Source organism: Sphingobacterium athyrii (assembly GCF_003071065.1).
GTDB classification, from domain to species: domain Bacteria; phylum Bacteroidota; class Bacteroidia; order Sphingobacteriales; family Sphingobacteriaceae; genus Sphingobacterium; species Sphingobacterium athyrii.
In genome coordinates, this window is sequence record NZ_QCXX01000002.1 from 346,030 (window position 1) to 807,402 (window position 461,373).

393 protein-coding genes, 1 tRNA gene and 3 pseudogenes (1 of these 397 only partly in view) are annotated in these 461,373 nt (G+C 41.0%); 227 read left to right on the forward strand and 170 right to left on the reverse strand.

Annotation, left to right across the window (positions count from 1 at the left end; genetic code table 11):
* Positions 1 to 191: 191 nt before the first annotated feature.
* The 6 genes from DCO56_RS07910 to flxA are packed head-to-tail and all read right to left on the reverse strand — an operon-like array spanning position 192 to position 5,949.
* Positions 192 to 1,073, reverse strand: a complete 882-nt coding sequence (locus DCO56_RS07910; protein ID WP_108633212.1) for a lysophospholipid acyltransferase family protein — start codon at positions 1,071 to 1,073, stop codon at positions 192 to 194.
* A gap of 14 nt (positions 1,074 to 1,087) precedes the next feature.
* Positions 1,088 to 1,324 carry an acyl carrier protein gene (locus DCO56_RS07915; protein WP_108633213.1) on the reverse strand — a complete coding sequence of 79 codons (237 nt, stop codon included), beginning with the start codon at positions 1,322 to 1,324 and terminating at the stop codon, positions 1,088 to 1,090.
* A gap of 9 nt (positions 1,325 to 1,333) precedes the next feature.
* Positions 1,334 to 2,560 (reverse strand): beta-ketoacyl-[acyl-carrier-protein] synthase family protein, encoded by a 1,227-nt coding sequence (locus tag DCO56_RS07920; protein WP_108633712.1) that lies wholly within the window; start codon positions 2,558 to 2,560, stop codon positions 1,334 to 1,336.
* A 4-nt stretch (positions 2,561 to 2,564) separates the two neighbouring features.
* Positions 2,565 to 3,296, reverse strand: a complete 732-nt coding sequence (gene flxB / locus DCO56_RS07925; RefSeq protein WP_108633214.1) for a flexirubin biosynthesis SDR family reductase FlxB — start codon at positions 3,294 to 3,296, stop codon at positions 2,565 to 2,567.
* Positions 3,297 to 3,311: 15 nt separating this feature from the next.
* Positions 3,312 to 4,430 (reverse strand): WG repeat-containing protein, encoded by a 1,119-nt coding sequence (locus DCO56_RS07930; protein ID WP_108633215.1) that lies wholly within the window; start codon positions 4,428 to 4,430, stop codon positions 3,312 to 3,314.
* Positions 4,420 to 5,949 (reverse strand): flexirubin biosynthesis tyrosine ammonia-lyase FlxA, encoded by a 1,530-nt coding sequence (gene flxA, locus DCO56_RS07935; protein WP_108633216.1) that lies wholly within the window; start codon positions 5,947 to 5,949, stop codon positions 4,420 to 4,422. The genes DCO56_RS07930 and flxA overlap by 11 nt, the downstream gene beginning before the upstream one ends.
* A 128-nt stretch (positions 5,950 to 6,077) precedes the next feature.
* Between flxA and DCO56_RS07940 the strand changes: the two genes are divergently transcribed.
* Positions 6,078 to 7,331, forward strand: coding sequence for an NAD(P)/FAD-dependent oxidoreductase (locus tag DCO56_RS07940; protein ID WP_108633217.1), 1,254 nt, complete (start codon positions 6,078 to 6,080; stop codon positions 7,329 to 7,331).
* Between the two features lie 2 nt (positions 7,332 to 7,333).
* Here the strand turns inward: DCO56_RS07940 and xerD are convergent, their stop codons facing one another.
* Positions 7,334 to 8,236, reverse strand: a complete 903-nt coding sequence (gene xerD / locus DCO56_RS07945; RefSeq protein ID WP_108633218.1) for a site-specific tyrosine recombinase XerD — start codon at positions 8,234 to 8,236, stop codon at positions 7,334 to 7,336.
* Positions 8,237 to 8,451: 215 nt separating this feature from the next.
* Between xerD and DCO56_RS07950 the strand changes: the two genes are divergently transcribed.
* Complete coding sequence (locus tag DCO56_RS07950; protein ID WP_108633219.1) at positions 8,452 to 11,307, forward strand: M16 family metallopeptidase; 2,856 nt, start codon at positions 8,452 to 8,454, stop codon at positions 11,305 to 11,307.
* 124 nt (positions 11,308 to 11,431) lie between these two features.
* Here the strand turns inward: DCO56_RS07950 and DCO56_RS07955 are convergent, their stop codons facing one another.
* Positions 11,432 to 12,292 carry a sigma-70 family RNA polymerase sigma factor gene (locus tag DCO56_RS07955; protein ID WP_028068906.1) on the reverse strand — a complete coding sequence of 287 codons (861 nt, stop codon included), beginning with the start codon at positions 12,290 to 12,292 and terminating at the stop codon, positions 11,432 to 11,434.
* A 388-nt stretch (positions 12,293 to 12,680) separates the two neighbouring features.
* On the opposite strand from DCO56_RS07955, the gene DCO56_RS07960 reads away from it, so the two are divergent.
* Complete coding sequence (locus DCO56_RS07960; protein WP_108633220.1) at positions 12,681 to 12,902, forward strand: helix-turn-helix domain-containing protein; 222 nt, start codon at positions 12,681 to 12,683, stop codon at positions 12,900 to 12,902.
* On the opposite strand, the gene fmt is transcribed toward DCO56_RS07960, so the two are convergent.
* Entirely contained in the window at positions 12,899 to 13,816 is a 918-nt protein-coding gene (fmt, locus tag DCO56_RS07965; protein ID WP_108633221.1) for a methionyl-tRNA formyltransferase, read from the reverse strand. The genes DCO56_RS07960 and fmt overlap by 4 nt on opposite strands.
* 149 nt (positions 13,817 to 13,965) lie before the next feature.
* On the opposite strand from fmt, the gene DCO56_RS07970 reads away from it, so the two are divergent.
* The 12 genes from DCO56_RS07970 (at position 13,966) to DCO56_RS08025 (ending at position 28,980) form a co-directional block, all read left to right on the forward strand.
* Positions 13,966 to 15,183 (forward strand): ABC transporter permease, encoded by a 1,218-nt coding sequence (locus DCO56_RS07970; RefSeq protein WP_108633222.1) that lies wholly within the window; start codon positions 13,966 to 13,968, stop codon positions 15,181 to 15,183.
* 112 nt (positions 15,184 to 15,295) lie between these two features.
* The gene (locus tag DCO56_RS07975; RefSeq protein WP_108633223.1) at positions 15,296 to 17,419 is read left to right on the forward strand and encodes a cation:proton antiporter; all 2,124 of its coding nucleotides are present in this window, start codon (positions 15,296 to 15,298) and stop codon (positions 17,417 to 17,419) included.
* Between the two features lie 26 nt (positions 17,420 to 17,445).
* Complete coding sequence (gene icd / locus DCO56_RS07980; RefSeq protein WP_108633224.1) at positions 17,446 to 18,708, forward strand: NADP-dependent isocitrate dehydrogenase; 1,263 nt, start codon at positions 17,446 to 17,448, stop codon at positions 18,706 to 18,708.
* Between the two features lie 55 nt (positions 18,709 to 18,763).
* Positions 18,764 to 19,021: a hypothetical protein gene (locus tag DCO56_RS07985; RefSeq protein WP_108633225.1), complete on the forward strand. Its 258-nt coding sequence runs from the start codon at positions 18,764 to 18,766 to the stop codon at positions 19,019 to 19,021.
* A 186-nt stretch (positions 19,022 to 19,207) separates the two neighbouring features.
* Complete coding sequence (gene serC, locus DCO56_RS07990) at positions 19,208 to 20,275, forward strand: 3-phosphoserine/phosphohydroxythreonine transaminase (RefSeq protein WP_108633226.1); 1,068 nt, start codon at positions 19,208 to 19,210, stop codon at positions 20,273 to 20,275.
* Between the two features lie 156 nt (positions 20,276 to 20,431).
* Positions 20,432 to 21,379 carry a D-2-hydroxyacid dehydrogenase gene (locus DCO56_RS07995; RefSeq protein ID WP_108633227.1) on the forward strand — a complete coding sequence of 316 codons (948 nt, stop codon included), beginning with the start codon at positions 20,432 to 20,434 and terminating at the stop codon, positions 21,377 to 21,379.
* A gap of 124 nt (positions 21,380 to 21,503) precedes the next feature.
* Complete coding sequence (locus DCO56_RS08000) at positions 21,504 to 22,817, forward strand: aspartate kinase (RefSeq protein WP_108633228.1); 1,314 nt, start codon at positions 21,504 to 21,506, stop codon at positions 22,815 to 22,817.
* A 13-nt stretch (positions 22,818 to 22,830) separates the two neighbouring features.
* Complete coding sequence (gene lysA, locus DCO56_RS08005; protein ID WP_108633229.1) at positions 22,831 to 23,991, forward strand: diaminopimelate decarboxylase; 1,161 nt, start codon at positions 22,831 to 22,833, stop codon at positions 23,989 to 23,991.
* A gap of 105 nt (positions 23,992 to 24,096) precedes the next feature.
* A complete protein-coding gene (locus tag DCO56_RS08010; RefSeq protein ID WP_108633230.1) occupies positions 24,097 to 24,858 on the forward strand; it encodes a prolipoprotein diacylglyceryl transferase in 762 nt (253 codons plus the stop codon).
* A 3-nt stretch (positions 24,859 to 24,861) separates the two neighbouring features.
* Complete coding sequence (locus DCO56_RS08015) at positions 24,862 to 25,098, forward strand: hypothetical protein (protein ID WP_108633231.1); 237 nt, start codon at positions 24,862 to 24,864, stop codon at positions 25,096 to 25,098.
* Between the two features lie 13 nt (positions 25,099 to 25,111).
* Complete coding sequence (locus DCO56_RS08020) at positions 25,112 to 26,515, forward strand: radical SAM protein (RefSeq protein WP_108633232.1); 1,404 nt, start codon at positions 25,112 to 25,114, stop codon at positions 26,513 to 26,515.
* Between the two features lie 119 nt (positions 26,516 to 26,634).
* On the forward strand, positions 26,635 to 28,980 hold the full coding sequence (locus tag DCO56_RS08025; RefSeq protein WP_108633233.1) for a mechanosensitive ion channel family protein: 2,346 nt from the start codon (positions 26,635 to 26,637) through the stop codon (positions 28,978 to 28,980).
* Between the two features lie 31 nt (positions 28,981 to 29,011).
* On the opposite strand, the gene DCO56_RS08030 is transcribed toward DCO56_RS08025, so the two are convergent.
* Entirely contained in the window at positions 29,012 to 29,842 is an 831-nt protein-coding gene (locus DCO56_RS08030) for an AraC family transcriptional regulator (RefSeq protein WP_108633234.1), read from the reverse strand.
* Positions 29,843 to 29,949: 107 nt separating this feature from the next.
* Between DCO56_RS08030 and DCO56_RS08035 the strand changes: the two genes are divergently transcribed.
* The gene (locus tag DCO56_RS08035; RefSeq protein ID WP_108633235.1) at positions 29,950 to 30,864 is read left to right on the forward strand and encodes an AEC family transporter; all 915 of its coding nucleotides are present in this window, start codon (positions 29,950 to 29,952) and stop codon (positions 30,862 to 30,864) included.
* A gap of 133 nt (positions 30,865 to 30,997) precedes the next feature.
* Positions 30,998 to 31,444 (forward strand): DoxX family protein, encoded by a 447-nt coding sequence (locus DCO56_RS08040; RefSeq protein ID WP_108633236.1) that lies wholly within the window; start codon positions 30,998 to 31,000, stop codon positions 31,442 to 31,444.
* A gap of 47 nt (positions 31,445 to 31,491) precedes the next feature.
* On the opposite strand, the gene purL is transcribed toward DCO56_RS08040, so the two are convergent.
* Positions 31,492 to 35,166: a phosphoribosylformylglycinamidine synthase gene (purL, locus tag DCO56_RS08045; RefSeq protein WP_108633237.1), complete on the reverse strand. Its 3,675-nt coding sequence runs from the start codon at positions 35,164 to 35,166 to the stop codon at positions 31,492 to 31,494.
* A gap of 464 nt (positions 35,167 to 35,630) precedes the next feature.
* On the opposite strand from purL, the gene pheT reads away from it, so the two are divergent.
* From pheT to rny, 4 genes are all read left to right on the forward strand, one after another.
* The gene (gene pheT, locus DCO56_RS08050; RefSeq protein WP_108633713.1) at positions 35,631 to 38,027 is read left to right on the forward strand and encodes a phenylalanine--tRNA ligase subunit beta; all 2,397 of its coding nucleotides are present in this window, start codon (positions 35,631 to 35,633) and stop codon (positions 38,025 to 38,027) included.
* Positions 38,028 to 38,067: 40 nt separating this feature from the next.
* Entirely contained in the window at positions 38,068 to 38,373 is a 306-nt protein-coding gene (locus tag DCO56_RS08055; RefSeq protein WP_077432703.1) for a hypothetical protein, read from the forward strand.
* 57 nt (positions 38,374 to 38,430) lie between these two features.
* Complete coding sequence (locus DCO56_RS08060; RefSeq protein ID WP_046675831.1) at positions 38,431 to 38,721, forward strand: cell division protein ZapA; 291 nt, start codon at positions 38,431 to 38,433, stop codon at positions 38,719 to 38,721.
* A gap of 421 nt (positions 38,722 to 39,142) precedes the next feature.
* Positions 39,143 to 40,696, forward strand: coding sequence for a ribonuclease Y (gene rny / locus DCO56_RS08065; RefSeq protein WP_108633238.1), 1,554 nt, complete (start codon positions 39,143 to 39,145; stop codon positions 40,694 to 40,696).
* A gap of 56 nt (positions 40,697 to 40,752) precedes the next feature.
* On the opposite strand, the gene DCO56_RS08070 is transcribed toward rny, so the two are convergent.
* On the reverse strand, positions 40,753 to 41,403 hold the full coding sequence (locus DCO56_RS08070) for an HAD-IA family hydrolase (RefSeq protein WP_108633239.1): 651 nt from the start codon (positions 41,401 to 41,403) through the stop codon (positions 40,753 to 40,755).
* Positions 41,404 to 41,543: 140 nt separating this feature from the next.
* On the opposite strand from DCO56_RS08070, the gene DCO56_RS08075 reads away from it, so the two are divergent.
* Positions 41,544 to 42,071 (forward strand): DUF962 domain-containing protein, encoded by a 528-nt coding sequence (locus DCO56_RS08075; RefSeq protein ID WP_108633240.1) that lies wholly within the window; start codon positions 41,544 to 41,546, stop codon positions 42,069 to 42,071.
* 156 nt (positions 42,072 to 42,227) lie between these two features.
* On the opposite strand, the gene DCO56_RS08080 is transcribed toward DCO56_RS08075, so the two are convergent.
* Positions 42,228 to 43,553 carry an ABC transporter permease gene (locus DCO56_RS08080; protein WP_108633241.1) on the reverse strand — a complete coding sequence of 442 codons (1,326 nt, stop codon included), beginning with the start codon at positions 43,551 to 43,553 and terminating at the stop codon, positions 42,228 to 42,230.
* Positions 43,546 to 44,481, reverse strand: a complete 936-nt coding sequence (locus DCO56_RS08085; RefSeq protein ID WP_108633242.1) for an ABC transporter ATP-binding protein — start codon at positions 44,479 to 44,481, stop codon at positions 43,546 to 43,548. Before DCO56_RS08085 ends, DCO56_RS08080 begins: the two co-directional genes overlap by 8 nt.
* 191 nt (positions 44,482 to 44,672) lie before the next feature.
* Between DCO56_RS08085 and yihA the strand changes: the two genes are divergently transcribed.
* From yihA to DCO56_RS08100, 3 genes are all read left to right on the forward strand, one after another.
* Positions 44,673 to 45,302: a ribosome biogenesis GTP-binding protein YihA/YsxC gene (yihA, locus tag DCO56_RS08090; RefSeq protein ID WP_108633243.1), complete on the forward strand. Its 630-nt coding sequence runs from the start codon at positions 44,673 to 44,675 to the stop codon at positions 45,300 to 45,302.
* A 98-nt stretch (positions 45,303 to 45,400) separates the two neighbouring features.
* A complete protein-coding gene (locus DCO56_RS08095) occupies positions 45,401 to 46,255 on the forward strand; it encodes a UbiA-like polyprenyltransferase (RefSeq protein ID WP_108633244.1) in 855 nt (284 codons plus the stop codon).
* A gap of 80 nt (positions 46,256 to 46,335) precedes the next feature.
* Positions 46,336 to 48,012 carry a PNGase F N-terminal domain-containing protein gene (locus tag DCO56_RS08100; RefSeq protein ID WP_108633245.1) on the forward strand — a complete coding sequence of 559 codons (1,677 nt, stop codon included), beginning with the start codon at positions 46,336 to 46,338 and terminating at the stop codon, positions 48,010 to 48,012.
* Between the two features lie 85 nt (positions 48,013 to 48,097).
* On the opposite strand, the gene DCO56_RS08105 is transcribed toward DCO56_RS08100, so the two are convergent.
* On the reverse strand, positions 48,098 to 48,559 hold the full coding sequence (locus DCO56_RS08105) for an Lrp/AsnC family transcriptional regulator (RefSeq protein WP_104381061.1): 462 nt from the start codon (positions 48,557 to 48,559) through the stop codon (positions 48,098 to 48,100).
* A 158-nt stretch (positions 48,560 to 48,717) separates the two neighbouring features.
* On the opposite strand from DCO56_RS08105, the gene DCO56_RS08110 reads away from it, so the two are divergent.
* Together DCO56_RS08110 and DCO56_RS08115 are read left to right on the forward strand one after the other, a co-directional pair.
* Positions 48,718 to 49,785 (forward strand): PLP-dependent cysteine synthase family protein, encoded by a 1,068-nt coding sequence (locus DCO56_RS08110; protein WP_108633246.1) that lies wholly within the window; start codon positions 48,718 to 48,720, stop codon positions 49,783 to 49,785.
* 125 nt (positions 49,786 to 49,910) lie between these two features.
* Positions 49,911 to 51,593, forward strand: coding sequence for a protein-disulfide reductase DsbD family protein (locus tag DCO56_RS08115; RefSeq protein WP_108633247.1), 1,683 nt, complete (start codon positions 49,911 to 49,913; stop codon positions 51,591 to 51,593).
* Positions 51,594 to 52,140: 547 nt separating this feature from the next.
* Here the strand turns inward: DCO56_RS08115 and DCO56_RS08120 are convergent.
* The gene (locus tag DCO56_RS08120; protein ID WP_108633248.1) at positions 52,141 to 54,738 is read right to left on the reverse strand and encodes a DUF5686 family protein; all 2,598 of its coding nucleotides are present in this window, start codon (positions 54,736 to 54,738) and stop codon (positions 52,141 to 52,143) included.
* Between the two features lie 301 nt (positions 54,739 to 55,039).
* Positions 55,040 to 56,728, reverse strand: a complete 1,689-nt coding sequence (locus DCO56_RS08125) for an RluA family pseudouridine synthase (protein WP_108633249.1) — start codon at positions 56,726 to 56,728, stop codon at positions 55,040 to 55,042.
* Positions 56,729 to 56,874: 146 nt separating this feature from the next.
* On the opposite strand from DCO56_RS08125, the gene DCO56_RS08130 reads away from it, so the two are divergent.
* From DCO56_RS08130 to DCO56_RS08175, 10 genes are all read left to right on the forward strand, one after another.
* The gene (locus DCO56_RS08130; RefSeq protein ID WP_108633250.1) at positions 56,875 to 57,348 is read left to right on the forward strand and encodes a Dps family protein; all 474 of its coding nucleotides are present in this window, start codon (positions 56,875 to 56,877) and stop codon (positions 57,346 to 57,348) included.
* A gap of 148 nt (positions 57,349 to 57,496) precedes the next feature.
* Positions 57,497 to 59,956, forward strand: coding sequence for a glycoside hydrolase family 31 protein (locus DCO56_RS08135; protein WP_108633251.1), 2,460 nt, complete (start codon positions 57,497 to 57,499; stop codon positions 59,954 to 59,956).
* Between the two features lie 2 nt (positions 59,957 to 59,958).
* Positions 59,959 to 61,917: a 1,4-alpha-glucan branching protein GlgB gene (glgB, locus tag DCO56_RS08140; protein ID WP_108633252.1), complete on the forward strand. Its 1,959-nt coding sequence runs from the start codon at positions 59,959 to 59,961 to the stop codon at positions 61,915 to 61,917.
* A gap of 87 nt (positions 61,918 to 62,004) precedes the next feature.
* Positions 62,005 to 63,417 carry a glycogen synthase gene (locus DCO56_RS08145; protein WP_108633714.1) on the forward strand — a complete coding sequence of 471 codons (1,413 nt, stop codon included), beginning with the start codon at positions 62,005 to 62,007 and terminating at the stop codon, positions 63,415 to 63,417.
* Positions 63,418 to 63,423: 6 nt separating this feature from the next.
* Entirely contained in the window at positions 63,424 to 64,707 is a 1,284-nt protein-coding gene (locus tag DCO56_RS08150; RefSeq protein WP_108633253.1) for a glucose-1-phosphate adenylyltransferase, read from the forward strand.
* A 59-nt stretch (positions 64,708 to 64,766) separates the two neighbouring features.
* Positions 64,767 to 65,528 (forward strand): hypothetical protein, encoded by a 762-nt coding sequence (locus DCO56_RS08155; RefSeq protein WP_108633254.1) that lies wholly within the window; start codon positions 64,767 to 64,769, stop codon positions 65,526 to 65,528.
* A gap of 1 nt (position 65,529) precedes the next feature.
* Positions 65,530 to 66,312 (forward strand): M90 family metallopeptidase, encoded by a 783-nt coding sequence (locus tag DCO56_RS08160; RefSeq protein WP_245935796.1) that lies wholly within the window; start codon positions 65,530 to 65,532, stop codon positions 66,310 to 66,312.
* Between the two features lie 74 nt (positions 66,313 to 66,386).
* Entirely contained in the window at positions 66,387 to 68,168 is a 1,782-nt protein-coding gene (locus DCO56_RS08165; RefSeq protein ID WP_219929343.1) for a DUF4091 domain-containing protein, read from the forward strand.
* A 255-nt stretch (positions 68,169 to 68,423) separates the two neighbouring features.
* Positions 68,424 to 70,157, forward strand: a complete 1,734-nt coding sequence (locus DCO56_RS08170; protein ID WP_241254775.1) for a thiamine pyrophosphate-dependent enzyme — start codon at positions 68,424 to 68,426, stop codon at positions 70,155 to 70,157.
* Positions 70,158 to 70,808: 651 nt separating this feature from the next.
* The gene (locus DCO56_RS08175) at positions 70,809 to 71,276 is read left to right on the forward strand and encodes a hypothetical protein (protein WP_108633256.1); all 468 of its coding nucleotides are present in this window, start codon (positions 70,809 to 70,811) and stop codon (positions 71,274 to 71,276) included.
* Here the strand turns inward: DCO56_RS08175 and DCO56_RS08180 are convergent.
* A complete protein-coding gene (locus DCO56_RS08180; protein WP_108633257.1) occupies positions 71,256 to 71,651 on the reverse strand; it encodes a diacylglycerol kinase family protein in 396 nt (131 codons plus the stop codon). The two genes, DCO56_RS08175 and DCO56_RS08180, sit on opposite strands and share 21 nt — an antisense overlap.
* Before the next feature lie 243 nt (positions 71,652 to 71,894).
* On the opposite strand from DCO56_RS08180, the gene DCO56_RS08185 reads away from it, so the two are divergent.
* Entirely contained in the window at positions 71,895 to 73,067 is a 1,173-nt protein-coding gene (locus DCO56_RS08185; protein WP_108633258.1) for a MalY/PatB family protein, read from the forward strand.
* Positions 73,068 to 73,172: 105 nt separating this feature from the next.
* On the opposite strand, the gene DCO56_RS08190 is transcribed toward DCO56_RS08185, so the two are convergent.
* Complete coding sequence (locus tag DCO56_RS08190) at positions 73,173 to 75,335, reverse strand: S46 family peptidase (RefSeq protein WP_108633717.1); 2,163 nt, start codon at positions 75,333 to 75,335, stop codon at positions 73,173 to 73,175.
* Between the two features lie 227 nt (positions 75,336 to 75,562).
* Between DCO56_RS08190 and DCO56_RS08195 the strand changes: the two genes are divergently transcribed.
* Complete coding sequence (locus DCO56_RS08195) at positions 75,563 to 76,501, forward strand: hydrogen peroxide-inducible genes activator (protein ID WP_108633259.1); 939 nt, start codon at positions 75,563 to 75,565, stop codon at positions 76,499 to 76,501.
* 6 nt (positions 76,502 to 76,507) lie between these two features.
* Complete coding sequence (locus DCO56_RS08200; protein WP_108633260.1) at positions 76,508 to 78,307, forward strand: chloride channel protein; 1,800 nt, start codon at positions 76,508 to 76,510, stop codon at positions 78,305 to 78,307.
* A gap of 138 nt (positions 78,308 to 78,445) precedes the next feature.
* Here the strand turns inward: DCO56_RS08200 and DCO56_RS08205 are convergent, their stop codons facing one another.
* From DCO56_RS08205 to DCO56_RS08235, 7 genes are all read right to left on the reverse strand, one after another.
* Entirely contained in the window at positions 78,446 to 79,036 is a 591-nt protein-coding gene (locus tag DCO56_RS08205) for a riboflavin synthase (RefSeq protein ID WP_108633261.1), read from the reverse strand.
* A 486-nt stretch (positions 79,037 to 79,522) separates the two neighbouring features.
* Entirely contained in the window at positions 79,523 to 80,116 is a 594-nt protein-coding gene (locus DCO56_RS08210) for an RNA polymerase sigma factor (protein WP_108633262.1), read from the reverse strand.
* A gap of 209 nt (positions 80,117 to 80,325) precedes the next feature.
* Positions 80,326 to 81,816, reverse strand: coding sequence for an arylsulfatase (locus tag DCO56_RS08215; RefSeq protein ID WP_108633263.1), 1,491 nt, complete (start codon positions 81,814 to 81,816; stop codon positions 80,326 to 80,328).
* Positions 81,813 to 83,336, reverse strand: a complete 1,524-nt coding sequence (locus DCO56_RS08220; RefSeq protein WP_108633264.1) for a sulfatase family protein — start codon at positions 83,334 to 83,336, stop codon at positions 81,813 to 81,815. The genes DCO56_RS08215 and DCO56_RS08220 overlap by 4 nt, the downstream gene beginning before the upstream one ends.
* A 54-nt stretch (positions 83,337 to 83,390) precedes the next feature.
* On the reverse strand, positions 83,391 to 85,046 hold the full coding sequence (locus DCO56_RS08225; protein ID WP_108633265.1) for a RagB/SusD family nutrient uptake outer membrane protein: 1,656 nt from the start codon (positions 85,044 to 85,046) through the stop codon (positions 83,391 to 83,393).
* 19 nt (positions 85,047 to 85,065) lie between these two features.
* Positions 85,066 to 88,497 (reverse strand): SusC/RagA family TonB-linked outer membrane protein, encoded by a 3,432-nt coding sequence (locus DCO56_RS08230; protein WP_108633266.1) that lies wholly within the window; start codon positions 88,495 to 88,497, stop codon positions 85,066 to 85,068.
* Positions 88,498 to 88,680: 183 nt separating this feature from the next.
* Positions 88,681 to 89,853, reverse strand: coding sequence for a FecR family protein (locus DCO56_RS08235; RefSeq protein ID WP_108633267.1), 1,173 nt, complete (start codon positions 89,851 to 89,853; stop codon positions 88,681 to 88,683).
* A gap of 256 nt (positions 89,854 to 90,109) precedes the next feature.
* On the opposite strand from DCO56_RS08235, the gene DCO56_RS08245 reads away from it, so the two are divergent.
* Positions 90,110 to 90,526 (forward strand): hypothetical protein, encoded by a 417-nt coding sequence (locus DCO56_RS08245; protein WP_108633269.1) that lies wholly within the window; start codon positions 90,110 to 90,112, stop codon positions 90,524 to 90,526.
* Positions 90,527 to 90,577: 51 nt separating this feature from the next.
* Here the strand turns inward: DCO56_RS08245 and DCO56_RS08250 are convergent, their stop codons facing one another.
* The 3 genes from DCO56_RS08250 to DCO56_RS08260 form a co-directional block, all read right to left on the reverse strand.
* Complete coding sequence (locus DCO56_RS08250) at positions 90,578 to 91,441, reverse strand: DMT family transporter (protein ID WP_108633270.1); 864 nt, start codon at positions 91,439 to 91,441, stop codon at positions 90,578 to 90,580.
* A complete protein-coding gene (locus DCO56_RS08255; protein ID WP_108633271.1) occupies positions 91,428 to 92,246 on the reverse strand; it encodes an alpha/beta hydrolase in 819 nt (272 codons plus the stop codon). Before DCO56_RS08255 ends, DCO56_RS08250 begins: the two co-directional genes overlap by 14 nt.
* Before the next feature lie 74 nt (positions 92,247 to 92,320).
* Positions 92,321 to 92,938: a Crp/Fnr family transcriptional regulator gene (locus tag DCO56_RS08260; RefSeq protein WP_219929344.1), complete on the reverse strand. Its 618-nt coding sequence runs from the start codon at positions 92,936 to 92,938 to the stop codon at positions 92,321 to 92,323.
* A gap of 88 nt (positions 92,939 to 93,026) precedes the next feature.
* Here DCO56_RS08260 and DCO56_RS08265 point away from each other — a divergent pair, with 88 nt between their 5' ends.
* Positions 93,027 to 93,224: a hypothetical protein gene (locus tag DCO56_RS08265; RefSeq protein WP_108633272.1), complete on the forward strand. Its 198-nt coding sequence runs from the start codon at positions 93,027 to 93,029 to the stop codon at positions 93,222 to 93,224.
* Positions 93,225 to 93,226: 2 nt separating this feature from the next.
* Here the strand turns inward: DCO56_RS08265 and DCO56_RS08270 are convergent, their stop codons facing one another.
* From DCO56_RS08270 to DCO56_RS08300, 6 genes are all read right to left on the reverse strand, one after another.
* Positions 93,227 to 94,021, reverse strand: coding sequence for a hypothetical protein (locus DCO56_RS08270; RefSeq protein WP_108633273.1), 795 nt, complete (start codon positions 94,019 to 94,021; stop codon positions 93,227 to 93,229).
* Positions 94,022 to 94,208: 187 nt separating this feature from the next.
* On the reverse strand, positions 94,209 to 94,721 hold the full coding sequence (locus DCO56_RS08275; RefSeq protein WP_108633274.1) for an AAA family ATPase: 513 nt from the start codon (positions 94,719 to 94,721) through the stop codon (positions 94,209 to 94,211).
* 353 nt (positions 94,722 to 95,074) lie between these two features.
* Positions 95,075 to 95,147: transfer RNA gene (locus DCO56_RS08285), tRNA-Lys, on the reverse strand.
* Between the two features lie 138 nt (positions 95,148 to 95,285).
* A complete protein-coding gene (locus DCO56_RS08290) occupies positions 95,286 to 95,564 on the reverse strand; it encodes a lipopolysaccharide assembly protein LapA domain-containing protein (RefSeq protein WP_108633276.1) in 279 nt (92 codons plus the stop codon).
* Positions 95,565 to 95,648: 84 nt separating this feature from the next.
* Positions 95,649 to 98,480, reverse strand: coding sequence for a heavy metal translocating P-type ATPase (locus DCO56_RS08295; protein WP_108633277.1), 2,832 nt, complete (start codon positions 98,478 to 98,480; stop codon positions 95,649 to 95,651).
* Positions 98,481 to 98,768: 288 nt separating this feature from the next.
* Complete coding sequence (locus DCO56_RS08300; protein ID WP_108633278.1) at positions 98,769 to 99,002, reverse strand: hypothetical protein; 234 nt, start codon at positions 99,000 to 99,002, stop codon at positions 98,769 to 98,771.
* A gap of 267 nt (positions 99,003 to 99,269) precedes the next feature.
* Here DCO56_RS08300 and fbp point away from each other — a divergent pair, with 267 nt between their 5' ends.
* Positions 99,270 to 100,277, forward strand: coding sequence for a class 1 fructose-bisphosphatase (fbp, locus tag DCO56_RS08305; RefSeq protein ID WP_108633279.1), 1,008 nt, complete (start codon positions 99,270 to 99,272; stop codon positions 100,275 to 100,277).
* A 118-nt stretch (positions 100,278 to 100,395) separates the two neighbouring features.
* Entirely contained in the window at positions 100,396 to 101,844 is a 1,449-nt protein-coding gene (locus DCO56_RS08310) for a L,D-transpeptidase family protein (protein ID WP_181390495.1), read from the forward strand.
* A gap of 46 nt (positions 101,845 to 101,890) precedes the next feature.
* Here the strand turns inward: DCO56_RS08310 and DCO56_RS08315 are convergent, their stop codons facing one another.
* Positions 101,891 to 103,480, reverse strand: coding sequence for a DUF3943 domain-containing protein (locus DCO56_RS08315; protein ID WP_108633281.1), 1,590 nt, complete (start codon positions 103,478 to 103,480; stop codon positions 101,891 to 101,893).
* A 169-nt stretch (positions 103,481 to 103,649) separates the two neighbouring features.
* Here DCO56_RS08315 and DCO56_RS08320 point away from each other — a divergent pair, with 169 nt between their 5' ends.
* The gene (locus DCO56_RS08320; protein WP_108633282.1) at positions 103,650 to 105,182 is read left to right on the forward strand and encodes a SulP family inorganic anion transporter; all 1,533 of its coding nucleotides are present in this window, start codon (positions 103,650 to 103,652) and stop codon (positions 105,180 to 105,182) included.
* A 1-nt stretch (position 105,183) separates the two neighbouring features.
* Here DCO56_RS08320 and DCO56_RS08325 read toward each other — a convergent pair whose 3' ends face one another.
* The gene (locus tag DCO56_RS08325) at positions 105,184 to 105,774 is read right to left on the reverse strand and encodes a methyltransferase (RefSeq protein WP_108633283.1); all 591 of its coding nucleotides are present in this window, start codon (positions 105,772 to 105,774) and stop codon (positions 105,184 to 105,186) included.
* Positions 105,775 to 106,272: 498 nt separating this feature from the next.
* On the opposite strand from DCO56_RS08325, the gene DCO56_RS08330 reads away from it, so the two are divergent.
* From DCO56_RS08330 to DCO56_RS08350, 5 genes are all read left to right on the forward strand, one after another.
* The gene (locus DCO56_RS08330) at positions 106,273 to 106,800 is read left to right on the forward strand and encodes a hypothetical protein (RefSeq protein WP_108633284.1); all 528 of its coding nucleotides are present in this window, start codon (positions 106,273 to 106,275) and stop codon (positions 106,798 to 106,800) included.
* 260 nt (positions 106,801 to 107,060) lie between these two features.
* Positions 107,061 to 107,603 carry a hypothetical protein gene (locus tag DCO56_RS08335; RefSeq protein ID WP_146190998.1) on the forward strand — a complete coding sequence of 181 codons (543 nt, stop codon included), beginning with the start codon at positions 107,061 to 107,063 and terminating at the stop codon, positions 107,601 to 107,603.
* A gap of 70 nt (positions 107,604 to 107,673) precedes the next feature.
* Positions 107,674 to 108,468 carry a hypothetical protein gene (locus DCO56_RS08340; protein ID WP_108633286.1) on the forward strand — a complete coding sequence of 265 codons (795 nt, stop codon included), beginning with the start codon at positions 107,674 to 107,676 and terminating at the stop codon, positions 108,466 to 108,468.
* A 96-nt stretch (positions 108,469 to 108,564) separates the two neighbouring features.
* Positions 108,565 to 109,365: a class I SAM-dependent methyltransferase gene (locus DCO56_RS08345; protein WP_108633287.1), complete on the forward strand. Its 801-nt coding sequence runs from the start codon at positions 108,565 to 108,567 to the stop codon at positions 109,363 to 109,365.
* A 349-nt stretch (positions 109,366 to 109,714) separates the two neighbouring features.
* The gene (locus tag DCO56_RS08350; protein WP_108633288.1) at positions 109,715 to 109,972 is read left to right on the forward strand and encodes a hypothetical protein; all 258 of its coding nucleotides are present in this window, start codon (positions 109,715 to 109,717) and stop codon (positions 109,970 to 109,972) included.
* A gap of 21 nt (positions 109,973 to 109,993) precedes the next feature.
* Here the strand turns inward: DCO56_RS08350 and DCO56_RS08355 are convergent, their stop codons facing one another.
* The 3 genes from DCO56_RS08355 to DCO56_RS08365 form a co-directional block, all read right to left on the reverse strand.
* Positions 109,994 to 110,530, reverse strand: a complete 537-nt coding sequence (locus DCO56_RS08355; protein WP_108633289.1) for a hypothetical protein — start codon at positions 110,528 to 110,530, stop codon at positions 109,994 to 109,996.
* 164 nt (positions 110,531 to 110,694) lie between these two features.
* Positions 110,695 to 111,579 (reverse strand): AadS family aminoglycoside 6-adenylyltransferase, encoded by an 885-nt coding sequence (locus DCO56_RS08360; RefSeq protein WP_108633719.1) that lies wholly within the window; start codon positions 111,577 to 111,579, stop codon positions 110,695 to 110,697.
* A gap of 371 nt (positions 111,580 to 111,950) precedes the next feature.
* Positions 111,951 to 112,409 (reverse strand): hypothetical protein, encoded by a 459-nt coding sequence (locus tag DCO56_RS08365; protein ID WP_108633290.1) that lies wholly within the window; start codon positions 112,407 to 112,409, stop codon positions 111,951 to 111,953.
* Between the two features lie 319 nt (positions 112,410 to 112,728).
* Between DCO56_RS08365 and DCO56_RS08370 the strand changes: the two genes are divergently transcribed.
* Entirely contained in the window at positions 112,729 to 113,733 is a 1,005-nt protein-coding gene (locus DCO56_RS08370; RefSeq protein WP_108633291.1) for an MFS transporter, read from the forward strand.
* Positions 113,734 to 113,766: 33 nt separating this feature from the next.
* A complete protein-coding gene (locus tag DCO56_RS29495; protein WP_146190999.1) occupies positions 113,767 to 113,928 on the forward strand; it encodes an MFS transporter in 162 nt (53 codons plus the stop codon).
* 73 nt (positions 113,929 to 114,001) lie between these two features.
* On the opposite strand, the gene DCO56_RS08375 is transcribed toward DCO56_RS29495, so the two are convergent.
* Positions 114,002 to 114,535, reverse strand: a complete 534-nt coding sequence (locus DCO56_RS08375) for a 5' nucleotidase, NT5C type (RefSeq protein ID WP_245935797.1) — start codon at positions 114,533 to 114,535, stop codon at positions 114,002 to 114,004.
* A gap of 110 nt (positions 114,536 to 114,645) precedes the next feature.
* Here DCO56_RS08375 and DCO56_RS08380 point away from each other — a divergent pair, with 110 nt between their 5' ends.
* Complete coding sequence (locus DCO56_RS08380; protein ID WP_104381115.1) at positions 114,646 to 115,392, forward strand: DeoR/GlpR family DNA-binding transcription regulator; 747 nt, start codon at positions 114,646 to 114,648, stop codon at positions 115,390 to 115,392.
* 55 nt (positions 115,393 to 115,447) lie between these two features.
* Here the strand turns inward: DCO56_RS08380 and DCO56_RS08385 are convergent, their stop codons facing one another.
* Positions 115,448 to 116,014 (reverse strand): YceI family protein, encoded by a 567-nt coding sequence (locus DCO56_RS08385; protein WP_108633292.1) that lies wholly within the window; start codon positions 116,012 to 116,014, stop codon positions 115,448 to 115,450.
* Positions 116,015 to 116,196: 182 nt separating this feature from the next.
* Positions 116,197 to 116,766 (reverse strand): dihydrofolate reductase family protein, encoded by a 570-nt coding sequence (locus DCO56_RS08390; protein WP_108633293.1) that lies wholly within the window; start codon positions 116,764 to 116,766, stop codon positions 116,197 to 116,199.
* Between the two features lie 509 nt (positions 116,767 to 117,275).
* Between DCO56_RS08390 and arr the strand changes: the two genes are divergently transcribed.
* The 4 genes from arr (at position 117,276) to DCO56_RS08410 (ending at position 119,673) form a co-directional block, all read left to right on the forward strand.
* On the forward strand, positions 117,276 to 117,689 hold the full coding sequence (gene arr, locus DCO56_RS29850) for an NAD(+)--rifampin ADP-ribosyltransferase (protein WP_281259374.1): 414 nt from the start codon (positions 117,276 to 117,278) through the stop codon (positions 117,687 to 117,689).
* Positions 117,690 to 117,932: 243 nt separating this feature from the next.
* Positions 117,933 to 118,637 (forward strand): 2OG-Fe(II) oxygenase, encoded by a 705-nt coding sequence (locus DCO56_RS08400; RefSeq protein ID WP_245935798.1) that lies wholly within the window; start codon positions 117,933 to 117,935, stop codon positions 118,635 to 118,637.
* A 41-nt stretch (positions 118,638 to 118,678) separates the two neighbouring features.
* The gene (locus DCO56_RS08405; RefSeq protein ID WP_108633295.1) at positions 118,679 to 119,392 is read left to right on the forward strand and encodes a 2OG-Fe(II) oxygenase; all 714 of its coding nucleotides are present in this window, start codon (positions 118,679 to 118,681) and stop codon (positions 119,390 to 119,392) included.
* Positions 119,393 to 119,409: 17 nt separating this feature from the next.
* Positions 119,410 to 119,673 (forward strand): Ada metal-binding domain-containing protein, encoded by a 264-nt coding sequence (locus DCO56_RS08410; protein WP_108633296.1) that lies wholly within the window; start codon positions 119,410 to 119,412, stop codon positions 119,671 to 119,673.
* Positions 119,674 to 119,753: 80 nt separating this feature from the next.
* On the opposite strand, the gene DCO56_RS08415 is transcribed toward DCO56_RS08410, so the two are convergent.
* Positions 119,754 to 120,218 (reverse strand): Lrp/AsnC family transcriptional regulator, encoded by a 465-nt coding sequence (locus DCO56_RS08415; protein ID WP_108633297.1) that lies wholly within the window; start codon positions 120,216 to 120,218, stop codon positions 119,754 to 119,756.
* A gap of 189 nt (positions 120,219 to 120,407) precedes the next feature.
* On the opposite strand from DCO56_RS08415, the gene eat reads away from it, so the two are divergent.
* From eat to DCO56_RS08440, 5 genes are read left to right on the forward strand one after another with little or no spacing between them, the layout of a single operon-like run.
* Positions 120,408 to 121,730 carry an ethanolamine permease gene (gene eat / locus DCO56_RS08420; RefSeq protein ID WP_108633298.1) on the forward strand — a complete coding sequence of 441 codons (1,323 nt, stop codon included), beginning with the start codon at positions 120,408 to 120,410 and terminating at the stop codon, positions 121,728 to 121,730.
* A complete protein-coding gene (locus DCO56_RS08425) occupies positions 121,727 to 123,088 on the forward strand; it encodes a glutamine synthetase family protein (RefSeq protein ID WP_219929345.1) in 1,362 nt (453 codons plus the stop codon). Before eat ends, DCO56_RS08425 begins: the two co-directional genes overlap by 4 nt.
* Positions 123,089 to 123,095: 7 nt before the next feature.
* Positions 123,096 to 124,244, forward strand: coding sequence for an iron-containing alcohol dehydrogenase (locus tag DCO56_RS08430; protein WP_108633299.1), 1,149 nt, complete (start codon positions 123,096 to 123,098; stop codon positions 124,242 to 124,244).
* Positions 124,245 to 124,254: 10 nt separating this feature from the next.
* Complete coding sequence (locus DCO56_RS08435; protein ID WP_108633300.1) at positions 124,255 to 125,004, forward strand: gamma-glutamyl-gamma-aminobutyrate hydrolase family protein; 750 nt, start codon at positions 124,255 to 124,257, stop codon at positions 125,002 to 125,004.
* On the forward strand, positions 124,982 to 126,358 hold the full coding sequence (locus DCO56_RS08440) for an aldehyde dehydrogenase family protein (protein ID WP_108633301.1): 1,377 nt from the start codon (positions 124,982 to 124,984) through the stop codon (positions 126,356 to 126,358). Before DCO56_RS08435 ends, DCO56_RS08440 begins: the two co-directional genes overlap by 23 nt.
* Positions 126,359 to 126,500: 142 nt before the next feature.
* Here DCO56_RS08440 and DCO56_RS08445 read toward each other — a convergent pair whose 3' ends face one another.
* Positions 126,501 to 127,769: a metallophosphoesterase gene (locus tag DCO56_RS08445; RefSeq protein ID WP_245935799.1), complete on the reverse strand. Its 1,269-nt coding sequence runs from the start codon at positions 127,767 to 127,769 to the stop codon at positions 126,501 to 126,503.
* Between the two features lie 176 nt (positions 127,770 to 127,945).
* On the opposite strand from DCO56_RS08445, the gene DCO56_RS08450 reads away from it, so the two are divergent.
* The 3 genes from DCO56_RS08450 (at position 127,946) to DCO56_RS29855 (ending at position 129,597) form a co-directional block, all read left to right on the forward strand.
* The gene (locus DCO56_RS08450) at positions 127,946 to 128,311 is read left to right on the forward strand and encodes a VOC family protein (protein WP_108633302.1); all 366 of its coding nucleotides are present in this window, start codon (positions 127,946 to 127,948) and stop codon (positions 128,309 to 128,311) included.
* A 506-nt stretch (positions 128,312 to 128,817) separates the two neighbouring features.
* Positions 128,818 to 129,027: a hypothetical protein gene (locus DCO56_RS08460; protein WP_108633304.1), complete on the forward strand. Its 210-nt coding sequence runs from the start codon at positions 128,818 to 128,820 to the stop codon at positions 129,025 to 129,027.
* A 447-nt stretch (positions 129,028 to 129,474) separates the two neighbouring features.
* A complete protein-coding gene (locus tag DCO56_RS29855; RefSeq protein WP_262508746.1) occupies positions 129,475 to 129,597 on the forward strand; it encodes a hypothetical protein in 123 nt (40 codons plus the stop codon).
* Between the two features lie 206 nt (positions 129,598 to 129,803).
* On the opposite strand, the gene DCO56_RS08465 is transcribed toward DCO56_RS29855, so the two are convergent.
* Positions 129,804 to 130,859, reverse strand: a complete 1,056-nt coding sequence (locus DCO56_RS08465; protein WP_108633305.1) for a 3-oxoacyl-ACP synthase III family protein — start codon at positions 130,857 to 130,859, stop codon at positions 129,804 to 129,806.
* Positions 130,860 to 131,372: 513 nt separating this feature from the next.
* Between DCO56_RS08465 and DCO56_RS08470 the strand changes: the two genes are divergently transcribed.
* Both DCO56_RS08470 and DCO56_RS29860 read left to right on the forward strand, forming a co-directional pair.
* On the forward strand, positions 131,373 to 131,738 hold the full coding sequence (locus tag DCO56_RS08470; protein WP_108633306.1) for a response regulator: 366 nt from the start codon (positions 131,373 to 131,375) through the stop codon (positions 131,736 to 131,738).
* 205 nt (positions 131,739 to 131,943) lie between these two features.
* Positions 131,944 to 134,262 carry a TonB-dependent receptor gene (locus DCO56_RS29860; protein ID WP_181390496.1) on the forward strand — a complete coding sequence of 773 codons (2,319 nt, stop codon included), beginning with the start codon at positions 131,944 to 131,946 and terminating at the stop codon, positions 134,260 to 134,262.
* 284 nt (positions 134,263 to 134,546) lie between these two features.
* Here the strand turns inward: DCO56_RS29860 and DCO56_RS08480 are convergent, their stop codons facing one another.
* A complete protein-coding gene (locus DCO56_RS08480) occupies positions 134,547 to 135,554 on the reverse strand; it encodes an AraC family transcriptional regulator (protein WP_181390497.1) in 1,008 nt (335 codons plus the stop codon).
* Positions 135,555 to 135,681: 127 nt separating this feature from the next.
* Here DCO56_RS08480 and DCO56_RS29215 point away from each other — a divergent pair, with 127 nt between their 5' ends.
* Complete coding sequence (locus tag DCO56_RS29215) at positions 135,682 to 136,050, forward strand: hypothetical protein (protein WP_181390498.1); 369 nt, start codon at positions 135,682 to 135,684, stop codon at positions 136,048 to 136,050.
* A 370-nt stretch (positions 136,051 to 136,420) separates the two neighbouring features.
* Here the strand turns inward: DCO56_RS29215 and DCO56_RS08485 are convergent, their stop codons facing one another.
* From DCO56_RS08485 to DCO56_RS08495, 3 genes are all read right to left on the reverse strand, one after another.
* The gene (locus DCO56_RS08485) at positions 136,421 to 137,488 is read right to left on the reverse strand and encodes a 2,3-butanediol dehydrogenase (RefSeq protein ID WP_108633309.1); all 1,068 of its coding nucleotides are present in this window, start codon (positions 137,486 to 137,488) and stop codon (positions 136,421 to 136,423) included.
* Between the two features lie 117 nt (positions 137,489 to 137,605).
* Positions 137,606 to 137,989 carry a 5-carboxymethyl-2-hydroxymuconate Delta-isomerase gene (locus DCO56_RS08490; RefSeq protein ID WP_108633310.1) on the reverse strand — a complete coding sequence of 128 codons (384 nt, stop codon included), beginning with the start codon at positions 137,987 to 137,989 and terminating at the stop codon, positions 137,606 to 137,608.
* 215 nt (positions 137,990 to 138,204) lie between these two features.
* Positions 138,205 to 138,441, reverse strand: coding sequence for a hypothetical protein (locus DCO56_RS08495; protein ID WP_108633311.1), 237 nt, complete (start codon positions 138,439 to 138,441; stop codon positions 138,205 to 138,207).
* Positions 138,442 to 138,761: 320 nt separating this feature from the next.
* Here DCO56_RS08495 and DCO56_RS08500 point away from each other — a divergent pair, with 320 nt between their 5' ends.
* Both DCO56_RS08500 and DCO56_RS08505 read left to right on the forward strand, forming a co-directional pair.
* Positions 138,762 to 139,409: an HD domain-containing protein gene (locus DCO56_RS08500; protein WP_108633312.1), complete on the forward strand. Its 648-nt coding sequence runs from the start codon at positions 138,762 to 138,764 to the stop codon at positions 139,407 to 139,409.
* A 71-nt stretch (positions 139,410 to 139,480) separates the two neighbouring features.
* Entirely contained in the window at positions 139,481 to 141,112 is a 1,632-nt protein-coding gene (locus tag DCO56_RS08505; RefSeq protein WP_108633313.1) for a carboxylesterase/lipase family protein, read from the forward strand.
* Between the two features lie 187 nt (positions 141,113 to 141,299).
* Here DCO56_RS08505 and DCO56_RS08510 read toward each other — a convergent pair whose 3' ends face one another.
* The 4 genes from DCO56_RS08510 to DCO56_RS08525 all read right to left on the reverse strand — a co-directional run bounded on the left by DCO56_RS08510 (position 141,300) and on the right by DCO56_RS08525 (position 148,108).
* Positions 141,300 to 142,895, reverse strand: coding sequence for a RagB/SusD family nutrient uptake outer membrane protein (locus tag DCO56_RS08510; protein ID WP_108633314.1), 1,596 nt, complete (start codon positions 142,893 to 142,895; stop codon positions 141,300 to 141,302).
* A gap of 10 nt (positions 142,896 to 142,905) precedes the next feature.
* Positions 142,906 to 146,163 (reverse strand): SusC/RagA family TonB-linked outer membrane protein, encoded by a 3,258-nt coding sequence (locus tag DCO56_RS08515; RefSeq protein WP_219929346.1) that lies wholly within the window; start codon positions 146,161 to 146,163, stop codon positions 142,906 to 142,908.
* Positions 146,164 to 146,314: 151 nt separating this feature from the next.
* Positions 146,315 to 147,505 carry a FecR family protein gene (locus DCO56_RS08520; RefSeq protein WP_108633315.1) on the reverse strand — a complete coding sequence of 397 codons (1,191 nt, stop codon included), beginning with the start codon at positions 147,503 to 147,505 and terminating at the stop codon, positions 146,315 to 146,317.
* 90 nt (positions 147,506 to 147,595) lie between these two features.
* Positions 147,596 to 148,108 carry a sigma-70 family RNA polymerase sigma factor gene (locus DCO56_RS08525; protein WP_108633316.1) on the reverse strand — a complete coding sequence of 171 codons (513 nt, stop codon included), beginning with the start codon at positions 148,106 to 148,108 and terminating at the stop codon, positions 147,596 to 147,598.
* A gap of 288 nt (positions 148,109 to 148,396) precedes the next feature.
* On the opposite strand from DCO56_RS08525, the gene DCO56_RS08530 reads away from it, so the two are divergent.
* Both DCO56_RS08530 and DCO56_RS08535 read left to right on the forward strand, forming a co-directional pair.
* Complete coding sequence (locus DCO56_RS08530) at positions 148,397 to 148,654, forward strand: hypothetical protein (RefSeq protein WP_108633317.1); 258 nt, start codon at positions 148,397 to 148,399, stop codon at positions 148,652 to 148,654.
* Positions 148,630 to 149,055: a DUF3995 domain-containing protein gene (locus DCO56_RS08535; RefSeq protein ID WP_108633318.1), complete on the forward strand. Its 426-nt coding sequence runs from the start codon at positions 148,630 to 148,632 to the stop codon at positions 149,053 to 149,055. The genes DCO56_RS08530 and DCO56_RS08535 overlap by 25 nt, the downstream gene beginning before the upstream one ends.
* An 89-nt stretch (positions 149,056 to 149,144) precedes the next feature.
* Here the strand turns inward: DCO56_RS08535 and DCO56_RS08540 are convergent, their stop codons facing one another.
* Entirely contained in the window at positions 149,145 to 149,351 is a 207-nt protein-coding gene (locus DCO56_RS08540) for a hypothetical protein (protein WP_108633319.1), read from the reverse strand.
* A 155-nt stretch (positions 149,352 to 149,506) separates the two neighbouring features.
* Positions 149,507 to 149,842, reverse strand: a complete 336-nt coding sequence (locus tag DCO56_RS08545) for a hypothetical protein (RefSeq protein WP_146191000.1) — start codon at positions 149,840 to 149,842, stop codon at positions 149,507 to 149,509.
* 770 nt (positions 149,843 to 150,612) lie between these two features.
* On the opposite strand from DCO56_RS08545, the gene DCO56_RS08550 reads away from it, so the two are divergent.
* The 4 genes from DCO56_RS08550 to DCO56_RS08565 all read left to right on the forward strand — a co-directional run bounded on the left by DCO56_RS08550 (position 150,613) and on the right by DCO56_RS08565 (position 155,164).
* Positions 150,613 to 151,209, forward strand: a complete 597-nt coding sequence (locus tag DCO56_RS08550; RefSeq protein WP_108633321.1) for an NAD(P)H-dependent oxidoreductase — start codon at positions 150,613 to 150,615, stop codon at positions 151,207 to 151,209.
* 204 nt (positions 151,210 to 151,413) lie between these two features.
* On the forward strand, positions 151,414 to 152,358 hold the full coding sequence (locus DCO56_RS08555; protein ID WP_108633725.1) for an aldo/keto reductase: 945 nt from the start codon (positions 151,414 to 151,416) through the stop codon (positions 152,356 to 152,358).
* 152 nt (positions 152,359 to 152,510) lie between these two features.
* A complete protein-coding gene (locus tag DCO56_RS08560; RefSeq protein WP_108633322.1) occupies positions 152,511 to 153,632 on the forward strand; it encodes a vWA domain-containing protein in 1,122 nt (373 codons plus the stop codon).
* Between the two features lie 65 nt (positions 153,633 to 153,697).
* Entirely contained in the window at positions 153,698 to 155,164 is a 1,467-nt protein-coding gene (locus tag DCO56_RS08565) for a magnesium chelatase (protein ID WP_108633323.1), read from the forward strand.
* A 335-nt stretch (positions 155,165 to 155,499) separates the two neighbouring features.
* Here DCO56_RS08565 and DCO56_RS08570 read toward each other — a convergent pair whose 3' ends face one another.
* Together DCO56_RS08570 and DCO56_RS08580 are read right to left on the reverse strand one after the other, a co-directional pair.
* The gene (locus DCO56_RS08570; RefSeq protein WP_108633324.1) at positions 155,500 to 156,135 is read right to left on the reverse strand and encodes a carbonic anhydrase; all 636 of its coding nucleotides are present in this window, start codon (positions 156,133 to 156,135) and stop codon (positions 155,500 to 155,502) included.
* A gap of 587 nt (positions 156,136 to 156,722) precedes the next feature.
* Positions 156,723 to 157,325 (reverse strand): FMN-dependent NADH-azoreductase, encoded by a 603-nt coding sequence (locus tag DCO56_RS08580; RefSeq protein ID WP_108633326.1) that lies wholly within the window; start codon positions 157,323 to 157,325, stop codon positions 156,723 to 156,725.
* Between the two features lie 109 nt (positions 157,326 to 157,434).
* Here DCO56_RS08580 and DCO56_RS08585 point away from each other — a divergent pair, with 109 nt between their 5' ends.
* Positions 157,435 to 157,821 carry a winged helix-turn-helix transcriptional regulator gene (locus tag DCO56_RS08585; protein ID WP_108633726.1) on the forward strand — a complete coding sequence of 129 codons (387 nt, stop codon included), beginning with the start codon at positions 157,435 to 157,437 and terminating at the stop codon, positions 157,819 to 157,821.
* Between the two features lie 63 nt (positions 157,822 to 157,884).
* On the opposite strand, the gene DCO56_RS08590 is transcribed toward DCO56_RS08585, so the two are convergent.
* Positions 157,885 to 158,157 carry a hypothetical protein gene (locus DCO56_RS08590; RefSeq protein WP_108633327.1) on the reverse strand — a complete coding sequence of 91 codons (273 nt, stop codon included), beginning with the start codon at positions 158,155 to 158,157 and terminating at the stop codon, positions 157,885 to 157,887.
* A gap of 207 nt (positions 158,158 to 158,364) precedes the next feature.
* Between DCO56_RS08590 and DCO56_RS08595 the strand changes: the two genes are divergently transcribed.
* The 4 genes from DCO56_RS08595 to DCO56_RS08610 all read left to right on the forward strand — a co-directional run bounded on the left by DCO56_RS08595 (position 158,365) and on the right by DCO56_RS08610 (position 161,968).
* Positions 158,365 to 159,501, forward strand: coding sequence for a hypothetical protein (locus DCO56_RS08595; protein WP_108633328.1), 1,137 nt, complete (start codon positions 158,365 to 158,367; stop codon positions 159,499 to 159,501).
* A 125-nt stretch (positions 159,502 to 159,626) separates the two neighbouring features.
* Positions 159,627 to 160,454, forward strand: coding sequence for a YARHG domain-containing protein (locus DCO56_RS08600; protein WP_108633329.1), 828 nt, complete (start codon positions 159,627 to 159,629; stop codon positions 160,452 to 160,454).
* A 56-nt stretch (positions 160,455 to 160,510) separates the two neighbouring features.
* Positions 160,511 to 161,170, forward strand: coding sequence for a SanA/YdcF family protein (locus DCO56_RS08605; RefSeq protein WP_108633330.1), 660 nt, complete (start codon positions 160,511 to 160,513; stop codon positions 161,168 to 161,170).
* Between the two features lie 3 nt (positions 161,171 to 161,173).
* Positions 161,174 to 161,968 carry a hypothetical protein gene (locus tag DCO56_RS08610; protein WP_108633331.1) on the forward strand — a complete coding sequence of 265 codons (795 nt, stop codon included), beginning with the start codon at positions 161,174 to 161,176 and terminating at the stop codon, positions 161,966 to 161,968.
* Positions 161,969 to 162,471: 503 nt separating this feature from the next.
* Here the strand turns inward: DCO56_RS08610 and DCO56_RS08615 are convergent.
* From DCO56_RS08615 to DCO56_RS08620, 3 genes are all read right to left on the reverse strand, one after another.
* A complete protein-coding gene (locus tag DCO56_RS08615) occupies positions 162,472 to 164,013 on the reverse strand; it encodes a protein adenylyltransferase SelO (RefSeq protein ID WP_108633332.1) in 1,542 nt (513 codons plus the stop codon).
* Positions 164,014 to 164,025: 12 nt separating this feature from the next.
* On the reverse strand, positions 164,026 to 164,181 hold the full coding sequence (locus tag DCO56_RS29220) for a hypothetical protein (protein WP_165307951.1): 156 nt from the start codon (positions 164,179 to 164,181) through the stop codon (positions 164,026 to 164,028).
* 803 nt (positions 164,182 to 164,984) lie between these two features.
* The gene (locus tag DCO56_RS08620; RefSeq protein ID WP_108633333.1) at positions 164,985 to 165,839 is read right to left on the reverse strand and encodes a class I SAM-dependent methyltransferase; all 855 of its coding nucleotides are present in this window, start codon (positions 165,837 to 165,839) and stop codon (positions 164,985 to 164,987) included.
* A gap of 628 nt (positions 165,840 to 166,467) precedes the next feature.
* Here DCO56_RS08620 and DCO56_RS08625 point away from each other — a divergent pair.
* Positions 166,468 to 166,734: a hypothetical protein gene (locus DCO56_RS08625; RefSeq protein ID WP_108633334.1), complete on the forward strand. Its 267-nt coding sequence runs from the start codon at positions 166,468 to 166,470 to the stop codon at positions 166,732 to 166,734.
* A 120-nt stretch (positions 166,735 to 166,854) separates the two neighbouring features.
* Complete coding sequence (locus DCO56_RS08630; protein WP_108633335.1) at positions 166,855 to 167,223, forward strand: hypothetical protein; 369 nt, start codon at positions 166,855 to 166,857, stop codon at positions 167,221 to 167,223.
* Positions 167,224 to 167,576: 353 nt separating this feature from the next.
* On the opposite strand, the gene DCO56_RS08635 is transcribed toward DCO56_RS08630, so the two are convergent.
* Both DCO56_RS08635 and DCO56_RS08645 read right to left on the reverse strand, forming a co-directional pair.
* Positions 167,577 to 168,596, reverse strand: a complete 1,020-nt coding sequence (locus DCO56_RS08635) for a hypothetical protein (RefSeq protein ID WP_108633336.1) — start codon at positions 168,594 to 168,596, stop codon at positions 167,577 to 167,579.
* A gap of 307 nt (positions 168,597 to 168,903) precedes the next feature.
* Complete coding sequence (locus DCO56_RS08645; RefSeq protein WP_108633338.1) at positions 168,904 to 169,263, reverse strand: ROK family protein; 360 nt, start codon at positions 169,261 to 169,263, stop codon at positions 168,904 to 168,906.
* Positions 169,264 to 169,560: 297 nt separating this feature from the next.
* Between DCO56_RS08645 and DCO56_RS08650 the strand changes: the two genes are divergently transcribed.
* Together DCO56_RS08650 and DCO56_RS08655 are read left to right on the forward strand one after the other, a co-directional pair.
* On the forward strand, positions 169,561 to 170,445 hold the full coding sequence (locus tag DCO56_RS08650) for a hypothetical protein (protein ID WP_108633339.1): 885 nt from the start codon (positions 169,561 to 169,563) through the stop codon (positions 170,443 to 170,445).
* Positions 170,442 to 171,053 (forward strand): hypothetical protein, encoded by a 612-nt coding sequence (locus DCO56_RS08655; RefSeq protein WP_146191001.1) that lies wholly within the window; start codon positions 170,442 to 170,444, stop codon positions 171,051 to 171,053. The genes DCO56_RS08650 and DCO56_RS08655 overlap by 4 nt, the downstream gene beginning before the upstream one ends.
* An 84-nt stretch (positions 171,054 to 171,137) precedes the next feature.
* On the opposite strand, the gene DCO56_RS29960 is transcribed toward DCO56_RS08655, so the two are convergent.
* Positions 171,138 to 171,365 (reverse strand): LpxL/LpxP family acyltransferase, encoded by a 228-nt coding sequence (locus DCO56_RS29960; protein WP_108633727.1) that lies wholly within the window; start codon positions 171,363 to 171,365, stop codon positions 171,138 to 171,140.
* 105 nt (positions 171,366 to 171,470) lie between these two features.
* Positions 171,471 to 171,755: a hypothetical protein gene (locus tag DCO56_RS08665; protein WP_108633341.1), complete on the reverse strand. Its 285-nt coding sequence runs from the start codon at positions 171,753 to 171,755 to the stop codon at positions 171,471 to 171,473.
* 454 nt (positions 171,756 to 172,209) lie between these two features.
* Between DCO56_RS08665 and DCO56_RS29225 the strand changes: the two genes are divergently transcribed.
* Positions 172,210 to 172,347 carry a hypothetical protein gene (locus tag DCO56_RS29225; RefSeq protein ID WP_181390499.1) on the forward strand — a complete coding sequence of 46 codons (138 nt, stop codon included), beginning with the start codon at positions 172,210 to 172,212 and terminating at the stop codon, positions 172,345 to 172,347.
* 491 nt (positions 172,348 to 172,838) lie between these two features.
* Here DCO56_RS29225 and DCO56_RS08675 read toward each other — a convergent pair whose 3' ends face one another.
* On the reverse strand, positions 172,839 to 173,399 hold the full coding sequence (locus DCO56_RS08675; RefSeq protein WP_108633342.1) for a DUF4382 domain-containing protein: 561 nt from the start codon (positions 173,397 to 173,399) through the stop codon (positions 172,839 to 172,841).
* A 557-nt stretch (positions 173,400 to 173,956) separates the two neighbouring features.
* On the opposite strand from DCO56_RS08675, the gene DCO56_RS08680 reads away from it, so the two are divergent.
* Positions 173,957 to 177,028, forward strand: a complete 3,072-nt coding sequence (locus DCO56_RS08680; protein WP_108633343.1) for a non-ribosomal peptide synthetase family protein — start codon at positions 173,957 to 173,959, stop codon at positions 177,026 to 177,028.
* A gap of 284 nt (positions 177,029 to 177,312) precedes the next feature.
* Here the strand turns inward: DCO56_RS08680 and DCO56_RS08685 are convergent, their stop codons facing one another.
* The 11 genes from DCO56_RS08685 to DCO56_RS08735 all read right to left on the reverse strand — a co-directional run bounded on the left by DCO56_RS08685 (position 177,313) and on the right by DCO56_RS08735 (position 195,334).
* Positions 177,313 to 177,597, reverse strand: coding sequence for a fibrobacter succinogenes major paralogous domain-containing protein (locus tag DCO56_RS08685; RefSeq protein WP_108633344.1), 285 nt, complete (start codon positions 177,595 to 177,597; stop codon positions 177,313 to 177,315).
* Between the two features lie 244 nt (positions 177,598 to 177,841).
* Positions 177,842 to 181,111, reverse strand: coding sequence for a TonB-dependent receptor (locus DCO56_RS08690; protein WP_108633345.1), 3,270 nt, complete (start codon positions 181,109 to 181,111; stop codon positions 177,842 to 177,844).
* Between the two features lie 40 nt (positions 181,112 to 181,151).
* A complete protein-coding gene (locus DCO56_RS08695) occupies positions 181,152 to 183,284 on the reverse strand; it encodes an IPT/TIG domain-containing protein (protein WP_108633346.1) in 2,133 nt (710 codons plus the stop codon).
* A 66-nt stretch (positions 183,285 to 183,350) separates the two neighbouring features.
* A complete protein-coding gene (locus tag DCO56_RS08700; RefSeq protein WP_108633347.1) occupies positions 183,351 to 184,325 on the reverse strand; it encodes a fasciclin domain-containing protein in 975 nt (324 codons plus the stop codon).
* 6 nt (positions 184,326 to 184,331) lie between these two features.
* On the reverse strand, positions 184,332 to 185,609 hold the full coding sequence (locus DCO56_RS08705) for a fasciclin domain-containing protein (RefSeq protein WP_108633348.1): 1,278 nt from the start codon (positions 185,607 to 185,609) through the stop codon (positions 184,332 to 184,334).
* Positions 185,610 to 185,621: 12 nt separating this feature from the next.
* Complete coding sequence (locus DCO56_RS08710; RefSeq protein ID WP_108633349.1) at positions 185,622 to 186,653, reverse strand: fasciclin domain-containing protein; 1,032 nt, start codon at positions 186,651 to 186,653, stop codon at positions 185,622 to 185,624.
* Positions 186,654 to 186,661: 8 nt separating this feature from the next.
* A complete protein-coding gene (locus tag DCO56_RS08715; protein ID WP_245935801.1) occupies positions 186,662 to 187,963 on the reverse strand; it encodes a hypothetical protein in 1,302 nt (433 codons plus the stop codon).
* Positions 187,964 to 189,700, reverse strand: coding sequence for a DUF4397 domain-containing protein (locus tag DCO56_RS08720; RefSeq protein ID WP_108633350.1), 1,737 nt, complete (start codon positions 189,698 to 189,700; stop codon positions 187,964 to 187,966).
* A 3-nt stretch (positions 189,701 to 189,703) separates the two neighbouring features.
* Positions 189,704 to 193,177: a carboxypeptidase-like regulatory domain-containing protein gene (locus DCO56_RS08725; protein WP_245935802.1), complete on the reverse strand. Its 3,474-nt coding sequence runs from the start codon at positions 193,175 to 193,177 to the stop codon at positions 189,704 to 189,706.
* A 121-nt stretch (positions 193,178 to 193,298) separates the two neighbouring features.
* Positions 193,299 to 194,501 carry a FecR family protein gene (locus DCO56_RS08730; RefSeq protein WP_108633351.1) on the reverse strand — a complete coding sequence of 401 codons (1,203 nt, stop codon included), beginning with the start codon at positions 194,499 to 194,501 and terminating at the stop codon, positions 193,299 to 193,301.
* A 233-nt stretch (positions 194,502 to 194,734) separates the two neighbouring features.
* Positions 194,735 to 195,334 carry a sigma-70 family RNA polymerase sigma factor gene (locus DCO56_RS08735; protein ID WP_108633352.1) on the reverse strand — a complete coding sequence of 200 codons (600 nt, stop codon included), beginning with the start codon at positions 195,332 to 195,334 and terminating at the stop codon, positions 194,735 to 194,737.
* Between the two features lie 256 nt (positions 195,335 to 195,590).
* Between DCO56_RS08735 and DCO56_RS08740 the strand changes: the two genes are divergently transcribed.
* Positions 195,591 to 195,815 carry a hypothetical protein gene (locus tag DCO56_RS08740; protein WP_108633353.1) on the forward strand — a complete coding sequence of 75 codons (225 nt, stop codon included), beginning with the start codon at positions 195,591 to 195,593 and terminating at the stop codon, positions 195,813 to 195,815.
* A 165-nt stretch (positions 195,816 to 195,980) separates the two neighbouring features.
* Positions 195,981 to 196,772: a hypothetical protein gene (locus DCO56_RS08745; protein WP_108633354.1), complete on the forward strand. Its 792-nt coding sequence runs from the start codon at positions 195,981 to 195,983 to the stop codon at positions 196,770 to 196,772.
* A gap of 173 nt (positions 196,773 to 196,945) precedes the next feature.
* Here the strand turns inward: DCO56_RS08745 and DCO56_RS08750 are convergent, their stop codons facing one another.
* Positions 196,946 to 197,458 (reverse strand): hypothetical protein, encoded by a 513-nt coding sequence (locus DCO56_RS08750; protein WP_108633355.1) that lies wholly within the window; start codon positions 197,456 to 197,458, stop codon positions 196,946 to 196,948.
* Between the two features lie 235 nt (positions 197,459 to 197,693).
* On the opposite strand from DCO56_RS08750, the gene DCO56_RS08755 reads away from it, so the two are divergent.
* The 8 genes and pseudogenes from DCO56_RS08755 (at position 197,694) to DCO56_RS08790 (ending at position 210,822) form a co-directional block, all read left to right on the forward strand.
* Positions 197,694 to 198,287 carry an RNA polymerase sigma factor gene (locus tag DCO56_RS08755; protein ID WP_108633356.1) on the forward strand — a complete coding sequence of 198 codons (594 nt, stop codon included), beginning with the start codon at positions 197,694 to 197,696 and terminating at the stop codon, positions 198,285 to 198,287.
* 89 nt (positions 198,288 to 198,376) lie between these two features.
* The gene (locus DCO56_RS08760) at positions 198,377 to 199,459 is read left to right on the forward strand and encodes a FecR family protein (protein WP_108633357.1); all 1,083 of its coding nucleotides are present in this window, start codon (positions 198,377 to 198,379) and stop codon (positions 199,457 to 199,459) included.
* Between the two features lie 66 nt (positions 199,460 to 199,525).
* Positions 199,526 to 202,567, forward strand: coding sequence for a SusC/RagA family TonB-linked outer membrane protein (locus DCO56_RS08765; protein WP_108633358.1), 3,042 nt, complete (start codon positions 199,526 to 199,528; stop codon positions 202,565 to 202,567).
* Between the two features lie 10 nt (positions 202,568 to 202,577).
* Entirely contained in the window at positions 202,578 to 204,269 is a 1,692-nt protein-coding gene (locus DCO56_RS08770) for a RagB/SusD family nutrient uptake outer membrane protein (RefSeq protein WP_181390500.1), read from the forward strand.
* A gap of 11 nt (positions 204,270 to 204,280) precedes the next feature.
* A complete protein-coding gene (locus tag DCO56_RS08775; protein WP_108633360.1) occupies positions 204,281 to 206,284 on the forward strand; it encodes an FAD-dependent oxidoreductase in 2,004 nt (667 codons plus the stop codon).
* Positions 206,285 to 206,290: 6 nt separating this feature from the next.
* Positions 206,291 to 207,940 carry an FAD-dependent oxidoreductase gene (locus DCO56_RS08780; RefSeq protein WP_108633361.1) on the forward strand — a complete coding sequence of 550 codons (1,650 nt, stop codon included), beginning with the start codon at positions 206,291 to 206,293 and terminating at the stop codon, positions 207,938 to 207,940.
* A 47-nt stretch (positions 207,941 to 207,987) separates the two neighbouring features.
* Positions 207,988 to 209,810: pseudogene (locus DCO56_RS30050) on the forward strand (carbon starvation CstA family protein).
* Between the two features lie 331 nt (positions 209,811 to 210,141).
* Positions 210,142 to 210,822 carry a 2'-5' RNA ligase family protein gene (locus DCO56_RS08790; protein WP_146191002.1) on the forward strand — a complete coding sequence of 227 codons (681 nt, stop codon included), beginning with the start codon at positions 210,142 to 210,144 and terminating at the stop codon, positions 210,820 to 210,822.
* Between the two features lie 154 nt (positions 210,823 to 210,976).
* On the opposite strand, the gene DCO56_RS08795 is transcribed toward DCO56_RS08790, so the two are convergent.
* The 3 genes from DCO56_RS08795 to DCO56_RS08805 form a co-directional block, all read right to left on the reverse strand.
* The gene (locus DCO56_RS08795; protein WP_146191003.1) at positions 210,977 to 211,360 is read right to left on the reverse strand and encodes a luciferase domain-containing protein; all 384 of its coding nucleotides are present in this window, start codon (positions 211,358 to 211,360) and stop codon (positions 210,977 to 210,979) included.
* Between the two features lie 90 nt (positions 211,361 to 211,450).
* Positions 211,451 to 212,377, reverse strand: a complete 927-nt coding sequence (locus DCO56_RS08800; protein WP_108633364.1) for an SRPBCC family protein — start codon at positions 212,375 to 212,377, stop codon at positions 211,451 to 211,453.
* A gap of 154 nt (positions 212,378 to 212,531) precedes the next feature.
* Positions 212,532 to 212,918: a toxin-antitoxin system YwqK family antitoxin gene (locus tag DCO56_RS08805; RefSeq protein ID WP_108633365.1), complete on the reverse strand. Its 387-nt coding sequence runs from the start codon at positions 212,916 to 212,918 to the stop codon at positions 212,532 to 212,534.
* Positions 212,919 to 213,593: 675 nt separating this feature from the next.
* Here DCO56_RS08805 and DCO56_RS08810 point away from each other — a divergent pair.
* Positions 213,594 to 214,577, forward strand: a complete 984-nt coding sequence (locus DCO56_RS08810; RefSeq protein ID WP_181390501.1) for a TlpA family protein disulfide reductase — start codon at positions 213,594 to 213,596, stop codon at positions 214,575 to 214,577.
* A 1,718-nt stretch (positions 214,578 to 216,295) separates the two neighbouring features.
* Here DCO56_RS08810 and DCO56_RS08825 read toward each other — a convergent pair.
* Positions 216,296 to 216,682 carry a Rid family hydrolase gene (locus DCO56_RS08825; protein WP_108633369.1) on the reverse strand — a complete coding sequence of 129 codons (387 nt, stop codon included), beginning with the start codon at positions 216,680 to 216,682 and terminating at the stop codon, positions 216,296 to 216,298.
* Between the two features lie 210 nt (positions 216,683 to 216,892).
* Between DCO56_RS08825 and DCO56_RS08830 the strand changes: the two genes are divergently transcribed.
* The 3 genes from DCO56_RS08830 (at position 216,893) to DCO56_RS08845 (ending at position 219,107) form a co-directional block, all read left to right on the forward strand.
* Positions 216,893 to 217,378, forward strand: a complete 486-nt coding sequence (locus DCO56_RS08830) for a M14 family metallopeptidase (RefSeq protein WP_108633370.1) — start codon at positions 216,893 to 216,895, stop codon at positions 217,376 to 217,378.
* 63 nt (positions 217,379 to 217,441) lie between these two features.
* On the forward strand, positions 217,442 to 218,029 hold the full coding sequence (locus DCO56_RS08835; RefSeq protein ID WP_108633371.1) for a hypothetical protein: 588 nt from the start codon (positions 217,442 to 217,444) through the stop codon (positions 218,027 to 218,029).
* A 295-nt stretch (positions 218,030 to 218,324) separates the two neighbouring features.
* Positions 218,325 to 219,107 (forward strand): oxidoreductase, encoded by a 783-nt coding sequence (locus tag DCO56_RS08845; RefSeq protein ID WP_219929347.1) that lies wholly within the window; start codon positions 218,325 to 218,327, stop codon positions 219,105 to 219,107.
* Positions 219,108 to 219,340: 233 nt separating this feature from the next.
* On the opposite strand, the gene DCO56_RS08850 is transcribed toward DCO56_RS08845, so the two are convergent.
* Both DCO56_RS08850 and DCO56_RS08855 read right to left on the reverse strand, forming a co-directional pair.
* Positions 219,341 to 220,285 carry a polysaccharide deacetylase family protein gene (locus tag DCO56_RS08850; RefSeq protein ID WP_108633373.1) on the reverse strand — a complete coding sequence of 315 codons (945 nt, stop codon included), beginning with the start codon at positions 220,283 to 220,285 and terminating at the stop codon, positions 219,341 to 219,343.
* A gap of 11 nt (positions 220,286 to 220,296) precedes the next feature.
* Positions 220,297 to 220,689: a DoxX family membrane protein gene (locus DCO56_RS08855; protein WP_108633374.1), complete on the reverse strand. Its 393-nt coding sequence runs from the start codon at positions 220,687 to 220,689 to the stop codon at positions 220,297 to 220,299.
* Between the two features lie 93 nt (positions 220,690 to 220,782).
* Here DCO56_RS08855 and DCO56_RS08860 point away from each other — a divergent pair, with 93 nt between their 5' ends.
* A complete protein-coding gene (locus DCO56_RS08860) occupies positions 220,783 to 221,613 on the forward strand; it encodes an AraC family transcriptional regulator (protein ID WP_108633375.1) in 831 nt (276 codons plus the stop codon).
* 323 nt (positions 221,614 to 221,936) lie between these two features.
* Here DCO56_RS08860 and DCO56_RS08870 read toward each other — a convergent pair whose 3' ends face one another.
* From DCO56_RS08870 to DCO56_RS08880, 3 genes are read right to left on the reverse strand one after another with little or no spacing between them, the layout of a single operon-like run.
* Positions 221,937 to 223,622 carry a tetratricopeptide repeat protein gene (locus DCO56_RS08870; RefSeq protein WP_108633377.1) on the reverse strand — a complete coding sequence of 562 codons (1,686 nt, stop codon included), beginning with the start codon at positions 223,620 to 223,622 and terminating at the stop codon, positions 221,937 to 221,939.
* Between the two features lie 26 nt (positions 223,623 to 223,648).
* Entirely contained in the window at positions 223,649 to 224,653 is a 1,005-nt protein-coding gene (locus DCO56_RS08875) for a hypothetical protein (protein ID WP_108633378.1), read from the reverse strand.
* Between the two features lie 36 nt (positions 224,654 to 224,689).
* On the reverse strand, positions 224,690 to 225,199 hold the full coding sequence (locus tag DCO56_RS08880) for a hypothetical protein (protein ID WP_108633379.1): 510 nt from the start codon (positions 225,197 to 225,199) through the stop codon (positions 224,690 to 224,692).
* 236 nt (positions 225,200 to 225,435) lie between these two features.
* Here DCO56_RS08880 and DCO56_RS08885 point away from each other — a divergent pair, with 236 nt between their 5' ends.
* From DCO56_RS08885 to DCO56_RS08900, 4 genes are all read left to right on the forward strand, one after another.
* A complete protein-coding gene (locus DCO56_RS08885) occupies positions 225,436 to 227,466 on the forward strand; it encodes a histidine kinase (RefSeq protein WP_108633380.1) in 2,031 nt (676 codons plus the stop codon).
* A 5-nt stretch (positions 227,467 to 227,471) separates the two neighbouring features.
* Complete coding sequence (locus tag DCO56_RS08890; protein ID WP_108633381.1) at positions 227,472 to 228,209, forward strand: LytR/AlgR family response regulator transcription factor; 738 nt, start codon at positions 227,472 to 227,474, stop codon at positions 228,207 to 228,209.
* A gap of 352 nt (positions 228,210 to 228,561) precedes the next feature.
* Positions 228,562 to 229,308: a nucleotidyltransferase domain-containing protein gene (locus DCO56_RS08895; RefSeq protein WP_146191004.1), complete on the forward strand. Its 747-nt coding sequence runs from the start codon at positions 228,562 to 228,564 to the stop codon at positions 229,306 to 229,308.
* Positions 229,305 to 230,372, forward strand: coding sequence for a DNA polymerase beta superfamily protein (locus tag DCO56_RS08900; RefSeq protein ID WP_108633383.1), 1,068 nt, complete (start codon positions 229,305 to 229,307; stop codon positions 230,370 to 230,372). Before DCO56_RS08895 ends, DCO56_RS08900 begins: the two co-directional genes overlap by 4 nt.
* Before the next feature lie 401 nt (positions 230,373 to 230,773).
* On the opposite strand, the gene DCO56_RS08910 is transcribed toward DCO56_RS08900, so the two are convergent.
* Positions 230,774 to 231,376 carry a DUF6630 family protein gene (locus tag DCO56_RS08910; RefSeq protein ID WP_108633385.1) on the reverse strand — a complete coding sequence of 201 codons (603 nt, stop codon included), beginning with the start codon at positions 231,374 to 231,376 and terminating at the stop codon, positions 230,774 to 230,776.
* A gap of 293 nt (positions 231,377 to 231,669) precedes the next feature.
* On the opposite strand from DCO56_RS08910, the gene DCO56_RS08915 reads away from it, so the two are divergent.
* From DCO56_RS08915 to DCO56_RS08940, 6 genes are all read left to right on the forward strand, one after another.
* Positions 231,670 to 232,260, forward strand: a complete 591-nt coding sequence (locus DCO56_RS08915) for a TetR/AcrR family transcriptional regulator (RefSeq protein ID WP_108633386.1) — start codon at positions 231,670 to 231,672, stop codon at positions 232,258 to 232,260.
* Between the two features lie 61 nt (positions 232,261 to 232,321).
* Positions 232,322 to 233,413: an alkene reductase gene (locus DCO56_RS08920; RefSeq protein WP_108633387.1), complete on the forward strand. Its 1,092-nt coding sequence runs from the start codon at positions 232,322 to 232,324 to the stop codon at positions 233,411 to 233,413.
* Positions 233,414 to 233,462: 49 nt separating this feature from the next.
* Positions 233,463 to 234,191, forward strand: a complete 729-nt coding sequence (locus DCO56_RS08925; protein ID WP_108633388.1) for an SDR family NAD(P)-dependent oxidoreductase — start codon at positions 233,463 to 233,465, stop codon at positions 234,189 to 234,191.
* Positions 234,192 to 234,352: 161 nt separating this feature from the next.
* Positions 234,353 to 235,354: an NADP-dependent oxidoreductase gene (locus DCO56_RS08930; RefSeq protein ID WP_108633389.1), complete on the forward strand. Its 1,002-nt coding sequence runs from the start codon at positions 234,353 to 234,355 to the stop codon at positions 235,352 to 235,354.
* A 126-nt stretch (positions 235,355 to 235,480) separates the two neighbouring features.
* Positions 235,481 to 236,383 carry an AraC family transcriptional regulator gene (locus tag DCO56_RS08935; RefSeq protein WP_108633390.1) on the forward strand — a complete coding sequence of 301 codons (903 nt, stop codon included), beginning with the start codon at positions 235,481 to 235,483 and terminating at the stop codon, positions 236,381 to 236,383.
* A gap of 122 nt (positions 236,384 to 236,505) precedes the next feature.
* Positions 236,506 to 237,237, forward strand: coding sequence for an SDR family oxidoreductase (locus tag DCO56_RS08940; protein WP_108633391.1), 732 nt, complete (start codon positions 236,506 to 236,508; stop codon positions 237,235 to 237,237).
* Between the two features lie 157 nt (positions 237,238 to 237,394).
* Here the strand turns inward: DCO56_RS08940 and DCO56_RS08945 are convergent, their stop codons facing one another.
* Positions 237,395 to 238,099: a TetR/AcrR family transcriptional regulator gene (locus DCO56_RS08945; RefSeq protein ID WP_108633392.1), complete on the reverse strand. Its 705-nt coding sequence runs from the start codon at positions 238,097 to 238,099 to the stop codon at positions 237,395 to 237,397.
* Positions 238,100 to 238,621: 522 nt separating this feature from the next.
* Here DCO56_RS08945 and DCO56_RS08950 point away from each other — a divergent pair.
* Together DCO56_RS08950 and DCO56_RS29230 are read left to right on the forward strand one after the other, a co-directional pair.
* A complete protein-coding gene (locus DCO56_RS08950; protein ID WP_108633393.1) occupies positions 238,622 to 239,674 on the forward strand; it encodes a DUF5694 domain-containing protein in 1,053 nt (350 codons plus the stop codon).
* Between the two features lie 116 nt (positions 239,675 to 239,790).
* Complete coding sequence (locus tag DCO56_RS29230) at positions 239,791 to 239,949, forward strand: hypothetical protein (RefSeq protein WP_165307913.1); 159 nt, start codon at positions 239,791 to 239,793, stop codon at positions 239,947 to 239,949.
* 65 nt (positions 239,950 to 240,014) lie between these two features.
* Here the strand turns inward: DCO56_RS29230 and DCO56_RS08955 are convergent, their stop codons facing one another.
* Positions 240,015 to 240,380 (reverse strand): winged helix-turn-helix transcriptional regulator, encoded by a 366-nt coding sequence (locus tag DCO56_RS08955; RefSeq protein WP_108633394.1) that lies wholly within the window; start codon positions 240,378 to 240,380, stop codon positions 240,015 to 240,017.
* Positions 240,381 to 240,474: 94 nt separating this feature from the next.
* Here DCO56_RS08955 and DCO56_RS08960 point away from each other — a divergent pair, with 94 nt between their 5' ends.
* Entirely contained in the window at positions 240,475 to 241,716 is a 1,242-nt protein-coding gene (locus tag DCO56_RS08960; RefSeq protein ID WP_206531774.1) for a serine hydrolase domain-containing protein, read from the forward strand.
* A 52-nt stretch (positions 241,717 to 241,768) separates the two neighbouring features.
* Positions 241,769 to 242,950: an MFS transporter gene (locus DCO56_RS08965; protein WP_108633396.1), complete on the forward strand. Its 1,182-nt coding sequence runs from the start codon at positions 241,769 to 241,771 to the stop codon at positions 242,948 to 242,950.
* Positions 242,951 to 243,455: 505 nt separating this feature from the next.
* Here DCO56_RS08965 and DCO56_RS08970 read toward each other — a convergent pair.
* The 6 genes from DCO56_RS08970 to DCO56_RS08995 form a co-directional block, all read right to left on the reverse strand.
* Positions 243,456 to 243,797 (reverse strand): carboxypeptidase-like regulatory domain-containing protein, encoded by a 342-nt coding sequence (locus DCO56_RS08970; protein WP_108633397.1) that lies wholly within the window; start codon positions 243,795 to 243,797, stop codon positions 243,456 to 243,458.
* A gap of 116 nt (positions 243,798 to 243,913) precedes the next feature.
* On the reverse strand, positions 243,914 to 244,408 hold the full coding sequence (locus DCO56_RS08975; RefSeq protein ID WP_108633398.1) for a GNAT family N-acetyltransferase: 495 nt from the start codon (positions 244,406 to 244,408) through the stop codon (positions 243,914 to 243,916).
* A gap of 75 nt (positions 244,409 to 244,483) precedes the next feature.
* The gene (locus DCO56_RS29235) at positions 244,484 to 244,642 is read right to left on the reverse strand and encodes a hypothetical protein (protein WP_165307911.1); all 159 of its coding nucleotides are present in this window, start codon (positions 244,640 to 244,642) and stop codon (positions 244,484 to 244,486) included.
* 321 nt (positions 244,643 to 244,963) lie between these two features.
* On the reverse strand, positions 244,964 to 245,821 hold the full coding sequence (locus DCO56_RS08985) for an alpha/beta hydrolase (RefSeq protein ID WP_146191005.1): 858 nt from the start codon (positions 245,819 to 245,821) through the stop codon (positions 244,964 to 244,966).
* Positions 245,822 to 246,074: 253 nt separating this feature from the next.
* Complete coding sequence (locus DCO56_RS08990) at positions 246,075 to 246,686, reverse strand: hypothetical protein (protein WP_108633401.1); 612 nt, start codon at positions 246,684 to 246,686, stop codon at positions 246,075 to 246,077.
* A gap of 102 nt (positions 246,687 to 246,788) precedes the next feature.
* Positions 246,789 to 247,361 carry a hypothetical protein gene (locus DCO56_RS08995; RefSeq protein ID WP_146191006.1) on the reverse strand — a complete coding sequence of 191 codons (573 nt, stop codon included), beginning with the start codon at positions 247,359 to 247,361 and terminating at the stop codon, positions 246,789 to 246,791.
* 499 nt (positions 247,362 to 247,860) lie between these two features.
* Between DCO56_RS08995 and DCO56_RS09000 the strand changes: the two genes are divergently transcribed.
* Positions 247,861 to 248,607 carry a nucleotidyltransferase domain-containing protein gene (locus DCO56_RS09000; RefSeq protein ID WP_108633403.1) on the forward strand — a complete coding sequence of 249 codons (747 nt, stop codon included), beginning with the start codon at positions 247,861 to 247,863 and terminating at the stop codon, positions 248,605 to 248,607.
* Positions 248,604 to 249,671, forward strand: a complete 1,068-nt coding sequence (locus DCO56_RS09005; protein ID WP_108633404.1) for a DNA polymerase beta superfamily protein — start codon at positions 248,604 to 248,606, stop codon at positions 249,669 to 249,671. Before DCO56_RS09000 ends, DCO56_RS09005 begins: the two co-directional genes overlap by 4 nt.
* Positions 249,672 to 250,083: 412 nt before the next feature.
* On the opposite strand, the gene DCO56_RS09015 is transcribed toward DCO56_RS09005, so the two are convergent.
* Together DCO56_RS09015 and DCO56_RS09020 are read right to left on the reverse strand one after the other, a co-directional pair.
* Positions 250,084 to 250,824, reverse strand: coding sequence for a DUF2490 domain-containing protein (locus DCO56_RS09015; RefSeq protein WP_108633406.1), 741 nt, complete (start codon positions 250,822 to 250,824; stop codon positions 250,084 to 250,086).
* Positions 250,825 to 250,865: 41 nt separating this feature from the next.
* The gene (locus DCO56_RS09020) at positions 250,866 to 251,459 is read right to left on the reverse strand and encodes a hypothetical protein (RefSeq protein WP_108633407.1); all 594 of its coding nucleotides are present in this window, start codon (positions 251,457 to 251,459) and stop codon (positions 250,866 to 250,868) included.
* A gap of 309 nt (positions 251,460 to 251,768) precedes the next feature.
* Here DCO56_RS09020 and DCO56_RS09025 point away from each other — a divergent pair, with 309 nt between their 5' ends.
* From DCO56_RS09025 to DCO56_RS09065, 8 genes are all read left to right on the forward strand, one after another.
* The gene (locus tag DCO56_RS09025; protein ID WP_241254767.1) at positions 251,769 to 252,362 is read left to right on the forward strand and encodes a DMP19 family protein; all 594 of its coding nucleotides are present in this window, start codon (positions 251,769 to 251,771) and stop codon (positions 252,360 to 252,362) included.
* 562 nt (positions 252,363 to 252,924) lie between these two features.
* Positions 252,925 to 254,343, forward strand: coding sequence for an NADP-dependent phosphogluconate dehydrogenase (gene gndA / locus DCO56_RS09035; RefSeq protein ID WP_108633410.1), 1,419 nt, complete (start codon positions 252,925 to 252,927; stop codon positions 254,341 to 254,343).
* Between the two features lie 9 nt (positions 254,344 to 254,352).
* Positions 254,353 to 255,834, forward strand: coding sequence for a glucose-6-phosphate dehydrogenase (gene zwf / locus DCO56_RS09040; protein WP_108633411.1), 1,482 nt, complete (start codon positions 254,353 to 254,355; stop codon positions 255,832 to 255,834).
* A gap of 17 nt (positions 255,835 to 255,851) precedes the next feature.
* Entirely contained in the window at positions 255,852 to 256,562 is a 711-nt protein-coding gene (gene pgl / locus DCO56_RS09045) for a 6-phosphogluconolactonase (RefSeq protein WP_108633412.1), read from the forward strand.
* Between the two features lie 116 nt (positions 256,563 to 256,678).
* The gene (locus DCO56_RS29240; RefSeq protein WP_181390519.1) at positions 256,679 to 256,906 is read left to right on the forward strand and encodes a hypothetical protein; all 228 of its coding nucleotides are present in this window, start codon (positions 256,679 to 256,681) and stop codon (positions 256,904 to 256,906) included.
* Between the two features lie 134 nt (positions 256,907 to 257,040).
* Entirely contained in the window at positions 257,041 to 257,991 is a 951-nt protein-coding gene (locus tag DCO56_RS09055) for an Rpn family recombination-promoting nuclease/putative transposase (protein WP_108633414.1), read from the forward strand.
* Positions 257,992 to 258,148: 157 nt separating this feature from the next.
* Positions 258,149 to 258,547, forward strand: a complete 399-nt coding sequence (locus DCO56_RS09060; protein ID WP_108633415.1) for a hypothetical protein — start codon at positions 258,149 to 258,151, stop codon at positions 258,545 to 258,547.
* 80 nt (positions 258,548 to 258,627) lie between these two features.
* A complete protein-coding gene (locus DCO56_RS09065; protein WP_181390502.1) occupies positions 258,628 to 259,065 on the forward strand; it encodes an SOS response-associated peptidase family protein in 438 nt (145 codons plus the stop codon).
* 263 nt (positions 259,066 to 259,328) lie between these two features.
* Here the strand turns inward: DCO56_RS09065 and DCO56_RS29505 are convergent.
* A pseudogene (locus DCO56_RS29505) lies at positions 259,329 to 259,421 on the reverse strand (ATP-binding protein); the annotation flags it as partial.
* Positions 259,422 to 259,661: 240 nt separating this feature from the next.
* On the reverse strand, positions 259,662 to 259,979 hold the full coding sequence (locus DCO56_RS09080; RefSeq protein WP_146191007.1) for a hypothetical protein: 318 nt from the start codon (positions 259,977 to 259,979) through the stop codon (positions 259,662 to 259,664).
* 242 nt (positions 259,980 to 260,221) lie between these two features.
* Between DCO56_RS09080 and DCO56_RS09085 the strand changes: the two genes are divergently transcribed.
* A complete protein-coding gene (locus DCO56_RS09085; RefSeq protein ID WP_108633419.1) occupies positions 260,222 to 261,580 on the forward strand; it encodes a hypothetical protein in 1,359 nt (452 codons plus the stop codon).
* Positions 261,581 to 262,018: 438 nt separating this feature from the next.
* On the opposite strand, the gene DCO56_RS09090 is transcribed toward DCO56_RS09085, so the two are convergent.
* A complete protein-coding gene (locus DCO56_RS09090) occupies positions 262,019 to 263,113 on the reverse strand; it encodes a hypothetical protein (RefSeq protein WP_108633420.1) in 1,095 nt (364 codons plus the stop codon).
* A gap of 109 nt (positions 263,114 to 263,222) precedes the next feature.
* On the opposite strand from DCO56_RS09090, the gene DCO56_RS09095 reads away from it, so the two are divergent.
* On the forward strand, positions 263,223 to 265,610 hold the full coding sequence (locus DCO56_RS09095; protein ID WP_108633421.1) for a TonB-dependent receptor: 2,388 nt from the start codon (positions 263,223 to 263,225) through the stop codon (positions 265,608 to 265,610).
* Between the two features lie 502 nt (positions 265,611 to 266,112).
* Here the strand turns inward: DCO56_RS09095 and DCO56_RS09105 are convergent.
* The 4 genes from DCO56_RS09105 to DCO56_RS09120 all read right to left on the reverse strand — a co-directional run bounded on the left by DCO56_RS09105 (position 266,113) and on the right by DCO56_RS09120 (position 267,832).
* Positions 266,113 to 266,313: a hypothetical protein gene (locus DCO56_RS09105; RefSeq protein ID WP_108633423.1), complete on the reverse strand. Its 201-nt coding sequence runs from the start codon at positions 266,311 to 266,313 to the stop codon at positions 266,113 to 266,115.
* A gap of 326 nt (positions 266,314 to 266,639) precedes the next feature.
* Complete coding sequence (locus DCO56_RS09110) at positions 266,640 to 266,822, reverse strand: NUDIX hydrolase (protein WP_108633424.1); 183 nt, start codon at positions 266,820 to 266,822, stop codon at positions 266,640 to 266,642.
* A 26-nt stretch (positions 266,823 to 266,848) separates the two neighbouring features.
* Complete coding sequence (locus DCO56_RS09115) at positions 266,849 to 267,346, reverse strand: hypothetical protein (RefSeq protein ID WP_108633425.1); 498 nt, start codon at positions 267,344 to 267,346, stop codon at positions 266,849 to 266,851.
* Between the two features lie 18 nt (positions 267,347 to 267,364).
* The gene (locus DCO56_RS09120; protein ID WP_108633426.1) at positions 267,365 to 267,832 is read right to left on the reverse strand and encodes a hypothetical protein; all 468 of its coding nucleotides are present in this window, start codon (positions 267,830 to 267,832) and stop codon (positions 267,365 to 267,367) included.
* A gap of 722 nt (positions 267,833 to 268,554) precedes the next feature.
* Here DCO56_RS09120 and DCO56_RS09125 point away from each other — a divergent pair.
* From DCO56_RS09125 to DCO56_RS09155, 7 genes are all read left to right on the forward strand, one after another.
* A complete protein-coding gene (locus tag DCO56_RS09125) occupies positions 268,555 to 268,881 on the forward strand; it encodes a hypothetical protein (RefSeq protein WP_108633427.1) in 327 nt (108 codons plus the stop codon).
* A 14-nt stretch (positions 268,882 to 268,895) separates the two neighbouring features.
* The gene (locus DCO56_RS09130) at positions 268,896 to 269,714 is read left to right on the forward strand and encodes a hypothetical protein (protein WP_108633428.1); all 819 of its coding nucleotides are present in this window, start codon (positions 268,896 to 268,898) and stop codon (positions 269,712 to 269,714) included.
* Between the two features lie 14 nt (positions 269,715 to 269,728).
* Complete coding sequence (locus DCO56_RS09135) at positions 269,729 to 270,547, forward strand: hypothetical protein (RefSeq protein ID WP_146191008.1); 819 nt, start codon at positions 269,729 to 269,731, stop codon at positions 270,545 to 270,547.
* A 370-nt stretch (positions 270,548 to 270,917) separates the two neighbouring features.
* Positions 270,918 to 271,772 (forward strand): hypothetical protein, encoded by an 855-nt coding sequence (locus DCO56_RS09140; protein WP_108633430.1) that lies wholly within the window; start codon positions 270,918 to 270,920, stop codon positions 271,770 to 271,772.
* An 11-nt stretch (positions 271,773 to 271,783) separates the two neighbouring features.
* A complete protein-coding gene (locus DCO56_RS09145) occupies positions 271,784 to 272,620 on the forward strand; it encodes a hypothetical protein (RefSeq protein ID WP_108633431.1) in 837 nt (278 codons plus the stop codon).
* 381 nt (positions 272,621 to 273,001) lie between these two features.
* Positions 273,002 to 273,232: a hypothetical protein gene (locus DCO56_RS09150; RefSeq protein WP_108633432.1), complete on the forward strand. Its 231-nt coding sequence runs from the start codon at positions 273,002 to 273,004 to the stop codon at positions 273,230 to 273,232.
* A gap of 29 nt (positions 273,233 to 273,261) precedes the next feature.
* A complete protein-coding gene (locus tag DCO56_RS09155) occupies positions 273,262 to 273,792 on the forward strand; it encodes a DUF6705 family protein (protein ID WP_146191009.1) in 531 nt (176 codons plus the stop codon).
* Positions 273,793 to 274,016: 224 nt separating this feature from the next.
* On the opposite strand, the gene DCO56_RS09160 is transcribed toward DCO56_RS09155, so the two are convergent.
* Positions 274,017 to 274,334 (reverse strand): NUDIX hydrolase, encoded by a 318-nt coding sequence (locus tag DCO56_RS09160; RefSeq protein ID WP_245935803.1) that lies wholly within the window; start codon positions 274,332 to 274,334, stop codon positions 274,017 to 274,019.
* A gap of 657 nt (positions 274,335 to 274,991) precedes the next feature.
* Here DCO56_RS09160 and DCO56_RS09165 point away from each other — a divergent pair.
* The 11 genes from DCO56_RS09165 (at position 274,992) to DCO56_RS09220 (ending at position 287,520) form a co-directional block, all read left to right on the forward strand.
* The gene (locus DCO56_RS09165) at positions 274,992 to 275,687 is read left to right on the forward strand and encodes a LytR/AlgR family response regulator transcription factor (RefSeq protein ID WP_108633434.1); all 696 of its coding nucleotides are present in this window, start codon (positions 274,992 to 274,994) and stop codon (positions 275,685 to 275,687) included.
* A gap of 275 nt (positions 275,688 to 275,962) precedes the next feature.
* Positions 275,963 to 276,214: a hypothetical protein gene (locus DCO56_RS09170; RefSeq protein ID WP_104381308.1), complete on the forward strand. Its 252-nt coding sequence runs from the start codon at positions 275,963 to 275,965 to the stop codon at positions 276,212 to 276,214.
* Positions 276,215 to 276,275: 61 nt separating this feature from the next.
* Entirely contained in the window at positions 276,276 to 277,445 is a 1,170-nt protein-coding gene (locus tag DCO56_RS09175) for a hypothetical protein (protein ID WP_108633435.1), read from the forward strand.
* 10 nt (positions 277,446 to 277,455) lie between these two features.
* On the forward strand, positions 277,456 to 277,869 hold the full coding sequence (locus tag DCO56_RS09180; protein ID WP_108633436.1) for a DUF1573 domain-containing protein: 414 nt from the start codon (positions 277,456 to 277,458) through the stop codon (positions 277,867 to 277,869).
* Positions 277,870 to 277,872: 3 nt separating this feature from the next.
* Entirely contained in the window at positions 277,873 to 278,562 is a 690-nt protein-coding gene (lepB, locus tag DCO56_RS09185; protein WP_108633437.1) for a signal peptidase I, read from the forward strand.
* 37 nt (positions 278,563 to 278,599) lie between these two features.
* Positions 278,600 to 280,438 (forward strand): O-antigen ligase family protein, encoded by a 1,839-nt coding sequence (locus DCO56_RS09190; RefSeq protein WP_108633438.1) that lies wholly within the window; start codon positions 278,600 to 278,602, stop codon positions 280,436 to 280,438.
* A gap of 426 nt (positions 280,439 to 280,864) precedes the next feature.
* Positions 280,865 to 283,618, forward strand: coding sequence for an outer membrane beta-barrel protein (locus DCO56_RS09200; protein ID WP_108633440.1), 2,754 nt, complete (start codon positions 280,865 to 280,867; stop codon positions 283,616 to 283,618).
* Between the two features lie 36 nt (positions 283,619 to 283,654).
* Positions 283,655 to 284,416, forward strand: coding sequence for a GLPGLI family protein (locus tag DCO56_RS09205; RefSeq protein WP_108633441.1), 762 nt, complete (start codon positions 283,655 to 283,657; stop codon positions 284,414 to 284,416).
* Positions 284,417 to 284,421: 5 nt separating this feature from the next.
* Positions 284,422 to 284,976, forward strand: a complete 555-nt coding sequence (locus tag DCO56_RS09210) for an RNA polymerase sigma factor (RefSeq protein WP_108633442.1) — start codon at positions 284,422 to 284,424, stop codon at positions 284,974 to 284,976.
* An 11-nt stretch (positions 284,977 to 284,987) separates the two neighbouring features.
* A complete protein-coding gene (locus DCO56_RS09215) occupies positions 284,988 to 285,476 on the forward strand; it encodes an anti-sigma factor (protein ID WP_108633443.1) in 489 nt (162 codons plus the stop codon).
* Positions 285,477 to 285,576: 100 nt separating this feature from the next.
* Positions 285,577 to 287,520, forward strand: coding sequence for a transglutaminase-like domain-containing protein (locus DCO56_RS09220; RefSeq protein ID WP_108633444.1), 1,944 nt, complete (start codon positions 285,577 to 285,579; stop codon positions 287,518 to 287,520).
* A gap of 176 nt (positions 287,521 to 287,696) precedes the next feature.
* Here the strand turns inward: DCO56_RS09220 and DCO56_RS09225 are convergent, their stop codons facing one another.
* Positions 287,697 to 287,900 (reverse strand): hypothetical protein, encoded by a 204-nt coding sequence (locus DCO56_RS09225; protein ID WP_108633445.1) that lies wholly within the window; start codon positions 287,898 to 287,900, stop codon positions 287,697 to 287,699.
* On the opposite strand from DCO56_RS09225, the gene DCO56_RS09230 reads away from it, so the two are divergent.
* The 3 genes from DCO56_RS09230 (at position 287,899) to DCO56_RS09240 (ending at position 292,410) form a co-directional block, all read left to right on the forward strand.
* Positions 287,899 to 288,204: a hypothetical protein gene (locus tag DCO56_RS09230; protein WP_108633446.1), complete on the forward strand. Its 306-nt coding sequence runs from the start codon at positions 287,899 to 287,901 to the stop codon at positions 288,202 to 288,204. The genes DCO56_RS09225 and DCO56_RS09230 overlap by 2 nt on opposite strands.
* Before the next feature lie 107 nt (positions 288,205 to 288,311).
* The gene (gene dinB / locus DCO56_RS09235; protein ID WP_108633447.1) at positions 288,312 to 289,493 is read left to right on the forward strand and encodes a DNA polymerase IV; all 1,182 of its coding nucleotides are present in this window, start codon (positions 288,312 to 288,314) and stop codon (positions 289,491 to 289,493) included.
* A complete protein-coding gene (locus tag DCO56_RS09240; RefSeq protein WP_108633448.1) occupies positions 289,474 to 292,410 on the forward strand; it encodes a DNA polymerase III subunit alpha in 2,937 nt (978 codons plus the stop codon). Before dinB ends, DCO56_RS09240 begins: the two co-directional genes overlap by 20 nt.
* Positions 292,411 to 292,527: 117 nt before the next feature.
* On the opposite strand, the gene DCO56_RS09245 is transcribed toward DCO56_RS09240, so the two are convergent.
* Both DCO56_RS09245 and DCO56_RS29510 read right to left on the reverse strand, forming a co-directional pair.
* Positions 292,528 to 293,865 (reverse strand): TlpA family protein disulfide reductase, encoded by a 1,338-nt coding sequence (locus tag DCO56_RS09245; RefSeq protein WP_108633449.1) that lies wholly within the window; start codon positions 293,863 to 293,865, stop codon positions 292,528 to 292,530.
* Positions 293,866 to 293,894: 29 nt separating this feature from the next.
* Complete coding sequence (locus tag DCO56_RS29510) at positions 293,895 to 294,086, reverse strand: hypothetical protein (protein ID WP_108633450.1); 192 nt, start codon at positions 294,084 to 294,086, stop codon at positions 293,895 to 293,897.
* Positions 294,087 to 294,399: 313 nt separating this feature from the next.
* Between DCO56_RS29510 and DCO56_RS09255 the strand changes: the two genes are divergently transcribed.
* From DCO56_RS09255 to DCO56_RS09265, 3 genes are all read left to right on the forward strand, one after another.
* The gene (locus DCO56_RS09255; RefSeq protein ID WP_108633451.1) at positions 294,400 to 294,873 is read left to right on the forward strand and encodes a hypothetical protein; all 474 of its coding nucleotides are present in this window, start codon (positions 294,400 to 294,402) and stop codon (positions 294,871 to 294,873) included.
* 112 nt (positions 294,874 to 294,985) lie between these two features.
* Entirely contained in the window at positions 294,986 to 295,783 is a 798-nt protein-coding gene (locus DCO56_RS09260) for an SOS response-associated peptidase (protein ID WP_108633452.1), read from the forward strand.
* A gap of 63 nt (positions 295,784 to 295,846) precedes the next feature.
* Positions 295,847 to 296,332 (forward strand): hypothetical protein, encoded by a 486-nt coding sequence (locus DCO56_RS09265; protein WP_108633453.1) that lies wholly within the window; start codon positions 295,847 to 295,849, stop codon positions 296,330 to 296,332.
* Between the two features lie 562 nt (positions 296,333 to 296,894).
* Here the strand turns inward: DCO56_RS09265 and DCO56_RS09270 are convergent.
* Positions 296,895 to 297,704 (reverse strand): LuxR C-terminal-related transcriptional regulator, encoded by an 810-nt coding sequence (locus DCO56_RS09270; protein ID WP_108633454.1) that lies wholly within the window; start codon positions 297,702 to 297,704, stop codon positions 296,895 to 296,897.
* 216 nt (positions 297,705 to 297,920) lie between these two features.
* Between DCO56_RS09270 and DCO56_RS09275 the strand changes: the two genes are divergently transcribed.
* From DCO56_RS09275 to DCO56_RS09315, 9 genes are all read left to right on the forward strand, one after another.
* The gene (locus DCO56_RS09275; RefSeq protein ID WP_108633455.1) at positions 297,921 to 299,027 is read left to right on the forward strand and encodes an ISAs1 family transposase; all 1,107 of its coding nucleotides are present in this window, start codon (positions 297,921 to 297,923) and stop codon (positions 299,025 to 299,027) included.
* 72 nt (positions 299,028 to 299,099) lie between these two features.
* Positions 299,100 to 299,546: a hypothetical protein gene (locus DCO56_RS09280; RefSeq protein ID WP_108633456.1), complete on the forward strand. Its 447-nt coding sequence runs from the start codon at positions 299,100 to 299,102 to the stop codon at positions 299,544 to 299,546.
* A 16-nt stretch (positions 299,547 to 299,562) separates the two neighbouring features.
* Complete coding sequence (locus DCO56_RS09285; protein WP_108633457.1) at positions 299,563 to 299,952, forward strand: hypothetical protein; 390 nt, start codon at positions 299,563 to 299,565, stop codon at positions 299,950 to 299,952.
* A gap of 265 nt (positions 299,953 to 300,217) precedes the next feature.
* Positions 300,218 to 300,949: a hypothetical protein gene (locus tag DCO56_RS09290; RefSeq protein WP_108633458.1), complete on the forward strand. Its 732-nt coding sequence runs from the start codon at positions 300,218 to 300,220 to the stop codon at positions 300,947 to 300,949.
* 264 nt (positions 300,950 to 301,213) lie between these two features.
* Positions 301,214 to 301,417: a hypothetical protein gene (locus DCO56_RS09295; protein WP_108633459.1), complete on the forward strand. Its 204-nt coding sequence runs from the start codon at positions 301,214 to 301,216 to the stop codon at positions 301,415 to 301,417.
* A 123-nt stretch (positions 301,418 to 301,540) separates the two neighbouring features.
* Complete coding sequence (locus DCO56_RS09300) at positions 301,541 to 302,503, forward strand: hypothetical protein (protein ID WP_108633460.1); 963 nt, start codon at positions 301,541 to 301,543, stop codon at positions 302,501 to 302,503.
* A gap of 86 nt (positions 302,504 to 302,589) precedes the next feature.
* Entirely contained in the window at positions 302,590 to 303,186 is a 597-nt protein-coding gene (locus tag DCO56_RS09305) for a hypothetical protein (protein WP_108633461.1), read from the forward strand.
* A gap of 41 nt (positions 303,187 to 303,227) precedes the next feature.
* Positions 303,228 to 303,998: a helix-turn-helix transcriptional regulator gene (locus DCO56_RS09310; RefSeq protein ID WP_108633462.1), complete on the forward strand. Its 771-nt coding sequence runs from the start codon at positions 303,228 to 303,230 to the stop codon at positions 303,996 to 303,998.
* A 114-nt stretch (positions 303,999 to 304,112) separates the two neighbouring features.
* Positions 304,113 to 304,607 carry a hypothetical protein gene (locus DCO56_RS09315; protein ID WP_108633463.1) on the forward strand — a complete coding sequence of 165 codons (495 nt, stop codon included), beginning with the start codon at positions 304,113 to 304,115 and terminating at the stop codon, positions 304,605 to 304,607.
* Positions 304,608 to 305,590: 983 nt separating this feature from the next.
* On the opposite strand, the gene DCO56_RS09325 is transcribed toward DCO56_RS09315, so the two are convergent.
* A complete protein-coding gene (locus DCO56_RS09325; RefSeq protein WP_108633465.1) occupies positions 305,591 to 305,986 on the reverse strand; it encodes a (deoxy)nucleoside triphosphate pyrophosphohydrolase in 396 nt (131 codons plus the stop codon).
* A 227-nt stretch (positions 305,987 to 306,213) separates the two neighbouring features.
* Between DCO56_RS09325 and DCO56_RS09330 the strand changes: the two genes are divergently transcribed.
* On the forward strand, positions 306,214 to 306,420 hold the full coding sequence (locus DCO56_RS09330) for a hypothetical protein (protein ID WP_108633466.1): 207 nt from the start codon (positions 306,214 to 306,216) through the stop codon (positions 306,418 to 306,420).
* Between the two features lie 41 nt (positions 306,421 to 306,461).
* Complete coding sequence (locus DCO56_RS29515; RefSeq protein WP_219929348.1) at positions 306,462 to 306,620, forward strand: hypothetical protein; 159 nt, start codon at positions 306,462 to 306,464, stop codon at positions 306,618 to 306,620.
* Positions 306,621 to 306,966: 346 nt separating this feature from the next.
* Here the strand turns inward: DCO56_RS29515 and DCO56_RS09335 are convergent, their stop codons facing one another.
* On the reverse strand, positions 306,967 to 307,329 hold the full coding sequence (locus DCO56_RS09335; protein WP_108633467.1) for a winged helix-turn-helix transcriptional regulator: 363 nt from the start codon (positions 307,327 to 307,329) through the stop codon (positions 306,967 to 306,969).
* Between the two features lie 110 nt (positions 307,330 to 307,439).
* Between DCO56_RS09335 and DCO56_RS09340 the strand changes: the two genes are divergently transcribed.
* On the forward strand, positions 307,440 to 308,432 hold the full coding sequence (locus DCO56_RS09340) for a YhdH/YhfP family quinone oxidoreductase (protein ID WP_108633468.1): 993 nt from the start codon (positions 307,440 to 307,442) through the stop codon (positions 308,430 to 308,432).
* A gap of 67 nt (positions 308,433 to 308,499) precedes the next feature.
* Here DCO56_RS09340 and DCO56_RS09345 read toward each other — a convergent pair whose 3' ends face one another.
* Positions 308,500 to 308,904, reverse strand: a complete 405-nt coding sequence (locus tag DCO56_RS09345) for a winged helix-turn-helix transcriptional regulator (RefSeq protein ID WP_108633469.1) — start codon at positions 308,902 to 308,904, stop codon at positions 308,500 to 308,502.
* Positions 308,905 to 309,162: 258 nt separating this feature from the next.
* Here DCO56_RS09345 and DCO56_RS09350 point away from each other — a divergent pair, with 258 nt between their 5' ends.
* The 3 genes from DCO56_RS09350 (at position 309,163) to DCO56_RS09360 (ending at position 311,945) form a co-directional block, all read left to right on the forward strand.
* On the forward strand, positions 309,163 to 310,098 hold the full coding sequence (locus DCO56_RS09350) for an aromatic alcohol reductase (protein ID WP_108633730.1): 936 nt from the start codon (positions 309,163 to 309,165) through the stop codon (positions 310,096 to 310,098).
* A gap of 475 nt (positions 310,099 to 310,573) precedes the next feature.
* On the forward strand, positions 310,574 to 311,392 hold the full coding sequence (locus tag DCO56_RS09355; RefSeq protein ID WP_108633470.1) for a hypothetical protein: 819 nt from the start codon (positions 310,574 to 310,576) through the stop codon (positions 311,390 to 311,392).
* 67 nt (positions 311,393 to 311,459) lie between these two features.
* Entirely contained in the window at positions 311,460 to 311,945 is a 486-nt protein-coding gene (locus tag DCO56_RS09360) for a hypothetical protein (RefSeq protein WP_108633471.1), read from the forward strand.
* 346 nt (positions 311,946 to 312,291) lie between these two features.
* Here the strand turns inward: DCO56_RS09360 and DCO56_RS09370 are convergent, their stop codons facing one another.
* Together DCO56_RS09370 and DCO56_RS09375 are read right to left on the reverse strand one after the other, a co-directional pair.
* Positions 312,292 to 312,699 carry an HIT family protein gene (locus DCO56_RS09370; protein ID WP_245935804.1) on the reverse strand — a complete coding sequence of 136 codons (408 nt, stop codon included), beginning with the start codon at positions 312,697 to 312,699 and terminating at the stop codon, positions 312,292 to 312,294.
* 159 nt (positions 312,700 to 312,858) lie between these two features.
* Positions 312,859 to 313,239, reverse strand: coding sequence for a winged helix-turn-helix transcriptional regulator (locus DCO56_RS09375; protein WP_108633473.1), 381 nt, complete (start codon positions 313,237 to 313,239; stop codon positions 312,859 to 312,861).
* Between the two features lie 183 nt (positions 313,240 to 313,422).
* On the opposite strand from DCO56_RS09375, the gene DCO56_RS09380 reads away from it, so the two are divergent.
* From DCO56_RS09380 to DCO56_RS09395, 4 genes are all read left to right on the forward strand, one after another.
* Complete coding sequence (locus tag DCO56_RS09380; RefSeq protein WP_108633474.1) at positions 313,423 to 314,382, forward strand: NADP-dependent oxidoreductase; 960 nt, start codon at positions 313,423 to 313,425, stop codon at positions 314,380 to 314,382.
* Between the two features lie 17 nt (positions 314,383 to 314,399).
* Entirely contained in the window at positions 314,400 to 314,846 is a 447-nt protein-coding gene (locus DCO56_RS09385) for a nuclear transport factor 2 family protein (RefSeq protein WP_108633475.1), read from the forward strand.
* A 66-nt stretch (positions 314,847 to 314,912) separates the two neighbouring features.
* Positions 314,913 to 315,662, forward strand: a complete 750-nt coding sequence (locus DCO56_RS09390; RefSeq protein WP_108633476.1) for an SDR family NAD(P)-dependent oxidoreductase — start codon at positions 314,913 to 314,915, stop codon at positions 315,660 to 315,662.
* Positions 315,663 to 315,847: 185 nt separating this feature from the next.
* Entirely contained in the window at positions 315,848 to 316,189 is a 342-nt protein-coding gene (locus DCO56_RS09395; RefSeq protein WP_108633477.1) for a hypothetical protein, read from the forward strand.
* Positions 316,190 to 316,547: 358 nt separating this feature from the next.
* On the opposite strand, the gene DCO56_RS29725 is transcribed toward DCO56_RS09395, so the two are convergent.
* Together DCO56_RS29725 and DCO56_RS09405 are read right to left on the reverse strand one after the other, a co-directional pair.
* Positions 316,548 to 316,727 carry an NUDIX domain-containing protein gene (locus DCO56_RS29725; protein ID WP_245935805.1) on the reverse strand — a complete coding sequence of 60 codons (180 nt, stop codon included), beginning with the start codon at positions 316,725 to 316,727 and terminating at the stop codon, positions 316,548 to 316,550.
* 200 nt (positions 316,728 to 316,927) lie between these two features.
* Positions 316,928 to 317,302 (reverse strand): hypothetical protein, encoded by a 375-nt coding sequence (locus tag DCO56_RS09405; protein ID WP_108633478.1) that lies wholly within the window; start codon positions 317,300 to 317,302, stop codon positions 316,928 to 316,930.
* A gap of 1,062 nt (positions 317,303 to 318,364) precedes the next feature.
* Here DCO56_RS09405 and DCO56_RS09415 point away from each other — a divergent pair.
* Genes DCO56_RS09415 through DCO56_RS09430 form a run of 4 tightly spaced genes read left to right on the forward strand, consistent with a single transcriptional unit; the run spans position 318,365 to position 323,184 of the window.
* Positions 318,365 to 320,401, forward strand: a complete 2,037-nt coding sequence (locus tag DCO56_RS09415; RefSeq protein ID WP_108633480.1) for a cytidine/deoxycytidylate deaminase family protein — start codon at positions 318,365 to 318,367, stop codon at positions 320,399 to 320,401.
* 11 nt (positions 320,402 to 320,412) lie between these two features.
* Entirely contained in the window at positions 320,413 to 321,255 is an 843-nt protein-coding gene (tcmP, locus tag DCO56_RS09420; protein ID WP_108633481.1) for a three-Cys-motif partner protein TcmP, read from the forward strand.
* A gap of 54 nt (positions 321,256 to 321,309) precedes the next feature.
* Positions 321,310 to 322,440, forward strand: a complete 1,131-nt coding sequence (gene tcmP, locus DCO56_RS09425; protein WP_108633482.1) for a three-Cys-motif partner protein TcmP — start codon at positions 321,310 to 321,312, stop codon at positions 322,438 to 322,440.
* A gap of 6 nt (positions 322,441 to 322,446) precedes the next feature.
* Positions 322,447 to 323,184: a phage Gp37/Gp68 family protein gene (locus DCO56_RS09430; RefSeq protein WP_108633483.1), complete on the forward strand. Its 738-nt coding sequence runs from the start codon at positions 322,447 to 322,449 to the stop codon at positions 323,182 to 323,184.
* Positions 323,185 to 323,414: 230 nt separating this feature from the next.
* Here DCO56_RS09430 and DCO56_RS09435 read toward each other — a convergent pair whose 3' ends face one another.
* From DCO56_RS09435 to DCO56_RS09500, 13 genes are all read right to left on the reverse strand, one after another.
* Positions 323,415 to 327,005 carry an NACHT domain-containing protein gene (locus DCO56_RS09435; RefSeq protein ID WP_108633484.1) on the reverse strand — a complete coding sequence of 1,197 codons (3,591 nt, stop codon included), beginning with the start codon at positions 327,003 to 327,005 and terminating at the stop codon, positions 323,415 to 323,417.
* Positions 327,005 to 328,132 (reverse strand): metallophosphoesterase family protein, encoded by a 1,128-nt coding sequence (locus tag DCO56_RS09440; protein WP_108633485.1) that lies wholly within the window; start codon positions 328,130 to 328,132, stop codon positions 327,005 to 327,007. The genes DCO56_RS09435 and DCO56_RS09440 overlap by 1 nt, the downstream gene beginning before the upstream one ends.
* Positions 328,133 to 329,011: 879 nt before the next feature.
* Complete coding sequence (locus DCO56_RS09450; RefSeq protein ID WP_108633487.1) at positions 329,012 to 330,025, reverse strand: DUF4435 domain-containing protein; 1,014 nt, start codon at positions 330,023 to 330,025, stop codon at positions 329,012 to 329,014.
* An 8-nt stretch (positions 330,026 to 330,033) separates the two neighbouring features.
* Positions 330,034 to 331,011, reverse strand: coding sequence for an AAA family ATPase (locus DCO56_RS09455; RefSeq protein WP_108633488.1), 978 nt, complete (start codon positions 331,009 to 331,011; stop codon positions 330,034 to 330,036).
* A 276-nt stretch (positions 331,012 to 331,287) separates the two neighbouring features.
* The gene (locus tag DCO56_RS09460; protein WP_181390504.1) at positions 331,288 to 331,662 is read right to left on the reverse strand and encodes an HIT family protein; all 375 of its coding nucleotides are present in this window, start codon (positions 331,660 to 331,662) and stop codon (positions 331,288 to 331,290) included.
* 69 nt (positions 331,663 to 331,731) lie between these two features.
* On the reverse strand, positions 331,732 to 332,334 hold the full coding sequence (locus DCO56_RS09465; protein WP_108633489.1) for a hypothetical protein: 603 nt from the start codon (positions 332,332 to 332,334) through the stop codon (positions 331,732 to 331,734).
* 14 nt (positions 332,335 to 332,348) lie between these two features.
* Positions 332,349 to 333,374: an HNH endonuclease family protein gene (locus DCO56_RS09470; RefSeq protein WP_108633490.1), complete on the reverse strand. Its 1,026-nt coding sequence runs from the start codon at positions 333,372 to 333,374 to the stop codon at positions 332,349 to 332,351.
* 38 nt (positions 333,375 to 333,412) lie between these two features.
* Complete coding sequence (locus DCO56_RS09475) at positions 333,413 to 333,766, reverse strand: hypothetical protein (RefSeq protein WP_108633491.1); 354 nt, start codon at positions 333,764 to 333,766, stop codon at positions 333,413 to 333,415.
* A gap of 4 nt (positions 333,767 to 333,770) precedes the next feature.
* Positions 333,771 to 334,124, reverse strand: coding sequence for a hypothetical protein (locus DCO56_RS09480; RefSeq protein WP_108633492.1), 354 nt, complete (start codon positions 334,122 to 334,124; stop codon positions 333,771 to 333,773).
* Positions 334,125 to 334,132: 8 nt separating this feature from the next.
* Positions 334,133 to 334,591, reverse strand: coding sequence for a hypothetical protein (locus DCO56_RS09485; protein ID WP_108633493.1), 459 nt, complete (start codon positions 334,589 to 334,591; stop codon positions 334,133 to 334,135).
* 55 nt (positions 334,592 to 334,646) lie between these two features.
* Positions 334,647 to 335,042: a (deoxy)nucleoside triphosphate pyrophosphohydrolase gene (locus tag DCO56_RS09490; RefSeq protein ID WP_108633494.1), complete on the reverse strand. Its 396-nt coding sequence runs from the start codon at positions 335,040 to 335,042 to the stop codon at positions 334,647 to 334,649.
* On the reverse strand, positions 335,029 to 335,910 hold the full coding sequence (locus DCO56_RS09495; RefSeq protein ID WP_108633495.1) for a YDG/SRA domain-containing protein: 882 nt from the start codon (positions 335,908 to 335,910) through the stop codon (positions 335,029 to 335,031). The genes DCO56_RS09490 and DCO56_RS09495 overlap by 14 nt, the downstream gene beginning before the upstream one ends.
* Positions 335,911 to 335,936: 26 nt before the next feature.
* On the reverse strand, positions 335,937 to 336,452 hold the full coding sequence (locus tag DCO56_RS09500; RefSeq protein WP_108633496.1) for a helix-turn-helix domain-containing protein: 516 nt from the start codon (positions 336,450 to 336,452) through the stop codon (positions 335,937 to 335,939).
* Between the two features lie 984 nt (positions 336,453 to 337,436).
* Here DCO56_RS09500 and DCO56_RS09505 point away from each other — a divergent pair.
* The 4 genes from DCO56_RS09505 to DCO56_RS09520 are packed head-to-tail and all read left to right on the forward strand — an operon-like array spanning position 337,437 to position 343,993.
* Positions 337,437 to 337,817: a hypothetical protein gene (locus DCO56_RS09505; RefSeq protein WP_108633497.1), complete on the forward strand. Its 381-nt coding sequence runs from the start codon at positions 337,437 to 337,439 to the stop codon at positions 337,815 to 337,817.
* Between the two features lie 11 nt (positions 337,818 to 337,828).
* The gene (locus tag DCO56_RS09510; protein ID WP_108633498.1) at positions 337,829 to 341,365 is read left to right on the forward strand and encodes a SusC/RagA family TonB-linked outer membrane protein; all 3,537 of its coding nucleotides are present in this window, start codon (positions 337,829 to 337,831) and stop codon (positions 341,363 to 341,365) included.
* Between the two features lie 29 nt (positions 341,366 to 341,394).
* Entirely contained in the window at positions 341,395 to 342,747 is a 1,353-nt protein-coding gene (locus tag DCO56_RS09515) for a RagB/SusD family nutrient uptake outer membrane protein (RefSeq protein ID WP_181390505.1), read from the forward strand.
* Between the two features lie 58 nt (positions 342,748 to 342,805).
* On the forward strand, positions 342,806 to 343,993 hold the full coding sequence (locus DCO56_RS09520; RefSeq protein ID WP_108633500.1) for a TlpA family protein disulfide reductase: 1,188 nt from the start codon (positions 342,806 to 342,808) through the stop codon (positions 343,991 to 343,993).
* 53 nt (positions 343,994 to 344,046) lie between these two features.
* Here the strand turns inward: DCO56_RS09520 and DCO56_RS09525 are convergent, their stop codons facing one another.
* The 4 genes from DCO56_RS09525 to DCO56_RS09540 all read right to left on the reverse strand — a co-directional run bounded on the left by DCO56_RS09525 (position 344,047) and on the right by DCO56_RS09540 (position 345,941).
* Positions 344,047 to 344,268, reverse strand: coding sequence for a hypothetical protein (locus DCO56_RS09525; protein ID WP_108633501.1), 222 nt, complete (start codon positions 344,266 to 344,268; stop codon positions 344,047 to 344,049).
* Positions 344,269 to 344,298: 30 nt separating this feature from the next.
* Complete coding sequence (locus DCO56_RS09530) at positions 344,299 to 344,658, reverse strand: hypothetical protein (protein WP_108633502.1); 360 nt, start codon at positions 344,656 to 344,658, stop codon at positions 344,299 to 344,301.
* Positions 344,659 to 344,997: 339 nt separating this feature from the next.
* Positions 344,998 to 345,552: a cyclic nucleotide-binding domain-containing protein gene (locus DCO56_RS09535; RefSeq protein WP_108633503.1), complete on the reverse strand. Its 555-nt coding sequence runs from the start codon at positions 345,550 to 345,552 to the stop codon at positions 344,998 to 345,000.
* An 8-nt stretch (positions 345,553 to 345,560) separates the two neighbouring features.
* Positions 345,561 to 345,941, reverse strand: a complete 381-nt coding sequence (locus tag DCO56_RS09540; protein ID WP_108633504.1) for a hypothetical protein — start codon at positions 345,939 to 345,941, stop codon at positions 345,561 to 345,563.
* Positions 345,942 to 346,170: 229 nt separating this feature from the next.
* Here DCO56_RS09540 and DCO56_RS09545 point away from each other — a divergent pair, with 229 nt between their 5' ends.
* On the forward strand, positions 346,171 to 347,373 hold the full coding sequence (locus tag DCO56_RS09545) for a hypothetical protein (protein WP_108633505.1): 1,203 nt from the start codon (positions 346,171 to 346,173) through the stop codon (positions 347,371 to 347,373).
* Here DCO56_RS09545 and tnpC read toward each other — a convergent pair.
* From tnpC to DCO56_RS09565, 4 genes are all read right to left on the reverse strand, one after another.
* Entirely contained in the window at positions 347,337 to 348,854 is a 1,518-nt protein-coding gene (gene tnpC, locus DCO56_RS09550) for an IS66 family transposase (protein ID WP_108633506.1), read from the reverse strand. The genes DCO56_RS09545 and tnpC overlap by 37 nt on opposite strands.
* A gap of 48 nt (positions 348,855 to 348,902) precedes the next feature.
* Positions 348,903 to 349,241 (reverse strand): IS66 family insertion sequence element accessory protein TnpB, encoded by a 339-nt coding sequence (gene tnpB / locus DCO56_RS09555; protein WP_108633507.1) that lies wholly within the window; start codon positions 349,239 to 349,241, stop codon positions 348,903 to 348,905.
* Positions 349,241 to 349,522 carry an IS66 family insertion sequence element accessory protein TnpA gene (gene tnpA / locus DCO56_RS09560; protein ID WP_245935806.1) on the reverse strand — a complete coding sequence of 94 codons (282 nt, stop codon included), beginning with the start codon at positions 349,520 to 349,522 and terminating at the stop codon, positions 349,241 to 349,243. The genes tnpB and tnpA overlap by 1 nt, the downstream gene beginning before the upstream one ends.
* A 139-nt stretch (positions 349,523 to 349,661) precedes the next feature.
* A complete protein-coding gene (locus DCO56_RS09565; RefSeq protein ID WP_146191010.1) occupies positions 349,662 to 349,859 on the reverse strand; it encodes a hypothetical protein in 198 nt (65 codons plus the stop codon).
* Positions 349,860 to 350,270: 411 nt separating this feature from the next.
* On the opposite strand from DCO56_RS09565, the gene DCO56_RS09570 reads away from it, so the two are divergent.
* The 4 genes from DCO56_RS09570 (at position 350,271) to DCO56_RS09585 (ending at position 352,216) form a co-directional block, all read left to right on the forward strand.
* Positions 350,271 to 351,029: a hypothetical protein gene (locus DCO56_RS09570; RefSeq protein ID WP_108633509.1), complete on the forward strand. Its 759-nt coding sequence runs from the start codon at positions 350,271 to 350,273 to the stop codon at positions 351,027 to 351,029.
* A 4-nt stretch (positions 351,030 to 351,033) separates the two neighbouring features.
* A complete protein-coding gene (locus DCO56_RS09575) occupies positions 351,034 to 351,438 on the forward strand; it encodes a DUF5675 family protein (protein WP_108633510.1) in 405 nt (134 codons plus the stop codon).
* Positions 351,439 to 351,762: 324 nt separating this feature from the next.
* Positions 351,763 to 352,047, forward strand: a complete 285-nt coding sequence (locus tag DCO56_RS09580; RefSeq protein ID WP_108633511.1) for a hypothetical protein — start codon at positions 351,763 to 351,765, stop codon at positions 352,045 to 352,047.
* Positions 352,034 to 352,216 (forward strand): hypothetical protein, encoded by a 183-nt coding sequence (locus DCO56_RS09585; protein ID WP_108633512.1) that lies wholly within the window; start codon positions 352,034 to 352,036, stop codon positions 352,214 to 352,216. Before DCO56_RS09580 ends, DCO56_RS09585 begins: the two co-directional genes overlap by 14 nt.
* A gap of 112 nt (positions 352,217 to 352,328) precedes the next feature.
* Here the strand turns inward: DCO56_RS09585 and DCO56_RS09590 are convergent, their stop codons facing one another.
* From DCO56_RS09590 to DCO56_RS09600, 3 genes are read right to left on the reverse strand one after another with little or no spacing between them, the layout of a single operon-like run.
* A complete protein-coding gene (locus DCO56_RS09590; protein ID WP_108633513.1) occupies positions 352,329 to 352,685 on the reverse strand; it encodes an SPW repeat domain-containing protein in 357 nt (118 codons plus the stop codon).
* 20 nt (positions 352,686 to 352,705) lie between these two features.
* A complete protein-coding gene (locus DCO56_RS09595) occupies positions 352,706 to 353,227 on the reverse strand; it encodes a hypothetical protein (protein ID WP_219929350.1) in 522 nt (173 codons plus the stop codon).
* Positions 353,228 to 353,238: 11 nt separating this feature from the next.
* Positions 353,239 to 354,396: a zinc-dependent alcohol dehydrogenase gene (locus DCO56_RS09600; RefSeq protein ID WP_108633514.1), complete on the reverse strand. Its 1,158-nt coding sequence runs from the start codon at positions 354,394 to 354,396 to the stop codon at positions 353,239 to 353,241.
* A 619-nt stretch (positions 354,397 to 355,015) separates the two neighbouring features.
* Between DCO56_RS09600 and DCO56_RS09605 the strand changes: the two genes are divergently transcribed.
* Positions 355,016 to 357,406 carry a TonB-dependent receptor gene (locus DCO56_RS09605; RefSeq protein ID WP_108633515.1) on the forward strand — a complete coding sequence of 797 codons (2,391 nt, stop codon included), beginning with the start codon at positions 355,016 to 355,018 and terminating at the stop codon, positions 357,404 to 357,406.
* A gap of 267 nt (positions 357,407 to 357,673) precedes the next feature.
* Positions 357,674 to 359,539 (forward strand): glycoside hydrolase family 2 protein, encoded by a 1,866-nt coding sequence (locus DCO56_RS09610; protein ID WP_245935807.1) that lies wholly within the window; start codon positions 357,674 to 357,676, stop codon positions 359,537 to 359,539.
* A 407-nt stretch (positions 359,540 to 359,946) separates the two neighbouring features.
* Here DCO56_RS09610 and DCO56_RS09615 read toward each other — a convergent pair whose 3' ends face one another.
* The 5 genes from DCO56_RS09615 to DCO56_RS09635 are packed head-to-tail and all read right to left on the reverse strand — an operon-like array spanning position 359,947 to position 368,155.
* Positions 359,947 to 361,857, reverse strand: coding sequence for a thioredoxin-like domain-containing protein (locus tag DCO56_RS09615; RefSeq protein ID WP_108633517.1), 1,911 nt, complete (start codon positions 361,855 to 361,857; stop codon positions 359,947 to 359,949).
* Positions 361,850 to 363,214 carry a RagB/SusD family nutrient uptake outer membrane protein gene (locus tag DCO56_RS09620; RefSeq protein WP_181390506.1) on the reverse strand — a complete coding sequence of 455 codons (1,365 nt, stop codon included), beginning with the start codon at positions 363,212 to 363,214 and terminating at the stop codon, positions 361,850 to 361,852. Before DCO56_RS09620 ends, DCO56_RS09615 begins: the two co-directional genes overlap by 8 nt.
* Before the next feature lie 30 nt (positions 363,215 to 363,244).
* Positions 363,245 to 366,490 (reverse strand): TonB-dependent receptor, encoded by a 3,246-nt coding sequence (locus DCO56_RS09625; protein WP_108633519.1) that lies wholly within the window; start codon positions 366,488 to 366,490, stop codon positions 363,245 to 363,247.
* Between the two features lie 39 nt (positions 366,491 to 366,529).
* Positions 366,530 to 367,582: a FecR family protein gene (locus tag DCO56_RS09630; protein ID WP_108633520.1), complete on the reverse strand. Its 1,053-nt coding sequence runs from the start codon at positions 367,580 to 367,582 to the stop codon at positions 366,530 to 366,532.
* A gap of 45 nt (positions 367,583 to 367,627) precedes the next feature.
* Complete coding sequence (locus DCO56_RS09635; protein ID WP_108633521.1) at positions 367,628 to 368,155, reverse strand: RNA polymerase sigma-70 factor; 528 nt, start codon at positions 368,153 to 368,155, stop codon at positions 367,628 to 367,630.
* 397 nt (positions 368,156 to 368,552) lie between these two features.
* Between DCO56_RS09635 and DCO56_RS09640 the strand changes: the two genes are divergently transcribed.
* The 3 genes from DCO56_RS09640 to DCO56_RS09650 are packed head-to-tail and all read left to right on the forward strand — an operon-like array spanning position 368,553 to position 375,647.
* On the forward strand, positions 368,553 to 371,543 hold the full coding sequence (locus DCO56_RS09640; RefSeq protein WP_108633522.1) for a SusC/RagA family TonB-linked outer membrane protein: 2,991 nt from the start codon (positions 368,553 to 368,555) through the stop codon (positions 371,541 to 371,543).
* Positions 371,544 to 371,562: 19 nt separating this feature from the next.
* Positions 371,563 to 373,191, forward strand: coding sequence for a RagB/SusD family nutrient uptake outer membrane protein (locus tag DCO56_RS09645; protein WP_108633523.1), 1,629 nt, complete (start codon positions 371,563 to 371,565; stop codon positions 373,189 to 373,191).
* A 32-nt stretch (positions 373,192 to 373,223) separates the two neighbouring features.
* The gene (locus DCO56_RS09650; RefSeq protein ID WP_108633524.1) at positions 373,224 to 375,647 is read left to right on the forward strand and encodes a glycoside hydrolase family 127 protein; all 2,424 of its coding nucleotides are present in this window, start codon (positions 373,224 to 373,226) and stop codon (positions 375,645 to 375,647) included.
* A gap of 117 nt (positions 375,648 to 375,764) precedes the next feature.
* On the opposite strand, the gene DCO56_RS09655 is transcribed toward DCO56_RS09650, so the two are convergent.
* The 4 genes from DCO56_RS09655 to DCO56_RS09670 all read right to left on the reverse strand — a co-directional run bounded on the left by DCO56_RS09655 (position 375,765) and on the right by DCO56_RS09670 (position 379,864).
* The gene (locus tag DCO56_RS09655) at positions 375,765 to 376,127 is read right to left on the reverse strand and encodes a VOC family protein (protein WP_181390507.1); all 363 of its coding nucleotides are present in this window, start codon (positions 376,125 to 376,127) and stop codon (positions 375,765 to 375,767) included.
* A 350-nt stretch (positions 376,128 to 376,477) separates the two neighbouring features.
* Positions 376,478 to 378,835 carry an ABC transporter permease gene (locus DCO56_RS09660; protein WP_108633525.1) on the reverse strand — a complete coding sequence of 786 codons (2,358 nt, stop codon included), beginning with the start codon at positions 378,833 to 378,835 and terminating at the stop codon, positions 376,478 to 376,480.
* 162 nt (positions 378,836 to 378,997) lie between these two features.
* Entirely contained in the window at positions 378,998 to 379,408 is a 411-nt protein-coding gene (locus tag DCO56_RS09665; protein WP_108633526.1) for a GNAT family N-acetyltransferase, read from the reverse strand.
* Positions 379,409 to 379,426: 18 nt separating this feature from the next.
* Positions 379,427 to 379,864, reverse strand: a complete 438-nt coding sequence (locus DCO56_RS09670) for a carboxymuconolactone decarboxylase family protein (protein ID WP_108633527.1) — start codon at positions 379,862 to 379,864, stop codon at positions 379,427 to 379,429.
* A gap of 84 nt (positions 379,865 to 379,948) precedes the next feature.
* Here DCO56_RS09670 and DCO56_RS30055 point away from each other — a divergent pair.
* The 3 genes and pseudogenes from DCO56_RS30055 to DCO56_RS29045 form a co-directional block, all read left to right on the forward strand.
* A pseudogene (locus DCO56_RS30055) lies at positions 379,949 to 380,179 on the forward strand (GntR family transcriptional regulator); the annotation flags it as partial.
* A 90-nt stretch (positions 380,180 to 380,269) separates the two neighbouring features.
* Positions 380,270 to 381,421 carry an aminotransferase-like domain-containing protein gene (locus tag DCO56_RS09675; RefSeq protein ID WP_245935808.1) on the forward strand — a complete coding sequence of 384 codons (1,152 nt, stop codon included), beginning with the start codon at positions 380,270 to 380,272 and terminating at the stop codon, positions 381,419 to 381,421.
* A 313-nt stretch (positions 381,422 to 381,734) separates the two neighbouring features.
* Positions 381,735 to 381,932 (forward strand): hypothetical protein, encoded by a 198-nt coding sequence (locus DCO56_RS29045; RefSeq protein WP_146191011.1) that lies wholly within the window; start codon positions 381,735 to 381,737, stop codon positions 381,930 to 381,932.
* 150 nt (positions 381,933 to 382,082) lie between these two features.
* Here the strand turns inward: DCO56_RS29045 and DCO56_RS09680 are convergent, their stop codons facing one another.
* On the reverse strand, positions 382,083 to 383,564 hold the full coding sequence (locus tag DCO56_RS09680) for a fibrobacter succinogenes major paralogous domain-containing protein (protein WP_108633529.1): 1,482 nt from the start codon (positions 383,562 to 383,564) through the stop codon (positions 382,083 to 382,085).
* A 36-nt stretch (positions 383,565 to 383,600) separates the two neighbouring features.
* Positions 383,601 to 383,789 (reverse strand): hypothetical protein, encoded by a 189-nt coding sequence (locus DCO56_RS09685; protein ID WP_108633530.1) that lies wholly within the window; start codon positions 383,787 to 383,789, stop codon positions 383,601 to 383,603.
* Positions 383,790 to 384,103: 314 nt separating this feature from the next.
* Here DCO56_RS09685 and DCO56_RS09690 point away from each other — a divergent pair, with 314 nt between their 5' ends.
* From DCO56_RS09690 to DCO56_RS09765, 16 genes are all read left to right on the forward strand, one after another.
* Positions 384,104 to 384,730, forward strand: coding sequence for a response regulator transcription factor (locus DCO56_RS09690; RefSeq protein WP_108633531.1), 627 nt, complete (start codon positions 384,104 to 384,106; stop codon positions 384,728 to 384,730).
* Between the two features lie 17 nt (positions 384,731 to 384,747).
* Positions 384,748 to 385,080: a hypothetical protein gene (locus tag DCO56_RS09695; RefSeq protein WP_146191012.1), complete on the forward strand. Its 333-nt coding sequence runs from the start codon at positions 384,748 to 384,750 to the stop codon at positions 385,078 to 385,080.
* 544 nt (positions 385,081 to 385,624) lie between these two features.
* Positions 385,625 to 388,795, forward strand: coding sequence for a SusC/RagA family TonB-linked outer membrane protein (locus tag DCO56_RS09700; protein ID WP_108633533.1), 3,171 nt, complete (start codon positions 385,625 to 385,627; stop codon positions 388,793 to 388,795).
* An 18-nt stretch (positions 388,796 to 388,813) separates the two neighbouring features.
* Complete coding sequence (locus DCO56_RS09705; protein WP_108633534.1) at positions 388,814 to 390,589, forward strand: RagB/SusD family nutrient uptake outer membrane protein; 1,776 nt, start codon at positions 388,814 to 388,816, stop codon at positions 390,587 to 390,589.
* 16 nt (positions 390,590 to 390,605) lie between these two features.
* Positions 390,606 to 391,901 carry an alginate lyase family protein gene (locus tag DCO56_RS09710; protein WP_219929352.1) on the forward strand — a complete coding sequence of 432 codons (1,296 nt, stop codon included), beginning with the start codon at positions 390,606 to 390,608 and terminating at the stop codon, positions 391,899 to 391,901.
* A 42-nt stretch (positions 391,902 to 391,943) separates the two neighbouring features.
* A complete protein-coding gene (locus tag DCO56_RS09715; protein ID WP_108633535.1) occupies positions 391,944 to 393,473 on the forward strand; it encodes an IPT/TIG domain-containing protein in 1,530 nt (509 codons plus the stop codon).
* A gap of 126 nt (positions 393,474 to 393,599) precedes the next feature.
* Positions 393,600 to 394,808: a glycoside hydrolase family 88 protein gene (locus tag DCO56_RS09720; RefSeq protein ID WP_108633536.1), complete on the forward strand. Its 1,209-nt coding sequence runs from the start codon at positions 393,600 to 393,602 to the stop codon at positions 394,806 to 394,808.
* Positions 394,809 to 394,835: 27 nt separating this feature from the next.
* Positions 394,836 to 395,729 carry an ROK family protein gene (locus DCO56_RS09725; protein ID WP_108633537.1) on the forward strand — a complete coding sequence of 298 codons (894 nt, stop codon included), beginning with the start codon at positions 394,836 to 394,838 and terminating at the stop codon, positions 395,727 to 395,729.
* 3 nt (positions 395,730 to 395,732) lie between these two features.
* The gene (locus tag DCO56_RS09730; protein WP_108633538.1) at positions 395,733 to 397,070 is read left to right on the forward strand and encodes a sugar porter family MFS transporter; all 1,338 of its coding nucleotides are present in this window, start codon (positions 395,733 to 395,735) and stop codon (positions 397,068 to 397,070) included.
* 8 nt (positions 397,071 to 397,078) lie between these two features.
* On the forward strand, positions 397,079 to 399,076 hold the full coding sequence (locus DCO56_RS09735) for a glycoside hydrolase family 97 protein (RefSeq protein ID WP_108633539.1): 1,998 nt from the start codon (positions 397,079 to 397,081) through the stop codon (positions 399,074 to 399,076).
* Between the two features lie 4 nt (positions 399,077 to 399,080).
* Positions 399,081 to 400,520: a glycosyl hydrolase family 28 protein gene (locus DCO56_RS09740; RefSeq protein ID WP_108633540.1), complete on the forward strand. Its 1,440-nt coding sequence runs from the start codon at positions 399,081 to 399,083 to the stop codon at positions 400,518 to 400,520.
* Between the two features lie 108 nt (positions 400,521 to 400,628).
* On the forward strand, positions 400,629 to 402,560 hold the full coding sequence (locus DCO56_RS09745; protein WP_108633541.1) for a glycoside hydrolase family 127 protein: 1,932 nt from the start codon (positions 400,629 to 400,631) through the stop codon (positions 402,558 to 402,560).
* 22 nt (positions 402,561 to 402,582) lie between these two features.
* A complete protein-coding gene (locus tag DCO56_RS09750; protein ID WP_108633542.1) occupies positions 402,583 to 404,196 on the forward strand; it encodes a hypothetical protein in 1,614 nt (537 codons plus the stop codon).
* A gap of 6 nt (positions 404,197 to 404,202) precedes the next feature.
* Positions 404,203 to 406,944 (forward strand): endo-acting ulvan lysase-like protein, encoded by a 2,742-nt coding sequence (locus tag DCO56_RS09755; protein WP_108633543.1) that lies wholly within the window; start codon positions 404,203 to 404,205, stop codon positions 406,942 to 406,944.
* Positions 406,941 to 408,626: a glycoside hydrolase family 43 protein gene (locus DCO56_RS09760; protein ID WP_245935809.1), complete on the forward strand. Its 1,686-nt coding sequence runs from the start codon at positions 406,941 to 406,943 to the stop codon at positions 408,624 to 408,626. The genes DCO56_RS09755 and DCO56_RS09760 overlap by 4 nt, the downstream gene beginning before the upstream one ends.
* A 130-nt stretch (positions 408,627 to 408,756) precedes the next feature.
* Positions 408,757 to 409,791 carry a LacI family DNA-binding transcriptional regulator gene (locus DCO56_RS09765; protein WP_108633544.1) on the forward strand — a complete coding sequence of 345 codons (1,035 nt, stop codon included), beginning with the start codon at positions 408,757 to 408,759 and terminating at the stop codon, positions 409,789 to 409,791.
* A gap of 181 nt (positions 409,792 to 409,972) precedes the next feature.
* Here DCO56_RS09765 and DCO56_RS09770 read toward each other — a convergent pair whose 3' ends face one another.
* Positions 409,973 to 411,124, reverse strand: a complete 1,152-nt coding sequence (locus tag DCO56_RS09770) for an iron-containing alcohol dehydrogenase (protein WP_108633545.1) — start codon at positions 411,122 to 411,124, stop codon at positions 409,973 to 409,975.
* 68 nt (positions 411,125 to 411,192) lie between these two features.
* Entirely contained in the window at positions 411,193 to 412,068 is an 876-nt protein-coding gene (locus DCO56_RS09775; RefSeq protein ID WP_108633546.1) for a helix-turn-helix domain-containing protein, read from the reverse strand.
* Positions 412,069 to 412,328: 260 nt separating this feature from the next.
* Between DCO56_RS09775 and DCO56_RS09780 the strand changes: the two genes are divergently transcribed.
* Entirely contained in the window at positions 412,329 to 412,898 is a 570-nt protein-coding gene (locus DCO56_RS09780; RefSeq protein WP_108633547.1) for a hypothetical protein, read from the forward strand.
* Positions 412,895 to 415,018 carry a cation:proton antiporter gene (locus DCO56_RS09785; RefSeq protein ID WP_108633548.1) on the forward strand — a complete coding sequence of 708 codons (2,124 nt, stop codon included), beginning with the start codon at positions 412,895 to 412,897 and terminating at the stop codon, positions 415,016 to 415,018. Before DCO56_RS09780 ends, DCO56_RS09785 begins: the two co-directional genes overlap by 4 nt.
* Before the next feature lie 113 nt (positions 415,019 to 415,131).
* Here DCO56_RS09785 and DCO56_RS09790 read toward each other — a convergent pair whose 3' ends face one another.
* Positions 415,132 to 416,580, reverse strand: coding sequence for an alanine/glycine:cation symporter family protein (locus DCO56_RS09790; protein WP_108633549.1), 1,449 nt, complete (start codon positions 416,578 to 416,580; stop codon positions 415,132 to 415,134).
* Between the two features lie 352 nt (positions 416,581 to 416,932).
* On the reverse strand, positions 416,933 to 418,240 hold the full coding sequence (locus tag DCO56_RS09795) for a mechanosensitive ion channel family protein (protein ID WP_108633550.1): 1,308 nt from the start codon (positions 418,238 to 418,240) through the stop codon (positions 416,933 to 416,935).
* A gap of 178 nt (positions 418,241 to 418,418) precedes the next feature.
* On the opposite strand from DCO56_RS09795, the gene DCO56_RS09800 reads away from it, so the two are divergent.
* Entirely contained in the window at positions 418,419 to 419,408 is a 990-nt protein-coding gene (locus tag DCO56_RS09800) for an NAD(P)H-dependent glycerol-3-phosphate dehydrogenase (RefSeq protein WP_181390508.1), read from the forward strand.
* 1 nt (position 419,409) lies between these two features.
* Complete coding sequence (gene ggpS, locus DCO56_RS09805) at positions 419,410 to 421,659, forward strand: glucosylglycerol-phosphate synthase (RefSeq protein WP_108633552.1); 2,250 nt, start codon at positions 419,410 to 419,412, stop codon at positions 421,657 to 421,659.
* Positions 421,660 to 421,706: 47 nt separating this feature from the next.
* Here the strand turns inward: ggpS and DCO56_RS09810 are convergent, their stop codons facing one another.
* The 4 genes from DCO56_RS09810 to DCO56_RS09825 are packed head-to-tail and all read right to left on the reverse strand — an operon-like array spanning position 421,707 to position 427,914.
* Positions 421,707 to 423,254: a DUF6850 family outer membrane beta-barrel protein gene (locus DCO56_RS09810; protein ID WP_108633553.1), complete on the reverse strand. Its 1,548-nt coding sequence runs from the start codon at positions 423,252 to 423,254 to the stop codon at positions 421,707 to 421,709.
* A gap of 11 nt (positions 423,255 to 423,265) precedes the next feature.
* Complete coding sequence (locus DCO56_RS09815) at positions 423,266 to 424,477, reverse strand: DUF4876 domain-containing protein (RefSeq protein WP_108633554.1); 1,212 nt, start codon at positions 424,475 to 424,477, stop codon at positions 423,266 to 423,268.
* A gap of 4 nt (positions 424,478 to 424,481) precedes the next feature.
* A complete protein-coding gene (locus DCO56_RS09820) occupies positions 424,482 to 427,304 on the reverse strand; it encodes a TonB-dependent receptor (protein WP_245935810.1) in 2,823 nt (940 codons plus the stop codon).
* Complete coding sequence (locus DCO56_RS09825; RefSeq protein WP_108633555.1) at positions 427,294 to 427,914, reverse strand: hypothetical protein; 621 nt, start codon at positions 427,912 to 427,914, stop codon at positions 427,294 to 427,296. Before DCO56_RS09825 ends, DCO56_RS09820 begins: the two co-directional genes overlap by 11 nt.
* A 237-nt stretch (positions 427,915 to 428,151) precedes the next feature.
* Here DCO56_RS09825 and DCO56_RS09830 point away from each other — a divergent pair, with 237 nt between their 5' ends.
* A complete protein-coding gene (locus DCO56_RS09830) occupies positions 428,152 to 430,380 on the forward strand; it encodes a HEAT repeat domain-containing protein (protein ID WP_108633556.1) in 2,229 nt (742 codons plus the stop codon).
* Between the two features lie 141 nt (positions 430,381 to 430,521).
* Here the strand turns inward: DCO56_RS09830 and DCO56_RS09835 are convergent, their stop codons facing one another.
* From DCO56_RS09835 to DCO56_RS09865, 7 genes are all read right to left on the reverse strand, one after another.
* On the reverse strand, positions 430,522 to 431,853 hold the full coding sequence (locus tag DCO56_RS09835) for a serine hydrolase domain-containing protein (protein ID WP_219929353.1): 1,332 nt from the start codon (positions 431,851 to 431,853) through the stop codon (positions 430,522 to 430,524).
* 73 nt (positions 431,854 to 431,926) lie between these two features.
* Complete coding sequence (locus DCO56_RS09840) at positions 431,927 to 432,751, reverse strand: helix-turn-helix domain-containing protein (protein ID WP_108633558.1); 825 nt, start codon at positions 432,749 to 432,751, stop codon at positions 431,927 to 431,929.
* Between the two features lie 488 nt (positions 432,752 to 433,239).
* Positions 433,240 to 434,031, reverse strand: coding sequence for a hypothetical protein (locus tag DCO56_RS09845; RefSeq protein ID WP_108633559.1), 792 nt, complete (start codon positions 434,029 to 434,031; stop codon positions 433,240 to 433,242).
* A 3-nt stretch (positions 434,032 to 434,034) separates the two neighbouring features.
* Complete coding sequence (locus tag DCO56_RS09850; RefSeq protein WP_146191013.1) at positions 434,035 to 434,838, reverse strand: hypothetical protein; 804 nt, start codon at positions 434,836 to 434,838, stop codon at positions 434,035 to 434,037.
* A 10-nt stretch (positions 434,839 to 434,848) separates the two neighbouring features.
* A complete protein-coding gene (locus DCO56_RS09855) occupies positions 434,849 to 438,271 on the reverse strand; it encodes a TonB-dependent receptor (protein ID WP_108633739.1) in 3,423 nt (1,140 codons plus the stop codon).
* Between the two features lie 153 nt (positions 438,272 to 438,424).
* Positions 438,425 to 439,591, reverse strand: a complete 1,167-nt coding sequence (locus tag DCO56_RS09860; protein WP_108633561.1) for a FecR family protein — start codon at positions 439,589 to 439,591, stop codon at positions 438,425 to 438,427.
* 75 nt (positions 439,592 to 439,666) lie between these two features.
* Positions 439,667 to 440,275: an RNA polymerase sigma factor gene (locus DCO56_RS09865; protein WP_108633562.1), complete on the reverse strand. Its 609-nt coding sequence runs from the start codon at positions 440,273 to 440,275 to the stop codon at positions 439,667 to 439,669.
* Positions 440,276 to 440,630: 355 nt separating this feature from the next.
* Between DCO56_RS09865 and DCO56_RS09870 the strand changes: the two genes are divergently transcribed.
* The 3 genes from DCO56_RS09870 to DCO56_RS09880 all read left to right on the forward strand — a co-directional run bounded on the left by DCO56_RS09870 (position 440,631) and on the right by DCO56_RS09880 (position 443,926).
* A complete protein-coding gene (locus tag DCO56_RS09870) occupies positions 440,631 to 440,867 on the forward strand; it encodes a hypothetical protein (protein ID WP_108633563.1) in 237 nt (78 codons plus the stop codon).
* A gap of 363 nt (positions 440,868 to 441,230) precedes the next feature.
* Positions 441,231 to 441,542, forward strand: a complete 312-nt coding sequence (locus DCO56_RS09875) for a hypothetical protein (RefSeq protein ID WP_146191014.1) — start codon at positions 441,231 to 441,233, stop codon at positions 441,540 to 441,542.
* Positions 441,543 to 441,760: 218 nt separating this feature from the next.
* A complete protein-coding gene (locus DCO56_RS09880; RefSeq protein WP_108633565.1) occupies positions 441,761 to 443,926 on the forward strand; it encodes a TonB-dependent siderophore receptor in 2,166 nt (721 codons plus the stop codon).
* A gap of 119 nt (positions 443,927 to 444,045) precedes the next feature.
* Here the strand turns inward: DCO56_RS09880 and DCO56_RS09885 are convergent, their stop codons facing one another.
* Together DCO56_RS09885 and DCO56_RS09890 are read right to left on the reverse strand one after the other, a co-directional pair.
* Positions 444,046 to 444,738 carry a formylglycine-generating enzyme family protein gene (locus DCO56_RS09885; RefSeq protein ID WP_108633566.1) on the reverse strand — a complete coding sequence of 231 codons (693 nt, stop codon included), beginning with the start codon at positions 444,736 to 444,738 and terminating at the stop codon, positions 444,046 to 444,048.
* Between the two features lie 156 nt (positions 444,739 to 444,894).
* On the reverse strand, positions 444,895 to 445,611 hold the full coding sequence (locus DCO56_RS09890; protein ID WP_108633567.1) for a DUF3667 domain-containing protein: 717 nt from the start codon (positions 445,609 to 445,611) through the stop codon (positions 444,895 to 444,897).
* A 177-nt stretch (positions 445,612 to 445,788) separates the two neighbouring features.
* Between DCO56_RS09890 and DCO56_RS09895 the strand changes: the two genes are divergently transcribed.
* From DCO56_RS09895 to DCO56_RS09945, 11 genes are all read left to right on the forward strand, one after another.
* Complete coding sequence (locus tag DCO56_RS09895; RefSeq protein ID WP_108633568.1) at positions 445,789 to 446,544, forward strand: response regulator transcription factor; 756 nt, start codon at positions 445,789 to 445,791, stop codon at positions 446,542 to 446,544.
* A 36-nt stretch (positions 446,545 to 446,580) separates the two neighbouring features.
* On the forward strand, positions 446,581 to 447,162 hold the full coding sequence (locus DCO56_RS09900) for a Crp/Fnr family transcriptional regulator (RefSeq protein WP_108633569.1): 582 nt from the start codon (positions 446,581 to 446,583) through the stop codon (positions 447,160 to 447,162).
* 68 nt (positions 447,163 to 447,230) lie between these two features.
* Positions 447,231 to 447,914 (forward strand): CPBP family intramembrane glutamic endopeptidase, encoded by a 684-nt coding sequence (locus DCO56_RS09905; protein WP_108633570.1) that lies wholly within the window; start codon positions 447,231 to 447,233, stop codon positions 447,912 to 447,914.
* Positions 447,915 to 448,111: 197 nt separating this feature from the next.
* Positions 448,112 to 448,348 (forward strand): hypothetical protein, encoded by a 237-nt coding sequence (locus tag DCO56_RS09910; protein WP_108633571.1) that lies wholly within the window; start codon positions 448,112 to 448,114, stop codon positions 448,346 to 448,348.
* Positions 448,349 to 448,625: 277 nt separating this feature from the next.
* The gene (locus tag DCO56_RS09915) at positions 448,626 to 449,147 is read left to right on the forward strand and encodes a sigma-70 family RNA polymerase sigma factor (RefSeq protein ID WP_181390509.1); all 522 of its coding nucleotides are present in this window, start codon (positions 448,626 to 448,628) and stop codon (positions 449,145 to 449,147) included.
* 108 nt (positions 449,148 to 449,255) lie between these two features.
* Positions 449,256 to 450,404: a FecR family protein gene (locus DCO56_RS09920; RefSeq protein WP_108633573.1), complete on the forward strand. Its 1,149-nt coding sequence runs from the start codon at positions 449,256 to 449,258 to the stop codon at positions 450,402 to 450,404.
* Between the two features lie 228 nt (positions 450,405 to 450,632).
* A complete protein-coding gene (locus DCO56_RS09925; protein WP_181390510.1) occupies positions 450,633 to 454,034 on the forward strand; it encodes a TonB-dependent receptor in 3,402 nt (1,133 codons plus the stop codon).
* A 2-nt stretch (positions 454,035 to 454,036) separates the two neighbouring features.
* Positions 454,037 to 455,941 carry a RagB/SusD family nutrient uptake outer membrane protein gene (locus DCO56_RS09930; RefSeq protein WP_108633575.1) on the forward strand — a complete coding sequence of 635 codons (1,905 nt, stop codon included), beginning with the start codon at positions 454,037 to 454,039 and terminating at the stop codon, positions 455,939 to 455,941.
* A gap of 17 nt (positions 455,942 to 455,958) precedes the next feature.
* Positions 455,959 to 457,242 (forward strand): DUF5000 domain-containing lipoprotein, encoded by a 1,284-nt coding sequence (locus tag DCO56_RS09935; protein ID WP_181390511.1) that lies wholly within the window; start codon positions 455,959 to 455,961, stop codon positions 457,240 to 457,242.
* 33 nt (positions 457,243 to 457,275) lie between these two features.
* Positions 457,276 to 457,986 carry a DUF4998 domain-containing protein gene (locus DCO56_RS09940; protein ID WP_108633577.1) on the forward strand — a complete coding sequence of 237 codons (711 nt, stop codon included), beginning with the start codon at positions 457,276 to 457,278 and terminating at the stop codon, positions 457,984 to 457,986.
* A gap of 520 nt (positions 457,987 to 458,506) precedes the next feature.
* A protein-coding gene (locus DCO56_RS09945) for a SusC/RagA family TonB-linked outer membrane protein (protein WP_219929354.1) crosses the window boundary here: on the forward strand, positions 458,507 to 461,373 show its 5' portion. 490 nt of this gene lie beyond the right edge of the window; only the first 2,867 of its 3,357 coding nucleotides appear in the window; it begins with the start codon at positions 458,507 to 458,509; its stop codon lies off the right edge, out of view.

A 461,373-nucleotide genomic window follows, 5' to 3' on the forward strand; every position in this document is an offset into this window, starting at 1 on the left:
CTTTAAAATTGCTTTTAAGGCATCATAATGGATGAAATGGGGTTTAGAAAGGGGTATTTGGTGTTAATTTTATTGTAATAGTTTGTTTTGCTGTACTTGCAAATTATGTTACGCTTTTTGAAAGCGTTTAACTTTTAATCATCACTTTTTTTTGTTCAATAGAATAAATAATATGCTGGTGGATAGTTGGTTTATTTGGAATAATCTTTCCAAAAATCAAAAAAATTAAACCACTGAAGTGGGTGCTTTTTGATCATAGTTGAGAGGGATTCGCAATAGGATTGCAGCAGTCCTTGGGCGTCACGATGCTTGATTTCAACTTCCCGCGCATATAAGTGGTAATGAAGATTAGGCTCTTTCATAACATATACGAAAATAACAGGTACTTTAAGTCTGGAGGCAATCAAAAATGGTCCCGCCGGAAATTGGGTCTCTTTTTCAAGCAACTGGGCGCGGAGTGTTTTAGTTCCTTCCAAATAACGGTCACCAGTAAAGACAATCAATTCGTTATTGGTCAGCGCTTCATTTATCGCAAAAACATGGGTGAGGTCTTCTTGGATAACAATGAATTTTATGGAAGATTTACGGGCTACTTTTGAAAGATAGGCTTTGATTGTTTGATGTTCCCGATCTGAAATTACCAGATTGATCCGGTTTTCGATATTAATATCTTCCAGGAAATAGGATGCAATTTCAAAGTTACCGATATGGGCTGAGAGCAGGATACCGCCATTTTTTCTCTCCAATGCTGATTTTAATATCTCTATCCCATCAAATTCATAGGTGAATTTGTTGCGCATTCCGGCAGAGATTGCCGTCTTGTCAATAAGTACTTTACCAAATGTGAAGTAACTTCTGTAGAAACCAATAACTGTTGCTCCAAGGGAATATCGAAGACGATATCTTAAATAATAATACAACGATCGATTACTATTCCAGGCCGTTATAAAATAATAAAAAGCCACGAATACCAACAGCAGATATGCTGTACGAATTCCGAGCTTTTGAATACAGAAGACAAAAATTCTATATCCTAAGACACTACCTTTGGATTGTCCTTTCCAGTGGCTCATTAGTAAAGTTTGGCTTAGTTCTGACCGGTTTTATGTTTTAAAAGATCATAAAAGTCTTGAAAGGTTTGAATGTTCGCAAAATCTGCTTCTACTAATTTAACACCAAAATTGGACTCAATGATAACGACAAGATCGACATAGTCCAAACTGTCTAGATTTAAAGTGTCTTTTAAATTTAGATTCGGCTGAATTACGTCAACATCCACCTCAAACTCATCAACAAGTATTTCGTTAATCTTTTCAGAAATCATTTTTATAAGTTAATCATTAATTTTTTTAATAACTAAGGCGGAGTTAGTTCCCCCAAAGCCAAAAGAATTGGACAAATATAGATCAAATTCTTTAAATAATGTATTCTTAACAATATTTAATTTGGCCGAATGCTCATCTGGATTTTCAAAATTAATGTTTGGGGCAATAAAATTATTTAGCATCATAATATTGGAGTAGATGATTTCACTGGCGCCAGCCATCCAACATTCGTGTCCAGTCATTGATTTTGTAGAACTGACAAAAGGTTGGTTTTCTCCAAATACACGCAGGATTGCTTGTGCTTCATTTGCATCACCTACAGGTGTTGATGTTGCATGCGCGTTGATGTAAGTGATATCTGCGGGACTGATTTCTGCTTGTTTAATCGCCCGTTGCATAGCCAGAGCTGGGCCATCGACGTTTGGCGTAGAGATATGACCGCCATTGGATGAAAAACCGTAACCGAGTATTTCGGCGAGGATAGGCGCGCCTCGACGTATTGCTGATTCATAACTTTCGATAATTAGCGTAGCCGCTCCACCCGAAGGCACCAAGCCAGAGCGGTCTTTATCAAAAGGGCGCGAAACTGTAGTGGCTGGTAAAGCATCATTTCCAAACACACCTAGACCATCAAAACTGGCCATTGCATATTTGTTGATCTCTTGTGCGCCGCCACATATAATCATGTCCTGCATTCCACTTTTTATTAAATTGAATCCCAGACCCAAGGAATGAGATCCCGAAGCGCAGGCTGCTGAAATCGTCATATTGATTCCTTTCAATCGGAATATGGTGGAGAGGTTCATGGTCACCGTAGAGTTCATTGATTTGAAAATTGCCCCCGAACCGATAAGGCTGGTGTCTTTTTTCTCGCGGACAATGTCAACGGCTTCAATGATTGCTTTAGATACCGAATCGTTACCATATAAGATGCCGATCTCATGTTGATCTAGATAAGTATCATCAATGGCCGCATTTTTTAAGGCTTCCATCGTCGCCAGATAGGCGTATTCGGTTTCTTCGCCAATGGATATCCGTTGGCGACGGTTTAATTCATTTTTTAAATTAGGTAGGGGCACAGCACCTGTCAGTGCTGAGCGAAATCCAAATTGCTTACGTTCGGTATCGAAGATTATACCCGATTTTCCTGCTTGAAGAGATTGCTTTACTTCATCCAAAGATGTTCCTAAGCAGGAATATATCCCCATACCCGTGATCACTACTCGTTGTTCCATAGCTTTACGAATAAACTCCTCCATTTATGTTAATCACCTCACCTGTAATATATCCCGCTTTTGGAGAAGCCAAAAAGCTGACTAAGTCAGCGACTTCTTCGGGCTCACCAAATCTATTTGCGGGTATCAATTTTTTTAATTCTTTTTCATCCATATTAGCTGTCATATCGCTATGGATAAACCCCGGTGCTACAGCATTGACGGTAATGTTCCGTTTGGCGACTTCTTGTGCTAATGCTTTGGTAGCACCTAGCAAAGCGGCCTTCGCAGCTGAATAGTTGGTCTGGCCCGGTGTTCCCTTGACGCCAGAGACTGAAATAATATTGATGATACGACCATAACGTTGGCGTAGAAGCTTCTGTATGAAAAATTGTGTGACATGATAGAAACCGTTTACAGTCGTGTTAATGACTGAAGACCAGTCTTCGCTGGACATCCACATAAATAAGCCATCCTTGGCTATACCGGCATTGTTGACAATGACCTCGATAACGGCTTCTGGATGACTGGATTCCCATTGGGAGAGGGCATTGGTGACCGCTGCATGGTCTGCCACATCAAATTTTAAAATAGTTCCTGTTCCACCTGTCGCCTCAATGCCAGCAAGTGTTACCTTTGCTGCATCCTCATTATGCTGAAAATTAATCAATACATGATAACCTAATTCCTGAGCTAGTTTAATACAAATTGCTCTTCCAATTCCTCTAGATCCACCAGTAACTAAAGCACACTTCATCCTTCGGTATGTATATTAATTTTGAAATAATTCTGCATTGTCAAACCACTTATTTCCTAAGAGATTTCCTTTGGTATCAATGAATCCCCATTTACCGTTGAGTTTGACACGGGCAAGTCCATCAATAAAGCCCTTTTCCTGCTTCTTAAAAGTCAATGCCGCTGTAATGTCATATTGAAAAGGAATAATAACTTCGCCCTTTCTATCGATAAATCCCCATTTGCCATCTTTGACAGCAGCAAGTCCTTCGGAAGAGAAAGATAGGGCATCATGGTAAGCTAAAGGAATAATCATTTTACCTGTGTTATCGACATATCCCCATTTCCCATTCATTTTCACAGGCGCTAGACCATTTTGGAAATTTCGGGCATCATCATAAGTCGCTGCAATTGCCCATTTACCTTCTGCTGTCATAAAACCTACTTTATTGCCTTGTTGAACAATAATAAAGTCTGGATCTTCTATGTTTTCAATTTTTGAAACAGCCGGTACGAGGATTTCTGTTTGACCAGACACGATATACCAGTTATTTTGTTTTTTCGCCCAAACGAATCCCGCATTGAAGTCTCCGATATCATCATAGTCAGGTGCAACAATTTCTTTCCCCAAGTTGTCAATGATACCCCATTTTTTGTTTTTTGCAATTTTGGCATAGCCACCTTTGAACGGACGGATAACATCATAAGTAGGGGCGAGCACAACCTCTTGTTTATTGTTAATAAGCCCGACTAAGTTTGAGTCGTCACGGTAGAAGGCTACACCGTCATTGAATTCGTAGACACGTTTACTGGAAATTGCCTTTATTTCCTGACCTAACGAATCAATATATTGCCAGCCTTTCGAGGATTTGACCATAGCCATTCCCTGACTGAATGATCTGGCATTATCATATTGTGGCTGAACAATATAATTGGCGTCTTTGTCTACAAATCCCCATTTGCTACCATTATAAACAGCGATCTTTCCTTCGGACTGATCTTGTGCATCTTTATATTGAGGGGTAATCTGAAATGTCCCGTCTTTTTTGATAAATCCGACAAGTCCTTTTTCTTGAACCCGAGCTAATTGCTGTGCGGATGTGATGGAGCAGGATAGTATAAACAGTCCGCCAAGGGTGAGCTTCTTAATCATCATTTTTATTTATCAGATAGTCTTTTACTTTTTTTATAATCGGATACATCGCTTGATCTTCTTTAAAGACCGGAAATAATTTGCGAAGGTCCATATACCAAGATAGTGTTTCTTTTGCTAATTTTTCCTGACAGCCCAAATTGTCAATTGCCTGAGCTAAAGTTATAAATTCTATAGCCAATACCTCAAACGAGTTTTCAATAATCTGACTGCAGGACATTGCGGCATTTGTACCCATACTGACAATATCTTGGTTGTCGTTATTGTTGGGAATACTATGGATATAGATGGATGTACTTAAAGCCTGAGATTCCGCAGTAGTGGAGGTCGCTGTGAACTGTACTCCCTGCATACCAAAATTTAGTCCCAAGATTCCCAGATTCATAAAAGGTGGGAAAATCTCATTGATTTTGCTATTCAAGAGATAGTTCAATTGTCTTTCAGCCAGCATGGTCATTTTGGTCATCACCAGTTTGAGCTTATCCATTTCAAGTGAAATATAATCACCATGAAAATTACCACCATGATATACATGTTTGCTCTCCACATCAATTATGGGATTGTCATTGGCGGAATTGAGTTCGTTTTCAAGTACAGATGCGACATTGTCAATGGTATCTGAAATTGGTCCCAAGATCTGCGGTACACAACGGATAGAATAATATTCCTGAACTTTGTCTTTGAAGATATCCTCTTGGTTTTCACCTGAGTACAGGTGATCTTCACGTTTTCGGATCAATAAGCTAGAGGCAAGGTGATCCCGCATTTTCCTTGCGATATTCTGCTGTCCAATATGTTTTTTACTTTGATTTAACGCTTCTGAAAAATGATCATCGTACGCTTGCACAATTTCGTTGATAGCGCATGCCGCTTTGATAGACCAGGATAGTGCCTTTTGGGCCTGATTCCAATTTAGGATACCAATGCCTGTCATGACAGAAGTTCCATTGATCAATGCTAAACCTTCACGGAGGACAATTTGAATAGGTTTGAGCCCCTCTGCTTCAAAGGCCTGCATGGCAGGGATACGTTCATTTTTATAGATTACCTCGCCTTCACCGATCAACACTAATGCCAGATGAGCCAATTGTACAAGATCGCCACTTGCACCGACACCACCATGCGCAAAAATGATCGGCGTAATGTCGCGATTGATGAGTTCTTTCATTAATACGATCGCTGAACGATGAACACCAGAATAACCAAGTGTTAGTGTATTCAGGCGGGCTAAAATGGTGCTTTTAACCTGCAATGAGTCTAGAAGCCGCCCTGTCCCTGATGCGTGACTTCGGATCAGATTGTATTGAAGTTTGATTCTATCCTCGTCCTTAATTCTATATTGTGCCATAGGGCCGAAGCCGGTATTGACACCATAAATTATTTTGTTATTGGCAAATTTTAGAAGAAAATCGTGGCTAGCATCAACTTTCTCCCAGACTTCGTCGTCAATAGCTAATTGTTCATTGCTATAGGTTATTTGGACAAACTGTTTTAAATCTAAATGCTTTGCAAGTGAGCTCATGGGTTATGGAATAGCAATTTTGAAAAACTCTCAAAATTGTTTTTTTTATATTATTTTTTGTGAATAGATTTGGCATTTATTAATCAGAGACGAAATTAATATTTTTTTCTTTTAATCAAAGCGTAATAATGAACGTTGAAGAGGTCGACATTTTGATCATTGGGGCTGGTCCTTCAGGAGCAGTGGCTGCGGGTTATCTGCAAAAACAGGGGGTGAAAATAAAAGTAGTTGAAAAGAGCAGATTTCCAAGGATAGTGGTTGGGGAGAGTTTGATTCCGCGGGTTATGGACCACTTTGATGAAGCAGGACTGTTTGACGCGTTGGATGCCCAGGGTTTTGAAAAGAAATTTGGTGCACGCTTTATACGTGGCGAGGACATCTGTATTTTCGATTTCTCTGATAAGTTTTCCCCTGGTTGGGATTGGACATGGCAGATTCCGAGAGCAGACTTTGATCTGGAAATGGCAAATGAGCTCATCCGAAAAGGTGTGGATTTACAATTTGAAACTGAAGTGATCGATGTACAGTTTATGGATGAAATGTCTGTGACCATTGCACGTAACAAAGAAGGACTAGAGACAACCATTAAAGCAAATTTTCTGATAGATTGTTCTGGCTATGGTCGGGTACTGCCCCGTATGTTAAATCTGGATCAACCTTCTAGATTAAGTCCGCATTCGGCGATATTTAGCCATGTTCGCGATGTAAACAGGCCAGTAGGAGAGGAGGGTAGCTTGATATCTTTTGATATATTGGAAACGCAGGTCTGGTTATGGGTTATCCCATTTTCCAATGGTAATACATCCGTCGGGATCGTGGGGCCAACTTCCTTTATTGACAATCTTGGTGCAGATACAACTGTTGCATTGAACAAGGCGATTCAACTCTCTGATTACTATGTGAAGCGGTTTGGCGATTTGCCTTTTATTTTTGAACCGCGCAAATTAAGTAATTATTCTACAGCGGTAAGTAAGATGTACGGAAAGGGGTATGCATTGACCGGTAATAGCTCTGAATTCCTTGATCCTGTATTCTCTTCAGGTGTGTGTTTTGCCACGGAGTCCGGTATCTTGGCCGCAAAATTGGCTTTAAGACAAGTGCGAGGGGAAACGGTAGACTGGCAATCGGAGTTTGAAGATTATATGAAAGGAGGGATTGCTGTTTTTACCACTTACATCCAGGAATGGTATACCGGAAATCTACAGGAGCTGTTTTATCATCGACCGGAGAACCCAGAAGTTAAAAGAAGCATCTGTGCTATATTAGCGGGATACGTCTGGGATAGAAATAATCCATTTGTTGTGAAGCATGACCGTGCTGTGAAAAATTTGGCACACCTTATCCGAATGTCCAAAGGTGAACAATATGATTCGCTATGCTAAAATTAAGATCTGGGATGGTATTGTGTGATGATGGAATGGAGGTAATCCCGATCAATATGTGTATATATTTCAGTTGTTGTAATACTTTCATGCCCCAGCATATCTTGTACAGCCCTTAAATCAGCACCGCCTTCAACGAGGTGAGAGGCAAAGCTATGTCTAAATGTATGGGGGCTAATCGTCTTTTGCAATCCAATTTTTTGAGCAAGCTCCTTAATGATCAGAAAGATCATCACCCTGGATAAAGCCGAACCTCTTCTGTTCAGAAATACAATGTCCTCATTCCCATCTTTGATTTTAATATGTGGTCTAACGGAATCCAAATAGAGCCTTAAATGTTTGATCGCCTGCTGACCGATGGGAATCAGCCGTTCTTTACTGCCCTTGCCTTCCACTTTGATAAATTCTACATCGAGAAACAAATTGGATATCTTGAGGTTGACGAGTTCGGATACCCGCAGTCCACAGCCATATAATACTTCAATAATTGTTTTGTTGCGCTCACCCTCAGGGCTAGATAGATCTATGGCTGCAATTAATTGGTCAATCTCATGAATGCTCAATACACTCGGCAGTTTTCTGCTCAGCCGTGGTGCCTGCAGCAGCTCTGTCGGGTTGTTGTCCAGTTCATGTTCGATAATCAAAAAACTAAAAAATGTTTTTAGTCCGGATATCAGGCGTGATTGCGTGAACGGCGAGATGTTAAATTCCTGCAACCACTGTAGAAAATGCTGAATATCTTTGCGGGCAACCTGATTTAAACCGAGGTTATTGTCCTCACAATAGATCTGGAATTTAGAAACATCGTTCAGGTAAGCGTCTATCGAGTTGATGCTTAAACCCCGCTCGAACTTTAGAAATTGTTCGAATTCTTTTTTAATGACCTGCCAGTTGCTGAAATCCATTTGCAACAAAATTACAATTAACTATTGTTCTTTTCGAAAGATATTCTGTATTTTTAAGCGTATTTTTTACAATAGCAATGAGAAGCTCCATCCCATAAGGGAAATTAAAAGTATTTTATCCGTATTTTACTATCTATCGGGAGAATTGGTCTCCAATCCCGTTTACCTTAATACAAACAATTAGCAAAAAATAACTAAAAAAGAGATTTTTTTGTATGAAATTCATTAAACCACTTGCATTAGCCTTTTTACTACCCGCGACTTTCTATGGAGTAGAAGCAAAAATGCCAACCACCTTGAGGGCGGAAGCCAGAGCTATTCTGTCACAGGATAGTTTGGCCTTAAATCAAAAATTACCTTTCGACAATGAAGTTGTTACCGGTAAACTAAAAAATGGATTTACATATTTTATCCGTAAAAATACAGAGCCCAAGGGCCGTGTTACCATGTATTTGGGCATGAAAGCCGGTTCGATCCTGGAAAATGAAAAGCAGCTCGGGTTGGCGCATTTTTTGGAACACATGAACTTTAATGGTCTGAAGCATTTTCCAAAAAATGAACTTGTCAATTACCTCCAAAAAGCAGGTGTCCGGTTTGGCTCAGATCTGAATGCCTATACCAGTTTTGATCAGACGGTCTATCAATTACCTATACCGTCGGATGATCCGGAATTGTTAAAAAATGGAATGCAGGTCATGCGCGACTGGGCGCAGGATGCTCTATTGGATGGTGAGGAAATTGATAAAGAACGTGGGGTAATTTTGGAAGAGAAACGCGGGGGAAGGGGCGTGCAACAACGTCTACAAGATCAGTATTTTCCGATGGTACTCAACGGATCTCTTTACTCAAAACGTTTGCCGATTGGTACGGAAGAAATTTTAAAGACCTTTCCATATACCGAAATACGTAAGTTTCACCAGGACTGGTATCGCCCAGATCTGCAGGCGCTCATTATCGTCGGTGATATTGATCCTAAAGCAATCGAAGAAAAAGTGAAGGTGTTATTTTCGGATATGACGATGCCAAAGAAGGTTCTTCCACGTAAAGCGTTTCGGGTGGATCTATTGAATAAAAATCAATTTTTGACGATCTCGGATCCAGAACTTCCTTATACCGTGGCTCAGATCCTGATCAAGAACGAAAAGGAAAAGGTGGTTACCGTTGGAGATTACCGCAATGAATTGCTCAAAAGCATTTTCAATCAGATGATTGCTGGCCGTTTTTCTGAGCTGATGCAGCAACCTAATCCACCTTTTATGCAAGCAGGAGGTAGTATCGGCGATTTAGTGGCTAACCTAAATACGTTCTCCCTAGTGGTGGTACCTAAACCGGGAGAACTGGAATCAGGGTTTAAAGCGATGTTGACCGAATTTGAGCGTATTCAAAAATACGGCTTTACACAGACTGAGCTTGATCGGGCACTTGCTGATATGAAGAAGGGCAATGAAATGGCCTATATCGAGCGGGATAAGAAAAAATCCGATAGCTATGTCAACCGTTACCTGAACTACTTTATCGACAACGAGCCTGCCTTGAGTAACGAGGCTTCCTATAACTTAACAAAACAATTATTGCCCACTTTAAAACTGGAAGAGGTAAATGCCCTGGTCAAAAAATATTATACCGATTTAAATCGTGATATATTAATTATGGGGCCAGAAAAGGAAAAGGCGAACCTGCCTACAGAACAAGCTGTTTTGGGATGGGTGAAGGCGGTCGAAGATACTCCGGTTTCTGCTTATGAGGATAAGGTCTCCAATCTTCCCTTGCTTTCCAAAGAACCTACTAAGGGTTCAATCGTGTCCTCAAAGGATGTCACAGCTGTCCAAGCTAAAGAATTGGTTTTGAGCAATGGCGTGAAGGTGATTTTAAAACCTACAGATTTTAAAAATGACGAAATCCAGATTATGGCCTATAGTCCTGGAGGAACGTCGTTGTATGCTGATGCTGATTACTTCTCCGCTTCAAATGCCTCTTCATTAGTCGATGCGAGCGGTGTCGGACAAATGAGTAATGTCGAATTAACGAAATACCTTGCCGGGAAGGAGGTATCGATTTCTCCGTATATTTCCGAGCGCTATGAGGGTATCTCTGGTCGCACAGATAAGGAAGGCCTGAAAAATGCCTTTGAGTTGATCTATGGTTATTTTACGGAACCACGGCTGGATAGTGATGTCTTTCAGAGCACCATGACCAGAGCAAAAGGGGCATTGGAAAACAGGCTGAGCGACCCCAATAATGTCTTTTCAGATAAAGTAAAAGAGGTGCTCTATGGTAATAATGTACGGAGACAAAACCCGACAGTCGAAACGCTTACAAAGATTGATCCCAATCGTGCATTGGCAATTTATAAAGAGCGATTTGCAGATGCTTCGGATTTCGTCTTTACTATTGTGGGATCATTTGATGAAAACCAGATTAAACCATATATTGAGACTTATCTTGCCGCTCTGCCTGCGGTCAAACGGGGAGAGAACTATAAAGATTTAAATATTCTGGAGCCAGCTAAAGGGGAGCGTGTTGTCGTGCACAAAGGCAAGGAGCAGAAGGCAAGTACACAATTGGCTTATTATGGCGACTATAGCTATAATGAAAATGAAAATGTCAATATGGAAGCTTTAGAAAGTGTATTGACGATCAAATTACTTGAACGATTGCGGGAGAAAGAAGGCGGTGTGTATGGCGTCGGTGCCCGTGCCGGTTTCAATAAACTTCCTAAAGCACGTTATGCCTTTTCAATTGGTTTTGGTTCAGCAGTGGATAAGGCGGACCCATTGATCAGCTCTGCTTTGGACGAGGTGAAAAAGATTCAGGACGAAGGGCCGGAGAAGGTGGATATTGAGAAATTTGTGGCTGAACAAAGAAGACAGAACGAATTAAACCTGCGGGAGAACGGCTATTGGCTGAATTATATCTCCAGTTCTTACCAAAATGATCTGGATATCAGTAGATATACACGTCGCACGGAAAACCTGAATAAAGTCACGCCGAAATCTGTACAGGATGTCGCGGGGAAATATTTGAAAAAAGATCGACTTTTTGAATTTATTTTGATGCCAGATTCTAAATAGGGTAGAATCCATTGCACATATAATAAAAGGGTCGTTTACTGCATGCAGTAAACGACCCTTTTATTGTAAAAAAATCCCAATCATTTCTGATTGGGATTGCCAAAAATTTCAATAAATATCTTTTTTAACCTAAATAAGATTTTAAGATTTTGCTTCTTGAAGTGTGTCTCAAACGTTGAAGAGCCTTGTCTTTAATTTGACGTACGCGTTCGCGTGTCAAATTGAATTTCTCGCCGATTTCTTCAAGCGACAGTTGGTGGTTGGAACCTAATCCAAAGAATAGAACGATGATTTCACGTTCTCTTTCTGTTAAAGTTGCCAATGATCGCTTGATTTCTTCTGATAGAGATTCATCAATTAAAGAGCTATCTGTGTCTGGGTCATGGTTTTCCAATACATCCAAGAGTGTGTTTTCTTCACCTTGAACAAAGGGTGCATCCATGGATACGTGACGGCCGGAATTACTTAAGGTGTCCGAAACCTTATCAACGGTGGTTTCAAGGATATCTGCCAGTTCTTCCGGAGATGGCTCCCGCTCGTATTCCTGTTCTAGTTTTGAGAAAGCCTTACTGATTTTGCTTAGAGAACCGACTTGGTTCAATGGCAGACGTACGATACGTGATTGTTCAGCAATTGCTTGAAGAATAGATTGGCGAATCCACCAAACGGCATAAGAAATAAATTTAAAACCCTTTGTTTCGTCAAAACGTTTAGCTGCTTTAATTAAGCCCAGGTTGCCTTCATTGATTAAATCACCTAAGGTCAATCCTTGATTTTGATATTGTTTTGCTACTGATACTACGAAACGAAGGTTGGTTTTAGTCAATTTTTCCAAGGCAACTTGATCGCCCTCGCGGATGCGCTGTGCTAATTCTACTTCTTCTTCTGCTGTAATTAAGTCTACTTTACCAATTTCATGTAAGTATTTGTCCAAAGACTGGGACTCACGATTGGTGATAGATTGTGTAATTTTGAGCTGTCTCATTAATTTTTATTAATTCTCCTCTCTAAGAAATGTTTGCGAAAATACGAAAAATTTTTGAATTATTAATGGAAAATGGATTATCTATCCGCTCATCTATAATGAGTTATGATTTGGTAGACCTTCATTTTACACTATCAAAAACTATTCCATTTAATATTGTTTTTCTTCCTCAATTGTAGCTTTAATATTCAACTGATTGATATTTAAAGCCCTAACAATTTTTATTTTTTTTCTATTCTCAAGTAATTTATCTAAAGATATCAGATATGTTACGTGTGCTCCATTCTTTCAATTTATTTTAAAATGATAATTTTATGATAAAACAAAAAGATATATGTTTTGTTTTACTAGAGACATTAAATAAATTTAAAGGAATAAAAATTATAATATGCCAATCTTAATTCATTTGGATAAAATAATGAAAGAGAAAAAAATGTCACTTAACCAATTGAGTGATAGTGTAGGGATTACGCTTTCTAATCTTTCAATCATAAAAAACCAAAAGGCCAAGGCCCTGCGGTTAGATACACTTGAAGCAATATGTAAAGCACTAGACTGCCAGCCCGGTGATTTGTTGCAATATTATGACGGTGGTGATGAGAAAATCTAGAATCTGTAGCCTTTTAAAAAGTCTACGACATTCATTTTCTTTTTGCCTTCCAGCTGCAGTTCTGATACGCTGATATAGCCATCTTGCGTTGCAAACTTTAAATAGCTTTTTTGGTCTGTCTCTATAGTTCCCGGAGCGACAGCGGTAGCTGTTTGCTCTTTTTCCGTTTGATATATTTTTAAGACTTTGTCTTTCAGGATCGTGAATGCTGTAGGGTAGGGACTAAGTCCGCGTATAAAGTTGTAAACAACGTCGGTAGATTGATTCCAGTTGATTTTACAATCGTCTTTGAAAATTTTTGGTGCATGTTTCAATGCGGTTGTTGGAACGATGTTGTCTTGGCTTTTAGGCTGCAGAGTTCCTGCTTTTAACGCCTGGATTGTTTGGAGCAATGTTCGGGCTCCTGCATGCATTAGCTTGTCGTGAAGATCTCCGGCGGTATCAGTTTCACGGATAGCAACTTTTTCGGCCAACAGTATATTTCCTGTGTCAATTTCATGCTGCAATAGGAATGTGGTCACCCCAGATTCTTTTTCACCGTTCATAATGGCATGATTGATCGGTGCAGCACCCCTGTACTGCGGAAGTAAAGAAGCGTGGACGTTAATCGTACCGTATTTCGGCATGTCCCAGACCATTTCGGGTAACATGCGGAATGCGACTACGACCTGAAGGTCGGCCTGATAGCTCTTTAGTTCAGTAAGAAAGCCTTCGTCCCGGAGTTTGACCGGTTGAAGAACCGGAATATGATGTTGTGTGGCGTATATTTTAACGGCTGATTCCTGTATTTTCTGTCCCCGGCCAGCAGGCTTGTCCGGTACTGTAACGACAGCAACGACTTGTTCGCCAGATTGAATGAGTGCTTCAAGTGAAGCAACAGCAAAGTCAGGAGTTCCCATGAAAATGATACGCATAGTAGAGGTGTTTTTTATAAAATTCTTAAAATCAATCAATAACTTGGCAGATGATCAATCCGCCGCGAAAGCGCTAATTATTTGTTATTACAGTTTTGTAAATAACAAATTTTTATAACTTTGCGAAGTTACATAAATATATTGAAAGCTTGAATTTTCCTTATTTTTTAGCAAATCGAATAGCATTTTCCGGTAAACGGACTTTCTCTAAATTGATTGTTCGGGTTACAATTGGTGCAATTGCGCTAGCCATTGCCGCCATCATTATCTCTATTGCTGTTTTGCGGGGATTTAAAGGGGAAATTATTAGCAAGCAACGCGGCTTTTTTGCGGATGTACTGGTTTTGCGTTATGATCTAAATAAATCCTACGAAAATTCACCTATTTCACTTACGCCCAAACTTCATAAAGCCATATTGGCGAATCCGCAAGTGTATTCCATCAATGCATTTGCAACGAAGGCTGGCATCATCAATGTGAATGATGAGGTGGAAGGTGTTGTTTTAAAAGGAATTGATTCACTATATGATCAACAGCCGATAAAAAATATGCTGCTCGAAGGGAATACCATAGATTTTAAATCAGAGACTGTCGATAATCAGATTTTAATCTCTAAATATCTGGCCGACCGGCTTCTCTTAAAAGTAGGTGATGATTTTATTATGTATTTTGTTCAGGAGCCTATCCGTAAAAGAAAGTTTGTCATTAAAGGAATATTTAATACGGGCTCAGAAGAACTGGACAAGGTGTACGTGATCGGATCGCTTAACCTCATTAGAAAACTGAGCAATCTCGATGACAATGAGGTAGGAGGGTATGAAATTCGGATTAAAGATTTCAGTCAGCTGGGACAGACAACAGCTAAGATAGAGGATATGCTGCCGATTGATATGCAGGCAATCAATATTAAAGATCAGGTGCCGGATATTTTCCAGTGGTTGGATCTACTGGATATGAATACCAAGATTATCTTTATACTCATGACTGTGGTGGCTATTATCAATATGATCTCGGCCTTATTGATTACCATTCTTGAGCGTACCTCCATGATCGGTATTTTAAAGGCGCTAGGCTACCATAATGCAGGTATTCGACGGGTGTTTATGTATAGCGCATTATACCTGATCGGTCTTGGCCTGCTGATCGGTAATCTCATCGGTTTAGGCTTTTATTTTCTACAGGATTATACCCATTTTTTTAAGTTGGATGAGCAAACCTACTATATTTCTTATGTGGCCGTAAAGCTTTATTGGTCAGACGTCGTATTGGTCAATCTTGCTGTAGTCTTTATTGGTATGGTTTCCCTGTTTATTCCTTCGATGTTAATTACCAAGATTAGTCCGATAAAAGCAATTTCTTTTAAGTAAGCCTTTTTTTAGGACTCGTTTTGCTGGAAAAATCGTATTTTTAGGGCTGTTAGCTATTTTCGGCTAGTAAGGAAATAGCTAGATACATTTTACCGATAGCATACGAGCACATATGAATAAAACTTTCGAGCATATTTCCCAAGCTTTTGAAGCGCCTTTACAAAATCCCGTACTTATTTTTTCACTGGTACTCTTTATTATCCTTCTTTCCCCCATCATCCTTCGGCCAATTAAAGTACCGGGTATTATAGGACTGATTATCTCCGGTGTCATTATTGGTCCCCACGGATTAAATTGGCTGGAGAAAAATTCAGCTATTAACCTGTTTTCAACCATAGGGCTTTTATATATCATGTTTATTGCCGGGCTGGAACTGGATATGAATGAATTCAAAAAGACTAAAAATAAAAGCTTACTGTTTGGTTTTTTTACATTTATTGTTCCCATAAGCATCGGTTATCCCGTTTGTCATTTACTATTGGGATATGATGTGCTGGCGAGTTTGTTGATATCGAGTATGTTTGCGACCCATACTTTGGTGTCTTATCCCATCGTGAATAGTTATGGGATCTCTAAGATGGAAGCGGTGGCGATTACAATTGGTGGAACGATTCTGACTGATACGGCGGTGCTCATCATCTTGGCTGTCATTACAGGTGTCTCACAAGGGAATATAGGAAATGAATTTTGGGTTACACTCGGTATTTCCTTTGCGATTTTCCTCTTTATTATGTTTGGTATTATTCCGAGGATTGCGAAATGGTTTTTTGAGCGGCTGGGCAGTGAAAAAACAGCAAACTATATTTTTGTACTTTCCGTTGTATTTTTTGCGGCCTTTCTGGCAGAAATAGCGGGTTTGGAACCCATTATCGGAGCTTTTGTGGCGGGTTTGGCTTTGAATAAATTGATACCACATTCTTCAGCACTGATGAATCGAATTGAATTCATTGGTAATGCCATTTTCATTCCTTTTTTTCTGATATCTGTCGGTATGATTGTGGATGTAAGTGTTATTTTGAAAGGACCACAGGCATTAATTATAGCCGGTACGCTTACGATTGTGGCTATTGTAGGGAAATATGCGGCGGCTTGGCTGACACAGAAAATATTCAAGTATAGCCGTGGGCAGCGCAACCTAATTTTCGGTCTGAGCAGTGCGCATGCTGCAGCTACATTGGCTGTTATTATGGTCGGTCACAAAAACGGAATTATAGATGAAAATGTGCTGAACGGAACAATTTTGCTCATTTTGGTAACCTGTATAGTTGCGACCATCGTCACGGGAAATGCTTCTAAAAAAGTGGTTATGGACGGCGAACAGGATGAGGAGCATACAGATGTGGTAAAAGAAAAAGATGAAAACATCTTGATCTCTATTGCTAATATGGATAATATGGAGCCGATCCTTGATTTTTCAACCTACATCAAGAGTAAAAAGTGTACCTATCCAGTGAGTATTGTATCTGTAGTAAAGGATAATGAGCAGGCACAACTGAATATGGCCCGTGCGCGTAAGAATCTGGACAATATGGTACGTTATGCTTCGGGTTCGGAGACAAATGTCAATATCAGTGCAACGATAGATTTAAATATTGCCAGCGGTGTGGCCCGGTCAGCAAAAGAGGTGTCTGCCAATTGTATTGTGCTGGGCTGGCCAAGCGCAGCCAATTTTATGGATAAATTTGTCGGCGAAAAAACAGAAAGTATTCTCAACAGAACGTCGGCCAATGTAATGCTCTGTCATTTTAAAAAGCCTTTTATTTCCAATAAATCCATTGTTGTGTTTGCTCCGCCGATGTGTGAGGCCGAGTTTGGTTTTGAATACTGGTTGGAAAAGGTTATCAAGCTTGCTCAGGAGCTCTCTGTTCCCATTTCTTTTGTCGTTGATACACGGTCTGCTTCGGCGATCAAAGGGCATCTCGCCGAAATCAAAAACTCTGTTCCCGTGACGTTCAGGCATTACGATGATTGGGATAATTTACAGGGACTAAAAGCGTTTAAAGAAGAAGAGTCCATGTTTATCTTTGTTTCTGCACGGAATGGGGAAGTATCCTATCGGGATTCGCTGGATGGTGTTGCAAAAAAATTAGATCGTATCTACGCAAACGAAAACCTTGTTTTGGTGTTTCCTAGTAGAATAGAGAATGCGCATATCGACGAATACGAGGATGTTGAGGCTGCACCGATATTCCGGAAGATTAGTAAAGAGATTGGAAATATGTTTAATAAAGGATAGTTGCTATCCGCTAAAAACGCAGATTTATGTCAAATAAAATTACAATGTCCAACGAAGGAACATTACAGGTTCCAGATTTCCCAACGATTCCTTTTATCATCGGTGATGGCATAGGTCCTGACCTATGGCATGCCGCAGTGCGTGTTTTTGATCGGGCTGTAGAGAAGGCATATGATGGACGGCGGAAAATCAGCTGGAAAGAAGTTTTGGCGGGAGAAAAAGCTTTTCATGAAACCGGTGAGTGGTTGCCAAAGGAAACTTTAGCTGTACTACGCGAATATCTGGTGGGCATAAAAGGGCCATTGACTACTCCTGTAGGCGGTGGTATCCGCTCATTGAATGTTGCCTTGCGCAAAGACCTGGATCTGTATGTCTGTCAGCGGCCGACGAAATGGTTTGAGGGGGTACCGTCTCCAGTCAAACATCCTGAATATGTGGATATGGTTATCTTCCGCGAAAATACCGAAGATATCTATGCCGGTATCGAGTTTCAGGCCGGAAGTGCCGAATCCAATAAATTGCAGGATTTCCTTCATGACGAACTTGATATTGATTATAACTTTTCGAGTACGACAGGGGTTGGGGTCAAACTGGTTTCTGAAGAAGGATCCAAACGTCTGGTTCGTGCAGCGATCGAACATGCCATTCAATATGGATTACCTTCGGTGACCATCGTCCACAAGGGTAATATCATGAAATATACCGAAGGAGCCTTCAAAATCTGGGGCTTCGAGGTCGCTGAAACGGAATTTGCGGATAAAACCTATACTTGGGGACAATGGGAGCGAACCAAGGCTGAGAAAGGTGAGACCGTTGCCAATCAGGAACAAAAAGATGCGCTTGCTGCCGGTAAAATTTTGGTTAAGGATATTATTGCGGATAATTTTCTGCAACAGATCCTGCTTAACCCGCGTGACTTTTCGGTGGTGGCAACCTTAAATTTAAATGGGGACTATATCTCTGATGCCCTTGCAGCCATGGTCGGTGGGATAGGTATCGCGCCGGGAGCGAACATAAACTTTAAGACAGGGCATGCCGTTTTTGAAGCTACGCATGGTACAGCGCCGCGATTTGCGAATACAAATACCATGAATCCGTCATCTGTTATTCTCAGTGGAGTGATGATGCTGGAATATTTAGGCTGGACAGAGGCTTCGGCAGCTATCGTAAAGGCACTCGGGGAAACCATTATTGCAAAAACGGTGACCGTAGATTTTTACAATTTAATGGATGATGCAACATTGGTGAAAACCAGTGAGTTCGCAGATCGGATCATTGAAAAATTATAAGAATTTTCTTTTTTAAGATATTAAGCAGAAATTTGATTAAAATTTCTGCTTTTTTATGCACTATGATCAACTTCCCCCTTTTGTAAAAGAATCCACCGTATTTAGTTTGGAAGATAAAACTAAACTGGCTCAGATAGACCGTTTGCCTACATCACAAGAAGTAGATGAAATTACATCCCTGCCTGAAATTTATGAATTATTAAATGCCTTCATCGGTGATCATTCCTCACGCAATGTCCATCTTCAGCTTAAAGCGAAAGAGTATTTGCAAGATAATCAATTAGATATGGCCTGGAAGGTGCTTCTTCTTTGATTATTTTAATAATCAATCGGCATCTTGTTGTGTGATATTTTTATTGAAATGAATCATAATTTTGTAAATTATCAATAAAAAAACAGAATAGTTGAAAAATATATAATTTTATTTTACCTTTGGTTTTTAAACAACAGATTGCTTTACTAGGGTTCAGAAAGGGCAATCAAACAAACTATAACATCAATGAAACATAATTTTGGAGCAGGTCCATGTATTCTGCCAAAGGAAGTATTTCAACAAGCCTCAGAAGCTGTAATTGATTTTAACAACACAGGTTTATCAATTTTAGAGATCTCTCACCGTTCCAAAGAGTTTGAAGCAGTGATAGATGAGGCGACTCAGTTAGTACGCGAATTATTAGCCGTACCACAAGGATATTCGATTCTTTTCTTGCAAGGTGGAGCAAGTCTGCAATTTGCGATGGCACCCCTAAACCTTTTACCTGAAGGCGGTAAAGCTGCTTATTTAGATACAGGTGTATGGGCGACAAAGGCCTTAAAAGAAGCGAAGAAATTCGGAACAGTAGATGTTGTAGCCTCCTCAATAGATAAGAACTATTCTTATATTCCTAAAGGATATTCCATCCCTTCGGATGCTGCTTATTTTCACTATACCGCAAATAATACAATTTATGGTACCGAGGTGTTTGAAAAACCAGCTACGGAATTGCCAGTAGTTGTGGATATGTCTTCAGATATTTTTTCCCGTGAGATCAATGTTGCAGATTACGATTTGATCTATGCCGGAGCACAAAAAAATATGGGCCCTGCCGGTGTGACTTTGGTTATTGTGAAGGATGATATTTTGGGTAAATCAGGACGTGTACTGCCTTCGATGTTAGATTATAAATTGCATATCGATGGCGGTTCCATGTATAATACGCCTCCGGTTTATTCGATCTTTGTTTCGATGTTGAATTTACGCTGGTTAAAAGCAAAAGGTGGTGTTGCTGTTTTGGAGCAGGAGAATATCATTAAAGCACGTGCACTGTATGATGAAATCGACCGTAATCCTTTATTTAAAGGAACTGCAGCTGTTGAAGATCGTTCACGCATGAATGTGACTTTCGTCATGGATACGCCTGAACTGGAAGCGGAATTCTTGGCTTTGGCGAAAGAGCGTAATCTGATTGGTATTAAAGGTCACCGCTCGGTAGGTGGATTTAGAGCTTCAATCTACAATGCATTGCCATTGAGCAGCGTGAATGCGTTAATCGATGCGATGAAAGAATTTGAAGATACGCACAAATAATAAAATTGATTAAAAGTATGCTGATGAAATAAACCGGCTTTACGGAGATCATCATTGATCTGCAAAAGGTTTGTTTGCCTCATCTCATAAAAAGCAAACAGGGTTTAACAGAGTCATTGATACAATGAAAATCGGCCCACATAAATAATTATAAGGATGAAAATATTAGCAAATGACGGTATCGATCCGCTAGGAAAGAAAATGTTGGAAGATGCCGGTCATACTGTAGATACAAACCATATACCTCAGGAAGAGTTAGCGGAAAAGTTACTTGCTTATGACGCTATTACTGTACGTAGTGCAACCAAGGTACGCCAAGAGCTGATCGACGGCTGTCCTAATCTGAAAGTAATTGGTCGTGGTGGTGTGGGAATGGATAATATTGACGTGGAATATGCGCGTTCAAAAGGCATCGCTGTTGTGAATACACCGGCTGCATCGTCTTTATCCGTTGCTGAATTGGTTTTTGCACACCTATTGAATGGTGTACGGTTTTTATATGACTCCAACAGGAAAATGCCTGTTGAAGGAAATACCAAATTCGGTGCTTTGAAAAAGGCGTACGGTGCGGGAACTGAACTTCGCGGAAAAACAATCGGTATTGTAGGCTTTGGCCGTATCGGTCGTGAGGTCGCTAAGATCGCCATTGGTTTGGGAATGGATGTCGTTTATACAGATCTGTTTGAAGGCCCGAAAGGACTTACCATTGCGCTTTCAGGAGGTATTCAGGTTGAGGTTCCGATCAAACAGGTGGAAATGACCGACTTGTTGAAAGTTTCTGACTTTATCTCCTTGCATGTACCGTTTTTGGATAAACCAGCGATCGGTGCTGCGGAATTCCCATTATTGAAAGATGGTGTTGGCTTGGTGAACGCTTCCAGAGGTGGTGTTATTGATGAGCTGGAGTTGGTGAAGGCATTGGATGCTGGCAAAGTTGCATTTGCGGGTTTAGATGTGTTCGACAACGAACCTACACCGCGTGAGGAAATTTTAAAGCATCCAAAGATTTCGTTGACACCACATATTGGCGCAGCGACAAATGAAGCACAAGAAAGGATCGGCGAAGAATTGGCCGGTCTACTGATCGAAAACTTAAAGAAGTAATTCTTCCGCATAGAATTAATATATGCGGCACAAAACTTTCATGATTTTGTGCCGCATTTTTTTTAATATAAATTCATGAATTGCCTATATTGGCGCACAGAAATTTAATAATTGTAACTTTAGTATGAAAGTTTTAAAATTTGGTGGTACTTCAGTAGGAAGTGCAGTACGTATCAAAGGGTTGTTGGATATTGTAAACCCTTCGGAACGTCAGATCGTTGTGTTGTCCGCGGTAGCTGGAACGACAAATGCTTTAGTGGAAATTGGTCAGGCTTACACAGTAGGTAAGAAGGACGAGGCTAAGGATTTGATCAAGAAGCACAAGGATAAGTACGAAGACCTTATTAAGGAACTTTTTAATACTGAAGCTGGCTATAAAAATGGCAAGGAGCTCATTGACTATCATTTTAACCTAATTTCCAGCTTGGCAAATGAGCTGTTTACGCCAATTGAAGAAAAAATTATTTTGGCACAAGGGGAATTGATGTCTACCGCATTATGGCATTTTTACCTCAATGAAATCGGTATCTCATCCGTCTTGTTACCAGCATTGGATTTTATGAAAATCGATGAGGACAATGAGCCTATGGTGGAATATATCGGTGAAAAATTGAACACAATTTTGGCTCAGCACCCGGAGAATACTTTGTTTATCACACAGGGATTCATCTGTAGAAATTCATTTGGTGAAATTGATAACTTGCGCCGCGGTGGATCGGATTATACAGCTTCATTGATCGGAGCAGCTATCCGTGCCGATGAAGTTCAGATCTGGACAGACATTGACGGTATGCACAACAATGATCCGCGTGTCGTAAAAGGGACCACGCCAATTGCGCATCTTAGCTTTGACGAGGCTGCCGAATTGGCGTATTTTGGGGCAAAAATATTGCATCCACAATCGGTATTTCCTGCACAAAAATACAATGTGCCGGTTCGTCTGTTAAATACGATGGAACCGAACGCCAAAGGAACGTTAATTAGCAAAGATGGTGCACAAAAAGGTTGTATCAGGGCAATCGCTGCAAAAGACGGTATCACCGCCATTCATATTCATTCCTCAAGAATGTTACTTGCTTACGGTTTCTTGCGTCGCGTTTTCGAAATTTTCGAACGCTATAAAACACCTATCGATATGATTACTACTTCAGAAGTAGCGGTTTCATTGACCATAGATGATACGACAAATTTAGCCGATATTATTAAAGAGGTGGAAGACTTTGGTTCTGTTACCGTAGACGGTGATCAGACGATTGTCTGTGTGGTCGGTGATTTCGGTCTGAATAGCCATGGTTATGCCGCACGCGTACTTGATGCTGTAAAACATCTTCCGGTTCGTATGATTTCATACGGTGGTTCGGACTTTAATGTATCCATTTTATTGAATTCGGATCATAAAACTGAGGCTTTACGTTCATTGCATAATCGTTTATTTTAAGAAAGTAGGTTTTATGATAAATACAGCTATTGCGGCAAAATTTGCAGAGAAAGAAACGCCGTTTTATTACTACGACTTGGCCGTGTTGAACAAAACCTTGGAAGCGGCTTATACTGCTTCCCAAAAAAGGGGATTCCATGTTCATTACGCATTGAAAGCCAATTTTAACGATGTGTTATTAAAAGCTATGCAACAGATCGGTTTCGGTGCGGACTGTGTGAGCGGAAATGAAGTGAAAAAGGCTATTGAATGTGGCTTCGCGCCCCAGAATATTACTTTTGCCGGCGTTGGAAAATCGGATAAGGAGATCAATTATGCACTACAGCAAAATATCTTTGCATTCAATGTGGAGTCTATTCAGGAGCTTGAAGTTATCAACGAACTGGCTTCAAAACAAGGTGTAAAAGCCAATGTTGCTTTGCGAATAAATCCCAATGTTGATGCGCATACCCATCATTATATAACAACAGGACTCGACGAGAACAAATTTGGTATTCCAAATGCGGATTTAGAGAAATGCGCTGCTGTCCTTAAGAAATGTGATTTTATAGAGTTGGTAGGATTACACTTTCACGTGGGCTCTCAGATTACCGATATGACGGTATTCAAAAGTTTGTGTGTAAAGGTCAACGAGTGGAAGAACTGGTTTGAGGAACGCGGGACAAAGATCCGTGTGTTGAACGTTGGTGGGGGGCTTGGGATAGACTATAAAGATCCGGATGGTAATCCGATTCCGGATTTTGAAGCCTATTTCGATATTTTTGACCGTTTCTTGGAGCGCAAACCCCATCAGGAAGTTCATTTTGAGCTAGGTAGAGCCTTGGTCGCTCAGTGTGGAAGCTTAGTGAGCCGTGTATTATATGTCAAGAATGGCGTCAAGAAAAACTTTTTGGTACTGGACGCGGGAATGACTGAATTGATGCGTCCGGCTTTGTACCAGGCTTACCATAAAATGGAAAATATCAGTGAAGGCACGGGAGCGGAGGCGCTAAACTATGATGTTGTCGGGCCAATTTGTGAATCCTCGGACTGCTTTGGGAAGGAAGTGCCTTTGCCTGTATCAAAACGGGGGGATTTGATCGCTATCCGTTCAGCAGGAGCCTATGGTGAGGTAATGGCTTCCCGTTATAATTTGAGAGAAGAAATCAGATTTGTCTACAGCGATCAACTGTAAGAGACGATTTTAGACGAAAACAGATTTAAAGAGCCGGTTCATTTTGTGGACCGGCTTTCTAGTTTTCATGTATAGATATCTGAAATGTCTTTTGTATACTTGTTTATGCTTACAGCGATTGAATTTCCGGTTACCATTGACCTATTTGGAAAAACCTTTCTCTTACATCCGTTTATGGAAGGACTGGGGATGTTTATGGGGATGCGTTATTATCAGCTCCTGAAATGGAAGGATAAGGAGAGTTTAGGGCATACCAATTCACTTTTGATTGTTATTGCGGCGGCCTTAGGCGCCTTGATCGGATCCCATATCATTGGTTCGCTGGAACGTCCGGAGGAGCTGTTGAATGCCGTGAGCAAAATGCGTTACATCTGGTTAAATAATACCATTGTAGGCGGCTTGGCGGGTGGGCTGCTCGGGGTGGAACTGATAAAGAAAATCATGGGTAAGATAGAGAGCACCGGCGATCTCATGGTATTTCCCCTGATAGTTGCGATTATGATCGGAAGGATAGGTTGTTTTTATACGGGGGTATTTGAGCAGACTTATGGACTGCCTACGGACTGCCCATTGGGGATGTACCTTGGTGATGCTTATCGAAGACATCCGGTGGCCTTATACGAAATTGCATTTCTGATGCTGTTATTTGTTTCATTGCAGTGGTTTAAGCGAAGGTTTATATTCCATAATGGTTTACTCTTTCAACTCTTTATGCTCAGTTATTTTAGCTTTCGTTTTTTATTGGATTTTATCAAGCCAAGGGCAATCATTCTTTTTGGGATCAGTACCATACAGATTACCTGTCTTATTGTAATAATTTATTATATTTATTTATTGAAGAATGCACACATAGAAAGGAGGGTCTAAATTATGTATTTACTCGAAGGATCATTTGGTTCGGAAAACACAGCTATGTTGGGCTTGTTTTTACTGTTTGGAGGTGCTATAGTTATTGGAATAGCACTTTTGGTCATCATTATCGGTTCGATTATAAAATCCAATAATAAAGAATCTACATTTAATGTTAACCCTTGGCTGAAAGTATTATTGGGCGGAATTGGAGCAATGATTGCTGGCGGGGTTGCCTGTGGAATAGCACTAAATTAATAGCGATAGATATATGCCAGTTAGAAATTACACCTATTACGATTACACCATTAGTCTGTGTCCGACTTGTCTTTCGCGTGTAGGTGCAAAGATTATCATCGAAGATGAAAAGGTCTTTATGACCAAAAATTGCCCTGATCACGGTTTTTTTAAAACGTTGATCGCAACCGATGTGGAATACTATAAAAATATCCGGAACTATAATAAGGCATCTGAGACACCGTTAAAATTTGAAAATGAGGTCCACTATGGCTGTCCTTACGATTGCGGTTTATGTGTCGATCATGAACAGCACAGCTGTCTTTCTATCGTTGAAGTGACCGACCGTTGCAATCTGACATGCCCCACCTGCTACGCTATGTCTTCGCCTCATTATGGGCGGCATCGTTCGCTGGAGGAAATCGAGCGTATGTTTGACAAGATCGTTGAAAACGAAGGTGAGCCGGATGTTGTTCAGATCAGTGGGGGAGAACCAACTATTCATCCAGCGTTTTTTAAGATACTGGATATCGCAAAAACAAAACCGATAAAACATTTGATGCTGAATACCAATGGTATCCGGATTGCAAATGATCCCGGATTTGCTGAACAACTTGCGACTTACGCGCCAGAATTTGAAATTTATCTGCAATTTGATTCTTTCCGACCGGAAGTGCTTGAGAAGTTTAGAGGAAAGGATCTGACTGATGTACGCAAAAAAGCTATTGAAAAGCTCAATGCGTTAAATCTGAGCACAACGCTCGTTGTGGTCCTGGAGAAGGGTACCAATGACGACGAGATCGGAGCAATACTGGATTATGCTTTGAATCAGCGCTGTGTGCGTGGGGTAACCTTTCAGCCCGTGGAGATTGCCGGTAGAAATGCGGAGGATGCCCCGCAGCATAAAATGACACTGACTGAGGTCAGGCAGGAGATCCTCGACCAGTATCCTTTGTTGAATCCGCATGATATCATTCCGGTTCCGTGTAACCCCGACGCGCTGGCGATGGGCTATGTGCTAAAGATCGGTGAGGAAAAGATTCCACTGACACGACATATTGATCCCGCCGTACTGTTAAATAATCAATCCCGTAATACCATTGTATATGAACAGGATACCGGTGTTCAGATGCAATTGCTGGATATTTTTAGTACGGGTATTTCGGTGGATAAAGTAAAACCGAAGGTGAATCAGCTGTTATGCTGTCTGCCTGAGGTCTGTGCTCCTGAACTCGATTATGATAATCTTTTCCGCATCATTATCATGAATTTTATGGATGCCTATGATTTCGATGTCCGCGCGGTCAAAAAATCATGCGTACATATTGTCAATAAAGATCTGAAACTAATCCCCTTTGAGACAATGAATCTCTTTTACCGAGATGATAAGGCCAAACGCCTGGAAGAACTTAAATTATCGGATGCTATTCGATTTTAGACTTGGATAAACTATTTTTGCTGGAAAATAATAGGATAGGTTTTTATTCTGAAACCTCGTTTTGTAGTTCTTCTAAGATCGAAATGGCTATTATTGAAAGAGATTAACAATTTGGGAATATGAAATTGAGCAGCGTTAAGCATTTCATTGCGGTTATCAGTTTTTTGACATTACATTTCTACGCCTTCGGACAAGATTCGGTGCAGGTAAGAAGAGGGGGAACGGGCAATATCGACGGGTCGGTATCACATACGGGTTTAAATAGAAGATTCAGTGCCGATTCGACTCGAATGGGGAATGATTCGCTGCGCAATGATCTGCGGAAAGTCAATCTGACGTTCCTATCCAATATTCGCACGGCATCAATGGCGGAATTTGTGGCTCAGCTAAATGAAAGATCCAATTCGTATGCGGCGACTAGTGGCAACTCAGCAAAAGACTCCGTCGCGACCATAAAAAACGCAATTTCCGAAGAAATTAAGCAGCTGAGATCTATTAAAGGAAGTATTGCAAATTATTCCGGCAGTTTAAGTAGCACACAAGATCAGATCCGGGGTATCATCAGCCGATATGCTATTAGTGCCAGCAATCACGCGCGCGCCTATCAATATCTTAATAATGCCCAACTTCGGCTGGCTGCAAAGATGGATTCCCTCGAATCGATCAATCGTACAATTGATGAGCTTATCATCAAGGATCAGCGGCATCTCAATAGATTAGACCTGATTCCCGAAACAAAAGCTGCTGCTAAGAAAGCGGATGTTGCTCCGGGCAAGAACTCAATCTGGAAAGCCAATACAACAAGTATTTCGAAAGATGTACTCTTGGACAATATTCGCAGTAATTATAGTAATAATAAATCTATCGACAAATATGTCAATCGCACGGATTGGGCGAGCCGGATTTTGTTAATTGTGCTCGGGCTGGCCTATTCGTATTGGATCGTACGGGTGGCTTATATTCTGAAACAGAACGATCCGGAACATAAGCTTGCCATTGATGCCATTGTCGGGAAAACCATTATCTTGCTGCTGACATTACTGCCCTTTGTCAATTTCTTTACACCATCCTTTATTTTACAGGCCTCTCAGCTGGTGATCATGTTAATCTTCATGTATCTATTGCGGCATAAAATGACGGGACAGCAGCGTAAGATTGCCCTGATTCTGATCATCTTTTACCTATTGGATGTCTTTGTCAATATGATTGTAAGTGATGATCTGTTTTTGCGTATCATCTGTATCGGCTTTAATCTGATCGCATTGGGATTGGTAAGTTATACTAAAAGACGTATCAAGAATCCGGAGAGCCCGGGGTATATCAGTAATTTTATCTATGTGGTGTTTGCTGTCTTAAATATCACGGCGATTACATTGAATGTCATTGGACATGTGGAGCATTCACGCAGTTTCAGCATCGCATGTGCCGTAGGCTTGGTGCAATCATTTACCTTACAGTATTTTGCTGATATGATCAGAGCAGATGTCCGCTATCAATTCAAAAAAGACCGTTTGGTGTCGGGATTCTGGATGCGCTTTAATGAGCAGCGCACCTTGGCGATTATAACAGATATCCTTCGTATTGTATGTGTCCTGTTGGCAATTATTGTCCTGGCAAATAACCTCCAGTTTATTGACCGCTTATTGGAACTTAGTGAGACGTTTTTTGGCAAGGTGCGTAGCATCGGCAGCATCTCCTTTACCTTAGGCAATCTCGTTGTTGCGGTACTGCTGTTGCTTGTGGCCAATTGGTTTCAAAAGAATATCAGTCTCATTGTGCTCGGTGGTGAAGATGGCCAGCTAAATCAGGCCTATAATCAGAAAATGACGCTCTTTCCGTTATTTCGTTTGGCGATTATTCTGATCGGCTTTTTTATGGCTATCTCGGCTTTGGGTATGAGCCTTGATAAACTTACCGTCGTCATTGGAGCACTGAGTGTTGGGATCGGTTTAGGAATGCAAAATATCATTAATAATTTTGTGTCGGGGATTATTCTTGTTTTTGATAAGCCTTTTCGGGTGGGGGATCAGATCGAACTGGCCGACAAAAAAGGGCGTGTCAAAGAGATCGGTATCCGTGCCAGTGTATTGAAAACTGCAGACGGCGCCGATGTGATTATTCCCAACGGTGATTTACTTTCGGGTAGAGTTGTCAACTGGACCTTATCTCAAGAGTATAGCAAAGCAAGTTTTGTGCTTCATATTGATCGGAAGGCAGACCTTGATCAGGCGAAGCAATGGATTAATGATGCAATGACGGCGAGCCCATATTTCGTCAAAGAACGGGATAGCGGCATCAGTGTGCAAGATATCAGCGAAGAAATGATCTATTTAAGCGTTTCCTGCTGGGTGAATTTCGCCGCGAATGTCTCATCTTTTAAAAATGATGTGCTGATTATCCTTTACAAGCAGTTTGAAGAAAAAGAATTGAAATTCTATAGTATCCTATCTCCTAAAAATAACTAAAAGAGTTTGTTAGCCCTTGTAGTGTTGCGGATTATTTCGTCTGGAGTTTTCTATAGGTTGTTGGACTGTATCCCTTTGTACGCTTATAGAAATGGGACAAATGGCTTTCATCAACAAATCCTAATTCCTGAGCAATCTGTTTTAGTGTGTATGCAGTGGATTTAAGCCTATGTTCGATTAATTCGATGCGGTACATGTTGATGTAGTCTCTTAGGCTACTGCCAAAGTTCTTCTTAAAATAGATGCCAAAATAAGTCGGAGCGATATTAAATTTCTGTGCTATTGTTTTTATCTGAAGATACTCAGGCGTAAAAATATGCTGATGGATATAAGCCGAAATCGAGCTGTCCAGCTGAAGTGTATGTGTTTGCGGCAAGCGTTTTATCTCGGATATTTCTTTATAAAGTCCAAAGATGGCAAGTAGTTGATCAAATAACCACTGTGCGGTCTGGCTGACTGCTGCGAGGCTGTATAACCTGACTGCCTCCATAAGATGAGAAAAGATCAAACGGTGGTGTTCGGTCAGGACGAGTTTATTTTCTCTTAGCCCTCTGTCGTTCATTAACTCCATAATCCAGGCGTATAGTTTTTGCTGACGTCGATTTTGCAGAAAATAGCTGTCCGTAAAAAGAATAAACAGAAAGTGTGTTTTTTCCTGTATGTTGAAGTAGTGCCTATCTGCGGGACTCACAAGAAAAATATCACCACGTTCGTAATCCAATTCAAATTTATTGATGACCTGCTTCCCACTTCCGGCGCGAATGTAAACTAATTCATAGTAATTCTGCTCATGCATGGGTAGGTGAAAGGTATCTTCCACAAATTCGCTGATCAATAACGGTTCAAATTGTTTTTTTCGCATGTTCTTTTGATAGATAGTGCTAAATGTACATAAAAATAATGTATTTATACATGTTTTTCCTAGGACTACTATTGCACTTTTGTGTTGTCTTAAATTGTAGGAAAAACATGGTTAATTTTATAATGATTGCGTTTTGTATCGCTGCTGGTATGCTGTTAAGGAAAGCAAAGTTGATCCATGCTGAGGCACATAAAGGAATCAATACCTGGATACTTTATTTTGCGCTTCCGGCGGTTTCCTTCAAGTATATCCCAAAGATTGTCTGGTCTTCAGCGATGTTGTTTCCGATTTTTTCAGCAATTTTGGTATGGGCTGGAAGCTGGTTATTTATGGAATGGTACTGTAAGCGAAAATCCTATAAACAGCGTTCCAGAAGCAGTCTGGAGTTGGCGGCAGGCTACAGCAATACGTCCTTTATTGGGTTTCCCTTGATCATGGCCTATTTCGGAGAGGCGCAGTTGCCGATAGCTATTATTTGTGACCAGACAACGTTTATCTTATTGTCCACTGTGGGGATTATCAATGCCCTGAAAGCAAATCTGCATGAAGGGCAATCCATTGATGCAAAATTTATGGTGAAGAAGCTGATTACTTTTCCACCTTTGATCGGATGTCTCCTCGCATTGACCTTATCCCAATTTGTTGACTTCAGTATGGCTGAACCTTTTTTTGATAAGCTTGTGGCGACGGTAGGACCATTGGCACTATTCTCTATCGGTTTACAATTGAAGTTTGATGGCTGGCGCCAACAAGCCGCACAGATCAGTACAGCCATGATCTATAAATTGATTTTGGCTCCACTGTTGGTCTTGTCATTTGCACTGCTGCTGGGCGTAAAAGGTCCTGTGGCACGGATCAGCATATTCGAAGCTGCTATGCCTACGTTGGTCACTTCGGGTATTATTGCCGAACAATATCACCTCAATACAAAATTGGTGAACTTAGTGATCGGGTTTAGTATTGTAGCGGGACTAATAACAACTGCATTATGGGATCTAGTGATTCAGTTTGTGATAGCCTGATCTGTTTCACGACCTTTTGATCCTCTTTAGACCGCGCGACCGCAATAGCTTGTGTATTAAAATGATACTAGGAACAACTTTTTTGTGTTTCAGCTGTTATAGCAGTATAACCATCTATAAAAGGAGGTATATTATGAACCTGATACATAGAATTGAACATTGGGGAAACGTCCATCACCCACAATGGATTGATTACCTAAGAATTGCCCTGGGCATCATGATTTTTGCCAAGGGGATAAGTTTCGTAAACGATAGGCAAGTGGTTGAGCACATGATTGAACAGAGCAGTTTCCACCTATCCATATGGGGAGCTGTTCATTATGTGGTCTTTACGCATCTGGTCGGTGGCCTGTTTCTTATTTTGGGTTTTCAAACCCGTTTAGCGGCCTTATTGCTGTTTCCTGTCTTGGTGGGAGCTGTCTTTTTTGTCAACATCACCAACGGCTTTAGTTATTTGAATTCCGAATTATGGCTTTCGATAGTCGTATTCTTTTTGTTGATCTTTTTTATGGTCATGGGATCTGGAAAATACTCCCTTGACAATATGATGAACAAACCTGGATACAAAAGGGATATCTAAAAAAAGAAGCTCCTTCATAGATGAAGGAGCTTTTATCTTTTCGCTTCTTATTTGCTTTGCTTGTCAATCCAATTGCGTGCATTGACAAATGCTTCTAACCAAGGGGAAACCTCATCTTGGCGTCCTTTTGGATAGTTTGCCCAATGCCATTGGAAAATCGAACGCTCGATATGAGGCATCGTTGCCAAGTGACGTCCAGTTTTATCACAGATCATTGCTGTGTTGTAGTCTGAACCATTTGGATTATGTGGATATTGCTCATAACCGTATTTGGCTACAATATTATAGTGTTCTTCTGCAAGTGGTAAATTGAATTTTCCTTCACCATGTGAAATCCAAACTCCCAGCGTACTGCCTGCTAATGTAGAAAGCATAACGGAGTTATTTTCCTGAACTTTCACTGAAACGAAATTTGACTCATGCTTTCCTGAAGTGTTGTGCAACATTTTACCATGAACTTCGTGCTCCGGATTGATCATTTCCAATTCCATAAATAACTGGCAACCATTACAGATACCAACAGAAAGGGTGTCCGGACGGGCAAAGAAGTCCGTCAATGCCTTTTTCGCTTTCTCATTGTAGAGAAATGCTCCGGCCCATCCTTTTGCCGAACCTAAAACGTCAGAATTCGAGAAGCCACCCACTGCGCCGATAAACTGAATATCCTCCAATGTTTCGCGCCCTGAAATCAGGTCTGTCATATGCACATCTTTTACATCAAAGCCTGCCAAGAACATTGCATTTGCCATCTCGCGCTCCGAATTGGAACCTTTCTCACGAAGAATGGCCGCTTTTGGACGTGCTTTACTTCCGTCGATCGTTGGTTTTTTACCATCGAACTGACTTGGGAAAGTAAAAGTTAACGGTTGATTTTTATAATTATCGAAACGTTGTTGTGCAGTTCCGTTTTTCGATTGTCTCGAATCCAATAGGAATGAAGTGGTCGACCACACGTCACGTGTTGCCGCAACATCAAAGCTGAAGTTCTCTTCTCCGTTTTTGATGGTCACTGTAGTTCCTACGATAGCCTGACCGATTTTTATGGCATCTACACCAGCTTCTTTGACAGCTTGCTCGAAAACAGCATCATCCTTCGCCTGTAGCACAAGTCCAATATTTTCACTGAACAGTACTTTTACACTGTCGGATTCATTTAAACCTGAAAGATCATAGTTCGCAGCTAGGTTAACATCGGCAAATGTCATTTCCAACAATGTCGTGATCAGACCACCGGATCCGATATCGTGACCGGCTTCGATCTGCTTATCGTTGATTAATTGCTGAACGGTATTGAATGCTGTTTTGAAATAGTTAGCATCTTGGATTGTCGGAACTTCCGTACCCAGTTTATTGACAACCTGCGCGAAAGAAGAACCGCCTAATTTGAAGTTGTCCTTTGATAGGTTGATGTAATAGATGGAGCCCGCATTTTTGTTTAAGACAGGTTCTACGACTTTGGTAATATCCGTACAATTTCCAGCAGCAGATATAATCAATGTGCCGGGAGCGATTACATTTTCACCATTTGGATATTTTTGCTTCATCGACAAGGAGTCTTTTCCTGTAGGGATATTGATTCCTAGTGCGATTGCAAAATCCGAACATGCTTTCACGGCTTGGTAAAGCCGAGCATCTTCACCTTCGTTATTTGCTGCCCACATCCAGTTGGCTGACAATGAGATGCCTGAAAGACCATTTATAATCGGTGCAAATACGATATTTGATAATGATTCTGCGATGGCAGTTTTACTAGCCGCTGCTGGATCAATTAATGCTGCGACAGGGGAGTGTCCTATAGTTGTTGCGATACCCTCTTTTCCTTTGTAGTCAAGAGCCATGACACCAACGTTATTTAAAGGCAACTGCAACGGGCCTGCACATTGTTGTTTGGCAACACGGCCACCGACGCAACGGTCCACTTTATTGGTTAACCAATCTTTGGAAGCCACCGCCTCCAATTGCAAAACCTGATTTAAATAACTTGGGATATTGGCAGAGTCATAGCTAAGATCTGCGTAGTTACGGGTGATGGTTTTATCATGCATAAAAGTTTTTGGTGATGAACCAAAGAAATCCTCTAAAGCATAATCCATTGGCTTTGCACCATTGCTCTTGGATGCAAACGTAAAACGATGGTCACCAGTGACATCACCTACAGTGTACATTGGTGCACGCTCGCGGTCAGCAACACGTTTAAGCGTTGCAATGTCAGCTTCAGCAATCACCAAGCCCATTCTTTCCTGCGATTCATTACCAATGATTTCTTTCGCTGAAAGTGTAGGGTCACCCACCGGAAGCGCATCAAGGTCGATTAAACCGCCTGTCTCCTCGACCAGTTCGGATAGACAGTTTAGATGTCCGCCAGCGCCGTGGTCATGGATAGAAACAATAGGGTTATGGTCTGATTCCACCAAGCCTCTAACGGCATTGGCCGCACGTTTTTGCATTTCCGGATTTGAGCGCTGGATCGCATTCAGTTCGATGCCCGAACCGAAAGCGCCCGTATCCGCAGAGGATACAGCAGCACCACCCATGCCTATGCGGTAATTTTCACCACCTAAAATGACGATTTTATCACCTGTCTTTGGGGTATGTTTTTTGGCTTGATCTAATTTTCCGTATCCCACACCGCCAGCTTGCATGATCACCTTATCATAGCCAAGTTTGCGGCCTTCCTCTTCGTGTTCGAAAGTAAGTACAGATCCTGTAATTAGGGGTTGCCCGAATTTATTACCGAAGTCGGAAGCTCCATTCGAAGCTTTGATTAGGATATCCACGGGAGTTTGGTAAAGCCATTGGCGTTCTTGCATGGCTTTCTCCCAAGGACGATCTTGTAATAAGCGGGAGTAGGCCGTCATATAGACAGCTGTACCAGCCAAAGGAATAGCACCTTGACCACCGGCCATACGGTCACGAATTTCACCGCCGGAACCTGTAGCAGCTCCGGAAAACGGCTCCACAGTCGTTGGAAAATTGTGTGTTTCCGCTTTTACCGATAAGACCGAATCAAAGGATTTCTCCTCATAAAAGTCTGGTTTGTCGGCCGATTTAGGCGCAAACTGAGTGACACGTGGACCTTTAATAAAGGCTACATTGTCTTTATAGGCAGAAACAATCTCATTGGGATTTGTTTCCGAAGTTTTCTTGATTAATTTAAATAGAGAAGTAGGTTGCTCTTCACCGTCAATGATAAAAGTTCCATTGAAGATCTTATGTCTACAGTGTTCGGAATTGGCTTGTGAAAAAGCAAAAACTTCAGAGTCTGTCAACAGACGGCCCAGTTTAGCTGCAAGGTTGTTGAGGTAAGCTACTTCCTCCGGATTTAATGCCAATCCTTCGGACTTGTTATAGGCATCAATGTCTTCAATTTCCAAAATAGCTTCCGGACTAATGTTGACTGTATACATGTCTTGCGTCAACATACTGAACTTTTGCGAAATCATTGGATCGAAATCATTGAAATCTGCTGGTACCGGTTGAAATTCTTCGATGCGAACAATTCCTTCAATACCCATGTTCTGTGTGATTTCTACGGCATTGGTACTCCAAGGAGTGACCATCGCTGCGCGGGGGCCTACAAAGTAATGGTTAAGGGTTTGGTCGTCGAGTTTTTTGGCGTTGCCGAATAGCCAGTTGAGTTTAGTAATGTCTTCTTGTGATAAAGAGTTTACGCTTTGAACACCATATACGGTGTTCGATGGGTTCTCAAAGAAATGAATCATTATAAATGTTTGTTTTGAACGTTCTTCAAATTAAAGCACAAAGTTACATATTATTTTTATGGAAATGATTGAATTTTGATTAAAAAATCAAGGTGCTCGTCCGTTTTAAAAAAGAGTAAAATAGCTGTTCTCATGTAATTAAATGTAAGTTGTGTTAATTCCTGTAAATAAATGTTATCATGCTAGCCTGTATTGGGATGGAAGCCTCAAAGCCGCTCATAATCAATAAATTTTCTAGGTTATTTGGGTTAAACATTCCTTATTGGATGGGCATTTTATTATATTATATTTTATCGCCTATCTATTTTTGTGTTGGATAAGTGTCTATTTTCCCGCCTGCACGTTGGCTTGTCTTTGGATTAAAACTTAGCGGATGGAATGCAGGGGCCCTGGGGCGGATCACCAAATTGACGTTGTATATAACCTCAAATTTATCTAAGTTTGTGCATCAAATCAAATTCGAGATGAACATTTCATATAATTGGTTAAAACAACACGTTAATATAGATTCGACTCCGGAGGAATTATCTTTGATCTTGACAAATACAGGATTGGAAGTAGAAGCACTGGATGTCGTACAGAGTATCCCGGGAGGATTGGATGGTTTGGTCGTTGGCGAGGTTAAAACTTGTGAACAACACCCCAATGCGGATAAATTACGCGTCACGACAGTTGATGTGGGCGCTTCTGAATTATTGAATATTGTATGTGGGGCGCCAAATTGCCGTACTGGATTGAAAGTAATTGTGGCAACAGTAGGTACAACATGTCACCCCTTGAGCGGAGAACCCTTTAAGATTACCAAATCTAAAATTCGTGGCGAAGTATCCGAAGGAATGTTATGTGGTGAGGATGAGATCGGTTTGGGTACATCCCATGCCGGCATCGTTGAATTACCTGCCGATATTGCGGTAGGCACATTGGTAAAAGACCATTTCAATATTCAGGACGATTATCGTTATGAAATCGGTCTTACACCGAATCGTGCGGATGCGGCTTCCCATTTAGGTGTGGCACGCGATATCGCTGCTTACTTCCGTACGGATATCAAAAAAACAGATCTTTCCGCATTTCAGCCCGGTGAGGAAGTGGGAACTGCTGTTGTTGTTGAGGATACTATTGCATGTCCACGATATAGTGGAATCAATATTTCTGGCGTTCAGGTAGGTGAATCGCCAGACTGGCTGAAGGAAAAACTAAATGTAATCGGCGTACGCCCGATCAATAACATTGTTGATATAACGAATTATATATTGCATGATCTTGGGCAACCATTGCATGCGTTTGATGCGGATAAAATTGCTGGTAACAAGGTGCTTGTCCGTACAGCAAAAGAAGGGGAGAAGTTTGTGACCCTAGATGCTGTGGAACGGACACTTTCTGCCGAAGATCTTGTGATTGCAGATGCTGAAAAACCAATGTGTATTGCAGGTGTTTTTGGCGGTGCACATTCAGGCGTTTCCGCAGAAACAACGAATGTGTTTCTGGAATCGGCTTACTTCAATGCTGTTTCAGTACGGAAGACATCCAAAAGGCATGGTTTAAAAACTGATGCTTCCTTTCGCTTTGAGCGAGGTACAGATCCTAATATTACGGTGGAAGCGTTAAAGCGGGCTGCATTATTAATCAGGTCAATCGCAGGTGGTACCATATCTTCAACATTGAAAGATGAATATCCCGTAGAAGTTAAGCCATTTTCATTCCCTGTCAGTTATGCGAATGTGGTGCGATTGATCGGACAGGCCATTCCTAACGAAGAAATTAAAGCTATTATTAAGGCATTAGGTATTGAGGTTGCCTCAGAGACAGCCGAGGGACTCGATGTTTTAGTACCTGCATATCGCGTTGATGTAACTCGTGAAGTGGATGTGGTCGAAGAAGTATTACGGATTTATGGTTACAATAACATTGAACTAAAATCCCAAATCAAAGCTTCATTAAACACTGTTGAAAAGCCAGATAAAGAAGTGGTTTTAAATCAGCTGGCTGATTTGTTGATTGGTAACGGATTCCGTGAAATATTAGCGAATTCGTTGACAAAGCTTGATTATGCGGATGACAGCGAGACCGCGGTAAAATTGTTCAATCCGTTGAGTTCGGATTTGGATACCATGCGTCAAAATATGTTGTTCTCGGTGTTAAATGCAATTGAATATAATCAGAAACGCAGAAATTTTGATCTGAAATTCTTCGAATTTGGTAAAACCTATGCGTTGGATGGAGAAGGATATAAAGAAACGCAACATTTGACTTTTGCAATAAGCGGTAGAGAAGAGGCCGAACAGTGGAATAGTAAAAAGGGAAACGTTAATTTCTATAACCTCAAAGCTGCAGTTGATACGATTGTTAAGCGCCTAAAGATTGAGGGTATACAAATACAAGATGCGCCGAGCAATCATTTTGCCTACGGATTGAGCTATATGAAAGGTCAGAAATGTCTGGTTTCTTTCGGTGCGGTAGCTCATGCCAACCTGAAAAAAGCAGATGTTGAGGGGCAGGTTTTCTTCGCGGATTTTGACTGGGATGTCCTGATGAAAATCATTCGCAAGAATAGTATTCAATACAAAGAAGTGTCGAAATTCCCTTCGGTGCGCCGTGATTTATCGCTGTTAATTGACGAAAATGTGAGCTTTGATAAACTCCAATTTGTTGCTCAAAAGACCGAACGCAAGCTTTTAAAGGAGGTAAATGTGTTTGATGTGTATAAAGGTGATAAAATTCCGGAAGGGAAAAAGTCTTATGCTCTGAGCTTTATCTTGCAAGATGAAGAAAAAACATTGACCGATAAACAAATTGATGCGATAGTTCAAAAATTAATTGTTAATTTTGAGAAGGAACTAAGCGCAGAGGTGCGTGGTTAAACAGAGATATAACATTAATTGGTAATATTCGATTTACGCTATGGCAACATTGTCTTCACAAATGAATCTGATCGTTGAGAAAACGAAAAACTTAATTCAAATGTGCGAAGTCTTGCAAGAAGAAAATGATTTGCTTAAATTAGAGGTACAATCCTTAAAAGTGGCTTTCGATGCGAGCAACGATAAAAGCAAGCAGCTGGAAGAGAAGGTCAAGGCACTGGCAGTAGCCCGAACCTTAGATTCGGAAACGGATAAGGAGGCAATTAATGAAAAAATACTTGACACAAAACAAAAAATTAACGATTTTGTGCGAGAAATAGACAAGTGTATTAGTTTGTTGAAGTAGTTGGAATTTGGAGATCATCGGAATTTAAACTAATACAACGTTAAAAAGCTCAAAGAAATGGGAGAGATTTCCATAAAAATAAATATCGCAGACCGTGTTTATCCCCTACGGGTGGAAAGCGCGGAGGAGGAAGTGATTCGACATGCTGCGAAATTGATAAATGAAAAAGTAAAGGAATTGCAGGAAAACTATACTGTGAGAGATAAGCAGGATCTGTTATCCATGTGTGTATTGCAGTTTGCTACGCGGATGTTAAATGCGGAGCGACAATCCCAGAACCACGAAGTGGGACTGGAGAATTCAGTACAGGAGCTTGATCAGTTGTTGACGGATTTCTTTAAAAAATAAATTTACGTTCTTTATATTTAGAGCTTAAAACGACGAATTTGCCGCAATTAAATTCGGGTTGTCACTATTTTAAACTTAACGCTTCAATATTACAGGCGCAAAAAGATATAGGCCATTTTGCGAAAGCCATCTGGGTCATAATCTAAGCCTAATTATGTAATCACGAAGTTTAATAATACATGAGACCTGTTTAAATTTAATTGCGGTTTTTTTTTGTTTGGAAATCAGCGGGCAATTGGCTGGTATGCAAGCGGAGTGAATCAGATTGGATTCAATTCCCCTGCATTTCCAATAGCGACTGTAAATAGAATACCCGATGCGAATAAGTCAGCTTATGCAAGGGTAGTGGAAGAATGGAGAGTTTTATCTGAAAAATTTAGTAATTAATAAAAACAAACATATATAATACAATTATACATACATGGACGTCGCAATTTATATCATAATTTCTCTGATTGTTGGTGTAGTTATAGGTCGTTATCTATTGGTTCTGTTATTCAAAAAACAAGAACAGGAAGCCAAAGATAAGGTAAATAGCATACTAAAAGATGCAGAGCAAGAAGGAGAACACATTAAAAAGAAACGCTTATTAGAGGCGAAAGAAAAATTCCTTCAATTAAAATCCGAACACGAAAAGGAGGTGAATCAACGTAACAATACCATCAACCAAAAGGAGAATACGTTGAGACAGAAAGAACAATCCATTAACCAAAAGCTGGAAAGCATCAATCGCGATAAGCAGGAGGTGGACGCCAAAAAGAAGCAACTGGATAAATTGGTTGAACTCAATGAAAAGAAATCCGAAGAAGTTGAGGCTTTAAAATTACAACAGATCAAACAATTGGAGAGTATCGCCGGTGTTACGGCGGACGAGGCTAAAAACCAGTTGGTGGATTCATTGCGAGAGGAAGCCCGCTCCCAGGCCATGATCCAGATCAAAGATATTGTGGACGAAGCGAAATTGACCGCGACGAAAGAAGCGAAAAAAGTCGTTATCCAAACAATTCAACGCACCGCTACCGAATCCGCAATCGAAAATACAGTGTCTATTTTCAATATCGAAAATGATGAGATCAAGGGCCGTATTATTGGTCGTGAAGGCCGTAATATCCGTGCTTTGGAAGCGGCAACAGGTGTAGAGATCATCGTTGATGATACACCAGAGGCAATTATCTTGTCTGGTTTTGATCCCGTACGTCGTGAGATTGCCCGTTTGGCCTTGCACCGCCTGGTGACAGATGGCCGTATACACCCTGCTCGTATCGAGGAGGTTGTCGCAAAAACACGTACACAAATTGAAGATGAGATCGTTGAAATTGGTGAGCGTACAGCCATTGACCTTGGGATTCATGGACTACATCCTGAACTGATCCGTATGGTCGGACGTATGCGTTATCGTTCGTCGTATGGTCAGAACCTTCTGCAGCACTCCCGTGAGGTTGCCAATTTCGCAGCAACAATGGCGGCAGAGCTTGGCCTGAATGTCAAACACGCAAAACGTGCCGGATTACTCCACGATATTGGTAAAGTGCCTGACGATAACCCGGAATTGCCACACGCAATTTTAGGTATGCAGCTTGCTGAGAAATACAAAGAACACCCTGATGTGTGTAATGCAATCGGGGCGCACCACGATGAGATCGAAATGACAGCGTTGATTTCGCCTGTTGTACAGGCATGTGATGCCATTTCTGGAGCACGCCCGGGAGCACGCCGTGAGGTGGTTGAAAGCTATATCAAACGTCTGAAAGAACTGGAGGACCTAGCATTATCCTACCCTGGTGTGGAAAAAACTTTCGCCATTCAGGCGGGACGTGAGTTGCGCGTTATCGTGGAAAGCGAGAAGGTGTCTGACGCACAGTCAGAGATACTTGCTGCCGATATCTCCAACCGTATCCAAACGGAAATGACGTACCCGGGACAAATTAAAGTAACGGTTATCCGTGAGACAAGATCCGTGTCTTACGCAAAATAGATCCTGAGGGATCGATCTAAGAAAGCTCCAATCTATTATAGGTTGGAGCTTTTTTATTATCCAAAAAATTCAATTAAATCTGCAACACTGTGCAGGAGATAGGCTGGCGATTCCTGTTCGAGTTCCGCTTGGCTGCCATAACCATAAAGCACAGCAATGGCATCCATGTTTGTCTCTCTGGCGCCGATGAGATCATGTTTGCGGTCGCCGATCATGATACAGTCATGCGGGTTCGTTAGACGAGCATTTTCCATCACATATTGAATGACACTGGTTTTTGTAGGTCTGGAATCGTCCAGGGCACTTCCCCCGGCGAAATCGAAATATTGGTCTATAGCAAAGTGCTGCAATATCCTATGCGCAAAGATTTCGGGTTTGGATGTCGCCAAGTAAACCTTATAATCTTTCGATTTGAGTCTTTCCAGTAGCTCGGGAACGCCATCAAACAGCATATTCTCATACAAACCCTGCATGGCAAAGCGCTCACGGTATTTGTCCACACAGGCCAAAGCTTCCTGTTCCCCAAATCCGTAGCTGTGCATGAACGTATCTTTCAATGGCGGCCCGATCAGCGGTTTAAGACTATCCAGATTGGGCGTAATGATTCCTTTGGCTTCGAGTGCATAAGCAATGCATTTGGTGATGCCCTCAGCAGGGTCGGTCAAGGTTCCATCAAGATCAAATAAGATGTGTTTATAAGACTTCATGCTGCAATATTACGGAATTGGATAGGAGATTGCCAGCTAAAGCCAGAAGAATGCATTTAATGACAAGCATCAGACCAAAAAAATAATATTATTATGGCGCGCAACCGTCTCGGCAGATCAATATTTATTAAATTTGCCGAATGAAACAAAAGAAGAAAGTTCAGGAAGTAGAACCGAAGCGTCCGGTAGATACCTATTTTGAGGAGTTGGATGCTAATTTTCAAGACCCGACCAATCGCATGATTCAGATTATCTTTTTGCCGCTGCTATTCTTTGGCGTGATGGGCTGTATCTGGATGATTCCTTTCCCACAGTTTGAATTTTTAGTGAAGCTCAATTGGCATACTTTTTTGAATTGGGGTTCTTTCTTCATTGCGGTTGTGATCTATTTTTATCTTAAGCTATCCGCAACCCTGTCTTATGCAATTTTATTCTCGATCGGGGCAATGAGCTATTTTATTGTGCAATTGGAATATGTGCAAAAAAATGGTGGCCCTGCAGTGATATGGGTATGCCTTGCGATTGCTTTGCTCGCACTTGCGGCGTTGTATATTGGTAAAGGAAAAGAGAAAAAAGCAATCAGCGGAAAACAGTTTCTGCAATTCCTGCTCATTGGCCCGATATGGTTATGGCATTTTGTGTTTCGGAAGTTCAATATTCGGTATTAAACGTTCTATAGGATGGGTGTCTTACCAGAAAAGCATGCTTTTGTAGCAAAATAAGAGAAGATTCTATCCTATACATGATATCAGAAAGGCCAGATTGCACAATGCGATCTGGCCTTTTCTATTTATTTTTTTGACTCGTTATCGTGATCAACCCGATCAATTTTTATAATTGAACCATTTGATGATTTCCTTAAGGCTTGCCTTTTTACCATAGATCAGGATGCCAACACGGTAGATTCGGGCAGCCACCCAAGTGATCAATAAGAATGTCAGGATCAACAAGGTCAATGAGGTTAATATCTGCCACATCGGCACGCCAAAAGGTATCCGAACCAACATGGCAATAGGTGATGTGAACGGAATAAAGCTCAACCAAGTGGCAATAGGCCCATTGGGATCGTTGATAATAACACCAAATGAAAGGATATATGTTAACAATAGGGGCATGGTAATGGGCATGGAAAACTGATTGGCTTCTGTTTCATTGTCTACAGCGGAACCAGCAGCGGCAAAAATAGCGCTATACAGCAGGTAGCCGGCAATAAAAAACAGAAAGAAAAAGATGATGACTTCGGTAAAATTAAAGCTTTGGATGGAGGCGAGAATGGAGGCGGATCCGCCTTGTCCGATTGCTTTGGATACCGTTCCCATATTGCCAGCTGCGGGCTGACTGGCAGCAACCTCCTGCATATCCTGCGGATTGACAAACAACAGTGTTGCCGTTATAAAAAGGCCTCCTGTAAGCAGCAGCCACATCACAAATTGAGTGAGCCCGACCATCCCAATCCCAACAATTTTACCCATCATAAGCTGAAAAGGCTTGACGGAGGAAATAATAACTTCGATGATACGGTTGCTCTTCTCTTCGATGATACCACGCATCACCTGTGCGCCATACAGAAACAGGGAGAGATAAACCAGGATGGCCAGTGCGACACCAAGTCCCATGGCAATCGCCGTATTACTGTTTTTCTCTTCACCGTCAGCCGTGATCTCTTTGGCATCGATAGCGACTTTGGGTTTGATGGACTGGATAATCTGCAAGTCTATTCCCTTAGCTTTATACTCTTTTTCGCGGATGATTTCTTCCAGTTGTCCGCCAATGATCTCCTGCGTGACAAAACTTGTTTTGCCACTGGTAATCAGTTCGGCCTTCTGGCTGCTAAGAATATCCTTGGGAATGTACAAGATCGATTGTTTTCCTTCGCTCTCTGTGAGCTGCTTTTTTTGCGCCTTTAGATCTAACTTGCTGACCGTATAGCTTACGTTTTTATTGCTTTGGAGTTTCCCCGCAAATTCACCCTGCTCATCAATCACAAAGACCTCGGTGTGGGCATCTTTGAAGCTTTTTTTAGTCAGGTAAAACATGCCCGCATACAATGCAAAAAAGAATAGGGGCACGGCAAAGGTCATCACAATAAAAGATTTTTTCTTGACGCGGGACAAATATTCCCGTTGAATAATAAGTAATATTTTATGCATGATCGTTGGCTTTAGGTGAGACTTGAGTAACTTTTTGGATGAAAATATCCGCCATAGAAGGTACGATTTCTATCAATTGATTTAGCTGTATTTGTGGTACAAAATGCATTAATACATCATTTATATGAATATTGCTATTTAACTGAATTGTAGTGATGTATGTTTTTTCAACCCTTGTGGACGTTATGACCTCGAAGAGAGCGTCGTTGGACAGAAGAAAATTATCTTCGGTTGCTGTATATTCCAATTTGTAAGTCTGATTCCGGTATTCTTTTTTTATCGCTTGAACAGAGCCGTCCAGTATTTTCTTTGATCGGTTGATGAGCGCAATATTATCACAAAGTTCTTCGACCGTTTCCATGCGGTGTGTCGAAAAGATAATGGTGGCCCCTTCCTTATTCAATCGTAAAATCTGCTCCTTGATGATATTGGCATTGACCGGATCAAATCCCGAAAAAGGCTCATCCAGGATAATCAATTGAGGCTGGTGAATAACAGTGGCGACAAACTGTACTTTTTGTTGCATACCCTTGCTGAGGTCTTCGATCTTCTTGTCCAACCATGAGGATATATCAAGACGTTCGCACCAGTCGTGTATCCGATGTAAAGCTTCTTTTTTAGAAAGCCCTTTCAACTGCGCCAGATAAAGCATCTGGTCACCTATTTTCATTTTTTTGTAGAGCCCCCGTTCTTCGGGCAAATACCCGATTTGGGAAATATGCTGTGGTCCCAAAGCTTCGCCGTTAAAGAGGATTTGGCCGGAATCGGGAGCGGTAATCTGATTGATAATCCGGATAAGGGATGTTTTGCCGGCTCCATTCGGTCCCAATAACCCAAAAATTTTACCTTTTGGAATCTGAATGGAAACATCGTCCAATGCACGATGATTGGCGTAATCCTTGGTGACATGATTGATTTCTAGTAACATCTTTTTAGGGTTTAATTAAATTCAGTATGGCGAAAAATATAGCATATAGCGTTTGCTATCAAATATACGCTTGTTTATTTTGACTATTAGTATGCGGCCACCCTAAAATGTTACAGATTGGCCGTTCAGTTTTTTACCGCATAGCCGGGTGAAACCTTGCCAAACGGATTCATTTAATGTACCTTTGTTCCATGGAAGTAAAAAAAGCCGAATTCGTGTGTAGCAACACGAGAGTTGACAAATTACCTGCGCCAAATTTGCCTGAGTACGCCTTTATAGGCCGTTCTAATGTAGGTAAATCTTCTTTGATCAATGCAATGACAAATAAGAAGGGGCTTGCCAAAACCTCTCAAAAACCCGGTAAGACTCAGTTGATCAATCATTTTATTATAGATGACACCTGGTATCTGGTCGATTTACCCGGTTATGGATTCGCTAAGGCGTCCAAAACAAGTCGTAATGAATGGGAAAAATTCATTCGCAGATACCTCACGCATAGAGACAATTTACAATGTGTATTTGTTTTGGTAGACAGTCGTCTCGAACCACAGAAGATCGACCTTGATTTCTGTTATTGGTTGGGTGAATGCGGTTTACCCTTTATGTTGGTCTTTACCAAAGCAGACAAACAATCAGCAGTAAAATCTGATGCGAATATTGCAAAATTTAAAAAAGAGCTGTTGCAATGGTTTGAGGAGGTGCCGCCGATCTTTTTGACCTCGGCTGAGAAGAAAGTCGGTCATGAGTCGATTCTGGAAACCATTGATGACGTCAATCGCCGATTTGTGGGGCCTGAGCCGGAAGAAAGAATGCCGTTTTAAGTAGTTCAAAAAATTAAAATTCGTTAACATCATGGCATGGTCAACCTGATCATTGCCCAGAGTTTGGCGAACGTTTTAAAATCCATTAAGATCACCGCATGAAGAAGTATCTTTCTTTAGTTTTGTTTGCACACAGTGTATTTGCATTGCCATTTGCCCTTATAGGCTTCTTTTTGGCCCTGCATACCACTGAATATACCTTTTCCTGGAAACTGTTGCTATTGATGTTATTGTGCATGGTAACGGCCCGGAATGCAGCCATGGCCTTCAATCGGTATTTGGATCGGGACATTGATGCCATTAATCCCAGGACGGCAATGCGTGATATTCCGGCAGGGAAGATTTCAGCCCGGAATGCACTGATCTTTACCATAGTCAATTGCTTACTTTTTGTCATGGCGACTTATTTTATAAATTCCCTGTGCTTTATGCTGTCGCCCATTGCACTCTTCGTTGTGCTTTTTTATTCTTACACCAAACGCATTACACCGTTGTGCCATTTGGTCCTTGGTGCGGGGCTGGGTTTAGCACCAATAGGGGCATATTTGGTGATCACGGGACAATTTGCAACTGTCCCTGTTCTGTACGGCTTTGCTGTATTGACCTGGGTAAGTGGCTTTGATATTATTTACGCATTGCAGGATGAGGCCTTTGACCGGGCGAATAAGCTGAACTCCATTCCGGTATGGTTGGGAACAAAAGGAGCGATGCGGGTATCCGAATGTTTACACGTGTTGTCTTTTATATTTGTTTTAATACCAGCGTTTTTAATGCCTGTCGGCTGGATTTATTATTTAGGTGTGGTTTTCTATGGTGGGTTGTTGATCTATCAGCATACGCTGTTTTCGTCGACAAATCTAAGTCGCGTAAACCGCGATTTTATGACCACCAATGGTTACGCTTCCGTCATCTTTGCGGTCTTTTATCTTTTGGATATCTGGTTGATAAAATAAACGTTTTAGCATAAAATAAGAAAGGCTTTAGGAATTCCTAAAGCCTTTCTTATTTTTGTGTCTAATCCAATATGTATACGATGAAGAAAAATATCCTTTTTGTTTCAATTTTATGTCTGTCATTGTCCTCTTATGCCCAGAAGCTAACGAGCTATGTGATCCAGTATAATCAAAGTTTTAATGGCAATACACCTGCCAATCAGAATGGGGTAGTGGTGTATGCCAATGTGAATGAAACGTATGTCAGCTCGGAGAAAGATCTAAAAGGACAATTATCGCCGCCCTACGAGCGTGTGTTGGTGGAGCGGTCAGCCGGAAATAACCTGCTTAAAATTGCGAAACTGAAAGATGGTTCCCTCATCCTAACAGGGGATGCTCAGGCGCTTTCCAAGCAGAAATTTACACCGACCAATGAGACTAAGACCATTTTGGGCTATCCCTGTAAAAAGGTGGAAACCAGTATCAATTCCAATAAGATTGAGCTATGGTATACGGATAAACTAGGGGTAAAGGGAGCCCCGAGCGAACTAGGGCAGGATCTGGGGTTAGTATTGGAAGTAATCAGAAATGGCAATACAAGGACTTTCGCAACCAAAGTAGAGAAAGTCAATACAATCCCTGATCAATTGAAGCTAAAAGGAAGCGAAAAGCGCTATGATGAACTTTCCTATAAAGACCTTATTTGGAAAAATCGTTTTATCCGGCTTCCTATCTTTCAAAAAGAGCGCATTCGTTTTTCCGAGGATGTCAAATCTGATTCAATCCTGCGTTTTGCGAATGGTACAGTCATTGTCAAGAAGGTGAAAATACCGAAAATCAAACTTAGCGATAATGTGTTTGTTCAGCTTGTGGAGCAATCAAAAGGGGATGCCTATGACCGCACCGGATCTGTTTTTATTATCCCTGCCAATAAAGCACAGAGCTTTTTGGATGGGATGAAAAGCGGGATGTCGACCTTGCCGAAGTATGAAAATGGTAATGGGAAAAGCTACCAAGGTGTGGTAAGGACCGCCACTTTCGAACCTATCGTTGAATTGATGCGGTTTTTTACTCCCTTTGGTGTTAAGCAGTTTAACTATCTTCAGTTAAAGGATAAGGTTTGGCAGGATTCAGTACTTTACAGGCAGGATGTGTCGGAGCTCGCTGGGATGTTGAGCGAGCAGGAGGTATACGTAGGCGCTTTTATTGGCAACTATGATAAGAATGGTCATGAAGTTAGCGTCGAGCTCACCATTCACCCTGGTTTTGAAGCTGGATCGGAAGGAGAATTAAAAAAGACCATGTCCTTATTTACGACGACCAATGTGATGGAAATGGGCGGTCAGGAGTATGGATCCATGTTTGATCAAGATAAAGGGCTGACGCTCTCGTTTCGTTTGGATCAGGACGCTAAAAATGTACAATTACGCTATATCACAACCGGTCATGGTGGTTGGGGAAATGGCGATGAATTTGTACCCAAAGAAAACCGTATTTTTCTAAACGATGCCCTACTGTTTAAATATACACCCTGGCGTAACGATTGCGGTTCTTACCGTCTGTCCAATCCCGCTTCGGGTAATTTTGCCACGGGATTATCTTCGTCCGATTTAAGTCGCTCCAATTGGTGTCCGGGAACGGTTACACCTCCGATTTACATCGATTTAGGTGATTTAAAAGCTGGTGATTACAAATTGCAGGTTCAGATCCCACAAGGCGCTCCGGAGGGAACAAGTTTCAGCAGCTGGAACGTCACCGGGACCTTACTGTTCGATTAGACTGAATGATACAGGTGAGGTATTGATCTTATTGAAATCAATACCTCATACTTTTTTTGGGGAGTACTTGGCGTGTCCCTACGTATTATAGTGGATAAGCAGTTTCACTCTTTGTTTCCGATAATACAAAATAAGTCTGTACGGTATTGACCTGCGGGAGCACCGCCAGACGGTGTCTTAGAAAGATGTGATAAGCGTCCATGTCTTTGGTAGCAATACGCAACATGAAGTCATAAGATCCAGCCATCTGATAGCATTCCATAACTTCGGGAAACTTCGCCACTTCTTTTTCAAATTCGTTCAAAACCTCAAAGGTATGTGCTTTCAGGAATACCTGCGAAAATGAAATCAGTCCAATCCCGATTTTGTGCCGATCCAGGATCGCTACTGTTTTTTTGATATACCCCAGTCTTTTTAATTTTTTTACCCTTTCGTGCACTGCTGCGATTGATTTATTCAATTCAAAGGAGAGTTCCTTATTACTTAATGAAGCATCGTGCTGTAATAAGCGCAATAATTTTAGATCGATATCGTCCAATTCCATAATATGAATATTTTCGGTGTTGTTGCAAAATTACAATGTTGGAATGAATAATTTATTGTTAGTTATGTCTTTTTATTGAATTTTTATTGAAATTATAGTTTTGTATTGAATAATATCTTGTTATTATCCAATTTTGCAACAGAATAATCATTTATATAAAAATGGCTGAACAAGAATTACTAAGTGCATGTTTATCGCCTGCATTGGACAAAAGATTTAAGCATTTGTGGAGATTGGTCGGTAATACGCCAATGTTGGAATTGCAGTATACCTACAAAGGTAAGCCAGGCCGGGTGTTCGTGAAATGTGAGAATTATAATTTAACAGGTAGTATCAAAGACAGAATGGCTTTATATATCCTGTATAAAGCATATATGAATTGCCAGATTAGACCGACGGATGTTGTTATTGAAGCTACGAGCGGAAATACAGGAATTGCTTTTTCGGCAATTGGTAAAGCTTTAGGCCATCAGGTAAAGATCATCATGCCAAATTGGTTGAGTAAAGAGCGTACCGATATTATCAGAAGCATGGGGGCTGATATTCAGCTGATCAGCAAAGAAGAAGGTGGTTTTTTGGGGAGCATTCGTTTGAGCGAAGAGCTTGCTGCCGCTGGTGGTGTTTTTCTTCCACGACAGTTTGAAAATCAATATAACGCTGAAGCACACGAGAAAACGACCGGTTATGAAATTGTGAAGCAACTGGAAGAACAGGGTTTGATCGCTGACGCCTTTGTGGCGGGAGTGGGAACCGGTGGGACCGTCATGGGTGTAGGGCGCAGCTTGCGGAAGGCGAATCCAAATGTTCGTGTACATCCCTTGGAACCGGCAGAGAGTCCAACATTAACAACAGGACATAAAGTTGGTTCACACCGTATTCAGGGTATATCCGATGAATTTATTCCGGCAATAGTGAATTTGGATGAACTGGATCGTGTTGTTTGTGCCAACGATGGCGATTCGATCATTATGGCCCAGAAGCTGTCAAGGCAATTGGGGCTTGCCGTTGGAATTTCCTCGGGAGCCAATGTTATTGGAGCAATTAAGTTACAACAGGAGTTAGGGGACGAAGCAGTTGTCGTCACGCTACTATGTGATGACAATAAAAAATATTTAAGTACGGATTTGGTGAAAGAAGAGCCTGTTAAACCGGGCTATTTATCCAGCGATGTTGATTTTCTGGGTTTTCAACCAATTTGTAGGCTGCCAAATCCTGTATTTGGAGCATAGTAAGATTTAGTTTCATATGTTTATAGTGAACTCGGGGAGTGTATTGCTCCTCGGGTTTTATTTACACAAGAACAAATGAACAGGTCTCAAAGCAAAATAAATTATGAAAAACACATGATATTCTGATGAAAACTAATTTTAAACTATTAACCCTTTTATTCCTGCTCATCTTTCCTCTTGCTATGTTTGCGCAGCAGGACAGTACGGTTAGCCCGGATGGTATCGAATTCACGGATGGTACAATCAGCCCGGATTCTTTATCTTTTGAAGAGTCACCTGACACGGTTACAGCTCAAGCTGACTCCAGTAAGACAACGGTGGCTGCCACAGCTAAAGCAGGTGGTTCGGCAGAAGGTGGAAAAAAGTCACTTTGGAGCATTTTTATCGCAGGCTTGGTCGGAGGCTTCGCGGCCTTGTTGATGCCTTGTATATTTCCGATGCTTCCTTTGACCGTAAGCTTCTTCACTAAGCAGTCCGGTAGCCGTGCCAGTGGCATTAGTAAGGCTTTATTGTACGGATTATTCATCATTGTGATCTATGTCGCTTTGGGAATGATTATTACCATTGCATTTGGTTCTGATGCACTCAATGCCCTTTCGACCAATGGGATTTTTAATTTTATTTTCTTTTTGCTGTTGGTGGTATTTGCGGCCTCATTCTTCGGTGCATTTGAAATTACCTTGCCGAGCTCTTTTGTGAATAAAATGGATGCCAAGTCGGATAAAGGTGGACTTGTAGGGCTATTTTTTATGGCATTCAGTCTGTCGTTAGTGTCGTTTTCCTGTACGGGGCCGATTATCGGAACGCTCCTGGTGGAAGCTGCATCAAAAGGTGAACGATTGGGGCCTGCCATAGGTATGTTGGGATTCTCCATTGCCCTGGCCATTCCATTTGGCCTATTCGCTATGTTTCCATCGATGCTTAAATCGTTGCCAAAATCAGGTGGCTGGTTGAACAGTGTAAAAGTGGTGCTTGGTTTTTTGGAGCTGGCTTTGGCATTGAAATTTTTGTCGAATGTAGATTTGGCTTACCATTGGAACTGGTTGGACAGAGAAGTATTCCTCTCCTTATGGATCGCCGTATTTGGTTTGATGGGGCTTTATCTGATCGGTAAAATTAAGTTTTCCCACGATAGCGACCTTAAATTTCTGTCTGTTCCGAGAACAATACTCGCTATTGTTGTTTTTTCCTTCGTGGTGTATATGATTCCCGGTTTATGGGGCGCTCCCTTAAAGTCTATTTCAGCCTTTTTGCCGCCATCGGCAACCCAGGATTTTGATTTATCCACTGGAGTTGGCGGTGGTCCTGCTGCGCATACAGATGGAAAAGTCAAAAAATATGCTGAAATTTTTCACGAGCGTGGTACACCAAAAGGCTTTGATCCCTATTATGATTACGATCAGGCTTTAGCAACTGCTAAAGAGCTTAATAAACCTGTTTTGATTGATTTTACGGGTTGGAATTGTGTTAACTGCCGTAAAATGGAGGCAAATGTATGGACAGATCCTGCGGTAGCCAAGTTGTTGAAAGAAGAGTTTGTAATGGCCGAGTTATTTGTGGATGATAAAACTGAACTGCCTGTCAATGAGCAGATAGTTTCTACATACAGCAACAAAAAAATAAAGACTATCGGAAACAAAAACAGCGATTTTCAAGCTTCCGCATTCAATAGTAATTCGCAGCCATTGTATGTAATTGTTGATCCGAACGGTCGGGTGCTGGTTCCTCAAAGTGGGGCAAATTACAATGTTGAAGAATACAAAGCATTTCTACAGAGCGGTGTAGATGCATTCAAAAAGAAAAACTAACCATCGTCATATTCTAATTTTATCCTCCTTGCTGTTTGCAAGGGGGATTTTTTTTGTGTAAACCTTAGTTTTTCGACCATGCAATGCTTCTTAATATCATACTTTTCTAGGGATTCTTTCGGTCACCATCGAGTTCGCTTCGCCAACGCTTCGGCACAGTGTCGTATCTACTTCACCCTAAAGTCGGGGTGAATCCGTATTGAGTCCATGATGAGTCCGTGTTGAGTCCGAGTCTAGGACGCATTTATCAGATACTCATGGCGTAGTAATCACGCTCACACCTGGTAGCAGAGGCGAATCTGTCCCAAATCTGTCCCGAATCAGATACAAATATGCCCCGAATAACTCCCCGAACTTGGAGTCAGTGAGGGTTAAAGTTTTTGGGGTTTTTCGCCAAGCCGAACCGCAATCGGATAAATCGACAAAGAAAGATGGGGAAATACCGCGGGATAAGGATCAAATGGGAGACGCTATAAATAAGAAAAAAGGCCCTGTCATTCTCTCGATTGACAGGGCCTCAAATTATAATATAAATTTACGGAAACTATTAGAAGTCAAATCTGACCCGTGCACGGATCCCCCAGGCTGGAGCATCCACATGGTCAAGATAATTCAGACGTTTGACGTAGTCCACACGCAAAATTTTAAAGATGTTGGACAAACCGATACTGGCCTCCATATAAGGTTCAGAACCGAAGGTATATGAACTTTGGATATCTTGTGCATTGCGTTGCCATGCAAACACTTTAGAGCCATAATTTGGGTCGTCTGGATCATTTTCTTTACGAAGACCACCATATACACCTTTGAAACTAAATACCTCGCGTAGCTTGAGCTTTTTGATCAATGGGATCTTATTCAACAGGAATCCATTCATATAATACTGCACATTGATGGAAGCGTTGTGATCACTGACAAATTCCAGAAAGTTCATCAAGTTATACGAGTTTAACTGATACGCATAGGTCTGGTTGGCCCGATGGATTGTCAGGAAAGGAAATGGTATCTCTTTTCCAGCGATGTAGTTGCCTTCTGCTGTAACGTCGGCAAAACCAAATTGACTTAGGTAAAAACGCTTGAATGCGCCCACGTTAAAACTATGGTAATTATATTCCCCTTTTGCCAGACCTTTAATTCCTGCTGTATAATTGAATGTGAATATGGGGTATTGATTGAAGATCGGCGTACGATAGATTTTACCTTGGTAAAATTCTTCGTGCGGAGCGTATCTAAAGTTGACCGACAATTCTGTTGTATTTAATTCGTTGAACAATTTGTTTTGTCCATTTTCATCCCGCATTTGATAGGTTAGACTACCCGCGGGAGTTTGTTTGTTAATGTTAAATCCAGCACCAATAGTCAAATGGTTCAAGAATTCTTTTTTATATTCCAGTCCGTAGTTGGTTTCGTAGATATAACGGTCGTTATCACCACGTTTGAAAGATAACAAGAAGTTATCTTCCTGAACGAATTCGAGCTTTTGTCCCGGAATCTTCGTGTCTTTTTTATAAGAGGCCCTGATATAGTGCATAGGGAAGGAGTATACCGACTTGTTGTTAAAGGCATAAGTCCCACTGAAAAAGTACTTCCATTTCTGATCCTTGAATCCATAAGCCGCATAGCTCTCTGCATAGAAACGTTTGCTCAATGATTCGGTCGTACGGCCACCCACACGCAAGCGAAAGCCTTCAACAGGGTTGAAACTGTAGAATGTATTTACCGGACCAATTTCCACCGGACCGGCTTGTTTGTAACCCGAAAGAAGCAGGGCTGCGATATCCATGAAGGTTCTGAAAGAAGGAATTTTCTGTAGCGTATCTATATTGTGGTAGATATTCAGTTCATTCTGTGCCAAAGCCAACGGACGTTGTGTTTCAAATAAGGACTTTGTCGCTTTTTTATTCTCGACATTGTAAGCTATTACCGTTGATGGACCATCGTAAATGCTATCGGGTTGTTGCACACCGACTTTATAGTTGTTGTAATCGACCGTTCGGCTTCCGCGGATACCCATTCCTTTTTCAGTTAATGAAAAATCAATTCCCAATGTACTTGTCTTCAGGTAGAATCTGCTCTTATTGTCTTTTTCGAATTTGAGCTGAACCTGAAGGTCGCGTACAAAATTTAGGTTGATATCATCCGCAACAGTCATATTCGCTCCTTGAACGGCATAATTGCCATCCAGCGTAACATATAGTTGCCCTTTAAACAACATATCTGCTTTATTGCGGGGAACGAAGCTCAATTCGACCAGCCAAGGCTGAGAAGTTTTGATGGTATCGGTAATGAAAAACTTATAAAACGTCGGTGCAGAGTTCGCAATCGGACTCAAAAACTGGTTGGTTACCAATGAAATGTTGTTGTCATAGATATCAACTTGTTCGTAGAGTTTATTAAAATAGGCCGCCAGACCATCATTATCTATAAATTTAGGGTCAAACTGCGCGCGTTGATCCCCCAAAATATATTGTTTGGTTTTGCTCGGATCTTTACGGTAGTACACTTTGGATATTTTCTCTTCGATAAAAGCCGGCAAAACATATTTATTGGCGGTTTTAGCCGAGTCATCGGTTTCGAAAAGAAATTGATAGTTCTTAAAGATCTTTTTGTTGACGAATTTTTCTGAAAGATTGCTCAATCCCAAAGACATTTTCTCGTATTGATCAAATTCAGCATATTGTTGTCCCGACAAACGGTTTTTATCTTTATTTTCAATCACCTTACGTATCAGGGCAACGGCAGGATTGTCTTTGTTGCTGTATTTTTTCTTTTTGGCTTTGACAACAACTTCCTCCAGCATATTGTCCTGTGCATCCATCAGGATTTCCTTGGTCTGTACAGCATCGTTGGTAACGAAAGCATCTTTATTGTCATAGCCAACATAGCTTGCTCTGATTTTGACATAAGATGTCGGGAAAACCAGCTTAAATTCACCATTTGCATTGGTCGATGTTGAGGTTCCTGCAGCAGCAGGCGCGCCAACGACCGCAACAGTGGCGTAAGCAATGGGGGCCTTTGTCTTTGCATCTTTGACCGTACCCGTCACCGTTTTGGTCTGCGCGAATGCAAGAGATGCTGATAGCAAAAATGTTATCGAGAAAAAGAGTTTGTTTATGAAGGTCTGTGCGTTTATTTTAGCTTCCATTATATTGCTATAATCTTGAAAATTCAAAATTGTTTTCTTGTTTTTACTTTATTTCTGACTTTATAAGTATTAAAATCAAAAAATCAGTGAACAAAGGAAACAAAAAATTAAGAATAATTAAAATCTTATTGTAATGTAATAAAAGAAACGTAGTTCCGTCTTTTAAGGTTTAAATAGTTGTTTTTTAGCGGTTTGTCTTAAATTATTGATTTAGATCAATAATTTAACCTCCACATTTTGACTTCACGATGATTTTCCAGCCCACTATTTATTGACTTTTGTAACGATATAGTCAGTGCTGCTAAAAATCCGACGGGATTTGAAAAGAGATTTCCTGTCTGGAGCCCGGGTGAATAAATTTAATAAAAGCAGCATGCAGGTGTAACCTATTTGCTTTTCTGCCATATAGATCATCACCCAAGATCGGGGTATTCAGCCCTTCTGGGTGTACAGCGTGCATACGGAGTTGATGTGTCCGGCCTGTTAAAGGATAGAAGCGAACGCGTGTTTTACCATTTTCGACAGCAATTCTTTCCCATTTGGTCTGTGCCGGCTTTCCGTAGGTATAACAGACCATTTGTCGGGGTCTGTCATCCAAATCTACACGAAGAGGCAGATCAATCAGTCCACATTCCTGTTCAATAACACCATCGAGTAAAGCAATGTATTCCTTGGTTATGGTATGTTGTATAAATTGGTCCTGGATGAATTGATGCGCCATCTTGTTTTTGGCTACCACCAAAAGCCCCGAAGTGGACATGTCCAGCCGGTGGATAATAATCGGGCCGGCATTTGGATAGCGTTTGAGAACACGAGTATAGACGGAATCTTTCACATATATACCGGGAACGGATAAAAACTCTGCGGGTTTGTTGAAGACAATAATATCTTCATCCTCATAGATCTGCGGGAGTTCCGTTTGCAAGGTGGTTTCCTGTTGCATGGGATTCGGGTCGACCCTAAGTCCCTGAAGCATGTAACCCAGAATAGGTTCACATTTTTTACGGCAGGCCGGATAGTAATTTTTATGTCTACGGATTTCGGAAGCAGGGGAACAGCCCCACCAAAATTCGGCCAGTGCTATAGGGGTAAGATTGTGGCTGTAGGCATATTGTAATAATTTGGGCGCAGCACATTCTCCGGAGCCTGCAGGAGGTGTACTTTGGTCAAAATCCTGAAAAATGGCAATCACATTCTTTTGCTGCCCTTCAGCATTTAAAAAATTATATTGTTCAAAAAGTTGTCTTTGCAGATTGCCCGATCGGGTCTTGCGCTCCTCTTTCATTGCCAAAATATCGGAAAGCAATCGTTGGAGCTTAAGGTTTTCCGGTTCCAGGGCCAGATGCATGTCATATTGATAGCGCTGAAGTTCTTGTTTATCCTTTAAGCTTTGGCTGCGCATATCTTCCATCAGCGTTTCATACGCTTCGTCTGACAGGATAGGGCGCAATCTGGTTCGGGTTTCCTTACGTTCTTTTTTCTGATTTCTGAGTTTTGTTTTGAGCAGGTCAAGGGCTGTGTCCCATTGATCTTTTAGTCTATTGAGATTGCTTTTTGTTTGCGCCAGTTCCGCGCTGTTTTCAAGAAGTTCAATTTTTCTGTTGAGCGCATTTAAGTGTACTTCTTCATTCAAAAAGAAGCCATCCTTTTCCAGCATGTCAAATATAGGGGGCACAAAGTAGCTGTGTTTGTTGCTGCCAGCAAGCTTGCCTGATACAGCTGCAAGATATCCGAGGCGATGCTGCTGATCGCGGACAACCAATATACCAAACATCTTGCCTATGGCATGACCGTCATTATTTTTTTCAAGACCAAAGTTATGTGTCCACTCGTTTTGTATCTCAAGGTAGGCCTGGAGTTCCTGCGCAGCAATAATGGCTAGCGGATGCGGTTCATAGCAAAACGGAAAAGTGAATCGCGACGGGAGTTCGATGCCCGAAATATCCTCCTTGAATGCATGAAAATAAGCGTTGTTGTCTAAAGTACCCACAGTCTTCCTCTAATAATATTTTGCTCGCAAAAATACGGTTATTATGCGATTGAAATGACATTTTAACGCCGTTTTTTTTGTTTTCCCTGCTTTTTTTGGGTAAATTTAACTAAGCGAAGGAGCTATAGTTAACAAATAAACACAATATGAAAACTTCAATTGGAATTAAAGATGCAGACTTAAAAAAAGTTGCGAAATTGCTCAATGTCTTATTGGCCGATGAACATATTATCTACATGAAAACACGCAATGCGCATTGGAATGTCGAAGGAGCTGATTTTCATGCTGCTCATTTATTTTTGGAATCCCAATACGATGAGCTGGCCGAAGTGATTGATGAAGTTGCGGAGCGTGTTCGTACCTTGGGCCATTATGCAGTGGGCTCCTTTGATAAATATCTAAAATTAACACGTTTGACAGAGTCTACTTCCGAAAAGACCGATAGCCAGTCTTATTATAAGGAGCTGTTAACGGATCATGAGTCTATTGCGATGTCCATTCGTGCAGATATTGCTGTAGTCGAAGGAACGGCAGACAATGGTACGGAGGACTTTTTGGTTGGGCTATTGGAAAAACATGAAAAAATGGCCTGGATGCTGCGCGCGCATTTCATTATGTAGCATGTAGCAATTCATCTACGGTTATTGAAAAAAATCCCGCTCATCCTGATGGGTCGGGATTTTTTTTTTCGTTTTGTTGTCGGCGCGGGATAATTTTTCTATCTTAAAGAGGAATTAAGCCTTCAGAAACATTTAATATAATACAGCTATGCTTGAAGACGACAACCTAAATCAAACCACACTAAACGAGGAAGAAAATGATGGTACTTTGGAGAGTATGCATCATGTGAATAATCCGGTATTGGATCTGCCCAAAATTGAAAAGAAATACCTCGAAAATGTTGTATCCCACAACCAAAACGATAAATCATACTATTTTTCCGATGGTAAGGCAACAGTTGAGATTAAGATCGTAACTGATGAGATTGTCCGTGTTCGATTGGCACCACAAGGAACGTTTTTGGAAGACTTTTCCTATGCGCTGGCAAAGAAAGATCATCGCGTCAGCATCCATCAGTGTAAAGAGGAAGAAGATCATTATAGTGTGCATACGAACACGATTTCCTGTCGGATCAATAAAGAAGATTTTTTGATTTCTTTCTCGGATCGGGCCGGCAAATTGTTTAATGCGGATCAGGCACCTATGCATTGGGAGGAAAATCCGGATTTTGGCGGATATTATGTCTATAGTACAAAGATAGCTTTTGAAAACGAAGCGTTTTATGGGCTAGGCGACAAGGCGACCAAGCTTAACCTCCGCGGTAAGCGATTAAAAAACTGGAATTCGGATACCTATGCATTTGCTTACGATCAGGATCCTTTGTACAAAACGATCCCCTTTTACATCGGTTTGAAAGATGGGGAAGCCTATGGTATTTTCTTTGATAATACCTTTAAAACCTATTTTGACTTTGCCGCTGAAGATCAGGGTAAGACTAGTTTCTGGTCTGAGGGGGGGGAATTGCAATATTATTATATTCATGGCCCCCATATTATTGATGTAATCCGGAGGTACCATACCTTGACCGGCACACATTATTTACCACCATTATGGGCTATTGGGTACCATCAATGCCGATGGAGCTATTACCCCGAAGCGAATGTACGCAAGGTGGCCGAAGAATTCCGTAAAAGACAGATTCCATGTGATGCCATTTACCTGGACATCGACTATATGGACGGATACCGCTGTTTTACCTGGAATAAGCAATACTTTCCAAATCCGAAGAAAATGATTGCCGATCTTGCCAATGAGGGCTTTAAGACAGTGGTTATGATTGACCCGGGAATTAAGGTTGACGAAAACTACTGGGTATTTAGAGAAGGAAAGGAGAATAGATATTTCTGTCGACGGGGCGATGATTATTTTATGGAAGGATTTGTTTGGCCCGGGCGCTGTCAATTTCCTGACTTTACGAACCCTGAAGTTAGGCAGTGGTGGGGAACTTTATACCAGGGACTGGTGGAGGACGGAGTTGCGGGCTTTTGGAATGATATGAATGAACCTGCAGTTTTTGGTCGTGGGACATTTCCGGATGATGTCAGGCATCAATATGACGGCCATCGCGGCTCGCACCGAAAAGCACATAATGTATACGGCATGCAGATGGTGCGGGCTACCTATGACGGATTAAAGAAATTGTATAAGAATAAAAGGCCATTTACCATTACACGAGCGGCTTATGCCGGCACACAACGTTATTCATCGGTATGGACGGGAGATAACTTGGCTAGCTGGGAACATCTCAAATTAGGGACTTTACAGTTGCAGCGCTTGTCCACCTCAGGAATGTCTTTCTGTGGAACCGACATTGGCGGATTTACAGGGGAACCGGATGGTGAACTCTTTACGCGATGGATGCAGTTTGGCGTTTTTTCACCATTTATGCGTGTACATTCCGCCGGGGATACCCGTGACCGCGAGCCTTGGAGCTTTGGTGAAGATTGGGAAAAAATAAATAAAAAGTTTATTGAGCTGCGCTATCAGCTTTTGCCATATATCTACACTTGTTTTTGGGAACAAACGAAATACGGCTATCCGATCTTACGTCCTATCTCGATGGTTGAGCAGCATATTCCGACCAATTGGCAGCGGGAAGAGGAGTTCTGTTTTGGCGATAAAATATTAGTGTCGCCGGTGTTGCAACCCGGCCAGAAAAGCAAGATTGTCTACCTTCCCGCAGGAGATTGGTTCTATTATTTCAATAATGCGGTATACGTGGGCGGCAAAGAACATACCATTGCAACACCTTTGGATGAAATGCCACTATTTATTCGCGGTGGATCCGTTATTCCGGAATATCCCGTCATGCAATATACCGGAGAAAAGAAAGTGGAGGAACTGCAATTGAATATCTATTTTTCGGAGGGCGTGCATCGTTCTTACGTGTATTCCGACCATGGTGATACCTTCGCGTATGAGCAGGATATTTATCTGGAGAAATGCTTTACAGTGTCCGGATTAAAAGATTCCCTGTCAATCAAACAGACCCGTGACGGATTATTTACGGAACGGTACGAAGAATATAAATTGCAATTGATCGGGTTGCCGTTTAGGGTAAAAAAAGTAAAAACAGATGGAATAGACACAAAAATACAACAAGATGAACAGGGGCGATATTGGATTAATGTCGCACGTGAATTTGACAACATATTGATCGAGGGTTAAACATGGCCAATCAAGTAATACCGCATAGTCTTTTTTCGGAATTTGATGTCGCACTGTTCCAGGCGGGCAGGCATTTCAAACTGTATGAAAAATTTGGTTCGCATGAACTGGAAGTAGAGGGTGAAAGAGGCGTTTATTTTGCGGTTTGGGCCCCAAATGCAAAATCCGTTTCCGTAACGGGAAACTTCAATTTTTGGGACAAGGGGAGTCATCCCTTAAATGTCCGTTGGGATACCAGTGGCATCTGGGAAGGATTTATTCCCGGAATAGCCAATGGTGAAACCTATAAATATTGTATTCAGACTTCATCGGGAGAGGAACTGGAAAAAGGTGATCCATTCGCATTCAGATGGGAGGTGGCCCCTAAGACGGCTTCCATTGTCCATTCGACCTGGTATGAATGGAATGATGGCAACTGGATGAAGGAGCGTATCGTAAAGAATAGACTGGATCAACCTTGGTCGGTCTATGAGCTGCATTTAGGGTCATGGGTAAGGGATCCGGAGAGCCCGGAAACGCTGTTAAATTACCGTGAGATCGCTGTGCAGCTGGTGGCTTATGTTAAGGAAATGAATTTTACACATGTGGAATTTATGCCGCTGATGGAGCATCCCTATTATCCTTCCTGGGGTTATCAGATTACAGGTTATTTTGCAGCAAGTTCGCGGTATGGCTCCGCCCAGGATCTGATGTTCTTGATTGATGAATTACATGCTGCGGGTATTGGCGTGCTACTGGATTGGGTGCCTTCACATTTTCCGGGGGATGCCCACGGACTCTTTCGTTTTGATGGTACGAGTCTCTATGAGCATGAAGACCCGCGGAAAGGTTTTCATCCAGACTGGCAGTCCTATATTTTTAATTATGGACGCAATGAAGTGCGCTCATTTCTGATCAGCAATGCTTTCTATTGGTTGGATCGCTTTCATATCGATGGGCTTCGTGTAGATGCTGTGGCCTCGATGTTATACCTGGACTATAGCCGAAATGCGGGTGAATGGATTCCGAATGAGTTTGGTGGTAATGAAAACCTTGAGGCTGTGCATTTCCTAAAAGAATTTAACGAGGCTGTTTATGCTCATTTTCCAGATGTACAGACGATCGCTGAAGAGTCCACATCCTGGCCGGGGGTGAGTAAGCCAACTTATGCCGGTGGTTTGGGCTTTGGAATGAAATGGATGATGGGGTGGATGCATGATACACTGGATTATTTTAAGGAAGACCCGATCAATAGAAAATACCATCATGATCGCATCACTTTTGCGACAGTATATGCATTTCACGAGAATTTCATGCTCCCTTTGTCACATGATGAAGTCGTCTATGGAAAACAGCCTCTGATTTATAAAATGCCCGGTGATGAGTGGCAAAAATTTGCCAATTTGAGGGCTTTATACTTGTTTATGTATACTTTTTCAGGAACTAAACTGCTGTTTATGGGGGGCGAGTTCGGCCAAACGTCTGAATGGAACGTGAATCAATCGCTCGATTGGCATCTGTTGGAATTTATGCCGCATCAGGGAATGAAAAAATTTGTGGCAGACTTAAATGCGACGTATCGGCAGCAGCCCAGTCTCTTTCAAAAAGCTTTTGATGCATCTGGATTTGAATGGATAGATGCCGGCGACCGGGAAAATTCGGTTTTGGTCTATTGGCGTAAAGCTTTTGATTCTTGGGATGACACGGTGATCGTAATCAACCTGACGCCTGTTGTCCGTGAAGATTTTCGAATAGGTCTGCCTTATGCCGGTGAATGGGAAGTGGTATTAAGTTCGGACGATCTCCATTATTTCGGTTCAGGAATCTGTAGCCAACATGTTGCAAGTGAACAACTGCATTGGATGAATCGAGCGCAGTCTGCTCAGGTAGATCTTCCACCGCTTGGTGGCTATATCCTCAAACGTAAGCAGGATCGGAAAGAAACCACTCCAGTGAAGTCTGCGGAACGTGTCCCTGTCTAGGGCGATGCATCCATGACCGGAGAAGTTGGTGAAGTAAATTTTAATAGGATAGGTTCCATCTGAGCGATGGAAAAAAAATATGTACAGATGAAAGTATTTCATTTAAGTGTTGAATGTTACCCAATCGCCAAGGTTGGTGGTCTCGCGGATGTCGTTGGTGCACTGCCCAAGTATCAAACTAAACTTGGGGTGGAAGCGGCGGTGATCATGCCCTGGTATGATCGCCCATTTGTTAGGGAGCATTCCTTTGATGTAATTCAAGAGGGAACTTTTTATCAAGGGTCTGAATTATTGAACTATTCTGTTTTTAAAGAAAAAGAAAACACACTTGGTTTTGAACTCTATTTAATAAAAATACCGGGTAAACTGGATCGTCAGGAGGTCTACTGTTATCCGGACGAAGGAGAGCAGTTTATAGCTTTTCAGCATGCAGTATTAAACTGGTTCAAAGCGAAAGCAATCGTACCGGACATTGTGCATTGCCATGATCATCATGTTGGCTTGATGCCTTTTCTGATGAAGTATAGCAATGAGTATAATTTCCTTTCCGGCGTGAAGACTGTTGCGACAGTACACAACGGTCAATACCAGGGCTGGACGCATTGGAGCAAGGCAATTCTATTACCCGGATTCGACAGCTGGAAATGGGGACTTTTGGATTGGGATGGTCTGATCAATCCACTTGCCGCATTGATTAAGTGCTGTGACGCCTATACGACCGTTTCGGAGGGGTATCTTGAGGAACTCTATATGGAGGCAAATGGTCTCCAGCATCTGTTTTATGATGAGCGTCACAAGTCCGTCGGTATCGTCAATGGAATTGATTGGGATATCTGGAGCCCGGATAAAGACTATACCTTGATTGAAAATTATGATCTTGCATCAGCCTTTGCCGGTAAACTTAAAAATAAGCAGGCATTGGCGCAGCAATATAAAATTGATCCTAAGCTCCCTTTGCTCGTCTTTATAGGACGTTTTGCGACCGAAAAAGGCGCAGATCTGTTGCCGGATATAATTTTGGATTTGACCGAAAATTTTTCGGACAGATTGAGTATATTTATATTAGGTGCCGGGGATCCGGCAATTCAGTCACGGGTAAAAATGCTCGTGGATGAAAAGATAGAAAATTTTGATGTGTTCTTTGGTTATGATGAAAATCTAGCGCACTGGCTTTATGCAAGCGCAGACTTTCTTTTGATGCCTTCGCGGGTTGAACCCTGCGGGCTCAATCAGCTTTATGCCATGAAATATGGCACTTTGCCGATCGTACACCGTGTGGGTGGTCTGAAAGATACAGTCATTGATTTGGAAAACAATGGATACGGCATTGGTTTTGAGTCGCTTGAGGTGGCTGAAATCAGAAGGGCGGTTATCCGGGCGGTCGAATACTATGAAAATAGGATTGAATTTGAGGACAACCAGCACAAAATAATGAGTTTGGATTTTTCCTGGAATAAATCCGCAGCAAAATACATAAGTCTATATAACCAATTAATTTAATTTGATATGTCACATCACAATGTAGTAGCTATCGTTCTGGGCGGGGGAAGGGGCTCGCGTCTGTATCCTTTGACCGACCAACGGTCTAAACCAGCTGTTCCTATTGCAGGAAAATATCGCTTGGTTGATATCCCCATCTCGAATTGTCTCAATTCGGGATTCAATAAGATTTTTGTGTTGACACAGTTCAATTCGTCCTCCTTGAATTCGCATATTAAGAATACGTACAACTTTAGTATTTTTAGTAAGGGTTTTGTCGACATTTTAGCGGCTGAACAAACCAATGATGGTGACAAATGGTTTGAAGGTACAGCAGATGCCGTACGCAGATCCTTCAGGAAGCTGGCAAGCATAGATTATGATTATGTCTTAATTTTGTCGGGGGATCAGCTTTATCAGATGGATTTTGATGCGCTGGTGGATTTCCACGTACAGAATGAAGGTGATTTGACAATTGCGACCATTCCCGTCAACGGTAAAGATGCAACAGGATTTGGAATTCTTAAATCGGATGAGCACAACCACATTACCTCGTTTATAGAGAAACCCAATCGGGAACAGCTGGTGGACTGGAGTTCAGAAGTGAGCGACCATTTGAAGTCGGAGGGACGTGAATACCTCGCATCCATGGGTATATATGTGTTTAGTAAAGGTGTACTAAAACGTCTGCTGGAAGAAAACAGTGGGATGGATTTTGGAAAAGAGATTATCCCGGATGCGATTGAGAATATAAAAGTGCTCAGTTATCAATATGAAGGCTATTGGACAGATATCGGAACGATCGGCTCATTTTATGAGGCCAATATTGGACTGACCGATAATATCCCTGCCTTTAACCTATTTGATAAAAATACAGTTTTTACTCGACCGCGGATGCTGCCACCATCTAAGATTTCGGGGACAACCCTGCTTAACTCCGTTATTTCCGATGGATGTATTATCCATGCCGATAAGATCGACCGTTCTGTGATCGGTGTGCGTTCGCGTATCGGTATCGGTTCGGTGGTACGCGGGACCTATATGATGGGATCAGACTATTACGAGGACTTTTCGGATATGGACGAAGCCAAAAGAAAAAATATGCCTATTGTAGGAGTAGGAGAACGTTGCTATATCGAAAATGCCATTCTGGATAAGAACTGTCGTATTGGAAATGATGTTCGCATCAATGGCGGTCCTCATTTATTGGATGCTAACCACCAGACTTACACGGTTTGTGATGGCATCGTGGTTATCAAGAAAAATGCCGTTATCCCAAGTGGTACCACCATCGGGCTGACAACAGTATAAATTTATTTAAACAAGGGAGATAATATATTGTTATAATTGCGTGTTATTGTAATAAAAAAATGCAGTTAAAACAGATTATCTCCCTTCTTTTTGTGTTGATCGCACTGACCGCCTGTGATACTTCCCTAATGGTGCAGAGTACAGGCGTTTTGCGGGATGCATCGCGGAAATTTGAACTCCATAACGGCGATCGTCGTATCATTTACATTCCGATGCGGCATTTAGGGACTCGCGTATATTATGATCAGATACAGACTGCTGTAGATTCTCTTCAAAAATCAGGATATGTCGTTTTTTATGAAAGTATCGCCTATCAGGTGGATAGCGCGGCACAACGCGACCTTTATGACCGCAAGTTTAGAAAATTGACCGGTAACCGGCTCGGACTGCAGCAATGCATTGAGACTCCTGGAGATACCTCCCGCGTATTGAGAGCTCCTTTGTATCGGAAACTGGGACAGCGTATTATCAGCCAGCCGGATTATTCTTTTTTTCTGGTCAACTATGAAACTGCTGTCAACGCTGATATTCCTAAAAACAAATTACTGGATGATTTTGAATTCCGTTATGGTACCATACAGCTGGATGCCTGCGACTACAATACCCCACTAAATGCACCCTACAGCTGCAAACCGATAAAAACAGCGCTCAAAAATAAGTTTGACAAAGAGTTTGTTATGCAGCAAAGAGAAGAAAATCTAGCCTCCCTGGTGGCTGATGCCCCTCAGCAGAAAATTTTAATCTTATTTGGTACATCTCATTTTAAAGGCTTTTTGCGTAATTTGCAAGCCAGAGACCCACGTTGGATAAAGATAAAATAATATGTTGGAAAAGATTTTTATTATACTGCTCATACCAGTAGTGATTTATGTTGTCTATTACCTATTGAACCGTACGGCTAAAAATAATGCGGCAATTAAACGTGTTTTGAGTGATGAGGGGAAAAACATCCTGGAACAGGAGGTTGCCTACTATCGTCACCTTTCGGTTGCCGATAAACAGGAGTTTGAAACGCGCTGTCTGGCATTTTTGGATACGGTCAAGATTGAAGGCGTGGGAGTAACCCTGGAATTGAAAGATTATATGCTCATTGCTGCGAGCGCCATTATTCCGATATTTGCCTTTAAGAAATGGACTTATCCCAACTTGACCAATATTATGGTCTACCCATCACACTTTAATGCAGATTACCAGTTCGAAGGACATGCAGACCGGAATATTATGGGCATGGTAGGTGAGGGCGCTATGAATGGACAGATGATTCTATCCAAATCGGCTTTGGAATATGGTTTTGAAAATCCAAATGACGGACAGAATACCGCGATCCACGAATTTGTGCATCTCATTGACAAAACAGATGGTACAGTAGATGGCGTTCCAACTTATTTATTGGATAAGGCTGCCATAATTCCTTTCATGAATTTAATACGGGAGGAAATTAACAAGATCAAAGAAGATAGATCCGATATTGACACTTACGGGATGACTAATCCCGGAGAGTTTTTTGCTGTTGCTTCCGAATATTTTTTTGAAAATCCGGCAAAATTTCAAAAGAACCATCCCGAACTTTATACAGCACTTTCTAGAATTTTTGAACAAAGTTAAGTGGGGATAAATAAAATTTTAGTATTTTTAAAGCAAACAGAAAATGTTTGCTTTTTTTGTTAATTACAACTGTTATGCCTAAAACTACTATTTATTCTACTATTGCATTCGCATGTCTATTATTTTGCGGCAATAATCAAGTTTATTCTCAGGAGCGTTATGCCGTGGGGACAACTTTTACTGAAATGGCAGATCCGACAAAGGATACGCTTTCTAACTGGTCGAATGTTAAAGCAGGTCTGCATGCTTCATTTGTATCCATAGATAAACGTTATCCAAAGTCAGTGAATCCCAATGTCACTGTTCAGCACAGTGCTACATTGGATGCCTGGAAAGGAGAACAAGTATCTGCTCAAGTACTTCTATGGACCAATGCTGCAACAGCAGATGTTGTTGTTGCGCCGGGTGAACTAAAAGCAGGTAATGGAAAATCTATTGGTGCAGATGCAATTCAGGCACGATTCGTTCGTTATGTGATGACAGACGAATTTGCGAGTGGCTGTGGTCATCGTAAGCCTGAAGATTTTAAAGCTTCCCTTTCTGCAGATATGTTGGACGATCTGAAAAGTTATGATCTCGAAGCGAAGCGTGTTCGCCCTGTGTGGATTACGGTCAAAATACCTTCCGGAGCTACTGCGGGCCAATATAAAACGACAATTGCCGTTAAACAAAAAGGTAAGGTGAAGCAGAACTTGATATTGACCGTGAATGTTCAAAATCAGGTTTTGCCACCGGCCTCACAATGGTCATTTCATTTGGATCAATGGCAGCATCCATCGGCCGTGGCCCGTGTCAACAATGTTAAGATGTGGAGCGACGAGCATTTTGAAGCCTTAAAGCCAACAATGAAACAGCTTGCGGCAGCGGGACAGAAAGTGATAACGGCAACACTTAATAAAGATGCCTGGAATGTACAGACCTATGACCCTTATGCAGATATGATCAGCTGGAAGAAAGCAAAAGATGGCTCCTGGAGCTATGATTATGCTGTGTTTGACAGGTGGGTGCAATTTATGATGGACTTAGGGGTCAATAAACAAATCAATTGTTACTCTTTATTGCCATGGAATAATGAAGTTCATTATTTCGATGAAGCAAAAAATGAACTTGTGAATGTCATTGCGAAACCGGGAACACCGGTGTTTGAGGAGCTGTGGACACCTTTTTTAAAGGATTTTAGTAAGCATGTCAGTGCTAAAGGCTGGCTGAAGATTACCAATATCGCAATGGACGAAAGGAGCCGCGAGGAAATGGATCCAGCGGTAGCGCTGTTGGAGCGGGTGGCCCCTGAATTTGGAATTGCGTTTGCAGATAATCATAAAAGCTACCAACGCTATCAAAAAAGTACAGATATTAGCGTGGCTGTGGGCGATCCTTTTGACCATAATGATCTTATCGACCGACGTAAAAAGGGTTATATCACAACATTTTATGTTTGCTGTTCGGATGAATTTCCGAATCAATTTACCTTTTCTGATCCTGCGGAGTCTACTTATATGGCCTGGTATGCGCTTGCTGCAGGTTTTGACGGAGCTTTGCGTTGGGCCTTTAATTCTTGGGTAGTTGATCCTTTAAGGGATTCGAGATTTCGGACATGGCCGGCGGGGGATACTTATATTGTTTATCCGCAGGGACGAAGTTCAATTCGCTACGAACGTATGCTGGAAGGTATTCAGGATTATACAAAAGTCGGTATCCTGAAAGCGAAATTAGAAGAGGCGAATGATGCATCAAATTTAGCAAAATTGAATGCCAAAATTGCCAAATTAAATAAGTCCAAACGTTATGCGGACTGGAATAAAGACCTCAATGATGCGAAGGCGTTTGTCAATGCATTATCCAGTCAGATCAAATAAACAGATCACAGGACATTTGGATGTACCGGCTGCCCCTTTATCGTATTGGGGCAGTTTTTTTTTGATTTTTTTCTTTGAGCCGTGATGCTCAATTTGTGGTTTCGGTCTGAAAAACGGTCAGTCCGGCGCCATTTATCTTTTTCGCGCAATGGCAGAATATCCAAAACCATTGTTTCCCAATATTGTTGTTATAAGGAGGCGGTCGCATGATTAATACATCGTCGCATTATCAACTTCTTAAATCATTATATGGGTATGAAAAATGTAGCACACCAAATCGTTGGTATTTTAAAAGATGCGGGAATCAAACGTATTTATGCCGTAACAGGAGATAGTTTAAATTTTTTCAATGAGGCTGTTCATGAGGATGGAACCATGCAATGGATACATGTTAGGCATGAGGAGGTTGGCGCATTCGCCGCGACAGCGGAAGCAGATTTACATGGAATCGCCTGCTGTGCGGGAAGCAGTGGTCCGGGACATGTCCACCTGATCAATGGTGTTTACGAGGCGCATAAGACACGTGTTCCGATGTTGGTAATTGCTTCGACCTGTGCCACCTATGAGTTTGGTACAGACTATTTCCAGGAAACCAATCCGATTAAATTGTTTGACGACTGCTCTTGTTATAATCAGATGATTACCCGCCCGGAACAGGTGCAGCGTATGGTTCAAAATGCATTACAGCAAGCGATTTCCAAACGCGATGTTGCTGTCATCGGCTTACCGGGAGATGTTTCCGAAATGGAATCCGTTCATATGAATACTTCTTCAAAAGTGTTTTTTACACAGCCACAGATCAGACCCTCTGATCTGGAAATTGGCCGTTTGGCACAATATATCAATCAGGCAGAAAAAGTAACTTTATTCTGTGGTGTTGGTGCTAAGAATGCGCAGCAACAGATTGTTCAGCTCTCCCAGAAAATTCATGCACCGGTAGGCTATTCGTTTAAGGCTAAACTGGATATCCAACGGGACAATCCCAATGAAATCGGTATGACAGGACTTTTGGGAACTGCGTCGGCTTTTCAGAGTATGCACCATTCCGATCTGATCCTGTTATTGGGAACAGATTTTCCCTATAAGGATTTTATACCTACCAATAAAACGATTGTTCAGATAGATATCGAAGGGGAGAAACTCGGCCGACGGTCAATTGTGGATTATGGTCTGGTCGGCGATATTGAGCACACGCTGAAAGCTGTCTTACCATTTGTGGAGGCAAGAAGCGATTCAAGTTTTCTTGAAAAACAATTGGCAGCTTACGAGAAAGTAAAAGAGGATTTAATGATCTATGTGGATGATTCGGGCAGTGAATGTGCTATTCAACCAGAATTTGTAGCCCATATGATCGATCAAAAGGCAAGCGACGACGCTATATTTTTGCTGGATACGGGAATGTCCTGTGTTTGGGGGGCACGCTATATCAATCAGCGGCGGGATCGCAAGATGCTTGGATCATTTAATCATGGATCCATGGCAAATGCGATGCCGATGGCAATTGGTGCAGCATTGACACATCCTGAAAGACAGATTATAGCCTTCTGCGGTGATGGAGGTCTTTCGATGCTGCTGGGGGACTTGGCTACGATAAAACAGTATAATCTGCCAATAAAACTGATCGTATTCAATAACCGTTCGCTTGGGATGGTCAAGCTGGAGATGCAGGTAGCCGGTTTGAAGGATCAGGAAACCAATATGGTCAATCCGGATTTTGCCCTGGTCGCACAGGCGATGGGAATTCGCGCATTTACCGTGACTCAACCAGAAGCGGTCGATGGTGTGCTCAGTGAAGCATTTCGCATAACGGATGAACCTGTGCTTATTGATATTTATACCAGTCCAAATGCCTTGGCCATGCCTCCTAAAATTTCCTTTAGCCAAATGAAGGGAATGACTGAAAGTATGGCGAAATTGATGCTTTCAGGTAACTTTGAAGAAGTCTGGGATACCATCAAATCAAACTATAAGCATTTGAAATCGCTCTGATAATGCTGAACAAAACGCTTAAACCATCATAAAAAAGCCTCTCCAATGCAAATTATAGTTGGGGAGGCTTTCTTTTTCAAGAAAAAAATGTTCGGACTATTAACTTAATGAATTAGAGATCAACACTGGCGCTGAACGAACCAAAGGCTTTTCAATAACTCTTCTTTACAGCGTCGAAGCTTTTCTATTTTCGATTCCGAAGAAATAGAAACGTTCTCTTTAACAATAATAGCCAAATCTGTTTCAATGGATAATTTAGTGAGGGATGTACACCCACTATCAAATTTCTTAAAGCTTACATCTTTCATACTAATATTGGTTAAGAATTCCTGAATTTTATAGAGTACAATTTACTAATAAAAATTAGCTTTACAATACGCTAAGGATAATTTTATTGTTACTAAATTGTTTATTTTTAATCTTTTATCGCATTATAACTTATAAACAATATTGGTGTGATTTTTGTTTTCTTAATTCCAAAATATTAAATGCTAGTTATTTAAAACAATATACTGTTTTGATTGCTCTTCATATTAATAAACAAAGGTAGAGGATATAAGCTGTTCCGCAGTTTCGATCGCGGTATGAACAGACTTTCCCCAACGCGTATTTCATCAGCTTTAGCTGCATACTTTAAAAGAAATTATTCACATGAAAATAATCAATTTTGGATTGTCATTACTGGTTTTTGCCACTGCCTGTCAGCAAACCGGAAAAAAGCAAAGTGACCATGTACAAATGGGGTCAGATACCACAAGTGCTACAGCAACAGTTGCTGAAAATGGAACTTATCAATACCTCAAAAATGGAGATACAATTTCGTTAACAATCGCTATTGATGGCGATAAAGTACATGGCGATCTCAATTACATCTGGAAAGAGAAAGACCGAAATATAGGACATATAGATGGTGTGCTTAAAGACAGCATTTTATTGGCAGACTATACCTTTTCCTCCGAGGGACAGCAATCCATTCGTCAGGTAGCTTTCAAATTTGGTAAAAACCGCGTCGTTGAAGGGTATGGCGCAATGGAAGATAAAGGCGATAAGATGTCATTTGTTGCTCCGGAAAAATTGGTGTATGATCAGAAATTTGTTTTAGAAAAGATGAGTCAATGAGCTCATTGATAGGAATTTTGGGATAAATATGATCAGTCCGATCAGCAAGGCCGTTAGACTGCTTAGCAGAACCGCTGCCGCGGCAATGTCCTTGATTTTTTTGATGCTGGGATTTTTTTCCTGGCAGATAAAATCAGCGATGTGTTCGATGGCGGTATTAAGCAATTCACAAACGAGAACAAAACCGATGGAAAGAATAATGGCCAGCCATTCATAACGGCTGATTCGGAGCAGACAGGAAAGTATAATTACTAAAATTGCTGCAACGAGGTGTATCCTGAAATTATGTTCTTCTTGCCCAACAATTTTTAATCCGTTGAAGGCATGACTAAAACTTCGGATTCTATCTTTCCATGAAAAATTGTTCCTGGCCATATTCGTTCCTAAATTTAATGTAAATATAATCTTTCCCTTTGTTTTGCACTGTCTTAATTTATGTTTGCCACTGAAGTTGCTCTAATTTGCGGTAACTTTTGCCAATAGTTCACTTTACCGATCTGTAGTTTTTTTTGCCGAGGGGTATGCATTGTGTTTTGAGCTGGATTTAATCATTTTGGTAAGCAATTTTTTCCCAATGATTTTATTGGCAATACGTTCTATTTTTGAGTAAATTGCTTAATGATCTACAATTTTGATAAAATAATCGACCGTAGGGGCACCGATTCCGTAAAATGGAACCAGCAGGACTATGTTGATTTAATCCCGCTTTGGGTTGCTGACATGGATTTTTCTGTTTCAAGGCAGGTTATGGCGGCGCTGACCGAACGTGTTCAACATGGCGTTTATGGCTATGCGAAAGTTCCTGATGTTTTTTATGAAGCGGTGTCAGACTGGTCTAAACGTAAACATGGTTTTCCATTGCAGCGCGAATGGATACTTCCGGTTTTGGGTGTTGTGCCGGCTCTGTCGGCTATTGTTGCAGCACTGACCGAAACAGGAGACAAAGTGCTTATTCAGGAACCTGTGTATCACTGTTTTTTTTCATCTATCGAACGCAATGGCTGTGAGGTAGTTTCTAATGACCTGCGGTACCAAGATGGACAATATACGATAGACTTCGAAGACTTCGAAGCTAAAGCGAGCGATCCAAAGGTAAAACTTTTTATCCTCTGCAGTCCACACAATCCTGCGGGTAGGGTATGGACCAGGGTGGAGCTTGAACGCCTTGGTGAAATCTGCCTAAAGCATGATGTTCTTATTGTCTCGGATGAAATCCATTGCGACCTGGTTTTTGAAGGACATCAGCATATTCCTTTCGGAGCGATCAATTCGGCCTTCCTGGCGAATACGATAACCTGCATTGCACCAAGCAAAACCTTTAATCTGGCCGGGTTACAAGTTGCCACTGTCATTGTAGCAGATCCGCTGCTGAACAAGAAGGTGCAGCATGCTTTTCTGGTCAATGAGATTGCAAGTATAAGTCCATTTGCGATCACGGGGCTAATTGCTGCTTATCAACACGGTGAGGACTGGTTGCAACAAGTGCTGGCCTATATCCATCATAACTATTGTTATTTAAAAAATTTTATGGATGAGCATTTGCCAGCGTTGAAAGTTGTTCCGTTGGAAGGGACTTATCTGGTCTGGATAGACTGTACGGCTATGAAAATCCCTAGCCGAAAGCTGGGACAGATGTTGCTAGAGGATGCTCATTTACAGGTGAATGTTGGTGCCATGTACGGTAAGGGAAGTGATTTTTTTATCCGTCTGAATATTGCCTGTGCCAGGACTGTTTTACAGGAGGGGTTAAACAGATTGAAACAGGTACTGCTGAGTCTGCCAGGAGAATAACGTACTATTGAACTAAATTGGTTATATGCTGCTTGTAAAAAGCACCTGAACAATTGATTCAGGTGCTTTTTTATTGGGAGGTACTTTGCGGTGAAGTGGGTATGGTTATATACCCATTTCCTTTAAGATAAAATTTGCATTATCAATTTTGTCAGCTACCCAAAGCACATAACGGATATCCACACCAATGGATCGGCTATAGCTTTCATTCCAAGCAAAATCGTTAATTGTGGCATCGTAAGCACGGTCAAAGTTTACACCTATCAACTCACCATTTGCGTTCATGATGGGGGAGCCGGAGTTACCGCCCGTGGTATCCATATCATACAGTATATTGACAGGAACCGATCCTAAGTCTTTCTTGAGGTACGGACCGAAGTTTTTATTGAGATAAGCGGTCTTGATTTCCTGCGGATAGTCAAATTCGGGCAGACCGAGGTTTCCTTTTTGAATAATTCCTTCAATGGTCGTGAAAGGTTTCATATAGGTGGCATCTGCAGGAGCATATCCCTTGATGTGCCCATAGGTTAAACGCAGGGTGGAATTGGCATCCGGAACGAAGTTTTTGGCCTGAAAGATTTCCTTTACAGCAACATAGTCACCCATCAGTTTGTTGAGGACACCTTCACGTCTTTCCTGTTCAGCAGCGAAGATGACAATATCGCTATTCAGTTCATTTTGAAAAGCCAGCAGCTTATCATCAAATTGCTGTAAGGCGTTTGCATTGGACAAAACTGTATTTAAAATATAGTTTTGATCAGCTAATTTACTGCCATTGATGATTTGTGTCGCAAAGTTATTGGCTGATTCGTTATTCAATTGAAGTTTTTGAACTGCCATAATCTGATTTTTTCCCTGAAAAGCGGCAGCGTCGGCAAGCATTTTCCCAAAAATACGTTCGTCAGCCTGTTTGTTGTAGCTTTCATAAGTTTCCTGGATGCTCTTTTTAAGCTGTTCAACATTGTAATCAAACAACTGTTTAGCCATTTGTGGAGATCGCTCTTTACGCATTGCAACTTTTAAGGTATTCAGATCCCGGGCGACTTTCAGTAAACTGGTGCTGTTGTAAATATTGTTAATCCAGAGCTCTTTCAACGCATCTTGATCACTGACCTGGTAGTAGGCCGCAATATCGTTCAACAGATTGCCATACTTATCTTTAAGTTCCGGTTTGCTTAAAATAAATGCGGCTAGCGCCTCATCTTCTTGCTTTTTGGTTGAGAGAAGGTCTATACCACGCAGCCCTTTTAGCTTACCGCGGTAATTTTTGAGCACATTGGCGTTACGTTTGATCCGTGTTGCCAGAGAGAGTGCGATATCCGTATTGTCTTTACCTGCTTCTTCCATTTGCCTATTCTGGAAATCGTACAGATTAGAAACATAGGGTAATAAATAATCTTGTTGGTATTTGATATACTGTGCGGGACGGTGTCGGAATGTTTTGCCCGGATAACCCAAGATAAAGGTGAAATCATTTTCTTTCACGCCATTTGGATTGACTTTCAGGTATTTTTTTGGCTGGTAAGGCACATTATCTTTCGAAAAGGGTGCTGATTTTCCATCTTTACTAACGTAGGCTCGAAGGAATGAATAGTCGCCCGTATGGCGTGGCCATACCCAGTTGTCGGTCTCACCTCCAAACTCACCAATATTTTGACGTGGAATATACACCAGACGAACATCTTCGATCGTTTTGTAGCGAAACAGCACGTAGCTCTTGCCGATGAACATTTCGGAGACTTCGGCTTTGATCGTTGGATCTTCTTTTTCGGCCTGTTTAACAAGTTCTTCTTGTTTTCTTTTGATCGTATTGATGCGTTCGACCGGATCGCTGATATTAGCTACAGCATTTAATATTTTGGCCGATACATCTTCGTATGAATCTGTAATTCTTATTTTTAATCCTTTTGCTTCAATCTCCTGTTCCTGATTTTGTGCCACAAAACCATTTTTAAGATAATTGTTGATGGCAGTACTGGCCAATTGAACGGCTGAAAACGCACAGTGATGATTGGTAATGATCAAGCCGCGATTGGAAACGAAAGATCCAGTACATCCGCTGACCTGAACCAAAGCGTCCACCAATCCAACTTGACCGGGATTGTAAATGTCCTTTTCACTGATCTTTAGTCCGGCTTTTTTTAATCCGGCTCTATTCAGGTCACTCAGCGGATACATCCCTTCGTCTGGATTTGCTTTACCAAGCGGGACATTTGTAGCGGATAACAATAGTGCCAATGCAATTGTAGTATGATGTCTAAACTTCATAGGATTCTTAAATGTCAACTGTTGTAAATCTCCAAATTTAAGAAAAGCTTTTTGATGATTCGACTTTTCTGTCAACTATTGTCATAATTACAGGACAATTACAGCTTTTTGGCAAGGTATTTATTGTATTATATGATAGCGCGGGCAATGGTCAAGCCTTAAAATATGGTGTATTTGCCATCGTTTTACAGGAGTATTCGTAATTTTGCGCTTTTAAAGATTTTAACATGACCTTAATCCAATTGGAATATATCATTGCTGTTGATACTTATCGTAGTTTTGTCGCTGCAGCAGAAAAGTGTTTTGTGACACAACCGACATTAAGTATGCAGATCCAGAAACTGGAGGAATCGTTGGGAGCTAAAATCTTTGACCGGAGCCGCCAGCCTGTCGTACCTACTGAAATTGGGGAGAAAATTATTCTCCAGGCTAGATTGGTCTTGACCGAGAGCCGGAAAATCAATGAGATTGTACAGGATAAAAAGGGCGAGATCGAGGGGACGTTAAAAGTTGGGGTTATTCCGACAATTGCGCCATATCTGCTGCCCAAAGTACTGGCAACTTTTATGGAAAAGTATCCTAAGCTACAATTGCAGATCTGGGAATATACAACCGAACGTATAGTTCATGAACTGAAAGTTGGTCTTTTGGATTGTGGTGTGCTTTCGACACCGTTAAATGATCCGGGCATATTAGAATCGCCTTTATTTTATGAAAATTTTGTCGCTTATATCTCTGAAAATAGTCCCTTGTTTTCAAAAAAAGTGTTAAGTGGTGATGATATTGCTGATGACAAGCTCTGGCTGCTCAATGAAGGACATTGTATGCGTGGGCAGGTGCTCAATATCTGTCATCATAAACATAATCAGGATCTCTCCGGACGTTTTGAATATAATACCGGCAGCGTGGAAACCCTCAAAAGAATGGTGGATATCAATGATGGTATAACAATATTGCCTGAGCTTTCAATTTCGGATTACGTGGACGAGCAGCTGGATAAGATCCGGTATTTCAAATCACCTGAGCCTGTGCGGGAAATATCTTTGGTCACGACTCAGAATTATGTTAAACGGCATGCAATCCAAGCGTTGGAAAAAGAAATATTAGCAGTGGTACCCGATAAATTCAAAACAAAAAAGAAAAAGGAAGTGTTGAGCTTTCAATAAGAAGACATGGCAAATCTCAGTGTACGTTTTTTTAAGAAGATAGATCAGATCAATCAATGGCGGATGAAAAAAGTTTCGAACCGGAACTTTATTATTCTCTTAGCTTTTTTAGTTGGTATTGTTGGTGGTCTGATGGCGTCTGTTTTAAAAAGACTAACGCATTTTATTGCGGCGACAATTCAGGATGACATTGATTGGAAGGTTAAGTATTCCGTTTATTTGATTTTCCCATTAATCGGGATATTACTGAGCGTGTTTTTTGTCCGGAAATTTTTGAAGGGCAAGAAGATGGAACATGGTATTACACCTATTATCTATGCCATCAGCCGCAAGGGTAGCCGATTGGATCCAAGCAATATCTATTCCCAGGTTGTCACTTCGGCAATTACGGTAGGTTTTGGAGGATCTTGTGGATTGGAAGCTCCGGTTGCTTTAGGTGGTTCGTCAATTGGTTCCAATATTGCCCGCTTTTTTGGTCTGCAATATAAAGAAGTCACCATGCTTTTGGCCTGTGGGGCGGCGGCGGGAATTTCGGGAGCGTTTAACAGTCCCTTAGCGGGAATGATCTTTGCGATAGAAATATTGCTTCCCGAATTCTCCATTCCGGTTTTTATTCCACTTTTGATTTCTTCGGCGCTTGCTTCGGTCGTATCGCGGCTCCTGTACAGTGAGCCTTTGTTCAGTACATTCAATTCGGACTGGCAGATCTCAGCGTTGCTGTTTTATTTATTATTGGCGGTATTGATCGGCTTGTATACGATTTATTTTGCACGTGTCTCCAGTACGGTAGGAAAATGGTTTTCAAGAATAAAAAATCCGTACAATAAAGTTTGGGTAAGCGGAATATCCCTGGGGCTTATGATTTTTGTCTTTCCGGCCCTTTACGGTGAAGGCTATATCACGATTCAGCAGATTCTCAATGGACAATTTAACTCGATTGTAAAAAACAGTTTGTTTTCTGATTATAAAGACATGGGATTAGTCGTGCTGGGCTATACTGTTCTGACCTTATTTGGAAAATCTTTTGCCGCATTATTTACATTGAACGGCGGTGGAAATGGTGGTGTGTTCGGGCCGAGCCTGGTGATGGGTGGCCTCTTGGGTTTTGCCTTTTCGTACGGTATAAATCTGACCGGAATTGCGGAATTAAATGTGCCGAATTTTGTGGTTGCTGGCATGGCGGGCGCGCTGAGCGGTATTATGCATGCACCGTTAACGGGTATCTTCCTGATCGCAGAAGTAACGGGCGGTTATACACTGATGGTTCCCTTGATGCTGGTCTGTTCAATTTCTTATCTGATTAACCGCGCTGTATTAAAACACTCGATCTATACAAAAGTATTGGCTGAATCGGGCGACTTAATTTCTTACGAAGACAAGGACCGCTCTGTGTTGAGCATGATGCGGATTAAATATGTTCTGGAAACAAATTTTGTGATTTTACGTCCTGATGAGACACCTAAAAGCCGACAGACAGATATCATTCATAGCAAACGCAATATTTTTCCCGTGGTGAGCCATGAAGGTAAATTTATTGGGCTTCTCTATAGTGAGTTTCTGTTTTCGGTTCTGCTAGGAGAGGTAGAAGGGGGGGATACTCCATTTGAAAAATTGGCTCAGAAGCCAAATGATACCGTTGGGATCAATGAGAATATGGAAATTGTCATGGCTAAGATGAACAAGGACGACACATGGATATTACCTGTGCTTGGGGATGAAAACAAATATATGGGCTTTGTATCCAAATCCAGCGTCTTTAATAAATATCGTGCACTACTTATCCGTCAGGGACATTATCTGGAGTAAAACCCTATTTTGGACCGCTAATAAGGGCGCTAGCAAAATTTTTTACTGTTCTTCTCAATTATCTTGATACATATCAGATACTTACATGGACTTATCCATTATTTGATATTAATCCATGTAAGTATTGCTCGGGCTGAATTAGCCGCGCATCGCCATAATTTTTGTGACGTATTTTCCAATAATATCAAATTCGATATTGACTGTCGAGCCTACTTCAACCTGTTGAAGATTGGTGTGTTCGAGGGTGTAGGGAATGATCGCCACAGAAAATCGATCATCACGGGAATCGACCACAGTCAAACTGATACCATTAACGGTGATGGAGCCTTTCTCTACCGTGATATTCTGTTTGTTGGGATCGTATTGAAAAGTAAAAATAAAACTACCGTTTTCATCTGTCTTCTTGATACAGATCGCGGTCTGATCGACGTGCCCCTGGACGATATGTCCGTCAAATCTTCCGCCAGCTAAAGTACATCGTTCAATGTTAACCAAATCTCCGGTTTTCAACTGTGCCAGATTGGTTTTTTGTAAGGTTTCATCAATCGCTGTTACCTTGTGTACCTGATCATCCAATCCGACGACCGTTAGGCATACACCATTGTGGCTTACGCTCTGATCTATTTTAAATTCATTGGAGATCGGGGAGCTGACATAAAAGTGGATGTTGCTTTTTTCATGTTCGATATGTTCGATTTTTCCTAAGGTTTCTATGATTCCGGTAAACATGCAATAAAATTTTGATTGAATCAAAGTTACTAAATAATCAAAGGAAACATTGTTTTTGTGGACAAAATAGACGCATGGATGACAGAATAATCTATCGTAAACATAATTCATGACCAAGATAAATACTGTAATAGAAACTGCATTAATAGGCTATGATAAATAAGGGCTTATTAGAAATAGCAAAAAGATTGTGTGTATAATGTACACTTACTATTCCTTTTGTGATAGCTATGCCAAAACAAATTTATGGGAGTTGAAAAAAAATATTACAAAATTTTTGTTTATATCATTGGAAGCACTATCTTTGTCATAGGTTTAGGTTGATTGCCTCTTACAAAGAGGTATTTATAAAAGCTTAGCAGGTCGCCCGACCGGATGCTAAGCTTTTTTTATTTTAAATTAAATCGTTGTTTTACAAGCGTTTGTCTTCTTTTAGTGTGTTTTTTTCCCCTTAATGGTATTGGATTCTATAGATAAGCGATCTGCTTAGTTTTTGAGGGTATGTAAAATAGACATTGAAATCAGGAGCAGGTATTCAAAATTCTTAGATTTGAAACGTTCTTTTAAGGCGAGTAGTGCTTTGGAACGGGCATAATAGATGTTTGACGGCGTAGTGTCCAGTGCTTTGCAGATTTCTTCGGTCTCCAGGCCTTCTAAAAAGCTCAATTTACATATTTTCGCTTGCTGTTTTGGTAGCTTATTGATTTCAGCCAGTAACAACTCAGTCAGTTCTGTTCTGAATATTTTTTTTAGAATATCGTCTTCCGGAACGGATAGGTTTTGCAGTATATCCAATTCTTCAGTATGCATTTTAAATCTGGCCGATCTTTTCATATCAATACAGGCATTCTTTGTGGCGATATACAGAAATGCTTTGAGGCTTTCATAGTTTTCCACCTTCTGGCGGTGATGCCACAGTTTGACAAATACATCAGATACAATCTCTTCAGCATCAGTTTTGCTTCGTAGGTAGGAAAAGGCAAAATAACGTAAGGGATGACCAAAATGATCCATAAAAAAGCATAATGCGCTTTCCTGTCCCTCTTTTAATGCGTTAATATGCGACTCTAGTTGAAGCATGTTTGGTTATCAATAGTTTTCTTTTATTGCCCCAAGTTGGACATGATGACAAATGTTACGGTGTTTATTGTTTTTCAATAGAATATTACGAGTCAGTTTCCCGTTACTGATGTTAACAACGAAGTTACATAAAAAAAACTTGGGTTGTTATGGTTTCAAACATAACAACCCAAGTTTTTTAACCGTTGACAAATAGGGTTTGGTAAAATTTATTTTTTCACCAGTTTACTGTCTATAATTTCCCATTCTTTGATATGCGCAGGGCGATGTTCCTGTTTGACAATCTGATCAAAATGATCGAGCAGTTCGGGGTGGTTTTCAGCGATATTTTCTTGTTCCCAAGGATCTGTTTTTAGATTGTACAATTGCCATTTTGCCTTGGGATTGTTTTTCAGGTCCAGTTTGACGGCCTTCCATTGTCCTTCACGTATGGCTACCTGACCACCTTTTTCAGGATATTCAAAATATAGGTATGCATGTTTTTTCTGGTTGTTTTGTCCCAGCCAGGTAGGCAGCATGGATAAGCCATTGGTATTGCCGGGATCCTGTTGGATCAGCTGGGCAAAGGTTGCCATCAGATCATATTGTGCGGAGATAAGATCGGTTTCGGTATTTGCTTTAATTTTCTTGGGCCAACGGACGATCAGAGGAACTTTAATTCCGCCTTCAAAGACATCCATTTTTAATCCTCTGAGTGAATCGACACTCTTAAAAAAACGATAGTCAATACCACCATTGAAGCCTGTGCCATTATCACTGGAGAATAGGATAATGGTATTATCATCTAGACCCAACGATTGGATATGTTTCATGATCAGGCCTACCTGATCATCCAGGTAAGTAATCATACCAGCATAGGTGGCTCTTGGGTACGGTGTTGCGGTATAACCATTCTGTCCATAATACGGGCGATCATGAAAAAGATTCTTATACCGATCTACGTATTCTTGGGGTACCTGAAGGGAAAGATGGGGGAGTGTGTACGGAAGATAGAGGAAGAACGGATTGTTTCGGTTCTTGTCAATAAATGCCATCGCTTTTTCCGTCATGATTTCCGGAGCATATTGTTTGCCGCTGAATTGCCCGAAATCTTTAGCGGTTGCTTTGGTCGAGTCGAGCGGAATATGCACGAATTTTTCTTTGTTCTGAAGCGGGTATTTTTGCTCGTTTTCCCAAAGATGGCTTGGGTAGTAATTGTGGGCCTGCTTCTGGTCCAAGTAGCCAAAGAAGTAATCAAATCCCTGTTTGTTTGGGCTTCCAGTAGTATTTTGCATGCCAAGCCCCCATTTTCCGATAGCTCCGGTATGGTAACCTGCTTTTTTAAATAGATGCGCCATGGTATAGGTTCCTTCGGGTAGAGGCATTTGTCCAGCCTCCAGGCTATCGGCAAATCCACCTAATTCATAGTTTCCCCGGATATAGGACTGTCCTCCGTGTTTTCCGGTCAACAACATACAGCGTGCCGGGGCACAAACCGGTGTACTGGTGTAATGATTGATAAAACGAAGTCCTTCATGTGCGAGTTTCCGTAGGTGAGGTGTTTTGATCAACTGTTGGCCATAGGGTTCCGTCTCGGCGTAGCCTAGGTCATCCGCATAGAAAAAGATGATATTGGGCAGTTTTGTCTGCACTTGTTTGTGTTGCGCAAAAAGTGCGCTCCAGCCCAATAAGAAAAGAGCAAGACCTATTTGCTTTTTCATTTTTTCCGTTCCCCTTCCAATAACTGTTTTAACTCGGTCACTTTTTCGGGATATTTAGCTGCGACATTGTTTTTCTCACCGATATCATTTTTAAGGTCATACAATTGGTCTTCGGGGAGATTTCCGGTTTCGGTATCCGTCAATTTCATATAAGGGGTACCTTTACTTGGCGCAATATATTTCCAGTCGTCCTTGACAATGGCAAGGGTTTGGGCGTGCTGAACCATGGTGCTGCGTCCTTTGGGGTCTTCACCGGTTAAGGTTTTTAACAAAGCCTTGCTGTCTTTTGCTTCGTCAGCTTTTAATCTTACGCCTACAAGTTGTGCACTTGTTGCCAACAGATCCATTTGACTGATCAGTGCATTGGACACCTTTCCTTTTGCTACGCCCTGTCCACTGACGATAAACGGTACACGGGTTCCGCCTTCAAAGATGCTATATTTACCGCCTCTGAGCGGTCCTGCCGGCTGATGTCCATTGAGCTGTGCCACGGCACCGTCCACGTAGCCATCATCCAGTACAGGGCCATTGTCGCTGCTAAAGATAATAATGGTGTTTTTGTCCATGCCCAGTAGCTGTAATTGCTGTTGGATCTGTCCGACCGTCCAATCCAATTGGAGAATGGCATCACCGCGGTAACCGAGCTTGCTTTTGCCTCTAAACTGTGTGGCTGGCATACGGGGCACATGGGGCTCTGTCAAACAGAAGTACAGGAAAAAAGGTTTATTCTGATGTTGTGAAATAAAGTCCTGTGCTTTATGTAGAAAGGTTGTGGAAACTTCTTCGTCTACCCAGCGAGCACGTGTACCGCCGCTCATGTAGCCAATTCGTCCGATGCCGTTGACAATCGTCTGGTTGTGGCCTTGACCGGGGGAGGATTGCATTTTGAGTAACTCTGGGTGTTCTTTTCCGGTAGGATCATTCCCTATTTTTTTCTCATAATCGACCAGGATAGGGTCGTTTGCTTCGGCCGCAACAACCTGATCATTTTCTAAGAATACGGTCGGAACGCGATCTGCTGTTGCTGGAAAGATAAAAGAATAATCAAAACCGACATCGTTAGGGCCGGGTTTGATGGCTGCATTCCAATCTTTTTTGACTTCGCTCCCAAGTCCCATGTGCCATTTACCGACAATTGCTGTTGCATAACCTGCATTTTTAAAGACTTTGGGCAGTGTAATTTTGTCTGTCGGAACAATCAGTTTGGCATCACCGGGCAGAATCCCGGTTCCATCCTGACGCCAGGGATAGGTCCCTGTCATCAACGCAAAGCGGGAGGGAGTACAGGTTGCCGAAGTACTATGTGCATTGGTAAAGCGTGTGCCGCTTTGCGCCAATTTATCCAAGTGGGGTGTTTCAATCTGTTTGGCACCATAGCTGCTCAAATCACCAAAACCAAGATCATCCGCATAGATATAGATGACATTCGGTTTACTCATTTTTTGGGCCAGTAAGGTCATGGGCAGGGTTATCGCCAGACTTGAGGAAAGAAGAATTGGAAGAAATAAGGTCTTTTTCATATTGTGCAAATACGTTGATAGGGATCCATCATAAAAATGACAGATCCCAATATACTATTTTAAATTTGGATTGATATCAATTTCATTTTGCGGAATCGGCCAATGGTTGTCCTGACCGGCTCTAAAGGATTTTTTTGTTACATACCAGCGGCTATAGCTGTCTCTGATGCCTCCGGACTTTACGCGGATATTTTTGGCATCGGGATATGGTGCGCCGTAGAAATCACCGTTTAAGACATCTTTTGCGGTATCCCAGCGCAGGAGATCCCAATAGCGAATGCCCTCTAAAGCTAATTCCACCCGTCTTTCATTCCGTAATGCAGAGCGAACTGTAGCGACACTAGCAACACTGATTGGCGGCATATTGACACTGCTGCGCCGTCTTACAGTATTGATGGTTTTATCCAAAAGTTCGGCCGTTAGAGGATCACCATTTTCAAGTTTGGCCTCCAGGTAGCTCAATAGGACTTCAGCATAACGGATAATGGGGAGATCAGTTCCGGAGTTCTGTAAGTTGCCGCTAAAATTTTCATCGTTAAATTTACGGAGGCCATAGCCCGTGCGTGTCGCTTGCTTGGTTGTTGTGAGCTGGTCAATGGACAAGGTTGAATCCGGATGTGAAATATAACGAAGGTTCTTAAAACGGTCTCCATTGCTGATGACTGTAAAGCCCAGTCTCGGATCCCGATTTTGAGTGATGTTCTGCGCATTATATCGAGGATCCGTATAGGAAAACGCTGTACCATCCGAGAAGGAATAGCTCTCTACTAAGCTTCCCAATGGACAGTGCAGATGCCAACCGCCGGCGATTGCCGGGAAGTTATGTTGGAACATACCATTTCCCGCCAAATCTACGAGGTATTGTGTGGCAAAAATAATTTCTTTGCTGGACTCGTTGCTGCCGTTAAAAAGGCTTGCATAGTTGGGGTCAATACTATTTTCGTTGGCATTGATGATATTCTCATAGGTCTTAATCGCCGCGGCATAAGATTTTTCAGCCAGTTGTAAACGCCCCAAAAATGCATAAGCGGCCTGTTTCGTGGCACGGCCCCGTTCTGCTGCAGGTAATTTGCCGTAGCTTGGAAGATCATTTGCAGCTTCTTGCAGTTCACGTTCGACAAAGGCAACCAGTTCCTGTTTTTTATTTTTCGAGACATGATTGGCTTCGTCAGGTGTCAATGTTTTGGTCACCAAAGGGGCATCCCCCCAGTACTGTGATAGGTAGAAGTACTGACAGGCGCGAATAAAACGTGCTTCAGCCTTAAAACGGGCCAGCATTTCAGCTGAAACAGGCGTTTTGTCGACATTTTCCAGGAAGAAATTCGCACGGGCAATCCGTTTGTAGGAGAGTCCCCAATAGTCAGACAAAATGCCGATATTACTGGTGAGTGTGCCATCTGATAATTTATTGAAGGCAGAATTATCCCCACGACGGTCATAGGCATTGTCAGAGGCAAACTCCATGTAAAGCAGACCATGATAAGACCACCAGTCTGTGGGACTGAATTCGGCAAGACCATTCATCTGGATCTCACCTTTGTAGAGACCTGTGATTGCAAGGCGTGTATTTGTTTCACTGCTCCAGAAAGTATCATTGGCGAATTTGTCCAGTGGGTTTGTATCCAATTGTTTTTTGCAGCTTAAGGTTAGACTGGAAGCAAAAAATATACAAAGGGCCAGTTTTATATTTTTATAGGTTATATGTCTCATGTTATGGTTATTGAAAGATTTAAAAACTAAGATTTACACCGAACGTGAAATTGCGCATAATCGGGTAGTATGCGCCGCTTGAATTGATTTCTGGATCCCAGCCTTTTCTATAACTGCTGCTTGTAAATATATTTTCGGCATTCGCGTAGACGCGCAAGCCTGATAATTTCCATTTGGCAAGAAGGCTTTTGGGAATGGCATAGCCCAATTGTACATTTTTCAAACGGATATAGCTTGCATCCAACAACCAATAGTCTGATAATTGTGTATTGGGGCTTCCGGTGCTCGGTAATTGCTCAAATCGTGGATACACTGCGTTTCGATCTGGATTTGCGGTAGTCCATCGCCCATCGGCCTGCCAACGTTGGATATTACCATTTTGATTTAGCGCAAATCCGGCATAATTATTTAATAAACCCTGCACGCCACTGACACCTTGGAGTAGAAGACCTAAGTCAAAACCTTTATAATTAAATCCAAGGTTCATTCCATAGGTATATTTGGGGATACGGGATCCGATAACGGTCTTGTCATAAGTTGCATCCACCTTACCATCGGGAACCCCGTCAGGTCCACTGATGTCCTTGTACCGGATATCGCCGGGCTGTGAATTTGGATTGATACTTTTTTGATCGACCCATGAGGTTACATCAGCCGCATCAACAAATAAACCGTCGGTCTGGTAACCGTAATAAGTCTGTATTGGATAACCGATAAACAAATCAGATCCATTACCAATCATACCGTTGGATTGGTTGATATTGCCAACTCCTAGATCGACCACTTTGTTTTTAACCGTGGAGAAGTTCAGATTGATATTATAGGAGAGCTCATTGATCTTATGTTGGTGACCTAAAGTAAACTCCCAGCCTGTATTTCTGAGTTTACCTGAATTTTGTATACCCACTTCAAAACCCAATACCTTTGATACACTTGAGCCCGGACTGACCAAAATATCGTACGTAAAACGATTGTAGTAGGTGCTGCTAAAGGTCAATAGATTTTTAAATAATGCGATTTCGAGGCCGGCATCAGTGGTCCGGGTGGATTCCCAGCGTAAGTTTGGATCTACAATCTTGGTGCGTGCTACCCCGGGCGATATGGTATTCTCGAAGGGATAGTTATAGCCGGTATTTAAGATGTTTTGGTAAGGATAATTTGAAACTACTCTTGAGGTAAGATTATCGACAATATTTTGATTGCCTAAAACACCAAAAGAGCCTTTTAATTTCAATTCAGTAATCCAGTCAAATTTCTCTTTTATAAACGATTCTTCACTGATCAGCCATCCCGCCGCGAGTGAAGGGAAAATAGCATATCTTTTGCTGGTCGGGAAGCGAGATGAACCATCGTATCGGATAACCCCTTCGAGGAGGTATTTTTTTGCGTAGTTATACTGAATACGACCGAAGAGCGATTCTAATGCCCATTCTTCCGCCGTGCCCGAATTAGTTTGTCCATCTGGCGATCCAATATTTAGTTCTGTAAGCTCATTGCCCGGGAAGTTTTGGCGAAAAGCGGTGAGTCCTTCACTATAACCTTTTTCAAAGGAATATCCTGCAAGGATTTTCAGTGAATGGTTATTGAATGATTTGGTATAATCGGCCAATGCCTGAAAGGTCTTATATGTCGTATAAGGGGCGCTTTGGCTCAGCGTAGAAGGAGCAAGGGTGATTGCGCTATTGATCCGTTGTGAAGCGCGAAACAATTTGGAACGGCCATTGGTCTGCGTATAGCCACCGATTGCAGATAGTGTCAAATCGGATATCGGGGTCCAGTCGAAACGAGCATTTCCGGAGAGATCAGACACTTTCTCTTTGTAAAAAGATTCGCTCTCAAGAAAAGAAACAGGTGTTCCTTTTAAGTTATTTCCGGCTCCCCAGTCGCCATTGCTCATACGGATCGGAAAAGTCGCGGGATAGCGGATGACTTGGGAGATGATATCTGTCATTCGCGAAAAGTCAAGTGTTGCCGGTGCTGCGGGTTCGTCGGTGTTGGTCTGTATTGCGGAGACCCTTGTTGTTAATTTAAGTTTATCGTTCAGATTTGAAATCAGGTTAAGGCGGACGTTGTACTTGTCAAAATTGTTTTTGATGACAATACCTTTCTGATTGAGGTAGCCGGCAGATACGGTATACTGTATCTTTTCGGTTGTATTGGAAATATTTAGGTTGTGTCCGGTCTGGCTTGCCTGCGATTTAAATGTGCTACCGATGTAGTCGCTGTTGGGGTAATTGTCCGGATCGGATCCGTCCTTAAATTTCTGGATTTGTTCTTCGGTATACCCGCCGCCCCCAGTTGTGGTTTCATTGAGCATGCTGGCATATTCCCAGGAGTTGACAAATTCAGGAAAGGCTGTTGGTTTTTGAATACCAAAATAGCCGTTATAATTAACAGCGAGTTTTCCGGCTGTTGAACCAGTTTTCGTAGTGACGAGAATGACACCATTGGCCGCTCTGGCACCATATATTGCTGCCGATGATGCATCTTTTAAGACAGAGATGGAGGCAACGTCATTGGGGTCAATATCATTGAACGAATTGGTCGGAATGCCGTCTACCAATATAAATGCATCGGTGGTGGCACCAAAGGAGCCTACACCTCTGATCTGAATGCTATTGTTGGCCGCACCGGGTTGCCCCGAACGTTGGATAACCGTCACGCCCGGCATCTGCCCAGTCAGTGCCTGCGCCAGCTGGGGAACGGTACGTTTTGCAAGCTGTTTGCCGTCTATCTGAGAAACTGAACCGATCAGCTCTTTCTTTTTGGTTGCTCCGTAACCGACAATTACCACCTCTTCTAACGCGTCAATCTGCTGGCTGAGCGCAATGTCGAGATAGATCTGCGTAGTTAAGGCGATTTCTTGTGGCTGGAATCCGATCATTTTAACGACAAGTGAGGCATTACGGTCATTGACATCAATCTGGAAATTTCCACTGATATCTGAGGTGGTGGCCTTGTTTGTTCCTTTAATGCTGATAGTCGCTCCGGAGATTGCGCGTCCTTGACTGTCGTGGACATTTCCCTTAACGGTTCTTGTCTGCAACATAAAGGCATAGTTTGTTGGACTAATGACAGCGGAGCTGTTTGTTTTCACTGCCGTGACGACCAGCATATTGTCTTTGAAACTCCAGCTAATGGGTTTGTCTTTTAACAATACTGACATAGCCTTTTCTAAGGGCATATTTTTTACATGCCCTTCGATTTTTATTTCGGCGAGTTCTTTACCGTTTAACAGAAAAGGAACACCGCTCTGCTTTTGGATGGTTCGCAGCACTTGTATAAGCGATGTTTTATTTGCGTCTATGGTAATCGATTGTGCGTATCCAGCTGCTGAGAGTTTGACAACACATGCAAGCGTAAAAAAGGCGCTAAGCTTCATTTTGGTCTTCCATTGTTTGGGGATGTCCATAGCAATAGGTTTTCTATGGACAAGAAATTTAAAATTCATAAATTTGTTGAATTAGGGACATAATCTGTTTGTACACTGATTGGGTGAATCGGTTAAAAATGGGGTCGCTAATAGATTGGCCGATTAATGTTGGAAGCATTATTCGGCTTTTTTAGTGGCGCCGTTCCGTTTGGTTAAGTTGGCTTTTTCATCTGTATAATTTAATTATGGTTATATAATGGGTTAGTTGGATATCAGGAGCTTACGGATGCCATTTTCCTGGATCAATTCAAACTGGATATTACTTCTTTTTAAAATTTCCAATACGGCGGATAAGCTTTTTGTCCGTTGAATTTCCCCGTATAAATAGGTCTCTTTGATGGTGTTTTTGTAAATAATCTGTAGATCATACCATTGGCCGATTGTCTGAAGCGCGGTATGGAGGTCTGTCTCATTGAAATAGAATTTATTGTCAATCCAGGCAGTGTAATTGTGCGGGTCTACGCTTTTCTGGGAAAGTCGTCCTTCTGAGAGGATGGCCTGTTGATTGGGTTTGAGCTGTATTTGCTGTCCATTTGCCGATAAATTGATGGAACCTTCGACAAGTGTCGTACTGCTTTTTTGTTTTGAATAGGTGTTGACGTTAAATTCGGTACCCGTTACTTCAATCAATTGGCCATTGGATTTTACACGGAAGGGAACTTTTTTATTTTTGGCGACTTTAAAATAAGCTTCCCCATTCACTTCAACAAGGCGTTGGTCTTTAGGGAATTGCAATGGGTATCTGAATGATGTCTTAGCATTGAGCGTAACCTGTGATCCATCTGCCAGGGTAATTTGGAGCATGTTGCCTGCGGGTGTATTGACAGTGGCGACCAGATCTGTATTTGGATCCGTCGATTGAATCAGGGTGCCATCGGCATATTTCAGTTCGCCAGATGTAACCAATGCGCCTTTTCCATTGTCCAGTTGGATTACTTTGCCATTGGAGAGTCGTATTTCAGCATGGTTATTCGGTAATTCGACATCGTGTAAGACGATTCTATTGGTATTGGGCGCTGAAGGTTTCCAAACAAATTGATAGATCAAACCAGCGAGAACAAAACTACATAAGACTGCAGCAAAAGGTATAATTCGCCTGATCCTACGGACACGATTGGGGCTCTCCTGTGCATGGATTGATGCTAGGGTTTTTGTTTTGAGACGTTCAGTCCAATCTGTTGTATCAGATTCCTGAACCAGAATCCATTGCTTCAAATCCACCATCAGTTCTTCTTTTTGCAATAGATCATCAAGATAATTGCGATGTGCCGGAGATTCCGCTAGCCAGGAGGTCAAAGCATCTTTTTCGACAGGCGATAAATCGTCGTGCATGCATTTTACAATCAGTTGCTTGATATCCTCCGTTAGTCTCATGGTTTATAATTTTAGATAGATACGTAGCATGAAGAGGAAATCTTAGTAAAAAAATAAAAAATTTGTATTAAGTGTTCGAATAGGACATATCTTGTGTGCAAATAGTTAAATATGAGTTCTATATCTGCGAATGTTTGTTGTTGCTTTTTAATTTTTGGATTAGTTTGCACCTTTAGGAAAAGTTTATCTTTTGTACCGATTTGTTGTTCTAAAGGACAAAGAACAAGATCATGCATAAAATGGTTATGAACGTAGTATGAAAAAACAATTGGCTTATATCTTCTTAAGAATTACAGGTTTCAGTGTCTTGACGACCTTTATCTTGACGGCGATACTTCAGGCTAATAATGAATCTGCAAAACGGGCCCGTTGCTATATGCCTTTGTTTACTGAATTGCTGTTATCATTTAGTGTTCTGTGCATTTGCCTGCTTACATTGGGGATCTTTTTGAATAACAATTCACGCTTTAGAAGCAATCGCGTTTGTGTGTTTCTATCCTTTACTTTGTTGCCTTTTGGGGTGATCCTACTGTTTACTTATCTATTTATCACGGAAGATGGAAGTCCAACTTTATTTGGGTTCTTGCATCTACTGGCCACATCGGTGCCGGTCTGCAGTTTGATTTTGTGGGAGTATTATAAATTTAATAAATCATTGCGCGACGGGAGCTGAAAAAGATGCTCCATGTGCTTATCTTGAAAAACAACATGGAGCATCCTTTAATTATTTTCGGAGATTGATAACGGTGACCGCAAGTAGGATGAGCACTATGCCGGTCCACTGAATCCCTGAGACAGTTTCGTGCAGTAATAAGACTGCGGAGATGGTAGATATGGGAATCTCCAGGCTGGAAATGATATTTCCCAAAGCGATACCGGTCCTGGGAATACCCCGGGTAAAGAATAGGGGTGGAAGAACAGTGCCAAACAAGGCAATGATCAGTCCCCAAGGTAAGGCTTTCAGCGTCATCTGTTGAACAATTTGTATATTCCAGAAAATAATGATCAGGAGGAGCCCGCCGAGTACCAAAAACAGGCTTCGGACAGGACTTGGTAGCTGATTGGCGATATTGCTGGACGAAAAAATGGCAACGGCATAACTGATGCCGGCCCCAAAACCGAGTAATAGGCCTCTTGTGTCCAAAGCCTTTGTTTCTGAGAAGATATCGGTTGACAGAGCGGTTCCCAATAAGACGGTGACAACACCTATTATTTTTGCTTTTGAAGGCATTTGTTTTTTGATCAGCGCTTCAACTATTAAGCTGATCCAAATGGATTGCATGAGTAGGATAATTCCCACAGATACAGGGATATATTGTATGGCGAGGTAGTACAGCGTTGATGTCAATCCGAGGGACATTCCCCAGGCAGTTAGTTTTAATTTTACGGGAAGGCTTGCTTGTTCCTGTATTTTTGATTTTGAAAAATAATTGAATCCCAGCAAAAACAGGAATCCTATCAAGAATTGCAAAAAAGTCAATACGCCTGTATGAATCCCCAGCTTATTGGCATATTTGACCAGTGTAGCGAGCAAACCGTAGCTGCAGGCCCCCGCGGCGACGTAAAGAATAGATTTATAATCTTTCATGGCCAAAATAATTTTGAAAAAGGACCAATTGATTGACTAGCGATTTATTCCAATAAGCGGTATCGTGTCCCCCGGGAGACTCTATGTACAGATGCTCTATATTTTTGTCCGTTAGCTGTTGATGCAAGGAGCGGTTCATTTCCAGCATTTGGACATCTTCAGTGCCACAATCCAGTATATATCGCTGCTCATTATGGATCATTTTATCCACGTTGTTATAGATTCGGAAACTTGGGGATAGGTCTTTTAACTCGCCGAGTACTTTGTCCACTTGGTAACCTTGGTATCCTTTGCCAAAGCGGTTAAAATCAATGGCGCCACAGGAGCTACCGATGATGGAAAAGACCTTGGGATAAGCAACACCGATATGCAATGCACCATATCCCCCCATGCTCCAACCGAGTAAGCCTCTTGCATTTCTATTTTTCTGTGTGGGAAAGTTCAGATCGATATAACGGATCAGCTCATCTCCGATAAAGGTACTGTACTGCAGTTGTGCATCCAAGGGACTATCTACATACCATGAGTTATAATTTCCGTCCGGGATAATATAAATCGTTTGGAATTCAATTGCTTTTTGAGATAAATTAGGGATATCCTGTTCAATTGTTCTCGTGGGATTACCACTGTAACCATGTAAGATATACACGGTTTTATAACGTACACCTTTTTGGATATCAGGTGTTACGATGATCACATCTACATTTTTATGCATTTTGGCACTGTAGACTTTCCTATGGATGTTGTGTTGGGCACTAACGGAGAAGTAGAGTGCCAATAAAAGAAAGGTGATTCCTATTTTCATTGCTTAAGAATTTATTGTTATACTGCAAAATTCTCAAGGATATTGTTTAAAAACATGTACAAATGTTGATGGAATTATTGTTTTAATTCTTTACGAATACGACTTAGCTGGGTAGGGGTCACACCTAGGTATGAAGCGATATGGTGTTGTTTGAGGCGTTTAAAGAGAGATTGATTGCTATAGAGCTCAAGGTAACGTTCTTTAGCAGATTCCCATTTCAGATTGATTTCAAGCGGCTCTTTTTTTACTACCCAGTTTTTTTCGAGATAGGCGATTTGGAAGAGTGCTAAATCATGGTGTTGTATCACCAGTTCACGGAAAAGCCTTGCTGAATATTGCATCAACAGCACATCTTCAAGGGCAACAATATTGAAATTACTTGGTTTTTCTTCAATGATAGCTGCTGTAGATGCACAAAAGCTGTTTTCTTCAAAAAATAATTTGTAAATAATATTACCTGCTGTGTCTAATTTATAATAGCCTAATAGCCCGGTGTTTACGAAGTAATAATATTTTGCATAATCGCCAGCGCGTAAGATCAGCTCATTTTTCTTAAAGCTTTTAGGTTGACAGATCTTTCTCAACGCTGCCATCGTCTGCTCGCTGAGCGGGAAGTATCTGTTCATTTCGGATAGCAGCTTTTCCATCTTAATTTCTCTGAATGTCGTCCGTGTTGACTGGTTGATTTCCATCAATAATGGCTAAAGTTAACAAAATAAATGCTGTACTGTTGTCGATAAAAAATATCGTTGGATTCGACATTGTTTATTGATCCTGGCAATGGGCATTCATTTCTTGCCGAGCAAAAAAGCGGAAGCAGATCCCACAAGCAGCCTGTGCATTGAGGAACAGATGGAGCAACTGCAGGTACCACCTTTTTTGTTTATTCCTTTTGTTGAAAATGTCGTCAAACATGGCGCGCATCAGGCGATGGAAGGCGGGCAACATGTACAGATAGGTTTTTCGCTCAGGAAATAAATCTAATGGGTTTCTATTTGAGCTGAATACAGTACATATTCAGTTCCGTTGAGTCCCACATATATGTATTTATTGAGATCCCCACGATAAGCAACAAACAACGGATATTGATGTACCCGTAAGGGATTATTATAGTATTCTTCGATGGAAGCATACTTTGCTTTGATCAGAATTTCACCTGTTTCCTTATTTTTTATGCCCTGGAGTAGCGTTTGTTCGTTGGAAAAATAGGTGCATGGTATTTCTGTGAATTTAGGATAATAAATCAATCGAATCCCTTCGTCGATAAACATTTTATTTTTTTCTTTAAAGTCAGCCATGGACTGATCATCAGGGAATGCGATTTGACCCGTTTGATTGTTCTTTATTTGTTGAAATAGGGTAGTATCGTCCACTTTATTTATCGTATGTGATGTAGAATTTTTAAAAAGCTGAATGAGTGTTTCTCCAGTTTTAAAATCTGCGGCATCGTACTTGTAAACTGGATCGCCATGTTTGTTGATGCGGTACCGCTCACCATTACGTTGGACCCACGCATATTCAGCTGATCCATATTTTATAATTTCCGGTTTGTTGACATGGAAGATCTGGAAATTAAAATCTTCTTCAAATAGTTCTGCGCTTTCGTAAACAGGAGGCAGTTTTATGTCCAGAAGACTGTCACAGTAACCATATAGACTATCGTTTACCAAGACCGGAATTAAATCGGGGTATGACAAATTGTTGATTATAGGCTTAGTTTGTGCATAAGTGAAAGCACATATTAATGTCAAAAGGAGAGTGAAAGAGGTGCGCATCTGTTTATGTTTTGTCTAATATATCAAAGATACGGCAACCTAAGCGGATTTAATATCCATGAAATCAGGGGTTTTTAATCTCTCTTTCGTTTACTTAATTATTTTGCTTCTGTCTTAAAGAACTACACTTAAACTTTTATAACAGACACGCAAAAATTGAAATCGCTGATCAGCAATAGTTCGTATGCTATGGTGAGATTCTAGCAATTACCTGATCTCTTCGATTGGGTAAGGTGCCACTTACTTCAATCACTGATATTCCAAAATCGGCAATCCAGTTACGGATTACATGATCAACCTGTTTTCTAATTTTTGACAACTCTATCTGATGGCTCGGTATTAGATCTGGCTCTTCAATAGGAACAAACACAAAAAGATCAATTTCTGAAATAAGTTCCTGAACGGTCTGATAGAGCTGTTGAATATTTCTATCTGGATCAAGAACATGAAGATAAGCTAAGATGTCAATGACACATCGGTCAAAGATTACATCGTCTCCGCTTTCTAAAATCAGTTTGGCAGAACAGTTAAATTGTTCAAAGAAATCCTCCGGAGTGGGAGTTTCTAAAAATTCATAGCCTGAAAGTTCCAGTTGATAATATGGTTCTTGTTCAAGCGTATATCTCGAAAGATTTTCCAGAAGCTCTTCTGCCAATGTTGTTTTGCCAACTTTGTGGGCCCCAAATATTGCAATTCTCATATTTCAGTTTAAACTTCTTCGATTTTTGTTATTGTAGATTTAATAAGATGTCGCTCAATGCTTTACTGTCTAGTGCGCCTTGATAGAGCAACTTTCTTTCTCTATCCAGTAACATAACAAATGGATATCCAAAGACCCCTAGAGATTTGGAGAGTGATTTGTCAGAATCCCAAAAGCTTGGGTACTCTGGGATATTTTTGCGTATAAAGCTGTGATCCCGCTGGGATTGGCTCAGCCCCACAGTTCCCGTACACATCCCTGAGCCTCCGACGGATCGAACCCGGCCCGCCCTTCTTTCGAATCCTAATCCCTTTAAACAAAAAAAGCTAATCTTACGATTAGCTTTTCCTCTGTGATCCCGCTGGGATTCGAACCCAGGACCCATACATTAAAAGTGTATTGCTCTACCAGCTGAGCTACGGAATCATACTTCTTTTAGAACTATTGTTCCTTGTTTGAAGTGATGCAAAGATAGGGTTAATCTCTATTCTACGCAACTATTTCTGCGATTAAAATGGGTTTAATGTGTTTAAACCTTCATTTTTAGTAGTTTATTTTTTATTGCTAGGACAGAAATTCGCGATCTTCATCGGATAATTTGGATTTTGGCTCTTCATAATCCTCTTCCGATTCATCAGATTTTGCTGTATGTTCCTGCTGTTGTTTCTTTTTACCGCCCTTTAACAAAAAAGCGAAAATAGTACCCATCACAAAAAAAGTCAGCAGGAGTTTCCATAATGTTATCTTGCCCTCCACAAAGAGATCAATATTGACAGTTTGTGAATTTTTGACACAAACCAGCGTCACGATGACCGACAAAAGTATTAAAAGTATGTTGCGCATAATGATGATAAATATATGTCATTAGGAATGGCGAATATAGGTAATTATCTATTTTTCGGTGCTATCAAGCGCTTTTCTTTTTATTTACTTATTATCTATTCCAATTCTTGCGCGGTTTAAACGTAAAGAATTTAAAATAACTGAAACGGAACTAAAGCTCATTGCTGCTGCTGCTATCATGGGGGATAAGAGGATACCGAAGCTCGGATATAGAATCCCTGCCGCTAACGGGATGCCTAGAATATTGTAGATAAAAGCAAACCCTAGATTTTCTTTAATATTTCGGAGTAGCTTCCGGCTCAGTATTTTGGCTTTGGCAATGCCTATTAGGTCGCCCTGAAGCAAGGTCAGCGATGCACTTTCAATTGCTACATCTGTTCCTGTTCCCATGGCGATACCGATATCGGCTTGCGCAAGGGCAGGAGCGTCGTTAATACCATCACCAGCCATCGCGACAACATGTCCTTGTTCCTGTAAACGGTGTATTTCCTGCAATTTATCTTTTGGTAATGCATTTGCTTTGAAATGCCTAATCCCGACTTGCTCTGCGACGGATTTTGCCGTATGTGCATTGTCACCTGTAAGCATAATGACATCTACATCATGCTGAAGCAGGTAGTTTATAGCTTGTTTGGAAGAGGCCTTGATCTGATCGGAGATACTAAAATAGCCGAGTAAATTATTTCCTTTCGATAGGTAGGAGACGGTTTTGCCATGAGATTGGGCTGATTCGACAGCCTTGCGTATCCCGTCCGGAATGGTCACCTGCATGGATTCCATTAACAGCTGATTGCCGAGAGCAATCAATTGGCCGTTTATATCTCCCCTGACACCTTGTCCAGAAACGTTTTCGAAGTTGGTGACTTGTTGCTCTATTTTATTGCTTTCCTTTTTGGCCTTTTCAATAATAGCCTGTCCGAGTGGATGGGTACTGTTGCTGTTGAGGGAGGCAGCTAAAGATAATATTTCACTGATAGTGCTTATAGGGCTGGGTTGAATGTCATCAACTGTAGGTTTGCCTTCGGTTATTGTTCCTGTTTTATCCGTTAATACAACATCAACCCGGTTCATTTTTTCCAAGGCACTCGCATCCTTGATCAGTATACCATTTTTGGCTCCCTTGCCGACACCGACCATAACGGACATCGGCGTTGCCAGGCCAAGGGCACACGGGCAGGCAACAATAAGAACAGCCAATGCATTGGCAAATCCATAAGCTAGTGACGGCGCAGGTCCCCAGATCCACCAGACAAAGAATGTCAACAGAGCTATTACAATTACGATCGGAACAAATATTTCAGATACTTTATCGGTAAGGCGTTGAATTGGCGCTTTACTTCGGCTAGCATCATTGACCATCTGAATGATCTGAGCCAATAGGGTGTCCGAACCAATGCGTTCCGCTTTCATCAGAAAACTCCGTTCGCCATTGATTGTACCAGAGCTGACCTTGTCACCTTCCTGTTTTTCGACAGGCAGGGGCTCACCCGTCAGCATGGATTCATCAATATTTGTGCTCCCGCTGGTAATCTGACCGTCGACGGGAATCTTATCTCCGGGTTTTACTTTCAGGGTGTCACCGATCTTAATCTGATCGACTCCAATTTTTACGTCAACCCCATTTTCGACCCGAGTAGCATCGGAGGGACTGAGTTTAATGAGTTCCTTGATCGCTGAATTGGTTTTGGAATGCGCTTTGGCTTCCATCACCTGACCGAGGAGAACTAATGTTAGGATGACAGTAACGGACTCAAAATATAGAGCAATATAACCGTGATGATTTTTTAGGTCAGCCGGAAAAATCTGGGGAAAGAATAGACCGACAAGGCTATATACAAATGCTGCACCCGCGCCAAGGGCAATCAGGCTGAACATATTCAGACGCCAGGTTTTGAAAGAAACCCACCCACGCTTGAAAAATGACCAACAGGTGTAGAAGACAACAGGCAGGGACAGAAATAATTGTATCCAGCCCGACCAATTTGGTGGAATGACTTTGCCGATGGGATTGCCGGGAAGCATTTCTCCCATAGAGAGAATAAATATTGGAACCGTAAACAAAATAGACAGCCACAATTTCATGCGGAGATCTTTATATATTCTGTCTTCATCATCATCGCTCCCGCCCGCGATCGGAACAAGATCCATACCGCAGATGGGGCAATTTCCTGGCTGATCCCGGACAATTTCGGGATGCATAGGACAGGTATATTGTGTTGTTTTGTATAATTCGGGAACTTTCTCCAGGTTCATTCCACAAACTGGACAGTTGCCTGGTTGATCATAAAGTTTGTCGCCTTCACAGTGCATCGGGCAATAGTATTTTCCTGCAGAACCTGCATGATGCTGCTTGGACACTCCGGCAACGGACTGTTCATTGTGCTGATGCATATGCCCATGATGATCGTGCTCCTGTGTGGAAGACCCATGATTGGGGTGACGATTATGATCCTCTGCCGTGGTATGTCGCTGCCGTTCAGGCGCCGTTGTTTTGTTTGCAGCAGATGGTCCGAAATGATCCGAATGATTTCCATGACTGTGCTCGTGTTTGCTTTGTGCCTGTTCGACAGGTATGAGGTACATGCTGCAAACCGGACAACGCCCGGGTTGATCATAGGTTTTCTCCCCTTCGCAGTGCATCGGGCAGTAGTATTTGCCCGAAGAGGACAGCTTTGATGAGTCAGTCTCGATTAAGGAAGGTGTTGGCTGACCCGGTTCGGTGATTTGGTAGTTACCTAATCTGGATAGGATTTCCCGTAGTTGCTCGATCGGTATTTCTTTCTGAGATTCTATCGTCAACAACGGTGGATCTAGTGAAACTTTAGCCTGAATTTCGGGAAGCTGATTAATCGCATTTTCAATAGTGGTTCTACATCCGTTACAGGACATTCCTGAAAGTCTATATTGGTATCGCATAGCATTTTATTGTAAAATAAATTTAAGGGTTATCGCTGGGCGAATGTTATACTTTTACACTGTTTTTTTGTAATATTTCAATCTGGCGTATCCGTCGTGCTAATAAGAAAATTAGTGTATTGGGTAAATAATTGCCGTGATGTGTCACATAAAATAAACAAATAAAAGGAGCGATTTGTTTTACACGAATTATCCCTGTTGTACACAGGTTATGGGATATATTAGACAAGTTAAATTCATCCTCTGAGGAGCGAATAGGATGTGCTTCTTAGTCAGGTAGTTTTTTATTTAGGAAAGTAGCATGGCTTCGGGATGTTTCATTAAGCGCTGGATTGTTAATTGATTGTCGAGTAATGCCTCATAAAAAGGAGCGGGAACCATTATTTTAAACGTCTTACGTGCTGTTTTAACGAAAAAAAGCGCACCATGAATGACTTGCTTATCATCAATGATCAAGGTATGTTGCGTAACGGGCTGACTACTTAGCTTTTCCTTTTCAACGAGCTGTATGAGTTGTTGCATTGTATTAATATATTTTGCCAAAATTACCAAATACTTATCATTTTTTGTTTTTTTTTATTTCTCAAAATTTAGAAGATATCTACTTCTTCTGACACTTTGTTATCTTTTTGTAGTTGGTAATCGTTTTAGCAAAAGAAAGTTTTCAAAGATATACGCAATCGATTGCGTATTTTGTCTGCTAAAGTTTAGCTGATTGAGGGGAGTGTCTTGCTAAAATCTATTTTACTTTTTTAGCTTTGTGCAACAAATATCCAATAAAACACTATTATGAGTGGTATAACAACATTAGGTCAATTTATTATTGAAAAACAAGCCGATTTTCCTTATGCAAAAGGTGAGCTGTCCAGGCTTTTACGTGATATCGGAATTGCGGCAAAGATTGTTAACAGAGAAGTTAATAAGGCAGGATTGGTCGATATTTTAGGAGATGCCGGGCAAACCAATATTCAGGGTGAAGGACAAAAGAAACTGGATGTGTATGCTGATGAGCAATTTATTAAAGCGCTTCAAAGCGGTGGCGAATGCTGCGTCGTAGCTTCTGAGGAACATGAAAATCCAGTGTACATGCAATCTGGAGTTTCTAAAAATGCGAAGTACATTGTTTGTATAGATCCCTTGGATGGCTCGAGTAATATTGACGTCAATGTTTCCGTAGGTACGATTTTTTCCATTTATCGTAGGCTTTCCGATACTGGCGTGTCCTGCAATAGTAACGATATCCTGCAACACGGTACCAAGCAAGTAGCCGCAGGTTATGTCATTTATGGAAGCTCAACCATGTTGGTATATACCACAGGCAAAGGTGTGAATGGTTTTACCTTAGACCCTTCCATAGGGGAATTCTGCCTGTCTCACCCCGATATGAAGATTCCAGAGGCGGGGCATATTTATTCGATCAATGAGGGAAATTACTCTAAATTTCCCAACGGTGTCAAGCAATATATCAAATACTGTCAAATGGAAGACGCGGCTACCCAGCGTCCTTATGCGTCGCGTTATATTGGATCTATGGTTGCTGACATTCATCGCAATTTATTGAAAGGGGGGATCTTTCTTTACCCGACGACTTCAGCACACCCGAATGGAAAATTACGATTGATGTACGAATGTAACCCAATAGCGTTTATCGTAGAACAAGCAGGAGGAAAGGCGACGAATGGGTATCAACGTATTTTGGATATCGAACCCAAGACGCTGCACCAACGGACAGCTGCATTTTTAGGCAACACGGCAATGGTGGAACTCCTTGAAGATTTCCTCCAAAAATACCAGTAATTCATTCCTGTAGTTATTCGATGACAGGGAAGATTCGTTTGCCAATAAGAATTATTTATCTTTGTCCCAGAAAATGGCTTCATTATTGCGAAGCCATTTCTTTTTCATTATTTTTAGTATGTCACGTTTTTTAGTTTTTATTTCCTTCGTTTCAATTGTATTTTTTTCTTGCAAAGAGAATCCGCCCACTTATGGTGATGTGCTGGCAAAAGGTTTTGAACAAAAATCTTATAAGGAATTTGATACAACAGCTTATGTAAAGGTGTTTCAGGAAGTATATAGTAAACAGAAAGCCAACCTGCATAATCCGAGCTGGATGAAGAAATTATCTGATTCTACGGCAGGAATGACTTTAATCGCTGAACATCTATTTGATGGAAGCATTGATACCCTATTGAGTTATTTTGAACGAAGTGAAGAACATGGGATACGTAGCAGTTACTACCATACTGCGGAGATTAAAGAAACCTTATTTTCCCTCCGGAAACTGAAACCAAAGGATGTCGCGGAATCTTACCCTCTTTTAGCCAAGCTGGACCTTTTGGGAACAGATGGTCTTGTGGCTTATGTCAGCAGCATGAAATATGGTGTGGTCAATCCAAAACGTCTATATGGAAGATATTTTGTGCCTCAGAAGCGCATGAATTATACAGCGGTTGTTCACTTGTTGGACAGTGTCAAGATGGGCCCCCTGATGGCAGAGATACAACCGAAAAACCAATATTATATTCAATTTCAGGATTTGTTGGAAAATGGTAATCTGAATAATGAGCAAAGGGCTAAAGTGTTGATGGTCTTGGAGAAACTACGCTGGATGAGGGAGGCTTTTCCAGAAAAGTATATTTTTGTCAATATCCCAGAACAGCGATTGCGCATCATGGAAGATGGTAAAACCAGTCAATTGATGAATGTATGTGTTGGAGAAACTGATAACCCTGCCTATACGCGCAAAGGTGAAAACCATGAAACGCCGGTCATGCAGGGTATTCTGGATGCAATGCAGGTCAATCCTGTTTGGAATATCCCCAGCAGCATTGTGAAAAAGGAATTGTTAGCGAGCGTGCGGAACAATCCGAATTATTTGGCTTCGCGTAATATGGTGGCTTATTATAAAGGAAAACAAGTTGATCCAAGTACGGTCAATTGGAATGCGGATTCGGTGGAGAAATTCCGGTTTAAGCAAAACCCTGGTTCGGACAATTCTTTGGGGAATGTGAAGTTTCTGTTTGAAAATGCCTATTCGATCTATCTTCATGATACACCTGCCAAACAAATGTTCGGGCAGACTAACCGTGCCGTGAGTCACGGCTGTGTGCGTGTTGAAAAACCTGTAGACTTAGCCAGCTATCTGGTCAATAATGAGAAGCAAGCCGAAAAGATCGCAAAAGAAATTACCTCTGACTCCATTTCCAAATCCCGTTGGGTAACGCTGAAACGTCAGATGCCTGTATACCTTACTTATTATACCACCTGGCTTGATGATGATGGTAAAATAGTTTCTTACCCTGATATCTATGGCTATGATCCTCGTCTGAAAGAGGCGCTGAAGAAATATTGGACAAATTGATAAAAGCCTTAACCGCGATTGGTTAAGGCTTTTTTTATATTCCGATTTAATATTCAGAGTTATAAGCGAGGGCTAAACGTATAAAAGGGTAGTCTTTATTCACATTTTTATGGTCTTGGTAATGCCCCTCCAGCCTAAAATATCCTGAGTAAAGATTGACACCAAAATTTTTCCAGATCCGTACTGAAGCGCTAGTCGATGCGGTATGAAGATAATGATGGGATTTATTGCCACTGATGGTGACAAAATAGCCTCCACGGTAGTCTATTCCAAATTTGAAGCGATTGAGCGTACTTAGGGTTGCCGATGCCCGAATATCTGCTCCCGGTCCATAGTCGTAGGTGCGGCTTTCGCCAAAATGAAGATACGGATCTGGTACCGCTGCCAAAACTACCGGGCCACCGGCAAGGACGGTGGTCAACTTGGTATGTTGGCCGATATTAAAATTGGAATAAATGTTATAGTTGATACTCTGTGATCCATAATAGAAGGCTTCATTTCGCAGAAAATCAAAATGAGCGGAGACGATTCCACGATGTCGCCCTGTTAAGTTGGATAATATACGGTTGCCATAAAGGGAGGCATAAACATTGACGGCATTTACGACGGAACTATCGTCTGAACCAATCTCAAGATTCAGGAAAAAATCGTCAAATGGTTTCTTCTTGTCGATATCGTCATTGTTATATATCAGCTTGATGCGCGCATAAATATCGTTCTTTCCCCGACTTAGGACATTGTGTTCTTTGGCATCAAATCTCCGGATTCCCAATTCAACTTCCGTATGAACCAGCGAACTGTCAATGACTGCTCCCTTCGTGGTATTTCCCCAACGGCCATCAAGCAGTCTGTTTAACCCGTTTATCGGATTGATCAGCATGGCTAATATTTCTTTTTTATTGCGTTGTCCTTTTGTGAGACTGGGCCTTGCCAGGATATGATGTGAAAGACGATGGGTCATCTCCCCAAGGATCGTTCCGCCAAAACTGGTGTTAATGATATCGTTGATCGAAGGCGGTTCCGTTTCACCAGCTGTCTCCCAGATGTAACTCCCGGCAACAGTAGCCAATGTAGACTGCAAGAAACTAAAATTGTTGGACCGGAATGAATTGAAATAGAACTGGCCATGGTAGGGGTGGGCAATCTGATTGGTAGCGAAGAGATTATCATCCCAGGTCCAAGCTGAAAACTTCAAATGGCTAAAGAAATTTTTGAATGAAATATGGGAGACCGGATCTTTACGGATGAAATAATTAACCGATGCAGGGATTGCCTGAATGGAAAACCATTCTATGCCCGCCCGCAAAAAGTTTTTCTTTTGATAATTGATGACACTATCAGGCAGTTTGGCATTGATCCGATCGGAAATCCATCTTGCCTGTTGTCTCGATACGGCCATGCTGTCTTTTAAATTTGCGCTCCTTACGGCTCGAACGACACTATCTACCAATGTAGGCAAGTATGTGCTATCCGATACATTTACCGGATTTACAGCGGCATATTGGGGGCTATTTTGATTTGTTTGAACGGCGGCAATGACAGCTGACTGGGCTAAAACTAGGGGGCCAAAAACGGTAGTAAATACATTCAAAAGCAAAAATAAAATATAGCGATAAAACTTTGGATTTTGTTTCATACGGGTCAATATACTGTTTTGCAATAAAATTTGTATTCAATAACAAATATTGAGTAAAAGTGTTTTTACGATGATCATTTCTTTCTTCTTTTAGCTGCATTTAGGTTGCTGATATGCACGAGGGAATGTTACCTTTGCAACGCTTTATAACTGTTCAACTGATTTTGATATGAACAATACCTTTGAATTTTTAAACATACGGTCTGTCAATTTGAAAAACGAGCTATTTGCCGGTTTGACGGTTGCCATGACCATGATACCTGAATCGCTTTCATTCGCCATATTAGCAGGCTTGCCTCCTTTGACAGGTTTGTATGCCGCTTTCTTAATGGGGCTTGTGACTGCTGTGTTTGGAGGGAGACCGGGTATGGTATCCGGTGGAGCCGGAGCTACTATTGTTGTTCTGATGGCTCTCGCGGCAAGCCACGGTATAGATTACCTTTTCGCAGCTGTGGTCCTGGCAGGCATTTTGCAATTTTTGGTCGGTGTTTTTAGGTGGGGAAAATTTGTCCGTTTGATACCACAACCTGTTATGTATGGATTTCTAAATGGATTGGCGATTATTATTTTTATGGCACAGGTCGTCCAATTTAAAGTGAATAGTGGGGACGGCGCGGTTTGGATGTCGGGTTCAACTTTATATATCATGGGCGGACTTACGCTATTGACTATGTTGATTGTTATCGGATTCCCGCGGCTCACCAAAGCAATCCCCGCTTCCCTGATTGCTATTTTGGTTGTTTTTGCTATCGTCTCCCTACTGGGGATCGAAACTAAAAAGGTGGTGGATATTGCCTCGGTCAGTGGGTCATTGCCGCATTTTCGTTTACCGCATATTGCATGGAATTGGGAAACATTGCAATTAATCTTTCCTTATTCCCTTGTTATGGCAGGTGTAGGACTTGTTGAATCACTTCTGACACTTAATATGGTCGATGAGATTACCGCGAGTAAAGGGAATGCTAATCGCGAATCCATGGCTCAAGGGCTAGCAAATATGGTCAATGGATTTTTTGGTGGTATGGGAGGATGTGCGATGGTCGCCCAGACTTTGGTAAACTTGAATGCGGGCGCCAGGACGCGGTTATCTGCTTTTATCGGAGCGATGACAATCCTGTTGATTATCTTGGTAGGAGCTCCTTTTATTGAGCAAATCCCCATGGCAGCACTTGTCGGTGTGATGATGATGGTCGCTATCGGCACTTTTCAATGGGTGAGTTTTCGGATTATCAATAAGTTTCCGAAATCGGATATTTTTGTTGGTATCCTTGTTGCCGGCATAACGGTACTATTGCACAATTTGGCTTTGGCGGTACTTGTCGGTGTCATAGTTTCTGCATTGGTTTTTGCCTGGGATAATGCGAAGCGTATACGGGCGCGAAAATATGTTGACCCAGAAGGTATAAAACATTATGAAATATATGGGCCTTTGTTTTTCGGTTCCACAGCTAATTTTTTAGATAAGTTTGATATTCAGGAGGATCCTGATCATATCATTGTAGACTTTAAAGAAAGTAGAGTAGTGGATATGTCTGCTGTGGATGCACTAAATAAAATTACCGAGCGCTATGCAGCACAACAGAAGAAGGTGGAACTCTGGCATCTCAGTGAAGATTGTCGCTCCCTCCTCAAAAATGCGACGGGAATTGCTGTCGTTAATATTAAGGATGACCCAACTTATCAGGTCATGCCCGGAAAGTAGGTTATTTTTGTCTTAATTCGATGAAAAGCTCGCTTCCTTGTCGCTGCGATATACTATTGAAACAGGTCTCCATCTTTAAAATATCAAAGGCTGAATGAAACAAATGCTGATATTCCGTTTTGTTTCCACCAAATGGAGGCCCCTCTGATGGGAATTCCCTATCGAACAACAAACCTGCGAGAATACCGCGCGGTTGCAGCAATGAAGCTATTTTGCTGCTGTAGCTTTTTCGTAGGGCAGGATCCAATGCACAGAAAAATGTCTGCTCCAAAATATAGTCGTATTGTTGTTCATGCTGAAAAAAATCCTGACAGATAATCTGAAGCTGCGGAATTTCACCAAATGCTTTTTGAACCTGATCAACTAATGTCGGTGCGATATCAAGCAAGGTGATATTTTCAAAGCCTTGCTCCAGAAGTGCCTTAGCTTCGTGCGCGTTGCCACAACCGGGAATTAAAATAGATGCGTCTTTGGGAATTACGGTCTCTGCATACTTTATAATCGCTGGTGATGCATAACCAATATCCCATCCGATCTCCATGTTTTTATAGCGATTGTCCCAATAATCTTTATTCAAATCCAATATATCCATAGCAACTTACACCTGTTAAAAGCAAGTTATACAATTTAAGGAAATCTTGTGTAATACGGTGTTGTTTTTGTTTTTTACTTGAAACTATGTGCATAAAATTAATGAAGATATTCCAAAGGTGAATAAAAATAAATTACTTTATTTCAGTCTTTTAGCCTTTTGCTTTTAAAGTCGGTAAAACAAAAAGCCAATTCGTCGTAAATTCCAGAAATTTACTGTTTATTCCACTTGACTTTGATGTTTCTGGGATTCTTTCCGTCGCTTCTACCGAGATGGTCAATGGACTCTGCGAAAGTTTAAAATCTTTGGTACTGATCCTTAAAAATCATGAAAGTGGACATATTGTAAAAGGAATAGCGCGAATTGTAAATAAATCTATTATTGTGGCGGTAGTGAGCTAGCTTTATCCCAACAGACAGATAAAATAAGACTCGTTAGGGTTTGACAAGGGTCAATTTGAAAAATAGCCTGCTGTTAATCCAAAAAAGATAATTGTATATGAAACAGCCACTACAATCAGAAGCCTTTAACTTTGACCGAATACTTTTGTATAGCTTATATGCCGCTTTAATTTCTTTTGCTCTCATGTTCGCTAGCACACTACTAATTGGCAATATCCATCCCTTATGGAATGCCATTCTCGTTATAGGTTTCCCGTACTCCTTGTTTGTTTCGAAAATAAAAACGAGTGGCGACAATATGATTTTTGAAGAAAATCATATTGTTTTGAATGGAAATCGTATTGATTTTCAGGACATTGATTCTTATCATTTGTTTGACTCGTTGAAACTTTATTTTGTATTACGGATCAGGTTGAAAGCAGGCCGACAGCATATTCATTATCTTCCGGTTGAGATAAAACAGGATGTCGAAAAATATTTTGATAAAGCAGAAGTGAGAAGTGATAAGAGGTCCTTTGATTTTATTGCGCGGTATTTTATCTTGTTATATGTCCTGCCTTTTTTCACCTTTCTAGGATTAGCCTATTCATTAGGTACGCGTTTGTATTATTTTTTACAGTATTGAGAAAATCGGGAAGACCATCAAATCCGGTAGAAACAATAGGGCATAAAAGCAATACCTTAAAACCTTCAAAAATGAACCAATTAACGTCAGCGCCTATTTGAAAATTTCGTTATTATAGACGGATATTCATTGTGCTCGGTCGAATATTAGACTGATCTAAAAGTGGATGACACATATTTTATATTTGGTTGTTGGGTTAAATATCGGAATATTTTCCTGATAGCTACTGCGTTTATTTAGACACTATTAATTTCAATAACATGAAAATAATGAAAATGACAATCTTGACCCTGTTGGCCGGATCGACTTTAGCGATATCAAGCTGTGGAGCAGGGAAAGATCAGCCTGCAACACCGATTAATGCGGATCAGTTTGAAAAATTATATGAAAACAAAGACAATGACGGTAAACGATTTAGCCTGACGGGCTATCCTTATCTTAATAGCGATGTGACAGTTCGTAACGACATGGAAATTGCCGTTTCCTTGTTTTCTCAACCCAAAGGAAAGGGAGACTATATCGCCAGTATAGATTTGGGCTATAAGGATAATAAAAATGGGATGTATATTCCTGATAAGTTTACAGCCGACGATTTGCAGGTTTTTGATAAAGAAGGGAATAGTCTTGGCGTAAACGATAAAATTACTATATCTTTCGAAATGGAGCTGGATACCAGGCGCCCGCCAAGAACAGGGATCAAAAAATTAGAAAAAGATGAAAATGGCCATCCTAAAATGGTTGAGCAGAAACCGGCGTATTATGGCGATGGACCATCTGATATTATTATCGAAAAGGCGAAATGATTGTTTTTCTTATTGAATCAGGCATAGGGGTGATACATGAGTGATATTAAGAAGTTAAAACTTGATTGTTATGCTGGCACTTGAAAATTACAAAATACTGTTGTTTGTATTAACGCTGCAATGCTGTGGGAACCATGTACAGAAAGCCGTGGACAGTACCATACATCTTACTGATGATGACAACGGAATTGTAAAATATAAAAGTGACTCAGCCAATGAATTGGTTTTAAACTTCCGTGATCACAGTTATTTTTATAAGGAAACAAACTTACCTTTGAAAGCAGGAGAGGATGTGAGGTATGAAAATCAATCCAGGGGTACATTTGCAATCAGGAATGATACGTTGACTTTTTTCTCTTCAATGCCGTCGCAGGTAGATGTTACAACGGATTGGTCTACGAATACAGAATTTCTGCCCTTGTATCAAACCCATGAGGAAATTGATGCCAACAGCGTGAAGATCTATTTTGATAATATCGCTGAACCGCAATATTACCAGGCGTTTGAGTTTAAAAATGGAGGATTTGAAAAGCTTAGGGTGAAAAACTGTGTAATAGATGGGGACTTTGGTTGGATAGAGGCCGCAAAAGATAAGATCCCATTGCATCAATATTTACTTATTGAAAAGCCACAAAGCAATAAACTTTTAATTATTGACAGTCTGCAAGCGCAGAAAAGTTATTTTTTTGATTTTGATCATATCCCTTTTCGCTCATTTCACTTTTACACGCGAGCATATTGGAGTTATTACGATTTTACAGGCTTAACATTTGTCCGTACAGACAAGAAGCTTAAGCTAATTGACAAAAATAGGTTGGGGCGTTACCAGCATTCCGCTATGGATTTGATATTTTTAAAAAAATAGGGGAGTAAAGGTGATAACTACCGTTAAAGAGATTATTCTTCTGCAAGAATGGGGAGAATCGTATAAATTATTTGGATAAAAAGGGTAGATTAGTCAATGAATAAAGAACAACAATATTTGGACATAAACCGAACATCCTGGAACAATAGAACAGATGCGCATCTTAATTCTGAGTTTTATGATCTTCCCAGCTTTCTGCAAGGGAGAAACTCGTTAAATGAGATCGAGTTAGGTTTACTTGGTAATCTGGAGGGTAAAACTGTTTTGCATTTACAGTGTCACTTTGGCCAGGACACCATTTCACTGAGCAGGCTAGGCGCGGAGGTGACCGGAATGGATCTGTCCGATAAGGCAATTGACAGTGCGCGAAAAATAGCTGAACAGACAAATGCCAATGTTCACTTTATCTGTTGTGACATATACGATCTACCGAATCATTTGGATCAGCAATTTGATTTTGTTTTTACGAGTTATGGTACAATTGGCTGGTTGCCAGATTTGGATAAATGGGCACATGTCGTTTCCAGGTTTTTGAAACCCAATGGGAAATTTGTATTTGTTGAATTCCATCCTGTCGTTTGGATGTTCGACGATAATTTTGAGAAAGTTGGTTATAGGTATTTTAATTCTGGAGCGATTATAGAAACAGAAACTGGAACCTATGCGGATAAAAATGCAGCTATAAAACAGGAATATGTGATGTGGAACCATAGCATAAGCGAAGTGGTGAATAATTTGATCAAAAATGGACTCCGTATCACAAAACTTGATGAATTTGATTATTCACCTTATAATTGTTTTAAAGGGACGGTTGAATTTGAAAAGAATAAATATCGGATTGAACAGCTTGAAGACAAAATTCCTATGGTTTATGCTGTGGTAGCCGTAAAAGATTAACGATTGGTTTTTTGTAATGAAAACGAGGTAGTTATGATCAAAGTACGAGAAATAAGTGTGATGCGCCAAGTGCAACTGTCGCGGAATTTGCTTGTCGTTTGGTCAATCTATTGATTTTTATAGACTTGAAGGTCTTGAAGAGGATGATATATTATTGATAGCTAAAATAATTAGTATTTTAATGTTTTCTTTTGTATATTTACATGTTCCATTTGCTGCACTATAATGCTATTGATTGATTTATTGTTAGATTGGTGGCAGCGATAGATTAGGGAACCCATATTTGTTTATGAGCTTTAGATAAGCCGAACATTTTTTTGATAGAATAATAAATTTTGAGTTGCTTGTCATGGAAGAGACGATTGGACAGTTAGATACATCCTATAAAGGGCAGATATTTCGCATTACATTTAAAGAAAAGGATTTTCAGGTTCAGCTCTTAAAAAAAAGCCCTACCAAAGACGAAACAGCGCTGGAAGTATTGTTAGATGGCGGGCTACAAACATTGGTAAAGAAAAAAGAGAGATGGTCTTTTCTCCAAAATGATTTAGATCAGGATCTAGCAAATCACATCTGGCGGGCCATCTCTCTCCGATATAGGCTTTGATATGAATCAAATTAAGGTTGCTTAATTTACTCCAGCGGCGATAAGTTCGGTTGTAAGTCCTAAAAATCGCAGTAAGTCATTGCTGTCAAAAATTAGCGTAGCATAATGCTTTCCTTTTTTAAAGGTGAGTTTTGTACCACCTGGAAATGTGCTTCCAGCTTCCATTTTTTCTGTTTTAGCATCATATACGCTAAATTTTGCTTTGCTCTCCTTTAGGGTTGTTTTGTTGATCACAAGATTGAAAGGAAGCCCCGCTACGATGAGTGGTTTATCGTCCGGAATATCAAAAGATACTTCATTAATAGTATTATTTTTTCCAAGACTAGCATACAGTTCCAGTCCGGATTTTGTTAGCCATTTGGCATATTTTTCTTCATTTGCATCTTCGTAGTAAACGGTCTTCGTATTTAATGCAGTTTCAATCTTCTGTGCTGTTTGCGGAAAAATAAATTCTGAATTCTTATTTAATAGCGAATTTAAACCTGCATTGTTTTGCGAAAATGCGCTTAAGGTCAATAGCAAGAAGAACATATTCAATGTTAGTGTTTTTAGTGTCATAACGATCTTATTAAATTTTGAAAATATGATAATTAAAGATATTAAAAAATCAGTCAAATGAGCAAAAAGAAAAGAATGGCAAAATAGGCTGAGATTGCTCTCGATTCCAGTTGTTAACAATAACTAAGCCTAAGCGTCTGATGCATTTTTGAGTACCACTATCGCTATATTGACGGGCTACGGGATATTTCTTTTGTCTTTAAAGCATTGAGATATATCCTGACATCCGCTTCAAGTTTTGTGGGATATTCATAGGTTAACTTACTTGCAAGCTCCCTACCGATCGCTGCGACGAGGTCTGCCATTGCAAATAATGCCCTCCAGTTTTCATTTATATCACTGCCTGAAAAGGTTTGGATTACTTTCTCCCAGGTCTGCCGGGGTAAATATTTCTCAAATAGACGCCCGTGTTTATTGGTTGTGATGTTCCATTCATGCTGGCTGGCTATATCCCACTCAATTAATGGTACCAGATAACTGGTACGTATATTATCTTCGGACATAAATTTCGCATAAAAAATATCCTTTCTAACGAGACACTTGGCTACATAGGTGCAGTCCCACCAAAAGTCATTGAGCAGCTGCTCGAATTTTTGTGCTGTAGGCCTTTTGATGACTGATACCTGATATGTCGGTTTTTGGAGCGTCTGTGTTATGCCTTCCTTATCTATAAGTACTTTGTAGCCAATATCCCAGTCTTCAGGTAAGTGCTCTTGGTGAACCTCTTCTAAAAAATTTGATTTACTGTATAATTTAAAATCAACTTTTGTATGATCAGCGTATAAAACCATCTTCATTGCGTGTTTGTACTCGAAGTAGCTTTCATCCTCTTCAACCATGGCAATAGGGGTACCAAAGTTATTTATCCAATTCTTATCCAGAATATAGTTTGTATTGTCATCAAATACAAGTTCGATATCTAGATCACTTAATTCATCGATTGAAGCCAGAGGATTTACCAATGAACTTGTCAGGAGGACTGCGCAGATATCCGGATTGTTTTGCGACCAATCAATAATTTGCCTTAATTTTTCTTCACGAGTTTGCATGCGTTTAAATTTATTGATAAATACTGCCCTATTATTTGCCGGCGGCATGTCGCTGATCTTTTTTCCAAAAGATTCGGAGCGGCGAATATCAAAAATATACGAAAAATTTGTCTGCGTGACAAAGTCATAACAAATCAGCTGTTCCAAATTTCTGCCTGATCCGATATTTGTTGAACCGTACGCCTTTAGATTTTACATGTAGTAAAATTGGCAATCTTTCTTGTATATTTTATAATTGCAGGTATATGACTTTCTAGATGCCTTGGAAAATACATTAAATAGCATATTTTTAGTGCAGATTTAACTATTTAATCTATTTACTTTTAGTAATTTAAAGGTTTGCGAGTAATGTCACGGAAAATGCTATTTATTTAGAAACCGAAGAGTCCGCTGAAAATAACAAGACAATAGATTCCTATCACTAAGAAGAGATTGATGCATAATGCTGCATAATTCTTTTTAGCAAGCAATCGCATTGATTCTATCGCAGTATAAATAATAAGTGGTATTCCAAAACCGAGCAGCTCAAAATAGAGTAAATAACCCGCGCCCAGACGATCAGTTTCTTTATCTATAAACCATTGGGAAATAACGATGATCAGGGCAATAAATAAGAGGACACTCAATCTGACCAAGAGATGTTTTCTTAACTTTCTATCCTTTAAAATCGGTCTTTTGACAAGAAAGACCGTCCCTACGAAATACAGTATTAGGAATATAATCCCCAGAAACTGTCGGAATGCGTAAGATACATCAAACCAGCCATTCGTATAAAGTAATCCGATAATTAGCGTTGATGAAAGAAAATAACCTATAGTTTTATAATTCATTTCGTGAAATAGCTGTTTTTTATGGTTCACTATAAAGCCTTTTTGCAGGAAAGACGTTGTTTATGCCAGTAATTTAAGGATAAATCATGATTATGGCAAAATAGTCCTCCAACATAAGGTGTAAAATCATTTTTTGGAAATCGTAGTTCTGGTCGGGGGGCCACATGAGTATTGGTAATATTGATTTATATCAATTGTTCTATTGCTTTAATTTGCATTTTTTGCAATATTGTGCAATAATATGCTTTATTATTGATAGTTTTGTGTACTGAGCCTAGACAAGTCTATCGCTATACTATTTTAGTTTATCTCAATTTATATGGAAATTAAATCATTGCCCATTCGTCCGGATACAGCGCGAAATGCTGTTAGGTTTATCTTTTTTGTGTGCGGGCTGGGGCTTGCCAGTTGGGCGCCTGTCGTTCCTTATGTTAAACAGAGACTCGGTATAGATGATGGTGTGTTGGGGCTTTTGATGCTTCTTATAGGTGGTGGAGCGCTTTTTATCATGCCATTTTCGACCGTTCTTCTAAATAAGTTTGGAACAAGAAAAATTATCTTTATTTCGGGCATCACACTGGGACTTATCTTGCCAATGTTGTTAATAGCTAATTCCATAATCACTATGGGGATTACGTTATTCTGTTTTGGTATGTGCATGGGAGGAATAGAGGTTTCGGCAAACGCACATTCGATCCTGATCCAAAAACTTTTTGACCGGCCAATTTTATCCGGCCTGCATGGCATCTTTAGCGTTGGGGGATTAACGGGATCGCTCGGTTTAGGACTATTGATAAAGCTGGGATTTCAGGCAACTTATGCCATGTTGTCGATCTCCTTATTGATTGTTATCATTATGTTTGTCATGTACCGTAGATTGTATGCGCATGATGATGAAACGCGCATTAATAGCCATCACGACGATAAGGAAATGGCAGTGGGCCAGTCCAAATGGGCAGGTTGGTTCAATTTACATGTTTTATTTCTGGGTATGCTCTGTTTTTGTGCTTATCTCTCCGAAGGTTCGATGCTGGATTGGAGTGCCGTATTTTTGCATGAGGAAAAAAAAGCACCGCTTGAAATTGCGGGTATAGGATATGCGGCATTTTCTATCGCCATGGCCACAATGCGACTTTTTGGTGACGTGCTTGTCGTTCGGTTAGATCATCGTGTTGTTGTGGTCGGAGGGGGACTCTTAGCGGTATTCGGTCTGTTGATAGCTGTTTTATCACCCTCTTATTGGGGGGCATTGGTAGGATTTATTCTTCTGGGTTTCGGGGCTTCGAATATCGTTCCGATTTTATTTAGTCATGCCGGAAATTAAAAAGGAGTAGGGGCTTCGGCAAGTATTCCGGTGATGTCAACCTTAGGGCATTCAGGGCAATTATTGGGACCTGCCTTGCTGGGCGGAGTCGCACAGTTTTATGGAATTTCAACTTCGCTTATGGTGGTGGCTTTTCTTATGCTTTTGCTTTCAGTTTCTTATTGGATCTATTGGAAATTTCAGACTGGAAAATAAAATCCAGTAAGCTATAGCTGGCAAATTAATCTTGCGATTGGCCAGCTGTAGTTTAACCGTTGGACGTCTTATTTTAGAGATCAGCGGTAAAAAAACGATGTGCGTCCGTCCAGTTCTTCAATCTTTCAAACCGGTGCTCATTGACATTGTGAAATGTATCAAATAAAAGCCCTTTTCCAGAAAAGCTGTCTAAATTTTTTAGATGATCGTCAATGAGAAAATCGGTGTCTATAATGCCTTTACTCCCACAGAACACAATGTTTTTCCAAGAAATAAATGGAAAATATTCCTGTAGCCATTCCCGTTTCTCTAAAAGACTATTTGGAAATTCCATCGCGGCGGATACAACAAAAATATCGTAATAATGCTGTAATTCTTTCACCACGTCTTGTGCATCTTGTGCAACGGGAATGCTGCGGAAAAAGCCCGGTTTATGCAAATATCTTAAGACTGCCGTTTTATCAGGTAAACAATCCGCTTCTTTTAGTCCCACGATATCGTTCTCATTTATCCGTATACCAGTTTCATCAAAATAATGTGAAAGATAATGCCGTTGGATGTCTGCGAGTACACCGTCCATATCGATGGAAATTGTCTTTTTTATCATAATTTTTATTTTTATTATGGCACAAATGTAATCATATAATTGCAAAATATTGCAATTATAGCAGTTTTTTGCAATTTATTTTATTCTGTTAAATCTATATATTTGTTCCTATGCTAAAGTACGATCGTCTACAAACCATTTTAGATATCACCAATAGGGAGGGGTCGGTTTCATTTCAGACCTTGAGTAAAAAGCTTTCGGTATCCGAAGATACCATACGGAGAGATATTAAGGAATTGAATGATCGGGATCTTCTTCGCGGGGTAAGGGGGGGAGCGCACAGCATTGTTCAAAAAAAATACCATTATCGTGATCGCGAGAAGGCGGGGTTGGAACAGAAAAGGATCATTGCGCAAAAAGCACTATCATTGATTAAAAATGATCAGGTACTTTTTTTCGATGGAGGTACATCCATTTTAGAGTTAACTAAAATTTTACCGAAGGATCTTAAGGTTACGATCATTACGAATAGCTTTCCTGTTGCGAGTGTAATTGAGGACCATCCTTTGATAGAAATAATATTTTTGGGAGGCAGGCTTTACAAATCGGCCTTTACAACATTTGGCAATACGACGTTGGAAAGTATCGCTAATTTTAGGGCTGATTTATATTTCTTGGGTGTTTGTTCGATTACTCCCGAAAATTTATCGTGCAATTATCAGGAGGATGCCGAAACAAAGCGGGCGATGATGAAACAGAGCGTCCGGATCGTTGGATTGTGTACATCGGATAAATTTGATACGGAGTCAAATTTTATCATTGATGAGACCAAAAAGCTTGATATCATCGTCACGGAGAACGATTCAACGAGCCCACAGATGAATAAATATATCGCACAGGGAATTGAATTGATTTAAGCAATCAATGATAGCAGGTTAAAAGAGGTTACTATAACCTCTTTTGTTCTGAAAGTTATTTTGTGGCTTTGATCTGAATATCCAAAGTAAATTCGTCTTCAATAGCCCGGTTTCCAAGATCAGAGAAAAAGCTTGCTGAACGATATTGGATATCAAAATCCAGTCGATTTACTTTTACACCCAATGCTTCAGCGGAAAGCCCATCGGCGGTGCTAGTTACCTTTGCTGGAAAAGATATGGCTTTCGTTTTGTTTTTAATTGTAAGATTACCTGTGATTATTGGAGTAGTCTTGCTGTTATCCACTTTGGCGATAACGAATTTTGCCGTTGGATATTTAGGTACATCAAAGAAATCTTCATTTTTAAGATGACCGGTTAATTTCGGCGCATCAGTACAGGCCATAGAATTCATATCAATGGTAAATCCGCCTCCTGTAATTTTACCTTTATCAGTTTGGATCGTTCCCTCTTTCAAGGCTATGGTACCGACATGACCACCGACGACTTTCTTTGCCTCCCATTTGATCGTTGATGTTTGTGTATTGACTTTGTAGGTTGTTTTTTGCGCAAAGGCAAAGGAAGAGCTACAAATAATAGCAACGAATAATAAGGTTCTTTTCATAGAAATGATTTGTTTTAAATCAAATATACAAGAAACCGGACATATTTAAATAAATAACATCGTGATCGCATAGTTTATGGCTGCAGGTCACTGAGCGTAAGCCTTTTGAAACATAAAACTAACTCGAAGTATGCTTAACCGATATTTGAATCGCATAGTGCCTTATTTCTCCTGTCGAACTATTATTTTTTTAATAATCCAATATATTTATAGCTATTGATGAAAACGCCTGTAGGAGTTGCCTTTGAATCGATAAAAGCGAGTTTTTGCGCATTTACCTTGTCTGACAGTAAACGTTTGCCATGCCCCAACAGAACAGGGTAAGTAATGAGCACGACTTCGTCAACGAGACCTTGCTCAAGTAAAAGGGAGGTCAGTGCGGAACTTCCCGCAACGATCAGATCGGGACCGTCTGTTGATTTAAGTGTATGAATAGCAACTTCAATGTTGTTGCCTAAATTTTTGACAGGCCCCCAGATTAAACTGTCGGGACGGTGAGTTGCGACGTATTTCGTAGCAGCATTTATTGCATTGGCCATTGGAAAATCGCCTGCATTAGGCCAGAAGCTGCTAAAGATATCATAGGTATGACGGCCCAAAAGAAGGTCAAAGTCCGGACCATAGGTCTGAAAGAGCATTTCCGCTCCTGCGGGACTTCTATAGGCTGTTGTCCATGCGCCATAAGTGTAATCTCCATCGTGTTCGATGACGCCGTCGAGCGAGATGTGTTCGAAAATTCTGATCTTTCTCATTGTTTCAAGTGTTTGCTTATTAATCCAAATTTAGCGAAGTTTAAAAATACGAATGCGGTGCAATCGCGACAATATAAGGGTGGAATGCGTAACTTTAATCCATAAGTTAGCTGTACATGTGGACTTGAAGTCTCCATGTGCTATCGGCAATTCAGCGATGTAAGAAAAATAATGCATATATGGAATTTTCACCTTTCAACAATGTTGTTAAACTTTGTCTTCAGGGCATGAGCATGGAAGAAGCAAAACAGCCTGAAGAAGCCCTTAAAATATTTATGCAGGCCTGGAGCGGAGCTACCAACGATCACGAATGCTTTCTTGCAGCTTATTATGTAGCCCGGCAGCAAAAAACTGTTTCAGATAGATTGATATGGCTCGAAAAGGCCTTGAGCCATGCCTTAAAACTAAATGACAATACAGTTAAAAGTGCGCTACCGAACCTGTATCAGAAGCTTGCCAAATGTTACGGAGATCTGGGAGATAGCCAAAAATCAGCGGAATATGCTGAGTTGTCTACAATCCTGAACGAAAAACCATCGGATACTGGACCTTTTTACCATGGCACCAAAGCTGACTTGAAAGTAGGCGACCTATTGACTGCTGGCGGGAAATCGAATTATCAGCCTGAACTGACCATGAATCATATTTATTTTACGGGGCTAGTTAGCGGTGCCGGACTCGCTGCTGCTTTGGCAAAAGGAGAAGGTCGCGAGCGTGTCTATATTATTGAACCGACGGGAACCTTTGAAAATGATCCAAATCTAACAGATAAAAAATTCCCGGGTAATCCGACGCGCTCATACCGGTCCACAGCTGCTTTGAAAATTGTTGGTGAAGTAGAAGATTGGGACAGACCGAGTCTGGAAGATCTTCAAAGATTTCGTGAGCGGCGGACCGAAGGGAACGGTGAAATAATTAACTAAATATTTAGTAATTAATGTGTTGCCGATCTAACTTAAATAAACTTTCGTGTACCTACAACTGAAAAATAGCTGTTTAAGTGGTCCTTTTCACTGGTTTTCGATAAGCGATACAAATGATAATTCGTTGTGTTTTTTTACAATTGATATCCTATTTCTAAAAAAGAGAAAATAGCATATTTCGGATTTTTTATCTTGCTTGCTGGGGGTAATTTTGAGCTGTTGAAAATTATCGTCATGAAAAATATGAAATCAAGATTTTTGGACAAGGATTGGGAGTTGATCACCGAGGAATTGCATGATAGGGGCTTTGTGGTTGTACCTGATATACTGAATAAAGAAGACTGTGATGAACTGGTTGCAGCGTACGGTGCTGACAATAGGTATCGAAAGACGATCGTGATGGAGCGTTACCGTTTTGGTCTAGGGGAATACAAATATTTCCAATATCCATTGCCGAGACTAATCACGGCAATCAGGGAAAAAGTATACTGTATGATCGCTCCGGTTGCCAATCAATGGATGCAGGAACTCAATATGGATAAAAGATTTCCGGCTTCGCATGCTGCCATGCGAAATCTTTGTCAGCAACATGGACAGCTGGAACCGACCGTCCTTATTTTAAAGTATAATGTGGGCGGATTTAATACATTACATCAGGATCTGTACGGTGAAATCTATTTTCCCTTACAAATCGTGGTGTTGCTAGATCAGGTGGATCAGGATTATACGGGCGGTGAATTTGTGATCACGGAACAGATACCGCGAGCGCAATCGAAGGTCAATGTTTTAAAACCCAATCGCGGTGATATGATCGTCTTTACGAGTAATTTTCGCTCAGTGAAAGGAACTAAAGGCCATTATCGTGTCCATATGAAACACGGCGTTAGCCCATTGCACAGCGGAATGAGGCATAGCCTTGGCATTATATTCCATGACGGACTTAGCTAACGGATGCCAGGTAGGTAAAATAGACTATTTAGATAACAGGTATGCACACAATAGAAGAAAGATTAAAAACGAAACAATGGGATCTTATTCTTGACGCATTGATCGACAAGGGGTTCGCGGTTGTTCCCGATGTTGTAGATGATCAGGAATGTGCCGAATTGTTAGGAGAGTTTAAGAGTGAATATCGTTATCGGAAGACCGTTGTCATGGAGCGCTACCGTTTTGGGCGTGGCGTTTATAAGTATTTTCATTATCCATTGCCCGGTATCCTAACCGAATTAAGGGAAAACTTTTACGGTTATTTGATGCCTCTTGCCAACAGATGGATGGAGGTTTTAAAAATAGCTAGACGGTATCCGCCAACACATCAGGATTTTATTGAACAGTGTAGGAAGAATGGTCAGGAGAAGGCTACAGCCTTAATCCTCGGATATGGTGCCGGTGGATTCTGCACCATGCACCAGGATCTTTATGGGGAGATTTTCTTTCCGATGCAGCTTGTTCTTTTTTTGGATGATATCGATACAGACTATACGGGAGGAGAGTTTATTTTAACTGAAAATATACCGATGGCTCAATCCCGTACGCATGTCATTAAGCCAAAAAAGGGTGATATTATTGTGTTCGCTACTAATTTCCGTCCGGTTAAAGGGGCAAAGGGTTACTACCGCGTGACCATGAAGCATGGTGTATCGACTATTCATAGTGGCAATCGGCATTCCTTAGGCTTGATCTTTCATGACGCTAAATCATAAAAAACTAGTCCTACACAATGGTCAGACATATAGATTTGGGAGAGACAACTGCCGATAGAAAGAAGTCCTTAAATTCCTTCATTCGAAAGGGCGAAATTACTTTGGGTGGCTATCAAAAGACGAGGATTTATGGCCGTTTAGACTGCCTGTCCGGTAAACGAATGAAAGTCGAGCATCGGGTTTTCTTTAAAGATGAAACCGAGGCAATCAGCAATGGATATAGACCTTGTGGCCATTGTATGCGCAAAAGATACCAGCAATGGAAGGCTAATAAGCTGTAGGGACTGCACCTTTCGTCAAGTAAGTGCATATCATGCTCCGGAAATTTACAGCTAAATTTTGATTTGCAAGGCAGGGCAACTTAAAGGAAAAGTGGCAGTCGTGTAGTATTAACAATTTCTTTCATCACAAAATAGCTTTCCATATGCCGAATTCCTTTAATCGTCGCCAGTTTATTGAAGTTAAATTCATGATAGTGGTCGACATCCCTGACCATAACCTTGAGCTGGTAATCAAAAGCACCGGTCACGTGGAAGCATTCGACCACTTCCGGAAATTTCTGTATTTCTTCCATAAACAGCAAAGCGCTTTCGTTTGAATGTTTTTCCATACTGATGGATACAAGGACCATAAGGTTCAGATCGAGTTTTCGCCGATCCAGTAGATATACTTTTTGCCTGAGCACAGTTGTTGTCATCAATTTCTTAATCCGTTCGTATACAGGAGTCATGGATAAGTTGACGCGATCGGAAATTTCCTTGTTACTCATGTTGGCATCCTGTTGCAAAAGGTCCAAGATCATCAGATCTTTTTCATCTAATTTCATTGTCGTAGTAATTTAAATCTAAAAACAAAGGGGTATAAGCGTATCGTTAGGTTTTTACATCCAAAAATAATAATATTTTAATATTATTTTACTAAAATAAAGATAATGATAGGTTTTAAATACTATAATTTAAATTAAAGTAGTAAATTCATCTTGCTTAATATCAGTTGCCAACCTAGAAAAAGAATTATGAGTGATCCCCAATTAAAGAAAGTCCTTGGCCCCGTTATGTTATGGGGATTGGGTGTAGGGTATGTTATTTCAGGAATGTATTTTGGGTGGAACCTCGGACTGGCAGAAGGAGGGACATTGGGGTTAGCCATCGCAACGATTTTTGTTATTATTATGTACCTAACCTTTACATTCAGTTATACAGAGATGGCATGTGCCATACCAAAAGCTGGGGGAGCTTTTGAATATGCCAATCGAGGACTTGGAAAACACTTGGGATTTGTTGCCGGAATTGCTCAAAATATAGAATTTGTGTTTGCACCGCCAGCCATTGCGGCGGCGATAGGGGCTTATCTACATCTGCTCCATCCCGATGTTGACTACCTAATTTTTGCTATCGGAGCCTATCTGATTTTTACGACGATGAATATTCTAGGGGTGAAACTTGCCGCTTCCTTTGAATTGGTTGTTACGGTTCTGGCAGTTATTGAGTTGCTGATATTTGCTGGTGTGACACTGCCGGCATTTGAATTTTCCAATCTACAGCAAAATGCGCTTCCGAATGGTTATTCTGGCATTTTTGCGTCCATTCCCTTTGCCATCTGGTTTTTTCTTGCCATTGAGGGTGTTGCCAACGTCGCCGAGGAAACTATCAATCCACAAAAAAATGTGTTGATCGGTTTTGGATCGGCTATTGTCACTTTGGTCGTGTTGTGTATCATTACATTTTTATCGGCAGTCGGAGTCGCGGGCTGGGAAGCTGTCGTCTATCCTCCGGGCAGCACCGAAGCTTCGGATTCGCCCTTACCTCTTGCCATTGCCAACGTTATGAATAGTTCACACATCCTTTACAAACTGCTTATCGGCGTGGGTCTGCTTGGACTTATTGCATCCTTCCATGGAATTATCTTGGCTGGGGGGCGTGCTACCTTTGAGTTTGGACGGGTAGGGTATGCACCATCCATCTTGGGAAAAGTTCATTCCCGCTTTAAAACGCCGGCTAATGCATTATTGATTAATATGGCGGTTGGTATTGTTGCACTACTGACGGGTAAGACAGCAGGAATTATTACCATTGCCTGTTTTGGAGCAATCAGTCTATATATCATATCCATGTGGTCTTTTTTCGCCTTACGTAAAAAAGAACCCTCATTGGAACGTCCCTTTAAAGTTCCTTTATATCCCGTATTTCCGATGCTCGCACTGATCATTGCCGTGATCTGTCTGGTTGCTATGATATTTTATAACCCATTGACAGCCTTATTATTCTTTGGGCTTGTCATCTTATCATATCTTTATTTCCTAATCTTCCTTGACAAGGATAAAACCGTCAAATTATGATAGACAAAAAAGAAATTATTTCCAAATTAAAGGCAAGCAAGAGTACACATGTCAAAGTTGCAGTAGCGGATATCGACGGTGTATTGCGTGGCAAATTTATGCATCGGGACAAGTTTATCTCTTCATTGGACAGTGAATTTGGTTTTTGTTCCGTGGTATTTGGATGGGATGTCAATGATCAGGTTTATGACAATGTAGAAATTACAGGATGGCATACTGGTTATGGCGATTTTCCTGCACGTATAGATGGAAACACCTTCCGTAAGATACCCTGGCAAGAAGATATTCCTTTCTTTCTTGCCGATTTTGAGACGTCAGAAGCTACAGACAAAAATGTCTGTCCAAGGGCACTTCTTAAAAATATCATTGCACAGTCGGAGGATTTGGGATACAAACCTATTTTTTCACAGGAATTTGAGTGGTTTAATTTTGTAAAAGTAACTAATGGATCTTCCCAAAATAGTTTTAAAGACATGACACCGATCACCTCCGGTATGTTTGGATACTCCATATTGCGGATGGCTGACAATTACAGCTTTTTTCAGGACCTGTTGGCGATGCTCGAACAGTTTGGTGTCCCTTTGGAAGGATTGCATACAGAAACAGGGCCCGGTGTACTGGAAGCTGCTATTCAATGTAGTCATGCACTTGAAGCTGCTGACAGGGCCACACTCTTTAAGTCAGCCGTAAAAGAGATCGGTAAAAAACATGGTATCGTTGCCAGTTTCATGGCCAAACAGACTAAAGAATTGCCCGGCTGTAGTGGACATGTACATCAAAGCCTGTGGGATCTCAAACAGGAGAAAAATCTTTTTTATGACGCCGATGACCAACGGGGTATGAGTGAATTGATGAAGCAGTTTCTCGCTGGGCAGCTATATTGTTTACCTGATGTTCTACCCTTATTTGCTCCTACTGTAAATAGCTATAAAAGACTCACGGAAGGGGCTTGGGCTCCGACGACCTTAACCTGGGGGATTGATAACAGAACTACTGCACTCCGTGTTATTGATGGTGGACCGAAGGCGACTCGTATTGAGCACCGCGTTGTCGGCTCAGACGTCAACCCATACCTTGCCATCGCCGCCTGTTTGGCCAGTGGGCTCTACGGGATCAAACACAAGCTATCATTGGATAATCCGAATACTGTTGGCAATGGTTATAAGGATTTACAACATGGTATTCTGCCGAGGAATCTCTATGAAGCTACCGGTCGGATGGCACAGTCTGAAATCGCTTCGGAATTGTTTGGAGAACGATTTGTTGATCACTTTTGCAAATCAAGGCTGTGGGAATGGCGTCAGTTTTCGGAACAAGTAACAGATTGGGAAACAAAAAGATATTTTGAAATTATTTAACTGCAAGATGGATACAGCTAAAATTTATGGCTTTAATTTTCCTACACCCATTCGTTTCGGTGCAGGAGCAATCAATGAATTACCGGATTACCTGTTGAATAATGGTCTTATTCGGCCTTTATTAGTAACGGATCCAACTATTGCTGAGCTTCCTTTTTTTAAGGATATCCAGCGTAAATTGATGAGCAAAGGAATTGATGTGGTCGTGTATCACGATCTGCACAAAAATCCCGTTAAATCTGATGTACTGCAGGGCGGTGATGTTTATCGGGACAACAATAGAGATTCTATTATCGGTGTAGGTGGCGGAGCAGCACTTGATGTTGCCCGTGCAATAGCACTTCGCGCGCATCATCACCGTGATCTTTTTGATTATGACGATCTTATCGGGGGAGATATCTATGTGACCAATGAGATCCCTCACTTGATCACGGTACCCACTACAGCCGGTACCGGAAGTGAAGTCGGCCGAAGTGCCATTATTTCCGAAGACGAATCCAAGAAAAAGCGTATTCTGTTCAGTCCAAGATTGATGGCGAAAATAGTCTTTGCGGATCCACTCCTTACCATGGACCTCCCGGCATTTGTTACGGCAGCAACGGGGATGGACGCACTCACCCATAATATGGAAGCTTATCTGGCAAAAGGATATCATCCAATGTGTGACGGTATTGCGCTAGAAGGGATGGCTATGGTAGCCGGGTCTATTGAAAAAGCAACCAAGGAATCTGATTTACAGTCGCGTTCCAAGATGCTTTTAGCTTCACTCATGGGAGCTGTGGCTTTTCAAAAGGGACTGGGTATCGTACATAGCCTTGCACATCCACTTTCATCTTTGTTGGACACACATCATGGGCTTGCAAATGCGATTAATCTACCCTATGGCATGCAATTTAACTATGCAGGATTCGAAGATCGTTTTGATAAGATTGCAGTTGCGCTTGGTATCGGTAATAATGCTGGGGATAAAGTCGTAGACTATTTATTTGAACTCAATACACGTTTGAATTTACCGACGTGTTTATCCTCCATAGGTGTGCAAAAGCAACATCTTGCACCATTGTCGGAATTAGCATACGCAGATTTCTGTCATCCCTCAAATCCTAAGCCGGTTACAACAGAAGACTTTCTAGCTATTTATGAAACAGCATTTTAGTAAAAATAGTATGATCAAAATAGGAATAAGCGCATGCTTTTTTTATCCCGACAAGGATCGTGCTGTTTTTGGGCCCAAATCGTTGAGCTATATGGAAAATGACATGGCACGCTGGATCGGGAAAAAGGGCATACTTCCGGTGCTGCTCCCCGATTTGGATGATAGCTTGTTGACGGAAATCATTGATCAGATGGATGGTATCATCCTCCAGGGCGGAAGTGATATCGCTCCGGGGCGTTATGGTGAAGTTCCAATAGGTCGATGGAAAGGAGATGCTTATCGGGATCAGTATGAATTAAAAATACTGGATTACGCGATTAAGCAGGAGAAGCCAATATTGGGGATTTGTCGGGGTTTTCAATTAATGAACGTTTATTTTGGTGGCACGCTTTATCAGGATATTCCTTCACAGGTACCCGTTGCGGGAGTCCACCGATCGGCGGAATTATACGATACGATTAATCATCCTATTAAATTTGTTTCCGGAACCTTGTTTGGTGATCTGTATGGACATGTTTCTAACCCTAAGGTAAACACTGTACATCATCAGGCGATCAAACAACTGGGACAGGATTTGGAAGTATATGCTCGTTCAGACGATGGTTTTATAGAAGCATTTGGATATACCAAAGTAGCTGCCGGTAAAGTTATGGGAGTACAATGGCACCCAGAGTTCTCCGGCACGCAAGCTGGCGAGCTTTTGGATGAAGAATTGATTTTTAATGTTTTTCTTGAACATGCAAAACAACATAGAAATTAGAAACCCTGCCACAGGAGAGGTGGACGCTGTGATCCCTGCCATCACGGCTGCTGAATTGGATGTAACGGTTAACGTTTTGAAAAAGGGGCAACGTTCCTGGTCAAAAGTACCACTACAACAACGTTTAGACTGCATAATTGAATTTGGTCAGTTAATTCTGGCCAATAAACAGGAGCTTGCTGAAATCCTGACAAGGGAAACAGGAAAGCCTATAACGCAATCGCTGAACGAAATTGCGGGTGCACAAAACCGTATTGAGCATCTTAAAGCAAACGCCAGCCGATGGCTTTCGGAGGAACTCATTACGACGGAAGGGACAACACATGAAAAGATCGTGTATGAACCATTGGGAGTGATCGCCAATATATCGGCATGGAATTTCCCATATAACGTTGGATTTAATGTATTCCTGTATGCGTTGGCGGCTGGAAATGCCGTGCTTTATAAACCATCCGAGTTCGCTACCGTTACAGGCATACGATTTGAAAAATACCTATATCAAGCGGGGATTCCTGAAGACGTATTTAAATGTATTGTCGGAGATGGCCAAATTGGACAACGGTTGTTGGAGCTGCCTTTAGCTGGTTATTTTTTTACAGGTTCGTATAAGACCGGTGTCCATATCGCTACCACAGTGGCACATAAACTGGTTCCGGTTCAACTAGAGCTCGGGGGGAAGGATCCATTATATGTCACCGATGATATCGTTGATATTAAGAAAGCTGCGATTCTCGCCGCAGAAGGTGCTTTTTACAACAATGGGCAGAGCTGCTGTGCTGTAGAGCGCATTTATGTCTCGGATAAGATTTATGATCAGTTTGTTGAAGCCTTTATTGAAGAGGTCGCCTCTTATACTATTGGAGATCCGATGATGCAGGATGTATTTATCGGGCCCCTCACCAGACCCGCCCAGCTTACTGTGCTTGATGCACAAGTAAAAGATGCACTCGCCAAAGGAGCGACGTTGCGCCTAGGTGGGCATGCACTGGAAAAAAACGGATATTATTATGCGCCTACGGTATTTGAACACTGTAACCATGAAATGGAATTGATGAAAGAAGAGACTTTTGGGCCATTGATCGGCATACAGAAGGTAACTTCAGATGATGAGGCAGTCCGTTTAATGCAGGACACCACATACGGTTTGACCGCGGCTGTGTTTTCCAGTGACGAAGAGCGGGCCATGACCATCCTCGAAAAAATGGATACGGGAACAGTATATTGGAATTGCTGCGATAGGGTAAGTCCAAATGTCCCTTGGTCGGGGCGGAAAAACTCAGGATTGGGATCAACCTTATCCGCGCAGGGAATTCGGGCATTCGTTCAGCCCAAAGCATACCACTTACGACCCTAGATTGATATACTAATATCCGAGGTAGGGGAGGCAGGAACGAATTTCGACATTTTAAGTAAGTCGTTTAGTCTAGCGAAAGTTTTTTATTGATAAAACTTTCTAATTTATAAAAGGTGTGTTCCATAATTCAATATTTATGGGGCTACACCTTATTTTTTAAATGGAATATCGTGATCTCAGGCAGTATCCCCAATCTGCTTGGGTAATCGAGGTAGCCGAAACCAACATTGACATAAAGCGATTGATGTTTCTCTTGGTATAGGCCAGCCCATTCACGATATGCGTATTGGATTGGACTCCATTGATAGTCAGGATGGCTAAACCCAAATTGTCCGCCATGCGTGTGTCCGCTAAAGGTGACATCAATCATGGGGTATTTTGGTAATATCTCAGCTCTCCAATGTGAGGGATCATGTGAAAGCAGCAGGTTGACTGCTGAGGAGGGATCCACTTTGGACATAGCCAGATCAAGATCACCATAGTTGTGCGGGTTGTTTACGCCCCAATTCTCGACACCGATGAGGGTGATTTTTTCGTTATTTAGGCTGACCTCTTTTGATTCATTGAGAAGGAGCTGCCAACCAAGTTTACGATGAATGTCTTTCACATTGACTAAATTCTCCTTCTTTGTCGAGGTATGTTTATTGTTGAAATGAAATCTATTAAAATGATAGTCTCCATAGTCATGATTTCCCAAAATTGAAAAAATGCCAAGCGGGGCGCTTAGCTTGTTAAAAATGGGGAGGTAATCATCCATTTCCTCAGCAAAATCATTTACTAAATCTCCAGTAAAAAAAATCATGTCCGGTTTCTGTGCAAGCAGTAGTGCTACACCTTTTGTTACTGCATCTAAATTATAAAGGCTCCCGGCGTGTATATCTGAAATCTGAGCGATAGTAATACCATCGAAAGATCTAGGAAGATTTGGTAAAATCAGGTTAACATGTTTGACCCGGTAATTATAAATATTGGACTTAAACCCACGGGTCAACGCCACCAATGGAATACTGCTTATCAAAAGTCCACTTTTGATAATAAAATCAGATCTTCCCATGCGCGCGCTGTTACCATTTGAATCCACTACCATGCTGTTCTCTGTTGGCCGTCTAAAAATATTTATGATGAACGCCGATAGTACATCAACGCCAATAAATAGAAACAGGATCGCTTTTCCCAATAAGAGGGAAATAGGGAAGAACATGAAACAAGCAGCGATAAAATTGCTCCATTCAAAAAATAAATTTAAGAATATACAGACATAAGAGGAAATACTCAATAGCCACCAGATGATGTTTGCAACTAATGGCTGTGATTTCCATACAGCCAGTCTGCGTAACCTTAAGTATATTAAAACATCAAAAAGAAGAAATATAACGATAATTTTTAGGTAAGTGTATAACTGTGGGATCATATAAAATTTTACCTTTTTAAGGGATAAGTCGAAAATTGATTAATTATATCTAAAGTACTATTTTTTATGTTAATCCTGATATGGATTTGTCCTGCTACCAAAGCTAAATCTTGTCATAGGACAAGCGTTTTGACTAATTAATTTTACTATTTTGTTTGTGATTTAAGAACAAAAATATGAACATAAAATTTGAAGCGGGGATTAATATCGCTATAAAAATTCCCAAAAATAAATACGAAAAGACTGTTGCATTTTACAGGGATATACTGAAATTGGATGTAGAGGAGAAGCCAATCAATAACCCGACGGTTTCGAGGACACATGAAGTGAAATTTGGACACAATATCATTTGGTTAGATTGCGTGGATAATTATACTCATTCCGAAACTTGGTTGCAGCTTACTGTTCCTAATGTCCCTGAGGCGACCGATTATCTGTTATCAAATGGGGTGGAAACCTGTGACGAAATCGAGGAACTTCCAGAAAATATGCACTGGATAACTGACCCTGCGGGTACAGTGTTTAATTTGCAAAAAACATGATAATTACAAGTTAAGTGATGTTTGCAGCATCCTACCATTTTTCTACTTTGATGGCTTTCCTCAAAGGATGAAAGTGAGATAATATGACAATAGGTACTATGATAGTTGGAAGCAAGACATATGGAAATTGTAGTACAGCAATATTGGGTTGATCAAATGCCATTGTTTGTAAAGGTAATGGCGATGATAATATACCAATAACAACGACTTGCAATAACGAACATATCCCTAAAATATTCCATACTTTGAAAAGTGCAGATGTCAATATTCTGGGATTTAGGCTACTGAATACTAAAAATAAAATGGCGGTGACACCAAAAAATAGATCATAGTTCCAACCAAGAAAGGTCATTTCGATGGGGAGCATTTTATGCTTGAAAAGTTGGAAAATGATGAATTCAATCGGGATTCTAATGATATGGATACCCAACAGGTAATAAACGTTCAACCCTACATTTTTTGATAATCTATAGTAGCTTATACTGAGCAGGAGAACACTCACAAGGATGAGCACAAAAGAAGGTGGAAATGATAGGAAAATATTAAATGATGAGACTGCTGAAAGTGCAAATGACCATATCATCATAGGAATGATGATCATTTTATTAGGGGACGCCAGTCCAAATAAAACGATACATGCTAAGGTGAAAACTGAAAAAAGAACGTGCATAGAAAAACAGATTTGTGTTATAAAACTAAAAGATATTCTGGTTTAAATACTTGTCCTAAGACAAGTATTTAAATGACTTATCTGCTGTCTTCTTTGAATTTGCGCTATCCAAACTTTACGCGCCAAGAGCGCTGACAATGAAAAAATTATTTGACTGCTGAGGTATCAACTTTTTAAAGTCAATAAATGAATACGGATGCGAATGGTCTTTAAAAGACGACCGTTTAAATTATATTAAATCCGGTGTATATAATTGTTTTTTCGTAAATGGTTTAATGCGAATTATTATTCGTATCTTTAGGAATAAGGTTTACTACTTACATAACCCATTCGGTAAGCCAAATATGATAAAAGCTTCTTGTTTTATCTTTAAATTTCCCCAATCACCCAATCGCGAAATTTTCTGTTAGAACCAACCGCACATAATTTTAATCACCCGCTGCTAATGTTTTTATGGTTATCGGGTATCTTCACAATATAAATTTCATAGGTCATGAGTAAAGATCAAAAAAAGGAAAAAAGCACCAAAGAAAAAACGCAGTCTTCTTATCAAAAAGAGAAAGACTCGATTTCAAAAGATTTAACAGATAATGTCTTCCGAAAGAAAAAGAAATAAGCCGTGTAGCAGATTGCTTGTCTTAAAATAATGGTAGATTATTAATTTGGAGCGAGTATAAAGGATGGAGTATTAGACCATGCTTTTGCTCGCTTTTTTATGTGCAAATTTTTTATGCTCGCCTCATTAATTAAACTTTTTTCGATTAAGACCAAGTGTTTAAATTCTCTTCAGAAGAGGAATAAAAATTTCAGGAGTCATTAACACTAAAGCTTATAGGTAAAAGCATTGATATTCATTCCGGCACCTACCGAAGCAAATAAGATAATGTCATTTTTTTGAAAGGAATGACCATTCATTTTTCCCTGTCTGATTAAATCGTAAAGCGTTGGAATTGTTGCGACACTGCTATTTCCAAATTTATGAATAGACATAGGCATGATGTCTTTTGGCGGCTGCATGTTGTATAAACCATAGAATCGTGAAATAATAGCCTCATCCATTTTCTCATTAGCCTGATGAATTAATACTTTTTTTATTGCAGTAATATCTAAATTAGCTTTTTCCATACAGGCCTGCATGGCTAAAGGGACTTTGTTGAGTGCGAATTCATATATTTTCCGCCCTTTCATTTTTATGTAGTATGTATTTGGTTCGTGTTGGCTGTTAAAGGAATTGCCAAAATAAAGGTAATCGGATTCATCAAAAGTATAACTTGCACTCTGATAGGAGAGCAATCCTGCTTCCGAGGCTGTTCCTTCTACAATAACTGCACCCGCACCATCAGCATAGATCATCGAATCACGATCGTAGGGATCTACGACTCGGGAGAGAGTTTCGGTACCAATAATCATACAACGTTTGGCCATTCCCGATTTGATAAATGCATTCGCCTGTATCATCCCTTCATTCCAGCCCGGACAGCCAAATAGAAGGTCGTAAGCGATACAGCCCGGATTTTTTATTCCTAATTTTTTCTTAACCCGAGCGGCTAAACTAGGTACGGTATCCGATTGAGTCTTTCCATAACGTACATCTCCATAATTATGCGCTACAATGATATAATCGAGTGTCTCTTGATCTACTCCAGCATTTGCAACTGCTCTTTCTGCCGCAATAAATGCAAGGTCAGAGGCTACTTGATTCTCCGCAGCATAACGACGTTCGGAAATTCCGGTAATATCTTTAAACTTGCCTATAATGGACTCGGGATATTTGATTGGCTCGCCTGTTTCATCCAAAAAAACACGATTTTCAAAATGTGTGTTGTTTATTATAGTGTCCGGAAGATAGCTGCCCGACCCAATAATTTTAGTATTCATAAATGTCCCTCCGTTTCTCAACTATTGAGTTAGCAATTGTATTTTATCTAGTGGAAACGCAGCGTTCTCTTTCGATGCCCAGTGATATATAGATTTCAATGTACACGTTTTTTTACTGAGCCTTCCTTTTTTTAATTTACTAAAATTATTTGTAATATTCCTACACAAAATAAATAAAAGAGGATTTTTTCTTTATCCCTGGTGTATATACCTTAAGTGTCAATCAAATTCGTTCTAGGTGAACTAATATACATTGAGAACTGTTCTCTTGAGAAAAAAGCCCGACATTTTAAACATTAAAAGAATGGTATTGGGCCATCAAAGTAACCAATTTGCATAGCTGCAACAGAGTAATTGTACTGTTGTGGGCATTAGGAAATGTGTCATAGACCAGCAAAGCGAAGATCTATCATTAACAATCGGAATTTTTTGTATTCTGACGAATAGCTAACAAAAGACCTATGTCGCTTATGAATTAATCTATGCTCATTGTATGATTTTAAAAATATAACAATGAAAAGACAAATTGTGGTTTGTGACAATGATATAGAGATCCTAAATGCATTTTCTATGATCTTAGAAGACGATCAGACTGTCGTAACAACGGTTGCTAACGCCTCGGCCTTAGCTGCTGTATTGGATGGTATAAAAGCTGACATACTTTTTATGGATATCCATATGCCTAACCAAGATGGCGATCAAATACTTCGCGAATTACGGGCTTCGGATAAACATCATAAGCTGCCTGTTGTCATGATTTCTGGAAGTCCCGATGGAAGAAGTATATCCTTGGAATGTGGAGCTGATGGGTTTTTAGCTAAGCCTTTTGATATCATTGATGTTGAAAATTATATTCGAAGATTTGTCTACGAACGATGACCTTAATTCTTGTTTTAGTAAGCGTATCCTCTATTTTAAGGCTTTATCGTTTGGTCGAAACGTCGTTGTCATATTTTTTACGCACTTGTATTTAGATTTATTCAAAATAATAATATATTTGACCCCATTATTATCTTTGATTTAAATACAGAATAAATATCATCTACTAGGTTTTTATACACAAATGGCAAATCCTCAATACCACATGGCTAAGATCACTGCCATATTATTATGCTGTTCTTTTTCGTTATCTCCAACACTCAATGCCAATAGTTTAGCTATTTGGAATCCCGCTGTTACACTGCGTTCTTTAGGACAGCAGCAATGTTCAATTTCAGGTCGCGTCGTTGACCCGAACGGACTTCCTTTGGCAAATGTTCGTATCCAGTTACGAGGGTTGAACAGTACTAGATCTGATAAAGACGGTTATTTTGAATTAACAGGCATTAATTATGGTAAATATCAATTGATATGGAGTTGTGTCGGATTTGAAAGTGTGTCCCGGGATATTGAAATCGTACACGAACAACATCAATTGGGATTAATCACACTTCAGGCAAAACAGCACAGTTTGGATGAAGTTGTTGTGACAGCAAGCCGGTTAGCAGAGCATATTAATGAAGTACCATCGTCAGTTACTTACATTGGAGGAAAGGCGCTGGATCAACAGCGACAGATTAATGACAATCTGCCGAATATCCTAATGCAAAAGGTCCCCAGTATTTCACCGAGTGAAGAGAGTCAGAATAATTTTATTGCGAAGATTCGTGGACGAAATTTTTTGGTACTTATCGACGGTATCCCGCAATCCACGCCATTACGAAACGGGGGACGTGATCTACGGACGATAGATGCAAGCGCGATTGACCATATCGAAGTTGTTAATGGAGCGACAGCAATGTATGGCAATGGTGCTGCAGGTGGCGTTATCAACTATATCACCAAAAAGCCGCAGAAAGGAAAGAAGATAAGCTCCTCTACGTATTTTAATAACACCTTGAGTCTGGTAAAACCAAATGAAACGTATGGTTACAATATTTCACAAGTATTTTCAGGTCAGATTGAAAAATGGGATTATGTTGTACAAGGTAAAATTGGTCATACAGGGGCGATACGCAGTTCGGATGGAACAGTCGTGAGTCCGTTTTATGGGTTGGGCGAAACGCGTTCATATAATACCATGGCTAAAATGGGTTATCAGATCGCTCCAGAACATCGCCTGGAATTTATGGGTAATTATTACCGTAGTTTGCAGGATAGCAAATATGTGGGTACTACTGGTGATTTCGGCCATTCTCCGGCGATAGGTATTCCTTCAGATACGGTAATCAACGGTGGTACTCCCTATAATAAGGCATTTCACCTAAAATATGACGGCCAATATGGAAAGACTGCTGCAAGTTTAAGCCTCTATTACGAAGATATGAATACGGTTTTTGAGACATATAATCAAACCTACTCTGACCATCAAGGGGCGAGGCTTAATTTTAACACCCCTTTTCGGCTGGGGACATCTACTCCGCTATCTCTGATCTATGGAGTAGACCTGCTGAAAGATCATACGGTACAGAAAACGATGAAGGATGATCTGGTTACCCCAGATATGAATATGGACAATATAGCTTTCTACTTACAGAGCAAATTGAATATCGCTACGAACTGGATTTTGAAAGGAGGGCTTCGTTATGAAAATATACGGTTTAAGGTGGGAGATCTCACCAAAGGAGGGAAGCTAACTGTAGGTGAACGCAATAACTCAGATGCATTTGTATTTAATATGGCGACAAGGTATAATAAATACAATTATTTACAGCCTTTTGCTTCATTTTCTCAGGGATATTCTATCGGTGACGTAGGACTTATCCTTCGGAATGGGGTCCCTTTAAGTCAGATAGATCCCAAACCAGTCGTAGTTAATAACTTTGAAATCGGGCTGAATGGCAGGATGACGATGTGGGACTATCAACTGACTGGCTATTACAGCACTTCTAAGAAAGGCAATACTTTTGCCGAGACCTCTGCTCCGGGCAACTATGAATTGATTCAGGTACCTCAGCGGATCTATGGATTGGAGTTTGTCGGTAATTTGAGACCCACACAATGGTTGTCCATAGGTACTGTACTGGGCTATATGGATGGACGTCAAGATTTGAAAAATGATGGCAGTTATAAGGATAAATTGGATAATTCGATCATCTCACCGTTTAAAATCAATCTGAATACCGATTTTAAATTGACTGATCGGTGGAATATATATCTGCAATATCTGCATCTTGGTGGACGTGACGTATTTCCTGCTGCTGAATATAATTATGGAAAATATCCTATTTCCGGATATAATCTTGTGGATTTTCAAACCAGATATAAATACCAAAAACTTACCTTTCTATTCTCGATCAACAATCTTTTCAATGCCAATTATTATCCAACTCATGCTGAGGTGCGCGGTGCTACCAATGAGGGACGCTACTATATAAAGGGCCGTGGAACTATGGCCAATTTTGGCGTACAGCTTGATATATAATCGCTGATCACCGAATAGAAATCTATTTATTTTAATGTGTTATTTATTTTAGGTACAATCATTATCATTGGACTTGTTTATTTTTCACAAGCATTGTTTGCCCAAACACCAAAAGGAAGTATTAGTGAAAGTCTTACAATGTAAATTAAGAGCTCAATTTATATTACTTCGCAGAATAAGAATGTTATCGTAGACTATCAATTGACAGAGAAGAATGTAGAAGCGCTACAGGAAGTAGTATTGTAACAGCATAAATGTATAGTATTATTCTAAACAGGAATAACTTAATGACTGGATAGTCTGTAGCCAGTAGGTGTTTCTCCTGTCCATTTTTTAAAGGCACGAACGAAAGCACTCGGTTCGGCATAGCCCAAAATGATTGATATTTCTTTTACAGATGAGGTCGTGTTCTGCATATAATGTATGGCTAGAGATTTACGAACCTCCTCAACAATTTGTATATAAGAAGCTCCTTCATCTTTGAGTTTACGCTGTAAAGTCCTTACACTTACATTGAAATTTCCAGCTACAGCTTCTATGGAGAGAGAATAGAGGTAAGAATTGGCGATAAGATAGTTAAATATTCTTTTTGAGAGAGATCCCATCAGTTCGTTCGGGTTTTGTAATTGATTTATCTTGTTAATGAGCAAAGTCTGTATCTGGTAGTTGGCGGTAATAATCGGAAAATCCAGGTATTCCTTTGGAAATTCTACGGTATAATGTGTTGATTTTCTTGCCGAGCATCTTAAGATCGTTTCATAAGCCGAACTGCTTTCCCGCTGGAAGTTAGGTAGCCCTACCATGATAGGGCTCAAATTTTTAAGGAGTAATCCTTTTAATTCATAGATTGTGAATGCTATTAAGAAATCTCCGAATTGTCTTTGGGTAGTAGGCAAGTGGTCAAAACCTCCATTTTTATGGTATTCGATGACGCATGTTTTATGCTTTAAGTCTATTTCCATTGTATAAAGATCTGTGACGAAATGCATGAGCGATCGCACTTGAAGCAGTGCGTCCCTCACGGTACAGCTTGTTTGGATGATCTGTCCTACGATATTTAAGGCTGCTAGTTGCATGGTTGCTCCAAAATGCAGGCCTATCAGTTGATCCTTTGAAAGCTGTACAATATTCCTCCATACGTTTTCAATCTGCTGATCAGTGATCTCAAATTGGCGACTGTTCATTAACTGAGCAATTGAAAAACCCGATAATGAGACAATTTTAATGCTATCCAAACCTCGATCCTCACAAAAAGCAATTAAGGCTTGCAACATGGTCTGTTTATAATTCATATTGTAAATGTACTGATATGTTTTGCAGCCTGTATCAAATTGTCGTATAATGTCAATATCTTGTCGTCTATTGGTAGCCCAAAGCCTTGTAAGCAGTTGTACTTTTGAGTAATAAAAAAAAGAAATTATGACACTAAAAAATGTATTGCTGACCAATGCGATCAGCTCAGGAATGACAGGAGTTTTATTGGTAACCATGCCTTCTGTATTTACAAAGCTATTTGAAACTGGAAATAATACAACATTTATTCCGGTAGGCGTTTTCCTCATTGTGTTTTCGATATTTGTTTTAGCCACTGCTATGAAGGAAAGTATCCCGGTCAGCTGGACCAAGTTTATCATCACACTAGATATTACTTGGGTTATAGCTAGCGTCATCGTCGTTATCGCCCTGTTTTCTTCCATTAGCACGATTGGATCTGTTATGATCCTAGCGGTCGCGGGATGGGTCGGAATGATGGTTTATCTACAGCATAAAAATCTAAACAGAATTTAAGATGGATGGATGCCTATGTAGGTCAGATTGTCGATAGACTGCGTCAAATCCTGCGGAAATGAGACTAGAGACTTATTTTACAGAAAGTAATGAGCAGTAACCCAACAGTAGAAATGTATGATCTCAAACAAGATCCAAAAGAACAGAACAATGTTTGCTAATGGCAATCCAAAAAAGGTGCATGAATTGCGTCAGCTGAATTAGAAGGCCCATGTTGAAAGTGCAATTTTCCCATTGACGAATAAGCGCAGTTAGAGGTCAATCCATTCATGAACAATGTCTTTCGGGATATCCCGAAAGACATTGTTCATGAATGGATCAGCATATTTTTTCTGATATAAACAGGCCATTGCAGTATCAACTGACGATACTACTTTTTCTGTATATCAATTAATATTTTGACTTCAGTAGGATCATTAACCAAAGCTTCAAATCCCTCTGAAACGATATTTTCTAAGCTTATTTTGCTTGTCACAAGTTTTTCCACTGGCATACGTCCACTATCGATAAGCGCAATAACTTGTGGAAAGATGTTACGATAAGCAATAATACCCTTGATCGTGATTTCCCGCAGTACCTGATCCAGCGCATTCGTGGTAACCGGCTTGCCAAACAAAGCTACTAAAACCGCTGTTCCACCATTTTTTAAACTATCAATCCCTGTTGAATAGGAGGCCTGTACGCCAGCACAATCTAGAAATACGTCTACACCAAGTCCTGTAATGGACTTAATTTTTTGTGGAATCCCTTCCTCTTTCGCGTTGATGGTATGTGTTGCACCGATGGCTTTTGCCTTCTCTAGACGTTTGTCTGCGATATCCGTGACAATAACTGTTGTCGCACCTGCTGCAAGTGCCGCCTGAACACATAGTAAACCTATGGGACCAGCACCAGATACTAATACGGATTCACCGATTTTAAGCCCGCTTTGGTGCACTGCATATACCGCGACAGCGGCAGGCTCCACCAATGCGCCTTTTTCAAAAGACATGCTGTCCGGTATTTTGTGTAGCATGTAGTCTTCAACGACAACATACGGAGCAAATCCGCCATTACTGGAAAGCCCGATAAATCCCAAGGGTTCGGACAAATTATATGCGCCATTTGCAATAAAGGGACTATCAAAGTTTTTAAAAATCGGTTCAACGACCACGCGGTCACCGGCTTTTACATGTTGTACACCTTCACCTACGGCCTCCACCACACCCGAAAACTCATGTCCAAGCGTAGTGACTCCCTGGTGTCCGTTTAGCGGGTAGGGTTGATCTACCGGGATTAATTGCGGGCCATGTACATACTCATGTAAGTCAGATCCGCATATTCCGGCGAAATGGACAGCTATTTTAACCTGACCAGCCTTTGGTTCAGGGATTTCTGTTGGTTCTACCCTAATATCTTTAGCAGCATACCAACGTGCAGCTTTCATTGTATTTGCCATGTTTGTCTTCTTTTTTTGTATATACTAAGGTAAAAAGAATGATCTGCTATCGATGTGATCTATATCTCCAACGTAAATGAGCTGGATCATTTCGCGGGGAGATTAACGGATTAAATCCTATAATTCAAAATGGCGATCATGATTAATATTCTGAGGATTTATTAACGAACTGTTGCAGTAAGTTGCAGCTTCAAATTCGCTGATACTCATTGAAAGGAAAGAGATTGAAGGAAGCAATTTTTTTAGTCTGGCAGTGATTGTTTTTGAAAGATTTGCTTTTTGTTCCATAGTTCGTCCTTCCATAATATACCCGAAAACATGTAAGAAATTAGTCTTATTGTTTCCGAGTCGATAATATTGGTAAGGCTGAATTCTAACCTTTATGTCATTAGCAGCGAAAATTCCTGCAGCAGCAGCTGTCTCGTATACAGTTCCCATGAGCTCAGCAGGAGCGATTGTCTGAAGAATATCTTGCGAACAGTCTATAATAAAATGAGGCATTAGTAGTATAATCTATTCTCTAACTAACAGTATACATTCGAAATTGTTTATCCGGATATTGTTGTCTCCAAAAGTCGATGTCAATTTATGCGTGCGCGGAGAGCTTACACCATGGTGATTTTATTCAATTGTCTTCATATGCTCTTAAGTGACCGCATATAAAGACAATTGAATTCAATATGAATTCTGTATTCTAAGATCTAGCTTACATTGTGCTAATCATTGTCATGATTTTCGGTTGCAAATGAAAACTTAATTGATTTTTGAGGATAAGTTTCCATACTCATGCGGCTGGTATTTTTGATAATACTTTTTAAGCTGACGCGATCACCCAATTTAAAATAAGCTTCTACGGTTTGGTAATCTAATAGATAAGGGCCACAAAAGTAATTTCCATTTGCATCTTTTTCTATGACTCCTTGATAAAGTCCCGCTTTTGTTTCTTTTGGCATATGTGTTTAATTTGAAAACAAAGGTAGGAAGAGTAATCGGCAATTCGGTGGCAATTGTAATATTCTCTTATCGAGAGTGCATTTGAATGTGAATAATAGCTCTTATAAATAGTCTCAGGTGTCTGTTCTAAATAACTATTCCAAGAATTTTATTAGTCGATTTTAGACGCGATTAAAACAAGAAAGTTTGTGTCAGTATTTGATGACAACAGCTTTTTTCGTTGAAGATCTACTTTATCCTAAGTAAGAAATATTAAATTAGCTGTTGATAATTAGAATATAAATATATCAGATTGGAAGTAAAGTTTCATATATATAAGATGATTAATAAAATAAAACTGGAGCAGTTATCGGCGATATTAGATGTCCTGAAGCTGGCTGAAAAACTAAAATTCGAATTGCGACATAGCTGGCTGTCTAATGGTCGTCAGGAGAGCGTTGCAGAACATACTTGGCGGATGTCGTTGATGGCCGTTTTGATTGAACCGCTTTTAGAGCAAAAAGTTGATCTCGCCCACCTATTGAAAATGATTATTATCCATGATCTTGTTGAAGCCGAAGCTGGTGACGTATCGGTATTGGATCAGATCCGCAACCCAGAGATCAAAAAAATCAAACAACAAAATGAAGAGAAGGCAATTCTTAGAATTAGAGAGCTGCTTACAGCAAGTAATGGTCAGGAGATATATGATCTTTTTTATGAGTTTGAGGAGAAGAAAACCTTCGAAGCAAAGGTGGCTAATGCTATTGATAAATTAGAAGTTCAATTGCAGCATAATCATGCTGATATTTCTACCTGGGAGGAGATCGAATACGATTTGTCTTTTGTGATTGGTAAGCATGTCCAATTTGATCAGACCTTTGTCATGTTAAAAGATTTAATAGAAAAACAGGCTTCACAAAAACTTGAAGGTGCGGGATTGAATGTTTCAGAGATTCGTAATCGTGCAATTGCAACATTTAGCTAGTTGGGGAAAATGCAAAAAATGTTCCTATATTTAATTGGAACAGTCCCGTGTAAAATATTGACAACATTATTATGATAAAGACTTTTTTTACCGTCGCCGCGTTCCTGCTTATATCATTTGTTTTTGCCCAACAGCCCCAAGTAAAGGTTGAAGAGGGTATAATGGAAGGAATTACGTTATCCAGCGGCGTGCAGGCATTCCGTGGGATTCCTTTTGCAAAACCACCGGTTGGCAATTTACGATGGAAAGAACCACAACCTGCCGATCATTGGACAGGGATCCGCAAGGTAGATCGCTTTGGAAATTCACCAATGCAGAAACCGATCTATGGGGACATGAGATTTCGCTCTCCGGGTATAAGTGAAGATTGCCTCTACCTGAATGTATGGCGACCAAAGGCTGGGGGCTCCGATAAACTTCCTGTTTTAGTTTATTTTTATGGTGGCGGTTTCAATGCCGGTGATGGATCAGAAAATCGTTACGATGGGGAGAGCTTTGCCAAGGAAGGCATTATTGTCGTTACCGTCAATTATCGTCTAGGCATCTTTGGTTTCTTCGCGCATCCGGAACTAACCCAAGAATCGCCAAAAAATGCATCAGGGAACTATGGTCTCCTGGATCAATATGCGGCATTAGCATGGGTCAAAAAGAATATAGCTGCCTTTGGAGGTGATCCTGATGAGGTTACCATAGGCGGCGAATCTGCCGGAAGCATGTCTGTTTCCGCCCAGATGAGTAGTCCGCTTTCCAAAGGGTTATTTAAGCGTGCTATCGGTCAGAGCGGAAGTGTTTTTAATTTAAGATATGGCACTATTTCCCTTGGGGAGCAAGAACAAAAAGGTGTAGCATTTGCTACCAAAGTCAATGCAGGCAACCTTGACCAATTGCGTAAAATTCCCGCCGCAGAACTACTTGACCGGGCCAGTGAGCCCGGTGCCTTTATGACACGTCTGATCATAGATGGTTATTTTCTCCCCAAATCACCGTTGGAAATATTTGAAGCAGGGGAGCAGTCCAAAGTTTCTCTACTTGCAGGCTGGACGTCTACAGAGGCTCCTTATACTGCCTTCACCGGCAAGTCTTACCCATCACCGGACAACTATGAGAGATTAGTACGCGAGCAATTCGGTGCTAGGGCTGATGAAGTGCTCAAATTGTATCCGGGGAAAACAGAAAGTGAAGTCATCACATCGGCGACCGCGCTAGCCAGTGATAATTTTATTGTTTACAGTACTTGGAAATGGCTCGATTTGCAACGAATAAACAGCGGCCAACCTGTTTATGTCTACACCTTTAGCAAAGCACGGCCACCGATGAAAGCAGCTTATAACAATGTGGAGACAGGGCTTGCTGGTGGGATAAGAAAAAAATCTACCACTGCAGACAAAGAGAATCTGCCACCGGTCCTCCCGGGAGCGTTCCATGCCAGTGATATTGAATATCTATTAGGAAATCTGAAGAGCAATGATGTTTTTGACTGGACGAAGGATGACTACAAAGCTTCACTACTGGGACAGCGCTACTTCATCAATTTTATTAAAACTGGTAATCCGAATGGGAAAAATCTTGCTGTGTGGCCAAAAACTACAGCAACAGACAAGGTGATGAATATACTTGACCTCAATATCGAAGCGCAGGCATCTCCAGAGAAATTCAGAGACAGATACCTTTTTCTTGATGGTTTATTTATTGGCAAAAAATAAAGAATTCTATGCTATTTGCACATATAAGGGTGTTCTACTTCCTGCCATTTATAGGAAATATCTATCTTTTCACTTAGGTAGGCTATTCCTGTTAAAAGTTGTGTTTAACAAAAAAAAATGCAAGAGCGACATTCCCTAAGGAATACCGCTCTTGCAATATTGGACAAAAGAATATCGTTGTATTTGATTAATAGCCCGGATTTTGCACCAAGTTGGGCTCCACCTGAAAACTACTTTCGTGAAATGGCCATAAGTACTGATGGTTTAAGAACTTTCGGTCCTCAATTTTGAGTATTTCGGATTGTCCACCTCCATTCAGACGCATATGACCGAGAGCGGGTTGATTAAGGACTGTTTCTGCTGTTTTCCATCGCAAGATATCGCTATAACGTAATCCTTCGCCAGCAAATTCCGTTCTCCTTTCGTTGCGGATGAGCGCTATCCATTCCTGTTGTGATTTTGCCGTTAAATTGACATCAGCAATGGTCATATCGAGTCCGGCTCTTTTACGAATCTGGTTGATACAACTTTTAGCCAGTTCATCTATATCATTCAACATGATCTTTGCTTCGGCATAGGTTAACAGAACTTCAGCATAGCGAGACAAGGGAAAATGCATATTTCCGCCAGTACGAAACGCATCGGCTTGGTCGACAAATTTCTTGAACCAGTATCCTGATCTACTGCTACGTAGGTTTTGGTAATAAAAAGCACTTTTAGCATCATAGATATCTATTTTTTCATTGTTGAAGAGATCGCCATGACCGAATACACTAGCTTCATACCGTGGGTCACGGTTTAATTTTGGATTAAGCTCATATTCTTGTTTAGTATGTAGCGGACATTTATCAATTGATCGGCCCTGTAACGTCCAATAACTATCCACGAGCGCTTTTAAGGGAACAACATAGGATTGGCCATTTCCGGTTCGGTATTGTGGAGCGAGATGCTGAAATGACGCTGTTGCTGAATTGTTATGGCTCTCCATATCAAACTTGATAATAAATTCTTTGTTGGTTTTATCTGCTTGATAATTAAATAGATTGGCGTATTGGGGATGAAGTTGATACTTCCCGCTATCCATAATCTCCTTAGCAAGTCTTGCCGCCAGTTCGTACCTTCCATTATAGAGTGCGTAGCGCATGACCAATGTTTTAAAGGAATACTTGTTGAACATATATGCGTTTGTGGTACCTTCATTTTCTGGAAGTCTATTGGCAACATCTTCACTCATTTCAAAGAGCTTGTCAAGGATTTCGGCTTTAGGTGTCACCGGTGGTGTTGCTTCCTCCAGTTTGACAGGAGTTAGCACAAAAGGGACGTTACCCCAGAATTCTGTAATCCTGAAGTAATGCCAGATGCGCAAACCTTCGAGAATTGCTTTATACCGTTGTCGCGTAGATTCATTTTCGACATATGGCACCCCAACATTTGCCAGATAGGTGTTAATACGGCCTATATGCTGATTGTGTAAATTCCAGTAATAAACGGCCAAAGCGGAGTTACTAGTCATATTGCCGTTGGCGATGATCATGTGATGATCTGTCTCAATGCGGGCATAAGCATTGTCCGAACGACCTTCGGTCATGTAAAAGAGGAGGCGACGTTCACCTGGCCCCATAAAAGCATCTAAATAGCTACTGTAGACCACGCGACGCAAATCTTCTTCTGTGTTAAAAAACTCATCAAAAGAAGTTGCTGTTGGATCTCGTTTATCAAGAAATTTTTCGCAGCTACTGAGGGTTGCCAACGCTATTATAAGGGTAATAATTTTCTTTTTCATTGTGATGATATTAAAAAATGCTCGCGCTTAATCCAAAACTATATGTTGCCATCCGCGGATAATTTCCATTACCGCTGTCGATCCGCTCAGGGTCCAAACCTTCCCACTTTGTTATGGTGAATACATCCTGCGCGTTTACATAAATCCGTAAGTTTTTAACACTTTTGCCAATGGATGGAAAAGTATAGCCGAGTTGAAGTGATTTAACACGAAAAAAGGCTGCATTGCTGAGCCATACATTACTTAAAAGGGTATTGGGCGTGGAGCCTGTCCAGAGACGCGGGAAGCGGCTATTTGGATTTTCTGGGCTCCAATGGTCGGCAACATATTCAACACGTGGTGCCCCCAGGTCATTACTGTTTCCATCGACATAAACTGGATAAGCTTCCTGACCGGCTAATCGGCCAGTTCTTTTGCCCACACCTTGACCCAGTGCTGAAAAATCCCAGCGTTTATAATGTAGGTCCATATTGATGGCGTAATTGTAATACGGAAGTGGATCTGCGAGGTAAACGCGGTCATTGTCGTTAATTAAACCATCTTGATTTTGGTCGACATAGCGGATATCGCCAGGTCTGGAATTGGGCATTTTCGCTGCGGTTTCATCAATTTCTTGTTGACTCTGAAAATAACCATTTGATTGAAAACCGTAATAGTTGTTGATCGGGATCCCTTTATACCATATCTGGTCATTGTTGCCTTTGAAAATCAATCGGTCATTTTCATTATAGCCAGCCTTGAGTATGCGGTTACGATTGTTAAAAAGCATTGCACCGACTTTATAGGAGAAATCATCTTTCTTGTCAGACCAGTTTACCGAGACTTCCCAACCATCGTTCTCTACCGCGCCAATATTTACTGCGGATACTAAGGTGTATGAACCCGTTAATGGGGGGACAGCAAATTGATCATAGATTAAATCATACGAATTCTTATGGTATACCTCCGCTGTAAGAGAAAGTCTATTTTTGAGTGCATTCATATCGAGGCCAAGATTCCATTGTTTTTGTTTCTCCCAGGAAAAATTAGAATTAGGGACGCGCATCGTCCATCCCCAGGTATTGACAGATTCCTGCCATAAATAAGGCGCTACATTTTCATTACCAATCAACCCGTATGACGCACGAATCTTAATATTGCTGATCGCCTCGGATTCGAGAATAGGTTTGAAAAAGCGTTCATTATGTAAATTCCAGGCAAAAGCTCCCGATGGAAAGAATCCCCAGCGACGACCCGGTGCAAATTTACTGCTTCCATCCGATCGACCTGTTAATTCAAATATATAACGGTTATCAAATGAATAGTTCAGTTTACCGAAAAAAGAAGCCTTGCTAATTTCTCTAAAATCAGTGAAGGTATAGCTCATGATCTCAGAACCGGCAGTGAGATAGATTTTGTCTTTATCCTGACGTAGTTCTTTGTTATAATTTACCAACGCCCTCGCGGTCAGCTGGCTCTCACTTACACCTTGTGAAGCATCCACATCATTTCCCCATATGCTGATCGGAGCCCCTTTTTCATCAAAGAATTTGTAGGTTAACCGCCTTTGTTTGTCAGCAGATTTGTTGATCATGTATGACACGTTTCCTTCAATATTTAGATTGCTGTTGATATTGTATTTGGGGCGAAGATTAATGGTACTGCGATCATGCATATAGTTTTTGGTTCCCCCATGTTTAATCGAAGCTATAGGGTTAATGTTGTTATGGAGGATGAAGGGTTCGGGTCTGTCAGCATTATAATAAATCTGTTGTGTTGGATTCAGGCGCCAGGCTTGTTGGTAAAGCCCGTGACCATCATCGTTTGCCATGAGACGGTCTACTTGCAAGCGATGCGCATAGAAGTCAGCCATGAGGACGAATTTATCAGCAATATTGATATTGGTATTGAATCGTGCCGAAAATTTCTGTGTTCCCTCGATGTTATTAAGTCCATTTTCCTTAATATGGCCCAACATAAGGTTGAAGGTCCCCACACCGCCGCCACCGGAAATACTGGCGTTGTTGTTAATTGCTGTGGAGGTTCGTTCCATTACTTCGCCCAACCAATTGACCCCTTTTATTTTTCCGCTGGCATATTGTTCAATTGTTTCATCCGAATAGATCGCAGGTTGTCCTTGTTGGACCAGTGTTTCATTTCGCAATTTCATAAAATCAACTGCCCCTACAAATTCAGGAAGATCTATCGGTTTGTTTATGGCATACCAATTATTTGTAAAAACCTTGAATTGACCCGTTTGCCCACGTTCTGTTTCGATGATAATAACGCCATTGGCACCACGTGAGCCATACATAGACGCTGAAGCCGCATCTTTAAGTACGGTAATACTTTTCACCTGGTTAGGATCGATATCGTGAATACTTTGTTCCATTCCATCCACGATGACCAGAGGATCGGCATTTTGTAAGGTGCTGATACCACGAATGGAAATCGTCCCGGGGACACTGCCGGGAAGACTATTTCCCCGCATCATTGTAACACCGGGAATTGTTCCTGAAAAAGCATCCTGCATTTTATAAATGGGCCGGTTTTTTACTTTTTCCATATCCATTTGGGATACGGAGGAAGCCAGGTGCTTTTTATCGACCTCTGAAAACCCGACCACCACAACCTCCTCAAGCCCGACTTCGTCATTGTCCATGACGATATTGAGCTCGGTTTTGTTATTGATAGGAATTTCAAGCTGTTTAAAGCCTACCGCGCTGAAAATCAATGTGCCCTTATTCCCGTCTGGTAGAGAAAGCTGAAATTCACCCCTGGTATTTGTCGAGGTTCCTATGTTTGTCCCTTTGAGCAAAATACTTACCGCACTTAATAGATTCCCTTTTGTGTCATGTATTTTCCCTCTGATGGATCGTTGCTGATACAGCTTTTCGCTGCCTGACCGATCATCAGAGGCATCGTCCTGTTTTCTTTTTATGACTACGGTGCCACGATGTACCATGTAATAGAAGGCACTATTTTTAAATAGCTGATCAAGTGTTTTATTCAGGGGTGCATCTGTTATTTCAAGATTTGCTTTTTCATTGTTCAGTAAGCCCTCCATAAAGATAAAACGTACTCCTGTCTGTTTGGTGATGTTTTTGAGGACGGTTTCGATCTTGGCGTTTTTGGCGTGCAGTGTAATCTGAGCAGAGCTTGAAGCATAGGCACCCATCATGGATGTTGCCAATAATATTCCTGTCAGTTTCATTTTGATTAGATTGTTCAAAAATTTTCCCTTGTCTATAGGACAAAGAATTCCTTTTGAATAAAATAAATTATTCATAATTTGGTAGAGAATTAATAGTTTACGATCAGTTGTTAATTCAATCAGATGCAGGAGTATTGGAGTACTTCTGCATTCTTTTTTATACAATATTTAGGTATTTTTCTTCTTACATATTTTAAGCCCTCCTTTTCTTGGTTAGATAGTTTATTTATTTTTTGTCGACCAGCTTATTAACGATTAGTTTTTCTTTGTCGATTGTCAGCTGATAACCAGTCAGGTCTTTTAGTAGATTACAGACCTCTGCAAGGGTCACATCTCTTTTTATGCCACCTTTGTAACGTCTTTTATCCAATGAGACGTTGGAGTCAATTTTGATACCATACCATCGGCTTAGCTCATCGAGAATCTGTTGCATACTCTTATTTTCGAAATAGAAGTAACCATCTTTCCAGGCCGTTGCTTCTTCCATATCTGGTATCGGAAAGGCTACCAATTGACTGTTAATCATTTTTACCCCATTTCCTGCATCTATAAAAATCTCATTTTCCTGTCCATTGACTTTTAGGCGTCCCTCTGTAAGTAAAACTTTAGCATTAGGTTTATAGGAATTGATGTCAAAGGCTGTTCCTATAGCTTGGACATTAAGGTCATTGGCCTCCACCACGAACGGGCGCTTTGTGTCTTTGGCAACTTCAAAATAGGCTTCACCCTTTAATCTTACTGTCCGTTCGTTTTTCTCGAAATTGGCCTTATAGGTCAATTCCGATTCCGAATTCACCCATACCCGTGTACCATCACTTAGTGTTAGTGCTATGGTAGATCTTTTGGGCACAATTAAGGTGTGGATCGGATTAGACTCTTCGGTTTTGAGCTGTGAGTACAGCAATTTACCATCTTTTAATTCAATCCCCTGAGGAAGACTTCCGTCAACTTGTTTATTCATTAAGTTAATTTCGTCTTGTCCTTTAATCTTCAGGATAGCACCGTTTTCTCCGGGAAGAACATCATTTTTTTGTCCATAGACCTTGTCCGGAATAAGATAATTGACAGGTTTTAAATAAGATTTCCAGATCCAGACAAAAGTAAAGAGCAATAATAATGCGGCAGCAATTCTAATAGCGGGTTTCCAGTTCCCATTTAACCGATGATAATTTGGTGCAATTTTTCGTTCATTGTATTTGGTTTTTAAAATTTTCCACTCCTGATCCAGGTCAGTGATACGTAAATCAAATGGAACATGGATATCTGTATTGGCAAGCCGGTGGCGTAAACTATCCTTTGCATCGGGATATTTTTCCAGCAAACGTCTTAGTTCATTCTCTTGTGCAGTAGGTAGTTGTCCTTCTTTCAGGAGTAATGAAGCTAATTCAGCCAAGACTATTTTATCTGTTTCTATCATAATTCAATAACTAAATAACTTGAGGAATCAAAATGGGTGACTCCAAATGAAAAAAAATATTTTTTTTAAAAATAGAAGGGCAAATGATCCTTAAAATAAAAGGAAGTTCAATACTAAATTCAGGAATTTGGTTTTCAAAAGGTTTATTGCACGCATACGCTGCGTTTTTACGGTGTTGACGGAAACATCTAATTCCTGTGCGACCTCATCATATTTCATACCATCCAAATAAATTAAACGGCAGATCCGCTGACAGCCCTCAGGCAATTGGTCGAGTTCACGGTGTAATGCACCAATCAGTTCGGCATTGATAAGATCGTCTAAGATATTCCGATCGTCAGACTCCGGTATGGTAATAGCATCCCGTATCTTATCAAATACCCTATCTCGCCGTTTGGCATTCATTGCCATATTTTTTACTGAGGTGTAGAGAAAGCTTTTGATAACACGTTCTCCCTTCTCCAACAGCTCTGGTTTATCCATCAAGACAATAAAAGCATCCTGTACAATATCCTTAGCTATTTCCTCCGAGTTGACCCATGGAAAGGCAAATGTACAGAGCTGTAGAAAATATGTTTTGAAATAATATTCGATGGATAACATTACCTAGCTATTTTTTTAAAATATAGCTATTATACAAAAATATTGGAAACAATGTGTGTATTTTATATAAAGTAGTCTTAGAGGCATTTTTGTCAATAAGTGACTGAAATACCTGTTGTTAAAGTTCGGTTTCTAATTGTTTTTCTGTGCGGCTAGATGTTGTTTTTGTCGTGTTAACTTTCCAACTGTAACAAATAAATGTTGCAAAACAGCTCCCGTACCAAATTTTTATGCTTTCCAAAGCTGCTGAAAATCTAAAATTTCGGATACAGGGAAATATTTATTCGAGTGGACATCGCATCAACTGGATTGGAAAAATCCGATTTGAAAACGGAGAACAGTTTGGGCAATGCCATTACACTGCGTTATTTTGTTGAACTTCAGAGAAAGCCTGGTAAAGAAAATGCAAATTTAGCGGGCTATAACTATACGAAAGATGAAATCTACAAGATACCGCATAATGTCAAAATAATAAAAATTGAATCGTACGAAGATCGTAAAGAATATTTTATATTTACTCAATGGAACATTTATTATCAATTGTGATTGCCACTATTTTTATTTTGTTAGCGTTGCTTCATCTCTTTTGGGTATTTTGGGGAAAGTGGGGGATAAGTGCTACTATACCCACAGACCTCAATGGAAGAAGGGTATTTAATCCAGGCCGGCCCGGTACGTTACTGGTTGCGATTGGATTAATATTTTTTGCTTTGACAAACCTCTGTGCAATTGGCGTTCTGAAAGGACCTTTTGATAACAACTACGCGGGTTATGGCATGTATATGATCAGTGGTATTTTCTTTGTTCGATTTATCGGGGATCTGAAATATGTCGGCGTATTCAAGAAGTATAGGAATACTGTATTTGCCTCACGAGACACCCATATTTATACTCCATTATCACTGTTTTTGTCAATTTCCAACGGCATTCTAGCCGTTATGTTTTAAACTGATAGATTGGGAAATATACTGTTATATCAAGCACAAAGAGCAGCTACTTCATAATGGCTACTCTTTGTGCTTTACTTTACTGCAAACTAATTAGAAAAGACCCCAAAGTCAGCAAGATGTGAATAAAAGAAATCACCCCAGGAATTCACCGATTCTACTTTAAGATAACGGGTACTGATCGTTGCATCCAGGTTAACATTGATCCAGGAACCGGAGACTTTGTTCAATTGGGCGGATTTAATCAAGGTCCAGCTTGTGCCATTTGTGCTGGTATAAATATTAATATCTTTCATTGCCCATTTAAATTGTCCCAGTTTCGAAATGCGAGTCCTTTGACCATACGTAAAGCAACTATATTCACAGAAAAGAAGTAAGGCTGCGGCGTTTGGGCCGAAGACCACAGCGTATGCCAAATTGTGCCCGGAAATAATTTTTATTGACCAAGCTTTTATTTATAGGCGTAATAACAGCTTTGACTGTAAAGGCGTTGTAAATTTGCTGAAGAAAGCCAGCTATATTTTTTGTATATAAACTGTTTAAATTGGTAGAAATCTACAAATTCAATTCCTGTATCGGAGCGAATGGGATTCTCGACTATAAAACGGTGTGCAATTTGATGTACTTTTTTGCAGAGAGCATTGCATTCCTCCAGTTGCTGCGGGAGCAGATCTGGAAATTTAGTAGCCAACCTTTCGTTAATTGGTTTTAACCAATTTTGTCCAAACTCCATAGATAGTTGAAGGCCATAGTTTAATATTTCAATTGATAAATTTATTTGAGTCATAAATCATAATAAGTTTTTTAGACTAGCTCTGTTTTGCTCGCTATAGATGTTTACTTGTGTCGGTATCTCATCCGTTTTTGTCCCATCCGGTTATTATATGCTATCGCTAAAATAGCAATTTATCCTTAAAAACTTGGTTGCCAGCTGTGCAACATTTTTTTATGGGGTCAAGCTTGGGTGGCTGATTCATTCTTAACGGAATAACCAAGGAAGCCAATGTTAACTTTGGGTCATTAGTAAATCATTACAAAAGCGAATGTTGATTTTGCTGCGAATACCTTCGGGGTGCCGACTGAAGCAGCGAGCATTACGGCTAGGAACAAATGGTTGGTAGTGCTTTAATTTCGGAGGCTATTATTTTACCTGTAACGGATCCGAAATACTGGGCGATTGTTCTCTTCGCAATCACTCCTATATCGTCCAGGATGCAGTGTGGGGTCGGTTTATGAAACAGATAAACAGATGCTTTAAGGATTTCTTGGATAATTTCCTTAACTAGTTCAGTTTATAGGCATGCACCAGATTGGTTCGGACCGTAGGTATGTAAAGAAACGACTCTGTTTTACCTGAAAAATGGTTAATTTAGTTTTCGGGCCGAACATTATTATATTAAAAAGGGCTATGACAAATGGAATTGTTAATTATCCTTCAGACAATAAATTATTTGATCATGATGGCAAGCGTTCAGTTGCCGATATTGTTTTGATCAAATAAAAGTGATTCGAACTTATAATGAAATTTTGAATAACAAAAGTAATCCTCAGAATATTATGAATATTTTAATTGTTTATTGTCATCCGAGTGAGAGATCTTATACTTTTGAGATCTTCAACCATTTAAAGACCCTTCTGTCGGCGCAAAATTGGAATATTGAGGTTTCCGATCTGTATGCTAATAATTTTCAGAGCAATATGACTGCAGAAGAATACTTGCGGGAAGGGCTTTCTCAAACATTATTGCCTATCTCAAAAGATGTGCTTGAAGAACATCGAAAGATAGGAAACGCAGATTGTATTATCTTCCTTTACCCCGTTTGGTGGAGCGATTGCCCGGCCATGATGAAAGGTTGGTTTGATCGGGTATATGCTGTTGGTTATGCTTATGGTCAAAAGCCAGATTTGCCAAAAATGAAAACAATCAACTATGGATTAGTTATCTGTACAGCAGGCCATCCTAACAACTTTTTAGAGGAAATCGGGATTGCACAAAGCATGCAGCATATTATGCTTGACGACCGATTGGGGCAACGCTTTAAGCACAAGGAAATGTTCATCCTTGGAGGAACTTTGGCAATAGACGATGTGAGAGAACACCATCTGCAACAGATTGACGGATTCATAAAAAAAATAGTCCGCTACTGTAGCTAAGGCTTTTATTATTTTGGAACATTATCGCAACAACAACTAATAGGCATGGATTTGATACCTTTATGTCTATCTTGTGCAATATATGGTGATCGTTCCAGCTTCATATCCTATTTTTATTTTAATTGCTGTAACTTTAGATTAGGTACTGGTTATTGATGACTGAGAAGCACCTTTTTACAAGCGAACAACAAAAGATTAATGTTGATGAAAAAGATAAAAATACAACACACAGATTTAGAGATTGCTCCGATCAACTTTGGTGGTAATGTCTTCGGATGGACACTTGATGAACAGAAATCATTTGAGATTCTGGATAAATTTGTAGGAGCCGGATTTAATTTTATAGATACTGCGGATACCTATTCCTGGTGGGTAAACGGGAAAGGCGGCCAATCTGAAGAAATTATTGGTAAATGGTTAAAAAATCGCGGTAATCGCAACGACATTGTACTAGCGACTAAGGTTGGGTCTGAGACGAAGGAACATGGTTTTGATATTTCCAGGAAACATATTTTGAAATCAGCTGACGAGTCCTTGCAGCGTTTGGGGGTAGATCAAATAGATTTATACTATACCCATTTTGATGACAACGTTACACCTGTTGAGGAGACCTTATCAGCCTACGATGAACTAATAAAGGCCGGTAAAGTTCGGTTTATTGCTGCCTCAAATATCTCTCCTGAACGGCTTATTGAAAGTTTTGATAGTGCGGAAAAAAATGGTCTACCCCGATATGTCGCATTGCAACCTCATTATAATTTGGTTGAGCGCAGCCGTTTTGAAAATGACTACGCCCCGATAGCCGAAACCTATGGTTTGAGTGTATTCCCATACTGGTCTCTTGCGGCGGGGTTCTTGACTGGAAAATATCGTACCGAGGCAGATTTTGACAATACCGCCAGAGGTGGCGGCATAAAGAAATATTTTGATGACAAAGGTAAACGTGTATTGAAAGCTTTGGATATGGTGGCTGAAAAGTACGATACTAAACAGGCTACAGTAGCGCTAGCATGGCTTCTGGCAAAGCCATTGGTCACTGCTCCGATTGTGAGCGCAACCAGTGCGTCGCAACTGGAGACCTTATTTGCTGCTCCGAAACTGCCATTGGATGCTGAAGATATTGGCCTTTTAAACGAAGCGAGTAAATAAACGACCACTTGTTGTCAGACCGCAGACGATAGCCATTTTCCAATGTAAATGGGGAATGGCTCTTTATATGGATTATTATGTCGTAAATTTATCTTATGAAGCTATTCTGGTTTTAACGGGCGAATAGCTTCTTCATCCTAATAAATGAACGTATGAGCAGCACGAAACGAAATAGGGGATTTTTCTTCAAGCAATATGACGAGCCGTTCCAGACACCTTTTGAAAAATTATTTGATATTTTCAAAGAATTGATTACCCATACCTCGGGTGATTTTGATGAAGCCATTGATTGGCTGCGTGAACTGGATCGGGAGTTCAAACTGACCACTCCAGAATATACCATAGATGATTTCATCGCCGATCTGAAGAATAAGGGATATATCAGGGAAAAAATGGAATTTGATGGCAACGGTGGCGTAGACATTACCTCAAAGATGGAAAAGGCCTTGCGACAAAATGCATTGGACCAGATTTTTGGGAAGATGCGAAAAGGAAAGTCCGGTAATCATAAAACCAGCCAACAAGGCCAGAGTGACGAAAACATGGGCGATTTTAGAAATTATCAGTATGGAGATGGCCTCGAGAAAATTGCTTTGACTGAAAGCCTGAAAAATGCACAGATCAATCATGGTATAGGCGAGTTTGGTTTGTCAGAAAATGATCTGGTTGTAGAGGATACACAGTTTAAATCGCAGATGAGTACGGTACTGATGATCGATATCAGCCATAGCATGATCCTATATGGCGAAGATCGGATTACCCCTGCAAAGAAAGTAGCCATGGCCCTATCGGAGCTTATCCTTACACGGTATCCCAAAGACACGCTTGATATTATTGTCTTCGGTAATGATGCCTGGCCGATAGCGATCAAAGACTTGCCCTATCTGCAAGTGGGTCCGTTTCACACCAATACTGTCGCTGGCTTACAGTTAGCAATGGATATACTCCGGCGCAAGCGGCATGCAAACAAGCAGATATTTATGATTACAGACGGCAAGCCGAGCTGTTTAAACATGCCGGATGGGACCTACTATAAGAATCCAATGGGCTTAGATCCATTTATCACCGGAAAGTGCTATAGCATGGCCGCGCAGGCCCGAAAATTGGGGATACCTATTACGACCTTTATGATCACCTCAGATCCCTATTTGCAGCAATTTATCGACGAATTTACGGCTTCAAATCAGGGCAAGGCTTATTACACAGGACTTGGAGATCTGGGCGGAATGATTTTTGAAGACTACGAAGAAAATCGCAAAAAAAGAATACGATAAACAATTCATTTAGCGGCAATAAAATATAAATCTTGCGCAAGGTTTGCGCCTCATCATCAGAAGACATGGATTACACAAAGATTACAACATTTGGTGCACTGAAAAACTCAGGTTACAAGCCTAAGACGATAAAAGAAGAATTGCGTCAGAATCTGATTACAAAAATTAGGAAGGGCGAAACCGTGTTTACCGGAGTACATGGGTATGAGGATACCGTTATTCCCGAACTTGAGAGAGCTATTCTTTCCAAACACAATATTAATTTCCTTGGTCTTCGTGGCCAGGCAAAGACACGTCTGGCTAGGCTCATGGTTAATCTGCTGGATGAATATGTGCCTGTAGTAGCGGGTTCCGAGATTAATGACGACCCTTATAACCCCATATCCCGCTATGCCCTGGAGCTCCTGAAGGAAAAAGGTGACGACACTGCGATAATTTGGCTTCATCGAAGTGAACGTTTTGCTGAGAAACTTGCTACACCAGATGTGACCGTAGCCGATCTGATCGGTGATGTCGATCCGATCAAAGCAGCCAATTTGAGATTGAGCTATGCCGATGATCGCGTGATTCATTTTGGTATGATTCCGCGGGCAAATCGCTCGATATTTGTCATTAATGAACTGCCTGATCTTCAGGCCCGGATTCAGGTGGCACTTTTCAATATCTTGCAGGAAGGGGATATCCAGATCCGTGGATTCAAATTGCGCCTACCCTTAGATATACAGTTTGTGTTCACTGCAAATCCGGAAGATTATACCAATAGGGGGAGTATTGTGACGCCACTGAAAGACCGGATAGGATCGCAGATATTGACACATTATCCCGAATCAGTTGAGATCGCGAAGGCAATTACTGCCCAGGAATCCAACCTGGAGGTGGCACAGAAAGAGCAAATATACGTTCCTGAACTGGCCCGTGAATTAATTGAGCAGATCAGTTTTGAAGCCCGAAATAGCGAATATGTTGATGAAAAGAGTGGCGTCAGCGCACGGATGAGCATTACAGCATTTCAGAACCTATTAAGCACAGCTGAACTGCGCATGCTCAAAAACGGATCAAAAAAGACGTCAGTACGCCTGAGCGATTTTGTGGGTATTGTCCCGGCTATCACCGGAAAAGTTGAGCTCGTTTACGAAGGTGAACAGGAGGGAGCTGCTACCGTCGCGTTGCAGTTGATCGAAAATGCAGTAAAAAGCCTATTCCCGATTTTATTTCCTAAAATTGAAAAACTGGAAAGGGACAACGAGCGCTATCCTTACGACGATATTATTCGCTGGTTTTCAGAATCGGAAGGTATTGAGCTGTCCGATGAACTTACAGATGCAGATTACAAACGCCAATTGGACCAAGTGACAGCTATCCAAACATTGATTGAGCAATACCAACCGCAAACGAAATCCGAAGATCGTTATTTTTTGAGCGAGTTCATCCTTTGGGGGTTGGCGCTAAATAACAAATTAAGCAAATATAGGCTGGGCAATGGCCTTCAGTTTCAGGATAACTTTCAGGGTTACCTTCGAAACAATCTATAGCCGGAAGACGAAGTGCTAAGGATATAATTGCATCAAAAAAGCTGTAAAGAGACTCTTTGCAGCTTTTTTGATGTACCAAATATTTATTCATTTCAAAAGAAAGTTGATACTCATTGATGTGAAATCATCTTTCGCCCACTTTTTCCTGTTGCCTTCCCTTATCGTGGAGATAACGAAGCTAGCACCTAATCCTGTTTGCTCGGATGCAGGTCGAATAGTGCGAGAAAGACGCTGTTACTGGGCTGCATGTAAAAGAGAGATAGTGAGGAAAAGGAGGTCACTTCTTATTCATATAGCGGCGACAGGCTTTAATCAATATGTCAATGTCAGTAAAACTACAGCCAACTTACGCTTCCAGTTTCAACATCGTAATTGGCACCGACAATCTTGATCTTGCCTTCTTCTTCAAGCTTCCGAAGAGTTGAACTTTGTCTGCGAATATCTTTAATGGCGTGTTTAATATTCTGCTGGTTTAATTTCTCCAGCAATACGCTATTTTTTGATGAACGTTCTTCGTCTTTATCTATCACTTCATTGATAATAGCATCAAAATGATTAACTAAATGGTTCAGGTTGTCCATGCCCAATCCTTCGATTTGTGCAGCATCCAATCCACCTTTCAGGGCGCCACATTTGGTATGACCCAATACAACAACGAGTTTGGAACCGGCTACATTGCAACCAAACTCCATTGAGCCTAGAATGTCCTGGTTGACAAAATTTCCGGCAATTCTGATGCTGAAAATATCACCCAGACCTTGGTCAAATATAAGCTCAGCAGAAGTACGGCTATCTATACAGCTTAATACTACAGCGAACGGCCATTGCCCTTCACGGGTAGCATTTACCTGTTCGAGAAGATCCCGGTTTGCTTTTAGATTATTGACAAAGCGCTGATTTCCTTCTTTTAAGAAGTCTAATGCTTTTTCAGGAGTAATTGTTGACTGCGTTTCGTATGTATGTGCCTTCATAAAATTTAAATATTTCGAGTATTAAAGATAGGATAAATTCGCTAAATTGTAATGACGGGCAAAAATTGAATGTATTTTTATGTTATCAATTTAATGTATGCGCCAATTGTTATCGAGGAAGAGTATTACTGAAGCAGTGAAATTTAGCTTATTCTAGCCTCCGTTTTTTAGCTATTTAATGAGTCAGGTATAGTTGGCAGGTCGCCAAGTTGTACAAATAGGTATCAATAGAAAACGTAGAAGCTGAAATATGTATGAACGCTTAAAGTATCTTGTTTCGCCGCTTTTTATTTTTGTTCTTTTCCTGTTAATTATCAATGACTTTTTTCTGAAAGCGGCATTCCACAATACGTTTACCGGAAAACTTTCCGATTTCAGTGGACTTTTATTTTTCCCATTTTCTGATCCGCTATCTTCCCTAAACAAAAGTTATGTTAAGACCGCTTCCTATCTCGGCATTTCTATGGAAAGAGGAAACTGTATTGAATACATTTGCGATTTTCCTGTTAAATGCTGATTTCTCTGCCAGATAAAAATCCTTGCCAAAATTTAAATGACAAGGATTAATTTCCGATCAGATCTTTATATTAATCAATGGCAATATTCTCAATTGCTCTTTCTAGTGATGTCTCCATTATCCCGGGAATTGAAAGACCCTCTGCGCGGAAAACACTGATGTCAGAAACACCGTAAAATCCAAAGATATTTTTGATGTAAGGAATATTGGAGTCATATATTTGGTATGGGCCTTCCGAATAGATATTTCCAGAGGTAAAAGCGACGTAGAGCTTCTTGTCGTTCAACAGGCCCTTTGGTCCATTTTCATCATACTTGAAGGTATATCCTGCTCTTGAAGTAAAATCGAAATAAGCTCTCAGAGTCGCTGGAACTGAGAAGTTGTACATTGGAGAATCAATGACGATAATGTCGGCTTCCTTTAATTCCGTAATTAGACCTTCCGAATATTTGCTAATTGATTGCTGTTCTTCAGAATGATTTTCAGCGGGTGTAAAAAACGTATTTATATGTACCTCCTCCAAAAGTGGAACTTTACTTTTTGTCAGATCGCGTTCCTTTACAATGGTATCGGAATACTTTTCCTGAATTTTTTGAATAACAGCATTTCCTAATTTTCTACTTGCAGATACCTCTGCTCGTGGACTTGAAATAATGTGAAGTATATTTTTCATTTTTCTTTGTTAAAATTTCTTTAGCAAAATTATGTATATTTGCTTATTAAAAGTTAGTAGTAATCAAAAGGTTAGTAGTAACCTTTAGGTTAGTATAATGTTGAATCCCATGGAAAATACAATTGATTTAGCGGAGTCTATCACGGCTGCAAAATGTTCTGAAAATCTTTCTTCTGTTGAAGATGCAATTTATGTTATTGGCGGAAAATGGAAATTAAAGATTATTATTGTTTTGCAGGAAAGCGGGAATATCAGATTTAATGAGCTTCAAAGAAATATTAGGGGCATCTCAGCGCGAGTGCTTTCAAATGAATTGAAAGATCTTGAATTAAACGGTTTTGTCAAAAGGGTCGTGCACGCCGAGCAAACGCCAGTGGTCGTAGAGTATATTTCCACAGATTACAGCAGAACCCTTAGAAACGTTATTATAGCACTTTCGGATTGGGGGAAAATGCATAAACGAAATATTCGGACGGAAGCATTTTTAAGTCAATAGAAATTACACTGTCAGCTCATGATGAATATTTCCAAGCTGATTTAATTTTGATTCTTGTTTTTTTTACCAGCCTTCATGTGCGAGAATGGAACTTACTTTAATCAATTCGCGTAATCGTTCCTGTTTTTCGTCACCCCGTGCTTCCAATATAGAAATTACTGGAATTAACGTTTTGTCAAGTTCAAAGAGACTATTTTCCACTTTAGGTGGTAAGACAGGGAATATGGTGCAAAAGGAATGATGCAAGAAATAGCGGAGTGCCCAGGGATCACAGTTGAGGAGGCCATTCAGCAGGTAGTGAAAAGTTTGGGAAGTATAGATGTTCACTCCAGCCATTAACTCAGATGGAAAGTGATACGGCGAAAGCAACTATATATTTTTTAAGGTGCGATAATTCCGAAAAAACCGCAAATGCCTACGAATGATAACCCGTCGCCAGCGAATTATAATTTGTTTAATTTCTTATAGATTTTACAGTTAAATTTGAGTATAGAATAAAGCTGACATCATCAACTAATACATTCCATTTTAGAATAATCGTATATGAATAGACTATTATTAGCCATTTTACCCTTAATTTTTTCTTGTAAAAGTCAAGAGAAAATAGATCTGGCAACCTTGAACTTAAACGAGCCGATTGAAAAAATCAGCAGTTTTGATGACGTATTATTGATCGGTGTAGAAACTGTAGAATATCCTTTTAGTTTGTTGTTGGAGGTTGAAAAATCGAAGAAATACAGTTTTGACGGAATTGATCTGGAAGGCCAGCGGATTATTTTTCAAATTGAATCGGAGAAACTGAAAACAGATAGCATTACACGATTAGGCGGTGGACATATCGATCTCAAACAGGCTAAAAATATCAATGAGTTAAATGAGGCTTTAAAAAATTATGATGCTGAAAGTAAGATCTACGGCGTAAGAATTGAGTTGAAAACGCCAGAACTGCAGGCCAATATTTTAAAGAAACTAGAGGCTAAATACGGTAAGGGCACTAAAAATCCGAATACTGACAACGGTTTGTACTGGAATATAAAGGCTCAAAATAAATTTGTTTTTTATGCTCCAGATTACAGAAGATTAATCATTTTGAACAATACGGATCTGTCCAAATCGTGCTATTGGGATATTATGAATGGTTTAATTGATTTTGGCGGATGCGATAATGAAAAGTACATGGCAGATTTGGTGAAAAATGCAACCAGGCCAGAAGATGTTAAAGAGAAACCTACTATAAAAATTGATAAAAACTGGAACATTAATGGTTTGATTGTTGGTAAAACAACAGAAGAAGACTTTCTAAAATCAGCTACAAACAAGCGTTTTGAACGAATAGCAGAAATTGATGGGACCACGGCAAAAACAAATGAAATCTATTATCAGAATAACTATCATGATTTCTACTTTTACTTTGCTGTAAGCAACAGCAATCCCGATAATCAAAAGGAAAATTTCATTAACGGCTTCGCCATCAACGACTTTAGAAAGGTGCAGATCTCCTTTGAAAATGGCTTAAAACCGGGTTTAAAATTTGATGAAGTGCTCAAGTTGCTGGAAAAGCTCAAAATAGACTATCACCCAGTTGATTTTGCCAATTATATCGAAATTAAAACTTCACCTTATAAAGTGACCTTGAATTTTAATGATAATATGTTGCTTTCTGGAATGTTTGTTAAATAGCTTTTGATGAAAAAAGATCAGTTCTTTGGAAATGGGAGCGAGGTTTCCGTAAACATCACACCTGGGTTTACCCGATACCATATTTGTTATGATCATGTACGGTATTTTCCACAAAGTCTTTAACTATGAAAAAACTCCTTTTCATCATGCTGCCACTTGTTTCTACCACTTTCGCTCAATCGAAACAAGTGAATAATTGTCCGTGTACAATCCAATCGGATATTAATGTATGGACACCTGAACTTGAAAAAGGCTACGATACAGAAACCGATGTCAACAACTTTGCTTACAGTGTAAACGGTGTGTATCTTGCCGAAGACCGCGATTCGCTTTATCAGATCAAAATCATAGTCGACCCAAGGTCTTATTGTACTTTTGTTTACTATCAGCACCTGAGCTTTAGCAAACAAGGACTGATCAATAAACAGGTCACCCTCTGCGAAAGTTTGCCCAACGTACATGATGGCGGTTGGATCGGTACCCATATTTTCGCACCTGTAAAGGCAGTTAACAAACAATATGTGGCTTCTGATTTTTTTGTGGGTGAAAGCTATCTTAGGGTAGACAAGTCTCATTTTTATCGTCTATACAAATGTGAAAAAGAAAGTAAATTCGGTATTCACGATGTAGATAGAGAGCGTTTCTATAGGAAGGTTTATTGGAAACCTGAAGGGAATTTTACGGATATTTCACTTCGTATTTTTACATGGGCAGACGTGAAAAAATACAGTAAACAGCAACTTGCAGAAATGCGTAACGAAGTTTACGCCCGCTACAATTACGCTTTTAAGGAAGATGGGAAGTGGTATCAGCATTTCAATAAAAAACCAAGTTACCGCTGGAACCATTTTAAAGATGTAACACCTTTTATCACTACTGTAGAAGAAGAAAACATCAAATACATTATGGGGTTTGAGGGGGCGGATTCTGGGGTCTCAAAAAAACGAAAATAGTTTTGCCGGAGAGATAAAGAAAACCGATTTTTATAAATTGTTGTAAAATCAAGCGTATGAAAAAGATTAAAAAGTTCCTTTTGTCGTTTATCATTCTATGCCTAATAGCGCTATTTGTTGTTTTAGTAACCAACAGCAACGTAACGGCAGAAACAGAAAATCTGATTTTCACCGAACTTAAAGATGTGCCAAAAACGAAGGTAGCCATCATTTTTGGTGCCGGTATAAACGGCGATCAGCCAAGCAGGTATCTAAAAGATAGGCTGGATGCCGGGATTTCGCTGTACAAAAACAACAAGGTGGATAAAATATTGCTGTCAGGAGATAACGGTAGAGATGAATACGATGAGCTTACAGTAATGAAGTTATATTGTCAGAAAAATGGCGTCGATACCACAAAAATTTACATCGACTATGCTGGGTTTGATAGCTACTCGACCATGTACCGTGCAAAACATGTTTTTTATGTTGATACAGCAATTTTGGTATCTCAGAAATATCACCTGAACAGATGTATTTATCTGGGCGATAAATTGGGAATAAAATCATTCGGTTATAGTGCAGATAGGGGCGTTTATCCAGGTTATAAATACTATGCATCCCGGGAAAAACTATCGGTTAGCAAAGCCGTTTTAGATGTGATAAGAAACAGAAGACCAAAGTATTTAGGTGAGCCGGTTGATATAAACAGAGAATCAAATTATACGAAAGAATAACTGATGAGATACCTTCCTTTCTTTGTATTACTTGTGTTTTTAGGCTGTAATCCTATCCCTAAAAAAGATAAACACCCCGATGTGCCTCAACTGATCGAGTTGCTAAAAGACGAAAACAAGTTCAGAAAAGTTACCGATATGACAGGCTTAAGCAGTCTTGTTTTTTTAAATGATGACAGAATACTTTTAAAGCCCAGCAACAGTAATTCGCCCGTAAAAATTATTGATGTGGATAAAAATATTGTGTTTGAAAAGATTTACGACTGGGAACAGCCATTTTATATTGATACACAGGGGAATTTATATCTCAACGGCAAGAAGTTTTTCTATCCGGATTATAAAAAACAAGAAGATTTTAAAACGGTCGTTATCACAGATAGCCTGCGGAGAAAGTCGGAAGAATTGAAAGATCTGAACGATAGTCTGCGGATGAAAGCTTTAAATAGATACGAGCTGGAGATACTGCAGCCGTATGGGCTAAAGCCTTGTCCTTACACGATCGTGAATACAGAGCGCTGCGATGTATTTAAAGTGATCAATCAGACTTTGGTCGTTAGACAAACAGACCTTTTTAAAAGCGAACTCGATATACCAAAAACTGAAATTCCTAAATTCGATGACGATGTTTTGATTGGCTGGCATAATGGCAAACTGCCCAGTCCGGATTATTTGGCTTATTACGAACTGAAAAAACAACGCTTTAAGTGCGATGACATGACCATGCCGAAAATCATAACATTAAAAGATAAACCGTATTTTTTTGCTCCTGGTTTGGGTTTGTACCAGATCTTATTTTAGAAGCGGCAATTTAATCGAATACGATTCAGAGCCCCGTCCTCGATGGAAGAGAATGCAATTCTCTTCGACTTAAAACCATCGAATGAGCAATAATATATTTTCGACCATAAAGGCAAAATCTGCACTATTATTTCAGTAGATTATATTTTGATCAGCGTACTCATTGTTGGATCTATTTGAAAATTTATAAATTCATTCATAACAACATCTAGTTCGATTCAGAATTATTATTTTATTTTTATTAAAGTATCGAGTTGAATAAACAATTATTTAAAATGAGTAACTTCTATATTTATTGATATTAGCATTGCCGAATATTTTACTGGGACATTGCAATGCTATTTGGCGGTTATAAATTTTCACTAGATACTGGAAACCTGAAATGGCTGACGACAGCGTCCTAGAGCTTATAGGTCAGGCTATGCCGAGTGTAACTGCTACCATTTCAAATTCATACAATAGGCAGTCTCATTAAGTGTGTCAAATACAATAAATCTCTGTTGTTATGAGCTACATGATAACGTAGAACATCCTGCGGTATTGTTATAGCTGGACGGGCGCTTTTTGGAAAATTCCGGAAATAGTTCCTGGTATGGATGTTCTAATGCCTGAGTTAGTTTAACTAACATTTCTGTTTTTCCGCTACTAATTTCTTCGATACACTCGTAGAGTAGATAGTTTCTCAGTATAAATTTAGGATTTGTCGTTTCCATTAATTTCAGGGACTCTTGCTTTGAAATCGAATTCGAATGCAGACGGGATCGGTATTGTTCAATGAAGTCTTCAAGTTTATTGATTTTTTCTTCATTGAAAACAGTATAAGCGACCGGGCTGAAATGTTCATTTAAATCTGTATCAGGTGTTATTTTTTCCAATTGATTGAAGAATAACGTGTGATCCAATTGCAGCTCCTGCATTAAGCCCTGCCAGTTGGTGAAAAACTCTGCGTCCTCTTTTTTGAGCCCGTCAAATCCGAATTTTTTGCAGAGCATTTTATCATGGGCTTCCCAAAAATAAATTCCAAAATCTTTTAACGTGTTTTCCAAAAAATTTTCATCGTTGATTATCGGTTGAAGGGCATTCGCAAGTTTCCATAGATTCCAGTGTGCAATCTGTCCCTGTTTCCCAAATGCATATCTTCTTCCAGGGAGATCCGTTGTATTCGGCGTGAAATTTAAATTATATTCATCCATCATGGAGTAAGGACCATAATCAATCGTTAAGCCTAAGATGGACATATTGTCCGTGTTCATTACACCATGAACAAAACCTACTCTGAACCATTCTACCATTAGGTCTGCTGTGCGGGTACATACGTTTTCAAAAAAATCTTTATATTTCTGATGACCGGATGAAACAATTTCAGGGAAGTAGTTTTCAATCGTAAAATCAAGTAGATCCTGCAAGAGCTTGTGTTCACCTTGGGCAAACATCAGCTCAAAATGCCCGAAACGAAGGAAGCTTTCGGCCGTTCTTATGATTACTGCCCCTTTTTCGTACTGAGGATTCCCGTTATACATGATATCCCGTATGACGTCTTCTCCTGTAAAGGCCAGGCTTAACGCTCTAGTAGTGGGTACCCCTAAGTGATACATGGCTTCACTTATCAGGTATTCGCGTACGGAAGACCTCAACACGGCCCTTCCGTCGGCACGCCTTGAATAAGGGGTTGCACCGGCCCCTTTCCACTGGACCTCTGTTTTCTTGCCGTTTGCATTGGTAATTTCTCCCGCGAGAATAGCCCTTCCGTCTCCCAGCTGGCCCGCCCAGTTACCAAATTGATGTCCGGCGTAAGCTGTAGCGTAGGTCTGCATATTGTTGGGAAGCTGAGAACCCACAAGAAAATTAAGATCTTTTTCCTCAAATTTTCCCAGTCCAATTTCCTCAGAGAGCGCTTCGTTAAAAGCAATTAAATGAGGCTTGTAAAATTCGGCAGGTTTAACCGTGGCAAACAAAACTTTTGGCGTATTTCTCTGTAGAGGATTATTGGAAAAATCTCCAGGGAATTTTTTGAGGAAAGGCTGTCCGATGTGTTCGATATTCATACCCCAAAGATATTAATTATAAAAGATAAGACCTTGAGCTGCGTATTTGAAATTTCTAAGGAAAGAATTTTCAAACTTCTTGTAGTTATCGATTTCTCCCTTGTCCTGAGCGTATACGCTATTGATCATGACATAGAGGATGAGCAGTATAAATTTGATTGTTTTCATTATTTAATATTTTATTCGTTTACCACCAAAAGGGCAACGGGGGGTAAAAGCAAACTCTCCAAAAGCTTGTGTTCCTTTTAAATTATATAGAGCGTGAGATACTTTGCTCTTAGGATCTGGAAGTTCGGGCGGTGTTCTTTGTATTTTAATCTCGATGGGGATCATGATGGGTATATCAGGGTTTTCAATGTTAAGATCATCATATACTAGTTAAAATCTAATTTATCTTTAATACTTAACATCTCTTTAATCACGAGCGGATGTGAACCGTCAGAAAATCTAAGTTGTATTGCTTTCTCATTATACTGCACTTTTAATGTAAAGAATGATGGTGCATAGTTTCTTTTCTTGGCATTTGAAATTTTGTGATCAGATCATTTGTCATAAAGGAAACATGATTATTGCAAGATTGAATGATAATTTAGTCATCAAATATTTAAAGGTCAGTTAAGTATGATAAATCATATTAGGTTGAATTTCAGCCTTATATACTGCACTAACGTTTTTTCATTCACAGCAGCATTTAGCCGAATTGAGCGCTATGATTTTTTGATAATTTATTTCCTTCCCACATACCGCATACATACACATTGTCTTCCTCGGATAGCGCCATCATCAACCAGTACCTCGTCTTTGCGATAGCAGTAATTGAAATTTTCCAATCTATTGTACTAAAAGCTGCCCACTAAATTTTGAGACGGCCCGCTTTAAAATTGCCCGTTGCTGCTTTGGTTTTCATTGATAGGGATAATCCGACCCTTAAAAAGCTGGCATCCCAGCTGAATTTGTCAAATTCAAGATTTTTATGAAAACTGAAAACTTATCATTTCCATAAAGCCGCTAGTTGGGTAGATATAAATTTCGTTATCTCCATATAGTTTTTTCTCCATCGACTGTGTCGAATCAGACGTTACGATTTCTCCTTTAAAAAATTGGATTAATCCGATGATATCAAATTTATGATAGACCATGATTGGCCAGCCTAAGCCCTGTTCTAGGGAACGGAGCATGAGACGGGATTTCTCCCGATTGCTTTCATGAATGGTTTCAAATGGTAAAACGTAGTCTAGTATGACAACTTTATTTCCATCAGCGGCAGCTAATTTTTCAAGCAGTGTACTGAACTTATCCCGGCTGATGTAATAGACAAAACCTTCCAATAAGAATATCGTCGGACTTAATGAATGATGCCCCAATCTTTTTAGTTCATCCAACAAGGGGTCAATATCAGTAGCATCATGAGTGATTAGCCTTACTTTATTCTGATCACCGATCAATTCTGTATAGAGAGCTCGCTTTTCATCCATGAATTCAATATCAACTTCAAAGATCGTTTCAATTTGATGGTCGTATTGTTCTAGTAGATAGAGTGAAATTGGATCGAGACCAGCTCCCAAAATACAGACCTGAAATTGTGTGAATTGATTAGCGTAATAGTCGAAAAGATTGCGGATATATCTCTTTCTCAGCACAGCGATTGATTCGGAGTGTTCGAAAATTTGTTTAAAACTCTTTAAAAGCAATTCCCCTTCTGATGTTTCAATATTTTCTAAATATGCCTGGCATGTTTTTCCATCTTGATAAATTTCGCTTGCTAAACAAAGTACTAAGCTGGCAGTTGGTGAAATTTTAAATTTACTTTTTAAGCTGTTGTCCATAATGATTTAAAAAAAAGGTTTTAGATAAGGCTATAATTGTTTTGCTGCAAATCTCTATTTGCAATAATACGAGAAAAAAGGAAATTGTAAGTAATTATTTCGTTATGTTTCTATAAATATTATCTTGTAGTTATGTTTATCCATTCTTGAAATCACGTTTCAGTTTTTCTCATCGCCTCGATATTTTTAGAATGAGTACTTTTAGCCGCTCAATTTTTTACTGTCTGTGTTCGTAAACTAGATGTTCCGATAGAAGAAAGGATTGCTCTTCACATAAAATTTGCTCATTAAAATGCATTAGCTTTTATTTTGACTATATCATACTGCATTATCAATAAATCGGTGCTCCGTAGTTCATGTGAGGTCGATTTTGACTAATAGCTCTTTAAAAGCCTTTTTTTTGTAGCCGATTTTATATTATTGACTTTTTCAGCTCTTAATATAAGATTCAAACCGACTTTTGGCGGATTTATTGATAGAGATCCACCTAGCGATCCAAACCTCTATTCGTATGAAACAGCAGATTATAAATACAATTTTTAATAATTAGAAAGCTTGAAAAGATATGAGAAGCTTTATCATTTTTGTATTTTACGTAATTTTTTCTCAATGCTGTTGTGCTCAATCTATGCATGATATAGGCAGCGTATATGTAAGCCAACAGAATGGTGGTTACAATACATTTCTAAAAAAAGATATACAGTTAGATAGTGTCATTATTGCATACAAGGAGCGTCTTCCTGTTTCTCTGCGCTTTTATTATCTAGATGGTATTAAACGACCTGTTGAAGATTTTTATTTTCTTGATTTCCCGGGTGACCGTTATTTATTGAATTTGGATTTTGGGAGATTTGATATTCCTGATTACCCAACAGCCACTTTAATGCTTCCATAGTCTAATAAGGAACTAGTAAAAAAAAGAAAAGCAGACACCCGTGCAATATTTTATCGTGACTCCATTAAATATGAAACAATAATAACCGAAGTTGAGAGCGATCCATCTTTTAGAGAACCTATGGCGGTTACATTTTCTGCGAATTATTTGCGAGGAGGTAAAAAACTGCAGCAGGATTTTACGAATTTTATGCAGATTCTGGAAAAAAGTGAAATACCTAAAGATGGTAGTGTATTTCTATTCCAAGGTCTTGTGAAAGAGGATGGCAGTCTAAATAATATTAAAACTATTATCGGTGATAATAGCATCTATGAGAATCTGTTGAAAAAATGGTCGGTCGGTTTAGGGAAATCTTGGAAGGCAGCCACACAAGGCGGGAGACGCGTAAAAAGTAATATGGATATTTTTGTAGAGGTAAGGGGAGGCCACGCAGAGATTTCTACATGTGGTTATGCGAGAGGTTCTAAATCATATAAGAAAATAAATTAAAATGACTCCAGCTTTAAGCAGCAAAAAGTTGATTTTGAGAAATGAAGACAATATATTGAAAAGATCCAAATACCGGACTTATTTACTGGCGATTTATTTTTTTGTATAAAAAGGTGCTTTTATTGAGTTTTGTATGCTGGTATATGTTTATTTTAACTGCGAAACTCACAGGAGACCTGAAACTTTTGCGGTGACGGCATAGAATATATATTGCACTGAGCAAATGATGGCGAGAATGGAGCGCCTTATACTGTACCGATTATAAGCGCAGTAAATCCGGATGTGATATTGACAGCGTAAACTTAGGGTTCCGGTAAAAAATAGTATTACATGACATACGAAGGAGGAAATGATTATTCTATCGTCCACTTTACAAAAGATGACATTACTTCTTTCCAATGCGGTTTGGAGTGATTTACCGTGCCAGCGCTGTCAACTTCAAAAAAGTTATGTTCAAGATTGAGGTATCTTTTATAAGTTAAATTTTGTTTCTTATTGCCAATAAATAGGAGAGGTACTAGGTCGCAAAGATCACTTGATAGGTCATTTGTCCCGTAGGCCATATAAATTGGCTTATTAAACGAAAGCCAATCGTCAATGAGTGGCTCTGAAAAAGATTTCCATGCCAACAAAAAAGGATATTTACTGATTTTCTTTGGATCATTTGCATCTCTATAAAACTGATATTGCTTTTCTATTTGTTTGTTAGCCTCTTCCCAGGATATTTCCTTTCGTTCGGCTTGTTTTCTGTAATTACGAACGAGTTCATCAACTCTTCCATAAGGATTAGCGCTAAAAAGGCCAAGCTTTGATACATGTTTATCCTTATTAGCTATGTAAGAGGCCACTTTGCTGCCTTGCGAATGCCCTGCGACAATTAACTTTGAGTTGTCTGCCCACTTTTGTTTTCGAAGAAATTTTAATACAGCCAAGGCTCTACTAACATAATTTTCAAGGTAATCTGCTTTTTGAAATGCAATACTTGGTGTTTTATGGTCTGAAGAAGCCCCAATATATGAATATTGATTATCTAATTCTGATTCTTCGACTATTAATGGTGTTTTGGGCATTGATATCACAACAATATGATAATATTCTCTGATTTCCTGATAATCAAAATTGGTTATCCCGCCAGCATCCATCCATAAGCCATTCTTTTTGAAATTGAAATATAGTGGAACAGGTTGGGAACCTTGACACCATAAAAATATTGGTTTTTTCTTTGTTAGGTCTTGATCAATGACAATGAAATCAATCGTATCTTGTTTATTCTCAATTTTAAAAGCTGTAACTTCATTATTGATTACTTGTTTTCTTTGCGCAAAGCTGATATGGACGATAAGTAAGAAGAGGACCTGGATAAAAAACTTCATTTTGAATTGGATAATAGTAGTTCAATTACCCAAATATAGGCAACTTGGTTTTAAAATACGCTTAATTTCGCATTAGCTTTATAGAATATGAATATTGATTATCTAATTCCGATTCTTCGACCATTAATGGTGTTTTGGGCATTGATATCACAACAATATGATAATATTCTTTGATTTCCTGATAATCAAAATTGGTTATCCCACCGACATCCATCCATAAGCCATTCTTTTTGAAATTGAAATATAGTAGAACAGGTTGGGAAATTTGGCGCCTTAAAAATATTGGTTTATACATAAACACTGAATATTAGTTAATATTTAATGTCTCTCCATTTAATGCCAGTATTGCTATAGAAGCAGTCCCCATCAGCTGCACATTGAGCAAGGATGATATTTCAATACTCGTATACTTTGACAGACCATTGATGCTGAATTCCACGACAGCGGCCTGAATTTGAGGAAGCAATATTTGCCCGATTCTTGCACCATATCCGCTAATAATCACTTTTTCTGGATAGATAATATGTATTAGAGTAGCAATACCTTTTCCAAGCATATAGCCTATCCGAGAGAATGAATTAATCGCCAGTTGATCACCATCTATAGCTGCTTCCATCAATTGGTTTAATGTGATTTTTCGTCCCCGTTGGTATAGTTCGCTTAGTATTGAGACCTCCCCGGTATCAAGTTTTAACCTGGCAGCAGGTCAGGCACGAATTGCTAAAATAACACTGTTGTGAAGCAAGCAGAAAATTAAATGGAAATAGGACTATCGCAAATAAATAGGTTACTGAAACGAATTATAAATGATGACCCTCGAATATAAAATTGTAACCTGTTGTCTTGAGAAATACCTTAGATTTAAGCTGAATTTAGTTTTTGACTAACAGATAAATGAAACTGTTTCCAATAAAATGGGTTAAGGCAGTGGTATCAGAACTTTAAAGTTATTAGACACGTAAAAATGAAACAAATTATTTTACTTACCATCCTGATTTTTCTTGGTATTACAGCTTATTGTCAAGAGGTGAGGAAACTCGATGATAGTTATTTTTTGGATTTAGAAAAATTTGAAAAAGGCTTCGGTATTTTGGAAATAAAAGCGAACCCAGAAAACCGTGAAAAGGAAATACTTACACTCAAAGAAGGAACGTATTTTTTACAGAATAAAAATCAGAAATTTTGGTTTAAAATAAATGGGAAACATCAATTTACGGAGACCGCCAAAGCCCAAATAACCAAAGGAGAGAAATTGTATACCTTGTATTTTACTTTTGAAAATGGCCTGGCAATTGCAACAGATCTGAAGGATACTTCAGGAAATCTTATCAGCCACTTTGAAACAAAAGACTCCGTTTTTGTAGTAAAACATTTTCGTCAAACTGGGAAATTAGCCAAAAAAATAGTTTTAAGAACGGGGGTAGGTTTGTCTGATGCTGTTGAGACGGCCTACTATGAGAATGGGAATATAAAATCGGAAAACGACCATATAAATAAAACGACAAGACTGTTTTACGAAAACGGGAAAGCAGAATATTTTTATCATTCTGGTTCAGAAGAAAAAATTTATTTCAATAAAAATGGACAGAAAACAGCACATAGCTACTACTCCAAGGATAAGGAATGGTGTACTGAATATTTTGAGAATGGAACTATTGTAAGCAAAAATTGCAATAGTGCAGATCATTCACAGAAGATACAGTATTGCTACAAAAATGGGAAACTAGATTATTACGAAGTGGAGCTGCTTTCAACTGGCGAAATAAAAAAATATGATAAAAATAACAAGCTACTAGGTAGCAGAAAAGGTATGTATCCTAACACGGTACCCAATTCGACCAAGCCATGAATAATTTTTTCATAAATGAACTACAACGCCGAAGTCTGATTATTATTGCTATTATGTTGTCGATCAGTGTGATAATACCAGTTATTTTCTTTGTTGGGACGATGATTGAAACCGAATCTTATGGCAAAGCAGTGTTGGGTGAAGAACGCTATAATACAAGGGTGAAGGACAGTTATCTGTATGCGCTGATACTTTTTGGCTGTGTGATGTTGATGGTTATTCCAGCTATCCTTTACATTAGAAAATACACTGATAATTATCGGCGGTTTATTGGAACACTATCAGAAAAAGATATGGAAAAGCTGATAAAATTCAACGATAAAGCTCCTTTCTACGAAAAATTCATGCCACCCTATATTATAAAAGAAGATGCAGTCAGTTTTTTCATACACTTACGTCATACGACCATCGCTTTTAACAATATAGTAAGTATTCATGTCGCACAAACACATTATAAAGGTTACAATGCTACCGTGACAATTCAAACAGCAGAAGAAACACATCGTTTTCGCATGAGCGGAAATATTTTTAAAGTAATAAATTTTGTAGATGAAGCCCTGCAAAGCAACCCCCAAATAATAGTAAATAAAAATTGGAATGTAGCTTAAAATAATCCAGTATTCCCGAGCTCTTCGCGTGCCTGTTTGATGATATCATAAATATCGCGATTACGAGAATATAGTACAGTAAACTCACCGCTTCCAACGCTTATGTGTCCATAACCAACCGTAGGGTTCATCCTTAATATTTTCCTTTAGGAGGTCAATGTACTTTTGTGTTATTTCTCGATCCTTTGTAAGTTCGGCATTGGAGCATATCGGTACGCAGGCAATTTTGTAACTTCCTTTTGATAATTGTTTTATCAGCTTTTTATTAAAATTATGGCAATAAGCCCAGTCAAATATAATTATACCGTAAATTTGTTCAAGAAGTTAATATAATATAACGCATAACAAAAGAAATAACGGTAATGGATGCTATAAGTGCTGTAAATTAACTTTAACATCCTCAACAAATAAAGCAAGCTATTTTCTGGTGAGGCTCTTCGTTATTTGCCATGATTTTAATTTATGATTATAGGAGAGAATCCAAGCTGTTTCACGGGTTCTCTTCCCTTTTCCGTTTAAATATTCACCTACACGGACTGTTATCAGAGGAGTGGTATCTCTAAGTATTTCAGCATATGCTTTTTCACCAGTGCTAAGTTCTGCTATTGCCGGAATATTTTCTACACTTACTTGGGGTTCGAACAGAAATTTTGCCGTACACCCAACATTGAGACTTTTTCCTTGAAATATGATTCCGTTCATGATGATATATTTTGAAAGATGAGAAATTCATATTATCCAAAAACTAGTAGAACATTCATACTCTTTTAAAAGTTCTATTGTAATATAACGTTTACAAATAGTAATTATTATTCCTACGGATTTCATGAATTCAATATTACGTTCTACAACGTAGATCGGAATTGAATTTTCTCTCTAAACACGCAGTGTTTGATACGATGCATTTCCCGCATCACCCAGCCAGATAGCCACTCCATGGCGCTGGCATCTATCTGATCAAAGGTTTTAGAATATGATTGTCCGTCTATCGCGGTATACGTTGTGCGAAAATGTCGCTAGAATCCGATCCGAGGAGCGAGTAGCATGTGCCTTTTGATTAAAATGGTATACCTTCTGCGGGAAGAATTGTTCTTTCCTTGCCGGAACGGCGATTTGACAGAATTGGCGCAGCGATAAAATTTAAGATAATGGCAATATGGATCAACTTAGCTTATTTGAAAATGAAGGATATAATTTCCCCGAAGAACTCATGAACTTTGAGCCGGATTTTCTTACACAACAAGAAGCTGATCAGCTGTTTGATCTCCTGCTCACGGTAGTGCTATGGCAGTAGAGATGTAGAAAAATATACGATCATTCGGTGATGACGCCCAGGTTGACGGCCTGGTATGGTGAGGAGGACACGAACTATCAGCTGGCCGGAAAAACCATAGTCGCAAACCAATGGCTTGAACCCTAAAAAGCGTTGAAGGAGAGGATCGAACAACAGATTCACTGTACGTTTAATTCGGTACTGTTAAATTTATACCGCGATAACAATGATTCGGCCGCCTGGCACCGCGACCGAGAGAGCGAATTGGGCAACAACAGGTCCGTAATCGGATCTTAAGTCTGGGCTAAGCGCGCTATTTTGATTATAGGAAAGTGGATGATCATAGCAAGAAGTACTCATTGCTAAATCATAGTTCATTATTGCTGATGAAAGATAGGCTGCAAGAAACTTGGGGACAGCGCAGCGCAAAATCCGCTCAAAAGATAAAAGCACGTATCAACCTGACATTTTGCCTTATCGGTGAAAGTGAGCTGTACCATTTCAATATTGCGTTAATCCAATACCGCAGTTATGTTAGGATTAATCACAAATTTTCCATTAACAGTCTCATCGATAAAATCTGATAGATTGATATCAAGCATCAAGGTATGCGTTTCATTCGGCATGAGCAGTTTATTCTCCGCGATATTCACGGCAATAAATTGTCCTTGTGGCATCTCTAAAGGATAGGGAGATCCATCTATCACTATTTGATTGCCAGCAGGTACTACTTTTAGCATAATTTCCTGTATGTTGCCATGGGGGACAAGTCCCCCTGCAATGATGCTATCCTTTTGTATTCCTAGGATGTTTAATTTTTTATTCGCCTCGATTTTTCCTCCACCCGCAGATGTGCGGGTCCATAGTTGTAGGATGTTGAGATAGACTGCATCATACTGATCACCGTCACTTTTTACCTTGACCTTTAGGTGTGCCTGCTCGGGTGCGGGGCTATCGTCTTCATGGCAACTGCCCAAAAGTATTAGTAGGACCACAGACATAAGATACAACATTGCAGACATCCCTCGGGCGGTTAACTGCACATATTTTGTATTGAAAACAAAGGTCATCATAGTTTTTGAGTTGAACACAAGAGAAGCCTTGATCGTTTGCTTTTTTTTAAACTAATTTCTCTACGCAACGATCAAAAGTAGCAAAGCTCTCTCCTTAACAGCCACCGTTTTACCAAAGAGCTTTTACATTCCAGAGAGACTTTCTTTTGCAGACTAAAGCTGATCAATTGTTTAATATCTCCTTTAAGGTTGTATCTTGGTGCCAGACTTCAAAAAAGATGTACGATTGAACGGTATGCCCCCGCGATTTTACCAGTTTGGTATGGAGATAAGCTTGCAGTTTATTGGTTGCGAGACAATACTATTCCCACCCTTCTTCAGCTTTAGGGCAATGTATTAAGTTCAAAGATATATTGGGTTATTAATTAATTTTATAAGGGTTGTATCTTAGTGAGTTATACTGTTTTTTCTAATTGAAATTTCTTTCGGGTTTATACTGTGCTTGTTCAGAACAATTTGTTAATGTATTTGTTTGTAAGGTAAAAAATAGTCTTTTGCGAGATTGTTTTAGTTTATTCTAACCTTTTGGGCTAATATCATTTAAACAAATAAACATTATGTTAAACTTACAAGAACCCGGTGCGATCAATAAGATCGACGAAAATGAACTACTTAATTTATTTAATCGAACGGACTGGTCCTACGACACCGATGCGACATTGGTCTCTCTTTACAGACAAGCCTTACAAAAGTATCCCCAGCATGCGGCAGCACATTTCGGACGTCAACGCATCAGTTATGAAGAACTGGAAAGTCGCAGCGAGCAACTGAAAGATCTTCTAATGGAAAATAATATCGGTCCAGGTAGCTATGTACCTATCTTGTTCGATAGGTCTATCGATTGGTTGGTCAGTGTTTTAGCTGCTGTCAAAACAGGTGCCGCCTATGTGCCGATAGACCCTGCTTATCCTGGTAAGCGTATTCAGGATATCATAAATGACATAAATGCCACAGTGATCCTGATAAGTGCGGATTTATTGGATCGGGTTGAACAGCTGGCTGTAAAATACATAGACCCATCGAGTCTTTCCTATGCCACCTCATACAAGTCGATATACCCAGAGGCAGTTGTCACAGCTGACACCGTCGCCTATACGATTTTTACTTCAGGATCTACAGGAAAGCCCAAGGGTGTGAAAGTAAAACACCGCAGCATTCAACATCTGATAACCTGGCACAATGATTATTTTATGGTGCGGCCGGACTCCAGACTAAGTCTGGTAGCTGGACTGGGATTTGACATTTGTGTATGGGAAACTTGGTCTGCACTCTGTTCCGGAGCAACTCTTTACATCGCAAATAATGAGGAGCGGACAAATGCAGCGGCGCTTATCACTTTCTTTAATACCTATCATATTACCCATGGTTTCGTTCCGACAGTATTGGCACCGGCTCTGGTTTCTCTTTCGAGAAGCTATAGGGACCTACAATTAAAATACCTTTTTACTGCAGGTGAAAAACTGAAGCCTATTCTCACTGAGAATCTGAACTATGAACTCATTGACTACTATGGACCAACTGAATGCACGGTGTATGCTACATTCCGTAAGGTAAAAGATAGTGAAGGTGCGTATATTTCGTCAATTGGAGGCCCCATAGCCAACACACGAGCATATATCCTTAATGAAGAGAAAAAGCTTGTCCCCATTGGCGCCGCCGGAGAATTGTACATTGGAGGGGTAGCCGTGGCGGATGGCTACCTGAACAATCCGACACTCACGGCAGAAAAATTTATTCCCAATCCCTTTAGGCAGGGGGAGAGGCTCTATTGTACAGGAGATCTCGCCCAATGGAATGCCGATGGAAGTCTCGTGTTTCTGGGGCGTAAAGATAAACAGGTAAAAATTAGGGGATACCGTATTGAACTCGCAGAGATTGAAGGCGCCATTGCCTTACAACCAGCTGTCAAAGAAAACATTGTCATTGCCCGGGACAATAAAAACGGCAATCAGTATCTTATCGCTTTTATTGTCTGTGAAAGCCATATACAGGTAGATCTTCACGCGATCCGGCAACGGTTAAAGCAACTCCTGCCGGGGTACATGATTCCATCGCAGCTTATTCAGGTCGGACAAATTCCTGTGACCACCAATGGAAAAACAGACCTGAATAGGTTATATGAGCTGGCCGACCAAGAGGCGGCGGACTCTCTATTGCTCGAGCCACCGACAAATCCAACTGAGAAACTGATTGCTACTATCTGGAGCGAAGAACTGGAGCGTCCTATCATTAATGTAACAGACAATTTTTTTGATATTGGAGGCGATTCCTTTCTGGTTGCAGTCGTCATTCTCGCCATAGGGGAGCGGCTCAATACAAAAGTCTATATCCGTGATATCTACCAGCATCCGGTCCTTCAGGATCTATCCAATATGCTTATCGCTCGGACAAAAGAGCAGGAGGTGCCAGTCGAAGATGTCGAGCCATACGTCGAACTCCAAAATGATGTTTACCTTAAGCCAGAGACTGTATTCACACAGCCCTTTGATTCTCGGCAGCTTACTGATCCGCAAGCTATTCTATTGACTGGAATTACAGGTTTTGTAGGCATACACCTCATTCAGGATTTACTTAGTAGCACCAGTGCATCAATTTATTGTCTTATCAGGGCCCAGAATCCTTTTCAGGCGATAGAAAAGATCAAAGCATGCTTTAACGAATACAAGATTCCTTATACGGATAAACAGTTTGAGCGCATCATTCCCGTTATAGGTGATCTTACGCATGAATCCTTAGGAATTTCAACTATGCGATATGATGAACTAGCAGATAAAATAGATATAATCTACCATTCAGCCAGTTCCGTCAATTTCATCGAGCCATATTCTTACATGAAGCAGCCAAATGTGGAGGGCTTGCGGGAGATTGTCCACTTTGCCAGTTTAAAAAAGACCAAGTGCCTGGTGCTGCTTTCTACCATTTCTGTATACAGCTGGGGGCATATTTTTACCGGAAAAACGGTGATGAAAGAAGATGATGATATTGCCCAGAATCTCTTGTCGGTTAGCAAGGATATTGGTTATGTCAGAAGCAAATGGGTGATGGAAGCCATAGCCGATCTGGCCAGGGAACAGGGCTTACCACTGATCACCTATAGGCTTGGTTACGCAATGTGTCATAGCAGGAGTGGGGCAAGTGCACCTTACCAATGGTGGTCGGGACTCGTCAAAAATTGCTTTGATTACAATAGCTATCCAGCGCTGGACGAACTTAGGGAAGGACTCATCACAGTAGATTACATGACCAGGGCGATCAGCCACATCTCCACCAATCCGGAAGCAATCGGTAAAAAATTCAATCTCATTGCAAGACCCGAAACTAATCTCACGTTGATCGAGTTCTTTAATTTATTAAATACCTACTATAATTTCGACTTAAAACCATTGAGTTACAAAAACTGGCGTAAACAATGGGAAGATGATAATAGAAACCGACTTTATCCGCTTACCAGTCTTTTCAAGGACAATATGCATGATGGTCTATCAACGGTGGAACTTTATCAAAATACCTATATTTGGGATTGTTCCAATGTAATCCAGTTCTTGGAAGGTACTGATATCCATGAGCCCGTCTTTGACAAGGAGCTATTGGGTAATTATCTGAGCTATCTGGGGATACCGGTTGAATAATTTGATTCTGAATCTTTTATCTGATAAAACCGTCGCAGGCCCAACGTTCTTTGCGTGGTTTTACTGGAAGAATTTGTCAAGGGAACAAAAGCTGGGCTTGAATAGCTCATTACATTGATACGCGTCGAAGCTCTGCAGTTTATAGGCGTTCAAGAAGGAATTGTTATCTGTAATCCAGGATATTTAAAGGTTGGAATATTGGCTTATTTAACCATGGTATTTAGAAAAGCGAAAATTAGATATAGCTTCTGCCTTATAAAGGCTAGAAGCTATAGTCTAATTTTTTATTTATCCTGTATACAGCGTACATTGATGCCTACCGGCTTATCTGCTGCACTTATTGATGCCAAACTAAAAGGAGCAGCTCTAGTTGAAAAATAGTTACTAAGATTAGTATTAGTAGGGGATTGTGTAGATGTTGCGTAATATCCTGAACGTCCTCGTAGTGATAATGAACCGCTGCTAAGTTCACGCCTTCCCGAAGTAGGAAATATTAAGTTAATATCACTGCTTTTTTTACTGGTCAGTGTAATAGCAGCATCATATCCGGTATTATACATACCGATCATATGGGTGGTTTTCAAATAGTCGATGGTCCCTGCATATTATTTTTACTGACTTGCTCAATTTCCTTAAAAACTTGAAAAGCGGAAACAGGACCGCATAATAGGGTCATTTTTTGCTGCGCTATTGTAATTTTAACAATGTCCATTTTTTAACGATTTAAAATTACAATACCTGGACCCTTATAGGACCGGTCCAGGTATTGTAATGCCAAGTGTAATTGTAGCTCAGCAAATTCAATGTTAATTTCTAAAAAGTATACCTAATTCCCAATTGGACCTGTGCTCTCGAATTGAAATAGTCTATACTATAAGGGCTACCCGGGTCACTAAAAGTGAATATCGGCCAGTTGCCGGTATGCTGCTGTGGCGGGAATAGTGTCGGGGTCAATCCCACCGAACTGGTCGAATTGAACGTATTCGGTGAGAAGTATTGTACGCCCCATTCCTTTGAAAGCAGGTTTGTTAGGTTTACGATGTCTGCCGAAATTGTTAAAAACTGCCCACTCTTCATCACAGGTAAGTCGTGTGCCAGTCTCAGGTCAGCCTGTATGTTCCATGGGGTGCGGGCGGTATTCCGTTCGGTAAAACCCCCGCGTCTTGATGACAGGTATTCGTTGCCATCAATGAAAGTGTTGAAAGCTTGAGCTTGTTGCTGAGCGGTCAGACCACCCTCCACATCCTTGAAATAGTTTATAGCTTCAGCTTGTGACGGTATATATACCAACGACACCTGTTGCGGAAGTCCTTGTATGTTGCCATTCACGATTCCGTAGGTAAACGGCGATCCAGACTGGGCCGAAAAGAAAAGGTTGATGTTCGTACGGCCTGCCGATCTCCATTTGTGCGTATAACTAAAGTTGCTTACTATCCGGTGACGGATATCAAAGTTGCTGTAGGCAAGTTTGGGATCATTTGGGACTAATGATTGGTTCAACTGCCAGTTGGATTCCATGGAGTTCCGAACACCATTTGAGATATCTTTTGACTGCCCAAAGGTATAGCTTGCCGTGGCGTTCAGCTCCTTGTAGTTTTTGGCGATTGTCCCAGTAATGCTGTAGCGGTACCCCTGACTAGTATTGGACAGGAGATACACATTGGAAAAACGGTTGTCTACTGTACCAGTGTATACAGGCTGCTGTTTGCTTCTGTCGTATCCATACCAGAACGGGTTATCTTTAGTGTTCAATTGCTGAAAGATAACATCGCTGATGTTGCGGGTGTACATGCCCTCTATCGTAAACTTCCAGTTATCTATCGTTTCATAATCCACACCCAAGCTGGCACGGAGTACCTGTGGCAAGGTAAAGCCATTGTCCACCAGGTCTACTTGTGTTTTTCCACTATTGGGATTATCAACGATGGCTCCATTCTGCCCAATAAAATCCGCCAGACCATTTGGGCTAGGTTTAATAGCGTCCGAACCCGGTGTGAAAGCTTTTTGATCGGCACGTTGGTCAAATGCGCCATAGCTGTCACCCGTATTGTAATAGGCATAAGCTAGCCATGCAAAGGGAATGCGGCCGGTAAAGAGCCCGGCACCTCCGCGTAGCACCAGACGACGGTCTTCGGTAGCTTCCCAACGGAAGCCCACACGTGGCGACAATTGTATACGGTTCAGGAAATCATTTTTGATGCGATTCAATGGGGTATAGCTATAAGTCGTTCCGAAATTCGGATCTGCCCAGATATCACTTACCTTCGCACTTAATGTGGGCATGGTCGGTAGATGGGCTAAGTCTGCACGCAATCCCGGTGTGATCCGCAACCGTTCACTAAGGCGGATCTCATCCTGTATATACAGGCTATACATGTTTACGTTAAAGTCTGCAGCTGGATTATCGAGAATATAGTCCCTGGTATTGTTGCTGTAGTTGTAGCTACCGCGCACACGATAGGGGGTGTTGCTGATAAAATCTTCAATGCTGTTATAATCCACCCGACCATTCCAGGCATTTACAAATCCATAGCGGATTCCGTATAGTTCATTGTGCGTGCCAAAGAGCAATTTATGACGTCCGATATTCCAGTTTAGGTTGGCTGTCAGCTCCCAGGTCTTTTGCTGCATGTCAAAGATGCTGGCCTCCCGGTCCGTACCGATATAGATGGTGCTCCCGGGGGTCCGCCCCTGAATCTGTACCTGCGGTAAGCTTGGATCACTCAATGGACCCCTGTTATCGTTGACAAGCGTATAGCCGACGACCGCATTTCCTGAAAGTGAGTTAGAAAAGCGGCTTTTTAATTCGGCGACGGTAGAACTCTGATTGTTTGTTTGTTTAAAAGCCATACTGGAAAATCGGAAATCCTGTTGGTCACGGTCCATATGTGTCGCCGAACTGCGGATGGTATTGTTACGGATCGCCAGTTGGTGACGATCATTGATGTTCCAGTCCAGGCGATTGAAAAATTTGACCGATTTGGACCAGTTAGTATACGAACCTGCGGTACCAGCATCAAAGATGTTACCGTAACGGCTCTGTACAGTGCCGGCGATATTGTTTGCATCCTCCTGACTCAGGATATGAAGGGTTTCATTGCTGCCTACCACCAATTGGGTAGGATCCTGGCGACGGGTCAACTCTTCGTTGCTAAAAAAGAACAGTTTATCCTTAATGATCGGAAATCCAATTCGGAACCCCGCTTGATAGTCATAAAAGTCATTGTTCATCTTGCCAAGCGTGCCCACACGATCCTTTCCTATGAGGCTGGCATTGCGACCAAAACCATAGACAGAACCCTCCACTTTATTCGTGCCCGAACGGGTGACAGCATTGACTGATCCGCCAGTAAAGTTTCCGATTTTCACGTCATAAGGAGCTAGATATACCTGCATGTCCTGTATGGCATCCAACGAGACCGGATTGGTTCGCGTAGAACTTCCGGTCATACCCGAAGTACCCGTCTGTCCACCTAATGATGGGGAGAATCCAATGGCATCGTTGTTGATCGCACCATCAATGGTGACATTGTTGTAGCGAAAGTTGGTGCCTCCGAAACTATTGTCGCGACTTCCCTGCGGTGTAAGCCGCGTTATATCTGTCAGGGATCGGCTGACTGTAGGCATACCCTGTACCTGTCGGGCGTTGATATTCTTGCCCGTACCATAGCTATCAGCATGTTTACCAGCCACACGGGCCGTGACGGTAACCTCTTCCAAGGCCTGTGCATCATTGCCCAATACAAAATCGAGCAGCTGTGCAGCGCCTAAGCGGATATAGATATCCGATCGGATAGTCTGTTGCATACCGACTGTAGAGACCGCTAAGCTGTATGGTCCACCGATGCGCATGTTATTGATTGTATACCGGCCATCAGTATCGGCGGAAAGGCCATAGCGTGTGCCAGAAGGGGTATGTACCGCTAAAATCGTTGCGCCGGCAATGGCTTGGCCATGGGTATTCACTATCCGGCCCGTTAGTGATCCGGATGTTTCCTGCGCTGTCGCAAACAGCGTGTTCAGCAGCAAGAATAAGATCGTCATAATCGGATCGCGCCACCGTTTTAAATATATCGTTGTCATTTCGTTATTTTTATTTTGGGCTCACTATTTTTTATTCCAGCTATTTAAATATCACTTTACGGATGGCACTTCCTGTGACATCGAGCAAATAAATATTACCCTCCTTATCTATCGTTATATCACTAATGATACCCCATTTTGCCGAGCTCAGATCACCATCTGCAAAACCACGCTCTACCTTTGCGAGCGTACTTATCATCTGTTCCTGAAGATTCACTTCTCGGATAGCATTGTTATTGCTGTCCATGATGATCAAGTTACCTTGGGCATTCAACTTTAGTGCTGCCGGACCATATCCGATCTGGGCAGTAGAGATAGGCCCGTCCTGATAACCATAGCGTTCGTATTGACCGATCCAGTTGACGCCTCGACCACCGGGTAATGTTCTGGTAATCATTCCTTGATAGTCATCAGAAGAGTGGTAAATGGTGCCGTCGGCCGCGATTGCAATCCGACACTTGTCAGAAGCCCCACCTGTATTCATATTCTGCACCGTACCCGTAGGTAAGGTAACCTTAAGTATGCCATTCCAGGAGTTCGGATAATAGAAATTACCATTTTTGTCGACTGTAATGCCTCTGGGAGCAATAGCTGCAGTGGGAATGGTGGTCACTTGACCATTCAGCGTCACTTTCTTGGCAACAGTTGATTCGACAACATAGATTACATCATTCATGATGTCCATCCCCATGATACCAGTAAAGCCAGTTGCTAATATAGCACTTACGCCTTCGGGTGTAACCTTCATGATAGATGTGAGATTATTTACATATAGATTGCCTTTTGAATCGATGACTATTTTTGAATAGTTATAATCAAGGGTCATAAAACCTTTGGCTACGGTCGTTACTCCTGAACGACGGAATGCTAGGGGAGCCCGGGCAGATAGATTACCTACTTGTACATTAACCGGACCTGTACTCAGCATCGCTGGAGCAATCACTTTGAGTACACTTTCGCTGGCAGAGATAATTTGTGCCCGGACACCATTGAAAGATACTATGTTGCCAAGTAAATCCTTGGAAAAGCCGCTTCCCTGAATGGTGATTTCTGTTCCTGCCAGACCACTTTCGGGACTTACCTTGGTAATGCCCAATTCTTGGTTCACAAATTCAGGGCCCACGACCTTCTGATCATTGACCAGTACTTCGATCTTTCCACTTCCGATATTGGCCGGATATCGGACCACAAGCTCTGTACTGGAGGGGTTCGTCTCCAGAGGTATTTCCTTGCCATTGATCAATACTTTGTTTTCATCTTTAACCGTACTGAACGTACTTCCTTTAATGGTGATAATGGAGCCAACTGGGCCACTTAAAGGCGATACCGCAGCGATCTTCGGTAGGGGAACCACACTAAAGATTGCCGCGCTCACCGTTTTCTGTCCATTGATAATAACAGAAGCCTTATTACTTTCGATTCCCTCCGGAGCGATTACAACAAGTTGCTTTGGTGTCGCTTCGATCACTGTAGCCTGTTTGTCGTTAAAGTAGACCTTATTATTTTCCTTTACGCTTTCAAACCCCTCGCCACTGATGGTAATCTTAGTGCCTTTGCCGCCAGTCAAGGGTTTGATGGACTTGATTTCCTGATACGTGAAAATCTCGCCTATGGACACCATATTATCCACAAAAACCTTGACTGCTCCGGTACCTGCTCCGGCTGGGACTTTTGCTACAATAAGCGTATCGGATATGTTGACGACCAAGGCGGTGGAGTCATTAATGGTCACTCTTGTAGGTTGCTGCAAGCTTCCAAATCCTTCACCCGTGATCCGTATATTGGAGCCGGCAGGGCCATTGGCGGGCCATACCCGCTTTAGACTCAGGCGCTGGTAAGTATAATTGCCGACCTCAATAGCCTGACCACCGGTTTTTACTGTCAATTTTCCGGTAGTGGCGGCTTCCGGAGCCACGACAACCAGTGATGTCGACTGCGCGGAAAAGACTTCGGCCCGTACCCCCGCAAATTCCACAATGTTTTCTTCGATATTTTCGCTAAACCCCGTCCCTTTAATGGTAACCAAGGTACCTGCTTTCCCACTGTTTGGGAAATAATGTTCTACCGACAGGTTTGCACTGACCTCATCACCGGGACCATCTTTCTTGCAGGAGAAAAATAGCAACAGCGCTGACAAGAGGGCAAGACTTATGATGTGTTGAATAGTATTCATTTTTGTATTGTTATTTTTTAAGTATCGATTTCCATCGCTATATATGAATCCGTTACACTTGATTGATCAGTTTAAAAGGACTTGGTCAATGATGTGCAGTACGCCATTGCCAGCCAGTAGGTTTTCTCTGGTTAGATTTGCTTCGGCTGTATTTCGGGTACCTAAAAGTGTTATTGTATTGTACAATCCTGTTCCGATGTTAAATATCAGCGTTACGGTAAGGTTATCGCCATCCAGCATTGTTTCTGTTGTTTTGATATTGGTGTTGCCATCTGTAGGCGTTGTCAGCACATAATCATATAAGAATCTACGGTCCGGTACGATGTGGTAGCGCAATAGTCTTTCTAGCTCATCTACAGGTTTTTTATTAATGATTTCCAGGGTACCGTAACCCTGCTTGATCATCGCAGCATTATTGGGAGCGAAAACGGTATAGGCCCCCGGTTTTTGCAATAAACTTTTGACCGCAGGGACCCTTTCCAGTGCTTGGTTAAATAGCGTGATGTCATATTCATTTTTTAGGGCGTCGCTTAGATAGTCGAAAAGATAAGGTTCGAGTAAGCGGTTTATCACCTGTATTTTGCCATTATTGGCATTTTTCATCACTGGAGTAACAATAGCACCGTTGATGGTAAGGACAGTGTCCCGATCCTTTATCCATTTGGTAACAAACATCTTTCCTCCGGAGTAAGAGTAGATTTCCTGGTTGAACTGAAAAGGGATTTTGTTGAAATCGTACACCCCATTGAGTACATGATATCGCATGATTTTGGTCAGGCGATTTAACCCTGCCGAATTTACGTCGACTGTAAAGGCATCATCGGAGGGTGCAAGCTGCGTGAAAGGACCTTTCTGTAGCAGCATATCATATAACTCGGTCCGTTTATTGGCGGCATTTAATTTAGAGAGGTTTGCATTGTCTGCAATAATCATACTGATCAGATTCGCATCATACGAATAGTGATTAGTATCCTCTTTTTCGCAGGAGCTACACGTAAGGAAGCAAGTAGCGATCAATACGTATTTAATGATATTTTGCATAGTTTCTTAAAATTTGTTTGGTATAAACAGGCGGTCCACAAGATAGAGCGGTCCGTTTAGCGTTAAAATATCCTGCTCAACGACCGTAGCTGGCTCGCTTCCCTTTCGCGCATTTTTCAGACTTATTTTCAGCTGACCATTTTCGCGTGAAAAGCGGTAAGGACAGGTCATACGAGGTTGGCTGTTGGGATCGTAGCTCTCCATCTGCAGGATGTAATCGCCTAGGTATTCGTTCGTTAAGTCATTTGAAAAAAATACGGTGGAGAAACCACTGCCTCCGCCGTCTGTAGGATAGTAACGCTGGCCCCAACCGTGGTGATACGTCAGGACAGAATCGTTTTTGTGGAAGGTTCTGTAATTATAGGGAGCGCCATCCGAAAACCTGAGGTACTGCCCTCTATATTTCCAATGCGCATCATTTAATCGAATAAACTCTGCAGCAGTTTCATAACCGGCTTTGATAAAAGCCTCGTTGGTCGGGGCAAAAACAGAGGTTTGATGGCTGATATATGTAGCGCCCGGATTATACGGATCAACTGATAAGTCCAATTGGTTTTTCATGACCGCTTCTTCCATATTGTAGACAAACCAAGGATCTTCGTCCAAACTAAAAGATTGTGCATAGGAATCATCGTTCGCTTCCACAATTTCTAAAAACATGGAAAGCCTGCTGTCTGTTTTCATTGTTTGCCAGAGCGTTTTCTCTGGTTTTTTAAGAAAAGTATCGATAAAGATGACGTCAGCCTCTACCGCATTTTCTATACGATAATCCCCCACGGTCTTTCCATTAAGCAAAATTTTCTTTGCTGTAATGGCTAAATAATGGTAATAACTATAGGCTGAAGAAGCATATTGATTGCCTTGCCTTAGTTCTTTATCTTCTAATTTAGATTTCAACCGAACGCTTCCGTATGTGGCGTGCACATTTGCTGAATCTATTTTATCAGCTAACACATGGTAGAGGACGATTGAATCCAAAGCCGCAGTACTCATGTTTTTCAGTTTTTCCTGTGTCATACCCGCGGCCGTAAAAGCGGCATCGCTCGGGACTAAAAAAGTAAGCGGAAGGTTTTTCCATTCCTTATCCAATAAGGTACGCACGGTGCTTCCATCCAGTGCTATTTTGAACAAATGGCTTTTGGAATCCATCAGCAGTGCATCTAGACTCTTTTTATCTTTCTCCACATAAGGAACCTTTTCTCCATAAGGTTCGGGCATATATTCTTCCTGTTTACAGGATACCACTGCGATAAGCAGCAGTAGTAATGCTATGATTCTATTCATCGGTAGACGCTTTTAATTTCCAGTGTTTGTTAAAACAGCTTCATCCGGCAGGAACAATAATTGTTCGATATGATGTATTGTGCCGTTGTCTGTGAGGTAATTAACCTTATTATTGGCGGATAGTGGCGTGAACCTACCGTATTGACCGGCTTCTTGCGTCTGTACAGCAAACCAGCGGATATCTACGTTGTAAAAGATTTTTCGGCTCATTCGGACATCCCCTTCTATGGACGTTGCCAGAGATTGACCAGATAATTCCAAGTCCGTTAAGAAAATACGAGTATCAAACAGGTAGACGCCCATAAAACGATTGTAGAATTTTCCGGGATCCATTCGGTTTATGCTATCGAGCGTGATGCCAGCTTTCTCAAATGCCTGATTGTCGGGTGCCACCACCGACCATTCGCCTTGCGCAAGCCGTTCCCAATAACCGAACTTTTTGAGGCCGGCAACAAAAACGCTATATTCAGGTCGTTTCGAAAGAAAATGCTGTACATTTCCTTCCTGATATTTGAAACAAGCGTTGACAATGTTCAATATACCATTGGTCAAGGCAATATCGATGCGTATTGCTTCTACACCATTGACAAATACCCGTGTCTTATCCCATTGGGAGGTTCCGGCATGTTTTGAAATGATGAGATCCTTGCCTGCCATATTGGGATATTTTGCATCGAGTGTCTTGACCGGAATCTCCTCACTAGGTAGTATTTTGGCCAATATGTGATATTGAATCATGGTTTTCAGGCTGTCCTGATTAAGCTTGTCGAAATCCGAGGCACGGTATATCCCTATGGCATTGAAAGCAGCGTTGGTGGGTGCATATACGGTGACCTTTTCAGTTCCTGTCACCGCTTTCAATAGATCGGTTTTTAGCAAAGCGGCATGAAATAAGCTCAGGTCGAAATTGTTACCGATATAGTCCCCCACGTTCCGCGTTTCCGTGTTTCCTTCGTATACCATAAATTCATCATGACTACAAGCCTGCAAGAGCATGCAGCTCAGCAGAAAGAGGATATATATTTTAATTTTCGTTAGTTGCATCAGCTTAATTATTTATAGATAGGTGGATCAAACTTGCGTTGAATTGTAGTGAGATAGGCCTCTCCATTGACGACTTCTATGGTATTTACAGCAGGAAACGATTTAGGATTATTAAGGCCTGAATGCGTATTGATAAACATACTCGGGAATCGTGCTGAATTGCCTCTGCCGGGAAGTTGTACAAGTTCGTTGAGGCCATAGAAGCTTAGATGAGAACATAAGCCTTTGGGCATATTAGTTCCTCCGATACCCATTTCAATAAAAGTCAGCCCCGGTGCAAGGAAAGTGACCTGCTGTACCATATTGGTGGTAATGGTTTTTGTGCTGTCTGCAAATAGTGGAAAACTAAAATAATCACTTACGGTAGCCTCTTCGGTATCACGGTACAGCGGCTGAAGGAACCGCGCATGATATCCCGGTAACGCTGTTTCAACCGTATATGTGGTTGTCTCCTGTGGATAGAGGGATAGATAGACATTCATTTCGTCTTTTATACCATCTGTAAGAGTGATCATACCGTTGGGCTTTCTATCCTCGGAGGTTGAAAAGCCTTTGGCACTCATATTATAAAAATTAAGGTAAACCGATGAGTCGGAGAAAGGTAGCTTGTGGAAATTTTCCTGACGTAAGAGTAGTCCGTTCTCTTTCGTTTTAAAATCTTTCTGGACCACATGTAGCGTATAAATCTCTCGATCTTTCAGGTCATAGTTGCCTTCAGCGGCAATATTTTTTTTCAGATCATCGCTCAGTTGAAAAAATGGGATGTCATTGACAGGTCTAAAGTAGAAAACTATCCTGTGGGAGCCCGAAGGGATCTGAGCCCAACTGGAGAGATCAAATCCATTTATGATAGGACCTACCAGTACATTTTCCTTGCCCGGGTATTCAGGATTGTTTCGTTTGGTGCTTCCGGCACTGTGCGTAGGATAGGGAGCTGCATACCGTGCACGTTTGTCTAAAAAATCGCCGACGATAGCTGCCTTTACGGGGATACCGTTTTGATCAAATTCGGGATCAATAAGCATAGTTAAATAAGGTACGAGAAGCCCCTTGTCACCAAGGTTCACCTCATAGTTGAGGTTGTTGAATACCCTTAAGTAAGCTGGATTTTCGACCTCGTGATAATCTATCTTTGTACAGGAAACAAGAAATAAAAAGATAAAAAACAGACAAAATGCTTTGCTTTTATAGCCTATTGGATTGCCGTTCATGCCGAACGGAGTTCCGTTTCCGGGTGCTTGCTTTTTTTTGGACACCAGGTTGTTGTTAAAAGTGCCATTGCTCATAACTACTTGTCTAAATTGTCCCATTTATTTGGTATGTTTAACGATCATCATTCTGGATTTGTAGCGCGGATCCTCCGTTTGCTTCCCGATAAGGGCAATGCTGTAGGAGCCGATATCGGCATTGGGCAATGCGCCCCGTACTGCGAAAAGCTCTGGCTTCGCAATCAGATCCTGGGTTGTATAGATGGCTACCTCGTCTGCCCATGATCCGGGAGTGGTATTTTCGGTGGCATGATAAGCCATTATTTTTTGTGTTTGTATTTTGGTGTTGCCGCCCATTTGTACTAATCTGACATAAGGATTAATCCAAGGAATGTAACCCGGGGTCAATTGTTCTGTAGATCGTTCATTAAATGCCCATCCGTTATTGCTGAACGGTTTGCCATTATCGGAGGTGAAAGTAGCATAGGGAAAAACTATGTTAAAATTGAAAAAACGAACATCAGTGTAAAAGTTAGTTTTAAACCGTTCGTAAGTAGCGTCCTGTGTACCGCTTTGCCCACCAAAAGTGACACCAGATAAGTTGTTGTGCGATACGACCAGACTGTCTTTGCCCGTTGCCGTGCTATAAAGCCATACGGTATAGTTGTCGCCAGCTTTTACATCATAGTTTACAGCTGTCAAAGCGGTATTGTTGAGTATTGCCTGAAATTGAAGTTTCCCATGGATAGCAGGCATGTACGCTGTATGTGACCCAAACCCGACAGCTTCCGTGCTTTTACCACCAACCTTAAGGGATACAGCCCCAGCTTCAGCTCTGGCATTGACAAACTGGATACGTGCATAAGTATTGTTCACTGGCGGATCCATATCCGCTATAATTTGGAATCCATTCTGAACCTGATTGTGCGTATACTCCGGGTCATTGATATTTGGATAATCAAAAGGCTGAGAGTAAACCACGACTGTATATACACCGCCGGGTTTAAAGTTGGCGATCGGATTGTAGGTGAGGTAAGTAGGGATGACCGCCGTTCTGTTTTCAATATAACTGATGGATGAGGTCATATAGTCCATTGTAAGACTTCCGGTAGAGGGCAGTTGTCTCTGGTTTTCCGTAAGTACTTTAAGTTGATAGGTTCCATAAGGGATCTCCACATAGTCCGATACCTTGCCGACAGGGACATGGCTGAGCGCATTGTTGATTGCTGTTCCATCCGACCATGTCAGACTTACAGGCCCGTATAGATCTTCTATTGCTTCCTGTGTGACCTGGCTCTCACCCGGTTTTTCGGCGAAGTTGATAATTCGGATTTTGCAGTTCTCCGGGTTGCGTGGAGACTCTACACTTCGAGGCACTTCGATTACTTCGGGGAGCCCTACATTATAATAATCACCCAGCAACGTGTAATAATCTACCGAATTGCCTTTATCCTGTATTTTAAATTTTTTCTGGAGACCTATGCCAATTCCCTGATAGGCGACATAAGTAACCTCGATATCCGCACTGTTTTGTTTGTTAAGTAGGTCTTGGGGAACATTCCACAGCGTTCCGAGGCGACCATCTACGGGGAAATATTTGGTAGGAGGGTACTTACCAGCCATAGGATCCGTTTCTCCTTTTCGGATAACGAAATTGGTAATACTGTCTCCGTTTACGATTACCTGATTTGAACCGCCCAGGTTAACGATGCGCACATTGGAACTTTTGGAAGCCCCGGTGTTGTATCTGTTATCTACTTCTTCGACAAATTTGTCCTTAGAACAGGATACAAAGAGTCCGAGCAGGAGCAGGACGAATATTTTTTTACTACTTTTCATATGCTAGAATAGATTATAGGTAAAACCAAGCATCACTTCACTTCCGCGTTTGTAGCTACGGTTTATGTATTCATTTCCATACCATTTGCCACCAGTGTTTGGGTTGGCATATACGGTCTTGATCGCTGGGTTGAGAATGTTTTTGGCATAGCCCTTAAAGGTCAACCGGGACACTATTTTCTGGCTAAAGACAAAATCAAGCGTCGGTGTCGGCTGTGTATACAGATCCGGTTCCCCGGTCAGGTTGATCTGGATCAGGCGTTCACCAACCATATTGAATGTCGTGGTCAGGTCTGTTCCGGTTTTTTTATTGTTGTAATTTAGCCAGGCATTGATGGAATAAGGAGCCTGTTCAAACAAAGGGCTGTTGAGTGGAGCATGGCGATCGATAAATCGGTTTGCAGCAAGTCTTTCTTCGGATTTCTTGATTTCGCTTTGCGCAATCAACAGATTTGATCCAAAAAAAAGCACATCTTTTTGTCCCCAGAATTTACTCAGGTCTTTTACGGCTTCAAATTCCAATCCCCAGACTCGCCCAGTATTTTTATCGTTTTGAAACTGTATGATCGGAAATTCAGGATAGGTCGCCGCGAGACCCTCCGTTTTCAGGCTGAATACCTTGACCAATTGATTGTCGATTTGTTTTCCAAAGGCAGAAATGGCAAATACTTCACCTGCCGCCGGAAACCATTCCCATCGAAAATCGAGGTTCTGCGTCTTCTGGTTGATCAGATCCCGGTTACCGACGATTAAGCCCATTTGATAAGGGTCAAATTCAAAGACGTTGGTAATCTCCCGAAGTTCAGGTCGTGCCAAGGTACTATTGTATGCCAGGCGAAAATTCATGTCTTTTCTGTATTTATAAGTCAGGTTGGCCGAGTAATACGGAACGTATTTCGTCTTATATACCGAGTTGGCATCTCCAAAAGGGGTGACTAAAATATTGCCTTCCTCGTCCACAGAGGCCAGTTTGGGATCCACGTAAACGTCTTTGGTGTCTACCCGTGTCTGAATATTTGTTTTTTCGACCCGTACACCACCCGTCAAGCGGATATTTTTGGACAGCTGTAGATCAAGCATGGCGTACGCCGCCCGGGTTTCGTAGAAACCTTTATAATTATTGGGTGATTTTTTGCTGTTGTACAAAAAGCCACCTACGGGAATTTCACCTTCACCATTACCGCCGGAGGGTACTTTTATGCCGATTACTTCGTTGCTGACCATCCGGTTGAGGTTACCCTCCACATCAAGAAGTGTAATCCGGCCGAGGTCGTTGAAGTTAGAGCCCGGGAGAAAGAGAATATTTTCGGTAAAATGGCGCTCTCTAAAAAGATAGTTAACGCCGGTTTTTAATTCTTGCTTTTGACCGAGAAAAGGAAAAGGAATGCTAAGATCCGCTTTATGGTTGTAACTGTCTTCGTTGAGGTTTCTCCAGCGTCGACCATTCGGCTCGGCCTGAATGGTTCCATAAGTACCAAAGCCGTTTACATAACCCGAGCTTAGGGCATAAAGATGTTCGGTGTACGCCCATTCGCTATTTGCGCCACCTGTCGTACCCACGATTGGTTTCAGGTAATAGGTGCCACCTACCGGAACATAGTCTATCAATGAGACATAGCGAAAATCAGGATCATTTTGGCTAGATTTAGACATGGAGAGATTATAGCTCAATCGTGGAGAATAGCTGGATTTTAAGAACTTGTGCTCCCCCTGAAAATTAAAAGTCTGCAAATCCCGTAGCGTTTGCTTCAAGGAATAGATGGTACTATAAACATCTCCGGTTAGTCCGGTATATTCATACGCTCCCCTCATGTTGGTAGCCTTTGATTCTCCCCCCCAGCTTCCCACATACTGTGCACTGATCTCATGACGGGGATTGAACCGGTACGTTAATCCGGCGAGCACACCATAATTAAGTGTCTCTACTCCCGTATTCTCCTTATAGGATTGATATTTTCCCATATATAAGCTGTTTGGTGTAATATAATTTGGGATATGACGGTAGCTGTAGATATCCGGATTACCTGTGACCACACCCTGGTAAATACTATACTGGGTAAGATCCCCATTGTATATATCCGTTGTGCGTCGGTAGTAGTTTCCGCCGAGTATCACGCCCAGGGTATGCTTGTCATCAAATAGTTTATATGAATTTCCAAACGTAGCAGAGTAAAGTTGGTTGAGGGGAGCACGTCGGTGCTTGGTCGTCATGACCGGATCAAAACTTTGCATGATGCCGTTTATCCGTTGTACCTCTGTTCTTGCTGCCGGACTGTAGCCACTGTTTGCAATCAGATTATGGATATCACCGAGTCCTTTGGGGTATTGAGTGGAAAGGTTCAGAAAATCTGATGTCAAGTTTTTATGATTGATCTTGGTACCGAGCAGCCCCATGTCACTGTTCCAGAAACTATTGTATTGGCCACCTACCCCAATATTGGAGTTGAATCCCGTTTGCGCGATAAGCTCAAAAGTCATGCTATCCGGTACTGACTTTGTTTTAAGTTCCACAATCCCAGAGGCAGCATCGGCAGGTTTATCGGGTGTAACTGTTTTGTATACGGTGATATTATCCAGCAGCGAGGCCGGTACCAAATCCAAGGGAATGGAGCTTTTGTCAGGATCGGAGGATGCGAGACGGACACCGTTCAGTTGGCCGATAACGGAGCGATCCCCCAGTCCGCGTACGGCGACATACTTGTCGTCTGTTACGGTGACACCGGTTACCCGGGAAAGAGCCTGCGTTGTGGTGATGCTGGCTGTGCGTTCGATCAGCTGTGCAGAGATGGCATCCTGCACGATAGAAGAATTTTTTCGCTCTTCGAGTACCGCTGCTTCCGTATTGGTGCGGCGACGGGCTTGTACACTTACGGCTACTTCCTCAAGTCTTTCAGACGCTTCGCTCATTTTTACAAGGATACTGTCATTGGACCCGACCTTGATTTCCTGCGGCTCCATACCTAAAAAAGTAAATAGGAGCGAAGCTCCGGTTGCGGTAATCGTAATCGAGAAATTTCCATTTGCGTCTGTCGATGTAGCAGCCTGTGCACCTTTGACGCGCACCGAAACACCCGAAAGTGGTTTACCGCTCATATTGGTGACCCGACCTTTTACCTGTCGCTGTTGTAACCTGTCGGGTGTACTGGTTTTATTTTCAGGTAGTTTTGAAATGCTTACATATTTGTCTTTGATCAGGTATGTATAAGGTTGTCCGCTAAAACAAGCCTTTATTGCCTGGTCTAGGCTGACATTAGTTACACGAATATTAACGGGTTTTGCATTATTAAAAATAGCTGTATTATACAGAAAACTGAAGCCGGTTTGCTTCCTGATCTCCTCCAGCACAAGATATATACTGCTGTTACGTTTTTCCAGCGTCACACGCTGGGCATATGTAAAAGCACTTACCTGTACAAAAAAGCAGGTCATTAATACCATGGTGATTTTCATAACACGCATGATTTGATAAAAATTCATACTTTTGTTGAAGTTAAATTATCTATTGATGTTAGGACATTACTTTGGTAGCTTAACTATTCGGCCAAAGGTGGTGCAAACACCTTTGGCTATTTTATTAAGCAAGCTCATTTTTAGGGAACTAATCGCTCACTGTCAACCTCCTTCCTGCAATCTTTATTTTGACCTCTTTTGTAGACTCGATCATGTCTACGATAGAAGAGAGCGGTATGGAACGGGATATGATTCCGGTAAATTTAATTTTACTATACTGCGACGGACAGTTAATTTCAAGATCATACCAGCGGGCGAGCTGTTTGAGCATCTTGTCAAGATCTTCGCCTTTAAATACAAATTCTCCATTTTTCCAGGCCAGTTGTTGTTGAATGTCTGCGGTATGTACAGATAGTTTATCCGAGAGTAAGGATTCTTGCCCGGGTTTTAATAAGACAGATGCACCATTCAGGGAAGATGTCACACGGACGCTGCCTTCCACCAGTGTGGTTCTTATAGTGGGCTCATCTTGATACGCATTGATATTAAATTGCGTACCTAAGACCTGAATCATTTGTTTGTCGGTCTCAACGACGAAGGGCAGAGCCTCGTGGCTATGCGGGCGTTTTAGTTTTGCTACTTCAAAATAGACTTCTCCGGTCATTTTTACCCGACGCTCGCGCTGGTCAAAACGGGTCGGATAACTTAAGGAAGAAGCTGCATTCAACCAAGCTTTCGAGCCATCAGGGAGAATGATTCGATACTGACCCCCTTTGGGTGTGGACACCTTATTGAAGGCTAGCGATCTTACTGCTGCCTGACTTTCGCTGTGGTAGACAATTTCACCTGCAGCAGTTTTTTCGACATGTACACCGAATTGGTCGGCCAATTTTCCACTCTTGGCATCAGACAATGCGATTGTCGATCCATCGGCAAGAGTCAGTAACGCTTTGTCGCTACCCGGCACGATTTGATGACCTTTCTGCGCCAGCTTTTTCTGGTTTTCACTGCCGTTGTCAAGATGGAATAATAAGCCAAAAGAAACCATGATCAAGACCGCGGCCGCAGCTATATAGGGACCCCATTTTTTTGGAAACCCAGTCCTTATTTCTTGCTCGGACATCGGAATAGCATACCTCGTCTTGAAAGCCAATAACTTGTCATTCAACTCGTCCTGTTCGGTGTTTTTTTCAGGCAACAGATCTGGTATTAATTCGTCCATGACATCGTCAAACAAATTTTTATTCCCCGGATCGGATATCAAGAGAATTACTTCCTGTCTTTCCTGATCTGTTATATCACCTAAAAGGTATTTTTTTATCAGCTTACGCTGCCGCTGGTTTACATTCATCCACTGAAATTATTTCTCGTGCGCTATTGGGCAATCTTTAAGACGATTTTTGCTGTCAACAAAAGAATGCGTATACATAAACACAAACACATTTTTCTCCTGATACCACCCAATGGGCTTTAAAGTAAATTGTAGTGTATTGAAAATCAGTGGAATAAAATAGTAGATAGCTGTCCGTTGACGGTTATCCTTCGCGCCGCTTGAGATCGAATAGCGGGCTGTCGGGGAGGCGATTAAAAAAAGAGGTTCAATGAAAGGATGACAAGTACTGAAACCAGTTTCTCTGCAAGTTGGCGGCGGCATATGGCCAAGGCGGAAACCATGTATTTCTCCACGACATTGATCGAAATACCCAACTTTTCACTGATTTGTGCATAAGTTAGGTTTTCTTCCCGACTCATACGGAAGACCAATTGTTTTTGAGGAGATAGATGATTGATTGTCTCTTCATATATCCTAATCATCTCAGCATCCAAGATATTTCCATCTACCGTGCTGCTTGATAGCAGCTTTTCTTCGGGAATATTATCTATGTGTACCGTTTCAGCCAACTTGGAACGGAAGTGATTATAGACCGCATTCTTGAGCGCCCGGCGGAGATAAAAGCTAAACTCGATATTTTCAGGCAATTTTTCTCTGTTTTTCCAAATCCGGAAGAGGACATCCATCGCTAATTCTTCACTCATAGGTTTATCCCGGATAAACTTAAAGCAATATTGAAAGGACGCTCTATGGTAACGCTTAAACAGCATATCGAATGCTCCCTGATCCCCATTGATAAAGCGGCGCAAAAGTATGGAATCTGACAATACGGTTAACACTTCCTTTTTCATAGTAATTATGCTATGGTAGTGCTACAAATATCGACGCCTCAAGTTAACTGAGTATTAGTAAATCATTAATTGTATTTCTTAAAATAATTTCTGTTCAATATAATCTAGCATGCTTCGTATTTACCGATGATGACAACCAGACAAATATTCGAATTTGTTAATCCTGTTTCAGAACTAAAAACGCTTTCCCAATTCTTTCCTAAATTGATATATAGCTTAGGTTATCATAATATTTAAAAATTAAAACTTGAGTGATATGACTAATTGGAATTTAATAAGAGGAGCGGAAGGAACATTGTCTGCCCAAGATATCAGAAGAAATATTCTATCTTACATTATCAAAAATCACCCTGCAAGCCTGATTCAGTGCATTGAAAAAGAGTATAATACTTACCGGATTGATATTCTGGGTAGTGATAGTCTACTATTCGATTTGCAAGGCCAATTTGTAAAAGCAAATATCAGAAAAATCAAAGGATAGACCTGCAGTGACTAAGCAATTTCTAGCGTCCAGATTGATTGGAAAAGCTTACTGAGGGATCCTGTCCGGGTTGCTCTGTCCTTGTCGCTAAAGATGGATCTTTGGCATAGAAGATGTGGGATTATCAGCATTAAACCGTAAATTCATCGATTAAATACCTTTAACATGATATTTCTATACCGATGTCTTCGTTTGTCTGCGCTACTAGCGACATTAATATTTTCTACGAATGTTTTTGGACAAAAACAATCTAGTGTTGATAGCAATGCTCTTGCGCTTCAATTCGTTGACCGATTACTTCCTGAAGGCAACTATACCGCAGCGGTGTTGGGAACTCCCCGGCCGAATGCATCGCAGGGTGCAATTGTTCAGAAAATGAAACTTGCCATCAAGGACAATGAAGACTGGTTTCTCCAAGTCATGAACGAACTAAAACCCGGAGAGCCTATGCCATATCACAAAAATCTAGGCATTAGCGAAGAGGAGTATGCCGCTTTTATGCAGTTTTCGCAATCTATAAAAATAGACAAAGTAGGAGCGATAGCGCTTAAGGTCATCCGCAGGGACAGCAGTTTACATTTCGAACCCACAGATTTCGGAGATTATTTAAAATATCTGGTTATCGATTTAAAAGATCACAGGGTCATGGTTGATCGTCTGGGCTTGCCATACAAAGGGCAGATCACTATGGATGCCAAGCGGACGACACTGGTAGCTGGACCTTGGAAAGGATACTCCTGGCGACTCGAAGAATTTCGGAAAGAAGGACAATTAATTGCAGATCCGAATAAAGTAGATCCGACAGAAATGCGGGAAATGGATATAAAATCTGTCGAGGTTATTGTAGGCAAACTAGATCACAGCGATCAGTGTTTTCTTTATCTCAAAAGTGATATTGTCAATAAAGGCCACGTTCTTGCAAAACAGGATTTAGCCTTTTTATTAACCAAAGAATAAATTATCGAGAAGTTCAATAGAACCTTCACTGCGAAGTATTCCAATGCCTAGCGGAGAAATACAACTTCTCCAAATCCCACAGTTGTCTGAGTGTATCTCCAACGAAGTATTGAAATTCTAATTAAGAGAGAGGTTACAGTAATTATTTTATTACTGCAACCTGGGTATCTCTATCACCCTTCAGACATTGCTAAGGTGAGGTTAGTCGTAAATTCTAGGCCAGTGGTTGTCAGCGCCTTTATTGTAACCTTATAGCTACCAGCTTTTAAGCTGTCGCTTTTTTTTACGGAAACTACACCTGTTTGTGTATTTACACTAAACAGCTTTTCGCTATCAGCAAATGCAATTCCATCTTTTTGTATTGAAACCAGTTCAAATGTAGATTTATATTTTTTCGGATATAATGTTGGAGCCGCCGAGACATAACCATTTGAAAGACCGATATGTATCAGGCTAAAGTCAATAGTAAGGTTTAGATCGGGATAATATTGTCCAAACAAAAATTTAATTTGTGGAATCAGAATGACCCTGAAGGTGGTGGAAGCGACCGGAAAACCATCTTTCCTCAGTTCGGGAGTCAGCTCGAACGACTTTTCAGCTTTCTTTTCCGGATCGCCAGCATCTTTTGATAACTTGATATGCGTACCCGATATTGAAGCAATATTTTCCTGTCCATCCTTTTTCATCAAATGAAAGCTAGCGCCAGCAATTGGGATACCAAGCGGGTCTATTTCAAAATCAGTAGACCGTATTGGACTATTAAAGGATTAAAAAACGGATCATAAAAGCCTCATTAAATCATCTCATAGTAAATCATTTTGTCAGCAATATAGAATTTTATTTAGGCTCCAATGATTTTGATTTAGTAATTTTATCTGTATATTAAGTTCATCGTTCGTACCAATTATATGAATTTACCAAATGAAATCTCCTAAAGAAACTATTACACTGCAAAAACTTAAAAATGGAGACCTTAATTCATTTAATGAAATTTATTTCCAATATTCTCCCAAGATCTATATCAGATTGATCCGACTGGTCAAAGATCAAAGCGTTGCTGAAGAAATTCTTCAGGACGTATTTACCAAAATATGGCTTCATCGCGAAAGGATTGATCCTACCAAAGGGTTTGTCTCCTTTCTCAACCATATTTCGGATAATTTAGCCATGGATTTCTTTCGAAAAGTACAGAGAGACAAGGCGCTTCAATTGGAAATATGGGCTTCAGCAATAGAATTGTATTATCATACCGAAGAAAAGCTGTTTTTCAAAGATAAACAGCAGATGCTGACCAAAGCAATTGATTCCCTGAGCCCCAAACGAAAGGAGATTCTGATGCTTAACAAATTTGAAGACAAAAGTTATAAAGAAATAGCCGATTTGATGGGTATTTCAGTCTCTACGGTGAGCAACCAATTGGTGAGTGCGCTCAAAGATATCAAAGAATATATTCAAAAAAACTACCGCGATGAATATATAATTAGTTTTTTTGCGGCTTTTTTATTTACGTTATAAAAAAAAATAAAAAAGCAATAGTGTGATTCTCTCTGGCAGACGTATAGATAAACAAATACAGCACTGCATTGAACTAATTATAGAAAATTTTGAAAGAGCAAGCCTTTAAAGATCAATTGTTGGCGTATATCCACAATCGCCTGGATGCGCAGTATTATGAGTCGTTTTTTAACGAAATGGCTGAGATGGATACTGCAACTTTGGAATTGTGGATCGCTGAGGTACTCGATCAGGATGAAGGACAAGCGTTGGAGCAGATTGCCTTACCAGATTTAAACATCGTTCATCAGAAGGTGCTCGATGATATCTATGCCATCGATCCACCCAAGCCCGCGCTCATCCGGAGAATAAGCCCGTGGACCTGGGCTTCCTGTGCTGCCGTGCTGCTCTGTGTACTGTCGGTTCTCTTTTTGAAAAATTTCTCCACCTCACCACAAGAGCAAATCACTTGGTATGAAAATAAAAATGCTTATACGGTCTACGCGAAGCTTCCTGATAGCACCACTGTTATCCTATATCCACATGCAAAAATCAGATTCGAATATAATGGCCGGGGCCAACGTGATGTACAGCAGGTGCAGGGGCGTGTTGTTTATAAAGTGCACAAAAACAAAAACGCACCTTTTCAAGTCAATTACAAAGGATATTTGACTACAGCCTTGGGGACAATATTCAGCGTAGACCCCAAGGATGCCGATCATGTGCTTATAAAATTAATGGAAGGTAAAATCTCTGTAGGACCATTTACCAGGGATAGCCGAAGCTTAATATACCTCAAACCAAAAGAGGAAGTGTTGGTCAACTTAAATCTACAGCAGATGATTAAGTTTTCTGAGCCCGAATTGACAAAATCTCATCCCGCCCGCGTGGATAAGGAGTTAAAGAAACTTATTCCAAATCTAACCGCCAATGTAGAGTGGAGCAATCAGTCCGTCAAATTCAACCAAACCAAAAATGTTCAGCTGTTAAAAGTAATCGAAAGCCTTTATGACGTCTCGGTCATATGCGACAGTCCTGACTTACTCAACAGTTCATTTACGGGAAGCTTAAATAGTAAGGAATCGCTAACCAATTTCTTGACCAGTTTCTGCCAATTGAACGGTTGTACATTCCAGGTAAATAATGGTATTGTCAACATTAGTAATTCGGGAAGAAAGGAGGACGTACAGTAGGATAGAATCAACCCAGCGCGAAAAATAAACCAATATATAAATCAGAATAACCAACTGTAAACAATTATGAAGCATATTCTAATAAAATTAATGCTCTTGGGATTGCTATTTCCATACTTTTCTGTAGGATTTGCGCAATCTAACCTGAAAGTAAGTGGTAAAATAGTGGACAGCGAAGGTAGTACATTGCCGGGTGCTACTATTGATCTTATCCATGAAAAGACCAGCAAAAAACTCCATTTTGTGGCCGATAACAACGGATTGTTTGTTTTGAGCCCTCTCGTTGCTGGTGAAAATTACACGATCTATGCCCACCATCTTGGATACGACACCGATTCGGTTAAGCATTTCGTGGCAACGGCAACCAGCAAAAATACCGTGCTCATCCGCTTGAAATCAAACACTGGAATGATGGATGAAGTTATCATCGTCGGTTACGGGACACAGAAAAAAGTCAATCTGACGGGCGCAGTATCCGCAGTGTCGGGCGATGACCTGAACAACAGGCCCGCCGGGCAAACCTCTTCGGCCCTTCAGGGCATGGCCTCGGGAGTGACCGTTACACAGCGTTCCGGTAAGCCGGGGGCGGACGGCGCCGATATCCGTATTCGCGGTATCGGTACACTTGGTAATGCAGCTCCGCTGGTGCTCATAGATGGGATCGAAGGCTCCATCAATAATATAGATCCCAATTTGATCGAGAATATCTCGATACTAAAAGATGCGGCATCCTCATCGATCTATGGCTCTAGGGCAGCCAATGGTGTTATCTTGGTCACGACCAAAAGAGGGAGTTCCGATAAAGTTGCGATAGCGTACAATAATTATTTCGGCTGGCAGTCGGCAACTAATATGCCGAAGATTGTTAATGCCTTAGATCATATGCTCCTGACAAATGAAGCCTATACAAATGTTGGAGCAAGCCCGCTGTATCCCGAAGATATCATTGCCGCATATCGCAACCAAGGCAACGGCAGTTCGGATGAGTATCCAAATACAGATTGGCAAAAGGAGTCATTGCAGGGAAATGGATTCCAGCAAAGCCATTTCCTAACGGTCAATTCCGGAACAAACAAGGTGAAAATGCTGACTTCTGTCGGTTATTTTGATCAAAAAGGTTTGACGCTGAATAGTTCGTTTAAGCGCTATACCATACGCAACAACGTGGATGTTAAGTTTTCAGATCAATTGGCCCTAAAATTTGATTTCCAATACGTCAATCCGATCGTGGTCTCACCGGCGGCCAGCATCGAAGAGCTTTTTCAGTGGATGAGCAGCATTCCGGCCAATCAATCCTTTAGAAATTCCAACGGCACATGGGGATTGGGCTGGAATGGAAATAATCCCGTTTCGGCGGCAGCCGATGGCGGTGTTGCCACCAACAAAAGTCCATTTGGCAGTATCAACGCCTCATTGATCTATAAACCCAAAGAATGGTTGACTGCTGAGGTCAATTATGCACCGAAATATGCGACTCAGGTTAACAAGAATTTCAGAAAAGCAGTACAGTCGTATTTCCCAAACGGCACGCCAAGCTTTTCAGTTCCGGTCCGCACGGCACTTACCCAATACAATAGCCAGGAACTTTTTAATAATATGAGAGCCACCTTGACGCTCAACAAGGATTTTGGTCCACATCAGTTAAAGGCATTGGTTGGTGGTTCGCGGGAAGATTATAAGATTGATTATACCCAGGGATTTAGAGACAGCTATGTGCTCCCTGACTATGAAGTGCTCAATGCAGGGTCTGCACTGAATCAGTCGGCTACTGGAAGCGCTTCTGAGTGGGCATTACAATCCTTATTCTCCCGTATCAATTATGTATTCAAAGATCGTTATCTTTTGGAACTCAACGCACGCTATGATGGCTCCTCCAGGTTTGCCAAAGGCAAGCGCTATGGATTTTTTCCTTCGGCATCAGCCGGATGGCGTTTTTCCGAAGAGGAATTCCTGGCCACATCCAAAAGCTGGCTGACAGAAGGGAAAATTAGGGCGTCATGGGGGAAATTGGGAAATCAGAATATTGGAACTTATCCAGCGGTGGCATCATTGAACCTCGGATCATACACGTTGGGCAATGGTATCGTCAATACGGCAGCCCTAAATGATATGTCAAATCCCAACATTACCTGGGAGTCAACCGAGGAAAAAAACATCGGTATTGATCTCTCCTTATTTAAGCGCTGGACCATTACGGCCGATCTATACAACCGGAAAACCAGCGACATATTACTTCAACTAGATATCCCACTGATTATTGGATTAAACAAACCGTATCAAAATGCGGGAGTCGTCGAAAATAAAGGTTGGGAACTTTCCATGGGCTATCGGAGTGATCCTGGCAAAGCCTTTAAATATAATTTTACCGTTAACCTCTCTGATGTCAAAAACAAAGTGTTGGATATGCAGGGAATCAATCAGACCGGTTTGACCGTCAATCGCGAAGGCTATCCCATTAATTCCATCTTTGGCTATCTTTCGGAAGGTTTTTTCCAGACTGCCGATGAAGTGAAAGCACATGCCACACAGTTTGGTACCTTGGCTCCGGGTGACCTCAAATACCGCGATCAAAATGGCGATGGTATGGTCAATGAATCCGATAAGGTCATCATCGGTAGTACGATTCCACGATATACCTATTCGCTCAATTCCAATTTGAGTTTCAAAGGATTCGATTTAAGTTTTTTGTTACAGGGTGTGGGGAAAGCCGATGGTTACCTCTATGGTGCCGGTATCCAGCCTTTTACAACCACCGGGGCGATTGGCGGTACGATTCGTGAGGACAATAAAGACCGATGGACACCTGACAATACCACGGCCAAATATCCGCGCTTAGCTTTCGGGCAGAACAACAACCAGCAATCCTCCCAGTTTTGGATGAAAAATGCCGCCTACCTTAGGCTGAAGAATTTACAGCTCGGCTATACGTTTCAGGCAGACCTACTAAAGTCCATCGGACTAAATAGGCTCCGGGTATTTGTCAATGGCTCAAACCTATTCAGCGTAGACAAGTTTTGGGATGGATATGACGTCGAAGCACCTGTGGGTTATGGCAATTTTTACCCACAGGTCAAAGTATATTCTTTTGGACTGGATATTACATTATAAACTTTGGATTATGAAAACTCTAAATAAACTAGCTTTATATATTGTATCTATTGCTACGCTCTTTTTGATGGGAGCCTGCGAAAAATACCTGGACAGATCTCCATTGGATGGTCCTACGGACGATAATTATTTCAAAAATCAGGATGAGTTGACGTTGGTGGTCAACGGTTTGTACAGTGCCTTGGCATTTCACCCTACGGACGATATGCCCATCAATCTGACACTTGATGATGCCACAGATATCGGTTGGGATCGTAATACCTCTGACCTACAAGCAGTAGGAAGGGGAGATCACGATAGTAACAATGGTTATATTCGGAATATCTGGACCAACTCCTATAAGGTCATTGGCAAATGCAATTTCATTTTGGACAATATCCAGAAGCTGGATGGGAAGATGGATGTCAATCTTCAGCAGCGCTATAAGGCAGAGACACAGTTTATCCGGGCCTATGTCTATCAATATCTCATTGATTACTTTGGCGGAGTGCCTTTAGTAACGAGCGGTTTAAGCCTTGCAGATGCAAATGTTCCTAAAACAGCTAAGGCTGAAGTCGCAGCCTTCATCCTCAAAGAGCTCGCTGAGGTGGCAGCTATCTTGCCGGTGAACTATGGCTCAGCAGATGTAGGACGCGCTACCAAAGGTGCAGCTTTGGCCATACGGGCTCGGGCAGCACTTAATAATGGGCTATGGGAAGAAGCAGCGCGTTCTGCTAAAGAAATCATGGATCTGAAAGTATATGCATTACACACCGACTTCGGCCAATTGTTTACATATGATGGAGAGGCATCCAAAGAGATTATCTTTGCTTTTCAATATTTACGCTTACAAAAAACCAAGACCCATAGTACTACACGCGGATTTCTGTCTCGCAACGCCCAGGGCACTTCCAATAAAATTCCATCCCAATCCATTGTGGATAGCTACCTGTGTACCGATGGAATTGCCATCGATAAATCCGCAAAATACGATCCTAAAAACCCTTTCGTCAATCGGGATCCGCGCCTAGGGTATACTATTGCACTTCCCGGTACCACATTTTTTGGTTTTCAGTTTGAAACCCATAAGGATAGTGTATCTTGTTGGAATTATTCTTACAATAGATCTTTACCTGCTCGGATTAAAAATGAGGATGCGATCAATGCTTACGCAAGCTTTTCGGGCTATTGCTGGAAAAAATATGTCGATATTAAGGACAAGGACTTTACCATGGAGTCGGAACTAAATATCATTCAGAGTCGATACGCTGAGGTATTATTGATTTACGCTGAGGCGATGATCGAGAGCAATAAAGTAGACCAGACGGTGTATGATGCGATCAATAGTATTAGGCAACGTCCCAGCGTCGATATGCCAGCAATCCCAAGTGGTAAAACACAGGATGAACTGCGCGAGATCGTACGAAAAGAAAGACTTTATGAATTGGCCAATGAGGGCTTTCGCCTGGTCGATTTGAGACGTTGGAAACTGGCCGATAAATTTATGAATTCGACCCTCTATGGTCGCATTCCAAAAGGTCTGCTTGCCGATGCGCCGACGATCGATGCGGATAATTACGTGAATTATAAAAATGTGGCCAATCAGAAAGATATGCGTGTTATCGAGCTCCGCAAGTTCGATCCCGACAAAAATTACCTTTGGCCGATCCCGAATATTGAAATTGTAACCAATAAAAATCTGGAGCAAAATCCAGGCTATTAAATCCTAAGATAATGAGAAAAACACTTTTAATGACCATAGGGCTTTTGACCATATTTTGGCAGCTCGTCAAGGGGCAAACCGATAAGCAAGTAGATATATGTATTTATGGCACCACATCTGCTGGCGTGATCGCTGCCTATACTGCTTCACAGACCGGCAAATCCGTCTTGGTGATCGACCCGGGGACAAGGCTAGGCGGACTTAGTTCTGGCGGATTGGGGCAGACAGATATCGGGAATAAATACGTCGTGACAGGCTTAGCCCTTGATTTTTACCGTAAAATGGGCAAGCATTACGGTAGTTTTGAGCAATGGATCTTTGAACCCAAAATAGCCGAATCCATATTTAAGAGCTATCTGGCACATTCCCGGACGCAAACACTAATGGGGTATCGTTTGACAGGCGTAAAGACAGACAGTCGATCGATCAAAAGCATAGCGCTGCTTCCAAGTGAAAGCAGGGGCGGCAAAAATATAACTGTCACGGCCAAAGTATTTATGGACTGTAGTTATGAGGGCGACCTCATGGCCAAAGCTGGTGTATCCTACCATGTAGGCCGCGAGTCAAATGGCACCTACGGCGAGACCATCAACGGCGTGCAATTACTGGATGGCCATCAGTTTCCTGATGGTGTAGATCCCTATAAGATAAAAGGGGATGCCAATAGCGGCATTTTATGGGGGATTAATACTGAGCCCTTAAAAGAAAACGGAACGGGAGACAGCAAAGTCCAAGCCTATAACTACCGGATTACATTGACCAATGTTCCTGAAAATAGGATAGCCATTACCCAGCCCGAGAATTATGACGCATCCAAGTACGAACTTTTAAAGCGGCAAAAAGAGATCCAACTCTGGAAGAGCATCCAGGACGTATTTATCTGGAGTCTGATGCCCAATGGGAAGACTGACATCAATAACAGAAATGGATTTTCAACCGATATGATAGGCATGAACTGGCGCTATCCCGAGGCAGATTATTTTGAACGGAAGGAGATTATCAAGGCTCATGAAGATTACACCAAGGGCCTGTTATATTTTGTCTCAAACGATCCTTCGGTACCGGAGCCGATCCGAAGCGAATTCAAAAAATGGGGTTACCCCAAAGATGAATATCCCGACAATGGGCATTGGTCGCCACAATTATATATCCGCGAAGCCAGAAGGATGATTGGCGATGTCGTCATGACCCAACACCATTGTCAGGGCCGAGAAGTTGTATCCGATGGGGTAGGCTATGCCGCATATACCATGGATTCGCACAATTGTGACCGAGTGATCGTCAATGGCATGGTCAAAAATGAAGGTAACGTTGAGGTTGGCGGATTTTCTCCCTTTCCGATTTCCTACAGGGCTATCGTTCCCAAAAAAGAAGAAATCAATAATCTTTTGGTCCCTGTCTGCCTGTCGGCAAGCCACATTGCCTTTGGTTCCATTCGCATGGAGCCTGTATTTATGGTGCTGGGACAGTCCGCTGCCGTGGCAGCCTGCGAAGCGATCGACAACAAAATTGCCGTTCAGGATGTTGATATAAAACGCGTGCAAAAAACATTGCGTGACAACCCGAAGGCGGATGGCCGTAGGGCTGATTATATCATTCATGTCGACGATAAAGAGCAGGTTATGTTGAAAGGAACTTGGCGTAAATCCGCAAAAAAAGGTTATGGTATGAGTTATCAGGAAGTGGACGGCGACTCTACAGCGGTTGCCCGTTTTACTCCCGGCAAAGATTTTGCCGGCGGAAAATATATGCTCTACAGCTATTTTCCAAAAACTGCTGAAAGCACCACGACCGGGAAATTTATTATTAATACAGGGAAGACGAGGACGGAAAAAACGATAAATTTTAAAGAAGTCAATATTCTGGGACAAACCACAAGTACCTGGGTAGCGCTTGGCGAATACGCGTTTGAAAAGGGAAGTCGCACACCCTATGTTGAGATCAGGTCGGCGGATGACAGCGGCGTATTGGCCGCAAATGCCGTCTTGTGGGTTCCCGTTTCAGACCAAAAATAAATACATATGCAAAAGATAAAAATAGGAGTAATATTGGTGCTTGTCTTCGCTTTTCTGCAGGTTGAAGCACAGCATTCGACGAAAGAGGTAGATGTTGTGGTTTACGGCGGTACACCGGCCGCCATCACAGCGGCATTGCAAGTGAAGCGGTCCGGCAGATCGGTTATCGTCTTATCACCAGATAAGCATTTAGGCGGGCTGAGTTCAGGTGGACTTGGTTTTACGGATACCGGCGACAAAACAGTTATTGGTGGCCTAGCCAAAAAATTCTATCAGGATGTATATAACCATTACGCCAAAGAATCGAGCTGGAATTGGCAATCCCGTGCTTCATTTGGCAATCGGGGTCAGGGCACTGTTGCCATGGACAGCGCGCATCGGACGATGTGGATTTTTGAACCTCATGTAGCCGAGCGCATTTTTGATTCCTGGGTGCGTGATCATCAGATTGATGTCGTCCGTGGAGCCTATTTAGATCGGCAGGAAAGCGCCGTCACTAAAGAAGGCACAACAATCAAGTCCATCAAAACCTTAGACGGAAAGATCTATGAGGCGAAGATATTTATTGATGCCACCTACGAGGGCGATCTGATGGCACTTGCCAAAGTAAGTTACACGATCGGGCGGGAGGCCAACCAGACCTACGGGGAGCAGTGGAACGGCGTTCAGACCGGGGTCTTTCAGCATCGGCATCACTTTATCGCGCAGATCAGCCCCTATAAGCACGAAGGAGATCCGGGCAGCGGTCTGGTATTTGGCGTTTCGGAGCAAGATCCCGGGCAATATGGAGCGGCAGATCAGAAGCTGCAGGCCTATTGCTTTCGGATGTGCCTGACTAACGATGTCCGTAATCGGAAGCCCTTCGTGAAGCCAATGGGGTACGATCCGCAGCACTATGTCTTGCTGCAACGTTTATTCCGGGCAGGCTGGGACGAAGCCTTTCAAAAATTTGATCTGGTGCCCAACCATAAGACTGATGCCAATAACCACGGTCCGTTCAGTACCGATTTTATCGGGATGAACTATCGCTATCCCGAAGCGAGCTATGCGGAACGAAAATCCATTATCGAAGCCCATCGTCGTTATCAGCAGGGCCTATATTATTTTATGGCCAATGATCCTTCGGTGCCTACAGCAATCAGATCAAAAATGGCCGAATGGGGGCTGGCAAAAGATGAATTTAAAGATAATGACAATTGGCCTTCTCAACTATATATACGAGAAGCCCGGCGCATGCTGGGACAATATGTGACGACCGAACACAATATCCTGGGCAAGCGCAGGGTGGAAGATCCGATCGGTATGGGCTCATATACCCTAGATTCGCATAATGTCCAACGCTATGTGACCAAAGAAGGCTTTGTTCAAAACGAAGGCGATATCGGCGTTCATGTGCCAGCGCCTTACGCCATTTCCTATGGATCGATTATCCCAAAAAGCAATGAATGCAGCAATTTACTTGTTCCGGTCTGCCTCTCCAGTTCGCATATTGCCTTTGGTTCGATCCGTATGGAGCCGGTATTCATGGTGTTGGGGCAGAGTGCAGGTGCCGCAGCGATATTAGCACTTGATAATGATGGGGTTGTGCAGCACGTGGATTACGGCTTATTAAAAAAACAACTGCTGGATTCAGGGCAAGTATTGGAACAAAAATAATATATTGCAATAAAATTATACCTGGATATAGGATGGATTTAGATAATATGAACGCGCTTACGCTGGTCTTTGCGTCAATTTTAATCTTCGCGATCGCTTACCGTTTTTACGGGGTTTTTATGGCACAGAAAGTACTCCGGCTCAATGATGCCATCACTACCCCGGCAGTCGAGTTTGCCGATGGCCACGATTATGTGAAGACAGACCGTAAGGTCTTGTTTGGACATCATTTTGCTGCCATTGCCGCTGCCGGGCCTTTGGTCGGTCCAGTGCTGGCTGCCCAATTTGGTTACCTTCCGGGGGCACTCTGGATTTTGATCGGTTGTGTTCTGGGGGGCGGTGTGCACGATATGGTTGTCCTGTTTGCGTCGGTCAGGCACAAAGGGCAGAGCCTGGCAACCATTGCGTCGAAGGAAATCGGTCCCGTTGTCGGCGGTATAACCGGTATAGCTGTTCTGTTTATTCTTATCCTGACCTTGGCTGGTCTTTCTCTTGCCTGTATCAGCGCCATGCACGAGGCCCCTTGGTCTTTATTTACCATTATTCTGACCATGCCGATTGCCATATTTATGGGACTCTTGATGCGGTACAAAGCCGGATCAGTTACCTTGGCTAGCATATTGGGGGGGATTTTATTGATTGTGGGCATTATTGCGGGCCATCGCTTGATGGAGATCCCAGTCATTCACAACCTGTTCGATTGGGATGTCAAGACCATTTCGATCGCGACTGCTGTTTATGGATTTTAGCGTCGGTGTTACCTATCTGGCTGCTTCTTGTTCCTCGGGATTACCTTTCCACCTATCTCAAGATCGGCACGATCCTGATGTTGGCCGTCGGCATTGTCTTTGTGCATCCGACGATACAGATGCCCGCTCTGACCGATTTTATCCATGGCGGCGGACCTGTGATCGGCGGGCCCGTGCTGCCCTTTATTTTTATTGTGATTGCCTGCGGTGCAATTTCGGGTTTCCATGCGATTATTGCCACGGGCACGACGCCCAAGATGTTGGGTACCGAAAGAGAGATTCTTTTTGTGGGCTATGGTGCGATGCTGGTGGAGGGATTTGTCGCCCTAATGGCCTTGATTGCAGCCTGCACCTTGCTACCGGGGGACTATTTTGCGATCAATACGCCAGTAAGTGACTATGCCCATTTTCTGGCGCAACATCCCGAATTAAAGGCCGTGGATCTGCAACATTTTTCAGATCGGATAGGAGTTGATCTCCATGGGCGGACCGGCGGAGCTGTTTCCCTGGCTGTGGGGATGGCACATATATTTGATAAGGTTCCCTTTATGGACGACGTGATGGCTTACTGGTATAATTTCGCCATTATGTTTGAAGCCGTATTTATCCTTACGGCTATTGATGCCGGGACACGGGTGGGGCGATTCTTTTTGCAGGAAATGTTGGGCAATATCTTTCCGGCCTTTAAAGACAAAGATTGGAAACCGGGCATTTGGCTATGCAGTGCTATTTTCACTTTTTCATGGGGCTATCTTGTTTTTACGGGAAATGTAAGCAGTATCTGGCCACTATTTGGCATTAGCAACCAGCTCTTGGCTGCCTGTGGGCTTATTGTCTGTACCACAATGCTTATTCGGATGAATAGGAAGAAATATGCCTTATTTACAGCCATACCGGGTGTATTTATGGCTAGGATTACCTTTTGGGCCGGCTATCTGCAGGTGGTGGATATTTATTTGCCCAAGAGGCAGCTGCTATTAGCATCACTGGCCATATTGGCCATGCTATTGATGCTTCTTGTTTTTATGGGTACATTTCGCAAATGGTATCAGTTATTTAAAACGGAGACTAACTTTATCGATCAAAATGAGGAATCCGTGAAAGTGCTGGTGGATCGCTAAGCTACATTGCTTCGTATCATTCCTAATTACTGGGAAATCCTGCCGAGTTATGTCAGGGGATTTCGATCAAAATAATTGGGGAAAATGTAATCAATTTTGATAACATTTGTGTTATGGAAAAGAGTACGAAACATTTTAATGGAATTCGCTCGAGTATCATCTTGGAAAGAGAGCTTAAGAAGCGTGTGATTAGGCGTTATTCAACATCTAAACGACCAACTACTCCGACGTCATCACATAGACATTAGCGCGGATAATTTATGCTATATTATAGGTAAATCCTATACGATTGGGACAGCGAGGTAAAGAAACCGTTTTGGGTAAAAAATTTATGAAACTTATACAGCATTATGATAATATGTTCAATCAGTCTATCGGACAGATTAGCAGGGGAGAGATAGAGATTGACCAACAGATAGATAATGACAGAGACCGACGTCGTGGTCTCACCTTGTTGATACGACCCAATGATGAGATTAAAGCCCGTGTTGGAGCTTTTCAGGACGAATTGATGAAGATCGACGGAGTACAGTATTATCAGCCGTCATCGGATCTACATGTGACGGCACTTTCAATCATTTCATGTTATGAAGGTTTTGATCTAAGTGATATACAAATCCAGGATTACGAAGATATTATTTCACAAAGTCTCAACGATATTCCCAGCACCGAGCTGAAATTTAAAGGGATAACAGCATCTCGGGAGGCCGTGCTGATACAGGGGTTTCCGATGGGCGATGGGCTTGAAATACTTCGTGATAGGCTGAGGAGTAATTTCAGTTCCTCCGCTCTGCAACAGCATATAGATTCGAGGTATCGATTGGCTACTGCACATATGACCTCAGTACGCTTTCGAAAGGAACTGCGTTCTCCGGACAAGTTTGGTACTAAATTGCAAGATTATAGAGCGGCCGAGTTTGGTGAAATGAAGATAGAATCACTTGAATTGGTATATAACGATTGGTATCAGAACAGTAATATCGTCAAAATACTCCATCGCTTTGCTTTATAAATCCTCGCCCTCGACGATAGACCTGAATAATACACTAAAATTCCAATACCGTACCTAGGTGGAAATTTCAAATATTGTAATGAAACCTATCTTAAATCGGAAACTGTAATCCAGGAATTGGAAACTGACTACCCTACAAAACGGATAGATGCAGTTACACTCCAGATTGTAGACGGCATACAAAAGGGGAGAGCTGCATAGAATCCTGCTTTTGTTTGATGCGGTCGTAAGCCTTGTGCAGGAGATAACATGCGTAGCCCACGTCTTGTTTATTTTGAAGGTAAAAGCTTATCCACCCTGAATTTTTAAATACATGATGGTCCTTAATTTTTCCTTCAGTCATTAACGAATTTTTTAGTTCTGTATTTAATAAGATGTCCAATAAGCCATTGCTATGTACATGTGCAAACTCTCTTCCCATATAATTAAACTCAGTCCCGCCATATTTATGTATTCCAATCGTAGTTCCAGGCATTCGTGTCACATTTTCTTCCAGATCGTCGATCCAGTCCAGTAATTCAGGTTTCGTTAAAAACATCCAAAATCTCATGAAGCTATCAAATATAATAGCGCATAAAGGGATATCCTTTAAAAAACCGACTCTTTTTACCACAAAAGAAAACATAGGCTATCTCTCGCTTAGTAATTTAATATGTTCCATTACTCTAAAATGAACATTTCTGGTGATACTTTCTGCCCATAGATCGTAGTACCAAGTAGGGAAGACATGAAGGTTATACCAACTGTTCCCAATAAGAGTAGTGGTGCCGTTTCCATTGTCCTTTAATATAAATTCGCCCCTTTTTATATCTATATGTCCCATAATTTCAGGGTCTTTGGGTTGATCAACGATATCAAAAATTAAGTTTTTATTGATGTCAAATTTTACAATCTTCTCATCGAAGATATATCCATTGCTAAAAATACATTTTCGGTTTGCACCCAGTCTATGCTCACTTACCGTTGTGGCCATGGGGCTCGGCATCCCAATTTTAAAGAGCCAATAGTTTTCCTTTTGGGATATTGGATCGAAGGCGACCACGTGTTTCCATACCTCTTCCGGACTTGCCTGAATCAATAGCTCATCAGAAACCATATTTTCGTGATGATGGTCGCTCAGGGAGTCAACAATGAAAATTCCAACTAAAAGGCTTACAATGCTTATATTCAATTTTTGATTTCTCTTTTTAAACATAGCCCTTCCAATAAAGGCACCTGAGATGATAAAGCCAAAAATAAGCGGTGAAACAATCAGTAGACAAATAAAGCCTTCACCTAAGAAGAAAAAGCTCATTAAGATGGCGATAAGACCATTCAGGATAGAATATCCCGTTATTTGTTTTCCCCTTATCTCCATGTCTTTCAAAAACCAAGCCGTGATAATACCCATTAACATTGGAATAATCACAAACTCTGAAAAAACAAGTATACCTGTATCCTCAGGCGCCAATGAAGACTGGATACCAATGATTAGGAATGCGAAAATGTTGGCTATCAAAATTCCTTGAAATATTTTGGAATTTAGCACTTTAAATAACGTTGTTTTCAAACTCATCGTATTTGATCGTTTATGTATTAAATTGAGGTCTTTTGTATAACTGAAAATAAATCTGAATCTGCTTCCAAACTAAATATTCACTATCTGAGCAAAAGATTAATCATAAGTTGCGATGAGCCACTTAAAAATTCCAGTATAGCTTCGCTCGGTTTCACACTATGCAGTTTACTTCTTTATTCGTACTAACCATAAACGAAAAATAATCGCTGCTGATATCAAAAGAAGACGCCCTATAAAATGATTCATAGGTATTGTCTAAGTTACCCCTTTTGTGGTTTACTTTTCTGAGTAAATTCCCATTCGCATCCCGGCTGATCCAGACACCATCTCGTTTACTTTCTATAAAGTGACGTTCTTCTAAGACTACGTTATTGGATATAACCTTATAAGCGTCTGCTGTACGAATTTCTGTGCAGTTACAATGAGGAAAAGTTTCTCCGGTTTGCCCTGATACATGAGCGACAGAAAGCATAAACAAAAGCAGAAGTGTAAAATAACTAAATTTTGAATTGTTGCGGGTAATTGTAGTACTATTCATAAAGCGGTTGTAATAAAGCTTTTTGACGCTAAGATATTAAATAATTATCTATTTGATCAATTGGGGAACTGTGGATGATCATACAAACTGGTATAGTGACGTCAAAAGTCGTTTATTGTAGGACAAATTAAGTTAAAAGAGGAATTTCCGAGAGGTTTCGATTATAAATATTCCGGAGCTTAAAGCGGCAACTTATTGAATTATAAAATTCTGTGTACAATGCGGATAATGGATTATCGTTGCGTGTTTATTAGCCATAATTTAACCAATACTTGTATAATATTGATAATTTGACAGGGTGTTATTTACTTTATTTTTATTTATGGAGATGAATAGTTATAATTGATAAGACTAATCAGGAAGTTAAATAAAGTAGTAGTTGCAAACAATATTTATTGACCGAAAACAGGCCGAATTTATTTCTTTAATCAATTTTGGATTTACTTTGCCTCTCTCAGATTGGGGGAATTCTAAAACTAAATGGTTAATAGAAGAAGCAGATATTTCATTAATTGAAAATGCCGCTAAACAGAGGCAAAAAGAGTTTGAGCAAGAGATATTTCTTCAAGTTTCCAAATGGGATATTCAAATGCGCTCATGTTATATGATTTCGATCATATTGCTGAGATTAGATATTCTGTTACAAATGAATTACTTAAACTCAATTATAAGGATATGAGAACATTATTTACCATCCTAATCTTGGTGCTGATCCGGTTTCAAATTGTTCAGAGTCAAACATCCATTACATTAATAATTACCAATGCAGATGACTTTAAGAACAAGGAAATCGGCGTAAGTGAGTATGGCCTTGAACCTAAATTCCAGCCGGTTAAAGACACCTCATATTTTCATCTTGATAATAAAGAACCGACTTTCTATTCATTTTATATTGCAGATCGCAATTTCAAAATATGTTTATCGCAGGGCCCTGTAATTATAAGAGGTGCAATTGAATCCGAACAATTTGTAGTAGATACCGTAATTAATGCGCCCTTATATTATGAAAGGGCTAGGTTTATACACATGGTTTCGAATGGAGAAGCCAATGGCCCCGAGCACTATCTGCAGTATATAAAATCCAATATAGCTAACCCCTTGGCATTAGAAGCTATTGGAGCCTTTTTATTTACTTTTCAAAACAATAGGGAATATGTGGATGCGATCTATTCCTTATACGAGAACGATGAGAAGGCTTATAAAGGTTCTCCTGATATTCGTAATTTCGAACGGCTCAGTAAAATTCGTAACCTAAAACATATTGATATCGATAAGCTTTCCCTAATCAATCTCAAAGGCGCACGTAGCCTGATTGAGCGGCGTGAAGATACGGACTATTACCTTATTGATTTTTGGTTCGTTAATTGCCCTCCCTGTGTGAGTGATCATATAGAGATCATGAAAGATTTTCAAGTTTTAAAGGGACGAAATGTTAGGATTCTAGGTGTTTCAATTGATAAAAATCCGTTAGATGTTCAATCCTATGTGGATAAGCATAACTATCCATGGGAACAATATTTAGATGAGAATCATAGTTTAACATCCCAATTTTCCATTTCATCTTTCCCAAGTTACATTTTATTAAATTCAGATGGCAAGATAATCTTAAGTAGTAATCAGTATAAAGATATCAAATCATATATCCGTAACTTAAAATGAGGGTGTAACGAGAATTTTTTAGTAAAATTATTCAATAAGATTATTTATAATTCAATTTAAGAGCACTTTGCTCATTAACTTTACGGCTGGCTAGACCAACTGCTTAGCCAAATTGCTTCCCTCTGCCGGTTAGAGGGAAGCTCTTTTGTTTTAAGATCTCAGTATAGATAGATCAACATTTAAATTTCGACTGATTATTCCAGAACAAATATTGCTAGTATTTCTGTACTATTGGAGCAGAATATATAATGCCTTTACTAGAAGTTTCTATGATAAAGAACATATATCATGAATTTTCGAGGTTATTTTAGAAGGATCATTTACGGAAACGTCAGTTGTTGTCGGATCCGGCTTCGACTCTATAAATAATTTTTTCCCCCTCAAATCGAGCGTTAAAGATTAGTATATAGACAATCAAAATAATGAGCCAATATCTAATTTTTAGACTTATCACTATAGTTCCTAATAGTATACCAATAATGCCAATGACGATTCGAAAATACAATATAGATTCATACTCCATCATGTACCAATAGCAGCCCTTGCAAAAATTGTATTGATAGAGCATATAAACATCTTCATAAGTAATAAGTATGTTGAAAAGAATTATTAATGCTCCAATTACCCGACAAAGGACGGAGTTAGTTAGTATCTTATGAGATGTTCTCCTTAACGTAGCAATTGAATTCATACCTTCTCAATCTTAAACAATATCCCAGTAATTATTGCGGCGATCGAATAATATATCGCCGATTCCATTGAGCGCACTGTTAATGCCACTGTCATTGCAATTCCAGCCAGTGTAACTAGTATTAATGTCATTTTGATCCAATTAACGTTGAGTGTATTGTCCTTAAACCAGCTGAATGCCAATATATAACATACCAACGTAGGAATAGAATAAATCGCGCTATAGCATAACCAAAGTATAGAAAAGAATATTGTTTGACCAATACCGGAAGAATTTAACGGGTTAAATACAGGGAATATGCTCACAAGTGTAGTACCCAATAATAGAGTACCTATCCAGTGCTTAAAAATATAAGACCATCTTAGACTGTGCGACATAATCGGTGTTATTAGATTGAAAACTCAGAGAACAGCTCCAAGTTTGTAGTAATTATCACTGCTAACAACAGGAATAGGTTGATAATGATTCCATGATAATATTTTCTCAAGTCAACATTACCTAAGTTTAGTAATTGACGCTTTTTTGTTAGACTTTTCATCGTTTGGTCAAACGATTTAACGAAAGTAATAATTTATATTAAAAAAATGCGCCATAGATTTTATATGACCACTTTTGGCGCCAAAGCCAAGCGGCAGCTCACTTTTGTTTGCCAATGATCAATGGACTTTTGTAATCGGTTCTCCCGTTAAGGTAACAAAAAATTCATACTTTTCGGTATCTCCCCGGTGGGTAATTTTAGTACTATTCAAAAAGTGGTTGTAATAAAGCTTTTTGACACTAAGATATTAAATAATTATCTATTTGATCAATTGAGGAACTGTGGATGATCATACAAATTGGCATAATGGCGTTAAAAACCGTCTTTAATAGTACAAATTAAGTTAAAGGAGGAATTTCCGAGAGGTTTCGATTATAAATATTCGGGAGCTCAAAACGACAATTTGTTGAATTATAAGACATTGTGTAAGATGCAAAATCTGTCGATGAAAAATCCGATTTTTCATCGACAGATGTCGTGATGCATTGCTTAAATTTTAGCCACAATTTTGATTTCCACTGTTTGTCCGGGTAGAGCCAGCTCCGTCACTCCAATGATTGTACTCGCTACGATGCAATCTTGTCCGTAGAATTCCTTTCCTGTGATTTTTCTTGCCTCAAAACCTGTCTTCATGTCAGTCACATAGATCACTTCCTCGGTGATATGATCGCTAGTTGCATCATATTCCGCCAATAAAGTTTTAATATTTGCATAGGTTTGGCGAAACTGATTTTCCATACCCTCTACAAGTAGCCCATCGCTGTCATGTCCAAGCTGACCTGAGATCCAGATCGTATCACCGTTTTTAACAGACTGGACATAGCCATATACCTTTTCCCAAGGCATATCAAAGGTTTTAAATTCTTTTTTGCTCATGATGATTGTTTTTTTTAGTTAATTCTCAATGCCTGAGCCAATGTGTTTACGATGTTATTAATCAAGGTAATACTGATTTGTCGTCTAAATGATAATTGACGATATTCCGTAAAATGCAAAGCGATTTGTATACGTATTTAGGCGATTTGATTAAGGATCCTTATATTTGCAACTTTATTGCACTATGATATAAATGAAAAAGCTTATAGTATGATACTGCTGTTCTTTGTGTTGCAAGATATACGCGCTCAGGTATCAAGAATCGATCCGTTAATGGATATACCCAAGGCTACAGTTAAAGACACGACTATTCGTTTAAATTCAACTGATCATGATACAGTAGCTATACCCATAACGTATATACGTGGTGCCCAACAGGGACCTACTTTCACCATCATTGCCGGTATTCGCGGTATGGAATACCCCACCATATTATCTTTGCTAGAACTACGGAAAGAAATAAATCCCCAGAGATTAAAATGCAGTCTGATCATAATTCCGATCGTCAATATACCCTCATTTTTTCAGCGGCGTGCATTTGTCAATCCATTGGACAGCCTCAATCTGAATCGTGTATTTCCGGGCGATCCAAAAGGAAGCATCACCGAGGTAATGGCCGATTTTCTTACCCATGAGATTTTTCCCGCGACTCCGCCTGTAAATGAGGGCGAAACATTACTTTGTATTGGCTATTAGCCGCTCCTTGCTATTTCCTAAATTAAAAAATTAGGTGTAATTTTAAATATATGAGCTTATGTTATGATCGTTGAGTTTACTGTTAATGAATCTTTTGATATTCTTTCCCAATTGGCAGCTCAATCCCAAGTCCCTATCTTATCAGATAAACTGACGCTACCCCCTTGGTTAGGAAAAGGATATATAAAAAAGATTAATTTAGATCAGAATTTTAAATTTGTACTTCATCATTATACTTTGGCCCAAGAGCTAATATTAAAACGTTTGCCAAGTCAGGGAGAAAACAAATTAGTTTCAATAGTTTTTAATAGTTTTGAAATCCCCTCAAAGCAGTCATCCGATCAAAACGAGGCCATTGCATTCCTAAGATCAAATAGTTCTGCTATCCAAATATCATCCAGTAACTTTGGAACGCAAAGTTTATTCCCTTCTGGCTCTAAAGTTCATTTTGCTGTTGTGGGTATTGATAGTTCGTTGTTAAAATCAATTCTCCAAATTAACAGCGATAACAGTTGTGTGCTTAAAAACATTTTCGGATCCAAACAACCTTTTTTTATCATGAAAGAATGTCACATGAAATTCAGCTCATTATCACGCAATTGGTTGAAGCTAACGAAGCACATGAGCTATATCATATGTTTTACAGGATAAAGATACAGGAACTTTTGTACCATTTATTCAGCAACCTTCTTAAAAGGGCAGGAGATAATTGCGCTTCCATTACTAATCCTGAGCTAGACAAAATATATGAGACCAGGTCTAGTGTTGTTAGTGACCTTGGGAAACCTCCAAGGCTGTCAGAACTTGCTAAATCTGTTGGAATGAGTGAAAAAAAAATAAAGCTGTTTATTTAAGCAGATATTCCCAGGAATTTTTACGGAAGAGCAAATTGCTGGATGGCGTAAAGTAACCGAGCAGGTGCATAGTAAAAATAGCAAGATTTTTTTTGCAACTCATGCATACAGGCCGTATTGGGCACATCGATAACCTTCCTCCGGGAGCACGGCTGGTCGGCCCATCTGATATCAAAGCCGTCGGAGAGATTTATACAGATTCTAAGGGTAAGCAGGAGCATTCTGTTCCAAGCGCTCTTACCATTACTGAAATCGAAAAAGTTGTGGAAGGCTTTTCTACGGCTGCTATCAATGCTATAAAAGCTGGTTTTGACGGTGTAGAAATCCACAGTGCCAATGGGTATTTGCTGGAACAATTCCTCAATCCAAATGTCAATATCAGAAATGATAAATTCGGTGGGGACGTGATAAATCGGTCGAAGATTATACTAGAAATTGCAAAAAAAACTGTTGCAGCTATCGGCAAAGAAAAAACGGGTATTCGGTTTTCACCCTTTTCAACTTTGGGAAATCTTCAGCCCTATGATCCCGAGCAAGTCCATGATACTTATGTTTATCTGGCTAAAGAATTAAATAAGCTCGGTATTTTGTATATTCATTTTGTTATGTCGCCTAATATCCAGGAAAAGACATTGCAAGCTATTCGTACCTCCTTTGAAAATACAATTATCGCAAGTTCGGGTTATACAGCAGAAACGGCGGAGGCTGCGTTTTCCAATGGCTTCGCCGATATTGTTGCATTTGGAAGAGCTTTTTTGTCAAATCCAGACTATGTAAAGCGCATAGAAATGAATGCACCGCTTAATCAAGTTGATTTTTCTACCCTTTACACAACTGGACAAGAAGGTTATACAGACTATCCGGTATTGGAGTAGGTATGAGTAACTACTGTTTGATGGAGATTTCAGTCCTTGTGATCATCGGTTTACGTAGCGAGTCGACCAGTATTTATTCTCGTCACAAATTATCAATCGTCAGGGAACTTTACTGTTTAAAGTTTACAGATACACACGGGACTTTTCAATTAGCTATATAATTGTTATTGCAGAGGGTTTAACGATTGATGCTGACCCTCTTGCGCTTTTTTATTATTTATTTGAGAAGCCAATCATTCCCTTATCGCAGTTTCGTCTTTAAAGATTAGGTCTGCAATTTCGTCTTTCCGTTTAAAGCTTACGCCTTTGTGCTGCTGCATATAACGGATAATCTGTTCAGTAGCATTTACCATTTGCGGCGTTCCGCCGATTCTGTCATGAAAACTGATCGACAGTTGTCTGCGCTTGGTTTCAGCTTCTTGATAAAGCTGATCAAATTCCATTTTAACCTGACGTACAAATTGATCGGTTGAGTAATGTTCGCCGGCAATCAATTGGATATCGTTGCAGCGAAGGGTATAAGGTATTACAGCAAAGTCCTCGTTTTTTACTTTGATGATAAAAGGTTCATCCCGGCTCAGATCATCAATATGATATCTGAAGCCCAACTCCTGTAGAATGTTTAGTGTATTTTCGCCACGTCGCAACCAGTTGGCGTTATAACCCACGGGGCGAAATCCGGTTGACTGCATAATGGCATCTACGCCATCCTGTATGAATTTCTTTTCCTCTTCGTAAGGAAGATTATACTGTTTACTCCAGTTCATCCCATGTGCTGCCGCTTCGTGACCTCTTTCGACAATTTCTTTTGCCAATTGTGGGTTGTTGAGTACGGCAGAACCGACCATGTGCGACGTAACTTTGATTCCGAGCCTGTCCCAGTTATCAAGCATTCTGGGAATACCTTCCTTATAGCCGTATTGGTACCAGGTTTCGGCGGGAAGATCTTTAAAGCCTTTTTCTATGTTCTGTGGAAACGGGCTTTCAGCATTGTCCGGCTGTCCGCCAGATTCAAACTGCATGGATATGGAGACGATCAAACGTGAGCCGTCTGACCATCTGGAACCAGGTTTTACTGGAGCGCTTTCTTGGACGTTACCTGGACTATTTGTAAAGGGCAATATACTCAACGTACCAAGGACTCCGGTTTGCTTAATAAATGTGCGTCTTGTGGTCATGGATTAAGGTATTATAGATTGAAAAGTTTGTCTAAAGCCCATGAGTTGCTCTGAATAAATTGCAGCAGTAGGGCAAAAAAAGCAAGGTGCAGTAACTGGGAGGGCAGGGCTTCCCAGTTCTCAATCATGGCTGTGCCGAAAAGCAGGATCAGCAATATTCCTGCGCCCATGATTAGTGCAGGTTTTGTAAACAAACCAATCAATAGAAACAGGCCCACTGTGAATTCTGCCACAGGTAGCACATAGCTGAACGGTAGTACCATAGCCTTTGGCAAAAAAGATTTTTCAAAACTGGCGATCATCCATTGGCTGAAAGCGTTTAATTTAGGTAGCCGTACAAGACCGTGGCCAAACATACTGATGGCAATGCCCAGCCGAAGGAGTAAGAAAACTGTTGTATCCATTATCTTATTTTAATTTTATTTGCTAATTCAAAATTGCATCAATCTACCCTCGGAAATCGGTATATTTGGAGGTATTATCGGTAAAAAACTAGGATGAGGTTAAAAACATTGCACAGACCATTTGAAATCGAGCTGCTCACATTAAATGAGTATACTGCCGTTCCTCATAAAAACACCTATTTCGAAATGGTTTTTATCCTGGAAGGAAGTGGTGTTCAGATTATCAATGAGCATGAGCTTCCCTATGATAGCGATAAGCTTTTTTTAATTTTCCCCCAGGATTCACATTCCTTCCGTATAGCCTTGACAACGAGTTTCTTCTTTATTCGATTTAATGAAAGTTACTTAAAAACTCAACATAAAGAATGGGTACAGAAGCTTGAATACATCTTTTACAATCATGACCATTTGCCCGGCTGTATTCTTAAAACGATTACTGATAAGCCAATGGTGAGAGCTTTGGCCGAGGCGCTGTTAAGGGAGCAGCAAAATGGAGGTCCCCATCATCAGGAAGTTATTCAACAGTTGCTGAACACGATCATTTCCATCGCCGCAAGAAATATTGCATCCATCCAAACAGCATATCCTTATCAACCAGCTCATCCGTTGTCAATGCTTGGGTATGTACACCAAAATATCAAACAGCCAGAGGCACTAAAGATTGAAGAGCTAGCTTCCTATTTTCATTTGTCGCCAAACTATGTGGGGGAGTATTTTAAAAAAGAGACAGGGGAGAGTCTGCAAAAGTATATCCGCAGTTACAGGCTGCAGATGATTGAAGCAGCACTTATACATACAAACAGGCGAATTAGCGAAATCGCGCTAGACTTAGGATTTACGGATACCAGCCATCTCAATAAGATGTTCCACCGAGAATATGGGGTAAGTCCAACAACTTTTAGAAAAAGACTGCAAAAAAAATAGGCATTTATAATTCGATTTGAAATCCCCGGCCTGGTGAATACACTTGTTATTCTAGCGTATACGATTAAGTCGCCTTGCTTAAGCAAGGGGAAGTCAAGCTCCGACATCTATATAAAAACTGCACTTGAGCTTAATCTCATGCCATCAAAATATATAATTTTTGAAGATTCGATATCAGGCATTCGAGCAGCCTTTGCTGCGGATATGAGCGTAATGGCAGTACCCGAATCGGAAAGTTTGATGACGAAGGACCCTAAGTAACAAAAAGCGCACCCAAAGTGCGCTTTTGTTTAATACGCTGTTACGGTTTAGAAAGCACTATTTTACTTGCCAAATAATTTTCTTAAAAGACCGTTTGTTGAGTTTTTATTAGCTTCTGCGATTTTTAAGTTTTCAACTGTCGTTGGCAAATTATTATATCTGATGGATTTTTTAAGGCATTCAATTGATTCATCATAGCGTTTCAGATCCAAAAAAGCAATGCCCATGTGTTCATGGATTTCAGCAATAACATCATCAGATACATTATCTTGCTGGGCTAGCGCCTGTATCGCCTGCTCACCATAATGTAGTGTTTTTTCATTATCTCCCAAATGGTATGTACAATGTGTCGCCCAATAGTAACACCAGAAGTCTTGATTTCCTGCGAATATACTACGCTCAAAACTATCGCAGGCCGCTTCATTGTTTTTCATAAAGGCAACTTGTAGATAACCCATATTATATAATGCAACCTGTATAGAACGGTCCTGTTTTTTTTCTTTCGCAAAATTTAGTGCATACCCATAACACTCCATTGCTTTGCTGTAATCGCCTTCCTCTATAAATGAATTCGCCCTGCTGATGAGCAAGCTTGGATTATCGGGCATGCTTTCTAATAATCGATCTGTTTCTTCCGAAATGACTTCAGTCTGGCTTTGTGTACCCAAGGCACTTTCAACCTCGGCTTTGTAAATATAGAAGTTTGTAAAGCAGCGCACCAGCTCTTGATCCTGGCTTATTGGATTGGTGGGATCGAGCTCATAATAGATTTCCAGGCCTAGGTTGATCCACTCCAGTGCCTCTTCATAGTTTTTCAATTCCATATGTAAGTCACATATATTATCAATTGTCGCGAAATAGGTCAGTAAATCCATTTGGTCACCAAAATCTTCGATTAGACATTGACCATCTTGTATAGCGAACTCCAAAAGCCCTGCATCCAAATAAGCTCCAAATCTATTTTGTAGGATGATCATAAAGGAAGATTGATTTATACCTTCGGTACAAATTTCAATCGCTTTTTGATGCTCTTGGCGAGACCGAAACTCACTGGCGAGATTGTTACAGCACATGGCGAAGGTATGGGGGGCATAATTGATGAAATCACCATTTTGCGCTACAATGGCATCCTTGTAGAGCTTATATGCATGTTCATAGCATTGGTATCTCATTGTGGAGAGTCGTTGTGCCTGCTGAGCTGGTATAGCAGTATATTTACCCAATAGGTAGTTGATCTCAACACCGGCATTATAAGCCTCCATACCCGATGTTGTAAAAATGTCAATAGACAGCGTAGCAAAATCAGGGTTGGGATTATGCTGGTTCTGCATGTTGAATAAGCGGATTTGTAAAACAGGAGAGGTAACCAACTCAGCCGCTTTTTTATAATATTTTTTTGCAGCCTCCCAATCTCTAAGCCAGTAAAGTGCCGATCCTGCGTGCCGGTTACAGTTGTAGTTGTCAGGGTCTATATCCAAGCCTTTCTTACTCCATTGTACGCATTCGATAAGCGCTTTTTCCCTGTCGCTTTCAAAAACTTCATTGTAATCAAGGGCTATAATACCGAGTATGGCATATAAATCCGGATTGGGGGATGCTTCAACGAGTGCTGAAATCTGTTTGAAAAGTGATTCTACAATAGTTGGATCCTGAGGCAAGGCATTGCCTTGAATCCAAATTTTGGATGCAGTAGCATAATCTCCTTCAGATAATGCCTTTTCGGCCTGCTGTTGTATATGTTGTTTCATATGATGGATTGAAAAAATAAATACTTTTATCCTATTGTTTTCCAGCTCTCGAATAGCTTTAATTTTTGTGTCAATAGACCAGAGACCTTTTTGTAAAGATCTTCGTCGAATACAATATCATTGAGAAACCGGTCCACGACCTCATAATTTTCCTCACTTAGACGTTCAAATGCATCTTTTTTATTTAGAGCGGATAAAATGATGTCACGGAAATAGAAAGATACGGGATTGCCTTCTGGATCAGTCAGCTTTCTATTGGTCGTGATGTTATACAAGAAAGATGATAAATATTCGACATCTGCTAATTGATTTTTCCAAAGATGGTTATTTAGGTGTTGCTCCACAAAATCTAAAATTTCTTCAGAATCAGGTTTCAGACCTTTTTTGTATAAATCTTTATCAATCAACAAAAGTTGGTTGTCAAATAGCCATTTGATAATAGCGGTGTGTCCCAATCTTAAAAAAGGGAAGTTTTCAAATTCATGGCTGCGATTAAAAAAATCTCTACTGATAATCTCCGACTGCTGCCTTATAGCGATCCAGCTGCTATAAAATGCATTTCCTTTACTACTTTGCGTATATTTTATGGTAATTATATTTTCCGTTCCTTCGGACATCGCATATGCTTTTTCAACCTCGTTTTCGTACGTTGGTTTTCCCATCAATCGCTCGACTTCTTCATGCGGAGCTTCAGGTAATGGCAGTACATCCCAAAAGTCCTTTGGTTTAGAATCGGGATGTTTACTCGAATGATCGACATGGGTGAACATAATACTGCATAAGTAGGCTACGAACTTGCCGCTATCATTGCTTGTGCTTATAGGTGGTTGAAAATGATCGTTTTTTATGTCGTATTTAAACCAAAATGAAATATTTAATGGTTTATAGATGATAGTTTTTGTGCTTTGGTTGGCTGTTATTGTTTTGGGTAGTTTCCCTAATGCATAACGCTCGAAGAACTGGACTATTTTAGGATCGGTGGAAGATAGACCTAGTAATGCTATTAGCTCGCTCTGTTTTAAGGTATTCATGCCTTTATTATAGTATGTTTTTTACTTAAGGAAATTTTATTTTAACGATCGCGTATTTAACCCTGTTAGAATTACACCATCAATAATTAATGATTTGCAACTAAGGTTCATGTAGGAGGTCTCATCATCGTTGACAAAATTGTCATTCATACCGTCCATCACTACCGACTTCAGTTCTATTTTTCGAGATGGAAGCTTACCATAAGAATCCGTTACTGTGATCTGACCGTTCAGGGTTGTGTTTTTTTTCATAAACAGACGTAATAAGGGGATGTCCAGCCGGTCGAATGTAATAACGATATAACAGGGATTGTAGTCATCGGCTACTTGCTGATTCACGGAGTCTTTGGTTGTCATTGTCGATGGTTTATTGAACGAGATAGAAACCGTCGTTAGCTTTGAAATGGTTGTCTCTTTGCCATCTTGTAATGACAATTCAATCTTCATTCTATTTCGCTCCCATTGTTGGGCATGGGCTACATTGACAAATAATATAGTGGCAAGGAACAGCAGAAGCACAGGCTTGAATTGTGTAGAGATTTTCATGTTTTTTTTAATTTACTATACAAGATTAAATATTCAATAACAGACTAGATCGTATTGATTTGTAACCGGTAGGTTTGAATATGTATTTGGCTTGTGTGGGTTTTTAATTATTTCTTGTCAACGTTTGTATATATATCTGCATATTCATTTATGGATTGGAAAACAAAATGCTGAGGGTACCGATTTCTACCTTTTAAGACTTTATTTATTAAATTAGCAGGGTCTTAATAAACTGAATGGAAGCAATTGTTAAGTTTTTGAATATCTATTTGGCTACCGGGCGAACAGCTTTGTCTATTCTAGTTCTGATGTTTATACTTCTTTGTACCATGAAGGTTTCTGCACAGCAACAGACTCAGATTGAGAAAATGGCTGCAGAAGGTTACGCGATGCGCTTCTCTGACACCATTGCAAGTTTGCGTATTCAGCAAGAAGCTCTTTTTCTTGCAAAAAAAAATAATAGCAGGGTTGATGAAGCCATATGTTATGCCTATTTGGCAATGACCTATAGACGTCTTCTCCAACTTAAGGAATTCACCCGGTATGCAGAGCAGTCCTATGGAATAGCTAACACAACAGCTGATAGCCGCGCGATTGCCTATTCCAATTGGGCTATGGGGCTTCTGCGGTCTTATATTGACGATAAGGCAGGCGCTGTGGATTATATGCTAAAAGCATATGGTTTATTCGCGCAGTTGAATGAATATTCTTATTGTGCTAAAATAGGAGCAGACGTTTCTTATCTCTTTTATCCAGGCTCAGAAGTTAACATGAGGAAATATGCTGACGAAGCACTCCGCTTTGCAGAGAAATCCAATGATCCGGAAAGTATATTACATGCCCGGTTGGCGGTTGGAAGCTATCTGCTGGAAAGCGCTTCTTCTAATGACTCGCTATTATGGAAGCAAGCTGTCTCTTTTTACAAAAAAACTATCCATCAAGCGGAGCAGGTTGAGGAATTCATTGTCAGTAAAAGCAATATCGGTATCGCTCATCTAAATATAGCCGCGTTGTATATGAATGCTCCTAAACTTATTGATGAAAAAGCATTTTTATCTCATCTGGAACAAGCGACCCATATAGGCAGAAAATATAACTTAAGGAATATTTATCGGAGTTCGCTGGGGCTCAGGGGACAATTTTTCATACAGAAAGGGGACTATCGGACTGCTGAAAATCTTTTTAAAGAAGGGATAGCCTATCAACAGACATTACCTTATAAAGATAACGATTTATTGGCTGCATTTTTTGGCTGTCTTAAGGAGCTTGCTTCCAAAGAAAAAGATTATGCCGCATACCATGAGTATGATATCTATTTCAATAAGTATAATAAGCTGAAGTATGATGAGGAGATGCAAAAAATATTGCAGAATACCGATGCCCGGTTTGAGTCGGAGAAAAAATTGGAATTGATCAAACAGTTGGAAAAGGAAAATGAACTTGAAAAAAAGAACAAATTTTTGAGCTATGGTATCTCTGGAGTTCTTTTGGCGGGTTTAGTATTTGTGTACAGATCTTATTATTACAGACAACGATATTATCAAAATAGGGAAGATATCCTGCAGCAAAAGCAGACTAATAGCGAGTTAAAGGTCCAGTTGATGGAAAAGGAATCCTTGGAGATCCTGGCGGATAAATTGTCAATCGAGCGAAGATTACTCCAGTCTCAGATGAACCCTCATTTTATTTTCAATCTTTTGGGGAATATCCAAAGTATGATTCTGAAAAATGACCGGTTAATAGCCATTTCCTATCTGGGTAAATTTGCTAAACTGACCCGACAGGTATTGGAACAATCGCGTATGGATCGTATCAGTCTGGAGCTAGAGGTTCAAACATTGAAGAATTATATGGATCTGCAACAATTGCGACTTAATCATAGTTTTGATTACTATATTGACATGGATGAAACAGTTGATCCGAATGTACATATACCGCCATTGCTCTTGCAGCCCTTTGTCGAAAATGCAATTGAACATGGATTGAAGCCTCTGGCCGATTTACGGCATGGATTTTTGAAGATTTCATTTCACCTCCGTATGGATGCTGATGTTCTTGAATGTACAATTACAGACAATGGTATTGGATTAGAGGAGTCAAGAAGCAAAAAAAAGAATGTACCACATACCTCCTTATCGACAAAGATAACAGATGAAAGGCTCGCTCTGCTATACCCCGATAATCCATTTGTCCAATTAAAAATGACTGATAGAAAGGACGTTGAGGGGGCAGGCTGCCACGTCTTTTTATCGATTCCTTTAATTTAAACACTATGTATAAAACTATTCTTGTAGAAGATGAATATTACCTGAGAGAAGCATTAACGATTTTATTGGAAATGGTAGCACCAGAAAAAATACAGGTCATCGGTTATGCTGAAAATGCTGAAGAAGCGGTCAAACTGATCGATCGGCTAAAGCCTGATCTGGTGTTTATGGATATCATCTTAAAACGAGGGACAGGTTTTGATGTGCTTAACCAGGTTACCTACAAAGCGTTCCAGTTGATTTTTACTACGGCTTATGAGGAGCATGCCATTCGTGCTTTTAAGTTTAATGCGCTAGATTATTTGCTGAAACCTATTGACTCCGAAGAACTCAAAGGGGCAATAGATCGGTTGGTGGACCGGAAAGCACTGAAAGAATTAGATGCCCATTTACAGCAACTCGCTACAGATTACAAAAAAACACCCGATAGGATTGTATTACCTACCCAAGAAGCTATGCATGTAGTCAAGGTGGATGATATTCTGCGATGTGAAACCTCAGGTTCTTACACCACATTTATGCTGGTGGATGGCAAGAAGATCATTGTTTCCAAGCCGCTCAAACACTATGAAGATATCCTTACTCTCCCTCAATTTATGCGCATACATCAGTCCCATATGATTAATATGAAATACGTAGTCAGCTATTCAAGAGAGGGTATTGTACACATAGAAGATGGAAGTTCAATACCCATATCGCGGTCCAATAAAGAAATATTTTTTAAACACATGAAGCCGTCATAAGTTAAAATGGGTGGCTACAACCGTGGAAATTTAAATCAGGATTTTAGATGCGAAAAGTACTTTGTATAATTTTAAAGGATTTCCAGGAATACAAAAAAATGTTGTAAGATCTATTTAGGACTAAGGGTTAAATCTGTAAAGTTTTTTTGGACGATACGAATCACAAATCTACGCTACGCAATCTATCTGCGTACTTTTATATTCCTGTGTAAGCTTCATTTTTTTTGAGAAAATTATCTTGCTGATAATAAGTGATCTACTGGTGTTTTTATTCTCTTTTTTTAATGCGCAAAAAGGCTTCAGTATCGTAATCAATCTTTGTGTTAATGAAAATTTAAAAAAGCACGAAGAAATGAAAGCACATATCATCAAGAAGCTAATGGAGATAGAAGCGAGCGAAGGAGTACGTATACTTTTCGCCTGTGAATCAGGAAGTCGGGGTTGGGGATTTCCGTCAATCGACAGTGATTACGACGTTCGGTTTATTTATATAAGAAAAGCGGAGGACTACACCCGCTTGTTTCCGCTGCCTACCGAAATGCGGTTTCCGATAATCGATGACCTTGATATCGCAGGATGGGATCTGTTTAAAGTACTCACATTACTGTATAAGAGTAATGTCAGTCCATTTGAATGGATCCAGTCACCAGTGGTCTATCACGAGTTTAACGGATTCAAAATAAGTTTTAGGACAATGATGGAAAATTATTTTGATGCACGTAGGCACGTCCATCATTATTTAGGGATCGTCCGCAGTAAACTAGGAGATCTTCAACTGGAAACGATGAAGCTCAAAAGCTTATTTTATATCCTAAGATCTTTACTTGCAGCAGACTGGAGTATGACCTATCGCAGTTATGCGCCCATGACATTGGCAGAACTATCCGTAGTATTGCCTGATGTTGTTATGAACGAAGTTATGGAATTGCGCCAGTTGAAGAGCCAAGTCGATGAAGGGTTTATATACAGCTGTTCAGCGACCATAAGGAGCTACATTGAAACAAGGCTAATAGATTTAGAGAATCAAGTAAAACAGGTTCCCGTGTCTATATCGGATAAAGAAGGACTGGAGAAATACTTTAAAATTCTATTAAGATGACTATAAACGAACTTCGAAAGAACGGGCTGATCCTGTTTGAGGCTGTTGTCGGCAGCCGGGCATATGGATTGGCCACAGCATCTTCCGACACCGATATCAGGGGGGTATTTTATCTGCCCCTGGAATATTACTTGGGCGGTCAATATATTGCCCAGGTGGCTAATGCCAGCAATGATGAAGTTTATTATGAGCTTGGGCGTTTCGTAGAACTCCTTTCAAAGAGTAATCCTAATATCATGGAGCTTTTGGCTAGTCCTGCCGATTGCATAGTATATAAAGATCCACTAGTTGATCAATTTAAAATGCAGGATTTTATCACGCGAGAGGCAGCTATGACTTTTGCGCAATACGCCATGGTACAGGTGCGGAAGGCAAAAGGATTGAATAAGAAAATCAACAATCCAATGGATCGTGAACGTAAAAGTTTGCTGGATTTCTGCTTTATCATAGCTGGTCACGGAAGTTTATCGTTGAAAGAATGGTTAAGCAGCCGGCAGTGGAAACAGGAAAACTGTGGTTTAGCAAAGATTGAACATGCAAAGGGAATGTATACTCTGTATTATGATCAGAGCCAGACTCTAGGTTACAAAGGTGTCGTGGCTACACTGGAGAGTAATGAGGTTTCTTGCAGTTCTATCCCCAGGGAAGAAACACTTTGTGCGTACCTCTTTGTTAATCACGAAGCTTATTCATCTTATTGCAAGGCCTATAATGAATATTTTAGTTGGGTGTCGGCACGCAATGAAGCGCGCTTTGAGGGGACAATGAATCATGGCCAGGGCTATGACGCCAAAAATATGATGCATACCATACGTCTATTGCAACAGGCAAAAGAGATTTTGTCGAAAAGGGAACTACAGATACAACGTCCCAATAGGGTAGAACTCCTGCGCATCAAGAATGGCGCCTGTAGCTATGATGAACTTTTTGACTGGTCGCACGAGCTCTTTGAGGAAATTCGAGAACTCTGCTTGCACAGTTTACTTCCGGTAGCGCCAGATCAGGTTAAGCTAAGGCAGCAATTGGTGGACATACGTACGCAGCTGTATCATGTCAAACTTTAATTTCTTATGCAAGGGTTTAGTCCTTTGTTAATGGTAAAAATCTTTTGAACAACTTTTTTGAACAAATTAAGAATTAAGTAAGCCTCGTTTTTCGAGAAATCATTGTGGCTTTCATCTTGCAATGTGATAAATTGATCAGTAGCCTTTAATAGTTTTAAGAGCTTAACAAAGGAACCATAATAGACCGCTGTATCCCTGTTGCCGTGAAAAATAATCACAGGACATTTTACTTTCTTTAGGAAAAAGGCATTATCAAAACTATAGGGAATATTGGTGGTGTCCAGTTCAGGAGCCACATCATTTGTCCAGTCTTTTTATATCCGGCAAAATAGCATTGGTGTGCCTGACCAGGTTCAAATTGAAAGGTCGAGTTTGAAGAGCTCGACCTTTTTTTGTAAGTGTTAAATATAATCTTTGCTAACCTTAAATTTTGAGTTACCTTGGCTATCGAAAATTACTGTACCGCACTCCTCGCAGGTATCATCAGTAAGTGATTCGCCCATTTTCAACTGCCAAACATTCATACTACCACAGCTACAGTACACCGTGTAAAGAACTTCTCCGGTTTGGCTTCCCCAGGGTCTGAAATTCCAAAAGTTATCACCTGCTTTTTTGATTCGTTTACTGTTCTCCTTTTCAATAACAGCTACGTAATAGCTATCGTTACCTAAATCAAGTAGCACTATTTCAAAACTTTTATTTTTAAGCTCATCATTTGATGCTTTCAGAAGGGCGGGAACGAAATCTCCGGGTGTAACGGCCTGCTCATTTGCCATCTGATAAGCTGGAGTAAAATCCATCGACGCCTCCGAGCCAAATGCTATTGCCCGGTCTTGTAAGAAGCTGCCAATCTCATTTAAATAGGACTCTCCCTTCCAGTCTATCTGTAATAGGATTCGATTATCCAGTAAATAATTCAGCATATCATCATCGCTAAATTTTTCGGCAGGCAAGTTTTGCTGTTCCTCAGCTGATATAATGTAAGAAAATGCAGTTGTTTTCATTGTTTAATTAAAGGATTGTTCAATTTACTTATTTTTCTGCTTATTTCATCGTTTTCATCGACGCATCAAATTTTTTATATTAAATAATCGATAGACGAATTTACTTCCTCATTTGCAACAACCAAAGGCTTTATCTCCGCTCTTGGAAAATCCAATGTACCCACAAGTTCCGGAAAGAGGAAATTCAACTTCTCATCATTCAGAATGCGCTATGTTAAAATATACTAAAAAGTATATTTTACTTGTTTTTGAAATATACTTTTTAGTATATTTGCAAAGTAAATTAAAAGACGATGTTAACAAAAGCAGAAAAAACGAAGTTATTTATCCTAGAGACAGCAAGCCCGCTTTATAATGAGAAGGGGATTTCTGGCGTAAGCATAGATGAGGTTTTGGAAGCGACCAAATTAACAAAGGGTTGTATTTATGGACATTTTAACGGAAAAGATGATCTATCCGAACAGGTAGTGGACTTTTCATTAAAAAAAATGTCACAAAAGCTGGCGGGTGTTGTTTCCCAGGGTAAAACCGCAAAAGAAAAGATTTTTTTATATCTCGATTTTCATAAGAACCCAATCGATACCTATATCGCTGGTGGCTGCCCGATTTTTAATACCGCTGTTGAAGCAGATGATCATTTTCCGTCTATTAAAAATAAAGTTGCAACAGTTCTAGAAACAGGAATGCAGGGGCTTTCAATTATTTTAAAGGATGGTATTGCTAATGGTGAGTTTTCAAAAGAACTCAATGCGGATGTTTTTGCTTTTAAAATAATGTCAGCAGTGGAAGGAGGAATTGTCATTAGCAGAACAATAGATTCTAAAAAATTGATGATCGAACTTATAAAAGATCTTAAGAAAGAATTAGAGCACTATTCGCTGTAATTTTTTTTAATATAAAATATACTAAAAAGTATATTTTGGAGAAATGAATTAAAAATAAGATATGAGTAACAAATTATTTGAAAGCTACGAGCTTAGCGGAAAAACACTCAATAACAGAATGGTAATGGCTCCTATGACAAGAGCCCGTTCCGCTAATTGGGGTAATGTTGCAACAGAGCTGACAGCAACTTATTACGCACAGCGTGCAACAGCCGGACTTATCATTACCGAAGGTACGTTTATCAGTGAGGAAGGAATCGGGTTTATTAACGTTCCTGGTATATATACAGATAAACAAGTAGAAGGTTGGAAGCTAGTGACCAAAGCAGTTCACGAAAAACAAGGCAATATCTTTGCACAGTTGTGGCATACAGGAGCGTATTCACATCCTGATCTGCATGAAGGAAGATTACCATTGGCTCCTTCAGATTTTAATCCTGAGCAGAAAGCTTTTACAGCTGAAGGTTTTAAGCCTACAGTTACCCCCCAACCAATGACGGTTGAAGATATCAGGAGAACGGTTGAGGATTTTAAACAAGGGGCTATCAATGCGATTGCGGCAGGTTTTGATGGGGTAGAGTTACATGGAGCAAATGGCTATCTTTTACAACAATTCTTTAGCAAAAATTCTAATTATAGAACCGATGAATACGGAGGCTCAGCTGAAAATCGTGCCAGAATTCTTTTTGAAATATTAGAGGCCATCAAAGAAACTGTTGATCTCAAAAAAGTAGGTGTCCGTCTTAATCCGTCTCTAAATGGAATCATGGGGATTTCTGTAGATGATGAAACCATTGCAACATATGACTATATCGTTACCAGATTAAATGATTACGGTTTAGCTTATATTCATCTAATAGAGCCTTTTACAGATGTCACAGGTAATGACAATGCCATTCAGGAAGTGGCAAAACATTTTCGGAAAATTTATAACGGCACTATTATTATCAATCGTGCTTTTAACAAAGAGACAGCAACACAGGTTTTGGAAAATAACGATGCAGATTTGGTTTCTTTTGGAGTTCCGTTTATTGCCAATCCGGATTTGGTCGAGCGATTTAAAACTGATTCAGCTCTTAACGCTCCAGATCAAGAAACCTTCTATACACCGGGAGAAAAGGGGTATACAGATTATCCTTTTCTTAACCAATAAATTATTACAAAAACAAAGTATCATACAATATTAAATAAATTCAATCAAAATGAAAACTACAGGAAATACCATATTTATCAGTGGCGGAAGTGCCGGAATAGGATTGGCAATTGCTAAAAAATTAAATGAGGCTGGGAATAAAATCATTATCAACGGGCGTAGCGAAGAACGTCTTCAAAAAGCTTTAGTGGAGTTGAAAGATGCAGTAGCAATTCAAGGTGATTTATCAGTGGAAGCAGACAGAATTCGTATTGCAGAAGACTTGAAAACGAATCATGCTGATGTTAATATTATCATCAACAATGCCGGAGCAGCTTTTGGATATCTATTGAGTGAAACCACCAATGCACACGAAAAAGCATTGATTGAAATGAACACCAACTATTTTGCAATCATCCATTTTACAGAATTAATGATTCCACACTTGTTAGGAAAAGAAGAATCTGCCGTAGTGAATGTATCATCCATAGCGGTATTTGGAAGTCATAAATTCTTACCAACTTATGGAGCGACTAAAGCAGCGTTACATAGTTATACAACTGCTTTAAGAAAAACTTATGAAGAGCAGAAAAACCTTCAGATCTATGAAGTTTATCCTCCATTGGTCAATACAGAATTTTCTGCTGAAATAGGTGGAGCGGCAGGAATTGAGCCAAGTGAAGTAGCGGATGAGCTATTGATTGGATTAGAAACTAACCTATTTGATATTCCGGTAGGAGATACCAAGATCTATGCAGATGCAATCGGTGAAGCTATGTCTAAATTAGCGCATGCATAAGAATTGGTAGTCGGTGTTACTCCGTTAAATTTGGGTATCCCGAGTGATAAATATTTACAGGGGGCTATTTATTTTCCTTAACCGAATTGCGCCGGATAAAGCCTATCAATTGGTTAATAAGAAAGAGCATTACCAATCTATCCAATAAAAACAAATTTTTTATGAAAGCATTTGTAGTTCAAAATTATGGTAAAAAAGAGGATCTCACACTCCGTGAGGTTAGCAGGCCGATTATAGGGGAGGCTGAGGTCCTGGTTGAAATCTATTCAGCAGGAATCAATCAATTGGATACTAAAATCCTATCTGGTGAGTTTAAACAGATATTACCGTATAAAACACCATTTATTCTGGGGCATGATTTGGCTGGTACTGTCATTGAAACAGGTTCAAAAGTTACAAAGTTTAAAATTGGAGATGAGGTGTATGGCCGTCCTTCCGACCATCACATCGGAACCTTTGCTGAATATTTAGCAGTCGGAGAAAAAGATCTGGCTTTAAAACCAAACAACCTTTCCATGGACGAAACAGCAGGTGTTCCCCTTGTGGCTCTGACCGCTTGGCAAGCTTTGGTAGAAATAGGGAAAGTAAAGAAAGGACAAAAAATATTTATACAGGCAGGATCCGGAGGAGTTGGTATTGTTGCCATTCAGTTGGCAAAATATTTAGGTGCTACTGTTGCCACTACAGCTGGAAAAGCAAGCTTTCCAATGCTTAAGGAATTAGGTGCTGATGTTTTAATTGACTATAAAACGCAGGATTTTGAAGCCGTTTTGAAAGATTATGATTTGGTCTTGAACAGCCAAGATAGCAAAACGCTTGATAAGTCGCTGAATGTGTTAAAAAAAGGAGGTAAGGTAATCTCTATATCCGGTCCGCCCACACCCGAATTTGCAAAGGAAATCCATGCATCTTGGCTTATCAAGATGATACTATCACTTATAAGTTTAGGCGTTAGAAGGAAAGCCAACAAAAAGGGGGTTAGTTATCAGTTTTTATTTATGAAATCCAGTGGCGAACAGCTTGAGCAAATTACAAAACTTATTGAAGATGGAATTATTAAAACCATAGTAGATAAGACTTATCCTTTCTCCCATACCAATGAAGCATTGAATTATGTGGCAACTGGAAGAGCAAAGGGAAAGGTTGTGGTGAAAATAAAATAGCATGGCTTACCACATCTTTACTACGTTGTTTATACGGAGCCTATATATCTCATTTTGGTCCATAGTTTCTTTATTTCGCAAGAGGAGATATACAAAGTCATGGACAAATTTTAACTATTATTGTATATGAAAATTTCTGATGAAATCTCGCCTAAAACATTTCAAGGCAATGGTGTGGAAAGAGGTAGACAAACAAGTGACTTAGATGAATTTCATATAGTTGACATCGGTGCAATAGACAGCACTTTGTTTCCATTGGAATATAGCCGTAAAATATTTTATACGGCCACCTTACTTCAGGGTAATTATATACTTGAATTTGAGGACCGGAACATTGAGATCTTCGGAAATTCTTTACTTTTCACTACTAACAAAATACCTTTTGGCATACACGCTATCGATGGTTATAAAGGACTTAGCTGCGTATTTAAAGAAGAATTCATCACCAAATCGAACAGTGGCTATCGTTTGCTTGAATTACCGATCTATAAGCCGGGGAGACAGAATATCTATTTTCTTACAGAAGCGCAGGCCAGAAATTTTATCACTATCTATACTAAGATAGATAACGAATCAAAAGCTGACAGCGACTTTAAATTCAATCTTTTACGAAACTATCTGCTTGAAATCATTTTCAATGCCCAAAAGCTCGAAGCTGCCAGCTCATTTGTGAAAACAAATAGTACGGCTGAGGTTATAGCTTGCTCTTTTATCAGATTGTTAGAATCACAATTCCCCATAGATTCGCCACAGGACATTATAAAATTAAGAACCTCAAAAGATTTTGCGGATGAACTTGCTCTCCATCCGAATTACCTCAATCGACAGGTAAAATTATCTAGAGGTAGAACGGTAAGTGATATTATCGCAGCACGACTTGTACAAGAAGCGAAAATTCTATTAAAGCTAACCAATTGGCAAATTGCTGAAATTTCATACGTACTAGGTTTCGAAGAGCCTTCTCACTTCAATCTTTTTTTTAAAAAACATGCTAATGCTTCTCCTACGCAATACAGGAAGCTAAAATAAGAAAAATTTGTTCGCAGTGAGACAGCATTGTAAGTTTGATTTTAGTAAGGATTGGTTTTAATTATACTAACTCCGATTATACCTTCGGTTCTACCTTTGCATAGTAATTTAAAAGATTTTATATGACAAAGATAGCATTAGTAACAGGAGCCAATAAAGGGATTGGTTTTGAAACAGCCAAAAAATTAGCACAACAGAACATCAAGGTTTTATTAGGGGCAAGAAATGAAAATGAAGGTAAAAGGGCAGAAGAGACACTTCGAAGCCTTTCACTAGATGTGACTTACATAAAACTGGATGTCAGTTGTTCGGCTGATATAGAAAATGTCAGAAATCTTATTGAAAATAATTATGGTTCATTGGATATTCTGATCAATAATGCAGCTGTATTTTTGGACAGCTCTTGGTTTGGAAATAACATTGAAACTGTTCCAATACAAACCCTTCGAAATACTTTTGATATCAATTATTTTGGTACAGTGGAGCTAACCCAGTCATTATTGCCGTTGATTAAAAAAAGCAAGGCTGGGCGTATTGTCAACATCAGTAGTGTTTCCGGTTCCTTCGCAGCCCATTTGGATGAATCCCATTGGATTTATACTCTGAAGCCTTATGCATACAGTGCTTCAAAAACAGCTCTTAACCAGTTTACAGTATTTTTAGCCAATGCACTTCGTGAGACCAATATAAAAGTTAATGCAGCGAGTCCGGGATGGGTACAGACTTCAATAGGCTCAGAGCAGGCTCCACTTACCCCAGAAGAAGGCGCTAAGACGGGTGTTTCATTAGCTTTGTTGGATGAGGATGGACCAACTGGAACATTTTCCCAGGCCGGCGAGCCTTTGCCCTGGTAAGAAAACTTGGTATTTCAATTATTTTTGAACTATTTTATTTTAAACCTTATTAAAAAAAAATGACGACTAATTAGTAGTCATTTTTCGATAGTAGTGTTTTCTTAGGAAAGTACTACTATTTTTTATGGATTCGGACTGAGATGGCGTAGTAATAATTCTATTGTTTCCACTTTTCTAAAGTCTCATTAGCCTCATATAAATTGATGACTTTTTTCTGGGCAGCTATAATAGCCGCTTGGTGTGCAATGGTTTCCTTTTGCTTTTTGATCTCTCGCGCTAGCAAGCTCATTTTATTATGTGAGATATCTTTATTTGTCAGATTATCTATAACGGATTGCTTAAGGCTGGTGAGACTTTTATGTGCCTTACCTAGACGAGATAAAATAGGGAACATTGCCAAAATGTTTAAAATTTCAATCGACTTATCCTGCGGGTTTTGGGTAGTTACAAATTGATTTTTAGTTATTCCTTCTTCAATGACGGAAGTAAGCCAATCAGCAAGAAAATCGTAAAATTTACCTACTTCCAATTTGATATTAGTATCTATATTATTCATATCTGAGGAAACAGAAACAATGGGACACATCTGTCCTTTATTAGCTAAATCCACATAAAAGTCGATCAGTAGGGAAAGCTTTTCCTGTGGATTCTTCTCCGATATGGCTTCAAATAAAGCGGCTTGTATATTTTGAGAATAATGTATTATTTCGACGATTAGGTCTGATTTGGTGGGGAAATAATAATGTATCGAAGAAGTTTTAATTCCGATTGCGTTTGCAATATCATGGAAACTGAATGCATTAAAACCAATGTTAGATAACATCTCTGCTGCTGTATTGACTATTTTCTCTTTTGTTGTCATAATCTATCTACTAGTAGGTAGATAAATATAGGGTTTTTTATTGCAAATAGATTAGCTGAATTTAATTTTGTTAAGGTCGTATTGTATGATCAATGTTTTATCTTCGAAGGCAGATTTTAACGATTCAAAGGTTTTAAAAATGCTGTAACCTAAATTAAAGCCAAAGGAATTCCAGGATTAATCATTGAACCGTTATGGGAAATTCTGTTGCCGTTGCACGGGCAAAATAACAACTGAGCAAGATAAAGCCTATGCGCATCGTTTTCGGAATTAAAGAAGAATCGCAAATGACATTTCTATTAACCCAAGTACTGTGGCTGAATTTGGAAGGTTAAAGCTTCGAATTAAGGATTATAAAGAAGATCCGAATGACTATGGCCTATGCGGTAAACTGTACGAATTTATTTGTATTTTTAATCCTGTAGGCACAGTGCCTGAGAGTGAATTTGTAAACCGTAATACCAAGTGTGTAGCTGAATAAGGAAACACCCAATAAATGAACTAAACAAGAAGGCACAAAATATGAAGTATATTTTTTATTTATTTTTTTTAATCTCGATCAACGCCAAAGCACAGGATATTGAGGTTTTATTGATAGGTGTTTCCCATGATTATAGTAAATATCCAACCCAGGATTTTTCCAGCATCCATCAAAAAATCAGAAAATTTAAACCTGACGCATTTTTTGGCGAGTTCTTGAGTAAAGAAGATGAGCGGTTGGTGATGGATTATTGGTGCAAGCAACCGAATATCAAACGGCTAAAAAAATTAAGGAGCAATCGCCCTATAAAAGAAGTATTACTGCGGCATACTATTGACAGTTTGAAGAAACGATCCAATCAGCAACCCAGTGATTATCGTGTAAGAGCCGATTTAGCGCATGCCTATTATCTTGATCAAGATGTGGCAAATGGGCATTATCAGTTTTGGCAAGTTTATAATCTACTGAAGCATCACCCTGATACTGAACTTGAAAACTATATAGAAAAATTGCTGAGCCCTAAGGTAGATACCACCGGGCGAAGTATGAAAAGGTTAAAAACTTCTGAATATGCTTATATAGCCTTCCCTATGATGCAAGAGCTAGGCATCGAGGAACTGATGTCCATGGATTGTCAGGACTATGATCTGAATTGGCAAGCATCTTGGGGAGCATTTGACGCAAGGTTTGTCTTGTTCAGGAAAGATATGGCTGACTCCTCTAAAAATTATTTGAAATCAGCTTTGACAGCTATTGACAATGGTTTTGAGAAATATGCCAAAATCGAAAAGTCTTCAAATACGATAACGGAATGGTTGAACACCGACGAGGCGGCCGGGATTTCTGCCTCGGGAGATTTTTACTTGCCCATTATGTATAACATGAATGGCTTTCCAAAAGAAGAAATGCTGTCAAAAATACATTGGTGGATCATGAGAAATGAGGGCATGTGCCATAATGTTGTCAACAGGGCTAAGATGGTAGGGGCTAAAAGAGTCGTAGTCATTGCTGGGGCCAATCATAGAAAGTACATGCAGGACATTTTCAAAACGATGCAAGCTGTAAAAGTGAGAAACATCAATGAAGTTGACTAGATCGTATCTGAAAACATTTTTCGGGGACACCGATGGCAATAAATCAGATTGCAAAATGAAATTGCTCAGAAAATGAAACTTGCCATCAAAGACAATGAAGACTGGTTCTCAAAGTAATGAAGGAATTGAAACCGGGCGAGCCTATCCCATATCACAAAAATCTGGGTATCAGCGAAGCGGAATATGCCGCTTTTATCCAGTTTTCTCAATCTGTCAAAATAGAAGCTGTGGGCAAGTTTGTGGAAAATTACAATGACAAACAATACCATGAATAACTGCACTAGATTCCTTGTCAACCTTAAAGAAAATCTGATTAGAAAAATCGATGAAAGATAAATCCCTATTGTTGCACAACAATCTTTTTGTGCTTCTTACCCCACTGGCTTAGTTTCGCCCATATAGGTATAAGTTCTTTGGCAATTATTGTCAATTCATAATCTACCCTTGGTGGTACTTCGGCATGAACAGTTCTTTTAACCAAACCGTCCTTTTCCAGTTCACGAAGCTGGAGCGTCAGCATACGTTCCGTTATTCCATTGATCTGATTACGAAGTTCACTGAAACGCAATTTCCCGTTTTCGAGCTTGCAAAGAATAAGCAATTTCCACCGACCACCTACTTTACAAACTGCATATGTCAAATCACAGCTTTCAACGATAAAACTTTCGTTCAACATATTGGTTGAGTTTTCCTTTCTTTTTCCCATTACTTACAAATTTGTTAGTACCATACAAATAGCTGTATACTATGCGAATTTAGTTATTACCGGGTAATTTTGTGTGTTCAATTCAAATAAATTAATGATGTACAGACAAATTTTAACTTTCATCGCCAGCCAGGTCATATTGACCAGTTCGGCACAAATACCTTTATTAGAAAAAAGAGTAGATGACTTATCCAATCGGTTAATTGCAAACAAGGAAGTTGCAGGAGGTAATGTTTTGCTGATTAAGGACGGCAAAACAGTGTACAATAAAGCCTTTGGTTATGCGGATGTGGCAACCAAACAACCCATGCAGACCAACCATATTTTCCGTATCGCATCACAGACCAAGGCCATCACGAGCATAGGGGTGATGATGCTTTGGGAAGAGGGGAAATTCCTCCTGGACGACCCTATTTCCAAATACATCCCGGCGTTCAAAACTCCGAACGTGCTGGACAAATTCAATCCTATCGACAGTAGCTACACGACTGTTCCTGCACAAAGGGAAATCACCATCCGTGATTTGTTGAGGCATACTTCAGGTATCGGCTATCCATCAATTACAGACGACAGCAGGATACAAGCCATATACAAAAAATCGGGAGTTTTATCAGGAATAGGCAGTAAGGCTCTGTTGAAAAATCAGATAGAAATATTGGCGAAAATGCCATTGCTGCACCAGCCCGGCGATCAATTTACATACGGATTGAATACCGATTTATTAGGCTTCCTCATACAGGTGGTAAGTGGCTTGCCGTTGGATGAGTTTTTCCATAAAAGGATTTTCGAGCCTTTGGAAATGAACGATACACACTTTACCATTCCACTGTCAAAAGCCAACAGGCTGGTTTCCATTTCAGAAAAAACAACTAAAGGCTTTGAAAAAGTCAATCATCCTATCTACGGAAACAGTCCTGTCAATTATCCCTTGGAGAAGGGCATTGTGTTGTCTGGAGGAGCTGGATTGAGTTCCACTACAGAAGATTATGCCAAGTTTCTGCAAATGTTGTTAAGCAAAGGTATTTATAAAGGGAAAAAGTTTTTAAGTTCAAAAACCATTGCGTTAATAACCACAAACCAACTTTCTGATAATACCATTTCTAAAGGAGACCCCGATTTTCGTTTTGGCCTCGGTTTTTGGCTAGTAACGGATGAAAACAAATTTATCCACTCTGCCAATGTCGGAACATTTTTCTGGGGCGGTGCATTTAACACACATTATTGGGTAGACCCAAAGGAAAATATTATTGGATTGGTTTTTACGCAGGAATATTTGCCGGCTTCCTATTGGGATTTGGGAACATTGTACAAAAACGTGGTTTATTCTTCCCTTTAGAATCCGGCATCAATGAATTATACAGAGAATTTTTAAAAAAGACTTTTAACAAATGAAAAAATACGCATATATAGGAGCATTGGGTTTTTTAGCGGTCATTACAACAGAATTTGGCATCATCGGTATTTTGCCACAGGTAGCGGAACATTACCATATCAGCATTGATAAAGCAGGGTATTTGTTAAGTGCTTTTGCTTTGGTAATTGCTCTTACGGGACCTTTTATGACCTTGCTGGCATCAGGGTTTGACCGTAAGAAAGTGATGCTGACGGCTATCTTTATTTTTCTTGTTACGGGAGTTGTATCTTCATTTTCACCGCCCTTTTGGTTGTTGATGCTTGTGAGGATATTGCCTGCATTTTTACAGCCTGTTTATATCGCAACAGCTTTATCCGTAGCGGTTTCGCAGGGCAATAAACAGAACGAGAACGAATTGATGAGTATCGTATTCAGCGGTGTTGCCATTGCAATGGTAACGACCGTTCCGTTCGCCACTTATATAGCCAGCCTTTTCTCTTGGGAATATTCGTTTATGGTGCAGGCAATTATCAGCGTTGTGGCTTTGCTGGCCATCTACTTTGTATTGCCACCTATGCCTGTAAAAGAAAAAAAATCCTATGGGAGCCAGTTGAAAATATTGACCAAACCAACCTTCATAGTCAGCACTGCGATGAATTTCTTTATGATTTCGGCGTGGTTTTCCACCTATAGCTACTTTGCCGATTATCTGAATAAAGCAAAAGGTATGGACAGCACAATGGTCAGTTATATGTTGTTTGTATTTGGCATTATCGGTGTGCTTGCCAACTGGGTGGCAGGCAAAATGCTGAACAAAAACATAACCTCTACAGCCTTATTTTTTCTTTCAGGGACAATCATAGTGCCTATACTATTGCATTTTTCGGGAGGAAATACCGTTGCAACGATTGTTGTAATCGCCTTATGGGGCTTTCTGTATTCGCCAAGCTTTTTGAATGCCTCTACCTATATGATTTCCTCAGCACCAGAAGCAATGGAGTTTGCGAATAGCCTGGCCACTTCATTTGGAAACCTGGGCGTAACCGTGGGAACGACCGTGGGAGGTTGGATAATTGTTTCTAAAGGCGTGCAGTTCACGCCTTGGATAACCATTGTATTTGGTGTACTGGCTTTTACAATGATACTTTTACGCCAATACGTGGAAAGAAAGGAATTGCTGCGGGTAGATCCAACGAATGTTGGAATACAACCATAGAAATAACTGCTGATCTCCCCCCCCCCCCCGGAAATTCCCATTTCAAAGGAAATTTCATCGAAGCAGATCACTGGCAAATCAGTATTTTATTAGCGTGTTCTATTATCGCACAGGTTGCTTGCAGCATGATTTAAAGGTAATGATTTAAAGCTACCCTTATCAGTTTAACACAAGCTGTTCAATCTTTCATCATATTGTACGGCCTTGCTGTGCATTGCCAGCATCTTGTTTTGTGTGGGGAATAGGCCTAATTCTGTTTATCTTTCCAATAGTAAGTCAGCCTGACTCGATGCGTATTGTCTGAAAAGATTAAATCCAGCTGAGCATCTTGGATTTGCAGTCCCGCTTTTTTAAAAAGTGATTGTTCACCTCTGTAAGGTCAGTGGTTTTTCTATAGCAGATAACAACGCATCATATTGTTCTACAAGCTTATCTGTTTGTTCATCATCGTTCAGAGATCCATTGGTCATTCTGCCCATCGCCTTCAGTAATTAAACCCCGACAGTTATTTGACCTGTTCCAACACAATGGTTGTTGTATCGTTTTTATTGATAAAGCTGTAATTTACCCTTTCCCCGGATTGCCGTGTTACGGTGGGGATAGAGTCCACTTTGTAGCCAGCCTTATAAAAAATCAATGTACCCAACCACTGCGGTGTGCGGGCTAATTTAAAATAGCCATTACCATCTGTCTTTGTCTGAGCTCCCGTTTTCGTGTCATCCTCAGAAACAAGCACATTTTTCAGTGGCTTGTTTTGCTCATCAATTACTCGGCCCTGGTAGAAATCGTTTACATCATTACAAGACCCTACTAGAAGAGGGATCATGCCAAATAATATCTTCATCATAACTTAGCTTATTTGTATATGAAACTATTATTCCATCTAATCTACAGATATTTTGGCAATGACACAATAATGCAGAACCGGGCGCTATGCATGCCGGTGTGCTGTGTACAGCCCCATTATAAAGCCCGTTTTTCGAGAATAATGATATCGCCTTCATTGCTCATCTTCTGAAAACCCAATTTTTTAGCAAATTTCAGTGCTTTAAGATTCGTTATTTCCGTCTTTGCGACCAATACATTTACCTGGTACTTTTCTTTTGCCAATGCTATCAACAACTCAAAAGCTGCAGACATTATTCCCTTTCCCCAATATTCGGGCAGCAGAGAACCACCGATCTCAATTTTCTTTTTTTCCTGATTCCAGTGATGTAAGGCACAGTCACCAATAACTATATTCTCATTTTCCACAGTTCGTATACTGTAGAGTTCCTCACAAAGAGATAAAATATGTTCTGTAAACTGTACCGGATTCATATGCCCCTCATCGGTTGTCTGATCTTGAATGGCTGACTCATCTCCAAAGTACAATCGGTAAAATGACTCAGAATCTTTCACAGATATTTCTTTCAATATGATCTTTATATGGCCGCCGGCTGATTTCATGACCTCCATAAATTATGAATTTAATGTTTATTTATCAATAACTGCCGATCACAGATCGTTCAGTTCCCTTATACGATCTTCAGATCAGGTACCCTGTTCAGCTTTCAATTCGGCAACAGTTGTGCGCGGCGTGAGTCTTGACCAGTCGTCGGTAAACCTAACCGTGATATCGCTACCATTTGGAATGGGTAACGTAGCGTCTCCCTGGGCGGTGAAGGTTCGGAATGAACCAGTTCTCGGCATATTGGCCATACTGTATCTTGGAAGTCATCCCGATCCACTGTTATCACCACGCCACGAATATGGCCGTCTTCTATGTAAATGTCGTCAACGCCTTTAAGTTTCCTGAGTTTCAGCTCCTCGGTCTCGATCTTCCATCCTGAAATTCCCATTTCAACGGAAGCTTCATCGAAGCCGATCGCTGTCAGATCAATATTTTATTGGCGTGTTCTATTATCGCACAGGTTACTTGCAGCACAGTGGTTCAAAAGTCGTGAATTTTGTAAACTATCCCTATGAATGCATTATTAGATTGGGAAAAAAGTACTTGTTCACGACCGGTCCCTATTTATTCCTTTCCAAAATTAACTTTATTGAACTTAGGTAAGCCTCGTTTTTCGAGAAATCGTTGTGGCTTTCATCTTGCAATGTGATAAATTGATCAGTAGCCTTTAGTAGTTTTGAGAGCTTAACAGAGGAACCATAATAGACCGCTGTGTCCTTGTTGCCATGAAAAATAATCACAGGACACTTTACTTTCTTTAGGAAAGAGGCATTATCAAAATTATAGGGAATATTGGTGATGTCCAGTTCAGGAGCGACATCATTTGTCCAGTCTTTCAGATTATAATAAGGTGCTTGCAGGATCAGAAGATTCGGATTGTTCTTTGCGGCTATGTACGATGCGAGGGAGGTGCCCATGGATTGACCTAAAACGATGATCTGATTTTCCGAATAAGTTTCCCGGAGTTTATCATAAACAATTTGAATGTCCTGATACAGTGAATCCTCGTCCGTCACCTTACCTTGGCTCTTGCCATAACCACGATAGTCGAGCATAAATACATCGTATTCATTGGAGGTGTATATTGGCGCAATTTTGCCCCACGTATCCAAAGCGTTGTTACTTCCATGTAAATAGAATATAACACCTTTAGGCTTTTTAGCTTTAAAAAGTAAACTATGTAAAACTGTATTATCATTTACATTGATAAACTTCTCTTCAAAGGGGACGTCAAATTGAAAAACTGCGCTATCAGTTTTTTTACCCGGGAATAACTGTTCGGTTAACAAACGCGTCCAATCTTCGGTTGATAAGACTGTTTTGTTTTGTGCATTACTGAAACAGGGAAGCAGAATCAAACTAATGAAAAGATATATGCATCCGAAGGATAGTTTTTTAATACCTACTTTTTTTTCCATGTAATGTGTTTTATTTGCCTTCACTTCATGCTCACGCTCTTATGGCATAAAGCGAATGGAGTTATAAGTGTTAATGACCAATTGCGGTAATACAATTTAAAAAGAATATATCACATCCCTGGTATTTTTCGATTGCAAATACCGACTTTTCGGCATCCCCCACATAGCGCTTACATGCACCTTGTTTTCCACAGATAGCTACTACTTCTGCTAGCTCCGGTTTAATTTTTTTATCAGAGCTAGCAGAATAGGCCTAATTCTGTTTATCTTTCCAATAGTAAGTCAACCTGACTCGATGCGTATTGTCTGAAAAGATTAAATCCAGCTGAGCATGTAGATCCATATTATCCCAAACTGTTTTGCGGGATAAATATGTGCTTGAGTCCCATGGTGATTTGACACTTTTGGGTTCTTGATCATCAGCGTTTGCCTGACCAAATATTTGGATCATGTTCTTTTTTATTCGCTCGTATTCCTTATTATAGATGTCAAGTTTTTTATTCTCTTGTTTCCAGCCTTTAGCAAGCTCCTGCATCGATTTATTATATTTGGTCACCTCCCAGTCACAAGAAACTATTCGGAGTAATGAGTCTTTTTCTGAAAAAAAATATTCAACCGACAATGGCAAATAATCTACCGCTGATCGTTCTACAACTATTGGATTCTGGAGAGGGTACTTTTGGAGGTAAGGATAATAATCTGATGACATGAAAATATTTTGATTTAAAAATTTCGCATCTGGATTCAGTTGTGATTCGAATTTCATCGCGTCATTTACCTTGGTTTGATTTACCCAAAGTTTTTCCTGCCCAAAAGTGATACCACCTAAGGTAATTAGAAATAAAAGTATTGCCACTCTGTTCATAACATCTATCTTAAATTTTTTAATTCATCTAGAAGGCTATTCTGTTTATTCACGAAATGATCCAAGCTATCTTTTTGTAAAGGATTTGCATTTTGGTATTTTTCAATTTTTTTTGACAGATTCATCTATAAGTTTCATTAGATGATCGACTGTTTTATCTACCTCTTCTTTCTGCACGACTAATGTTTTTTTTTCTAGACCCTGAGGAAGAGAAACCTTGCCATTAAATTCAGGAAGAAACAAATTGATCTTTTCCTGATCCATTTTATTGAAATTAATAAAAGTCCATTTTTTGGTTTCGCCCTCTTTTAACGCTAATAAGTTAGCTGAAGTGATTGCCATTTTGCCTTTTTCAGGCATAGACATTACCAATACTTGAGGAATAAAGCAATACGCTATCCCATCAATTTTTGAGACATCTATATCGACATAATTGATCATGGAATCAATTTTAACCCCGTATTTTATAAGAGAAGAATAGAGTTCCTTGGTCAGTTTTGTTGCCTGATCTATCCCGCCCATGCTTTCAATTATGCGGGGTGATGTTTGACTTAGAATTCCTTCGATATCTCCGGAAATAGATGCTTTTGTCATGATAGACAGTGCTTCCCTGAGCTGTGGATCTTTTTGCGCAGAGCTTGTATGATGAAAAATAGTTAATAGTGTAATTAACAAAAATATTTTTTTTTGCTGGATGTATTTAAACAGGTAGAACCAATTGTTGCTTTGCATCATGGAAAGAGGTTAATTTCTATTGAATTTACAGGTTTTTATTTACAAATCAAATTTAGATAAGTGTCTCCATATTCCAAAAAGAATAGTGTGCTTAGGCGAATAGTTGTACTGCCTTGCTAGCCTTTTTTGATCGCTGTAATATGTTACGGCTTTACACTATTTAAGTGCATGTTGTGTTATCAGCCCCCTGTTTGGATAACAAAACTAGCTACTTTTAGGTACCTCCCACATACCATAGACACTTTTAGTTGCCTTATGCTACGCAATATATCTGCGTACTTTTATATCCCTGTGTAAGCTTCAATTTTGTATAAGAAAAGTATTTTCCTGATAATAAGCGTTCTCATTATATTTTTGTTCTCTTTTTTGAATGCGCAAAAAGGCTTCAGTATCGCAATCGATCTTTGTGTTAATGAAAATTTAAAAAAGGAGCAAAGAAATGAAAGCACATATCATCAAGAAGCTAATGGAGATAGAAGCGAGCGAAGGAGTACGTATACTTTTCGCCTGTGAATCAGGAAGTCGGGGTTGGGGATTTCCGTCAATCGACAGTGATTACGACGTTCGGTTTATTTATATAAGAAAAGCAGAGGACTATAGCCGTTTGTTTCCGCTGCCTACCGAAATGCGGTTTCCAATGATCGATGACCTCGATATCGCAGGTTGGGATCTGTTTAAAGTACTCACCTTGCTATATAAGAGTAATGTGAGCCCGTTTGAATGGATCCAGTCACCAATAGTTTATCACGAGTTTAACGGATTCAAAGCAAGTTTTAGGGCAATGATGGAAAATTATTTTGACGCACGTAGGCACACCCATCATTATCTTGGGATCGTCCGTAGCAAAGTAGAAGATCTTCAACGGGAAACCATGAAGCTCAAGAGCTTATTTTATATCCTTAGGTCTTTACTTGCAGCAGACTGGAGTATGACCAATCGCGGTTATGCACCCATGACATTGGCCGAACTATCCGTATTATTGCCTGATGATGTTAAAGTCGAAGTTATGCAGTTACAAAAGTTGAAGAGCCAAGTTGATGAAGGGTTTGTGTACAGCTGTTCAGCTATCATAAGGAGTTATATCGAAACAAAGTTAATACATTTAGAGCATCAAGTAGGGCAGGTTCCCGTATCCGTATCGGATAAGGAAGGACTGGAGAAATACTTTAAAACTATATTAAGATGACTATAGACGAACTTCGAAAGAACGGGCTGATCCTGTTTGAGGCTGTTGTCGGCAGCCGGGCATATGGATTGGCCACAGCATCTTCCGATACCGATATCAGGGGGGTATTTTATCTGCCCCTGGAATATTACTTGGGCGGTCAATATATTGCCCAGGTGGCTAATGCCAGCAATGATGAGGTTTACTATGAACTTGGGCGTTTCGTAGAACTCCTTTCAAAGAGTAATCCTAATATCATGGAGCTTTTAGCTAGTCCTGCCGATTGCATAGTATATAAAGATCCACTAGTTGATCAATTTAAAATGCAGGATTTTATCACGCGAGAGGCAGCTATGACTTTTGCGCAATACGCCATGGTACAGGTGCGGAAGGCAAAAGGATTGAATAAGAAAATCAACAATCCAATGGATCGTGAACGTAAAAGTTTGCTGGATTTCTGCTTTATCATAGCTGGTCACGGAAGTTTATCGTTGAAAGAATGGTTAAGCAGCCGGCAGTGGAAACAGGAAAACTGTGGTTTAGCAAAGATTGAACATGCAAAGGGAATGTATACTCTGTATTATGATCAGAGCCAGACTCTAAGTTACAAAGGTGTCGTAGCTACACTGGAGAGTAATGAGGTTTCTTGCAGTTCTATCCCCAGGGAAGAAACACTTTGTACGTACCTCTTTGTTAATCACGAAGCTTATTCATCTTATTGCAAGGCCTATAATGAATATTTTAGTTGGGTGTCGGCACGTAATGAAGCGCGCTTTGAAGGGACAATGAATCATGGCCAGGGCTATGACGCCAAAAATATGATGCATACCATACGTCTATTGCAACAGGCAAAAGAGATTTTGTCGAAAAGGGAACTACAGATACAACGTCCCAATAGGGAAGAACTCCTGCGCATCAAGAATGGCGCCTGTAGCTATGATGAGCTTTTTGTCTGGTCGCACGAGCTCTTTGAGGAAATTCGAGAACTCTGCTTGCACAGTTTCCTTCCAGTAACGCCCGATCAGGTTAAGCTAAGGCAGCAATTGGTGAACATGCGTAAGCAGCTGTATCATGTCAAACTTTAATCGCTAATGTATGGTTCATTGTTTAATTAAAGGATTGTTCAATTTAACTAATTTTCTGCTTATTTCATCTTTTTCATCAACTCATCAATTTTTTTTTAAATAATCGAATGACGAATATAATTCCTCATTCGCAACAACCAAAGGCTTTATTATCTCCGTCTTGAAGGTTTTTTTCAAGTGTTTCTGCTGGGTGGCAAAAGGCTGCTGCGAAAGTGCTGGAAATGCGGAAAGTAGAAAGTAGAGAAACGAGGAGAGGTAAATTAATCGCATAGATAAAATTGCCTCCAAATAAATGTAAAGGATATTGTCATTAAAGCAAGAAATCATTTACACTGCCTATCTTGAGGCTCTCGGCAAACAGCATAATTGCCAACTTTGTTTAGAATAAGCTAAAAATAAAACGGTAAAGAAATTAAAGCCGTACATAAGCAGCTAACTGAATAATATTATTTTTGACATCCGTATTCTTACCATTTACATATTGATACATGTATCCGCATTCAAGGTCAAACTTTGGCGAAAAGCGCCATCCTAAAGACATGTATGCTCTATTCTGATCAAAAAATTTTCCGTTGGTCAAAGTTGGTGCATTATCGATATTCACAAAGATCTCGTCCTGCAAAGATATAAAAGCACCGTCGGTGAAGCTTTTGGTTTTAACTATCGGAAACACGCCTCTGACAAAGTAGCGCAGCCGGTGCGAAAACTCATAGCCATCAATCAGCATTGAGTTTTCGTCCGGATAAGTTTTTCCGATAAAACGTTGCTCCAGCCTGAACCGATGCTGGAGTGAGGTAGTATGATCGCTGATATCCAGATTCTGATTATAGATAAATTGCTCCCATATTCGGTGTTCGGGCAGCATATAAGCCGTTTCGTCTATAACACGGCGGTTTTTGATATAAGCATAGCCAATAGTCAAAATTTTATTGCCAGATACATGAAAATTCAGGCCAGGCCTTATTAGAAAACTCTGCAAATGTCTGATCTCATCTGTACTTCGCAGCTGTCCATCCAGATGTATGCTGAATTTTGGGCTGATTCTATAGGATGAAAAAACTGCGCCCCAGCCTGAGAAATTACGCTCGGTCTGGGCGGACAGCGAGAGGCTGCAAAATAGAATGATAAAAAATAAAGAATTCTTTTTATCCATAATTTAAGTTATAAAAATAAGATCTGATGTGTTCATAACATCTATCTTAAATTTTTTAATTCATCTAGAAGGCTATTCTGTTTATTCACGAAATGATCCAGACTATCTTTTTGTAAAGGATGTGCATTTTGATATTTTTCAATTTCAGGGAGCGTTTTTCTGATTTTAAAAGTGGTATAGAGGCTTGTCAAAGTCTCATTATTTTTGTTGATCAGATCAATCCGTTCCTTTATATTTTTTACGTTGAGATTGTATTGTTCAGAACTGGCCATAATTTCCTTTTCTACCTGTTGCCTGACTAATGAATCTGTGATAGATTTTGTCTGCTGATGAGCATCCTGATAATAAGAGGTAGAGGTGTTAAGTATATTTTTATAGACGGCTAAAGTTCTTCCGGTCTCCTCGAAGGTGTTTTCTATTTTGGTATTGAGCGCCGTCAGATTTTTATCATTTTTAATCAACTCAAAATAGATACGGTTTACGGTCAGCTCGTCGCCCCGATAGCTTTTAAGGGAACCGGAAGCTGAGGAGCCTGCATTATCTATTACGTTGTCTACAGGGGAATTAACAGATTTATTATCTCTGCAGGAGAGCAGAGATAAGGTCATGACAGAAGCAAAAAATATTTTTTTCATACTATATTTTTAGTGGTTTACAATTCATCATATCCCATTGACTAAAATTAATCATTTCAATGCTATCACTGGTAATTAAGGGATATAATTTTATTTAATTATCGAATTTTGCGAGCGGTTAATGCAGTGAGAAAATTTATTAAAATAACTTGCTATAATTTCATCCTTGATCCGATCTTTGAGATCAGATTTGTTCGAAATAACTGATCAGCGATTTCCGAAATTGTATGGTCAAGGCTTCCGAAATCTCCATGAATAGGATTATTGCATATCTTTGCGTACTAAAAAGTTTTAACGATGATAAAATCAATGAGACAACAAATTATTACCATTGGAATTATATCAATAATAATTTTAAGTTTGTTTGGCTGCTCTGAACGTATTCAGCAAAACAATAGTAAGCCATCAATCCAGACCCCATTAACCGAACACATCATTGATACGACTTCAGATGAAATGTTATTAAAAGTCGTTTATGATAATCTCTATCGTAAGTTATCGGCAGCATATGATAAAGAATATGAAATCGTCATGTCCTGGAACAAATCAAGACAAGCAATTTATATGATCGTCCAATTAGAAGCAGAAGTAAATAATGGTGGCTATAATCAATTTTATTCCAATTCAAGCGGTCAATTTGCTAAAGCGCTACCAGAAGCGTTGAAATTGGTCGGCGCAACTAAATTTGCCGATCTGACTGAGCGAGCAAACAACACGTTTGAAAAAGAGAAATCGAAAATAACTGAACATCAGGATGGCACGGTAGAAGGTTTTAGTAAATCCTATGAGAACAATCCGTTGAACAAATTTGACGATGAATTCTATAAACTTAATGACGCGAAAAACTTGCAAAAAATTCAGGTTGACTACATCCGAAAGAACAAGAAAGAGTTTACTGATTAAAGATGGGCCATTGGCGCAGAAGTTGGAACACGTTTAAATAGCACCTTCTATGATAATGAATAAATTTAAAGAGATAGTTGAGAACTATTTTAAACACAGTATTGACTCCTATCATAGTTGTATCCAAAACGAGGAAAATCGATATTTATTTCGTGAAATAGGTTTGTCCCACAGTGATGTTCAACCTGAAAAAGACTCGATAAAGATTTTGTATAATGATTCGCGCAGTGCATATTATGTTATTGAAGTCAGGCTGAATTTGAGGTCAAAACAATTGAATCTAGGCCATTATATATTGATCCTAAATGAAGAAAACCAGGTATTGGATGATTATCTAGTTTTCATTTAGGGAGAGTAACAAATTGAATAATTACGATCGAACGAGCGAGTTTATCGTATTAAATATTCATCCATTGAATATAAATAATCTTATTGAATTATTCATTCATGACATTTTCCAGTTGATGATAACTAGTGTAACGATTGAAAGAAAATTTTAGATAATTTTTTTACTGGCATGCATTTCAGTAAATTTGATTTATAACATAAACTTTAAGTAAGAATGGAAAAGTATAATTACGGGGTCATTGGTCTGGGTGTAATGGGAAGAAATCTGCTTTACAATATTGCCGATAATGGTTTTTCTACCGTAGGATTCGATTTAGATGAAGAAAAGGTAATAGAACTTCGTAAAGGAGTGGCTTCAGGTACAAAGGTTGTTGGGTCTGTTTCTCTAGAGGAATTTGTGTCAAGTTTAGACAGTCCGCGAAAAATTATTTTGATGGTTCCTGCAGGCAAACCGGTTGATGCTGTTCTTGAAAGCATAACACCGCTTTTGAGTCCAAACGATGTTGTAATTGATGCGGGAAATTCTTATTTCAAAGATACCGAGAGACGTAGAGCTGATTTAGCTTCTAAAAACCTTCATTTTATGGGAATGGGAGTTTCTGGAGGAGAGCAGGGCGCAAGAAGAGGACCGAGTATTATGCCGGGTGGAGACTTGGAAGTTTTTAATTTGGTGAAGCCTATGCTGGAAGTTATTTCGGCAAAAGTAAACGGGGAACCTTGCACCGCTTATATGGGGAAAGGAGCTGCAGGCAATTATGTTAAAATGGTTCACAATGGTATTGAATATGCCATCATGCAGTTAATCAGTGAAGCATACGATTTACTGAGAAAAGGAGCTAATCTTACCAATGAACAATTGTATGAAGTTTTCAAAAGATGGAATGAAGGCGAGATGAATTCCTTCCTTATTGAAATAACAAGAGATATCTTCCAGCAAAAAGATGATGTAACAGACGGTTTTCTTGTCGACAAGATTTTAGATAAAGCAGGAGCAAAAGGAACCGGAAAATGGACCTCCCAGGAGGCGATGGAAGTTGGGGTGTCTATTCCAACGATCGATATTGCAGTAACATCAAGAATTTTATCCGCTTACAAAGATGAGCGCGTGAAAGCATCTCAATTATATGCTAAAGAAGAAGTAAAAACGCCTGAAGATACAGAATTGTTCATCAAAGAAGTGGGGGATGCTTTATATTTATCTACTTTAATCAGTTATGCTCAAGGTTTGGCATTATTGGTAAAAGCTTCTGAAGAATATCAGTTTGAAATTCCGTTAAAAGATGTTGTTAAAATCTGGAGGGGTGGATGTATCATCCGTTCTGTTTTATTGGAAAAATTTTATCTGGCCTATTCAAAATACGAGAACTTATCTAATATTTTATTGGATCAGGAAATTTCAGAAATTGTAAAAGATAAAATTTCGTCATTAAGAAAAACAGCTGCTTTTGCTGTATCAAACGGAATTCCAAGCTTAGGAATTCAGTCGGCCCTAGGCTATTTTGAAGCTTACACCACAGCATCTTTACCTGTAAACCTGCTTCAGGCTCAGCGTGATTATTTTGGTGCACACACTTACCAAAGAACGGACAGAGAAGGAGTCTTTCATACTTCATGGCAAAACGTAAATAACTAGATCCTAACAATGAGCGACAATACAGTCCTGCATCCAACAACGATCGTTATTTTTGGTGCAACAGGGGATTTGGCAAAAAGAAAGCTTTTTCCTGCCTTTTATAATTTATATATCGATGGCAGAATGCCAAAAGGGTTTAATATTTTAGCTCTAGGAAGAGCCGAAAATACGGATGAAAAATTCAGCGCTTATATTAAAGAAAATCTGGAGAGTTTTTCCAGGAAGACTGTAATCAAGGAAGATTGGGCTGGTTTTCAGGCTCACATCAGCTATTTTCAGCATCAGCTTGATGAAGAAAGCTCTTATCAGAATTTATATCAGAAACTGGAAAATTTTGATAAAGTGTACGGAATGAGAGGAAACAGACTTTTCTATTTGTCCATTGCACCAAACTTTGTATCGGTAATTTCAAATCATCTTAAAAATACGTCAATAGCATCTGATCCTGCAACAGATCGAATTATTATCGAAAAACCTTTTGGTCACAATAAAGAATCTGCCATTGAGCTGAATAATCTTCTTTCACAAACTTTCCAAGAAGAACAGATTTATCGTATCGATCATTATTTAGGTAAAGAAACGGTTCAGAATATTTTGGCGTTCAGGTTCGGAAATTCAATTTTTGAACCACTTTGGAACCACAGACATATAGAATCGGTGCAGATTACAGTTGCCGAACAAGTAGGAGTGGAAACAAGAGCCAGTTTTTATGAGCAGACAGGAGCTTTGCGCGATATGATTCAGAACCATCTTTTGCAAATTCTTTGCATGGTTGCTATGGAACCTCCGGCCTCACTCGAATCGGGTGAGATCAGGGATCGTAAAGTTGATGTTTTAAAATCCATCCGTAGGATTTCTCCCGAAAAAGTAGATCATTATGCGGTAAGAGGACAGTACGGACGAGGCAAAGTAAATGGACTAAAAGTAAATGGCTATCGCCAGGAAGAGGGAATTGCTCCTGATTCCAATACGGAAACATTTGTCGCTATTAAGTTTTATCTGGATAATGAAAGATGGGAGGATGTTCCTTTTTATGTTCGTACCGGGAAGAAGATGAAAGAAAAGCATTCTTATATAACGATTCAGTTTAAGCCACTTCCACATTCGACGTTTTCAGAGAGCACTTCGCTTCTGTCGGCTAACCGATTGGTTATTAATATCCAGCCACAAATGGACATCAGATTGCAGTTTATGTCTAAAAAGCCAGGCTTGTCTTTAGCGCTTAAACCTGTGGAAATGATTTTCGATAATTTTGCCTGTCAGACCGATACGCCCGAAGCTTATGAAACTCTTTTATTGGAAGCACTTGTGGGAGACCTGACATTGTTTATGCGCTCTGATCAGGTAGAAGAAGCTTGGGATGTGATAAAAACGATTCAGGAAACCTGGGAAAAAACCAAAGACCCATCTTTCCCAAATTATGCTTCAGGCAATTGGGGACCTGATGAGAGTGATGCACTGGTAGAGCGGCAGGGACATCAGTGGGTTTAGAATCTAATTAAAAGAAAATGAATATTACAATATTTAATGATCTGGATGCTTTATATAAAAAAGCCGCTGATACATTTGTTGAGCTTTCGAAACAAGCAATCCAGAAGCATGATAAATTTGTGGTTGCGTTGAGTGGAGGCTCTTCACCGAAAGCCATCTTTAGTTTATTAGCTACTCCCGAATATGCAGATAAAATAATTTGGAACAAAATCCATTTTTTTTGGGTAGATGAAAGATGGGTTTCTCTTGACGATGAGAAAAGTAATTTTAAGATGACTTTGGAAGTCCTTTTGAATAAAGTTCCAGTCAATGAAAATCAGATTTTCCCCATGTATAAAGACGGAATTGAGCCTGAAAATTATGCTAAAGAATACGAAGCTCAAATCAGAAATGTTTTGGGAGCTGACGGTATTTTTGATTTCATCCTTTTAGGAATGGGAGATGATGGCCACACAGCTTCTCTGTTTCCAGGTGAGAAGATTTTACAAGAAAAAGAAAAATGGGTGGATGCCTACTACCTAAAGCCACAGGAAATGTTCAGAATTACGTTGACTGAACCTATCATCAATAAAGCTGAAAATATTCTGATTGTTACATTTGGTAAATCCAAGAAAAACGCTTTGAATGAGGTTCTTAATGGTGTATATAATCCTGAATTATATCCGCTACAGTTAATTGAAAAGAAAGCAGGAGTCCAGATTTTTACGGATAAAGAAGCTGGAACTTAATTCAATTGTCTTTTCATCATAATGCCCTTTATTTCCAATTGTACTTTTGGGGTACGCAGTATCCATGCGAAAAATTTAGTAACACGTTAGATTCCTATAAAATCGTAACAAGGAGTATGAGTAGAAAGGGGAATTGCTGGGACAATGCTGCCGCTGAGAGTTTCTTTAAAACGTTAAAATGTGGGCGACTTTGTCTGCGAGAAATTTGTGAAGACCATTACCCACTCCGTGGTGCGGGAATCTATTTGGTTGAAGGAAAAGTTGTTGTAGAATATGGTTGCCCTTCCATTGAGGTGATCCGCTGTGCTAAGATGCCTTTAAAACCCGATCCGAGGAGTGAGTAGGGTGGAAATGACCTTCTTGATCGAGAACCTAGTTTTAATTCTATAGAGAATAATAATATAATACTAAAAATATTAGTATTATATTATTTATTTACTTATATTTGCATTGTTAACCAATTTTAAAACAATGTATTATGAGTGAATTGAAACAATCTAAATATATCGATATCACGACAGATTATGGCTTTAAAAAAGTTTTCGGATCAGATACCAATAAAGATCTTCTCATCGCTTTCTTAAACGAACTCTTTAGAGGTCGCAAGGTTATTGCTGACCTGTATTATAACAAAAATGAACATGTTGGGGATACAGAGGATATCGGTACAGTTATTTTTGATCTGACCTGTACGGCAGACAATGGGGAACGGTTTATTATTGAAGTGCAGCGCACGTCACAGGTTAATTTGAAAAAGCGCATGCTCTACTACAGTAGTAAATTAATTGCGGATCAGGCACCCAAAGGCAACCGAAGGGCTTGGAATTATGAAATTAGTGAAGTCTATATTATTGTGTTGATGGATGGATTTGCAATGCCTGATGCGGGTGCAGAGAAGTGTTTTTTGCACGATATTTGTTTATGTTATCGAGATCATGGTAAAATATTTTATGAGGATCTAGGCTTTATATATATAGAATTGGTTAACTTTGTTAAAGCTGAGGCAGAGTTAGTTAATGATTTAGATCGTTGGCTTTACGTACTCAAAAATATGTCTTCGCTAAATGGACTTTCCACCTATTTGCGTAAGCCTATTTTTGAAAAGTTATTTCAGTTAGCAGAGTATAGCAAACTAAAACCGGAGGAACGAGAGATGTACAACGTAAGTTTAAGAAATAAATGGGATGCGGAGAGCATCCGAAGTAGTCAGGAAGAGCTATTGAAACGAGCGCGCGAAAAAGCAATGGCTGAAGGAAGAGCCGAAGGAGAGGCTAAAGGAAAAGCAGAGGGAGAAGCTAAAGGGAAATCAGATGTAATAAAAAACCTTTTGTCTCTGAATAAGTTTTCGATTTCGGAAATTGCCGAATTAGCAGACGTCACTGTAGAGTTTGTAAAGCAGATAGAGGCAGAGAAGGCTAAAAGAAAATAAAACGGATTACAATATAAGATTTTAAGGCCACTTGGATATTGTCTAAGCGGCCTTTTTTGTGATATAAACCCTATCTTAGCCTTATGCTGTACAATCCCTTTGAACAAGTCACCAAAAGTTCGTTTCGCGAGCTCGTCGATCAGGCTATGCCGACTTTGTGCTGCAGCGTTTTGAGTGGCCCGATGTCAAGGAGAAGGCAGGCTTTCTACTCACGCCTTATGATGATCAGGAAGCAGCCAATCAGCATGCCCATCAACTGGGGGCAAAGGAAGGAAGAGCCCTGCAGCTCCCGCAAGATGCAGATAAGATCGAAAGCCTGCTAGCAACAGGATCAGTCTATCGTATTTTTCTTAACCGTATCAAGGAAGAGAACTGGGACAAGCGCATGCTTAAGCTCTATGAGAAAAATATTGTCAATTACCTACGTACCAAAACCAGGTTTCAGCGTAAAAATCCTATCGATATCCTATTCTCCTTAGAATATGGTTGGGTAGTAGCGACCATTACCGATGGACAGACCAAAAAGAAAGTATCGGCTATAGACATCCTTCGGTAGCCCCGATCTAGTCCAAACTGAAAAGCACAATTTTCTTGTCGTAGGGCAATCATTATTTACAGCACAAATTGCGTATATTCGTGTCAAAGCCAAAACAAGAAAGGATACCATTATGTGTTGGGATATTAGCCTCCATACCGATATTGAGACTATCAAATAGACACTTTCCGCAATTGCGGGATGAGCGTCGTCAATTGGATTACAATTATGACTATCTGGAGAATGTCCAGGCCATTACCTTTCCCAAATATCCGATCCTGTATAAGGACAAGGACTCAAGCCAGCTGGCCTTGACCGAGATGGAGTGGGGCGTATTGCCGACCTATATTGACGATCCCAAGCTGCGGGCCGATCGGCGGCGCAATATGATCAATGTACGCAGCGAGCGTATTTTGGAAGATAAAAAATCCTATTGGTACCGCCTGCGCAAGCAGCGCTGTCTTATCCCGGTGGTTCGAGTTCTTCATAGTCATCTGCATATTCGTCTACTTCAGCAGCTTTTTTCTGTAATTTCCTGATAGCTGCTAGTAGATTCTTTAATAGTATCGGCTATCGACTTTTCTTTGTCAATAGGGGATTTTATATACTGCTCGACCACTATTTTCCATCGAGGTAATTTAAAATAGAAAACCAGTGCCATTAGCTTTAATTGAATGACTTGTTCCACGGAGAGATCTTTAAAACTTTTTTGTAAGCTTTCCGTGTGTTTTTTAATATGCTGCATATTCCAGTAATATGCACCCAGTTTTAGCTCCTGTGCTTTTTGTTTAGCATGACAAAGTTACCTTTTTTTACGTAAGCTTTCTCCTTTTATAGTAAAGCGGTGTGACGTATGCACAATCCTATCGAGTATGGCATCTGCTATTGTCTGCTCCGGAATCACTGTTTACTTGGCTGAAAACAACGGTTCTCTTTCCTTTCCTGGGTGCACATGCTCCTGAATCGTCCCGGATATATACCCGAATCCAAAAGCTGGGTGCATATCCTTCGGATTATGCAAGCAATGATAAAACCTACAGACCTTAGTGCTTGCTATTACCTTTGATAAAGGCAGCCATGTTCATAAACTTAGCCCATCCCGCGTACATGTAGAGAAAGGCATTGCCATAAATGATCAGACCAGGTAAGCGACGATAGATCCAGCGTGCACCCGAGCGGATTGAACTACCGCGTTTAGGGGAGCTTGCCGGCTGATCCTGTTGATATTCGTATGTATTAAAGTGCTTCTCCATAAGCTCTTGTATCGTGCTGTTGTATCTCCTGTTTGTTTTTCTGCGGAGCCACCTGCACCTAACAGACGGATTTCCGGGATAGCCTTGCTGCTTAACGACATTGCCGGAATAGCGCAAGTTTTCTTCTGTACTGTCTCATAATCTTGTTTTTTATTGGGCATTTCGGATAGCGCTTTTAGCTGTACTTTGACTTGCTTCAACCAAGCTTTAATATGCTGACCTGCTTTATCCGACCTGTTATTACAAAGTTGCGATACAATTACTGGTAAATATTGGTATAGCAAACTTCAAAGATTGGGCTTAACTTAAATGTAGAATGCGACCTCCACTAGTGTATACTCAGCCGCAGCAGTAAAAAAGAGCTAAGACTCCTAAATCATATCGCGATGAAAAAGGTTACCAAATGGTATAATGGGTATCAATAGAAAAGGTAACTTAGATTATGTATCAACGCTTAAGGATTCTCGCTTCGCCACTTTTTATTCTTTTTCTGATCCTGCTGCTCGTGAACGATTTTTATTTAAAAGGGGCATTTCACAATGTGCTGACAGGAAAGCTCTCCGATTTTAGTGGGCTTTTTATTTTCCCTATTTTCTGGTCGGCTATCTTTCCCAAACGGAAAGCATTGATTTTTATAGCCACAGCAGTACTGTTTACCTTTTGGAAGAGTGAATATTCGGCGGGGCTCATCCAATGGATGAATCCTTATTTTGGTGTAGGACGAACAGTAGATCTGTCCGATCTCATGGCATTACCCATGATCGGCTTGGCCTGGTTTTATACGAAAAGCGGATCACAGCCTGCTATTCGGCCCGTATTCATGCTGCGCCTAAGTACTTACCTTATCGGTATGGTCGCTATGTTCGCTTTTTGTGCCACCACACAGCCGCGATATATCCAAGCCTTTGAGCAACCGCAGTATATCTTACTAAGGCATCCGACACTCAAGAATTTTGATCCTTACTATGGATTTCAATTTTATAAAAAAGATTCGCTGCTTGTTGTTAAAATAGATTATTTATATCGCAACAGGCCTGTCCGGAATGATGATTACAATAAAAATAAAAATATCCAACAGCTCGATCAGGACGTGTTAAGCATTATCGGGGATAGCGCAACGCGTATTCCCGCTGGAACAATCACCCAGCTCACCATTCATACGGATGAGTGGACGGATTCGTTGCGATTTAATGGCGGACGCCTCGATGGACCATTGATAAGAACAAAAGGAAATAAGCGGATCATAGAAGGATTTTATAAGATGGGACTGGAAGATGCTACCTGGACACTCCGGGATAGCAGCAGTAACGATAGGGTGGTACAGACATTTGTCCAAGGCGAGAAAACGCAGGTAAAGCAATATAGCGGGGATAAACTCAAATCCTCTTCGACGGTAAACACGCGCGCCGACACCATTGTAAATACCTATGTGCAATTGGCGATGCTGACTTTAGCGGTAGCGGCTATGTGCTTCTTATTGTACAGGAATAAGAGGAAGGCGATCCCTACAGGCCTTCAGCTCAGCTTACTTTGGAAGTTGCTGATATGTTTTGTCTCCCCAATGATCGTATGGCTGTTTTACATTGGCATCATGCTCTTGCTGATGAATTACGATGAGGATATTTTTGAAGCGATCGCTACAGCTATTTTCGTTTTTATTGCAGTTTGCCCATTGATGTTCATCATTGTTTTTGCGATCAAACTGGCCAAGGAAATCGATGTGTTCTGGTACTGCCTCTTGTTTGCGCTTCTCCTCAGTATCTTTAAAACATATGCCATACTCGAAGCGCTGTCGAGCTAAAATGGAAATATAGCTGTTTATTTCTGTGTAGCCACCCTCTTACTTTACGACAAATAAATACCACAAAATATGATCCATTGTAAACTATTTTAGTGTCTCAAAAGATTTCCTCGCATTCTTTCGAATACGATTTTCAGGCCCTCCGAGTAAAAAATAGGATGACAAATGCTGTTTGCGCCACGATGAGGTAGATGTTTGGAATGAGTATAAGCCACCAGACAATATTTTTTTTTCGTACCTTGAAGAGCGAAGTAATCGTTGCTATTGATGTCAGTAAGAATAATAGCAAGTAGAGTTAATTGAATACATTTCCTTTCCGTGACGCCGCATTTAAGAAGTTCAATCGAACCCCCTTAGGCGCTACCTGTCAGTAGCAAGGGGGTAAGGAAGTATCTAAGTTATCGTAATGGTTCGGTTACGGTAACTTGGGTGGAGCCGCTATCCTTCAGACATGGCTAAAGTGAGGTTAGCCGTAAATTCAAGCCCTGTGGTTGTCAGTGCCTTTATGGTTACCTTATAGCTGCCAGCTTTCAAACTGTCGCTCTTTTTCACGGAAACTGTACCTGTTTGGGCATTGACGCTAAACAGCTTTTCGCTATCTGTAAATGGCAGTCCATCTTTTTGTATTGAAACCAGTTCAAAGGCAGATTTATATTTTTCTGGATATAGTGTTGGTGCTGCAGAGACATAACCATTTGAAAGACCGATGTGTATCAGACTAAAGTCGATTGTCAGGTTTAGATCGGGATAATATTGTCCAAACAAGAACTTAATTTGTGGAATCAGAATGACCCTGAAAGTAGTTGAAGCCACAGGAAAGCCATCTTTCCTAAGTTCGGGAGTCAGCTCGAAAGACTTTTCAGCTTTTTTTTCCGGATCTCCCGCGTCCTTTGATAATTTGATATGCGTACCTGCTATTGAAGCAATGTTTTCTTCTCCATCCTTTTTAACCAAATGAAAGCTAGCACCATCAATTGGTAGGCTGAGAGGATCTATTTCAAAATCAGTAGATTGGTCGCCATACAGTACATACGAATAAGGTAACTCGCCGCCGCTTTTTAGTCCTTTGATAGCAATAGATCCAGCTGTTATCTTGATCGAAAAATTTTCTTTCCCTACCACTGTGCCATGAGATTCTTTGGCTATCACGGTGACTTTATAATCATCGGGAATGCGTGAGCTACTCGATTGGGCCCCGTTTGGATAGAGTAGGGAACTGTTAATCTGTATGCTTTGTTTTTCGCTATCGTATTTGATGGCTTGGTTCAGTTTGTCACTGAGTTTAATCCCGTTGCCTAAATTAATGTCTGCAGTCTGGGAAAAGTCAAAACTGAATGTCAGTCCTGTACTTGCAGATAGGTCTTTCGGAAGATGAATTTCCTGTGTTTCGCCGTAGCGAATACTGACCTGCGATGGTAACGAAAGTGAGATTTCAGTGGGAATAGCTGCCGTTTCCTTTTTACAGGATGATGCCGATCCGAGCATCAGAATCAGCGCTCCCGCTAGAGCGATTTGTGTGTTGATGTACTTCATATGGTGTAAAATTTTGACGAAGGTAGTAATTGCAAATTATTAATGCAACATAATTGCATTTAATGTTATCTTTTTTATTTTTGCAGCTCAAACAGGAATAGGCTACATTATGTTACGGTATCAGAAAGAAGTTTTTTTAGCATCTCTAGTGGTGTTAACTAGCGCAAAAACTGCGCATGCGCAGAGTAAACCAACAGTGGATACGCTGCGAAGCTATACGCTTCCCACCGCAGAGACAACAGGCTTTTTGCCAGGGCATGGGCAAAAGAAGAGGCTCGATCGAAATCAGCTAGATCGTATTCAGGCGCAAACGCTCGGTGAAACATTGAGTCATATTTCCGGGATACAAAACGCTTCTTTCGGTCCCAATTCTGGCATGCCCATGATACGCAGTCTCAGTGGTAGCAGGGTAGGTGTGCTTTCCAATGGTCTTTCGGTCAATGATTTGTCGGGAATCAGTCCTAACCTAAATCCCAATTTCGATATGGACAATCTACGCGAAATAGAATTGTACAAGGGTGCTGCTAGTGTGTTATTCGGAGGAAAGGCAATTGGTGGAGCGGTCAATGTTAAAGACAACACCATTCCTATGAATCGTCTGCCAAAGAAGATTGCAGGTCAGGCTAATGCGGAGTTAGGAACCAATAGTGACAATAGCCAGTCGCTGGCCTTCAATACAAACCTTGGAAAATACTGGGTGGGACATATTGGCGCAATGAGGCTCACACACGGGAATCTCAGGATCCCGGGCAATACAAAAGCAGCCATTGCTTATGATCCTAAGATCGATCATTTGACAGCCGCAATGGCACAGGTAAATGTCGATCGCGAGACGATTCGAAATCTGACCCTATATCCCTATTTAAGTCAGTTTGTGCTCGATAATATGGGCGATCCAAAGTGGGGTTTATCGGAGGCCGACCTGTATACCTTTGAAGATTATTCATTTATCAATGGTGCAAAAGTCCTAAATCCTCAAAATGACAAATATATCGCTGGACAGGATCCCAACACACCACTTTACACCGAAGTCGTACATGGAATTACAGATTATGTTCCTGTCAAACGCGGAGTGATGCCCAATAGTCATGCCGAGAGAAGCGCTGTCAATGCAGGTGCCAGCTATATCAGGGACAACTTTCGAGTAGGTCTGGGGCTTTACGCTCTTGAAAGCTATTATGGTATTCCTGGTTTTGCACAGCGCAATAAGCCTGTCCATAGCCACAGCACAGTTTGGACACCCATATATGAACCGATCAATACGCGCACTTATTCCTATGCCTGGCACTTAGAGTCTTCTTTTAAGCCAAAAACACCGTTGATCTCGGAGATTAAATTTAATTATAGAGGTGAGGTGTCGGACGACCGGGAGCTCCTGGGCAGGTACCGTGTCAATAAGTTCGATAGTGAGCGTCATGCGCTTCGATCGGAGATATCGCAACAGTTTTCCCGTTTTTGGTCTGGGACGAGTGGATTTGATTTTTCATTTGTAACCTTAAAGGGCGAGGGGGATCGGCGGTATATTCCCAATAATCTGAGCCGGGAAGGAGGGATCTTTACTTTGCAGACAATAGAACTTAATCCGGTTGCCCTTCATATGGGCTACCGGCATGACTGGGTTGCCCGACGTACTTTGAGCGATCCTACCTACCAGCGGAGCCGGGGGATGGCCGGGGGACAGCTTTCGGCCCGGGATTTTAGCTTAAACCACTTTTCGGGAGATATCATTTATTCTATTTTTGACATTGCCTATTTACAGGCTATATTTTCACACGCAGAACGAGCACCCGGTGTCAATGAACTTTATGCTGGGAACGACCATTTCGCGATTCTGGTAGAAGAAAATGGAGATGATCGACTTAACAAGGAAAGCTCAAATTCCTATGAGTTATCTGGAGGGATAAAATATGGTGGATTAAAACTGTCAGCGACTCATTACCGCAGCTTCTTTAGAAATTATCTGTATTTGGCCCATACAGGCATTTCCCGTTCTGGTGGTTTTTTGGTCAAGGAATGGCGTGCTTCAGACACCGAGATCCAGGGTTGGGAGTTGGAAGGAGGTTATATCTATGCATGGGCAGCCGATTGCCATCTCGCATTAAATGCGTTCGCCGATCTTGTCAAAAATATAAATACCTCAGATGATACTATGCGTAAATGGGCCGAAGGGGACTATATGCCCAACCTACCGACCAGTAGATATGGAATATCCGCGTTACTTCAATATAAAAAGTTTTTCGGGAACGCCAATTTCGACCGGTATCTGAAACAGCGTTATTTAGGTAAAAATATCAATATTGAACCACCTATGCAGGCCTATTCCTTGCTATCTGGTCAATTAGGTTACAAGATGAATCTAAAAAAATATGAATTTGTCTATTTTATTTCCGGAAATAATCTATTGAATGTTGAAGCACGTCCGCAAAATTCCATACTCAAATATCTAGCCCCACTACCGGGGCGTAATATTTCTATTGGATTAAAGCTATTGCTTTAAAGAAGGAAGGTGACGATCGATTCATTTAAGTCATTTACAATTGTGCCGCTCAATGCGATTATCTTATTATTGTAATTCCGGTTTCCAATTTCTAGGCATTTCTTTACAGAAATGAGTTCGGAAGACCAACCGACAATTTAATTGTTCGATCTGATATATTTCATTGCCCTCAGTAGCATACGAGTCACTATAATTCAATTCAGCATTTAGCTCTATAGCAAAAGTTTTTGTGAGATATTCTAATTCTTCCATTAAAAAGGCACTAAGACAGTTCGGATCTTTTCTATCTTATACTCTTTAGAATTTATAGATGCCACTAAGTACCTGTCTTTTGTTTCCTCCCTTGGGGAAAGAGAGTTACGATCGTTGTTGACTGAGTAGATTTCTATCCTGTCGTTGTCCGAATCTCTATTAAAAAACAAGTATCGACTTTCGTAAAAGTAGCCCGAGCCTACGTCTTTTTTAAACTTGCCACATATCCGGAATGAACTAGTAAAAGTGGTCAACCCTTCAGTAGTTCATATTCATCTGATGGAAAGTCATGTTTAGACCATTTTTTCTTATAACCCTCCAATCCTTCCTCATTTCGTATTCTGATCAAATTCTCCCTTACCAAGTTGACGTATTTACCGGTCTCCCTTTCGATGGAGCGCTGGGAAAAGCTACGTTCCAAAAACAGCAATATCTGTCTTATCTTCTGCATATTTAGAGATCTGTTTGCCATATTGTTAGGTCTAATACTAGGCCCAACTTAGCAATCTTTTTTTCTTAAATATCCAGTGGTGTACTTTGCCGCGGAATTATTGGTGCACTTTGTGTCGGAATGGCAGTCTTTCTAGAGCAGTTTAAAAGACCGTCAACTTATAATTAGGCTGCTAAAAAATTACACAAAAGTGGTGTATTTTGCAGCGGAATCACTGGTGTACTTTGGAGCGGAATGGTGGTGTAGTATAGTGCGGAATATGCATTCTTAAATAGTTTTAAAGCTAAATTATATCCGACTCTATATTATAATCTTTTTTAAATAGCTTATTTAATTGATGTATCGTATGCAATATTCTCCCTTACAATAGGCAGGTCAGCTTCTGCCAAGTCATAGTCAAGCAATTGATCTATCGCTACCCATATTGCCTGTGCATGCTCGAGCGCTTTTACTTCTCCAGACTGTAGGCTGCATATAAAAGGGTAGAGCTGCAGAGAAGACCGCGGCATATTTTACTGATAGCATTAAATAAAAATTAAGAGATTGCACGTGCCATGAATATTTTTGATAAAATCTTGTGATACAGAAAGTATTTGCCTTGAAGCGGTTTGTTTTCAAATAAGTACAAATTAATCAGATCAAATTGAAATATACCCGATTCACATTCACCAAATACACCTGTATCAATTTGGATAGGAATAATTATTTTCTCATTCTCTTTTCCTAGTGATTTCAGGTCCATATAAAGAGATTCAAAGTCTATATTGTCTCGTATTCTTTGGACTTCTGCTATAAATTGAGGGTATGCACTGTCTGAAAAACGAAGTGATTTTATTTTTCCAGATTGATCAAAGGAAATGACCATCAGGGTCAATATAGGGATACATCTTTCCTGCAATTGAGCTGGATATTTGAAATTTCTAAGGAAAGAATTTTCAAACTTCTTGAAGTTATCTATTTTTCCCTTGTCCTGAGCGTAAACACTGTTGACCATGGCAAATATGATGATCAGTATGAATTTGATTGCTTTCATGATTTAATATTTTTTTGTTTACCACCATAAGGACAATGGATGCGCAAAAATAAACTCTCCGAAAGCCTGTTTTCCTTTAAAATTATATAGATGTTGAGATATTTTAGTTGTAGGATCTGAAAATTTGGGAGATGCACTTTGCATTTTAATCTCGATGGGAATCATGATGGGGATATCGCGGTTCCCCAAGTTAAAATCATCATACATTGCATTAAAATCTAATTTATCTTTGATCCTTAATACCTCTTTAATCATAAGCGGATGTGCACTATCAGAAAACTCTAAGTTGTATTGCTTTGCTTTGTGATCATACTGCACCTTTAATGTAAAGAATGATGGGAGAGCAGCTTTCTCCAACTCCTTTGGATACCTTAAGTGATAAGCAAAACTTGATTGTAATTTTGACCTATGTATATTTGCGTCTTGGCTGTAAACGATACTTTTAGTCCACATGAGTATTACAGCAATCATTATTAACTTCTTCATATTTATTGATATTTGGAATTGCAACATGTTTTGTTTTGTGCATTACTGAAGCAGGGAAGCAGAATCAAACTAATGAAAAGATATATACATCCGAAGGATAGTTTTTTAATACCTACTTTTTTTTCCATGTAATGTGGGTGCCTTCACCTTGTGCTCACTCTCTTATGGCATAAAGTGAATGGAGTTATATGTGTTAATGACCAATTGTAGTAGTACAATTTAAAAAGAATATATCACATCCCTGGTATTTTTCGATTGCAAATACCGACTTTTCGGTATCTTCCACATACCGCTTACATGCACCTTGTTTTACTAAGACAGCCACTGCCACCGCCATACTTTTGCTATACACATAAAAACAAAAGAATATGGCAAATCAATTTTTAGTGAAAGAGATTAAGAATTATTATTTGTGGCTATTTCTTTTGAAATATTGCTTTGATGTAAGAAAATTAAACGGATTTCGGGGGGGCGTATGGTAAATAAAGTAATATACATAATATAATTTCTGTGTCAATCTATTGAAACATGTTTAGAGATAAAATAATTCTTTCTTTATTTTGTTTTTGATATATTTATTGTAATTAAAGTATCTGTGCAATAATTTGCTTGATTAAGCGGTGTTGTAGTTCTATGTGAGATCGATTTTTTATTAATAGCTCCTTAAGAGGGTTATTTTTTTTCCGTAGCCAATTATATTAACGACTCCTACATCTTTTAATATGGGATTTAATCCGAACTTAATTCAAACTATTGATGTTAAAATGTGTCCTGCAGATATTGACGCGTTACGTAATGACCTGGAAAATATATCAAAAACAAATAGGAAGTACGAATGCCAACGTAGCTGTAATATGGTGACCGATAAAAGTACGGGTGAACGGTTTATTGCACATTCCGCTATAGTGGATGGTACGAATAAATACATGCAAAAATCAGACTATAGCATGCATGGAATAGCCACTTTTGAGGGATTTACTGACGGACATCTTCCTAGCGATTCAAACCTTTATTCTTACGAAATAGCATATTATAAATGTAATTTTTAATAATTTAAAAAGATATGAAAAGGTTTATCATTATTACATTTTATGTTATCCTTTTTCAATATTGTTTTGCTCAATCTATAACAGATATAGGTAGAATATATATAAACCAAAAGAATGGCGAATACAATACATTTCTAAAAAAAGACACACAGGTAGATAGTGTCATCGTTGTATACAAGGACCGTCTCCCTATTTCTTTGCGTTTTTATTATTTAGATAGTGTAAAACGCTCTATTGAAGATTTTTATTACCTAGATTTTCCGGGCGATCGTTACTTATTGAACTTAGCCTTCGGGAAATTTAATATTCCTGAATGTCCAAGAATAGCCTTAATACTACCACCATATAAAAAGGAAATCCTAAAACAAAGAAAAGTGGATACCCGTGCGACACTGTATCGTGACTCCGTTAAATATGAATCAATAATAACCGAAGCCGAAAAGGATCCTTCCTTTAGAGAGCCTACTATGGTAACATTTTCAGCGAATTATTACCAAGGAAGTAAAAAATTACAACAGGACTTTAGCGCTTTTATGGAGACTTTGGGGAAAAGTAAAATACCTGAAAATGGCAGTGTATTTCTATTCCAGGGTCTTGTAAAAGAGGATGGGAGCCTGAGCAGTGTTAAAACGATTATTGGTGATAATAGTATCTATGAGAATCTATTAAAAAAGTGGTTAGTCAATTTAGGAAAACCGTGGAAGTCTGCTACACAAGGTGGTCGGCACGTGAAAAGTAATATGGATATTTTTGTAGAGGTAAAGGGAGAAGATGCGGAAATTTCTACATGTGGTTATCACAGACGTCCTAAATCATATAAGAAAATAAACTAAAACTCCGCTTATATATGAGATTGATTTGTTCTCTTCTGCTTGTTTTTATTTGTTTTGTTTCAGTTTTAGCTCAAAATAAAGTTGATTTTAGAAACAAACATATTAAGGATAGTCTGACTGAAATATTTGCAAAGTATAACGATGTTAAGCGTATGCAAATTGTTGTTAGAAATGATTTGGCTGAAGCAGTTTACCTTGACGGGCCGATTGATAATGATGTATTGAAAGGCTCGAAAAACAACACTTATTTCTCGCTTAAATATCTTGGCGATCTATTTTTTTTGAAAAAGCAATATCCTCTAATCGAGAAATTGACAAAAAATAAAGAATTGATGAATTCTATTGATCGGCAGGACAGAAATTTTATTTTAACCGTGGAGGCCCAGTCAATTTCTATAAAGCCTCCCTTTGACGGGTCAGTCTTTTGTGGATTTAGATATTCATCTCAGTTGGAATTTCAAAAAAAACTAAATGCTAATTATAAGGAAACAATAGTTCCATCTGGTGATTCTATTCTGATTCTTCAAGCTATTGTAAACAGAGATGGTAGCCTTGGGAAAAAAATGCTATTGCATGGAGATGAAGACGATAAATTATATAGCTATATATGTGATAATTATCAGGACTACAATCAAGAAAACAAAGCTAATCTAAATACGAAGGGATTGTTTTTGCCATATCTCTCAGGAGGAACACCTTTTATCAGCATTATAGAGATCTTTGTGCGCTTAAATCCTGATAGGACATTTAGCGTCAGTGGAAGTGGTAGAGAAAGAAAGCTTCGAATTAAGGATTATAAAGAAGATCCGAACGATCCTCTGATGCTATTTTAATGGTATTACAGAGCATTATAAAGTCTGAAAAGCAATTTTGGAGTAAACGGAGTCAATAAACCTAAAATTTAAATTAATATGAGAAGAGAACTTAAATTAGCTTTTGACGAGCTCGAAAAGGAATTACTTGTGATACCTCCAGTGCTACAGGTGGAGCTATACATGCTGGTAAGATAGCGGCTGACGGAACTTATAGTGCAAAAGGTGGCGGTAGTGATTTCCCGTTAAGAACAGGGATGACAGAAAATGAGTTTTTTAAGCCTTGGGAACCTAAATATAATCCAATTACAGGCCAAATGGAGCAAATTGATTATAGACCACAAGATCCGAACAATGTAGTGTATTATAAGAAAAATAATTAGATAAGCCTATGTTTGATAAACTCATTTTCATTTTACTGCTTACTTTTTGTACAACCACGTTTGCGCAGAATGTAATAAAACCTCAAGAAGGGAAATATTTAAAATTAACTTTTCCAAACAAAAGCAACTTTGTTGACAGTCATATTTTGAGTATACATTATGGCTTTGATGCTGATACGATGTCTCAGGTCATTGTAAAACCTGTTGAGGATGAAACCTACATGAACCGCGAGTTTTTAAAAGGCAGCATGAAACAACGTTTCAAGTATTTTGACTTGAGTTTTGAAGGCGATCGCTTAGTTTTTAAGAATAACTACAGTAGTATTGAAGTTCCATTAATTCCAAGATTACAGTTTCTAGATAAGCGAGGTAAGTTAAGTCCTGAATGTAGTTACAAGTTAATTTCGATTGGTGTATTTAAGGACAGTAGTGTATTTTTCTTTAGCGCAGACTCCCATCCAGAACCTATGTTTTGGGGGCAGCCCGCGAAATTCAAGGGAGAGTTAAGGTCGTTGGAAACTCAGATTTCACAAAAGTTGGCTGATCTTAATGTAAAAACAAATCTTGATTCAATTATTGTTTTTCGGGCTACAGTAATAGCAGGAGAGTCTCGTAATCAGGATAAATTACAAATTGATGAATTAATTTATGGGGAAGAAACGTATTTCTCTGATATTGTACGCAAGGTTTTAAATGATACAAATAATAAATCCAGCATGCCAAGTTCTTCAAATTGGATCGCGGCAACTAATGCTAGCGCAAGGCCGCAAACAACACGTATCAAAATTTTTGCTTGGTTAAAACCTAATGGACAGGTCGAATTAAAACTTCCATCCAAATTGCAAAATTGGTCTGGAGATTAAGTTAAAAAAAGATGAAACTTTTATTTTTGCTATTACTATTTTTTTGCTCTGTTATAGAAAACAGTTGTGCCCAATCCGCTTTTAAAGATTCTTCGGATGAGAAGAAGGTACAGGCAATTTTCAATACCTATAAAAATATTGATTCCTTAAATGTTGTGTTTTTTAATAATATTCCATCACTTCTTTATGTCGATGAACCATTGGAGGCCGAATTAGCCGACACGGGAAATAAAAAGAAGCTAACAATATATTACCTGAATTTTGAGGGCGATCAATTTTGGCTAAGGAAAAAGTATAATCTTCTAAACGAGTTTGTTTCTCAGAAGGACTTTATTTTTAAAGTTGAGCATCCGGGACAAGGTAAAGAGTTCAGAATATTGCTAACTCGCAAAGGCTCTAAAGTTGTTGATAGAGCCTACAGTTCTGCTTCCGGCCCAGGTGCAGTATTAAATTCTAAAAGGAAGCAAGACTTTATCAGGCTTTTAAATCAAAATTATACAACTAAAAAGGTTCCGGCGGCAGATTCGATATTGATTATCCAGTTTGCCACGACACGGGATGGCACTTTGGGCCAATATGAAATTCTATATGGGCACAAGGGATCGTCGCTCTACAAAAATTTCTTAAAGACATATGCTGAATTTAATTCCACATTGCCCAAAGAAAGATATCCCGCTACCAAAGGACTTGTCCTACCAAAAATGCAAAATGGAGAAAGAGTTGGTCTGATTGATTTTTTTATCCGGCTTAATCCAGATCGAACATTTACTGTTTCGGCACAAGGAAACGATAGAGATCTAAAAATTAAGGATTTTAAAAACGATCCTGATAATCCACTTTTCTTATAGATTATTGATAGGCGGTAAATAAGTAATGGACATAAAAGCAGGTTTTTTATGATCAATTTGTTTTTTATAGATTATTACAGGCAAGATAATGGCGAGCTTACCACCTTCGAGAAAGAATTGACGTCTAGGGTGAGGATCGCAGGCAACCGAGATTTTAATAAAGTTCTAAAACGAATGGTTAAAGGCTGGTAGCGAATTACTTTTACGGGTAATTTGGAGCAGAAAAAGTTGGTGGACTTTTATAAAATGGCATCCAGATCCTGGGCCAGATGACGGAGGCAGTGTGATTGAAGCCGGCAGTATTAAACTTTAGGTGTTACTACCAATCAAGGAACGGAATATTTATTGAAAATTTCTAATCAAAGTCAATTTTCAAGCTTTATGTCAAATTTAAATGACGCCACATATTTTAATAATTGGTCTAATAGCTATTTTAACAATGCGCAAAATTATCAAACAATTAATGGGATGAGTGAGGTCAACGCTTATGAAAGATCATTTCTTGAAAGTATTCAGGGTAATGGAATGCAGCTATTTAAAAAGGATTTTTCAAATGGAAATTATAATCTTATCAAAGTGTCCAACGGAGTTATCATACCCGATCCATGTTAAATTCAATAAAAAAGATAAAAAAAATAAAAATGAAAAAAGGAGCAATTTTATTTATGATGATTTTAATCACAGGCTTTGGTTTCGCACAATCTAAAGATAATAGAAATGAATCAGGTAGGCACCTAAAGCCAGCTGGGTTAAACAAATTTTACGGTACTTGGAAGTATGAGGGGCAAGGTGATGTGTTTACCATAGTCTTAACAAAAGACGAATACTATAACAAAAATAGTGGTGATAAATTGGATTTCGCAGTGGGTTACCATTCCTATAAAAGAGATGGTGTAATGATTGATGGTTATGATGCTGGTGGTAATAATACCATAACTACGGGTTCTTTTGATAAAAAAGTAAATAATGAAAATATATTGTCTTTTCGATTTAGAGAAACTAAAAATCGCGTCAATGCTCGAGGAACCTTAACCTATGTGAAAGGGAACCCTGATAAACTAATCTTTAAACTTATATTAGCAGAAGGTGGGGGAATGATAAGTATAGATGGAAAAGGTAGCCAATATAAACTTCATGTTCCTAATAATATTGAGTTGAAAAGAGTTAAATAGAAAAAAATAATATACAGTGCGCGAGTTTACGCTTAGGTAACTCTTTCATAAAATCAATGTTTTGAACAACATTTTCGATAAAATGAACAATAGCTGTTTCAGATAACCTGCTTATCTTTATAGCTAGAAAACCACGCGTTGGTTTCAAGACTAATAGCATCGACCAAGTAGCCAAATTGCTTCCCTCTGCCGGTTAGGGGGAAGCTCTTTTTGTTTTAGCGCTTTTATGTACGCAGATAGCTGCTATTATTATTTGATGTAGCGTAAGCGATATACTCGTTTACAATAGGCAGGTCAGCTTCTGCCCAGTCATAGTCAAGCAATTGATCTATCGCTACCCATATTGCCTGGGCATGCTCCAGCGCTTTTACTTCTCCAGATTGTAGGCTGCAGACAAAAGGGTAGAGCTGCAGCGAAAAGTCAGCATAGTGATGCTCGACCATCGTGAGCGCTTTGCGTATGGTGATATCAATATTGATCTCCTCTTTGATTTCTCTGTGTAGGCAGTCCTTCTTTAGATTCTCCGGTTTCGATCTTCCCACCCGGGAATTCCCATTTCAATGGCAGTTTCATCGAGGCAGACCGTTGGCAGATCAGTATTTTATTGGCGTGCTCTGAATGTCAAATTGGTCGCTGATAGAGCTAGTGGACAATAAGCTTAACCTATTTTTGATGCTAAAAAGCTTTGCTTTGATTGAAAGAGGAAGACTTTTTTGATTTGGGGTATCTGCAGTATCGGAGTACTATTTTAACAGTTTAAAGAAATAAATTTGGGATTTTATCTGTAGTATGTTATTATTTTCTCAATATTTATACAAATCGTCTCAATATAGTTTAATGCTTGTTAATGGGATATATTTTTTGTTTTATTTGTGCTATTTTCATATAATAAAGAAATGTGAAATAAAATTTACAAATAAATTAATGCTATTTAATCAATTGTTAGCTGTGTTTGTTTAGCGTGTTAAAGAGTTAAATTACCGTGTCAATTTTCCTGTAATATTTGGAAATATATTTTAATAAATCATTTGATATTGCATAAAGTTTGTTTTGAACAAAAATCAGCAACTGACCAACAGTATATATCTCAGGACTATAATTAAAGGTGTAGGGTGGCTTTCAGTTAAATTAACGGACACAGGGTATCTATTTTGGAGTTTCTGTTTGGCGCATGAGTATGTATTATAAATATTTTCGAAATGTATAAAATTAATGTGATAATTATAGAGGATGAATTTCTCGCGCTAAAGAGATTAGAAAGTATGGTGGCAAGGATTGAGTGTCTAACACTATCAGGAAGTTATGAAGATCTAATACACGCAAAGGAAGCTTTAGAATCAGGGAACGTAAATTTAATGATCTCGAATATTCAGGCACCAGGAAGTGATACTCTAACATTTTTGAGATCAATATCCAACCCCCCCTTCGTAATATTTGTTACCGATCACCGTGAGTTCGCAGTTGATGGCTATGAACTCGATGTAGTAGATTATATTCTCAAACCATTATTAACGCCTGAACGGTTCGAAAAAGCTATAAGCAAGGTCCGAAATTTGATCATTTCCCAACAGCAGAAGCAATTGAATCAAATTCTCAAATTTAAAGATGGGCACAAATCAATCTTTATCAATTCTGATCATATATTCTATATCAAAGCAATGGGAGACTATGCTCAGATTATTACAAAAGATGAAAACCATACAGTTTCTACAACGCTTAAGGATCTTGAAAAACGGCTAAACGAGAATAGATTTATAAGGATCCATAAATCTCATATTGTCAATGTAAACCAAATAAAGAGCGTTGAAGCTATTCAAGTGAGCTTAAAAAATAATTTCAAATTAGATATCGGTCTTAAATATAGGGCTAATTTATACAGTATAATGGGCTTATAAGAGTCTACTGAAGTGGTACTATTGTATGAAGTGATTTATTACTGTTATTTCGAAAAAATATAAACCACTTCTGTTTTATATGTTCTTGGAGGTAAACTCTTGTTTGGATAAATCGTTTTTTATCTTCTTTGTCTTGATAATAATACAAAAATACTATTTAAACCCAAAAAATATCTATTTCATCGAAAATTATTGGCATTATTGAGTTTGTAAAAAAACATAACGTTATATTAGAGTAGTTAATATTTATTAATTCAATTTAAAATCATTTTATTATGAACAAAAGAAAAATTATGAAAGCGGTTTTAGGAAGCCTTGCTGCAGTTACAATGTGTGTTGGATTTGCACAAAGTAATACACTTAAAAGTTCGTTGAGTCCGAAAGTTGCGCGTGCGGCATTTGACGTTAGCTGTTACTGTGCTTTTTGGGGTGGTAATAATAACTGCGCCGCAAATAATGGAGGAAGTCAATGTGCTCCTGCAGGATCGTCAAGTTGTTCTTCTTACAATTCTAATTGTGAAGGTTAAGATTTTGAACTAATTCGAAGGTAAGAGGTGATTTAATTATTACCTCTTATTTTATTATGAAATGAAAAAGATGCTAAAATATTCTATGAAACCCGTTGTTAAATTTTCAGTGCTTGCTGCTTCTATTTGTTTTTACTCTTGTAAGTCTGAAAAGAAGTCGGACTATTCAACTGCAAAAAACAAGAGTGAAAAATTAATAAAATTTAATGACGTTGCTATTGATTCTATTCAATTGGACTCGATCAATACATCATATGTTGGAGAAATATATATTAAGGATAATTCTTTATATTTTTTAGATTCCAGATTCTGTTTCCTCCATGAATTTCAGAAAGATGGAAGCATTGTTCATTCATATATTGGACAAGGAAGTGGAAAAAATGAGCTTCCAGTGAAAAACGTGACCTTCTTTTCATTCCTTCCCAACGGAGGCTCATTTTTTATGGGTACGGGATATGACTGTTATATATTTAACGAAAAATTTGAAAGGATAAATGATTATGCAGTCAATTGGCGTCCAACGCATACATACGAAGAGCTTTTAGACAAACCAGATCCATCATTACCCGAAATGTACTCACTAGTGTACGGAGGAAAAGTAAGAGCACACGGTGATGATCTCATCTTTCCGATTGTATCTCAACACCAAGCCTATAATCCAACATTGAAGACTTACGCGGCAGAAGCCCGGATTTTTGCTAGTATGTCCTTAAAAAACGGATATATTAAGGATATATATGGCGGATTCCCTCCATTCTTTTCAAAAAATTTTGATTTCATGGTATTTGGATTCCCAATATTCGATATCGATCAAAAGAATAATTATAAAGTTTCTTTTGGTGCGGATAGCCTTATTTATGATATCGACGATAACATGAATGTTAAAAAATCTTTTGGGTTTCAAGGGAGAAATATGAAGACAGAATTTAAGAATACTTCAGATATGGAACTATTTAATTCTAATTTTCATGAACAGTCAAAGTTAAATGGCCATTACACTTTCCTAGAATTTTTTGAAAATAAAGATCTTTTATTTAGGGGATATAGCAAAGGGATTGGCGAAGCTAGTGACGGACTTCAGATTTACAAAGACAATACACTCATTGCAGATATAGATGTTCCTAAAGGGTTTCGAATGTCTGGAATAATTGATAACGAAGTTTATTCCAACGCTTTCATTGACCAGTCAAAAAATGCCATTAAGATTTATAAATTCAAATTAACCAATTAAGCCACATAAAATGAAATTTTTAGTTCTAGTTGTAGCTACATTTTTTTTATTTTCTTGCGTACAGAATAGTCAAAAGTCAGAAGCAGATACTATTCAAAATATTAATACACAATCTAACGCTGAGATTCAATTTGATAAGGAGAAGGTCGATTTTGGAATAATACCACAAGATACATTAGTAACGGCATTATATCAAATCAAAAACATAGGTAGCGATACTTTAAAAATCACAGATATACAACCCGATTGTAGCTGTACGAGTTTCTATGTCTCGAAGTTTAAAATTGCACCTAATGATACAGCGTCGGTGAAGCTAAACATAAATACCTTCCATAAGCATGGTAACATTGAGCAGTATACAGTATTAGTGACAAACACTAAAAAGAAATTTTATTCATTAAAAAATACTGCAATCGTGAATTAGCTCATGAATAAAAAAAAGTACTTCATTTTTTTGGGGCTATGTGTGGTTTTTGCTTTTTTCATAATAAGCATAGTATATGCGAGAATTGATTATTACATCGTGTCAACTGAATCTATGCTACCCACTATAAAACCCGGTGATTACATTTTGGTAAAGGAATTTAATCGCGATTCAGACACGATCAGCGATAATTCTTTATTGAAAAACAGAATTTTGGTAATAAAAAGGCCTGTTACTGAAGACACACTCATTTCGAAGCGAGTTGAATTAGATGTTTTCGTAAAGCGTTGCTATGGAATACCTGGAGACACGGTTAAGATTTTAAGAAAAGACCTTAGTCACAAAGTCAGGAACTTACAAGGTCGATTCAATAAAAATATATTTCCGCACGATACTATTATCCGTTGGTCAGTTCATCAATTTGGTCCGCTTTGGGTACCAAAGAAAGGTGGGAAAATTTTATTAAATCCGAAAAACCTTGCGTTGTATAGTTCCATAATGAAATATGAAGGAAATTCAGTTAGCCGCAGTAGGGGAAAGTACCTTTTAAATGGCGAGTATGTTAATCATTATACGTTTAAAAATAATTACTATTTTTTTCTTGGTGACAATTTTTATTCCTCCGAAGATTCTAGATTCTGGGGTCTCGTTCCAGAAATAAACCTGATAGGTAAAGTGATTAAAATTATCTAAAATGTATCTATAATCAATCAATATTTATTCTGTCATTATGTTGAAACAATATTCAAATTCAGTTTTATTGAATCTCAGATATATTATTGCTCCTACATTGGTACTTTATTCGTTAGTACTCTCTTTTTCAAGCCAAGGCGATTTTTATCTTAATTCGGAAAAAGTGATTAATGCAACACTTTCAATAGTAGTGTGTATAATTACAATTGCAATTCAACTCACATTTAAGGGGCTTCAAAAGTTCCACCTGCCTAAAGTGAGTGTAGTAGACATAATGGTGGCGACATGGGCATTATACTTAACAATCGGAGTAGTATACTTTGATATAATACATAATGATAAATTCTATACACTTTCGCTCGCCGTTTTATTTTATTTTCTTGTGAGGATCATAATTCCCTCTTGTAGAAAAATAAAATACCAAGGGATTTTAAATCGTGCGCTTACCTTGTTGTCTTTATTTCAACTGATCATAGTGCTGCTACAATATCTGGGATATTTTCCTGTTTATGACGATAATTTTAAGGTTACAGGAACTTTTAAAAATCCAGCGCCTTTAGCATTGTTCCTTTGTGCTATTTTTCCTGTCTCTTTATCAGCTTTACTTTATACGAATGATAGTTCCTTAAAAACACTTTCGATTGTTAACGTTCTTTTTACTGCTGGAGTTTTGTTTCTCACCCAGAATAGAGCATCTCTTATAACTGTCTTAGTGATATCATCAATAATGATTTTTCATCGTTATCAATTTGCCGATAAGCTGAGGGATATCGGAAGACGAACCTACCTAATAGTATTACCGGTAAGTCTCACCGTGGTTATAGCCCTATTTTTTTATTTGATTAAATATAAAGTTGCTTCTTCTGATGGCCGACTATTAATATGGAAGATATCATCCAATATAATTTCTCGAAACCCGTTTTTCGGAACAGGTTATGGTTCGTTTAAGCTCAATTATACCAAGTGGCAGGTAGCATATTTTGAAAAATATCCACAATTTTTAAATGAAAAATATTTGAGTGATCTACGTGTAAGAGATATTGCTGGATATGTTAAAATATCATATAATGAATATTTGGAAATGATTTTGGAGCAAGGAATAATAGGCTTCCTCATTTTTATTATTATACTATCAATTGTTATTCTGAGATATATAAAAAGTGATAAGGGCAGCGAAACCTTGGGTTATTTTTTTTCGATAATTTCCATTTTAATAACAGGATTATTTTCCTATCCCTTCTATTCTTTACCGACCCTTTTTCTATTTACATTTTTATTAGCGATTGTCATAGCCAACAGTGATTATAAAGAAATTAAACTAAATCGCTTTTTTTCGTTATCTACTGTTTTCCTGCTCATCGGGGTTGGCGTCTTTTTATGCTCAAGAGCATTCCAAATGCGAAAGGATCAAATCAGCTTGTTGGAAGCTGAAACTTTACTAGTCAACAATGATCCGATAAAAGCAGAAATTATATTTGAGAAGCTAGCGGATTCTCAATCTGGTAACCCAGATTACCTTCTGAATTATGGCAAATGTCTATTATTAAATAAAAAGCTAACTAAGGCTAAGCATATTTTTATAGCTGCTCTTTCGTTCGACTATAACCCTATGGTTCATATAAATTTAGGAAATCTTTATAAAGAAGAGGGAAATATTGACAAGAGTGACTTTTTCTATAAGAAGGCAATGCTTATCAACCCTTCCCATCTTTATCCAAAATACCTACGTTTTAAGTTGTATTACGATAATAATTTAGAGGACGAAAGCAGAAAAATCGCAAGAGAAATTATGCATTCAAAAATTAAAATTAGAACAAGCCTCACAGAAGAGATTTTGAAAGAAGTTAATCGGTATTTAAGAACACCCCGACATTAAGCAACAGATTTTTTAAATTTTAATAATTTTTTTAAAAATAGGGTAACCGATATTTATTTCTTGCGTCTAACAAGAAAAGCAAGATTAAAAATTTAGATTATGAACTTTCAACAGTTAATTTGGATCGCAGTTGCGATAAGTGTACTCATTTCAATTTTCGGAGTCAGGTATCTGAAACATAGGGAAAACATGTTTCTTATCCGCAGAAATCAATATTTAAAACAAGAACCTAATATATCTGGATATTTTTCAAGTGGGTTAATTTTATTGGGGATATGTATTGGTGTTATAGTTGGCTTGATTTTAAGACCATACATAAATGTCGAAATTATACCTGGCGCATTGTTATATATTTTGTGCGTATCATTTTTCTGCGGAATCGCTCTTTTAATTATATACTATTATTTTAAAAGTTTAAAATAGAATATGCTAAGGGGATTAATATCGCGGGTTATATGTTTGCTTTTACTTTACATCTCAATTTTCACTATGTCAAATAGAAACCTATTTGCACAAGGGCATTCCGAGGTTAAAGGAAAAGTTGTTGATTCCGTTAATAACGCTCCTTTAAGCAATGTTTCTATTACTATTCTTAGATCTAAAGATTCGATATTGATTAATAGTACTAGGACAAAGGAAGACGGTAGTTTTTCAATAAAAAGCTTGAGCCCAGGTAACTACTTACTATCTGTTTCCCATTTACAGTATACAGCATACAAAACGAGAATAAGCGTTACAAGCGCTGGAAGTATACCAACCCTGGAATTGATAAAACTCGAAAAGAAAAGCATAAAACTTGAAGAAGTGCTTGTCAAGTCGAAAAAGATCGCAGCCATTACCCTGAAGGGAGATACATTAGAATTCCAGGCTGATAGTTTTAAAGTGCGAGAAAACGCACGAGTTGAAGATTTATTACGTCAGTTTCCAAATTTTGAGGTTGACAAGATGGGCAATATTACGGCCAATGGAGAAAAGGTAAAAAGAGTGCTATTGGAAGGAGAGGAATTTTTCGGAGATGATCCAACTCTGGTAACTAAGAATATCCGTGCAGATATTGTCGAAAAAATTCAATTGTATGATGGCGATAGCGAACAAACTGAACTTGGTGGAAATAATTTTGGTAAAAAAGAGAAAACCGTTAATGTTACTTTAAAAGCTAATAAGAAAAATGGATACTTCGGCAAAATGCAGATAACTGGAGGTACCCCGAAAATATATGATTCCCAAGCAATGTTAAATTCGTTCAGTTCAAAACGCAAGCTTGCGGGCTACGGTATATTAAGTAATAACGGAATCACGGGGTTGGGTTGGGAAGATAAAACCAATTTTAGTAACAGTGAATTCGGAATCGACGAGCTTGATGGCGGTGGAGGTAATTTCGGTGGTAAAGGAATTCCAACAGTTAAAACCGGGGGAGCACATTTTGATGAAAATTTTGTGGACAAAAAGTATTATATCAATGCCAATTACAAAATTGCAGATTATAATACGCGAGGTTTTGAAAATTCCGTAAGTGAAAACATTCAACCTGACAACAGTTTCACACGTTTCTCTAAAGAAAAATTCAATACAAATAATTTAAGAAATAAGGCCGACTTGAGAATAAAAATGGCGCTAGATTCGGTCAACACATTCAATTTTTTCCTAGAAGGGCTAAAAAGTAAAAACAATGTTCAAAGTGTGTTTTCGGATAGTAGTCTAAGACAGAGTGGAATTAAAATGAATGAGAGCCAACGGGATATCTATCTAAACGGAAACGGTTCTAGTTTTAATGGTTTCTTCGTATGGAATAGGAAATTCAGTCAAGAGAGTTCTATTTCCATTCGTTTAAGCACCTCGAATGCTAGGACAGAGGCCGAACGCAATCTGTATGCAAAGAATATATTTTATAATCTTTCGGATGAAGAAGATCAGCTAATTAAGCTGAATGAACGTCGATTTAATACGAAAACTACCAGACAATATGGTGGAAAGATTGCATATACCAATCAATTTGGGAAATCAATAACTTTAATATCCGAATATGATATATCATCACACCAATCTGATAATACTACTGAAATTTCCAATATTGACAGCACTTCGACCGGCGTTCATAATGCTATAAAATATAGGCTTAAACAAAATACTCATAAATTAAGAACGTCATTTGAATATTCACAGGCGCGTATTCAGGTGAAAATTGCTCCTGGTATTGAGCTCAATCAGCAAGATCAAGAAGACTTTTTAGATAATAATAATCTCAATAGAAAGTTTGTCAATTGGTATCCGAATTTTGAGACTAAATATATATTTCCAAGGAAAAATAGGCTATTATTTTCCTATAATGGCAGCACCGTACAGCCTAATATAAATCAGGTTCAGCCTATGCAGATAAATGACGATCCTTTGAATGTTTTTGTGGGAAATCCATCGCTTAAACCTGCATTTAAGCAATCATTTAATTTAAATTATAGGGATTACATATTAATGGAAGATAAGACCATCCTATTAAATGGCCTATATGCAGTGGAACAACACTCGATAGTTCCGAAAATTACGACAGATTCAGTTGGTAAAAGTATTTATGAGTTTGCTAATCTTTCAGATATTCAACAAAAATCATTCGATACCTACCTTATTTATTCCTTTAGACTGTTACCGGTTGATATTAAAATTAATAGTGATATTGGTTATGGTTTTGCCAACACTGCCAATTATATTAATGACTTTTTGAATGAAAATAAAGTGCAAAGGCTTAATTTCTCATTGAAATTTTCAAAAAGGAATCCCGAAAAATATGATATTTCAATTTTATTAAATACAAAATATAATACGATCACATCTTCATTGGATGAAAAGCTCAATACTAAGTATTGGACATATTTAATTGTTCCAGAATTTTTATTTTATCCATCCAAGAGGTATGAGCTTTCATTAAATGGTACTTACGATTACCAGGAGCCTATCAATATATTTAGTAAAAAGTTGGAACGATGTATTATAAATTTCTCTACTGCTCGATCATTTTTTAAACATCAAAATTTGATAGTTAAAGTATCCGCAAATGATATTTTGAATCAAAATAAGGGTTTTTCAAGATTTGTAAATAATAATTTGATTGTTGAAAATACCTATTCCTCGATCGGAAGAAACTTTTCACTTGGTTTGATCTGGGAGATTAACAAAATGGGAAATTAAAATGAATCACAAAATATACCAAAAAACAAAAATGATATGATAAATATTCGAAGAAAAGTGTTAATTACTATCGTCCTATTTTTCTTCTTGGGGGAGTCCCAGGCGCAACAAACGGTTTCAACATCAGGTATCATTCATTTTCAAAAGAAGGTGAATAACCATGCACAATTTAAAAATATGTTCGATGATCAGACCCCGCAAGGTAAAAGATTGGTTGATAATTTTACAAAGATGACAGAGCCATTCGATACGTTTTATTTTTCATTGGAGTATGCAGACAATAATACTTTGTACAAACCCGAAGATTACTTTGAAAGTAAAAACATTTTAAGCGAAATTACTGCTCAAAATACTGTTTTTACAGACCTAGATCAAAAACATGCTATTTCAGCTATGACCATTTTTGACAAAAAGATTAATATGCATGAAGATCCAATGGCGATTAAATGGAAATTGACAGATGAAACACGCGATATAGCTGGATATAATTGTATTAGAGCCAATGGCGTATTTGGCGATTCGATCTATGTAGTGGCGTTCTATACTGAAGATATCGCGTTGTCCGGTGGACCTGAGCATTTCAATGGTCTGCCCGGGATGATTTTGGGAGTCGCATTGCCACATGATCACGTCACCTGGTTTGCTACTAAGATTGAGAAACGATCCACATCTGATTCCCTGCAGCGAGAATTTGCGGGTGTAAAAATAAGTAGAAGTGAGATACCAGCGTATTTAAAGAAAGCAGTTATTCCTAAGATAAAAATCAAGGAAGAGATGTTTGATAGAATCATGTATTAACACAAATGGTATCTGATACAAATAAAACTAGTGACGAAAAACTTATTGAGGAAGTTTTTAATGGAAATATTATGTCTTTTTCGATTTTAATAGACCGGTATAGTTCGTTTGTTTTTCAAATTGTTATCAAGATTACCGGTAATAGAGAATTTGCAGAAGAGATTACACAGGATATTTTGCTCAAGGTTTATAAAAACCTACATAAATTTGAGTTCAAGTCTAAATTTAGTACCTGGTTGTATCGAGTCGCCTATACCACTACAATTTCTGCCAATAGAAAAGCGTCAAAGTTATTTTTAGTTGAAGATTTTGAGCAACACTATTCTAATGAGATTTATGAAGAAGAGGCCGAAGTTGAGTGGCTAGATAAAGGGCAGTTAAATATGGCATTTAAAAAAGCCCTATCCGATCTCGATGAAGCCGACAACTTGATCATAACATTATATTATTTAAATGAACAGTCTATTGACGATATATGCACGATTTTAAATCTCAAGAATAGCGCGGTTAAAACCCGGCTGCATCGCGCTAGAACACGATTAAAAAAACTCTTAATATAAATTTTCCCGAAATGTCTGAAAACGATTACACCGAAAATATGCTTTGGAAGTTTGTCGATGGCAATCTTTCCGAGCAACAAAAAAACGATTTGTTACAGCAATGCGCTGCCAATAAAACGTTAGCCGATAAACTGGAGGAGATCAAATCCGCTCATTCCCAATTGAAACATTTATTGGAAGAATCTATTATCCCCGGGCCTCAATTGACTACAATCATCATGTCAGAAATAAATAAATTCGAAATGGCAAAAATGGAATCTGATAAAAGATTTGACTCCATTATTATCGTAGCGACTTTTCTGATACTTACAGGTTGTTTAGGCGTTCCGCTCTATTATTGCATCACAAACGTAGCTTATAAGGATAGTCTTTTGGCCACCCTTAGCAATGATTTATTTTTATACTGCATTCCAATTGTATTGGCTTTTATCGCTGCGCTTTTTTTCTCTTCCAGGATTAGGCTGACGCTATTGAAAGAAGGTCTTATGCGTAATTTTTAGACCCAGGGTTTGGTAAATATACTATTGTGCTCGTTGAATAGAAGATCCGAGAACAATTCTCGATTAGTGTTTTTTTATTAACTGATTTAACCGCTTTATCATGAAGTTTCTCCTATTTTTTGTTATCGTATTATGCTATGCATGCTCGCAATCCGCAGATATAGATCTGGAAAATGCCTTAAAGAAAGCTGGTAAAAATAGACCAGAACTTGAATATGTTTTGGATTATTATTCAAGACATGATAAGGATAGCCTAAAATATAGATCTGCCAGATATCTGCTAGAGAATATGACCTATCATTATTCTTATAAATCTAATAAGAAGATCGACAGTATCCTACATCAGATTGAAATAGTGATGGATAGTGTATCAGGTCTATCCAATTCCTTAAGGGATAGCATTTATAGAGAAATGCTAGCGAAGTATGAGAAGCTTCCTTTCGAACGAGTCGATGATACCAAAATAATCACATCCAAATTCCTGATTAATAATATTGAAAATTCATTCAAAATTTGGCAAAATGATAATTGGGCCAGGCATTTATCATTCGATGAATTCTGTGAGTTTATTCTACCATATAAGATTTATGATGGTCAAATACTTGATAACTGGAAAGAATATTTTTATAAAAAATATAACAATAAACTAGCTAATTTAAAATACACATCTCTACCGTCCCGAAGCTCATATACCGCATGTAACATCCTAAACGAGGCATTAAGACAAGATATGAACCCTCAGCTAAATTCCAGCCAAAATTATACGATCATTAGTATGAGAGTATTAGCTAAAATTACTTCAGGTCCATGCGATAGCTACACCTATTTGGCAAATGCTGTCATGAGAGCCAATGGTATCCCCTCAGGAATGGATTTTACCCCGCAGTGGCCATTTAGAAGCCAGGGGCATTCTTGGAATTTTTTACTTAATAATACCAAAAAAGAAGTTGTCTTCGAGGCTGCAGGCGATAAGGTAGGGAGCCCTCATAAATTAGACCATATTATGGTCAAAGTCTTCCGCAAGACATATAAAATAAATAAGGATATTGAGGAATTGATAAAAAATCAAAAAAAGAGCGTCCCGGTAATTTTTTCAAGTCCCTATATGCGAGATGTAACTGACAAATATATGGAAACCGCAGACATTAAAGTGAATGTAAACTCCGACGATCCATACGTTTATTTAGCAGTATTTGATAATGCAGAATGGAAAATCCTAGATTTTGCCAAAAACAATAATGGAACAGCCTATTTTAAGAATATTGGTAAAGACGCTTTATTTTTACCAGTAAGACAAGCTGATTTAAGTGTAGAGGCGATTGGAACACCCTTTATTCATCATCTCAACGGGACAATAGAGCTGATACAACCTGATACCACTAAAAAGCAAAATTTACAGCTGTTTAGAAAATATCCCATATTAGAAAATGTATATGTTTCGAATTTGAGAAAGCTTGGTATGAAAATTCAAGGTGCTAACCGAAGCGATTTTAATGATGCGGTTACTTTCCATGTATTTGATAATTTTGATACAGATATCAAAGTCAATAAACAGGGTCAATCGTTTCGATATTGGAGAGTATTATCTGCTGAAAATGGGCATTCCAATATTGCGGAATTATTTTTTTATAAAAACGGTGATAGAAAACCTTCCGTCGGGCAGATTATTGGAACAACAGGATCATTTGTTCCAGAAAAGAAATATGAAAAAGGAGCCGCTTTTGATCGCGATTTACTCACTTTTTTTGATGCACCCGAAGGGACAGGAGGCTGGGTAGGGATGTCCTATGAAAAACCTGTAGAAATCGGTCGAGTGGTATGTTTCATGAGAGGGGATGGGAATGACATTGAGCTGGGTGACGAATATCAGTTGATGTATTGGAACAACGGCGTATGGCGATCACTTGGTGTAAAAAAAGCGGATGATATATCAGTTGAATTTAGCGATTGTCCGCTAAACGCTCTATTCCTCTTACATAATAAAACAAAAGGCACAGAGGAACGGATTTTTACTTATCAAAATAACAAACAAGTTTGGTGGTAATGCTGTGTTCGAGGGAAGCTCTTTATATCTCTTCCTCGTACATTACCTCAGCTTCGAAATGTTCAATAAAAATAGACAGCTCATCGCAGGTAAGCCAGCTTCGATTGTCGCAATGCATAATCCATTCACCATTTATTTCACTTCTCCATCAATCAAGCAGTGGAATAGTATACTTTTCATCGCTCTTTCTTCCACTGAATTTCGCCACGCTCGATCATTCCGATATATTTTTCGATATGATCCTTCGTCAGTGGCGTATTATCGTCCAGATGATATTCAAATTTCTTTGCAAACTGATTATATTGGATAGGTGCTACATAAACATTGTTGACATTTTTTTTATAGGAGCTACTTTTGTTTTCTATAAAAACGATAAGCATGAGCGATTCTATCACTACACCCTCCAAGCGAGTCACGGTCCGTCGCAGTAGGGAAGAAATTTTATCTTTACTTACAGCATTCGATCAGGTCAGCGACCATGTAGATCCCGATGTATTCTGTCGTTCCCATAACATCTGCTCTGGGACATTCTACAACTGGCGCAAGCAGGAGCGCAAAAATGGCAAGTATTCCGGTAAGCCCAAAAGTTACGGCCAATTTCTGGAACTCAGCTCCGGTAATACTGTTGCTGCCGCGGATCGGGCTATAAATTATATCACTGACAATGAATGTGATAAAAATTAAATCAATCTAGCGTCTTGATTGTTTACTAATAATATTAGTAATTTTGAGTGCAGCAACTACCAAAAATCAAAAGGCACAATACAGGGCTTTTGATACAATTGAAAGACATGGAAAGGAGTATAGTACATTGTGATCTCGATACATTTTTTGTATCTGTCGAGCGCTTGCAGAACAGCAAGCTCATCGGAGTGCCCGTGCTCATCGGAGGAAGTAGTGACCGTGGGGTAGTTGCATCTTGTTCCTATGAAGCCCGTAAGTTTGGCGTACATTCGGCCATGCCTATGCGGCTCGCATTGCGCATGTGTCCCGAAGCCGTCGTGGTGCGGGGCGATCACGATATGTACAGTCACTATTCCGGTATTGTTACGCAGATCATCGAGGAGGAAACGCCCATCGTCGAAAAAGCCAGTATAGACGAACATTATCTCGATGTCTCCGGTATGGACCGCTTTTTTGGCTGCTGGAAATGGACGCAGGAGCTCCGCCAGCGGATTATCCGGGAGACCGGGCTTCCCATTAGCTTTGGCCTGTCGGTCAACAAAACCGTCTCTAAAATTGCCACCGGTACGGCCAAACCCTGTGGCGAAAAGCAGGTGCAAAACGGGACCGAAAAGGGCTTCCTGGCTCCGCTATCCATCCGCAAGATTCCTATGGTAGGCGAGAAATCCTTCACTTTACTCCGGAATATGGGCATTTCCAAGATCGGTACCTTACAGCAGATGGAGGTAGTCACCATGCAAAGAGTCCTCGGGGAGAATGGAGTCAACATCTGGCGCAAAGCGAATGGGCTGGATGATTCACTCGTGCTGCCTTTTCGCGAACAGAAGTCCATGTCCAAGGAAAACACCTTTCAGCAGGATACCATCGATATGGATATCCTCCGCCGGACCCTGATCAGCATGGTCGATACACTGGCTTTTGATCTGCGCAAGGATCAGAAGCTAACGAGCTGTGTCACGCTCAAGATCCGTTATAGCAATTTCGATACCCATACTCAACAGCTGCAGATAGGTTATACCAATTCGGATAGAAAGCTTACCGATGTCGTGCTTTCGCTCTTCAAGAAACTCTATAGCCGCAGGATGCTGATCCGGCTTATCGGGATCAAGTTCTCGGGCTTGATCTACGGATCCTATCAGACCGACCTCTTTGACAACAGCGCCGAGGAGGTCAGCCTCATGCAGGCCATGGACAAGATCCGAAAACGCTATGGCGCCGAATTTCTGATGAAGGCCATCTGTGCACCGCCGCCAGAGAAAGGAGGGGAGCATGCTCTTAAATCTACATAGTTATTATAGCCTGCGCTTTGGTACCCTCAGCCTGCAGGATCTTATCTCGGGTATGCTGGCAGGGGGCTATGACACCGCTGTGCTTACCGATATTAATAACAGTTCGGGTTCGCTGGATTTTATTAAACTGGGCTGCGCTGCCGGACTCAATCTACTCGCAGGGATGGAGTTTCGCCACGGTGATCAGCTCTGTTTCGTTGCCATCGCCAAGAACGAGCAGGGTTTTCGCGAGATCAACGAATACCGCACCAAGCTCAACATGGAAAATCGTCCTACACCAGAGCGATCACCAGACTTTGAGCAGGTGTTTGTCATCTATCCCTTTAGCAAACTCAATGCCTTTCCGCTAAGGGACTATGAATACATCGGCATCCGGCCCAGCGAGCGTACCCGCGCCCAGCTGATGGACCGCAAAGTGCTCGATCGTTGTGTGATACTCGCACCAGTCAGTTTCCGAAAGGCCGACTATACCTTACATCGCCAACTAAGGGCCATTGACAACAATCTGCTGATTTCGCAGCTCGGCAATGAGCAGATCGCTGCCGACGACGAAGTATTTATCCCCCGGGTCAAGCTCATGCGCTTATTTTCCGACTTACCCCAATTGCTGGCCAATACAAACCGTATACTGGGCCAGTGTTCTTTCAGCTTTGATTTTACCAGTGTCAAGAATAAAGCAACCTTTACCGGCAATCGCTACAACGATAAGCAGCTCCTGTACAAGTACTGCATGGACGGCTTTACCAGGCGCTATGGCCGTCATGACCGGGTTGCGACAGAACGCATCCAGCGGGAGCTCGAGATTATTGAAAACCTGCGGTTCTCGAGTTATTTCCTGATTACCGACGATATCTGCCGCTACGCACGTGGACGCAATTTTCATTATGTAGGCCGTGGATCGGGGGCCAATTCTGCCGTGGCTTATTGCTTAGGGATTACCGATGTTGACCCCATTGCCCTCAAGCTTCCCTTTGAGCGGTTTCTCAATCCCAAGCGGAAGAGTCCGCCCGATTTTGATGTTGATTTTAGCTGGAATGAACGCGACGAGATGTACGACTATATCTTTAACCGTTATCAGACAGGACATACTGCCCTGATGGGCGCCATGAGCACGTTTAGGTCACGCAGTATCCTACGTGAATTGGGTAAAGTATATGGCTTGCCTAAGGCAGAGATCGACCGCCTGGTGCATGAGCCCGAGCATATGCTCAACAAGAATGAGGTGACCAATACCATTCTGAGTGTCTACAACCGCATGGCCGATTTTCCCAACCAGCGGACTATCCATGCCAGTGGGGTGCTCATCTCGGAAGAACCGCTTACCTGTTATTCAGCGATGGACAATCCGCCAAAAGGATTGCCTACCATGCAATTTGATATGTATGTGGCCGAAGATATTGGCTTCGAGAAGTTCGATATCCTTTCGCAGCGTGGTATCGGCCATATCAAAGATTGCCGTACCATTGTGCGGGAAAACTTGGGCGTGGTCATTGATACCGATAATCCTAAGCGATTTTTTCAGGATGCCAATATCGCCGCCCAGCTCAAATCTGCCAATACCATCGGCTGTTTCTATATCGAGAGTCCGGCGATGCGGCAGCTACTCACCAAGCTGCGCTGTGATGATTACCTGACCCTGGTGGCCGCCTCATCGATTATTCGGCCCGGTGTGGCCAGTTCGGGTATGATGGGCGAGTACATCCGCCGGCATCATGATCCCACGACGGTCGTGTATCCACACCCCGTGTTTAAGGAACAGCTCGAAGAGACCTATGGCGTGATGGTGTATCAGGAAGATGTGATGAAGATCGCCAATGCCTATGGTGGACTCGATATGGCCGATGCTGATGTGCTGCGGCGTATGATGTCTGGCAAATATCGCAGCAAAGACCACCTGATCGAAATAGAGGATAAATTCTTTTCCAACTGTAAGGCCAAGGGCTACGACGAAAAGATCAGCCGCGAGATCTGGAGGCAGATGGAAAGCTTTGCAGGTTATTCCTTTAACAAGGCCCATTCAGCATCCTTTGCTGTAGAGAGTTATCAGAGTCTTTTCCTCAAGACCTATTATCCACTGGAGTTTATGGTTGCGGTACTCAACAATTATGGTGGGTTTTACAATCGCAAGGTTTATGTCAATGAAGCGCGAATTTCAGGAGGCAATATCTGCCTGCCCTGTGTCAATCAATCGGTCTTTAATACCTCCATTCAGGGCAAAGATATTTATCTGGGTTTTGACTGCCTGCTTAATTTGGAGGGTAAACTGGCCCATCGCATTATTGAGGAGCGCGAAGCAAATGGCAGGTATACGAGTCTGGAAAATTTTGTCAAGCGGACGCAGGCCGGTATTGAGCAGGTCGTTATCCTGATCCGTGTTGGTGCCTTGCGCTTTACGGGAACAGGGAAGAAGCAATTACTCTGGGAAGCCCATCTGATGATGAGCAAGCATAAGCCTGTGGCGGTCGGCATGGCCCTGTTTGAGACCGAGAGCCGCAAGCCGATTCTTCCCCCTTTGGAAGAAGATATCTTGGAGGACTATTACGATGAAATAGAGCTGATTGGCTTCTGCGTCACGGGGACGCTTTTCGACCTCACCAAAAGCGATTACCGGGGCGATATGCCTGCTAGCGAACTCCATCTTCATGAAGGAAAAATAGTCCGTGTCGTAGGGGACTTTGTTTGTGAGAAATTTGTGAAGACCAAGCGTGGTGACCTGATGAAATTTGGCACTTTCCTCGATGCCGAGGGGCGTTTTTTTGATACTGTGCATTTTCCACAAACGTTGGTAAAATACCCACTCCGTGGTGCGGGAATCTATCTGGTTGAAGGCAAAGTTGTTGTAGAATATGGTTGCCCTTCCATTGAGGTGATCCGCTGTGCTAAGATGCCTTTAAAGCCCGATCCAAGGAGTGAATAATAAATCCTATCTTAGCCTTATGCTGTACAATCCTTTTGAACAAGTCACCAAAAGTTCATTTCGAGAATTCCAATTCGGTGTCAGTGAATGTCGAAGTTTTCAAATAATTATATATGATTAATTCTTTAAGTAGTTTTTTAATACATCCTCCAATTCGGCTGTATTTAGATAGTTCTTTACAATCTCTCCATTCGGATTTATTAAATAAATAGTGGGATAGCTCTGTACCGCATAAAATTGTCGTATTTGGCTGTCCTTAGGAGTTTCAATATTAGGCCAGGACACCTTATTCTCCTTTAAAATTTTTATAAAATTTTCCTTTTCCCAAAAGATATCTACAATACCGATTATTTCGAGTTGTTTTGAATAGTATCTGCTGATTTTATTTAAAGTAGGGAGGCTTTGAATACAGGGGCCACAGTTGTCACTCCAAAAATAGAGTAACCGCCATTTATTTTTGAATTTATCCAGGGATTCACTTTCATCATTTAATAGATTGTTGCCTTGAATGTCTTTATATGGGACATTGATATTGACGACATCGGCTTTATAAGCTGAAATAGCATTTTCTATTTCCATTTCAGCGAGTTCCCCATGTTCATCGGTTAAAATTATGGTATTGTTGTATTTATTATACGAAACATTCAGGGTGTCGTTTAAAAGAACAACTTTTCCTGTGTCAGAAATGCGACGAGACCTTGGAATCTGTGAAAAATACGGCATGTCTGGTATGATATAAACCGACTCTCGATCTAAAAAATCAGAGCATATAATGAAACGCTGTCCTTTGTATTTTATTCTACTTAAATAAAAGGAAAAGAAAGAAATACCAAGATTACCCTGATATCCGAAAGACGGTATTATGTTTATCGTATGTTGACGAATGGAACCACTTCTGTAAAAATCTACTTCAACGGCGATAGGAGAGATATTTTCCTCCACAACGGATCTTATTTTTGGAATGTATCTAATTACATCATCTTCATAAGTTCCATTTTGATTCGCGTCAACTATGCAAATATAACTTTCATTATCACCACCTTTCTTACCTGTTAGGATCCTGATAACATTTTTTAAAGGGATTTTAGACAGATAAATAGAATCTTCTAAGCTCCATTGATATTTATTAGCTTGATCATAAAAATATTCTTTAGAGATATCGCCGTTCTTAAATGCCTGATAATAGAATTGAAATTTATTGATAATATAAGCAAATTCCTGTTTACCTTCAAGTCCCTGAATATTATCTGTATTATAATCTTTCAGCAGTTTTTGAGTCGTCTTATCTTCCTTATCCAGGCTTGATATCACCATATTTGTAATTCCTCCAGGACCTAAACCTTCAACTATAGAAAGTTTTATTTCGTGATTTTTCAATGTCTGACAATACGCCGTTTGAAAAACTAACGATAAAATAGCAATATTAAAAAATTTGATTAATCTATTTTGTAACATATAGTACTACTTTCCTGAGTTTACATTGGTTAAATTGCCTTTATTGTAATTGCTCCTGCAATGAGACCAAAACCAAAAAGGGTAGCCAGCGGTAAATCAATTGAAATATTTATGACCGGAATAAGCATACTGAGAAAAAATAGAATAATAGTTATAAGTCCCGGTGCGATCATTATGAGCCCAATGATAATTTTTGATTTGCGATTAATTAGTGTATTCATGGTTTTTTATAATTGGTTATCTTTAATTTAGCGCTTTATATAACCGAGAGGGAATGTATTTTCGATAAAAATCTAATTTCTCCTCTATGTTATTATTGGTTTATAAATCAATAATAACTAGAATAGACTAGAATAGCAAATTATTCTTAAAAATTAGTAAGAGATACATACCCACTCCGTGGTGCGGGAATCTATCTGGTTGAAGGCAAAGTCGTTTTAGAATATGGTTGCCCTTCCATTGACGTGATCCGCTGTGCTAAGATGCCTTTAAAGCCCGATCCGCGGAGTGAATAATAAATCCTATCTTAGCCTTATGCTGTACAATCCCTTTGAACAAGTCACCAAAAGTTCATTTCGCGAGCTCGTCGAGTCCGGCTATGCCGACTTTGTGCTGCAGCGCTTTGAGTGGCCTGATGTCAAAGAGAAGGCAGGCTTTCTACTCACGCCTTATGATGACAAGGAAAGCGCTGATCAGCATGCCCATCAACTGGGGGCAAAGGAGGGAAGAGCCCTGCAGTTGCCGCAAGATGCCGATAAGATCGAAAGCTTGCTAGCTACAGGATCAGGCTATCGTATTTTTCTTAACCGTATCAAGGAAGAGAACTGGGACAAGCGCATGCTTAAGCTCTATGAGAAAAATATTGTCAATTACCTACGTACCAAAACCAGGTTTCAGCGTAAAAATCCCATTGATATCCTATTCTCCTTAGAATATGGTCGAGTAGTAGCGACCATTACCGATGGACAGACCAAAAAGAAAGTATTTGCTATAGACATCCTTCGGTAGGCCCGATCTAGTCCGAACTGAAAAGCACAATTTTCTTGTCGTAGGGCAATCATTATTTACAGCACAAATTGCGTATATTCGTGTCAAATCCAAAACAAGAAAGGATACCATTATGTGCTGGGATATTAGCCTCCATACCGATATTGAGATTATCAAAAAGACCTTTCCGCAGTTGCGGGATGAGCGTCGTCAATTGGATTACAATTATGACTACCTGGAAAATGTCCAGGCCATTACCTTTCCCAAGTATCCGATCCTGTATAAGGACAAAGATTCAAGCCAGCTGGCCTTGACCGAGATGGAGTGGGGCGTATTGCCCACCTATATTGACGATCCCAAGCTGCAGGCCGATCGCAGGCGCAATATGATCAATGTACGTAGCGAGCGCATCCTGGAAGATAAAAAATCCTATTGGTACCGCTTGCGCAAGCAGCGTTGCCTTATCCCGGTGAGTGGTACCTTTGAGCATCGTGCGGTGAAAGGCTGGAAAAAGAAAGTCCCTTATTTTATTGGCGCGGAGGGCAGGGAGCTGTTCTATCTACCGGGCTTGTATCAGTGGCATGAGACGGTAGATCAAGATGGCGTAGTCGAACGCGTAGGATCTTTTGGGATGCTTACTCGGGCAGCCAATGAAGTGATGGCCAATATCCATAACGATGGGCCCAATAAACATCGTATGCCCTTATTCTTGCCGGAGGATCTCGAACGTCAATGGATCGATGATATAAATGAAGAAGATATGCCACCGATTTTCCTATTTGAAATGCCTAATGAAAAGTTGAAGCATTATCCTGTATATACTTTGAGAGGATATCCAAATCGACCTGATGGTAAACATCGCTATGAAGCTTTCGACTGGGAGGGATTGCCACCATTAGGAAGTGATACCGTGCAGACTTCGTTGTTTTAAATCAGTACTTTTATGTAAATGCGGTGTAGTTTTCATTTCAATTTAAATCAGCTATAATTATTTATGGATTTTAATATCGCTTTGACAATGGACTCCAGGGCAGGAGTTAAGAGCCATATGCTAACAAATCTTTCTATCTATATGAAGGCATTTTTTAAAGACAAGGATTATGGTGCTGATCTTCTAAACTATACATTAGGTTTTACCAGCGTTCTGGCCCCTGAAGGATTTGGACATTTTTTTGAGAAGAAGAAGCCATTATATATTTCGGATAGAACGACCAAGAATAGATTTACAGGTGAGCAACACTATATGTACAAACTATTGATAGATGGTATAGTAATCGCTCCTGATCAGTATGAAGATTTTGTGTCAGGAACTGACTTTCATAGTTTGGAAGTTATTAAAGCCAAAATATTGGAATCTCTATCCAGTTTGGATCGTTTACCTAAAAAGGTGGAAGACTTTGATAAAGAAAGATTCAAGATGGATATGATAACTGTTCTTTCACAAACAGACGATAATCATATCATTTCTTTTCAGCCTTAAATACTAGCCCACAGGCAACTGCGATAAAGGAATATGTCAATAAAAGCCCTAAGTGAATAGTTCTCAGAATAAGATAAGATGTCAAACAAAAACCAATAACGGTAAGGGATATAAAAATAGGTTTCTCCCATTTAGTGTTAATCCTGTAATAGTCAAGTTGTCTAAATGTTATTATATTAGATTATATTAGCGATTAATGTTGGAAAAGAGCCTCCCACCAAACCGATTAACGAGAATAGAAAAGCCAAACGCAGTTCATAAAAAGCAGTTTCTGGGCTTGGCTCCCACATGAGGCGATAGATAGCAAGTGATATTAAAAATAACAATATATAGTACAACCCCAGTGCTTAAAAATATATGACCAGTTCATTTAATAATTTCCTAAAAAGTTTTTAATACCACTCATAAATAATATTTATAGTGAGATTCGTTCATGTTATCAAATACTTTTGATACACCCGTATTCAACCATCGTTTGTAGGTAAGTTTGCCATTCATGAACAGACGAGTTCATTTTCTGATAAATCTTTAATATCATTTTGGGCGCTTTTATATGTATACTTTAAATGAAAAATTCTATATTGGAAAAACAAATAAGCTGCAATAATCCCCATTCGATACATTTGCGGATAAATTCAACTACACTTTTTGTTTCCGTTTTCCGAAATAGATTTTTCCGATGTGTCCTTACAGTATCGGGCGAGATAAAAAGCTTTTCAGCAATCTGCGGGCTTGAGTTCCCTTTGGCAACCAAGGATACTATTTCCATCTCACGCTTTGAAAATTTAGGAATATCAAATTGTGGAAGCTGTTTAGATAGGTCGATCTGACAGTAATCATCACGCATACCAATACCGGTCACGAGTACAATTTTATTATTACTTTGGGTTATGTGTTGTACATCAGTATGGATATTCAAAGCTGAAGTCAACCTTCCGAAATCATCTTTGGCCAAATGTATAGCTTGATGATGAAATAGGTGATAGCTGCCATTGGAAACACGCATGCGAAAACAATAAGAAGTTTTCAAAAACAGTTGGTGTTCGAATCCAATTTCCTTCATTTTGACTAACGTAGCTTCTTCTGCTTTCAGGACAAACTCCAGGTCCTCCGGATGTATTTGGTCTATGATCTCTCTTATTGTCGTTGGTTGAGTTGCCAATCCATGGATACTTGCGGTGTTTTCTGAAACTTGGGAAAGCGAATAGTCCGCTATATTGATCACATAGTGGTAATACGGACCAACTGCCAAAAGATCTGATAGGTGATTAACAATATCATATGATTTTTCGGATTGAAAATTATTTGACAATGCATCAGGATAACTTTCCCAAAGGTCGGCGAGGAGGTGATGATGTTTCTTAGGTTCCATAGGCGCTCAGTCCATAGTCAATAACGTGGCTTAGTAAATAGGTTACTTATTCTTACTAAAATATAAAAAATATTTTAATATACCTCAATTGGGGTATATAGCCCAGGGCTAACGCATTAAAAATAAAAAATTCAGGAGAGTTTCCACATTTTTAGGTTTTCGATGTTGGTAATATGTGTTTCGTTAATGTTCTGATGGAGGTATCTTTGTTCCATCATGTTAGAGAAAAAGAGTACCCTTCATCACTATTTTGAACAGTTTCCCGACCACCGGATTAGCCGGAACAAGAAGCATCTTTTGAGTGACATCATCATTCTGTCGATCCTTGGTGTACTTTGTGGTGCTGAATCCTGGGATTCCATTGAGGCTTTCGGTAAAACCAAGCTTGGTTTTCTCAAAGGTTTTCTCAAACTGCCTCATGGGATTCCCTCACACGACACGATCAATCGTGTCTTCAGCGGTCTTCGGCCCAAGTTGTTTGAAAAAATGTTCGTAGAATGGGCAGGTAGCCTGAAGAATGAGTCGATCAAAAAGGAGGTCATCAGTATAGATGGGAAGAGCATTAGGGGTTCAAGGGATAGTTTTCATTCCCAGAGTCCAATACACATGGTGAGCGCATGGGCATCCAGTAATGAGCTGGTATTGGGACAATTGAAAGTCTCTGATAAGAGCAACGAGATCACCGCAATCCCCCTTTTATTGGAACTGCTGGACATAGAAGGGAGCATCGTGACCATAGATGCTATGGGTACCCAAGTCGATATTGCACAGAAGATCGTAGAGAACAAGGCGGATTATATCCTATCGGTCAAGGGAAACCAACAGGAACTATCGGATCAGATAAAGGGTCGATTTGAAAACCAGCTTCCAGCAGACGCAGATCTCGCCCAGGAGAAAGGGCACGGACGCATAGAAAGCCGTAAATGCGAGGTGATCACCGACCTTACCTTCATAGACAACAGTATTTCATGGGCTTCAATAAAATCGGTGGTACGCATAAGTTCCACAAGGGAGATAGGAAACAAGGTGACCACAGAACAGCGCTATTATATCAGCAGCTTGAGTGAAAAAGCGGCACATTTCAATAGTTATATCAGGTTACACTGGGGCGTGGAAAACAAGTTGCACTGGTCACTGGATATGATATTTAATGAGGACAGGCAAAGAAAGAGAACAAAGAATGCCGCCGACAACTTCTCATATATTAGAAAAATAGGACTCAATCTGCTCAAAAAGGATACATCAAAGGGCTCATTGGTCACAAAGAGACTCAAAGCGGGATGGGATGATAAGTATCTAATGCAAATTTTTAATCAAATTTAAATGCGTTGACCCTGGTATATAGCCAACAAATGCTTTGCTGTAAATTAGCATTCGATATGATATATTAATTTAATGAAAACTGAACGTTTTAATGATCAGAACAAGAGGTTGACCGACTTTCGGACAGAGGTGTTGGTTGTTTGTCCGACATGTCGAGGGCAGGCTGTGGCAAGTGTAGATTATGCGAACAAAAAATCAAGGTTGCAATGTATATCCTGTGGTTATAACAAAGAAAAAACAACAGAAGCACGGGTGTTTGGAATTAAAGGACATATAGAGGTGGCTGCACATATTTATTTCAGTGCAGAATTGTGGTTGGTACATACCTTTAAAGATGATGTTGTTTGGGCCTATAATTACGCGCATCTTGATTATTTAGAAAGTTATATTTCTGCCAAATTACGGGAGCATAAACAAAGAAGTCATTTCACTTTGCTCGAAAAGCTGCCCAAATTTTACCATGATGCCAAAAATCGAACAGCATTGTTGAAATTGATCAACAAAATGCGCAAGCAATAGCTATAACCCTGGATCTATGAAAAGACTGTATGTGATTCTCTTTCTATTATTATTTGGATGGGATGATTTCGCGTCAGCACAAGCGACTCAACCAAAAGATAGCCTCTTGCTGGCAAAGACCTTTCTGCTCGATATTCAGAGATCCTTGTCTAAGAAACAAGAAAGACAACAAAAGATCGTTATGCTTGACAGCTTAATCAACAAAGGAAAATCGTTGGACAAGGTCTTTCACCGCAGTCAATTATCCCACCTATCACGCTCATTTCAATTTATATTGCAGTCTTTGGTACTATACAAATCTGATCTCAAAATTGCTGCTGATAGCCCTATGGAAAGGCAGTATCTCGATAAGAACATCCCATTACTGCTCAAACAGATCGATAATTTTCGTGCTTCCAGACGATAGGTACCCAGTTCGCTATCTATACACCAAACTCTTCCCTTATAACTGCTGCATATCAATAGATATTTTAAAAATACCCCATTTGGGGTATTTATACGCTTGAACCACATCGTTAAATTTGTAGAATACATTTAATAGTATCTTAGAAAAAACGTTTATTTAGTTCGTTCCCAGCTTATCTTCGAGTAGTTTGGATTGAAGGAAGCATCATTTAACCATAGATTATACCTGTTCTGACAATTATATCTAACATTTAAATAAAAAACAAATGAAAAAATTCCTGATAATTTCCTTACTCTTTTTGGGATTAGGCAAAGTTGACGCACAAAATATCGAATGGTTAAATTCACAAAATGATAAAGTAAAAATTCACTTTGACAACATTTTCATAATTCCGTCGTCTGATTTTCAATATAATGTGAATGGGGTAAAGATTATAAAAAGTATAGGTGATAAAAAAACAATAAGTATTTTGTGGAATCAAATTGAAGATATAGAAAAACAAAAGATAAGCAATTATATCCAACTTGAATTTAAAAAGTCCAGTGACTATACTATTGAAAAAATCGGTATTGAGTTTACAGATGTTGCATTAAAAAACGAGTATTATAAAAAATTGATCGATTTAACGACAAAAGCAGGCGTCAAAATGCCAGAGAAGATTTTAACAATTGAAAATAAATTGGAGGAAATTTTAGAAGGGAATTCCTATCAAAACAAATTGAATAATGAAACAACAGAAGAGGTTGTTTTTAAATATGGTATGTTTTATTGGAAAATGGGAATAAAAAATGATGGGAATAAAAAGAAGTATCTTACCTATCAAGCTAAATTAAATGATATTAGCAAAGTTGAAATTTTGAAAGAAAAAGATCAAACTTTTATAGCTTTTCATTATGTCCAAGGTGGAGGAGTTAAACTTCCGATTAAGGGAAATGATAGTGAAAAAGCAACAACTCTATTCAAAGATATTCAAAACAAATATCGCGATCAAAAATAATAATGGCATCATTGGCTCTATTTCTATTCAATGACAATAGATCCTGCAAACTAAAACAAGCTGAAGTATAGAACATATTTCCACCTAATGTAGAATTTTAGATCAAAAAAATGAAAGAATTTATCACAATCATTGCATTATTTAAATCGAAACAAACTACGAATAATTTGGCCAATGACTACAATACAGAAGCCAATTTAGATGGATAACCAAGCTTGCAATTGCCAGAAGATTCGAAGATTTTATCGATGATGTTACTACAACATGGGGGTAGACCTTAATATGATAGATATAAGTGATAGCCGTACAGTATTGGATTATGTAAGAAGTGAACAAGAAAAATATAAAAACACTCCAATTGAAACAATGTTAAAAAGATACTACAAAAAACTTTGTGACGAAGGAGCCAACCTAAAAATGAACTTTGATAAAAATAACCAATCCTGTGCTGGTGCATCCCACCAGTAATCGGCCCTAAAGTATATGATAATGAAAACAAATTTTATACAAACTACGATTAACTCACGGCTTAGTCAGTTAACTTCAAGTAAGTATGTATTCTTGTATTGGTAATAGAAACTTATAACAATTATGAAAAAAAGTTTAATACTGCTATTTTTCCTAGGATGGGTAGGAATAGCGCAAGGACAGGTTACAAAAGACACCTTATATAGCCGATTAAAATTAGATAATAAAAGCATATCTGATGACATTTATAATCCTATAAATTTTGTAACGATCACGGAGCGAATGCCAAAAGCAAACGGATATAATACCACTTATAAATTTATACTTGGAGCAGGGATGGATTATATTAAAAAAGGGTCTCAGATACATCTCGACTTTAAAAAGGAATATATTGACGCATTAGGGACAGATTGTGACCTACAGGTTTTAGCATATATTCAACGAAAAGATAAAACGATAAAACCGTTGAGCGTATTTGGTTTTACAGAAGTAGTTGAAGAAACCAATAATGAAGGGCTCATGAAAAATGCAAGTGATTCACCTTTATTACAAACTACAGGAGTTCAATACGGTTATCAAATAAAAACGGATAAAGCATCGGGCGAATCTTATTCTGGTGAAATCAATTTAGCTTGGGAAGAAATTGCAGAAGAGGATAAAATCATCCTTCATGTAAACAACAAAGCTAAAAATAAGACAGGTTTTACAATGACCTTTATATATGATGATTTTGGGTGGAAACAAAATCCAACGGGAGGTTTTAGTTTCGTTAAAATTGCAAAATCAGAGTTTACAGAATTTTCTCCGGCAGCAAGTATAGGCTATACATTTCGATATAAACCTCGTCGTTCCAGTAGTTTCTTGAGCCATTTTTTTTCTCCTAGTTTTGGACCGATGCTTCACGTTTTCCAAAATGGAGATAATACGACAATAGGTGCCGGTGTATCAGCCTCTACATTTTACAACATGATAAGTGTCGGTTTTGGAAGTACTATAAATGGAGTGAACCACGGGAAGCCGTATTTTTCCATCGGTTTGAATTTTATAGAAAGCTACAATACATTGACGGGGCTCTTGAATAAATAACAATATGAGAAATATTAATCATGAGGTTTCACACGTTGAATTAAATAGCTGAAGGTAGTAATTTGGAATTATCGTTACCATTTTTCATGCGTTACACCATCCTACTATATCTACTGTTATCTTTCCTGAGTCTATCCGCTCAGGAAAAGGTAACACTTTACAAAGGAAAAAAAAAACGGATCAGCCCCGTCGTTGAAACGCGGGACAGTAAGGGCTTTGATCCTTTCAAGATAGCTGAACGAGTAGAACTATTATTCTACACCAGTAATCGCTTATTGTGGCACCATAACACTGGAAAAAATCCCAATGCACTGATGGCAGATGGACTTATAAATATCCCGCAAGACAGCATCGCTGCGCGAGTGCAGTTGGATTCTGTGCAATGTTCCGATTGGCAGTATACCTTGTATCAAAGTCAGCTCTGTGAAGAAATGGTAGTTGCTGGATGTTATGAACCACGGCATCTGCTTGTTTTTTACGATGATAGTAATAAGGTAATTGGCTTTATCGAAATTTGTGTCAGTTGCTCCGGTGCCTGGATCAGCGAAGGACTCCGGACTTTTGTTGTCTGCCCCGAACGAATGGCTGTTCTTGGGAGCATGGTGAATCAGATCGCAGAAATGAACAGCATCAGCGCTAGAGTTACAACAAAAAGCGATAAACAAAAACGAAAGTTCAGGTAAACAAACCTTTATTTCTATAGGAAAATATAAGCATTAGGATCATGGAAAATAATGAAAACCAACTGGTGACTTCATGGGACAATTACCCTGAGATATTTTCTCCCGAAAAAGGAGTGGAACAGCAGCTCAGTTTAGTAGATCTATTAGCAGATCTTCTATTTACAGGCAATTATTATTACTATACCATTGATATACTTGGTCAGGCGATTTCAAACCAGCATCCGAATATTCTCAAAACACATGGTCTAGCTGATATACCTAAAACATTAAATGAAATAGTCGAATTGGTTCATTCAGATGATATGGGGTTTGTGATTCGGGCAGAGGAAGCGGCACATCGATATATTCTTAGTGTTGGCATTCAGCATATACAATCGTTGAAATGCTGCTATTGTTTTCGTATGCGTGTCGCAAACGGCACGTACCGACTTTTTCATCACCAGTCTATATCTATTGTAGTGGACAGTAAATTTCGAATGGTCAAAAGCCTCAATATTCATACGGATATAGAACATATTACCAGCGTCAATAATAATATTGTAACTGTTATGGGCATCCGGGGAAATAATGAATTCTATCAAATATTAATAAACGACAGTAAAATGCATTCCTTCCCAGCTCTGAAACTCACTATAAGAGAGTGCGAAATTCTACGATACATTGCCAAAGGATTTTCGAGTGAAAAAATTGCCGAAGCTCTGGGTATCACAACTAATACCTGTAGAACACACCGTAAAAATTTATTCCGAAAAATAGGCTGTCATAGCGTTGCAAGTTTGATTAAAAAGTCCACAGATTTAGGGCTGTTATAAAAGTTGTTTACTTGATCGGGAAAGGTAAATATTTTAAAAATACCCCATTTGTGGTATTTACTTTTATCTATCAAATAGGTAAGTTCGCTTTACTATTTAACTGAAAAATTAGCTATGAAAACAATTGCAAAGATGATATTTATGTTTATGTTTATCGGTTTGGTAAACAAAATGCAGGCTCAGACAAAAGAAGAAACGGTAAAGTGGTTCACGGAAAAGATGATGAAAGAATGTTTTCTGGAAGACGATAAACGGAATAACAAAGTTAGAATAACGTCTGTGAAACTCGATGATAATTTTTTGACAATTGATGTAGAAATTAAAAAGGATAAAGACGACAATTTTGGGAAGGCCATACATGTTTTACATCAAGTTAAAGTAGATTTAATCCATTTAGATTTAGGTTTTATTACACAATTCGGAGGATTATCTACGAAAGGAAAGTATGTAGAATTATCTGAAGGACCGGTGAGTAAAACTCTTTTAACGTCTTATTATTTTTTTCGAATAAATCCTTCCTGTGAGCCAGATATAGCCAATCGGTTTAGAAGAGCAATTGAACATTATCTATCACTGCTACCCGCAAGAAAAGGGAACGAAATATTTTAATTCAAGTCAATATAAATGAAACTCATATCTCCAGCGTATCGCCGACATAATCCTTGAATTTCAAAGATTCCTTTGCTATACACATTTAAATCAAATATATATGGCAAATAAATTTTTAATTAAGGACAACATGCAGGACATGTAGACGCTGTATTCTAGCGAAATCGCCGCATTGAAACGTGGAGTATATGCAGGTGTCCAATTGTTGGATTATAACGAAAAATGCGTACACCAGCTCCAATAAACTACTTTGTAAGTGCTATGCCAAAGAACTGAAAGATCTGGAGCAGAACAAGCTCATCAAGCATACAGTTATGATGAATTGCCTGTATTAGTGGAGTACACCGCGGCAGATTACGTTTATACCCTAGACAAAGTAATTGAGGAATTGCATAATTGGGGGGGCAAATCACAGAAAAAATATATTGGGGAAGTAAGAATTGTCATTAAAAAGCTTCCATTGTAGGGTAAGTGTTCAAAAACAGGTAATTCTACCAAAATGGTAAGTCTCCAGACCAAAGAGCGATACTACCGGGAGTGGCTCTACCCTTATACCCCATTCGATAGTCCGCTCTAATTTGGGTTTTATCGTTATATGAAGATAGCAAATTTCCGGGTTTAGTTAACCAGTGGTATTTTTAGTAATGCAACAACTAAAGGTTATCATGGTAGAGGGTGTTTTTCTTTAGACTTCCAATTTGGAATTCCGATCGTCTGCAAATCTTAAATAACGTGAACATTTAAGGCAAATTAAATGGTTAATAATACCGTCTGCTTGCAATCTATAAAATCAATGTTTTGATCAACATTTTCGATAAAATGAACAATAGCTGTTTCAGATAACCTGCTTATCTTTATAGATAGAAAACCACGCGTTGGTTTCAAGGCTAATAGCATCGACCAAGTAGCCAAATTGCTTCCCTCTGCCGGTTAGAGGGAAGCTCTTTTTGTTTTAGGACTTTTATGTACGCAGATAGCTGCTATTATTTGATTGATGTAGTGTAAGCGATATACTCGTTTACAATAGGTACGTCAGCTTCTGCCCAGTCATAATCAAGCAATTGATCTATCGCTACCCATATTGCCTGGGCATGCTCCAGCGCTTTTACTTCTCCAGCTTGTAGGCTGCATACAAAAGGGTAAAGCTGCAGCGAAAAGTCAGCATAGTGTTGCTCGACCATCGTGAGCGCCTTGTGTATGGTGATATCAATATTGAGTTCCTCCTTAATCTCTCTGCGTAGGCAGTCTTCTTTGGATTCTCCGCTTTCGATCTTTCCTCCCGGAAATTCCCATTTCAATGGCAGTTTCATCGAGGCAGACCGTTGGCAGATCAATATTTTATTGGCGTGTTCTATTATCGCGCAGGTTACTTGTAGCATACGGGTCTAAAGGTAATGATTATCCAACAATAGAATCGCTTATAATAGATTAAATACAGGGTTTCCGAAGAATATGGTCTGCTGAATTAACTAAGGGTTTTCAGACCGTAGCTATCAGAATCATATAGGTCAAGATCCTTTATCGAAAGAATTTTCCATGTTTCTTCTGTTAATTACATCTACATAATTAGCCGTTTTTATTTAAGTTTGAATAGAACCAAATTGTGATGACTGAATTCAAAGAACATATCGAAATTATTAGAGAAACTTACGGCACGCGATTCGAAGCCTGGCGTGTACTCATTGATCCCAAGGAAAAGCTGTATCCCGTTCATTGGAAATGGGATGAGGGGAAGTTTGCTGATAGAGACTTGGCTGTGCAAAATATGAAACGCCGTTATCCAGCTTTAGAAATCAGGTTCTGCCGATCCTGACCGCTTGATTTTATAGAAATGATCTTCTATTTTGTCTCCATATGAACGAGGATCTGCAAACTTATCTCCATGCTTTTACCCATTTAAATAGGGGGAGTACCAGATATGGGCTGGCACCGCATAAGCCAATCTTGCTTTTGACTTTAATAGAGCTGATTGACAAAGGTATAGTGATCGACAATCGCTTCGAAGTCAATTAAGCAGTGAGTAGGGAGGGATTCGAACCAACTCTTTCTAAACACTTTAAAACCTCATTTTGATGTGTATTTTTAATTACTGCCATGATTTTGCCACTAAAAATTAATGGCAAAAATCGACGCTATAACCATTCTACAACGACCTTAAAGAACATCTATAACTCTTTAAGGTCAAAGATACGAATTTATCTATTATTGGTCGAAGCATTATTCTACACATATCCGAACCATATAATTTAAAACCTTGATTTAAATTAAATTCGCATTTCTGCCATGACAGTGGTGAGAATTGGGGATATCAAAGCCACTTAGGTACTAACTCAGATCTTTACTAATATCCCGCAGCTTATTAAAGTTCACTAGTCAACTGTTCAATATTCGGGGAATCTTGTTGTTGGAGATGTATATATCCCCATTTACGCATTTCCCGAACGATGGGATAAATACTTTCCCCGTATTCTGTCAAATAATATTCCACCCTCAAAGGAACTTCATTAAAAACTTTGCGGGTAATAATGCCATCACTTTCCAGTTCCTTCAGTTGTTTGGCGATTGTGCGTTCACTGATCGTAGGAAGTGTTTTTTTCATCTCAGTGAAACGGTTCCTTTTTTTCTTAATCAGGACAATAATGGTCGTTTTACATTTTCCTTTGATGACCTGCAGGAAAACATCCGACGGGCAGACCGTTTCAGTTTTTTCTATCTCTGGCATAACTTTATCGTCTGGTAATCAATAAACTAAACTTTTATGCAGTATATGTATTTTTTGTAAGTTATTGTTTGTTAATAATTTAATTATCAAATTTACTAAAAATAATTCTTATGAGCAGAACATTCAGAGCCTTGATGGTGAGAGAAAGTGAAGGTGTTTACAATACCGCTGTTGAAGAGGTAACATTCGGCGAACTCAACGAAAATGATGTATTGATAGAAGTGGAATATTCATCCGTGAATTATAAAGATGCTTTGTCTGCTTCCGGAAACAAGGGGGTAACGAGAAAATTTCCTCATATACCGGGAATAGATGCAGCCGGAAAAGTGGTTTCTTCAAAGTCAGGCTTATTCATAGAGGGAGAGTCTGTTATTGTCACGGGATATGACCTTGGGATGAATACCTGGGGTGGCTTCGGACAATATATTAGTGTTCCTGCCGGGTGGGTCATCAGATTGCCTCAGGGATTAACGTCGTTTGAAGCAATGTGTTACGGTACTGCGGGTTTAACTGCTGGTATTTCCGTATTTAACCTGATTAAATCAGGACTAACTCCGGATAAGGGGAAAATCGTAGTGAGCGGTGCTACGGGAGGCGTAGGTAGTATCTCTACCGCTATCCTTTCAAAAATCGGATATGATGTAGTCGCAATCTCCGGAAAAAATAACAATGATTATATAAAGAATACACTTGGAGCATCAGAGGTGATTTCCAGGGAAGAGTTTACCTCAAAATATGATGTACGGGCAATGTCAGCCACCGATTTCGCCGGAGGTATCGATTGCGTTGGCGGAAACATACTGTCGGGAATGATCAAGTCTCTCAAATACGGAGGTGCAGTAACTTGCTGCGGCAATGTGGCATCCGGGGACCTGGCTACGAGCATTTATCCCTTTATTTTGAGAGGGGTCAGATTGATTGGTATCGATTCCGTGGAGCAGCCATTATCGTTTAAAGAGGAAATATGGAGCTTTCTTGCCGATGATTTCAAACCGGATTTTTTATCAGAAATGGTACAGGTCATTTCAATTGACAATCTGCCGGAGGCACTGAAGATAATCCTTAAAGGAAGTGCTGAAAAGCGTTTTGTCGTAAAACATTAACTGATAAAATCCTCATAGGCTAATACATTAAAGTTTACTTTGTTTCAGAAATTTCGATTCGCTTAGCCTACTTCGTGTAGTTTTCTCTTGCCAGGTTGAGCTCATTGCTATTACGGGCAATCCATAACCAAAGCGGAGTAACCTGTACCAATAAACCATGGCCTAAAGTTGTTAATTCGTATTCGACCTTTGGCGGAACTTCGGGATGGACGGTCCTTAAAATGAGACCGTCTCTCTCCAGTTCGCGCAGGCATTTGGTCAACATCCGTTGACTGATACCCTTAATGTGGTTCTCCAGGTTTGTAAAACGCATTTTACCATCTATTCCCAACGCGTGAATGACAAAGAGTGACCATTTGTTGCCGACATGATTTAGTATATCATGTTTGAGCTGATCCTGTTCTTTGTTCAGTATCTTGCAAATGTCGTCCCAGGCGTTTACGATTTCTTCGTCCGTCATCAGTCTTTCCATAAAGTATATTTAATGCTAATAAAGATAGATTTTTCTAATGAAAAAACTTTTGCCAAAAGGAACTTTATAATAAAGATGCATTTAGAAAATAAAATTTGACCTTCATTTAAAATTAATGTGACTAAAACTCAAAAAACTAACATCGATGTAAGTAGCTCACAATGAGGTGTCTTATTGTTTTTGGGATTTGAAGGTGGTAATTTTGCATATGAAAAAGAATTCATTAGGATAATGGATTCATATTTTAATTATTTTAATATGGAAAATACATCAGTTTTAATTTTGGGTGCAGGTGAGTTAGGTATGCCTGTTATCCGAAATATATCAAAAAAGGCTAAAAACTATAATAACGTCACAGTAACCGTACTGCTGAGAGAAGCAACGATCAACTCTGAAGATCCGGATAAGAAAAAGAATGTTACAGAGATCCGGGAATTGGGTGTGGAATTGCTCGCAGGGGATCTGTCCGCTCCCTCTTCTGATCTTATTGATATTTTCAGAAATTACGACGCTATTGTTTCGTGTACAGGTTATGGAACAGGCGCTGGAGGTTTTCAGCTGAAGTTGGCCAATGCAGTTATTGATGCCGGTGTCAAAAGATATTTTCCCTGGCAGTTCGGAGTGGACTTTGAAGTGATAGGGCGGGGAAGTGCGCAGGATCTTTTTGATGAGCAGCTTGATGTGAGAGAGCTTTTGAGATCACAAAGTGCCACAAAATGGGTTATTATTTCCACAGGTATGTTTACCAGTTATCTTTTTGAACCGTTCTTCGGCATTTTAGATCTGGAAAATAGATCGATCAATGCTATAGGTGGATGGGATACGGCAGTTACATTGACCACACCGGATGATATTGGCCGGCTTACCGCTGAGATTTTTTTTACAGAACCGCAGATCGAAAATGAGATCGTCTATATCGCCGGTGATACGATCACTTACGAAGATCTGGCTGATATTGCAGAATCATTATCAGGCCGGAAGTATGAGCGTACGCTTTCTGATATGGAAGAGATTACAGATGATCTTAAAAACGATCCTACCAATTTTGTTAAAAAGTACCGTTCTATATTCGGAGCAGGAAAAGGTGTTTCCTGGCCGCTGGAGAATACCTTCAATGGCAAGAACGGAATTCCGACAACCTCTGCCAAACAATGGGCGAAAGATAATATTGACTGGCAATCTTACAGTAGATAGCAATCAGAGTATAGATGATCAAATAATCATAATTAGAAAAAGATGACCGAAAAGGGATGATACGTACTTTTTTCGGTCATTTATTTTTATGCTGTATCGTAATAAATGCAAAGTTGCATTATTGATTCACTGGAACTCATAAATGGCTGATTCCAACTTTCACTGAAGTTGTATAGATTAAAATCTCCTTAAAAAAATCCCTGGTGCCGAAATCTACACATATTCGAACTATCATTTTAAAAACTGTATAAAACTCGGATACGACTATATTCGAAATAATTGCCATGATTCTGCCATTATTAGCGAAGTACAATGAATTGCCAATAGCACTTTTATTCTAAATAGCTATTGGATCCGTAGGTGTATATTTTTATTTTTATTAGAAAAAATAAAAAATGTTTTTGATTTTAGAATAAAACAATAATTCGTAAACTGTAGGAATATTACCTCTACAAAATCTGAACACTTTAACAAAATGAGCTACGAAAATTTATTCGAACAATTTAAAAATTACTATTTCAACAACTACACTTATGTTGGAATCTCCGGAAACGGAAATTTTACAAGGCAAATGACTATGAACACTATTGTTTTTATATTGGCCATGTGTCTTATGTTATCCGTTTATGTACCCTGGGAAAGGCTACTCGGCATTGCTCAATGCTGTTCAGTTTTGCTTTCTTTAATAGGAGTGGTTCTTTCAATTATATTGTTCGTATATCACTCTTTTAGAATACGATCGAAGTTCAATAAAAATGTGTCGGCGGTAATCCTATCAGAAGATCCGAAAAATTTATCGAATCTTTTAGAAGAATATCTTAAGAAGAACAACGATGAAGTAAACACTTTTATCATTGATCGAATCATCTTTTATTGTGATCAACGAATAGAGTTATGGAAACAAACTGCAATAATTGTTTTGTCGTCATTTATTGTCGTTTTATCTGCAATTATAGGCGTGTTTTTGGGACCGCTTCTTATAGAATATTTAGGAGGTAAAGTTGATTGTCCCAGACTAACAATGGAACAAAATATAAAGTATTTGGGGCTATCCTTACTTTTTTTGATAGGAGTAAGCTGCCTTCAATACCAATTCATAAGGGGACGATTGGGGCCAATATATCAATATCAACAATTTAATAACAGTTTAGAAGAACTTAAAAATCACTTAAATGAAAAAGAGGAAGATGTTAAGAGAAAGAAATTAGTCAAAGAGCTATTAACACAAATGGAAAATGAAAACTTATCGAAAAAAGGTTGGTTAAAACAGCTAGTCTATAACTTCCTGAAATAGGACATTCGTTGTAAGCGAACATTAGTCATTGTGGCAATATTTTATTACAAGTCAATCAAAACCAAATATGCATTTTAGTATCGCTTTAACAATGGACACTAGGGCAGGAGGTAAGAGCCATATCCTAACGAATCTTTCTACTTATATGAAGGCATTTTTTAAAGACAGGGATTATGGCGATGATCTTCTAAACTATACGCTAGGTTTTACCAGCGTATTGGCTCCAGAAGGATTTGGACATTTTTTCGAGAAGAAGAAGCCGTTATATGTTTCTGATAGAACAACTAAGAATAGATTTACAGGCGAGCAACACCGTATGTACAGACTATTCATAGATAATATAGTAATTGAGCCTGATGAGTATGAAGATTTTGTATCAGGAACTGATCTTCATAGTTTGGAAATCGTTAAAGCCAAAATTTTAGAATCTTTATTCAATTTCGATCGTTTACCTAAAAAGGTGAAAGACTTTGATAAGGAAAAATTCAGAATAGATATGGTAAACCTACTTGCACAAACAGATGATGAACATATCATTTTTTATCAACCTTAAATATTATCCCACAAACTACCGCAATACCGGAATACATCAACACAAATCTTAGGTTCCAAGTATTCGACAACAGAAAGCATGTTATGCAAATTCCAATTACTGTTAGTGAAATCAAAATCGGTTTTACCCATTTTATATTGACTTTGTAACAATCCAATAGAAAAAATACTACTACATAAGCGAACAAAGTAGGTAGTGAAAGAATAGTCCCGCCGATGAATATATAAGGAAAAAGCCAAAGGTCTTTATAAATTACATCGTCGTCAAACAGTCCAAATGTCGGAAGTAAGAATGCAGCTAGCAGTATAGTACATTCCCAGTGCAAAAATATATACGACCACCTCATCTAATAACTTCCCTTACTCGGTATCACATGCCGTACACCACCTCTAGGATTTTCCATGTCTCCAATATAACGAGGGATCAGGTGGCAATGAAAATGGAACACAGTTTGTCCGGCAGATTCACCGCAGTTCATGCCGATGTTGTAGCCATTGGGGGTGAACTCAGATTCTACCAAGGATCGGGCTAGGCCGATCGCATTATCTAAGTCAGCTTTTTCATCAGTAGTGAGCTTGAAATAATCCTCACGAAGCGCTTTGCTAATAATTAATGTATGACCAGGGCTAACTGGAAAGCCATCTCGGATCAAGAAGAAATGTTGTGTTTCCCCGATTTGTTTGTCGGTTGGTAGTTCTAAAAAGTTTTTTATACTGCTCATGGCTAAATTTCTATAGCGTTTTTTTTCCATCATGAAATAGGGAAGGAGTTTGTACTTAATCTATTATAACTCCAGTTTTATTTTGCCACAAGTGATTTTGCTTTTTTCAATGCGTCATCAATTATATTCATCAACAATTCTATGTTCGAATCAATTTCTTCCTTTGGAAGCATAGGATCTGCAGATCTTTATTTAGAAAATTGGTGTTTTTTGTTTTTGCAACCTGTTCTCTTTAATGATGAGTTGTTTATGTTGCTTACCCCAATCAATCATTTGCAATATCAAGTTGCCATAGGCTTTGGCGTGCTCGGTAAACTCATATTCAATGATAGTCGTGAAGTCAGGGTCTACTTTTCGGGTAATCAGCATATTGTCCTCGAGCTCTTTCAGATTTCGGGAAAGCATTCTTGTTGTGATACCCGGAATACTGCGCTCAATATCAGTAAATCGCTTGTTGCCGCAACAAATTGAATAGATGATCGGTAGCTTCCATTTACCACCAATCACATAGATGGTATCCTGTAACGCCTGTACATCATCTTTATCTATTTTAGTTTTTGCACTTTCAGCCATTATATGTAACCTAATATCTGTGGTACTAAATTAAGTTTTTTAGTTCATTTAAGCAATTTGTGCCCCTATTGATCAAAGTGTTTAAGGTGGGTTTGTAGCCAGTGGGTATCATCGGTGATAGTAACTCCATATCCCAGTACTGAGCATAGTAACTTTGTGCTATAAATAAATTTTGATTGCACAATGAAAGCAGTTATTTTAAAATCCCAGGGAGGCACAGAGCAATTGATGATGGCAGATCTCCCTATACCACATCCCGGAAATGGAGAGGTTCTTATAAAAGTTCATGCCATAGGCATCAATGCGACTGATGTGTATGCTAGGCGGGATAGTCGATTGGATTATATTTTCAATGGAGAATCACCGAAGATCCTTGGATGGGATATCTCTGGGGAGATCGTGGAGATAGGAGCGGATACAGCACATTTCAAAGTAGGTGATGCGGTATTTGGTTTGTTGAATTTTCCGACCTATACGACACCGGGACATGCCAAAGGCTACGCCGAATACGTGGTGGCAAGTATAAATGATATCGCGCTCAAGCCAGCGAATATTAGCTATGAAGAAGCCGCCGCAGTACCAATGGCTGCATTAACGGTGTGGCAGCCGTTGAATAAGTTCAGGATCAAGCCTGGTGACCGGGTATTTATAACAGCGGCCGGCGGCGGTGTAGGCCATTTCGCAGTTCAGCTCGCTAAATATTTTGGGGCTTATGTTATCGCATTGGCATCAGGCGCTAAAAGAGAGTTCGTCTTGGGATTGGGAGCCGATGAGTTTATAGACTATCAGACTACCAATTTTCTTGATATCCTTTCCCCGGTTGATTATGTCATCGAAGGACTACGTGATGAGCATATTGCTAAATCTATGCAGGCGCTTAAGGATGGTGCAACCTTGCTTAGCCTCTGGGATCATATCGTAGGCAGTAAGTGGGCAGATTTGGCTGTTCAGCGCAATATTAATGCATTTTACAATAACGTAGTATCAAATGGACAAGATATGAAAGCACTTGCCCGATTGTTGGAAGAACAAAAATTAGTGCCTCACATATCCAAGCGATTTGGACTCGATGAAATCCCATTGGCGCATTCGGCGATAGAAAGCAATCATACCACAGGAAAAGTGATTATCAAGGTTCTCTAAACACAGGAATTTCGGATATGAAAGATATAACGAATATAAACTATATACTGGCTGTAGACGCAATTAAAGATTTACAAGCCAAATACTGCCGATTTGTTGACCAGAAAAATTGGGATCAGCTAAAGGGATTATTTTCACAGCAGCCAACATTAACTTTTTATGCGGTTGATGGATCTATCTTATATGAATTTCATAGCAGTGATCAATTCATTGAAGCATGTAAAACAATTGAGGAAGCAGTTTCCATTCATCAAATTCATCATGCGGAGATAGAGTTGATCGGAGAGGCACAGGCTAAGGCTATAGTGGCCATGGAAGATCGGATCTATTTTGATGCAGACAAAGAAAGTCCATTTAAGAAATTTCACGGATTTGGCTTCTATTACAACCATTATGAATACGTTGACGGGCAATGGAAAATTCGTGAGGTCAAATTAAAAAGGCTAAAGCTGGACATTACCTAAGGACCAATTTACTGCTCAGATATATCCGTTTAATAAAATTGGAATAAAAAATTAAATTCAAATAAGATGTCAAAATTAAATGAAAAAGTAGCGTTCGTTACCGGTGGAACACGTGGTATGGGACGTGCCATCGTGGAGCGTCTAGCAAAAGAAGGTGCTACAGTTGCTTTTACCTACCTAAATTCTGAACAGGTAGCACAGCAGATTGTAGACGAGATAAATCAAAATGGTGGCAAAGCATTCGCAATCAAAGCAGATGGTTCACAAAAAGGAGCAGTTGGCAGAGCAATTGAAGACACAGTAAGTCTATTTCAGAAGATAGATATACTGGTGAACAATGCTGCTTTATCGGTGGGAGGTACTATCGAAACGTCTGACGAAAGATCGCACGAATACGATCGCCAAATCGATGTAAATATCCGTTCGGTGACCGAAGCCGTGCGTACTGCGCAAAAGTATATGCCAGATGGCGGGCGTATCGTAAATATAGCCTCCGTTGGCGGTATCCGGATCGGAGGGCCAGGTTTATCAGATTATGTTGCGACCAAAGCTGCTATTTCTGCATATACGAGAGGATTGGCTTGGGACTTAGCACCTCGACAAATTACGGTCAATAGCGTAGAGCCCGGAGCGACGGATACAGATATGCTACAAAAAGCAGACGAGGCTGTCCGACAACATTATATGAACGCGATACCTTTAAAGCGTTTTGCACAGCCAGAGGAGATCGCAGCGTTAGTTAATTTCTTGGTGGGAGATGAAGCAGGATATATTACTGGAAGCAGTTTTACCATCGATGGTGGTATCTCCGCTTAAGGAAATAGCTGTTACTGAAATATAATTATTAAGCGTTGACAATTTAAAAATGCCGCCTGATATTAAATAAGGTGGCATTTTTATTTCGAAATGGGGTTAATGATGTAGATTGCCAATAAAAAAGCTTTACTCTATTCTACACGAAATAAAGTATTTTAAGTTCACTCAATCAAAAGACCAGTTACATGGGCAATCATCTTAAAAAACTAAAAAATTATATGCACAATGATTTTCAGAATATAGGTGGAACAGCCAATATGCCTTTATTGGATCAGGGATCACTGCGTTCCTATGACTGGTTTAATACTGATACGAATACACTTATGATCTGGGATGGATTTGCTTTTAGATCTGCAGTTCCTAATGCCTCATCTACCACAAAAGGAGTCGTAAGTCAAGCCGCAATTTCTCCTGATAGTGCAGGTAACCCATCGTCCGCATATACCCAGATGGAAATCCAGTCCATACTGTCTGAACTTCGGGATTTAAAGAACAAATTAAGAACAGCGGGGATTTTAGCAACATAATGACCTCTGTTTATTCGCTAAGAGTCTGGATGATGATTAAAGTTTTAGTGTTTTGATCAATATTTTCGATAAAATGAATAATAGCTGTTCAGATAATCTGCTTATCTTTATAGCTAGAAAACCACGCGTTGGTTTCAAGGCTAATAGCATCGACCAAGTAGCCAAATTGCTTCCCTCTGCCGGTTCGAGGGAAGCTCTTTTTGTTTTAGGGCTTTTATGTACTCAGATAGCTGCTATTATTTGATTGATGTAGCGTAAGCGATATACTCGTTTACAATAGGCAGGTCAGCTTCTGCCCAGTCATAGTCAAGCAATTGATCTATCGCTACCCATATTGCCTGGGCATGCTCCAGCACTTTTACTTCTCCAGATTGTAGGCTGCATACAAAAGGGTAGAGCTGCAGCCTTCTTTAGATTCTCCGGTTTCGATCTTTCCCCCCGGAAATTCCCATTTCAATGGCAGTTTCATCGAGGCAGACCGTTGGCAGATCAGTATTTTATTGGCGTGTTCTATTATCGCGCAGGTTACTTGCAGCATAGTAGTTTAAAGGTAATGATTATCTCACAATAGAGTTATCTACAATATAATGATATACGTTTTCTGTAGAATATGATCTGCTGAATTAACTAAGGATTTTCAGAACGTAGTTATCGCAATCATACACAAGGTTTTTGACCGAAAGAATTTTTCCGTTTCTAAGCTCTTTTTGTGTATTCTTAAAGTCCATGACGTAGAGGTTATATCTTAGCCTCCTTTAATAGCATTCTATACGGTATCTCAATAGCAATGATTAGCGAAGAAGCTATCATCGTGGCAAAGAAGATATTGCAACCGAGTGAATGTGCTATCAGAAAGATCATACCGCTGATGACATATGTACTCTGTAAGGTAATAAACATAACCTTTTTGCACGCAGAATAGCACCTATCGGACTTTAATAGTGCATTTACTTTTAGCCCCATCTTTTCTAGATCAAATTGTTTTAATAGCAATCTTTTCAGCAGATAGAAATTCTGCTTCCATTGAATGTGATTTAAGAGCTTCAAGATCCCAATTTTTGCCAATTCGACAATTACTTTTTCTAGGATAATAAAAAATATTTTTGACATCATAATTTAATTTTTTACAAGTATAACTATTGTTGTGTTTTTTTGGTAATTCCAAGCTTTTTCACCAATGTTTTTATTGAGAATATTTCAAACTTATACTGATAAATCATATACTATTGGTTCTCAGTGACGAATTTTGCTAGCAATTTTTCAATTTAGGAATTGAATCTATATAATGTTTTAGACATTGCTAGCAAATTTGACTTTTGTAATATTTACGTCATATTGATCTGATCCTTTAAAATTTAGTGTCTTGTCTAGAGGAATGCGATATTTATAAATAAACAATCTTTATATGGTAGTAAATAAATTTTTTTGAAAAGATGCACGCAATCAAATGTTGCGAGGCACAAAATAGGAGAGAGGCTTATATAAGCTTTTTTAGAGTTGCCGATTTAAAGCATGAAATATTTTCCGGAATAAGCGATGAAATACTTAATATTAAAATCTCTGTTTGGCGAAATGAATATCCGAAAGTCACAGACGAATTATTCTGGTATTATGAGAATTTAGTTAAATGTGACAAGATTCAAAAAACTTATTGTTACGCCGCTATTTTCCTGATATACACATAATTTATTGACAGTATGTTACTTGCCATTTCTTATTACTTTTATATGGAATACAAAAAATAAGAATTAAATATTCTATCATTTTGATAAAATTATTAGACTATAGTTTTGGATTTTACGCAGGTAGTAAAAATTAGATTTCATCGTTCTGATCGCTAGATTCTTGACATCTGTATTGTCTTTTATAAAGGCAAACCCGAGTATATAATTTACCTCAACGTCTTTGGGAAATATTGAGTTGTGAAAAGACATTCTTATAAGTGTGAGTATTGACTAACCTTTCTAGATTATGTTTTAGAAAAAGTGTGGATATTTAATTCGAATAAAAGGTCAATAATGAATTATGCTAAATGAAAATTTTGAAATTCGAGATATTAATTTTAAATAAATAATGTATATTAGTATAAGGTCGTTTTTAAAAAAATGCCATATGAAAAGGTGATACGCTACTTTTGTTAGTACGTTTGTATTATTGACTTAACCAATATCTAAAATGAGTTTAGAAAATCTTTATAGTTTGCGGAATAATTTCCTGGTAGTCGGACTCACAGGGAGAACAGGAGGGGGAGCGAATGATATATGTAAATTCTTACAAAGTGAAGAGAACCCTTTTATCAAGGGTAAGTTCACTATACCAGATAATTTGCACGTAAATGAAATTCAAAAATTTACCATCTGTCAAAATTTGTTAATTGATGATTCCAATAAATGGCAAAAGTTTTCTGTAATTAAATATAGTGATGTTCTTTTGTTGTTTTTTTTTAAGGAGCTATATAGAGAGGTAAAAAACGATTTTGTCAACTTGAGTTATGAGATTCTTCTTAATTCCTTTGTAAGGGTATATAATAATAAATCTGTTGTCACTAGACGATTAGGACAGGAGGAAAATACTGATCATATAGTGAGAAATATATTCAACCTTTTTAAAAATAATAGAGAAACTCTAAACAGCGTGAGTATTCTTTTTCAACTGTTGTCTACAAAACCAGATTTTCAACAATATAGAGACACAATCGAACATTTAGCTTATTTAAATAAGATATTTTTTGAATCCTTTTCTAATTTGACCAAAGAGATATATAGCCTTATTGATCAGATAGATCCGATAGCTCGACAACTTTTCCTACAAGATATTGCACGTAACCTTAGATCTTGTGGAAAGGTATATTTTGAGGAACCACAACATATTAAAATAGAGCCTGAGTATATTTTCACTGTAGCTGTTGCGATTAATAACATAATAAAAATAAATCGTGCCCCTTCATCCCCAAATAGAATAGTTATTGATTCTCTAAAAAACTCTTTAGAAATAAATTACTTCAGAGAAAGATATTCTGGTTTTTATTTAATCGCTTCTGCTAGAGATGAGCATGATGCAAATGAGTATTTAAAAAGGAAAATTAATAAGATGGGATTTGAGGGGGATAATGCAGAAAATCAGTTCAAAAAAATAAAATTAATAGACGAAGCTCATTATCAAACGAAGGATTTTAAAATAGGTAAATTTACCACTCCAGATGTAGAAAACTGTATTCAAAAGGCTGATTATTATGTGTATTTTGGTAAAAAGTCTGATGTTGAGCAAGAGAAATATGATGCTAAGATTTTCTCATATTTAAGCTTGGAAATTCAACTTCTAAAGTTTTTAGCGCTGGTTCAGAAGCCAGGAATCGTTACACCATCAGCAATAGAACGTTCTATGCAATTGGCATTTAGTTCTAAATATAATTCAGGCTGTATTTCGAGACAAGTCGGAGCTGTTGTTACTGATTCGAATTATTCCGTTAAATCTATTGGCTGGAATGAGGTGCCTCAAGGGCAAACACCTTGTTCTCTGCGAAGCTTAAAAGAACTAATAAATAATGAACGTGTGCAAGTTTACTCTGATTATGAAAAAAATGGAGGGAACTATTCAGGCGTTTCTTTTAAAAATAAGGTAAATGAAACGCTAACTGAGATATATGGAGATACTAGTGAATTTTTTAACAATCTTAATGGACATAATTGTCCTTATTGTTTTAAGGACTTTCATAATTCTTTCGAAGGGAAAGAAAACCAAGTGCACACAAGATCATTACATGCTGAGGAGAATGCGATGTTACAAATATCAAAATTTGGTGGACAACCACTAAATAAAGGGGTTCTCTTTACCACTGCCAGCCCATGTGAACTATGTTCGAAAAAAGCATTTCAATTGGGGATTACAAAAATTTTTTATATTGATCCTTATCCAGGAATAGCCAGACAGCAAATTTTAAAAGCAGGAAATAGCCAGGAAAGCAACCCTAAACTATATATGTTTCAGGGAGCTGTTGGTAGGGGATATTTTAAATTGTATGAACCATATATGTCGATAAAAGACGAAACCTTTATTCGAACTAGGATTAAACCTAGAGTATCGGACGAAAAGAAATTTAAAGAGCTAAAGGAAGAATTAGTGAATAAATTTCCAGATTCTTCGAAAGTGAAAAGTATTTCTACCTATGAAGAAATGTTAGATTTAATAAAAAAAGGATTGGAAAAGTCTTAGTTGTTATTATCATGAATAGTTTTGGCGGTAATTGGACCTATCAAAAAATTAAAATAATAGAGGACTACGCAAAAGCATATTTGCAGATCATGAAAAATAGGCCATATTGGAAATTGATGTATTTTGATGGCTTTGCTGGTTCTGGTGACATTAATATAGATGGTGCGCTAGATTCTAAAGTCATTGAAGGAGCCGCAAAAAAAATTGTCGCAATTAAGGAACCAAAGATATTCGATATATGCTATTTCGTTGAACTTGATAAGCAAAAAGCAAAAAATTTACAACAAAGTCTCCATCAGATAAGAAAAGCAGGAGTGTTTGTAGTAGAAGATGATTGTAATCGTAAGCTAAAAAATATGTCTCATTTTCTGAAATCAGAGAAGGGAAAAAATCATAAAGTATTAGCTTTTATTGACCCATGTGGGATGGAGGTTGATTGGGCATCTATTGAATGTTTGAAAGGACTCTCGATTGATATGTGGATACTCATTCCCACAGGAATTGGGGTAAATCGTATGTTGACCAAAAATCATAAAATTTCAGAGGCATGGTGGGCCAAGCTTGAAGCATTTTTTGGTATTTCTAGAGAAATATTGGATCATGATTTTTATACTTTTTATGAGGTTCCAACATTATTTGGTGATAATCAGAAAATTTTTAAAAAAAATAATGGGATAAAAATGATTGAGCATATCTATTTACAAAGATTAAATGAAGTATTCGACTTTGTTTCCAAGCCATATATATTAAAAAATAAAAACAACTCAATAATGTTTCATTTCGTATTAGCTTCTAATAATCAGGTTGCAATAAACATTGCTAATGATTTAGTCAAGAGGCTAAATTATTCATGACCATGATCTATTTTCTGTTTACAGATAATTATATAGCAACTATAAAAATATAGAATGAAGAAGAAGTCACAAAACAACCTTTTTGTACATTCAGCAGTTAAGATAGATCTACTCGGAAAATATTTAAGTAAATATTTCAGTATTATGAGTAATACACCTTATGTTGATATTGTTCACTACTATGATTTATTTAGCGGTCCCGGTATTTACGATAATGGTGGAGAGGGAAGCCCTATGGTAGTGTTAGGTAAGCTAAAGGAGGTTTATTCGAGGGGAAAAGAAAGAAATGCGGACTTAAGTACTTATAGGTGTAATTTTAATGATATCGATCCTCGATTAATTGAAAAATTAAAGAATAATATAGAAGCGGCTAATATTCATTGCGCAGAAATAGGTAGTATTGCATTTAGTAGCATTGATTATAAAATATTATGTGGAGAGTTGAGAGATACTTTGAAAAAAATGCCCAAAAATGAAAAAGCTTTTGTTTTTATAGATCCATATGGATATAAGGAGGTGCGTTTTAGTGAGATTAAAGATTTATTGACGGGGAAAAATTCCGAAGTATTGCTTTTCTTACCGACTCATTTCATGTTTCGTTTTAATGAGAATGGTACTCCTGAAAGTTTACATAATTTTATTGATGATATTGTGCCTAAAGAGCAATGGCCCAAAAGTGAAACAGGCTTGGATTTTGTTGAAAATTTAAAAGAAGCATTTCAAAAGAATCTTGGTAGCGATTATTTTGTGGATTCTTTTATTATTAGTAGAGAAAAAAATCAATTCTTTTGCTTATTTTTCTTTACTAGTCATATTTACGGTTTCGATAGAATGTTAGATACTAAATGGCAAATTGATGAGGAAGACGGTCGCGGTTGGAAATTTAATTCTAATTCTATAGACCTCTTTTCGGGAGTTACTAATGGTCCTAATATTTCTAAGTATGAGAAGATTCTCAAAGTTTTTTTGAAGGAAAAACGTTCAAATAAGGATTTATATCAATTTTCGTTACATAATGGCTATTTACCTAGCCACACAGGACAGATATTGAAAAAATGTCAAGATGATGGAAATTTAATTGCAACTTTACCAGACGGTAGTAGGGCCAGAAAGTCATCCTTTTATATTTCATGGGATAACTACAAAAATAATCAAAGCGAAAAGGCTTTTTTTAGATTAAAGTGAAATAGTATGAAAACTTCAAAAATTGAATGGACTGAAGCGACTTGGAATCCTTCAACAGGTTGTAATAAAGTTACAGCTGGATGTAAACATTGTTATGCTGAGACAATGGCTAAACGGCTTAAAGCTATGGGAGCACCTGGCTACGAAAATGGCTTTGAATTTACTCTCATGCCTGAACGATTAGAAATGCCTTTGAAAATCAAGAGGCCAACCAAATTCTTTGTAAATTCGATGAGTGATCTTTTTCATGAGGAAATGCCTTTTGAATTCTTGGATAGAGTTTTTGATGTAATACGTGCAACTCCTCATCATACATATCAAATTTTAACAAAAAGGGAAAAGATATTAGAGAGTTATTGTCAAACTAGGACGATCCCAGATAATGTTTGGCTTGGGGTTACTGTTGAATTCCAAAAAGCAAAAAAGAGAATAGATATACTACGTGAAATTCCTGCAAAAATTCGATTTCTTTCAGTTGAACCACTATTAGAGGATTTAGGTGATCTAGATTTGAAAAATATACATTGGGTTATCGTGGGAGGTGAGAGTGGTCCGAAAGCCAGACCAATGGCACCGCAATGGGCACTTAAAGTGATGAAGCAGTGTGATGATCAGAATGTTGCATTTTTCTTTAAGCAATGGGGGACTTGGGGAGATGATGGTGTTAGAAGAAGTAAAAAAGCAAATGGGCGTATTCTCGCAGGCAGAGAATGGAATGAAGAGCCTGAGTTAGAATTATTTTGAATCTTTGAGAAATAATGGAATTAATAACTTTTATATATTGTACAATTATTGTTTTTTATATGTATCTATCTTACCAAGTACATATTTTATAGCTTAGCTTTAAGGGTTAGCTTTGCATTAGTTCGAAAATATTGATTGAGAAATCAAGATGTATTTTGAAATTTTCAAGTAATGATAGCGTATTATTTAAAAAAATCAGATTGCCAGAAGACAATCTGATTTCTTAATATTTATTTTAGGAGAGAAATTGCATCTTTAAAAGATAGTTTAGTAGATTTAGATTTTAGATGACTATTATTTGATGTTTCAATTAGATCATTTACGTAGAATAATTTATGGTCCACGACCTTGCTATAATCTTGCAACAAAAGGTTATCTTTTATTTTTAACAATATTTGCTGTATTTCAATATAACCTTGCTCAGTATCACTGAGATTTGAAGTCAATCCAGTGATAAATTTTCTTGAGAGATTGAGATAGAATGAATTTGAGTCAGATTGAGTATAAACCATGTTAAATAAACTTTCATATAAATTCAGTTCATTCAAAATTGTATAGTTACCTAAATCATTTGGAAAAGTACCACTTGAGTCGAGGTGAGTTGAAATTGTCTTTTCTAAAAACTTGGAATAATGTAAAAGTGCACCATTATAATTTAGGAAAAACAAGATATTTATTGCATCGTCTACAAATGTAATCTCATCGGTTGCTAGATAATTTAAAGCGGCATCCAATATAAATTGATTATCAAGATTATATTTTTTGATTAGTTTAATACCATACCAGAATTCAAATGTTTTTGGATCCTTACAATATGATTTTAAAAATTTCAATGGATCTTTTATTAAAAATAAATATTTTTCAAAAATATTATCTTGAAGAGCCATTGATTGGTCATCAATGAGATATTCGCCAATTTTTTTATAACACTTACTTAACTCCTTATTAATCGCGTAGTTTATGTGATCAAGTTTTGCAAAATAGATCAAATCTCCATTGAGAATATTACTTGAAACCTTAGCTTTTATAACTTCTTCATCCCCAATTCTATTGAGGACATGATCAATAAATGAGTTTTCTTTATCAAATGAATGACTAGATATGTTCCCGAATTCTAAAGCGTTTAAATAGAATTCTTTATTTTGTTGAATGTTATATTCCAGATCGAAATAAAGAACAATTTTTAAATATCTATAATATTTGGTGGTGGTATACATTCCGGGGTCATTGGGATCTATACTTACGACATTTTTAAAATCAATTTTTGGAACAATAGATTTTGTCAACGAATCAATCAATAATATATGTTCTTTTACAATTGTATAGATTTTTAAGGAACTATGCCCTAATGCGGTTTTAATTACAGATAGATAAAAGTATGGATCATTAAAAAGATTTATAATTTTTTCCGACGATACTTCATTATAGCGTCTTAATGCCGTTTCAATTACTGTATGAATTGTATATTGAACCCCATGATAACCAAATTCATCATACCATTTAAAAAAAAGTTTTTGAAACTCTGGATTGGAAAGTTCTACAACGTCGTGTTTTTTAAAATACAATTTGATCTCTTCTATTATTTCATTTTTGCAAAATAATAGATTGAAATTATATAATTGAAATGCATTTCGTTTATCGATTAATAGTTGAATCTCAGCTTCCGTTTTAAGGGGAGAAGAAAATATATATCCGGTCTTGACGAATTTATCTTCCAAATAAAACGCAAGATCAGTACTATGGTACGATAACCAATTTCTAAATGATTCAATGTTTTTTGGCGAAGTGAAAATCAATTCTCCCGTTTCGTAACTATTTACAATGGAATCGATTGCAGGTTTATTCAAAAAAGTACAAATCGAATACAAAACATTTGTGGAGAGGTGCTCTTTTTTTAATATATGAACAATTATTTCAGGAGTTATTTCTATTTCTACCAACAAATTTTGTAAAACAGGGTTATTCGTAATCCTATGGTCTCCTGCAAAGGCTATTTCAGTTAATTTTATAACATAGGAGTAATCTTCACTGAAAATTTTAGCTCTTTCAATAAGCTTATTATTGAAATTATCATAAAAGATACTTTTTGAATTTAAGCCATAATTATCGTCGAATAAAATACTTAATAACTTCAAATGTAATTCTCTGTCATTTGTGCTTAGAATCATATGTGCTATATGATGTTCTGTACCTCTTATTGTATTATCGCGAGCACTAAAGTAATACTTAACTTCTGAAATTAATAATTCATCGTCATTTTCAAAATCTTCTAAATCGCTATAGATAGATATTATTTGATGTGCAATATCTCTGTTTCCGGAATTTTTTGTCAGTTGTAAAACTTCAAGTAGGAAGCCAGGATCTTCTTTATGTAGGTTTTGACTTTTTATTGATCTCAATATTTCAGCCTGGATAGGTCTTTCTTCATTTGTGAGTATTTTTAAAAATTCCTCTTTAACAATATTTTTTTCTTCATCTAATAGAGATTTATGAGATAAAACCTCTAAAGCAGAAACTCTAGGTCTGTTTTGATTATTTCTACTTCTTATTTCTTTGATTAGAAAATCAAATCCAGCGAATTTAGCTAAATGATTTAATGGAATTTTTCCATTATGAGAAATCCAAAAAGTTTTATTTATACAGATATCTTTAAAATAACTTTCAAAAATTTCATTTTGTAAAGCTGGATTTATTCGATTGCTATCGGCAAAAAATAATATTTCAATTTCATAATCGAATAACCATTTCTTTAAAATGTCTAATTTTTCTCCTTCTAAAATATTCAGTAAAAATGTGGTGGTATTAAACAAACTTGGCTTTATTCTATATATCGAATCAGCACTTATAAATTTAATTATTTCATCATCACTCAAAGACGAGATATATTGTGCTGCAAAATATTCTTGATAATTTTTATGAATAAAGACATAACTGTCAGTACTTTGTAACTTGGTTATAAACGGCAGCTCTTGAAAGATTTCAATTCCATTATTACCCAATAATTTTAATAAATCTTCTTCCTCAATTGCATTTTGTTGCATTAATTCATTTGTTACAGCAACTTGTTGAAGAGCAGAAGTCATCAGTGCCTTAGGAATTGAAAATCTCTTGATTAACTTTAGACGGGCATTTTCAATTTGTTCATTTAAAAATAATTCCCATGAATCCTTTTGTGAATCTGGAAATTTACCATTTTGAGCATAATAAGAAGCAAATAAGTCTAGATTAAATGGGGTTTGTAACAAAGTAAAATATTGCTCTACCTCTTTGTGAGGTATTTCTAACTTGAATTTTTCTTTAAGAATTTGGTCTATTTGATAATATGAGAGATTTTTTAAATAAGCGATTTCAAATTTTGAAATATTAATCAAATACTTCTGATAAATATTAGTTCTACAGCTTATCAAAAACTTTAATTTAAGCTTTGAGTACTTAGACATAAAATTCTCCAGTTCAGATATAAAATCTTGGATATTTCCAATTTCATCTAATCCGTCAAATATAAAAATAACAGAAGGCATTTTCTTCCAGCCATCAAATTGAATAATATCATCAATTGTTGATGTTTGTCGAAAGTTCTTTACATTGACAAAAAGGGGAACAAGTTTGTTGACATTCTTTTCTTCCCATAATATTTTAAACAGATGTTTTAATTCAGTTGTCTTTCCGATACCCGGGTTACCCAAAAGCAGGATCCTATCATGACTATATACAAGATCAAGAAGTGTTAATCTTTCTTTAGATTCATCAAACAACGAAAAAGTATTACTTTCTTTTGTGGATGTTTCAATATATCTAAGTTCGTAATATTCGGATTTCATTATTTAACGTCTTTTATATAATTTTCCATTATTTGATCTTCTAAATTTCCATCCTCACTAGTTTCAGAATTATTCACTTCTGTTATAAATGGAGTGAAGCCTAATGGATGTTTTGAAACATCCCTACCGTCTTTTGGTGCTATTTCACCATCGTTGGTAAAACAAAATTGAAAGGGGAGATATTTATAATATAGTATTTCTTCGAGGCAGGCTTCCTGAAAATTTATAGTTATAATATGAAAGCCAGGTTGCCATTTACTTTCGGGTTCTTTAGGTTTATTTAGTGCAGAGCGTGCCATAATCCCAAAACATCCCCCGGAGGAGGAAATCAGCCGTCTTAATTGGTGATGATGTTTATCTCCAAATAAATGTAGGTGGTAATCTTTGTGTGTAAGAATAGCTTGAATATCTTCTTTTTCAGCGTAACTTTCTATTGGATGATGAGTCATAACAATATTCATAGTAGTCCCTGCAAGAAGATTTAAGGCATCATTTAATTGTTTATATCCAAAATATAAGCCATTACCAAAATATGCTTGCAATTCGCAAGTACTACATCGCCAACTGTCATTTATTAGTGCAAAACCAACTTTAATATCCTTGTTTACTTCGTAAATGTATGTGGATTGATTTCTTGTAAATTGATATGTAGTTCCAATACTTTCTTTATGGAACCTTTTTTCGAAATCTTTGAATTGTTTAATTCGATAGCTAAATTTTTCGTGTGAATCTAACCGAATGTCTTTAAGAATTGAATTTATATCACCATCTGCTTCAATTTTTTTTAGTTTTTTTTCATCTACCCATTTTATCTCATTCTCATCAATATCGTGATTTCCTGGAATGAAAAGAAAATTTGCATTATTTAATTTTAAATGATTCTTAATGGGAGTAATGAATTCATCTTCAAAAATTTCATAGGGATCAGTTTTGCCTTTAAACTTTTCAATTTTAAACAAAGAATGTCCACCTTGGTCAACAAGATCTCCTGTAATTGCAATAATATCAATAGGGTCCTGATCATGTTCCTCTTTAAGAGTTTTCAATAAGGCTTTTATATAATCGGTTTCAAATACATCGAAATTACTTTCAGATAAGTGAATGTCCGAGATATGTACTATTCTCATTTAAGGGCTACTATGTTTTTATTAGAATTTGAAAGCTGGCTATGAATTTTTATTTATATCCTTTCAATATTAAGTGTAAATATAACAAAAACTACTGTGAACGCTGATATTGAATTTGCTTACCGTAAAATGCTTCAAACCCTTCTTTCGATAGGATATCGTTTAAGTGCAATAGTGCTGTGTATATAGGTCTGGATCTTCATTTGTTGCTTCAGCTGGGTCCATTAATACCTTTATAACTTCTAAGAATGTATCAGAAGGAAAGCCATGGTAAGAAGATGGCAAAGTCAAAATTTCCGTAAGCGTATTTGCTACCCAATGAGATCTTGTTGATCCGTCATGGGTATAATCAGTTTCTGCGTCATGAAAAAATTGACTGATAATACTACTACTCCTATATGGAAAAAAATTACCAGATAACGGTTGGTTTCCACAAATGATTTCTGACAACTGGGATACAGTACGGTTTTTAAACTTCATTCTTAAGTTAATTATATGACATACGAACAACTATAAAGCACAAAATTGTTCGTATGTCATAAATATCGCCATTTTATATTCATTTGCAAATATTTACAGCTTTGGCATGCACTTAAATTTGAGAATTCTTTAAATATCACTTTAATAAATTAGAACAAACCATATAAGATGAATGATTTTCCGTATTGTCATAGCAATCCATTTATTACACTATGCCAAAAATATATATTTTGGTGAATCCAGATTTACAGGTTATAATTATCTTGATCCATTTCAATCAATTTTCTCTATAGCAACTAATAGCTGATTTATTTTGATACTAGAAAATTTCATTTGTTTGAAATTTAGAAGGCCAGAACAACAGATTTAAATTGGAGGAAAAATTTCTTATTTTATTCTTCAATTTAAATTGTATTTTTTTATAAAATCTTGTATTTTTTTTTCTGTCAGCTTATATGTATGTGAATTATAAAATTGAAAGTTTCTATATATATGTCCTTCGATGCTCTTGTTTTCGATAATACCGCTTTTATATTTTCGGGCTTCTTCTTTTTTGTGAGTCTCATGTAAACATTTCTGCTCTATTTCAAATAATTTTATTCTTTTTTCATTACTTACGATAGATCTCAAAAACATTAAAACTACATTACTTAAAATAAGGTGACCATTAGCATAGATATAGCAATTGTCACTTTCTATTCCTTTTTTCTGTAACCTACTCTTATAATCTTCAATTTTGTCTTGCAAGTGGGGAAATGCTTGTTCCAGCTGATTAAGCTTTAGGCGTACTCTTGTGTTTAAACATTCAAATGACGCATCGTAATTATTCTCAAAATCGTCTACGGTTAAAATTTTACAAATTTCAACGAAGTTCTCAATACTAAAGTCTTCATGCTGTTTAATAGAATATAAATATATATTCCACACTAGTAAATCATATATAATATTGGAGTATCTAATTAATAATTTCGCAAGATCAATTTTAATATCAGCTTTATTTAGGCAACCCACGCAAAAATTCAATAGGCTTTCATGATAACAGTATAGGTTTTCTATCGAATAAGAATAAGTCTGAAAAACAAAATCAGAATTATTTATGATTGAAGAGTTCTCATTCAAATCAGGTATTAAAAAATCATAATCGCTATCTACACAGATTATTAAGTTTTCGCCAAGATTATCTTTGAAATTTTTGAAAATATTCTGCTTTCCTTTTTCATAATGATCTTTATTAGGTAAGCTAAAATCAAATTCTACATTCATTAAATTAAACCTACAAAATACCTGATTCCAATGAGTTATATCGGGATCAGACTCTACATAGACTTTAATCATCTTTTTACTATTAGATGGTTTTAAAGAATTTATAGCTGAAATAAAATTAGAAGTTAAATTTTCGATTAGTGAGGACATTTTTAAAGCTAAGATAAAAGATCTTCAATGTTAACTACTTTATTCATCCAGCCATCCATTATCATTGCTGGAGAATGAGTTGAAATAATTAATTGTGCATTAGGATTAAGTTCTCTAATTATTTGTATTAACTGTCGCTGCCAATCGAAATGTAAGGAAATTTCCGGCTCATCCAAAAATACAAGAGAATTTTTCGTATCCTGAATTAAGAACGTAATTAATATTAGTAGCAGCTGTTTTTCACCTGATGAAAGTTCATAAATAGACAAAATTTTCTCTTCATCAATTAGTTTAAACGAAATTTGATTATCCTCGTTATTGAGCTGTTTTTTTGTGGGTAAGAAAAGTTTATTTATATAAGTCTTAAATAAGTCCAATTTCTCGAAGTGATTCTTAGTCCTCCTTTTCTTTTCAGTAAGATAGGTGAACGCTTTTTTTGATATATCAAGTTGATAATTTATATATTTTTTTTGTAAAAAATATAGTTCTCTATCTAGTTCGGATTTTACATTGTCATCAAATATTTCGTCCTCAAAAACTGTATGGGAGTCGAATGTATTAATAATGTCTATTTCTATATTTTTCCTAAAATTATTAAAAAGTTCTTCATCCCAATTACTTGTAGTAATAGTGATTATCTTTTTATAAAGTTTCTCTCGACTATCCTCATTTTTTAGAAATTGAGAAATAAATTCATAAAAATCTGCTTTTTTAAGAGATTCATTTGAATTTAAGTCTGAATTATGATCAATTTTAGTGTAATAAAAATGACTATCCTGGTTAGTATAAATATCTATAGACTGAATATGATTAGATAGGAAATGAGATTTATCATTATTAAAATAAGAGGCAATACAATTTATAATCGTTGACTTTCCACTTCCATTGATACCAGAGAGAATATTTATGTCTTTGTTTAAATTCCAAACAACGTCATGTTTGCCCCAGAGCTTTGTTAGCTTAATTTGTTTAATGTAGTGTTCCATTAATTACTTAATAAATACGATCGCTATATAAAAGGTGAAGATACATCAAAGAACACAAATCTTGAAATATATTTCAATTTATATTTGAATATAATTTGGGATACAGGGATCATTTACAAAGATTGTCAAACCGATTCCGATACTTCTAACCAATTCTAAATTGAAATTAATTCACTTTGAATCGATATATCTTTTAACAAACATGTACGATACTAAAAAGGAGAATACAAAGCTGGAATAGAACATAAAATGCTTAAAAACATATGACCACCTCATCTAATAACTTCCCTTACTCGGTATCACATGCCGCACACCACCTCTCGGATTTTCCATGTCGCCAATATAACGTGGGATCAAGTGGCAATGAAAATGGAAGACCGTTTGGCCAGCAGATTCACCACAGTTCATGCCGATGTTGTAGCCATCTGGTGCGAACTCAGATTCTACCAAGGATCGGGCTAGGCCGATCGCATTATCTAAGTCAGCTTTTTCATCGGGAGTGAGCTCAAAATAATCAGTACGAAGTGCTTTGCTAATAATTAATGTATGACCAGGGCTAACTGGAAAGCCATCTCGGATCAAGAAGAAATGTTGTGTTTCTCCGATTTGTTTGTCGGTTGGTAGTTCTAAAAAGTTTTTTATACTGCTCATGGCTAAATTTCTCTAGGGGTCTTTCTGTTATCAAATAGAGTAGATGGTTGATCAATAATAATTCTAGTATTATTTTGTACCAACTAATCCTGCCTTTTTTAATGATTCGTCAATTATATTCATCAACAATTCTATATTCGAAGCAATTTCTTCCTTTGGAACCATCATAGGCTTGATATCACTTCTTGGAAAATCAACTTTATCAACAAATTCGGGTAAGAGGATTTTTATTTGATCATCATTCAGGTTCCCATAATCCAGGAAAGTCCAGTTTTTAGACTTTGGCTCCTTGATCGCCATTAAAGTCGCATATGCTATCATTTTTTTGGTCGAGTCGGGTATACTCATAACGATTAATTGAGGAAAGAAAGAATACTCGATATTATCTAGCGTATAAATATCTAGATCAACGTAATTGATAACCGAGTCTATTTTAATCTCTTGTGTTTGCAATTGTGCTAACGCACCACTGATAAGATCCAAAGCGGCTTCTCTGCCACCCATTTGTTTGACCAATCGCGGTGAAGTGAGGTTTACAGTAGCCTGAGCGTCGTGTGCGGTTGATGCAGTCGTCATCTTTGCCAGTGCGTTTTTTAGCTCCGGATCTTTCTGAGCATAACTATGCGTAAAATTAGCAATGATGGCGATTACAATTAATAAAAAGGATCTCATGGCGTTTTATTTTTCTAAAAATTTCCTAGCAATTCAATCCGTGGCTGCCATTCATGAATCGAGTTGGAGAGCGCCAGATTGTATTGCGCTTGCAGAAAGATACGTCTTTTTTCTTTTGTTTTTCCCGTTTGATTGATGATTGTTTCCGCTAATGGATGCTTACTTTCAATATAAAACTCGTTCCGGTTATATAGTCGTTCTAGGTAACGGCGATGCGGCACCCTTGTACTTTTATCGCTATTGATCTTTGGATCTGCCAATACGAGGTTCCAAACGCCGTTAATATTTACTTCCTCTGCTGTATGTGCTCGCTTGTTGAGATGGGGGAGGAAGTGATCCACTTCACAAATATTATCTGATCCTTTGTTTACAAAAATATCTCGATAGGAATAGAAACATTTCCCTTTTTGGTAACCATTTAAAGCATCTCTTACCGAAGTAATATTAATCCTTCGCATGAATGAATCGATGAATAATTCCTGTTTTAGAGAATCGTGTTTGACTTCTAATAGGTTAGGGTTTATTTGGAGGTTCCAGGCTGTTTCAACCAGGTTCCATCTGGCGTCAACTTCTTGTTCTAAATTAATGAATTGAAGGGTCTCTTTCAGCTTGAAGATGCTGTCCGTAAGAATGATTTCTTTCTTGCCATCTCCATAGCTTTTTTGATAAAATGGATCTTTGATAATGTCTCCATTTACATTTTGAAATGCGTCCACTACGTTGACAAAACCGAGTTTGACCGTCGATTGGATCAACTGATCCTCAGAAATCCTAGCAGCCACAAAATCACGGCAGGTGTTTAAAAATTTGCTTGATGTTGAGTTTCCTTGCTTATCACTCTTCCGAAGATGCTCAACAACATTCCTCGAGAAGGGCGCTGCTAAATCTTCTAAAGACAACGACGATTTGCCAGATGGCAATAGCTCGATCATAGCCTTGGCGAAAGCAAACTTATAGGTAGCTGAGTTTTTGCCAAACAAAATAATGGCTCGCCATTGCGATTCAAGGCTGGGATCGTTTATCTGAAATGTTGTAGCCATTGGGTTAAATGCTTTAAAAGTTTATCGATTTTGTAAGCCTAACCCTCAATATGGTCTTTCAATTCTTCTTTCAGTCGATAGAATAATTCTAACTCATACTTTAGCTGATCTTCTTCCGAAATAACTTGAGGTAAGCGAGGTTTCGAGGGATCGAATGGACCTTTTACAATTTCTAAAGTGATTATGTCTCCGAGATTAAGTGTTGTTTTTAGCCAATCAACATGACTGTCTGCATCCGAATCTAGACCGCCTACATGGAAACCAAATGCATCATTGCTGCCTCGTCTACGAGCGAAAGCAGCCATCGCATGCAATACATAGTGGGATTCGTTAAATCCTGCCCTTGTAATCTGTTCCCCATTTATTTTAATATTGATACCTATATTGTCCATAAACTTATTTGATGTGGTCTTTAAGTTTTTCTTTTAAAAGGTGATAGTGTTCCAGTTTACTTTTTATTCTGGCCTCCTGGTCTATATCACTTTTGGTTCTAGTTTGGGGATCATCAAAAGGGGGCTCAATCACCTCAAATGTAACTGTATCACCTTCTTTAAGTTCGGTTCCGTACCAATAAACGTTGTCGTCCTGTTCATTATCCATTCCGCTTACATTAAGTGTGAACTCCTTACTTCCGTTATTTCGTTCCACAAAGGTTACATTCCCAACTAATACATAGTCATCCTTGTCAAACCCAGCATTTGTGACTGGATTTCCATTGACTTTTACTTTAAGTCCTAGTTTCTTATCCATAATTACTTTTATAACACTTCCGCTTCGCCAATAACGTTGGGACCTTCATGTAGCCACCATTTTCGGCCTTTTGTCAAATATTGCTCTAGCTCTTTTACAAGGAGAAAGCGAACAGTAGCAATCCTTTCTTCACCAGGCATTAATTTCTCACCTTCAAAATTTATATCACCTATATAAGTCCGCAATAACTTTCCCTCAGCTGTATATTCAAACACGTGATTGGGTCGATAACCTGAGATGATACCTGTTTTTCGGCCGCCGTTTTCAGTAGGTGTTAACTTTATCCTTGCCTTGACTATAAACAATCCATTTTCATTTATAAGCTCTTTTACACTTGCAAGGGTGTATTTGTCATATGCCATCACATCGAAGACCTTTGAGTCACCACTATCTAACCAACGCTTATATATAAGTTTGCCATTCATGAACAAGCAAAGTTCATTTTCTGAAAAATCTTTAAATATCATTTTGTGCGTTCTTATGCCTAGTATCTGGGATTATTTCTAAAACTCTTTACTATTTCTAGCCTTCAAATTTTTCAATTAATTCTTTCGCAATCGGAACATCCGCAGGAGCGAGTTTCCAGTTTATTAGATCGCTGACCTTTACCCATTCAAGTTGATCATGGTCAGTAGATTCAGATGGAATATTTTCAGTTTCACATATGAAAGAAATCAATTCTATAGCGCCTTTATCGTAATGATGTACAGTATCGAAAAAATGCTGTTTAATTTCGACCTTCAAGTTGAGTTCTTCAATCAGTTCACGAAGTAAAGATTCTTCGTAAGACTCTGCTTCCTCAACCTTTCCGCCCGGAAACTCCCAATAGCCACCTAAAGATTTTTCTGGTTTCCGTCGACAAATCAGAACGAGATCATCTTTGAATATAATTCCGCAAACTACTTTAATGATAGCCATGTGATTCTCTATGATATTTAAGATTCTTGTTATTTAATTTGTGTGACGGATGTAAGAACAACTTACCAGTAACTTCGCCAATCAATTCTAAGTCATCTTTGATGGAGAAGCTACCACGATCAAACATAACATGGTGATTAGGACAAAGACATAGAAGATTGTCTGAGCTATCATGCCCATTATGCGGAGTTCCAAGAGGTTTAATATGTGCACCCTCAGCATAATGACCTGATTTGGTTGGCAAAGCAAATTGGCAAACTTGACATTTAAAATCATAAAGTTTTTTAATATCGTGCGCCACTTTTGTATCTCTGATAACTCTTAACACTGCGCCTGTCTTTCTTTCAGCGGCTTTGTTAGTGATCTTAAGTTCAATTTGCTCGGGTGTTCTTTTGAGCAAATTGTTTCCCATATAAAGAAGCTTAAATCGACATATTTTAAATCCACTTTTGCCGATTTCTTCCCATGAATCTACAACACTATACAAGCCTCCATATGTATATCCTTTCTCAGGGGAATAAGGTGACTTGTGCGTATGTCCTCGAATAACGCGGACAGGAAGACCTTCATCCTGACTCTTTCGTAGACCAGCATTGCCTCGGTTACTCCATGATTGATCTTCGATTTGCTTTCCGGTATTAGGATCATTTCCACCTGCACCGGTATAGATGATTTCTTCTCCATTGTCTTCATCATCTTCATATCCACCAGACAAGACAATTGCTGATGTACCAGTAGTGCCATTCCCATCGATTCCTGCTCCCCAATTTCGATGAAAACTTGAAGGCATCATTTCTTTTCTGCCCTCAAACCAATGCCCTTCTGGTATATCCTGAATCTCTCCGAAAATGATAGGTCTCGTTGCCATAATTTAATTTTGTTATTTCGAACTCCCTATTTTTTCAATATGTAAGTGTTTTTATTGCCGGTTTTGCTTTCGACCTCTACAATATTATCTGCTGCTAAGTTTCTCATGACACCTGAAACCTCAGTTGAAGTAACTTCCCCTTTTTTGATAACCTTTTTTCTTACTAATTCCTCGATAATATCATTTGTGGTTAAGCCGTCTGAAATATATTCGGTTAGAATTATATGTTTGCGAATTTCCTTAGTAAGCTTAATTCTTTTAAGACTTTCATTTGAAAGTTTATTTAGAGGCTCTAAAATGATATTGGCTTGTTTTAAATTCGCCAGGGGATAATTAACCGATTTGGCGTATTCCACATAGTAATCGATATTTGTTACTTCTCCCTTTTCAATATCTATCAAAGTATTTATAGGAATACCTGTCATTTCCTTTATGTCTTTAAGGGTATATCCATGGTCTATTCTATGGCTCCTTAAATTCTTACCAATAAAAACTCTATAATCAGGAGATTTTATCCTTTCAGATCTCTTCTCGTTACTCATATTTTTTTTGATGATATTTTGTAATTAATTAATGTTAATTTTGCATTTAATAAGATTCTTTTTGTATCTTTGTTTTAGAAATATAAGCGACTAATAGATTGAGACATTTACTCGATCTAAACGATGTCACTCAGCTCAAGAAACCGCCAGTTTTAATCCAGCGAGTAGACACGGAGTTCGCCCATCTCTGAATTATTTATATCTTTGATATATATTCTTCAGAAGGGTGAGCTCTATGTAAGTCTTTCGATGGAAAATTCAACTCATCGCGTATGAGAAGAAGAGGCTCCTGGCGGTGCCATTGATTGAAAGCTTTAGAACTCTCCCTTTTGATATTTAAAGGGTGTTTCAAGCTTTGAGAGTTAACATCGTTGTATAACCCAATGATTATGACAAAACGATTCAAAGACCGCCAAAAACACCGTGCCCACCTCAAGGAGGTTAGCATTCGGTTTTCCTATTCAATTCTAATAAGTAAGATTATTCCAGGGCCAGAATAATCGGTTAAAAATATAAAACCAGAATAGGGGATAGCGGCATCCGCATAATAGTTGGTGCCGAATAAGTATTAACTAGCAAAGCCCTTAGACTAGGTTTTCCCGATTTGTATTCGATACACTACACCCTTTGATTTTGTGTAATTAATAATTTTGCTCTTACGAGACATTGAACACCTTAAATGTAGCATTTTATTCTTAAACAACAAAATTAAAAACTATAATTTTGTAATGTTATTCTATACTAATAAGATCGGGTTTTTATTTCTTTCCGGGAGGAAGCGCCATAACGACCCCTATTGATGACTTGTAACCAGCTTTTTGGCGCTTTGCGGATTCGTTAATTTTTTAATTGTTGTATGGGCAGTATGTAAAATATTCTGCCAATGACAATCCTTTTTTTTGCGAAAAAATCGCAAAAGGGGAAAGCTACGCTCTTTTCAAAATAAAAGAGTAGGGCTAAAGTCATCTTGATTTAACCTATAAAATGAACCAAAAACATTTAGATCTGCTGCCATTTGAGCTAGCATTTTATGATATATATCTTGATGGATATGATCCATTGAAAACGATCAGGGACTTTTGGACCCATTATTCTATTTATGAATGCCATGAGCATATCAAAGAAGTGTATGAAAGTTTTGTTATGAAGAGTGACTATATAGATGTCAACGACCAAAATAAGAAATACGAATTTTTTATCGTGTTACTTCGCTTAATGATCGCTTACTTTATGGTGCATTACCGAAAGATCAAAATCGATGATCTAAAGTTGCTATTTGCCGACTCCTCAGATACAATAGATACTGATTTTATGATCAGAAAAAGGATTCATGAATTCTTTGACCGTGTGAATAAGCAATTTTAAACAATAAGCAGATGACAAACAGATCAAATCTGGTGTCTGCCTTATTGGATAAGGTGGCACATCTGGCATCCATAAATGGTGCTGGAAAAAATAATTCAAAAAAAGTTCAATTTGCATGGGATAAAAAGTATCCCTTCGATTGTATAGTATATAGCTTGAGGCAGATGATGTCGGTATGTACTCCTGTGCCGATGCCAAGGAGCGGAAAGGGAATGATACAGTTAGCGCTGAATCTACACTTTTTAGTTTTCAATGTTATTATTTGTCTTTCAAAGGCATTGAAGAACAAACAAGCCCTGCTTATTCTGGTTTGTTTGTTTCATATGTTTAGTTTATCGGCTCAGACGCCCCGCAAGGACAGCGGGGCGGAAGGGTCGTTTTCCATCAGCGGTACAGTCGTATCGTCTGTCGACGGGAAGCCGGTCCAGGGGGTATCCATCCGAGCCGAAGGCGAAAAGGGTAGGACCTCTTCTAATAAAGATGGATCTTTTATCCTGTCCGTTTCCAATCCTAAAGGTATAATTTCGTTCTCCCACGTGGGATACAAGCGTTTAGAAATTTCATATACAGCCGGAGTATCATTGAATGTCAAATTGATACCATTGGAGAATCAGTTGGAAGAGGTGGAGGTGGTCTCTACTGGGTACCAAAAGATCCCGAAGGAGAGGGCCGCCGGAAGCTTTGAATTGATAAATAATAGCCAGCTAAACAAAAGGATTGGTGCTACTATTATGGACCGTCTTGAAAATGTCAGCGTGAGCTTACGTATTGACAAAGACTATTTATATCAAGACAGAATGCAGTATGCAGGAATTCCGCAGTATAACTTTGATATTCGCGGACGATCTGCTATCTCTGGTGCAGCTACCAGAACAATTATACTGGACAACGCCGTATTTGACGGCGATTTAAGAGATATTAATCCAAATGATATTGAATCTGTATCTATCTTGAAAGACGCTGTTGCCGCCTCTATTTGGGGCACATATGGTGGCGGTGGAGTAATTGTGTTGACAACCAAGAAAGGCAATTATAATGCGCCATTCAATTTGTCATTTACCACAAACCAAACAATATCCAAAAGACCTAATATTTACAAACTTCCTTATTTAAATAGTAATAGTTTTATTGACTACGAAATTGATCTTTTTAATAAGGGATATTTCGACTACGGATTGTCAGATACATATAGTTATAGCACATTAAGCCCGGTCGTAGAGTTATTGGGACAAATGAGAGGGGGCTCCATTACAGAGCAGGAGGTAATGACAAAGATTAATCAATATCGTCAGTATGACACAAGAGATGACTATTATAAATATGTGTATAGGCCAGCGTTTCAACAGCAATATGCATTAAGTTTAGCAGGGGGTAATCGAACTACAGCATATAGATTGTCTTTGGGCTTGGATGATAGCAAGAATTCTGTGATTACATCTTCTAATAATAGAATGACGGTAAAGTCTTCAGTCAAGGTGATTCCAACAAAAAATATGGAGTTGAATGCAGATGTTACTTTTTCCAAAGTGCATGCCAGAGACTTTTCAAATAATCAAGTGATATCCTATCGAGGTACAAATGCTGTAGGGTATGAATGGCCTTACCTCAAATTAGTAGACGACAATGGTAACCCGATTGCTGTAGATATCGTACCAATAAGAAGTGTATATAGAGATACTGCTGGTAACGGTAAATTATTGAACTGGGATTTTAATCCACTCGCAGAAGTCGATCAGAACTACCAGATCACTGATCCAAAAGATTTTATGATCAATTTGAATTTGGCTTATAAGATATTTCCTGAGCTTAAAGTGAATACATCTTATATTTTTCAAGATAATAGTGGGCCGATAACCGACTGGACTGGCCAAAATTCATTTTGGGCTCGGCATTTAGTTAATTTTTACACAAAATGGGATGATAACGGCATTATTCAGCGGCCTATTCCAGTCGGTGATATGATACAATTTGTGAGCAAATCTACCAAGAGTCAGACCGCTCGGGTACAGTTTGATTACAATACCATTTCAAAAAATGGCTTACACCGGATCGACGCTATTATAGGGGGTGAAATTCGGCAGCGACAACAATCGTCCAATTCTTCTACCCTTTATGGATATAATAAAGATAACCTCAATTATCAGCAGGTAGACTACACCAAAGAATATCCTGTTCTCAATCTTGGTTTTGGAGGAAGCTTAATCCCAGATGGTGTATATCTAGAAGATCTTGTAAATCGATATATTTCATACTACGGTAATCTAAATTACACCTACAGGGATAAATATGTCTTTTCCGGGAGCTTTAGACAAGATGCCTCTAATCTATTTGGCGCTGGTGCCAATAATAAATGGCAGCCGCTTTGGTCGTTGGGCGGATCATGGGTGGCCAGCAAAGAATCATTTATAAAAAATGATCTGTTTAGCCTTCTCAAATTGAGGGCTTCGTATGGTTTTGTCGGACGGGCAAATCCTTCCTTCAGCGGGTTACCACTTCTATCCTACAATGGTTTTGATAATATCACAGGGTTGCCGTATGCTTCGATAACATCGCCCGCAAATCCGTCTTTAGGTTGGGAAAAAATAGAAACATTAAATCTTGCTTTGGATTTTTCTTTGTGGAAGGACCGTATTGCTGGATCTTTGGATTTCTATCATAAAAACTCGAAAGAGCTCATCGCACAGATTCAAATAGACCCTACGACAGGTTTTGAGGGAGTACGTAAAAATGGAGGTATGCTAAAAGCGAAGGGATTTGAGCTAACATTAAATTCAAAAAATATCATTGGTAGTCTATTTAATTGGAATAGCCGATTTCTTTTGAGTCGTAATCGTACGATGGTTTCCTCTTATCCGTATAAGATGCCCTATGCCAGTAGCGTTGCTTCACAATCAGGTGCGGTAAATTCATATTTATTAGAAGGATATGATGAGGGGGCAGTTTTTGTATTTCCATTTGCAGGTCTCGATCCCGAAAATGGTGATCCTTTGGGCTACCTCGATGGGCAGGTGTCAAAAGATTATTCTAAAATATTATATGGTCCGTTAGATCAGCTAAAATATATAGGATCGGGTAGACCCATCTACTATTCTTCGTTGGAAAATGAATTCTCAGTGGGCAATTTATCAGTTTCTTTCAATCTTCAAGCTCGTTTAAAATTCTTTTTTATGCGGCAGGGTTTTTCAGATTCTATGATGGCTATGTATAGACTGGGGTATGCGGACTATGACGATAGATGGAAAAATCCGGGCGATGAGCTGACAACAAATGTTCCTTCATCTGTATATCCAATTGATAGTTTTCGGGATGAATTTTATAATAAATCAGAGGCACGCGTAGTGAAAGGTGATAATATAAGGTTGCAGGATATTTCTCTTTCCTATCGTCTAGGCAAGATGAATAAAATTAAGAATATATCTGTTCATGCTTTTATAAAAAATATGAATGTTATCCTTTGGAAGGCGAATAAGCTTGGTATTGATCCAGAATACCGTGATGCAGTGCCTTTGCCTCTTACAGTATCCTTCGGAGCTAAAATGGATCTATAATGATTGGGTTGAATATTAAAAATCTAAAAATGAAAATTTCAATAATCGGAACTTTTATAGTTTCAATATTTGCCATATCGTGTACGAAATATGTCGATATAAAGCCAGATAAAAAAATGACAGTGCCGCAATCTTTTGAGGACTGTGATGCGTTAATGGATGATAGGAGCACGATGAACTCAAGATTTCCTGTGGGCGGTGAGGTTGCTTCGGATAATTATTATTTGGCAGAAATAAACTACAATGCATTAACAAGTATTGTAGATAGAGATGCATACCTATGGAATCCAAATACAAACTTTGCTACAAATCAATGGTCTAGTTCATACAAAGCTATTATGGTTGCAAACCAAGTCCTAGAGATACTCAATAAGCTGAAAAGAGAAGATGATAGGACACGATATGATCGTCTGAAAGGCGAAGCTTTATTTTTTAGAGCTTATGCACTATCTCAATTAGCACCTGTGTTTGCGCCAACTTATCGCCCCGAATCGGCGGAACAGACATTAGGACTAGTGCTAAGGTTTAGTTCAGCGATAGATTATGTGTCTGTGCGTTCAGATCTGTTAAAAACCTATAGACAAATTGTTGCAGATCTAAAAGAAGCTGTGTCATTGCTTCCTGTTGATGCTATTTATAAGACTCGCCCTACTAAATTAGCGGCTTGGGCAACATTGAGTAGGATAGGCCTAGTTATTTCAGATTTTGAGCTGGCAATATCAGCTTCAAAAGAAGTTTTAAATCAAGGGGTTGGCTTACTCGACTATAACACAGTTAATGCAGCAGCAGCAAATCCTTTTGGTCGTTTTAATCCTGAGATTTTATTTCATGCGGCTACATTGACGAGCGTTTGTCTAAATCCGAGTGTCTCAAAGATAGATAGTATGCTTTATAGATCTTATTTACCAAATGATCTGCGCAAGGGTATTTATTTTAAGAATAATAATAATGGGACCTATGCTTTCAAAGGAAGGTATGATGGGGATATAAATGCGGCTTCTTTTGCGGGGGTTGGGTTGGATGAGGTGTATTTGAATTATGCAGAGGCACTCGTCAGAACAAATAAGTTGCAAGAGGGACTAAACGTATTTAATGCACTGATGCAGACACGTTGGAAAACCAATACATATGTTCCCTTCTCATCTGATGTGAAAGAGTCTGTTCTGTCTAAAATTTTGGAAGAAAGGCGTAAAAGTTTGATTATGCGTAATCTGAGATGGTCTGATATTCGTCGTTTAAATAGTTACGGTGGAAATATTAACTTAAAGAGAATCATTAACGGCGAAACTTATTATTTAAATGCCGGAGATCCAAGATTTACATTTTTAATACCATCTGGAGTAATGGAATATGCCCCCGAAATTATTCAAAATCCACGCTAAGGAGCTCCAGTATCATATATAGTTACGAATTCAATTTCAAAACATAACGCATAAATCAATGAAAAAATATATTTTAATTCTCATTATTTCTTGGCTGAACCTTAAAATAGGTTTATGTCAAACAGGTACTAAGATCGGCTCAGAAATTAAACTTGATCTCAAAGTGAAGGCGCTAGGTGATAGTCTTATTGATTTTAAAAAATACGACGATAGATTGCTGATTATAGATTTTCTTACTACATATTGTACCTCATGTATAGAGGCTATGCCCAAAAATAACAGGATACAAAGTGCATTTAGCGAGAAGGTTAAGATTATTCCTATTACGTCGGAGAAAAAAGAGCGTGCAGCATCCTTTTTTAGTAAAAATGAATATGTCCGTGGAAATCAGCTAACAATTGGTGTTGAAGATACGGTGCTGAGTAAAATTTTCCCCTATCAGTCTGTATCGCATGTTGTATGGATATATAAAGGCAAATTGATTGCAATTACAATGGGAGATATGTTGACAGAAGAGAATGTGAGGCATGTGCTCGCAGGGAACGATGTGTCAAATTGGCCAATAAAAAATGATTTCTTTCAAGTTGACGAAACGATAGAAAAGAGCGGCGAGCAGTTTTTTAGTAGCAAGCTTAGTGCTTTTGAAAATGGAGCTACGACACATTATAAGGTAGATACGATTGACAATAAAGTACGTGTAAGGATTACTAATGCGCCAATAATTGGTGCATTGAATTTTTTGTTTAATAAAATTGTTCCACTGCCATTGATGAAGAAGGAGCGTATCGTGTTACATGTACTTAATTTGGAACGATATGATAAACCAGACACGATGCCTATGTCGATATGGTTGCAAAAATATAGCATCTGCTACGAATCTACATGGGCCAAAGGTATGAATCAAGAGTTATTGTACAGATCAATTTTGACAGATCTATCGAACAGACTGGGGATAGAGGCGAATTTGGATCAACATATAGCTGACGTTTGGTCTGTAAACAGTGTAAGTAAAAAATCAGTTCTCGGCAATAAGAAAATAGCTTTGGGGATATGGTTAAACATGCTTGAGATATTTAATCCTGATTTTCCGCCAATTGTGTTGGATAAAATTGAAGATAAGGATGTGCTTATTAAAGGAGGAGCAGTTCAAGATTTTGAAAGTTTAAAAGAAATATTAAAAATCAATGGTTATGGGCTAAAAGTGGCAAAGAGGAAAATACTGACACTATTCGTTGTGGCTAAATAAAGATAAAGGCCGAAGGGTAACTTCGGCCTTTTGGACTTAACCTATTAATGAGGTTATGCCTTCAGTTTTACGTTTGGCGTATTAGCCCTGTTGTTTAAAGCAGTTACCATTTCACCAAGTATTGCTGGATCTAATTCTGGGTGTCCAGAACCATCATCAGTCGCATTGATGGTGCAGATACGGGCATTTCCACTACATACAGGTGTTGTAGTTGGAATAGAATAGCTCGATGACTCTGCTGGTAAGCTTTGATCATTCAATTGAAATAATGCCATTTTGCAAAATTTTAATTAACTAACTTAGATTTATGAATTGATCACAACGATGGTGTTTTGCTTGGTCAAAAAATCAAATACCATCATTGGCCCCGAGTCCGCCCATAGCGGACTCTCTGGTTTTTGGCGGTGGGACTCCTTATTTGCCAAACCATTCTTCCGATCACCGCCACCCGGGAATACGGCAAATTTGCGTCTGTAACGTCTAATAGTCGAACTTTCACAGCAGTCGCCCGGCAGAATCTGCTGATTCCCCGCATGGCGCGCCTCAACCTCCTGCAGCTTTGCTGAATGGTCCCGATTCGGATCGCTTGGTATAGCGTGGATCGGGTGTTTCTCCGAGGAATGTCGCTTGCCTTGTCCTTGGCCGTTTGTCTGTTGTTGTTTCATGACTATTTTTATTATTGACGACAGACTAGATGTAATAATAGCGCTAGCATATCATTTCATCTATATCTATTTGTATCAACCGATCTTCTGGTCACGAGATGGGAGAGGAGACATCTGCTATTTTCAGATCTATTGACTAAGGTAAATTTAGATAGCATTCGATGGTTTTGAATCCAAGATATTTAAGAAGTTGGTGTTGAATATTAACAGTTTATCTATAAAATGTTAGTGTTTTCTGATTGTAATATTCACGATTTGATAGGTGTGCTGCAAAACAAATTGGACGAAAAAAGCCAGCTTTTTGCAAGGCTGGCTAAATGGATCTGGTAAAATAATTGGTTAGATATCGATCTTACTATAATAGGATGCGGTCATACCAAGAAATGAGCTTTTATCATTGATGCTGCATTTTAAATATGCCGCTGGATAATTTTTCTTGAATCTTGCTTTCCGATCCTGTGCAATAAGGCCTATCAGTGTGCCACGATATGTGCGACGCAATAGTGCTTCAGCATAAAAATGCTGTAAATGAGCAGTAAACTTTGGGTACTTGACCATTAGTTTCATCACCTTCTTATTCCTTATCAGTACGACTACCGAATCCTCATCGGCTTCAAAACTGCTGCGCTCTCTTTTTTCCAGGTGATGGAAGCATTGTCCCGAAGAGATAAAATCTTGTACTTGTCCTCCTTCACTGTGATTACCATCCAGCCGATGGATGATCATCCCTGACAGGACAATGTGAAGATCAAATTCTTCTCCGCTGATATAACGCCTCTTTTTGACCGCGGTGACTTTAACCATGGCCTTGAGTTCCTCCCATAAGGCAGGTTCTACAGGTGAAACCTTTTCCAGTATTGCGTACAATTGCTTATTATAAATTGAATTCTCCATCGGCGGGATCAGCTATAATTAAACCTGATTTTTAAGACGCGAACACTTTCATCGGATGATGCTGACACCGGGGTAAAACTTTGTGCAGCACTTCCGGTTTTACTATTGCCGCCACCTTCTTTTTCGTCTTCGCGATCTAGCTGGATATCGATCCGTAGATCGATCGCGTCTACCAATTGTGAAGCAAAATAATCATGTGCCGGCTTGCCGAGTGATATCGCATATTGCAACTGCTTCTCATTTAAATAAAAACGCTTGGATACCCAGCCCATGAAATTGGTTTCGATGCGCATTGTTTCTTCTTCTATTACGATTCTGGTTTGCGAATAGAGATAATTTTTCCAGTCTTGTACTCCGGAGTTGTCGAAATTAAATTGTAAATGTTCCATATTGGTTTTAAATTATTTATTCGCCAATATACAGCCGAAATTGATTTTAATGATGATATAAGCCCGTTAATAAATCAAAACAGCCTTTTTTACAATCAAAACGATTTGATCGGTGATCGAATTTAATATGTACTATAAGTTATTTATTGTTATATTGTATTTTATAAATATTTTCTTTGTCAATATATAACAGGTGTATTATATATTTAAATTAACCCATTACAGAATTATGAATCGTAATATCAAGTCGTATTTGCATGTTTTTCCGATTTTTTGGTGGATTTCTTTAGTGTTAATTGCTTCTTTGGCTATCGCACTATTTCCGTTTGATGATATCTCATTTGCATATATTATGAAGCAAAATGTGCTCCGTGTGATCAGAAATACAGCAGTTATCGGTACATTAATTCTTGCGTTGGAATTTGCGATAGGATATATCCTTTACGTTAATGATCTATGGAGCAAGTCAAGTGGCAGAGCCACATTGATACACGTTTTCGGGGGAGTTATAGCCGTCGGAATTATTGCCTTTGGACTAGTTGTTCTCTTTTACTCGTCTGCCATTGTCGATGACTACCGTTTTCAGTGGGATATGATATTTATGCTTGGTCTTCTCAGCTTACTTAATTATTGGATTGCAAACAGAATTTTACTGGATAATAGCAGCCGTCTACAGGATAGGCTGAATACAGCAACTATCGAAAATGCCCAGCTCCTGCAACAAGTGGAAAGCGACAGATCGCAATTGGAGCAGCGCACCAAAGATATCGATCGGTATAAAATGGAGCGCATTATTGCTGATAAAAATAGTGTTGATCTGAGTCAGATAAAGGATCAACTAGGCAGTCAATTGGAGGGGTCGGAGGCTGAAAGACTGAGGTTGCACGAATATTGCTATCAGCTTAAAAAAGAAAAAGCTCTCATACAGCAGGCGCTCGAAAACAAGGAAATGGACTACAGTTTACTGCAACAGAATCTGGAAGAACAAAAGGATTTTATACTGAAAAATCTTGAGAAGAAAATAACTGAAACTGCCAAGCCCTCTGGCGTATATCGATTAAGAATCAGAGATAAAGAAATTTTTATTAAAGAGGATAATGTGGCCTATTGCTATGGATATCATAAAAAAAATGAGGATCCTTATCAGGAAATTGTGATGATGGACGGTACGCGATATTATCCGGGGCTGTCTGCGCTCCGGGAATTGGGCAAATTATTCCCGAGTCTGAAAAGGGTTTCCCGGAACTATCTTATTGCTGGAAGCGCATTGTTGGACTATCAGTATTCAGATAATAATCAACATTTATTATCGATTATCCATCGAAATAAACCGATTGTATTTGGAAAGTCATACTGGTATAAAAAAGAATGGGTGCTGCGTATCCGCCCTATGAACTACAGGCCAGCTGATTTTTTGAAATTCTGCGGATAAAGATCCTTTAGGTTTTTATGGTTTATGGACATAATGTTTTCTAGGGTATGCTTTAACCAAAGGAAAGGGTTCACCTGGTGCTTTTTACAGATAGCAAAAAATGAATAGATCATCGCCGCCCGCTGTGCTGCCTCATGACTTCCAGCAAAGAGATAGTTCTTTCGGCCCAGCGCAACCGGGCGAATGGCATTCTCGACTAGATTATTATCAATAAGCAGATTTCCATCATACAGGTATGCAGATAGTGCATCCCATCTGGCATAGGCATAAGCCATTGCTTTACCGATCTGACTTTTAGGAAGTGTGTTTTTTATCTCCTGGAAGATCCATTTTCCCAGCTCGTTGATAACAGGTAAGGATTCTACCAATCGCAGTTCTTTGATCTGTTCTGCGTTTAGATTCTCCTGTTTAGCTTTCCGCTCCGGGGCATAAAGCTTTTGGATCATTAGCAATGCAATTTCCGCTCTTTGCTTATCGTTATCCAGCGATTTCTCAAACTCACGCCTTGCGTGTGCCCAACATGCCAGATGTGTAACCTCTTTCTTTTTGCCGTATTTTTCATATACGGTGTACCCATCTGTCTGAAGATAACCTTTAAAGTTCCCCAGCATAGGCACAGCGGCAATGCCCCCACGGGTGGGACTATAATCAAATAATACGGTTCCCTCTAATGGGGCATGGTATACCCAATAATAGCCTTGATGGGCAGCTCCTTTTTTATCGCTGTCCAGTACTTTTATTGGGGTCTCATCGACCTGCAAGTAGCCCTGTGCTTTGGTGTCGAAGACGAGCTGTTCATATAATGGTTCCAGTTTTTCTAGTGCCTGTCTGGTCCATCCTTCGATGGTTGAGGAGGCTATCTGAATGTTTTCCCTTGCAAAGATCTGTTTCTGTCGGTATAGCGGGAGATGATCCTGATATTTACCGGTCAGGATCATCGCAAGTAGGCTTGCCCCCGGTATTCCTTTATCGATTACACGCTCGGGAAGTTCGGCAATGGCTACGGCAGATTTATCTTTGGCAGCATATTTATAACGGATGTAACGTTTGATGTAGAACTTGGCAGGCTCGCATTCCAATTCTTCGGTAATTTCCCTACCGATGCAGATCATTTGGGATAAGTCACCCTCGGGATGGATCTCGATCTCTTCCACAGGAAGGTGTGCTGGTAACTTAGCACGCCCTTTATGGTTGGGTCGCTTGCAGATATATTCGATTTTTTGCTTAACTTCTTGCTGTTGCTGCTCTACTTCCGCAGGCTCCGCATGAAAAGGAAGCATGGTCTGGGCGGGATCGCCCTCAAAGCGTTCACGCTTCTGTCCAAACTGCATACGCTTGTACATAGCAAGTTGCGATTCCAGGTAATCTATTTTTTCATCTTTTACAGAGGAACTTTTGGAAAGGTCGGTAATTTCTTTCTGTTGACTGGAAATAACCTTGAGAAGGTCTTCTTTTGAGAGATTTTCCAGTTCTTTTTCCATAGTGTAAATATAAGCAAAAAGTAGCTTTTATCTTATATAAAACCACTTTTAAGGCAAAGAAAACCGTCTTTTTTGAATACTTTTCACAACCTGTATCCCCTCAACCATCAGTACCAGATCACTCCAGGACAACTCTCCGTTTTTTACATGTGGCGGTAAAAAGGTTCCGCTTTCCAGACGTTTGTAATACAACACAAAGCCTCCTTTTTCCCAGTGGAGAAGTTTTATATGCGTACGGCTACGGTTTAAAAACACGAATACCTCACCACTGGTAGCTTGTCGTTGCATCACTGATTTGATCAGTCCGCATAGTCCATCGAATGATTTGCGCATATCACAGTGGCTGTCGTAAAGGTAAAACCGGTGTGATGAACCCAGCGCAAACATTAGTAAAGCTGTATCAGTTGAGAAACAAGGGCTAGATCGTGCTCTACCTTAATCCGTACTCCGTTGGGATAAATAACTTCAACTTCATGTTTACTGCTGATCTTATCGATGGTTATAAAACTACCGCTGGCTGTTTCTTCCCCTTTGCTGCGAGAAAACCAATAATAAAAAGTGGCTTCGTTAATCCCGTTTTCAGCGCAATAAGTCTTCTTGCTTTTTCCGCTAGATCGCCAGTCTGATATCATAGACAGCATGGCTGCTCTTTTTTCTTTCATATTCATAATGCAAAGCTAGGCCATACACTTAAGCTTTTAAATACGTACTTGGTAGGGCGAATACGGTGCTGCAGCACATCGCTGCCAATAAAAAGCAGGCAAGCTGAAATTAGAATCAGTCCTCTCCGGCTGATTCTGTTGGAGGTTAACCGACGTTTTCGTGCACCTGCTCTACATCGAGATAGAAATATTCTGCAAATATCTTGATCGGAATTGCTGTTTTTCGGGGTAGGTTATAGGCATCCCGTATGTCTTCAAATAGGCGATAGCATTGTCTTTCGGATTTTCCGAGCAGGGGAGCTGCTTCCCGCGGATAGATCAGCAGTCGATTTTGTTTTTTCATTTCATTGGATTTTTGAGGGATCCAAAAAGTCATATCCGACCGTGGGTAATCAGTTGTTGAAGCAGTGTTAAAGCGTTTGCAATGCGTAAATAGTGCGTTATTGATTGGTCATTGACGCACTTGTGACACTATAGTTGCTTCAAGAGATAGTACATAGCGAAATCCGCCCATAGAACGAATCTACAAGACTTTATCTACACTGATTGATGAAATGGATGATAATTGGTTACGGCTTGGACAGCATTGGTCTGATTCCTCTCCATGGCTTTTATTCACCATGTTAAAGGTTTTAAGATACTTATTTTTTGACATTTATTGCCATTTTTGGCCATTTCTTCCGACTGCAGACATCTCTTCCCGACTTTGTTTGCACACCCTGCATCTTCGTATTGTCAAAACAAAATTAATATCATGGCAAAACAAGTAGGTTTAATCAAATTGAATGGAAACGTCGGGGACCTTTCCTTCTTCAAATCAAAGACAAATGGTTTTCAGGCTCGTATGAAAACCGGGGTATCGGCAGACCGCATTGCAAGTGATCCTGCATTTGCACGTACTCGTGAAAATGGTAGCGAGTTTGGACGGGCGCAACAGGAAGGTAAAAAGTTGCGCGGCCTTCTAAAGGATGTGTTGTTTCAAAATGCGGACAGCCGTTTCAGCTTACGCCTGGCAAACCGATTGTTGAAAGTCATTCAGACGGATTCGGTCAATATCCGTGGCAAACGGGGGTTGGTTGCCGAAAATCTGGTTATGCTGCAGGAGATCGAGTGCAACAATCGGACAAAATTGGCTGATATTTCGCTGCTGCCAATTGCATTGAACTATGATCGTAGCAGCGGTACGGGCACGCTGGAATGTGCGCAGCTGATCCCTATGCTGAATATCGCCAAACTCAAAGGGGCGACACATGTGCGCTACATGTTGGTGCTTCAGGAATTTTCGGGAGAAGATTTGGATCAGAGGCCTTCCATTCAGCGGTCGGAGTATGTAGATCTGATGACAATCGATCCTATAGATCTACAGCTAACGGCGACCTTGCAGGCCGATGCTGCAAAATCTGTATTGCTGCTCGCTGGATTGGAATATTTTCAGTTGGTCAATAGTGCTTATTATCCCTTGGCGAATGGGAAGTACAATGCCTTAACCATTAAACAGGTGTACACACCTTAGGATTATGGCGGTTAAACACACCCTGCTGCTCCTACGAAAGTATGGAGCACAGGGAACAAATGGAACGATTAGCTATCAGGGTGAACATATCTGCCACAGCATCGAATTGCCAGATCATAACAACCTGCCTAGGATCAGCTGTATTCCGGTAGGCCGGTACAAACTGCAAAAACGCCGCTATCCAAAGCATGGGGAGCAGATCGGAATCCCCAATGTGCTGGGACGCGAAGCGATCCTGATCCATGCGGCCAACAATGCATTGCGCGAACTGCAGGGCTGTATCGCACCCGTAACCACGCTAACCGGTGAGGGTACGGGGGATTACAGCGGTAAAGCGCTGGCGAAGCTGAAGGCGCTGGTGTATAGCTTGTGGGATATGGGGGATGAGGTGTATTTGAATATTCGATAACAATTGGGAGGACATGAATTTTTTGCTGCATTCCTTTGTGCTATCTTCTTAGCAAGATGACGGCATAAATCAAACTCGCTGTGCTCGGACAGTGATTTATGCTACCGTCATATTGCGTCAGCGATAGGCAGTCGGAACGTTATGCTGTCAATTCTTTGTCCTCCTATATTGCTCGAATATAGAGGGGGTGATGGGATGACAATCAGAAAGCTATATTTTCTATCCCTGGCCCTTCATATTTATCGAAGTGAGTTGTTGGAGGGGGATTGAAGTCGGAATATTAGGCTTTAACCGTTCATCCAGTCTCTTTAAAAACTAATATGTATGAAAAAAATCTTAAACAAAATAGGAGCAGTGCTGCAGGTGGTTCTTGCGGCTCCAGTCAAATGGCCAGGGAAAGCCGGCAATATATTGAAATATATCGCAGTGGGGCTGGGTATATTGGAAACAGTGATGGAACAGGAAATGCCACCGCCTGAAAAGTCTTCTGATGATGCCTCTGGACAGGAATCAAGCGGCCCATCGCCCGCATCTACGAAGCCTCCGGTCGATAATGCCGAGGGGCAAATGTTGCCCCAAGAAAGGAGTGAAGCCGATGAAAATCAATGATATCCGCATCTCAGCCCTAGGTGGTACGCTCTGTTCCATCTGGGCCAGTTTCTCGCTGGGCGATGTGGTGCAGACGGTACTGACAGCAGCGCTTGGTACCATCGTTAGCTTCGCGACCAGTAGACTACTCGGAAGGTGGTATAAAAAGACAAGCGATAAGCAACGATAAACAGTGCATGGAAGACGTCTCCTAAATTGGAGACGTCTTTTTTGCGGTTAGCATTTCGGTTATGCAGAAGTTGCAGTAAAGATGCTGTCATAAGCGATAAAAAAAATTGGAATCAAAGTGGTAACATGCCGCGCGACCGTGTCATAAAGGCAATAGCAACCTCCGCGAATCCGATGATGACATGGGGTAAATAGGTATACCGGCTAAAATCCAAAAGCCAAGGGGATGCCGCCAGGAATATACCCGAAAAGATATCAAAAACCAGATGCGCATCCATCGGCATAACCCTAAATAGACCAAGTTCGTATTGTGTAATGGCACTGTATACCAAGGTCAATATGCCGAGTATGACAAATACTGCTCCTTCCGAGCTACTATTGCTGAGATCAAATAGCTGTGGACAGAGAATCAGAAAAATCGCTGTTATATAATCAAGTATGCCATGAATTTTAGTGCTGAGAACTTTCATAGTTTATTTACAGTTACCATTTATTTTTTCTTTTTGGAACAAAACTGATAGGCCACCAATCCAATGACCAGACCGACCACAACAGATTTGCTGATAAAGGACTTTTTATTATACTTCCATTCAGCACCGAGTCCCAGTTCTTTGGCTATGTTGGGTAGATGGCCTTTTGCGATATCCTGTGCAACACCTTCCAGCATATTGATGCGGTCTGCAAGTACCAGTGGGAGCCATCGGCCATAACTTGATTCGCTATAATTAAAAGCCATGCGCCTAATTGCGCCGCTCAGCCCTTTAGGTGGATTGTCGGTTCCATATACTGCTGTCAGGTTCGGCCGTTCAACAGACTTGAGTATTTCAACCGTTTCTTCCTGTAACGGAGGCCGCTGCCATGCATAGCCCTGGTGCTCTTCATTATTTCGTTTCTTAATGGGAAAGGTCGGATCATTCTTGGGGTCAAAATCCATGCCCCAGCCTTTAATATGGCTATATTGTCCTTGTCTTTCATTGATGAAATCTTCGGGTGTAGTTTGATCTGTCATCATAATAAAATATCTTAAGTTGAAGCCAATGGTGGAATTAATACGGTTTTGATACAGTTATCCAATTTGGAAGAGAAAAGATGATAAGCATCGCCTACTTCTTCCAGTGGAACCCGGTGCGTAATCAGTTCTTTGGGATTGATAACACCGTCCTGTACATGTTGGATCAGTTTGGGCAGCAGGCGTTTTACCGAGGCTTGGTTAGCCCGTATCGTGATTCCTTTATTGAGAACATTACCAATGGGCACCAGACTGTTGGTAGGCCCATAAACACCCACAATCGACACGATGCCACCTTTTTTTACACTGTTAATCGCCCAATGAAGCGCCGTAGTAGAACCTCCTTGGAGCATCATATATCTTCCTAATAGGGTATTTATCGAATTGCCGGCAGCTTCACAGCCCACAGCATCAATGCAAACATCAGCTCCCAGGGAATCGGTAATTGTCTTTATAAAGACAACCGGATCTCCGATTGAACGAAAATTAACCGCCTCACACTGCGCGTAACGTTCAGCGAATTCAAGCCGATAATCAACCTGATCGATAATAATGACCCGTGCTGCACCAAACAGCCAGGAACACTTGGCTGCCATAATACCGATAGGGCCCGCACCAAATACCACGACGGTATCGCCGGGCTGTATCCCAGCCATTTCAGCCGCCTGATAACCCGTCGGTACCACATCGGTCAACAGGACGGCGTCATCAGGATCCATCCAGTTGGGAATAACGACGGGGCCTACATCTGCATAGGGCACGCGCACATATTCGGCCTGCCCGCCAGCATAGCCTCCCGCGGTATGGGAATAGCCGAAGATCCCACCAACTGCGGTGGCTTCGGGATTGGACTCATGACAGTTGCCGTATAATTCCTGCCGGCAAAAAGCACATTTGCCACAGGCAATATTAAACGGGACCATCACCCGGTCACCCACTTGTAGATTTTCTATTGCCGTTCCCACCTCGACCACTTCACCGATGAACTCGTGACCAAAAGTAGAGCCTATCCGCGTGTCGGGTACCAGTCCATGGTAGAGATGCAAGTCTGATCCGCAGATGCACGAACGCAGTACTCGGACAATGACATCCTGTGGATGGAGGATTTCTGGCAATGGGACATTTTTATCCGCTCGTACGCGATAGGGCCCCCTATAATTCATTGCAAGCATAATACATAGATTTTTAGCTGTTACCAATTAAACCAGCATTGAGCCAAGCTCAACACGATAAAGGAAGGACTGTCCCGTCCTATTGGTTTGCATATTTTGCGTATCAGGGATTTGTACGCTTCCATGCGTATTAAAAGCGCCGGGCTATGGCAGGCCCTATTTGAACGGATTGTGAATGCCCCGTGGGCGTTGGCGAAACTGAAGGCAAATTTCCGGGATGTAATAATTTGCTGAACAGGGAATATCACGAAAATCAGATAGTCACTAAATAGGTAAGCAATATTAACTATCTAAGAATGGGGAGAACTGTGGATCTTGCTGAGAAGCTCCGAAGTTGCCGGATGTTACAATTGCGACAGATTCTTAATATGTCTGATTTGCAGCTCTCAATTCAGCGATAATAAGATGTTGCTATGATATTTTTTAATCTTTATTTAAAATCTTGAAAAACTTGTTGTTTTCAATTTTTAAAAATACATTTGTTTGTTAATATTTATTTAGACTCATTATATATAACTATATTAACTGAAAAGATCGCTATAATGACCGCAGGAATGTCGGGATGCTGATCAACCCAATTGCTCAATTTAAAAACAATAAATAATAACAACAGAAAACCATGTATCTATCTTTGAAAAACAGTAAATCATTTTCTTTTCTTTTGTGTTTGCTTGCTTTCCTATATGCTGGAAATGTGCTGGCACAAAAGAACACTAATAACCTTATTCAGGGACAGGTGACCACCCGTGATGGGAGTCCTGCGGCCTACAGCACCATTAAACTTTCGAATGGCAGGAGTGCGCGGGTCGATAAGGAGGGGCGGTATACCTTTCGCGATCTCAACCCCGGAACGTATGTGGTCACGGTGAGCTTTGTGGGTTTACCGGAGCAGTCGCAGACCCTATCCGTTGCGGTAGGGGAAACTGCCGTGGCGGATTTTGTCTTATCTGCGGACGGAAAGACGCTGGATGAGATCCTGATCATTGGCCAGAAATATGCCATTACCTCCAAAAAGGAAAGTGACTATGTGGCGCGCTTGCCGCTCAAAAACCTTGAAAACCCGCAGGTATATAGTGTGGTGGACAAGGAACTGATCAAAGAGCAGATGGCGCTCACGTTGGAGGAGTCGTTTCGAAATGTGCCGGGAGCGGCGCCATCCAAGACGGGAGCCGGAATGCCTTCTTTCTTTTCACGCGGCTTTCAGACCAGCGAAAATTTTAGGAACGGTATGGCGACTTATTTGCGTACTGGGATTGACCTGGCACAAGTAGAACGCGTGGAAACCATAAAAGGCCCGACTTCAACACTGTTTGGTGCACAAATGACGTCCTTTGGTGGGATTGTGAATTACATTACAAAAAAGCCTTATGAAACATTTGGCGGCGAGGTGGGGTACAGCATGGGAAGCTGGGACATGAATAGGCTGACGGCCGATATCAATGCGCCGATCGCGGCCGAAGAGGGCTTGCTCTTTCGCGTGAACCTCGCACGGCAGAAAGAAAATACCTTTCAGGACCAAGGCAATAATGCCACTGTGCTGATCGCGCCAAGCCTGTCTTATCAGGTCAACGATCGGTTAAAACTTTCATTGGATGCTGATTTCTATTCGGTAAAAGGAATTACGCCTGCTGGATGGATGATTGATCCGAAGCTTGGGAAAACAAGCTTTGACCAGCTACACCTCGATTATCGACAGTCGCTGAACGACAATTCGCTGGTAAGCCGGCAGTCGTCCAGCAATGTTTTGTTTCAGGCCGACTACAAACTGTCGGATCAGTGGCAGTCGCAAACCAAATATGCTTGGGGTAATGGGAGCTACGATGATCTCCATATCTTTGATATGATCTGGAAAACAGACAAATTGGTGGATAGAATCCTGCGCGTGTTTACGGATGAAGAATCAGCCCGTAAAAATTTCCAGCAAAATTTTATTGGGGATTTTAAGATCGGCCAGTTCAGAAATAGGATGGTCGTTGGGCTGGACTATATGTCAAATTACCGGAAGACACGTTACGATGGATTGGGCTATGGTGGAATCCCGGTATTTGCGCCAGCCCAACTCGATAGCCTGTCGAAGACGCCGGTAATCCGGATCGAAGATGTCAATGCGGTGCTGGCCAAACGCAATACAGGCCAGAATATCACAAAGGAAGCCAGTTATAGTGCTTATGTTTCGGATGTCTTTAATGTGACCGACCGTTTATCGGCCATGGCCAGTTTGCGGATTGACCGAATTATAAATGAAGGGCTAAGCAATACATTGACCAGAATCGAAAAAAAGGATAGGTATAATCAGACAGCACTGTCCCCCAAATTTGGACTGGTCTATGAAATACTGAAAGATAAGGTTTCCTTGTTTGCCAATTACATGAATGGTTTTAAGAATATACCTGGCCGGGAACAGGTGGACAAGACCTATTCCTTTTTTAAACCGCAGCGGGCCAACCAGCTGGAAGGCGGGGTCAAAGTCGAATTGTCTGATGTATTCAATGCAACGGTCAGTTACTACAATATTGATGTGACCAACAGTTTGTATACTGAAACGCGTAGCACTGGAAATTTCACAGTTCAAGGAGGGACGCAAAATAGCAAAGGTTTTGAAGTCGAGCTAATCGGTAAGCCATTCACAGGCTTTAATTATGTGGCCAGCTATGGGTACAACGATAACGAATTTATTAGTGGCGCCAATATCGGCAAAAGAGCGATAGGAACTCCGGAGCATGTGTTGAACATCTGGACAAGTTATGCATTGACCGATGGTAGAGCAAAAGGCCTTGGGCTTGGTGTTGGTAATTCCTACATTTCCAAAGCTTTTCTGGATGCTGCCAATACCTTTACTTTAGGTGCTTATAATCTATTGGATGCAACAGTCTTCTATAACCGGCCAAAATATAGTGTCCGCGTAAAGGCGAATAATATCCTGGATAAAAAATACTGGGTCAGCGACGGCTACTATGCCCGTCCGCAAAAGCCATTCAATTTTATGGCCAGTGTAGCCTATAAGTTTTAAATTTCTTTGGTTTCTGGGAACAGCCTGTTCCCGGAAGCCAAATGATAAGATTCAGACAAGCGATTCAACCGGCATGCTGCTGTTATGTTGTGCGATAAATGGCCTGATCGACAAATGGCTGTAAATACACCTAGTTCCGGGCTTAGGCCTTTGGTCTTGGCGAATTAGTGCGTTAATTGACCTAATAATTCGATTTAGTCCCTTGTTTTCTTATATTTGGGTTATCAACTAATCTTTGCTTATACCTAAATTGAAATGATAAACGGAATGAAATGTCGACTGATGATCCTGATCATGGCGTATTTGACACTCGAAGTGGCAAAAGCACAGTCCCTTGATGATTTTACACTACCCACGCCCTGGACGGCCGAGGCATTGACAGCTGAAACGCCGCTACCGGAATATCCTCGTCCACAATTGCAACGTAGCGAATGGCAAAATCTCAACGGACGATGGGATTATATGGGCGGCAGTGCGCTGCTGGATCCGCGTCAGGCTGGAGCGCCACCGCTGTTTCCGGCAAAAACCGAATCAATCCGTGTGCCTTTTGCCCCTGAGTCGGAACTATCCGGAATTGCCAGGAGCGGCGAGAAATTTCTGTGGTACAGACGAGCTCTTACTATTCCATCAGCATGGAAGGGCAAACGCATTTTATTGCATTTCGGCGCGGTGGACCAGTATGCGGCGATCTTTGTGAACGGTAAAAAAGTAGGTGATCATACAGGTGGATACCATGCTTTTAGCCTCGATATAACGGATTTCCTAAAGACAGGGGACAATAGTCTTGTTGTAGGGGCCTACGATGCGAATGATGGTAAAACAGCATCGGGAAAGAATGGCGATAAAGGTGATTATACCTTTAGCTCGGGCATCTGGCAAACAGTCTGGATAGAACCTGTACAGCAAAAATACATCACGCAGCTGAAACTGATCCCTGAGCTGAAAAATAAACGCTTGCAGCTCACGGCGCTCACCGAAGGCAAAGACCTCACCGTGGTTGCCACCGCCTATGCGGATAAAAAGCAGGTGGCGACGGCGACGGGAACGGATCACAAAGCATTTTACCTCAATGTAAGCAATCCGCACCTATGGAGTCCCGAAGATCCATTTCTGTATCAGCTGAAAGTGGAACTTAAAGATAAAGAGGGGCGTACGGTGGATCAGGTAGACTCTTACTTCGCTATGCGCTCAATCGGTATTGGCAAGGTGGACGGCATCAATAGAACCTTGTTAAATGGCAAATTTCAATTTCAGATCGGTGTGCTTGATCAAGGATATTGGCCCGACGGCATTTTTACGGCACCGACCGAAGCGGCTTTGCTGTACGATATCGAACTGGCGAAAAAGGCTGGATTTAACGTCATCCGTAAACATATCAAAGTGGAGCCCATGCGCTGGTATTATCACTGTGACCGGCTTGGGCTGATGGTCTGGCAGGATATGCCCAACTTGTGGTACCCGGACGATACGGATTCGGTAGCGGTACGTAAACAGTTTCGGACCGAACTGAAGCAAATGATGGATCAGCTGTCAAGTGTTCCCTCGATCGTCACTTGGGTGCCTTTCAATGAAAACTGGGGCGCATTTGAAGTGGCGGATATAACCAAATGGACAAAAGAATATGATCCTACGCGCTTAGTCAATGGCAATTCGGGCTATAATTACGCACCGGGATACCGGCCTGCGCAAGGTGACCCCGGTAATGGCGACTTCGTGGATAAGCACCACTATGGAAAGATGGAAGATAAAGCGTTTCCGCAGCCGGACGAAAACCGGGCCGCATCTTTGGGCGAATTCGGTGGAAAAGGTCTTTTTGTGCGCGACCACATGTGGCCTGTGGCAAATAACGCTTACGAGATCCTCATCAATAAAGATATACTCTCGGATACCTACGTTTACCTGCTCAATGAGATCGAACAGCGTATGCTGTACAGCGGTTTAAGCTGTGCGATCTTCACCCAGACTTCAGATGTGGAGCATGAAATCAATGGGTTGGTGACTTATGATCGCCGGGTGGAAAAGTTTGACATGCAGAAAGTGAACTGGATAAATCAGGCAATTATCCGCAACAGTGAAAGAATGGGCAAAAAGAAAAAAATCAGTTCAATTTCAAGGGTTTATCCGGTGGAATAGCCATAGTTCAGTCAGGGACGGTACCTCCCGGCTAAATGCGCTGAGCACACGGTGTTGCCGTGCGCTCAGCGCATTAACTCAGTTTGCATTAACCGAAGACAACACCCTCGTAAAAGGTATTATAAATGGGGTTCTATTTTTTTATTTATTCCAGTTGCATGTCGAATTCATCAAAAGATTCTTTCCGCGAGGCTATGTCAACGCTACGATGGTAAAACTGTTTTGATCGTTGGTCATAATCTGATTTACCAATAGACCTGAGTCGTGGCATCGGGCAGAAATAAATTGCTTCAACAACCCAGGGTTTTCATATTGCCTGAAAACCCTGGGTATTCCTATTGAAAAAGGGGGGGGAACTTTCGGATACCCGCTGTTGGTTTACCATCCTCGGCTTTGCCGCCGGTAGGCTATTCCTGTTCTTTCAGGTATTCGATCATGGCATCAAGACTCTGCAGCAGCTTTTCGCCTTCAAATCCCACTTTTCGGAAACGGATATTGCCTTTACTGTCCAGGATCAGCGTGGTCGGAATGGAGGTGATACCGAGCTTGTTGCTCAGTTTCTTATCCTGGTTGTAATAAAAGGGAAAGTCAAATTGCGGGTTGGCCTGCGCCCATTTGTAGGCATCGTCCCAGCTGTTGCCGCTGCCTGAATTGAGCACGACAAACTTGACTCTGGGGTCATCTGCATACTTTTTGTACACCTGATGCAGGTAGGGGAAGGAGGCAATACAGGGCTTGCACCAAGTTGCCCAGAAGTCAATGACCACAATCTTGCCTTCCAGGTCCTGCGGGCCCAATGGCCTGCGCGCCATATCGACGATGCTGAACGCTGCCGGAAACGGGCTGCTGCCGATGGTCTTGGCAAATTCCTGATAGTAATGCTGCTTCCACTGCCTGTCGAGCTTGCTGAAATAGGCCTGCCGGTCGGCGGTACGGATCCCCCGCAGGCTGATTGCATCCTCCAGCAGCTGCCGGATCTTGGGGTCAAAGGGGGCCTGCTGATAGGCGGATTCGAGTACGGGTAAGGCGCTTTCCGCATCATTCCATTGCTGGTACTGCCCGGCGACAGCACGCAGCAGTGCCGGAGACTTCAGTGTGGGAATGCTCCGGGCAAACCACTGCCGGGCAGCTTCCGGCTGGTTCAGCCGGGCTGCCAGAAGCCCTTGGCTGGCCATGATCTCCGCCTTGACTGCTTCGATCTTGTCAGCCCGCGCGGGATCGTGGGCGACCAGATAGCCGGTCTCGGGAAAATAGCGGATCAGGCTCACGGGATACGCCGCGACGCTATCCAGAACATACAAATTAAGCCTGGAGGCTTCGCGCAGCAGGATCTGGTGATCCAGCATCAGCTGCACATAGTTGCGGTACGCGCGCCATTTGTAGGGATCCGGCTCCCAGGTGGTGATCAGGGGCAGATAAGTACGTGCCGCTGCACTGTCGCCACGCTGCACGTGGTAGCTGAACAGGTACTCGTAGGCACTGCCAAAGGCCTCCTTGTTGCTGTCGTTTCGGCGCTCCAGCAACTGCTGTACCCCAGCCACCACAGCGGACGAGTCTGGCTCACGCAGCAGCGTATTGAGCCGGTAGGAGATTCCGATCTTTTCGTTGGGAAACTCGTCCACCACCACACGGCGGATCGAGTCCACCTTTTGGTTCTGCCCCAGGATCAGATAGCCCATCGTCACTTTGTTGAGATTGCCCTCGGAGAGGGGATTGCTCCTGAATTTTTTCTCGATCACAGCCAGGCCCTCTTTCAGCAGCTGCGCCTGCCGGGCGGGACTGCCCTCCTTCATCTGCAGAGCAATCAGCCGCAGCCGGGCCTCATAGTTGTCGGGATACAGCCGCAGCTCTTCCTTTAAGTAATGTTCCTGTAGGGCGACGATACGGTCGGAAGTCTTGTTCTGCACCGGCAGGCTATAGGATTTGCCCAGGTAATTGCCGGCAATGAGTTTGCCCTGTTTATAGATATAAATTTCGTACTGGCTGCTGTCGCTGGCCTGCTGCACAAATTTCTTGTCTTTATCGGAAATGGTAAAGCAGGAAAAGTTGGCATAAGGCGGCAGTTTAACCTGTACCTGCCAGCGGCCATGCTGCTGCTGCATGGGTATGCGGTTGGGCAGCTCATAAAAGTTGGAGTAGCCGAAGTCCACGAAAAAGGGGCCTGCGGTACTGGGTGCAGCGCTGCCGCGGGGATCAAAGCTGATCGTCACGGTATCACCAGCCGCGGCTTTTGCCGGCATAATGCTTACCTGTGCCCGCAGTATCGGGCTTGTTTGCAACAGGACGAGCAGCAGCGAAAGGTTGAGTAGCTTAATCATTCTGCTGGAGATTAGGGTTGGTCAATAGAATAGTACTTGCGATCGGTATTTTTAAGTCGCTTTCGCTAAAGTCTGTTTTGGCTGCTGTAAGCACCGGCAGGGCCCTGTTGGTCCGGACTAGGTCAAACCAGCGGTGCCCCCATTCGCCGAGCAGCTCCAGTTGCCGTTCTTTTTCCAGAGCCACTGCGATATCGGCTTTGGCCATCGTGTGGGGCAGGGCATCGAGTCCGGCACGCTCACGGATCTGGTTGATATCGTCGATGGCGGCGCCGAGCTTGTTCTGGTTGAGACGGGCTTCGGCACGGATCAGATACTGTTCGGCCAGACGCAGCACGGTATTGTATTCGGTGACGGGTGTGCTGGTACGAACCTTGTACTTATAAGGCATATAACGCGTCTCACTACCGACGGCATAGGACTTCAGCCAGTTGGCTTTACGCAGGTCACCCTCCTCATAATCCTCCAGTGTGCTGTTGTACAACTGATAAAAGCTCCGCGCTGTGGCCACAGGGGGAACGATGCTGAATCCTTCCCAGGTATTGACGCCGGCAGTGGAGAGGTTGACGGTCTGCAGCTGCCAGATGGCTTCTTTGCTGGTTTTCAGGAACACGGTATTCAGATCGCGGGAGAGCTCATAACGGCTGTCGCCAATGACTTTGTCGGCTGTGGCCTCGGCATTGGCCCAGTCCGACCGGTAGAGGTATACTCTGGCCAGCAGGGCTTCCACTGCTTTGCGGTTGGGACGGATGCGTTCAGTGCCGATGTAGGTATCGGGGATATCCGCAGCAGCCTGCTTGAGGTCTTCCACCATAAAGGCATAGAGCTCTTCACGGGATGCAGGACCTTTCTGGTTGTTGAGTTCCAGATTTTTGGTGTCCGTGATCAAAGGGACTTTATTGAACAGATTGCTGAGGTAAAAGTAGCAGAAGACCCGCGTAAAACGGGCTTCGGCAGACAGCTGTGCTTTGACCTCAGTGCTCAGCGCCGAGGCTTCCAGACCTTCGATAATTTTGTTGCTATGGTTGATATAGCTGAAAGGCTGGGACCAGAGACGGTCGAGATAAGAGGTGGCGGGACTGAGTTTATTGTATTTGTACTCATCATAAGTGGTGAAGGCTGAATTGTACTCGTCGGCCAGACTGGACAGGACGATGGTCATCAGTCCGCTGGCAAACTGGTTGTTGTAATTGTTCATGCTGGTATACAGCCCGGCTACTGTTGCACTGGCGGTTTTGGCGTCGCTGAAAGCCGCACCGGCGGAAACTTCGGTCCGCGGGGGATCGGTCTCCAGAAATTTGCTGCAGGACAGGTGGAGCAGCGGCGTGGCAAAGAGGCTGTAGATGATATATTTTTTCATGGGATAGTTCGTTGGTCGTTTCATGATTCATTAAAAAGTAAGCTGCACACCGAAGGTATAGGTACGCAGGGACGGCGTGGCGTTGGGGCGTACAGACCCGAAGGGGTTGACATCCGAAAGGTTGCTGCGGTCAAAACCGGGCATCTCGGGATCCATGCCCCTGAAGCTGGTCCAGGTCAGGAGATTTTGCGCGGTAAACTGCAGGGCGGCCCGGCTGATGTGGATTTTTTGCGCCCATCGGGAGATATCGTAACTGAACGACACATTTTTTAGCCGGATGAACGAGGCGTCGTCCCACACGGCAGAGGAGTACCGGTAATTGTTGCGGTACACCACATTGGCCTCGTTGGCACCATTGGCAGTGGCACGTGGGATATCGGTGATGTCGCCGGGCTGCTGCCAGCGGCCCAGTACGTATTCGTCCAGATTGGCCATGGAACCGATGCCGGTCGCCAGTGGCCCATAGCCGATGGAAGGGCCTTCCTGCTTGACAAACTGCAGCATAAAGCCCAGACTCAGCGGACCGTAGCTCAGGTTGTTGCTGATGCCCCCATAGTATTTGGGCATGAGCGAGCCCAGGGTCACGTAGTCATTCAAATCGGTAATCTTGCCGTCGCCGTCCACATCCCTGAACTGGGCAATGCCGGTCTGCGGATTCACACCGGTGAACTGGAAGCCGCGCACGATGCGTGTGGATTCGCCGATAACGTAGCGGCGGGCATCGCTGCTGCTTTCAAGCCCCGGATATTCGAGTAGGGTATTGGACGGAAAGGTGATATTGAAGCTGGTGTTCCAGCTGAACTGTTCCCGCTGGATATTGGTGCTGCTGAGCTCCAGTTCCCAGCCCTTGTTTTCGATCTTTGCCGGCTGATTGCCAAAATAGGAGGTAAAGCCCGTCTGTGGCGCCAGGGTAATATTGATCAGCTGATTGCTGGATCTATTGTTGTAGTAGTTGAGGGTCATAAAGATGCGGTCCTTCAAAAATCCGAGGTCAAGGCCCAGCTCTTTCTTTCTGATTTCTTCCCAGCCAAAATTGGGGTTGTAAACCCGGGTGGGATACAGGCCCGTGATGCCCTGGTAGGCGAAGTTGGTGCCCCAGGTATCGAGATACTGGTAGTCGCCGATCTGGTCATTGCCGGTGACACCCCAGCTGGCCCGTAGCTTTCCGAAGCTCAGTACGGACTGCCCGCGCAGGAATTCCTCGCTGCTGAATACCCAGGCCGCGCCAACTGATCCGAAGTTACCGTACTTGTTGTTGGGACCGAAGCGCGAGGATCCGTCCCGGCGGTAGCTGACATTGAAGAGGTAGCGCTCATCGTAGGCGTAGCTGATCCGGCCGAAGGCGGATTGGTAGCGGTAGTCCGTGTATTGGTTGTTGCGGACCGCGAGCACTCCGGCTGCAGTCATGTTTTCAAGCTGCGAATCACTCGGGTAGCCGCTGCCGTCGATGTGTTTGCCCTCGCTGACCCGCTGCTGCCAGGTGCCGCCGGCGAGCAGCCTGACGTCGTGCTTGCCAAATGTTTTGCTGTAATTGAGCTGGGGCTCGACGATGTAGGACTCGTAGTCCGAGTTGCCGTAAGAGGCCATCGAGCCGGTACTGGTTGCTGGATTGAATCCGGCATTGGGCAGCAGGCGCGTCTCGTCCATGCTTTTGAGGTTGTAACCCAGGCTGATCTTGGCCGTTAGCTCGGGCAGGATCGCATACTCGGCAGAAAGATTGGCCAGTAGCGATTTGGACTTCGACAGCCCTGAGCGCTCCATATAGGCCGCGGGATTCTGCTGACTCTGCTGGAACCAGTAATAGTCGCCCTTTTCGTCATACAGCGGATAGTTGGGGGCAATGTTATAAAACTGTGCGATATCGGTCGGTACCGTGTTGTTGCGGTCCAGATTGAGGTTGAAGCTGCTGTTCAGTTTGAAGCGCTGGTCGCGGGACTGGGTGGACAGATTGAGCAGGGCTCCGCCGCGCTGATAGGTCTTGTTGCCGGGCAGGGGATCGCCCTGCCGGTTGAAGTTGGTGCTGGCGAGATACTGGGTATGCTCGTTGCCTCCGGCAAAGGACAGCTGGTAGCTCGAGAAGGGTGAGCTGGCACCGTAAAATGCTTTCTGCCAGTCGCTGTAGGCATGCTGGTCCCAGGTCAGCAGGTCCGGTGCGTTATCCACCGTCGGCTCAAACTGGTCGTTCGCAAAGCCTTCCTTACGGATCTGTAGGTATTGTTCGGTATTGAGCATCTTGAGGTTACGGATGGCTTTGCCCGAACCGATGCTGGCGTTGAAGTCTATTTTGAGCCCGCTTTTATTGCCTTTTTTGGTGGTGATCAGGATCACGCCGTTGCCGCCGCGGGAGCCATAGATGGCTGTGGCATCGGCGTCCTTGAGCACGTCTATGCGTTCGATGTCCTTGGGGTTGATCAGGCTCAGGGGACTCTGATTGCCATTGGCCAGGGCAAACTGGTTCATGCTTTCGTCCGAAAAGGGAATGCCGTCGATGATGTAGAGCGGGCTGCTGCCGTTGCTCAGTGAATTGACGCCACGCAGCTGCACCTGAAACGAGCTGCCGGGCAGCCCCGAATTGGATGCGATGCTAAGGCCGGCGACACGGCCTTGAAGTGCGGCGAGGGGATCCAGTACGGGCTGTGTTCCGATCTCGCGGCTGGTCACACTGGATACCGAACCTGTGTTTTTGCGGACGGAGGAGGTACCGTAACCGATGACCACCACTTCATCGAGATTGCCGGGATCGGCCTCGAGGCTTAGCTCAAGCGGGGCGCTGCCGGCAACTTTAACTTCTTTGCTGCGGTAGCCCACATAGCTCAGCGACAGGATGTCGCCGGCCTGCAGCCCATGTAAAGTAAAATGTCCGCCTGCATCGGTGACGGTGCTGGTCACTTTGTTTTTGACACGGACGCTCACGCCTTCTAGGGCGGCACCGGCGGCATTGCGCACTCGACCGCTGACGGCGGTTTGCTGGGGGCTGCCTGTCGCTTTGCCCTGAAGCACAATGGTATTGTTGACAATGCTGTAGCGGATGCCCTTGGCGGTAAAGGCCTGTCTGAGCAGTTCCGGAATATTGGTATTGTCCAGGTTCACAGCTAGATTCAGTTCGGGCTTAATTTCGCTGGGGTCATAGACAAAGCGGTAGTCGCTGCGCTGCTCGATGGTTTTGACGAGCTGTTTGAACTGAATCTGATCTGGCGCACCGGCCGGATGCTGGCTAAAGGCATAACCGTTGACATGCATCAGCATGAACAGTACTGCTTTTACGGAGTTTTTCATAGGGTATTAGATTAAAAATTCGTTTGTTTAGTTCGTTGGTCAGGGTGCGAGCAGCAGCTGGTCCTTGTCGATCGTGTAATTGATGCCGGCTAACCGCAATATGCGGAGCACCTCTGCAAAGGGTTTCTTTTTGCTGATCTTTCCGCTGAGGACTTTCTTTTCATAGGTTGGCGACAGGGTATAGGTAAAATTGTACCAGCGGGCCAGGTCGGCCATGATCTCGGGCAGTGGTGTCTGCTCAAAGATAAAGTAACCGTCTTTCCACTGTCCCCCTTCGGGCTGGCCGCTCTGCTGCTGCAGCTCGAAGCTGCCCTGTTGCAGGTTCACCTGTACCGCCTGTCCGGGCAACAGCACCTGCTGCCGGACAGCATTGCTGACGCGTACGCTGCCCTCGTCAAGCCTTGTGCTCAGCAGCTGCCCGTCGCTCTCGTACTGCCGTACGTTGAAGGCTGTACCTAGTGCTTCTATGCTTGTGCTGCCCACATGGACGATAAAAGGTACAGTTTTGTTTTTGGCTACTTTAAAATAGGCTTCGCCCTGCAGATAGACGGAGCGCTGCTTCTGGTTGTAGTCTTTGCCGATCTCCAGCCTGCTGTCGGCGTTGAGCCACACCGTGGTGCCGTCGGGCAGCTGCATCCGGTATTCCTGTCCTTTTTTGGTCTGTAGGGCCACTTTGTTGCCCTTGTGCTTGTCCATCCATGTGGAGCCCAGGGGCTGCCGCTCATCCAGGCTGACTACCTGATTGCCGACCAGCAGTTCGGCCTGGAACTGGCCGATGCTAAAGGGCGCTGCCGGCTGTGGCTGCGGCGGACCGGAAAAAAAGTAAATCGCCAGTCCTGCCGTGATAAAAAGAGCGATGCTGGCCGCGACTTTCAGATAGGCCCGCTTCCTCTGCCCGGCCAGCAGTTCGTCGCCAAAGAGCGTCTGCCGGAAGTAGCGGTCTTCGGCCGCAAGATCAAGTTCGGGGATTTCCTTTGCGTTGTTTGCTTTGCTGAGCTGGTTGTACCAGCTTTCGACAAGCGCAGTCTCCTCAGGGCTGCATAGTCCCTGCTGATACTTTTGCAGCAATGACCTGGATAGCGGTTTCTTCATGGGCAGTTGTTCTGTTTGCTGCTTGGAAGACAGGAAAGGGGTAGCTTAGTGGTAGAAAAAAATGAAAATAGTCCGTATTTTTTTTCTGAGGAGCGTCAACGCATTGTAAATCTGTTTTTTAACCGTCTGCTCAGAAATATCGAGTTCTTCGGCAATCTCGCGGTAGCTGCGCTGTTCGTAACGGCTTTTCTTAAAGATCAGCGCCATTTTACGGGGCAGCTTCTCAATGGCATGTTCGATCTGCAGGGCCAGTTCTTTCTCCCGTAGCAGCTCATCGGGCATGACCTCCAGGGCAGGGCCGGCATGCTCCAGGTAACTTTCGTACCTGCGCCCCACGTCGCGGCTGGCGATACGGTTGATCACCAGATTGCGTGCCGAACGGAAGAGATAGGCCTTATAGGAATGCTCGATTTCGAGGCGCTCCATCCTGTCCCAGAGATTCGCAAAGATCTCCTGCACAATATCACGGGCCTCATCGCGGTCGTCCAGCATCCGAAAAACATGCACATACAGCTTGACCCAGTTTTCTTCATAAAGCTGGGTAAACAATTGTCGGACATGGGCTACTTTCATCGTGATGGCTTAGTTAAGTGTCGGTTAGCCAAAATTAGGGTTTATTTTTAGGAAAGTCAATTTATGTTGGATTTAGCGAACAACCTGTAACATCATGCAGTAGGGCAGCGCAATGGGAGGGTCTCCATGCATGCCGCCCGGAGACATGCATGGAGCACGGTATGGATAGGAGCAAAAAAAGATGAGGCAGCCGCTTCACTGCGTGGTTTCGAAAAGATATATTAAATGTTTGTTTTACATTTATTTTTTTCTTAAAATTGATCTAATAACCGAGGATAAACGTAAAACGATGCTGATGCTAATCTCTGCTGATGTGGAGATATTTATTTTGCTTTAATAAACGTCATCTTAACATTTAAAAATGTTAGGATAAATCAAACCAATTAAATAAACTTTTATGAGCTTCAGAAATGCGAAGGAAAAATGGATCAATTGGTATGGATTGGTCATTTTCACAGGTGTGCTGTTCCCTTCCCAGGGGTACGCGCAGGCACAGCCGGGATTAAAGGGTAGGGTCGAGGATCAGCAGGGTAAGCCGCTGTCGGGAGTCAGTGTCTACTCGAAATCTACCGCCAAAGGTGCCGTTACAACCAATGATGGCGAGTTTACCATTCCGTCTGCTGCCGCAGACACATTGACATTTAGTTTTATCGGATACGACACGCAAAAAGTAGGCGTTGGCGGAAGATCCAATCTTGTGATCAAATTAATTCCCAATAATGAACAGCTCTCCGAAGTGGTCGTCATTGGTTATGGTCAGCAGCGTAAAGGTGACCTGACCAGTTCGGTTGCGACGGTGACATCCGAAAATTTTGTAAAAGCTCCTGTTCAGGATGCGGGCCAGCTGCTGCAGGGCAAGGTCGCCGGACTGAGTGTCGGTACCACCAGCGGAAATCCGACGGGTGGGAGCCAGATCCTACTACGCGGAAATACAACATTGTTTGGTGCAAATAGTGACCCTTTGGTTATTATTGATGGAATCCCAGGAACATTAAATACCGTAGCCCCCGAAGATATTGAATCCATTGATGTGCTGAAAGATGGTTCGGCAGCGGCCATTTATGGGGTCAGGGGTACCAATGGCGTCATTATCATTACGACAAAAAGGGCAAAAGGCCAGGAAACAAATGTCATTGACTATGCCGGTTCAGTGAGTACACAGTCTATTTTGCGCCAGCCTCAGCTCCTCACGGCCACCGACTACCGGAGGCAGATCAAAGAAGGTACCCGTGATGCATCTTGGGATCTAGGTTCGGATACCGACTGGTTAAAAGAAATTTCACAGACCCCACTGACGCATATCCATAATTTGACATTTCGCGGCGGAAGCAGCAAAACAAATTATCTGGCATCAGCGAATTACAGGTATTTGGAAGGAATTCTGAAACGCTCCGATAATGAAACATTCAGCGGAAGAATAGATGTCAACCATTCGATGCTGGACAATAAGCTTAAATTCAATCTGAGCCTGCTCAATCAGACCAATAGCTTTACGCAGACACAAGATGGGGGAACTTTTAATGGATATACCTATAGGCAGGCACTGATATTTAATCCAACATCGCCTGTATACAACGACAAGGGGGACTGGTTTGAACAGCCCAGTAATTTCAACTATGAAAATCCCCTCGCTCGTCTCTATGAGAGTGACGGCCAGACCCGTAGCGTAAACTCAAGGATGGCTGGTACGATCACCTATAATCCAATTGCTGATCTGAAATTAAGTTCGCTCTTTTCGTACTCGAGAAATAACATCACGGCAGGCTATTCCGAGACCAAAAACCATATTTCCAATTTAAGGGATAGTCGGAATGGTTATGCGGCGCTCGGGAATAGATTGATCATCGATCGCCTGATGGAGCTTACAGCGGAATATACCAAGACCATCGGAAAGCATCGCGGGAGTATTTTGGCCGGTTATGGTTACCAGGAAAATGAAAATTCGAGCAGTTTTATCCAAAACTGGGATTTTCCGACGGATGTATTTGGTTACAATAATATCGGGCTGGGTAATGCAATAAAAGATGGTAAGGGGGCAATCGGTAGCGATAAATTTGAGACCAATCTAATCAGCTTTTTCGGCCGGCTGACCTATAGCTACGACGATCGCTACCTGTTACTGGCCAGTGTCCGTCATGAAGGGGCAAGCCAGCTGGTAGGTGCAAAAAGTCCATGGGGTACATTCTCGGCGATTTCTGGAGGCTGGCGGATTTCCAACGAATCTTTTATGGAAGATCAAACAGTCTTTGATGACTTAAAATTGCGCGCCGGATATGGGGTAACGGGAAATCCGCCATCTAACCTCTTTTTGGGACAGGCTCAGTTGGGCTATGGTGGTTACATCTATTCCAATGGACATTGGGTACAATCGCTTGGTCCAACCTCCAATCCTAACCCCAATATCCGATGGGAAGAAAAACGGGAAAGTAATTTTGGACTCGACTTCAGCCTGTTAAAAGGCCTTGTCAGTGGTAATATTGACTATTATATCCGGGATATTAAAGGCCTGTTATATGATTATCAAGTACCGAGCCCCCCAAACTTGGTTACGACAACAAGAGCTAATGTGGGAACCATGCGCAACAACGGGATAGAGGTGCTGCTCAATATAGCGCCGGTGCGTAAACCTAATTTTGAATGGAATACCAGCTTGCTGTTTTCGACAAATACCAATAAGCTGAAAAGCCTGTCCAATGAACTGTACCAAACGACAAATGATTACTTTACAACTGGCGGTACGGGCGAACCGATACAGACCTTTACAAATATCGTCTATATCGGTCAGCAGATCGGTGATTTCTACGGATTTAAAGTTGTGGATATCGACGATAGCGGAAAATGGATCTATGAAGGTGCCGATGCTGCACGCGTAGCATACAACGATTTTGGGCATACCTTTGAGGATAAAAAAGTACTCGGAAATGGTCTCCCAAAATACTATGCAGGCTGGAACAACAATTTCCGCTATAAAAATATTGACCTCTCCGTCACCATGCGCGGCGCATTTGACTATCAAATTCTTAATTTCCAGCGTATGTATCTTGAAAATCCTAGCCTGCAGAATTATAACCGCTTGGCATCGTCGGAGGATTTGGTATTTGGCAAAGCAAAATTAACGGCTCCGCTTGAATTCAATAGTTATTACATTGAAGATGGAGACCATTGGAAGATAGACAATATTACATTAGGGTATACTTTCCGAAATATGAAAAGCAAGTGGTTGAATAATGCCCGTATCTATGCAAGTTCGTTGAATACTTTTGTCATCACAGGATACAAGGGTATTGATCCTGAAGTAAATCGCTTGGGATTGGCTCCGGGTAATGATGACCGTGACAAGTATCCGACCACACGTACCTTCACTTTTGGAGTCAATGTCAGTTTTTAGTTCTTAAAAGATGTCAATTATGAAAAGAAATAATTTAGCAAAGATTTTATTCGTTGGCTGTGCTTTTCTTTCGGTCAGCAGCTGTACAAAATTAAAAGATGATTCCTATACCACTATTATCTCCAATAAATTCCAGCCGACACAAGATGACCTAGCCTCACTTTTGGGAACAGCGTATTCCAACTGGCGCTTTTTGCTACTCGACTGGGATGGCTTATGGCGGGCTCAGGAACTCAGCGGTGATCAGGAAGTCATCCCGGCAAGACCGAATGGATGGGTAGACGGTGGTGTATATAAACGTATCCATCAGCATACATGGACTGCTGATGAAGGTATAGTGGTGCAAACTTGGAACAGAACGTTTGCAGGAATTACAAACTGCAACCGGATCATCTACCAGATCGAATCCGGTATGATTCCCGTGGCGGAAAATAAGGAGGCTGTCATTGCGGAACTGAAAGTCCTCCGGGCGGCTTATTATGCGATCTTATGCGACGCCTTTGGGAATGTTCCTATTGTGACGCAGTTTGACCTCCCCGAAGGCTTTCTCCCGAAACAAAATTCACGGAAGGAGGTGTATGATTTTGTCGTCAAGGAAATCGAATCCAATAGCGGTTTGCTCAGCGAAAAGAATGACAAAAGTACGTATGGTAAATTGAATAAATGGGCGGCAAATGCATTGTTGGCACGTATGTACCTGAATGCCGAGGTGTATAGTGGTACGGCACAGTGGCAGAAAGTAATTGCCACCTGCGATGCAATTATCAACTCGGGTGCAGGCTATATACTGGAAAATAACCAAAAGAACGTATTTGTCACCGATAACCAGAATTCGAAAGAAATCGTTTTTGCCCTGCCGTTGGATGAAAATTATACCAATAACTGGAATGCATTTGACCTTCATATGCAGTCACTTCCTTCGGAAAGTCAGGCGACCTACAACCTGCTTTCGGCACCATGGGGTGGTATGTGCGCGACACCTCAGTTTATTCGTTCTTTTGATCAAGATGACATTCGGAATCAGCGTAACTGGATTCAGGGACAGCAATATTCTTCTTCGGGACAACCACTTGTTGTCGGACTCGGCGCATATAAGGACAAGCCTTTGAATTTGATCAATGAGGTTCCTTCGATTGATGCCTCCGAAACCATCCACGGTTTCCGTTTGGGCAAATTTGAAATAAAGCAAGGTGCGGCGGTACAACTCAGTAATGATTATCCGATCGTCCGGTACGCCGAGGTTTTGATGATGAAAGCGGAGGCACTCTTGCGATCCGGAAAGGCCGATGAAGCGGCGCAGATTGTAACGACAGTAAGGCAGCGGGCTTTTCCAGATCAGCCTGCCAAAGCAATCGTTACGGGAAGCCAGCTACAGGGGGGAAGTACCTATGATTACGGTCAGCGCGACAGCGACGGAAGCACCCAGGAGGGGGGAGCTGATATCAAATATGGTCGATTTTTGGATGAATTGGGCTGGGAATTTGACCAGGAAGCACACCGGCGCACAGACTTGATCCGTTTTGGCGTTTTCAGCACTAAATCGTGGCTCTCTCATAAGGCAACCAAGAATGCAACGCGTAACGTGTTCCCAATTCCACGAGCGGCTTTAAACACCAATTCAAACCTGGCTCAAAACCTTGGATATTAGTAATAAAGGTGAAACGGAAAATGAACGTTAAGATGAAAAAACTAAAATGCTATGCCATACTGACGTCGCTGTTGGCCATTGCCTTTTTTGCTGAAAGTCAGGGGCAGACCAAGGAGGTAAAACAATACGATTACCCCATCAAACCTGTTTCTTTTGTGGATGTGAAGTTTACCGACAAATTTTGGGCGCCTAGACTCAAGATCAATCAACAGGTGACGATACCTATCGCACTCCAACAGTGTTACTCCACCGGAAGGGTTGATAACTTCAAGAAAGCTGGTGGCCTGATGAAGGGATACTTCAATACCGAATATACCTTTGACGATACGGATATTTATAAAATAATAGAAGGAATGGCCTATTCGATACAGACTAGTCCGAGTGTGGAATTGGAAAAACAGATGGATTCACTGATCTATTTTATAGGAAAGGCTCAGGAACCTGACGGTTACCTGTATACAGCGCGTACCGCAGCCGAGCCTGGAAAGCTACATCCATGGACTGGAGAGAATCGCTGGGAGAAAGATCCTGACCTGAGCCACGAACTTTACAATTCAGGACATTTATATGAGGCTGCTGTAGCACATTATCTGGCCACCGGAAAGCGTACATTATTGGAAATAGCCATCAAGAATGCCGATCTCCTGGTAAAGGACTTTTTGGTGGGTGGATTGAAATTTGAACCCGGACATCAGATCGTAGAAATGGGCTTGGCAAAGATGTATCGTGTGACCGGAAAAAAGGAATATCTTGATCTGGCGAAGTATTTTCTTGATTTGAAAGGAAAAGGTGTCCGGGGTGAGTATGCGCAGAGCCATAAACCGGTCATCGAACAGGACGAAGCTGTTGGGCATGCCGTACGCGCAGTGTATATGTATTCTGGCATGGCTGACGTCGCAGCACTTACCGGTAACAAGGCTTACTTAAATGCAATCGACAAAATATGGAACAACGTGGTTGATAAAAAGTACTATGTTACCGGCGGAATCGGCGCCCGGGGACATGGAGAGGCATTCGGTGATAACTATGAATTACCGAATATGTCAGCTTATTGTGAGACCTGTGCTGCCATTGGAAATGTGTATTGGAACCATCGCCAATTCTTGATGCATGGTGAGTCGAAATATTATGATGTAATCGAACGCACCTTGTACAACGGTGTGCTCTCAGGTGTGGGGCTCTCAGGGGACCGTTTCTTCTATCCAAACCCCTTAGCATCTGAGGGGCAGCATACGCGGGCTGAATGGTTCGGCTGTGCTTGTTGTCCGAGTAATGTATGTCGTTTTATACCTTCGATACCGGGATATACCTATGCGCACAAGGACAATGAAATCTATGTCAATCTTTTTGTGGAAAGCGAAACGACAATCGACCTGCCCGCGAATAAGGTCCACCTTTCACAGAAATCGAATTATCCCTGGGAAGGCCATACGACAATACACGTCACTCCGGAAAAAACTGCTGCATTTGACGTATTGGTAAGGATACCCGGCTGGGCTTTGGAACGTCCGGTTCCGAGTGACCTCTATACATATGTTAAGCCCGAAAGAAAAGAAGTGGAAATCCAGCTAAACGGCAAGCCGATCGAATATACCGTCAAGGCAAATGGCTATGCCGCTTTGAACCGTAAATGGAAAAAAGGTGATCGCATCGACATTGTATTCCCAATGGACGTAAAACGTACGATTGCGAATGATCAGGTGAAAGATGATAAAGGAAAGGTGGCATTGGAACGTGGGCCAATTGTATACTGCCTGGAATGGGCAGACAATGATGGTAAAGTCTCGAATGCTGTGCTTACCGATGATGTGGTGGTCAAGAGCAGCTATCAGCCCGATAAACTTAATGGTATTGTTAGCCTGGCAATGGAAGGTAAAAGTATCGCTCGGGACGGGCAGAATAATATGGTAGAGAAGGACAAAAAGCTTACGGCAATTCCTTACTATGCCTGGGCCAACCGTGGTGCTGGCGAGATGGAAGTCTGGATTCCCAGAACAGCCGAATATACAAAACCATTGCCCGCAATTACAAATTCGACACGCGCAAAAGTGACATCTTCCAAAGGTGAAAATGCTTCATTGGCGAAAGTTAATGATGGCTATTGGCCGAAGAGCTCTTCGGACCGTGATGTCTCTTTTTATGCATTATGGCCAGCGAAAGGAACGCAGGAATGGATAGCTTATGCGTTTGAAAAACCAGTGCAGATCTCCCAGGCAAGTGTCTATTGGTGGGACGACCGACCTTGGGGCGGAAGCAGAATTCCGGATAGTTGGCATATAGAATATCTTGACTCAAATGGCAATTGGGTGCAAGTAAAGAATACTACGGCTTATTCCAACGAGCAAGACAAGACCAATACCGTTACTTTTGAAACCGTTTCGGCACAAAAAGTCCGGTTAAAGTTTCAGATGGGCAAAGATGTATCCGTAGGGATCTACGAGTTTGAAGTCAAGTGATGTTATCCTGTACAACAACATAAATAGGTGCTTAAGGAAAAGGTATCTATTTTATTTAGGTGGTTAAAGAAAGCCGTGTCAAATTCATTTTTGGCGCGGTTTCTTTTTTGATAAGCTTTAAGACGATGGCCCCATTTTACTATAATCTGTCAGCCCTAGCTTGTTCCCAAAGGGATCATTGAATTCGACGGCATAGCCGGTCATAATCTCAAATGGTTCACTCAGAAATGATATGCCCCTGGATTTAAGGTCTTCGTAGGCCGTTTTTACACTTTCCACCGTAAACCATATCGCCGGCTGGGCATGTCGGGTGCTTAAGATAATCGCTGGCTCGTTGGCGCCTACCTGGAATGCTGTCATTCCTTTGTCTGTAAAATCAAATTTGACTTTCAGGCCAAGCTGCCTGCCATAAAATTCTTTTGCCTCTTCCAGATTATCTGCTGGAAGAAAAAAGTTGTCGTAATCGCTGATGCTGTTCATTGCTGTGGATTTGCTAAATGATAGTTATTCTTTCATGATACGAGTGTAGGCATAACCACTTCAAGTAGAGGTGACAGCGATCATATTTTCAGGTGATTGTACGCCATATGCACAAATCATTGCAGGCATACTTTTCACCTTATGCATATTGGAAGCCAGGGCTTATGCTCACAGCTGGCCATTGCCGTACCGGCACCCAAATGATGGACGATAGAATCACACAAAATGTGATGGACAGGCGTCGGGCAGGGAATTAAGCCTTCGGCAGAAAAGTGGGCTGTTTGAGTTGATTATTTAGGAGGAGCGCTTGACAGTTGAAATAGTCGGATGTCAAGCGCTCCTCCCTTATTTTATTCGTCGCGGAGACTCTTGACGGGATTGTTCAGGGCAGCTTTAATGGATTGATAGCTAACAGTTAGCAATGTCAGGGCAACAGCACCTGTCCCGGCAATCAGGAAAATATCCCAGCTGATACGAATGCGATAAGTGTAGGAGCTGAGCATCTGGTCAGCGATATAATAAGCAATCGGAAATGCGATCAGGCAGGATAGCAATACCAGCAGCACAAAATCTTTGGATAGCATCGTAGTTATCGAACTGACTGAAGCACCCAGCACTTTACGCACGCCAATTTCCTTGGTTCTGTTTTCAGCCATGTACGCGGTAAGGCCGTAAAGCCCAAGGCAGGAAATAAAAATCGTCAGCAGCGCAAAAAAACTGGAAAGCTTGCCCAATTGTTCAAAATCTTTGAATTTTTCGGCATATTTGGCGTCGACAAAGACATAATCGAAAGGATAGTCGGGATTATATTCTTTAAAAATTTTCTCCAAGCTCGCAAGCGCGTCACGTGTTTCTATTCGATCGTCTAATCGAATGTTGGTCACACTGGTGCCTGAAGCGGCACCCTGGATCACCAGCGGGGTGACCGGATTAAATGGTGACTCCTGCACAAAGTCTTTGATGACACCGATGATATGCCAGGAGATGCCATCGACAATGGTCTTGCCGATCGGATTGTCAAAATGGAAAACCTTCGCTGCGGATTCGTTGATGATCATTGCGCTAGAGTCTGTGGGGAATTTGCTGAGATCGAAATCGCGGCCGGCGATCAGCTGCAGTCCAGCAGTACCGACCAAGTTGTCATCGACCCCGATCCGGGCAAACATGGTATTGTCATCCTCGGGTTTGCCGGCCCATTGCATCGGGTTGTTGCTCCAGTTTTCGGTCAGCGGAGAGGAGGTTCTCGATACATGAGATGCTACGCCGGAGGACAGTAGCGCATTTTTTATCAGCCTACTGTTTTTACGGATACTTCCCTGGTCCATGACATTGATCAGTCGGTCCTTGTTGTACCCCACTTCTCTATCCTGTGCGTATTTTATCTGTTTCTGAATGGATATGGTCGTAATGATCAGGATGATGGCTATGCAGAACTGGGAGATAACCAGTATTTTTCTGGCGCTCAACTTGCTCTGCATGTGCAGCAGTTTTCCCTTTAGCACTTTTACTGGTCTAAATGAAGACAAATAAAAGGCTGGATAACTGCCGGATAGTATTCCGGTCAATAGGATAAATCCGATAAATGCGGACCAGAAGGCAATATCACTGAAAGGGATCTGCAGTTGCCTGGATACCAAGCTGCTATAGTGCGGAAGGGTAAGCAGGACGATCAGGATGGCCAAAAGGCCCGAAATCGCTGAAATTAAGATGGATTCGGTTAAGAATTGTCCGATCAATAATTGCCTACTGGCTCCAATTACTTTGCGTACACCGACCTCTTTGGCACGTTTTTCACTCTGGGCGGTACTCAGGTTCATGAAATTGATGCAAGCGATGATCAATATGAAACAGGCGATGGCGATAAAGGTACGTACCATTCCGACCCGCGGTGTGGCAGGTTTTCCCATATCGGTAAACTTACTGTAGAGCCACTTATTGCCTACAGGTTGAATAAAATTCTCGGCTTTGGTTTCCGTATGTTTCTGAAGGAAGCCTTTAATCTGCTTTTTAAACTGACCGATATTGGTGTTTTTATCAAGTTCAATATAGGTCTGGACGGAATTGTTGTCCCAATAGTTATCCGAATAGCCGATTTGCTCCATAAGCGTCCAGGGAACTAGATAACTTATGCCTTTCATAAAGGAATTGTCTGGGATATCTTCTATGATTGCGGCCACCGTTGCGATGGCAGTGCTATCCAGTTTAACCGTTTGATGGATGGCTTCGCCTGCTCCAAATAAACGCTGGGCAAGAGATCTGGTGATCACAATTTGATTAGGGGTTTTCAGTGCTTCGGCGCTATTTCCAGCGAGCACCTTATAATCAAACATTTTGAGAAAGCTACTGTCCACAAACGCGCCCTTTTCCCTGGCGAGCTTGATCTCACCCTTGGTCAGCAGAAAACCAATACCGGAGTTGACCCTGCTGATATTTCTGATTTCGGGAAAGTCAGTTTTTAATGCTGCTGCCATGGGCTTGGGGGTATAAAAATGCTGCACCGTTTCGCTGCCCCAAACATCTTTTAGCCCAACGGCATAAATCTGTCCGGCCTTTGTATAAAAGCGGTCAAAGGTAAATTCGCTCTTCACCCATAGCATAATCATTATCGAAGCCGCCATCCCAATGGCCAGCCCGACAATATTTATGGTGGTAAAGCCTTTGTTGTTCTTTAAGTTCCGGAATGCAATTAGAATATAGTTTTTAAGCATGGTAGTCGGATTTATGAAATCCGACCAATTCGTTTGCCAATAATTTAATTTATTGATATTGTGTTGTTTATGTATTTTGTGCGCTGCGAAAATGTTCAATCCTGAACGTTTTTTGTCCGAAAGCGAACATTTTTGCAGCGTTTAGTGGATGGCCCGCCACATTTAAATTGGATTGAGCCTGTCGATCCCGAAAGCGTTTTTAAGCTGTTGAATCCCGATCTTATGATAATAGGAAATTGCGCCCGGAGCAGACAGCCAGATGAGTGAACAGTCATCGCCTGCCGTAGCTTTGGTTAAATGGATGAGATGCCTGCCGATTCCTCGTTTCTGGTAGTTGGGATGTACGGCTAGATCTGCCAGGTAGCAGCAGAAGCCTCCGTCATTCATGGAGCGCGCAATGCCGATCAGATGCTTTCCCTGCCAGGCTGTGATCAAAAGATTGGAATTGGCAAACATCTTCTTCATTCGGTGTTTATCGTCGATGGGCCGTTTTAAGCCGGCTGCGGCATAGAGGGCGGTGATATGCTCCAAAGCAGGTATAAAACCTACTTGATAGTTTATTTCTGTGTTCATTGTAGTCCTGTCAAAAGATCATTGCGGCTCGCGGCCTGTGGTGATTCCAATACGGTTCCAGGCATTCATTGCGACGATGCCCATGATGACTTCAGTAAGATACTGCTGCCCCAGAAGTAGCAGTGCCCTGTTGTACACCTCATCAGTCACTCCGTGAACCGAAATGCGTGTGATCTGTTCCGTCAAAGCCAGGATAGCCTGTTCTTCTTCCGAAAAGAAAGGTGTGTCCCGCCAGTGGGACAGTACAAATATCCGGCGCGCATCTTCGCCATATGCCAGGGCATCCTGGATATGTTTGTCCATGCAATAGGTGCAGCCATTTATCTGGGAGACCCGGATCTTGATCAGTTCGGCGTGAATCCTGTTTAATGAGCTTTCGGACAGATACTGCTCAAATCCAAGCATGACCTTAAAAGCCTTGGTGTCGACGTCTTTTAAAAATTCTCGCTTTTTCATGGTGTTTTTTTTAAATATATTTTCAAATATAAGATGGTTTTGGACTATCTTTAGGGGACAGATTGAAAAAAGATAGTAGTCCAGATGCTCCCGTTTAAAACACTCATACCGATCGACCCCAAAAGTAAGCCAGCTGTCTATGAGCAGATTGCTCTAGCACTTATTCAGCTGGTGAAATCGGGAAAGATGCAGTCAGGTATGCGGTTGCCGAGCACACGTACCCTGGCAGCCACGTTGGCCGTCCATCGGAAGACCATCGTGGCCGCCTATGAAATACTCACGCTGCAGGGCTGGGTAAGTACGAAGTATAAAAGCGGTTACTTTATCAGTCCGGATATACAGGTGGCGGCCGTTACCGGGCAAGCAGGGTCGGCGACAGCCTTCGCTGGCCACTTTCCGCTGACATTGAAGACTGACGATAAAGACAAAGTCAGGAAAGTACTGCAGGAGGGCCAGTTATTTTTGGATGATGGATTGCCCGATCCGAGGATCGCTCCCTATAAGGGGCTGCTGCTAGAGCTGGGATCTATTACCGGGCGCCAATATAACTTACGAAAAGCAAATTATGGAACCGCCTTTGCCAGCTCGGTACTCAAGAACGCCTTGCTGGCCCATCTTGCTCACTCCCGTGGTCTCCATCTGTCCGAAGACAATATCCTGATTACCAATGGTGCTCAAATGGGTCTGTATCTAACGTCGCGGGCACTGATCCATCCGGGAGACACTTTTATTGTCGGCTCGCCGGGCTACGAACTTGCCCGGTCGGCCTTCGTACTGAACGGAGCGACAGTGATCGATGTCCCCGTGGATGAAAACGGTATCGAGGTGGACCAGATAGCGGAAATATGCCGCACGACAAGGATTAAAGCCGTGTATGTGATTCCGCATCACCATTACCCCACGACGGTCGCCTTGAGCCCGCAACGACGTCTGCGGCTATTGTCTTTGGCTCATCAGTACAATTTTGTCATTATCGAAGACGATTATGATTATGACTTTCATTATTCTTCGGCTCCGCATTTGCCTATGGCAAGTTACGATCATCAGGGACAGGTAATCTATGTGGGAAGTATCTCCAAAAATTTTTCGTCCTCTTTGCGGCTAGGATATGTGGTCGCTACCGAAGATCTGATTTTGTCTCTGGCGTATATCCGAAAACATATGGATATACGGGGCGATGTGCTGCAGGAGCAGGCGGTGGGTACACTATTTGAGAACGGAATTATGGAAAGGCATCTGCGGCGGTCTGTTAAGATGTATAAGGAGCGACGGGATTATCTCTGCGCTAAATTGGAGGTATACCGTGGCCGTTACCTATTTTTTGAGGTGCCGGCAGGCGGAATGGCCATTTGGATCAGGTTCGGGGATAACTATGACGTACGCCGGGTGGCCGCCCAGCTCAGGAAACAGGGATTGTCCTTTGACGAGCGCTTGGTGTTTGCCGATGCTCCGCAACTGAATCACCTGCGGCTGGGATTTTCATCGCTGGATCTGGAGGCTATCGATTTTCTAGTCGAAACGCTGGGGCATGTGCTTGAAAATTATCCGGTGCACTAGGGCTGTATATGGGCAGTGGACTGCTAGGGGGATTTCCACGGCCCATGTTAACCCAATGGAGCTGCCGGTAAATCTTCAGTGCTCTGCGGCCAGTTTTTCCATATCCTCCCGGTTGATTTTTATCGATCTGCTCAGAAAACTGATGATCAGTTGCTGTCCTGTGGGTTATACTCATCCAGCAGCGCGTTGACGGCCGCTACCAACGACTTGTACAAGGGCAATGCCTTCGATTCCAGATTGTTGACATGAAGCGTGATATAAAGCTTTCTGCGATCGTTTGGATCACTCTCACGGAGGATAAAGCCGGCTTATATTGTATGCTAAAGTATTTACCCTTTTCGTTTTCGTGCAGGTATTGGGATTCGCACTGCAGGCGCAAGATCGTTTCAGTGTCAATGCCGGCAGGATTACTGTCGTGTCAGGTAGCGAGCCTTTTATCCTATCTTTATACGGCATAACCTATGATAGACGGCCGGAATTGCAGATCTGTCACGACCGACGGAATGTCTGACCAGCTGTACAGTATCGGTGTATTAAAAGGGCGGGCGGCCGAGCAGCAGAATATGAGGTAATGTAGTGCATACTAATGAAAAGGGACCGTACAGCATAGCGCTACTGTACGATCCCTTTTTTCGTTATAATGGAGACCATCTGGGTCAGGCTACTTGTTTTTCACACAACGTATGGCAGCCCAATTATTTTGATGAATATTCACGATCGAGACGCTGGTTGCTGTCAATATCAATGCCGGCTTGGAATTACCCTGTACGGTCGGGCTTGCCCAATATACCCCAAGAGCATTAGTTGGAATGTCGTTGTTACCAGAACCGGATTGGGTAAAATCGTTGTCAGGCAAGAACATGTAATTGTCCAGATTGCTTGTCGGCAGTACAGAAGTGCCTAAAAACCATCCGGTCTGCCCATTGTAGCTTCCGCGTACGGTACCTTGGTTGATCAAAGATTGATACTCAGTTTGCGCTGCCGTGCGCCAGCCGGTACCAATGGCCGTCTCACAATAAGAGGCAGAACCGTTACCACTATAAACACTACCTTTCAAATATTGGGCAGCAGCCAGCGTGATAGGCGATGTACCGGTCAAATTGGCTGAACTCCAATAATAATTGGAATTAGGTACATCTATTGCTCCTTTAGGGACAAGGCGCAGTTTTAAGTTATATTTGACGCCTTTTTGTAAGTTCAGGTCCGACAGGTTGATCAGTCCGGATCTTACTCCATTCTGCACTGCATTTAAGGTGACCGTCCCGAAGCTGACTTTACCGGCGCTAGTTCCCTCGGTAATGATCAGCGCAGGGCTGCTTGTCCATAGGAGTCCTGATCCACTGAAACTGATACTACGGGCAGTGGAAGAACCTCCTTGTGTAAAATGGCCGTCAGACAAGTGAACGTTGGCAGTACCGTAGTTTGGCGACATGCTGCTACCAACAATGGAGGTGATATTGCCCACCACATTGGCTGATGTGCTCTCCAGAGTAGCCTGTACCTGCGTAAATAAATGGCTGAGGATAAGATCCAGAGAGAGGGTCTGATTTGCGGTTACGCTGGCGGTCTGTTTTTGCCAAAGTACATCCGTGTCTGCACCTGGGGCATCAAATGTGATGTTGGCAAGGTTCTGGTTGAAATTGATATTCGGAAATATCTGGCCGTTTGCCACAGCGACGACAACGAATGTGTAGGCACCCGGGGCAAGCGTAAGATTCCAGTTTGTACCACTCCCAGTATAGGTGAGTACGCCAGAATCTTTAACATAATCGCCGGCGGAATTATAGGCGGCAACCGCATATTTGGCGCCGGTGCCCAGAGGCTCGGGGCTGGTCGCCATTTTAAGCCCTGCTGAAGCGCGCAAAATATTGGATAGATTGGATGTCTCCGGCGACAGTGTCGCCAGTACAGTTAGTTCATCTCCAAACGGGATAGAAGCTTTCTGGATAGCTATAGCACTGTTTGTATTGCTGGTATTGGATAGTTTTAACTTGGGGTCCGTGCCCCCGTCAGAATAGGACACGCCTCCGATTTTGATACTTACTTTTCCTTCCGTTCCGACAGGATCCGAGCTTTCATTTTTGCTGCAGGCAGTAAACAGTACGGTAAAGAGCGCCAATGCTTGAATAAACTGATTTTTCATTTTCTTAGTTGGTTAAATTAACAGCGAATTGAATGACTACCACCAGCCATCATTCTGGCTGTGAGTCTGTGATTCTTCGTTATCCCAGGTCTGTTGGATATCACCTGAGGCCTGCGCGTTGGACCCCGCAGCGATGCCATTTTCCAATAATACCTCAGTCACCCATATCTGAGGTGCCTGGTAGTCCAGTTTGCGTGACTGGAGTTTGATAGGTTTCTTTTTCATAATAATATGTTTTATTAAGGGTAAATACTATGCACTATTGTTAGCTCAGCATGAACTTAAACTTCGGCTCAATCCTAAGCAGCCGCATCGGATGTGATTGGGCCGTAAACTAAATTCTGATGTAAAAAAAAGGCTTTATGGCTTCAAAACGATAGCGTGAAAGGGAATATCACCTGTTTATGCGATTGTTTGGCTTCAATATCGCATGAATATGCGATGAATGTAGTTTTTGAGCTACAGCAATGCAATAACACGCTGATATGGTTATATCAAATGATTAGATTTGTTTACGAGATTAATAAAAAGCCAATATTATGAAGACCTCTAGGCATGCAGTCATCTTAGATGATCAAAAGATTGTCGCCTTCTCGTTTGAGCTGTTGCTCAAACGTGAATGTCAAATAGATCTGGTCCAATCCTTTAACAGGGGTAACGACTTATTTCAATTTTTGTACGCTTTCGGAAAGGAGGAGCTGCTTGTTTTTCTGGATTATTACCTCCAAGATGAAAATGGACTCTCCGTACTGACAGAAATAAAGCGTATCAATGGGTCCGCAAAGGTTATCTTTCTGACCGGGGCAACCGCGCCGGCTGTGTTAGCCAGTATGTTGCAATATCGTCCGGATGGTCTACTGAGCAAATCCTGCGAACTGGCGGAGATACAGGCCTGTTTGGCAGCAGTAAATAGTAGGCAGACCTTCATCTGCAGGGAATTCGAACATATCTTGTCCAGCAACGACAAAAGAGTGGAAACTTTTACGCCACGGGAGATCGAAGTGCTGCAACATTTCTCGAATGGCTACAGTGTGGCCGAAACGGCTTCAAAAACCTTTTTAAGTCCACATACAGTAGTGACACACCGTCGAAAAATGATGGCTAAAGCCGGCTGCCAGACGATTGCACAAATGCTAAAATATGCACGCGAGCACCATTTAATATGATGCGCTGAAAAACATATGTGCATACGATATTGTTAATAGCGATGTCGAGCGCGCAACGTATCGCCGAACAGGACAAGGAAAACACGATAACTGGGGGTGTGCTTTCCGCGACCCCTTTTTTTGATGTGCTATTGAAAATTTCGAATATCGCCCGTAATTCGGGATTCATACCGGTTACCGATCCCTTAAAAAAGGCTTCCCAAATATTCTGGTCGCCACCTTTTATTAAAATTAGCGAATTATACCCTTCGATTTTGTTCCGAACGAATTCGACTGTTCGGTCGTTGTCCTCTGATCAGATTTTTGCCATCCCTAAAGCAGATTCATCGTACCTAAATGCTAACGCCTAAAGAATGTCAGCAAAATATATTGATATCCCAAAGGTTCCACTTAATAGGATTATAAATAGCTTCAAATTGAGGATTTTGAGGCTGTGTCAATAAAGTTAATCGTTTTAGTTATTTTTATGTTACCCTACTTTTATAAGGCGTATTCGCCCTTATTTTTGGCCTTTTACCATTTTAAACGGCCGATTACACATTTTTTCAAAATAAAATATGCTTAATTATCATGTAATAACTAAACTGTTTAATGTATAGTAATGAAATTAAATGGTTGTATATTAATTGATTGTGATTTTTTTAAAAAAAATATTTTATGAAATACTAAATCGGTTAAATTTATTTTTTATGTTTGTATCACAGGTAGGAAAGGGCCTGTAATTATAAACCGTAAGAATATTTAATTGCTGTACAATCTTTCAGACTGAAACGAATATCGTTTCAGGTTTTTTTTAATCTGATTTAAAAATGTCGTTCCGACGTTTAAAAAATTTGGAAAGATTTATTTGCGATTTTTTATAAATGTGAAATAAACAATTATAAACATGTAAATATGAAAAGTAGATCAAGTATTCAGTCCTTGGTGGCGGGCATTGCCTGTAGTGTTTTCATGGTACAGGTCAACCCCTTGTTTGCGCAGCAGATCCAGGTGCGAGGACTTGTAAAGGATTCCAAAACAGGGTTGCCACTATCAGGGGTATCAATCCGCGTCAACAATCAGGCAAAGGGGAGCTCGGACAACAATGGGCGTTATGTACTTCCTGCCAATTCAGGTGAAAACATAGAGTTTCGTTTAATTGGTTATGAGGTGCAGATACAAAAGGCTCAGGAGAATATGAGTGTGGCACTAAAATCAACGGAAGGTGCTCTTGAAGAAGTGGTTGTTGTCGGCTATGGTACGCAAAAACGAGCCACCTTGACAGGGGCGGTTGAAACCGTCAGCAGTAAAGTGTTTGAAGACCGTGCAGTCACCAATGTTGCCCTGGCACTGCAGGGGCAGACACCAGGGCTTACCGTTACACGGACATCGCCTAGACCTGGTAATGAAGGGCTTAACCTTTCCATTCGCGGAGCCTCATCCATCAACGGTTCTAAGCCGCTGATCGTCATTGATGGCGTGCCGGCAATGAACGATTACTCCTTTCTAAATTTAAATTCGGACGATATTGAAAACATCTCTGTCCTGAAAGACGGGGCTGCCGCCATCTATGGTTCCCGTGCAGCAAACGGTGTTTTGTTGGTCACCACAAAAAAGGGGAAAGGAAAATTAAAAGTCGACTACAACGGCAATTTTCGCTTCAATACCAATGGGCTGGTCGGATATTCACCCTCAATGCAGGAGTATGCAACCATGTGGCTGGAAGCCAATAAAGAGGAAACTGTACCAAACTGGTGGGTATGGGGTGAAGACAATGTCAAGAAAATGGCCCAGGGGATCGAGGGTAGATATGATCTGTATAACACTGATTTTTATATCTTCAACGCAAATCGGATCCAGGAGATGTTTTCGACGCGTTATTCCTATCAGCATAACCTCAGTCTGGGTAGTGGAAATGATAAGTCCAGCTATCGGTTGTCCTTTGCTTACGCGGATAATCAGGCAAACCTTGCTACGGCTTATGATGGTCAAAAACAATGGAATGCACGTTTCAATTATACCTATAACTTAACAGATAAATTAAAGCTGGAATCTAATATCAGCGCCATTAATGCCAATACGAGCATGCCTTCAAGGGGGTTGGGAAATATCCTGTATTCTTTTGATATGCCGTTTTATCCAGCTAAAAACCCAATGGGGCAGTGGTTGGCTCCTTTTAACGGAATAGATGCTGGTGCTAACAGAAATGCCGCTGCCACCACATCCGATGCGGGTCGTTTTGACAAAAAATCGCTCACGAGCCGGGTAGATCTGCGCGCTACTTATGATATCTGGAACGGTATTTCTTTGGAAGCCGCCGCATCCTTGCAGAATGAACGCTATACGGGTGAGTCTTACGTCGTTCCTGTAAAGCTCTACAACTGGTACGGAGATTATGTCGCCAATGCCTATAACACCGACGGTACGAATAATACCTATTCTGCCGGTACATATAATGGGGTTAGTCAATATTACGAAGCCTTATTGCGCTATAATAAGACACTTGCCGGAAAACATAATATCTCGGCAATGGTCGGGATAAATGCCGAAAAATTCAATTCACAAACGATTAATGCCGCACGGCTCGGTTATGATGATCTGGGGATATATGACATCGGGCTGGGTAAAACGGAAGGAATGACAAACAGTGGTGGTAAAAGCCTGAACGGTCGCTATTCCTATATCAGTAGATTCACTTACAACTATGCCGAGAAATACTTACTGGAATTCGTGGGACGTTATGATGGTAACTCACGCTTTGCCAAAGGACATAAGTTTAAAGGTTTTGGTTCCGTGCAGGCCGGTTGGGTTTTCGGCGAAGAATCCTTTATGGCTCCATTGAAGGATATTGTCAGCTTTGGTAAGTTGAGAGCTAGTTATGCTTCAACGGGTAACGCGGCAGATAACCTAAAGGATTTTGATTATTTATCAGTGGTCAATATTGGTACTTCTGTTTTGGGCTTTCCTGCTTCCCTTCAGACGAATTCTAGTTTGTCCAACAATGGTTTGATCAGCTATGACCGGACCTGGGAGACTGTTATACAGGCCAATGCCGGGCTTGATCTCAAGTTTTTGAGCAATAGGTTGAGCGCTACTTTTGATGCCTATGAAAAAAGAAACATCGGTATGCTCACTCAGGTTGTTTACCCGTCGGTATTGGGGGGAACAGCGCCGCAGACAAACAGTGGCAAATTCTATACGCGTGGTTGGGAACTTTCTATTGGTTGGAAAGATCAAAAGGGTGATTTCGGTTACAATGTAGCGTTCAATATGGGCAATGCCAACACCAAGGTGGACCAAGTGGAAAATGCGGATACCTATAATGCAGGCCGAAATAACGTTGTCAATGGCTATCCTTTCAGATCCTGGTTTTTGTTTAAGACGGATGGATATTTTAAGGATCAGTCTGAGGTAGATGCGTATTATGCAGCTTATGGGAATAGTGAGGCATTGAAAGGACTGGAAAAGACAAATCCCCAGAAAACACTGCGCCCGGGTGACACAAAAAAGGTCGATGTTGCCGGTACCGGAAATATCACTGCCGGAGGAAATACACAGAGTTCCTTGGTGTATATGGGTGATGCCATGCCGCATTACACCTATGGGATCAACCTAGGTGGCTCTTGGAAAGGCTTTGATTTAAATGCTTTTTTTCAGGGGCACTTAAAACAGAATGTTATGCGTACGGGATATATGGCCTATCCTTTTAGGGCATTATACACCAACCAGAATCCTTCTTTTTTAGGCCATACCTGGACCGAAGAGAATCCGAATGCGGAGTTTCCGCGCTTGACTAGTAATGTGGATAGGGCGGGATGGAACTATGCGAATAATGATTTTATGCTGCAGAATAGCCGCTATATCCGTTTGAAATCGTTGGTTGTTGGCTATTCACTGCCTAAGTCGCTTGTCGAGCGGGCCAAGTTACAGAAGGTGCGGGTCTATTTTTCGGGGAATGATCTTTGGGAGGCCACGGCCATCAAGGATGGTTTCGACCCTGAAACGGGCGAGAATGCGACTGATGGTGATAATGCCGGCTATCCATTTGCCCGTACATGGTCTTTTGGTATTAACATAGGTTTCTAACGCTTAAAATGTAAAGAGATGAAAAAGACATTTAATTATATCTTATTCGGTGCAATGTGTATGGGCTTGTTGTCCTGTCAGAATGATTTTATAGACCTGACACCTCCTGCCGAATTTTTGGATAACGTTTATTTTAAGAAAGCAAGCGATTTTAAGTCCTATACAACCAGCTTTTACGGCAGGCTGCAGGGCTGGAGTTTTGCCAACATGGACAATAGCTCTGACCTTTCTGCCAACTCAAATGGCAACGGGTATGGAGAGGGGCATGGTTCCCTAAATGCGACAGGTACAAGCTGGGATTATTCGGGGATCCGTAGCTGCAATATTTTGCTTGGTAAGGCAGCGGAATATACCGGTACAGAAAATATTGATCAGTTTGTCGGCGAGGCGCATTTCTTCCGCGCGTATCAATATTTTGGTTTATTGAAGCAGTTTGGCGGTGTGCCATTGATTTTAAAGACGCTTGACGAGAAGTCGCCGGAGTTATTTGCGCCACGAAATAGCCGCTATGAAATTGTTGCTCAGGTGCTCAAAGACCTGGATGCAGCGATCGCAAAATTACCGATCGAACAGAATATCGCAAGTGCGGACAAGGGCCGTATCAGCAAATGGGCCGCCAAGGCTTTAAAAGCACAGGTAGCGCTTTATGAGGCTACCTGGGAAAAATATGTGGGACAAAAAGCTGATGGTAACGGTACATCTGAAGGTGCCGGTACGGCAGGTTATGACGCCGGAAATAGCAAGCGTTATCTTGCCGATGCGGTAGCTCAATGTGAGGATATCATGACCAATGGTGGGTATGAGCTATGGAATAAAAATACTGATGCAAAAATGGCGAATGCCAGCTTGTGGTACTTATTCAACTTGGAGGATGCAGAATCAAATCCTGGCGGATATGATAAAAGCACCAATAAGGAATTTATCCTTTACAATGTGTACGATTATACTTTAAAGCAATCGCGTATCAATATTACCTGGACTGTAGGACAGTTGTACCCGAGCCGCAAATTTGTTGACATGGCGGTCTGTACAGATGGTCTGCCTCCCGAAAAATCACCGCTCTTTCAAGGGTATCATACGGCTAACTCAGAGTTTCAAAGTCGTGATAGACGTTTATTAAGCTATCTCTATGGTACCGGTACAGCGCCGGGATCGGTGACGCTGGATTACGGAAGCCTGGGATTCAGTGGCTATGGAAACAGTAAATATGCGGTGTATGGATATGGTACCCGACGAAAAGATAATACAGAGTCGGCAAACTGGTCTATTATCCGATTGGCAGAAGTCTATCTGACCTATGCCGAAGCCTTATATGAATTGAATGGTAGCATCACCGATGCGCAACTGGATGCGTCGATCAATAAGCTGAGACAGCGGGCAGGGGTGGCAAACCTAAGCAACGCGCTTGTGACGGCCAACAATTTGAATATGTTGAACGAAATACGTCGGGAAAGAGCGGTAGAACTCTACCGCGAAGGAAAACGTTTTGATGACCTCAAGCGTTGGGGCCTACTGGTGGAATCTTTGAATACCTCGCGGCTGGGCAAAGTGGTCGGAAATGGTAATGATTATACAACGCCTTTTAAGGATGCCAATGGTGCAGCAACAGGTTTGTATAAGCCGGGTAGTTATATCTGGGGGGAGGAAGAGGTGGAGACGCCCGAAGGTAAACTGCGTTGTGTTGTGATTTCCAGCAGTCAAAACCATACTGTTGCTGCCAGGCATTACCTCTATCCAATTCCACAGTCGCAGATCAACTTAAATAAGCAACTATTACAAAATCCAGGGTATTAATAGCAAAATTAACATCATGAAGAATTTAGGACAAAAAATTTATATCGGTCTGTTGACAGGCATAACTGCAACGATGGCCGCCTGTGCATATGATCTCCCAGAAATCGTACGTGATACGCCCAAAAGTACGGAAGCAGTTGTCAAGCTGATTGATACCTTGGCACCATCTGTGGCACTAAAGCATGTGGGGGCCTTACATACGCCCGAGGATTTTCAGCGTATCAAGACAAAACTCGCGGCACAGGATATAACCATCTTAGCCGGTTGGAACAAGCTCATTGCCAACAGTCATGCGCAGGCAGGTTATATTGCCAGCCCGGTTGAAAAATTGATCCGCGGTGGTGGCAGCAGGGAAGAACCGGAACCGGACAACTATGGGCGGGCATTCAATGATGTCGCCGCGGCTTACCAATTGGCACTCCGCTGGAAAATAAGTGGCGATGAAAGCTACGCAAAATCGGCCGTAGCGATTTTGAATGCCTGGGCAACGACCTGCAAACGGATAAGCGGGGATTCCAATACGGCCTTAGCCGGTGGAATCTACGGCTTTCAGTTTGCTGTTGCGGGTGAATTACTGCGCGATTATAATGGTTGGAAACAAGAGGACTTCACGGCTTATAAAAAGTGGATGAAAGATGTGTTTTATAGTTTGAATATGGCTTTCCTCAATACACACTGGGGGACCTGTGATTCACATTATTGGGCAAATTGGGACTTGGCCAACTTGGCGTCCGTGATGGCAATTGGTATTTTGACCGACAATCGTTCGATTTACAATTTTGCCGTGGACTACCTGCAGCGGGGCAAAGGCAACGGTAATTGGTTTAAGGTAATTAATTATGTGTTTGATGGCGATAATGCAGGGCTGGCGCAGATTCAGGAAAGCGGTCGGGACCAGGGGCACGCAACACTCTGTATTGCGCTGATGGGACATATTGCCCAGATGGCCTGGAACCAGGGTGATGATTTTTATGGACTTGATAATAACCGTTTCTTGAAGGCCTGCGAGTATACGGCAAAATATAATGTCGCCAAACTTGCCGTTCCCTTTCATGAGTATACACGCAAATGGGCGGCCAATTGTGCGCAAACAGAAGTGCATACCCAGATCAGTGATAATGCCCGCGGTACCGAAAGACCGATGTGGACAGGCCCATATTACCACTATACAAAGATCAAAAAACAAAACGCCACCTATACGCAAATGGGGATGTCGCAGACCTATCCTGAAGGCGGTGGGGGTGACTACGGCCCAAACAGTGGTGGGTATGATCAACTGGGATTTGGAACCTTGATGTATACATTAGACTAATAGCTTTCGCTATTAATTTCTAACCAATAAAAATGAAGAAAAATGAAAACAAGATATGCAGTTCATCACTCTTTTCTGGGAGCCTTGGTGCTTTTGATATCCTTCCTCAGTTCCTGCGAAAAAGGTCCTGATTTTCGGGAGTTTAATTACCCCGCGCCGGTAGTGGAGGACTTTTCGCCCAAGCAGGGCTACGTCGGTAGTGCTGTTACCATCACGGGTAAAGATTTTGGCACGACACTAAAGGCTGTAAAGGTGTATTTCGGAGAGGTAAGGGCCGATTCGGTGAAAATCGTAGAAGACAATAAGATTGTGGTCCTGGCGCCCGAACAAGGAGTTACAGGCAAATTGAAAGTGGAAATTTATGGAAAGTCGGATCTGACCAAGGAGGATTTTGTGTATATGCCTTCCGCAAAATTTATCAGTGCCAGTACGGATAAAGCACAGGTAGGGGACGAAATTACGGTGACAGGAGAAAACTTCGGTACGGATATGCAAAAGGTAAAAGCCTATATAGGAAATGTCGAGGGTACAGTGGTGTCGGTTACACCCAACCAAATTAAATTTAAAGTTGCAGAAGGTCCTTCTGCGAGTATCGTCCTGATGGTTGATGGGCAGCGTCTTGTCGGCTCCTATGTCATGGTAGGTATGGAGAAATTGACGGGTACCTTGTTTGGACATGCTGGCTCATGGAACAACAATCCGGCGACGACCATCCAGGCTGCTGTAGATGGAGATATAGCTACTTACGTAGATGGAGCAAATAAAATTGGCTATATGGGATACGATATGGGGGCAGGAAAAGGGGCGATGGTAAAATCGGTACGATATGCTCCACGCTCGACACATGCCTCCCGGATGCTCAACGGAGAGATCAGGGGCGCGAACGATCCTTCTTTGTCCGATTATGTTGTGCTGCACAAGATAACGGCAACACCTCCCGCGGGTGTCTATACCGAGGCGAATATAGAGAATGAACAGATTTTCAGATATATCTATTACTATACAGCGGAAGGAAACGGAAATATCGCCGAAATTGAATTTTATGGAAATGTGGTTGACAAGCCTATCCCGGTAGGCAAGCTTGCCTTTGAATTCAATACGGATAATGAAGGTTGGGTACCACAACAATCAGCCATTTATGCGGCTTCTGATGATGCACTCAATGTGACATACTCACAGACAGGGACTGATAAAAGAAGAGCGGATCTCAAATTGACAAATTTGCCGATAACACTCCATACCGGAAACTATCCGATAGTTGCCATCAAGATGAAGGCATTGCCGGTGGGCGCCGTATACACCTTTGACGTCTCCGGTGGGGCTTTTGGCAACGGTTCAAAAAAAGAATCAAAGGACTTCGTCGCAGATAATGTCCTATTCTGGGATATTTCGGTGCTGGGACAGGGAACCAATCCGCCGGTGGCCAACTCGCCAATCGTATTTAGTGCAGGGCAGACATTCCAGTTTAAAATAGCTGATATTCCGGCCGAAACCGCTACCGCTGGTTATTCCGTCGAATGGATCCGCACATTTGCGAGTAAAGAGGAACTGGCAAAATTTATAGGCAAGTGATAGGCCTGTGATGGGTTGCAATTAAACATAGAAGTGATTTGGATGAAAGTGAGGTTCCCTCTACAATAGGTGGTTACATGGAGGGGACCGAACTTTTTTGAGTTAGCATAATGCATACGGTAAATTATGAATAAAAGGATCAAACAATTAATAGCTATAAAATCAATTTGTGTATCGGTTTTGGTCACAGTATCTGCCTGTTCGTCTTTGCGGAATACGGACATAAATCTGGAGGCAGAGACTGCTTATATCCAAAATCGGCTGGAACGGACCCTGTCCAACATCCCGAACGACAAAAAGAATATCCCCCGAAGTCTCCTGGAAGACGGCAGATCATGGAAATATGTAAGCTATCAGGACTGGACGAGTGGTTTTTGGTCGGGTGAATTGTGGTATGCCTATGAGCTTTCGGGCCAAGAAAAATGGAAGGAGCAGGCCGGGCGCTTCAGCAAGGAATTGAAGCCCTTAGCGTACGAGCCGGTCATCGATCATGACCTGGGCTTTCAAGTTTTCAACTCTTTTGGCAATGCCTTTCGGTTGACAGGAGAGGAGAGTTATCGTCGGGTTGTGCTGGCTGCCGCGGATTCACTGGCGACGCTCTTTAATCCGAAGGTCGGAACCATTCTTTCTTGGCCACGATCTGTACCCAATATGGAGTGGCCACAGCATAACACGATTATAGATAATATGATCAACCTGGAACTGTTGTTTTGGGCCTCGAAAAATGGCGGAGCGGACTCCTTATATACGATAGCGGTTAGTCACGCAAAGACAACGATGGCCAATCATTTTCGGGATGATTATTCTTCCTATCACGCCGTTGTTTATGATAGGGAAACTGGCAGAAGAATAAAGCAAGTGACGCATCAGGGTTTTGCGGATAGTAGCATGTGGGCACGGGGACAGTCTTGGGCAATCTATGGCTATACAATGGTTTATCGGGAGACGAAGGATCCTGTCTTTCTGGATTTTGCCCAAAAAGTGACTGATGTTTACTTGGATCGATTGCCGAAGGATTTGGTTCCTTATTGGGATTTTGATGATCCCAAGATCCCGAATGCACCACGGGATGCTTCGGCGGCGGCTGTGGTCGCTTCTGCACTCTTTGAACTTGGTCAGTACGTCCCGGGTGATAAGGGAGCAATGTACCGGAAAAAGGCTGAAGAGATGCTCAATTCCTTAGCCCAACATTACCATGCAGCCGATGAGAACTCGGCGATCTTGGGTCAGGTGACTGGGCATTATCCTAACGGAACTGAGATCAATACCTCGATTAATTATGGTGATTATTACTATATGGAAGCCTTGTTGCGCTATAAGCACTTGGGGAATTAATGGATAAAAAATGAAAATAACGATTTGATGAAGCTAGCTAATAATGATGATCTAATTGCCGCAGCTGATATCGGTGGAAGCCATATTACAGTCGGGTTTGTGCAGCATGGTTTTCCAAAAATAATAGATGCTGATACCATCCGAATTAAATTGAATAGTAAAGGAACACAGGAAGAAATTTTGAATGCATGGTTTGATGCCTTTGAACAGCTCGCTTTTAAGAAGGATAGGGGCATCCGGCGTATGGCGTTTGCTATGCCTGGGCCCTTCGACTATCAAAAGGGGGTCAGTCTCATCAAGGGGCTGGATAAATATGAAAGCCTGTATGGGGAGAACATAAAAAGCATAGTTGCTCGTCATTTTAAAATCGACGAAACCAATATCCTTTTCCGGAACGATGCTGAAGCTTTTTTGCATGGGGAAGTCATGGCTGCTGCGCTGGCTGCTGATCGCCGTATTCTGGGGATTACGCTCGGTACAGGGTTTGGTTCGGCAATAAGTCAATATGGCGATACCAAAGATCTAAATTTAGGTCTAGCAGCTTTTAAGGATAGCATTGCGGATGATTTTCTGACGACGCGCTGGTTTCGATCAGCTTATGAAAAAGCGGGCCGAACAGGCCTTGAGGTACAAGAGATCAGTTATCTTGCAAGGCGCGGAGAACCGTTGGCACTAAAGCTATTTGACGAATTCACTGAAAACCTTACGGCAGTATTACATCAATTTTCTGCCGAACTGTCTCCTGATGACATCATTATCGGGGGGAATATCGCCAAAGCTCAGGACCTCTTTCTGCCCCGGGTCCGAAAACGATTGGAATTGTTGGGAATTCGGGCTAACTTTCATCTGGCCCAGCTAGGCGAACACTCCGCAATGGTGGGCAGCGCATATTTATTTACACAGAAAACAATTATAAAATAGATTATGTTACTAAAAAATGCTTCTCATATTGCGCTCATAGCCGCACTTGGTGGTTTTTTGTTTGGATTTGAAGTTTCTGTTATCTCCGGAGCTGAACAAACCATCCAACAGTTATGGAAATTGGATTCCTTTTGGTTGGGTTTTACCGTAGCCTCCAGTTTGATAGGGACTGTTTTGGGCTCAATTGCCGTCGGTAAGCCTGCACAATCCTACGGGAGAAAACCTGTTTTGTTTACAATTGCGATTTTATATCTAGTCTCTGCATTGGGATGTGCAGCAGCCTCTTCATGGCTGTTCTTTGTGCTATTCCGCTTTCTTGGCGGCGTGGCAGTAGGGGCTTCATCTGTCGTAGGGCCAATGTACATCGCAGAAATTGCACCGGCGCACAACCGGGGCAGATTGGCGGGTATGTTTCAGTTGAATATCGTGGGCGGAATCCTGGTGGCTTATCTGACCAATTACTTATTGGCCGGCTATGGTGGAAACGATTCCTGGCGCTATATGCTGGCGGTGATGGCAGTGCCCGCATTGCTGTTTTTTTTACTGCTGTTTCTGATCCCAGAGAGCCCAAGGTGGCTGATTGGCAAAGGTTTTGACAAAGAGGGACGTCAGGTGTTTGAAAGACTCGGTCAGCTATCCGTCTTGCAGGAGATCAGCCTGACGGCTAAGGATAAGACAGAGACCGGGCGAAAAGAAAGTCTGTTTAATGGCAAGTATAAGAAACCGGTTTTCTATGCTGTCTTATTGGCAATGTTCAATCAGCTCTCGGGTATCAACGCGATCTTGTATTATGCGCCCCGTGTATTTGCAATGGCAGGTTTTGACCAAGCAGATGCATTCCAGCAATCTGTATTTATTGGCCTGGCCAATTTTGTCTGTACCATTTTGGCGATGGGCATTATCGATAGAATAGGACGAAAGAAGCTATTGCTGATCGGTGCGGCAGGGATGACTTTATTCCTGATACTGACAGCCTCAGCGTTTGGTTCAATGCATGAAAGCGGGTCTCAAAATCCTTTTATTTTAGTCTATATCGTCGGTTTTATTGCTTTTTTTGCCTTTTCGCAGGGTGCTGTTATCTGGGTTTTTATTTCCGAAATTTTTCCCAATGCCGTTCGTTCGCAAGGTAGTGCGCTCGGGAGCTTTACCCACTGGATCATGGCGGCTATCATTTCTTGGTTGTTTCCCATTATCGTTGAAAGTGATCCCTTGGGCGGCTTCTATTCCTTTGTTTTTTATGGAATCATGATGTTGTTGTCATTCCTGTTTATCTGGCGGGTAATGCCCGAAACCAAAGGGAAATCGTTGGAGCAGATACAGGCTGAACTGGGCATTAAATAGGGGGGCACATGAAAAATAGCAGTATATTTTTACTCTTTATTTTACTCTTGGGAATCGGTACTGCAGAGGCGCAGACGACCGTGTTGCACGATTGGAAATTGAGTTCTCCAGACGGATCTTATATCATGCAGATTACCCAGGAAAAGGTCGCTACGGGTAAGAAGCAGTTATTCTATACATTAACCTACAAGGGCAAACAAGCCATCGGGAAAAGTGAACTGGGGATACAGCTCGACAACCAATTATTTGAGTCGGCCTTGGCGATAGAAAATGATACTAGTCTATCCTGGTGCGAAAATCTTGATTTTGCGCAGGAGTATCGTCAGTCAACGCAGCAGGAATGGAAACCGCTGTACGGTGAGCGCAGTCGGGTAAAAGAAGATTATAAAGAACTCGTATTAAAGTTTACAAAATTTGATGAGCAAACTGCACATACAGAAGGCCAGCAGGGGACAAGTTATGACAAGCGTCGCAGCTATTCTTTGGACATTGTATTCAGGGCTTACAATGAGGGTGTGGCATTTAAGTATTTCTTCCCCGAAAATAGCAATGGATTGTTTTTGCATATTACGGGCGAGCAGACAAGTTTTGCTTTTGAAGAAGGTACGAAAGCTTATTACGAACGCTGGGCACAGGGCCCATATTTCCTACAACCGCTTAAAAATTGGAAAGATGAAAGCGAGCGGCCACTGACTTTATCCTTGCCCAATGGGTTATATGTTGCTCTTCTCGAAGCCCAGATGGTCGATTATGCACGGACAAAGTTGAAGCTCTCGACCAGTCAGGCCAATACCTTGCAGGCCTCGATTTATGGTGAAGTGGATGCTATTCCGCCCTTTTCGACCTCCTGGCGTGTGATCATGGTTGCCCAGCAGCCTGGGCAATTGATCGAGCACAATGATTTGGTACTGAATCTAAACCTCGAGAATCAGATCAAAGATAGCTCCTGGATAAAACCAGGTAAAGCGATCCGCTCTGGCCTGACCACTGCACAGGCATTGGCCTGCATAGATTTTGCGGCGCAGCACGGTTTACACTACGTCCATCTGGATGCAGGTTGGTATGGTCCCGAAATGAAAGTTGCTTCCAAGGCTAACCGTGTCGCAGGGAATAGGGATCTGGATATGCAAGAGCTGATTCACTATGCTGCACAGAAAGATATCGGCATTTTTATCTATGTCAATCAGCGCGCCTTGATGGACGATTTGGATGAATTGTTTGCCCTTTATCAAAAATGGGGGGTCAAGGGTGTTAAATTTGGTTTTGTCCAGGTCGGTTCAAACCGTTGGTCAACATGGTTACACCAGGCCGTCAAGAAGGCCGCTCAGTACCAGCTATTGGTCGATATTCATGATGAATACCGGCCTACTGGATATAGTCGTACTTATCCAAATCTTTTGACGCAGGAAGGTATTCGGGGTAATGAAGAAATGCCTGATGCGACCCATAATACAATCTTGCCATTTACCCGTTTTCTGGCGGGGGCGGGTGATTATACAATCAGCTATTACAACAGCCGGATCAAAACTACACATGCGCACCAGTTGGCCTTGTCGGTCGTGTATTACAGTCCATTGCAGTTTTTATACTGGTACGATACCCCCGGGATGTATCAGGGCGAACCCGAGATCGCTTTTTTCGATCAGGTCAAAACGGTATGGGACGATACCAAAGTCCTAAAGGGAGAGATTGGTCATTATATCGCGACGGCAAGGCGTAGCGCTGACGAATGGTTTGTGGGGGCTATTACCAATACAGAGCAACGAAAACTGGATTTGAAACTAGATTTCCTGAATCCCGACACCGTATATGTCATGGACAGCTACACCGACGATGCTGCGATGCGTACAAAAACAAAAGTCGCTGTAAACCATTTTCTTGTGGATCAGAAAACATCGCTCCAACTACTGCTGAAAGCGAGCGGTGGCGCAGCATTGCATCTCCGTCCGGCAACCAAAATGGATAAAGTAAAGTATAAGAATGTTTTAACAAGAAAAAGCCTATAATAAAATGAAACAATTGCGCGCGGATCTTATCCTACTACTGCTATTGTGCTGTATAACCTTCACGGGAACAGCACAGCGAAATGGTTCAGACCTGAAAGTATACGAGGCCCCGAAAGGAGCATTATTGAATACTGATTTTACGGTCAAAGTGCGTCAAAAAGGTGAGAAGGAATGGAGATATCTGCCAAGTCATCTGATTAAGGTCGACGAGGTGCGAAATGCGAAGCATCAGGTAGAAGATGCCTCAATGGCCTATTTTGATTTTAAGGGGACAGTAGAGGTTTCAGTTACCCACAATAGAGGAGCGATCAATACAGCACGTATTCGGCCGCTGTCATACGGTATTAAACCAGTGGTTGCTGGCAATACCATGACTTTTGTCCTTGATCAACCCCGAAATCTTTCGCTTGAAATCAACGACGATATTTTCCATAACCTCCTGCTCTTCGCAAATCCAATGCTGGAAAATATCCCCGCTAAAAATGATCCGAATGTCATTTATTTCGGTACTGGAATTCATGAATTTAAGGGGGGTAATTTCAAAATACCGAGCAATAAAACTGTTTATATCGCTGGAGATGCCATTTTACGTGGACAGCTGCTGATAGACAGCGTTGAAAATGTTAAGGTCATCGGGCGGGGTATGGTAGAGCATACGGTCAAAATGGGCATTCATATTTCCCGTTCGAAAAATATATTGGTAGAGGGGGTTTTTACGACGCAATGTGCCACGGGAGGCTCCGATCAGGTGACCATCAGAAATGTGAAAAGCGTGAGTTATTACGGTTGGGGAGATGGACTCAATGTATTTGCCAGCAATAATGTATTATTCGATGGCGTATTTTGTCGAAATTCTGATGACTGCACTACCGTCTATGCAACCCGAAAAGGCTTCGAAGGTGGGTGCAAGAATATCACGATGCAAAATTCGACCCTCTGGGCGGATGTTGCCCATCCTATTTTTATCGGTATTCACGGCAATGCGGATAAGTCGGATATTATTGAAGATGTGTATTACCGGAATATTGATATTCTCGATCAAAAGGAAATGCAATTGGATTATCAGGGCTGCATGGCGATCAATGCCGGTGATAATAACCTGATCCGAAATATCCATTTTGAAGACATCCGCGTCGAAGATTTTAGGCAAGGGCAACTTCTTAATCTCCGGATTTTCTTCAATGAGAAATACTGCAAGGCCCCGGGGCGGGGGATAGAGAATATTTTCTTTAAGAATATCAGCTATAATGGCAGCGGTGGCGAACTCTCGATGATCTCAGGCTACGATAAAGATCGAAAAATAAAAAACATATTCTTCGAAAACCTCCGTATCAATGGGAAATTAATCTCGGATAGCATGCCCGAAAAACCGAAATGGTATAAAACAGGTGATATGGCGCGTATTTTCATTGGCGAGCATGTCGAAAACGTCGTGTTTAAATAAAAACATCATGAGGAAAACCCCTTATTTGGGGAATCTCATTGTCTGTCAATTAGGTATGAAATGCCTGATCGCCTCAATTAGACCTTAGCGAAAATAAAAAAGAATGAAATGAAACAAATGATCACTATAGCCGTATTGCTGGCGGCGTCCCTGCATGTAAAGTCGCAGTCCGTTTACATTGGGCAACATGCTGACCGAAAGTTACAACGAGTCGAGGGGAAATTCAAAGCCATGAGTTTTGATATGCAGGATGTACGTCTCTTGCCTTCCATATTTACACAAAACCGCGACCGTACGGCAAAATGGATGATGTCTTTAGATGTCAATAGCTTGCTACAGAGTTTTCGCAATACTTCCGGAACATATGCTGCCTTGGAAGGGGGCTATTCTACCATTAAAAAACTTGGTGGATGGGAATCTTTGGATTGCGATCTCAGAGGACATACAACAGGACATCTTTTATCGGCCTTGGCTTACCTATATGCTTCAACCGGGGAAGCTAAATATAAGGCAAAAGCGGATAGCTTGGTTGCTGGCTTGGAAGTGGTACAGCAGACCTTTACCGCCAATGGAAGTGAGGGGTATCTGAGTGCGTATGGCGAAGGACTGATCAATCGAAATATTGCGGGTAAAAGTGTTTGGGCGCCCTGGTATACCTTGCATAAGCTGTATGCAGGGTTAATAGACCAATACTTGTACGCAAACAACGATAAAGCCCTTGTGATCATGAAAAATGCTGCTGCCTGGGCTTATCGTAAATTAAAGCCTTTGACGGAGGAGCAACGTAGATTGATGCTGCGCAACGAATTTGGCGGTACCAATGAAGCTTTTTATAATCTATATGCCATTACAGGCGAAGAGCAGCATAAATGGCTGGCCGAATTTTTCTACCATGCTGCGGTTCTTGATCCATTGGCCGATCATACCGATGAACTAAAATTTAAGCATGCGAATACTTTTATTCCGAAATTATTGGGCGAAGCCCGCAACTATGAACTGTCTGCTAATGCGCGTTCCAATGCTATGGTGCATTACTTTTGGAACAGGGTTGTGGATCATCAGACTTTTTGTACCGGCGGAAATAGCCACAAGGAAAAATTTATTCCCTCGGACAGTCTCTCGCAGTATCTGACTGGGTATACCCAGGAGACCTGTAATACCAACAATATGCTAAAGCTAACGCGGCACTTGTTCACCTGGGATGCGGAAGCCAAATATGCAGATTTTTATGAGCGTGCGCTATACAACCATATTTTGGGACAGCAGGATCCGGAGACCGGTATGGTGGCTTACTTCTTACCCTTACTGCCGGGAGCCCACAAAGTATATAGCACACCTGATCAATCGTTTTGGTGCTGTGTAGGCACAGGTTTTGAAAATCATACCAAATACAATGAGGCCATCTATTATCATGATGATAAAGGAGTCTATGTCAATCTCTTTATTCCATCTGAACTGCATTGGAAAGAAAAAGGCCTTCGCTTAACTCAGGAGACCAATTTTCCTTCCAGTGGAAAGGTCACATTGCGGGTCGATGTGGATCAGACGGTAACAATGCCGCTGTACCTCCGTCACCCTGCATGGGCCGCAAAGGTAGAAGTAAAGGTAAATGGAAGGAAAGCGGCTCTCAGTAAGCATCCGTCGAGCTATATTACCCTCGAAAGAAAGTGGGAAAAAGGTGATCAGGTGGAAATTTATTATCCGATGGATCTTCATTTGGCCAAAACCAATGACAATCCCAACAAAGCAGCCGTTATGTACGGGCCGCTTGTACTGGCGGGGACGATGGGAAAAGAGGGAATGACCGGAACGGCGCCCTTTTCAGATCCGCATGTACATAATGATTATTATACTTATGATTACCATGTCCCAGCGGGTCTAAAAACTTCGCTCCATGTCGATGAAAAGAATCTCCCAGATAGGGTTAAAATGACGGATCCAGAACAATTGGTCTTTGTCGATAAACTTGATGGGGTGGCGTTGGCGCCGATTCATCGTATCCATCAACAGCGTTACGTGGTGTACTGGGATTTAAAATAAAAGACAAACGGTCAAACCAATTATGAAAAATAAGATCTGTGCTTTGCTTATGCTGTGTTTCTTTTCTCTGGCCGTCAGTGGACAGGAATATCAATGGTCCGTGCCGGTAAGCGGTTATGTATCGGCTGAGACGAACGCCAATCCCGAAGCTTTTTTATGGATCCCGCCCGATTGCCAACAGTTGCGCGGCCTTATCATAGGGCAGCATAATATGTGCGAGGAAAACATTTTTGAACATGCCACTTTCCGCAGGACCATGGGCGAACTCGGATTCGCGATCCTATGGATATCGCCGGGAATAAATCAGCAATGGGACCTGAAGGATGGTTGTCAGAAGGTTTTGAACGAGGCAATCGGGGCCTTGGCAGAAACGAGTGGTTATGGCGAACTGAAACATGTACCCATTGTTCCGCTCGGGCATTCTGCGATGGCTACCTTTCCGTGGAATTTTGCGGCCTGGAATCCCGAAAAGACATTGGCGGTGATATCCTATCACGGCGATGCTCCCCGGACAAATCTAACGGGCTATGGACGTGAAAATCTGGAGTGGGGACGCCATAGAAATATTGATGGTATTCCTGGATTAATGATCGAGGGGGAATACGAATGGTGGGAGGCAAGGGTAAACCCTGCCTTGGCCTTTCGTATGATGTATCCCCAAAGCTGTATATCTTTTTTATGCGATGTGGGACATGGACATTTTGATGTGTCGGATCAGGTGATCGACTATATCTGTCTATTTTTACGCAAAGCAGCGCAATACCGTTTGCCCAAGATACAGGCAATTGATAAGCCCAGCAAACTAACTGTTTTAAATCCGAAAGCAGGCTGGCTGGCCGAGCGATGGCATCCCGGTCAGGTAAAAAGGGCTGCTATGGCAGCATTTGATCGCTATAAAGGCGATCCCCATGATGCTTTTTGGTATTTCGATCAGGAAATGGCTGCTGCGACGGAGCGCTATTACAGTAAGGGAAATTTAAAACAATCGCAATTTATTGGCTTTACATGGAAAAATCGCTTATTGCCTTTTGACCCAGCCAGCCATGCCCAATATCAGACCAAGATTGAGCCTGATGCTGATGGCCTGACGTACCGACTGTCGGCGGCCTTCACGGATTCGACACGATCTCACTTTTCAGATTTGCATGGGAAAGGGGGGATTCGGATCGACCGTATCTGTGGCCCCATCCACAAAATTAATGACAGTATATTCAAGGTACAGTTTTATCGAATGGGCATGAACAATGGCAAGCGCAGCAACGACATATGGCTATTAGCGTCAAGTGCAGGCGATCGCCCATATAAAAGTGCGGTGCAACAGTTAAATCTTAAGATCGACTATCCACTCACTGTGGGCCGACGCCAACATATCCTTTTTCCGGGCTTGGGCGATGTCGAGGTGGGTACATCCCCGATCAATTTAGGAGCCTCATCCGATGCCGATCTGCCTGTGGCCTATTATGTGAAGGCTGGGCCAGCAGCTGTAGAAGGGGAGCAGCTCAGATTGACTGCTATCCCACCACGGGCAAAATATCCCATTAAAGTAACTGTGGTCGCCTGGCAATACGGTCTGAAAGGCACTATTCAGTCTGCAGAACCTGTGGAGCGCCATTTTTTCATTAAGCAACAAAAATAGAAAATCATGATAAAGCGTTTAGTATATCCTGTTTTTATAGCCTTTTTTTCATTACTGACCGTAAAGGGGCAAGAGATCCCACTGCCGGTCAAGCTGCTTGAGGGGCACCCCCGCTTACTGACCACAGATCAGGAGAAGGGGCGGCTGCGCCAGCAGCTGAAAGAGCAGAAATGGGCAGGGGAAGTACTTATAGGGATCAAAAACCGGATCGATCCTTACCTCGACGAGGTAAAAGCGCAGCCCGATTGGTTGTATTCGCGTCTGATGATGTACTGGAAGAGCAAAGCTACCCAAGTGTATATCGATGGTGGGGTATATGCCAAAGCTGATGGAGTGGCTCCTGTGCCGACCGTTCGATTTGGTAGCAGCAGAGGCGTTGGGTCGCCATTTATCCGCCCGGCACTGGCTGATATCATACCCTATATGGACGATACCAAAGGAGTGTATTTTTGCAATTCTTCCAAACCCGGCGCACCATTGGAATGGGTAGATCAGCGTCAAGCTTCGGGTGGGAGCATCGAAAGCGTCAACGAGGAGATCATGAAACTGGCAAAAGATGCTGCCTTCTTGTACTGGCTTACCGATGATCAGGTCTATGCTAGCCTGGCGTTTGGTGTAATCGATACTTATCTGACAGGGATGTATTATCGCAATGAACCTATTGACCTCAATCATGGCCATGCACAGACGCTCGTAGGGATGACAACATTCGAAGTCATACAGGAGCGAATCCTCAACGAATTGGCCTATACCTATGATTTCCTATACAATTATGTCGACAAGGTTCAGCCTGATAAAAAAATAATCTATGAAACAGCACTGAAGAAATGTATAGACCTAAGCCTAAAAAATGGCGTACCCCATAATAATTGGAACCTCCATAAGTCAAAGTTTATCCTGAAAGTCGCGATGGTGCTTGGAAAGGATAAAGACTATGCAGATGGTCAGGGAAGGGAATATTACATCAATGCGATTCTTAACAAGACTGCTGCCCGACATTGGTCCTTACCGCACTTTATGGCGTATGGATACGACAAGGAGACCGGAATTTGGAACGAAAGTCCTGGCTATGCCCAAAGTGTAGGTCACGAACTTACCCAGTTTATCCGGGATTATGATAACACATTCAATCAAAACTTACTTCCCTATATCCCTGTCATGTACAAGGCTGTTGAAGCACTGCCGCAATACCAGTTTCCCAATGGAATGACCACAGCATTTGGGGATTCCTATTACGGGCTCCTGAACCCTGCACCGCTGGCAGATATGATTCGGTTGACCCAAAAGTACAACGAGCGGGAACACGAGGTGCTGTACACAAAAATGTATAAACTGTTCCATACGGATACGGACAAGGAGCCCCTTCAGCCGGCGCATCTTCCGGCACAGATCAGTTCTTTTTTTACCGATAAACCATTGGTCCTGGACAGAAAGGTGTCCAAGGGAGCGCTAAGGGATTATGTGACACCGACGTTCTATTCGCCAAATGTGAGCTGGTTTGTACAACGCAATAAATATGATAGCAAAGAAAATGGAATGATGATTTCGCAATATGCATCGCTCGGCAATCATATGCATTCCAATGGGTTGGCGATGGAGCTTTACGGCAAGGGCTATGTACTCGGGGCAGAGTCGGGAATAGGTTCTTCCTATTTTGAAAAGCCTTATTTGGATTATTACTCCCAGTTTCCGGCACACAACACGGTTATGGTTGATGGCATATCCAAATACCCCGAAATGCTAAGTACACATGACTTCAAGCTGCTCGGGTGTTATCCAAAACCGGGACAAAAAACAGGATATTATGCCGGGGTTACTTATTCCGATATGTATTTTTTAGAACCCGAAAGCCAGAGTGATCAGAATCGGTTGATGAGCATCGTGAATACTGGACCGACGACAGGCTATTACGTGGATATTTTTCGTTCAAAAAAACAACAGGGAGGAGAGAAATACCACGATTACTTTTACCATAACTTGGGACAGGAGCTGAAAATATCCGAAATAGGTGGACGGGCGTTGGCCTTGAAACCCAGTGATGAGATGGGCTTTGCGGGAGGACATCTCTTTGCCCTGGATTATATGTGGGACAAGCAGTCCGCCATGACGGACAAGGATTATGAAGCAACTTGGAAGATGTCCTTTCCTGACGATAACAATGTGTATATGCATCTTTGGATGAAGGGGTATAAAGGCCGGGAAATTTTTTCGATCAAGGCTCCGGCAGTGAAATCCTACCGTAAAGAATATAAGTTGCCTTATGATTTTTACCATGATCCTTATCTGACTATTGCCGCCAGACAACATGGCGAAGCTTGGAAGCATCCTTTTGTCGCGATCTACGAACCTACCGTTGAAAAAGAAGGGCGATCCATTATTTCCATTAGCTCATTTGCGGTAGAGAATGTGTCTCCAGACTTTGTGGGGCTTGATGTGGAAAGCAGGGCGGGACGTCACGATTATATTTTTTCTTCCTTAGCCGCGGATGAAGTCAGGTATCAGGATAAAGTTGTCAAAGGCACCTATGGACTGATCAGCGAACAGGGGGATGATTTTACGCTATTTTTGGGAAATGGCTACAAAATAGCTGCAAGGGAATTTAGTATCGATTGTGCCGAAAAAGCCAATGTTACCCTAGAGCGGAAAGATGGGCGTTATTTCTATACAAGTGATCGAACGATCAAGCTAACTTTCCGGAATAAGACCATCCAACTGGAAGCCTCGGATTACAAACAAATCACCTTATGATCATGGAGCAACTTATGAAGAATGCTAAAACGATAACTTTAATTGTATTTTTATTTTTGATCAGCGTAGCATTTGGTCAAGAACAGTCTAAGGTTTGGTCCCCAGATCTGGGGAACGGAAAATTCAAAAATCCTGTGCTCTATGCGGACTATTCCGATCCTGATGTTATCCGTGTGGGCGATGACTACTACATGACAGCTTCCAGCTTCAATTGTGTTCCGGGCCTACCTATTCTCCACTCCAATGATCTTGTCAATTGGGAGATTATCAATTATGCCTTGTCGCGCCTCGAATTGGAAGGTGCACCAGCAGGGTTTTTCGATAAACCTCAGCATGGGAAAGGTGTATGGGCACCCTGCATCCGTTACCATAACGGGGAGTTTTTGATTTATTGGGGTGATCCGGACTTTGGTATTTATGTGGTCAGGAGCACCGATATTCGCGGAAAATGGAGCAGACCTATATTGGTTTTACCAGGAAAGGGAAGGATAGACCCCAGCCCGCTGTTTGATGATGATGGACGAATCTATCTCGTACATGCTTGGGCCGATAGCAGAGCCAAGATGAACAGTGTAATGATGGTCTGTGAATTAGATGCAACGGGGACCAAAGTCGTCAATGACCAGGCGATGGTCTTTGACGGAAATGATGGGGTCAACCATACTGTTGAAGGTGGTAAGTTTTACAAAAAAGATGGTTATTATTATCTATTGGCGCCTGCTGGGGGAGTAGCAACAGGCTGGCAGATTGCCTTGCGTTCAAAACAGGTATATGGTCCGTATGAGGTGAAAACTGTACTTGCACAAGGTTCTACGACGATCAATGGCCCCCATCAAGGCGGTCTTGTCGATACCAAAAGTGGAGAATGGTGGTTTTTGCATTTTCAGGATGTTGGCGCGATCGGACGGATTGCACATTTGCAGCCCGTGCAGTGGAAGGACGGCTGGCCGGTAATGGGAATCAACGATAAGAATTATTGTGGCGAACCGGTTACTAGCTATCGCAAACCTAATGTCGGTCAATCATATCCCGTGAAGAACCCTGTCGAGAACGACGAATTTAATTCGGCTAAGCTCGGTTTGCAATGGAGCTGGCACGCCAACCCCGGGCAGACTTGGGGCTTCCCTTCGGCCAATGGCTACTTACGCTTGTATGGTCAATATTATCCCCAAGATTTTCGGAACTTATGGCAGGTGCCCAACCTTCTTTTGCAGAAAATTACTGCGCCCCAGTTTACCGCGACGACAAAGATCAAAGCCGTTTTAAAAAACGATGGTGATAGGGTTGGATTCGTAATCATGGGCTGGGACTACGGATATGTCGCGTTAAAAAAGACAACTAATGGGTACGAGATCCTGCAGGTACAATGCCAGGATGCCGAACAAAATGGTGCCGAAGAAATTCGTTTCAATAGGGCACTGGATGCGCTGAGGCCTACCGTCAAATATAATTATCAGACTAAGCTCGAAGAAGTTGATTTATGGATCCGCACACAGGTAGATGTAAAGGGAGATGCACGATTTGAATACAGCACTGATGGTCGTGCTTATTTTCCGCTGGGAGACAAATTTCATATGCGGCAAGGAAAATGGATAGGGGCCAAAATGGGGTACTTTATCCTAAATAGTACTGCCGATAGCCCGCGTTCATGGGCAGATATAGATTGGTTTAGAGTCGAATAAAAGGATTTAAGTGTAAACTGAAAATATTTTGTATTTCTGTAACATTTTTATGTGGAAACATCCTTGATCTTTTGTATGTTTAACATGATATCCATTTTGATACAAAAGCGATAGACCTCAACCCATAAAAATGAATAATAAATTGACAATATCAGATATTGCTGCAGCTTTGAACATCTCTAAGGCGACAGTCTCCCTCGTATTGAATGGAAAGGCAAAACAAGCAAAAATAAGCAAGAAGATGGAGGATAAGGTACTCCAATACATGGAAGAGGTTGGATATCGCCCTAATCTTTTTGCTCAGGGACTTCGCACAGGAAAAACAAAGATCATTGGTATGCTTGTAGAGGATATTTCCGATCCTTTCTTTTCAGCAATTGCCCGTCATGCTGAGGAAGTTGCGTATGAGAAAGGATATAAGATCGTTTATTGTAGCACTGAAAACAATACAAAAAAGACAAAGGAGATGTTGCACATGTATCGAGGTCAGAAGATCGATGGATACATTATCGCGCCGCCTCCGGGAATAGAAAAAGAAGTGAAAGAATTGATCAAAGATGGTTATCCCGTTGTCCTATTTGACAGGACGCTGAAGGGAGTGAATGCGGATACCGTTTTGGTCGATAATTATGAAAGTGCATACCAAGGTACAGAACATCTGATTAATAATGGGTACAATGCCATTGGTTTTATCACGCTTATTTCCGACCAGGTGCAGATGAAATCCCGTTTACAGGGATACACGGATGCCCTAACCAATGCAGGACTTGACCCCGTTGTCTTGAATATACAATATCATGGGGAGGAGGGGGAAAGTGTTCGGGAAATAGAAGGACTGCTGCTTGGAGAGCGAAAACTCGATGCATTATTTTTTGCCACAAACTATATTGCAGATAACGGGCTTGAAGCGATTGCTAATTTACAGTTGGAGATTCCCAAAGATTTGGGAATAATGGTCTTTGACGACAACAAGATGTATAAGTTTTTTCATCCGCCAATTACGGCTATTGCGCAGCCGGTCAAAGAAATTTCGGAATTCTCCATTAATTTACTGCTAAAAAGATTGGCTGAATCAGAGCAGCAGGGAACGATTAAGAAAGTGGTATTGTCCAATCAATTGGTGATCAGAAAATCAACGGAAAAAAGAACCATTAAATCGAGTTGAGTAGTTAACTCGTGTGAAATGAATAGTGTTTTCAATGTTTTTTGAGATAAATTGCAAGATGCTTAAGTATATTGGATAAAGCGCACTACTGTAGTGCGCTTTAAAGTGTGGCTGCTGAACTGGACTCCAATGAGCCGATGATCCGATCGAAATTCCAGTTTGCTAAACCCCTTAAATGTGATTACCCATTAAAGATAACACCGTCGTAACAGGCATTATAAATGGCCTTGAGATCTTCCAATACCGGAACTCGTGGGTTGAATCCTGTACATGGATCTAGCAAGGCGTTGTTTGTCATGTAATCGATATTTTTCTCCCAATCTGCTTTGGAAATTCCAAATTCTTTGATGGACGAAATATTATTTACCTCAGCACGTAGCGTTTCAATGGCTTGTGCCAGCTCTTCAGCTGTTTCTTTGCCGATCACTTTCGCTAAATCAGGGAAACGCGTGGAAACCTTGGCGTTATAACGGATGACATTGGGTAAGAAGATCGCGTTTGCAGCACCATGCGGAATACCATACAGTGCGCCGACCTGATGGGATAGGGAGTGCACGATACCTAACCAGGCATTGTTAAATGCCAATCCTGCCATGAAGGATGCGTCGTGCATGTTTTGACGGGCTTGGATATTTGTCGGGTTGTTGACCGCTTCCTTTAGATTATTGAACACAATTTCTAAGCCACCCTTAGCCAGTACATCGGCATAATTGTCATCGATGTTGGATACATAGGCTTCCACACAGTGCGTAAGGGCATCCAGGCCCGTGTTGGCTGTGATATGGGCCGGCATTGACGCACAGACTTCGCCGTCAACAATAGCGATATCGGGTGTCAGTTCATACGAAACAATCGGGTATTTGACGCCTTTTTCGCGGTCGGTGATGACAGCCAGACCAGTTGTCTCGGTACCGGTACCACTGGTGGATGGGATGGCGATAAACTTTGCCTTGTTGCGCAAGGTAGGTACCGTAAAAGGTTTGACCAAAGCATCGAAATCAGCCTCTGGATATTCGTAGAATACCCACATCATCTTAGCAGCATCAATCGCTGAGCAACCGCCAAGACCGACGATCCAATCGGGCTGAAACTCACGCATCGCTGCTGCTCCCTTGAAACTTGTAGCTGATGATGGATCTTCCTCTACGCCATCGAAAACAAACGTTTCAAGACCTGCTTCCTGTAGAAATGCAATTGATCTATCCAACGTTCCGCTTTGACGCATCGAATTTCCCCCTGTCACGATAAAGGCTTTCTGACCTTTAATATTCTTCAGTTCTGCAAGGCTTCCTGCGCCGTGGAATACTTCTCCTGCAATAAATAATTTGCTCATTGTTGTATCTTTTATTTAATGCTTCAAAGATAGCGTGGCAATGGGCCTCGATTATTACACAAACAGGACTACGTGTTATACATTTGAGCCAACTCATTTTGGAGCTGGGTCGGTGTTTCATTGAGCTTTGCTTTCACAAATTTGTTCAGCGCTGCTGGGGAGTTGAACCCCAGGTCAAAGGCAATTTCTTTGTGGGTAATGTCTGCAAACATGAGCTGCCGCTTGATTTCGGTCATGATCCGGTTGTGGATGGTATTGATCGCGGTGTCCCCACAATGTTTTTTGGTAATGGCATTGAGCTTTTTGGGTGTGATGTAAAGCTGATCGGCATAGTATTGTACCGAGCGCTCTTCTTTGTAGTTTTCGTTGAGCAATTTTTTGAATTCGATATACAGACTTTGGTCTGCTGTTTTAGTTCCCAGAACGGGGTGCTGCCCATGTACGGATTCAATGAGTTTGAGCAAAAATATCTTGATGTAAAAGCGTGCTTCTTCTTTGCGGACCAAACTTGGATTTTGATAAATATCCTGTATAAGCTTGATTGTATGGATACTCTCGGCAAATTCGTCGGTTGACAAAACCGTATTGTTGAGTTGGGTTGACAGGTTGATATTATAGGGGCTCAACTCATTTTTGAGGATATCCGAACAGAATAACACCTCTTCAAACAAGATGATTTTGCCGGCCACCTGATCAGAAAAAGCCTGTATGGCATGCACCTGATCCGGGAAGATGACCGAAATCCGGCTGCTGTTCAGGATGTACTGTCGGTCTTCGATCTGTAGTCGTAGTTCGCCTTCCTGAATCACGAAGATGCAAAAATGGTCTTTTTGATGTGGCGCTGTGTAAGCCTGTAAATGCTCGGCATCAAGGTCAAACACACGGAAAGATAGTTTCTTGTCTTCTATTTTGTTGATCTGCTTTTTAAGGTGTAGTCGTTCCATCAATTCGTTTCTGCTGTTTAAAAAGAAAGGCAAAGGTAGCCATTTAAATTCAGCGACGATGTGCTATTTAGGTTTTGTGACAAGCAAAATACAGCCCTAGAATAATCCGAAAATTGAGGTCGAAATGCTTTTTCTATACCTATAGCCACATAAATTTTATTATTTCACAAACATAAGCAGCTATCATCTTGTTAAAAGGTTAGGCAACTTATATGGCTTTGAGAGCGGCCTTTTAAGATTAATCAAAAAAACTATTTCAAGTGAAAAAAATAATACATATCTCAATCCTCACTTTGTTGATCTCTTCGTGTAACAATGGGGGCGGTGATATTCAGCAAAGAGAAGAGCGACTCGTGCAAAAGGAACAGGAATTCGCTAACAAAGAGGCGGAATATAAAGCCTTGCTTGCCATGCGTGATAGTCTGATGGCGAGCAAAGTAAGCCAGAGCGATTCAGTCTCCCGTACGCAAGCATGGCCTGATTCATTGGCTGGACAATGGAGCAGCCGTCTGGTCTGCCGCTCGTCGACCTGCGGTAATTATGTCATCGGCGATCAGCGAAACGAACAGTGGCAATTTGTCGCTGACTCCACTGGGCTGTATGTCAAGACCTCCACAAAAAATAAAACCATGCAGCTTTTTAAAGGCAGCTTGCAGGATAATCGGCTCAGGTTAGTCGGGGTGGGTGACAGTGTCGGCGATAAAAGCGCTGGGATTCAGGTCAACATTGATCTGGTCGGTACCAAACTGATGCGTGGAACGCAGACAATCTATACAAAAGGGGATTGTCAGGCGACTTTTTCTGTTGAACTTATACCCAATGAAAAATGATTATAGCCAGTATACATCATATTACTTTTCCCGTCGAAGACCCCTTGCTCAAATTTTTTATTGAGCTGCTGATTATCTTGCTGGTACCTTTGCTGCTCAATAAAATAAAAATCCCCCATTTGTTGGGCCTGTTGGTCGCGGGGGCAATTGTGGGGCCCTATGGCTTCAACCTCCTGTCGCGGGATAGCAGCGTGGTGGTGACAGGTACGACGGGTTTGCTCTATATCATGTTTCTAGCAGGGCTGGAAATCGATATGGGCGACTTTAAAAAGAATAAATGGAAAAGTATTACTTTTTCCATCTATACCTTTTTGGCTCCATTTATCCTCGGATTTATCGGAGGCTACTATCTCCTGCATTTTTCGCTGTCCACCTCCATTTTATTTGCGAGCTTGTTCTCTTCCCATACTTTGATTGTGTATCCCTTGGTCAGTAACCTGGGGATCGCAAAAAATCCGGCAGTCAATATTACTGTAGGTGGCACCATGATTACGGATGTGCTTTCGCTTTTGGTATTGGCTGTGATCGTTGGTCTTTCCCAGGGTGATGTGGATGCGGCCTTTTGGATTCGGCTGAGCATTTCCATGATTGCATTTGCCCTGGTTGTACTGCTGATCTTTCCGCTGATAGCCCGTTGGTTTTTTAAAAATGTGGCCGATAAGATATCGCAGTATATATTTGTAGTCGTGATGATTTACCTGGCTTCGATTTTGGCCGAACTGGCGGGGATCGAGTCTATTATCGGTGCATTCTTCGCAGGGTTGGCACTCAATCGCCTGATCCCGCATACTTCTTCGTTGATGAATAGGATTGAATTTGTGGGTAATGCGATTTTCATCCCATTTTTTCTGATCAGCGTAGGCATGCTGATTGATTTTTCAGCCTTTTTCAAAAGCTGGGAAACCCTTGGTGTAGCAGCGATCATGCTGGTCGCATCCATTGGTGGTAAATATATAGCTGCCATCCTGACCCAAAAAACTTTTCGGCTGAGCAAGGAGGAGGGCCTCCTGATTTTTGGAATGAGCGCCGCATCTGCTGCGGCAACATTAGCGGCGGTCATGGTAGGCTATAATATCGTCCTCGGACAGACGGCAGACGGCGAACCTATTCGTTTGCTCAATGAGCATGTACTAAATGGCAGTATTTTGCTGATCCTGATCTCCTGTACCATATCGTCTTTTGTGGCGATGTCCAATGCACAGCGTATTGCGGAGGTGGATCGGGAAAATACCATCGCAGGGGACAAACAGCCGAATGCTCATATTTTATTGCCGATCAATAGTGAACAGATGACCGAGAAGATAATCAATTTAGGACTGTTGATGCGTACGAAATCAAAGGACGATCAGCTGTATGCCCTAAATATTATCAGCGAGGACAAAAATGAATCCTCAGTCAAGAATGCGGCAAAAATCTTGGAGGCAGCGGTAAAACTCGGCGCAGCGGCTGATGTGCAGGTACAGCCGATCACACGTCACGATAATGAGGTTGTAGCTGGTATCAACAATGTGATCAAAGAGAAAAATATTACGGATCTACTGATGGGTTTGGATAAGGATAAAGGTTTTTCAACTTCTTTCATGTATAATTTATACAATGGCTACCTGAAGAATGAACATGTCAATTTGATTTTGTACAGTGCCATACAACCTATTTCTACAGTAAAGGAATATGTCGTGCTTATTCCACCATTGGCTTATCGGGAGCCGGGTTTTTTTGAGGCTTTGTCAAAAATATGGAATATTGCCCGAAATTCGGGGTCGCCTTTAAAATTTTATACCACGGCGGATATCATCGAAATCCTGCATCGAATCATTAAAAGATCGGCTGTTGAAGCTTCATTTGTAAACATCGCCAAATGGGGCGAAGTGGATCAGGTCATCGCTGATTTAAAATCCGATCAAGGGCTGATTGTGCTGATGGCCGACCGTAACCGCTTTTCGTATAAATCCCCGATCCATACCATTACGCAATACCTGAATGAAAACCGGATCGAAAATAATTATCTGCTGATTTATCCCTATACGGAAAGCATTGCGGATGCCGCAGAAAAACGTGCGATCAACAACCATCAGGATTTTGCCGAAATTGGTAAATTAATACAGAAGGTATTTCGATAACCTATTGTTTAAACGTCGGATAGCACTTTAATTTGACTTAAAATGCTATTCGACGAATAATCGCGCATGGTTTACTTAATAGTACCAGAAAAAAATGCAACTATTTCAATCAGCTAGTTTAGCGTGTCGCTATTTTTTTTGGACCATAGTTCCATGTTCGGAAAATTATATTTATCGTTGTTAAAAATCGGATCTTTCTTGGCCTTCTGCTGCTCACGATAGTCATCATAAATGGTAAGTACTTTTTTGTGGAGCAATAGAATAGCGATCAGGTTGAGCCAGGCCATGAGTCCAACGCCAATATCGCCCAACGTCCAGGCAGACTTTGCCGTACTGATGCAGCCTACATAGGTGGATACTAACATAAGCAGGCGCAAAACCCAGATAAGTATGGTCTTGTGCTGTTTTTTGCGACTTACAAAACTGATATTGGTTTCGGCAATATAATAATAGGCCATGATAGTCGTGAACGCGAAAAAGGCTAAGGCTAAAGCGACAAAAGCGTTCCCAATGGTAGGGAAGTGATGTGACACGGCCTGCTGCGTAAAGCCCGGTCCCATTTCCGTAGCGGGAAGGTGCTGTACGATAAACCCTCCGTTTGGATTTTCCACATTATATTGTCCCGTAAATAGGATCATCAAGGCTGTCGCAGTACAGACAAACATGGTATCGACATAGACTGAAAAGCCCTGAACCAGCCCCTGCTTGATAGGATGCGATACTTCGGCGGCGGCGGCAGCATGTGGCGCGGTGCCCTGACCGGCTTCATTGCTGTAAATGCCCCGTTTTACGCCCCATGAAATTGCCATGCCCGCCACAGCACCAAAGGTTGCCTCCAGATTGAAGGCGGCTTTTACAATCAGTGAAATGACGGCTGGTATCTGTGTAAAATTGAGACCGATAATGACTAATGCCATCAGAATATAGGCTCCCGCCATAAATGGAACGACATACTCAGCGACGGTACTGATCCGCTTGACACCGCCGATAATAATGATGGCCAGTAAGGCCGCTATGCTCAATCCGGTGACGCTCGGCGACAAGTTGAAGGCTGATTCAACCGCCGCACCGATGCTATTACTCTGCACGCCGGGGAGTAAAAATCCAGTACTGATGATCGTGACGATAGCAAATGTCCAGGCAAAAGCCTTGGAACGCAACCCTTTCAGAATATAAAATGCTGGCCCGCCCCGGTATTCTCCGTCATTGACCTCTTTGTACATCTGGCCGAGCGTAGCCTCCACGATAGCCGATGCACTGCCCAAAAAAGCGATGACCCACATCCAAAAGATAGCTCCGGGACCGCCCATGGCGATGGCTGTTGCAACACCGGCAATGTTGCCTGTACCCACACGACCAGAGATAGCGAGCGAGAATGCCTGAAATGAGGAAATTCCTTTGTCCGAACTATTGCCATCAAAAAGCAAACGGATCATTTCCCGAATTTGCGTGAGCTGCGGGCATCGGAAACGTATCGTAAAATAGATCCCAGTCAACAAACATAGGTATACCAGAGCATCACTCCAGATGATGTCGTAAATTTTATTGATTATATCGTTCATATTTTAAAATTAAATCTTTAGGCGCACTAAAAGTAGGTAAAAAGCAGCTAAAATATAGTATACATTCCTAAATTTCGTATAGATTATAGTGATTTGATTGAAATTGGCTATGTAGATTATGAATAATGCGATTATTTTAGTTTTAATATGTGTTATTTGTACAATATGGGGTTAAAAAAACATAGAATCAGTATTTTTTTTTAAACAAGATAGGTCGCTCGTCCGATTTGTTTCAATAATGTTTTGGATATCGCTTGAAAGTAGGTCATAAAGACAGCAGACCATGGCTGCAAAAGTACTTTTGATAATTTAAGCCATGGTCTGCCGTATGCGATTGAAGAAGCCTTAAAATTTAACTGAAATTGCGTGCTGCCATGAGCATGCGCAGGTCGTCGGATGCGGGCAGTTCAAACACCTGTAGATGAAAGTGTTTAATGGCTGCCAGCAAATGATCAAATATATCGGCCATGGTATCTTCGAAATAAACCCATTGTGTCCCCTTGGTAAACATGTACAGTTCCAACGGAATGCCGTATTCATTGGGCGCGAGCTGACGCACCAATAGGGTCAGTTCCTGATGGATATTGGGGTTGTGCTTAGCATAGGCAAGTACATAGGCCCTGAACAGACCGATATTGGTCATCCTTCGGCCGTTGACAGGCGAGGAGCTGTCGGTATTCCAGGTTTTGTTGTAATCGGCAATCTCACGCTCCCGTTTTTCGATATAGGGGGCCAGCAAGTGGATTTTTTTTAATGCTGTAATTTCCTCGGCACTGAGATAGCGTACAGAAGACATTTTAATGTTCAAAGCCCGTTTTATCCGACGGCCGCCCGTCTCTTGCATCCCGCGATAGTTTTTGAATGAATCACTTAGCAGGGTATAGGTCGGTATGGTGACGATGGTCTTGTCCCAGTTCTGTATCTTCACATTGTTGAGGTTGATCTGCAGTACGTCGCCGTCAACACCATATTTGGGCATTTCTATCCAGTCACCCACGCGGACCGAGTCATTGGCCGATACCTGGATACTGGCCACAAAGCCTAGAATAGTGTCTTTAAATACCAGCATGAGGATTGCGGATGCCGCCCCCAGCGAAACGAGAAAAGACCAGGGCGAATTGCCTGTCAGCAGCGACACGGCCAGTGTGCCGATGACGAAAATCAAAAAAATCTGTACCACCTGCAGGTAACTGTCGATGGGCTTGTCCTTGAATCCTTTTGACGTACGAAAAATATCCCTGCAGGTTTTTAACAGGCTGTTGATGAGATGATAGACTGTAAGCAATACCAACAAATCCAAAAATTTGACAATCGTGGCTGTCAGTACCGGAAAGCCAAGAAAGATGATCGGAAGCAGCTGCCGGGTGAGCAGCGTCAATATGGTCCGGCTCAGCTGCACATGCACCTTATTGGCCAAAAGAAAATCATCCCATTGGGTCGAGGTTCGCCGGGCAATTTTGTTCAATGCCGAATAGAAGATGTTGCGCATCAGGTAATCCAATGCATAGAGCAGCAGGGCAAAAGCCAGAAGTAAACCTACTGCCGTACCCATATGGGCCTGCTGTTCGGGTAAACCTAATGTCGTAAAGAGATTGAAGATGTACTGATAAATTGAACTTGATTGTTGTTCACTGAAGTTGAGCATGTCTAAATTTTTCATATGAACAGACAAATTTACGAAGAAATATAAAAACGGGTTTTTATGTGGTAAATACCCTTTAATAACGGCTTTTCTGTGTTTTATTTGCTTATTGATTAATTTTTATGTATATTCGTAAATTAATAGATAACCAGATGGCGAAAACTTTCTATTTTTGCGTCTTAAAACCCCCGACAATTTGAATGAGATTAGTGTGATAGGTGGTGGGAGTTGGGCCACGGCCCTGGTTAAAATTTTAACAGAAAATAGCATCCATGTCAACTGGTATATGCGGCGTTCTGAGCAGGTGCGCTCGATAAACCGGGATGCTGTTAACCCTGACTACCTATCGTTTTTAAAACTTGACAATAAAAAAATTTATGCCTCCGATCAACTGGACGAGATCGTGGGCCGGTCGAAAGTAGTTCTTTTCGCCGTGCCCAGTGCGCACCTGCACAATGTTTGCGCTGCAATTCCCAAAGAGGACCTCGCCGAAAAATTTGTGATCACCGCCATAAAAGGGACTGTCGGTCCCGACAATCTACTTCCTAGTTCTTATCTCGCCCGGTATTTTGAGCTGAAAGATTTTCAGCAGGCGATGATTGCAGGTCCTTGCCATGCCGAGGAAATCGCACGGAACAAGAAAACCTATATGACCCTATGCAGTTCTAATGAAACCTTTATCGGCAAGATCTCAAACTGGTTTGCTTCAAGTTATATGCAGGTAAAGTACAGTCCGGATATGGTGGGGGTGGAGTATGCCGCCATTTACAAAAATATTGTAGGCATTGTCTGTGGCATGGCCGAAGGACTGCATTACGGCGATAATTTTATGGCGGTGCTGGTGTCCAATGCCATCGACGAACTGGGGCTGCTGCTGCGTGCCGTTGGCACGCCCGATGCCCGGCTGGGGAGCTCTGCCTATTTGGGCGATTTATTGGTGACGGGCTACTCCGCACATAGCCGCAACCGCGCGTTCGGCAAATATCTTGGCCAGGGGTATTCGGTTTTCGAGGCGCGTCAGCTCATGGGCATGGTCGCCGAAGGATACTTTGCAACCAGGGGGCTGATGGCGACGGTAAAGCGCCTCGGGCTCAATTTACCCCTGTTACAGACAGCTTACCGGGTGCTATACAACCATATGGCTGCAGTGGATGAATTTAAACTTTTAGAAAGGAATATAAGATAATATGCTATTAGCAACAGATTTAGACGGAACTTTTTTAGGCGGTAAGATGGAAGACCGCCTCAGATTATATAGACTGATCAAGGCCAGCCCGAACGTGCAGCTGGTTTTTGTCACCGGAAGGGGACTGGAGTCGGTATTGCCGCTGCTGAGCGATCCGCTCATTCCAGTGCCGGACTTCATTATTGCGGATGTGGGGGCCACGGTCGTTAACGGCCATAGCCTGGAAGCGATTGAGCCGTTGCAGAGTGAGATTGAGGAAAAATGGCCGCAGACGTATGCAATCCGGGCAGCACTGGAAGAAATCCCGCAGCTGAATTACCAACATGTGCCACAGCAGCGCCGCAGCTCCTTTTATTATGAAGCTGGGGTAGACCATAGCCTGGTACAGCAGGTAGCCGACAGGTATGAATGTGACATTATAACATCGGCCGATAAATACCTGGATTTGCTCCCCAGAGGGGTCAATAAGGGGACTACATTAAAGAAGCTGGTTGAATTTCTGGCGGTCGATCCGGATGATGTGATGGTGGCCGGTGATACATTAAATGATCTGGCCTTATTTCAGATCGGCTTTAGGGGTGTCGCCGTCGGAAAATCCGAACCAAGTCTGCTGCAGGCGATTGCTGAGCTGGATACGGCTTACAACGCGGAAGCCGCCGGAGCGGGCGGTATACTGGAATATATGGGCAAGCACCGCCCGTTTCAGCAGTTGATCCGCGGGGAAAAAAAATTAATACCTCAAAAAAGAAAATCCAAAAAATCCGATCAGCTGGTGATGGTATACCATCGGCTGCCTTTTGAAAAGGAATCGGTCAATGGTAATACGGTACGGGTAGCACCCAAAAGTCCGAATGGTATCATTCCCTCGCTGCTGGGCCTATTCGAAAAGGGAAGGTCTGGCCTTTGGATCGGAGAGGAAGTGATCCAGCAGGACGGACAGCCTGTTCCAAATCAGCTGGTGGATGAAAGCCGGTACCCTAATCTGGTCGCCTCCACCATATCGTTGTCAAAAGAGGATATCGATAAGTTCTATCGTGTATTCTCCAAGGAGGCGTTCTGGCCGACGATCTTTTCCTTTGTGGACCGGGCAAAGTTCAACCACGAGGACTGGGCGCATTACCTGATGATCAACAAACGCTTTGCCGAACGGATCGCCCGCGAGGCCGACGAGGAGGCGCTGGTCTGGATCCATGAGTATAATCTGTGGATGGTGCCTTCTTTTTTAAAGACCATGCGCCCCGATCTGAAAATTGGTTTTTTTCACCATACGGCATTTCCGGCAGCAGATATTTTTAATATTATTCCCTGGCGCAAAGAGATCATCGGCAGCCTGTTGCTCTGTGATTTTATCAGTTTTCATATCCCGCGTTATGTGGAGAATTTTGTAGATGTGATCCGCAGCCATACGCCGTTTAAAGTAGTCAAAAAGGTAGATGTCGCCAATCAGTTCCTGACCTATAGCTGTGCCCTCGGGGTCGATCAGATGACCAAGATCATTGAGGTGGATGGCAGACAGATCAGGCTAGGGGCACAACCGGTCGGTGTCAACAGGGATCATATCGAGCATATTTTGGCTGATGATCACATTACGGAGGAGATCAATACACTCAAAAAAAGCAAAGCGGAATCGGAAATAACGCGTATTATATCCATTGAACGCCTGGACTATGTCAAAGGGCCGTTGGAAAAAATTCAGGCTTTTGGTGAATTTCTTGCCGAGTATCCCGAATTTCGGGGCAAAATCGAACTGGTCAATGTATGTACACCGCCATCACAAGGAATGACGATTTATGATGAGATCCGGGATCAGGTGAACCAGGCTGTGGGTGAGATCAATGGTAAATACGCTACAATGAACTGGACGCCTATCCAATATTTTTACAGGGCACTGCCCTTTGAGGAGGTCGTCAAGCATTATTCGCTGAGCGATATCGCCTGGATCACGCCTTTGCGTGACGGGCTGAACCTGGTCGCCAAGGAATACATTGCGACCCATGGGCTATTGGAGACCCCGGGGATTCTTGTGCTTTCGGAATTCGCGGGAGCTTCGGTCGAATTGCCTTATGCCATATTGACCAATCCCTATGACCGCAAGAGCATGAAAGATGCGCTATTAAAAGCGCTGGTCATGGAGCCTGGAGAGGCTCAGGTCAGGGCGCGTAGGCTATATGAGCATATTGAACACTACGATATCCATTATTGGGGTAAGGATTTTGTCAAGGAGCTTGAAAAATCCGGTAAGCGGCTTTGAATAACAATTGCGGGGGCTCATATTTAGCCCCGCAATTGTCCAATGGTCTAAAATGTCAATAAGCCAACAGTTAAACTGGCCATATAGCGCGACTGTCCTTTTTCAAAGGGGCCAGTTGCGCCAGATAGGGCTGTTTCCAAACTGCCAGATCCCTTGACATAGAGCTGATTATTATTCCTCCCGAAACTGGCAAGCCGGTATTGTATACTTAACGCATTGATCACTCTGTCTTGCGATAAGTACTGGTAAATGGGCAGCGCAACGTTGTTGGCGACAAAATTGCTCGAATAGTCTTTGTCGGTATAATTCCACTCATTTTTTACAGCAAAACTGTAATTGGAGGCCAGGTCAAAGACCCAGCGTGACAGTGCCTTGTTGAATCGGAGGCCGATATCAACCCGGTCAATGATCTCCATGCTTTGGGGCAGGGCATAGCGGTTGTCCCAGCCTGAATAGCTTACAGAAGCTTTGGCAAACCAGTCCGAACGGTATGCGCTTGTCTCTTTGGCGAGCATATAGCCCAATGAAGCCTGGCTGCGGACTGCCGTGTGCAATGTGCCTTCGAAAATGGTCTCGTAGCTGCGGTCATCCGCCCGCTGCAGTTGCTGATATTCGGTATCGGAAATATCAGTATACGACAGGTTGAGGTCGAAGTGGTGGTTGTAGGTGCCGCGTTTTAGATCAAGGGCCGACAATAGGGTATAGTGATCGGAAGTATGCTTGCCGGCTTTCATCGGATAGGTGACTCCGTCAGTTACCTTTTCATTATGATGCAGGTACCTGCCTGACAGCAACCAGCGCAGCTGATCGCCTTCATAACGGTAACTCACTTCGCTGCCGTACGCGTTTGTGATGTAGTTGCGGTAGATGTCTCCGGTCATGAGGAGCGGTGCGGCGCCCATATATTCTGCGAGACCCAAGAGCTTGTAGATATTATACTGTTGATTTTCATTGGCGCGGGTCAGCCTCAGATCATTTTTGTGGTAGTTGTACATTCCCGCCAGTCCGAGCTGATGCCGCTTGCTGATCCTGTAACTGATATTTGGTGCCAACTGGATTTTGTTCTCGGTATCAAGTGAACGTGGGTCCATCTGCCGTGCTCCGGTGGCAACCTGATAGGAGAGGTCAAGGCCGGCACGCATGCGGCCTCCGGCGAAGCGGGGACTCGCTACCTTCAGGGACATCGCGTAAAACTGTTTATTCCAGTCTCCCTTGAGCGAATCGACAATCTGGTAGGGATTATCCCTTATCGGATTGACAAGAGATGCATAGGGCAGCTGCTTCTCTTTCAATGTGGTGAAATTAAAATGTCCGTAGAGGGTCCAATCGCCGGTCCGCTGGAATTTTTCCGTCGAAAAATTGAGTCCCTGTTTAGATTTGCCGGTAAAGGGATGCCTAAAATCACCGCCTTCATAAAAGTAACCCAATTCCGTGTTGCCCACAGCCGGTAAATCAAGTTCTCCCAGGAAGGCACTGGTATGGAGTTTCAGCGCAGTTTCTTTTTCTTTAGAATAGCTGATATTGGGGTTTTCCTGTGCATGCAGATTCACGAAGGTGGCTGTACATGCCAGGGATAAAATATATTTTATGTTCATGATGCTCCTGCTTATTTGGAATAACTTTTGGGACTGGGGGTATCATTTATGGCAAAGTCACTGGATGAATTGTTGGTATCCATCAGCACTTTAATGCCATTGATCTCGTCCCTGACTTTACGGATCACCGATTTTGCGGTACCGGCTCCGCCGCCGACAAAGGCTACACCCGCGTCAATCTTGCTCGGCAGGCGTTTCTTGTCCAATGTAATGGTACTGTTGGCAACGCAGTCTATGCCGTCGATCACCTTGTCTGCCGGTACTTTCATGTAGCGCGTGGAGACTGTCGCCCCCGGTTCGGTAACGGTTTCGTAGCCGGTATAATCATCGGGAGACAACAATACCAGTCCGGATCCATTGACACCGGGCAGCCAGTCAAAAAGTGTCAGCGAGGAACTATGGATCAGTGTCACATTGGGCACATCGGGCGAGTCTGTATCGTTGCTGTTGCCCGGTGGATTGAAGTAGGTTTCGAAATCCGCTATGCCTGCGCCTAAATCCGCTGGTGCGCTGGAATTGCCATTGGGATCTGTCTTGTGGTTGATGCCGTCCACGGCAATGACAATGGATTTTCCCGGTGCTACGGGATGATCCTCTCCGGCAGTACCCGGAATGGTCCAGAGGGAGGCGAGGTAGACGTTGTCCTGGTCTTCGATAAATTTTGTTGCCGTCGGTGATGCTGATTTTGTGGCTCCAAAGGAGATTCCGCCTGCATATAGGGTGTCTGTGGAGTTGTTGTAGATTTCGACAAAACCGTCATACAGATAGGAAGCGTTATTTGGCGTCCGGCTGCCGGTATAGTAAAACTCTTTGATTACAAATCCACCGACAGCACCGCCACTCAGCTGAATTTCTGTTCTCCCGGAGGCCTGGATACGCAGCGAAGCAATGGCGGCATTCAAAAATGCCTTGCCCTCACGCCCGGTGATGGCCACGCTCTCTGCTTCGGTAATCTCGCGGCTTGCCGTGACCGTATAGATTCCCGGTAGGATATCATGCAGGTCTACCTCACCTTTGCCATTGCTGGTCAATTGGGTGATCTGGCCTGTAAAGGTATTTTTAAGGGTCACTGCCGCTCCCTGGGCAAAGCGCTCGTTATAGATGTCCGGATAACGGATGGCGATGGTATAGGATAGTGTATTTACCGGAGCGAAATCTTTACGACAGCCACAGAATAAAGCTAGTAATGCGATTAGGTAGATATAACAGCTGATTTTCTTCATTTTCTTAGAATTTAATAGACAGTTCGGTCCCAAAAAAGATATCGATATTACGTTTTGTGAACTGCTCGGGGTAACGTGTACTCCGTACCAATGGCCTATTGTTGATGAAATTATTGGCGTAGAACGAGAAGCCCATATTTTTGGCAAATTCCTTGGTGAGTTTCACATTGAACAGCCAAAGCGGTTTCCAGCTTTCGCTGCGGAAGGTTCCCTCATTCAGGCTCAGGTAGATATCCCGGTCGGCGGAAGTGATCTGCTGGCGTTCGGCTTCTGAAAAATAGGTAATGGCCATAGGCTGGCCCGGTCCTACAGGGATATAGCCTATGGGCAGACTGGAGAAGTCAACATTCCGTTCCTTGTCAAGCCAGATGGTCTGCGCCGTCAAAGTTAGGATAAACCGCAGTTCGGGAATATGGTGTATGGCCCGTAGTGAGGTCACGAATCGCTCGGCTTCCGTACCGCGTGGAGCGAATACGCCGACGCGTGTCATGGGCTTATTGGGTACTTCCTGTGCCAGGATGTAGGGCCTGGTGGTGGTCGATCTGGTGGATTGGTAGGCTCCCGTGAGCTGAAAGGAGGTACGGATGGCGTCAAAACGCCCCATGTCGAAGTCAAATTCAGCGCCCTTATTGATGATCTGCCTATCGTTGGTCGGCGTGGCATAGCTAAACACATAAGGCGTATTGGTTACCACATCGCTCAGGATCGGTTTTCCGCCCGGTACTTCCTGTTGCACGGTATAGGTCGGGATAAGCGCGTATTGTAAGCTGTTTAAGGTGGTCATATAATCGTAGGCATTGTCGATTTTATCGTGATAAGCTGTAATGCTGAGACGTCTGTCTTTCCCGATTTTCCAATCGATACCCACTTCTTTTTTATATGATTTAGCTAATTTGAGCTGATTATTCCCTGTATTATAGACGCGTGTGGTCATCAGCGCCAGAGCCTCGTTGGGATCCTGTTTGTAATAATTTAAACTGAAGACGTCGAAATAGGCATTTTCAGGATATAGGAGGTTCAGCGTCGGCGCCTTGGTCGCAATACCATATCCCGCACGTAGGCTGAACGAGGGCAGTAGGTCATAACTTACATTAATCCGTGGTGACAGCGCCGCTTTGTTGTCGCTGCGGAAGGGCTGCAGCTGATCCATGCGTAGACCGGCCTGGATGGACAGTTCGCGCTTGCCAAACCGGGCTGTCATGCGGTCTTCGGCATAGGCGCCGAGCTGATGGAGTGCCGGAACATCTTTGTATGCCCTGGAGCGGTAACCGTTCATGCCATTGGTACGGTAGGGGAAATCTGGATCAAAAGTCTTTCCGCTCCCCGTATTGACATCCATCCGGTAGTCCGCACCGACCAGCAGACGGTGCGTAAACAGACCGGTCTTGGCATAAAACTCATCGGATAGTTTGGCAAACAGGTTGACCGGTTTTCCCTCCACCCATGCTTTATTGGTATAGTTTGCAGGTAAATACGGGACATCAAATGTACCATCGGTATAGGAACTGCCAACAGCGGAGATGCCCGGAGTTCCGGAATTCTCCAGGTAGGATTTTTGAAGTGCGTAGTTTAACGATAGGGTATAATTCAATTGACGCGCCAGTGCGCTGTTGAGTTTCCATTTTCCGTTGGTGGAGAAGCGATAGCTGTACTCCTGCGACCTATTGAGCTCCGGTACGGCATTGGCATCGGGGTCAATTTTGACCTTGTCCAGGTTGCTGCCAAAGGAAAAATAGGTATTGGTATAAAGCGGCCTGTCCTGGCCAAATGTTTTGGTATACTGCGCCGATCCGGTCACCCGGCTATACGTTGCATAAGCCGAAGTTTGTTTGTCGTTGGCTCGGGTATAGTCGAGGTCAACAAATAAGGTGCCACTGTTGCTTCCCAGATCGAAACCCTGTCCGGCCCAGAACTGGGTCAGTTTGGGATTTATCCGTCCTTTTACCTGCAAGTTTTCTTTGCCGGCCTTGGTCTGCACGAGGATGGCTCCGGAAGTCATATCGCCGTATTCAACGCCAGCGATACCGCGGATGACTTCGATGGATTCGATATTGTCGGCCGTATATTGGCGCATATCGGCGCCCAGTCCCTGAGCAGTGGAGAAGCTTCCGCTTGAGCCGCTGGATCCGGAGGTGCCCGTCACAATGGCCGCAGAGCCGAGGGACTGCAGGTTGGCATTGTTGGATGTCGGAGCGCCATTGATAATCAGTGATGTACCTAGAGAACTCATAAAATCCGACGAACGATTGGTCCCGTCGGTATTGCCCACATTTCGGATACCGGCTTTGTTCACATTGGTAAAATCCGGATTGATGGTAATCGCACCCGGTAGCAATTGCAGGACTTCGCCCAGGTTGGTGGCCTGCATATGTTCGATGGCCTTGCGGTTGATGACGGTGGAGGTGGCACCTTGCTTACGGTTTTCCCGGGCGACAACGACCACGTCTGCCAGGGCTATTGAATTTTCTTGCATTGCGATGGCAATCGGCTGATTTCCCGACGTGACGGATTGCTCAACCGTAAGCATGCCCAGGTAGCTTACTACCAGTGTATACTGACCTGCCGGCATGCGGCTGAAGGTAAAGAATCCCTTTTCGTCGGTCTTGGTGTACAGGCCGAGTTCGCTGATCTGCACGGTAGCGCCTTTTAATGCTTTGCCGCTTGCTTTCTCAGTAATCACGCCACGGATGCCACCTTCTTGAAAAGTGCTTTCGACCGATAGCGTTGTGCCTGCCGCCGGAAGGGCAAACGTAGCAGTTGATAAAGTCAGCAGGGCAAAAAATAGGAGTGACCGTTGCATCAGCAATGGCGTATCTTTATTTTCCATGGCTATGTCCCATATTTTCGGGGTTAATCATGATGTGTGCTTTGTATGACCCTTCGTCCATTAACCATGGGATGCCCGGTAAGCCCGGTTTGGTCGACAAACCGATATCAGCTGCTTTCGCATAAGGCACATAGATCACATAACGACGCTGTGCGCCTTCAATTTCACCTGTGGTTTGATTTAATTTGGCCAATGGTCCCCAATAGCCGTACAGGATCGTAGGAGTTTGTGGAATGCTTAATTTACCTGCTTTATGTTCTGCCTCACGGATTTCATCGCGTTGTTTGCGTTTGCCTTCGGCGATCAATTCACGACCTCTGGCCATAAAGGGATCCAGACTCTTAGGGTAGGCATAGGCGTACAGTACCGATGATTTGTAGTCCGGTGCAAGGCAGATCAGGTTGTTGGCGGTTGTGCCTTCCTGCAAGGTGACAAATTCACCCTTTTCATTATAACCGAGTACCTTGGCTCCCTCACGTTGGTCGGCAGGTGCTGCCTGTAAGGCGATTTTTATCTGTAGATCCTTCGCCAGCGGACTGCGGGCCTGTTGTTGTGCAAATACGGTCAATGTTCCCCAGGAGAGTGCCAGGGCAATGATAACATGTTTCATAGGTATTCCTTTAGCTGTTAATGATTAATTGTTTTTGCCTGTTAGCAAAATCATGTTGCAAATATATGTATTTAGATTTATTATAAATAAGTGAATTTTAAAATATTGTTTCAATTAAATTAGCTTAATCGTATGTTCAGTAACAATATTCGACATAAAATAATTTATTTTTAATCGTTTTAAATAAAGATCATGTACATTTGTATGCATTTTTATGCGTATTTTATTCATCATACTATGAAGCATTTTACATATACAACATTGACCCTTGCGCTGAGCTTATTAGCTGGTTCACAGCTCTATGCACAATCGATACAGGAGCCAGGGGTGAAGAGTCCGACCACCTTTGCGATCATTGTGGACCAGCATACTTATGATCAGGCAAAGGCGGAGATCGACGCCTATCGTGCAGCTGTGGAAAAAGACGGGCTGGGAACCTATATAATTTCACATCATTGGAATAAACCTGATGAAATCCGTACAGTACTGAAAAGTCTGTATCAAAAAAAGCAGCCCTTGGAGGGGACTGTCTTGATCGGTGACATCCCTGTTCCCATGCTCCGGGATGCACAGTTTCTGACTTCTGCATTCAAGATGTCTCAAAATATTCGTTGGGATAAGTCTTCGGTACCATCGGACCGTTTCTACGATGATTTTGACCTGCAGTTTGATTTTATCAGGCAGGATACAGCCAAGTCGCGCAGCAATTATTTTTACTATGGCCTGAATGCTAATTCGCCACAATATATCCAGATGGATATCTACTCGGCGCGTATTAAGCCACCTGTGGAAAAGGGCGAAGACCCGATTGTCAAAATCAAGGCCTATCTGAAAAAAGTCGTCCAGCAGAAAACGCAGGCCAGGCCGTTAAGGGATATGGTGGTCTCTACAGGTCATGGTTACAACTCCAATTCGGTCAATTCGACCATTGGTGACGCGCTGGCACTGCGCTCGCAGATGCCGGCCTTATTTCTCCCAGGAAATTCAGTTAAGTTTATCAATTTCCGTTCGGATACCTTTATTAAATTCAACCTACTGAATGAACTGAAGCGGGAGGGACTGGATTTTGCTTATATGACCGGCCATGGAACGGCGACACTGCAACTGCTCAACGGCTATCCTCTGGCATCCAATCCGCAGCCGTCGATGGAAAATGTGGCCCGGTATCTGCGTTCGAAGCTCCGCGCTGCGAAAGAGGATGGCCGGGATGTGGAAGCGGTAAAAAAATCCTTTATGGAATCACTCGGGGTAAATGATAAGTGGATGCTGGATGCTTTTGACCCTAAAAGCATTGCCGCAGACTCGCTCTATAACGAAGATATGGATATGCAGATCCATGATATCAAGGATGGGCATATCAAAGCACCGCTGGTGTATTTGAACTCCTGTCTGACAGGCTCTTTTCATCTGCCCAGTTATTTGGCAGGCTATTATCCTTTTTCAGATAACGACAATATTGCTGCTGTCGCAAATTCTGTCGGCGTACTGCAGGATCTGTGGCCCGGAGAGCTGATGGGCTTGCTGCAACACGGGGTGCGGGTAGGAAACTGGATGAAGCATATGGCGTATCTGGAGACACATATCCTGGGCGATCCGACGTATCATTTCGCGGGAGATGCCGGGGAAAGGCTGAAAATCAATACGGCTATAGGTACACATGACGGGCGTGTCAGCTACTGGAAGACGCTGCTGAAAGAAAATGATGCTGACCTGCAAGCGCTGGCTCTGGTTTACCTCTCACGGCTATTGCCCGAAAAGGAGCTGAGCCCTTTGTTAAAACAGTATTACTTTCAGTCGGCCTTTGAAACGGTACGTACTCAGGCGTTTATCCAGTTACGACAATTGGAAAATCCGGATTATTTTGAGGTATTGCATGCCGCGAAATCAGATTCGTATGAGTTTATCCGCCGTTCGGCAGTGTATGACCTGGCGGAGTTTGGCGGCAACGATTTTGTGAAGGACATGATCCAGCTGTATGTCAGTGATCCGCATTCGGAACGTGTGGGATACCGTCTGCGTACCTCGCTGAGTTTTGTGGATCCTACATTGGCCAGACAGGAAATAGATCGGCAGATCAGGCGTAACCCTAATTTGAGCAATGGCCAGCTTTTGGCCGAAAAGCTTGAGCAGATTGTCGCTTCCGGTGAGCGTGCTACACAGAAGCTGGAAAAAAGTATCTTAAACAAAGACGAAAAGGAAAAAGAGCGAATGAATGAAATCCGTACCATGCGACTGTACCGTTACCACCGGATGGTGCCGACATTGATCTCGACAGCTCTTGACAAGGGCAATTCGTCGGATATCCGGGTCACGGCGCTTGAGGCACTGAGCTGGTTCCCGCTGTCTTATCAGCGGACTGCGATCGGGGAGGCCTGCACGCAGCTGCTAAACTCGGATGCACCGGAAGCCGTGAAAATTCAGAGCTTAAAAACAAAGAATATCATGGCAGGCTTTTCGAAAAAATAGGTCTTTATGCCGCTTTTGGTCTTCGAAGCGGGTAGCTTACTGCCCACCACCACCGGAACCTGAAAAAGCAAAGGAGTTCTCCTGAAAATGTCCCGCTATGGACTGCCCCCCGGAAAGTGGCTAACTTTCTGGGGCTATGCATTATCTGGCGGGACGTTTTTTATTGTCCTGTGACCTGTTTCTTTTGAAAATTTCTTTCACGCCGCCTTTTGTTAAAATAATCGCATTGTAGACACCTGTTCTGTCCCGCACAAATTCAACTGTTCTGTCGTTATCGTCTGATCTGAAAAATTTTGTACCGGACTCGGGGATAAGTTCCCTTTCCAAATCATTATAATACAGTTTGCCATCCACCTCTAGGATCTGAATCGCATCGTATTGGCCCACATAGTTTTTGTATAACGCGGTATCTGACCGTACGCGATGATGCCGGTAGGGAAGTTCTACCTCTTTTCCAAATGCAATGGCCGAAAGCCCATAAGCGATGATATGAGACTGCGATTCATTATTGGAAAGGACGGTGATAAAAAGTTTGTCATCCGTAAAGCGATTAAAGGAACTCATGGTGCCGAAAAAGCCACCGTCGTGCGCAATCAATTGATGCCCATGGTTATAAAAGGGGTTGATGATAAATCCGTAGCCCCAGTTTTCGGCGTTATGGGGCGTAAACATTTTTTTCTTCATTTCAGCGGACAGGATCGTGGTGCCATAAAGCGCTTTGTCCCACAATGCCAGATCTTCGACAGTCGAATAAACGCCATCATGGCCCAGATTGATGTTCCAGTTGATATAGGGATTATGGATAAAGCTATCTGGGGCACGGCGATAGACCTTGGCCTTTTTGGACACGATCGCATCATTGCTGCTGACGCCCGTATGCTTCATCCCGACTTTTTCAAATATATTTTTCTTTAGAAAAGCAGCATAGCTGTCGCCTGAAACTTTTTCAATGATCCGGGCCAACAAATAATAACCGATGTTACTGTAGGCAGTATTTGTGCCGGGTGAAAATGCATAGGGAATCTGTTTGATGGCCGCATAGGCGGAATCACTGCTGATAGTGGACAAAACGATTTCTTTGAAACCCATGGCCATTCCCGAACTATGCGATAGGAGCATATGGATACTGACACTGTCGGATTTGGGATAATCAGGGAAAAATTTACTGAGTTTATCATCGAGGGATAATTGGCACCGATCGACCAGTTGTAGGATCGCTGTGGCGGTAAATTGTTTGGTCACTGAGGCCAGCTGAAATTTGCTGTCTACGGTATTGCTGATATTCCATTCGTAATCTGCCATTCCATAGGCTTTTTTGAGTAAAGGGATACCGTCTTTTGAGACAAAGACGGTTCCACTAAAGTGATTGATAGTGGACTGCGCCTGCATGTAATTGGCCAGTTTTGCCGCTGTGCTCTGCTGGCCGAAAACCAGAACCGGACACAGGAAGATCAATAGAATAAGCTTCATCATATTGTTGCATAAATGAATGATGCAGCAATGTTACCATAAAAAAAAATGCGGTCATTGTATTTTTGTAAACCCGTTAAATAAAAATCCACTTGATCTCCTTCCGCTCAAGGGCCGCTATTCTGGAAAAGAAAACTTTTGGTGTAAAGCCTGTTAATTTTTTGAAATCCCGGATCATGTGTGACTGGTCAAAATAGTCGACATGATAGGACTGGCCGATGTTGTTTTTATCGTCAAGATGGCTTTGGATGGCCGCCCGGAACCGGACTATTTTTTTGAATTGGGAAGGACTTTTACAGATATGCTGATCAAAATGCTTATTTATCGTTGTCCGTGACCGCCCGATTTGATGCGATAATTTGGTCATGGATTGATTGAGGTTGCCAGCATCGAGCATTTCGCGGAGCACATGATCCAGCAAAGGATCGGCAAAAGGGCGTAGTTTTGAGATCCAATAGGCTTCCAGGGCCTTGATACGCTCCTGATGATCCCTGATGGAAAGAATGGCCGCCATAGCCTCTTTATAATCGTCGTGGGGATTGAAATCGGGAAATGTTCCGCTGCTGTAATGTCGCAGGTCATGTGGTATAAAAGCATTTAAGCCGAGGGGCTTGAAGTATGTTGTGATTTCATTTATTTTCCCGTCGTAGCTAATCAGCACCGGCTCGTTAAAATCGCATACAAGGTTGGTTTCTATGGACGCCGTGGGACAATGTTTTGTGATTATTTTGTCTTGCGTGACAAAAGTGCTGGTCTGCGCACTGATGGTAACAATGCTATAAATACCGGGGAAGGTAAAATAAGTGACGGGCCTCTCGTTTGCGGATTTTTCCAGGATATAGAAACACTCAATATAACGCTTCAACAGGAGGCTCTGGGGCCGATAGATTTTTATGATCATTTTTTATACACCTATTTTTTTACCAATTAGTGAGCAGAGGTAGTCACATGACTTTTTTAAATTGGTATTCGAACAGGGCGTTAAGTTACGCTTTTAATCGGTGAGGACAAACAGGGTATCAACGGTATTTGTGAAAACTTAGACCTGTCGGAGGGCAAAAAATAGGGCGCATAATCAGTAAATAAATCAATTAGCTGCGTAAATTTAACAAAGCCCGATCACAGCGCTCTTCACCTGGATGAAGACTTCATTTAGGGCTCCTATCAGCCTGATCAAGGCCCACTGGTAAAGAGAGGCAGGCAAACTGCAGCCTGGAATATATCGTTTTTTAAGGTACTCCTCAAGGAAGTGATGCGGCTACCGTGCCATTGCTGTGCCCTGAGTTTCCAAAGAGTTGCCGTATTTTCGTTTTTAAGCTGAAAAAGTATTGGCAGGAATGCGCGCCCAGACAGGCGCGCATTCCTGCCAATAATTAATTGTGAATCCCGTTAATCCAAATAGAAGAAAAGCCGGCTGAAGGTTTGATTCGGTACTTTGGGTGCAATAAAATAAGGCTGAACCTTTCCCTTATCGTTCAATTTTGGGAAAAAGAATCCACCTGCAGGTAATTTACTTTTTGTCTCGTCGCCTTCAAAAGCCCATTCATCTGTATTGGCCTTTGTGAAATGGACTGTAGCACTCATTAGATCGACGTTTTTGTCAAAGTCCTTGGGCGGCAGATAATCGACATAGAACCATCTTCCGGGAAGCACATTTTTTGCGATGTACTCTTTACGTACATCGCCCGAAGTTGCATTGACTTTTTGTAAAGAAATATCAATCGGGAAATCTATGCTTTTATCATAAATGTAAAAGCCCAATTTATTGACATTGGGGTCAGCAGCGGGCGGGGTTAGCTCCTGTACCTTTCCGTCAAAATAGAGGTAGTTGAAATTTACTTTGATGGTGTTTTCAGGCAATTCAGCGCTATAAACTACTTTCTTGGTCACTGTATCGGTCAAAGTAACCAGCCGTTTTTTGGGTACCTTGTAGCTAAAGGCCGTTGTAAAATGGATGTTGCTCTGGGGCTTGATAATAAATGCTCCCTCTTTATGATCAAATACGGTGGTATCAATCGCCACGACCAAAGGATGATCACCGCCATTGTAGCCATTGATCAGAATATGCATCGCACGTTCGACCTCAGGGGTCTCTTTGTTGCAGGCGCTGAAAAATAAGGGGCTTCCAAGCAGCAGCAGCGCAATGGATAGGAAAAATGTCTTTGTCAATAGATTTTTCATAAATTATAATTCTAAAACCTTATTAAACTGTATGATATTATTCACCGGAGCTTCGTTGATGATAAACAACTTGGAAGCGGCCTTTGTGGGTGAGGGTACCGGAGCAACCGAGGTAAGCGGGTTGAATTCATAGGACGTTCCAGCTGTATAGGGAATGTCTGTACCGGCTTTATAAATATGGGCCCGAAACAGCACCGGTGTTTTCTGCCCATTATAATCCTGTACGCCCAAGGGAAAGGGGGTAAAAGATATGGGCTGTGAGAACTCATTGGGTTTTAAATTTTTGATGCGGATGACCTCTTCAAACACTTTGGGAAGAAAGTAGTATTTCTTGAATACAATATCCACCGGTTCACGGTAATTTAAAATATTGGACTGGAACATATAGATCAGTTGGACCTTGCCCTCCACGAGTTCAGGAATCGCGGGGAAATCGCCTACCTTTCCGTTCATATAGATTACATTGAGGTTTGTCTCGACTGTCGTTTCGTTGGCCCTGATTTCCCGTTCCAGCAGGATTTTATCGGTCGCTTTGGACTTCATGGTAAATTTTAAGTGCTGTTTGCCCGGGTCATTGAAATTGTAGGTGGCTCCAAAAGCAATTTTGCTGAACGCTGGCGTCACGGTGGGGGAAAAGGTGTCCAATTGGAGAATAAGTTCCTCATTGCTGTTATTATAACCGCTTAAATTGATCAGATGTATATTGGAATGATACAAAAGCTCGTCTCCGCCTTTATTGCACGACAGGAAGGTGAAGAGCAGAAAAAGGCTGATCGCTGTGGCTGATAGGATTATTTTCGTTTTCATATTGGCTGATTTAAAATGTATATCCAATGGATAGGCTAAAGGAACTGCCTACTTTGCGGTTAAAAGTTTCTTTGTCGCCTATGCGCATCTTTTTGGTTCCGTCTGCTGAGGTTTCGTAGTAACCTTCCTCATATTTTTGTGAAAACCCGAATTTCCACTCGTAGATCTCATCCCACTCCTGGGTCGGCCATTCGGAGTTTGACAGGCCTTTCCATCGGTCCTGTATCTTGTAGGTTTCAGGCCTGTTCACATAAAAACGGAAGGGGCTATTCAGCAGATTGCTCAGGTTCAGTTTGAGGTCCAGATTTTTATTTTTCAATAATTTGTAGCTCAGCTGTGCGTCCAGCTGATTCCGGGGACGCTCGTATTCGATAAGGTCTTCGCTCATGGCCGTCATAAAGGTTTTGTAGCCCATATGGTTGAAGGCTACGTTGGCACCTAAGCGGTCTCCGGCATACTGCAAGGCCGCATTGTATACGACGGGTATCTGTCCATAGAGCGGGCGCTTGCTTTTCAGAAACTGTTTTTCCCGATATTCAAAGGTATTTCCATACTTATCCGTGTCGATGCCCTTGGCCCTGAATTCGGCCGATTGTACTTCGGAGCTTTGAAGCGTGATGTTTCCGCTGAAATTGAAATCCTCCAGCAGGGAGCCCGGAAGTATAAATCCTAGGTTTTTACGGATATCAAACTCCAGTCCTTTTACTTTGGCCCATTCGGAGTTGTTCGTCGTGACATAGATACGGTGGGAGGAGTCCATCATCTGCCGGTACAATTCGATCGGGTTCTGAAAATATTTATAGAAAAATCCGATGGAGATGACTTCCGCGAGGGAAGGATACCATTCCAAACGCATGTCATAATGGTCTATGACGGTAGACAGTACACCTTCATTCCTGCGGTAAGCTCCGCCCAGTGCGGGATCCTGGCGTACCATCCTGGAGTTTTCGATCAATGCGGGGCGGACTACCGACTGCGAATAGGCCATGCGGATATTGAAATCCTGTACGGGTGTCAATGTCAGGCTCGCCGAGGGCAGGTAGCGCCAGGTTTTCTCTTCGGTCTCGGGATCTGCCGTCATACCCACCAGTTTGCCGGTTTTGGGATCGACAAAGCGCTGCTTGCGCATAGCAATGGTGCGTGCATCCATCTGTAGGTCGTTGTCGCCGTTTTGCAGGCTTTTATACTTGAAGTATTCGGCACGCAATCCCCAGACCAATCTGATCCAGGAGTTGAAGCGGTTGTCTAGCATGGTATAGACTGCCTGGTTGATATTTTTCCCTTCATAGGCACTGATGGAGAAGGCGGCAGGATAATAGAACATCCCATGTAAGGGATCTTTAAATTCAAGGTACTTCGACCAGGTATTGACGGGGGAAAAGGTATTTGCACCGACCGAAACGATGGGCAGGGAGACCCATTCGAACAATCCATGCCGATCCATAAACTGATAGCCGCCTTTCAGGGCCTGCTTTTGCCCCAGCCAGTTCGTCTGATAGCTCAATGCAGCCTCAGCAATGCTGTTGGTCTCCGTGTAATGGTATTCGGAGCGTGTAAATGTCCCGTCACCGGCATTGGCATAATGCGAAGGGACGACATTGTACAGGGTGTCATTCAGGGTGCCTCTGGGTTCGAGCCAGGCCTCGGTCGCATCTTTCTCCAGGTTGTTCAGCCGGTTGCGGGCAATATTCCATTCCACTTTAAAATGGCCGAAACGATGTTCCCCATCCAGCCTGTTCTGGAGCATATCGATAAATTTGGGGCGGTCGTACTCCCGGATAGCCGGTCTCGAGCCATACCCAATATCGTTTCCCCAACCTTCGATTACGGAAAACTGATTGTTGAACATGCGGGAATAAAAGTTGCGGGAGGTTATTTTATGATTTTTGCTGTTCCAGCCCAAATTGACCAATCCGCTTAAGCTCGAATTAAAATTATACTGTGTGGAGATGGTCGGGTTGATTTCTTTTCCAGTGCTGATGTCGTAGGTGGCCCCGTCTGTTTTTTGCCAGTTGCCCCGCTCAAAATTGGAGATGTGATCAATTGACTGTTCATTTCGATAACTGAGCGAGCCTACAAAACCAAAGATGCCTTTCATGGTATTGTAGCTCCGTCCCAGGCTGAACTGATAGTTTTGTCCGGGTAGTGCGGTATATTTTCGTGTACCAAGACGTTCCAACCCACCAATGCGTTTGTTCTGTGCCGCGATCATTTCGGGGGTAAAAGGCGTCACACCTTCGGGTACAGGTTTATAAGGGTTGGCAGGATCATAATTGATGCCGTTGAATACGGTCAGATCCCGCGGGAACTTGCCCCGTGTGCCATCGTCGAAGGCCAGGTAGTCCCAGCTGCCACGGCCATAGCCCAGGAAATCTTTTCCCGTTGATCCATTGATATACTTGCTGCCCACCGAAAAGGAAGTAAAGTTTTTCAATGGAATGGCCAGGGTGTTGATCTTGACCAGTCCACCGCCAAAGCCAAAGCTCAGGTCTGGCGATGCGGTCTTGTGGATAATGACATTGTCGATCAGGTTGCTCGGTACGATATCAAATTCGAAGTCCCGGACCTGCACGTCGGTACTGGGGAGGGTAGCACCATCCATCATGGCAAGGTTGTAGCGTTCGGCAATACCGCGGATCACGACCCGGCGGTTGTCATTGGTGCTGACACCCGCGATGCGCTTGAGGGTTTCGCCTACATTTTTGTCCGGTAGAACGGCGATTTGCTCGCGGCTGATGCCGTTGGAGATCGTCGCTTCATTCTTTTGTTTGGCATAGAGCGAAGCAATACTTTCCTGTTTATAACTTCCGGTGACGACCACCTGCTCCAGACTTTTTACGGCATCTTTTAAAACGATGCTGAGGCTGGTCTGCTTCCCGGCATGGACAACGATGTCAGTGATCCTTTTTGTCTGATGGGAAATGTAACTGACCTCAATGGTATAAGTTCCGGCGGGGATGTTCAACGTATAGCTTCCATCGGCTTTACTTTTTAAGGACTGGCCCGTCTGGAGCACGCTGATACTGGCATCTGCGAGCGCTTCACCATTTTCGTTTGTAATTCTTCCAGTGACCGTTCCCCGTTGTTGCGCCGCCATGTTCGTTGCGTCCCAGGATAGTGAAAGGGGGCTGGGGGCTGTCTTTTTTGCCGAAACAAGCACGGATTGGTCCCGTAGCACAAAGGTCAGGGGCTGGTTTTTGAAGATGGCCGCCAATACCGTATTGATATCGGTGTTTCTGGTTTCTATCGTGACCGGTCTGGACATTTTAAGCAGGCTGCCCTCGACTAAAAATCCATAGCCTGTCTGCGTACTTATTTTTTTGAATACTTTGGCCAGGGAGCTGTTCTTTTCGGAGAGACTGATGTTTTGTCCTACCGCCCCTAGGCTGATCTGTAGCATGCCAAAAGCTGTCATGAAGGTGGTGAGCTTCATTTTCAATACTATTTTTGTATTTTTTTTATACATTTGTTAAGCTGAAATATGTGTTAAATCGGATCGAGAAATTCATTTGCCTATTCCGGCTATCGGCCAGTAGTGTTACGACCACTATTGGCTTTTTTTTGGAATAGGGCATCAGGTTGTGTATTATTTTGTTTCTACAATAAGCCTCCTTCCTTGCATTTCTACCTGAATGCTTTTAAACGTTTTTAATAGATTCAATACTTTTTCAAAAGGCCAGGAGCGTGGTATTCTCCCTGTAAAGGTTTCTTGTGTTGCGGTGCCCTTATAGTGGATGTCAACATTATACCAACGGCCCAGTTCGTCGATAACGCTACCAATATCCGCATCCGTAAAATCAAAATACCCCTCTTTCCAAGCGATTACTTCAGCCGGATCCACATTTTTTACGGACATGGACCGGCCGGCTACAATACCCTGTTCACCGGGCTTGAGGATGATGCGTTGATGTATATTGGTCAGGGCGATAGAACCGCTTATAAGGGTTGTTTTGGCGATGGATTTAGCGTTGTAAGTATTGACATTAAAGTGTGTGCCCAACACTTCGATCCGTTGATTTTCGGACTTCACCCGGAAAGGCATGGCAGCGTTGTGTGCTACCTCAAAGTATACTTCGCCGGTGATGGTCACTTCCCGTGAAGAGCCACGGAAGGCTGAAGGGTAGGTGATCGAAGATTGGGCATTCAACCAGACCTGGGTGCCGTCAGCTAAGGTTAACTGGTACCTGCCGCCACGCGGGGTAGAAAGTGTATTGGAATATACCTTGCTGACCTTCTTACCCGCCGTATAAACCAGATTGCCCGGTTTTAGCTTGTTGATATGAATGTTTCCTTCGGCAGTGAGCTCTCCGTTTTTGGAGTTATCCAGTAGAATCTTTTCGCCATTGCCGAGCGTTAAGGTAGCTTGATCCGTTCCGGGGCTAATCGTATTGCTTTGCTCTTTTGCGCTGACGGGCAGCTTGTCGGACTGCTTCTTGAAGATGTATAATGAAACCGCACAAAGGAGAGCTAAGGAGGCAGCTGCTTGCCATAGCCTATTGCCCGGATTTAGAAAAAATCGCTTTTTGGGCATTTCTGCCGTTGAGGTTGTCTCCCGATCAATCTGATCGAAGATCTTCTCCTGCAGTTGTATTTTTCTGACCGCGCGTTCTTCGGAACTTAAATGTTCGATGAGATCCGGATTGGCTTCAAATGAAGCGTACCAATCTTCAAGCAGCTGAAGCTCATCTTCGGTTATTGTTCCTGCTTCGTATTTAGCGAGTATATCTAGTATCTGTTGATTTTGATCGTCCATTTCCTTTGCTTTATACTAACTAGTACCCTAAGTATTGGAAAGCGGGAACAGGAATTTCAAAAAAAATAATTTTGCTTAATTTTTATGCATATATAGCAGCAGCACCAGATAGAAAATATCCATTTGATGCTCTTTGATTTCCGAGCGCATGATATTCATGGATTTGGTAATGTGCTTGCGGACCATCGCTACAGAAATGTTCAATTGGTCGGCAATATCCTGATTGGAGCGTTTTTCGAAACGGCTCAATAGAAAGACCTCTTTGCAGGTGGCCGGCATTTTTTCGGTGATCTGAAAAATCTCTGCATGGATTTGCTTGGCCTCGAGTATATTATCGGGCTGAATAGGAGTGGTATACCCGCTGTAGGATACGGTTTCGATATATTTATCCTGGATTTTTTGCGCCCGATAGGTTTTAAATACCTGAAATTTTATGGCCGTTTTTAAATAGGCCGCAAGGGAATGTTTAACCTGAATTTCTTTTCTTCGCAAGTAAAAATCTACAAAGACGTCTTGAACGATTTCTTCGGCCATAGATAGTGAGCGTGTCCTCTTACCTGCAAGATTGATCAATGGCTCCCAATAGCGGTTATAGAGTTCGGAAAAGGCTGCTTTATTGTCCTCGAGTTGGACCAGGCCCACCAGTTCCTGATCTGTAAGTGTTATAAATTCACAATTAGCCATGGTAGTTATGCAAAAACCAAATGTAAGTAGGCAATTATACCTGAGCGTGTTACGAATATTAATAAATTATTAATATTTACTTTAGCCCTTTTTGCTGCGACATCCATGGATGTGGGGAAAGACTTTAAACCCTGTTAGGATTGGTCGGCGGAAATTGCATGCTATTTTTTAGAGCATGTTGCCTATCATTTACATCAGCGACGTAGAATTAATTTATCTTTTTACTCCTGACTATTTTTGTTTATTGGTCAAAAGTTTTTATATTTACTGCTGCAAATAAATAGTTCGGCTAGGGTGATCGGAAAAACCAGCGTGCAACTATGGATTTTGCAATGGATCAAAAATTCCGTGGAATATGAAATATTACCTACTTACCTTTTCTGTTTCGGCCCAGGTGCTGACCAAACGTACTGAGATCATAAACTATCTGAGTCGGCATATTGCTGATTTAAAATACATTTCAGCAGATTTGCAGGATAAACTATGTACGATCACGTTTAGATCCAAAAGACGCGATGAAGCCGCTATTCTTAATCTTATCGCGATCAGAGGGTTTAACGCATCGTTTTTATCAGCGACTGAAAGCGCTTAAGAAGTTGTTGTTTAAAATACATTTGCTATCACCGATGAAATAGAACTTTCGGTTATCCCTAGCCATACTGACCTCGTCGCATTGCGAGAAACAATGACGTTAGTGTGGGTAGGGCCTCCCAGGTATACGCGTAGTTTTTGTTAAAACCTAAAAGCTTTGATTGGATGATAATCGTTTAGTTTTAGTCGATTGACGATCATTATGCATTATTTTGCTATTGAAACGGTAATCCATAAAAAAATGTTTAAAAAACATTTATCTTAGCGGCAGTAAATCATGATCGCGCGCGTTTTTAAATTAGGCACCATAAGTTTGCTATTGCTTTGCATTCTTCTGCTAAGCTTTAGCAAAGTATTTATTGTGGTGAGTTTTTATGCAAACCAGACTGATATCGCCAATAGATATTGTATCAATAAAAATAACCAGTCGTTACACTGTGACGGGAAATGTTTTTTGATGCGTATGCTCAAAAAGGAAGCACAACGGGAAAAAGACTTTCATGAAAACTTTTCCAAGACGCCGATCATGTTCTGCCGACATTATTTTCCTTTGATCGTAAACAAAGCGTATGTCCCGGCACTCCGTAAAGATCATCATACGCTACGCAATGTCGCATTCCGCAAATTTGATGTCTTTAACAAACTGCTCAGGCCACCCAGCTCAGCAATAGCATAAATTCTTATACTTTAAGTATCGCTCCAGCGATTTATGGGTAAAACAAAATTGCATAGCGATAACAGTTGTTTTACACCTTTTCAGCTGGATAGTCCCCATTTTTCAAGATAGAAATGATAATCTCTTGCAGAGCAACCAAGCAATGGCTGGAATTTGCTGTACAGGACCTTGTCGGGGACGAGTAAGACTCATTCATTGTTGATCAAATTTAGTTTCTAATGCTATTGAACACCCGCTATTTAAGACCTTTTTTAATTTTTACACTGATATTTACAATTTTTACAAGCACTGTACAGGCCCAATCCAGGGATACACTATTGCCAAAACAGCTCGACTCCGTTTTTATAAGATCACATTTCAGGGCGAAAGACAAATCGAGTTTCCAGTCTGCGCGAATAAATATTCGTGATTACGAAAACCCACAGGTAACGGCCAGCGTGGGTACCAACCTGACCAAAAATAGGAATTACTTTACACAAACGTCGATGCTGTCGAATGCCACAGGTGTAACACCCAGTTGGGCCGGGGTGGCCCCTTACTTTACGATCCGCGGATTCCGGACGCGAAGTAATTTTAGAAATGGGCTGAATGCTTATCTGCAATACAGCGACGAAAATAGCAACATCCAGCAGCTGGATGTTATCAAAGGTCCGAGCGGCACCTTGTTTGGCGGCACCAACATGGCTTTTGGTGGACTGATCAATGTGCTCACTGCTATTCCCCTCGATAGTGCCTTTACAAATTTTTCTCTGGCTGCGGGTAACAATGCGCTCCATCGAACCAGTATCGAAGTAAACACGCCGCTAGATTCCGGTCATAAAGCACTGTTCCGGATGTTTGGTACGTATACGTCGAGAAGGAGTTTTCAGGATCAGGGTTTAAATAAAAACCTTTTCCTGGCACCAAGTTTCAGCTACCAGCTTACTCCGGATTTAAAAATTAGAATGGAGGCTGAATTCTTAAACCGGAACACTACAAATAGCCCCTTATTCACACCTGCTAATCCAAAAACGGCTGCCGGACCGGATAATGTACAGTATTCAAGAGGGCTTGAGCTCGACTACCGAAAATCGTACACGGACAACAGCCTGTTGTGGAAGACCTCCTCACTGAATTTTTACGGAAAGATAAGTTATGCGATTTCGTCGAACTGGCAGTCTGAAACGAACTTTGCAAGTACATATAGTACCTCAAATGGCGATTACCAAACAAACTTGTTGGTCAACAATAATGCTGCTGTGGCTCGGAAGGTACTACGCTATGAAGCAGAAGACATGAGCAATAATCAGGTACAACAAAACTTTATCGGAAATTTTAAGGTAGGTAACTGGGACAATAAATTACTTGTCGGCCTTGACTATCACCGCTATAGTTATGCTGCAAATTATAGGAGTGCGGGCTATGTAGACACGGTATCAATTGCGGGGCACTCGGCTGCAGCAAATTTATTTAATGCAGACCTTGTCCGGAATATCGTGCTATCCAAACAACCCAGCAACTCGGTCGCTCCACAAAATGCGTACTCGGCTTATGTTTCGGACGTCATCAAGCCCAACGATGCGTTGACAATCATGCTGAGTGCGCGTTACGATAGGCTGATCAACTTTGGAACACGGGATGTGCTGACGGCCATCACAACGGCTGACTATAAGCAATCTTCCATTACTCCTAAGATTGGACTGACCTATCAGCTTATTCCAAAGACCGTTACATTTTTCGGGAATTATATGCGGGGATTCCAAAATATAGCACCAATGAGCAGCAATGGTATCTTATATAATTTTAAACCCCAATATGGAAGCCAGTGGGAATCGGGGATTAAAATCGCCGTACCCAATAACGTACTGGATCTCACCTTGAGCTACTATGATATCAGTGTAAGCAATACTGTGACTACGGATCCGAACGATGCCACAAAATACCTACAGCGGGGGAAGCAGTACAGCCGTGGCGTGGAGCTTGATGTACAGACCGAGCCTCTGCAAAATCTTTTTCTACATGCTGGTACAGCCTATAACAACAGTAAAATAACGGTTGGCGATGCCGCCGTCCAAGGATTGAGGCCTGTGAATGCTGTTCCGAAATGGTCTGCGACCTGGTATGCTAGTTATGAAGTTTCGGTGGATAAGGTCAGTAAATGGAATATCGGTTTCGGGGGCAATTACGTGGGACAGGACCTAATAATCAACAGCAGAAATGCTGGAAGTTTTTATACGAATGCCTATACACTTTGTAACGGTAATATAGGCTATACGTATCGACAGCTCCAATGTCGTTTTACAGCTGAAAACCTGTTTAACACCCACTATTATTACGGCGGAAGGGGCTTTATTACAGCAGGTAGCCTGCGGCAGTGTATCTTGTCGATGGGGCTGCATTTTTAATGGATTTGGGTGGTGATCGCTACCAGTAGATTGGCTGGTGGATTTGTGCAGCATATATACACTGTTAATATAGATGTGCTAATCCACCAGACCGATTAACATATCGGCTAATTTTTATTTTATTTGTTCTTTGCAATTCTAAATCCGAGGTCGTCAATTTTAAATTTTAAGGGATGGCTCCGTCGGCGGGTCGTTGCCATCACGCTTCTTTCTAGGTCACAAAAACCGCCCCCACGGAAAATACGGTAAGAACAATATACTTCTGTATCGTATAGGTCTGAACACCATTCCCAAACGTTGCCCAACATATCATAAAGCCCCCAGGGATTTGGTGTTTTCTGTCCAACGGCATGCGTTCTATTTTCTGAATTGTCCTTATACCAGGCGATCTGATCCAGTGCCCCATACCTAATTCCGGTTGTCCCGGCTTTACAAGCATATTCCCATTCGGCCTCGGTGGGTAAACGAAAACCATCCGCTGATTTTTTAAAACCTATATTTCCGCTTTCATCCTGAATGATATAGCAAGGTGTTAAGCCGTTTTGAATCGAGAGTTTATTGCAGAAAATCACAGCTTCTTTAAATGAAACTGTTTCCACGGGAAGTGACTCCCCTTTGAAAGTGCTCGGGTTTTCATTGGTTATGTTGAAGTATAGATCCTGCGTTACCGGAAATTTTAAAAGAAAAAAGGGAGCTATTTCAACAGTCCATTTCTCTTTTGTCCGATCATCGCGTAAATCAATTCTTCCGCTCGGTATATCGACCATTTGTTCTAAAATCGTTGGACTCTTCCGTGTGCTGTCTGGATTCATTGGGCTAAGGTAATTTAGTTTTTATTTCTTCCGTGGATGAAGATACTTAAACTTTTGTTAGCGCCCAGCTTTCCTTCGATATAGACTAGTGTGACCGCCCAATATTTTAATTGCTATGCATCTGATAATATCGCTCCAGATAGAGATAAATCGTGGTTAATGAAAAATGAAATCGATACCCGAACCAATTGCAAATACCGACAGCATAAATGTGATAAAGCCCAACATGTAAGCGAAGAATGCTTTTAAATAATTTGACAGCTTCGTAGGATCAAAGAACTGTCCAACGGACCAAACGCCGTACAACAGCGCCAAGATACTGGCATAGGTCATTACGCTTTGATGAGCGATACCTTCAACCAGTGCAAATAGGGCATAGATCAACATGCTCATTCCTAAAACGAAACATAAGAGAATAATGATCTCAAAGAGATTAAACCCATATTTTTTGAAAAAGAGTTTTGTCCACAGGGCAATAAATATCCCGATGATAATGTTGGCATAGCCATAGTGACCTTGAATCCAAAGGAACATCTTACTCGTCGTGGAATGTTGGGATTCATAATAACTGATATATTTATCTTCAATATGAAAAAAGTGGCTTAAAATTGAATAAATAAGTGAAGTAACAATAATAAAAATAATAGGCTTGACCAGACGGCTTCGATTTTCGGAGATGTAGTGCCGTACATTTTTTCCTGGCGTGGTAATGAGCTCGCGAATCGTGTACAAAATACCACGCTCAAAGTGGAGCACATGTTCTATTTCATGGGCAATATAATGGGCGTCGATTCTTTTAAGCACCGCTGGATGGCCACAATTGGGACAGAAATTAGAATTGATCGCAATTTTACAGTTTTTGCAAGTTGTCATTTTCAAGGAGTTCTATAGGTAATTCAAGGTTGTCAATCCATGGCGTTCGCTGCCCACATTATTGGTGGTTTTTTGCTTCTTATCGATTGCCAATTTGCTCAAAAATAGAAGAGTTTTTGCGAATAAAAGCTACACCTAAGTGTAGTTTTGTTTAATTTCGAAGCATAGAATTTGAACATGGATTTCAAAGATTTATTTTCATCCCAAAATGTGGTCACAAACCTGTCGACAACAGATCTCGAGCAGGCTAATAATTACATCGAACTTGTGAAAGCCTTCGCGCGTATTACTTATCAAAGTATATACATTATCGATTATCAGCGCAAGGCTTTCGAATTTGTCTCTGACAATCCCTTATTTTTAGCCGGGTTAACATCAAAACAGGTTAGAGAAATGGGGTATAGCTTTTACCAAAAATATGTTCCCGAGGCAGATTTTCAAATGCTTATCCAGATCAACAATGCAGGCTTTGATTTTTATCAAAAAATCCCCTTGAAGGAGCGCAAACTATATGTAATATCTTATGATTTTCAAATACAGGACGCGAATAAAAAGTACATTTTGATCAACCATAAGTTGACGCCGTGTTTTCTGACTGAAGACGGAAAGATATGGAAGGCCATTTGTATCGTATCGTTGTCTTCAAACGTATCCTCAGGAAATGTAACCATCGAAAAGCTTCATGCTGATCAGCTCTGGGAACTTGACCTGCAGACTGATCGATGGAGTGCCCGAAGAAAAGTTAACCTCAGCGAACGTGAAATTGAAATATTACGCTATTATCACCGAGGGCTGACCATTCACGAGACTTCTGAGAAAATATTCGTTTCAATAGACACGGTGAAGTTTCATCGCCGAAAATTATTTGAAAAATTGGGCGTAAGTAATATGAATGAAGCTTTGCACTTTGCGTTAAATAATAGACTATTATAGTGTTAGATCGTTTTAGAATTGTTATATTAAATTTAAATGAAAATTCCAAGTCCAGAAAATATCAAGCAGATCTTTGACGCTTATTATCCCGTCCACATCAAATTTTGGATTGAATTTTCTAAAGTAGTAGAGTGCCGGACCTTTGGAAAAAATGAAACCATCAAAAAATACAATAAGACCGAAAGGTTCATCAATATTTTGGTTTCGGGTTCTGTCGGTCATTTTGTGCCTTATCAGGACAAAGATATTTGCATCAATTTGTATTATGAAAACCAGGTATTTAGCGATTATCTTTCTTTTTTATCTCAAAAACCTACGGTCATCAAAACCGAGTGCATAGAGGATGTGGAGCTTTGGTCGGTAAGTTATAAGAATCTGCAAAGCCTATACGACAAATCTGACCGCTCGCTTCTCATTGGCAAAGCTATTTCGGATATTATGTTTACAGCTAAACAGTCAGAACAAATAAATCTCCTTACACTGTCGCCTACCGAAAGATATCGGAAATTAATAAACGAACGACCGAAGATTTTTCAACGCACCCCACTCAAAATTATCGCATCCTATCTGGGTATTGCCCCGGAGAGCCTGAGTAGAATAAGAAAGAAGATTTCTTAACTTTCGTCAAGTGTTTTTGGCTTTATTGCAATTATTTTTGCGCATTGCAAAAATGCGAAACACATATTATGAAAAGAAAAATCAACTTTGGGGCCATTGTCACTTATTACATTATCGCGATAGTCTGCCGCTATTTCACCAACAAAACAGAATTGCTAAGCAGTTTCGAAAGCCCATATCTAAAATCTATCCTTACCGGAGTTGGCCCCGCTATTGGTGCTACCGCAGTATTTCTAATATTCAATATTAAACCGGTGCTGTCGCTCAAGGGTAATTATAAAAATATGCTGATCCCAATTACTCTTTATTGGGTATTTCCCATTGCTTTAATTAGTATGGTGTCATACGTTACACTTGGTAAAATACCCTATTTAGCAGTATCTTCAGTTTTGATCTACGGCTTGTTGGAAGAAATAGGTTGGCGTGGTTTTCTCTATCAGGAATTTAAAGCGTTGAAACCATTATATAATATACTTTTATTGTCTGTGCTATGGTTTTTATGGCATCTGAATTTTGATTTCACGCCTATACAAATATCCTTTTTTGTGATTTTGGTATTGGGAAGCTGGGGGATAGGTAAGGTCGCCGACAGCACGGGTTCCCTTATCGCTGTCAGTGCATTTCATTCTCTTAATAATTTCTTCCCAAACATGAATACCAAAAGTGGTCCAATTTTGGGCATCTTGCTTGCGGTATGGGCAGTCAGCTTGCTCATTCGCAAAAGGATGAGGATCAAGGCAGCAAATTGTTGAAAATTTATCCTGCTAAGTTTAAATAGGATAGGGTCTGACGTCCTAAAAAGATTGAAATCTGGTCTTGAACAAGAGGGGGATAAACCAATTTATTTACTATTTTTCGACAAAATTAGTAGAAAGGCTACTTTGCTTTCTGGGGAAATAGTTAAAAATAGCGTTTTCCGCAGTGGGGTTGCCAAACATAAAAAAGGGATATGAACCAACTTGAAATTAGAATCGAAAAGCACAATGAAGGCTTTTGGGCCAAAACAGTAAACTGTCCGGTTGTATTAACCTCTTATGGGGATACGATTGAAGGCTGCAAACAAAACTTTTTGGATTGTATCGAAATGACCCGGGAGCTTGATGAGATGAATCGTTTTCCTTATAAAGAGGGTGAATATGAACTTGTTTATAGCATCGAAAACGAAACAGCGCCGGCCTTATTGTAGTGATTCCAATGCCAGCTATAGTTGTGTTTGAGCCAAGAATATTTTGGCTTTTTGCGTTTATATACTATTAGGGTTCCCAGTCGGATTGACTGAGCCGATCGGATCGTAAGCTTTATCCTTGTTCACTGTCATACCGGGATCCATTTTTGCCATTCTTGCAGATTGAAAGATAGTAAGGTCTTTTCCGCTAAAATAGTATGAATATAGTTTTAAATTACTATATTAACCACCGAAAGTAATCGATTTTAACCAGTTCAGTTTCATGCCGTCGAACCTCATGGAAAATAAGATAAAAGCACTATTTGAGCAGAATTATTACGGGCTTGTTGAGCTTTCGTGTCGTTTGGTGGGGAGTAATGAGACTGGAGAAGATATTGTACAGGATGTGTTTGTTAAATTGCTGGACAACGATACTGTCCTCCCAAAAGATACCCAATCTGCCAAATCCTATATTTATGCGATGGTCAAGAATGCTTCGATAAGTCATCTCCGAAAAGTAAAGGTAATCCACAATTATCGTCAGGTCAATCCAGCTACTGAAATATCCGACGAGGATCTATTAGAAAATATCATTTATGCTGAAGCCATTAACCAGCTCTATGCTTCAATCCGTAACCTCCCCGAAGCAAGTCAGAATATTTTTAAAATGGCTTACATAGAAGAGAAATCGAATTTGGAGGTTGCTGAAAGCTATGGAATTTCGATCAATACCGTCAAGACCCAAAAACGCAGGGCAATGGCAGCACTAAAAAAAGTACTGTTTCCGGTGTTGCGTTCCATCAAAATCCTATTTTTTTAATTTTTTTTAATTTTCTTGTCATCCTTTCTTCCTGCTCGCGCGTCTTGTGAATAGATGACGTCTTTTTCCTGCGCCTATAACGGATACATGACCTCATATATTTAAATTATGGAATCAAATTATTTAAGGGTAGCTCAATTAATGGAACGGTACCTCAGTGGAACAATCAGCGCTAAGGAACTGTTGGAGTTGCAGCAGTTTCAGAAATCATATCCACGGATAAAGATCTGGTTGGAGAATAAGGAGATCAAACAGGAGGAAATCCGCGAACTGCTCAATGCGTATATGCGCAACGATATTCAGCGTAAATGGGAATCGACCTTGGTCAAGGCGAGATCCTATCGTCAACAACAAAAGAAAAGAAGATGGTTGGTGGCAGCCTCTGTTGTCGCAGCCATCTGCCTTGGAGTCTGGGCCGTACCGTATTTTTCGGGAGCTGAAAAAGCACCTATTGTTGCTCAAAAAAATAAAAATGTAGTCCCCGGAAAACAACAGGCCGTGTTGACCTTGTCAAATGGCGAGACGATACACTTGGGCGGGAATGATAGTACGACAATCCACGAAGGTGGAAATCTGATGAAAATAGCGGATAATCAATTGGACTATGCAGCGACAGACAAAGACGAGATGCACATCCATAAACTCAATGTACCTGTTGGCGGAACCTATCGTATTCAGTTGAATGATGGAACAGTTGTCTGGTTAAACGCTGATTCTGAAATAGAATATCCCTCTGTATTTACGGGCAGTGAACGACGCGTAGCGATTAAGGGTGAAGCTTTTTTTGACGTCGCAAAGGATCCTTCGAGACCATTTCGCGTAGAAGTGGGTGAATCTACTGTTGAGGCCGTGGGCACAGCTTTTAATATCAATACGCACCTCAAACAAGGTCAGATCAAGACAATACTGACCGAAGGAAAGATAAAAGTAAGTGTCGCAGACAAATCTGTATTGATAGACAAAGGGAACGCGACCTTGATCAACAATAGCCAAATCACTGTGGCAAAAGCGGATCCAGAAGAAGCCCTCGCCTGGAAGGAAGGCTATTTTTATTTTGGCGGAAAAGACCTCAGGAGTATCATGAATGAGATTACACGCTGGTATGATATTGATGTCGAATATAAACATGCGGTCAGTGATGAAAAATATCAAGGGGGAATCAAACGAACCGAATCTATCCAGGCGGTATGTGCGGTACTGGAGGGGGTAACCGGTCTGGATATCCAGATCAACAATAGAACATTAGTGATAAAATAAAAAGGAGGTCAATGATATAGCAATCAATATGTAACACAACACAAGAATCTTAAAAAAACTGGAGGTACGGGAATACCCCCAGTCAGCATATAAGGTTCTAAACGAACTATAGTACTAACACAATTACAAGTAAAACCTTATCTAATCAAATGTATGGAATTTAAGTATATATGGCAAAATCTATTTGTCAGATGGCGTAGCCATATGCTGTTCAAAACACTACTAACCATGAAACTTACTGTATTTCTCGTAATTATGGGGACGTTGAGTGCAGCTTCAAAAGGTCTGGCCCAGAAAGTTAGCCTTAAATTGAACAATTCAACGATGGAAAATGCCTTGGGAGCAATTAAAGCGCAGACAGGTTTTCGCTTTATTTATAAAGAAGCTACCTTAAGGAAAGCTTCCAGTGTCAATATCAATTTGACAAAAGTGCCGTTGGAACTTGCTTTAAAACAATTATTGCAAAACCAGCCTTTAGATTATCAAATGTACGAAGGGACGGTTGTCATCGTACCGAAGCCTACGAAAAAGAACCCCTCACCGGGCACGGTAAGCAGCACGATCCAGCGTGAAGTGCAAGTCACAGGTACGGTCAAGGACTCCCTCGGTACCATATTGCCCGGTGTATCCATCTACCTCAAAAGCAAGCCTAGTGTAGGAACTACCACTGACCTCAACGGTAATTATATTCTCAAGGTACCTGCCACGGAGGTGCTGGTATTAAAAATGGTGGGTTATCGTACGGAAGAGGCTCCAATCGCTGGACGGACTAAAATCGACATTATTCTAGAGCAGTCTTCGGCTTATGTCGATGAAGTTGTGGTGACTGCATTTGGTCAAAAAACCTTGCGGGAGAGTGTGGTCGGTGCAGTTACTACGGTATCTCCAAAGGAATTGCGTACCGGAAGTAGCAATCTTACCACGGCCTTACAGGGGAGGGTTGCGGGGATGATTTCCTTCCAACGCAGTGGTGAACCGGGACTTGACAATGCTGACTTCTTTATCCGCGGTGTTGGAAGCTTCGGTGTCAATAATTCGCCGCTGATCTTGGTTGATAATATGGAGGTTACCGCGAATGATCTGGCCCGGATACCAGTTGATGATATTGAAAGTTTTTCGGTATTGAAGGATGCCGCAGCAGCGGCAGTATACGGTTCAAGGGGAGCGAATGGTGTATTGCTCGTGACGACCAAAATGGGGAAAGAGGGCCCTGCACGTCTTAATTTTCGTGTGGATCAACGCCTGTCGGCACCCACGGAAAAAGTGAAGATCGCAAATCCGGTCACCTGGATGAAAATGCAGAACGAGGCTTATATGACCCGCGACCCGCTGACAGAACGTCGCAACTTATATTCTCCGGAAAAAATTGTCCGAACAGAAATTGGAGATGATCCCTATGCCTATCCGGCTGTTGATTGGCTCGGTATGTTGATCAAAGAAAAAACCAATACCCAGAACTATAACCTGACTATTACAGGAGGAAGTCAGATTGCGCAATATAATATCAGTGGAAATATGACCAGGGACTTTGGCTTGATCAAAGTGGATCCCCTGAATAATTTCAATAACAATGTTGATTTCAAGGTGTATAACCTTCGGAGCAACATCAATATCAATGTGACCAAGTCAACCACACTTGCGGTAAGAGCATTAGCAAATCTTCAGGATTACAGTGGTCCGATTGTGGGGGGAGCTGATGCATTCAGGTATGCCCTGCGTTCAAACCCAGTTCTTTTTCAACCGGTATACAGACCGGGAGTGGAACAATCCTATATCCGGCACCCCATGTTTGGAAATGCAGAGGATGGACGTTACTTAAACTCTTATGCGGAGGTGGTAAAGGGGTATCAAAACTACAAACGCAGCAATATTGTGCTTTCTGTCGAATTGAACCAAAAGTTGGATTTCCTGACTGAGGGACTCCGTTATCGTGGCATGCTCAACGTGACGCGTAATTCTTATTTCGCCGAAAATAGACAGTACAAACCCTTCTATTATGAGTTTATGGGGTATGATGCGAGTAATTCGCCCTATTATAACCCACTCAATCCCGAGCAGGGAACAGAATATCTGGATTATAGTCCCGCAGATCGCACCAACGCTGCTATCTTTCGCCTGGAAAACCAGATCCTTTATGACCGTACATTTGGCAAACACGCGCTTAGTGGAATGTTTTTAACAGCAATCCAGGACCGTGTAGAGCCTGATACCCGTACCCCGTCTTTACTGAATACATTGCCTTATCGCAATGTTTCCTATTCGGGACGGTTTACTTATTCGTTCGATAAACGGTATTCCGCAGAATTTAACTTTGGATATAACGGCTCGGAACGCTTCGCAGACAAACATCGCTGGGGATTTTTCCCATCAGCGGGCCTTGCCTGGAATGTACAGAATGAAAGCTTTATGGAACCCTATAGGGATGTTGTTTCACTCCTTAAATTGAGGGCTACACACGGTCTGGTGGGGAATGATGTGATTTCTGCGACAAGTTCCCGCTTCTTTTATCTTTCGGATGTAGAGCTCAATTCGGGGAATCAGTCCTATACATGGGGGATGCCCGGCGAAACCCGCCGAACGATCAATGGTATCGATATCAGACAATACCAGAACAACGACATCACATGGGAGATTTCCAGACAGTCCAATCTTGGTCTTGAGCTGGGACTTTTTAAAAGCTCATTTAAATTGACCGTTGACTATTTCAATCAAAAACGCTCGAATATCGTGCAGACGAGAGCTTCCATTCCATCTACAGCAGGTTATTCGGCGAATATCCTGGCCAATGTTGGCAAGTATAGTTCACGGGGTGTTGATGCCGAAATGAACTATTCAAAATCTGTAAACTCCGACCTATGGTTTCAGGCCCGGGGTACTTTTACTTACGCGACCGGTAAATATGTCAATTACGAAGAACCGCAATACGAATACCCTTACTTAAGTAGAATTGGTCTAAGTGCCACACAGCAAAGAGGATATGTTGCCGAAAGGTTATTTATTGATGATGATGAGGTACGCAACAGTCCTGCACAAACTTTTTCTGAGCAGGTACTCGGCGGGGACATAAAATATTTGGATATCAATAAAGATGGCGTCATTAATTCCAATGACATGGTGCCTATTGGTTTGCCGACAACACCTGAGATCAATTATGGTTTTGGCTTGAGTACTGGCTATAAACGACTTGATTTTTCTTTCTTTTTTGCAGGCATGGCGCAGACCTCCCTGTTTATCAATCCGATTTATACCGGATCTGCTCCATTTGGCAGTGTAACGGCGCCGAATGCCGTGCTACAGGTCTGGGCAGACAGCTATTGGTCGGAAGGTGACCAAAATCCATATGCCCTATGGCCACGATTGAGTAGTACGCCGATGGCGAATAACACGCAGACAAGTACATTTTGGATGCGTAATGGTAATGTCTTTCGTCTCAAACAGGTCGAACTGGGATTTGAATTAAAACCGGAAGTGGCCAAACGCTATAAATTTCAGCGGTTTAGAGTCTACGCTAGCGCAACCAACTTGCTGAAATTCAGTAGTTTCAAAATGTGGGATCCTGAGCTCGGTGGTAACGGATTGGGCTATCCGCTACAACGGGTGTTTAACCTTGGTATTAATGCAAGCTTTTAATTATGAAAAGAGAAATTACAAAATATTTAATTGGTGTGTTATTGGTCATTACCAGCGCATCCTGCAGCAAATATGTGGATGTTGTACCGGATAATGTGCCGATACTCGAACATGCTTTTGCAAGTAGGGTAATGGCCGAACGCTATCTGGCTACATGTTATAATGCCATGCCCAATTTTAGTGGTTACAATGCTAACCCCGCAATCATGGGTGCAGGAGAGATATGGACAAATGAACAGATTGCGTCGGCCGGTAAAAACATTCTCCGTGGCGCACAGAATACGGATAGTCCCTTGCTGAACGAATGGGATGGTACATCTAGCCTCTGGCGCGGTATCTCGGATTGCAATATCTTTATAGATAGTATCGGTCAAGTACCGGATATGCCTATCGAAGAACGTGATAAATGGAAAGCAGAGGCAACATTTCTCAAAGCTTTTTACCATTATGAATTGTTGAAACGTTATGGACCTATTCCTATTATGGACAAATTTATCCCTGTAGGGTCGGATTTGGAAAACTATGCGGTTGAGCGGCAGCCAGTCGATGATGTGTTTACCTATATTATCAAAACGATTGATGGTGCCATGGAGTTCCTTGACCCCAATGTGGTTGATGTGAATGCCGAAATGGGACGTGTGAACCGAATAGCTGCTAAGGCAATCAAAGCGGAAGTACTGGTGTACGCTGCAAGTCCGTTGTTCAATGGTAACCAATCGTTGGTGGCTACGATCAAAAATCAGAACGGGAAGCAGCTCTTTAATACCACTTATTCTGCTGAGAAATGGATCAGTGCGGCAAATGCCTGCCGGGAAGCTATTGAAGCTGCTGAGCAGGGAGGGAAGTCGCTATTTGTCTGGCAAGCGCCTCCCGGAGTTAATATTACCCGCCCTGAGGCTATCGCACAGCTGAGCTCGAGATTGGCTTTTAGCCAGAATAAAGATAATACCGAAGGACTCTGGTTTTACTCCAATAATCTTATCAGCAATGAAGTTCAGTTATCCTATATGCCACGCGGATGGGATGCCAATACACAGTCGAATGCAAGTATTCGCTCCTTTCTCTCGGCTAGCCAGAATATGATCGCTAAATACTATAGCGCCAATGGAGTGCCCATAGATGAGGACAAAAGTTATCCTTATAGCCAGCGTTTTGAGGTAGTCAATGTGACCGATCCCAAATACCAATATGATGTGGCACTCAACAACCAGACTATTCGTCTACACTTGGACCGCGAGCCACGTTTCTATGGCAATATCTCTTTCGATGGCGGACGTTATTTTATGCGGAGTAATGCGACAGAAGCAGGTGCCTTCAGTACCTTTTATCGACTAGGGGGAAATGTGGGGATAAACAATGGTACTTACTATAACGTCACGGGATATGGTGTTAAAAAGTATGTGAACTATGAAAATACCTTTGGGGCTTCCAATTCAATGAGTATTGTATCCTTCATTGCTCCAGTGATCCGCTTAGCAGACCTTTACCTGCTTTATGCCGAAGCACTTAACGAAGTGAACGGCCCCACGGCGGAAGCGGTATCCTATATTGATAAAGTACGTGCCAGAGCAGGGCTAAAAGGGGTAGAAGCAGCTTGGCTGGAGTACTCAATCTACCCAAGCCGCCCCGCAACAAAGGATGGTTTGCGGAAAATCATAAAGGATGAGCGGACGATCGAACTTGCATTTGAAGGTAAACGCTTTTGGGATCTACGTCGTTGGAAAGATGGGACTGAGGAATTGAGCAAGGAGGTCGTGGGCAATGATGTGAATCAGCAAAACCCCAATCTTTACTACAGACAGATGGTATTCTATTCCCCGAGTTTTACAGAGCGGGATTATTTTTGGCCGATCAGCCGCGCAGAGTTGCGTAGAAATCCCAAAATGGTTCAAAATTATGGATGGTAGTTTTTAAAATAATCAATATGAACTTAGTATATAACACAAAAGGATTACTTAGGCTCTTGATCTTTGTGGGGCTATCTATTGCTCTTTTTCAGGGATGTAAGGAGGATGTGGGGATACATCCGATCAAAGAGGGCGCAGTAGCGGGGCAGGTGACAAATGTGCGCACCTATGCATTGGCCGGTGCTGCTGTAATCAAATATGACCTTCCTACGGACAAGGATTTCCGCTATGTAAAAGCGGTCTATGTATTGAACAACGGCAGTCGTGTAGAGACTAAATCTACCCAGTACAAGGATTCTCTTCGGGTAGAAGGATTTTCTGTTGCGGGCAGATATGATGTCGAACTTTATTCTGTAAGTGTTGGCGAGGTCGCGTCCAAGCCGATTGTCGTCACAGTCGACGTTGCTACTCCTTACAATCGACTGATCTCGGAGAGCCTGAAAAGTGATTCAAAATTTAATTCCACCTATGGCGGAGTCAATATTTACATTGACAATAAGGAGAAACAACCGCTGGTTGTCATTGTCATGAAAAAGGATGCGGAAAACAACTGGAAAAATATTGATACAGCCTATACGAGCCTAGAAACGCAGACCCTACGTGTACGCGGCATAAGCGAAGGTATGAGCACCTTTGGGGTATTTATTCAGGATAAATGGCGCAATAATTCAGATACCATTGCAAAGGAACTGGCTCCACTGGAAGAAATATTGATTCCCAAAGATACCTGGCAGCTGACCCAGATTGCTGTAGGCGCCATTGGTGGGGATTGGGATACGTTTAATGGAACTTACGGCGGGCGTAGTTTGAAATATAAGACATTATGGGATAACAAGATGACATCACATGGAGATGAGGCCTGGTTTGCATCGACACCAATTCCTTTTTCTTTCTCAATTGATCTTGGCGCACAGTCTATCCTAAGCCGTATCAAAACCTGGCCACGGATGTCTGATTTAAATGGATCGTATACGACCACCCATGTGAAAAAATTCCAGGTATGGGGATCTAACAATCCAGATATGAATGACCCAAGCTTTGACAAATGGTTTTTATTGGGAACGTTTGAAAGTGTAAGACCCTCAGGGTTACCCTTTGGACAGGCTGCCACAACGGATGACAAAAATTATGTAAAACAAGGTGAAGAATGGGATTTTCCGGATGTAAACCCTACAGACCCACGTTATAAGAACCGCTATATCCGTATCAAGGTATTGAGTACATGGAATGGTATTGAAGCTTCAGACAAAAATCCTTCTGCTATTATCATGTCCGAGATCACCCTCTGGGGACAACGTTAGCAGATGATTGTTTAATAGTAATGAGTGAAAATTATGAAAAGAAAAATAATATATATATGTGCGCTTATAGTTGGACTGGCAGCCTGTAAGAAGGAAGATCACTATTATAAGGCCTATTTGGAGAATGCTGAGCGCTACTATCCCGGAGCATTGGATTCATTGGCAATATATCCCGGCAACGGGAGAGCTCAGGTGCATATGCGTTTGAGCACCGATCCAAAGATAAAGCGGGTACGCTTGGTGGTAACCAACGACTTAAATGCGCTGCGGGACACATTGTATTATAATATTGCAGCTTCAGAGATCGGAAAAGAAAAAAATATCTTTCTGGACAAACTGAAGGAAACGCGTTACACGGTCAGTGCCCGTGGCTTTAGTGCAGAAGGAGACAGTTCGAAGGCGATGACAGCAACGACATCCGTGGAGGGTGAACGTTACGGTGCGACGGTCTTGAGCCTCAATAGGGTATTCAACAATTTTACAACTTCGCCGGGTGGCCGAAAACAGGCTATATTTTTTGTTGAAACGGTCGGTAGTGGTTTCACGCCATTACAGGGAACGCGGGTATATTTTGATAGATCAGACAATAAGCGGGACTCACTTTTCTTGGCGCCACTAGATTTTGCCGTGGAGTTCCCCGTTGACATCCAGCCCAAAGGAAGTATTTCTTTTGTCAGCTATTACAAAAAGACCATGTTTTCCCTGGATAATTTCCAAACAAATGAGAAGGTGATCAGTTATTAGTGTTAATTTGCAGGACACAAAGATACAGCTCCGGTAAGCTTTGCTCCATACCTCAGTGCAATGAATGTTTTCGCTGCACTGAGGTATACCCCAATTCAATGCTAAGGTTATCGCCCCATTTAGCCTGTACTCAGTCGTTCTAATATAAAATCTATCTGTCGGATTTTTTCATAGAGTCCTTCGATTTTATCTGTATTTCAACATCCCGTTTTATTAAAACACAGACCTATCCGTTTGTAATAATAAAAATACGAAAACGTTGTAGTTAAATTACGAAAACGTTGTAGTTAAATTTTAAATCGCAGGCATTTTGCTGAGTTTGTCAAAAATTCGACGTCGGATCCCGAATATATATTTCTGTTTTATATCGAAAATCGGGTTATTGAGACAAAATAGTAGTTTTTTGAGACAATAGGGCCCTGTTTTTCTTAATGTTAATCTTCACTTTTACAGTTAAAATTCCTCCACTAGAGGAAGCCAATTATAAAATTTCTAAATAACTCGAAGTGAATATTGCTTTATGAGAAACAATTGTAAACTAAAACAAAACGACTTTTTTGACTCTGGAAAGCGTACATGGATGCCCTCTCCCTGGTTAATGTGCCTGGTTGCTTTTGGTAGCCCCATCGCAGCGTTAAAAGCCAATGAATCAACACAATCAATCCATCGATTGAATGTTCAAAACCGTGAAATTACGGGTAAAATAGCGGATAGCAACGGCCAACCGCTGTCTGGTGTTACTGTAAATGTGCAGGGAAGTAGGATCAGTGCAGCCTCGAAGGCGGACGGTTCGTACCTCATCACGGTACCCCCTGGGGCAGAAAAGCTTGTTTTCAAGCTTATTGGCTACATAACTCGGGAGGTTCCGATTACTTCGACGAAGGTATTGGATGTAGTCTTGACTCCATCAGCAGATGCGTTGGAAGAGGTCGTGGTGGTGGGCTATGGCACCATGCGTAAAAAGGACCTGACGGGTTCGGTGACGCAGATCCTTCCGGATCGAATAGCCAATGAAAACCCAAAAACGGTGCAGGATATCTTGCGCGGTACAGCGGGAATGAATATCGGCTATGACGCTTCGGCAAAAGGAGGCGGCTCGATCGAGGTGCGCGGTAAACGTTCGGTTTACGATAGTAACAGCGGCCATAATAATCCGCTGCTTGTGCTCGATGGAATGATATTCTATGGTGAACTTTCGGAAATCAACCCGGACGACATTGAACAGATCGACATCTTGAAAGATGCCTCCGCCGCCGCGATTTATGGCTCCAAAGCGGCCAGTGGCGTGATTATCATCAGTACAAAAAAAGGCAGACAGGGCAAGCCGACAATTAATATGACCATGAACGCCGGTGCGACGCAATTGAGCAACTACCGCAAAAGATTCAGTCCCGCCGCTTACATGCAGCATCGGGAGGATTGGTATACGAAGAATACCTATGGCATTAATCCCGAAACAGGGCTATATGAAGCTTATCAGACGCGTGACGATAACGGTAACTTAGCGGTGCCTTATGGGTTTTACCTTAATCCGGACCAGCTACCGTCGTCTTTATCGCTCGATTCCTGGCGTGCGCTTTCAACAAATGAGAATGGAGAGTCCGATCTAAGTATCTGGGGCCGCCGTCTGGGGCTGCAGGGTAATGCCCTACAGAATTTCCTGAACGGAAAGGCCGTGGACTGGGCCGACCATACCTTTCGCACGGGTTTCAACCAGGATTATAATGCGAGTATCAGCGGTGCGAGTGATAAGGTGAACTATTACCTGTCCATGGGCTACCTTAAAAATGAGGGTACCGTCATCAGTGACACCTACAAGGCCGTCCGGGCCAATATGAAAATCAATGCGCATGTAAACAAATGGCTGGAGCTGGGGGCCAATGTAAATTTTCAGGATCGCTCTGATGGAAATATAGATATTGATCTGGATCAGACGCTGCGCAATAGTCCTTACGCAGATTATGCGGATGCCAACGGCAACCCGATGCAATATCCGCTGAGTGAACAGTTTAGCCAGCGCGGCTATAACTATGATTTTCTGCAGAACTATCTTGAACTGGATAAGGGCTACACGGTATTGAATTCCATCTTCAATGCGAAAATAAAACTGCCGTTCAATATCACGTATTCCTTTAATGCATCGCCCCGTTTGCAATATTTCCATGACCGCTATTTTATGTCGGCCGAACTCCCCGGATCGAATCCTGCCGATCGGGGGGCCAACCGTGAGCAGACAAAACGATTTGACTGGTCGCTCAACAACACGATCAACTGGGAGCAGACCTTTGCGGATAAGCACCGTCTGATGGTGACCCTGGTGCAGGAAGCTGAGGAACAGCAATCGTGGAAAGACCGCATTGAAGCGCGTAATATTTTACCATCGGATGCGCTTGGTTTCCATAATACCAAAAATGGATCAAAGGAAAATAGCAGCTTCGATAGTTACGATAGCCATCAAACGGCTGATGCCTTGTTGGCCCGTTTGTTTTATTCCTATGATGACCGTTATATGCTGACCACTTCCATCCGGCGGGATGGTTATTCGGCTTTTGGTACTTCGAATCCTTATGCTACTTTTCCCTCGGTGGCGCTGGCCTGGAACTTCAGCAAGGAAAAATTTTTTAAATGGACGGATGTCATGGATTATGGTAAACTGCGTGCTTCCTACGGCAAAAATGGGAACCGCCAGCTTGCAGATCCCAATCTGGCGCTTGCGAACCTCTATGCCGGTAGTGGAAAAATGCATGGCTACCTCAACTCCGCCGGCGAACTGGTCCAATACCGTTACCTGATGGTTGACCGCCTGGCCAATCCCAACCTGCAATGGGAAAAGACCACTGCATGGAATTTTGGTCTGGACTTTGGATTTTTAAAAAACCGGATCTCTGGGAGTCTGGAATATTACCTGATGCAGACCCACGATATGATCATGGAGCAGAAGCTGCCGAACTTCACGGGCTTTAGCAGCATCACGACAAATCTGGGGCAAGTGGACAACAAAGGGATTGAACTGACATTAAATACGGTCAACCTGCAAAAGGACAACCTGAAATGGTCTACCACCTTTAGTTTCTCGTACAACAAAAACCAGATTGTGCATCTTTATAAGAATTACGAAGATGTGCTGGACGCAAATGGAAATGTGATAGGCCGCAAGGAAATGGACGAGATTTCGAATGGCTGGTTTATCGGTCAGCCCATTGGCGCGATCTGGGACTATCAGGTGACGGGTATCTGGCAGGCCAATGAAGCTGCGGAAGCGGCGAGATATGGGCAGGCACCGGGCGACCCCAAGGTAGCCAATCCCTATACCGCTGATGATGTGGTGAATGCCGACGGAAGAAAACCTGTTTACAACAACAACGATAGAGTGTTTTTGGGACAGAC

What these genes read in the sequence shown, in the direction of transcription:
- DCO56_RS07910 (WP_108633212.1), bottom strand. Translation starts at nt 1,073, where the DNA reads ATGAGCCACTGGAAAGGACAATCCAAAGGTAGTGTCTTAGGATATAGA.
- DCO56_RS07915 (WP_108633213.1), bottom strand. Translation starts at nt 1,324, where the DNA reads ATGATTTCTGAAAAGATTAACGAAATACTTGTTGATGAGTTTGAGGTG.
- DCO56_RS07920 (WP_108633712.1), bottom strand. Translation starts at nt 2,560, where the DNA reads ATGGAACAACGAGTAGTGATCACGGGTATGGGGATATATTCCTGCTTA.
- flxB (WP_108633214.1), bottom strand. Translation starts at nt 3,296, where the DNA reads ATGAAGTGTGCTTTAGTTACTGGTGGATCTAGAGGAATTGGAAGAGCA.
- DCO56_RS07930 (WP_108633215.1), bottom strand. Translation starts at nt 4,430, where the DNA reads ATGATGATTAAGAAGCTCACCCTTGGCGGACTGTTTATACTATCCTGC.
- flxA (WP_108633216.1), bottom strand. Translation starts at nt 5,949, where the DNA reads ATGAGCTCACTTGCAAAGCATTTAGATTTAAAACAGTTTGTCCAAATA.
- DCO56_RS07940 (WP_108633217.1), top strand. Translation starts at nt 6,078, where the DNA reads ATGAACGTTGAAGAGGTCGACATTTTGATCATTGGGGCTGGTCCTTCA.
- xerD (WP_108633218.1), bottom strand. Translation starts at nt 8,236, where the DNA reads ATGGATTTCAGCAACTGGCAGGTCATTAAAAAAGAATTCGAACAATTT.
- DCO56_RS07950 (WP_108633219.1), top strand. Translation starts at nt 8,452, where the DNA reads ATGAAATTCATTAAACCACTTGCATTAGCCTTTTTACTACCCGCGACT.
- DCO56_RS07955 (WP_028068906.1), bottom strand. Translation starts at nt 12,292, where the DNA reads ATGAGACAGCTCAAAATTACACAATCTATCACCAATCGTGAGTCCCAG.
- DCO56_RS07960 (WP_108633220.1), top strand. Translation starts at nt 12,681, where the DNA reads ATGCCAATCTTAATTCATTTGGATAAAATAATGAAAGAGAAAAAAATG.
- fmt (WP_108633221.1), bottom strand. Translation starts at nt 13,816, where the DNA reads ATGCGTATCATTTTCATGGGAACTCCTGACTTTGCTGTTGCTTCACTT.
- DCO56_RS07975 (WP_108633223.1), top strand. Translation starts at nt 15,296, where the DNA reads ATGAATAAAACTTTCGAGCATATTTCCCAAGCTTTTGAAGCGCCTTTA.
- icd (WP_108633224.1), top strand. Translation starts at nt 17,446, where the DNA reads ATGTCAAATAAAATTACAATGTCCAACGAAGGAACATTACAGGTTCCA.
- DCO56_RS07985 (WP_108633225.1), top strand. Translation starts at nt 18,764, where the DNA reads ATGCACTATGATCAACTTCCCCCTTTTGTAAAAGAATCCACCGTATTT.
- serC (WP_108633226.1), top strand. Translation starts at nt 19,208, where the DNA reads ATGAAACATAATTTTGGAGCAGGTCCATGTATTCTGCCAAAGGAAGTA.
- DCO56_RS07995 (WP_108633227.1), top strand. Translation starts at nt 20,432, where the DNA reads ATGAAAATATTAGCAAATGACGGTATCGATCCGCTAGGAAAGAAAATG.
- DCO56_RS08000 (WP_108633228.1), top strand. Translation starts at nt 21,504, where the DNA reads ATGAAAGTTTTAAAATTTGGTGGTACTTCAGTAGGAAGTGCAGTACGT.
- lysA (WP_108633229.1), top strand. Translation starts at nt 22,831, where the DNA reads ATGATAAATACAGCTATTGCGGCAAAATTTGCAGAGAAAGAAACGCCG.
- DCO56_RS08010 (WP_108633230.1), top strand. Translation starts at nt 24,097, where the DNA reads ATGCTTACAGCGATTGAATTTCCGGTTACCATTGACCTATTTGGAAAA.
- DCO56_RS08015 (WP_108633231.1), top strand. Translation starts at nt 24,862, where the DNA reads ATGTATTTACTCGAAGGATCATTTGGTTCGGAAAACACAGCTATGTTG.
- DCO56_RS08020 (WP_108633232.1), top strand. Translation starts at nt 25,112, where the DNA reads ATGCCAGTTAGAAATTACACCTATTACGATTACACCATTAGTCTGTGT.
- DCO56_RS08025 (WP_108633233.1), top strand. Translation starts at nt 26,635, where the DNA reads ATGAAATTGAGCAGCGTTAAGCATTTCATTGCGGTTATCAGTTTTTTG.
- DCO56_RS08030 (WP_108633234.1), bottom strand. Translation starts at nt 29,842, where the DNA reads ATGCGAAAAAAACAATTTGAACCGTTATTGATCAGCGAATTTGTGGAA.
- DCO56_RS08035 (WP_108633235.1), top strand. Translation starts at nt 29,950, where the DNA reads ATGGTTAATTTTATAATGATTGCGTTTTGTATCGCTGCTGGTATGCTG.
- DCO56_RS08040 (WP_108633236.1), top strand. Translation starts at nt 30,998, where the DNA reads ATGAACCTGATACATAGAATTGAACATTGGGGAAACGTCCATCACCCA.
- purL (WP_108633237.1), bottom strand. Translation starts at nt 35,166, where the DNA reads ATGATTCATTTCTTTGAGAACCCATCGAACACCGTATATGGTGTTCAA.
- pheT (WP_108633713.1), top strand. Translation starts at nt 35,631, where the DNA reads ATGAACATTTCATATAATTGGTTAAAACAACACGTTAATATAGATTCG.
- DCO56_RS08055 (WP_077432703.1), top strand. Translation starts at nt 38,068, where the DNA reads ATGGCAACATTGTCTTCACAAATGAATCTGATCGTTGAGAAAACGAAA.
- DCO56_RS08060 (WP_046675831.1), top strand. Translation starts at nt 38,431, where the DNA reads ATGGGAGAGATTTCCATAAAAATAAATATCGCAGACCGTGTTTATCCC.
- rny (WP_108633238.1), top strand. Translation starts at nt 39,143, where the DNA reads ATGGACGTCGCAATTTATATCATAATTTCTCTGATTGTTGGTGTAGTT.
- DCO56_RS08070 (WP_108633239.1), bottom strand. Translation starts at nt 41,403, where the DNA reads ATGAAGTCTTATAAACACATCTTATTTGATCTTGATGGAACCTTGACC.
- DCO56_RS08075 (WP_108633240.1), top strand. Translation starts at nt 41,544, where the DNA reads ATGAAACAAAAGAAGAAAGTTCAGGAAGTAGAACCGAAGCGTCCGGTA.
- DCO56_RS08080 (WP_108633241.1), bottom strand. Translation starts at nt 43,553, where the DNA reads ATGCATAAAATATTACTTATTATTCAACGGGAATATTTGTCCCGCGTC.
- DCO56_RS08085 (WP_108633242.1), bottom strand. Translation starts at nt 44,481, where the DNA reads ATGTTACTAGAAATCAATCATGTCACCAAGGATTACGCCAATCATCGT.
- yihA (WP_108633243.1), top strand. Translation starts at nt 44,673, where the DNA reads ATGGAAGTAAAAAAAGCCGAATTCGTGTGTAGCAACACGAGAGTTGAC.
- DCO56_RS08095 (WP_108633244.1), top strand. Translation starts at nt 45,401, where the DNA reads ATGAAGAAGTATCTTTCTTTAGTTTTGTTTGCACACAGTGTATTTGCA.
- DCO56_RS08100 (WP_108633245.1), top strand. Translation starts at nt 46,336, where the DNA reads ATGAAGAAAAATATCCTTTTTGTTTCAATTTTATGTCTGTCATTGTCC.
- DCO56_RS08110 (WP_108633246.1), top strand. Translation starts at nt 48,718, where the DNA reads ATGGCTGAACAAGAATTACTAAGTGCATGTTTATCGCCTGCATTGGAC.
- DCO56_RS08115 (WP_108633247.1), top strand. Translation starts at nt 49,911, where the DNA reads ATGAAAACTAATTTTAAACTATTAACCCTTTTATTCCTGCTCATCTTT.
- DCO56_RS08120 (WP_108633248.1), bottom strand. Translation starts at nt 54,738, where the DNA reads ATGGAAGCTAAAATAAACGCACAGACCTTCATAAACAAACTCTTTTTC.
- DCO56_RS08130 (WP_108633250.1), top strand. Translation starts at nt 56,875, where the DNA reads ATGAAAACTTCAATTGGAATTAAAGATGCAGACTTAAAAAAAGTTGCG.
- DCO56_RS08135 (WP_108633251.1), top strand. Translation starts at nt 57,497, where the DNA reads ATGCTTGAAGACGACAACCTAAATCAAACCACACTAAACGAGGAAGAA.
- glgB (WP_108633252.1), top strand. Translation starts at nt 59,959, where the DNA reads ATGGCCAATCAAGTAATACCGCATAGTCTTTTTTCGGAATTTGATGTC.
- DCO56_RS08145 (WP_108633714.1), top strand. Translation starts at nt 62,005, where the DNA reads ATGAAAGTATTTCATTTAAGTGTTGAATGTTACCCAATCGCCAAGGTT.
- DCO56_RS08150 (WP_108633253.1), top strand. Translation starts at nt 63,424, where the DNA reads ATGTCACATCACAATGTAGTAGCTATCGTTCTGGGCGGGGGAAGGGGC.
- DCO56_RS08155 (WP_108633254.1), top strand. Translation starts at nt 64,767, where the DNA reads ATGCAGTTAAAACAGATTATCTCCCTTCTTTTTGTGTTGATCGCACTG.
- DCO56_RS08160 (WP_245935796.1), top strand. Translation starts at nt 65,530, where the DNA reads ATGTTGGAAAAGATTTTTATTATACTGCTCATACCAGTAGTGATTTAT.
- DCO56_RS08165 (WP_219929343.1), top strand. Translation starts at nt 66,387, where the DNA reads ATGCCTAAAACTACTATTTATTCTACTATTGCATTCGCATGTCTATTA.
- DCO56_RS08170 (WP_241254775.1), top strand. Translation starts at nt 68,424, where the DNA reads ATGAAAAATGTAGCACACCAAATCGTTGGTATTTTAAAAGATGCGGGA.
- DCO56_RS08175 (WP_108633256.1), top strand. Translation starts at nt 70,809, where the DNA reads ATGAAAATAATCAATTTTGGATTGTCATTACTGGTTTTTGCCACTGCC.
- DCO56_RS08180 (WP_108633257.1), bottom strand. Translation starts at nt 71,651, where the DNA reads ATGGCCAGGAACAATTTTTCATGGAAAGATAGAATCCGAAGTTTTAGT.
- DCO56_RS08185 (WP_108633258.1), top strand. Translation starts at nt 71,895, where the DNA reads ATGATCTACAATTTTGATAAAATAATCGACCGTAGGGGCACCGATTCC.
- DCO56_RS08190 (WP_108633717.1), bottom strand. Translation starts at nt 75,335, where the DNA reads ATGAAGTTTAGACATCATACTACAATTGCATTGGCACTATTGTTATCC.
- DCO56_RS08195 (WP_108633259.1), top strand. Translation starts at nt 75,563, where the DNA reads ATGACCTTAATCCAATTGGAATATATCATTGCTGTTGATACTTATCGT.
- DCO56_RS08200 (WP_108633260.1), top strand. Translation starts at nt 76,508, where the DNA reads ATGGCAAATCTCAGTGTACGTTTTTTTAAGAAGATAGATCAGATCAAT.
- DCO56_RS08205 (WP_108633261.1), bottom strand. Translation starts at nt 79,036, where the DNA reads ATGTTTACCGGAATCATAGAAACCTTAGGAAAAATCGAACATATCGAA.
- DCO56_RS08210 (WP_108633262.1), bottom strand. Translation starts at nt 80,116, where the DNA reads ATGCTTCAACTAGAGTCGCATATTAACGCATTAAAAGAGGGACAGGAA.
- DCO56_RS08215 (WP_108633263.1), bottom strand. Translation starts at nt 81,816, where the DNA reads ATGAAAAAGCAAATAGGTCTTGCTCTTTTCTTATTGGGCTGGAGCGCA.
- DCO56_RS08220 (WP_108633264.1), bottom strand. Translation starts at nt 83,336, where the DNA reads ATGAAAAAGACCTTATTTCTTCCAATTCTTCTTTCCTCAAGTCTGGCG.
- DCO56_RS08225 (WP_108633265.1), bottom strand. Translation starts at nt 85,046, where the DNA reads ATGAGACATATAACCTATAAAAATATAAAACTGGCCCTTTGTATATTT.
- DCO56_RS08230 (WP_108633266.1), bottom strand. Translation starts at nt 88,497, where the DNA reads ATGAATTTTAAATTTCTTGTCCATAGAAAACCTATTGCTATGGACATC.
- DCO56_RS08235 (WP_108633267.1), bottom strand. Translation starts at nt 89,853, where the DNA reads ATGAGACTAACGGAGGATATCAAGCAACTGATTGTAAAATGCATGCAC.
- DCO56_RS08245 (WP_108633269.1), top strand. Translation starts at nt 90,110, where the DNA reads ATGAAAAAACAATTGGCTTATATCTTCTTAAGAATTACAGGTTTCAGT.
- DCO56_RS08250 (WP_108633270.1), bottom strand. Translation starts at nt 91,441, where the DNA reads ATGAAAGATTATAAATCTATTCTTTACGTCGCCGCGGGGGCCTGCAGC.
- DCO56_RS08255 (WP_108633271.1), bottom strand. Translation starts at nt 92,246, where the DNA reads ATGAAAATAGGAATCACCTTTCTTTTATTGGCACTCTACTTCTCCGTT.
- DCO56_RS08260 (WP_219929344.1), bottom strand. Translation starts at nt 92,938, where the DNA reads ATGGAAATCAACCAGTCAACACGGACGACATTCAGAGAAATTAAGATG.
- DCO56_RS08265 (WP_108633272.1), top strand. Translation starts at nt 93,027, where the DNA reads ATGGGCATTCATTTCTTGCCGAGCAAAAAAGCGGAAGCAGATCCCACA.
- DCO56_RS08270 (WP_108633273.1), bottom strand. Translation starts at nt 94,021, where the DNA reads ATGCGCACCTCTTTCACTCTCCTTTTGACATTAATATGTGCTTTCACT.
- DCO56_RS08275 (WP_108633274.1), bottom strand. Translation starts at nt 94,721, where the DNA reads ATGAGAATTGCAATATTTGGGGCCCACAAAGTTGGCAAAACAACATTG.
- DCO56_RS08290 (WP_108633276.1), bottom strand. Translation starts at nt 95,564, where the DNA reads ATGCGCAACATACTTTTAATACTTTTGTCGGTCATCGTGACGCTGGTT.
- DCO56_RS08295 (WP_108633277.1), bottom strand. Translation starts at nt 98,480, where the DNA reads ATGCGATACCAATATAGACTTTCAGGAATGTCCTGTAACGGATGTAGA.
- DCO56_RS08300 (WP_108633278.1), bottom strand. Translation starts at nt 99,002, where the DNA reads ATGCAACAACTCATACAGCTCGTTGAAAAGGAAAAGCTAAGTAGTCAG.
- fbp (WP_108633279.1), top strand. Translation starts at nt 99,270, where the DNA reads ATGAGTGGTATAACAACATTAGGTCAATTTATTATTGAAAAACAAGCC.
- DCO56_RS08310 (WP_181390495.1), top strand. Translation starts at nt 100,396, where the DNA reads ATGTCACGTTTTTTAGTTTTTATTTCCTTCGTTTCAATTGTATTTTTT.
- DCO56_RS08315 (WP_108633281.1), bottom strand. Translation starts at nt 103,480, where the DNA reads ATGAAACAAAATCCAAAGTTTTATCGCTATATTTTATTTTTGCTTTTG.
- DCO56_RS08320 (WP_108633282.1), top strand. Translation starts at nt 103,650, where the DNA reads ATGAACAATACCTTTGAATTTTTAAACATACGGTCTGTCAATTTGAAA.
- DCO56_RS08325 (WP_108633283.1), bottom strand. Translation starts at nt 105,774, where the DNA reads ATGGATATATTGGATTTGAATAAAGATTATTGGGACAATCGCTATAAA.
- DCO56_RS08330 (WP_108633284.1), top strand. Translation starts at nt 106,273, where the DNA reads ATGAAACAGCCACTACAATCAGAAGCCTTTAACTTTGACCGAATACTT.
- DCO56_RS08335 (WP_146190998.1), top strand. Translation starts at nt 107,061, where the DNA reads ATGAAAATAATGAAAATGACAATCTTGACCCTGTTGGCCGGATCGACT.
- DCO56_RS08340 (WP_108633286.1), top strand. Translation starts at nt 107,674, where the DNA reads ATGCTGGCACTTGAAAATTACAAAATACTGTTGTTTGTATTAACGCTG.
- DCO56_RS08345 (WP_108633287.1), top strand. Translation starts at nt 108,565, where the DNA reads ATGAATAAAGAACAACAATATTTGGACATAAACCGAACATCCTGGAAC.
- DCO56_RS08350 (WP_108633288.1), top strand. Translation starts at nt 109,715, where the DNA reads ATGGAAGAGACGATTGGACAGTTAGATACATCCTATAAAGGGCAGATA.
- DCO56_RS08355 (WP_108633289.1), bottom strand. Translation starts at nt 110,530, where the DNA reads ATGACACTAAAAACACTAACATTGAATATGTTCTTCTTGCTATTGACC.
- DCO56_RS08360 (WP_108633719.1), bottom strand. Translation starts at nt 111,579, where the DNA reads ATGCAAACTCGTGAAGAAAAATTAAGGCAAATTATTGATTGGTCGCAA.
- DCO56_RS08365 (WP_108633290.1), bottom strand. Translation starts at nt 112,409, where the DNA reads ATGAATTATAAAACTATAGGTTATTTTCTTTCATCAACGCTAATTATC.
- DCO56_RS08370 (WP_108633291.1), top strand. Translation starts at nt 112,729, where the DNA reads ATGGAAATTAAATCATTGCCCATTCGTCCGGATACAGCGCGAAATGCT.
- DCO56_RS29495 (WP_146190999.1), top strand. Translation starts at nt 113,767, where the DNA reads ATGTCAACCTTAGGGCATTCAGGGCAATTATTGGGACCTGCCTTGCTG.
- DCO56_RS08375 (WP_245935797.1), bottom strand. Translation starts at nt 114,535, where the DNA reads ATGATAAAAAAGACAATTTCCATCGATATGGACGGTGTACTCGCAGAC.
- DCO56_RS08380 (WP_104381115.1), top strand. Translation starts at nt 114,646, where the DNA reads ATGCTAAAGTACGATCGTCTACAAACCATTTTAGATATCACCAATAGG.
- DCO56_RS08385 (WP_108633292.1), bottom strand. Translation starts at nt 116,014, where the DNA reads ATGAAAAGAACCTTATTATTCGTTGCTATTATTTGTAGCTCTTCCTTT.
- DCO56_RS08390 (WP_108633293.1), bottom strand. Translation starts at nt 116,766, where the DNA reads ATGAGAAAGATCAGAATTTTCGAACACATCTCGCTCGACGGCGTCATC.
- DCO56_RS08400 (WP_245935798.1), top strand. Translation starts at nt 117,933, where the DNA reads ATGAAATCAAGATTTTTGGACAAGGATTGGGAGTTGATCACCGAGGAA.
- DCO56_RS08405 (WP_108633295.1), top strand. Translation starts at nt 118,679, where the DNA reads ATGCACACAATAGAAGAAAGATTAAAAACGAAACAATGGGATCTTATT.
- DCO56_RS08410 (WP_108633296.1), top strand. Translation starts at nt 119,410, where the DNA reads ATGGTCAGACATATAGATTTGGGAGAGACAACTGCCGATAGAAAGAAG.
- DCO56_RS08415 (WP_108633297.1), bottom strand. Translation starts at nt 120,218, where the DNA reads ATGAAATTAGATGAAAAAGATCTGATGATCTTGGACCTTTTGCAACAG.
- eat (WP_108633298.1), top strand. Translation starts at nt 120,408, where the DNA reads ATGAGTGATCCCCAATTAAAGAAAGTCCTTGGCCCCGTTATGTTATGG.
- DCO56_RS08425 (WP_219929345.1), top strand. Translation starts at nt 121,727, where the DNA reads ATGATAGACAAAAAAGAAATTATTTCCAAATTAAAGGCAAGCAAGAGT.
- DCO56_RS08430 (WP_108633299.1), top strand. Translation starts at nt 123,096, where the DNA reads ATGGATACAGCTAAAATTTATGGCTTTAATTTTCCTACACCCATTCGT.
- DCO56_RS08435 (WP_108633300.1), top strand. Translation starts at nt 124,255, where the DNA reads ATGATCAAAATAGGAATAAGCGCATGCTTTTTTTATCCCGACAAGGAT.
- DCO56_RS08440 (WP_108633301.1), top strand. Translation starts at nt 124,982, where the DNA reads ATGCAAAACAACATAGAAATTAGAAACCCTGCCACAGGAGAGGTGGAC.
- DCO56_RS08445 (WP_245935799.1), bottom strand. Translation starts at nt 127,769, where the DNA reads ATGATCCCACAGTTATACACTTACCTAAAAATTATCGTTATATTTCTT.
- DCO56_RS08450 (WP_108633302.1), top strand. Translation starts at nt 127,946, where the DNA reads ATGAACATAAAATTTGAAGCGGGGATTAATATCGCTATAAAAATTCCC.
- DCO56_RS08460 (WP_108633304.1), top strand. Translation starts at nt 128,818, where the DNA reads ATGAGCACAAAAGAAGGTGGAAATGATAGGAAAATATTAAATGATGAG.
- DCO56_RS29855 (WP_262508746.1), top strand. Translation starts at nt 129,475, where the DNA reads ATGAGTAAAGATCAAAAAAAGGAAAAAAGCACCAAAGAAAAAACGCAG.
- DCO56_RS08465 (WP_108633305.1), bottom strand. Translation starts at nt 130,859, where the DNA reads ATGAATACTAAAATTATTGGGTCGGGCAGCTATCTTCCGGACACTATA.
- DCO56_RS08470 (WP_108633306.1), top strand. Translation starts at nt 131,373, where the DNA reads ATGAAAAGACAAATTGTGGTTTGTGACAATGATATAGAGATCCTAAAT.
- DCO56_RS29860 (WP_181390496.1), top strand. Translation starts at nt 131,944, where the DNA reads ATGGCTAAGATCACTGCCATATTATTATGCTGTTCTTTTTCGTTATCT.
- DCO56_RS08480 (WP_181390497.1), bottom strand. Translation starts at nt 135,554, where the DNA reads ATGAATTATAAACAGACCATGTTGCAAGCCTTAATTGCTTTTTGTGAG.
- DCO56_RS29215 (WP_181390498.1), top strand. Translation starts at nt 135,682, where the DNA reads ATGACACTAAAAAATGTATTGCTGACCAATGCGATCAGCTCAGGAATG.
- DCO56_RS08485 (WP_108633309.1), bottom strand. Translation starts at nt 137,488, where the DNA reads ATGGCAAATACAATGAAAGCTGCACGTTGGTATGCTGCTAAAGATATT.
- DCO56_RS08490 (WP_108633310.1), bottom strand. Translation starts at nt 137,989, where the DNA reads ATGCCTCATTTTATTATAGACTGTTCGCAAGATATTCTTCAGACAATC.
- DCO56_RS08495 (WP_108633311.1), bottom strand. Translation starts at nt 138,441, where the DNA reads ATGCCAAAAGAAACAAAAGCGGGACTTTATCAAGGAGTCATAGAAAAA.
- DCO56_RS08500 (WP_108633312.1), top strand. Translation starts at nt 138,762, where the DNA reads ATGATTAATAAAATAAAACTGGAGCAGTTATCGGCGATATTAGATGTC.
- DCO56_RS08505 (WP_108633313.1), top strand. Translation starts at nt 139,481, where the DNA reads ATGATAAAGACTTTTTTTACCGTCGCCGCGTTCCTGCTTATATCATTT.
- DCO56_RS08510 (WP_108633314.1), bottom strand. Translation starts at nt 142,895, where the DNA reads ATGAAAAAGAAAATTATTACCCTTATAATAGCGTTGGCAACCCTCAGT.
- DCO56_RS08515 (WP_219929346.1), bottom strand. Translation starts at nt 146,163, where the DNA reads ATGAATAATTTATTTTATTCAAAAGGAATTCTTTGTCCTATAGACAAG.
- DCO56_RS08520 (WP_108633315.1), bottom strand. Translation starts at nt 147,505, where the DNA reads ATGATAGAAACAGATAAAATAGTCTTGGCTGAATTAGCTTCATTACTC.
- DCO56_RS08525 (WP_108633316.1), bottom strand. Translation starts at nt 148,108, where the DNA reads ATGTTATCCATCGAATATTATTTCAAAACATATTTTCTACAGCTCTGT.
- DCO56_RS08535 (WP_108633318.1), top strand. Translation starts at nt 148,630, where the DNA reads ATGGAACATTTATTATCAATTGTGATTGCCACTATTTTTATTTTGTTA.
- DCO56_RS08540 (WP_108633319.1), bottom strand. Translation starts at nt 149,351, where the DNA reads ATGAAAGATATTAATATTTATACCAGCACAAATGGCACAAGCTGGACC.
- DCO56_RS08545 (WP_146191000.1), bottom strand. Translation starts at nt 149,842, where the DNA reads ATGACTCAAATAAATTTATCAATTGAAATATTAAACTATGGCCTTCAA.
- DCO56_RS08550 (WP_108633321.1), top strand. Translation starts at nt 150,613, where the DNA reads ATGAATATTTTAATTGTTTATTGTCATCCGAGTGAGAGATCTTATACT.
- DCO56_RS08555 (WP_108633725.1), top strand. Translation starts at nt 151,414, where the DNA reads ATGAAAAAGATAAAAATACAACACACAGATTTAGAGATTGCTCCGATC.
- DCO56_RS08560 (WP_108633322.1), top strand. Translation starts at nt 152,511, where the DNA reads ATGAGCAGCACGAAACGAAATAGGGGATTTTTCTTCAAGCAATATGAC.
- DCO56_RS08565 (WP_108633323.1), top strand. Translation starts at nt 153,698, where the DNA reads ATGGATTACACAAAGATTACAACATTTGGTGCACTGAAAAACTCAGGT.
- DCO56_RS08570 (WP_108633324.1), bottom strand. Translation starts at nt 156,135, where the DNA reads ATGAAGGCACATACATACGAAACGCAGTCAACAATTACTCCTGAAAAA.
- DCO56_RS08580 (WP_108633326.1), bottom strand. Translation starts at nt 157,325, where the DNA reads ATGAAAAATATACTTCACATTATTTCAAGTCCACGAGCAGAGGTATCT.
- DCO56_RS08585 (WP_108633726.1), top strand. Translation starts at nt 157,435, where the DNA reads ATGGAAAATACAATTGATTTAGCGGAGTCTATCACGGCTGCAAAATGT.
- DCO56_RS08590 (WP_108633327.1), bottom strand. Translation starts at nt 158,157, where the DNA reads ATGGCTGGAGTGAACATCTATACTTCCCAAACTTTTCACTACCTGCTG.
- DCO56_RS08595 (WP_108633328.1), top strand. Translation starts at nt 158,365, where the DNA reads ATGAATAGACTATTATTAGCCATTTTACCCTTAATTTTTTCTTGTAAA.
- DCO56_RS08600 (WP_108633329.1), top strand. Translation starts at nt 159,627, where the DNA reads ATGAAAAAACTCCTTTTCATCATGCTGCCACTTGTTTCTACCACTTTC.
- DCO56_RS08605 (WP_108633330.1), top strand. Translation starts at nt 160,511, where the DNA reads ATGAAAAAGATTAAAAAGTTCCTTTTGTCGTTTATCATTCTATGCCTA.
- DCO56_RS08610 (WP_108633331.1), top strand. Translation starts at nt 161,174, where the DNA reads ATGAGATACCTTCCTTTCTTTGTATTACTTGTGTTTTTAGGCTGTAAT.
- DCO56_RS08615 (WP_108633332.1), bottom strand. Translation starts at nt 164,013, where the DNA reads ATGAATATCGAACACATCGGACAGCCTTTCCTCAAAAAATTCCCTGGA.
- DCO56_RS29220 (WP_165307951.1), bottom strand. Translation starts at nt 164,181, where the DNA reads ATGAAAACAATCAAATTTATACTGCTCATCCTCTATGTCATGATCAAT.
- DCO56_RS08620 (WP_108633333.1), bottom strand. Translation starts at nt 165,839, where the DNA reads ATGGACAACAGCTTAAAAAGTAAATTTAAAATTTCACCAACTGCCAGC.
- DCO56_RS08625 (WP_108633334.1), top strand. Translation starts at nt 166,468, where the DNA reads ATGCATGATATAGGCAGCGTATATGTAAGCCAACAGAATGGTGGTTAC.
- DCO56_RS08630 (WP_108633335.1), top strand. Translation starts at nt 166,855, where the DNA reads ATGGCGGTTACATTTTCTGCGAATTATTTGCGAGGAGGTAAAAAACTG.
- DCO56_RS08635 (WP_108633336.1), bottom strand. Translation starts at nt 168,596, where the DNA reads ATGAAGTTTTTTATCCAGGTCCTCTTCTTACTTATCGTCCATATCAGC.
- DCO56_RS08650 (WP_108633339.1), top strand. Translation starts at nt 169,561, where the DNA reads ATGAAACAAATTATTTTACTTACCATCCTGATTTTTCTTGGTATTACA.
- DCO56_RS08655 (WP_146191001.1), top strand. Translation starts at nt 170,442, where the DNA reads ATGAATAATTTTTTCATAAATGAACTACAACGCCGAAGTCTGATTATT.
- DCO56_RS08665 (WP_108633341.1), bottom strand. Translation starts at nt 171,755, where the DNA reads ATGAACGGAATCATATTTCAAGGAAAAAGTCTCAATGTTGGGTGTACG.
- DCO56_RS29225 (WP_181390499.1), top strand. Translation starts at nt 172,210, where the DNA reads ATGGATCAACTTAGCTTATTTGAAAATGAAGGATATAATTTCCCCGAA.
- DCO56_RS08675 (WP_108633342.1), bottom strand. Translation starts at nt 173,399, where the DNA reads ATGATGACCTTTGTTTTCAATACAAAATATGTGCAGTTAACCGCCCGA.
- DCO56_RS08680 (WP_108633343.1), top strand. Translation starts at nt 173,957, where the DNA reads ATGTTAAACTTACAAGAACCCGGTGCGATCAATAAGATCGACGAAAAT.
- DCO56_RS08685 (WP_108633344.1), bottom strand. Translation starts at nt 177,597, where the DNA reads ATGATCGGTATGTATAATACCGGATATGATGCTGCTATTACACTGACC.
- DCO56_RS08690 (WP_108633345.1), bottom strand. Translation starts at nt 181,111, where the DNA reads ATGACAACGATATATTTAAAACGGTGGCGCGATCCGATTATGACGATC.
- DCO56_RS08695 (WP_108633346.1), bottom strand. Translation starts at nt 183,284, where the DNA reads ATGAATACTATTCAACACATCATAAGTCTTGCCCTCTTGTCAGCGCTG.
- DCO56_RS08700 (WP_108633347.1), bottom strand. Translation starts at nt 184,325, where the DNA reads ATGCAAAATATCATTAAATACGTATTGATCGCTACTTGCTTCCTTACG.
- DCO56_RS08705 (WP_108633348.1), bottom strand. Translation starts at nt 185,609, where the DNA reads ATGAATAGAATCATAGCATTACTACTGCTGCTTATCGCAGTGGTATCC.
- DCO56_RS08710 (WP_108633349.1), bottom strand. Translation starts at nt 186,653, where the DNA reads ATGCAACTAACGAAAATTAAAATATATATCCTCTTTCTGCTGAGCTGC.
- DCO56_RS08715 (WP_245935801.1), bottom strand. Translation starts at nt 187,963, where the DNA reads ATGGGACAATTTAGACAAGTAGTTATGAGCAATGGCACTTTTAACAAC.
- DCO56_RS08720 (WP_108633350.1), bottom strand. Translation starts at nt 189,700, where the DNA reads ATGAAAAGTAGTAAAAAAATATTCGTCCTGCTCCTGCTCGGACTCTTT.
- DCO56_RS08725 (WP_245935802.1), bottom strand. Translation starts at nt 193,177, where the DNA reads ATGAATTTTTATCAAATCATGCGTGTTATGAAAATCACCATGGTATTA.
- DCO56_RS08730 (WP_108633351.1), bottom strand. Translation starts at nt 194,501, where the DNA reads ATGAATGTAAACCAGCGGCAGCGTAAGCTGATAAAAAAATACCTTTTA.
- DCO56_RS08735 (WP_108633352.1), bottom strand. Translation starts at nt 195,334, where the DNA reads ATGAAAAAGGAAGTGTTAACCGTATTGTCAGATTCCATACTTTTGCGC.
- DCO56_RS08740 (WP_108633353.1), top strand. Translation starts at nt 195,591, where the DNA reads ATGACTAATTGGAATTTAATAAGAGGAGCGGAAGGAACATTGTCTGCC.
- DCO56_RS08745 (WP_108633354.1), top strand. Translation starts at nt 195,981, where the DNA reads ATGATATTTCTATACCGATGTCTTCGTTTGTCTGCGCTACTAGCGACA.
- DCO56_RS08750 (WP_108633355.1), bottom strand. Translation starts at nt 197,458, where the DNA reads ATGAAAAAGGATGGACAGGAAAATATTGCTTCAATATCGGGTACGCAT.
- DCO56_RS08755 (WP_108633356.1), top strand. Translation starts at nt 197,694, where the DNA reads ATGAAATCTCCTAAAGAAACTATTACACTGCAAAAACTTAAAAATGGA.
- DCO56_RS08765 (WP_108633358.1), top strand. Translation starts at nt 199,526, where the DNA reads ATGAAGCATATTCTAATAAAATTAATGCTCTTGGGATTGCTATTTCCA.
- DCO56_RS08770 (WP_181390500.1), top strand. Translation starts at nt 202,578, where the DNA reads ATGAAAACTCTAAATAAACTAGCTTTATATATTGTATCTATTGCTACG.
- DCO56_RS08775 (WP_108633360.1), top strand. Translation starts at nt 204,281, where the DNA reads ATGAGAAAAACACTTTTAATGACCATAGGGCTTTTGACCATATTTTGG.
- DCO56_RS08780 (WP_108633361.1), top strand. Translation starts at nt 206,291, where the DNA reads ATGCAAAAGATAAAAATAGGAGTAATATTGGTGCTTGTCTTCGCTTTT.
- DCO56_RS08790 (WP_146191002.1), top strand. Translation starts at nt 210,142, where the DNA reads ATGAAACTTATACAGCATTATGATAATATGTTCAATCAGTCTATCGGA.
- DCO56_RS08795 (WP_146191003.1), bottom strand. Translation starts at nt 211,360, where the DNA reads ATGTTTTTAACGAAACCTGAATTACTGGACTGGATCGACGATCTGGAA.
- DCO56_RS08800 (WP_108633364.1), bottom strand. Translation starts at nt 212,377, where the DNA reads ATGAGTTTGAAAACAACGTTATTTAAAGTGCTAAATTCCAAAATATTT.
- DCO56_RS08805 (WP_108633365.1), bottom strand. Translation starts at nt 212,918, where the DNA reads ATGAATAGTACTACAATTACCCGCAACAATTCAAAATTTAGTTATTTT.
- DCO56_RS08810 (WP_181390501.1), top strand. Translation starts at nt 213,594, where the DNA reads ATGAGAACATTATTTACCATCCTAATCTTGGTGCTGATCCGGTTTCAA.
- DCO56_RS08825 (WP_108633369.1), bottom strand. Translation starts at nt 216,682, where the DNA reads ATGAGCAAAAAAGAATTTAAAACCTTTGATATGCCTTGGGAAAAGGTA.
- DCO56_RS08830 (WP_108633370.1), top strand. Translation starts at nt 216,893, where the DNA reads ATGATACTGCTGTTCTTTGTGTTGCAAGATATACGCGCTCAGGTATCA.
- DCO56_RS08835 (WP_108633371.1), top strand. Translation starts at nt 217,442, where the DNA reads ATGATCGTTGAGTTTACTGTTAATGAATCTTTTGATATTCTTTCCCAA.
- DCO56_RS08850 (WP_108633373.1), bottom strand. Translation starts at nt 220,285, where the DNA reads ATGACCACAAGACGCACATTTATTAAGCAAACCGGAGTCCTTGGTACG.
- DCO56_RS08855 (WP_108633374.1), bottom strand. Translation starts at nt 220,689, where the DNA reads ATGGATACAACAGTTTTCTTACTCCTTCGGCTGGGCATTGCCATCAGT.
- DCO56_RS08860 (WP_108633375.1), top strand. Translation starts at nt 220,783, where the DNA reads ATGAGGTTAAAAACATTGCACAGACCATTTGAAATCGAGCTGCTCACA.
- DCO56_RS08870 (WP_108633377.1), bottom strand. Translation starts at nt 223,622, where the DNA reads ATGAAACAACATATACAACAGCAGGCCGAAAAGGCATTATCTGAAGGA.
- DCO56_RS08875 (WP_108633378.1), bottom strand. Translation starts at nt 224,653, where the DNA reads ATGAATACCTTAAAACAGAGCGAGCTAATAGCATTACTAGGTCTATCT.
- DCO56_RS08880 (WP_108633379.1), bottom strand. Translation starts at nt 225,199, where the DNA reads ATGAAAATCTCTACACAATTCAAGCCTGTGCTTCTGCTGTTCCTTGCC.
- DCO56_RS08885 (WP_108633380.1), top strand. Translation starts at nt 225,436, where the DNA reads ATGGAAGCAATTGTTAAGTTTTTGAATATCTATTTGGCTACCGGGCGA.
- DCO56_RS08890 (WP_108633381.1), top strand. Translation starts at nt 227,472, where the DNA reads ATGTATAAAACTATTCTTGTAGAAGATGAATATTACCTGAGAGAAGCA.
- DCO56_RS08895 (WP_146191004.1), top strand. Translation starts at nt 228,562, where the DNA reads ATGAAAGCACATATCATCAAGAAGCTAATGGAGATAGAAGCGAGCGAA.
- DCO56_RS08900 (WP_108633383.1), top strand. Translation starts at nt 229,305, where the DNA reads ATGACTATAAACGAACTTCGAAAGAACGGGCTGATCCTGTTTGAGGCT.
- DCO56_RS08910 (WP_108633385.1), bottom strand. Translation starts at nt 231,376, where the DNA reads ATGAAAACAACTGCATTTTCTTACATTATATCAGCTGAGGAACAGCAA.
- DCO56_RS08915 (WP_108633386.1), top strand. Translation starts at nt 231,670, where the DNA reads ATGTTAACAAAAGCAGAAAAAACGAAGTTATTTATCCTAGAGACAGCA.
- DCO56_RS08920 (WP_108633387.1), top strand. Translation starts at nt 232,322, where the DNA reads ATGAGTAACAAATTATTTGAAAGCTACGAGCTTAGCGGAAAAACACTC.
- DCO56_RS08925 (WP_108633388.1), top strand. Translation starts at nt 233,463, where the DNA reads ATGAAAACTACAGGAAATACCATATTTATCAGTGGCGGAAGTGCCGGA.
- DCO56_RS08930 (WP_108633389.1), top strand. Translation starts at nt 234,353, where the DNA reads ATGAAAGCATTTGTAGTTCAAAATTATGGTAAAAAAGAGGATCTCACA.
- DCO56_RS08935 (WP_108633390.1), top strand. Translation starts at nt 235,481, where the DNA reads ATGAAAATTTCTGATGAAATCTCGCCTAAAACATTTCAAGGCAATGGT.
- DCO56_RS08940 (WP_108633391.1), top strand. Translation starts at nt 236,506, where the DNA reads ATGACAAAGATAGCATTAGTAACAGGAGCCAATAAAGGGATTGGTTTT.
- DCO56_RS08945 (WP_108633392.1), bottom strand. Translation starts at nt 238,099, where the DNA reads ATGACAACAAAAGAGAAAATAGTCAATACAGCAGCAGAGATGTTATCT.
- DCO56_RS08950 (WP_108633393.1), top strand. Translation starts at nt 238,622, where the DNA reads ATGAAGTATATTTTTTATTTATTTTTTTTAATCTCGATCAACGCCAAA.
- DCO56_RS29230 (WP_165307913.1), top strand. Translation starts at nt 239,791, where the DNA reads ATGAAGGAATTGAAACCGGGCGAGCCTATCCCATATCACAAAAATCTG.
- DCO56_RS08955 (WP_108633394.1), bottom strand. Translation starts at nt 240,380, where the DNA reads ATGGGAAAAAGAAAGGAAAACTCAACCAATATGTTGAACGAAAGTTTT.
- DCO56_RS08960 (WP_206531774.1), top strand. Translation starts at nt 240,475, where the DNA reads ATGATGTACAGACAAATTTTAACTTTCATCGCCAGCCAGGTCATATTG.
- DCO56_RS08965 (WP_108633396.1), top strand. Translation starts at nt 241,769, where the DNA reads ATGAAAAAATACGCATATATAGGAGCATTGGGTTTTTTAGCGGTCATT.
- DCO56_RS08970 (WP_108633397.1), bottom strand. Translation starts at nt 243,797, where the DNA reads ATGATGAAGATATTATTTGGCATGATCCCTCTTCTAGTAGGGTCTTGT.
- DCO56_RS08975 (WP_108633398.1), bottom strand. Translation starts at nt 244,408, where the DNA reads ATGGAGGTCATGAAATCAGCCGGCGGCCATATAAAGATCATATTGAAA.
- DCO56_RS29235 (WP_165307911.1), bottom strand. Translation starts at nt 244,642, where the DNA reads ATGCCGAGAACTGGTTCATTCCGAACCTTCACCGCCCAGGGAGACGCT.
- DCO56_RS08985 (WP_146191005.1), bottom strand. Translation starts at nt 245,821, where the DNA reads ATGGAAAAAAAAGTAGGTATTAAAAAACTATCCTTCGGATGCATATAT.
- DCO56_RS08990 (WP_108633401.1), bottom strand. Translation starts at nt 246,686, where the DNA reads ATGAACAGAGTGGCAATACTTTTATTTCTAATTACCTTAGGTGGTATC.
- DCO56_RS09000 (WP_108633403.1), top strand. Translation starts at nt 247,861, where the DNA reads ATGAAAGCACATATCATCAAGAAGCTAATGGAGATAGAAGCGAGCGAA.
- DCO56_RS09005 (WP_108633404.1), top strand. Translation starts at nt 248,604, where the DNA reads ATGACTATAGACGAACTTCGAAAGAACGGGCTGATCCTGTTTGAGGCT.
- DCO56_RS09015 (WP_108633406.1), bottom strand. Translation starts at nt 250,824, where the DNA reads ATGGATAAAAAGAATTCTTTATTTTTTATCATTCTATTTTGCAGCCTC.
- DCO56_RS09020 (WP_108633407.1), bottom strand. Translation starts at nt 251,459, where the DNA reads ATGAAAAAAATATTTTTTGCTTCTGTCATGACCTTATCTCTGCTCTCC.
- DCO56_RS09025 (WP_241254767.1), top strand. Translation starts at nt 251,769, where the DNA reads ATGAGACAACAAATTATTACCATTGGAATTATATCAATAATAATTTTA.
- gndA (WP_108633410.1), top strand. Translation starts at nt 252,925, where the DNA reads ATGGAAAAGTATAATTACGGGGTCATTGGTCTGGGTGTAATGGGAAGA.
- zwf (WP_108633411.1), top strand. Translation starts at nt 254,353, where the DNA reads ATGAGCGACAATACAGTCCTGCATCCAACAACGATCGTTATTTTTGGT.
- pgl (WP_108633412.1), top strand. Translation starts at nt 255,852, where the DNA reads ATGAATATTACAATATTTAATGATCTGGATGCTTTATATAAAAAAGCC.
- DCO56_RS29240 (WP_181390519.1), top strand. Translation starts at nt 256,679, where the DNA reads ATGAGTAGAAAGGGGAATTGCTGGGACAATGCTGCCGCTGAGAGTTTC.
- DCO56_RS09055 (WP_108633414.1), top strand. Translation starts at nt 257,041, where the DNA reads ATGAGTGAATTGAAACAATCTAAATATATCGATATCACGACAGATTAT.
- DCO56_RS09085 (WP_108633419.1), top strand. Translation starts at nt 260,222, where the DNA reads ATGTATCAACGCTTAAGGATTCTCGCTTCGCCACTTTTTATTCTTTTT.
- DCO56_RS09090 (WP_108633420.1), bottom strand. Translation starts at nt 263,113, where the DNA reads ATGAAGTACATCAACACACAAATCGCTCTAGCGGGAGCGCTGATTCTG.
- DCO56_RS09095 (WP_108633421.1), top strand. Translation starts at nt 263,223, where the DNA reads ATGTTACGGTATCAGAAAGAAGTTTTTTTAGCATCTCTAGTGGTGTTA.
- DCO56_RS09105 (WP_108633423.1), bottom strand. Translation starts at nt 266,313, where the DNA reads ATGCAGAAGATAAGACAGATATTGCTGTTTTTGGAACGTAGCTTTTCC.
- DCO56_RS09110 (WP_108633424.1), bottom strand. Translation starts at nt 266,822, where the DNA reads ATGCCGCGGTCTTCTCTGCAGCTCTACCCTTTTATATGCAGCCTACAG.
- DCO56_RS09115 (WP_108633425.1), bottom strand. Translation starts at nt 267,346, where the DNA reads ATGAAAGCAATCAAATTCATACTGATCATCATATTTGCCATGGTCAAC.
- DCO56_RS09120 (WP_108633426.1), bottom strand. Translation starts at nt 267,832, where the DNA reads ATGAAGAAGTTAATAATGATTGCTGTAATACTCATGTGGACTAAAAGT.
- DCO56_RS09125 (WP_108633427.1), top strand. Translation starts at nt 268,555, where the DNA reads ATGGGATTTAATCCGAACTTAATTCAAACTATTGATGTTAAAATGTGT.
- DCO56_RS09130 (WP_108633428.1), top strand. Translation starts at nt 268,896, where the DNA reads ATGAAAAGGTTTATCATTATTACATTTTATGTTATCCTTTTTCAATAT.
- DCO56_RS09135 (WP_146191008.1), top strand. Translation starts at nt 269,729, where the DNA reads ATGAGATTGATTTGTTCTCTTCTGCTTGTTTTTATTTGTTTTGTTTCA.
- DCO56_RS09140 (WP_108633430.1), top strand. Translation starts at nt 270,918, where the DNA reads ATGTTTGATAAACTCATTTTCATTTTACTGCTTACTTTTTGTACAACC.
- DCO56_RS09145 (WP_108633431.1), top strand. Translation starts at nt 271,784, where the DNA reads ATGAAACTTTTATTTTTGCTATTACTATTTTTTTGCTCTGTTATAGAA.
- DCO56_RS09150 (WP_108633432.1), top strand. Translation starts at nt 273,002, where the DNA reads ATGTCAAATTTAAATGACGCCACATATTTTAATAATTGGTCTAATAGC.
- DCO56_RS09155 (WP_146191009.1), top strand. Translation starts at nt 273,262, where the DNA reads ATGAAAAAAGGAGCAATTTTATTTATGATGATTTTAATCACAGGCTTT.
- DCO56_RS09165 (WP_108633434.1), top strand. Translation starts at nt 274,992, where the DNA reads ATGTATAAAATTAATGTGATAATTATAGAGGATGAATTTCTCGCGCTA.
- DCO56_RS09170 (WP_104381308.1), top strand. Translation starts at nt 275,963, where the DNA reads ATGAACAAAAGAAAAATTATGAAAGCGGTTTTAGGAAGCCTTGCTGCA.
- DCO56_RS09175 (WP_108633435.1), top strand. Translation starts at nt 276,276, where the DNA reads ATGAAAAAGATGCTAAAATATTCTATGAAACCCGTTGTTAAATTTTCA.
- DCO56_RS09180 (WP_108633436.1), top strand. Translation starts at nt 277,456, where the DNA reads ATGAAATTTTTAGTTCTAGTTGTAGCTACATTTTTTTTATTTTCTTGC.
- lepB (WP_108633437.1), top strand. Translation starts at nt 277,873, where the DNA reads ATGAATAAAAAAAAGTACTTCATTTTTTTGGGGCTATGTGTGGTTTTT.
- DCO56_RS09190 (WP_108633438.1), top strand. Translation starts at nt 278,600, where the DNA reads ATGTTGAAACAATATTCAAATTCAGTTTTATTGAATCTCAGATATATT.
- DCO56_RS09200 (WP_108633440.1), top strand. Translation starts at nt 280,865, where the DNA reads ATGCTAAGGGGATTAATATCGCGGGTTATATGTTTGCTTTTACTTTAC.
- DCO56_RS09205 (WP_108633441.1), top strand. Translation starts at nt 283,655, where the DNA reads ATGATAAATATTCGAAGAAAAGTGTTAATTACTATCGTCCTATTTTTC.
- DCO56_RS09210 (WP_108633442.1), top strand. Translation starts at nt 284,422, where the DNA reads ATGGTATCTGATACAAATAAAACTAGTGACGAAAAACTTATTGAGGAA.
- DCO56_RS09215 (WP_108633443.1), top strand. Translation starts at nt 284,988, where the DNA reads ATGTCTGAAAACGATTACACCGAAAATATGCTTTGGAAGTTTGTCGAT.
- DCO56_RS09220 (WP_108633444.1), top strand. Translation starts at nt 285,577, where the DNA reads ATGAAGTTTCTCCTATTTTTTGTTATCGTATTATGCTATGCATGCTCG.
- DCO56_RS09230 (WP_108633446.1), top strand. Translation starts at nt 287,899, where the DNA reads ATGAGCGATTCTATCACTACACCCTCCAAGCGAGTCACGGTCCGTCGC.
- DCO56_RS09225 (WP_108633445.1), bottom strand. Translation starts at nt 287,900, where the DNA reads ATGCTTATCGTTTTTATAGAAAACAAAAGTAGCTCCTATAAAAAAAAT.
- dinB (WP_108633447.1), top strand. Translation starts at nt 288,312, where the DNA reads ATGGAAAGGAGTATAGTACATTGTGATCTCGATACATTTTTTGTATCT.
- DCO56_RS09240 (WP_108633448.1), top strand. Translation starts at nt 289,474, where the DNA reads ATGCTCTTAAATCTACATAGTTATTATAGCCTGCGCTTTGGTACCCTC.
- DCO56_RS09245 (WP_108633449.1), bottom strand. Translation starts at nt 293,865, where the DNA reads ATGTTACAAAATAGATTAATCAAATTTTTTAATATTGCTATTTTATCG.
- DCO56_RS29510 (WP_108633450.1), bottom strand. Translation starts at nt 294,086, where the DNA reads ATGAATACACTAATTAATCGCAAATCAAAAATTATCATTGGGCTCATA.
- DCO56_RS09255 (WP_108633451.1), top strand. Translation starts at nt 294,400, where the DNA reads ATGCTGTACAATCCCTTTGAACAAGTCACCAAAAGTTCATTTCGCGAG.
- DCO56_RS09260 (WP_108633452.1), top strand. Translation starts at nt 294,986, where the DNA reads ATGTGCTGGGATATTAGCCTCCATACCGATATTGAGATTATCAAAAAG.
- DCO56_RS09265 (WP_108633453.1), top strand. Translation starts at nt 295,847, where the DNA reads ATGGATTTTAATATCGCTTTGACAATGGACTCCAGGGCAGGAGTTAAG.
- DCO56_RS09270 (WP_108633454.1), bottom strand. Translation starts at nt 297,704, where the DNA reads ATGGAACCTAAGAAACATCATCACCTCCTCGCCGACCTTTGGGAAAGT.
- DCO56_RS09275 (WP_108633455.1), top strand. Translation starts at nt 297,921, where the DNA reads ATGTTAGAGAAAAAGAGTACCCTTCATCACTATTTTGAACAGTTTCCC.
- DCO56_RS09280 (WP_108633456.1), top strand. Translation starts at nt 299,100, where the DNA reads ATGAAAACTGAACGTTTTAATGATCAGAACAAGAGGTTGACCGACTTT.
- DCO56_RS09285 (WP_108633457.1), top strand. Translation starts at nt 299,563, where the DNA reads ATGAAAAGACTGTATGTGATTCTCTTTCTATTATTATTTGGATGGGAT.
- DCO56_RS09290 (WP_108633458.1), top strand. Translation starts at nt 300,218, where the DNA reads ATGAAAAAATTCCTGATAATTTCCTTACTCTTTTTGGGATTAGGCAAA.
- DCO56_RS09295 (WP_108633459.1), top strand. Translation starts at nt 301,214, where the DNA reads ATGGGGGTAGACCTTAATATGATAGATATAAGTGATAGCCGTACAGTA.
- DCO56_RS09300 (WP_108633460.1), top strand. Translation starts at nt 301,541, where the DNA reads ATGAAAAAAAGTTTAATACTGCTATTTTTCCTAGGATGGGTAGGAATA.
- DCO56_RS09305 (WP_108633461.1), top strand. Translation starts at nt 302,590, where the DNA reads ATGCGTTACACCATCCTACTATATCTACTGTTATCTTTCCTGAGTCTA.
- DCO56_RS09310 (WP_108633462.1), top strand. Translation starts at nt 303,228, where the DNA reads ATGGAAAATAATGAAAACCAACTGGTGACTTCATGGGACAATTACCCT.
- DCO56_RS09315 (WP_108633463.1), top strand. Translation starts at nt 304,113, where the DNA reads ATGAAAACAATTGCAAAGATGATATTTATGTTTATGTTTATCGGTTTG.
- DCO56_RS09325 (WP_108633465.1), bottom strand. Translation starts at nt 305,986, where the DNA reads ATGCTACAAGTAACCTGCGCGATAATAGAACACGCCAATAAAATATTG.
- DCO56_RS09330 (WP_108633466.1), top strand. Translation starts at nt 306,214, where the DNA reads ATGACTGAATTCAAAGAACATATCGAAATTATTAGAGAAACTTACGGC.
- DCO56_RS29515 (WP_219929348.1), top strand. Translation starts at nt 306,462, where the DNA reads ATGAACGAGGATCTGCAAACTTATCTCCATGCTTTTACCCATTTAAAT.
- DCO56_RS09335 (WP_108633467.1), bottom strand. Translation starts at nt 307,329, where the DNA reads ATGCCAGAGATAGAAAAAACTGAAACGGTCTGCCCGTCGGATGTTTTC.
- DCO56_RS09340 (WP_108633468.1), top strand. Translation starts at nt 307,440, where the DNA reads ATGAGCAGAACATTCAGAGCCTTGATGGTGAGAGAAAGTGAAGGTGTT.
- DCO56_RS09345 (WP_108633469.1), bottom strand. Translation starts at nt 308,904, where the DNA reads ATGGAAAGACTGATGACGGACGAAGAAATCGTAAACGCCTGGGACGAC.
- DCO56_RS09350 (WP_108633730.1), top strand. Translation starts at nt 309,163, where the DNA reads ATGGAAAATACATCAGTTTTAATTTTGGGTGCAGGTGAGTTAGGTATG.
- DCO56_RS09355 (WP_108633470.1), top strand. Translation starts at nt 310,574, where the DNA reads ATGAGCTACGAAAATTTATTCGAACAATTTAAAAATTACTATTTCAAC.
- DCO56_RS09360 (WP_108633471.1), top strand. Translation starts at nt 311,460, where the DNA reads ATGCATTTTAGTATCGCTTTAACAATGGACACTAGGGCAGGAGGTAAG.
- DCO56_RS09370 (WP_245935804.1), bottom strand. Translation starts at nt 312,699, where the DNA reads ATGATGGAAAAAAAACGCTATAGAAATTTAGCCATGAGCAGTATAAAA.
- DCO56_RS09375 (WP_108633473.1), bottom strand. Translation starts at nt 313,239, where the DNA reads ATGGCTGAAAGTGCAAAAACTAAAATAGATAAAGATGATGTACAGGCG.
- DCO56_RS09380 (WP_108633474.1), top strand. Translation starts at nt 313,423, where the DNA reads ATGAAAGCAGTTATTTTAAAATCCCAGGGAGGCACAGAGCAATTGATG.
- DCO56_RS09385 (WP_108633475.1), top strand. Translation starts at nt 314,400, where the DNA reads ATGAAAGATATAACGAATATAAACTATATACTGGCTGTAGACGCAATT.
- DCO56_RS09390 (WP_108633476.1), top strand. Translation starts at nt 314,913, where the DNA reads ATGTCAAAATTAAATGAAAAAGTAGCGTTCGTTACCGGTGGAACACGT.
- DCO56_RS09395 (WP_108633477.1), top strand. Translation starts at nt 315,848, where the DNA reads ATGGGCAATCATCTTAAAAAACTAAAAAATTATATGCACAATGATTTT.
- DCO56_RS29725 (WP_245935805.1), bottom strand. Translation starts at nt 316,727, where the DNA reads ATGCTGCAAGTAACCTGCGCGATAATAGAACACGCCAATAAAATACTG.
- DCO56_RS09405 (WP_108633478.1), bottom strand. Translation starts at nt 317,302, where the DNA reads ATGATGTCAAAAATATTTTTTATTATCCTAGAAAAAGTAATTGTCGAA.
- DCO56_RS09415 (WP_108633480.1), top strand. Translation starts at nt 318,365, where the DNA reads ATGAGTTTAGAAAATCTTTATAGTTTGCGGAATAATTTCCTGGTAGTC.
- tcmP (WP_108633481.1), top strand. Translation starts at nt 320,413, where the DNA reads ATGAATAGTTTTGGCGGTAATTGGACCTATCAAAAAATTAAAATAATA.
- tcmP (WP_108633482.1), top strand. Translation starts at nt 321,310, where the DNA reads ATGAAGAAGAAGTCACAAAACAACCTTTTTGTACATTCAGCAGTTAAG.
- DCO56_RS09430 (WP_108633483.1), top strand. Translation starts at nt 322,447, where the DNA reads ATGAAAACTTCAAAAATTGAATGGACTGAAGCGACTTGGAATCCTTCA.
- DCO56_RS09435 (WP_108633484.1), bottom strand. Translation starts at nt 327,005, where the DNA reads ATGAAATCCGAATATTACGAACTTAGATATATTGAAACATCCACAAAA.
- DCO56_RS09440 (WP_108633485.1), bottom strand. Translation starts at nt 328,132, where the DNA reads ATGAGAATAGTACATATCTCGGACATTCACTTATCTGAAAGTAATTTC.
- DCO56_RS09450 (WP_108633487.1), bottom strand. Translation starts at nt 330,025, where the DNA reads ATGTCCTCACTAATCGAAAATTTAACTTCTAATTTTATTTCAGCTATA.
- DCO56_RS09455 (WP_108633488.1), bottom strand. Translation starts at nt 331,011, where the DNA reads ATGGAACACTACATTAAACAAATTAAGCTAACAAAGCTCTGGGGCAAA.
- DCO56_RS09460 (WP_181390504.1), bottom strand. Translation starts at nt 331,662, where the DNA reads ATGAGCAGTATAAAAAACTTTTTAGAACTACCAACCGACAAACAAATC.
- DCO56_RS09465 (WP_108633489.1), bottom strand. Translation starts at nt 332,334, where the DNA reads ATGAGATCCTTTTTATTAATTGTAATCGCCATCATTGCTAATTTTACG.
- DCO56_RS09470 (WP_108633490.1), bottom strand. Translation starts at nt 333,374, where the DNA reads ATGGCTACAACATTTCAGATAAACGATCCCAGCCTTGAATCGCAATGG.
- DCO56_RS09475 (WP_108633491.1), bottom strand. Translation starts at nt 333,766, where the DNA reads ATGGACAATATAGGTATCAATATTAAAATAAATGGGGAACAGATTACA.
- DCO56_RS09480 (WP_108633492.1), bottom strand. Translation starts at nt 334,124, where the DNA reads ATGGATAAGAAACTAGGACTTAAAGTAAAAGTCAATGGAAATCCAGTC.
- DCO56_RS09485 (WP_108633493.1), bottom strand. Translation starts at nt 334,591, where the DNA reads ATGATATTTAAAGATTTTTCAGAAAATGAACTTTGCTTGTTCATGAAT.
- DCO56_RS09490 (WP_108633494.1), bottom strand. Translation starts at nt 335,042, where the DNA reads ATGGCTATCATTAAAGTAGTTTGCGGAATTATATTCAAAGATGATCTC.
- DCO56_RS09495 (WP_108633495.1), bottom strand. Translation starts at nt 335,910, where the DNA reads ATGGCAACGAGACCTATCATTTTCGGAGAGATTCAGGATATACCAGAA.
- DCO56_RS09500 (WP_108633496.1), bottom strand. Translation starts at nt 336,452, where the DNA reads ATGAGTAACGAGAAGAGATCTGAAAGGATAAAATCTCCTGATTATAGA.
- DCO56_RS09505 (WP_108633497.1), top strand. Translation starts at nt 337,437, where the DNA reads ATGAACCAAAAACATTTAGATCTGCTGCCATTTGAGCTAGCATTTTAT.
- DCO56_RS09510 (WP_108633498.1), top strand. Translation starts at nt 337,829, where the DNA reads ATGACAAACAGATCAAATCTGGTGTCTGCCTTATTGGATAAGGTGGCA.
- DCO56_RS09515 (WP_181390505.1), top strand. Translation starts at nt 341,395, where the DNA reads ATGAAAATTTCAATAATCGGAACTTTTATAGTTTCAATATTTGCCATA.
- DCO56_RS09520 (WP_108633500.1), top strand. Translation starts at nt 342,806, where the DNA reads ATGAAAAAATATATTTTAATTCTCATTATTTCTTGGCTGAACCTTAAA.
- DCO56_RS09525 (WP_108633501.1), bottom strand. Translation starts at nt 344,268, where the DNA reads ATGGCATTATTTCAATTGAATGATCAAAGCTTACCAGCAGAGTCATCG.
- DCO56_RS09530 (WP_108633502.1), bottom strand. Translation starts at nt 344,658, where the DNA reads ATGAAACAACAACAGACAAACGGCCAAGGACAAGGCAAGCGACATTCC.
- DCO56_RS09535 (WP_108633503.1), bottom strand. Translation starts at nt 345,552, where the DNA reads ATGGAGAATTCAATTTATAATAAGCAATTGTACGCAATACTGGAAAAG.
- DCO56_RS09540 (WP_108633504.1), bottom strand. Translation starts at nt 345,941, where the DNA reads ATGGAACATTTACAATTTAATTTCGACAACTCCGGAGTACAAGACTGG.
- DCO56_RS09545 (WP_108633505.1), top strand. Translation starts at nt 346,171, where the DNA reads ATGAATCGTAATATCAAGTCGTATTTGCATGTTTTTCCGATTTTTTGG.
- tnpC (WP_108633506.1), bottom strand. Translation starts at nt 348,854, where the DNA reads ATGGAAAAAGAACTGGAAAATCTCTCAAAAGAAGACCTTCTCAAGGTT.
- tnpB (WP_108633507.1), bottom strand. Translation starts at nt 349,241, where the DNA reads ATGTTTGCGCTGGGTTCATCACACCGGTTTTACCTTTACGACAGCCAC.
- tnpA (WP_245935806.1), bottom strand. Translation starts at nt 349,522, where the DNA reads ATGAATATGAAAGAAAAAAGAGCAGCCATGCTGTCTATGATATCAGAC.
- DCO56_RS09565 (WP_146191010.1), bottom strand. Translation starts at nt 349,859, where the DNA reads ATGAAAAAACAAAATCGACTGCTGATCTATCCGCGGGAAGCAGCTCCC.
- DCO56_RS09570 (WP_108633509.1), top strand. Translation starts at nt 350,271, where the DNA reads ATGGCAAAACAAGTAGGTTTAATCAAATTGAATGGAAACGTCGGGGAC.
- DCO56_RS09575 (WP_108633510.1), top strand. Translation starts at nt 351,034, where the DNA reads ATGGCGGTTAAACACACCCTGCTGCTCCTACGAAAGTATGGAGCACAG.
- DCO56_RS09580 (WP_108633511.1), top strand. Translation starts at nt 351,763, where the DNA reads ATGAAAAAAATCTTAAACAAAATAGGAGCAGTGCTGCAGGTGGTTCTT.
- DCO56_RS09585 (WP_108633512.1), top strand. Translation starts at nt 352,034, where the DNA reads ATGAAAATCAATGATATCCGCATCTCAGCCCTAGGTGGTACGCTCTGT.
- DCO56_RS09590 (WP_108633513.1), bottom strand. Translation starts at nt 352,685, where the DNA reads ATGAAAGTTCTCAGCACTAAAATTCATGGCATACTTGATTATATAACA.
- DCO56_RS09595 (WP_219929350.1), bottom strand. Translation starts at nt 353,227, where the DNA reads ATGATGACAGATCAAACTACACCCGAAGATTTCATCAATGAAAGACAA.
- DCO56_RS09600 (WP_108633514.1), bottom strand. Translation starts at nt 354,396, where the DNA reads ATGCTTGCAATGAATTATAGGGGGCCCTATCGCGTACGAGCGGATAAA.
- DCO56_RS09605 (WP_108633515.1), top strand. Translation starts at nt 355,016, where the DNA reads ATGTATCTATCTTTGAAAAACAGTAAATCATTTTCTTTTCTTTTGTGT.
- DCO56_RS09610 (WP_245935807.1), top strand. Translation starts at nt 357,674, where the DNA reads ATGAAATGTCGACTGATGATCCTGATCATGGCGTATTTGACACTCGAA.
- DCO56_RS09615 (WP_108633517.1), bottom strand. Translation starts at nt 361,857, where the DNA reads ATGATTAAGCTACTCAACCTTTCGCTGCTGCTCGTCCTGTTGCAAACA.
- DCO56_RS09620 (WP_181390506.1), bottom strand. Translation starts at nt 363,214, where the DNA reads ATGAAAAAATATATCATCTACAGCCTCTTTGCCACGCCGCTGCTCCAC.
- DCO56_RS09625 (WP_108633519.1), bottom strand. Translation starts at nt 366,490, where the DNA reads ATGAAAAACTCCGTAAAAGCAGTACTGTTCATGCTGATGCATGTCAAC.
- DCO56_RS09630 (WP_108633520.1), bottom strand. Translation starts at nt 367,582, where the DNA reads ATGAAGAAACCGCTATCCAGGTCATTGCTGCAAAAGTATCAGCAGGGA.
- DCO56_RS09635 (WP_108633521.1), bottom strand. Translation starts at nt 368,155, where the DNA reads ATGAAAGTAGCCCATGTCCGACAATTGTTTACCCAGCTTTATGAAGAA.
- DCO56_RS09640 (WP_108633522.1), top strand. Translation starts at nt 368,553, where the DNA reads ATGAGCTTCAGAAATGCGAAGGAAAAATGGATCAATTGGTATGGATTG.
- DCO56_RS09645 (WP_108633523.1), top strand. Translation starts at nt 371,563, where the DNA reads ATGAAAAGAAATAATTTAGCAAAGATTTTATTCGTTGGCTGTGCTTTT.
- DCO56_RS09650 (WP_108633524.1), top strand. Translation starts at nt 373,224, where the DNA reads ATGAAAAAACTAAAATGCTATGCCATACTGACGTCGCTGTTGGCCATT.
- DCO56_RS09655 (WP_181390507.1), bottom strand. Translation starts at nt 376,127, where the DNA reads ATGAACAGCATCAGCGATTACGACAACTTTTTTCTTCCAGCAGATAAT.
- DCO56_RS09660 (WP_108633525.1), bottom strand. Translation starts at nt 378,835, where the DNA reads ATGCTTAAAAACTATATTCTAATTGCATTCCGGAACTTAAAGAACAAC.
- DCO56_RS09665 (WP_108633526.1), bottom strand. Translation starts at nt 379,408, where the DNA reads ATGAACACAGAAATAAACTATCAAGTAGGTTTTATACCTGCTTTGGAG.
- DCO56_RS09670 (WP_108633527.1), bottom strand. Translation starts at nt 379,864, where the DNA reads ATGAAAAAGCGAGAATTTTTAAAAGACGTCGACACCAAGGCTTTTAAG.
- DCO56_RS09680 (WP_108633529.1), bottom strand. Translation starts at nt 383,564, where the DNA reads ATGAAAAATCAGTTTATTCAAGCATTGGCGCTCTTTACCGTACTGTTT.
- DCO56_RS09685 (WP_108633530.1), bottom strand. Translation starts at nt 383,789, where the DNA reads ATGAAAAAGAAACCTATCAAACTCCAGTCACGCAAACTGGACTACCAG.
- DCO56_RS09690 (WP_108633531.1), top strand. Translation starts at nt 384,104, where the DNA reads ATGAAGACCTCTAGGCATGCAGTCATCTTAGATGATCAAAAGATTGTC.
- DCO56_RS09700 (WP_108633533.1), top strand. Translation starts at nt 385,625, where the DNA reads ATGAAAAGTAGATCAAGTATTCAGTCCTTGGTGGCGGGCATTGCCTGT.
- DCO56_RS09705 (WP_108633534.1), top strand. Translation starts at nt 388,814, where the DNA reads ATGAAAAAGACATTTAATTATATCTTATTCGGTGCAATGTGTATGGGC.
- DCO56_RS09710 (WP_219929352.1), top strand. Translation starts at nt 390,606, where the DNA reads ATGAAGAATTTAGGACAAAAAATTTATATCGGTCTGTTGACAGGCATA.
- DCO56_RS09715 (WP_108633535.1), top strand. Translation starts at nt 391,944, where the DNA reads ATGAAAACAAGATATGCAGTTCATCACTCTTTTCTGGGAGCCTTGGTG.
- DCO56_RS09720 (WP_108633536.1), top strand. Translation starts at nt 393,600, where the DNA reads ATGAATAAAAGGATCAAACAATTAATAGCTATAAAATCAATTTGTGTA.
- DCO56_RS09725 (WP_108633537.1), top strand. Translation starts at nt 394,836, where the DNA reads ATGAAGCTAGCTAATAATGATGATCTAATTGCCGCAGCTGATATCGGT.
- DCO56_RS09730 (WP_108633538.1), top strand. Translation starts at nt 395,733, where the DNA reads ATGTTACTAAAAAATGCTTCTCATATTGCGCTCATAGCCGCACTTGGT.
- DCO56_RS09735 (WP_108633539.1), top strand. Translation starts at nt 397,079, where the DNA reads ATGAAAAATAGCAGTATATTTTTACTCTTTATTTTACTCTTGGGAATC.
- DCO56_RS09740 (WP_108633540.1), top strand. Translation starts at nt 399,081, where the DNA reads ATGAAACAATTGCGCGCGGATCTTATCCTACTACTGCTATTGTGCTGT.
- DCO56_RS09745 (WP_108633541.1), top strand. Translation starts at nt 400,629, where the DNA reads ATGAAACAAATGATCACTATAGCCGTATTGCTGGCGGCGTCCCTGCAT.
- DCO56_RS09750 (WP_108633542.1), top strand. Translation starts at nt 402,583, where the DNA reads ATGAAAAATAAGATCTGTGCTTTGCTTATGCTGTGTTTCTTTTCTCTG.
- DCO56_RS09755 (WP_108633543.1), top strand. Translation starts at nt 404,203, where the DNA reads ATGATAAAGCGTTTAGTATATCCTGTTTTTATAGCCTTTTTTTCATTA.
- DCO56_RS09760 (WP_245935809.1), top strand. Translation starts at nt 406,941, where the DNA reads ATGATCATGGAGCAACTTATGAAGAATGCTAAAACGATAACTTTAATT.
- DCO56_RS09765 (WP_108633544.1), top strand. Translation starts at nt 408,757, where the DNA reads ATGAATAATAAATTGACAATATCAGATATTGCTGCAGCTTTGAACATC.
- DCO56_RS09770 (WP_108633545.1), bottom strand. Translation starts at nt 411,124, where the DNA reads ATGAGCAAATTATTTATTGCAGGAGAAGTATTCCACGGCGCAGGAAGC.
- DCO56_RS09775 (WP_108633546.1), bottom strand. Translation starts at nt 412,068, where the DNA reads ATGGAACGACTACACCTTAAAAAGCAGATCAACAAAATAGAAGACAAG.
- DCO56_RS09785 (WP_108633548.1), top strand. Translation starts at nt 412,895, where the DNA reads ATGATTATAGCCAGTATACATCATATTACTTTTCCCGTCGAAGACCCC.
- DCO56_RS09790 (WP_108633549.1), bottom strand. Translation starts at nt 416,580, where the DNA reads ATGAACGATATAATCAATAAAATTTACGACATCATCTGGAGTGATGCT.
- DCO56_RS09795 (WP_108633550.1), bottom strand. Translation starts at nt 418,240, where the DNA reads ATGAAAAATTTAGACATGCTCAACTTCAGTGAACAACAATCAAGTTCA.
- ggpS (WP_108633552.1), top strand. Translation starts at nt 419,410, where the DNA reads ATGCTATTAGCAACAGATTTAGACGGAACTTTTTTAGGCGGTAAGATG.
- DCO56_RS09810 (WP_108633553.1), bottom strand. Translation starts at nt 423,254, where the DNA reads ATGAACATAAAATATATTTTATCCCTGGCATGTACAGCCACCTTCGTG.
- DCO56_RS09815 (WP_108633554.1), bottom strand. Translation starts at nt 424,477, where the DNA reads ATGAAGAAAATCAGCTGTTATATCTACCTAATCGCATTACTAGCTTTA.
- DCO56_RS09820 (WP_245935810.1), bottom strand. Translation starts at nt 427,304, where the DNA reads ATGGAAAATAAAGATACGCCATTGCTGATGCAACGGTCACTCCTATTT.
- DCO56_RS09825 (WP_108633555.1), bottom strand. Translation starts at nt 427,914, where the DNA reads ATGAAACATGTTATCATTGCCCTGGCACTCTCCTGGGGAACATTGACC.
- DCO56_RS09830 (WP_108633556.1), top strand. Translation starts at nt 428,152, where the DNA reads ATGAAGCATTTTACATATACAACATTGACCCTTGCGCTGAGCTTATTA.
- DCO56_RS09835 (WP_219929353.1), bottom strand. Translation starts at nt 431,853, where the DNA reads ATGATGAAGCTTATTCTATTGATCTTCCTGTGTCCGGTTCTGGTTTTC.
- DCO56_RS09840 (WP_108633558.1), bottom strand. Translation starts at nt 432,751, where the DNA reads ATGATCATAAAAATCTATCGGCCCCAGAGCCTCCTGTTGAAGCGTTAT.
- DCO56_RS09845 (WP_108633559.1), bottom strand. Translation starts at nt 434,031, where the DNA reads ATGAAAAATCTATTGACAAAGACATTTTTCCTATCCATTGCGCTGCTG.
- DCO56_RS09850 (WP_146191013.1), bottom strand. Translation starts at nt 434,838, where the DNA reads ATGAAAACGAAAATAATCCTATCAGCCACAGCGATCAGCCTTTTTCTG.
- DCO56_RS09855 (WP_108633739.1), bottom strand. Translation starts at nt 438,271, where the DNA reads ATGAAGCTCACCACCTTCATGACAGCTTTTGGCATGCTACAGATCAGC.
- DCO56_RS09860 (WP_108633561.1), bottom strand. Translation starts at nt 439,591, where the DNA reads ATGGACGATCAAAATCAACAGATACTAGATATACTCGCTAAATACGAA.
- DCO56_RS09865 (WP_108633562.1), bottom strand. Translation starts at nt 440,275, where the DNA reads ATGGCTAATTGTGAATTTATAACACTTACAGATCAGGAACTGGTGGGC.
- DCO56_RS09870 (WP_108633563.1), top strand. Translation starts at nt 440,631, where the DNA reads ATGAAATATTACCTACTTACCTTTTCTGTTTCGGCCCAGGTGCTGACC.
- DCO56_RS09880 (WP_108633565.1), top strand. Translation starts at nt 441,761, where the DNA reads ATGCTATTGAACACCCGCTATTTAAGACCTTTTTTAATTTTTACACTG.
- DCO56_RS09885 (WP_108633566.1), bottom strand. Translation starts at nt 444,738, where the DNA reads ATGAATCCAGACAGCACACGGAAGAGTCCAACGATTTTAGAACAAATG.
- DCO56_RS09890 (WP_108633567.1), bottom strand. Translation starts at nt 445,611, where the DNA reads ATGACAACTTGCAAAAACTGTAAAATTGCGATCAATTCTAATTTCTGT.
- DCO56_RS09895 (WP_108633568.1), top strand. Translation starts at nt 445,789, where the DNA reads ATGGATTTCAAAGATTTATTTTCATCCCAAAATGTGGTCACAAACCTG.
- DCO56_RS09900 (WP_108633569.1), top strand. Translation starts at nt 446,581, where the DNA reads ATGAAAATTCCAAGTCCAGAAAATATCAAGCAGATCTTTGACGCTTAT.
- DCO56_RS09905 (WP_108633570.1), top strand. Translation starts at nt 447,231, where the DNA reads ATGAAAAGAAAAATCAACTTTGGGGCCATTGTCACTTATTACATTATC.
- DCO56_RS09910 (WP_108633571.1), top strand. Translation starts at nt 448,112, where the DNA reads ATGAACCAACTTGAAATTAGAATCGAAAAGCACAATGAAGGCTTTTGG.
- DCO56_RS09915 (WP_181390509.1), top strand. Translation starts at nt 448,626, where the DNA reads ATGGAAAATAAGATAAAAGCACTATTTGAGCAGAATTATTACGGGCTT.
- DCO56_RS09920 (WP_108633573.1), top strand. Translation starts at nt 449,256, where the DNA reads ATGGAATCAAATTATTTAAGGGTAGCTCAATTAATGGAACGGTACCTC.
- DCO56_RS09925 (WP_181390510.1), top strand. Translation starts at nt 450,633, where the DNA reads ATGAAACTTACTGTATTTCTCGTAATTATGGGGACGTTGAGTGCAGCT.
- DCO56_RS09930 (WP_108633575.1), top strand. Translation starts at nt 454,037, where the DNA reads ATGAAAAGAGAAATTACAAAATATTTAATTGGTGTGTTATTGGTCATT.
- DCO56_RS09935 (WP_181390511.1), top strand. Translation starts at nt 455,959, where the DNA reads ATGAACTTAGTATATAACACAAAAGGATTACTTAGGCTCTTGATCTTT.
- DCO56_RS09940 (WP_108633577.1), top strand. Translation starts at nt 457,276, where the DNA reads ATGAAAAGAAAAATAATATATATATGTGCGCTTATAGTTGGACTGGCA.